Here is a 461,373-nt window from a genome sequence, read left to right as displayed (position 1 = left end):
TCATTCTGTCTATCGGTCCGAGAGGTTATGTGAGACATTTAGCTTGCATTTCATCGTTTCAGGTAAAGGGTACGTCGAAATTGAGGGGGAACAGTATCCGATTCAAAAAGGGGATGCTTTTCTGTATTTTCCATATCAAGAACAAAAATACTACAGCTCGAAGGAAGATCCATGGGATGTAAGGTGGGTTCATTTTTATGGAAATCATATAAAGGAGTTTATGCTGGAGCGAGGATTTCTTCGGACCTTGTGGACGTTAAAGCGATGGAATGAGCTTGAAGAAGCGTATCATGAGCTTTTGCTGGAGGCGGAGACGAATAGCATCCTTCGGACAACGAATCTCTCGACACTGACGTATAAGATATTGTGCGAATTCATGAGCTATGCGGCGCCTTTAACGGGAAATCGGGGGATGGAATCCGTGGATCGCATTCTCGCCTTACTTCCCTCGATGCAGCAAAAAGCCTGTGAACCGTTCATCTTGGAAGAATGGGCGGAGCTCACAGGCGTAAGCACTTACTATTTCTGTAAATTATTTCGTAAAGCTATGTCGATGACCCCGCTCTCCTTCATTACGCTTTGCCGCATTCAATTCGCTAAGCAGCGTTTAATTGAAAAGGAGAACTGGCCGATCAAAGACATCGCCAAGGAATCAGGTTATGCCAGCGCGAGTTATTTCAACCAGCGGTTTCAAGAACATGAAGGAATGACGCCAAGCGAGTTTCGAAGCTTCTATGCCAAAAGTTTATTTGGATAAACGAGAGCGAATCGGTTTCCCGTCCCAGATGATTTCGGTCACTGCTTGTCGCGCTTTCACTTCCGGTTCTTCCAGCAGGAGGAAGAAGTTTTTCGTTGGCAATTCACCGAGTTGATGCTTGGCTGAGAGCATGTCCAAATAAGGACGCATGTTATCTAATTGACCCGACATATTGCTGCTGCCTTGCTGCGAGAAGGCATAGAGTACACTTGCGATTGGCGCACGTTTCACACGGAATTGCTCAGCTGCTCGTAAGAAGAAATCCCAGTCCCAATAATGAAATACTTCCGTGTCAAAAGCGCCCAGAACGTTGATAACCTCGGGACGAAATATACAGCCGGAAGAAAAGAAGGTCGAAAACCTACGCATCGCAGGCACATCGAATTCATAAGCAAAAACGAACCGATCTGTGATGGAACGGGCGTTATTTTCATAAACATAATCGAAAATTTCTACGTCTGGGTAGACAAGATCATAGCCTTCTATTTCTTGCAGCATGCGCTCGATATGGATCGGAAGCAGCAGATCGTCGTCATCACAGAGCATAATGAAATCGCCTTTTACCTCTTGCAATCCGCGGTTGCGTGCATGAACATGCTTCAAGTTTTGCGGCATATTGACGATCTGAATAGCCAGTTCCGGGTACAATTCCTGAATGAAATCGACGGAGGGGCCGCAATCGTTAACGATGATGATTTGTAAGTTTTTGTACGTTTGGCGGTATAATGATTCTGCGAGCTCAGCGAGTTCAATTTGGCGATTATACGTAGGGATAATGATGGACACTAAGGGCTGATAGGACATGAAAAAGCGCACCTCCGAATTATGGTATTTTAAGCTTACCTCAATTTCGGTGTACTTCTCAAATATAAGTGATAAATAAGCAAAACTTTAAGGAGGTTTCTAATGCTGGAGGTACCGCATACAAGTATAAGCTTTACCGATCTTCATTTATGGAAAAAGGATCGCTTTCTAAGTGGCTTGATTGGTGATATTGACGCCATTTCGCTGCTCAGTTTGGATATTTTCGATACGCTATTATTTCGTACTTGTGCAAATCCCTCTGACGTTTTTGTTCTTGTTGCGGAAAAAGCACACCGTATTGGCTGCTTGAAGGCTTCCATATCACCAGCCGCTTTCAAAGAGATGCGGATTCGTGCTGAGAACAATGCCCGTGATCGACAAGCTGCCGTAACGGGCTTTGGCGAGGTTACTTTGGAACTCATTTATGCTGAGATGCCGGAAGGGGTCTGTATCAGGGACAAGATGGCTCAGATAGAAGTCGAGACTGAGGCGGAAGTTTGCTATGTGAACCCGCATGTGGCGTCATTGTTAGCTGCTTGTAAAAGCAAGCAGATTCCGGTAGCACTGTTATCGGATATGTATTTATCCTCCGAGCAGCTGCGCTGGATTCTTTCGTCGTCAGGTCTAGATCTATTAAGCGTAGATACGCTGCTTGTTTCATCGGAGGAGCATGAAGGGAAGTCATCGGGGCATTTATTCGCTCGGTTGAAGGAACTTTACCCACAGCTCGAGAGTCACGAAATTGTACATATTGGTGACAATATAGCCGCAGATGTGGAAGGTGCCTCCAAAGAAGGAATAAGGAGCGTACACTACAACGTCGTTCCTGAACATTTCGGGAGCTTGCATCACTGGGAGTATGTTAGACATGGACATGTACTGCCAGAATGGAAGTCCCTGCGGAAGCTAGCAGAAGCCTCGGATATGACGGTTGGAATGGGCGAGCTGGACCGCGTATTTTATAAGTTGGGTACCAGTGTAATTGGACCATTTTTGCAAGCTCTGTGTGAGTGGGTCATTGATCAATGTGTGGATGAGGGCATCCGGACTGTACATCCTTTAATGAGAGAAGCTTATTTGTTAGCCCCGATGCTTGAAAGTGCTGCGCGTATTCGAGGTGTTGACCTCCAGATAAAGCCGATCTATGTTTCCAGACAAGCTACTTTTTTGGCGGGACTGGAGAGCTTTGGTGATGATGAGCTAACACTTTTGCTAGGCATTCACGGTTTGAAAATAAGCGAGCTATTCGAGGTACTTGATATCTGCGAAGAAAGCGATCATTTTCATTTTGAAGCATTTTTGGAGGAAAGAATTGAAACTTGCAAGTATATAGTAGGTGAAAATGGAAGCTCCATCTATGATCAAATTGGGGGTTTTCTACGAAGTGCACCCATACAAACTAAAATTTTGGCGTCTGTGAAGCGGCATAGGCAGCTTTTTGTAAGTTATTTGAAGCAAGAATTTGGTTCGCCTGAACGGTTGGTAACGGTCGATATTGGCTTTCACGGAACCATTCAGAAATCACTAGAAAAAATAGTGAGCTTAGCGGGACATAAGCCGCAAATGACGCATTTGCTCGCTGTTGGCGCTAATCGGCTGGATGAGCTGAGTATGCGTGGTATGGATATCCGTAGTATGCTGCGCTCGGGTAGCGGGGGAAGTGATGAGGGGAAACGTATCGCAAGGACGCCTGCCTTTTTGGAGGAGCTCATGATGGGCGATTTCGGTTCGACGCTTCGTTATGCTGAAGGTGAGCTCGGTCAAATCAGGCCGATTACGGCCGAGCTGAAACGTCCTGACAAAGAGTATGCGATGAAACGGGCATGTCAAGAAGGTGCTTTAGCGTTCCAAGGTTATTATGCCTATTTGCTACAGCAGAAAGAGGGGCGATTGCAGCGCGCATCCCTACAGCCTGTGGAGTGGAGCAAGCCGCTGCACCGTGTTCTCGATATGCCGAGACCCGAGGAAGCGAGATTGTTGGGGGATTTGACGCATCAGGACAATTTCTGTACCGAGTACATTGCACCGATTTGTGAAGATGTGGCCGAAGAATGGTTCGAGCAAGGGCCGGAAGCATTTTTGAATACCTGTAATTATGGGCCGTCGATTTTGAATGCGAATTGGCCGCAGGGTCTTGTGACTATACGATTTGCGTATTATTTATATACATTCTATTTGCGGCTACAAGATGGGTTCGGCAGCCAGGTGATGCTGTTTGAGACGATCCAAAAGGTGAAAGAGGATGGCGTATGTGTCATTCATCTTTATGGAACGGGGGCTTTTGCCGAGCAGGCTTTGAAGATGGCTTGGTTTCATGGACTTCAGATTCGTTACTGGATTGATCCGCATATCGGGTTGGATGCTGCGCCTTGGGGGCAGTTTGCTTATGTTACTTTGGAACAGGTTAGGGATGGTGGGATTAAAGCAGAGAAAGGGGCAGGGACAGGAACTGGAACAGGGAATGCCTCTCACGCTTTCTTGATCGCGACGTTATCTGAGATGAAGGCATATAAGAACCATATTTTGCATGTATATGAGGGTAGTGAGGTAACGCCGATCTTTTACGAGCTTCTTCCTTAGGAAATTAGCACCTAATATAGGGATCTTTGGTCGTAGACCAAAGTCTCTCCTCGTTGGGATCTTTGGTCGTAGACCAAAGTCTCTCCTCGTTTAAGTCTTTGAACCAAATCGATGGATGGAACATCTTAATTAGTGATCTATTAGCTTGAAGGATGAACCTATTTTTGGTTGAAAAAGGAAACCTGCGCATTTATAATCTTACCCAGCATACTTTCCAGTTCCGATTGTGGCTGACTGATGAGCACTTGAATGCTTTTACCGATCATAACTTCTCAGAAGTGAAATATGATTTGTTCAATACGTCTAAAGAAGGTACTAGTTGAAGTTAGTACTTTTGGAAAAGACAGTGGCGAGGTAACCTGAGTTTAGAGGTAATAACAAGGGGGACTGAACCATGCAGACCATTTCATTCACTAAAAATTGGTTTTTGCAAATGATAATCGTTATGTTTGTAGGGATATGGATTTGGCTGGCGGTAGAGCCTTACAGCAGGTATAACTGGGTATTGGAAAATCTACTGATATGGGCAACGCTAATTGGACTTGTAAGTACATATAAACTTTTTACGTTTACGAATTTGTCTTATGCTTGGATTGCTTTGTTCTTACTGCTGCATACGTTTGGGGCTCATTATTCGTATAACGAGAATTGGGTGGATGTTTGGTTGAAGCTAATTCTTCACTCGGAACGTGATCATTATGATCGCTTGGTTCATTTTAGCTTTGGATTGCTCCTCGCCTATCCGATTCGGGAAGCGATGAGTGCATGGACACGGCTAGGCAGTAAATGGCTTTATGTGATTACCTGTGTCATCGTTTTGGCAATGGGGGCTTTTTATGAGCTTATTGAAATGTGGGTGGCGCTGATTGTTGCTCCTGAGATTGGAACGTTATTCCTAGGAACACAAGGTGATCAATGGGATACGCACCACGATATGGAGCTTGCTCTGTATGGGGCGGTTATTGCTATGGTTGTTACTGCGGTTTGGCGTAAGGTGCGGGTGGGAATTAAAGCAAAAAAAAGCAGGATTATGAGATTAAGTAGGGAAATGTGAGAGTAGGTTTATGAGATTACATAGGAAATGAATACTGAAGAAGTGACAATACTTATAGCAGAAATCGCTATCGTGGAGGCTGGTTGCCAATGTCAGTAGGAGAACAGAAAGAATTGTATGTCTATGTTGGTTCCTATACAGATGAGCGCAATACAAATGGGATTTCCTTGTATGCGTTCAATCGTTTGAGCGGTGAAATGAGGTTGGTGGAATCGTATAGGGATTTGCCAAATGCTTCCTTTCTTGCTCTGAATGATGCACGGACGATTTTGTATGCGGTGAGTGAGACAGAAACGTACAACGGTCGTTTTGGAGGCTCCGCGGCATCTTATGCGATAGAAGCTGGCACCGGTAGGCTTGAGAAGTTGAATCAGCAGCCTACCGACGGATCTGCTCCTTGTTATATCAGCTTGGACCAGACTAACCGAACGGTCTATGTAGCGAATTATTCAAGCGGCAGCGTGACCGTTTATCCGATAGAAGCGGACGGGCGGCTTGGTGAGCATGCACAGTTGGTCAAACATGAAGGTCCATTGGGGCCGCGTGCGGATCGCCAAGAGGCTCCGCATGCGCACTCGATTGTTCCGGCACCGAACAATCGGTATGCGATTTCAGCCGATCTGGGCCTTGATCGGCTGGTGGTTAGCAGCATCGACGCGGAAAGCGGCTTGCTTCAGCCGCATGGCGATGCGGCGATGAAGCCGGGCGCAGGCCCGCGGCATTTGGTTTATAGCGCGGACAGTCGGTACGTGTACGCGATCAATGAGCTGGACAGCACGGTTACCGTGCTGGGCTATGAGGCAGACGCGGGAGTTCTGACCGCGCTGCAGAGCATTTCGACGCTGCCGGAAGGCTTCAGCGGCGAGAGCACATGCGCGGACATCCATCTCTCCGAGGATGGCCGCTATGTGTATGCATCTAACCGCGGACACGATAGTATCGCGGTTTATGAGGTTGCCCGACAAAGCGGCACGCTGTCGGTCGTGGGTTGGCAGGCGACGCTCGGGCGGACGCCGAGGAACTTTGCCTTATCGCCGCAGGGGGAGTTCCTCCTCGCGGCGAACCAGGACTCGAACAGCATTACGGTATTCCGCATCGATGCGGAAACTGGAATGCTGCGTGAAACAGGGCAATCGGTAGCGGTATCGCGGCCCGTTTGCATCAAGTTTCTCTAGGACATAAAGAGCGAGTATCCACGCAGCGCAGGCTGTTTGGGTGCTCGCTCTTTTTTTGTTCTGCTGGGCTGGACGCTAGTTCCAACCTTGCAGGGTTCTCGTAACGTTAGGCTCTGAAAACGCGCTTATTTCAGTTAAGTCTAGAAATAGGCGCGCTTTCCGAGCTTATTCATGTATGCTTCATTCCTCATTATTGCCCGACAGCTCGGAGATTGCTGAATCCCGTAATATCGCTCTTATCATTTATCAAATTTTAGGCCCGGAAATTAGTTGCACATGCAACTAATCAGGCGTATGATAAAACAGTAGCAAGTTCAACGATTCGGAAAATCACTACTATTTTGCTCAAACAAAGGAGACATGTTTATGATCGAAAATAGAAATTCGATACCAAGGTGGGTCTCACTCATTTACCGTTATGGGCAAATGTATATTGGTGAGCATTTGAAGAAATACGACATCGGCAGAGGGCAGCATATTTTCATCAACGCGCTATATAAAGAAGATGGTCTTACACAAGAAGAGTTAGCGGATTATTTGAAGATTGATAAAGGTACGACAGCAAAAGCACTTAAAAAGTTAGAAGAGCAAGGCTACATAACCCGTACGGTCAGTAAAAAAGATAAGAGATGCAACGAAGTTCATCTAACCGAAAAGGCGCTGCTGATTAAAGGTGATGTGCGGAAGGTACTGACGGACTGGCGAGAACGTCTAACGTTTGGTTTAACGGATGAGGAGAAACTACTGGCTTTGACTATTTTGGAGAAAATGGGAGATAATGCGTCCCGTTTCGCAGAGGAGCAGGTGGAGCCATGAATATGAAGCTTGCAAGTTCGCTGTTTATCGATAAGCATTTTCATGCTTTAACGCATCGTAATTATCGGTATCTTTGGTTAGGTCAGTGTGTCTCGCTCATTGGAACGTGGATGCAAAATATTGGGCAGTCTTGGCTCGTACTGACGATCACTGGCTCGCCTCTTAAACTTGGGATTGTTGCGGCATGTCAGTTCCTCCCAATTCTCTTATTTTCCTTGTTTGCAGGCATTATCGTTGATAAGTTTCCAAAGAAGAATATCCTGCTTGTTACGCAAACGGTTGCGATGATTCTAGCCTTTACGTTGGCAATACTCGTCTTGACAGATACGGTAAAGTACAGCTATATCATTGTGCTAGCTCTGCTGCTTGGGCTTAATAATACGCTGGATATGCCAACGAGACAGTCGTTTAATATAGAAATCGTGGGAAAAGAAGATCTCATGAATGCCATAGCTCTCAATTCAACGACATTTAACATGGCAAGGATTGTTGGTCCTGCGATTGGTGCAGTGATGATGGCTTGGCTGGGTGCTGGGTGGTGTTTTTTGCTCAATGGGGTTAGCTTTCTGGCAGTTCTGTATGGATTGTTTCATATTAAAGCAGCACCCTATGTTCGGAAGAAGAACTCGCGCGATGGCATGATGAAGGAAATTAAAGATGGAATTGTCTACATTGCAAGAGATCCTTTGTTAGCACAGACTGTGCTTCTCGTAACGGTGATCGGCACGCTTGCTTTTAACTTTAATGTACTCATTCCGGTTTTCACTAAAAGTGTGCTGCACATGGGAGAGACCACGTATGGCACGTTAATGTCATGTCTGGGTGTGGGTTCTTTCGCGGGGGCGCTCACAATGTCATTTCGCAGTAAGCAAGGGCCAATGCTGAAATTAAGTATTATAGCTAGTTTAGTAGTTGCGGTTTGTTTGGTCTTAAATGGACTAAGCACTTCCGTTTGGGTCTGCGGTGGATTGTTAGCTTTAACCGGATTTTTCAACATCATATTTGCAACGAATAGTAATTCATCTCTTCAGATGCATGCCAAAGAGGAGTATCGCGCGCGCGTAATGAGTGTGTATTCACTTGTATTTGCGGGCTCCACGCCGATAGGAAGCATTTTTGCTGGTTTTGTCGCAGATCGATATGGTGCGAATGGGGCTTTCGTCTGTTGTGGCGTGTTAACTGGTGTGCTTTGTCTGATTATTATTTGGAATTATAGGAAGAAAGCCGCTAAAAGATCTCTTGGGGAAATAGGAACTTCCTCATAAATGAGAGGGAATGTTAATTTTTACTGCAAAAATAACCATTTTTTGGATTGTCAATTGTTGGTGTATCCGCTACAATATGAGTTATATTCATGTCGTTATTGGGGAGGGAATCTTGTGCTGGGTTTTTTGAAAAAATGGATGCATACACCAAAGCAGGAACCTACGAACGTTGTGGATTATAAAACGATGGAAATCGACGTTGTTATCAAGTGCTTTGTGTCGGATAAAGACAAGCCGTTTCGTGTGATTTTTAAAGTGGAGAAACAAGGCTCATTCTTTTCCAAAGATATTTTCGTAAAAAATGTGGATATTAAGACACCCTACGAACTGGTTTATAACTTCTCCACACTTGGAATGAACTATGAAGAGCTGAAGAAGTACGAAAGCACCGATCATGCTGAGTACAGCTTCGCGACTTTGGAAGAAGCCAAAAAGGTGAAAGATACAACAGTCGACTACATACGCTTTCTTATCCGTGAGCATCAACAAGAAACACTTGCAAAAATTTCATAGGATTTGACCAAAAAGGAGCTAGCGAGGATTCTCGTTAGCTCCTTTTTGGTATAACCTCTTGGCCGCTGTAGTTTGGTTCAACACTGCGCCTTAAGGCTGTTTTCATTATTCTGCTGATTCACCTGCAACTGCTTCCGCTTTGTGCTGCTGCACGATTTCTTTCAGTCGGAATTGACGTAGCTTCGTAATCGATGCAAATTTGGAATCAGCACCTTTGATTTCGAAGAACACTTTGCCATCCTGAATCTGTAGAATTTTCCTTGTATTCACATAGCAATCCGTGTTGACCTTGAAAAAGGAGCTATTTGTAGTAATTTCTTGAATTTGCTCAGAGGTCATGCGTTTTTTAATGTGATAGTTTTTCCCATGGAAAGAGACGAGCCCATGTTCTCCGACTCGGAAGTACATAATATCCTTCTCAAGTGCGAAGTCCTCATAGGTATTTCTTGTTTCGAGCGCTACATTCATTTTGTAATCCCCCTTTAAAAATGATAACGCTTACATTGAGAACGTTTTCATCTTACCATATTTTAAAAGAGAATAAAAGTAGTTTTAAACGTAAAATTACCAACGATTTCCTCCTTGTGAGTTGGAATAGTTGGTAAATTGCAAATTTTGATGAAAGATATCATATTTCCTCGGAAATAATTACCTATACTTACGAAACCAAACTCCCTCACATAGACAAGAAATCAAGTATCTGTTACGAGAGCATCCTTAAAAAATATGTTGGCGTTTTTGCCCGAGTCCATGTTCGCTCCACCTGAAGGCCGGTATTCAAGTTAATAATAGAATAGGTATTACCTGTAGGTGAGGGATTTGTAACTGGATTATAGTCGTTCCCATCTAATAAAAATAGATAAACTGCCATAAGTAACAAATCCTTGGAAAGTTCTGCTTTTCACTTTTTTAGGAAGATATTCAAACATAATATTAATATAACATTGCATAAATAAACATTAATAAACTTTTATAATAAATGCTTTAATGGCAACAAATATAGCCGTGTGCGTGATCTGGAACAAAGAATATAAAATATAGTATTGACAGAAATGTTTGCCAATGATAATTTAAAAGAACAAATTCAAGCATAAATAAACATAACACTGCAAGTTAATGTTTGTTTGAGAGGGAGCATGAAACGATGTTAGCTGCGGAAAGAAAAATAAGAATTGTTGAATTTGTAAGACAGCATCGCGTAGCTTCAGTGGCAGCACTAGCCTTAGAATTTGATGTTCATGAAGCAACCATTCGCAGGGATTTGGCGGAGGCTGAACAGGAAGGCCTGCTCAAAAGAACTCACGGCGGGGTTATTGTGGAGCAATTAACCCATAACGAGCCTTCCTTTAATGAAAGGTCCAATGTACAGCTCGAACAAAAGATACGTATTGGCAAAATGGCCGCAAGTATGGTGGAAGATGGAGATCATATCATCATAGACTCGGGTACAACCACGCTTCACATTGCGAAGCAGTTAATCCATCGTTCGAACATTACAGTTGTAACCAACGATATTAATATCGCAGCTGAACTACGTGATGCCCCGGGCGTGAAGATTACGGTAACAGGAGGCGATTTGTATCCTTCGAGCTTTATGTTAAATGGCATGTTTACGGATCAAGTGCTTCGGTCGCTGCATGTATCCAAAGCTTTTATCGGTACGCCCGCGATACACCCTAAACATGGATTAATGCATCCGGAGGCTCAACTGGTTCTCGCTAAACAAGGAATGATTAACGCGGCGCAGGAAGTCATTGTGGTTGCTGATGACACGAAAATAGGTAAGTTGTCTCTACATACAGTTGCTCCGAATTCGGCCATTCATTCTTTAATTACAGGTAAGGAAGTTACGGAATATGACAGAAAGCAATTTCAGGATTCCGGAGTGAATGTCATTGTTGTTTAACGGAAGATGATTCTTTCGAGGTTGCTTGTACAACCTCGAAATTTCATATATATAGAAAAACAGTTGGAGGTGTTTTTGTTAGTGGCCAGCAGAATAACCGGCGCAGTACATTCACGAACTCTACGCTTGACTAAGCCGCGTGAAATTCAAGAGTTGGTAGTCGAAAGAGAAATTCGAAGGGGAGAAGTCGCAGTGGAGCCAACCATTGCCAGTATCTGTCACGCCGATCTGCGTTACTTTAGCGGACAGAGAAAGCCGGAGGTGTTGGCCAGAAAACTACCAATGGCTTTGCTGCATGAAGGCATCGGAATCGTGGCCGAAAGTAAGTCAAACAAACTCTCTGAAGGTCAGCGAGTGCTTATTGTTCCGAACTTACCGGGCTATTTACTTCGAGGAATCGAACCTGAGCAATGTTGTCCGGCATGCAGGAATGAGATAGAAGATAACTATTGCTATCATTCGGAATTTCTAGGAAGCGGTACGGATGGGATCGCCCAGAGCCGATTGGTGCTTCCTGAGGAATGCGCGGTTCCGATTCCCGATCTGATACCCGACGAGATCGCCGTATTGTCGGAATTATGCAGCGTTTCGTACAGAGCTTTAAGAGGAGTCAGTCCCCTGTTGGATCGGGCCCGAATCGCTGTGTTTGGTGATGGACCGGTGGGATATTTGACCGCAGCCATGCTGCATCACGTGTATAAGATCGGCAGTGATCGCTTAATCGTCTTTGGGGCGGTAAGAGAAAAGCTGGATCAATTCACCTTTGGAACGACTGAAATGGTGCAGAACTACGATTTCCAATCCGGTGAGAAAGTCGATATCGTGGTGGAATGTACAGGCGGGCGATTTAGCGAAAGCGCTATCAATCAGGGTATTGATATTCTAAAACCAGGGGGTCATCTCATAGCGATGGGGGTTAGCGAGGATCTTGTACCGATCAATACAAGAGACGTGCTGGAGAAGGGAATTACACTTCACGGCAGCAGTCGCAGCTCCGTAAGTGATTTCAAACAAGTATTGAAAGTTATGGAAAGCCCGGATTGTCAGGATACATTAAGAAAATTGCTTCCGGAGAAGTATACGGTGGTGAGCACGGCAGAAGACCTCGCTGGCGCTATGGAATCTGCCATGTCTCACAGGGACTGGAAAAAAACAATCCTAGACTTTCACTGGTGACACAGTGAAAGTCGTATAAAGAATTGTATCATAAAACTGAATGTTTGTTAATAAGCGCAATTGAACACCTATTCCAATTTGTAAACGCAATCATATTTGAGTCTGGGAATAATTGGTGAGGAGGATTGCTCTTGGCGTCCATTGAATTCGTACAAGTCACACAGTCATTTGATAAAAATATTATTATTGAAGGTTTGAATTTAAAGATTGAGGATGGCAAATTCACTGTATTGGTAGGTCCGTCAGGCTGCGGGAAGACAACACTACTCCGAATGATTGCCGGGCTTGATCCCCATACATCAGGATCTGTACTTATCAACGGTAAGGATGTAACACGAGTTGCTCCAGGTCAAAGAGGCGTAGCCATGGTATTTCAAAACTATGCCATTTACCCCACGATGTCCGTAAGGGAAAACATTGAATTTGGTTTGAAGAACAATAAGGTAGCCAAAGAGGAAAGAACCCGATTGGTAGAGGGAATCAGCGCAACCGTAGGGTTATATGAGTATCTGGACCGTAAACCGTCCACTTTATCTGGGGGACAACGCCAGCGTGTGGCTCTGGCCCGCGCCATGGTGAAAAAACCATCCGTATTTCTTATGGATGAGCCGCTGTCCAATCTCGATGCCAAGCTAAGGGTCCAGATGCGGATTGAACTCATTGAGATGCATAAAAAACTCGGTACGACTTTTGTTTATGTCACTCATGATCAAGTAGAGGCCATGTCAATGGCGGATACCATTGTACTGATGAATCGCGGACGGATTCAGCAGGAAGCCCCTCCCGAGGTCATTTATCGCCGGCCGAACAACCTCTTTGCAGCACAATTTATCGGAGTTCCACCGATGAATATTGGTGACTTGGGCGTAGACGGGGTAAAGTTCGGCTTTCGCCCGGAGAGTGCCATGCTATCCGCTGAACCAGGAGACTTTCATTTTTCTATGCAGGGTGTGGTTGCCACGAGAGAAATGCTTGGGTCTGAAACGATCTATCAGGTCAAATCTAGCGAGTATACGTTTATGATCAAATGCACCGAAGATTTGTTTTCTTTTGATCAGAAAGTTTATGTCGGAGTGGATGCGGCTAAGATCTTTTTCTTTGGAGCGGATGAGAACCGGATCGATGAGAGCGATGCCCGTTTTGGTAACTATTTAAAGATGCTGAGAGGGCAGCAAAATGGATAAAAAACGAATTTGGGAAGCGATTCGACCCTATGTGATGGTCTTACCCGCTATGACAGGCATTATTCTTTTCGTCATATATCCGGTGATCTATTTAATTCAATTAAGTTTTTATAAATACAACTTAATGAATAAAGATAGAAGCAAATTCATCGGCTTTGACAATTTCACACAAATATTCACTCGTGAAGATTTCTACAAGGCTCTAAGCAATACGGTTGTCTACACGGTAGGGGTTGTCGTGCTCACGATGCTTCTATCTCTGCTGATTGCCATCTGGTTAAATAAAAAAACACGCTTCAACGCGGTTGTGCAAGCCGGAATTTTCACTCCACATATCATTTCCATTGTGTCTGTCGCTTTAGTATGGATGTGGCTTATGGAGCCTAATCACGGCATACTGAATTTTCTGCTAAAGGCTATTGGTCTCCCGCCTTCTTCGTGGTTGCAGAGCTCTAATACAGCAATGCTCTCCGTGATTATCGTATCCGTCTGGCAAAATATCGGATACTATACGTTAATCATCGTTGCTGCGCTTCAAAGCGTGCCGCCGAGCATTTACGAAGCCGCTGCACTGGATAACGCTAGCAGGTTCAAGATGTTCTACAAGATTACTTTACCGCTTATTTCTCCGCAGCTGTTTTTTATATTGATCATTATGACCATCGGTTCCTTTAAGGTGTTTGATACCGTAAAAATCATGACAGCAGGCGGTCCCAATAATGCGACTACGACTCTCGTTTACTATATTTACGAATTTAGAACAAATAGTATCGGTTACGCTTCGGCTACTGGCGTCGTCTTGATGGCGATTATTGCAATTCTGACGTTCATTTATTTCCGATTGCTGTCCAAAAGAGTTCATTATCAATAATCAGCAGAAATGACCAAGACAAAGGGGGTGTACAATCGGTGACATTCAATCTGAAATCCATCAAATGGACATTTGGATTTATATGTAAAGCAGCAATTTTGATGGTGTTTATATTTCCGTTTTTATGGATGATTTCAACTTCGCTGCAGACCTTTGAAGAAACATTGGCGTTTCCGCCTACCTGGATTCCAGCATGGCCGCAATGGATTAATTTTGTGGAAGCTATGAGGGCGGGTCCGTTTTTGACCTATGCAAGAAACTCTCTTATTATCACATTCTCCATCATTATCCTGCAGTTTATTGTGATGATCCCAGCCGCGTATGCGTTTGCTAAGTATAAGTTTGCGGGGAAAGAGATTATATTTGCGTTGGTTTTGCTGGCGTTTATGATTCCCGGGCAGGTAACGTTTATCCCAGTATACCTGATGTTAGCAGAATGGGGAGTGATCAACTCGCTTTTGCCGCAAATTATTCCTTTCATGGCAAACGCATTTGGGATATTTCTGCTGCGCCAATATTTTATGCAAATTCCACAGGAAATAATAGAATCAGGCAGATTGGATAACGCCAGTGAATTTAAAATTATTATGAAAATCATGATCCCCATGTCAATGCCAGCTTTAGCAACGATTGCCTTATTCAGCTTTGTCAGCCATTGGAACGATTATTTCTGGCCGTTGGTCATGACCGATTCGGCGCAGGTTCGGCCTTTAACGATGGGAATAGCGATGTTGAGGGAAACCGAGGGAATAAGCAACTGGCATATCATCATGGCAGGAAACGTTGTATTGGTTGTACCTATTCTTATCGTATATCTGTTTGCTTCCAAGCAAATCGTCAAAGCATTTGTTTATTCTGGGATAAAATGAAGCTTGAATTTTCCTTGCTAGAAAAACTATAACCTATTTGGAGGTCATCCGTTATGAAGAAAGCGCTTTCGATTGTATTGTTGTCGATGACTATGCTGTCAACTCTACTTGCAGCTTGTACCAGCGGTCAGCCACAGCAAACAACTGAACCCAAGTCAAATCCCCAATCCTCGACAACTGCACCGACGACACCGACCGGCGCGGGAGGTAAAACAACTGTTCAATTCTGGCATTCCTTAGGCGGCAAAAACGGTGAATACACGGATGCCATGATCAAACGCTTTAATGCCTCTCAGGATAAAATTGAGGTGGTTGGAACCTTTCAGGGTTCTTATGATGAAACCGTTACCAAGCTTCAACAGGCTGTTGCCGCTAAAACCGGACCTGATGTAGCCATGCTTGAGCGGGCCTATGTACAACTGTTTGCAGATTCAGAGGTATTGGAAGACATGAATCCTTTTCTTAAGAAGTCAGGTTTAAGCAAGGATGACTTTACAGCCGGCCTTCTAGGGCATTCGATTTTCAATGATAAATTGGTGTCTTTGCCATTAAATCGTTCAACACCGATTTTACATATAAACAAGACGATGCTGGATGAGAAAGGACTCGCTGTACCTAAAACGTGGGATGAATTGAATAAAGTCGCAAACGCGCTGGTGATTAAAGAAAATGGAGAGACTAAGCGCTACGGATACAGCATGCCATACGATACATGGTATCCCATTGCTATGATCACTCAAGCAAAAGGCAAGTTTTTCAATGATGCCAATACCTCAATCGGATTTAACAATGGGGAAGGCGTGAAAGTTTTTAAATTCCTGAAGGATATGCAAAGCACCGGTGCCTTATATTACCCTCCAGCCCAGGATTCAGGCAATATCGTCAACCAGATGTTTTCGAGCGGCAAGATCGGTATGATGTTCCAATCCACCGGTGTCATCGGCAGTTTAACGGATACAGCAAAATTTAATTATGTTACGGCCTTCCTGCCAATGGATCAAGTGTATGCGAACCCTACGGGTGGGGCGAATGTTGCGTTAATGTCCAACTCGAAAAATAAAGAGGCCGCATGGGAATTTATTCGTTGGACCATGACTGATCCTCAAGGCGGCTTACAGTTCATTTTGGATTCTGGCTATCTTCCTTTTACTAAAAAGATGGTGGAGTCCCAACAAATGAAGGATCTTTGGGCCAAACAGCCGAATCGTAAAGTGGCTTATGATCAGCTTCAATATGCGGTCGATACGAATAAGCATGTAGCTTGGACACAGGTTATGCAGGAGTTCAACAAAGCCATCCAGGCCATTATGTATGATAACAAAAATATTGAGGCTACCCTAGATACCTTTAAGAAAGAAACAGAGCGGATTATTAAAAAGTAGGTCACGCATGCTAGTATTGTCGGCTTTCAGGAAAGGATGGAAGATGAGATGAGCAAGATTGAACATCTTGAAAACAATACCGATATCATTGTAGCTGCACATAGAGGATTGAAATCTGATTATCCGGAAAATACGCTGCTTGCCTTTCAAAAAGCTTTAGAATCAGAAGTGGATATGCTGGAGTTCGACCTCCGGCTGTCCAAGGATGGCGTGGTCGTTGTCATACACGATGAAACAGTAGATCGCACAACGAATGGTTCCGGTCAAGTGAGTGACTACACGTTGGCTGAGCTTAAACAATTGGATGCGGGAGCCTGGTTTGATCCGGTGTTTGAGGGGCTGAAGATTCCTACCCTTGAGGAACTGTGCACACTTCTTAACGCCTATCCGGAAGTGCTTTTAAATGTAGAGGTTAAGCCAAGTCGTCATGCAAAAGAGGTTGCGGATAAAGCGGTTGCGATGCTGGAGGATTACGGCTATCTTCAACGCTGTGTATTCACTAGCTTTGATGCGGCGATCCTCGCATATTTTCACGATTCCTACCAGTTAAAGACACAAGGTTTCCCGGCAGAGCTGATGACAAATTTTGATTCCGGACCCGATGGCACCTATTCCAAGATGTGGGTGGTAGGTATTAGTATGAAGCTGTTGACGCCAAAGATCGTCAAGGACTTTCTGGATCTTGGCATTAAGTCATGGAGTTACTGCCCAGACGTTGATCAGCAGGTGTATTATTCGTTGGAATGCGGAGTAGCTCTAATGACCTGTAATAACCCGCGCCCGGCTATGCGGATTAGGCACGAGATAGCAACCGCTGCACAACCTTTAAACAAGGAGATGAGTTGACCTATGAATACCTTTAAAGGAAAGATGAAACAGGCATTTCGGAAGGCCGTTGGTGCAAGACATTTTGCGACAATTGTAATTGGAGTGGCAGTTATAAGTGTTCTCCCTTTCTCATCTTCCTCTATCCACGCAGAACGTGATGCATTAAAATCCAAAATGTTTGTCCTTTCGGAACCTGCTTCTGAGTTGGTACATGAAAAAGCGCTGCAAAATGGTACGGTTCTGCAATCGTTTGCTTTCGATAATGTGAATCAGCACATTTATGTGGTTCAATTGATGGCAGGCGGGCAGCAGCTGCCAGGGGAAACGGCTGTGGTTAGCGGTGCAAAAAGGGATGCAAACGGCGATCTGGCATTGACGAAGCTAGACATGCAGGGGAACAAGCTCGGCTACATGTACTTGAAGGGGTTCGGACATGGGGTCCAGATCGGTGTGGAAACAGTGGGTGAAACTGCCTATTTATGGACGGAAACGGACTCCGTCAAAGAAGGCAGCAGCGGCTGGGGAACGCAAATTGCCAGATTCCCTTTCGAGAATGGGAAGATTCTTAGCTCCGAATCGCCGGAGATAGTAAAACACCGCCTTGTGGAAGGTGCGGATCGAACGACCGTCAATATTGATGCGGAGAGCGGATTGTTGACCATGCGGTATCGCATTGACGGCTCATTCCGTTTCGGTGTATATGAGCTGGAGGAAATCAAACGGAATCATTACAAGCCCTTGGCTGACGTTCCTCAACCTGTGGTTGGTACTTTTCAAGGTTTCGCTTCCTATGGGGGATATTTATACCTTTTGGAAGGTAATTCCTACGGTTCGGGCGGATCGGTTGCGCCTACAGGGAATACTTACATTACAGCAGTAGATTTAAATACGGGTGAAGTCATTGACAAGCAGTTGATAACTGCGGGGGATACGCTCTCTTTCAGAGAACCGGAGGGTCTGGGCATTCATCTAACAGATAGGAAGCACCCGCAGAAAGCTCAATTAAGCTTCGGCTTTGCTTCCAATTTCACGCCTAACAGGCTGGCAAATATTTATTACGTGGACCGTTTACTACCAGCGGAAGCCATTGTGAATAGCGAGCATCCTTAATGATGCTTCTGTTGTTGATCTGGAGGAATGCACACTGAAGGAAGGGACTAGAATTGAGCGATTTGTGGTATAACGTCTATTCAGCAACTCACTTGGAAATGTATCTCCGTATCCTTATAAGTGCTTTTGTAGGCTTTATCATTGGATTGGACAGGGAAACCAAAAATAAACCGGCCGGAATTAAAACATTTATGTATGTCTGTGTATCCAGTGCGTTATTAACAATTATCTCCATATACAGTGTGGAGAAGTACAGTTCTGAGACAAACCGGACCATGATGGACCCCATGCGTCTAGCGGCCCAAATTGTAGCCGGCCTTGGATTTTTGGGTGCGGGCGTGATTTTGAAGGACGGCTTTCAAGTGAAGGGACTAACATCAGCAGCGATGATTTTATTTGTAGGTGGAGTTGGCATTGGTATCGGTGCCGGCTTCTACGGACTCGTCGTTTTTACGGTGCTAACCTCAATGGTTATGGCCAGAGTAGGCAATTATATCGAAACCAACCGACTTGCGAAGTCAAAGGTCGTTCAGGCGGAGAATGGCGGGATAGCTGAGGGAACGTCGATGCGCTAATTGTACGAAAAACACTCGAAATCATGATGAAGAGGAACGACGTTCCGCTAAAGAGGTCGAATGACTTTTCCTTACTTCGACAGAAACAAAAGAATGAGAAAGGGCTATCCCAAAAGGTCAAAAATGACCTAAGGGGTTGCCCTTTTTCTTTTTTAAATCGAGTCGTTAAAACTGCTGTAAATCTGCTAGACAACAAGATGATTTTTGTATCATGCTTATTCCGATTCTGACGTTAAATCGTTTACTTTATACGGCCGACCACGTTGCGTGCCACCCAGACACCTGCAGCCCCAGCTTGGGCCAACCCTCTTGTAATGCCTGCCCCGTCACCACCACAGAACAAGCCTTGTATCTCGGTTTCAAAACTTTCATTAAGTTTAGGACGCGCGGAATAGAATTTCGCTTCAACTCCATAGAAAAGAGTATGCTCAGAAGCTATACCTGGCGTTACCTTTTCAAGTGCATGAATCATTTCAATTAAACTTTTCATGGTATTGTAAGGAAGCACAAGTCCTAGATCTCCAGGAACAGCTTCCGATAAAGTCGGCTCAAGGAAGCCTTCGCGAATCCGATCAGCCGTTGACCTGCGTCCGCGAGTGATGTCCCCAAATTTCTGCACGATAACGCCGCCGCTGGATAAGTCATTCGCATGTTTACATATTTCCCTCGCATATTCATTCGGCTTATCGAAAGGCTCAGTGAATTTATGAGAAACGAGCAGGGCGAAGTTCGTATTACTGGAACCTAGGGCTGGATCCTTGTAAGAGTGGCCGTTCGCTGCCATGACGCCGCTGTGATTCTCGACCACAACATGACCGGATGGATTGCTACAGAATGTACGTACTCGTGTACCCACCGATGTATTATAAATAAACTTACCTTCATAAAGATGTTCGTTGATTTCGCGCATAACGACATCCGACGTTTCTACGCGGACGCCTACGTCGACTTGATTGTTATACATTTTGAGTCTGCGCTTTTTGAGTACTTGCGTTAACCATGCAGAGCCGTCTCTACCTGGCGCTAACATCACTTGATTACTATGAATTTCAGTACCATCCTTCATCCGAATGCCTTGGATGACATGCTTGTCTTCCCTTTTGAAAGTTAGGATATCTTCAACTTCAGCTTTGAACTGCATATCGATGCGTGTTTTCAAATGTTCATAGATAGATTTCAAAATCATCAAATTTTGCTCGGTTCCCAGATGTCTAACCTGAGCGCGAAGCAGCTTTAAGCCTGCAGCATAGGAGCGCTGTTCAATATCTTTTACAGCTTCAGTCGTAGGGTCCGTCATATTCTCGGTTGCACCATGCTGTAGATTAATGCTATCCACATAGCGAATCAGATCGATCACTTTGGTTGGTGCCAAATAATCTGTCATCCAGCCGCCGAATTCGGTGGTGATGTTGAATTTGCCGTCGCTATAAGCGCCCGCGCCGCCGAAGCCAGCCGTGATTGAACAGGCAGGAAGACAGCCAGAGAAGTCCTTTTTGCCTGCTGGGGGAGGACACAGTTTGATTTTACTTTCCAGGATCGGACAACTGCGATGGTATATATCATGGCCTTTGTCCACGAGCAATACTTTAGCGCTAGGGTGAAGCAATGTCATTTCATAACAGGCAAAAATACCGGCAGGTCCTGCACCAACAACGATAAAATCATATGTTTTCATTGCAATCTCCTCTGGATCATTCAATTTTGGACACAAAAAAACCCAGCCACACGGGTATGCGAAAGCAAGTACCCGTCGTAGCTAGGAAGTTATGGCTCCCTCTAGAGACCCTTAAGCCAATCCTCAAGGATATACGAACGATTTAAACGTATGTGGCTATTACTTACTGCCCTGACTATCATAATACGAACATTAAATGATGTCAAATAGATAATGTTCGTATAATCATCTTTATACAACAATGGAAATTGTAAAACTGGTTTCGGCTTCTGAGCTGCTGACATGAACGGTTCCGTCATATTTGTCCACTAGTTTTTTGACAATGCTCAAACCTAAACCGGCGTGGAGTCCGGATTCTTGTTTCGTAGAGAAGCCAGGCTCAAATATGCTTTCTAGACGATCATTGGGGATCGGTTCTCCGTTATTGATGACCTTGAATGTTAGCACATTGCCTTCCAAAATGCCTATTAAACGAACTTCTTTATCCTCTGCCTTTTTGGAAACAGTAACAGCATCAAACGCGTTATCGATTAAATTGCTGATGATTCGAACCAAATCTGTCGCTTTGACAGCTCCAAGGTTGATCTGATTTAAATTACCGACTTCATGAATGAATGTAATTTTGCGCTCAACGGCTTGTATAACCTTAGATTGTACAATCGCGCATAATGCGGGCACGTTAATTTGAATAATGTCATTCAAAGCGGTCGTTTCACCAATAATCTCGGTAGTGTAACGATCTAATTCCGTATATTCTTTCAAATGAACGAGGGAATGTATCGTAGCCACATGATTATTGAAATCATGGCGCTGCTCTTTCATGGAGCGGAACAGTGAGCCGATATGATCAACGTATACTTCTTGGATACTTTCCGCGGTCGCTTCACGATTCCGATTGATGAAGCGAATGCTTAGAATAACTAGGATGAATGCGATTAGTGCAGTTGATCCGATTAGAATGAGCAGGTTCACTTGCTGTTGTTGAATTGATTTTTGTACGGTTTCATAATCGGCCGTCAGACCGATAACGACTGGAGAATCAAATTGGAGCGGGATGAACATTTTGAGATAAGTTTTTCCGTCGATCCTAGTAATAAGTTCCTTTGTTTGCTTCGATTGCATGACGTCTTGAACCATTTCTTGATCCCGATTATCTTTCATCGTATAGGATCCGAACAATATTTCCCGATCTGTGAACCAGGTATAGCCTTCCTTAATATTCTGTTCCTGTTGTTTCAGGAAGAAAGGGGGATTGTAAACGGCAATTTCTTTGACGCCATGGTTGGTATAGCCATGAATCATTTCATTAATAACAGCATCGACACCTGTTTCCCGTTGATAATCTCGGAAGAACGTATCATGCACGTAGGGATCGAGAATATAATTCGTGCGACCATCGTAATAATAGCCCCATTTGTCAACAGACTGAGGGTTCGAAATGGACGTATTCATGGGTCCTGACCAATAATGAGGCAGCGCTTGACCGCTTTGTACATTCGTTGCTTTGGTGTCTAGAAGCTGATTGAACGCTTGAAACCAATCTCTGGACCAGGATTTGGTGCTCATGTTAATTTCCTTTGGCTCAGAGGATTTATAGCCAATAATATCATCACCGCTTCGTTTCATTAGCGTAATATGATCGACCATTAACTCCTTACTGAGAACAATAAGCTCTTCATTAGTTACTTTCTCAATGTCGGGATCGAGTCGGTATTGTGCTGCTAAAGAGGCTGTACGCAGATTTTGACCGATTAGGTTTTCAACATATTTCTCTCCCGTTTTGGAATGTTTAATCGAGATGGCGACGTTATCGGCGATAAGCTGCAGCTTGGTTTCAAGCTCAGATGTTAGCATTCTCTTCGTATAATAGTAGAATACGCTATCCGTAAGTAGTACAATAATTAAGGAAATCATTAGGATAAAGATGGAAGAGCGCAGGTGAATTTTTGGCTTCGGTTTATGTAGTTTGTTCATGTTATCCTCCTAATATGCCATATCTATCAACTATCATAGTATAAAAATACATTGAATCACATACGAAAAATGGAGGTTATATGAAAGTAACATTTCTGGGTTGTGGAGACGGTTTTAGTATTGAGCAAGGGCATAATAGTGCTCTTCTTACCTTTGCAGATACGAATTTATGTATAGATTTCCCTGAGTCTAATCACCTTGGGCTGCATCAATTTGGAATGAAGCTCAATCAGATTGAGCATATTTTTATCACTCATCTGCATGAGGATCACGTGAATGGCTTGCAGAAACTCACTTTGTATCACCGGGTGTATCCGGGCAGAATGAAGCCGAAGCTTTATGTACCTACCGGTTTAAAAGACGATTTATGGCAAATTTTGCGCCACGGATTGGAGTTGACAACGCGGGGAAAACGCGTGTTTGAGGACTATTTTGACGTTGAATGTGTGGATAGTGTGTTTACGGTTGCGGGTGTGAAATTCGAACTTGTCCCTACGTTGCATGTGCCGGACATGCTTAGTTACGGTCTTCTGTGCAAGCCGTACTTTTACTTTAGCGGGGATACTAGATTGGATGAAAACTACATTCGGAGTATCGCCGATGAAGTACAAACCATTTATCACGAATGTCATATGCAGGATGATCAGCTGCCGTCGCATACGTCACTCAAAGAACTACTGACGCTGCCGGAATCCATTCAAATGAAGATGATTCTTATGCATTACGTGGATGATTATTTGGAACCGAAGCTAAGGGAGAAGTTTCATCAGGTGTATAAGTTTCGGTTGGCTGAGCCTTTGCTTGGGTATATGTAGAGTGTCAGTGTTATATCTTGCAGCTAATGAAGGACCTACATTATAATAGTTCTTACAAGGGAGGCGGTAAATATGGCAAATCAATTTGCCGGAATAAGTAACGACTCATGCAAAGCCTTACATTAGGGCGATCTTTGCATGGGGTGATTTGGAAGTCGTGATCGCCCGAGTAAGCTTAAATCGTTTCTAATAATGGGGCTTTGCAACTTATTTTATTTTTATCAAAAATAAGGGGCTGAAAAGCAATGAATCAACCATTCATTAGAAACCATCAGTATAATGATATCAAGAAGCAGGTCAATCTGCTGCAAAGTACCTGTAACTCCGTTTCCGATCGGAAAGTGGTGGAGTCGGTGCGATATAACGCGCAAGCCAAACTTAACGAGGTGGTTCCGGATGCGAATGGGCTGCAAAAGCAAGCACTGGGGAATATAACGCTGCTGCAAACAGCAGGCGAGTTTCAGCACTATTTGCGTTCCTTGGAGCCTTATTTGGCGGAATTTGCGCACGTGACGGAAAATCAGCTGAAGAAGCTTTTTCCCAAAATAAAAAAAATAAAGGTACCCGATTTAACGGCCATCGACTATCGGTACGTGACGTATCTCGGCTGGACCGATATCGCGACGAATAAATTGTTTCTCGTTTATCATCTGAACGGGAAGCTCGTCGGAATAGAAGGGAAATATACGCCTACGAATAAGAAAGGCATTTGCTTTGTGTGTAATCGGCATGAAGAAGTTGCGTTATTTACGGCGGTGACCAAATGGAAGCCTGCAAGCGCTACGCCTGATTACTACAGAGCAATCGGCAATTACTTGTGTGTGAACAGCGAGGCTTGCAACAAGAATATAACCGATGTTGCCGTGTTGGAGAAATTCATACAGGGCGTGTTGATTGGTCCGTAATTGCCGCGTTGTATATATGAAGAAGAAATCAATAAAGGAGCTGCCCCGAAGGTCATCCAGACCTAAGGGACAGCTCCTTTTCTCAAATGTGCTGCTTACCTGAAAATATGTCCAATGGTCCTTGAATATCGTCATGGTAACGCTTTCGCAAAGCCATTATAGTTAGGTTGTGTTAACAAATGAACGAAGAGGTGATGAGATATAAGAGAATGTAAGGATAACTGGAGTGTTCAAAGGTTGGGGGAGTTGAAAAGAAAGCGATAAAAGGCTCCATTGGCGTGGGTTTTCCTTTTGATCGCTCATCGGTAGTGAGACTGAATTCTTGCGAAATTCAATCATCACTACAATTTTGACACAAATCAAGCCAGAGAAGCAAGTCCATTATTGTGTGTTCAAATTGAAGGGAGATTATATACATGGTTAAGATGAAAAGGTTTCAAATGATTGGTTTAGCTGGGCTATCCATGGCAATGGTGCTATCAGGTTGTTCTTCAACTAAAACGGCGACTTCGTCTCCAGCTGCGGCAACACCAGCACCAGCAGCTTCAGCGGCAGCAACCAAAGCACCTGAACCTGCAAAAAGCGCGGAAAAAGTGACCGTGAACTTCTGGACGCCATTCTCAGGTAATGATGGTCCATTTATGAAAAAAATCGTCGACAATTACAATAAATCACAAGAAAAATATACCGTGAAAATGACGATTCAACCTAATGGAGATTACTATAAGCTGCTTGATACAGCGATCGCAACGAAAAAAGGAGTTCCTGATGTAGCGATCATGCATCTTGACCAAACCCCTACGTATATTGCGAAAGATTTGCTGCAGCCATTGGACGAAGTCGCAAAATCCGTTGGTGTTGAAAAAAGCAACTTCCCAGCTGCAACCGTAGATTACTCAACAAAAGATGGCAAATGGTACAGCATTCCTTTGGACGTTCATCCATTAATTATGTACTACAATAAAGATTTGTTCAAAGCTGCCGGTATTACTGCGCCTCCAACTAATCGTCAAGAATTTGTAGATGCTGCGAAAAAGCTAACCGATCCTTCCAAAGGTGTTTGGGGAGCGGCAATGCCAACTTTCTGGATTCAAAATTTCTTGTTCCCGACCATCCTATTCCAAAATGGCGGAAACTTTTTAGATGATAAAGGGAATATTGCTTACAACTCACCAGCAGGTGTAGAAGCCGTTACATTTATGAGAAGCTTATCGACGATGAAAGTTTCCCCTCCTACTGTGGCGCAAGATGGTGACTTTAACTTGTTCCAACAAGGGAAAAGCGCTATGCACTTCAATGGTCCTTGGTCCAAGGATGCTTTCGATAAAGCCAAGATTAACTATGGTGTTGCACCCGTTCCACAATTAGGAACCGTTAAACAAGCCGTTTTCGGCGGATCACACAACTTCGTGATTCCTAAAACAACGACAGATGCCAATGTTCTTGCAGGTGCAGGTGATTTCTTGAAATTCGTATCTGCCAATTCGATTGATTGGGCAGAGTCCGGTCAAGCGGTTGCTTCCAAAGTCGTACGTGACAGCGCGGCGTTTAAAGCTATGACACAGCAACAAACAGAAGTTGCTAAGTCTTTTGATTATGTTCAATTTGCACCTAAAGTATTAAATTGGGGTCCCATTTCCGACAGTATTTGGACAGAATTAGCGAATGCTTTACAAGGTAAGAAGGATCCGAAAGCTGCGCTTGATGATGCAGCAGCCAAATCTACACAAGCGATGAAAAAGTAATTCATAGTGAAAGGAAGGAAGACGGGTATCTTTTACCCGTCTTCAATTCTAAGTATAGGAGGGAATCCGTTGTCAACAACATCAAATTGGAAATCAAAGCTGACTTCAAGCTTATTCATATTGCCGTATTTTCTAGCCTTTTTAGCGTTTACGCTCTTTCCAATCATTTATGGCTTTATCATTAGTTTCAAGCAATATAATTTACTGGATCCTGTACATCCGTTTGTTGGATTAGATAATTATAAGCAAATTTTTACGAAGGGTACGCAACCTAATGACCTTTTCTTCATTGGGATGAAAGCGACTTTGAAGTTTGTCGTCTTTTCGGTTCCATTTTTAGTTATTGTAGGCTTAGGCTTTGCTTTGCTGCTAAATGCACTTCCCGCAAAACTTCGGTCACTCTTTCGGTCGATTTATTTTATTCCCTATGCGGTTTCGGCAACGGTAATGGCCGTGATTTGGAAGCGAATGTTCGATGTTACCGGCGGATTTATCAATATGTTTATAGCAAAGCTGGGAATTCGTGAGTTTGACCCCGTTCCATGGCTGCTGGATAGCCCCTTCGTATGGTTCGCATTAGTTATTGCTACGCTTTGGTGGACCATTGGCTTCAATATGATTATCTTTGTAAATGCACTGAATGGCGTGCCTGAGGATCTTTATGAAGCAGCAAAAATAGATGGAGCCAATGGCTGGGACAGACTTAAAAGCATCACAGTCCCGTTTATTAGACCCGTAATCATCTTTGTACTAATTACTTCCACCATTGCCTCCTATAACGTCTTCGCCCAGCCCAATTTAATGATGGGGGATAAGGTTGAAGAGACGAAGGTTTTATTAATAGGTATTCTGCAAACGGCTTACACAGCCAGAGAAATTGGTTCTGCTTCTGCCATGGCTATTTTAATGGGATTAATGATTATGATTGTTTCTATTATTCAATTCAAAGTCACAAATAGAAAGGAGTAGAGGACGATGAAACCTTCGAAGATTTTTTATGTGCTGTTGGCTTCGCTGCTAGGTATCATTTTTATCCTTCCGATGCTATGGATGTTTTCAAATTCATTTAAAACAGATGCTGAAGTGATGGCGCCCGTGTTTCATTTGCTGCCTCAAAAATTTACATGGGATAATTTCCATACGATTTTTGTGGGGGGAGATGTTGAGGTTCCGATCTTTCGCTGGATTTTTAATTCATTCTTTGTAGGCTTTGCCGCGACAGTCCTAGTTCTATTGCTAGATACCATGGCTGCTTATGCATTAACTAAGCTGGACATTCCTTTCAAAAAAACATTGTTTGCTTTATTCATAGGCTCATTAATGGTTCCAGGGATTATTTCATTCCTGCCTCAATATTTGAGTTTCAGTAATTTGAATTTGATCAATACGTATTATGTACTCATATTGCCGTATTCCGGTGGGGCTCTCGGTGTATTTTTGTTAATTCAATTTTTCCAATCCTTTCCACATGAAATTATTGAAGCTGCGAGAATCGACGGGGCTAATAAATGGTACGTTTTCACGTCCGTACTGCTGCCTTCTTCTGTTTCAATTGTTACAACGCTCGCTATTTTCACATTTATGAATGTTTTCAATGATTACGTATGGCCGTTCTTCACGGTTACAGACTTGGAAATGAGAACACTTACGGCGGGAGTTGCCGTTATGGCAACCGGCAGCTTTACGGCTTCCTATGGTAAATTGATGGCTCTAGCCACATTATCAACGATCCCGACACTCATTATATTTTTGATTGGTCAGAAGCAATTCATTCAATCCATTACAGCCACAGGGGTTAAACAGTAAAAAGGAACGCTGTCAAAGGTGGTTTTCATATGCGCATATTGATTGCTTTATTAGGTTGTATTTTGCTATTTTCGGGATGTTCGAAAGGGGTTGTAGAGGAAGCTGTGAAGGAAACCAAAAGTACGGTATCACGGGCAAAGGAAGCGAAAACGTTTACGAATCCTATACTGGACAACGGAGCCGATCCATGGGTCACTTCGAAGGATGGGACCTATTATTATACGCATACAACGGGAAACTCGATTCGGATATGGAAGTCGCAAACATTAACAGGGCTTTCAAATGCTGAATATAAAAACGTCTGGTTTCCACCTGTTTCAGGACCTAATACTTCAAACATTTGGGCACCTGAGTTACATTATCATAAAGGAAAATGGTATATCTACTACGCAGCAGATGACGGTCAGAATGAGAACCATCGGATGTTCGTGCTTGAATCGGAGACAGATGATCCTCTAGGGAAATATATAGATAGGGGAATGATGGATACTTCTGGCAGATGGGCAATCGATGGAACACCACTGCAAAAAGAAGATGGAACGTTATATTTCATTTGGTCCGGCTGGGAAGGTACGGTGAATGTAAGTCAACATTTGTACATTGCACCGATGAGTAATCCGTACACGATTAGCGGAAAACCAGTAGAAATCTCAAGACCCACCTATGATTGGGAATTGGTCGGGAATCCTACGATTAATGAAGGTCCGCAGGTATTGATGCATAAGGATCAAATTTTTGTTATTTATTCGGCAAGCGGCAGCTGGACCGATGACTATTGTTTAGGAATGCTGAGTACACAGATGAAAAGTGACTTGTTGAATCCTGCCTCATGGAAAAAACATGATAAAGCCGTATTTTCAAAAACAGATCAAGTATTCGGACCCGGTCATAACTCTTTTGCGAAATCGCCAGACGGGAAAGAGGACTGGATTTTGTATCATGGCGCGAAAACGCAAGGCTCTGGCTGGAATCGCAACGTGCGTATGCAGCCTTTTGGGTGGAATCCTGATGGATCGCCTAATTTTGGGACTCCGATTGCGGAAGGTGTTCCAATTGTTGTGCCTAGCGGTGAATAGAATTTGTTAAAACAAGGCTGTCCTCAAGGTCTATGACCTTATGGGATAGTCTTATTTTGTTTTCTGCTAAATATGCGAATATCTGCCCTTGATATCTAAAAATATGTCCATTACTGGAGTAATTAGGTCATTGGATTCACCTGCCCTAATTTGTATAATTAAAAAATACTATATTTTTAATCGGGGGATTCAAGTGAGCGGTAAGCAACGATCAAGATTAAGCGCCACATTACTCCTTATCCTAATGAGTTCTTTCACAATAAGCTGCAGTCCACAGCTGAGCACCCATTCAGAAGAAGTCAGCTCTAATAAGCTGAGAATCACCTTTTGGTCTCCGTTTAGTGGAGGCGATGGACAATTTATGGCCGAATTAATCCAGCAATATAATAATGAGAATAAAGATCACGTTAAAATAGAACAGATTAACAATAATTCTGGTGATTATTATCCTAAGCTCTCAACGGCAATCGTGACAGAAGAAGCGCCCGATATTGCGATTGTTCACTCAGCCAAATATTCACAATATGCGCCAGCGGGCTTCTTGACAGATTTGAATGAACTGGCTGTCGAGGCTGGCGTTAATTGGAACGATTTTAATCCGACGATTTTGAAAAGCACGGTTGCCGAAGATAAGCATTTGGGAATTCCACTAGATACACATCTAGAAGTCATGTACTATAACAAAACTTGGCTGAAGCTGGCTGGCCTTCTAGATGAGAAAGAAAAGCCTATTTTATCCAATGGTGAAGAAGGGTTCATTCAATTTCTACAAAAAATCCGTGCGAGTGTACCGGAACATATCTCTCCTCTGGCTGAGCCGAATGTGCGAATTGACTCCTTCTGGTTATGGTATTCCTTCTATAATCAGATGAGCATGGATGGTGGACGATTCTATACCGACGATGGAAAAGCGGCAGCCATTGATAATCCTTCTGCGCTGCAATCCTTGCAATTTGTGAATTCTCTTTATACTAGTAAGCTCATCCATCCTAATATTAACGATACGGTTCAGAACTTTGCTAAAGGAAACGCAGCCATTTTAATTACGGGCGTTTGGGCAACGGGTACTTTTGAAAAAGCTGCAGACTTGAATTTTGGTGTTACCAAAATACCTCAAATCTACGATCATCCAGCGGTTTGGGGAGACTCTCACACGTTTTCTCTTCCCTATCATGAGAAGCCGGATAAGCAAAAGCAGATAGCAGCCATTAAATTTGCCAATTGGGTAGCGGCTCACGGTGCAAGCTGGGCGAAGGCCGGTCATATCCCGGCTGTGAAGAAAGCTGTAGAATCGAAAGAGTTTCAGCAGCTTAAATATCGTCCGGACTATGCCAGCTCGGCGGATGATGTGAAATATTTTCCAAATCAACCGCGACAGGGAACGATTAATGATGAACTTGTGCGTGAGTTTGAAAAGATGATGGTGGGTCAAACAACACCACAAGAGGTGCTGCATAATGCGCAAAAGATCATTAATACCAATCTTCAGATTCAGCAGAATACAGCTCCAAAATAGGCTGCAGTGGATCCAAAACCTGCCTATTGCCGTTAAGCTTATTGTTATTAGCTTTATACTTATTGCCGTTCCGCTCGGAATTGCCAGTTATTTGACTTATACGAGCTATTCCGCATCGATTCAAAAAAATACCGGCAAATATCAAATGGACGTCGTGAAGGAATTAACCGCTAATATCGATACCTATATGAATGAACTCAATTTGTTAACTCTGTTGCCTTACCAATCACAGCAAATATTGAAATATTTGGAAACTGGCGGGCGATCGGATGCGAATCTTTCGTTTAATGAAAGGGTGACGATCGAGGATTTTACGAAGCGGGTATTTGCTAATGGAAGAGTGGATATTTCAGGGTTAACCCTTTATAGAGTTTCTGGCGGTACTTACACGGCCATGTTGGAGGAGCAAGCTAATTATTCACTAAAAAGGGTTGAAGGTGAGCCATGGTATGAAAAAGTATCCAAGACAGGAAAAATCGTTTATATCGGCACCTTCAACAAAAATGCCTTAGACACAAATAACCAGGTGTATTCCTTTGCCAGAAAAATCCGCAGCGTAGATACGGGTAAGGTTCTAGGCTATCTAGTGCTGGATGTGGATAAGAATATGATTCGCAACAAAATTGAAGCTATTTCCAACGATAAGAAGAACATTATGATCGTCGATAACGAGGGATCGATGATCTATAAAAGCATGGAATATTGGATTGATTCCGATAAATTACTGCCATATAAAGGTGCGGGGACTGTTGTTTATAAGCAAAACAATGATACGGAGCTCTTATCCTACTATACTTCACCCTTTACGGGCTGGACGATGATCGAAATGGTACCGCTTGCCACTCTGCTTCAGGACACCGTATATGTTAGGAACTATATCATCCTGATCGGAGCGGTTTGTTTGCTCCTTGCATTCATTATTTTCACTATTTTCGCCCTGCGTATTACGAATCCGATTAGCGAATTGCGTAATTTAATGAAAAAGGTTGTAGTCGGAGACTTACATGTATCAATTCCCATCAGCAGCCGTGATGAGATTGGGCAGCTGAGTCAATCGTTTAATATCATGGTATCAAAGCTAAGTGACTTAGGTTATCGTCTTTATGAATCGGAAATTAGAGAGAAGAATGCGCAAATATCGGCTTTGCAGAGCCAAATTAACCCGCATTTTTTATATAATACCCTAGGTTCGATTAGCATGTACGCAGAAATACAAGGCAACCGTGAAGTGGTTAAAATGACTAATAATTTAAGCAAGCTGCTGCGTTACAGTATCAATAGTCACAAAAGCCAAGTGCCGCTTAATATGGAACTAGAGCATGTGAAAGGCTATATGGCTATACAGCAAATCCGTTTTGAGGATAAAATTCAGTTCCACGTAAATATTGAGCCTGAACTGCTTTCCTATTCCGTTATTCGGTTTATTTTACAGCCGATCATTGAGAATAGTATTGTGCATGGCATTGATAAGGGGAATGGATATGGCAACATTATCCTTACAGGAAAGAAGCAGGATGATAATATGCTGATCACCATTCAAGATGATGGAGCGGGTATGAGTGCGGTTCAATTGCAACATTTATTGGATAAAAAATTCGATTTTGCCTCCTCTGAGGAGGGCACAGGCGGTCATGGTTTAATGAATGTGCATCGAAGAATTGCTTTGCGCTATGGCAATCAGTATGGCATTAAGATAGCGAGCAGTCTTAAACAAGGAACAACCATATTCCTTACTTTACCGCTCATAGAAGATCATCTTGAAGGGGGTAAAAGGGATGCCTAATATCCTAATCGTAGATGACGAAGCCATTTTTCGTAAAGGCATTCGGCTAATGATTGCAGATATGCACTCTGAATGGATCGTTATTGAGGAAGCTATGGATGGCGTGGAAGCCTTAGAAAAAATAGAGGAACTACAGCCCGATTTGATAATTACAGATATCAAAATGCCACGGATGGATGGTATCCAGCTGCAGTATATTGTGAAGGAAAGGTATCCGCAGATTGCTTGTGTTGTGATGAGCGGGTATAACGATTTCCAATACGCTCGTGAATCTCTAAGATTAGGAGCAAAAGATTACTTAATGAAACCGTTCGAAAGAGAAGAATTATATGATTTGCTAGGCAAGCTGCAGGAAGAGTTTGCGCTTGAAAAGCAGCAAAATAAAGTGAATGCCAAAGATAGACAAGTACAGAATCAAATGCGTCACCATGTATTAGCCGGTCTACTAACGGGGAGCATTCATCATGCGGAGACAGAGCTGCTTGAGAATGTAGGAATTCTATTTCCACATCCTAATACTAGCTGTTTGGTTGCTAAGCTTGACCGAGATTCCGTAACAGATGAAAGATATTACCAATTGAATCCATCTTTGTTTACCGTCTACATGCAGCAATTTATTCAGGAGAGCATCGACAAATCCCTACTTGGACATGTTTTTATTTTGCATGATAACGAGGTTGTTGCTTTAATCAATCATGAGGAAGGGGAATCCTCGTTTTCAGAAATAGAGAAATTAACGAACCGAATACGCAAGGAAATCCGCGGGCAATCCAATTTTACAATCACGTTTGGACTAGGCAGTCCTGCCAAGGACTTGGAGTCTATTTCTAAATCCTACAAGGAAGCGGGATTAGCATTATTGTACCGATTGGTTATTGGCGGAGATCGCTTGCTTTCAAGTGAGACCATTGCCGAAATGAAAATGGAGAAGTTCGAATGGCATTCCTCCGATTGGAACCTGCTCAATCAGTTTGTCCAAGAAGGCGATTTGGCTAATGTACAATACCAAGCAAGTCAATTCGTAACCAAGCTTTGCCAACAATGGCATGACCCAGAGATCATTCAACAGCAAATTTGCAAAATGCTGCTGCATTTCTATGAACAGGCAGTCAATTTGGCTGTGGTTAAACAGTGGCTGCAGGCTACCGATGTGAAGCAGGTGTTGATGGATATTTACTCCATTTCGTCCAGTAAAGAATTGATCGAACGCTGCCAGAAGCTGTTAGGTGATTTAAGTGTTTGCATGGCGAATCGCAAGAAAAAGTTTGTAACCAGTCCAGTTGAATTGGTTGTGCGATATGTCGAAGAACACTATGCTGAATCTATAACCCTAAACATGATGGCGGAAATCGTTTATCTGAGCCCGTCCTATTTAAGCAGCTTGTTTAAAAGCAAGCAAGGTCAGTCTTTTATCGATTTTCTTACGGAAAAACGAATTGAAAAAGCGAAAACGATGCTGCTCTACTCGGATGAAAAAATTCAAGTGATCTCGGATTCAACGGGCTTTACGAATATTCGGCATTTCAATCGCGTGTTTAAAACGCTTACGAATCGAACCCCTACAGAATACCGTGAGGGTAAGAATATCGGAGTGAATTAGGTGAACTTTTGTGTACGTGCTCTGGGCACCATATCGCCGCGTGCACAAATTGTCGATCAAGCAGAAGGCACTTTTACGTGAATTGCTCCTTTACTTTACTAATAAACATTCTACTAGCTTGACCTAGGAATCTGTCAGACCGATACACGATGCCAATATCTCGTTTGGGTGTAGGCTCAACCAAATTTATTATATGATAGAATCGGTCATCCCAGGTTTTCAAAAGCGGTTTGGGCAAAACGGTCCCGCCAATATTGTTTTTAACAAATCGTTTTAATGAAATCATTGTTGATGTTTCGATAATTGGGGTCAAATCAAAGTTCTGGTCTTCACAATAGGAATTTACCAACTTGCGGCAATGATGATGATCAGGAAACATCACGAGACTCAAATCTTTGAGTTCCTTCAAGCATATTTGCGAGCGTACAGACAATTCACTACTTTTCGATACTGCCACTGCAAATTTTTCTGTATATAAAGGCACACGGACAAGCTTGCTGTCTTCCATAACAGGAATTACAGTAATGCCGATATCGATGTTTCCTTCCAATACTTCCTCAACAATTCGATTAGAATCTTGAATCAGGAGCTGGATGTTAGGAAACTCTTGATGGAATTCAATCATCACGGGTGTCAAAAGTTCATCCAAATCACATGGTAGTACTCCCAAGACTAATTTTCCGCGCTGCATCGTGCGCAAGTCGTTAATCGCATCATGAGCATAGTCCAAGTTTCTGAAAATTTGGCTACACTGTTCGTAAAGAATCTGTCCCGCTTCTGTTATTGCAATTCGCTTGCCCATACGATCAAACAGAGGCGTCCCGATCTCATACTCTAACGCTTTGATTTGCTGACTTAAAGTCGGCTGTGCTATGTTTAGAAGTTCCGCCGCTTTCGTGAAATGCAACTGTTCGCAAACAACCTTAAATGCCTCCAGGTGCCTCAGTTCCATATTTATCTCTCTCCAATCATTCAAAATTACAATGATTGTAATTCAAACTATCTATTTTTACAATGATTTGATATTTGATATACTTCGAAGCAAGGAGAGGTCGTCTCCAAATATAAAACCCATAACATGGAGGTTCAAAATGAAAAATGAGCTAAATAATCCGTTTGCAAGATTGCCGGAAGTAGCCAGCTTTAATGTGACAAGTTCGGATATCCCTGAAAATAATGTATTATCCGCTCCACAGCTTTCAGGAAAATTTGGGGTAGATGGCGGGCAAGATATTTCACCTGAATTGAAATGGTCCGGTGCCCCGGAAGGGACAAAAAGTTATGCAGTTACGGTGTATGACCCGGATGCTCCTACTGGATCAGGATTTTGGCATTGGTCTGTCTCTAATATTCCCGCTAACGTGACAGAATTGCCATCTGGAGCAGGAAGTGAGGACGGGTCTGGTTTGCCAAACGGAGCTATTCAATTGAACAACGATGCCTCGTTTGCAGGTTATATTGGTGCTGCGCCACCCGTTGGAGATGGACCGCACCGCTATTATTTTATTGTTCATGCTTTGGATGTTGAGGATTTAGGTGTTAAGGCTAATGCAACACCAGCTTTTCTAGGCTTTAATATGCTCACCCATACTCTAGGCAGAGCGGTAATAGTAGCAACGTTTGAAAGATAATTAATGTTTTGAAAGTTAAATGCGCGACAAGATGAAGACTGGGAAAAGGCACAGGCAATATCTATTTCTATTGTGCTATCGCCTCCATTCTTCAAAAAGACTATTCGCGGGCTTCGGATTACTTCGAGCTTGCAGAACGATATATACCGGAAAGAAGCTCAGCAATAAAGAAGCTTGGCCTTATAGAAGGTACAGGTACATACCAATTCAATCCGAACGCCCAAGCAACAAGGGCAGAGGCTGTAACGGTTCTGCTGAAGATGCTGGTGCTAGAGAACAAGTAAAGTGAAATCGTCAGTCCGAACTGATTTATAGTTAAATAACGGGGTTTTCCTTTAGGCGGTTATTATAACTGCTTGAGGGATAACCCATGTCTTATTTCAAATATGAAGTCTCCACACATGTGGAATGCTGTCTGCGCTTAAGATTTGATCCATTACTGTAGAAACGATCGGAATTTGAAGAGCTCAAATAATAATTGACTGTAAAACCTTAAGACTGTGTAGATACTAACAAAAACCCTGATCAACCAATACTGGTGTAATCAGGGTTATACTGTTATGCTCTTGTCCATAAACATCAAATCAGGAGTTTGAATGATACTCTTGTTTCCCTCATATTATCGCATTCAAATTCCCGTCACCGTAGAACTGTTTTGCAATGGCATACAGGGTATCACCCATTTCAACCTCATTGCTATTTGGTTTTTAAGCTATCAATAAAGCTAACATTTGAGAATTTCGCATAATTCAACTGCTCGATATCATTTGAAACATCATTGCTGTCTACGGCAAAACCAACATACACCGAACCCTTCATCGCTACAGTTTTCTCACCGATCGGTGTCCATTCTTTACCGTCCATGGAGCCATAAGCATAAAAGGTATCGCCCTTGCGGCTAAGCTTGAGCCAGTAACCCTGTTCGACACCGTTGATCTTGAATGGAATGTCTGGTACAAGCTGAATGCCCGCCTTTTCGGCATTTGAAGCGCTGTCCAGTGTTTCGGTCAATTCATTAAAGTCTCCACCTTGTGTTTCCCTTCCTGCCAAATAGGTTGACCAGCTGTATGTTTTTGAGAGCTTCACCCAGGAAAGTCCCAGGGCTGCGGTTGCACTGTCATCTTTCAGGTCATTGCGAACCATCAGGCCTGTGAATGCATGGTTGTCAACGGATCCAATTTCCTCTAGCTTTGCAGTGATTTCCATATCTCCAGTCACTTTCTTATAGACGAAATGAAAATCATCTTTGGAAGCGTCCGATTCTTCTGATTGTTCCGTGCTGCCCTCGCTAATGCCAAGCTTTCCGTTTCCTTTTACAGTGATCACATTATTAGTCAGGCTTGCAGAACCTTGGATGTCCGGCTTGCCGATGTCAACCGATGACCAATCTCCAACAGCTAATGTACGGTTATCGGTGTTGATATGAACGTTGGCTGCAGTAGTTTGAGTCTCATTTCCTTTTGAATCTATAATTCTTGCGGAAATAAAGTAAGAAGCATCCTCAAGTCCCTTGATGGTGTATTCATAATGGTTTCCTTTTAATACAGCGTCACCCAGATATTCAGAACCATTGTATACCGCTACCTTTTCTATACGGTGTCCGAATTCGGAAGAAGCTTTAATTTTCACGGGTATCGCTTCGCCCAATGCAAACTGCGCATTGTTCGCTGGTGTCGTTATTTCAGCATTAGGGTTTTCAGCTACATGCCCACTATCTACAAGACCGTTGATATAAAGCTCAAGCCAGGTATAGCCGCTGTCTGTAATGGTTTTATAGGCATCGTCGGTGCCCCAGATCCCTTTTTCCTTTTCCCATTCGTCGGTAATACCGTTGTGATTCGTATCAAAATCAGCGGCACGCAGTTCTTCAATGACACCAAAGTCCGAGATGTATCCGCCAACTTCATGCTCGGTATTGACATATCTTCCAAGTCCTTTTTCCACTTCTGCAACCACTCTTGCATCAATAGCATCACGACGCGGATAGGTTGCGCCTGCCTGCCGTAGAATGATGTTCAGCAATTGGTCACTAGCTTCCTCTACACCGTTTAGTACATAATCGTCAAACGCTGGATTGGTAATCCCGTTATTGACTCCTGTGCTATCTGCGGATAGATACGGTTCTGTTGCGATAGTTGTTTTATTATTACCGCTAATGTCGCCGGAAAACTTGACGTATTCTGATGATCCATCCAACAAGCCTGTCTCCTCACCGTTAATCCTATTCCCGGAGATGTAGAAACCGCCAAGCTTCCCACGTTCCCCTGCGTCAATAACCTGATTGACAACACTGTCTCTTGTGCCCGGTCCCGCAATCTCAATATTGTTCATAAAATTAGTGAAATTATAGCCGCCGCCATAAACCCCATTAAAGCCCCAGTTATAGATAACGTTGTTGGAGAATTGAAGCACGGCTACATGGTCTGCATTTGCTGCACCGGCATATCCGCCGCCGAGTCTTGGATTACGTGAGGTATGGTTCAAATAAAGATTGTGATGGAAGGTGGTTTTATCTCCGCCTGCTATACCACCGTAGCCATGTCTACCTTTCGAATGTCCCGAGAGCGTCAAGCTTTCTGAAATAATAGACCACTGTATTGTACCGTTTTCGCCCCTGTATGTAGAAAGGGTCTCATCCGTGTTCCAACTAAAGGAACAATGATCAAGGATGAATTGTTTGTTGTCTCTTCCCCACAGGGCATCCATGGAATCACTGCCGTTAAATACATTCGATGCACCTGGACGGAAAGAGATATACCGGATAATGATGTTCTCAGAATTACTGATATTGGTTTCCCATCCTGCAATGGTAATGCCGTTACCCGGTGCGGTTTGCCCGGCGATGGTCAGGTTTTTGATGTTCTTGAATCTTAAGGAATTCTTCAGTTCAATCGTTCCTGATACGTTAAAAACAATCGTACGACCCTCTACTGGGGTGGATAAAATCCCATGACGAAGGGACCCTTCGATAGGTTCATCATTATCGCTATAATCCTTAAGGTTGGTTACGACGTATACGTCACCGCCACGACCACCACTGGTATAGGCGCCACCACCTTCTGCACCAGGAAACGCGACGATGGGTACTCCATAGAAACCGCTTTCATTTGATTGGGCTGAACCCGTACCACCGGGTAGTACCCAGCTCAATGAAAATGCAATCGCAATACTTAAGAGGACGGCCATGACTCTTCTAAATTTCGTATCCTTACTTTTCATCTGGTATTCTGTATAACATGGATGCAAGCTTTCGTGACTCTTTGCAACCCTGTTATACATCCTCCCTTCCCTATTGGAAAATGTAGTAAGCCTCAAGCTGCTTACTTCCATCATTTTATACCTTGTAAGTATTTCGCACCTGCCAAAAAAAATTTTTTTTGCGCCAATTCTTGTACTTGTGCCAATATGCTAGTATAGAACTAAGGTTTTATTGAAGAGATGAGAAACACTTCACTGCTTATAGGGAAATCCAATTACCTTTATGGAGGCTTAGAAGTGAAAATCCAATATCAGCATCGTCATCAACCGTTTCACACATTTATATCTACCGATAATACCTATCCCCTTCATCTTCATAAACACGTTGAAATTACAATAGTCCTATCTGGCAAGATCCAAATTACCATCAATCAGAAGGAGTATGTTCTGTCTGAAGGAGACATGGTGGTTATTTTCCCCAATCAACCCCATAGCTACAAAACAACAGAGAGCAATCGGATCCTGCTGTTTTTTTTCGATGCTGCATTCCCAGGGGATTTTACGGGAGATTTAATGAAGCATATTCCAAATCAACCGATGGTTCCCAAGGAACACTTGGTTTATAACGTCCCGATCATGCTGAAAGCATTATACGAGCGATATATGGAAAATTGTGATAACCGTCTGCTTAAGGCTTACACCTCTGTCATAGTAGGACATGTTTTGCCATTATTATCCTTGGAAAAAATAGAGTACACCCAAGATCTGGACAGTATTCAAAGGATTCTTGCCTATGTGGACCTTCATTTCCTAGAGCCTGTAACCCTGGATATGCTTTCAAGGGAATTAGGGGTCAGCAAATTTCATATCTCACGAATCTTCTCTGACCAACTCCACACATCATTTCGGGATTATGTGAATGGCCGACGGGTAGCCCTTGCCCAGATGCTGCTGCTATCCACCACGAACCCGGTCACAGAGATTGCGTTTGACTCCGGATTTAACAGTTTGCGTTCGTTTTATCGTGCCTTTAAAAAGGAATATGGGATTACACCCAATGATTTCAGGAGGAATGCCCAGGAGGTGATATAAAGTTCTCCCGACTGAAGTGATGCTTTCAAATAAAAGGAAAGCTTAATTCCACATCAAGCAGATCTGTGGGATAAAATCTATGTTCATGTTCGTTACGACGACATAAGCCCCTTGACTTTGGTGTCCGAATATAGATATGATAGCAATAACTTCATATAGCAGGGGGAAATTTTAATGTTTGTTGGTGTTCTTAACTCATAATTGGATAACGACGCTGTAGGGAATTCAATTCTTTACAAAAAAAGTTGAAGGGTAACAAAATCGGCATGTCCGCATTATGGGCATGTTTGTTAAGTTGCATTCAATCCGCGTCAACCAAGAGTTAAGGACATAACGATTTCCGCCTGCTGGACGGCAAATCTGCGTGCTCTTTCGAGCACGCTTTTTTTAATAGAGAAAAGGGTTTTGTCTATTCCGCAAGGACAAACAGCTTTTGTTCGATTAAGTGCCGTTAAACGAACAGGAATGGGACGCGTATGCGTTCTGTTCCTGTTTTTTTATATCTTTTTTTTAAGACTGATTGCCAATTTCATTTTACTTATGCTCTGAGGCATAAGCATACAGGAGGACGGGAACGATGAACGAATCCAGTTTGAAGAAGCTCGAGTATGACAAAATCAAACAAATGCTTATAGGGTACACGGTATCGAATTCCGGCAGAGAGCTAATGATGAAACATAAACCTAGCGTCAATCGGGCGCAGGTCAGGGCTTGGCTGCTTGAAACTGAGGAAGCGACGCAATTGTTGAAAACTGGTGCGAGCGTGCCGCTATCCGCAATGGAAGGTATTGAGCCGTTCATAGCTTTGCTCGGCAAGTCAAAGGTTTATACCGAACAGGAGCTCAGTCATTTGTCCGCATGGCTTACTGCTGTGGCTCAAATGAAACGATATATGGACGCGAAACGATTGTCGGCTCCGACCATAAGCGGCTATGCGAATTCAATGTACGATTGTCCAGAGCTTCGTAAGGAATTGGAACGCTGTATTCGTTATGGCGTATTAACAGATCAAGCAAGCCACGATCTTGGTGATATCCGCAAACATTTAGCTGTAATCGAAGATCGAATCGAGAGAAAACTGACGCAAACCTTAAGCAAGTACAAAGCAGCTCTTCAGGATCAATTGGTTAGTAAACGAAATGGTCATTATGTTCTTCCTGTTAAACGTGAGCAGCGCAAGCAGGTGCCTGGTACTGTATGGGATGAATCTTCGAGTGGACAAACGCTCTTCGTCGAGCCGGTTGATCTGGCCGAACTTCAGGTGGAATGGCAAATGTGGAAAGCTGAAGAGGAACGGGAGCGGATGATTATTTTGTCGTCATTGTCCGATCTTGCAGAAGAGCAAGGAGAGCGGCTGCGGTGGAATCTGGAAGCGATGGCTACTTTTGATTTCATTTTTGCTAGAGCCAAATTATCAAGAACGTACGATGGGATTTCAGCTGTACTCTCTGAACGACCTTATGTCAAATTAGTTGGAGCGAGACACCCAATGTTGGCATCCAATTGTGTCCCTTTATATGCCGAACTCGGTGGAGCCTGGAAGCAGCTCATCATTACAGGTCCGAATACTGGGGGCAAAACCGTTACCCTAAAGACCATAGGATTGCTCGCGCTTATGGTTCAATCGGGTCTGCTTATTCCAGCGGAAAAGGGAACCGAATTTGGCTTGTTCCAACATATATTGGCAGATGTAGGCGATGGTCAAAGTATCGAGCATTCGCTGAGCACTTTCTCCGCTCATATGGAGAGTCTGAGAGAAATACTTCAAGCAGCAAACGGTCATACCTTGCTGCTGCTTGATGAAATGGCTGCAGGGACAGACCCTGGAGAAGGGATTGCGCTAGCTATTGCGGTATTGGAGGAGCTGCTGGAAAGAGGCTCGCTTGTAGCAGCAACGACACATTTTAACGAAATCAAACGCTTCGCTGCCCAGCAGGAAGGATGTATGAATGCTCGTATGGCGTTTAACGCTGAAACGCTTATTCCCTTGTACCGACTCGAAATCGGTGAAGCCGGAGATAGCTACGCCTTTGCAATTGCCAGACGCTTTGGACTGCCGGAGACAATCGTTAGGCGTGCAGAGCATAGAGCTTCTGCATATACGATGAAAGAGCTGGGGAGTGGGGCTCCTCAAGAGGAAAAAAGTCCAGAGAAGGATAAGAACGGACAAAGTTTACCAAAGAATTATCATGAGGGGAAAACAACCGTAAAACCGAAAGAAAGTAAACCACCCTCTAAACCTTTTGAAGTAGGTGATTGTGTTTGGATTCATCCTTTGAAGAGGACAGGGATTGTATTCAAGCCAGCGGATGAACGAGGCGACATTTTGGTTCAAGTGCAGAAGAGCAAAATGACGTTTAATCGCAAACGTCTGTCCCTCTATATTCCCAAATCGAAGCTTTATCCAGAAGGAGACTATGATATGGATATTGTCTTTGATACAAAGGAGAACCGTAAAAAAAGAAAACAAATGCATCGAAAATATGTACCTGGACTTCAAATTACAACAGAGCCCGAGAAACCACGCTCCTAGCAGAATTGTCGAGGCACATAAAAGTCCCTTCCTAGTAAAAGGTGGGGACTATTTTATGTGTAGTGAGGATAAGCCAGAATCAATTGGCTAACTCATGTAAAGTAATAGGTACATGCACTTCTAGGCAACCACCTACATAGACTAATACTAAGCGCTAAGCGGAGGCTCCAAACAGCAATGATCCGCAAACATTGAAGGGGGTGGCTGGAGTGGCAGGAATTTTTAGTGCTATTGCAATCTTGATCAAGCAATTGACCTTGCTTGTATCCTATGTCAAAAATAATGCATTTCCACAACCTCTTACCGAGGCAGAGGAAGAAACACATCTCAGGCTCATGGCAGAAGGTAATGATCATTCCAGAAACAAACTGATTGAGCATAATTTAAGGTTAGTTGCCCATATAGTAAAGAGGTTATGGACACGAAACGATGTAGTTTTTTTGGACAAGTTATGTTCCATGACTCTAGTCATTCAAGAGGATCGGTATTTTGCGGAGGGTTGAAATCGCCATAATTGCTTTTGGCTGGCCGTCCTTTGTAGCGAAATCTGGACGGAGGCGCTCCGTTGTGAGATTTGAACATTTTGCTGAAATGGTATACGTCGGTGAAGCCGAGTGCGCTTGAAACCTCAGTAATGTTCATCGCTGTCTCGGACAGGAGAAATCGTGCCCGTTCCATGCGGACTCGCGTAATGTACTCCCTTAAGGAAAAACCGGTGTACTTCATGAACAGTTGACTCAAATAGCGCGGAGATACATTGACGTCCTCAGCGAGGCTTGCCACGGTTATTGCCTTTTCGCTGATTTGGTCGCGGAGCTCATCAATAACTTTGTGAATTAGCTGTTTATGCATATGGGAGATGGGTGACTGAGATCTGCTTTTTTGCTGGCGCAGCATATGCAGAAGAACGAGATGCACGAGCAGGTCGAATTCTTCTTCCTGCCGATCTTCTTCCCGAAGCTGAAGATCAACAATACGCTGTAAGCATGTTTCCGGCATAATGGTGTCCTCTAGCCGTACATGTCTTTCGGGAAGATCGACGTCCAGACCCGGTTGGATTGTAAAATGTATGAAAATGACGGTTAGCCGATGATCGAGCTCCTGAGTTGCTTTCACTTGATCGCCGGGCCGGATTAAAAAGCAGGAGCCTTTACAGATCGGGTAGCTTACTCCGTTGATGATCATTTGTCCTTTTCCTTCTATTGCATACCAGAGGTCGTAATCGGGCATGGGGCTTAAACGAGACCAGTCCCATCCTGGCTCGCAGCGGGATTTTCCCACGGAACCGTTGTAAAAAAAGGTGATCATCGCCAACACTCCTTCAAATGACGTTTGGTTTCCATTTAATCATAAGCTTCGGCCGATAGCAACGAGTTTGTGAATGCGTGATATGTACATTTATACAAAAAAGTCGCTCCTCCATCCATTTTCATTAATGAAGATAAACGTTATTGTAATAGTAACGGATGTAGATTTATCACTCTTTAAGGAGGGATACAATGAGTACAAATGTACAAAATTCAGATGACATTAACAAACGCATGTACCGATTCGACAATGTGCATCGGCCGTTGGTATCGATCAATGATTTTACGGATGAGTACATCAAACAGTACAAGGAAGCTGGATTCATTGCAATAGAGCAAATACTGAAGGCAGAAGAAGTGGGGCAGTCAATCGATGCGGTTATGGATAATATCTTTAACCGTGACACGAAGGTTAAGCTGCAATTCACCAAACCGCAGAGTGAACTAAAGACCGATGAGGAACGAGAGTTTGCGGTAAGAAAGCTTTACAACTTTGTGGACTTCGATGAGTCGCTGCGAGCGATAGCCTATCATCCGGCTATCTTATCCGTTGTCGAACGCTTGCTTGGCGAGGAAGTGAATCTAGTGCAGGACCAGGCTCTGTTGAAGCCTCCCTTCGGGGGAGCGGAAAAGCCATGGCACCAGGATATGGCTTACAACAACTTGACATGGAACAAGCCGGTGATTGGAGTTTGGATCGCACTTGACGAGGCGGGGCTCGACAACGGCTGCATGCACGTCATCCCGCGCTCCCACATGGATGGAGCCACACCGCACTACGCTGTTCGAGATTGGCAGATCTGTGACACGAACGTGCCGGTAGATAAGGACGCGGCAATTCCACTCAAGCCAGGCGGAGTTCTGTTCTTCCATGGGCTGTTGTACCATGGCACGCCGAATAATCATTCATCCAAACGCCGCCGGTCGCTGCAGTTTCACTATGCCCCCAAATCGGCAGTGAAAATGTCAGCCGGGGAATACAAACGGATGTTTACAAATGAGATGACTTCCGCAGAATGTTGAGTCTTACTCTTACCAATTTAGAATTCAGACAAGGGAGAGTGAACAGCATGGGCGATACCTTATCGTTCGAGCAATGGCAGACCTACGAAGAACAGGGATACCTCCGATTGGGAGAAGTTTTGTCGGAGAAAGAAGTAACGGCGCTTACCAACCGGATAGATGAGATTATGCTGGGAAAAGCCGAAATCGATTACGACCGTTTGATGATGCAACGGGAAGAAGGGGAAGGGTTCGAACAATCGGCTCAGACCCTGGGTTTTAAGGGAGCAACTCTTAACTACCGGAAGATCCAGAACCTGGAGCTCGATCCCTTGTATTTGGCTTATATGAAGAAGCCGCTGTTCCGCTCTATTGCGGAAAAAATATACGGAATCCACACCAGGGTTGCTTGTTTCCGCGCCATGTTTATGAATAAGCCCGCCTTTCATGGGACCCATCTGGTTTATCATCAGGACCGATGGTCCAATTTGGATCGTGACCCATTATTAACGGTATGGACCGCCTTGGACCCGGCTACCCGTGAAAACGGCTGTGTACAAGTATATCAAGGTACGCACCGACATCTTATGAATCCAAGTCATCCATCCGGATTTTTGACCAAGGAGCAAATCGAAGATTTGACAGTAAATAGGGAACCGGATTATTTGGAGCTCCAGCCCGGCGAAGCCGTCTTACTTCATAACTGGACGATTCACGGTTCGGAAGGCAATCGCAGCAGCAAATCTCGCAGGGCCTTCAGCGTATGTTACATGGATGCCGAAACAATATCCCGGCCGGCGGAACCGTTTTCAGTTATTTTTGATTAATTCGGACAATCCATATCAGATCAAGGACATCGGATCAACTTCCGGTGTTTTTTTGCGTCTTCTTCCAAACAGGATTCGACAACAATTTTCAATCTAATATACTATGCTAAATAAATGGAAATCAGCGGAAAAGAATCTTATTCTGCTTGTTGTCAATCAAGTTATAGGTGCAGGAGGACTGATTTTTGATGAAAATGAGCTGGTATCATCGCATGCTGTTGTCTTACGCCCCCCTGTTTTTCGTTGTCATTTCCGTCTTAATCTTTTCTTTTTTTTCGATTTTAAACAATTCGGCCCAAAAACAAATTGCGATGACGGATGCCTCTATTGCGACAAAGGTCATGCAGGCAGTGGACGCCAATCTGAAGGCTTCCGAACAAATGACGATCAAAGAAATTTTTACGGATGAGAAGTTAAAAGATTTCTATACTTATGCGGCAGACGATAAAACGCCTTTTGATTACTTCTTGATTTCACATAGGCTTGATGATTTCACTTCCATGTTGCCTTTTTCCAGCTCCATCTATATGTACAACGAACAGTCCGGAAAAATATTATCCAGAAACGGCCTATCAGACTTGGAGCAGTTCGGGGACCGTGATTTCCTTCTGGCTGCCTATCATTCGAAGACGGCGCCCGCGGGGTGGACAAGTCCAAGAAATTATCGTGAATTTATTCATGATTCGAGCGAGGAACAGGTGGTGTCACTCGTCAAGTTTTTCCCTTTAGATGGTATCAAACAGGGTGCTGTCGTGGTAAACATCCGCGTTCGGGCATTAGTTGGATTTATTAAGGATTTAACTCGATATGATGCCGGTTTCATTCGGCTGCTTACCGCTAACCTAGAGCCTTTTGATCGAAGCGTGACGCTGCAGAGCCAAGCCGCACCCGTACAAGAGCTAAAAAAGGAACGGATTCATTCCGATTATACGGGTTGGGTGTATATGCCCAGCGGACAAAGAGATCGGAATTTATCTTTGATGTCCCAATTTAATGACCTCTGGATGATTGTTGGCTTAGCGGCAATCCTGCTTGGAGTGATTTGGTTTACGTTTATTACTCACCGGCATTACAAGCCGATCCAGTCCATTGCGGTAAGGATCAAAGATTACACGAAACGAAAAAGCGGCGAGCTGGTTAAGCATGCGGGGGATGACGAGCTGAAATTTATAGAATCCGCCATCGATAGCTTGTTGGAAAGGACGAGCCAGTACGAAAAACTACATAAAGACGATCTGCTGATTCGTAAAAGACAAGTACTGGTCGATTGGCTGGAAGGCCATAGGATCATGAACGAAACGGAGTGGAGACATGAAACCGCCAGACTGCACTTGCCTTCCCAGTTCCAACGGTTGGCGGTGGCGATGATGGAAATCGACCGTTACTCTCAGTTTGTCGTTGACTATAGCTCGCGTGACCAGATCTTGCTTAAATTTGTCGTTACCAACGTCCTTCAGGAAGTTGCCCAGAACGAAGGGATTTTTGTTTGGAATGAATGGGTGGGGCCACAGCAAATGGCCGTCGTGTTTTATTTGAATGATAGCCAGAAGCCAGATGGGCATACGGTATATGATTTCATGAAGAAACTGCAGGATTGGATTCTGGAAAATCTTGAATTTACAGTGTCCGTTGGCATCGGGTCGGAGACCCAGACTCTCGGCAACATCCCGCAATGCTATGCGGAAGCCAAAGTGCATTTGTCTTATAAGCCGGTCTTTGGTTTAGGCTCACTCATTGGAATCCGGGATGTACATGCGAAAACGGAAGGTCGGATTTTCCCTCATCTGCAATCGGTTCGAACACTCGTCAAGTCGTTCCGGACGGACGACGGGCAATGGCAGAACCATATGATTTCGCTTTTTCAAGCTTTAAAGAAGGGACGGTTCTCACAAGGCGATATCAACCAGATTACCAATTATTTGATTTATCATCTGAATAAAGAACTGATGGAAATGACGGGAGAGGCACAGGAGCTGTGGGCCACGGAATATAAGCCGGTGCTTGAAGCCTTAGTGGAGCACTCTGAAAAGCTCGAGGAATGGCATGAACGGTTGGTTATGCTGCTTTCCGAGCTTGAGCCCCGTGTTCGAGCCGCTCGCTGCGCAAGGAACAATCATGAACTCATCTGCCAGGTCAAAGCGTATATCGAAACGCATTATTTCGATCCTGATCTATCCTTAAACCGGATTAGCGACCAGTATGAGATGAATCCGCGATATTTAAGCAAGCTGTTTAAAGAAGAGTTTGGGGAAAAATTTATTGATTATTTGCTGCGGATTCGTTTGGAGGAGGCGCAGAGATTACTCCTTAAGACCGACCTGCCGGTACACAATATCGCAGAACGAGTGGGCTATGTTCACGTCATTTCCTTTCACCGAGCTTTCAAAAATGGGTTAGGCGTTCCACCTGGAGACTTTCGCAAAAAAACAGAGGTAAAAAGCAATGGATAAGCCGATTTGACTAGTTAAAAATGCAAGCGCTTTAATCCGATATTCGGAAATGTTAAGGTGTGAGAAAAGGTTATGCAAGCGTTTTCTTACATTTCGATAAGGAGCGATTCATGTTAATTGAAAGTTAATTGAACATGAATTACTGTGGACATAGAATGACGAAAAGGAGGGATCATATGCCAAGTAACGAACCTGCCATGGATAAAACTTTAGCCTCTCCGTATACGGCCACTCGCTCGTCAACTATGAAGAAAAGCAGGAGACTTATCGTAGGTCAGGATTGGCAGTTGTATGCATTGCTGTCCTTGCCCATGTTGTATTTCCTGATCTTCAAGTATATCCCGATGTATGGGGTAACTATCGCTTTTAAAGATTTTAATATGTTCCAGGGAATATGGAAGAGTCCTTGGGTAGGTCTGGATGCTTTCCGTGAAATTTTTCTAATGAAGGATTTCTACAAGGTACTGCGAAACACGATGCTGCTCAACCTATTGGACTTGCTGGTTTCCTTCCCGGCACCTATCATCTTGGCTGTGTTATTGAACGAAATCCGGATCAAGTGGTTTAAGAAGGGCGCACAAACCGTATTATATCTGCCTCACTTTATTTCATGGGTCATCATCGGAGGCATGGTTTATCAGCTTCTATCCACCAATACAGGGCTTGTAAATATATTATTGAAGTCTTCTGGAATGAAAGCGATTCCTTTTCTCACCGAGCCCATCTATTGGGTGATCACTTATGTGGGAGCAGGCGTGTGGCAAAATGCCGGTTGGGGTACGATCATTTATTTGGCGGCTTTAGCGGGAATCAACAAGGAGCTGTATGAGGCGGCTGCAGTGGATGGAGCGGGGCGTCTGCGTAAAATATGGAACATCACGCTTCCCGGAATCAAACCAACTATTATGATTTTGCTGATCATCAACATTGGGCATATGGCCAGCATCGGTTTTGAACGCCCCTTTGTTCTGGCGAATCCGCTAGTCACGGATGTATCCGAAGTCATAAGTACCTTCGTCTATAAGGTCGGCATACACTCTGCCCGTTTTACAATCGCTACGGCTATCGGTTTATTCCAGGCGGTCGTCGGTCTGATCTTCCTGTTGTCTTCTAACTATATCTCCAAAAAAGTGACCGACCAAGGAATTTGGTAAGGGGGGTATCTAATGAAAGTCAGTACAAGTGACAAAATTATCGATAGCTTTATCATCCTGCTTGTAGCCGTGGCGTCTTTTATTTGCCTCGTTCCCATCCTTCATTTGGTTGCCGTCTCGTTAAGTTCCAATGCGGCGATTTTATCCAATAAGGTGACGGTATTTCCGGTAGAATGGAGCACCATGGCTTATGAAACCGTGTTTAAGGATGCCAAGATGGTCAGTTCGTTATTTTTCACGATTTTACTTGTGACTGTATTCACGGTCGTATGCATGGTCATGACGATTTGCGCAGCTTATCCGCTTACGAAGAAAAGGCTGAAGGGCCGGGATTTCTTTTTGGTTATTATCGTGTTTACGATGTTTTTCAGCGGAGGATTGATTCCGGAATATTTGCTTGTCAAATCGTTAAAGCTGACGAACACCCTCTGGGCGTTAGTACTGCCCGGCATGATCAACGCCTTCTATCTGGTCATCCTGAAGTCCTTCTTCGCCTCCATTCCAGAGGAGCTGGAAGAGTCTGCACGGATTGACGGAAGCTCGCATTTCGGAACGTTATTCCGGATTGTGCTGCCGCTTTCTTTGCCGGTATTGGCAACATTGAGCTTGTTCTATGCGGTAGGCCGTTGGAACGGGTTCATGGATGCGCTCTTTTATATTACCAATCAGGATTTATACCCGATTCAGCTGAAGCTGTACCAATTGGTCATCAGCAATCAAATGAGCGACGCGACCGCGACGGAAGGGATGAATGCTACCGCCCCGATTCCCGAGAGTCTGAAAGCGGCAAGCATTATGTTTGCCACGATACCGATTTTGCTAGTCTATCCTTGGCTTCAGCGATATTTTATTTCCGGGATCATGGTCGGCGCAGTGAAGGGTTGATTGTTTCTTAAGAGGAGTCCCATTCTACCTAAAAAAGGGAGTTGAACGATTTGCGCAAACCAAAGTCGCTTATCCGGACAATTAACAGTTCACTGATGGTCATTTTATTGGCAGGTACGGTTGCTGCCTGCTCCAGCTCAGAAGGTGCGAAGGAAGGCGGGGCCAAGGGAGATCCGGTAACGCTGAAAGTCGAGCTCTTCGACCGTGGCAACACGCCGCCGGGCGCACCGCCGCTTACGGAAAGCTATTTTGTCAAATACATGCAGGAAAAGTTTGGCGACCCGAATAATATCAAGCTGCAGTTTGTAACCGTTCCGCGAACAGAGGAAGTGCCGAAGCTGAATGTGCTGATGTCGGCCAATGAGGCGCCGGATATCATATTTACCTATAGCGATCCTGCCGTACAGAATTGGGTGAAGCAGGGAGGGTTGACCGAGCTTGGAGATCTGATCAACCAGCATGGTACCAATTTGAAAAAATATCTTGGTGATAAGCTGCTGAGCTATGGTAATTTTGAAGGAAAGCAGTTCACGATCCCTGCGAAAAGAATAATTATCGCCAGTTCAACGCCGATTATCCGAAAGGACTGGCTTGACAAGCTGGGTATGCAGCCGCCTGCAACGACCGATGAGTTCTATAATGTGTTGAAAGCATTTAAGGAGAAGGATCCAGGCAATACGGGTGGGAAGGTCATCCCTTATGGCATTCGGTATAACGGCAACCTGGACCCGCTGGTCCGGACATTCTGGAAAAAAATGACGGAAGAAGAATATTACTCTCTTCCGGATTTGATGAAGCCGGGTAATAAAGATGGCTATAAGTATTTGAACAAGCTGTATAACGAAGGCTTAATTAGCCCCGATTTCGCCCTGGATAAAGACGGTAAAAAATTTCAGGCTGATTTAGTGAACGGATTGATCGGATTTGCGATCACTAATACAAACGAACCTGTCTATCAGTCGTATTATTCCACCCTGCAGAAGAATGTTCCGAGTGCCACGCTGCTGCCTGTAGATCCATTCACGAACTACGAAGGCAAGCATGTGAAACAGATTTACCATCCGCTGTCTGCTCATATCATGGTACCGAAAGCTAGCAAAAGGGCCGTAGAAGCCATTAAGTTCCTGAACTGGATGTCAGATTATAACGTTATCTTCGATTTGCAGAACGGTACGGAAGGGGTTACCTACAAAAAAGGCGATGACGGCATTCCGGTCATATTGGATACGGATGAAGCCAAAAGGGTGATGTACAACTATTTGGATTACAGCATGCTGATTAACGGCAAAGATATGGGGGATACGGAAAAAACACTAAAAGCAAACGCGGCTGATCCCAAATATAAGGACTTCACCATGAACAGTATCAAGGTTGGTGATCAGGATGGGCAGCTGCCCGCGCGTTTTGACAGACCGATCGAAGCGCAAATTAAATACAATCAAACCTTGAATGATAAAGCCATTGAAATTTATGTAAAGACGGTAACGGCTAAGCCGGCGGATTTCGACAAGCTGTATGACGATATGGTTGCGGAGTACATGAAGACTGGCGGTAAAGAGGTCATGGAAGAACAGAAGAAAGTGTATCAGGAGATGAAAAAGAAATAACTTGAAGTGAAAATAAGCTTATGATCAAGTCGTAGGCGTATTTTCAATACGCTCATATGGAAAGTAATGATCTGCGAATGATTGACTTTACGTGAGATAAACCCTTAAAACTTGGGAACTGAGAACAATAGCTGAAAAAACACCACAAGGCTGCCAGGAACGATCGGCAGCCTTGTTACGCAATTGGGCGTTATATTGAATCGTAAAGCTAGGTGCTTATTGAAGGAGGATATAATGAATGGAGGACTCTTTAGTTATACAAGCAAGACGAATTGCAGGCGATTTTCTGCTAGAACAAGTGAAAACATCATATCAGATCATAGGTAAAGGCAACGTAAATAAGGTTTGCGTAGTTGAGACGGAGAGTCGTAAAGTAGTTGTCCGCATGAACGATAAAGGTACATATCCAAACTTTATTAAAGAAAAATGGTGTGCCGAGCAAGCATCCGCAGTTGGCACCACTGGACCTGAGGTATTGTCCATAGGTATAGCTGATGAAACAGCATATATGATTCAATCTTTTATAGATGGTGACAACGGGTTAGACAGTATGGTTCTCAAGTCCTGGCGAATATGCCAAACTCATTCATTCGATTCAAGTGAAAGGATTCGGGGAAAATCTGATTAATCCAAACAATTGTGAGTTTCAGTCGCCTTCTCATGCTGGATCAGATGGAAGTTGGCAGGGGTATGTGCAGTATAATATCAATAGTTTGACGGAGCATGATCGGTTCATTAATTTTGGAGTAGTCACTAAGATGGAATCGCAGAGAGTAAGAAAACTGTTCGAGAATATAAAGAAAGAACCGTTCCGCTTTGGTTTAAACCATGGAGATATTTCTTTAAAGAATACAATTGTCAATCAGGAAGGCAAAGTTATTTTGCTAGATTGGGGCAGTGCAGAAGTAAGCGTGGTACCGCATGGAGATATTATTCAACTGATGCAGTGCCAAATCCAAGGAGTAGGTCCAAATATTGATGAATTCAAAGCATTTTTAGACGGGTACGGGATAAGCGAAAAAGACCTTATTGACTTGAAACATTTGCTGCTATTAAGAGCTTTCGATAAACTCAGGTGGGCTATTGATCGAAGTCCTAACCTGAGCGAACCCTTTGCTGCGTTTGTGAAACAAGTCGTTGACATGATTATGGATTAGCAGAAATTGAACGGTGTTTTTGAAACTCTAGTGAATCAAGGGTGAATAACATGCATGTCAGGTTATATCAAGGAAGGTGAAGTAAATGTTAGGTAAGAGAGGTTTATCAAGTTCGCAGCATCTGGCAATTGAGCATATTACACAGTACGCCGGAACCCGGAAATGCGAAGCTCAAAAGTCTATTAAGGAAGTTCTTCAGATGTCAAATATCCCTTGGAGTACATTTGAGGATGCCGTCACTAAGCTATTGTCGAACGCGAGGGTCGCGCTGCATTTTCATCCTGATCGGCCAATTACGGATATGAAAAGTATGGCTCAGGCATTGCTTGAGCAGGGAATATATAAGAGTCAGTTCGAAACTCTCATTTCCAATGGCAGCGTATCCGCTTATCCAGGCGGTGCACGGGATCTTTGGGAGAAAAAGATGTTTGGAGGCGCTTATCAGTTAGATGGTGTGACTAATAGCCAGCGCCCGAAGTACGGGGCGCTAGATTTAATGTTGCACCCGGATGGGCCGGCTCCGCGGTTTGGGTCATGTTACTTCCTTCTCTCACCAATGGTCTCCTATCGCTGCACGTACACTTATTTGGATTCGCATCAAGATCCAAAGGAAAAAGGCACTTATGGAGAGTTTGATGACATTTTATCAGCGATTTTTAAAGATGCATTTTTTCGAAATGATGCGATTGGCGAGAAAAACTTAACACCGCGGATATTAATTGAGCATTTGCTGTATAGTCTTGAACAACCATTCAAGGATCCTTCAAAGCGTTTGCCCAATCGAAACCTTAACCATTATATCGAGGCCCAGGTTCATGGTGATATCATATTAAGTAATGACGTAGAAGTGCTAGTTGTTGATCCTTCGTTTAAGGGAACTTACATAGGAGATGTATTAGAAGAAATATGCTTAAAGTATTCGATTGAACTATATTGGCATATGGGATTTGCAATGCGCGTAGAAGAAATTCCCTCGGATTTTAGGGGACCAACTATGCCATCCTTAGCTAAGCGGATAGCACGGAATGATTATATCGACGCAAGTGTGATCGGGGTAGCTGTAAACGATTTGAAACATAATCCAGCACTATGGAGCGATAGAGGGTTGTATGAAGAGGTGCTTCAGGAATTAAAATACATGTGGCATATTTTAGTTCGATTTGGTAACCCGTTTGTACGTTAATGAAGGGCTTATTCGTTGAGGGACGGAAAACTAAAGCTCAACAGTAAAGAACGGCAGCCTTCTCAGCTAAACGGGCAGTTATGCTCAATAATTTCTTATATTTCACAATTACATAAAAACTGATAACTGATATTCAAGGTAATATCCTAGTACTTAAAGCCGTTTTGGAAGATATAAAATCAAGAGAGTTGGATCATATTTATTGTTTGGTGATCTAGTCGGTATTGGCCCTGTTCAATTTATTAAAAAAATGAAAGAAGATACAACGGCAATAAGACGAACTTATTTATTAAAATGATAAAATGAAGTTGTATATGGTGTGTAATACCACTCCAGATTGCAAAGCACCGCATATTTCAGAGTGATCTTACAGGCATATGTATAAACAAGCTGTTTAACCATACAAATCTCTTTGAGGTCGATAATAGAGAAATGTTTCACTGGATCATAAATCGAGTAACATCTGAGTTGTGTCTTAATTATTTCTATCAATGGCTTGAAATAGCAAAGGAGGGATCTGAGCAAATACGTGTGCCTAATTGGAATCAAGTTAGAATAATGATAGAGAAGAGTTTACCTAATTTTATCTTTAAACACAATGCAAATGTTGGTCTAAAGCAAACTATTCAATTAATCGCTAAGAAGGAAATAAGAACAATAAAATTTAACGATTTTATATGTGTAACTAGTTCCAAAAATATGGAGAGCATTACGAAGTAGTAATATGAAATCTTTTACGCCACTTAGTGTAGCGATGAGAATTTTTGATAATCCAACCGATGAAAATAAAGCAATTCATGATTACGTCGATGCATATGTTTACAGGCTTACTACCGAATACTCTTCAACTCCCGAAGGCCAACTATTCTTTAACTTAATGAGTGTTATTGCTCAGTACGAGCTAGCACTAATTAAGAAAAGAACTGTGCGCGGCAGGCTAAAAGCAGTTGAACGTGATAAGAAGATTATGCCAATGCGCGTTCCACCGTTTGGTTATAATTTTGAAAACCAAAATCTCGTAATAAACGAAAAAGAGGCAGAGGTTGTCCGGAATATTTATCAGTGGTATATCTTTGATCACTTAACGCTTCGTGAAATTGGAAGTAAACTTTATGATTTGGGCGTATCCCCAAAAAGGCAAGAAAGTTGCAATTGGGGATCTTCTTCAATTTCTCGTATTTTAAATTCAGAGGTTTATATCGGTAAATACTATTACAATCGCCGAAAATTCAAAAAGGTGAAAGGTGAGAAAACCAAAGGCGGTGCACCTAAAAAAACTTATGAGTTTCGTGAGAAAGATGACTGGATTCTGGTTGAAATTGAGCCTATCGTTGATTCGGCACTTTTTGAATTAGCACAAGAGCAAAAAGTGAAAAACACTACAAGATCCGGAAATACAAAATATGAATATCTTCTTAAATCAATAATTAGATGTTCCCATTGTGGAAGAACTTGGGATTGTACAACCTATGCTTCAAAAGGTTTGTACGATGGTGTAAAAAGAAAGTATACCTGTTATCGATGTCCAAATAAAAACCCAAAGCGTTATGGAAATGGAGTAACAGCTTGTCCTGCGAAGACTTTAAGAGCTGATTTACTTGAGGATTTTATATGGAAACTCATAATGTCAGTGATATCTGACCCAAATGAATATATTGCACAATTAGATGTGATGTCGGAGTCAGTTGTTAGTGAGATTAAACAAGCCAGTGAGTTGGTAAGAAATCAACTCAATGAAAAGGGGAAAGAAATTGAAAAAATAAAAATTATGTTTATGCGTGATGTAATTAATGAGGAGCAGATGGCAGAAGAGATTGCCAAAATCAATATTTCTAAGTTAGATCTTCAACGAACTCTAGAAAACTATTTATTGCAACTTGAAGCGTTTGAAGAGGGGAATTTGAATGCTGAAAAGATTACATTAGCTACAGAACGCATTAAGGAGTTCATTGGAAGCAATGGCTCAGAACTATCATTTGAAGATAAAAGAAAAATCGTTGAATGGCTTATTGATGAGGTGAGAGTCCATTATCTTGGTAATGAAGTTCAAATTACAATGATTGGCCACTTAGAGAACTTGTTAGCAGAGAAGACCAACAAAGAAACGGGTGTTGGTGTAGTGCTGCATAGAAAGTTCAAGTTAAAGCAGGCAAATGTATATAGTCCCATGAAGATAGTTGAGTGGGAGTAGTATATCAATGACGATCTTTCATCTCAACTATTTTTTTGAGCAGGGCAAGTATAAGGAAATGAAAAAGTGCGAATTCATTACGAGCAGTATTAAGGAGAATGTTCGTCTGTTTCAAATGAATTCTGAAAAAATGAGAATTGAATGGAAGGAAATTGGTGTAGTAAGCAAGTTTCTTTCTAACAAAGAATACGCCTGGGATAAGGATGCTTTAAAGGAGATGTTTTATGATCTAGGCATTTTGGTTCATGCATGTTCTATTTGTATAGAGAAGTTAAGTGAGGATCAGCTATTAAGATTAATTAATAAAAATATGCTATTAGTAGAGAAATTTGTTCGCTTTAGTCCCAATAAACAATTGAAAAATACATATAACATTTGGTGGGTTGATATGGATATTCAAGATCAATTGGTGGTATGGCATGAATATCATAAAAAACTAGAGATCTTATCTGGAGAGTGGTACAGACTTAGAAAACGTGCGTGCTCTTCAGTAATCCTTCAAAAAGAGAAAAAGGTTGTAACCGATTATGGGACAATCTCTCTCTTAGAGGCGAAACCAGTCGTTTTAGTTCAACATTTTCTAAGTATCTTTGGGATCAGTGAACTGTTGGATGTTGCTGTTATAGATATATCTAAGGTAGAGGAACTTGCAGCCAGAGGATTTATCTATATGTCAGAAATCAATAAGTATAGAAAGTTTAAGGATGTTAAATTGAATTTTTTTCTAATGGAGATCTCAAAAGAGCAGGCGATGTATGAGTTCAATCAGAGGAGACTAAAGTTGCTATCTTATCTTAGTGTAACAAAATCCCCACAAGTTAATTTAAATGAGCTAGTTTCAGATGACTTCTTTGTCTAAGTTATAAGGTACAGGCACTTCTAGGCTCCCACCCACATACACTAATACTAAGCTTAAAGCGGAGACTTCCGAACAGCTAAGATCCGCTAACATTGAAGGGGGTGGCTGGAATGCCTGGATTGTTTAGCGCAATAGCCGTATTAATTAAGCAGCTAACCTTACTTGTATCCTATGTCAAAAATAATGCGTTTCCTCAACCACTTACCGAGGCAGAAGAAGAATTACATCTGAGACTTATGGCAGAAGGCAATGATCACTCTAGGAACAAGTTGATTGAACACAATTTAAGATTGGTCGCCCATATAGTGAAAAAATTCGATAATACAGGTGAAGATTTGGAGGATTTGATCTCCATTGGGACGATTGGTCTGATCAAAGCGATTGAATCTTTCTCCCCTAACAAAGGGACAAAGTTGGCGACTTTTGCAGCACGTTGTATCGAGAACGAGATACTTATGCATCTTCGCTCGCTAAAGAAAACACGCAAGGATGTGTCTTTGCATGATCCCATCGGAACGGACAAAGAGGGGAATGAAATTACTTTGATTGACATCCTCGGTACGGAAGCAGACGATGTCGTAGATAAAGTGCAGCTTAAGATAGAGAAGAGTAAGATTTATCGCAATTTAGAGATATTGGACGATCGTGAGAAGGAAGTTGTTGTCGGGCGGTTCGGGTTGGAGCTTGGCGGGGAAGAGCGAACGCAGAGGGAGATTGCGAAGGAACTGGGCATTTCACGTTCGTATGTGTCGCGGATTGAGAAGCGTGCACTGATGAAGCTGTATCATGAATTTTATAAGGCGAAGCGGTAAGGTCGGTCGAGCGTGACTAATGAGTAGCATACTTCATTTATTTGGTTTCAGATAATGGAGGCGAAGAGCATGACCTTAATCCAGATTGAGCATGTGAGTAAGAACTATGTGATGGGCGGGGAAATGATTCTGGCGTTGGATGATATTTCTCTGGAAATCGATCATGGCGAGTTCGTGGCGATCATGGGGCCGTCGGGGTCGGGAAAATCGACGTTGATGAATATCGTTGGATGTTTGGATGTAGCGGATCAAGGGGCATATGTACTGGATGGGAAGGCGATTAATCAGCTGAAGGATGCTCAATTGGCTGATATAAGGAATCGGAAGATCGGGTTTGTTTTTCAGAGCTTCAACTTGCTGCCACGGCTTAATGCGTATAAAAATGTAGAACTGCCACTCATTTACCGAGGGATGAGCAAGAAAGAGCGGGAGCCGCTTGTTATGAAAGCGCTGGAAGCGGTGGATATCGTGGACCGCAGAAGGCATTTGCCCTCGGAGCTTTCCGGTGGGCAGCAGCAGCGCGTTGCAATTGCGCGAACGTTAGCTGGAGATCCGGCGATAATTCTGGCGGATGAGCCAACGGGAGCGCTGGATTCGAAGACGAGTGTGGAGATTTTGGGGATTTTTAAGCGGCTGAATGAGCAGGGTCGGACGATTGTGTTGATTACGCATGACCTAGCGATTGCGCAGCAGGCGAAGCGGGTTGTGTATTTTCGGGATGGGAAGTTGAGTGAAGTTGTATAGGTGGGTAAAAGATCCGGGTCTCCGTTGGAGCTCCGGTTTGTTGTGTGTACGCTTAGACACGGGATTAAACTAACGGGCAGCATAGTTGTAAAGAACTATATATGTTAGAACTACACAATTGTTACATTTTCTATATAATTGGGGGACAGCTAATTATAATTTAACGAGTAGCACCTTCCACCGAGAGTTGACTGATTAATACAACCGTGTTATATTTAGCTTGCTAAACAATTTAGATGATAAAGGCTGAGAAAAGATATATGGAGATTAAAGTTGATTGTGAGATTCGTGAGTTGTTCGATAAACTTTCGGCTAAAATGAGACGAGATTACAGCGAAAGTCTTAGAGAACTACATCTGTATGTCGGACAGGATAATCTGCTCTACCGGTTATGGTTAGGTGATGGAATAACGCAAATGCAACTAAGTGAACATTTGAATTGTGAACCTCCCACCATCACGAACATGGTTAAATCTCTCGAACAAAACGGATTCATTTATCGAAAGCGTGATGAGAAAGATGCACGAGTCATGCGCATTTTTCTAACCGAAAAAGGGAAGGAACTTCAAGAGCCAGTCGGTGTTATATGGCAAAGGCATCAAGAAAAGTTGCTTAAATCGATTTCTACGGATGAACGACTCCTTTTAAGACGGCTCATGAAGCAGATGGAGAGTAATTTGTTTTAATGTCTCTCCTCTCTTTTTTTGAATTATAGTTAGCATGCTAAGTTGAAATTTAGTATACAAACTAGTAAATGAATTAAAATATAAAAAATTGATTAGTAAGCTAATTGTTATGTTGATTAGGTTTCATTCAAACCATAAAGGAGATATTCAATTATGACGACGAAACAAAAAATTGGTGTTGGTATTATTGGGGCAAGTCCTTCAAATCCGTATAGTTGGGCGGTTAACTCACACATACCTTCGATTCAAGCATTATCGGATGATTACGAATTGAGAGCTGTTAGCACAAGCCGTCAAACGACTGCGAAAGAAGCCGAGAAAAAGTTTGGTGTTCCGGGATTCGATAATCATTTCGATTTAATCAACCACCCTGGTGTTGATTTGGTTGTCGTCACGGTCAAGGTTCCCTATCATCATGAAATCATTTCCGCCGCGCTTGATGCCGGGAAAATGGTTTTCTCTGAGTGGCCACTGGCCAATGGCTTAGAGGAAGCAGAAGAATTAGCTAAACGCTCAGAAGCATCAGGGATTCGAACAATTGTGGGCTTACAAGCACGTTATAGTCCTGTCATTCGCTATGCAAGAGACCTCATTTCAGAAGGTTACATTGGAGATGTTCTTGGTACCACACTTGTTGGATCAGGCATGGGGTGGACCGTTGTTACCGACAGATTGAATTCGTATATGTATGATAAGGGCAACGGCGTGACACTTCTCACAGTTCCGATTATGCATACTTTAGACGGCTTACAGTACTTATTAGGTGATTTCTCTACCGTATCTGCAGAAATGGTCTCCAATCAAACAGAAACCTTAGTAGCAGACACGAACACTATAATTCCATTCACCTCACCTAACCATGTATCGATTATGGGAACGCTAACAAATGGCATGGCGGTGTCTGTGTTTTATCGCGGCGGACAATCTCGTGGTGAAAATATGCGTTGGGAGATCAATGGTACAAAAGGCGATCTGGTCATAACTGCTTCAAGTGGTCATACCCAGTTAGCTGCATTAAAGTTGCAAGGTGGACGAAATCAAGATAGCCGTGTAGAAGATTTAACTATCCCTGAATCTTACTTTAGCAATCATCTGCCGGGTGGTATGTCAGGTAATACAGCGCGAATTTATGAACAGTTCGCCAAGGATTTACGTGAAGGCACATACAGCACCCCTGATTTTGCACATGCTCTACGTCAACATAAACTTCTCAGCGTTATTGAAACAGCATCACTTACTGGGATGAGACAGTATTTAAGCTAATATTCTTCAAAAGGAGTAACTTCAATGATTTCAACTATGAATGGACAAAATATAAAATTATCGGTTCTAGATTTCGTTCATGTTTATAAATATTCCAACCCAACGGAAAGCCTTCAAAATACGACTGAGGTTGTAAAATTGGCGGATCAACTGGGATATACTAGATACTGGTTTACGGAACATCACAATACAACGAGTCAAATTAGCACTTCTCCGGAATTGCTAAGTCTGCATGCAGCTTCCCAGAGCCAGCACATTCGTGTTGGTTCTGGAGGAATTATGCTACCCAATCATAGTCCATTAAAAGTAGTAGAAAATTTCACCCTGCTGGAAGCACTTCATCCCGGAAGAGTGGATCTCGGCTTAGGGAGAGCTTCAGGGACCGATCGTTTAACGGCAACCGCTTTGCAGGTATCAGGGGACGATTTCTCTGTTCAATTGAATGACTTACTTTCTTTCTTTTCACGGAACTTTCCAGAAAACCATCCTTACCGGAGAATTAAGCCTCCTGGAGATCCAACCTTGATGCCCGAACTTTACATGCTTGGGTCCAGTCAAGGCGGCGTACAGTTCGCCATTGAGAGGGGGCTTGGATTCGCATTTGCTGCACATTTGGCACCGAAACTGGCAGTACCGATATTACGCGCCTATCGTGAAAACTTTGTTCCTTCGTCGTACTTAGAGGAGCCCACAAGTATCTTAACAATCGCTGTTATCACTGCAGAGACTGACGAAGAGGCACGGTACTTGAGCGGTCCATTGGAACTCATGTGGGCAAGGATGGCTACGGGATCGGCTAATATCTCTTTCCCCACGTTAGAAGAAGCAGCATCTCATGTGTATACACCTGATGAGGAAAGGGTCAGGGAATACAACGCTGAACGTTTTGTCATCGGAAGTATTGAAAATGTGGCCAAAAGACTGCGGGAAAAAGCAAACGCAGCATGGGTCGACGAAATTATGATCGCCGATTTTTACCCCGAACAAGCGGCGCGATTAAAAGCCCTTGAGTTATTGGCTAGAGAGTTTGGGCTTAACAGAATCGAGAAGAAAAATGGAAAATAAAAAACAACTTAAGATTGGCGCTATTGTTGATGGTGTTGGTTGGAGTTATACGGCATGGCGCTATCCTGATATGCCTGCCAATGCAAGCGAAAGTGTAGACTTTTATGTCAAGAAGGCAAAACGAGCCGAAGAAGGCAAGTTCGACATGGTTTTTTTAGCAGATGTAAGCCATATAGGGCCTGGAAATATTCCACATTACCTAAGTATGTTTGAAGGTGTAACGATACTATCCGCATTAAGTATGGCGACCAGCCACATCGGGCTTGCCGCAACTATAGCTACATCTTACGCAGATCCATTTACAGTGGCGAGACAGATGGCCTCTCTCGATAAAATTAGCAACGGTAGAGCGGCATGGAATGCGATAACTTCCAATCCCGGAGGTTTGGCTAACTATAGCAGAAGGCATTTGTCTAAAGATGAATTATACCCGTTGAATAAAGAGTTCATCGAAATTGTAGAAGGTTTGTGGGATTCCTATGAAGATGATGCTTTTATTCGAGATAAAGAGAGTGGCATCTTCTTCAATCCAAGCAAGATGCACCCATTGAACTATAGAGGAAAGTACTTTTCTGTAGATGGTCCGTTGAATATTAGTCGTTCTCCACAAGGCAGACCCGTTATCTTTCAGGCAGGTACATCTGAAACGTTTATGAATATCGCATCCAAGCATGCGGAAGGCGTACTTGTAAATGGGGATGATTACAATTATGCCAAACAATTTAGCGAAGAACTAAGAAGAAGGGTAGCCCTTGCTGGACGAGCACCGGAGAATCTGCTGATTATGCCAACACAACACATCATCGTCGGAAGAACTGAAACGGAGGCAAATGAAAAGTTTCAGGAATTACAAAGGTTATCGCCTACAAGATATCATACCCCGAAACCATTGTTTTTCGGGTCTGCAGAGACCGTAGCCGATATGATTGAGCATTGGCATCAAGCAGGAGCAATGGATTTACTACTTTTAAGACAAGAACATCCATCAGGTATTGATGATTTTATTGATTTGGTCGTACCTATCTTACAGCAAAAGGGGATATTCCGAAGAGAATATGAGTCCCGGACGTTGAGAGGTAATTTAGGTCTTCCTTATCCGGAAAATAGATATGTAAAAGATAATAACCAACAACGGAGATGAACACAAATGATTCCTTTTCTCGACAGAATAAATGAACTGAGCAGAAAACAGGCTAAAGAAGGACTAACGGATATCGAGAAAGTAGAGCAGGCGAAGTTACGGCAAGATTATTTGAAGCTGATTCGTGGGCAGTTCCTCACAACGATGTTAGGGATCTCCGTAGTCGATTCAGAGGGGAATGATGTTACTCCCTTGAAGCTCGTTGATGAGAAGAATCGGGCGGAAATAAATTAACGGGACCTATAGCTCGATCGCCTCTTCAAAAAATACGTTCAATGAAATTTATTTTAGTGAATGTATTCAAATTGCCAATTGAGGCAATTTTAGAATTTGGATGATATTAATTAGGAGGAACGAAATGAGATTTGGAATCATAGGTGCAGGAACAATCGGGTCCATTATTGCAAAAAAACTGGTTAAGAGTGGACATGATGTCAAAATTGCAGATGCTCGCGGGATTGAACGGCTAGAAGGAAAAAAACTTTCGGGAACACCTGTGAGTGTAGAAGAAGTCATTACAAATATCGATGTTCTAATCATATCCATACCTTTCCACGCACTGCCAAGCATTCGCAACGTTATGGATAAAGTTGGGGAGGCGGTAGTCGTTGTTGACACTTCAAATTATTATCCTCAAATAAGCAATAGAATTGAAGAAATTGAGAGCGGCATGGTTGAAAGTGTTTGGGTATTAAATCAATTAGGCAGACCCATTATTAAAGCTTTCAACAATCTTTTAGCCTATACGTTAGAACATGAAGGAACTCCCGAAGGCAGTAGTGGACGCATTGCCATAGCGATTGCCGGTAATGACCTGCTGCAAAAACAAAAAATCATGAATATAGCTAACGAGCTAGGTTTTGACTCAGTAGATAGTGGTTCTTTAAATGATTCATGGAGACAGCAACCAGGAACTCCCGCATACTGCACAGAACTAACCAAAGAGGAATTAACTGAGGCATTAAAAAAAGCGAATAAAGAAAAAGCTCCGTTCCTACGTGATAAGGTGATGGAGAAGCTATTTGCGGCTAATTACGGATATTCACATAAAGAAATTGTTAAGCTAAATAGAGAAATATATAATTCCTAAGTTAGGAGTTCTTATTGGCTAGATGTAATTGACGTTAAACTAAAGGTGAACGATAGCAAAATAATTGTCTCAAACAAGGCTGCCGGTGGATCGGTGGCCTTTTCTCACCTAAAGCGCAGGATAACGGAATACGAAAAGGGTTTTACGCTCTTTCAACGAATACCGAGTATAGGCGGCAACAGACTTTGGGGGAAGATACCTATGAAGTTAATCAGTTGGAAATTTGACGATGAAATTTATGCTCCTAAAGATGAATGGAATTGGGTTGAAGTTACTTTAACATTTGAGGATGGTAGTAAGCGTTGGAGTATCTTATACACTCCTGAACGCCTAAAAAACAATCTTTCTCGACCTGGTATTCACCCACCAGGGTTATTCGTTCCGCACATGATTATTGTTAGAAGCTACGAAACTAATGATGTTGAACTTACACTGAGATATTTGGAAAGTGAAGGGGATTTGTTAATAGCAACTAGACCATTAGAATGATTCCATATTGAAGGATGTGAGTTGGAAATTGCTTAATAAACTCTTCTCGCTTTTCTCAAAGAAGGAAAATAAGAAAGTTAAATTGCCCATAGTACATTCAGTGGCTGTCTACAAACGTGATACTGGTGGTATGTTTTTGTTTAATCCATTAGCTAAACATCCTACCGGTGGAAGTGCAGCGACTAATAAGACAATCATTTTAGATGAAGAAATAAACCCAGAAACTCTAGGTACAACTTTGAGACAAGCTCTTATACTATCTTAATCTGAACCATCCTGGAGTGAATCCATAAAGGGGGATTTGTGGAAGGACGGACTGGTAAAGAATATGAATCAGTTTGTAAAGAAGTTCTCTTGTGTCGGGGTTACATTTTGGGTAGAAAAAGGGATCTACGAAATTTCTCCAAATAAAAAGTATAAATCATCCGGATATATTTCAGAAAAAAATGATCCTGTGATTGAAATTAGTATTAATTCTAATGAAATAGAACTGGGGCGAACTTTATTATAAGCGTTTAATCACTGTAAGTAATACAAATTCAAGGAGTATAAAATCTTCATTATTTTCAAAGATATTAAACTAACTCAGAACTATAGTTCAACCATAATAGGGAGCAGATTGCCGTGGCGCTCCTCCCTGTCACATTGAAATCACTTTATTTCTTTAAGGAGAGGCGAGAGTAATAAAATGAAATATTTTACTAAAGAATGGTATGAACTGTGTCAAAATACAAGTTTCCATCTAAGTTTAGAGGAAGAAAAGCTCGCTGAAACATTTTCAGAAGAATATTTTCAACAACTTTATAACACAGAGTTAAATAGTTGGCTTAATTTACAAGAAGAAGTTGCTTCTATAATGAAAAACAACGAAACAGTAAATACAAATGATAATAATGAATATGAGCCCTTTAATAGAGATAAGACAATCGAACAATTTCATGACGGTTTCATCTATAATCAAGAGTATTTAAAAAGGGAATTACCAGAAACAATATTAAAACAGATAGCTGATATAAGGGTTTTTACTTTAAATAAAGCAACCCGAACTGTAATAAACGCAGTAACTAAATATTGTGAGGATAATAACAAGTCTGTAAACACAACAATTGAAGATTTTAAAAGATATATGGGGAAAGTCTCCAATACACTTGATAAAGAAATTATTGACCACTTTAGATTTCATGATTGTACGATTACAAACTCAGTACAGGAAGATATGTCCCTAATATTACTCCTTGATAACTCAGGTGGTTTTACAAATATTGATCAAGTCACCTTTAAAAACTTTAATATAATAAAGCAGGAAGGTTCATTGGAAGATTCATTGAACTAACGGAAACGATAGTTCAAACAGACAGCGGCATCTAGGACTTTTCCTCGTCCCAAAGAAGCCATGATATGTATAGTTATGATTATTTCTTTGATAATACGAGTTGGTTAGAGATTAAAAAGTCACTATCTCGAGGGCTAGGCCCCCCCCAGCTAAAAATTTCGAAGACATTTATAAAGATTTTGAAGAACATATAGAGACCGATGGATACTTTATTGAGAAATAGTAATCATCTTTTGTACCTGAACTATTAGGATGATTATGTTAACGAGACAACCAGAGTTTAATGAAAGCGAAGGGGAGGTGGAAAGTGTTTAGATATGCACAACATGCATGGAATCCAACTCCAGAAGAAATTAATGTATGCAGTCGGCGTATGTGTTGACACCGGATTCGAAGTTTTGGACTTGCGGTTGGATTGGGATGCAGAGTGCATGATGAAAGATTTCCTCCTAGCAGGGCATAGACTTCTTACTATTCGGTACTTGGATAGGATTCCCTTATTGTTCCGTTTTGGGCATCACAAACTGCCGATAATAGACGCTTGGAGAAGGTGCTTACGAATTACGCTACAGGAGTAACTAAGTTTCTCTTGTTCCATATTATCGAGATGTAGCTCAACTACTTCCTTAACTCCTTCTCGAGATATGATGGCAGGAACGCCAATACATACGTTTCTCTCACCGTATTCTCCATCTAAGATCGCGGATACGGCAATAATCTTGTGATCATCATTTAGCACAGATCGAGTGATGAAAGCCAATGCATTGCCGATACCAAAAGAAGTGGATCCTTTAAGGTTGAATATTTCCCATCCAGCCAGTTTGGTCCGTTGCTCCAATTGATCAAGATCGACGAGACCGAATCGATGCGGATGCTGGCTTATGATCTGATGCAGCGGTTTACCGCCAATGGTTACGTGTGACCAAGCCACGAACTGGGAGTCACCATGTTCACCGAGTACATACCCTTGAACGCTCTTCGGTTCGACTGGAAAGATTTCGGATAAGATCATTTTCAGCCGTGAACTGTCGATGGAGGTGCCTGTTCCGATCACACGATTTCGGGGAAGACCGGATAATTTCCATACGATATATGTAATGATGTCTACAGGATTTGTGGCAACAAGGAAGATTCCGTTAAACCCGCTTTGGATGATCGGTTGAATGATATTCTTCATGATATGAATGGAAGATTCCATCAGATCAAGACGGTTCTGATTTTTGTTCATGCTTGCCCCAGGTGTCAGAATCACTACATCTACATCCCCACATTGATCGAAATTGCCCGCAAATACCTTGGTCCGCGATTGAGTGAAGTCCATACAGTGTGACAGGTCTAATGCTTGAGCCAATGCGTAGTTTGGCGTGCGATTAATAAGCATTAATTCTTCGCAAACGGACTGATTGATTATGGCGTAAGCACAGTTTGAACCAACTAATCCCATCCCGACAATGGCGACTTTTCTCGGTTTCCAAGCCATAGTTACCGTCCTCCTTCAAACAAATAACGCTTGGTATATTATATATGTTGTTTTGGTTGTACTATGTGACTAAACATGACGCAAAACCACGATTTTCGGTTGATAAGTAATGTTTTCTGACATGGACATCCGGTCTTTGTTGGAAATGAAATTGTAAAACCTCCGAGGTCCTGTCAAAGATCAGTAGCATGCTTTTTGGCTGGGTGGCGTTAAGCTAATCTTCTTTGTCAGCCAGATCTTGTGGCTGGACTTTTTTTTGTTTTGAGAAATCTTTTAATTCCTAATTTTGGAATAATAAGGACGAACATGTGTGTAACCGATAAAAACATTACCTAATATGTTATTAAATATAACACAAAAAGAATGAGTTCATAGAATATATCTAATTTGTGTCAGGTATATTGACATAAATTTCCGATTTCATTATTATAATTATGTAAGGTTCATGTTATTGAAAATGCCGATTGAGTAGTTTTGTATGAATTTCGTCTCTGATCCGAAGTTCTGAATGCTGCAATATCGGTATTTTTGCGTACCAAACTATCTGAGGAGGTTGTTTCATGATTTTGAAGAAAGTGGCTCTTATGATCTCAGTATCAGCACTTGCCATGGGTTTGTTGGCAGGGTGCGGAACAAGCACAAGTACAAGCACAAATTCAACTACAGAAACGACTAAACCTAGCAGCGCAGTCACTAAGAGCGTTATCAAGATTGCGACCCAGTCCCCTTTGTCAGGAGGCAGCGCCGTTCAAGGTGAAGCTATTAAGCTAGGTGCTCAGATGTCTTTGGATGACCATAAAGTGGAATTTGACAAGCTGGGTTTTGAACTGCAGCTGGTCCCTTATGACGACCAAGCAGATCCAAAGAAAGGCGTTGCCAATGCCGAGATCATCAGTGCTGATCAATCGATTCTCGGAATCGTCGGACATATGAACTCAGGCGTAGCTATACCTTCCTCAGTCGTATACGAGAAGAACAATATTGTCATGGTTTCGCCGTCCAATACGGCAACGGAGGTAACCGACCGTAATCTGAAGGTCGTGAACCGAATTGTTGCAAGGGATGATTTCCAAGGTCCTGCGGCTGCTGATTATGCGTTTAAAACAGTGAAAGCCAAAAATATTTTCGTCATTCAAGACAAAACAGCCTACGGTCAAGGCTTGGCAGAAGCGTTTAAAGACGCGGCCACGAAGCAAGGGGCAACCATTGTCGGTTATGAGGGGATTACAATAGGTGAGAAGGATTTCAACGGGGTGCTTAACATTGCGCTTAGCAAGAAACCGGATTTTGTCTTCTTCGGAGGATTATATGCCGAAGGCGGACTGCTTATCAAACAAGCACGCGACAAAGGAATTACGGCTCCTTTCATGGGTGCAGACGGGTGGGACACGCAAGGTCTGGTTGATGTAGCCGGTGATAAAGTAAAAGACGCCTTGTACGCTTCCATCTCAACTGATATTACAAAAACGCCGGATGGCATGAAGTGGGCCGATCAGTATAAATCTAAATTTGGCAAAGCTCCTGACGGTTACTCGGCTTACGCATATGACTGTATGACCATTATTCTAAATGGCATTAAAACTGCGAGCAGCGCAGACGGTGGAAAAGTACCTGTCCGCGAAAAAGTTCGTGATGCGGTGCGCGCCACCAAAGACTTCCAAGGTGTTGCCACGAAGGTTTCCTTTGATGGCAAAGGCGACAATACATACGCAAAAGTATTTATCTACAAATTTGAAGGTCCGAAATATCCGGGTACCATGATTTCTGAAGTAGGGAAGTAAACCTAATTTCAACATCATTCAACTTAAAGTAAGAGGTATGTGCTTTATGGATATACCTCTTTACGGTTTATTCACCTGCGAAAGGAGAAGCTTCATGATCCTAAACATCCTGCACTCACTCCCCCAAGTATTGATCGACGGGCTTGCTTTAGGAGCTATTTATGCGGTCGTTGCCTTAGGATATACCATGGTATACGGTATTCTCGAATTGATCAATTTTGCACACGGCGAAATTTTTATGACTGGGGCATTCGTCGGGACAGGGGTATTATTCCTTTTTCAATCTACAGGGTGGCTTAGTGGTATGCCGGGATGGGTTGCATACGTTCTAATCCTCGCTATCGCCATGCTGTTTACGGGATTGTTGGGGGTGGGAATTGAACGAATTGCTTATAAGCCTCTCCGAAAAGCGCCCAAGCTGATTTCACTTATCTCTGCGATTGGTGTTTCTTTCGTGGTTCAAGATCTCGTTCGCTTTATATCCGAATTGAGAACAGGAAACTACATCATAAGCGGTATTACGTTGTTCGATAAAAATGTGACCATCGGCACTTCTTCTCTTGGATCATGGCTCGGAGATGCTTCTTTGAAAACCAATACGATCATCATTATCGTAGTGGCTGTATTGTTGATGATCTCCCTTGATTTTTTTATCAATCGTACCAAATGGGGAGTGGCCATGCGGGCGGTAGCGCAAGATCGTGAAACGGCTTCATTGATGTCAATTAATGTGAATAAAATCATTATTCTGACCTTTTTCATCGGTTCAGCTTTAGGCGGGGCTACAGGGGTTTTGTTTGCGCAGCAGTACGGTACGATCGATCCATTTATCGGCTATATATTAGGGTTGAAAGCCTTCACGGCAGCTGTGCTTGGAGGTATAGGAAACATTCGGGGTGCCATGTTTGGTGGACTGGTCATTGGGTTATTAGAGATGTTCGCTTCTTCTAATCTTGGCTTACTGACGAACGGCAGCTTCGGTTCGGAGTATAAAGATGTGTTTGCCTTTATGATTTTAATCATCGTATTGATATTCAAACCCGAAGGTCTGTTTGGCAAAGCCGTCAAAGAGAAAGTGTAGGTGACCCATTATGGATAAAATAAAGCAGGCATTAGCGCAAAACTCGAAAATGCAAGCACTGATACTTGTCCTTCTCGTCTCGGTTACAGCACTAAGTGTATATATGACGGCTAAATCGGTCATTGCCTTTTTATTATTGCTGGCATCCTTGCTTTTGCTTTACTACACTTCATTTTCAAATAAAGTCAAATGGATTATCGGCGGAGTCATGCTAATTCTAGTTATTCCGTTTGCTTCATCGGGAGGTCCCGCCTATGAATCTTATATGGAAGTTGCAACGCAGAGCGGGATTTATATCGCGATGGCGCTCGGGCTGAATATCGTGGTCGGTTTTGCAGGGCTTCTGGATTTGGGTTTTGTCGCTTTTTTCGCGATTGGAGCTTATACGTATGGCATCTTCTCTACCGCTCAGGCGAATCACTTTATCCCAGGTGATTTGTTTCCTATTTCGGGCTCTGCGTTTTGGCTGTTTATTTTTGTAGGCGGCTTTATGGCTGCACTGTTCGGGGTCATTCTCGGCCTGCCTGTCCTTAGGGTGAAAGGAGATTATCTCGCTATCGTGACATTGGGCTTCGGGGAAATGATCCGCATCATCTTCAACAACCTGGAGAAGCCAGTTAACATTACGAACGGCGCTAAGGGCATATCGTCGATCAAGCCTCCAAATCTGTTCGGATTTGAATTTACGCATCCTCATCAATTTTATTTCATTGTGATAGCGATCTTGGCTTTTGTGATTTTCGGAGTAAAGAGATTTGAACATTCTCGAATGGGTCGTTCCTGGAAGGCAGTTCGGGAGAATGAAATTGCCGCACAATCCATGGGGGTTCCGTTAATTCGCACGAAGTTGACAGCGTTCGCTGTGGGAGCTTCCTTCTCCGGGATGATGGGAGTCGTCTTTGCAGCCAAACAAACGTTTATTGATCCTTCCAGCTTTACATTACTTGAGTCCATTACGATTTTGGTCATGGTTGTATTAGGAGGAATGGGGAGTGTTCCTGGCGTTATACTTGGAGCTGCACTTATTACGATTCTCAACCTGCAGGTGCTTACGGAATTTACTAATTGGTTAAATCAATTAACACTGCAAGGCGTAGTCCACATTCCATTTGCCTTATCTCCATCCAAGATGCAGAGGTTTATTTTTGGAGCCATTCTGATCCTCTTTGCCGTCTTTAGGCCAAACGGATTGATTTCGGTGAAAAATCGCAGAGTGAACGAAAAGCTGATTCAGGAACGAATTTCATCAGCTTCCGTACAGAAAGTAAATCCTCAAAGCGGAGGGATCGCCCAATGACCGTTTTGCGTGTTAATAATTTGGTCAAACGATTTGGCGGATTGGTTGCCGTTAACGGAGTTCAACTTGAGTTTCAAAAAGGTGAAATTTCCGCTGTTATCGGTCCGAATGGTGCCGGGAAAACGACTTTTTTCAATATAATCACCGGTATTTATGCGCCTGATGAAGGTGAAATCGAATTGGAAGGTAAATCGATTGTGAAGGTTAAGCCGGATCGAATTACAGAAAAGGGCATAGCCCGGACCTTTCAAAATATTAGACTTTTTGGAAATATGACGGTTCTTGAAAATGTGATGGTCGGCATGCATATTCATTTAAAAGGCGGAATATTAAGCACTTTACTAGGACTTACTAAGATTCGACTTGAGGAACAAAATGCGATGGATGAAGCATACCGACTATTGCAATATGTTGGTCTCGAGCCTCATCTCAATGAAAATGCAAACAGCCTTTCTTACGGAGCGCAAAGGCGGCTTGAAATCGCGAGAGCGCTAGCGGTTAAACCAAAAGTACTACTGCTGGATGAACCCGCCGCAGGAATGAATCCGCGTGAAACAAAAGAACTAACCGAGCTTATTCGAAGCATTCAACAGGAGCTGGACGTATCGATCATATTGATTGAGCACGATATGAAACTCGTCATGGAGATTTCTGATCGCATTCTAGTTCTGGATCACGGTGAAAAGATAGCTGAAGGATCCCCATATGAGATTCGTTCGAATCCGCGTGTGATCGAAGCCTATTTAGGTAAAAGTGCCCTAGGTCAAGAGGTGAAATCATGAGCTTACTGCAGCTTCAAGAGGTCCAGGCTTACTATGGAGGTATTCAAGCATTAAAGGGAATCTCACTTCATGTGAATGAAGGGGAAATAGTCACGTTGATCGGTTGCAACGGAGCGGGAAAATCCACAGCACTTAAATCCATTTGCGGTCAGGTGAAAACGAAAGGCTCCATTTTATTTGATAAGCGTGATATTTCGGCTTGGCCACCTCATCAAACGGCGATGGAAGGCATTGCTCATGTCCCGGAGGGCCGGCGCATATTCCCAAGGCTAACTGTTAAGGAGAATTTGGAGATGGGCGCATTTTCAGTTAAGGATAAAAAAGTGATAAAAGAGCGTATGGAACAGTCATTCGATTACTTTCCACGTTTGAGAGAACGCTTGCACCAAGCAGGCGGCACCATGAGTGGTGGCGAACAACAAATGCTTGCCATAGCCCGTGCGCTCATGATGAAACCTAAGCTATTGCTGCTCGACGAACCGTCGATGGGATTGGCTCCCGTCATCGTGGATCAAATCTTTGAAATTATTCAGGAGATGAACCGAACAGGGATGACGATTCTGCTCGTAGAACAAAACGCATACCAAGCGCTGCAAATCGCCCATCGCGGTTATGTCATACAGACCGGTGAATTTATTCTGGAGGATGACGCAAAAAAATTGCTTGTCAACGATCAAGTAAAAGAAGCTTATCTGGCAGGATGAAATCATTTCTTCCGATGCTTTACGGCATTATGGCATCCTTTTTTTTCTCATTTTCTTTCATCATGAACCGGTCTATGGAGCTGTCCGGCGGACATTGGGTATGGAGCGCTTCGCTTCGTTTTCTATTCATGTTTCCTATCCTATTGTTGATTGTCTGGAATAGGGGGAATCTCCGGGCCTTGCTTTTTGATATGAGAAAGCAGTTAGGGGTATGGATGGGCTGGAGCATGGTAGGATTCGGATTATTTTATGTACCGCTGTGTTTTTCCGCTGCCTACGGACCTGGGTGGTTGATTGCAGCTACCTGGCAGGTAACCATTATTGCGGGTTCATTACTTACTCCATTATTCAGCAAGGTAATAGTAACAAAGAGTGGGCCTATTAGGATAAAGGAAAAAACCCCGTTAAGAGGTCTGTTGATTTCTCTCATCATCTTATTTGGGGTAATTGTTATACAGACGGATCATGACGGCCACCTCTCCATAAAAGACGCGCTTTTAGGCGTGGTGCCTGTTCTTCTAGCAGCTTTTGCTTATCCGCTTGGCAATCGTAAGATGATGGAGGTTTGCGGAGAACGGCTGGATACCTACCAGCGTGTTCTTGGCATGACACTGGCCAGCCTTCCGTTATGGATATTGCTTTCTCTCTGTGCTTTGGTTCATGCTGGCGTACCGAGCGCAGGGCAAATTGGCCAATCTGCTCTTGTAGCAGTTTGTTCGGGAGTCGTTGCAACCGTTCTTTTTTTCAAAGCGACAGAAATGGTAAAAAGATCCGCACATCAACTGGCTGCTGTAGAAGCGACTCAAGCCGGAGAAATCATTTTTACAGTCATTGGCGAATTAGTGATACTCGATGCGGCATTTCCTTCTAGTCTGTCTTGGACAGGTATTCTTGGTGTCGTAACCGGGATGATCGTTCATAGTTTAATGTCGAAGAAAGGTAAATAGATTCAAATGAAATGGAGATCGGTTCTCCATTTTTTGTGAATTAACGAAAGTATTAGCTTTCGGGATAGGTTCAGTTGTTCGAAAGCATTAAAAAACAAGTGATCACTCTGGGGTAACCATAATTACTTGTGAGAAAAAAGATTTAAGTATTTCGGGTTAGCTGACTAACTAACGAAAAACGATAGTAGAATGAATGCAGCGTAATCCAGTTCGTTTAAGTTTAAGGGGGCTGGTTTTTTCAGTACATAAGATAAGTTATGTGTTGAAAAGTGTCATTGACCTAAGGTGTTTTTCTGCCAAGAGTGGAAATTTTTCTTCTGTGCTCTTAGAGTAGCAAGATTAGACTACTGTATTAGGTGCAAAAGTTGCGTTAATTATTTGATAAGATTGCTGCTGTATATAGCGAAAAAATAAAATTTTGGACATTCGATAACCGACCATCCTCAAGCAATACCGATCCGTAGTCCGGGAAGCCAAGGAACGCAATCTCAGCTATGAATACAGAATCGAGAAATTTCCTTTGAAGAAACTAGGGGTCACTAGTTTCTTCTCTTTCAGTTTTTTTCCATTCGCGCCATCTCAAATGAGGGAAAGGTGAATCAAATGCGAGCAGACCAAAATCAAATCGACGAAACAAAACAAGATATGAACAACGCTTGCTCGATCAATAAGGACGCTCATCTTACCAAGAAAGTTTCGCAAAAGCTTGGTGAATTTAATAATGGGAGTATCTTCTGTTGAATGCCTACAAGTAAATGTTGATGCCGTCTTCGATTCACCCCTATCATTCGACTGATCTCTCTTTGAGATCATCCTTCTCGGTAATTCATCAGGATAATATTCTGTTTCTGGATCAAGTTGATCATCTCTCCCGAACCCACATCGTCTAATTGACTCTGTGGTTATATAGGTTTAAGTGGGGGAGTTTTAAATGATTACGCTGGCGTACTTTTAGTTAACAGATACAGGCCGCATCGATAAGAAGAGACTTGGCCGCACATTATATACGAATTATAACGAAAGTACTTACTCTGGTTGAAGACGGTGTAAACCTTATGATCGACAGGACTTGTCTAAGAGTAAATAAATTCAACAAACGAGAGAAATCTAATTAGAAATTTGCCCAAGGAGGGGGTGCACCAATATTTTAACGAAAATAATACTGTGAATCGTTCGGCGTTACCTGTTTTCCAATTTTTCTACATATCTTTCGGTTCCATTCAAGCTAATATAATCGCCGTCCTTGATAAGTACCTAGCATTATCAATTCCAATTTTCGAGCGGTGGGTTCGGCATGAGCGAGCAATGAGACTCTACTGTTTTCCCGTCCACGTCAGTGGCTATGATGGTGTATGATAACCCCACTGAGTAGAATAAAGAACTGCAGCGATATGTCGATAAGTATGTTAGAAATTTAATGACGTAACTTGGCATAGGCAGCGCGGGGTAAAGAAACAACTTATTATTAATAACTGGAGCTGCCGGCATTTCGCCAGCATCTCTTTTATATTGTTTTTTGACAGAGAGAAAACCGTACAAATTCTTGTCTTTTATAGATAGTTATTCTTGTCCTCGATGAAGGAATATTAACTAAAACAGAGAGGCTATGGAGGGCAAATCTCGTATGATTCCATTAAACTAACGCAGAACGATAGTTCAATCATTGCAGCGGCAGTCTCAGACTTTATTTACGAGTCTAAGACTGCCGCTGCGTCTCTGTGTGGTTCAGACTAATACTTATTTCTCAAAAGCTGAATATTTTCCATCTCCAAAACCGCGTCAAATCAACAACTCTAGTCTAATACTTTATTTTTTTCGAACAAGTAAAAACTAAAAAAGAAATTATTGACAATATTAATCGTTATCGTTACGATTAATCCAACGTTAATAGTATTATTTACTATTAACAGATACCTAGTCTTTCGTACTTTTTGTAACTTGCAAAACGAAAAGAGGGATATTATATGTCAAGAACTCTATGACGATTAACATTACTCAGACAAGAGAATAGGTTATTTTCTGTATATGAATTTCCATATTCATAGTCCCTTACGAAATTGAGGTGCGAAACGCAGGATGGAAGTCAAGTTTATAAAAACAAATCCTACTCAGAATATGACCATTCTTGTGGAAAGCCTCCACACCAGAGAAATGTACAATCGAATGGCTTCCAGTATGATGGCCTATGATCACGTTTTTGCCGAACAGGTAGGATTTATTGAATCTTCGGAAAGTGCTACGGCATGGGCAAGACTTCAAATGATGGCTGGAGAGTTCTGCGGAAATGCGACCATGTCTTTGGCTGCAGTCATGGCGTGGAAAAAGAATTTGCAACCTGGAAACCGTTTGGAAGTTCCCTTGGAAGTTTCTGGGGCGAACGAGCTGCTGTTATGTGAGGTTACAGCGCAACAGACCGGTTATCTTTGTAAGTTGGATATGCCACTTCCTCTATCTATACATAAAAAAACGATAAACTGCAGGGATGTCCACGTTCCGACTACGATTATAAGGTATCCAGGAATTGTTCATGCTGTAGTTCATGTGCCTAATTTCGATAGCTACTCTCGAGAAATGGCGCAGATTATTGTAAAATCTCCTGAGCTGTTGCAAGGTGAAGCTGCATCAGGAGTTATGCTGTACCGAAGGCAAAGCAATGAGATAGAACCTCTGGTTTATATACCCGATACGGATACCATGATTTGGGAGCGGGGGTGCGGTTCAGGAACAGCTTCATTAGGTGCATGTGTGGCCAATGAAATCCAAAGAGACATCCATATGGAAATTAAACAGCCAGGCGGCATGATTGAAGTTTGGGCTCAATATCAAGAAGACCAGATGACCGGTCTAGCCATTCAGGGGCATGTGGATATATCTGCTGTAGGAACAGCTTTTGTCTAAATTGGGACAATATAAATGATTGATGGAGGAACATAGGATGACCGATCAAACTGCGTTGATTCATCAACTGGACACTTTTCTATCCGAATTCGGACAACTGAATATTGCACATAAACAATATGGAAATAACTATGACGAAATGGAAAAGAAAATAGGCGAATTTACAGCTTTTATATTGGATAAAAAAAATGAAGAAGAATGGGAACAAATCGAACGCCAAAACGATGTTGATTTAGCGAAGCGAGTAGCAGAACTTAGAGAGCAGTCCGCCTATTGCGTATGGGCAATGGAAAAGTATAGAGCGATTGAATTGCAAAAGGACAGACAAGGTATCGCCGATTACTTTCACAATATAGAAGCCTGTATCGAAACTGAGTTTGGCAGTTTTGAGATCACTTCTGATTCTAAAGTGCTCATGATCGGAGCAGGAGCGTTCCCGATGACTCCTTTATTAATCGCAAATACAACGGGAGCAGAAGTCGTGGGCATAGATATTGACCCGGAAGCTATTTATTTGGCAAAAACGGTTGTTAACATGCTCGGAAAAAACGCTAAAATCACGATTGATGCTTCCACGATAGATCAAATCGCCTTTACCCGGGAGGCTACACATATCGTATTTGCTTCCACGATAAAAGAGAAGTTTGATCTCTTAACGCAGCTGCACCCATTGACAAACAAGGATGTTGTTGTTGCTATGCGATATGGCAACAGTTTTAAATCTTTGTTTAATTACCCCTTACAGGATATAGACAGATCACTTTGGAAGATAGTGAGGCAGGTATCACAGCCAGACCATGTGTTTGATGTTGCTTTATACAAAAAGGGGTGATGAGCTTGCAGCGGGTACTGATATTGGGAACCGGTTCAGCGGCAGTGCAAATTGGGGTCAATATAAAAAGTAAGCTGGGGTGCCATGTAGGAATTGCTGGCAGATCGTCGACGCGATCAGAAAAATTTTTTAATGAATTGCGTGAAAATAATAATAAAGTGCGCGTACATGTACAAAACAAGGAACATCATGCGATGTCCGGTGAATGCATTATCGATGATACATTTGTAGAGTATCAGGCGGTTCGCGGCATATGGGATACGATCATCTTATCGGTTACAAATGACGCCTATATAAGTGTGATCAAGCAATTAGATGTAGCTCTTTTGAAACATGTGAAATGTGTTGTCTTGGTTTCGCCAACCATAGGCTCAAACAGTCTGTTCAGGAGTTTTTTACAAAGAAACGGCTGTTCGGCTGAAGTCATTAGTTTTTCTACGTATTATGCAGCAACCAAAGGAACGAATGGCCAGAACTCTGCTGTTGAAGTGTTGACAAAAGCAGTAAAAAAGAAAATATACATAGGCTCTTCAAGTAAAAATTCAGAAGCATGCGGAAAGCTATCGGATATGCTTCAGCAGTTGGGGGTTACAGTTGAACAAATGAGAAATCCCTATGAAGCGGAGAGCCGAAATATCTCCATCTATGTGCATACGCCGATATTTATGAACGAGTATGCTCTGGATTTTATATTTGGGGGAGAAGATCAAACAGTTAAATATGCATACAAGTTTTATCCGGAAGGTCCGATAACACAATATGTCATGCGTGACTTGCTGGAGCAATGGACAGAAATTACAGGGATCTTGCAGGCTTTTAACGTAGAACGTTTTAATCTTCTTCAATTTATGAATGATGACACGTATCCCGTAAGACCTCAAAGCTTGTCCCGGGATGATATTGAAAATTTCACCTCATTTGATGCGATCAAGCAGGAATATTTATTATACATAAGATATGCGTCCTTATTAATAGATCCATTTTCAACTCCAGATGCGGAGGGCAGGTATTTTGACTTTTCGGCCGTACCCATTCATAAGGTATACCAAAATCAGGAAGGCTACTGGTGCGTTCCCAGAGTTCCCAATGAAGACTATTACAGGTTGAAACTATTACAGGGCATAGCTCAAAATCTAACGTTGTCGACGCCAACTATAGATAAAATGATCGATCAATATGAACAAAAACTGAAACAATTTGCGCAACAGCATAAAGAGGGCTTGTTATCTGACGATTTCGATCCGAAGTGTTTGGATGAAGAGGTCGCATTCATATGTAATGAGGGAAATATAAATCAACATGAACTTCATTAAAAACCATGCAACCATTCGCGGTATTGTGTATGCCATGTCCTCCAGCTTAATTTTCAGTATCATGAACGCGTTTGTTAAAGCGACAGCGGCATCTATTCCATCCAACGAAATTGTTTTTTTTAGAAGTGTAATTGGAACGGTCATAATTCTATATCTGATGAAAAAAGACAAGGTGAAATTTTCAAAATCGGGCATTCCGATGCTGGCTTTACGAGGATGCTGCGGAGCCCTCTACATGATCTTTTATTTTTACACGATTGCGAATATCCCTTTATTGGATGCCATCGTACTTATCAATACATCGCTGATCTTTACGATGCTGCTTTCGCGCTTATTCTTAAAAGAAAAGATTCCGCCAAAAGTGTATCTCATCATGCCAGTTGTTATTGTTGGCGCATTATTTACTATTAAACCTTTCGGATATTCCACCTATTCTGTTGTTGCATTGTTGGGGATTGTGGCGGCTGTTTTTTCTGCTGAAGCAGGTATTTGTATCCGATTTTTGAGCCGAAAGTACCATGCCTATGAAATTATTTTTTATTTTATGGTAACTGCCACTGTGGTCTCCATTCCTCTCATGTGGAACGAGTTTGTTTCGCCGAATGCCATGGAATGGTTTTATCTGATCTGTATTGGTGTGGTTTCATTATTGGCACAAATTTTCCTGACCAAGGCATTTACGCATGAAAATGCAGTTGTGGTAGAAATCGTGCGTTATATCGGCATTGCCTTCAATGCGTTTTGGGGATTTGCATTTTGGATGGAAATACCAGATATATTCTCCATCGTTGGCACAATCTTGATTGTGGCGGGGTGCGTTGCTATGACAAAGGTAAAGAAAGAAATTAACAAGCCTAAGCGAATGGAATGAAAGAGGAATAATTGTTGGCAATCATCCCTACTAGGAGGTATCACATGAAAGAAAATAGAGAAAAATTCATAAAAAAGTGGAGTTTATCGCATTTAGCAATGGTATTGTCATTACTTATGTTATTGGCAGGTTGTCAAACCGCTTCTCCGGTATCCCAAAATTCATCCAGTTCACCGAACTCGACTACAGTTAAAGAGGATTTGGTATTAGCTGTAGGTAAAATGGACGGCGGACAGTTCGATCCTAAGAAGGGCTGGGGAATGACACAAATTCGTCTGACCCACAGCTCACTACTCGCAATTGATTCGGACCTTAACTTTATTGGGGATCTTGCGAAATCTTATAAAGTCAGTGATGATGGCCTTACGTGGACGTTCCCACTGCGTGATGATGCCAAATTCTCCAACGGTGAGCCGGTGACTCCGGAGGATGTCAAATTTACATACGAAATGCTCAAGAAGGACGGCATCAAATTTGATTTGACGTTCGTTAAGTCGATCGAAGCTGCAGCTGGTAATACAATTGTCATCACGATCAACAAACCGCGTTCGACTTTTGTTAGCCAACTGACGGAGATCGGCATTGTTCCGAAAGCGCACTACAATGACAACTACTCCAAAAATCCAATTGGCTCCGGTCCCTATAAAGTGGTTCAGTACGACGATGGGCAGCAAGTAATTATGGAATACAATTCCTACTGGTACGGTAAGAAGCCCCAGTTCAAAAAACTGACCTTCCTGCTTCTCCAAGAGGATGCGGCCCTAGCAGCCGCAAAGGCCGGCAAAGCTGATATTGTCTATGTTCCGCCGACATTCGCGAAGCAAAAGGTGGATGGCATGACGCTTCGTACCTATGAGAGCATCGACTCTCGTGGGATCATGTTGCCTACACAGCCGAGCGGCGGCAAAGGCATGACCAACGGTAAAGAAGTCAAGACAGGCAATGATGTAACCAGTGATGTAGCCATACGCAAAGCGCTCAATATCGGACTGAACCGTCAGAAGCTTCTGGATGTAGCATTGGATGGTTATGGTAAAAATGCGTATTGCTTATGTGATAATTTGCCATGGTTTAACGAGAAAACCGTTGTAATAGACGGCGACATTCAGGGAGCAAAAAAAATCCTTGAAGGTGGAGGTTGGGTGGATACCAACAAGGATGGGATTTTGGAAAAAGAAGGTCGCAAAGCAGAGTTTGACCTCTATTTCAGTTCCAATGATCAGCTTCGTAGCGACCTTTCTCTGGCTGTTGCCGATCAGGCGACTGAACTCGGTATCAAGATCAACACCATTGGCGCTACCTGGGATGAGATCTATCTCAAAGGCAAGACGGCAGCTGTAACATGGGGAGGTGGAAGGCATCACCCGTATCAGCTGTACACGATGAATGCCTCGAGTGAAATCGATAAGGGTATTAACAATATGGCAAATTACCGGAATCCGAAGGTTGACGAGTATTTAAATCAAGCCCTTACGGCTTCCACACAGGAAGAGGCGAATAAATACTGGAAGCTTGCTCAATGGGACGGACAAACTGGCTTCAGCGGAATTGGAGATGCTCCGATTGTTTGGCTGCTGCGTGTGGACCACTTGTACCTGGCAAATGAAAAGCTAGGTCTCGGCAAGCAACCGATTCACTCGCATGGTCATGAATGGGCATTGTTTGGCAATATAACGGAATGGACATGGAAAAACTGATTCACTGAATATGACGGGATATAGGGAGTTTTCAGCGGCTCTCCGCTTCTGAGAACTCCCTTTGCTTGTGTGGAAAGGAGAGTTAACGTGGCAAGAAGCATTACTATTCGTCTGATTCGTGTTGTCACTTTGCTGATCGGATTATCCATTTTGACCTTCTCCCTCATTCATCTATCACCGATGGATCCGATCAATGCTTATATCGCAGGGGACAGCTCGGCGTCGCCGGAACAAATTGAAAAAATTAAAGAATACTGGGGCGTGGACAAAAGCCCGGTAGAACAATACTTTTCCTGGGCAGGGGCGATGCTGCAAGGTAACTTTGGAACATCAAAGCTTTATCGCAGTCCTGTTATTGATATTATCAAAAGTCGGTTTTTAACATCACTTGCCTTAATGGGTACGGCCTGGGTCTTATCAGGCATTATTGGATATATACTGGGTATGATCGCTGCCGTGAATCGGGGTAAGACAACGGATAAAATCATTAAATGGTACAGCTACACGCTGGTGTCCACTCCGATCTTCTGGATGGGACTCCTTCTGTTAATTGTCTTTGCTGTCTGGCTCAAATGGTTTCCAGTAGGCTTGGCTGTACCCCCCGGGGTGTTGGAGAGTGACGTGCAGTTCATAGATCGGGTTCGGCATTTCGTGTTACCGGCTTTGACATTAAGCATTCTAGGGGTTGCCAATGTAGCGATGCACACCCGCGAGAAAATGATTGATATCCTAAACACAGAGTACGTCATCTTTGCGAAGGCAAGGGGCGAGAGCAAGTGGCAGATCATTACTAATCATGGCTTTCGGAACTCCATCATTCCCGCCATTTCCCTGCAATTTGCCTACTTCGGCGAGCTTTTCGGAGGCTCCATGCTGGCGGAGCAAGTATTTGCGTATCCGGGACTTGGCAGTACCTTGACCACTGCGGGGTTACGGGGTGACCTACCCTTAATGGTGGGAATTATTCTAATTAGCTCCTTGTTTGTATTTGCTGGGAATCTGATTGCGGATATTTTGAATAAGGTTGTAGATCCGCGTATGAAGGGGGAGAGATAAGATGCTGAGCTTACAAAAAGGGCTGAATGTACGAAAAAAAATGGTTCTATTACTTGCAATTTCTTCTAGTTTTCTAGTGGCCATTCTGATTCTCAGCTTTTTGCTGAGCAATGACAATCTCCGTCTGAGTACGGCGAGCAAAAACCTTGCTCCAAGTCTTGAACATCTCTTCGGCACGGACTGGCTGGGACGGGATATGTTCACGCGGACCATCAAAGGACTTCGTCTTTCACTATCAGTTGGAGCGTTTGCCTCCTTGCTCAGCGTGCTAATCGCAACCGTGTTGGGAATTTGTGCGGCCACCTTTGGCAAAGCAGTAGATGCTGCGATATCCTGGGTTATCGATTTGTTTATAGGAATGCCTCATCTTGTTTTCATGGTTTTGATTTGCTTCATCGTAGGTGGCGGCATTTATGGCATTGTACTCGGCATTTCTCTGACGCATTGGACAACGCTCGCTAGAATCGTACGCTCTGAGGTGCTTCAAATTAAAAACGCGGAATACATCCAAATATCCAAAAGCTATGGGAAATCCACGTGGCATATCGCAAGAAAACATATCATGCCCTCGATTTTTCCTCAAATTATGATTGGCTTTCTATTGATGTTTCCTCATGTAATTTTGCATGAAGCCGCTCTTACCTTCCTGGGATTCGGTCTTTCTCCACAAACTCCGGCCATCGGTATTATTCTATCGGAAGCAATGAGCCATATCTCTACAGGAAAATGGTGGCTGGTGGTTTTTCCGGGAGTGCTGTTAGTTATCATCATTAAAAGTTTTGACAATATTGGTGAGCAGCTTCGAATTTTGATGGAGCCGGCCAGTTCAAATGAATAGGGGGATTCCTCGTGAGTAACACACAGAAAAAACTGTTATTGCAGGTGGAAAACCTGTCCATTGGCTTCACTCAATATGTTAAGGGGACTGAGCAACGCGTGATCCGGCCTATATCCGATTTGCAGGTCGACATCCATGAAGGGGAAATCGTTGCTGTCGTAGGAGCCAGCGGCTCAGGTAAAAGCCTGCTAGCCCACGCTGTTCTAGGGATACTGCCTGGCAATGCCATTTGTGAAGGAGAAATAAGGTACCGTGGTGAAACGCTGACAGATGAACGAAAAGCGAAGCTGAGGGGGCGAGAAATTTCATTTATTCCCCAATCGGTCAATTATCTCGATCCGTTGATGACCGTGGGTAAGCAGGTTCAGATTGGCTTGGACAAAAACGAGGCGACAAGGGTACAGCAAGCTTTGTTTCAGCAGTATGGTCTGAAGAAAAGTGATGGCAAGTTATATCCCCACGAGCTTTCTGGAGGCATGCTGCGCAGAGTATTGTTTGCAACCAGCGTTCGAAAGGGGGTACGGCTGGTCATAGCCGATGAGCCCACGCCCGGGATTCACCCGGCGCTACTTGCTGAAATATTAAAGCAGTTGGAGCAGTTTGCCAAAGAAGGCGCTGGTGTCATGCTAATTACGCACGATTTGATGTCGGCATTAGAAATCGCAGACCGGGTAGCTGTAATCAGGGATGGCAGAACGATCGAAATCTCAGATGCTGAGGCTTTTGAAGGCAAGGGCGAACGCTTGAAAAATGAGTATACCCAAAGGTTGTGGAGGGCGTTGCCGCAAAATGATTTTGATTTGGAATTTCAGGGGAAGGGAGGGCTTACATAATGCCTCTAACTGGGGAAAATCTAGGTTACCATTATCAAAAGGATCGATGGATTTTTAAGGATGTAAACATTTCTGTCGCGCCAGGCGAGGTGCTTGGTTTATCCGGCTACAGCGGATGCGGTAAAACCACGTTGGCCAGAGTGTTGGCCGGGTATATCTCGCCCAAGACAGGCCGAGTAACGTTAGGAGAAAAGGATTTGGAGCAGGGGACTTTTCGTCCGGTACAATTGATTTACCAGCACCCGGAAAAGGCGATTAACCCCAAGTGGAGAATGCGTGACGTTCTGAACGAATCTTATAAGCCCTCGCAGGACATTCTGGATTCTTTCGGAATACGAGAGGAATGGTTGAACCGCTGGCCCATTGAGCTTTCCGGTGGTGAGCAGCAGCGCTTCTGCATTGTCCGGGCTCTAAATCCCGCCACAAGATATATTATTGCCGACGAGATGACCACCATGCTGGATGCTATTACCCAGGCAAAAATTTGGAATGCGTTTCTGAGCATCTGCAAAAGCAGAGACATAGGCGTTATCGTGGTCAGCCATGAGACCAGTCTTTTGAATCGGTTGTGTGATAACATTTATAAGGTAGGCGAACAGTGAAGAAACGAGTAGTGATAACTTGCATTGAACTGTTATAGTTGCCCGAAGATGAATGAGAACGTAAGGGAAGCCAAGGGGCATGCACTTCAAAGAAACATAAATGAAAAAACATAGCAAAACCCTGTCCTCATGCTTAGGACAGGGTTTTGAAGTTAATATGTCTACCCTACATACTCGATTGAAATTGACCCGTAAGTTGGTTCCATTCTTTGCTCAGTCGATTCGATGTCTAGCTCGATACCAATAAATACGACATATGGATCACCTGAATATGTACTTGGTTCACAGTTCATTCTTTTTGCCGCATATTGCATAAGTAAAATCTGGCTTTTTCCCGCGAAATTCAAATACCCTTTCGCACGGAGTAAGGAAGTGTCCCATTTTCTGAGAAAACGCTCCATTGCATCTTTAGAAATAGGTTTGGTTGGTAGGGAAGTGTCATCGTCTGAACACGAGAATAGGATTTTTCATTGTTCTCCATAGCATCGTGATGATGCTCCTCAGTGCTCTTGCCCCCAACTTTAACCTTTAAGACTCGATGTGGTTTAAAGGTTTGCTCTTTTTTCTCAAGCGGCTCGATGCCACCACAACCAGAAGCAGAACATCAATTAGACCCGGAATATGAGGATCAATACGAAGGGCACGATTCAAAAAAAGTTTTGGTATTCAAAATGAAAGAAACAAATAAAGTGTATTAGAGTGAAAATTATCAAGACCTTGGTTGAGAAAAATTTTCCGGACGGAAAAATAGCATTATTCGAGGATCGATCGTTAAGCTAACGGGCAGTAGAGCGTGGGTTGACCTTAAATTTTTTTCCACTATTTGGAGTCTAATTGAAGTAAACCAATATATCATTAGGGGGAACTATTTTGTCAAATAAGTTGATGGGTGCAGCAGCAATTATATTAGATTCAGAAAGACGCATTTTACTGGTAAAACACAGCTATGGTAAAAATAATTGGGATCTTCCAGGTGGAAAATCTGAAGAGAATGAATCAGCACAGGAAACTGCAAAAAGAGAAGTGCTGGAAGAAACAGGGCTTAAAGTTGAAGTTGGGCAATTAACTGGAATTTACTATGACCCAAACTATGACATGCATCATTTTGTTTTCATTTCAAATTACGAAAATAATCAAGAACCTGAGCCAAGTTCACCTGAGATTTTGGAGTGCAGATATTGCTCGATCGATGATCTACCAAAGCCAATTAGTGATTTCACTTATAAACGAATACAGGATGCTTTAAAGCATGACAGACAGCATCTATTCCACACTATAGGACCGAGATAGTGGATTGAATAATCTTTGCCTAATAAGCGTTCATCTAACGTAGAACAATAGTGGAGGAATTGCCAAACAAATATTGGAAAGGGCGTTTTTTATTGGGTTATATAATGGAACTCAGAAAGTTAGTCGGTTCAAGACCACTTATTAATACTGGAGCCTGCGTTCTATTGTGCAGTAATCAAAGACTGTTATTACAACGTAGAACGGATAACGGTTTATGGGGACTGCCTGGTGGTTCTATGGAACCTGGGGAAACTTTAGAAGAGGTTGCAAAAAGGGAACTTTTTGAGGAAACAGGATTGGAAGCCAGGAGCCTTGAATTGTTTAACATATTCTCTGGAAAAGACCTGTACTATAAATATCCTCATGGTGATGAAGTATATAATGTTGTGTCCGCCTACGTATGCTCTGATTTTGATGGAGTTCTTAAAGGCGATGGAGTCGAAGTGCAAGAATTACGGTTTTTTAGCTTTGATGAGATGCCAATTGAGTTGTCACCTCCAGACAAACCAATAATTAATGAATTCCTCAAACGATGAGTTAAATAATGAAAGACGTTACTAAACTAACGGAGAACTATAATTCAGGAGCTGCATTAAAGCACCTCCTTCTTGTTTTCATCGAAGTAAACGGGCAGGTTAGGCTAGTGATTGTTAATTTCAAAAGATATGGAAGGGGCAAAAGTGATTGAATAGATACAACTTTATCTCCAAGGAAGAGTCTTATTGTATCTGTGAATTAATAAAAGAAGTAATGATGAATGAGTTCAGGATAACTGAAGATGAAGCGGTAGGGAGAATGAATGAACTATGGGGTAGTTACTCAAGCCCAATTGATGAAGATGAGTATTTCCTTACTTATGAAAGCACAAAGGACTGGGCATACATCGTTTACTATGGTAATGACTCCCAGTGGTGGAAAAAAAGCAAAACAGAATTAACGCCACGTCCATATCCTTGAGGAACCCAATATCGTCAATGAAACATTGAGCTAACGGAGAACGATAGCTTGATTGAGCACTAAGGGAAGTTTGTCAGAACGAACGGCTGCCTTTTCTCAACTAACTCAGTAAGCTCAATAGTTCCATGTTTATTTTAGTGTGGGTTATGCAGCATCGTTCTACTATTTGTAATAGGTTATTTATAATAAAGGAGATTGTTATGACAGCTAAATTGCTTGAGCTACTTGTATGTCTTATGTTGGGTTTTTTTACGGGAATATTGATGAGTGGGAATGGCACTCATATTCAAGAAAGTGGAGTTCAAATTATACTCGGATGTATTCTTTGGATCTTGATTTTTGCTTATTTCAAAAGGAAATAAACTCGTATTTATTACGCTAACGGAGAACGATAGAGGAATGAATCAAAAGTATAAGGACTATGATAAAGTGAAACATCTCCGGGATGCTGAAGAGTCTATGCTTTAGAATATTGTTAAAGGGGAATCTGATGAAAAACTACCAGGAAGCATTACAATTTAAAAAAACTAGCTTGGGCTATCACCACAAACGAGCAGAAGAAGCAAAGCACAATATGAATCTTGAAAACATACATATTTTTATAAGTGAATTCTGTTCCATGATGGAAGCGATAAGTAGTTGCATTCATATCTCCAGAGACTTAGCATACAAGCAAAGTCCTGTGGAAATAAGATCATTTTATAAGTCTTTAGATGAGAACACGTTATCTGAGTTGAGTTTTATCGAACAATTTGTTATCGCAAATCGGATCAATAATGTCTTTACTGTAACAGATAATTTAAATATAAAAATTAAACCAATAGCTAGAAAGAGAGAGCGTGGTTACTACAAAGAGAGAGGGGTAATCCCATACATGGCGGAAGTTATACCCTTTTCAGAAAAAATAATCAATGATTATATGAATATCTATTTTGAAGGATCCAGTCATTATGATCAATCTTGGAGGATTATTGATGTGAATCGTGCATCTTTTTCATGTACGGAGTGTGGTGAGATGGTAACAGATCTTTTAAGCCACATTGGAAATCTAAGTAGCATTTTATTAAAAGAAAAAGAGAATTATCTACCGAGGAGAACGTACGTTTATGGTCACGAAATTATCAAAGCTGAATTACTTCCTTGGATGGGCGTCAATGAAATTAGAGAGGATGAATTAATTATTCCGATCGATGGCTTGTATGGAAACACAAGAAAAGAGCCGGCAATCGGTTGTTGTGGTCCTGATTCATCTACATTAAATGTCCTTTGTAGAAATGGACATCCTGTAGGGAGCGAAGCTGCTGATTGTTATATGCCTCATTTTATAAGATTGCCCTTGAGCAAGATTAAGAGGTATGAAATAATTGATGGTTAAGCTAACGAGGAACGTTAGTTAACAAATCAGGGAGCAGAACGCCGCGGCTGGCAGTTACTCCTCTTTTTAATTGACGGAGGATAGTTCAATTGTTTCTCGAATATTTTCTGAGTTGGATAATTTTATAAACTTTGTGAATATAACGTTATGTGAACTCACAGTGTGATATTTAATGAAAGCATTTAAAGGAGCCCTGTATGAAGACAATTATCTATATGGTTAGGCATGGAGAATCACCATACAATGAAGGAAATGAAAGAACAAGAGGGCTTACCCCAAAAGGAAAGATCGATATTGAAAAAGCAACGAAATTACTTATAGGTGAAGGAATTGACATGATTATATCAAGTCCTTATACTCGAGCAATTCTTAGTGTTGAGGGATTGGCCGAGCACTTAAAGTTAGATATTAATGTATTTGAAGATCTTAGAGAACGTCATTTTGCATCTAATATTATTGAAAGTGCAGAGTTAATGTCTAGTATCAGAGAGAGTTTTAATGACCTTAATCATACCTTGCCGGGTGGAGAGTCTAATGCTGATTGCCAGAAAAGAGCAATCTCAGTTCTAAAACCCATATTAAAAGAGCACAGAGGGAAGAAAATAGCAATCGGGACTCATGGTCTTGTAATGACTTTGATGATGAATCATTTTGATCCAGCTTTTGGCTTAGATTTTTTGAACCAATTAAAGAAACCTGATATCTATAAAATGCAATTCGAGGAATTAGAATTAGAAGAAGTAACAAGAATGTGGAATGATTAGATTTTATAAGGTTTATTGAAGAGGACTGTGACATCATATAACACCAGCATTAGGGCTATACCCCCTCGGTCTGGCCGAGGGATCTCGGAATTACGCTAACGGAAACGTTAGCTGAATAAGACCCTGCAGCAACTGAATAACTTTATGACAGAGACGCTTAGACATAAACTTAATTGAGGACAGCTTTAAATAGAGATGATGACTTTTAATTCATAAGGAGATAAAACTATGACAAAAAATAAATTACTACGAATGGACAACGTCCTTATCGTCGTTGACGACCTCGAAGACGTTAAAGCCTTCTTTCTCCAACTCGGATTCGAGTTGGAGGGCGAAACGACCGTCGAGGGCTCCTCCGTAGATCGTCTCATTGGCCTTCAGAACGTCCATGCTACCCTCGTGTTTATGCGCACTCCGGACGGCCACGGACGGATCGAGCTGGACAAGTTCCACACGCCGGATGCGATCAGAACTGGGCCGGAGAAGGCTCCGGTGAACGAACTCGGGATCCGCCGCATCATGTTCGCCGTCGATGACATCGATGACGTGGTCGCGCGCCTGCTTGCCCATGGCGCCGAACTGGTCGGCGAAGTGGTGCAATACGGGGACACGAATCGACTCGCCTACATCCGCGGTCCCGAAGGCATCATCGTCGGATTGAGCGAGCAGCTCAAGTAATAAATCGGTAACTGTTACGCTAACTGGGAACGATAGTGCAATAAAATACCAATGAGAGGCTGCTGACGTCTAAATGAATCAAATGGTTTATAAGACATTAATGAGCTTGAAAGAGCATATAGAAAAATCACCAACAATATATTTCCAACGTGGATCAGGGCACTTACAGCCCTGTTCTTTTTCCTTTTATAAACCAACATTAGAGACACACATTATGAATTTTGTTAAGGAGACGGGGTACTATTTACCGGAGAGTTACAAAGATTTTCTAATGGTTAATGATGGTGCAATCTTGTTTAATGATATTTCTGAATACGCAAATGGTGCTTGGAATATTTTTGGTTTAGAGGACATTATGGATTATATGGTTAAAAAAGAAGCTCCTGAGGACTTGTATGTTATTGCTAAGTATGATTCAATTCTTATCTATATTGATTCGTCTAGAGTAAAAAAAGGAAGAGAAGATTATATTTTTGTTGGATCGACTTATGTTCCTGATGCAGAAGACATCGTCCTAAACTTTGAATTATGGTTTGAACGTCTAGTTGTATCACAAGGCTCTTTCTTCTGGGATTGGAATATATTAAACGCACTTAACTACAAAAGTGAATAAATAAAACTAAATATCTTTTGAATAGTGATTTCCAGTACAATCGAACATAACTATCCCTAGGGATTTTAAGTGCAGTTACTAAGTTGACGAGGAACTTTAGTTCAATAAACAAACAGGGAGCAGCGGCCACGGCTGCTGCTCCCTGTTTTCTTTCAAGAACGGGAGTTTACCACAACTTTACAGATTTTGGAACGTAAAATGTAAAGCGAGAATTCACGAATATGTAAAATATTGAAGTGTTTACGAAGTTCGAAAATATGACGTTATGCTCAAACCTGAAAATAAGATAATAAGAAAGAGGGGACTCATGATGAATATACTATCTGTTGAAATATTGAAAAGTAAATATGTTAGTGTTGAACATCCAACAATATTAGTTGATGGAGTCTCACTCGATTTATTACTTCATAATCTATATCCGGACAACTTATATTTAGGTTTAATTCCTACAATTACTGACTGGATTCACTTGAAGGAAGAAGTTGAATTAGTGATTAGCCGTTTTTATTCGAATCAAGAGAAAGTTATATTGCCAATCCTAATGTGTCCCGACGACTGTGATTTAATCTGTACGATAATAGTTGCAGAAGTGATAACCACAGATAATCAAGTAATATGGCATCGGCTTGGAGTAGATTCAAGTAAATTAGGGATACCCTATAATTATGAACTAATTGGGACTGAAGTTAAGTGGTTAGATTTAGTGCCTGAAATGAAATTTAATAGGAAAATTTACATTGAGAATCTCAAGTCTATATATAGACCAATAGATTGACTTTTCAGTTCGATAGTAATTTCAGAGAAGCCAGGTATTGCGCATAACACAGTATTTACGCTACAGGGATAAAGCCCCTTGGTCTGCTCGGGGCATTTCGAATTAAACTAACGAGGAACGATAGCTTCATAAAGACTAGTTTAAAAGGGAGTTGTGTGTTATATGCAAAAAGCAATAATTGTTAGTTATTTGACCGACAAAAGGAATAATTTAGAAGAACTAAATGAATTGTTGTCTCAGGGATGGAAAGTAGTTAGTCAAAGTTCTATGGGAGGTGGAGGAGTGAATACGGTCTATTCCCTCGTAATACTAGAAAAATAGCTATTCTGCTAACGGAAAACGATAGTTAAATTACAAATAGGCTACCGGCAATATGCGGCAGCCTATTGAACGGGCAGATTAGCGGAAATTACTTAAAGTGAAATTATTACATGTTCAAAGGACTCCGTTAGTAATTTGATTTTAAGCATTTAATTGCTGTTTATTCGCAGCTAAAACGTTATTTTCAACCGAAGTATATGGAAGACTGCCATCGAGGGCGCTTTTCGCGCGATTATGGTCAAGCAAACCTTCCCAACGTGCAATGACGAAGGTGGCAACAGCGTAGCCGATAATATTCACTGTCGTACGATAATTGCCCATGAATCGGTCCGGTGCAAGCATTAGAGCAACTGCTGCCATAGAGATCGAACCTGTTGCCGCCGCAGTCGCTGACAGTGCCACAAATGCAGAACCCGGTATACCAGCCATCCCCTTGGACGTTAACAAAAGGACTCCCAGAATCATAAGCTGTTCGACAAGACTCAATTCGACGCCGGTCGCTTGGGCAAGAAATATCAGAGCGAGTGATAAATAGATTGACGCCCCGTCTAGGTTGAATGAATATCCGGTCGGAACAACCAGACCGACAACAGCTCGGTTGCAGCCGGCATGTTCAAATTTATTCATGAGCTGCGGCATTGCTGCTTCCGTCGAACCTGTTGCAAACGCGAGAATGATCTCCTCTCGAATGTAGAGGATTAACTTCCAAAGGCTGATGCCAACGAATATTCGTGTGATGATAGCTAACACAAAGAGGAATGCAAGACAAGCGATCGTCATGGCCACAAAGAGTTTACCGAACGACACGAGTGTGGTAACCCCATACTGACTAACAGCGAACGCCATCGCGCCGAATGTCGCTATAGCCGTAAGCTTCATGATATAGCCCATAATTTGAAACACGACTTTATTGAAATGCTCTAGAAGATCGACAACAACCTCCGCTGTTCGTCCGCCTACATGGATAAGCGCAAAACCGAAGAAGCAGGAGACGAGCAGTACCTGCAGCATTGTATTATTCGCAAACGCTGAGACGGCACTATCCGGGATGATATTCAGGAAAAATTGCGCTCCGCTTGGAAGTGTAGAACTCTTAGTGACATTATTGACAGCTTCCGTTGTCAAGGTTCCAGGATCGATGTTCATTCCCGCGCCGGGATTGAATAAGTTCGCCACTACCATGCCTATGATTAGGGCAAAGGTTGTAATAACTTCGAAATAAAGGAGGGTTTTTCCGCCTATCCTACCAACTGATTTGATGTCGCCGACCTTCGCAATACCAACGACGACAACACCAAAAACAAGCGGTGAAATGATCATTTTGATAAGCTTGATGAAACCGTCGCCGACTGGTTTAAGCGTGACACCAATTGTCGGCCAAAGATAACCGACTAAAATACCCCCGATGATTGAAACCATAATCTGAAAAAAAAGGCCTTGATAAAAAGGTTTCTTTAGAGTTGCCGTTTTTGGATTCACTATGCATCCTCTTTTCTTCATTTTTTTGATATCAATAGACCTAATGTAATATTTCTTTTCTACTCTGTTCATTATTTTATGTTAACTTATATTACATGAATAGTTTATTTTTATAACATTGTTTGAAAATACAAAATAAGAATCCCCCGTTGTTAACACTGCATAACTGCCGACATCATTGAGATGAACATAATTATGTCCAATCCTCAAAGTAGTCTTTATGTTGTGTTGTTATTTGAATGAGGGGAGGGACAGGAATGTAATAATGTTCTTGTCATCAGTTGTCGGGTGACAAGAAAATAGTCCGATTAATAACCGCCTAAATGGTCTTACCCCCGTCAAGTAGACAGTCAAAAAAGTCGGATTATGCAACGACCGTTTCCTGGTACTCAACCGGGGGACGGTTATTTAGTTTTTTGAAATCTGTTGTGGTTGTAAAACTCTATGTATTCTTTAATCGCTATAAGTATTTGGATTAATACACGGAGACCTGAACCCATCTAATATCCATGTTATTACTTAGAAAGAGCAAAGATATTTTAGACATGTTGGAAGCAGAAGGAAGTTCAGAAGGGAAAAAGAGAGAAGTTGTTATTAACGCAATAGATATATTGATTTCTAATGGACAGATCTTTCAACTAACGGAGAACGATAGTTCAATGGGGAACGATTAGCCCGATAGGCTCTTCTGAGCTATCGGGTTATTTATGATTTTTACGTTGCTTCGAGTACACAACCTCAAAAAATTCGACAATACAGGAGAAGATTTGGAGGATTTGATCTCGATTGGGACGATTGGATTGATTAAAGCGATCGAGTCGTTCTCGCCGAACAAAGGGACCAAGCTGGCGACTTTTGCGGCACGTTGTATCGAGAATGAGATCCTGATGCATCTGCGCTCATTGAAGAAAACGCGAAAAGATGTATCACTGCATGATCCCATTGGTACGGATAAAGAGGGGAACGAAATTACGTTGATCGACATCCTCGGCACGGAGGCCGATGATGTAGTGGATAAGGTCCAGCTCAAGATAGAGAAGAGCAAAATCTATCGCAATCTGGAGATATTGGATGATCGGGAGAAAGAAGTCGTGGTTGGGCGGTTTGGACTAGAGCTTGGCGGGGAAGAGCGGACACAGCGGGAGATTGCGAAGGAGCTGGGTATCAGCAGGTCTTATGTGTCTCGGATTGAGAAGCGGGCTCTGATGAAGCTGTATCATGAGTTTTATAAGGCGAAGCGGTAAGGTTACGAATCGGATTCTTCATTTATTTGGAACCTGTGCAAGTAATGGAGGTGAAGGTTATGACGTTAATCCATATCGAGAATGCTAGTAAGTATTATACAATGGGCGAGGAAACGATTAAAGCATTAGATGATGTCTCGTTAGATATTGATCATGGAGAGTTCGTGGCCATCATGGGACCATCGGGTTCCGGCAAATCCACACTGATGAACATCATCGGGTGCTTGGATATTGTAGATAAAGGTATTTATGACCTAGATGGTCAAGCAATAAACGTGCTTAAGGATTCTCAGCTTGCTGAGATTCGTAATCAGAAGATTGGCTTTGTTTTTCAGAGTTTTAACCTGCTACCGAGATTAAGTGCCTATGAGAATGTGGAGTTGCCTTTGATCTATCGGGGGATGAGCAAAAAGGAAAGAGATCCACTCGTTTTGCATGCACTGGAATCGGTGGATTTATTGGATCGCAGGAAGCACTTTCCATCGGAGTTGTCTGGCGGGCAGCAGCAACGTGTTGCTATAGCGCGAACGTTGGCAGGAGATCCTCCCATCATTTTGGCGGATGAACCTACGGGAGCGTTGGATTCGAAGACAGGTGCGGAGATTTTAAACATTTTAAAGAGATTAAATGCACAAGGTCGGACGATTATTTTGATTACGCATGACTTATTTATTGCCCAGCAGGCGAAGCGGGTTGTGCGGTTTCGGGATGGGCGGTTGAATGAAGTTGTTTAATGTTTATTAGACCGGAGCTCCAAACAAGGGGTTCCGGTCTGTTTTATTTTCTTTGAGTTATGAAAAATTTCAAAAAATGAGCTGACTTGAGAAAATGTATCTGCACTGCTGCTCTCCGCTGTTATTTTTCCCTATGGTGCTTATCATCTGCTGTTAGGTGAGACCAACGGCGTTCTGACTCATGTGCAGGGCGATAATTTGGAGTACGTGTTTGACAATGCATCTATTTCCACGTATGGAGAGCCAGACAAAGTATGGGTTGTTGTCAGGGAAAACGAGTCGCATAGGCTCATCAGTTAAGCATGTATTCGCAGTTAGCCCGGATATCGAGATGGGCAGATCGCAAGATTTAGCGTATATAATCGAGGACGGTGAGCGCGGTTTAAAGCTTTTAGTTACCGTTCCTAAGCTTTATGTGTGGAGTCTGTTGGTGATTGAGCTGTAGCAAAATGAAATAATAATCAGTCGATGCGCTTGCAGATTTGGAGGCGGTCAATCGATGGATTGCATCATGAAAGTAGTCAACGTAGCTACCCTTTGGAAGCATTCTATATAAATATTGACAGCCTTCGTCAAAATAATTATGATCAATTTATGTTAAACGTTTACGTAAATTAATATTTTTAAAGAAGGTAGTCTCTAATATGAATCCTCCGACAATAAAAGATGTAGCCAAGGCTGCTGATGTATCTGTCGCAACGGTTTCCCGGGTGCTTCATAATTTGGCGGGATATTCAGAAAAGACAAAACAAAAGGTTATGCATGCGGTGGAAGAATTGGGGTACCAGCCTAATGCGATTGCCAGAGGGCTAATTAACAAAAGGACTCAGACTATTGGTGTTCTGTTTCCGAATGTGTCTAGTAGCTTTTCATCAGACATTCTTCACGGCATTGAGGAAGTTGCTCACGAGAAAGGTTTCAGTGTTATTGTGTGTAACACGGCTGAAGATGGTAAACGGACATTGAAGTATCTGCAGGTGCTTCGAGAGAAGCAGGTGGATGGGATTGTCTTCACGAGTGAAGTTCTTAAGGATGAGTATTATCAAGCGATTAAAGAAATGAGAGTTCCAGTCGTACTCGTGAATACGATGTCACAAAAGTACATGATTCCTTACGTCAAGGTCGATGATCGTCAAGCTGCCTATCAGGCAACAGACTATCTCATTCAGAAAGGTCACCGTAAAATCGCCATGATCGGAGGCACGCCTAGGGACCAAATAGCGGGTATCCCACGTTTGGATGGTTACCGGCAGGCTCTGAATGATAATGGAATAGAGTATGTCGAGTCACGAGTTGCCTATGGGAATTTTTCGATAGAAAGCGGCAGAGAAGCAATGGAAAAACTGTTGGTAGAAGCCCCTCCATTTACGGCTTTGTTCGCAGCAAGTGATGAGATGGCCATCGGAGCGATGGGGATTGCCATGGAAAAAGGCTTGAAAATCCCGGATGATATTTCGATAATTGGGTATGATGATCTCAGTTTGGCTAGCATGGTATTTCCGCCGCTAACCACAATTCATCAGCCTCTAACCACGATGGGGCGCCTTGCATCAGAAAAACTGATTAGTCTAATCGAAGAAGATTCGGATAAAGTGTCCAGCAGCATTGTGAGTCATCATCTTGTGGAAAGACAAACGGTTCGTCAGAAGCTTTGAGATAGGCTTCTTTTTCTGAAAGGTTAGTAAACGTTTACTCTATTATACGGAGATCAATGCCGAGGAAGCGCAGAATGACCCGGATTCTGTTCGAGGCGCCAGTGACCTTTGAGATTCCAGCTTTGGTTGCATATACGTCGAGCAAACAGTTCATAGGCAACTATGAAGCAAAGGATGACTGGGGTCTTCGCCATTTGGAGCTACGCCCTTACGAAGCCAAGTATTCAATCTTAAGTGAGAGGATGTTTTGAAAAGCCCACACTATAAAAGTATGGGTTTTTCTTTGTTTAACCTCTTAAAAATCATGCTGCGGGGGGGTTAAGATGAAAATAAAAACGAATACGCTTGGTTCCCGTTTCATTATTCTTTTTTCTGCGGTCACGCTTCCCCTCTTGCTATTTCTCTTCGCGGCAGGTCATTATGCCAAAGACGTCGTACTGACGCAGGTTGCCAATTCCTATCAGAATTTGGTCAATTCTAACCTCGATATGATCGACAGGAGTTTGGATGATATTACCAACAACATGGTGTCTATCGTTGATCATGATGAGAATTTTCAGAAGTTCGGACGGACCGGTTTATCGGATTCCGAATATTATTTTGCTCAGATGGAGCTAATTCAGAAAAGTCAGATTTATCGCTCTTATTACCATACGGTAGATATGTTCTATGTTTATTCCAGGTCCAACGATTTGTTGGTTACAACCAACATTATCGGCACAACGGAACATCATATGGACCAGGTAAGGGAATGGATAACGGATTCCCTTCGTCGTCCTGAAGCGCTTAAGTCCTCCATGTATGAATGGTCCGTCATCCGTATTGGTGATCAATATTTCTTACACCGGGTGGTTAGTGATGGTCTAAGCAACAATGCCTATATAGGAGCCTTGATTAATGTCAATACGTTAAAGATACCTCTGGGGAATCTCAACCTTAGGGAAGGAGGGGATGTTCTGTTCGTCGGCGAGGGCGGAACCGTTCTGTCCGACCTGTCTCCACCGTTGAGTACGGAATTCAGGCTTCCGGCTGACAAATTGACAATGAATACGTCCTTTTCATTCTCAGACGGCCAAAGGAAGCTTTTCGTCATCACCAGCCGTTCCCCAAAAAGCAAAATCAACATGGCTGTTGTCCTTCCGAATTCAGAGGTGCTGAGGGGATTGAATAATTTTCAAATCATCATCAACTTGCTGCCGCTGTTTGTGCTCGCCATTCTCCTTTTTTATTTGTTTATGCTCCGCAGAATCATATATAATCCCATTCTTCAATTGCTGGGAGCCATACGTCGGATTAGAGAGGGGCATTTGGAAGCAAAGCTGCCGAACTCGCAAATAAGTGAATTCGAAACCATCAATCATACCTTTAACAGTATGGTCGAAGAAATTAAGGATCTGAAGATCGATATATACGAAGAGCGGTTGAATGCGAAAAAGGCGGAGCTGAAACACCTGCAAACTCAGATTAATCCCCATTTTTTTCTGAATACCTTGAATATCATCTTTCAGTTGGCGGATTTGAAGCGGTATGAATTGGTGAAGAAAACGGTGCGCCATATGGTGCAATACTTCCGTTTTATGCTTAGCACGACAAAAGATACGATAACGCTCTCCCAGGAGCTGGAGCATATTCGCAATTACTTGGAAATTCAGAAGATGCGTTACCAGGAATCGTTCGCTTTTGAGATCAGGATTCCAGAGGAACTGCTTAACGCACGTATCCCATCCCTGATCGTTCAACCGTTTGTGGAGAATGCGATGATTCATGGCATGAGTGTCAAAACCGAGCCTTTTGTTCTGCAAATCCAAGTGAATCGATTGGAAGACACCCAGGGTAAGATTTGTATTGAAGTTCGGGATAATGGGAAGGGGATTGCTCCAGGGATGTTGGAGGAGTTAACCTCCGAGAGTTATGCTCCGGCTTCGGAAGACAATAATATCGGCATATGGAATGTAAAAAGACGGGTGGCCATTCGCTACGGAGACTCTGCACAAATCACCTTCTACCATAACGAACCCAAAGGATTTGGGGTTCAACTATATCTGCCGATAGATTACACGAAGGAGTGAGATAGATATGGCTCAGATGTTGGTTGTGGACGATGAGAAATTTGCGGTGGACGGCATTTGCCATTGCAATGACTGGCAGACTCTAGGCATAGATGCCGTACAAACGGCCAATCATGCCGATGAAGCAAGAAGAATCATGCTGGAGCACCGGATTGACATCCTGATTTGCGATATCGAGATGCCGGATGAGGACGGGCTGTCCTTGGTCCGTTGGGTGAAAGAGCATTCTCCACATACGGAAAGTTTGTTTCTGACATGCCATTCCGAGTTTGCCTTCGCCAAACAAGCCATTAATCTGGGGAGCTTCGATTATTTATTAAAGCCCGTCGATGGGGATGAACTGGCTCAAACGGTTACGCGTATGTTGCAAGCCATCAAAGAAAGGGAGGAGAACTCCCAGTATAACGAAATGTATCAGAAGTATCTGTCGCTTTATAAGAAGCAGCAGCCTTTGCTTGCGGAGCGGTTCTGGCAGGATCTGTTGTCCCGCCGCATATTATCCTTTGGCGATTTCCTGGAGCGGGCGCTTCAGGATGCGCAAATCGAATTGGCATCCAATGATAAGGTTCTGCCCATTCTGATTAGTATCGAAGAATGGAAGAAACCGTTGGATACTCGGGATCAGGAAATGATGGAGTATGCGGTAAAGAAAGCAGCGGAAGAGTTGTTTCTTTCCGAGTTTTCCGGCGATGTCATCGTCGACAAGAACGGGATATTATTCGTCATGGCTTACAACTCGGGATCCGTCTTGGATACCGACTTGTGTCTTCAGGCAGGTTCCCGATTCATTGAAGTGTGCCGGGAATATTTCTACTGCCAGGTCACATGCTATATCGGCCGGTTTGCATCCCCTCAAGAGTTGCCCAGACTTTGTGAGGGCTTGAAGAATATGGAGCGCAATAATGTAACCCATACACAATCAGTTATCCTGTACGTTCCGCAAAGCGACCCTTCCATTGCCCTGACGGTCCCGGACAACATGAATGTTCTTGAGTGGTCGAATTATATGTTGAACGGGGAACGAGAGAAAGTGATCGAACTTATTCACCGGACTGTTGAAAAACTAGAAGCAAACGCTAATATTCATCATCAGCAGATTGAGGCTTATTATCATGACACACTGCAGATTGTCTATAATTTTCTCCACGTGAAAAGCATCAGCTCCAATCAAGTTCCCCATTTTCTTATGTGGGCATCTGCCCAAATCCGCACCTTGTCTCAATACAAGCATTGGGCCGAGAACATAATTTCAACCGTCATGGACGCTGTATTTGCAACCAATGAAATGGACGGGGTGGTTCAGAAATCGATCCAATATATGAAACTTAACGTGGAAGAGGATATTTCGCGGGAGGATGTAGCTGCCTTCGTATCTCTCAATCCCGCTTATTTGTCCCGTCTCTTTAAGAAGGAAACCGGACAGACACTGATCGATTATCTCATAGAAACGAAGATGAACAGGGCGAAACAGCTTCTTGACTCGACTGGGATGACCGTCAGTGCCATAGCGCAGCAAGTGGGGTATTGCAATTTTTCACATTTCACCAAGATGTTCAAGAAACAATTCAGCTTCAACCCACAGGAATACCGGAAGTCACAAAACGACTAGAGCGAGGTTACAAAAACGGTGGGGAGGATCGAACTGTGGCAGTATACTAAGGACATATAAAACAAACAAGTAGGTGGAGCATATGGCCGTAGTCGAAACATCGGTATTGAAGGAGGCAAAAACAAGCACAAGGTCGAAGAGTGCGCTTGGGAAGCTGTGGAAGTTCCGGGCACTATTCATTCTTGCTTTACCTGGCGTGTTAATGCTTTTTATAAACAACTATCTGCCCATGTTTGGTATTTTTCTGGCATTCAAGGACTTGAATTACACGAAGGGCATCTGGGGCAGTGATTGGGTTGGGTTCAAAAACTTTGAGTTTTTGTTTGCCTCCAACGATGCATGGATCATCATTAAGCACACGCTCCTTTACAACGTAGCCTTCCTTGTAATCAATACCACATTGGCGGTGTTTCTCGCTATCATGCTGAATGAAGTGAAGAACCGAGTATTATCGAAATTATTCCAAAGCACGGTGATTCTTCCTAACTTTATCTCTATGGTTATTGTCGGCTATCTGGTGTTCGGCTTCCTGAATCCTGAGCTGGGGTTTATTAACAAGTCTATATTGGAACCAATGGGAAATGAGCCAATCGCTTGGTATGCGTCTCCAGATTACTGGCCATATATCTTGACAATTGTGAATACTTGGAAGTCGGTCGGATATGCGGCAATCGTATATTTGGCGGCTATCATCGGAATTGATCAGGAATATTACGAAGCAGCGCTGATTGATGGTGCGGGTAAATGGAAGCAAATGACGAAAATTACGATTCCTCTGATAACGCCTGTCATTATTATTCTGACCCTTCTAGCTATCGGCCGGATTTTCAATGCGGATTTCGGATTGTTCTATCAAGCTACCATGGCGTCCGGGATGCTGAAGGAAACGACGGAAGTTATTGACACCTATGTATATAACGCATTGCTGGTAACAGGTGATACGGGATTGGCATCATCCGCAGGTCTTCTTCAGTCCGTCGTCGGTTTCGTGCTCGTCATCTCGGTCAACTTCATTGTGAAGAAATTTAGCAAAGAAAATGCGTTATTCTAGGGGGTTGGAGCATGGCAGCGAAAAAAGGTACAAATCCGTTCATCTTGATCATCTTAAGTCTCATCAGCTTGGCTTGTATCATTCCATTCTGGCTGGTTCTAACCGTGTCTATTTCCGATGAAAACTATGTAACGAAACACGGTTACAGCTTCTGGCCCAAAGAACTGGATTTTGTAGCCTACAATTATCTAATTCAGGATTCTGAAAATATTCTTCGTGCTTACGGGGTTTCCATACTCGTCACCATGATTGGAGTAGCTGTAAGCTTGTTTATTACTTCCGCAATAGCATACGCTCTATCGCGGAGTGATTTCCCTTACCGGAACGCCCTAAGTTTTTACGTCTTCTTTACGATGCTGTTTTCGGGCGGTTTGCTTCCCTGGTATTTGGTCTATACGCGCTTCCTTCATGTGCAGGACACGCTGTTCGCACTGATCCTTCCAGGGCTGATAGGCGGATTCAACATATTCATCATTCGGACGTTTTTTACGAACAGCATTCCCCCATCACTGATCGATTCCGCACAGATCGATGGCGCCAGCGAGTACAGAACCTATTTCAGCATCATTCTTCCACTGTCGCTGCCCGTGATGGCAACTATCGGTTTGTTCACTATCGTATCTTACTGGAATGACTGGTTCACTAGCCTTGTTTTCATCAAAAATGAGAATCTATATTCCTTGCAGTATCTACTCAATAAAACACTGATGAATGCCGCATTTCTTCAGGCCATTGCCAGTAAGGCCTATAGTTCCACAGCCAATGTAACCCAGCCGCTTGAATCCATACGGATGGCCATGGCTATGGTAGCGATCGGACCTATGGTACTGGTATTCCCGTTCCTGCAGAAATACTTTATCAAAGGCTTAACGGTAGGTGCAGTCAAAGGCTAATTCCGGCTCGTCCGGTTTAGTATATAGAACAGAATAAGAGTGAACTTTATAGGGAGGTTTAACCAATGAAACGGTTTAAAAAAAGCTCTGTGGTCTTAACTTCGGTTATGCTTACGGCAGCGCTGGCGGCAACAGGATGTTCAAGCAAGAACACAGGTACAGAAGCTTCCAGCTCTCCACAAGCATCCGCAGCTGCAACAGCAGGAACTAAGGCGCTTGCGCCATACGAAGTCGTAATGGTTTATCCCGATGGTCCGCAGAAGGATTTGGGAATCGTCCAAAACGCAATGAATGATTACTTGAAAATGACATACTCGGATCTGAACATGACGGTAAAGCTGAATCCCATCGATTGGGGCGCATGGAGCGACAAAACGAATCTCATGATGGCTTCCGCCGAGAAATCCGACTTGTTCTTTACTGCCGACTGGTTGGGCTTCCAACAGCAGGTTTCCAAGGGAGCTCTTCTTCCGCTTGATGATCTGCTTGCCAAATACGGGAAGGATATTGAGGCAGTTGAGAAAAATTATCATGACCCGGCAAAGCGTGGAGGCAAGCTGTACGGCATCCATACCCATCAGGAATTGGGAGGCGCACAGGGGATTAATTTTGATAAAGCGTTGGTGGACAAATACAAATTTGACCTGAGTGTTCTGAAATCGGGGGATCTTAAAGATTTGGAACCCATGCTGAAGACGATTAAAGAAAACGAGCCTAATGTAACACCGCTCGTCGGGCCCAGCTTTCCGCTTGATGCCTTTTACTCCTCAGGCAGCTTAGATACGATTGGAAGCGTAGCTGCTTTAAATGCGAAGAACGCAGATCCTAAAGATTTCAAAGTCATTAATTTATATGAAACACCCCGATATATGGAGCTAGCTAAGTTAACCAACAAATGGTTTAAGGCGGGCTATATCAACAAAGACGCACTTACTGCAGGACTTGATCCTTGGAAAAAATTCCAAGCGGGGAAAGCTTTTGCACTGGTAGGGGATGTCGAAATTCTAGCGAATATGGAAATTGGCTCCGTCTCGAAATCGCCGAACGCGTCTTCAAGGTCTGGAAGAGAGATTCTTCAAGTACCTTTAAATATCGACAGGCTGCAGACCGGTAAAATGACTGCAACGATGCAGGCCATTTCCAAAACATCCAAAGACCCGGACCGCGCTATGATGCTCTTGAATTTGTTCTTCAAGGATAAACCTTTGCTGACCTTGTTTAATTATGGAGTCGAGGGTACGCATTATGTGCTGAAAGACGGCCAGATTGGTTTACCGGAAGGTAAGACATCCAGCGATGTCGGATTTTATCACGATAATATGTGGCAAATCGGGAATCAAATGCTGAACTACACTCGCGTAGGCGAAGATCCGAAGAAATATGAGAATTATGAGAAGTTTAACCAAATGGTTTCGAAGAACCAGTCCCGGATGTTCGGATTTGTCTTTGACCCGGAACCGGTAAAAAATGAAATGATTGCCATCGATAATGTATCTAAAACGTTTGCAGATGGTCTTAAAGCGGGTCAATTAGACCCGGAGGAAAATCTTCCTAAGTTCCTTGAAAAACAAAAAGCCGCAGGCTCTGATAAAATTATCGCCGAGGCACAAAAGCAGCTTGATGCTTGGAGTAAAGCAAACGGCAAATAAGTAAGACACCGGAAGGGTATAATCCGTGGGGGGTTATACCCTTTCCCATTCACGCATACAACGAAAGGTTGATACAAATATGGCAATAAGAAGCAAGTGGTTCAGGGGACTGTTAGCAGGGTTTTTCATGCTGCAAACCGTCGCCTTCCAGGCCGGATCAGCGGTAGCGAGCGATGCACCACCACTTATTAAAATGGAAGCGGAATCAGGCCAGGCGGGCTGGGAGCCGGTTGTAGCCAAAACCGGCGGAGTTTCCGTAGAGTACGGCAGAACGGATGAACACGGGCATACCGGCCAGACGCTCATATTCAACGTAGATATGAAGAAAGAAGCATCCGAACTGGTATTCCATTACCGTACGGGCAACAACCCTGTCTTTGATGTGATTGTCGATGACACCGTCATTGCCCATGAAGTGACATTCGGCCAAACCCAAGACGGTTGGAGCGGCGGTATGGTTGAGAAGGCGATCAAAGCACCTGCACTTATTACCGCATCTACGCATAACGTCAAGCTTGTTATGGTTTCGGAAGGGCAATACGTGCATGTAGACAGCTTGGAAGTAGCAGGCCAGGAATATGAAGCCGAAGATGCAACGCTGGTTGCAGACACGCAAGGACGAGCTATCAAAACAAAAATTGGTTATATTTATGACTTTAAAAAAGAAAGCGACTTTCTTACCTTCGATGTAAGCGCTACCAATTTTGGCCCTATGGATTTGGTGTGGAAATATAAGAACGACGGTTCGTCTCAAAGGGTGGCTAAACGGACGCTTTATGTGAATGATGTCAAGCAAGAAAACGTTACCTTTCCATACTCAGGCGATGTATGGGGCTCCCTTACGATCCCTCAGGTTCCCCTTCTTAAAGGCTCGAACCGAATAACAATCAAGATTGAAAATCAGGACGACGATGGGGTGAAATTGGACTTTCTGAAGGTTGGAACGCTTAAATATCAAGCGGAGAAAGCCAATTTTGTTCCCCCTATGAATATTTACAAAAATTTGCTGCTCAATTTCGGTCATATCGGGGATGTTGTAAACTTTAATATTCATATTCAGCAAGCAGGAGAAACTTCCCTTATTTTCACTTATGCCAATGCAGCTTCCGCTTCTACGAAGACCCTTTATTTGGATGGCAATCCCGTGATTGGCGGAGACGGGAAGCCGGTTAAGATTTGGTTCAACGGAACAGGAAGCCGGGATAAATTCAACGAAGATACGTATTATATCGTTCCTTACTTGGCAGCGGGTTCCCACACGGTAACTTTGAAGCATGATTCGGATGACAAAGGAACCATCGATCTTCGAAGATTGACGCTCGGATATTTCAGCGAACCATCAATTCGTTTGATGGATGCCGGATTGGCTGCCATGGGCGCAACGCATATCGAACTGGGCACCGCCGAGATGCTTGAAGAGGGCCCGAATATGCTGGCGTCCGAGTATTACCCAAATCGCAGCAAGAAAATGAAGACTTCGCTTAAACAATCGATGAAGGATTATTATAAGTTCTTAACCGCTTACGAGAACGTATTATTCGACAGTAAAGAAGACCGGACTGTGAACGCCAGTGTTTACACGAAAGGCGGGGACTCTGTAGCGGTTAGCGAAGATGGTGCTTCTAACACGCTTTGGACGATTGCCCGCAAGAACACCGACAATACCAGCTTTGGCCGGTATGATATCCTCCATCTTATCAACTTGTTGAACAATGATGACAACTGGAGAAATGCTGCCAATGCACCGGCTATTCAAAGCAATCTGAAAGTTACTTACCCGGTTGGAACGACACAAGCTGCTGCTCCGAATCTGAAAGTATATGCAGCGTCTCCAGACCATGACGGCGGTTTGTTGAAAGAATTGCCGTTTGCATGGCATGGTACGAATCTGGATATTTCTTTGCCTTCCTTACAGTATTGGGAACTGATTCTTATTGACCGTGATGGAACAGGTTTGGGGCAAGGCTCCGATACAAGCGGGTCGGCAACCACTCCGATTCAGAACATTACTGTGGGTCAAGCCCGGTATAACCCTTCCGAGGAAGCTGTTTTCCATGTTCAAGTGGATCAAAGCACCCCTTGGAGCGGTAATCTTCAGGTTGAGTTTTATCAATTGAATCGCTTGGTCGGTACCAAAACCGTAGCGGTCAGTCAAGGAGCAGCTTCTGTCGATGCAACTTGGACCCCGCCTACAGCTGATTTCCAAGGATACTTAGTTAAAGCTTATGTGGAAGGACATCCTGGCGCATACAAAACCGCTGCTTTGGACGTTTCCAGTGACTGGACGCATTTCCCGAGATACGGCTATGTTACAGAGTTCCCGCAGGAAACCGCCGAACAAAGTGATGCGAAGCTCAAACAATTGTCCACGGAGTATTACTTGAACGGTTATCAGTTTTATGACTGGATGTGGCGTCATGATGTTTCTGTCTATTCAAAAGTAGGAAGCGACGGCAAACCTTTAAAAGATGAGCAGGGCAATTTTATTACGGAGAATATCGCAGCAGATTCTTCTTATACCGACTTGCTAGGCCGTCATCTGTATCCAAAATCGATTATGCAGGAAGTGACAGCCGCCCAGAAATACGGTTCTGCGGCTATGGCTTATGAAATGAACTATGCTGCTCGTGAGAAATATGAGGATTTCGGCGTCAAGCGAGAGTGGGGCCTATATAACAAAAATGCGACTTTCCCCAATCCTGATCTGGTTAAATACCAGAACGGCTTCTTCTTTGATTGGGTATCTCCGCCTACGGCCCTGTATCTGCAGGATCCAGGCAATACGGAATGGCAAGCGTATATTACGAAACAGTTCGATCGAGCGGTAAATGTATTTGGATTCGACGGCATTCACTTGGATCAGTGGGGAGCTTCGGATTCGGATTTCCTGTATAGTTATGCAGGAAACCCGCGATATTATTCGTTAGATTACAATAAATTAATCAACTCGGTCAAAGATTCTCTGACAACCAATAATTCTGGAAAGAACTATGTTGCTTTCAACATGGTTGGGGGGAATGCCGGTTATTCAACTGTTCCAAGCTCGAATACCAAGACGGATTTCGATTACAGCGAGATTTGGCAGGATAAAGACCAGTACAAGGATTTGAAGCAGGTAATAGATGATACCCGGCAAAAGGACGGCTACAAAGCGATGGTCATCGCAGGGTATATGAATTATAAGCAAGCGGTGGGTGATCACTACGAAGTTGCCGATGTGGTCGGAGTCCCGAAGACGACGCAATTCATCTCCCGAATTGCCAAAGCTCCCGGTTGGGTTGGAGATTTCGGCAAGAAGGATGAAGACCAGATTATCTGGACCGTCAATGTACCTGAAACCGGCGACTATAATTTGGACATCAAGTACGGACATGGCAATGACGGAGGCAACCCGAACGGCAAGCTTAGCGTGAATGGAAATATAGTGGCTCCTTCCATTCCGTTCACTCAGAAAACGGGGTGGGGGAACCCTATAGCGGATGCCGTCGTACACACGACTCTTCAAGCAGGTACAAATACTGTGACGCTCCAGTTAAACACGAGCGATTTGTGGCTCAACGTTGACAGCCTAGATCTAAGCGGTACTGTAAAAGGGGCATCGGTTCAAAAAGTGTATGAGGCCGAATACGCCCAACTCGTCAGTTGTCATATTGACAATATTGGTAATGTGTACAATTTCGAAACGGATGGCGATTTTATCGCGTTTGATGTCAATGTTCCTATGGCAGGATCCTATGACGTGGCTTTCAATTACGGGATCGAATCGACTCCTGTACGGAGAAACATTCTGGTAAACGACCAACCGGCTATTACAGATGTATCGTTCGCTTCTACAGGCGACTGGGATACGTACAAGGAGCAGAGTGTATCATTGGCGCTTCATGAAGGCCACAACACAATTACTTTGAAGACCCATACATCCGACAGCGGAATGAAGGTTGATCGATTGCACATCGGCAGCGACCGTTATGAAGCGGAGAATGCGGCGATCGGCTGGAATCCGACGCAAGCGGCCCAAATTCAGGTTCATCCTGAAGTCTCTTCTGAAATTTACGTCAACAATATCACCAACGCTCCGGATTACGTAGAGTTTAATGTGACGACAGTAACCGAGGGAACCTATCAGTTCGGCTTCAAATATGCGACACAGAATAACGCTACTGCGGTGATTTCTGTAAATGGCGTGGAGAAAGCAACGAACGCCGCCTTTAAATCGACAACCCGTTGGGGCGGAGACGGCAAATGGGGATTAAAAACCGTCGATCTTCCACTTCAGACAGGTATGAATAAAATCAGACTTGCTCTGACATCTAACGGACAATATGTAAACCTGGACAATGTGCTGGTGCAACCGTTGATTATAGCGGTGGATGATTCCCAACACGTGTCTGCAACCGGAGGAGTAGCTCTTACTACCACGGGCATCGATGCAAAAACGGATAACTTTAATGGGGATCCGACTAAATCCGTCTCCTTTACATTGGATGCTTCGGATGCAGGTCCACATACACTTGGATTCATGTATCGTTCTGGTAACAGCAATACCGGCGTAGTAAACGTGAATGGTTCCGACATTCCTGTAACTTTGCCAGATAACGATTGGTACGGCAACGACGGCAATTGGAGCTATATGAATTTTCCAGCAACGCTAAATCAAGGCCGAAATACCATTACGCTTACGCTGAATAGCACAAATAACTGGCTCAACCTGCACGCGCTTGTTATGGAAACCGGCAAGATTGAAGCAGAGGGCACCGACACCACAGTTAACGGCATCACGAAAGGTACCTACTGGTTGGATGACTTCGGTAAATCCGGAGATAGCATTACTTTTGCCTATCATCGTGCAGAAGCTGGAACAGTTCCTGTCGTTTTCACTTATAAGGCTGGAACCCAAGGAGCCTATCAGTTGGAAGTGAACGGCACAACAGTTCCGGTATCCTTCGCTGCAACCAATGATTGGCAGACTGTATCGGTAGACGTGACGCTGCAATTGGGCAGCAACACACTGAAGTTGGTGCCGGCATCCAATCAGCAAGCGTCGATTCTGTTGGATAAATTGACGATAGGAACGACAGATCTACAAGCAGAAGCAGCTGTTCTTGCTGGAAGTGCCGCAGTTGAAACCGTAGCAGCTGACAGAGGTTACATCTATGACTTTAAGCAGCAGGGAGATTTCTTTACCCTGTCCACGGGTCCGGTTAGTTCCGACGGAAGCTATAACTTAACTTTTAAGTACAGAAATAAAGGTTCTGACACCAAGAGAAGCGTATACATCAACGATCAAAAAGCAGGCGTTGTAACCTTAGCTGGTGGAACGACCGACTGGGCGGAAGCAGTTATTCCGGTATACGTGTCCTCAAAGTCAAGTAATAACGCCTTTAAGATCAAAATGGAGGAAGCGACCGAACAGACCGGAATTGACATTGATTCCTTGACGTTAGCTTATACGACTCAAGAACCGTCTCCGGTCGTAATACCTTGGTTAGAACCATCGCCTCCAGTAACACCGACGCCAACACCTTTACCTTCACCAGATCCGGTGACCGTACCGTCCGTAAATCCTCCTTCCACGCCGTCGGACACGGTCGTCGTAAATAATGAGAGCCTAAAGAATGCAAAAGGCGGGAAGTTTGAAGTCGAGTTGAAAAATGCCGAGAAGAAGGTTCTTCTCTCAGTCAGTGCAGTGAAAGATTACATCACCGATAGGCTGGTGCTGACGAAAGGTAAACAGAAGCTGACAATACCAAGCAGCATTTTGAATGAAGCAGCTGTGCTTGCTTCGAGCGAAAGTAATGCTCAGATTACCGTGACGATCAATGATTTGGACGCAGCTCCATTTATTCCAAGCAAGAATTCCAACACCAAGATCGCTGCTGTGGGCACTATTCTTGAATTAAGCATCCAGGTAATGAAGGACGATAAGGTACTGGGTACCGTATCGCAATTCCAAAACCCGGTTGAGCTGAGCATTTCCTACGAAGGCTCTAATGCAAAAGAGAACCTTCTGGGAATCTACTACTTCAATGAAAGCAAGCAAGTTTGGGAGTATGTTGGCGGCACAATCGACAAAGTGAACAAAAAAGTAATGGTGCAATTGAACCATTTCAGCAAGTATGCTCTTATCGAATATGTGAAATCCTTCAACGACGTTCCATCCGACCATTGGGCTTCGGAAGCTGTACAAACCTTGGCGGCTAAACAAATCGTCGATGGCAAAACAGATTCGATGTTCGATCCGGATGGACAAACAACCAGAGCGGAGTTTGCAGCATTGCTTGTTCGTGCCCTGGGATTGAAGGAAACAAAAGCAGCACCTTTCCAAGATGTACACCAATCGGCATGGTACGCTGACGTTGTGTCTGCTGCATTTGAAGCGGGCCTCATTAGCGGGAAGAACGATACCAACTTTGCTCCGCAAGACTTGATTACCCGTGAAGAAATGTCGACCATGATCGTTCGAGCGATGGAATACAAGAGCGGGAAAGCCATCAGCGGAGACGCGGTGGATTTCGTGGACACCGACCAGATTTCCGATTGGGCTAAGTCATTTGTGGGCAAAGCTGCTTCTGCTGGACTGATGCAGGGTCCGGGAGGACAGCGGTTTGATCCGTTACACCTAGCTAAACGTTCCGAAACCGCACAAGTGATTTTCAATCTATTCCAGCAATGACAAAAGGGGTATGACTGCTGATTAGCCGCAAACGGCTCGCCTGCGGTCATTCTCTTTTTTGGCTTGAATATCATCTTTCGACTAAAAATAGGTCACAAAAACGGTGGGGAGATCTGTACAATGGCTGTATACTAAGATCATTAATAATTGAATGTGAGGAGAGAAAGAATCATGAACACGTTTCGGATCGGTTTAATCGGCTTGGGTGGTATGGCCCAAGCGCATATTCGGGGGTTAACCGCTGAAGGCTGTTTTGAGTTTAATGCGGTTAGTGATGTGGAGGCAGAGGTGCTGAGCAAAGTAGGGGATCAGCTCAGTATCGCCGTTGAAAAGCGATATGCCGATTTTATGCATTTGATTGAAGATCCGGACGTCGATGCTGTTGTGGCCGTAACGCCTAACCACGTCCATGCGGACATCGTCCGCGCGTGTTTGCAGGCGCGCAAGCCGTTCATGGCCGAGAAACCTTTTACACGTGTCTTCGAGGAGGCCGTGCCGCTGTTGAAGCTGTACGAGCAGCAGCCGATGCCGGCAATGATCGGCTTCAGCTACCGCTATACGCCCGCTTTCCGTTATGCACGGGAGCTCGCGCGCGAGGGGAAGCTGGGTGGATACGCAGCTTCTCGATCCAGTATTTGCAGGGCTGGGGTGCGGCACAGTACAATACCCCTTATGTATGGCGGTTCAATAAGGATATTACTGGTACAGGCACGCTGGGTGATCTTGGCTCCCATATGATCGATATGGCACGATTCCTCTTCGGGGAATTCCAAGAGCTGTCAGCGCAGTTGCACACCATCATACCCGAGCGTCCGGACCCCACGACAGGGAAGATGGTTAAGATCAAAGTTGACGACTTCGCGAGCTTCCAAGCGAGGATGACAGGCGATGTCATGGGCGTCTTCCAGACATCGCGTAACGCCATCGGATCGGGCAATCAGCACGAGGTGTCTATCTACGGAGACAACGGTACAGTTCACGCTTCGACACTGGAGCCGGATCAGCTCATTTGGATCCGTGAAGAAGAATCGGGCCAGCTTGCCAAGACGGTTCTCGCAGTACCGAAGCGGTGTAGAGTTTCACAGTACGCTGATTTTCTAGCGATGCTGGATGGTTCCGTCCCGGATGGATTCCCAAGCTTTATGGACGGCTACCGTAACCAAGAGGTGTTGGATGCAATCGTCAGTGCAAGTGAAAGGAAGATAACGGTTCATCTTTAAATTACTCTTATACAGACAACCGAAGTTAGCGTGGAACTCTAACTATGCCGCAAGACCAAATATTTTATTGACCCATTGAACAGCAGAGAGGGCAGACGAATTATCAACAGCCTGCCCTTTCCTAGTTTTTGAACGTAGAAACGAATAGTTGGATTAGCACACCAAAGCGCTATCGGAATGAGCATGGACAGCTTCTAGAGCATAGCCCTTTCTGTGAAAGAGATATTCGGCTGCCTGAAACATTGGAATGCCGTACGGATTTCGGCGAATATGAGGTTAGAACCAAAACCAGAGGTTATTTGCACTCCCATATCTACAACTATCATCCATTGAACGTCGTTGGTTGGGACGGTTATTTGTACCCTTATATTTTCAGCATTGGAGATTTTGAACCGATAACAGGTCGAATTCATATGCCGCCACCCATTCACGAAACTTTCGCAGGGAATAACTTTATCGTTTGCTCGTTTGTTCCGAGATTGTTTGATTACCATCCGGACTCCATTCCGTCTCCGTATTATCATAACAATGTGGACAGTGATGAAGTGCTCTACTACGTCGAAGGCAATTTTATGAGCCGCAAAGGTGTTAAGCAAGGCTCCATTACCTTGCATCCGTCAGGTATTCCTCATGGACCGCATCCAGGTAAAATTGAAGCCAGCATCGGAAAAAAAGAGACTTTAGAGTTAGCGGTTATGATTGATACTTTCCGTCCCTTAAGTGTAGTGAATGGAGCTGCACAGCTAGAGGATCAAAATTATCCATACAGCTGGGTTCAAAAATAGTTAGGAAGCCCTAGGAAAGGGTTCTCCTAAAAGGATGATTGAACATAATCCGGAAAAAGGGACACTGACGGTGTCCCGCCTACTACGTTGCTTTGTGTTCATATTGTCAAAAAATTCGACAACACAGGAGAAGATCTCGAGGATTTGATCTCGATTGGAACGATCGGTTTGATCAAAGCCATCGAGTCGTTTTCGCCGAACAAAGGGACCAAGCTCGCGACGTTTGCGGCTCGCTGTATCGAGAACGAGATCCTTATGCATCTGCGTTCGCTTAAGAAAACGCGCAAAGATGTGTCTTTGCATGATCCCATCGGAACGGACAAAGAGGGGAATGAAATTACGCTCATCGACATTCTCGGTACGGAAGCGGATGACGTAGTGGATAAGGTGCAGCTCAAGATAGAGAAGAGCAAAATATATCGGAACTTGGAAATCTTGGACGATCGCGAGAAGGAAGTCGTCGTTGGTCGGTTTGGGCTGGAGCTTGGCGGGGAAGAGCGGACGCAGCGGGAGATTGCGAAGGAATTGGGCATTAGCCGTTCCTATGTTTCGAGGATTGAGAAGCGGGCGCTGATGAAACTGTATCATGAGTTTTATAAGGCGAAACGATAAGGGTTATGAATCGGATACTTCATTTATTTGGACGATGTGCAAGTAATGGAGGTGAAGGTTATAACATTAATTCATATCGAAAATGCCAGTAAGTATTATACGATGGGCGAGGAAACGATTAAAGCGTTAGACGATGTCTCGTTAGATATTGATTATGGAGAGTTCGTTGCAATCATGGGACCGTCAGGTTCCGGCAAATCAACACTGATGAACATCATCGGGTGTTTGGATGTTGTAGATAAAGGTATCTATGATCTGGATGGACATGCAATAAATGTACTTAAGGATTCTGGGCTTGCTGAGATTCGTAATCAGAAGATTGGCTTCGTTTTTCAGAGTTTTAACTTGCTGCCGAGATTAAGTGCTTATGAGAATGTGGAGCTGCCTTTGATTTATCGGGGAATGAGCAAGAAAGAGCGGGAGCCGCTTGTTTTCAAGCATTGGAAGCGGTGGATTTACTGGACCGCAGGAAGCACTTTCCTTCGGAGCTGTCTGGTGGACAACAGCAGCGAGTAGCGATCACGGTATCGCTTTCCCGAGAGCCAAAGATACTTTGATGGATGCTGGATTGGAAACAGCGCTAGTCATGTATTATCCTGGGCGTATGGATGGAGGTAAGGTTGTAAATCAACTGTTATGCAACGTAGACTTAATGCCGACTCTCCTCGAATTTATTGGAGTAGATGTCCCGCAAGGGATTGATGGAAACAGCTTTTTGAACCTATTGAAACCTGCGGAAAGTAATCTGCCAACCCGCGATCATTTCTTTTCTGAGCTTACCTGGCATGACCAATATCACCCTATGCGGAGTGTATGGACAGGAAAATTTAAATATATCCGTAACTTTGAGGATGGCCCGTCGGTTTACTTGCCGCGTGATATTCATCGAAGTCTTTCGGGAGTTGTCGTAAGAGATGAGTATTACGCTCCTAACGTTCCGGAGGAGTTGTACGATTTGGAGAAGGATCCGATTGAAAAATGTAACGTTACCAACCTTCCAGAGTATGCGGAAGTTCTTATAGAGCTAAGGTCTAAGGTTGATGCTTGGATGAGCCGTACGAAAGACCCTTTGTTGAAAGGAAGCGTTTCGGGAATTGCCGCTCCGGATTGGCAGGAACAGTTTGATAACAGTACTGCATATTCGTATAAAAGAAAGCCATAGCAGATGAAGGATTGAGTATATTCTACTTGGGCTAAATAGACCGGAATCCTTAAATCAGGGTTTCGGTTTATTTATGTCAGGGTATGACAATCGGAATTGACAAACCAGTTCTAAGAACAGAAAGGGGAAAAAGGGCATGCTAATAATCAACCCTATATCGATGAATGCCCGGTATTCCTCGTATGGTGCGCCGACATTAGACGTCTGCAGATTGCCGCCAGTTTATATGAGGAAGAGGAGCTAACGCTGCCCGACTCGACGGAGATTTCCTGATTTCAACGATCGATGCCGCTTTGGCAGCGCAAAACGCAGCGGTTGCAGCAGAATCGCTGGGCCTTGGTATCGTCTATATCGGCGGAATACGGGATAAACCAAAGGAGATATCCGAGTTGCTGTTACTGCCCAAGTAGTCTATCTCGTATTTGGAATGTGCGTCGGATACCCGGATCAGCATCCGACACAAAGACCTCGTCTGCCGGTTGAAACGATTGTTCATCATGAACGGTACTCAACGGAATCGTATGCGGCTGGAATCGAATCCTACAACCAAGCCATTCGGGAATTTTTACTAACGCGGACAGGGGAGAATCGGGATTCCGATTGGTCCATGGAAATGGCCGCACGGCTTCGCTCCAGAAAAAGAGATCATTTGCGGTCTTTTCTGCATGATCAAGGATTTGATTTGAAATAATCGGAATGAATCCTAAGTGGATTGATGGATATAAACCAAAAGAACCGTCGGGAGATCTTCATCTTCCCTGACGGTTCTTTCTTACATTGAAACTCTCTGCTTCTAAATGCGGAGCCGATTCTCATTTCTGCGTGACCAGCTCTTTGAGCGCTTGCTCAACAAACTTACTTTCCAATACATGCGAAGTATCAAGTTTTTTGTTTATCGCCCCTACTGAATAAAGGAAGTCAGCCTGCTCTTGATGGGCCTTGGCGTATTCGGCAGTGATCGGTGATAGCAAAGGTGTTGAGTTTTTCAAAACAGTGACGATGATCTCTTTGTCAAGCTTTTGCGTTTTGACAAATTCGTCTGCAACTTCGTCTTGATGATCTAAGTAATATTTGCGGGCTTGCTCGTAAGTTTTCAGGAAGAGCACTGTGAGATCGGGGTGTTCCTGGGTAAACTTGGTTCTTGCAATCAAGAAGCCGGGAGCATTGATATTCAAATCCTGACCGGATACCAATATTTTAGCGCCGGTTTGAAAGACGGCAGTGGTCGCATATGGATCCCATATCGACCAAGCATCAATCGCGCCGCTATCTAGAGCAGGTCTGGCTTCATCGGGTTGAAGCTGAATCACTTTAATGTCGTCGCCTTTCAAACCGACCTTATCGATAGCCATATATAAGAAGTTATAAGCGCTGCTGCCTTTGGCTACTGCGATTTTCTTGCCCTTCAAATCCTTTAGTTCTTTGATCGGACTATTTTTCGGAATGACGATCATATTGCCTTTTTTACCGTCTCCCGTGACGCCAATGGCTTTGAAATCTACGCCGCCGACTTGGCCGGAAATGACTGGCGTTCCTCCGACGCTTCCGAAATCGAGTCTTCCTGAAGCCAGTCCTTCAAAATGGGGAGGGCCACTGGCAAATTCATTCCATTTTACTTCGGCTCCAACAGCTGCAAAGGCTTTTTCGAAAAATCCGTTTTCCCGGGCATAGACGAAAATGCCGGTTTTGCCCTGTACCCCGATATTGATGGTTACTTTTTCTTTGGGCTTGGCATCCGCTGCAGTTTTACTGCTGGGTGAAGAGGCGGCTGTGGAAGATGCTGCAAGTGAAGGAGCAGGCGTATTCGAACCGGCGGATGTGTTCGCTGTTTTCCCGCATGCTGTTAGTACCAGCCCCAAAAAGAGAATGGTTAAGACGGATAAGCTTTTGAAAAACCATGTTTGCTTTTTCATGATGAAAAACCCCCTTTTGTCATTTTTAATTGGTTATTTTAAGAGGAGACTACGGTTTGCTGAAAACGATTGATCGGTTTAGCTAAGTCAAGATGTTCGCGCAGCGTCCGGCCCGTATATTTGGTACGATACAATCCGCGTCGCTGGAGTTCAGGAACGACCAGATCGACGAATTCTTCCAAACCTCCTGGTAAATAAGGTGGCATAATGTTGAATCCATCGCAGGCCCCTTGCAAAAACCATGCTTCGAGTTGATCGGCGATCTGTTCAGGTGTCCCGGCAATCGTACGGTGCCCGCGTGCGCCGGTTACTCGGGCGATTAATTGCCGAATGGATAGCTGCTCCCTCCTCGCCATATCGAGAATAAGCTGATATCGGCTTTTTGCCCCGTTAATACCCGTGGAGTCCGGCAGATCGGGGAGCGTTCCGTCCAGATGATAAGTGGAAAGATCATGCCGCAGAATCCCGGATACCATCGAGAGACCAACCGCTGGGTGAACGAGCTCTTGCAGAGCGGCCTCCTTCTCCTTGGCTTCTTCTTCCGTAGCTCCGATAATAGGGAGTATCCCCGGCAAAATCTTCAACTCACTCTCTGTACGGCCATATAAGGGGAGTTGGCTTTTTAAACTGGAATAGAAGCTTAGTGCCTCATCCAACGTTTGCCAAGCCGTGAATACAACTTCCGCTGTCTGTGCAGCAAAAGCCTGACCGGTTGTCGAGGACCCGGCCTGCACGATAACGGGGCGTCCTTGCGGGGAGCGATGCACATTCAGAGGACCGCGGACGGAAAAATGCGTTCCGTGATGATCGATGCTGTGCACTTTGTCCGGGTTGGCGAAAATGCCGGAAGCTTTGTCAATGATTAGAGCTTCATCTTCCCAGCTGTCCCACAGTGCAGTGACCACATCGACGAATTCTTTCGCGCGTTCATAACGAAGCGAATGATCCAAATGCTGGTCGCGGCCAAAGTTATGCGCGGTCACTTCCATACTGGTGGTTACCGCGTTCCATGCCGCTCTTCCTCTGCTTAAATGATCAAGTGAAGCAAATTTCCTCGCGACATGAAAGGGCTCGCTGTAAGTGGTAGATACGGTGCCGGCAAGGCCGATATGCTTGGTGACGGAAGCGAGTGCAGACAAAAGCATGAGCGGCTCAGCCCGGACCGGCACGGTGTGTTTAACCGCTGTGTCCAAATGCTCCGGCAAGGCAGGAATGTCTTCGATAAAAATCATGTCGAACTTACCGCGCTCGGCCGTTTGCGCAAATTTGCGGTAAAAGTCAAACTTCAACAAACCTGCGGTATCGGTGTGCGGGTATCTCCATGCAGCGACATGATGACCGACTCCGAAAATGAATGCCCCCAGATGAAGTTGTCTCTGTTTATTCCCCATGAATGATTCCTCCAATTCCTTGTTATGTGTTATTGCCCGGAAGCGGCATTGCTTTCGAAACGGCTTGGGGGACGAACTAAACCCAGATGCTCACGCAGCGTAGTACCGGTGTATTCGGTACGAAAAAGCCCGCGTTTTTGAAGCTCGGGAATGATCTTCTCTACGAATTCCTCAAGGCCTCCAGGCAAATAGGGCGGCATAATATTGAAACCGTCGCAGGCTCCCTGTGTGAACCATTCCTCCAATTGATCGGCGATTTGCACCGGAGTACCAGATATGGTTCGATGCCCGCGCGCCCCCGTCACCCGGTACATGAGCTGCCGGATGGTCAAGTTTTCCCTCCGGGCCATGTCCGCTACGAGCTGGAAGCGGCTTTTGCCTCCGTTAATCTGCTCCAGCTCGGGCAGCTCGGGCAGCGGTCCGTCAAGCGGGTAGCCGGTCAGGTCGACACCCAGCGATGCGGACAGCATCGATAATCCGACTGCAGGTAACACTTGCTGCTGAAGCAGCGCTTCTTTTTCTCTGGCTTCCTCTTCCGTCGCGCCTATGATAGGGAAGATCCCAGGCATAATTTTCACTTCATCCGGAGATCGGCCGTACTGAACGGCAAGTGATTTGACGCTGGCATAGAAACGCTGCGCTTCTTCGAGTGTCTGCCAAGCCGTAAAGACGACCTCCGCCGTTTGGGCGGCGAGATGCTGTCCGGTATCCGATGCTCCCGCCTGAATAATAACCGGTCTTCCTTGTGGAGAGCGGGGCAGGTTTAAGGGACCACGTACAGAGAATTCAGGACCCCGATGATGGAGCTCATGAACCTTTTGCGGATTGCCAAACAAGCCGGCGTCGCGATCGGAGATAATGGCGTCGTCTTCCCAGCTGTCCCACAGCGCAGTGACGACATCGACGAACTCGCGCGCCCGCTCATATCGCTGATCATGATCCGGGTGCTTCGATTTGCTGAAATTATGGGCTTCTTCATCTCGTCCCGAAGTCACCACATTCCACGCAGCGCGTCCTCCGCTTAAATGGTCGAGCGTAGAAAATTCCCGTGCCAGATTGTAGGGCTCGTGGTAGGTTGTTGATACTGTGGCAGCAAGCCCGATTCGTTCCGTCACACCGGACAAATAAGCAAGCAAGGTGAGCGGTTCAGGCCTCACTGTGACGGTATGTTTGATACTGGTTTGGTACCGGTCGATAACCGCTAATGTATCGGCGAGAAAGATCATGTCGAACTTGCCTCGTTCTGCCGTTTTCGCAAAGTTCTCATAAAAGTCGTGATTTAGAATGCCGTGTGCATCCGTATCGGGGTAACGCCATGCGGCTACATGATGTCCGACCTGAAATAAAAATGCACCGAGATGCAGTTGACGCTGAGGATTGTTACTCATGTAATAGCCTCCATTTACAACTAGGTTGATTGGTTCAATGGTATACTCTCGCCTTGGCGAATGAATTGGCAGGTAAAGGCAGGCCATAATGATCACGAAGGGTGGTGCCTGTATAAGAAGTGCGGAACAGGCCTCTCCGCTGCAGTTCGGGGACGACTTGTTCCAGGAAATCATCCAGTCCGCCGTTCATCAGCTGCGGCATAATATTGAAGCCATCAGCCGCATAGCTGACAAACCATGCCTCCAGCTCATCCGCAATTTGCTTCGGCGTACCGGCGATCGTCTTATGACCGCGTCCTCCCGCCAGTCTCAGCAGCAGCTGCCTGATCGTCAGCTTCTCTCTGCTGGCCAGTTCTTGGATCAGCTTCGTGCGGCTTTGATGGCCGGGGATTTTGCTGGAGTCGGGAAGTTCCGGCAGCGGTGCGTTCAGAGGATGAGCGGTAAGGTCAATGCCGATCCGATTCGAGAGTTGGAGCAGACTGTATGCCGGATTCGTCAGTTCGTGCAGTTCGGCTTCTTTCTCTTTCGCCTCGGCTTCGGTTTTGCCGATAATCGGGCAGATACCGGGCAAAATTTTCACATGCTCCGTTTCTCTTCCGTGCTGAAGCACACTGGCTTTGACGTCAGCATAGAATGTCTGCGCATCTTCTAATGTTTGCTGTGCGGTAAAGATGGCCTCAGCCCATTGAGAGGCAAAATCCTTGCCGTCCTCCGAGGAGCCTGCTTGCACGAGAATCGGGCGGCCTTGCGGTGAACGCGCTGTATTCAATGGCCCTCGAACCGAGAAGAATTTTCCCTTATGATGCAGTTCATGCACCTTATTTCTGTCCGCATAAATACCGGCTTTCTTGTCCCGGATCAGGGCCTCCTCCTCCCAGCTATCCCAAAGCTTTGCCGTGACTTCCACAAATTCTGTGGCTCGTTCATATCGTTCTTGGTGACCGGCAATGTGCTCGAGATTAAAATTTTGCGCTTCGCTATCCGTACCCGAGGTGATGATATTCCATCCGGCCCGGCCTTGGCTAAGGTGGTCCAATGATGCGAACCGGCGAGCGACATTGTAGGGTTCATTGAAACTCGTGGAAACGGTGGCAATTAAACCGATTCGTTTCGTCACGACGGCTAAAGCCGACAATAGTGTGAGCGGCTCAAAACCGCCAAGAGCGCCGTATTGGACCGCCGTTGGTGAAGTTGCGTAGCGGTCAGCGAGAAAAAGCGAGTCCAGCTTGGCAGCTTCGGCTTTACGCGCGAGCTCCTGATAATGATTGAAATCATGGACTCCTTTCAGATTAGAGCTTGGATGTCGCCAGGCGGCTTCGTGATGCCCCATACTGGAAAGAAAAAGATTCAAATGCATTTGACGAGTTTGTTTTGTCATCCCGTTCCCTCCCTTTTTTACAAGTTGAATAAATAAAAAAGACTCCGCCTGCATACCAGTTAATAACGCTGGCAGCAAGGGAGCCTTTGGTGGACCAATAGGCTTAATGGGCTGTTAAAAGTCATGTTAGCAGGTTTAATCCGATTATACAAGTAGGAAATATAAGAATTTTAATATAACAAGTTTTTGGAAATTGTTGTTGACCAACTTGAACGACTGGTGATATGATCGCCTTAAATCCAAGTAAAACGATATGAATTAAAGTATTAAAATGAATTCAAAGTCTACCAGACCACTGGAGACTCCGTCTCGTTCATTTTGAATGGAGCAGGGGGTCTTTTTTTATTTCCTTAATCCCTGAAGGAGAAATGTGTTAGCCAGCTGAGCCATTTACGCCAAATTTAAGGAGGAAACTTCTATGAGTGTAATTTCGTTAGATATCGATTTACCGCACAAATGGTTTCATACGCCTCAAGGCACAAGATTAGAAGCGCTCAACAACATCAAGTTGACTGTAAAACAAGGAGAATTTATTACCATTATCGGACCGAGCGGTTGTGGGAAAAGCACACTGCTTAAAATTATTGCCGGATTGGACACGGATCACGGAGGTCAAGTTCTTTTGGAACAAAAGCAAGTCACCAAGCCTGGTATTGATAAAGGATTTATTTTCCAGGAACATCGCTTGTTTCCATGGTTAACGGTCGAAGCAAACATCGCAGCAGATTTATCTTTGAATGACGCTGCAGTCCGCAAAAGGGTGGATGAGCTCATTGAATTGGTTAAGCTGAAAGGATTTGAGAAGGCGTACCCTCGTGAACTGTCAGGAGGAATGTTGCAACGCGTGGCGATCGCCAGGGCGCTACTCCGTAATCCCAAGGTATTGTTATTGGATGAGCCCTTCGGCGCACTGGATGCTTTTACCCGCTCTCATCTTCAGGAGGTTACCCTGAACATTTGGGAGGCTAATCGAACGACTATGGTGCTTGTCACACATGATATCGATGAAGCTGTTTTCCTTGCTACACGCGTCGTTGTTATGAATGCAAGACCTGGGACGATTCGAACAATTATTCCTGTCGACCTCCCTTACCCGAGGAAGAAAGCGTCCAGTTCTTTTCAAGAGCTTCGGAAATTGGTGCTGAGCGAGTTTGAACGAATCGAGGAATTGGAGCTGATCGACAGCTCCGGCATTTAAATCATTTCACGAAAGAGAGGGATCCGGATATGAATCAAGCAGAGCTAGCAGCGGGAACCGGTAACAGTCTTGTCCAGCAAACATCAAAAGAAGTTCCTGCGTCTCCGCAAGTTGAAAGAAATTTGAAAACGAATAAAACAGAAACCAAATGGCAGCTTATCGCGAGAGGGGCTGTCCTTCCGGTTACCGTTTTGATCATTTGGCAGATTTTTGGTTCTACAGGCATGATCTCGAAGACGCTGCTACCGACTCCAATTGAAATATGGCTGGCATTTTACGATTTGCTGATCAGCGGTGAACTGTTCAAACATTTGAAAATCAGCATTTGGCGCGCCGCAGTCGGATTTTTGCTCGGAGGAAGTCTGGGGCTTATTTTCGGATTACTCGTTGGTTTATTCCGCAGGTTTGAGCATTCGGTTGATCCAACCGTACAAATGCTTCGAACCATTCCCCATTTGGCCATCACTCCGCTTTTCATTTTATGGTTCGGTTTTGGCGAATTCTCCAAAGTTTTGCTTATTGCCAAAGGTGCTTTTTTCCCGCTTTATGTGCAGACGTTTCTGGGGATCCGCAATGTCGATTCCAAGCTATTTGATGTGGCAAGGATTCTGGAGTTTAGCAAGTTCAAGCAAATCACCAAACTGGTGCTTCCTGCGGCACTGCCCAATATATTGCTCGGGTTGCGCTTATCGATCGGCGTAGCCTGGCTGGGATTAGTCGTCGCAGAGATAATGGGATCCAGCGAAGGTGTTGGGTATTTAATTATGGATGCCAGACAGTTTTCTCAGACTGCCGTCGTATTTGTGGGTATCATGATTTTTGCATTCGTTGGAAAAGGCTCGGATTCTTTGGTTCGCATTTTGGAGAAAAGACTGTTGAAATGGCGCGATAGCTTTAATGGATAAGGAGAGATAACAATGACAATTGGACAAAGAAAATTAGGCAGGACAGGACTAAATGTCTCCGAAGTGAGCCTTGGAACGATGGCATTCGGTCGTTGGATCGACCAAAAAGAGTCAGCTGATGTGCTTAATGCTGCGCTTGAAGCGGGCATTACGCTAATTGACACGGCTGATGTTTACGGTTCGGGTATGGATAAAGGCAACCCGCTTGAAATCGGTGAGTCGGAGACGATTCTCGGTCATCTGCTAGGTGAGCGCAGGCACCGGATCGTTTGGCAACCAAAGTTCATGGCCGAGTGGGTCTCGGTCCTAATGATGCGGGCCAAAGCAGGTATCACATTTATCGCGCGGTGGAAAATAGTTTGAAAAGGTTGCAAACAGACTATATTGATTTGTATCAAGTGCATCGATTTGATGAACAGACGCCACTTGAAGAAACGCTACGTGCGTTAGAAGACCTTGTTCGTCAAGGGAAATTGCGCTATATCGGGTGCTCGAATTATGCCGCATGGCAAATTGCTAAGGCGCACGGTATTTCAGGACAGTTGCGGCTTGAGCGCTTCGAAAGCGTACAGCCGGAATACAGCCTGATCGCTCGCGGTATCGAACAGGAATTGCTGCCTTTTGCCGTTTCCGAAGGCGTAGGCGTTATCGTGTATAGTCCGCTTGGACGCGGATTGCTGACCGGCAAGTATAGCTTCGGCGCGCAGCCGCCTGCCGGATCGCGCGGAGCAGCCGGCGAACAGCGGCTTCACACATTGCTCGAAAAGGAGCGGAATTTCCGCATCGTAGAGCAGTTAAAGCCTATTGCGGAACGCAGAGGCTGGACACTTGCTCAGCTTGCGCTGAATTGGGTGCTCAGCAGAGAAGGTATTACATCCGCGATTTTGGGGGCTTCCAAGTCTCATCACATTACAGAAACATTGTCTGCGATCGGTGAGAAGCTTAGTCCAGATGAATTGAGAGATATCGATGCGATCACGAACGGTGTTCAACCGGAGTTGGTTGTAAAATAAGATCAGCTTTATTGTTACTAAACAACTCAGGAGGGCTACAGAATGAGAAATTTCAGAGGGCTCGTACTTACGACAGTACTTACGATAGGATTGGGAATTCTTGCTGGCTGTGGAGCTGGTAAACCAACGACGAAAAATTTGGAAAGCGCAGCGCCGAAAGAAGTCGCCAAGAACAATGAAGCCAAAAATCAACTGGTTGTAAACATCGGTATTCAGCAAAGTATTTGGCCAATTCTTGCTGCTAAAGAAAAGGGCTGGTTTGAGGAAGAGTTTAAAAAAGTTGGCGCACAAGTTATTTGGGTAGAGTTTCAAAGCGGGCCTGCTTATTTTGAAGCTATTGCATCAGACAGGCTGGATTTTGGACGCGTAGGGAATATACCTGTATTAGCAGGGCAAGCAGCAGATATAAAATTCAAGGAGATAGCAACAGCCAGTTTTGGTGAAAAGGGAGATTCCATACTTGTCCCGAAAGACAGCCCAATTAAAACGATCCAGGACTTGAAAGGTAAACAAATCGCTGTAGCCAAGGCAAGCAGCTCTTATGGTTTGCTGTATAAAGCATTGGAATTTGGCGGACTTAAACCTGATGATGTGAAAATCATTCAATTACAGCCTGATGAGGCTCAGCCAGCATTTGAAACCGGGAAGGTGGATGCATGGGCCATTTGGGAACCTTTTCAATCCGTTCAAGTGTTGAAAAACGGCGCCAGAGTTCTTGCTAACGGAAATGCGGTCAAGTCATACAGTCCAGGGTTTCAAATCGTTCGCACCAATTTTGCTGAGGAACATCCGGAACTTGTCGTGTTGTATCTGAAAGTCACGGAAAAAGCAACGAAGTGGCAACTAGAACATGTCGATGAAGCCATTGAATTATACGCCAAATTGAAAAAACAGGATAAAGAAACGATTCGCCGGGTATTGGAGAACTCCGAGCCTGCAAATGTTCCGATCACTCCGGAAGTTATAAAAACCCAGCAGAATACAGCGGAGCTGCTTCAGTCAGTCGGAGGATTAAAAGGGAAAGTCGAAGCGTCCAAAGTAGTGGATAACAGCTATATTGAAAAAGCTTTGCAGGAATTGAAATCGGAGAAAAAATGAAAAATTGTCTTCCGTAGATTTTTCGGGGTCAAAAACAGATTTTAATATTTTACAAAGAAAAGAGAATGTGATATTGAATGCCATTCAGCTACTTAACCCATCTGCATTGCCCTAAATGTCAAAAGATTTATCGTCCGGATGAAGTTCATCAATTATGTGTGTGCGGCTCTCCATTATTGGCGGACTACGACTTGGAAAGCTTGAGAAATCAACTGACATCCAAGGATTTGTCAGGCAGACCTTCGAATTTATGGCGTTACCATGAACTGCTGCCCGTCACATCACCGGAAAACGTCGTAACGCTGGGAGAAGGGATGACGCCGCTACTACCGATGAACCGTCTGGGCTTAGACATGGGAATCGGCAGTCTTTGGATGAAGGATGAAGGGATAATCCCTACAGGCAGCTTCAAGGCTCGCGGAGCTGCCGTCGGTGTTTCGAAGGCGAAAGAGCTTGGCGTACAGGAGCTGGCTATGCCCACCAATGGAAATGCCGGTGCAGCTTGGGCTTTGTACGCTGCTAGAGCTGGACTACGTTCTTCGATTGTTATGCCGGTCGGCGCACCTGTAATTACCAGAAATGAATGCGCAGTCTCAGGAGCGAACCTGAATTTGGTGAACGGGTTAATCAGCGATGCGGGAAAGATCGTTGCTCAAGCGGTGAATGACTATGATTTATTCGATGCCTCGACCCTGAAAGAGCCTTATCGCATCGAAGGGAAGAAAACAATGGGTCTTGAGATCGCAGAACAGTTGGATTGGAAGCTTCCCGACGTCATCTTGTACCCGACAGGTGGAGGTGTGGGTCTCATTGGCATTTATAAAGCTTTTCGGGAGCTCATAGAACTGGGATGGATCGAAGATAAGCTCCCGCGTTTGGTTGCTGTTCAGGCGGCAGGTTGTGCTCCGATTGTAAAGGCATGGGAGAGAGGGATGCCGGACTCGCAGTTCTGGGCTGACTCCACAACCGTTGCCTTTGGGATAAATGTGCCGAAAGCACTCGGGGATTTTCTTGTTCTTGAAGCTATATACAAGACGGGTGGCTGCGCCATTGCGATAGAGGATACCGAGTTGCTCGAGGAGCAAAAGAACATCGCCCGCCTGGAAGGCGCGTTTGTTTGTCCTGAGGGAGCGGCGACCTTCTCTGCGGCACGTAAGCTCAGAGCAAACGGTTGGATCCAGGAGGGCGAGACTGTTATCGCTTTGAACACGGGCAGTGGCATTAAGTATCCGGAAACCGTCATGGTTGCGGTGCCAGTTCTGGAACCTGGGGATTCGATGAGAAGGATTTGAACCTGATATTCATTCTGAATTCTGGTATGTGAACCAAAAGATCAATGGTGAAGGCTTGAGAAGTCAGGTTTCGACAAGGAATTCTTTTAGATGATTATTAATAGAGAATAAAGGGAGTGGGAAAGGTATGAAAAGATCGCATTTAATATCCATTTTTACCATGATTGTAATATTGGTGGTAACCGGATGTGGAAAAACAGTAGAAACGAAAACTGCAACATCAGTAAGCGCAGCGCCGACAGCAGCCGCTAGTCCTTCATCCGCTCCTTCGCCAGCAGCCAGTCCGGCAAGCGAGAAAGCGAAGTTGAAAGTCGGCATTTCCGCAGGCGTGGAGGAAGAAATTTGGAAGAAGGTTAAAGAGGTAGCGGCGAAGGACAATTTGGAAATTGAAATTGTTACGTTCAACGATTACATTCAACCGAACAAAGTGTTGGCAGATGGCCAATTGGATGCTAATGCCTTCCAGCATGAGCCTTATCTCAATCAATTCAAGGCGGATAACAAGCTGGACATCGTTAAGCTGGCTAATACGTTAAATTTTCCGATAGGCTTGTATTCCAAGAAAATTAAAAACGTTTCGGAGATCAAAGAAGGTGATGAGCTTGGATTGCCGAATGACCCGTCTAACGGGGCAAGAGCCTTGATTCTGTTTGAACGTGCGGGATTGATCAAGCTGAAGGAAGGTGTTGGTGTTAAAGCCACCGTTCGCGATATCGTAGACAATCCGAAGAAGCTTAAATTCAAGGAATTGGAAGCTCCTTTCATTCCGAAAGCTCTGCCGGATCTTACAGCTGCGGTAATTAATACGAACTATGCAGTGGATAACGGTTTTGTACCTACTAAAGATGCAATCTTTATTGAACCGAAAGATTCGCCTTGGGTAAATCTTATAGCTGTGCGAACGGCCGATAAAGATAAACCGGTATTCCAAAGATTAATTAAAGCCTACCATTCCGAAGAGGTTAAGAAACTTGTTTTAGATAAATACGGCAGCTACATAGTGCCGTCTTGGTAAGTAATGCGCTTGATGGAAAAAACAGAGGTCTCTTTCCAAACGAAAGGGGCCTTTTGCCTTAATGATTGCATAAGAGGAGAGGTACATCTTGATTGACTTGATAAACGTTAGTAAAACATTTGAACAAAAGGGAGTACGGGTAGAAGCGGTTAGACAGGCAAACCTTCAAATCCGTAAAGGTGAAATATTCGGTGTGATCGGCTACAGCGGGGCAGGCAAAAGCTCGCTTTTGCGCTGCATCAATTATTTGGAAAAGCCAACTTCAGGCAGCATCAGGATCCATGGTGTTGAGATGTCGCAATTAAATGAGAAGGACATGAGGATGATGCGAAGAAAGATAGGGATGATCTTCCAGCATTTTAACCTGCTCTCATCAGGGACCGTTTATCAGAACGTAGCCGCACCGCTGGAGTTGGCAAAGGTTCCAAAAAAGAAAATAGAAGCCAAAGTAAGAGAATTGCTTGAAGTGGTTGGTCTTCAGGATAAAGAAAAGTCTTATCCGCGTCAGCTTTCAGGAGGACAAAAGCAGCGTGTTGCGATTGCCAGAGCCTTGGCGAACGATCCGGAGATTTTACTTTGCGATGAGGCTACTTCAGCGTTGGATCCCCAAACCACAGACTCTATCCTGGACTTGCTTCTGGATATTAACCGTAAATACGAGATTACGATTGTCCTTATCACGCATGAAATGCATGTCATCAAAAAAATCTGCGATCGGGTTGCCGTCATGGAAAATGGCAGCATTGTCGAGCAGGGTTCGGTTATCGATCTGTTTTATGCACCGCAAACCGATACAACACGCAAGTTTATCAAAAGTGTTTTTGATACGGAAATTCCGGAAATGCTTTGGACTCAATTGCGAAATCCGGGGAGAGCAGGCACCTTAATACGGGCTTCATTTATCGGCGATTCTGTGACGGAGCCTGTTCTGGCAGACTTAACAGCAAAATTTACTTTGCGTCCCAGTATTATTTACGGGAATATCACTCAAATTAAAGAAACAATTTTCGGTACATTGGTATTGCATATAACGGGAGATCCGGTTGTTATTGAGAACGGTATACGTTTTCTGAAGGAGCAGGGCTTAAGGATTGAGGTTATCGAAGATGTTAAATAAATTAATAGAAGATGCAGACCTTTATCTGAAGTCTATCAACGAAACGGCTGTCATGGTCGGATATTCGTTAGTGATTTCAAGCGTAATTGGACTATTGCTAGGCGTGCTGCTGGTGGTACTAAGACCAGGTAATCTTTATGCAAATTCAGGTGTTTATCATATACTGAATGCTGTCATTAATATCATTCGTTCCATACCATTTATTATTATTATGGTTGCCATTATCCCCTTAACGAAATGGCTTGTCGGTACGACCATTGGTGTGAAAGGAGCTATCGTCCCTCTTGTTTTTTACACCGCGCCTTATATTTCACGCTTGATGGAAACAGCATTATTAGAGGTCGATCCTGGTATCATAGAGGCTTATCAGGCTATGGGCGCTTCTAAACAGCAGATTATATTTCGCGTTATCTTAAGAGAGGCCCGGCCAGCTTTGATTCTCGGACTAGCGATTGCCACGATTGGGTTAATTGGTGCATCGGCAATGGCCGGAGTTATGGGAGCCGGGGGATTAGGGGACGTTGCAATAAGGTTCGGATATCAGCGTTGGGAACCGGATGTGATGTACACCTCCGTGCTTTTGCTTGTTCTTATAGTCCAGATCGTGCAATCATTAGGAAATTGGATATCGAAGAGATTGAGGAAGTAAAAGTTAAGTAAGCAAGGGCGATCAAATGAATCATTTTGATTGCCCGATTTTTTTAAACAATTATGAATTATGTTATTGTAATTCATATAATTCCGAGTATAATACTAGGTATATAGTTGGAGAGGATATGAACAAACGAGAAATCGGGGATATACAGTGGCAGCAAGACATCCTGCAAGCTTTATCTCAGATGGAACAACATCTAACGCGTCATTTTGAATACCAATTATGGAATATGATTGATGCAATCAACCAAAATATGCTAAAACTTTTTAAACAATTAAAAGAGCAGTAAAATCCGAACCGATCATAAGCTGATTATGGACCTCGTCATGATTAAGGATAGCGAATCGTCCGAATTTTAAGGGAGATGTGATGTTATTATGGGAAAAGACTATCAATCTTTACATGAGGAACGTATCTTTATCGGAGGAGCCAAAGATGTGAAGCAAATGATCGAAGACGAGCAGGTTGAAGTGGTGATCGATTTGCGCGCAGAAGCACAAGAGGCAGCGAGCTCACCAGAATCGGTGGAGCTTATTCACATTCCGCTTGTTGACCAACAAGAGGGACAAGAGGGTCAGATTGGGAAAGCAGCCGATGAAGTGATTCGCCATTACCGTGATGGGAAAAAGGTTGCTCTCCATTGTGCAGCAGGACGAAGCCGGACGGGAAGTGTCGCGATAGCTGTATTGCTGCAACTAGGCATTGAGCCGACTGTTCAGCAAGCGGAAGAAGCCTTGAAACAGATTCGTACCGAAGCAAATGTGCATCCGGAGCTTCTCAAATCGGTAGCCCGGCTTTTTCCGGATCTGAAATGAACGGGTATATGGTTAAAGGAGCTGCAGCGCAGCTCCTTTTTCTACCGAAAAGTTATTTTTGGTAATCGGGTTTGACGAAGCCTTGAAATTTGGTTTCCGTCACCTGTTTAAAGGGCTGTTTACCAAATTGGATTCCGCTGCTTCCAGATTGGAAATTTCGAAATTCCTGTGATGTAAGGTTTCCTTATCCATTGAGCAGATTCACTTTTTGACGAGATGATCTTCATGACAAGGACGGAGTGATAATCTTGTCTGGACCGTATTTTGAATTTATTATACCTGGACTTTAAAAGGGGCTGTCCCAAAAGTCATTTCAGGAAATTCCACCCCCCACTTTGTACGCAATATTGGGCAACAAAAGAACCTTCATTCCCACTTTTATAGTGAGTTTGAAGGTTCTTTCGCACATATTATGGGATTGACTCATTTGGGTTTACCCTTTTGGGACAGCCCCTTTTTTAGTGGGAATCTTTTTTGCTCCAAACTATTGTTCCTTATTGCCAGTCAATCAGCGAGGTGCGCATACGTATTTTATTTTGAGATTGATCGGCTATTCTGATATTCGACCCAAATGAAGGATCCTGCGAAGTGTGGGGCAATTCGGAGCATACCGAGGTCGTGGGGTATTTAGATAGAAATATTGAATTTTAGAATAGAAAAGACTAATTAGACGCTCTTTCATAGAGATGATAAATTTATCAAATAAGAATTACCGATAAAACCAATGTGTATAATTGGGCAAGGGAGGAATGAAACTATGATTTCGAAGATTACTGCTGCTCCTGAGGATGTTCGAAGTAAAGACTCAGAGCAATTGATCAGGGAACTGAGCACAGAGCTGGGAGTGATCTACGACTCTGATGGAAGCGCAGGCTTCAATCCATCTGACATCGAAGTGCCGCGTGCCGCATTTGTGGTCGCCCGTATCGAAGGTCATCCTGTTGGATGCGGCGCTTTGCGACCATTGGATGACACCACGGTAGAAGTCAAACGGATGTATACACGCTCCGATTACCGACGTAAGGGAGTGGCGCAAGCGATTCTTGCCGAGATTGATCGCCTGGCGATCGAGTTTGGCTACAGCAACATTAAGTTGCAGACTGGCCCCAAACAACCGGAAGCGGCTGCGCTCTATGAACGAGTTGGCTATCATCAAATTCCGATCTTTAGCGGAAATTGGGATCTTGTGCTTGCCTATCTGAAGGATTTGACTCGCGTTCCCGGTAAACCATATTGATGGGGGATTACATAAGATGAAATTTGCTTTATTTAGCCTATTGATGAATATCCCCAACGCTGTAAGCGGGGAAACGTTGACTACCCAACAGAAATTTGAGAACGTGCTGAAACAGGCCGTCCTTGCCGAAGAACTTGGTTTAGATGCTTACGGTGTGGGTGAGCGGCATGGGGCACCATTCCTGTCCTCTTCCCCGCCAATAGTGCTCACAGCGATCGCTGCCAGAACCTCACGGATCCGCTTGCTAACTACGGTGACGGTTCTAAGCGTGCTCGACCCTGTACGCGTTGCTGAGGACTACGCTACACTTGATCATCTCTCGGGCGGGCGGATCGAGTTGATCATCGGCAAAGGCAACGACCCACGCCACTACCCGCTTTTCGGGATTACCGAGGAGGAGCAATGGGAATCCCTTGCTGAGCGATATGCACTCCTGAAGCGCTTGTGGAATGAAGAGAATGTTACCTGGCAGGGGCGCTACCGTACACCACTGGACGATGTCACTACACAGCCAAGACCCTTTCAAAAGCCAATCCCGGTGTGGCATGGCAGCGCATCAAGTACGCTGTCCACCGAGTTAGCAGCGAAATATGGCGAACCGATTTTTTCCTCCAACACGTTTCACCCACAGGCCAAATACAAAGCGTTAATCGATCACTATCGCGAGCGTTTGGCCTATTATGGCCATGATTCCCAAAACGCAATCGTTGGCTCGGGTTTTGGTAGTTTGTATCTGGCAAACACCACAGAGGAGGCGATCAAACGCTATCGCCCCTACTACGATGCCTTTCACGCTACGACTGCATCGCGGATCAACAACACACCTTTCAAAGACCTCGAGGACAATATTAAGTACGGGCCTGTCCTGATAGGTAGCCCTGAGAACGTTATTGAGAAGATCATGAACTATCATGCGGCCTATGGGCACCAAGTGGTTAGCATCAGCGTGGACGGATTGACTGAAGCAGAGCAATGCGAGCAGGTTGAGCGATTTGCCACCGAAGTTGTGCCGGTGCTTCGACGCGAGATTCCCAGTAAAGTATGGGGCAGCAACAAACTGCCGTCGTTGCAACAAGGTGTTTTTACGGTGTCTTAACAAGAAAAAAGCGTCCTCTAAACCGTTTAACCGGCTTGAAGGACGCATTTTTCTACGTTTAGCTAATTAGAATGCAGGAACTACCGCAACTCCATACTTGTCTTGGATAAACAAATCTGGTCGTCCCTCTTTTGCAGGAGAAAGGATTATTCCGGACCAAATACGAAAGTGACACGCTTCGTGATCATTTGAATTTGCCAGTGCCGCAAAACCGATATAGCCTAAGAAATGGTGCGTCAAAGGAGGAAATAATATGAGTCATCTATCTTCAACAGGGTTGTCACCTGAATTCGGACAAAAGCTGATTGCGATTCGGCGTCAACTGCACCAGTATCCGGAATTATCCTATGAAGAATTCGAAACCACAGCCTCGATTCGCACTTGGCTGCAGGAAGCGGATATCCGAATTGCCAATTATCCTCTCAAAACAGGTCTCGTCGCGGAAATTGGAGGTAAACAAGGAGGACCCATTATTGCTATTCGGGCCGACATTGATGCTTTACCGATCCAAGAAGAGACCGGATTTGCCTATGCTTCAGTCATTCCAGGCAAAATGCATGCTTGCGGCCACGATTTCCATACTGCTGCCATTCTTGGGGCTGCACTCCTGCTAAAGCAGCAGGAAAATGAACTGGACGGCACTGTTCGCTTCATTTTCCAACCAGCTGAGGAAAAGGCAGGAGGAGCTGAGAAAGTAATCAGCAGCGGTGCATTGGAAGGGGTACGTGCAATCTTCGGCATGCATAATAAGCCCGATCTTCCAGTGGGAACGATTGGAATTAAATCGGGGCCATTAATGGCTGCTGCCGATGGATTTGTAGTTGAAATTGAGGGAGTCGGCACACATGCTGCTGTTCCAGAAGTGGGGATTGATCCCATTGTAACGGGGGCGCATATCGTTACGGCACTACAATCGATTGTAAGCAGAAATATTAGCTCACTACACAGTGCGGTGATTAGTGTGACAAAGATGCATAGCGGAACGGCATGGAATGTGATTCCAGATAAAGCGATATTGGACGGTACGGTGCGTACATTTGATGAAAATGTTAGATCGGTTGTGCTGAATCGCTTCGATCAGGTCGTTCAAGGAGTCGCTGCTGCATATGGCACTAAGGCTTCGGTTCGTTGGATCAAGGGACCTCCGTCCGTTCTGAACGATGCGGAGTTAGCGGAAGTAGCCGTTCAAGCAGCAGGCCATGCAGGTCTGCAGGTTATAACTCCAACACCTTCATCAGCGGGGGAGGATTTCGCTTTCTATCAGAAGAAAATACCCGGTGTCTTCGTGTTTATGGGAACATCCGGTACGCAAGAGTGGCACCATCCGGCGTTCGATTTGGATGAGCGCGCTCTGCCGATCAGTGCGAATTATTTTGCCATATTAGCCAAGCATGCCTTAAAGCAGTTAAATTCCTATTAAGTGAAAAAAATAAATTGGAGATGTGATGATATGAGTGCAAGTGTCATTCAAATTCGCGAAGCGAGAGCAGAGGATCGTGGAGTTATTAGACAGCTGCTCGCGGAGGCCTATGGTCAATACCAATCTGTGCTATCACCAGAAGGATGGGAACTTTACAAGGAGAACATTCTGGCTTCTGTGGATGGCGACGCTCCAACCGCTCGTATTGTTGCCGAAGTCGATGGCGAGATTGTTGGCAGCTCTCTCTTGTATCACTCTTCTGAGGTTGCCTACGGACTCCCCGAACTGAACATTCAAACGCCCATAATTCGTTTATTGGCCGTTTCTCCCCAAGCAAGAGGAAAGGGCATAGCAACGGAGCTAATTAAAGAAAGCGCAAGACGCGCGCTTGAATTAGGCGCAACCACGCTTCATTTGCATACATCCGATATGATGGAATCTGCGGTGAAGCTTTATGAACGTTTGGGATTCGAACGCGCGTTTGACAAGGATATTCAAAAGGGAGATGTCGTTGTAAAAAGCTATCGCCTTCATTTAAAAGAAACAGCCATTCTTCGATAATAAGCAGGGATCGATCTTCTCTATGTTTCCCTAGTGTCATACCGGTTACTTTAATGGGATAAAAGGTGGTGGCACATGGAACGTTACTGGAAACGCAATCTTTATATGTTATGGTTGGGCTTATTTTTTAACCACATGGCTTTTACCCTTTCGGTGCCTTTCTTTCCTATTTTTTTGCAAAATGACCTAGGAATTCAAAGCGGGTTGGAAGCTTGGTCGGGTATTTCCATTTCGATCAGCTTTCTGATCAGTGGTTTGTGTGCTCCCTTTTGGGGTTCGCTCGCCGATAAATATGGCCGGAAGCCTATGCTTGTTCGCTCAGGCATAGGTTTAAGCTTGGTACATTTCGCCAACTTTTTTGTTCATGATCCTTTCACTTTCATTCTTGTCCGGATTTTTCAAGGATTCATGGCAGGCTTTAGTCCTGCTTCCATTGCACTGGTTGGTACGAATACACCAGAGAAACACGTCGGTTACGCACTTGGCGTCATTTCAACGTCGTCTGCAGCAGGGGGAATTCTTGGACCGCTTGCGGGAGGAATGCTTAGTCATTGGATGGGATTGCGGGCGTGTTTCGTGGCATCGGGCCTCATTACGTTAGTATCCGCTTTCATCGTCCTAGTGGGTGTAAAAGAGGTTCACGAAGGGCGTGATGGGGCTCGTACCAGTGTCATAAAGGATCTTAAACAAGCTGCTGGTAACACACGATTAATGCGGATATTTGGGCTAACTTTACTAGTTTCGACTTCGGTCATGATCTTGGAGCCGCTTCTAACGATCTATGTAGGGCAAATCGGCGGCAGTATAAACAACGCTTCGCTCAGCTCGGGCATTGTTTTCTCAGCAGTAGGCGTTGCTACGGTCATTACGGGTCCCCGTTGGGGGATCATTGGCGGGCGAATCGGTTATGAGAAAATACTCTTCATTGGGTTACTGGGCGGAGGTATTGGCAATCTGCTGCAGCTCGGAGTTCATCACCTTGTCGGCTTTGGCATCCTGCGATTCAGTTATGGACTGTTTTTTGCAGCCGTTTATCCAGCGTTGAATGCACTCATCGTCAAATATGCAGAGGCTGATTTCCGCGGAAGGGCTGTCAGCCTGAACCAATCGTCGAGTCAGTTCGGTATTGTAGTTGGTCCTTTGCTTGGCGGTGTGCTCGGTGGTTGGATCGGAATCCAATTCGTTTTTCTCATTACTGGTGTTACACTGCTTGGGGCTGCCTTGACGATGAAGGTGGTTGATTCTAAGCGAGTTGACCATAGGCTGCCTGGTTAACTTGGAATTTTCTTGAATTTCAACCATTGACAAAATCATGTCCGAATTACTATAATTTAAATACTAGTAAATTTATCGGAATTATTGGAATCTACCAGACAACTGGAGATGCATCATCCTTTTAAGGATGGTTGTGTCTCCTTTTTTTATTTACTTACGAAAACTCTGAGGAGGAATAAAAATGAAAATAGATTGGACTTTTACGATGAATCAACCTTGGACCATTGATCGTGTGTTGGATTTTGTGACCATTGCCAATCGATATACTTGTCATATTTATGTGGGTGTAAATGGAAATAGATTCAATGCTAAAGGGCTATTAGGCATAGTATCATTGAGTCTTTTACTTGGAGATCAATCGACAGTTGTTCTTCAACTAGATGGAATTGATGCACATGAAGCGTTCGAAGAAGTGTCTGTCCATTTACAAAGCTCAGATCTTACCGTTCGTACAGTGTACTCGCGAACTTCTTGATTATGTGCCAGCTAGAGAGGGAGTAAACAGCAAATGAACATTGAAAATATTGAAGCATTCGTCTATGTCATTCATTTTAACAGTTTCAACAAGGCAGCGGATGCTTTGTTCTTATCTCAGCCTTCCGTTACGGCCCGCATTCAATCGTTGGAACGAGAGCTGAATACACTGTTATTTGAGAGAGAAGGCAGGAATTTCACACTGACGGAGAAAGGGAAGCAGTTTCTGCCCTACGCTCAGCAAATTCTTCAAACGTACAAAAAGGGCAAGCAGCAGCTTCAAAATTTGAACACGGCTTTGGATGAACTCAGAATCGGTTGCACAGTGTCCGTATCCAATTATGTCATTCCAGAAATTCTTCCAATTATTAAAAAAAATTATCGCCATCTGAAAATTAAATTAATGACAGCTCCGACAGAATTGATTCTGGAGAAGCTGCTGAATAAAGAAATTGATATAGGCTTTGTCCGGAATGTGACTCACCCGCATGTAGAAAGTTTGGGTTATTATGAGGATCCCATTCGTCTTTTCGTCCATCATAATCACCCCTTTTTGGAAAGGAAACACATTACGATTGAAGATGTAAGTCGCGAATCACTTGTCTTCTTTGAGTGCGGATCGCTCGATTGGGTGAAGATTCATCGTCTATTTGCAACACTGGACCATCCACCCAAAATTGAATATCAGATCGATAATCTGGAAACCGCGAAGAAGCTTGTAGCCAAAGGTATGGGTGTTTCATTTCTACCGGAACTTTGCGTACGTAAAGAAGTGAAAGAGGGAATGCTTGTACCTATAGATATTTCTGCATTGGGGGGGCTTTCCTTACGGACAATTCTCATTACACTTAAAGAATCGAGTCTTGATTTTTCATTGTTGCTCCTGGATGCATTGAAAGAAATCGATTGGAAAAAAAGTGCTACATAGAATAATCCTATTCATCAATAGAACATCTTTATATGCGATTGACCGTCCAATAAGCCGGTGATACAGTAAATGAGAAAGTTAAAACCGACAAAACCAATTGGAATTATTGTTTATAACATAGGGGAGGGAACAAATTGGGAATTCGATTAAGCTTGCTAGATCAAACACCGGTCGGTGAAGGGATTTCGGCTGTTGAAGCCTTCGGGCAAACGCTGGAATTCGCACAAAAAGCAGAAGCGTTAGGTTATCACAGGTTCTGGGTGTCTGAACATCATGACTCCGATGGCGTCGTAGGTTCATCTCCCGAAGTGCTCATCGCCTATTTGTTAGCCAAAACCAACAGCATTCGTATCGGATCCGGCGGTGTCATGCTGCAGCACTACAGTCCATATAAAGTAGCGGAGAATTTCAATGTGCTTGCATCTTTGGCGCCGGGACGCGTAGATCTTGGCATTGGTAGAGCACCTGGAGGGCTACCACGATCTGCCAAGGCACTTCAACTGGAAGCTGCGGGAAAAGGACCAACCCTTGCTGATAAGCTTATTCTATTAAACCAATATATTCACGACACATTGGAAGAAACGAATGAGCTTCACGGTGTCAAAGCTGTTCCTATCCCTGAAGAGCCAGCAAAACTATTTCTACTTGGCGGTGGTGGAACAAGTACAGAGCTAGCTGCCAGCTTAGGGATCCCCTACGTATTCGCTCAATTCATTACGGGTGATGAGTCGGTTATTACGAAAGCATTTGATTCATACAGGCAGCACTTTTCGGTTGATGCACCATCAAAACCGCATACAATACTTGCTGTTTCTATTATATTAACGGATGAGGATGAAGAGGCAAAGGCACTTGCAGCCGATGTAAAGAATGTCAAAGTTCATTTGGAAAGCGGTAGAACGGTTACAGTGAAGACCACCCAACAAGCGGAAGAATTCGGTAAGCAGTCGGGTGAGAAGTACACGATCGAAGAGAAGGAAGCTAACATTATTCATGGCTCCAAGGAGACCGTGAGGAGGAAGCTTTTGGATCTTTATGAAACGTACAAATTGGATGAAATTGTTATTATTGTTGCAATGAAAGAGTTCAAAGAACGTTTACGCGCGATTGTCCTTTTGCAAGAAGCATTTTCAGAACTTACCGTATAAAATTCTAAGGAGGAACTACAATGTCCAAACAAAAACAATTAAAACTTGGGGCCATTATTCACGGCGTTGGTGGCAACATGTCTTCATGGAAACATCCGGATGCGGTCGTGGATGCCAGTGTGAATTTCAACTATTACACACAACAAGCAAAGAAAGCGGAAGCAGGTAAATTCGATTTGTTATTTATTGCAGATGGACTATTCATTAATGAAAAATCTATTCCTCATTTTTTGAACCGTTTCGAACCGATTACGATTTTATCTGCTTTAGCTGCAGTCACATCTAAGATCGGACTCGTTGGCACACTGTCTACATCCTACAGTGAACCGTTCACGGTATCTAGGCAGTTTTCATCGCTTGATCATATTAGTAACGGCAGAGCAGGCTGGAACGTAGTGACATCTCCATTGGAAGGCTCAGCCTTGAACTACAATAAGAAGCTGGAAGAACATCCAGACCACCCTAAGCGTTATCGGATAGCTGCTGAATATTTACAGGTTGCCAAAGGGTTATGGGATTCATGGGAAGATGATGCTTTCACGAGAGATAAAGAATCAGGCATTTTCTTCGATCCGGAAAAGCTGCACCGTCTAGATCACAAAGGCGAGTTCTTCTCCGTACAAGGACCGCTTAATATTGGCAGATCCAAGCAAGGTAGACCCGTTGTTTTCCAAGCTGGATCATCGGAGGACGGTAAAAATCTGGCTGCTAAAGAAGCGGATGCAATCTTTACAGGACATCCAACTGTGGAAGATGCTAAGCATTTTTATGATGATGTAAAGGGTAGAGCGGTAGGATTCGGAAGAAATCCGGAAGAGATCGTTGTTATGCCGGGCATTGGTCCAATCATTGGATTAACAGAAGAGGAAGCAGAGCATAAATACCAGGAAGTCGCCAATTTGGTGACGATACAAGAAGCACTAGCGTATATTGGACGTTTCTTTGAACATCATGATTTTACACAATATGACTTAGACGCTCCATTCCCAGATCTAGGTGATTTGGGTAAAAATAGCTTCCAAAGCACAACGGATCGAATCAAACAAAATGCGCAGGAACAAGGTTTGACACTACGTCAAGTAGCCCTACAATCGGCAACGCCAAGACCGCTGTTCATAGGTACACCAACTCAGGTTGCAGACCGCATTCAAGAGTGGTTCGAGAGTGGCGCAGCAGACGGTTTCATCGTTGGCTCGGGTGTTCCTAACGGTTTGAATGACTTTGTAGATTTGGTCATTCCTATTTTACAAGAGCGAGGGATATATCGAACCGAGTATGAGGCGGATACACTACGCGGTAATTTAGGTCTTCCTTTTCCAATAAATCGCTATGTGAAAGAAAAAGTAACTCAATAGCATGATTTAATTCCTACTAATCACATAAGTATTATTTGGAAAGGGAGTGAATAACCATGACTAAATCACGGAAATTGAAGCTTGGTGCTAACATTAGTGGTGTCGGCAATAGTATGTCTGTCTGGAGGCACCCTGAAGTCTCCACAGACGCTAGTGTGAACCTTGAGTTCTATAAGCAGCAGGCATCGAAGGCTGAATCTGGGAAGTTGGATTTTGTATTTATAGCGGACGGTTTGTATATTAATGAGAAATCAAATCCACACTTCCTTAACCGATTCGAGCCAATTACGATCCTTTCTGCACTAGGTGCAGTGACTTCTCATATCGGACTTGTCGCTACGCTATCCACTTCGTATAGTGAACCATTTACAGTGGCACGTCAGTTCTCTTCATTGGATCACATTAGTGGTGGGCGAGCCGGTTGGAATGTCGTCACTTCACCACTTGAAGGCTCAGCGAAAAACTTTGGCAAGGGTGAGCATCCTGCGCATGAGCTGAGATACCGCATTGCCGAAGAATACGTTAGTGTTGTTAAAGGTCTTTGGGACTCATGGGAAGACGATGCCTTCATTAGGGATAAGGAGTCGGGCGTTTTCTTTGATCCGAGCAAATTGCACACGTTGAATCACAAGGGTGAATTCTTCTCCATACAAGGACCACTTAATATTGGTCGCTCTCGGCAGGGGCATCCCGTTGTTTTCCAAGCTGGAGCTTCCGAATCCGGCAGAGACTTGGCTGCGAGAACAGCCGAAGCCATCTATACGGGTCATGAAAGCATCGAGGAAGCAAAGTTATTTTATAAGGACATTAAACAACGGGTTGCAGTTTATGGGCGTAATCCAGAGGAAGTACTTATTTTCCCAGGTATTAATCCTATCATTGGACGTACAGCTGAAGAAGCGGATCGCAAGTACCAAGAAGTCGCGAATTTGGTTACGATTCAGAATGCGCTTGATTATCTAGGTCGTTACTTCGAGCATCACGATTTCTCGCAGTATCCGCTCGATGATCCATTCCCGGATCTGGGTGATTTCGGTGGGAATAGCTTCCGAGGCACGACGGACCAAATAAAAAGGGAAGCAAAGGATCATAATTTGACTCTTCGCCAAGTAGCGCTGCGAGCGGCGACGCCAAGAGGTAATTTCATTGGAACGCCGGAGACAATTGCGGATCTAGTAGAGCGATGGTTCGAGGAAAAAGCGGCGGATGGCCTTGTTATTCGTACGACTGTCCCGAAAGCGTTGGATGATTTTGTTGATTTGGTCGTTCCGATTTTACAGGAGCGCGGTATTTATCGCACAGAGTATGAAGCAGATACGTTACGTGGCAATTTAGGAATTCCTATTCCTGCTAATCGCTACACGAAAGAGACAGTAAGCAATTAATTGGTTTCCAATACATGGGGGGGTTGAAAGTGAATAGATCAATAGGTTGGATCAAGTTTAGTGCATTTTCATTAGCCATCGTACTCGCTTTAACCGGGTGCAGTTCATCAAAAAGTGGAAGCTCGGATGCATCCAATCCTAAGCAAGAGGTAAAACAAACGGCGGTGGTTGGCGGAGAGCTCACCTATGCGCTCGCAACTTCGCCTGACTCACTGGATCCACATCGCAGCGGGCTTGCCGTAGCCGTAAGGGTACTTCGTACCATCTATGATAGTTTGGTTGTTCAATTGCCTGATGGCTCTATTAAACCGTGGCTGGCAACAGAGTGGACAGTTGCCCCTGATGGCCTGAGCTACATTTTCAAGCTGCGTAATGATGTGAAATTCCAAGACGGGACCCCGTTCAATGCGGAAGCTGTTAAATACAGCTATGATCGAATACTCGATCCTGCAACAAAAGCAGCTAATTCCGGAGCCTTGATTAAGCCTTATAAGTCAGCAGAAGTGATTGATGAATTTACAGTCAAAATAAATCTGGAAACACCGTCGAGAGCTTTCTTAGGCAACCTAAGTCAAGCACTTCTAGGTATTGTATCACCAACAGCAGCCAAAAAGTATGGGGATCAATTCGGCAAAAATCCGGTAGGATCCGGTCCCTATTCCTTTGTGAAATGGGAAGAGAATGCTTCCATTCAAGTCAAACGCAGTCCTGATTATAATTGGGCTCCGGAGATTGTAGAAAATAAAGGGAAAGCTTATTTGGATCAAATCACATTTAGTATTGTTCCGGAAGAAGCGACTCGTATCGGTAGTGTTCAGAGTAAACAAGTGCTTGCAGGCGAAACTGTGCCGCCACAAAACGTCGTCTCCTTGAAATCAGATTCGAACGTCCAAGTTCACCAAGTCAATACAAATGGATTGCCGTATACCTTATTTATTAATCAACGAAAAGCACCTTGGGGTGAATTGAAGGCCAGACAAGCGCTGCAAGCAGCCATTGATGTTGATGCTATTGTCAAAACATTGTATTTAGGTACGTACCCACGTGCTTGGTCACCGTTATCGCCTGGTGTTTTTGGTTATGATGCATCACTAGAAAACGGCATTAAACCTGATATTTCTAAAGCGAACAAGTTGTTGGATGAGTTGGGCTGGGTCAAAGGCGCAGATGGGATCCGTGAAAAAGAGGGTAAAAAGCTTACCTTGCATTATGTAGACGGCTCACCGAACCGTGAGAAACGTAATGATATAGCGGTCATCATACAGCAGCAATTAAAACAAGTGGGGATTGTTGTTGAAGTAGAGATTACAAAGGATACAGCCAATGTAGTTTACACCAAAGGTGCCTATGATATCTACGGAAATAGTCAAGTGAATTCAGATCCAAATGCTCTATATTCTTTCTACCATACAAGCGATCCAAAAGCACGACCAAGTCTTCCAGGTCTTGCAGATCCACAAGTCGATAAATGGCTGGAACAAGGGGCTATCGAGCCTGACGATAAAAAACGTGCAGAACTGTATAAACAAGTTCAGAAATCGATTATTGATAATGCCGTCATCATTCCTATTTATGTGTTCCCTTACACAGTAGCTGCTTCGAAAACAGTAAAAGGCTTGAAATTCGATTCTCTGGGATACCCACTCTTTAATGACACGTTCATTCAAAAATAACGAAACAGGGAGCTAAACGATATGAGCAGGATAATAACGGAGCGACTTGTGGTTTCCTTGCTGGTCATCCTAGGTTCCTTAATCCTTGTATTCTGTATTCTGTATGTACTTCCTGGAGATCCCGTTCTATCCATGATCGATCCGTCATCCATGACGCCGGAGGCCATTGCAAATTTAAGGCATCAGCTCGGACTGAATGAGCCATTCTATGTACAATTTGGCCATTATTTTGTATCCATCCTTCATGGGGATTTCGGTAAGTCATTACTCAACAGCGAACCTGTGCTGCCCAAAATTAGTAAGCATCTTCCAGCTACGCTGGCGTTAACATTTGCCAGTACGCTGATTTCCACGATTATCGGTGTAGGGCTTGGGGTACTCTCAGCCATACATCGAAATCGCTGGATTGACGTACTAGCTCGGATCGTAGGATTGTTCGGAATCTCCATGCCGACATTTTGGTCAGGAATTCTCCTCATTCTAATCTTTTCAGTGTCACTAGGTTGGTTCCCTGCGATGGGATCAAAGGGGTTCATAACCCTTGTTCTTCCTTCATTGGCACTCGGCTTTGTTGGTGCTGGATTCATCGTCCGGATGGTACGCAACTCGATGTTGGAGGTTATTAATGAGCATTTCATTGTGACACTGCGTGCCAAGGGACTACCTGAACGATTAGTTATGTATCGACATGCGCTTCGTAATGCGTTGATACCTGCTGTTACGATAATCGGTATTCATATTGGAGATCTGATGGCAGGGACAGTTGTTATTGAAACTGTGTTTTCGAGGCAGGGCATTGGTAGAATTCTTGCGGATGCCATCATGTCCAAAGATTTACCCGTCGTTCAGGGAGTCGTTTTCTTCTCAGCTATTATCTACGTCTTCGTAAATCTACTTGTAGATATTTCCTATGTATTTATTGATCCACGAGTTCGGAGAACACAATAAAGCGACTCGAATTCGCAATAGAGAGGAGATCAAATATGAAAGAAGTGATTTCCGCTAAGGCTATTTGGCAGAGGAGTAAGCAGCAAGCGCGTGTTTCAAAACTAAATAACAAAGTTAATGCAACTGATATGCTCGTTTATTTAGCGGCTATCGTAACGCTGTTCATTCTAGGATGTGCACTCTTTCCGCAATGGATTGCTCCCTATGCACCAACAGCGATGCTTACGGACCAAATTCTGCGTGCACCAAGTAAAGCTCATTTGTTTGGTACGGACTATTTTGGCAGAGACGTTTTTAGTGTCGTCGTGTATGGCAGTCGTGACTCCTTGTTTATTGGTTTCGCGTCTGTATTGGCTGGTGGTCTAATTGGAGGATTGATCGGTGCGATATCCGGTTATATCGGTGGTGTTATCGACACCATTTTCATGAGACTTATTGATGTTCTGATGACCATACCTGGCATTTTATTGGCTTTGGCTATTGCTGCTGCTTTGGGACCTCATTTAATCAATATTATCTTCGCTGTCGCGGCATCGGCCATTCCTCAATATGCGAGGGTGATGCGCGGTCAGATCCTCAGTATTAAGAATCGATCTTTTGTTACAGCTTCGAGATCGATAGGTGCATCTAATGTTCGTATTTTTTTTCGACATGTCTTGACGAATGCATGGTCACCGTTGTTGGTTATGTCTACGATCGGACTGGGATCATCTATCTTGGTAGGAGCGGGATTAAGCTTTCTAGGCCTAGGAGTGCTTAAAGAAGTTCCGGATTGGGGAACACTTTTATCGCAAGGAAGAGGATATTTGACAGTGGCTTGGTGGATTTGTACGTTTCCGGGGTTAGCCATCACGATATTCGTACTTTCTGTTAATTTGATTGGAGATAAACTACGCGACTCCATGGATCCAAAGCAAAGCAGGGCATAGCAAGGGAGGCGGCGCAAGTTGAAACAACTGCTTGAGATTGACAATCTGAGTGTTCAATTTACGACGAAACAAGGATCGTTTACAGCGATAAATGACATTTCATTTAAAATTGCCGCAGGAGAAACGGTCTGCCTAGTAGGTGAATCTGGAAGTGGTAAGTCCGTTACTTCGAAGTCAGTTATGCGATTAATTGACTATGAGAATGGCGTTATTGCCGGCGGTCAAATTGTACTGGACTGCGAAGACCTTGCAACCTTATCCCAGAAGGAGCTTCGTGCATTACGCGGGAAAAAGATGGCAATGGTGTTCCAAGAACCGATGGCTGCATTCGATCCGGTTTTTACAATCGGCAGTCAAATTACAGAAGTTATTATTGAGCATAAACAGGGTAATCGAATTCAGGCTAGGGAGCGGGCCATTCACTTGTTGCAGCGTGTTGGCATTCCCGAACCTGAAATTCGCATGAAGCAATATCCTGGAGAGCTGTCAGGTGGGATGCTTCAACGAGCAATGATTGCAATGGCCCTTGCCTGTGGTCCGCAGCTGCTTATTGCCGATGAACCGACCACAGCGCTTGATGTGACGATTCAAGCGCAAATAATCCACTTGCTGCAAGAACTGAAAGCTGAATTCAACATGTCAATTTTACTGATTACACATGATTTGGGGATTGCTGCAGAGATGGCAGATCATATTATTGTGATGTACGCAGGACAGATCGTTGAACAAGCGACAGTGCAGCAGCTGTTCAGTAAACCTTATCATCCGTACACACGAGGCTTACTTCGTTCGATTACGACGATGGATAGTGATCGAACAACACGATTGTTTTCTATTGAAGGAACGATACCTAACTTATCTGATCTGCCTACAGGATGCCATTTTCATCCGAGGTGTCCCTATGCAACCGAACGTTGTAAGAAAGACAGCCCCCCTCTTAGTCATGTAAATGGGCGCTTAAGCGCGTGTTGGTACGCGGAGGAAATAGTTCAATTAGAGGAAAAGCAGCAGAACGTGATTTCAACGGACAAGATTGAAACAGCGCGCGAGCAGCCTATCCTTGGGGCCAGGGATCAAGAAAAGGGAGGGCAGACGCTCTTTGAAGTAAGAGGACTAAGCAAATATTACCCGGTAGGGAAAGGGACGTTTAACAGCTCGAAGACTTATATTCGAGCAGTTGACGATGTATCCTTCTCCATCCGTAAAGGGGAAACATTCGGACTGGTTGGTGAATCCGGAAGCGGTAAGTCAACCTTAGGCAGGGTGATGCTGCAATTAGAGAAAGCAACTCACGGAAAGATACTTTTCGAAGATCAGGATTTATCCAAGCATACTGCCAAAGGCTTACAGAGAACGAGGCGGGAAATGCAGGTCATCTTCCAGGATCCTTACGGTTCATTGAATCCGCGTTGGAAGGTTGGCGAAATTATCGGCGAGCCGTTTGAAATACATGAATCTTTCGCTGCTGCAGTGAAGCGCTCTAAGGTAGAGGAATTACTGGAATTAGTTGGATTAAATCGTTCTTTCTATGATCGTTTCCCACACGAGTTTTCCGGAGGTCAACGACAGAGAATAGGTATCGCCAGAGCGATTGCTTTGAATCCGCAATTCATTCTTGCTGATGAAGCCGTATCTGCGTTAGATGTATCTGTACAAGCGCAAATTGTTAATTTAATGCAGGATTTGCAGAAAAAATTAGGATTAACGTACATGTTTATTGCTCATGGCCTAAACATTGTACGCCATTTGTCAGATCGCATCGGTGTCATGTATTTAGGAAAGCTTGTTGAAATTGCTCCCAGTGAAGAGTTGTTTCTTCATCCCTCCCATCACTACACGAAGGGGCTGCTATCCTCCATCCCTTCGCCTGATCCAACCAGGAAAAGAGAGTGGTTTGTTGTCGAAGGAGAAATTCCTTCCCCTGCGAATCCGCCATCCGGTTGCCGATTCCATACAAGGTGTCCGGCAGCTACGGCAAGATGTAAAGAAGAACAACCGGAACTGCTCCAAATTCGCCAAGATCATTGGACAGCCTGCCATTACCCTTTGTAATTTAGTGAAGTGCGTTTTTTTACACCTAATCCTTAGTTAGTCTATAGGAATAATTCAATTATAAAATTGAAACATATTGGGAGGCTTTTATTACATGAAAAAATTGACGGTACTTTCAACCATCATTCTTACGGCTACATTCGCAGCTGGGTGTGCAACTCAGTCCAAAACCGCCAGCACAAACTCGGGTGCAGCTGCTACTGCCGCGGCGACAACGGCAGCTACAGCTACAGCACAAGCAACTGCTGCAACCACTCCGAAAGCTGTGAAGAAAATCGTCGTAGGGACAGGTACACAATTCCCGAACATTTGCTTTATTGATGACAAGGGTAATTTGACTGGTTATGATGTGGAGCTTGTGAAAGAAATCGATAAGCGACTTCCTGAGTATGAGTTTGAATTGAAAACAATGGAATTCAAAAACTTGCTGTTGAGCTTGGAAACAAACAAAATCGACTTCATCGCTCATCAAATGGAAATAAATGAAGAAAGAAAACAGAAGTTCCTCTATAACGACGAAGCTTACAACATTTTCCCGAATAAAATTATCGTACATAAAGACAACACAGCTATTAAGTCCATTGACGATCTCAAAGGCAAAAAGCTTCTCGTGACAGCAACGAGTAACGCTGCTGTGCTTGCTGAGAAATATAACAAAGAGCACAATACGGGGATTAATATCGTTTATACGGGCGCTGGTGAAGATTCGAAAACACAAATCAAGGCAGGTCGTGCAGATGCCTCGATTAGCACGCAGTTTGCTATTGATTTCGTGAATAAATCGGTGGATGCACAATTGAAAACTGTTGGGGAACCACTCTCTAACTCGAAGGTTTATTTCATTTTACGTAAAGATGGAGAGGAACTAAAAAAGAAAATTGACGAGACAGTTAAGAGTATTAAAGCAGATGGAACGCTTGGTAAACTAAGCACTCATTGGCTTGGAGCCGATTACACAGTAGGGAATTAGATGGGAAAATCATTCGATATTACACTTGTTACAACATTTATCCCGAAGTTGCTATATTACTTGCCGATCACCTTATTAATACTCGTAGTTTCATTAACCTTAGGACTTATCCTAGGCACACTAATTGCATTAACTCGTTTATACAAGATTCCAGTGCTTAGCCAAATCTCTGTCGTCTATGTATCTTTTATGCGAGGAACACCTATTCTCATTCAATTATTTCTTGTTTTCTACGGTTTGCCAATGCTTCTTGAGATCGTACATATTAATATTTCACGGTGGGATCCCATCTATTTCGTTATTATTACCTATGGCCTCAGTATTGCTGCTTTTAAATCTGAAAATATCCGGGCGGCTGTTAATTCAGTCGACCGGGGACAGACAGAAGCCGCTTACGCTGTGGGAATGACCGGAAAGCAGTCATTCTTCCGAATCGTCATGCCACAAGCGCTGCTGATTGCCTTCCCGAACTTTGCCAATTCTGTCATTGGATTTCTTAAAGATACATCGCTGGCATTCTCCATAGGTGTGATGGATATGATGGGGCGCGGGGAAACGCTGATAGCTGCAACAGCACATACTTTGGAAGTGTATATTAGTTTGACGATTATCTATTACGTAACCGTACTCATTTTGGAGAAAGTATTTAAGGTAACAGAGTTCAGGCTGCAAAGGCATGAGCGTCCGTTAGCTAGGTGAGGTGAGGAAGATGAGAATTGATGTTATGTTCATTTATACCGCATTTTTTGAAATATTAAAGGCTTTACCATTGACATTGGTTTTAACCTTCATCCCTCTTGTCATTGGCTTCGGCATCGGTCTATTAACGGCTTTCGCTCGTATTTACAAAGTTAAGTACATCTATCCCATCCTTGATTTCTATGTATCGTTTCTGCGGGGGACGCCTATACTGCTGCATATCTTGCTTATTTATTGGGGTCTGCCTTATATTATTGATCGCTTATCTGCCTATTACGGGTGGAGCTTCAAATCGGCATCCGTACCTTCTCTGCTTATAGTCTTGACAGCTTTCTCCATCACGGCTGGTGCCTACATGTCGGAGATTATTCGTTCCGGCATTTTATCAGTGGATCGAGGCCAAATTGAGGCGGCCTATGCCATTGGAATGACCACTCCTCAAGCGATTTGGCGAATTGTTGCTCCTCAAGCGATTGGTGTTATTTTACCAAATTTGTGCAACATTTTTGTTGGCTTTCTGCATACGTCATCTCTTGCTTTTACAGTGTCGCAGATGGAACTTCTTGGTAAAGCAAGTGTCGTTGCGTCGGTGAGTTTGAAATTTCTGGAAGCCTATATTGCCGCTGCCTTTATTTATTGGGGCTTGACGCTGCTAGCCGAAAGACTTACCGCATTTTTAGAGAAAAAAGTAACGGTTTATAATCGAGGAGGAGTCGCATGATTCGCTTATCGAACATCCATAAGTCCTTCGGCAAGAATAAGGTGTTGAACGGCATTAATTTGACAGTTAAAAAAGGCGATGTTGTCGCTATACTGGGTCCAAGCGGATCTGGCAAAACAACATTGCTGCGATGCGTCAATTTCTTGGAGCGACCTAACGAAGGCGAGGTGTCCATTGATGATTTCAAAATTAGCGGGAAGCATCCTAGTAAACAGGACATCATTCAGCTACGTCGGAAAACAGCGATGGTTTTTCAGCATTATAATCTGTTCAAGCACAAAACGGTGCTGGAAAATGTGATGGAAGGGCTTGTTATTGCTCAAAAGCAGCCGAAAGATGAGGCAAGAAGAAAGAGCTTGGAAGTACTCGACAAAGTCGGACTTTCGGATAAAGTGAATGCTTATCCTAGCCAACTCTCAGGCGGACAACAGCAGCGTGTAGGTATCGCTCGCGCCCTTGCCTTAAATCCTGAAGTAATTTTGTTCGACGAGCCAACGTCTGCACTGGATCCTGAACTGGTGGGAGAAGTGTTAACTGTCATAAGAAAGATTGCTAACGAAGGGGTGACAATGATTATTGTTACTCACGAGGTTGGTTTCGCAAGAGAAGTTTCTAGTCATGTCGTTTTCATGGATGGCGGCGTCATTGTGGAACAGGGGCAACCTGAGGAGCTTTTTGTAAAGCCTAAGGAAGAGAGAACGAAGCAGTTCTTGAAGCGTGTAACACCGGAATGGAGTTATGTCATTTAAATATACGGAGGCGACAACTATGGGCCAAGAAATCATTGATCTTCAAAAATTTACAAATACATTTGAGCAGCTTCGTTCAGCTATTGAGGGTTTGAGCGACGAGCAATTGCATTGGAAAGCTTCGGAGGCCAAATGGAGTGTTATAGAAGTCATTTCTCACTTGGTGGATCACAGCATCGTAACCTCCTTTCGAATTCGAAAAATCGTTGCGGAATCGGATGTCCAGTTGCCTGCATTTGACCAAGACCTATGGGTAAGCCGTTCGAAAGCAAATGAGAGCACCATTGAGGAAGTCTTGGCTATATATAATGCGCTGCTCACTTACAATAGCTTATTCTTCAAGCGTTTATCTGGGGCAGATTGGGAAAGATCCGGTGTGAATGTGAAAGGGTTAACCTTAAAATTATCTGAACTGTACGATGGATTTGTTAATCATGTAGGTGCACATTTGTTGCAGATTGAGCGGATTAAACAGGCATTATGAGTGCATATGATGTCATTGTTGTCGGCGCTGGTTCCATGGGCATGAGTGCAGGATTTTATTTAGCCAAGCAGAATGTCAAAGTGCTGCTGATTGATAAATATGATCCCCCTCATGTGGCAGGAAGTCACCACGGGGAAACTCGGCTTATCCGGCATGCTTATTCAGGTAGCCCTACGTATACGGCAATGGCTCTAAAAGCTGACAAGCTGTGGCAAGAGCTCGAAGCTGTGACGAATCAGCGTTTGATTGTTCGCAGTGGGGTTCTGAATATAGGAGCAGCTGAATCGGTCAATTTGGGCAATAAAATGAAATCTACGAAGGCTTTTGGTCTAAAGGTTGATCGTCTAGATGCGGATGAGATTCATAATCGTTGGCCAGGGGTAAAGCTTCCTGAATCCTATGTTGGTTTGTTTGAACAGGAAGCTGGGTTTCTTTATAGCGAAGATTGTGTTCGCGCATATCGTCAGCAAGCTTTGGCCGCAGGCGCAAGGCTTCTAGTGAACACACCTATAACGTGTATTAACGTGTGGAACAGTGGGGTTACCGTACAAACGCTTGACGGGACCTATCATGCCGATCAATTGATTTTGAGTACTGGAGCTTGGTTCAGCGAATTAGATTCCGTTGTACAGCTCCCGATCCGATCGGTACGTAAGGCAGTAGCATGGTTTAAATCGGATGATACGTTGTATGATTCTACTAGGTTTCCTGGTTTCACATTCGGAGCGGAATATGGCGGGTTCTATGGCTTCCCGAGCATTAACGGATCTGGTGTGAAAATCGGTCGGCATGATGCTGGTCAGACATGGAAGCCAGGGTTGCCCTTCGAGCCGTTCGGTCATTATGACCAAGATGAGAATGATTTGCGGCAAGCGTTGGAAGCTTTTCTGCCTCAAGCTGCAGGTCAGGTAGTTCGAGGAGCTGTTTGTAAATATGAATGTACACCCGATGAGCATTTTATTATTGATCACCATCCTGAACATGACCATGTCTTTATCGCAGGAGGCTTCTCTGGTCATGGGTTTAAATTTGCTAGTGTCGTGGGTGAAATTTTATCAGATCTTACACGAAAAGGCACAACAGAGCAGGATATTTCTCCTTTTGCCTTATCGAGATTTCAGGAAGGTGACCAAAATGAGTGAGGTTTATCGGATAGCGACCATAGATGATGCAGAAGAACAATTCAAAGTGATTGATGGCGCATATGAGTCAATCCGTGAATTGGGAATCACATTTAGAGCTGCGAATGCGGATATCGAGATGATTAGAGAGAACATTTTAGAAAATACAAGTTATGTCTTGGAAATTGACGGCTCAATTGCAGCAACCATTTCAATGAAAAACCTGCCAGAGTTGACCGAGCTTCCTTTCTTATATTGGTTTGCAGTCTTACCTGCATTCAAAAATCAAGGTGTTGGTAACCGGCTCCATTCTTATGTCGAGGAGGTTGTTGTACGAAATACATTGTTGGCGCCTGGTGTTGTGCTCGCTACGTCGAAAAATCATCCTTGGCTTCTTCCAATGTATGAACGCAAGGGTTACGAGGCTTTTTTTGAGAGACCGCTTGGGGATACGGATACGTTGATTTTTCTGAAAAAGACATTAATAGAGCAGGGGCAGCCAGCTCTATAAAGAGTTGATGAGGGCAGCTAGGAGAGATCTCAGCTGTCTTTTTGCTATTCAATTGTTTTTTTGCGTTACAGTTAGAGAGAGCTGATAGATGATGTTAAAATTGGGTATTTTGGACCAATCACAAATAGGAGAATGTCGTAACGCTGCAGCTGGGCGAAACGACGGCATTAGCACAAGAGGCGGATAGATTGGGTTACAGCCGACTGGTCTTTCCCAAGAGTCAAAGGTACATTGATGGACGCGTAATCATGTGCATATTGGAAATTTACGTTGCTTTGTGTTCACAACCTCAAAAAATTCGACAATACAGGGGAAGATTTGGAGGATTTGATCTCGATCGGGACGATCGGTTTGATCAAAGCCATCGAGTCGTTTTCGCCGAACAAAGGGACCAAGCTCGCGACATTCGCAGCTCGCTGTATTGAGAACGAGATCCTTATGCATCTGCGTTCACTGAAGAAAACGCGCAAAGATGTGTCTTTGCATGATCCCATCGGAACGGACAAAGAGGGGAATGAAATTACGCTTATCGACATTCTCGGTACGGAAGCAGATGACGTAGTGGATAAGGTGCAGCTCAAGATAGAGAAGAGCAAAATATATCGGAACTTGGAAATCTTGGACGATCGCGAGAAGGAAGTCGTCGTTGGCCGGTTTGGGCTGGAGCTTGGCGGGGAAGAGCGGACGCAGCGGGAGATTGCGAAGGAGCTGGGCATTAGCCGCTCCTATGTGTCGAGGATTGAGAAGTGGGCGTTGATGAAGCTTTATCATGAGTTTTATAAGGCGAAACGGTAAGGTTACGAATAGGATACTTCATTTATTTGGACCCTGTGCAAGTAATGGAGATGAAGGTAATGTCGTTAATCCATATCGAGAAAGCCAGTAAATACTATACGATGGGCGAGGAAACGATTAAAGCGTTAGATGACGTCTCGTTAGATATTGATCATGGAGAGTTCGTAGCTATTATGGGGCCATCAGGTTCCGGCAAATCCACACTGATGAACATCATCGGGTGCTTGGATGTTGTGGATAAAGGTGTTTATAACCTTGATGGTCAAGCAATAAACGTGCTTAAGGATTCACAGCTTGCTGAGATTCGCAATCAGAAGATTGGTTTCGTTTTTCAGAGCTTCAACTTGCTGCCAAGATTAAGTGCGTATGAGAATGTGGAGTTGCCTTTAATTTATCGGGGAATGACGAAAAGGGAACGTGAGCCATATGTTCTGCAGGCATTGGAATCGGTGGACTTATTAGATCGTAGGGGACACCTTACCTCGGAATTATCCGGTGGGCAGCAGCAGCGTGTCGCCATTTCCCGAGCTTTGGCAGGAGATCCGTCTATTATTCTGGCGGATGAACCAATAGGTGCGCTGGATTCGAAGACGGGTGTGGAGATTTTGGATCTTTTGAAGAGATTGAATAAACAAGGTCGGACGATTGTTTTGATTACACATGACATTTTGATTGCGCAGCAGGCGAAGCGGATCATTCGTTTTCGAGATGGGCGATTGTATAAAGATGTTTAGTGGTAATTTATAAGACCGGGACTCCATAAGAAATAAGGGGTTCCGGTTTATTTTATTTTCAAGTAATCGTTTATTTTATTTAATGAAAATGCGGTATCAGCTCCCTCAGAGAATAAGGGTTTTCTCACGAATGCTCGCTCATTCGCAGGATTTCAAAATGCATGTTAAATAGGAGTTCCGGTGTTTGGGTAGTGTGTGGCAGACAGTTCCGTTAGAGCGCATGCGGGAACAGAAGGTGCTGATTGTTTTTACAACATCTTCCATGAAAAAGTTATACTGCACGCTTCTCTCCACAAGGTCCTTGGGGATTCACTCTCCCAAATCTCGACGGGTCTATGCCCTCACATTCCTTCGTCCTATCTTTCCAAGGTGTGGAGTCCGATCAACGTTAACGGAACGGGTCTATGCCCTAAAGCGGAAAAATCTCGGTACTCGGTGCTTTCTTTGTGAGATCCTGCGAATGAGCCAATCTACGTGTCAGGGTTACGATTTACTTTTTTATGCTGCTAACGGTAGCTGGGCCTTATCCATGGAGAATGTTTGTCCTTCTCTAGCCATGGCTACAAGCATCCGGGCGAGTTTCCCAATCAGCTTCATCATGGACTGCATTTTCGTCATTCGTTTCACTTCGGTATTGTGTGCATGCATGGCTTGGAACGCTCCATTGAAAGATAACAGGTGAAACACAGTGAAGTAGAGATGCTTGCGCAGTAGTGAGTTGCCTCGTTTGGTGAGCTTAATTTGCCCCTTATACTTGCCTGAACTTCGTTCTGCTAAGTTCAATCCTGCCTTGCGCAATAATTGATTTCCGTGAGACAGCTTACGTAAGTCCCCGCCAAATGCCAATATGGCAGCCGTTGCAGGAACGGAAGCACCGACAGATCGAACGAGATCTGAACAAGGGATTTCAGGCAGTACCTTTTCAATCATCTCGTCCGCTTCATCAATGATTCGGCAGATTCTTTCATACTCTTCGATGAGGTGCCTTAGCTCCCATTTGTCTTCTTCAAGGGCAGTAGTGTCTCCCACGCTATGTCTAGCCAGTGATTGAAGTTCCAGCGCCTTGTTCTTACCTCGCACCCCACCAGGTCTAGCCATATATTCACCCCGGATCTGTACCATTTGCTCCGGAGTTAGCTGCAGGTCAGAAGGGGCTGGGAACCGGCGCAAAGTGGCCAAGGAACGATCGCTAAAAATATCATCAAATGCTTGTCTGTATTCTGGAAACCGGATATCGAGCCAGCGGTGGATTCTATTCTTAATCCGTCCTGATTTAACAACCCAGTGCTCTCTGTTTGTAACCATAACCCGTATACGGCGGAATGCTTCATCCTTTGGAGAGAAGGGCGTGTAGAACCCACGACTCACCGCATCGGCGATGACCAGAGCATCTTTTGGGTCGTTCTTGGAAGGTGAGTTATCTCTGTTTTCCTTATTGCGTTTGGTTGTCATTGGATTGACAAGAGTCACATCAATTCCTTGACCCACCAACCAGTTGGCAATATTGAACCAGTAGTGACCGGTGCTCTCCATTCCCACAACGAAGTCATTCATGCCGTGCATCTTCTGTAATTTCCGAATACTGTGTTCTAAATGCTCAAAGCCAGCTAGTAGGTCATTCGAAAATAGAATAGGGCGCTTGGTGAGGACAATACCTCGAAATTAATGGCTTGTGCAGCATGCTTCTCCTTGGCAATGTCGATGCCTATGACCAGAGTGGTAGTGGAGATTCGTTCTACACGTTGATTTTGAGATTTAATTAGACTAGACTTCATGATAACGCCTCCTAAGGTGAGTTCTGAGGGCTGCAACCCAGTACATACTCATCCTAGCGAGGCGTCCTTTTTTCTGCAAGTTGAATCTACTAACACCTACAGGAATGTTAAAGGACAGTTTAACGCAATGCAATGCTTAACTCGTGCCAACCATTACCATAAATTTGTTACGATTTCAGCTCAGAAAATCACTGCTTGGTTAATGAATAATAAGTGTAAGTTGAATTTAACAAAAGGTCATTTTGATTAGCAGACCGACCTTTTGTTTACTTTCTATTGATATAAGTTGAATTCAGCGATCGTCCACCAGTTACCAGATGTACCTAGTAGATTAACATTTACGTATCGAGTATCGAGCATTGACGGTTGGAAATTTGACATACTGAACAGGACCTGGTCCATCACTATCGCAACAGTAATCTAATTTATTCCATCATTGGAAGTGAATGTGGTGAACTTTCTTGCGTATTCAGCAGTAGAAGGACCACTAGTATTCTCAACTGAATTGAAGGATTACGATGAACCAAGGTCAACTTGAAAATAATATCGGCATTTATAATGGTTCAGGTACCCAGGTCGCGAAGGTTCAAAACAGCAATGGCACCTGGCCTACTTCCTATGGTTACAGCACGAGTTTCTCATTAACAGCCGACGCGACCGGTCATGCAGAGAAAATTGTGAGTATTCAAATTAACCCGAGCGTCTCTGGTTCTGCGAATATGCGATTGAGGCAAAATACGACTGCCAAATTTACAAAGGCTGTAACAATTGCTAATGTTCCTGCGGAGCCGCTGCCTTAAAACGCTATGGCGACAATCAATCCGGTTTGAGTCCATATAATAAACGAAGTGAAATACCCCAACGAACTCATAATAATATGAGTTCGTTAGTGTATTTCCATTTTGCAGCTGCTTAATAGCAGTTTTTGGGATGAATAATCTGATCCTTCTTAGATAGACAGCCTCCTCGCTTTTTTATTTTTTTCCTGACTGATCATGGGGTACTGTTACTGAAGCAATTGCATCAGTCTTGTTTCCTGCCTTATCAACAGCTGTATATGTGACCCTATAAACAAGGTCCGTTTCCCCACTCGCTTTTTTTGCCAGTAAAATGAATGAGGTATCCAGAGTTCCATATTGAGCATCTCTAATCATCTGTCCGACTCCGTCATCAGGAACGTTCAGCGTAATTGAAGTCAGTACAATCGAATCGACCTGCGACAGATTATCGCTCGAATAAACGGTTGCCGTTACAGTCACAGTCTTATTGTTGGCGGGCCAAAGTGTCGTTTTATCCAGCATGAGCTGAATCGATGGTCCCGTTTTATCCAGGTGAATGGAGAGGCTTTTCATCTCCTCCACATTACCGGCATGATCCACACTCCAATACACAAGGGTGTGAATCCCCTCAGAAGTGATGGTCACCCTATTGCCGGTTTGTGGAGTACTGCCATCGACTGCGTAATAAGTTGCGGCCACACCTGAGCCCATGTCGTCGGCAAGCAGGCTCACCGTTATATCCTTGTTTACCCAGCCTTTCGGAGCATCGTCGATTGTGATCGGTGCCGTTTTATCAATGTTATTGACGGCAGCCATTTCACTTCCTGTATTCCCTGCCGCGTCTTCAAACGTAAAGGTAAAGCTTCCATTTTGGCTAAATGTAAACTGAGTAAGCCCGTTATTGTTCGTTACCGTAACAGATTCGCTTGGTAAAATCGTCGCCACCACATCTTGGTAGGTCGGATTGAGAGCGCTATAGCTGACTGTTGCGGTTGGTGCAACGGTGTCAATGATTATGCTTCGATAGGCCCATTCCGACCATGCTCCGTTTCTGTCTTTGGTTCGAACTCTCAACGCCCATTCCCCGTCGGTTAAAGCCCCCATTGTATACAATTCGGCAGCATCTGCAATTACTCCGTTGTCTGTTGAAATCGTGGTCCAATTATCGGAAGAAGCTTGAATTTGAAAGGCGGTTTGGATGTCACCGGCATCCGGATCGTTGAATGTCCATGTCAATATCGGCGTATTCACATTTAAATACCGGCCGTTGGAATAAGAAGTGATCACGGTCGTCGGTGCAGTATTCGGTAAGGGGATGGACACGCTTGCTTCAACGGATTTGGCGCTTTCCCCTCCGACGTTGGACGCGGTTACCACATAGTAGTATGTTGTTCCTCCAATTAATGCCAAGTCAATAAGCGTGTTTGCAGTAAGATGATCCGCGATTGCCTCATACGGGCCAGCATGACTGATGCTGCGGTAAACGTTGTAGTAATCCGCTCGATCCACAGTGTTCCAAGTTAAAGAAACTTGGCCGCTGTTGTCAGTCGAAGTACTAGCCGACAATCCGGTTACTGCCCCAGGAGGCGCAGACTCGGTTGGAAGCTCAGTCAGCAGCCATTTTTCCTTCGACCAGTTCAGCTTTCCTGCTCCGGCGCCGTTATTAGCCAAAAGCCGGCTTCTCAGAACCGACGGGTCATCGTTGGCATAGCTGTATGGCAAAGTTGTAAATCCGTTCCAAGCGAAAGGAATTAACGGTGCCGGAACTGGCGACAGCGGACTATTCGATTCATTACTGTTACCTCTAAACGAAGTTCCATCTAATGAGTACATCGTATCCAGCGCAAAAATTTTGCCCGTATATGCCGGATTATTGGGATCCGCTTGGTTATTCCGCAATGGATAATACATATCGATAATCTGGGATTTTTCAATAAGGACGGCTCCGCCCTCGGTTGAAATCGCCCCATTGCTGGTTACTCCGAAATGATAACCCTTGGCGCTTAGCGCAGCTGCAAGACTATCGGAGATAAGTTTCTTTGCTCCCCAATTGCCCGAACTGTCCATTACAATATTGTAAGCGTGGGCATTCCCGCCCCGAAGACGAGGTAAACGGTCCTGCATGTCTTTATAGTAGTTATGATGCAGAGTCACCTGCAGATTTGCATTTTCTGATGCGAATTCGGTGGCCCCGACAAGATGCTGTTTCTTTTGTCCGGAAGACACCGCAATAATATCGTCCGCACTCAAACCTTGACTGCGAAGATAATTGTACATGGCATAAGCCGAGCGATTATTTTCCAAAGCGCTAATTTGCTGGCTGACCCAGCTGTTAGGACTTCGGTCATCCCCTTTAAAAAAGGACCACGAGATGGTTACGCCGGAAGAACCTTTTTTAATATCAACACCGCCATCGTAGGACTTATTGAAGGTACAATGGTCGATCCAAACCTTCGAATCATCCTCAATGGTTAAGAAATCCCAATCGTTTTTGTCGTAATCTCCTTTGGTAGCTTCATCCCATTCCCACAATTCATCAAACTCCAAGTTACGAAGGATGGTGTTCGTGCTATGCTTCAAAATAAGTGAAGCATGTTTTATTTTGGAACCGTTCGCTGAAAAAATAGTCACACCATTAAGCGTATCGAGATACACTTTACTCACACCGGTTTGAAGCAGAACAGGATGAGTTTTCGGAGCGTTGTGTGCGACGATCAAAGATCCCGCCGTTGTTTTCGCTTCCGCTGAAAGCTCATTCCAGCCAAGATTCAAATCATTCATGATTTCTATTACTTTGTAGCCCTTTTTCCTGTTGATGGCATCGGCGAAATCCGTTGCGTTATATACTTTTTTGTAACGAGGGTCAGTTTCGGGAATATTGCCTCCGCCAGTGTTTCCAATGGAGAAGCCGGTTAAATTATATTCGTTGTAGGAACCTGCTGGCATGGGCGATGGTGTAGGATCAGGTGTCGGCGTCGGACTCGGCGTCGGTGTGGGTGTGGGTACCGGCGATGGCGTCGGCGCAGGGTTCATTCCGGAAGATCCGATTAAAGCACCGATGTCCGTACCGCTAGGCGTGCCGGCCGCCTTTAAATCACTGCTTGCTGCAAGTACCAGAAAATTGCCAAAGTTAGGGGAACCGTCCGCGTTGCGGCTTACTGCGGGACTTAGACTTACAAAATCCGTATTGTCTGCAAGCAAGCCATTTGCATTGGTGCTTTTATTGTTTTCCCACCAAACGTTTGTGCTTTGAACATCCGTACCGCTTGTTTTGTCACTCGATGCTCCCTTATAAGATAAATTATTTGTGAAAATATGAGTCCCGACGTCAAAAGCAAAGTTGCTTTGTCCGTTATTATAGGATGTATTGTTTGCAATGGTTATGGAGCCCGGATTGCTGTTGTAGGTAAATCCATGCTTTTTGTTTTGGTAAGCGACCGAATTGATCACAATGTGATTTACGGCAATTTGTTCCCCGCCAAGCTTGAAGCCGTTGCCGTCACTGTTTGTTGTCGAGCTTCCTTCCGATGTTTGACCATTATGGTGGGCAATACTGTTTCGGATTACTACAGGACTAATCGGCCCGGTTTCGGTTTTGCTGTACAGATCCCATCCGTCGTCGACGTTATAGGCCGAAATACATCCTTCAAACACATTTCCCGGACCTACAGTCAGTTTGGCCGCAAAACCATCGGCATCTTCACCGTTGTCTGGATCAAAGTTATCGCGGGAATATACGTTGACGATTTCGTTGTAGCTGGGCCACTCGCTTTGCGGAGCGGTTGAAGCATATCTGCCTATTTGCAAGCCTGTGTCCCGGTTGTGGTGAACTTCCGAATTTTCTATACGGTTATAATTGCCTGCAACATAAATTCCGTTATCAGCCGACCCTTTTACTTCTAATCCTTTCACATACCAATAGTTCCCGTTGATTTGCAGTCCTCTCGCGTTATTGGAGACAGTAGCTGCATCATAGGTTTGAGACGAGAAATCAAGCACCGGTTTTTCGGAACCAAAAGCAAAAATTTGTTTTTTCGCGGTAGGCGTGCCACTGTTATTACGGTCAATTGTAATTTGAACAGAATAAGAGTAAGTCCCTCCGCGCAAATAAATGATTTGGCCCGGGGCCACATGTGTTATGGCCGATTCAAGTGTGGTCGGACTGCCAATCGTTCCCGGATTGCTGTCCAAGCCACCCGGAGCAACAAAGATAACGCCTTCCTCCGGGGATGTTGATACATCGGTCGGTGTTGCGTTCACTACATCCGAGTTCGTACTCTCTCCGGTTTCATTCATTGCGGAAACAACGTAATAATACTTTGTCTCGTTGGCTAATCCATTGTCCGTAAAAGAGGTCGACGTTAAACCCGTTTGTATGTTCGCAAACGATATTCCGTCTGTACCGCGCTTCACATTATAGTGGGTTGCGCCACTTACGGCTGTCCAGGTTAAGTCGACTTTGCTATCCCCTGCAGCGGCGTACAATCCGGTCGGTGCTGATAGAGGCGTAGTCACGGCGGTTTCCGCAGACATCCCACTCTCTATGCTGCCAGCCAGAGCGCTGACTGTGTAAAAATATGGCGTATTTCCGGCAGTATTCGTATCGGTGTGGTTGTTAGTCGTGCTTGTGGCGATTTTGGAATACCCGCTGCCGGATGCCGTGCTGCGGTAAATGTTGTAGCTGCTCGCGCCACTTGCGGCCGTCCATTGCAGGGTAACGCCACCTGCGCCGGAAGTCGCCGTCAAATCCACCGGAACGCCAGGAGCTTGGACGCCGGCGTTGGAGTCGTACACGAGTCCGTTTTGATAAATTTTGACGTCGGTGAATTCGGCGCTGGCTGCCGCAGCCGCTAACCCTACATAAACACTTCCGGATAACAAACCTGCAGTGTCGGAGTCCGTCTTGAGCGGGTTTGTTGTCGTTCCATTTCCAAAATTAATTCCGTCTTTCGAATAATAGGTTTTAAAGTCAGATCCTGACCGTTCCAATTTCATGTAGAGGGCGGCATTTGGATCCGGAACCGTAAAAGAACTGGAGCCGGTTGTCGACAACCGCCGATAAGAAATCAGGGTATTGGCAGAGCTGTTGTAGCCAAAATTATATCCGGGGGATGTCGCTCCGTTGTTAATTGGATCCTTCTTGACCATCAGTAAGGCCCGGTTATTGCTTGTGTTAATTGCAGTGGAAGTCACTTTTGCCGTTATGGAAAAGTCCCCCACACTTACAGGGTAATAAGAATAAAGTACGTTATCGTCAGCGCTTTGTATTTTACCGCCTGTGGCGGAAAGCACAAATTTACCGTTGCTGAAACCGTAACTGGTGGTGCCTAGTGAGCTTGAAGCGGAAACATCCGCCGCCTTCCATCCGGCGGGTATCGTTCCATCCGGCAGCATACCCGCTGCAGCTGCAATTTGGTGTGTAAAAACATTTGGAAATAGAGCTAGAATCAACGCATACACCAAAATCGTACTTATCCGCTTCTTTAGTGAATTCCTCATGTAAACCCTCCTTTTAAAATCGAAAGATTACCAATTCCATGACCAGAACGATGCATCATTCACTTTTTACGATTCAACCCGGAAGTGTTGTTAATGACAATCCGCTATGTCATCTCTTATAAAATTAACCTCCTCTGAGATGATATTTATAGACAGGGCAAGAAGACCTTGACTATCATGGGAATGGTTTTTTTCGAATTTGGTATGACAAGATTGCATGTTGGTGAATGATGAAGATTCTTTGTTTGAAGCACTTACATATTAGATTCAGCTAAGTTGTGGATGCGCTTACATGAGGGGGGATATGCGTTTCTAAACCAATGACCATTTCATTTATTATCGTAGCTTAGAGAAAGACATTCATCAATAATCAGTGGCTTAGATTCAGTGCTAAAAAGCATCTTTCGTCCAATAACTGAGATAATGATTATTGACGAATGTTTAAAATTGCTTATGTGGATAAGCAGAATATCGGGAAGCAGAAGATCAAATTCCTAATTTCAATAATCATGATAATCATTGCAACACATTTTTTGAATTATCTCATTATTGACAGTGCATCAGAGACACTGATTATTTACATAATAGTCCTTCAGTCCTTACAACTTATGTTCTTATGATAAAGCATCGGGAACCTTTACTATTAAAGGTACAGGAAACGGTATTGTTAACCAAGATTCGACGAATGAGCAATTTCAATATGCTTACACCGCCTTGAGCGGGAACTTCACTCTCATTGCTCAACTGAATTCCTTTCCGTATGTTAGTGGTGCGACGGCAGGATTATTGTTTCGTAGCACTTTAGATCAAGGAAGCTCATTTATCTATGGAGCATACTATAGTGGACAAGTCTTGCACCTTTCCGTATCAAAGTAGTCATGAGTGACCGACTTTCTCAACTTTTCTTGCTCCCATGTGCGGCTTTTCAAGACCATTGATGTGCCTACATGGCTCTCCAGTCGATTTGAACTTTTAATCAAAAATAATAATTAATAGTCAACGTGCTTTGCACCGATTCGTGGAGGGCATTCAGTTCCTACGCAAATGCGAAAGGTTTAGCTCATTACCGTTTCAAGTCCGATGGGAAACAGCGTGTGAAAGGCGTGTACCATATTCAAAACGTCAACAGTTAACATAGCCGTTTGAAGAAATGGATGGATCGCTTTAATGGTGTTGCAACAAAATATTTGCAGAACTATCTGGCTTGGTTTCGTTACTTAGACAGCAAGGAATATGAGAATACTGCGTCGAACAAGAAACAAATGTTGATCAGTTCTTGCCTGTTTACTGTGATGGAAACGAATACAATACTTCGATGCACAGCTTTTTCTTGTTGAAAAACAAGGCAGAAGAGTTCAAACAGGCTAATTTCTTGAAACAAGGTGATTAGTATGGAAATAAATTTCTTGTTCAATTTGAACACGGAGATACCATCTGGTGGTGAGTATTCCGCTTATAAGTATGGTTACATTGAAGGTGTACTGGATATTTCATTGGATAACGAGTTGTTTTTCATGATGACTACATTTGTTTGGAGGAGATTGGAATTCAATTGGCTAATCAAGGTTGATTATGCGAATTTCGCGGAAGACGACACACCTTATTATATAATGGTATAAATTTGTGACACGGGACATTTCCCAATCTCCACGACGTGAGTTCGCCATCATGTAGACAGCCTGTTCGGGAATACCTAGGTTTCGTAGTTCCCGGATTCTTGTGCGAATTCGTCTCCATTGCTTCCATAAGCACATGCGAAGTCGTCTACGTATCCATTTGTCCAGTTCTTCACAATGGGTTTTGGCTGAAGCAATCCGAAAGTATCCTAGCCATCCCATCAGGAATCGATTTAATTCTTCAATTCGCTGTTCCATGGATATGGATTTGGTGCGGCTGGTCAGCTCCCTCACCTTTTCCTTGAAGCGAGAAGTGATTTTGGGCGCTAGTCGAATAGTCGCTTGCTTGTGTGACAGGAAGCTAAACCCGAGAAACTTACGTTTCCATGGGCGATCCACAGCACTTTTATCCCGATTCACTTTCAGTTTCAGCTTTCCTTCCACAAATCCGATGATCGATGCCATCACTCGTTCTCCTGCACGTTTACTAGATACGAAGATGTTGCGGTAAGTAGCCCGAGGGAATTGCACCCTCAGGCCCTCTCAGAACCGGACGTGAACCTCTCGGCTCAAAAGAAAATAAAGATGTTGCGGCCAACTTTACACTGAATTTTTAACAAAAAAGACGGTAAATTCAATCGTTTTTCCTTGCGTTAACCAACTATACTTAATATTGTAAGCGCATACATTAATGCTTTCCGCGAATCGTCCCACACACAGAGGATGTGATGATAGTGAAAAAACTATTGTAATGAATTATGATTTGTTACGCTATTCGATCGAAACCTATTTTATCTGGGAAGAGGAGGATTTTTGATGAAAAAAGTATTACTGACTGTATTAACTGTTGTCTTATGTTTGAGCTTTATGATTGGCGGTTCCGTATCTGCGTCAACACCAACCGTTTACAAATTTAATTTTGGCGCAGGATCCGAAGTACCGGGTGATTATATTCAAGTCAACGCTTCTGAAGCATATACTCCCGATAAAGGGTACGGCTTTAATACACCTCAAGACGTAATAAATGTCGCAGCATCCGGAACAGGCGTGGGAAGCACAGCCGTACAGTTTGTAAAATACGGGGTAACTAGTGCTAACACATTCAATGTTGATTTAGATAAGGGTCTTTATCAGGTTCAGGTCATGTTAGGGGACACATCGAGATCGAGCGTAGCGGCTGAAGGTGTCTACCAATTATTAAATTTAACAGGAATCACTCCTGAAGATTCATTTCTTATTCCCATTACAGACGGACAATTGAATCTCATTGTAACTGCAGGCATAGAGGGCAACGCCCATACAATAGCCGCCCTCATCATCACCAAAGTGTCGAAATATCCTGTTATGCCCAGAACGGTATGGATCGGCGGAGATTCGACGGTAGCCAACTATTATCCCAAGGATGCCGATGAACTCGTCGGTTGGGGACAAATCATTACGGAGCTTGTGAATCCGGAAACCTTTCAGGTTAGAAATATGGCTTCCGCCGGACAAATTGCGAAAGGGTTCTTGGAAGGCGGATCGCTGGATACAATCCTGAAATACATTAAAAGGGGCGATTATTTCCTGTTTGAAATGGGTATCAATGATGAGAAAAAGTATTCTGAAGGTCAATTCACAATATATATGCGGCAAATTGTCGAGGCGGTGAAAGCAAAAGGGGCGACAGTCGTCTTAGTGCCCCCTCAAGGGCGGGCCATAAGCTGGACTACGGATGGAGTCAACCTGGTGCACTATGCCGAAGATGATTCCTATAGGCACGCGACCATTGCTTTATCGCAAGAACAAAATGTCGGACTTGTGGATCTTAATGTTCTAAGCTCAGCTTACTTTACTTCGATAGGGCCGGCAGAAACGGATCTTCTTTATAAGACTGGTGATTGGTTGCACTTTAATCGCAAGGGCGCCACTGTCCTTGCTAAGCTTGTGGTGCAGGATTTGCAAAAACAAGGTATGGATGGTTTTGACTATTTGATAAGCTTTTAAGTTTCTGTAACGGAAGTGCGACATGAAACTGTCTTAAAGCTGTTCATGTCGTGTCCTTCCCAATGTTGATCTTCGTTTAGATCCATGCTTGATCTGCTTCCGCATGCTGATAAAATAATACTGAAGTCGACAATGATTAGTATTATTCGTAAAATCCCCCCCCCTACTAGATAGTAATTGTTACGTTTTACAATTAAAAATCATGAAGATATTAAACGATCTCGGGGTAGCCTCGTAAGTAGTATCTTATAAGGATATTGAACTACCCTGAACGTAGCCGATCACTATGCGAACGGAGAACTATAGTGACATAATAGAAATGAAGCAGGTGAAATGATGAATAAAACTAATAATGGGGCATGGTTCCATGATCATCTTTCCAGAGGAACCAGAAAATTTTCTAGTTAATCTAATACTATTGAGGTGTAATAAATGGGGAAGATCATTTGTTTTGTATCAGAAGATTTTGCTGATTTTGAGATTACCTTAGCATTCCATAAGATTAAGAATGTTGGCTTGAAAATACCCGAGTTCACGATCTCGTGGATGTTTTAGCTCGTATGTTGGAATCAGAATGAGTTTTGTAATGCTACTGTAATAACTCCCACTGCGCCAAACGCGTACAAATTAGAAAGTTTCATTTTCGACTATTTCCCATTAGCAGAAAAAGCGACAATCTTACTGGTTGAACGTGAAGAGAATTTGCCCCAGTCAAAAATAAAGAAGGAATAGACAGTTCTTTTAGTGCAAGAAACCAAATTCTTAATCTCCATCGAAAATGGATTGAGAATAGCGGTTTCGATTTGGTGAAATTCGGATTGCAAAACCGATTAATTGAAGTGTCCCCCTTAATCATACTGTGGCGAAGGAATAAACCAAGATATAGAAAAAATAATCACAGGGCTTGAAGATACAGATGATCAAGCTCCCATGAAAATTAAATTCGCGAAAAACCTCAAAAGACAATAATAAATTAGACCTAGCCAAATGATTTTTTGAAAAAAGGCTGTGCCTGAGAAGAATTATGAAATTAAAGTACCAAAGACCTTTCAAGGCTGAACATAAAAATGAGGCTGGTGCAGCAACCAGAGTAGGATTAATCTCCCATGAGTGCTTCCCAAAAGGGAGCGACAATCTGTGATGCACCGTGGTCGTTGGAGTCAGACTAACGGATGGGCTCTATGGCACAATAGCTTATCGACCTTCCTCTCCCAGCCATAGTAGCAGTATTGACAGATTCTTCGACCAATTTTCATCATCCGTGGTGCGGCGCTTGCGCCGCATGTGTGGCTAACGGGAACGATAGCACAATAACAACAGGCTGCCAGTTTTTTCGGCAGCCTGTTGAAGTAACAGGCAGGATAGTGGAGTAACGTTGAATTAATTTGCGATACGGTTCTCCACAATTAATTGTTTGGTAATGTTGAGATTGTCTGAGAATACTGCAAAATAGTGAGAAACACTTGCTTTGATTTACGAACGTATTGCTTATTATATTTGGGAGAGAGTACCTATAATTAAATAAATTAACGACTATTCAACTATGTGTCCTCACAGGAGTGATTAAAAATAATGTAGACGAGGGTTTGATCTCTGGTATTATGACTACGGGACTTGCTTTCCCTGTGAACCTTATTCTGACATGCTCACTATCAATACTACGAAGTATATCAATAAAAAACCTTCCGTTGAGGGATATGCTAAAATCATCACCGCTCATTTCCATTAAAGGAACCTCATCTTGTACATCCCCAATCTCCGCAGTTCTAGATAATAGCTCTAGGGTACTTGTAGTTGCTAATAGCCTTATTATACTTTCACCAGCTAGGACAGTGACGCATTCAACAGCACGCAATAATCGGGTTGTATCAACTAACACTTCAGATAAATATGATTGTGGAATTACATTTGTTATTGATGGAAAAGTACCTTCGATTAGAGCGGACTCAACCTGTAGTTCATTTGCCGTAAATCTAACTTGATTGGCAATCACATCAATTTCAGTTGCATCATCATCATTTCTTAACATTTTTGAAACTTCATATAAGTTTTTAGCTGGAATAAGAAATTTGGTACTGGTGTTTAGAGTGTTTTTTTCGGTATGTATAATTTTGGAAGCAAGACGAATTCCATCGGTAGCAATTAGGTTCACTGAATCATTATTGTAATCAAATGAGACTCCCGTTAACACGGGTCTCATTTCGGACGTTGAAGCCGCAGTTGCCACTTGCTTAATTGTTGCCTTTAATAAAGCATTGTTTATTCGGAGCTTATTGTCAGGATTGTGTTCTTGATTATTAATTAATGGGAATTCTTCAGGATCCATACCGCATAAACGAATCTGTGATTTCCCTGACACGATGGTGAGTATTAAAGGCTTGTTTATTTCAAATGTAATTATATCAGCAGTAAGTTTACGAATTACCTCATTAAAGTAACGTGCTGGTACAACAATACTACCTGTTCTATGTACATTCAAAGATTTATTATCCCGGGGAATCCTAAACTGTATTCTCATACTTGTATTACTTGCAGTGAACACTATTTCATTTACACATGCCTGAATACATATCCCCGATAGAATGGGTATTGTGTTGTTCGAAGATACAGCTCTTAACACATGCTGTAGAGCGTTGATAAGAGAATCTTTTGATATGTTGACCAGCAATACCCTCACCTACCTCAGAAGTAAATTACTTTGAATAGAAGGATTCGATAATGTTACGGATAACCTCTGAACGGGATTGCTTCTTGTCCGCACAATGCTTTTCGAGTCTTTCCCATAAATCGTCCGTTAAGGTTAGTGATACTTTCTTAGTCACCCCTATATTCTTTCTGCCAGCCCCCTCACGAAGGCCACCTCTTGAAAACAAAAAACCTAGCTGTCCTTCTTTATTGGCTACACCGACTTTAATTTTTTTATTACTCAATCTGTATTACCCTCCAGTTATTGAATATAGTAACCTTAATCAAATATTCTTATTTTCATTTTAACACACCATATACGGACTGTAAATATTTCCAATAAAAAAGTCATTACGCTAAACATGCTGTTAAGGCTAAGAAATAGCCTTTGTCAAAAAAGGAGCGCCTCGGTATGATGGGTTTGTCCCGGGTTTAAAAACCCAACACCATCAAGGAGGCGCTCTTATTATGAAGTTTAAACAATCAGAAGTACAAAATCAACGAATTGAACGAATTACCACATCTCATCTTGTTGTAGGTATCGATATGGCTAAGGAAACTCATGTCGCACAAGCTACGAATTTTCGCGGAATTGTGCTCTCGAATCGCCACCTCTCATTTAGTAACACCATAGAAGGCTTTGAAAAGCTGCAGCGTTGGATAGAGGGACTTCAGCAAAAGCACCGTTTGAACAGTGTTATCGTTGGCATGGAACCCACCGAGCATTATTGGTGGAACTTAGCGAATTGGCTTACAAACAAAGGATCGAACGTCGTCCTAGTGAATCCAGCCACCACCAAAAGAAACAAGGAGAATCGTGATAATAGTCCTTCCAAGAGTGATCCGAAGGATGCACTTGTCATCGCGGACATTGTAAGCCGTGGTTATTACTATGAACATACGCGACAAACTCAAGAGTTCCAAAGACTGCGCACCATGATGAGCGATCGGGAGTTTTGGGTCGCCTACAGTGTCCGGTTACAGAATCGGATTATTCGCTGGTTGGATATTCGCTTCCCAGAGTATACATCGGTGTTTAAGGATTGGACTTGCAAACGTTCAATGGCCACATTGAAAGAGTTACCATTACCGCAGGATCTTGCGTTACGATCCATAACCGATATGATTACGACTTGGAGAAAACATATGCACAGAGCAGGCGGCTCTACAGGCACGCAGAAAGCCGCTGAGCTTATTTCTCAAGCCAAGAGGAGTGTGGGGGATCTCACGGCTTTAGCTGAGGCAAAGCAAGATTTAGAACGATTAATCGCAGAGTATGAACGCATCGTGGAAATGCTAGGGGAGATGCAGAAGCAAATCCTAGCAATACTTAGTGAGATTCCGATGGCGAGTCAGCTTCGCTCCTTTAAAGGGCTTGGCCCCATTTTTGTTGCAGCGATTTTAGCTGGTGCGGGTGATCTTAGACAGTATGCGCATGGACGTCAGTTACTACGAAAAGCTGGACTTAATCTAGCTGAAAGTACGTCGGGAAAACGGAAGGGACAGATAGTCATATCGAAACGTGGAGATTCTACCTTACGTAAGTATTTGTTTCTCGCTACCCTACAGCTTATTGGTGTAAATCCTGTATTTCGAGAGTTACATGAGTATAACGTTAAAGTTAAGCATATGAAGAAGCAGAGATCTGTATTTAAACTGCTGGGAAAAGTAGCTCTGATCTTAATCAGCATTGTCCAAAAAGGTGAAACATTTACGCCCGAAAAGGAAAGTCACATCATTGCGCAAGCTGCATAACACTGCAAATACCACGTTTTTTGACTCATTCGCAGGATTTTATAAAGAAAGCACGGAGAACCGAGTTCCTGCCCGAAAAGGGCTTTGACCCGTGCTAAACGCAATCGGTCTCCACATCTTGGATAGGTATGTCGATGGAATGTTAGGGCTTAGACCCATAGAGCCATGGGATGGTAAACTTCCAGGTATTCGTGGAATATGCGTGCAGTAGAGTGATATTTAGGGGAATGATTTTACGGCTCCTCTATTCCCGCACGCTTTAAATTAAAAGACCTTTATCCATAAGACTTCGTTTTCTAAGCAGTCGTTATTTTCAAGGTGATGAAATCCTGCGAATGAGTGAGTATACGTAAGATAAACCCTTAAAACCGAGGGACGGGCAGATAACGTGGAAGCACTTACGGATATTATCTATATGGAGGATGGCAAATGAGACTGAAACTACCTCTTCGCATATGCATTCTAATTTTATCTATAACTCTATGCTTGATTACCCCGCAGGTTTATGCGGAAAGCGATATTCCAACAATCTCTGTTTATTTACACGATGAGAAAATAACTTTTGAACAAGAACCCGTATTATTGGACGGGGTAACCTTAGTTCATTTTCGAAACATATTTGAAAAGCTTGGATACACGGTGGACTGGAACGAAACAACTCAAAGAATTTCTGCAGAGCGCGGCGGCAGCAAAATAAGTTTAGTGATTGGAAGCTCCCTCGCTACGGCAAACAATATTGCTTATTATCTCGAAAAAGCACCGCAGATAATTAAAGGTAATTCACTCGTTCCTCTTAGGTTTGTTGCAGAAGCATCAGGCGCCACTGTGACTTGGGATCAAACAACGCATCACGTGATGTTATCAATTGACAAAACCAAATCTGCTGAGTTGAAGATCAATAGAGTCATAGAAAGCTACGCTTTTTCAAAAAGTGCTCACGATTTTGTTGATGCCATCACAAGAAGTAATGGTACAAAGAATAACGGATATCAATTGGACAAAATAACATTTGATGAGAATAGAAAAGAAGCAATCGTTGAGTACACGTTAGACTTTTGGGTTAATAGTCCCAAACTGATAAATGACAAAGACATCGATAGTGAAGAAAATATGGATGTAAGAATAAAAGTTAAACAAAAAATAATTTTGGATGAGTATGAAAATTGGTACCTTTCACCTATACTCCGTGATAGGGAATATCTTGTTATACCTAAGTAAATTTGTACTTAAAGGTTAAAGCAAATTGAACTGATGGATAACGTTAGCTGAATACATGATGAAACAGCTGCTGGCTCGCGCTCGCACCAGCAGCTGTTCGACTTATTCAAGTAAGTTCATGTTGTAAGTTGACCGAATTACTTAACAGAAGGGAAAGGGCGCCAGAAGGTGCTTGACTAAGCGTTCGCTGCACCATCAGATGATTACGCTAACGGGAGTTTTCACTAACAATTAAACACCTAACGATCTGATATTTGAAAAAGCTGCTGCAATTCCTGCGAGAGCAGCTTTATTTGAGACCTATCCTCGGACTTATTCCCAGTATCCCTTACATAAACTAATTAGGCGTAGATTTCAGATGTAAAGGAGTGAAAAAGGAGTCATGGCATTGAAAATATGGGTTGCTCGTAACAACGATACGCTCCGAATCATCGCAGATCAAAAGCGTGTATCGATTGATGATCTCCTATCACTTAATCCATCCATCGAAAGCTCTGATCAGAACATCGCTGGTAAACTGGTTAATCTTCCTGTCTTCACCGAATTGGACATGAGGCCGGTCACGATTCCTCCGACTTGTCACATACCACCGGAATATATCGAAAATTGGATTCCTTTGACTTCATTGGAAACCATGGCGGATAACGAATACGATGTTCTGATTGTAGGTACAGGTGCCGGAGGAGGAACTATGCTCTGGAGACTGTGCGAACAGTGGCGGAACAACGGTAAGCGGATTGGCATTATTGAAAGAGGAAACATTGTCATGCCAACGCATGGCCGCAATCTTCCAATGATGAATCGCACACGTCTTGAACAATATTACCGATACATATCAAAACCATTGCAAGGCTCTTATCCGGAGTTTATAGGGGCAAGAGAAGTTATTTGCCTTGGAGGAAGGACCGTATTTTGGGATGTAGTTGCTTCTCGCTTGGTTTTGTCTCTGCTTCCGGACTGGCCGATCCCGATTCATGAAATGGACACCTATTATAACATTGCCGAGCGGGTCATGAATGTCACCGACGAATATGCCAGAGGGTCTTCATTAACGGAGATTTTGCTGGATCGTCTGCAACAAGGCGGTTTTCCCGAATCGAGATATATGCCGATAGCCGCCGATATTCATCCGACCAAGTTCGGGGAAGTTCATTCGGATGTTTTTTTTAGTTCTTTTTCTCTCCTTGCTAAAGCTTTATTTCTTAGACCTTTCGATTTGGCGATAAACGCCCGTGCCGTTCAAGTGCTGGTCGATCAGGGGAAAGCTACCGGTGTTAAGGTCATGTCTCCGGATATGAGTTCTTATATTCTTAAAGCAAAAACGATCGTATTGTCGACGAGTACGTATGAAACTCCGCGTTTGCTGCTTCATTCGGGCATCCAGGGAGGAGCGGTCGGCCATTATATGACAAATCAAGTTTTTATGCTAGCTCCCGGAAAAGTGAGCCGGAGAGATTTCACGGATATTCCCGGAACTCTCAGTATTTTAATTACTGCAACGCCGGATAAGCCCTATCAGATCCGTCTGATGGGACCGAGCGGTTATGATTGGTATCCATCATCTCAAGAAAAACCGTTCTTGGAGGAGTTGAACATTCTTCTCCAATGTTTTGGTAAGATCGATCCTCGGTATGAAAACAGGGTGTTATTAAACCCTGACAGAAAAGATGAATACGGAGTACCGGAAATAGAAGTGCAATTTTCATTTAGTGAAGCAGAACAAGCCGAAATTCAAAAGATGTTAGAGTCTGTAAAGCGGATTTCTTCCGTTGCAAATATCACCTTGGGCGAAATCTGCCTTGTGCCTACCGGAGATTTGCATCACACTTCGGGTACGTGCCGTATGGGTGAGGATCCTTCGACCTCAGTCACGGATCTGTACGGTCAAGTTCACGGTATTTCAGGACTGTATGTGGCCGACAACAGTGTTTTACCATTCATCGGGTCTGGAAATCCAACGTTGACCACAGTCGCGCTGGCCATTCGAACGGCAGATCATATCGCCACCCAAGGCAAAGGATATAAGTGAGTTCTTGTCTTTTAAGGATATATGTTCTTGTCCTCCGACAAGAACAACTGTCGGGTGACAAGAATATTATCCCATTCCCGACGGATCGCTGCGATTGGATGAGGAGGATAAACGTCATCGCAGGCGCCGTGGCCTGCTGATTGAACTAACGGGCAGGTTTGCGTGGTAACTTCAAGGTTACTGGAAGGAAATTCAAACTGATAAAAGAATATATTAAGGAGTAAATCGAGAAAGGGATTTGAATATGCGAGTCATTACTTTATGCGGTTCTACAAAATTCAAAGAACAATTTGAACAAGCGAACGCATATCTTACACTTCAAGGTAACATCGTTATTAGCGTTGCCTTCTTTGAGCAAAGCGATGGTTTTAAAATAACAGAAGAACAAGCTGAATTACTAGGAAACATGCATTTTAGAAAGATTGATATTTCTGATGAAATATTCGTAATTGATGTTGATGGTTACATAGGGAACAGCACAAGGAGAGAGATCCAGTATGCTGAAGAAAAGGGAAAGGCAATCCGTTACTACTCTAGTGCTAGGATTCCTTCAAGTGTATTTGACTAAAGAAGCTTGCCTCGCGGTAACTCCTTATTTTGTTCATTCAAGTAACAGGCAGGTAGTTCCAATACTTGGTAATGGAGAAAATGGCAAAATAAGTAAATGGTATTACAGAATAATTTGAGAAAGGGGTGAACAACTTGTTTGTTACTTATGAGGAGATCACCAAGAAAGGCGTTGGGATATTAAATGAGGATGCCATTATTACGCATCCGAAAGCAAATTTGTATGGAGCTTTGGATGGTGTTTCTTCCTTGGTACCCTATCTAAATTCCAAAAAGGAAACTGGCGGTTTTATTGCGGCGAATCTGGTAAAAAACTACTTCGAATCTGTTACTGATCCTGGAAGTTTAAAGGACCACATGATTGAGGTGAATGATCTTCTTAGGGAACAAATGGTGCTCGCTAATATTGATCTGGAGAAAAAGGAAGAACTTTGGGGAGCGGCATTGGCAATCGTTCGTATTCAGGATGATGGTGTGGAGTTCATACAGACAGGGGATTGCATGACTCTAGCAGTGTATGATAATGAGGAGGTTCGCCCATTAACATGGAGACAAGTTTCTCACTTAGAAGCTCCAGCATTCGCTAAATGGCAGGAAGGAATCACTAAAGGCTTAAAAAGCCAGAAAGATCTTCATGAAACCGTTATTGATACAATAAAAAAGAACCGATATCGCGCTAATACAGATGGTGGTTACGGGGTCTTAAATGGGGAAAAGGATGCAGTTCGTTTTTTCGAATACGGAAAAATTAATCTGACGTGTTTAAAACATATCATATTGTTGACTGATGGGATGTTTTTACCAACAAATATCGTACCCGAACAGAGTTCGTATTGGAGCTTTGTTGCGCAAAGAATATTGAATAAAGGTATAAAACTTTATACTCAAGAATTAATAGAACTTGAAGAATGCGATCCTGAGTGTATTCAACATATCCGCTTTAAGAAATCGGACGACAAGACCGCAATGGTGATTAATTTCCATTAGCAGTGCGCTAACTGATACTATAGCTTAATAACAACATGAAAGGCAGCCGGTCCAAGTGGATTGGTTGCCTTCTCTCAATTACACGGGCAGGATAGTTTAATCCGACTCACGAATATGTAATACATTTAAGGTGTTTGCGAAGTTCGCAAATATGACGTTAGATGAAACTTCTGAAAGTACAAGATCAAATCCAATATGGGAGTCGAATCTATATGTTTCTTATTTTTTGTTCAGATCCGATGAATAAAAATGCAGTTGATTTTGATTATGAGAAGGAATACTCCATTGCTAAATCACTTGGGTTTTCTGTCATGTTGATTAGTCTTGAAGAGTTATTGGAAGGCAATACTGACAAATCCCTAAGTAAGATTAATGCAGTTGAATCTCATGAATCAGCTCTATATAGAGGCTGGATGATGAAGCCTAAGAACTATGAAAATTTATACAACGGATTACAAAAGAAGAATATAATTCTCATCAACAATCCTGATGCATATAAGAATGGTCACTGGTTTCCCAATTCTTATGATAAGATTAAAGACTTTACCCCTTATAGCAATTGGATTCATATTGAAAACCTAAATAATGATTTCGATATAATCTATAGGAATCTGTCTGAGTTTGGGAACAAGCCAATTATCATAAAGGATTATGTGAAATCTAGGAAACACGAATGGAACGAATCATTTTTCATACCTGATGCTTCGGATAGAAATCACGCAACCATTGTAATCAAGAATTTCATTGATCGACAAGGTGAACACATTAATGAAGGTATAGTATTTAGAGAGTTCGTGAATCTTGAAAGAATATCTATGCATTCTAAGAGTCAGATACCACTCTCAAAGGAATTTAGGTTGTTTTATTTCCAAAAACAATTTCTTTTTCAATTCGATTATTGGGAAGATATTCATTACGATGATGAGAAACCTGATTTAACGATCTTCAATCGTCTTGCTCAGAATATTGGAAGCAACTTTTTTTCGATGGACATCGGAAAGACAGATTCTGGAGAATGGATAATTATTGAAATTGGAGATGGGCAAGTATCTGGCTTGCCAATTGATTCCAATATTCTGGGATTTTATAAATCCATTAAAGAGCGTACGGGGTGATTCATGGAGGGCAGAAGCTTCGAACCGAACATCATTACGCTAACGAGTAACGTTAGTTCAATAACCCACATTAAGAGGCTGCCACGAAGAACGACCGGCAACCTTGCTGTGATAACGGGCAGAATAGATTAATTGAACGGGTTTATTTTTGGAGTAGAGTAGCATAAAAACACTGTAAATAAACTAAAAAATGCGTACGGAATGGCATCGCCTATCCCCACGCTTTTTCTTATTTCATATAGTATTTTTTATCACGATTTCAGAAACAAACAGTCATTGTAATGTTTTTATTTCGCCTGTAAAAATTCAATCAAAGCACGGTTTGAGATATAATAGTCAACAGAGTTTATAAAATCATTTGTATTTAGCTGGTTTATGTTATCATCCCTTTGAACCCAAAAGACCTCGCTCGGACCGTATTACCATGCTCCGATTCGTTTCCCTGATTTTAAATCAATATGAATACCCCAATCCAATGTATGAGCTCCTTCACGCCCATTATTTTGATCATTCTCTTTAAATTATAGGCAAGACAAATCAAATTGGTCTCAGTACCTACTGATGCCAACCCTCGTGTTAAAAAGTATGTATAGCCCCAGTGACGTCCGCAAATATCGAAGGCTTCACAAGTGTAACGATTATACTCTTTCCCATCTTGTTTTCCATTCCATTTGAAAGGTAATTACCTGCAACTCATGCATTCTCTTCTGATAGACCTCTAACTTTTCAGTGATTTCCTGCTTTTTTTGGCGATTGTCCTCCGTTAAAAAATCACGCAAATATGCATCTATCTTTTCATCGATATGCTCTAGTTTCTTACTGACAATATTGGCATTAAAGTGTTGCTTTTTAGAGCAATCCGCCTTTATTTTTGTGCCGTCAATCGCGACAAGTTGACCATCAATCAATCCGAAACCTTTTAACATTAAGGTGAACTCTCTAAACAGCTTTTTTTGGCTGCTTGGTTATTCTTCATGAAAGCAGATAAAGTGCAGCAGCGGCTGCTTTTTTTTGTTTCAATCGTAAGCAAGCTCTTATATATATAAATATCTGCCCTAGAAGTGGGATTTTCCTCATTATGGCAGCGAGGGTAGTCTGATATACTGAACACGCACAAAGAAAATGTAAGGGCTTCCAAGTTCTGGTGAAAGTGAATGAATACAATCATGAAGGAGGACATTTGCAAATGTTAAAGGCTAAAAGATGGCTTAGTGCGGTTCTGACATTTGTGCTAATGGCGTCGGTTCTTATTATTCCTACAGAAACCGCCCAAGCTGCACCGGAAACAACGATGGACGCAGGAGCAGCGCCCGCAGCGATTTATCCTTACGATCAATCCACAAGGTATGCGGCTTCAGCGAACTTTACGCTCAAAGCGAATGGGGTGCCGATCCCAGTAATTAAAGCTTACAACGATTATGATTACGCTCATTTCTCGATGTCCGGCGGTCCTGTGACGTATGAGGTGACGATTCTGAATACGGACAAGGTGCATGAGTACGCAATCAGTCCTAAGAAACTTGGAATCAAGGCTGATAGTGTTGTAGGCAGAACGTTAACGATTACAACTCAGAAGGACGAGTATTTAATCATTACGATGAACAACCGAACAACGAGGCTCGTCATTGCAGCCGATCCGGCGGAAACCGATATTCCGGCCTCTTCAGGAGAAGGAATCTACAATATCACCGAAGCTCCTTACCATTTAACGACAACTGGCGTTCAGACGGGGGTAACCGAAAGAACGGCAGCGATTCAGAAGGCAATTGATGATGCCAGCAACTACGGTACAGTACGGGGGAATAACGCTCAAGGCGTTGTCTATGTACCGGCGGGTACATACTATATTGGTAACTTAATACTGAAAAGCAATACAGCCATCTACATGCAGCCCGGAGCAACCTTTGTAGGTACAGGGAAGACAGCTGATTATACGGAGCATTGGTTTAAAAATTCCATGGGTAGACCAGCAACATGGTGGATCTCCACGGCGTTTAATTCCCAGAATATCAAAATCTACGGACGTGGAACGATCGACGGAAACGGAAAATCGCTGCACGATGATAAGAGCACCAACAATAAAGGGATGATCAACAACCTGGTAGTGCCAATTGCTACATCCAACTTTACCATGGATGGTGTCATCATTCGTGAATCTGCGGGATGGGCGGTCATGCCTGTTCGTTCCAATGATTTGGTATTTACAAATTTAAAGATGTTTAACAGCCTTGGCATGGGCGAGAATGACGGGATTGATATCGTCGAGTCGCAAAATGCTATCGTACGCAATTCGATTGGTATTGCTCTGGATGATCCTTATTCGACAAAAGCATGGAAAGAGGATACGGATATCGCATCAGGAAAAGTGCCTTGGCCAGGGAATCCAGAACCAGTGAGCAATGTTTTGATCGAGGACAGTATCACTTGGACCTTATGTTACGGTTACAAAATCGGTCAAGGTGTTATGCAGAATCAAGACAACATCACATTTAGAGATGGTGTAGTTTACAAGGCTGCTGTAGGTTTCGCAATCCATCATAAATATGGGGTAGGCACGGTAAGCAACGTTACGTTTGAAAATATCGATGTTGAGGACATTAGCGGTAAGAATGAGGACAATAGTGCGTGGATGACCATGTTTACGGTGAATCACAATAACAATGGTGTAGGACCGATCACTGGGGTTACCGTGAAAGATATTACTGTGCGTGACGCCGGTGAAAGTTTTGCCAAAATCAAAGGGCATGAAGGGGCATTGATTACGGGTATTACCTTTGAAAATGTATATATGCCGGGGAGCTCTAAGCCTGCGACGACTTTACATGAAATGAATTTTACGGATCGGGCATTTTATAGCGGAGTTACCATTAAACCGGTGCAGGCACAAGAACCGAGACCGCGGACGAACTTGGCACTGAAGCAAACCGCAGTAGGATCTTCAAGCGACGGTTCGGTCGATACTGCTTCTTGGGCCTTTGACGGCAATTTAACGACGCGATTCGGGTCCAAGCGAGGCGTAGATCCAGGATGGTTGTACGTTGATCTTGGTGAAAGCAAACGGATCAATGAAGTACGTCTCTATTGGGAAGCGGCTTACGGCAAAAGCTATCAGATTCAAGTGTCCGATGATGCGGAGAACTGGACCCATGTGTTCAGTACAACAAGCGGAAAAGGCGCACTGGAAACAATTGCATTTAACGAAGTTAATGCCCATTATGTACGCATGTACGGAACAGTCAGAGCTACCCAATACGGTTACTCTATATGGGAGTTTGAGGTGTACGGACCAGAGGTTTTAGCAGACAGTATTACACTCGATAAGTCGAAGCTCGATATGTTAACCGGCATGACCGAGCAGCTTACGGCAGCGCTGCTTCCGGAGAATACGACGAACAAAAAAGCATTTTGGACAACAAGTAATCCAAATGTCGCGAGTGTAAACAGCAGTGGTCTCGTTACCGCAACAGGCCCTGGTACCGCCACCATTACAGCTACAACGTCAAATGGAGAATTAATAGCGACAGCAGCGGTGACTGTAACAGGAATCGGAACGCCTGGATTGCATGCCGCTATGGCTGGGGATGGGCAAGTGAGCTTGAGCTGGGGCGCCGTAGAAGGGGCGACAAGCTATCAAATATTTAGCCGTGATACTGCAGGTTCCTACGGAGCGGCTCTAGCGACTGTGAACAGCTCAACTAACGGTTATAAAGCAGAAGGGCTGATCAATGGAACTACCTATTTCTTCGTGATTAAGGCGGTCTATCCTGGAGGAGAGAGCGCTGCGTCCAATGAAGTCAGTGCTACTCCACAGGTAGCGCCTATAATGGATTTTGTTGCGCCAGAGGATGCTAACATCCACTATATGGGCAGGTGGGATCGTAGCGCTTCAGCAACCTACAAAAGCTACTGGCCGGGCGCATCCCTTCGGGTAAGCTTTACGGGGACGAATGTCCAGATCAAATTGGGTGCTTCAGCGAATCTGTATGCCAAGCTCGATGATGCTCCTTACGTTTTGTATAAAAATGCGACTGGAACCATCCATTTAACACCGACGCCACTTCCTGCGAGAACACATACACTAACCGTAGTTTCCAAGGATATTCTGGATGTCCTATCCTTTCAAGGACTGCTTCTTGATAGCGGAGCGACTACCGTGCAAGCGGCTCCGAGGGATCATTTGATTGAGTTCATAGGCGATTCCATTACCGTAGGCTACACGACGCCTGAAGTATCGATCGGTTCCTACGCATGGTTGGCGGGAGAGCAGCTGGGTGCCGATCATACTCAGATTGCCTACACCGGGATTTGCCTGGAGACAGGTGTAGCTTGCTATGTGCCTAATTCACTCGGGATGAGCGAGCAATATTTCAAGCTGCAGCCAGGTGATTATCCGGACTCACCGGATTGGAATTTCAGCACGTACCAGCCTGATGCGATTGTTATTAATTTAGGGACTAATGATGCTAAGTTCAATGTATCCGATAACAATTTTCAGAGCACATATACGGCATTTCTCCAGCAAATAAGGACGAAATACCCGTCTGCTCAGCTGTTTGTACTTCGCACTTTTGGTGACTTCAAAGCTGTGCCTACGCTGGCCGCAGTCAATAGCCGAATCGCTGCAGGCGATACCCAGCTGCATTATTTAGATACAACTGGATGGGTAGATACATATCCGTCATCCGATTTCAACGACAGTCTGCATCCTTCCAGCGCCGGACATGTCAAGATTGCAAATCGGCTTGCGCAGGTGATAAGACCTTATCTTGACCCTATCGAACCGCCGATTGAGGCTCCAGAGTTGCAAGATATTCCGGATAAGAAAGCTGGAGATACGGTTACCATAACCGGACGTACAGAGCTGAGCACGTTGACAATTAAAGTGTTAAGACCGGACCAAAGTATCCTCTATATCAATGTGCTAAAAGGCGGGAATTTTAGTGACTCGTTCACCCTGCCGAATGACGCTATGATCGGTACGTATACGATTGTTGCCGGAAGCGGGGATGTACGGACGGTGAAGCGTTTTGAGGTCATCGAAGATCGCGGCTCAGAAGTTCTAGTAACAGAGATCAGTCTGAATCCTACCAATTACACGATGGCTGTTGGCAGCCAAGTGCAGTTTATAGCAACTGTATTGCCTGTTCAAGCAACGAATGAAACAGTGACTTGGTCTGTATACAATGAAACAGGTCTAGCTCAGATTGATCAGCAAGGGTCATTAACGGCGATTCAAGCAGGAATTGTCACTGTAAAAGCTGCGGCAAAAGATGGATCAGGCATCGTGGGGACTTCTCTTGTAACCATTACGCGCAGCGATGATGGGGGAGATAACACGTCATCGAATAATGGCGGCAATAGCAACAACCTCTTGCCTTCGGTCACACCGGTCACTCCGGTTATGAAAGATGGTATGGCATTCGTACAGCTGGATGAGAAGCAAACATCAGCCCTTGTATCCATGCTTGACATTCAAGAGCGAGCACTGCAAGTGAATGTTGGAGGTGCTGCTGTAACCATTGATCAGACGGAGTTGAAATATCTTCTTTCCAAAGCAGGAACTACGGAAGGGGCCATGGTACAAGTCAAAGTGGAACCGGTCGTAGACAATGTCAGTCAAGCTCAGCAGGGGACAGCGCTATTAAAAGTTTCAGGGCTAATCTATGAGATCAAAGTGTCCTTGCTAACTAAGGATAATCGCGAGATCAAGGTTGAACAATTGCGTGGAAGTGTCGAAATCTCCTTGCCATTCGATACGAAGAATACGGATCCATTACTGCTTGGTGTTTATTACTACAATGAGCAAATGAATCAATGGGAATTTGTTGGCGGGAATATGAACCCTGACACAGCATCGATTACCGTGAAGCTGAAACATTTGAGCAAATATGCAGTTATAGAATATAGAAAGTCGTTTGATGATGTAGACAAAAACCATTGGGTGGCGCGTACGCTAGTAGTATTATCAGCTAAACATATCATTTCAGGAAAAACGGATAGCTTGTTTGTTCCCGATGATAAGACCACGCGGGCAGAGTTCACAGCTATGCTGATTAGAGCTTTAGGATTGTCTGTAAATGCAAACGGAAATGCAATCGCATCTCCATTTAAAGACGTTGGTAATAACGATTGGTTTGCAGGTGCTGTCCAAGCAGCTTATGGGGCTGGACTCGTTTCTGGAGTCACGGATACTGAATTTGCTCCTCATACAGTGATTACTCGTGAACAGATGGCGATTATGCTTGTGAAGGCTTATGAGTTTAAGCATGGAAAGATTAGCTTGAAAGAAAAACCTTTACATTCCTTTGAAGATGGAACTGATGTTTCTGAATGGGCAGTGGAAGCCGTTAATAAAGCATTAACGGTTAAGCTGATGCAAGGTGTGAAGGATGATAGGTTTGATCCTCAGTCTCAAGCAACCCGTGCGCAAAATGCGCAGGCTATCTATAATCTTGCATTCGAGGAGGAGTAAAATTGAAAAGAAGACGTCATATTCTGCACGTCATCGTAAGTTTGTTGTTAATGATTTGTTTGCTGACCACCAACTTTGCAGTAGGATTCTCCAAAGAAGCCACTGCTGCTGAACCTGTACAAACTTCGAGCGTAGCTTCGGTGACCGAAGCGACCTACAACGAGACGCTGCTAGATACCAATTCTGCTGTTTACAATGGTGCAGCACAAGCGCAATTGAGCGTATCTCAGTCGGTTTATGTGTCTGATCTGGACTGGGTAAGCTCCGAGTCTTACTGGAGTCCAACCAAGCGGGATCGATCATTGGATGGCAATCCGCTAACCTCTGCCGGCAAAGTATACAGCAAGGGGATCGGCACACATGCAAGCTCCAAAATCGTATATAATCTCGATCCTGGGTACAAGCGTTTTACAGCTTTAGCAGGTATCGATGATGAGGTGAAGTCCAACCCGGAGTTTGTGAAGGCTAAAGCGAAATTTTACGTCAAGGCTGACGATGTCGTCATTGCGAGTTCACCAGATTTGAAATTTAACGAAACGTATATGTTCAATATTAGCATTCCTGCTGGAGCGAAGACGCTGACATTGATTACAGACAATCTGAGCGATCCTACCTGCGATCATACAGACTGGTTGGATGCCAAATTCATACTGAGTGACGGTTCAGACGAATGGAAGCCTTCAGAGCCTGTGAACATCTCTAGTCCTCAAGGAAAAGTAACGAGTACCATAGAGCACATGAACGGCAGATTAACGTATTCTATGAGGTTTAATGGAAAAACAGTTATCGAGAAATCGTATCTCGGGGTCATTATCGAAGGGATCGACATCGGCGATCGCGCGGTTTGGGATCAAGATGAAGTGGTTACAAGTTCCCCTGATGCCGTTTCATATCCATGGATCGGGCAGCATTCCACAGCTCACGATCATCATACGCTGACGACAATTCCAATGGTCAACACGATTACCGGTATGAAGTATTCACTGGAAGTAAAGCTATTTGATGACGGTATCGCTTTCCGTTATGTAATTCCTCAAGGACCTACGGATTATGTCATTTCCGGAGAAAGCAGCAGTTTCAAAATCCCTGCTGACAGCACAGTCTGGTACCAACAGAACACGATTTCCTATGAAGGCCGATTTACGAAACAAAGCGCCCAATTGGTCCCTCTCGGCACGAAAATCGGTCCTCCGATGACGATAAAGCTGCCTGATAATGGCGGCTATGCGGCGATAACGGAAGGAGCTTTGGTCAATTATGTGGGAATGGCCCTCGTGGCCGAAGGAAACAGCACCTTCAAGGCTTACTTTAATGGGGGGAGCTGGACTTTATCCGGTTCTGTGTCAACGCCTTGGAGAATTGTTTCCGTTGCTAGTGATTTGAACGGCTTAGTGAACAGCGACATCATTCCAAACGTTAATCCCCCGAGAGCAGCCATTTATGATAACAACATGGACTGGATTAAACCAGGAGCATCGACATGGTCTTGGGTTGTGGACGGTGATGTTTCGCTTCTGAATATGAAGCTTTATATCGACTATGCTTCTGAACTCGGCATTCCTTACAATTTGATCGATGAGGGATGGACCGATTGGGCTGCTGCGCCGGATGCTTACTGGGCCGCTGTCAAAGAGGTAGTCGATTATGGTAAATTCAAACATGTAGAGAGTTGGTTGTGGAAATCGGCCTCAGACCGTTCGGGAGTGAAAGGAATATTCAATCGCGCTGACCGATTGGCCTTTTTCGAGAAGGCGCGAGCAGCTGGCGTTGTCGGCGTGAAGCTTGATTTTATCGACGGGGAAGAACTGTTTAAGATCAACTTCTACCGGGATACGCTGGAGGATGCGGCCAAATATCAATTGATGGTCAACTTTCATGGCGCCAATAAACCGACTGGCTTGTCTCGGACATATCCGAACGAGATAACGCGGGAAGGCATTCACGGGTTGGAGCAAGGCGCGCCTCCGGCTGACCATAACACAACCTTGCCTTTTACTCGTTATTTGGCCGGTCATGGCGATTATACGCCGATGTCACTAAGCAATCGTATGGGGAAAAGCTCCTGGAGCCATCAGATTGCCTCGGCACTCAGCTTTACGTCGCCAAGTCTTTCATTTGGCGAACATCCGGAGAATATGTTATTGAACCCGGCCTCGGAGTTCATTAAGAGCATTCCTACCGTCTGGGATGAGACAATCGTACTCTCTGGAAGTGAGATCGGTGAATTATCGGCAATGGCTAGACGTTCCGGTACTACTTGGTATGTAACCGTCATGAACGGTTTGCAGGAGCGCTCGACAGATGTGGCTCTATCGTTTTTAGGAAGCGGTAATTATAATGCGCAAATATTTGCGGATGATAGGACTAAACAAGACGGATATACGATTGAGAAAAAGGTGTTAACCTCCAGCAGTATACTGAACATGCAAATGCGTGGTAGCGGAGGCTATGTGGCTAAGCTTACGAAACTCGATATGGAGCCATTTGGAGGTGGATTTCTGGATAAGCGAAAAGTGTACCTCAAGCCCGTGAACGCTTCGAGTGAAATACACTATACGCTTGACGGATCCGAACCAACGGCAAGCTCGCCTAAATATGAGAATTACATTGAGCTAACCTCATCATCCGTCGTTCGCGCAAAGATCCTTAGCGGAGATGGAGCAGGAAGCACGGTTTCCGCTCGCTTTTACAAGACTTCGCCGTACTTGCAGATTGTCTATGATGGCAAACGCAGCTGGATGGATATAGGCGGTAAAGTGACCATGCTGACGAATGCTGAAGGAAGCAGCTACGAAATACGCTATTCCATTGACGGCAGCGAACCGTCCAGAGATTCACTGCTGTATACGGGGCCGTTTACGCTGCCGGTGAGCAGCGCAACCGTAAAAGCGAAGCTGTTTGTTCAAGGATATGCAGATTCGAATACCGTATCCAAAACGCTGCATACTTTTGAACATAATGGTCCTGTACCACCCCTGCCGGACGTTTATTTGGATCAAATGGACTGGGTGAGCGCGACATCAGGGTGGGCAAACGTACCCAAAAAGAATAAATCCATCGATGGGAATACGCTGACAGCTGCAGGCAAACCGTACGACCGCGGAGTGGGCACACATGCCAACTCAGAAATTGTTTATCATATCCCAACGGGGGCGAAACGGTTCGTCGCAGTAGCGGGCGCAGATGATGAAGTTAATGAAAACGGTGGCTATGCCAGCATGTTCTTCAAGGTTTATGCGGATGACAAGTTGCTCGCATTCTCGCCGCTTGTCGGCAAAGGTATGGTGTGGAACTTTGACGTACCGCTGCCTGATGGCGCAAAGCAGATCAGGTTATCCCTAAATGACGCTGGCGACAAGAACTTTGACCACGGCGATTGGATTCATGCGGGATTCGTGAATACAGGACCTAATATTGAGCCTTATACCATTATTTCGGACGGCGTACTGGATCGTAGTGAGGGTATTGGAGCCAAGGTGGAAGTAGCGGCCACTCCGGGAGCGGAACCACGACAAGGCAAGCAAGTGGTCGTGTTCCAGTTAATGAAAGACACAACGCCGGGAAGCATCTTCGCTATGGAAACAGATCCTATATCTACAGCTAAAGAGTTCGCAGCTTTTTTTGATATCGAAGATGCTGCGCATTTATCCTATACAGTTAAAGTATTTGTTCTGGACCAGCTTAACCGTGAAATGAACGCTTCTGTTAGCTTGGCGGTTCCATCTTTGCTGAAATAAATAAAAATGGGCAGTCGCCTTATGCGGTTTCATAGCTTGAGGCGACTGCTCTCTATATTATCTATCCATTCTCTTTACAAATGAATGAGCTACTAATGTTTGCGTTGGAACGGTGGTTCCATCCAACTGCATTTGCATCAAATTTACTGCATTTATTCCCATCTCTACTTCGTTTTGTCGAATGTAGCTGAACACGGGTTCTTCAAATAGATCGTCCGGAGAGTCGAAACAAACAATTTCGTAGTTCGTGTGTAATTCTAGTTTATTTAATACCTGTCGTAAAAGGATAGCTAATAAATATTCACCTACCACGAACGCTGTGATTTGCGGATTTCTCATTATGAATTGAGATATGATTTCACGGTCTTCCAAAATGTTGGAGTCCTTGTTCAATTGATTTGGAAGCGTAGCACTTAAATTTGTAATAAAATATTGCTGATCTATACCAATCCCTCGGTGCAGTAATGCATCCGTATACCCATGAACTCTTTCTTCAATTGTAGATGTGTTTTCAGGAGGAGTAGAAACAAAGGCAATATGTTTATGTTGTTTATCTAGTAAATAATCTGTAAGTTCTTGCGCTGCTTTTTTATTGTTTATGCATACCGAACAAGCATTAATTCCTTTTAAATAGCGATCGAGTAGGACAAGCGGGAATTCATTTAAGACAAGCTTTAAAAGCTCTTCATTGTAATGCTCTCCATGAATGGGATAAACAATTAATCCATCAATCCCCATTTTTACAAGTGAACGAATCGCAATTTCCTCTTCTTCCCTTAGATCATTGGTTAGTTTTAAAATCATCCGAATACGAAGCTTGGTGCATTGATGTTCAATAGCGCGCAGCAGTTTTGCTCCATAGGATTCTGAGAAATCCGGTAAAATGACCCCAATTAAGCGCCAGTCGTCAGAAGTAGGCGTTTCCAAATCGACCATTTCTTCTGTCAAGGCTAAGGAATGTAGCTCTGGTAAATGACTGCTTACATAAGAGCCTCTGCCGCGATGACGCTCAATTAAACCGGCTTGTGCTAAAATTTCCAAGGATTTTTTTGTTGTAATTCGGCTGACATGGAATTGATCTGCTAGTTCTAGCTCTGTAGGGATACGATCCCCTTCTTTTAGAACGCCACTTTTTATTTCGTTCAATATATGTTGGTAAATCTTTTCGTAGAGTGGGATTGCCATATTAATCATCCTTCATTCATTTAATGATATACCTAATATACTGTTTATTTTTTGAGATTACAATATAAACATAGTATTCATGCTGTTATATTAAAGACCGAAATTAACTAAATAAAATTATATTGACATAATATAACATACAACAATATACTAATTGCATAACCTGTATATATCAATATATATAACGACTAACAACGAAGAGAGTGATAACATGTATCCTTCTATACAAAACAGAATTCACAGGATTGAGGAGAAGTTTTTATCGACATCACCTAAATTAGTCCATATGTTCAAACAATGTTATCCAAACACGCTGGAAACAACGGTTGAGCTTTTGGCAGATGAAACAACATTTATCATAACGGGTGATATTCCAGCTATGTGGCTCAGAGATTCGTCTGCACAGGTAAGGCCCTACATTTCTGCATGTGCAGGCGATAAAGATTTAAAGCGTCTCATTCGTGGATTGGTCCATCGGCAAGCCATTAACATTTTAACAGATCCATATGCAAACGCCTTCAATAAAGAGGGCGATGGTTCTGGACATCAATCGGACTTGACGGAAATGGCCCCCTTTATTTGGGAGAGAAAGTTTGAATTGGATTCTCTATGCTACCCAGTCCAGCTTTGTAAGGATTATTGGGATGCTGCGCAAGACACAGAGCTCTTTAACGATTCTCTGCATCAGGCACTGCGTGTCATTGTAGAAACGATGCGAACTGAACAGCGCCATGATCAGCATTCTTCCTATTCATTTGAACGAAGCGAAGAACATTGTGTGTTGCCTTCGGATACGATTCCCTTTAAAGGTAAGGGGACTCGAACGAATTATACGGGCATGGTATGGTCGGGTTTTAGGCCAAGTGATGACGCTTGCAAGTTCGGTTTCTTAATTCCAGCCAATATGTTTGCAGTAGTCATTCTGGGTCACATTATTGAGTTTGCAGAAAATGCGTATCAGGATCATAGCCTTGCTGCCACTGCTAAAGATCTTAGGGCAGAAATTGAGTTCGGTATTCAAACATATGGTGTGTATCAACATCCCAAGCATGGCCCCATCTACGCTTATGAAACAGACGGTTTTGGAAATTACAATTTAATGGATGATGCTAATGTCCCAAGCTTACTATCCATTCCTTACTTGGGTTATCGTTCGAAGGATGATTCCATTTATCAAAATACTCGCGCCTTTGTTCTGAGTAAAGAGAATCCCTATTATTATGAAGGCATGTATGCGAAAGGAATCGGCAGTCCTCATACACCACAGGGGTATGTTTGGCATATCGGCTTAATTATGCAAGGGCTTACATCGAGGGATCTTAAGGAGCAGGATGCCATTATTCAAATGCTGCTTCATACTCATGCAGAAACAGGATTTATGCATGAAAGCTTCCATCCGGATCATCCAGAGCAATATACACGAAGTTGGTTTGCGTGGGCGAATAGCTTGTTCGGGGAATTTGTCTGGAAATGGGCTGAACAAAGGGACTTGATAAAGGAGGCATAGTATTGAAAGCAATTGTGCAAAAAAAGAATTTAAAAGCCTTGATCATCGGTTATTTATTCATATTACCTTCCATTATCGGTTTCAGTGTGTTTGTTGCTTACCCGCTCATAACCTCATTTTATTATGCTTTAACAGAATGGGATGGTTTTAATAAACCGAAATATGTCGGAATTGATAATTACATTTATATGTTTACAGTAGATCCTGCTTTCTGGACTTCCATAAAAGTAACTTTTTACTTTGTTTTTCTAAGCGTTCCTGCTTCACTAGCGCTTGGTTTACTCTTAGCCATGTTATTAAACAAAAACCTTCCCGGCATTAAGTATTTTCGCACTTTTTATTATTTACCCACCGTCTTACCTATTATTGCATCTCTTACGTTATGGAAGTTTATTTATCAACCTCAATATGGTCTTGCCAATCAAGTTTTAAACTTGTTAGGGCTCCCTCAAGGAACTTGGTTGACGGATGAGAATACAGCTTTGATTTCAGTCATTATTAACGGTTTATGGCAGGTTGGAGGTACCATGATTATCTTTTTAAGCGGTCTCCAATCGGTCCCTCAAGACTTTTATGAAGCCGCACAAGTGGATGGAGCCACAAGGTGGATGAGCTTTATCCAGATTACCATTCCGATGATTACTCCTATTCTTTTTCTTCAACTCATCTTAGGGATTATTGGAGCTTTCCAAGGGTTCACTCAGGTACTTGTATTAACGAACGGAGGACCTAATTTTTCCACAATGCTTCTTAACTTCAAAATATTTCAGGATGCTTTCAATGGCAAGATGTTTGGCTACGCGATTTCAGAAGTAAGTATCCTGTTTGCCATCATTATGCTATTTACATTGGTTACTTATAAATTTTCCAATCGATTTGTCTATTACGAAAATGATAATAGGTAAGAGGGTGGCAGTATGAAAAATTCTGCATTTCAAATATTTCGATTTATTATTCTTCTAGTTGGCTCAATCTCGATGCTGTATCCATTATTTTGGATGATCATTATAGCGTTAAAGGGAAACGATGATGTGTTCAGTCTTCCGCCTGATTGGTACCCCAAAGAATTCAATTGGGAAAACTTCGTAATTGGAACTGAACAAATTCATTTCTGGAGAGCGTTTTCAAATTCAATGATTATTGCAGTCCTATGTACAATCGGACAGATCATTAGCTCGGTTCTAGTAGGGTACGGCCTAGGTCGTTTGAGATTTCCGGGGCGTAAAATGTGGTTTTCTTTATTTGTAGGAAGTCTGATGTTACCAGGATTTATTGGTTTGATTCCCTTGTTCCATTTATATACATCACTGGGTTGGTATAATACTTGGCTTCCTATCATCGTTCCTGCGTTTTTCGGAAATGCATCCTTTACATTTTTGTTTATCCAATTTTCGAGTACCATTCCAAAATCCTTTGATGAAGCGGCGAAGATAGATGGTGCGAATGATCTTCGAATATTATGGAACGTTATTGTGCCGATGTCTATGCCCATTATTATCACCATGATGATTTTTTCGTTTCAGGGTTCTTGGAACCAGTATCTTGAACCTGTTATCTATTTGGTTGATCAATCAAAGTGGCCTTTGGCTGTTTCCATGGCTTCATACGCATCCACATGGACAACGCAATGGAATTATTTTATGGCGGCTGATCTGCTTTATATGCTTCCCATGCTGATTATCTTTTTTATCGGCCAAAAGTATTTCATGCAAGGTCTTGGATCGGTCAATTCCGCTGGTTTGAAATAGCCTCGACTCATTGAAAGGGGGAATGTCAAAAAAATGATTTGAAATGTCATTTATACTTAAAAGTAAAAAAGTTTTTTCTATAAAAAACGGGAGGTATTACAAAATGAAAAAACATCATGCAAGGGCAAGTCTATTATTAGCGGTCGTTATGGTATTTCCATTCGCTTTGTCAGCTTGCAGTTCTACTGATAAGGCGCCAACTTCAAGCACTTCGGCTGCAGCTACTACGAATGCTCCTTCAGCTACAAAGGAACCTACAAAAGCGGCACCTATTGAAGTCAGTATTATGACTTGGGAATCTCCATCTATGAATGAAAAGATTATGGCATCTATGAAAAAATTCGAAACAGCGAATCCAGGTATTACTGTGAAAATGATTCCTGCGCCATTATCCGATTATGGCCTAAAAATCAATCAAATGATAACAGCCAATCAGGGTCCCGATATATTCATGACAGGCAATGATATGGTGATTGCCAACGGTGCGGAAGGAAGACTGTATGACTGGAGTGCTAAGGCAGCTGGAGATAAGGAGTTTATGGATGGTTTTTATAACGGTGTACTGGATGCGTGGAAGTTAGATGGCGGCAAATTATATGGGCTGCCTGGTCTTTTAAATACATATGGTTATTTCTATAACAAGAAACTCTTCAAGGAGGCAGGATTAGCTGAGCCCAAAGCTGGTTGGACTTATGATGAAATGTTTGCAGATGCACTTAAGCTTTCTTCTAAAAAGGGAGGCGTGCAGCAATATGGATTGTATGCAACCGTTGACCCATTCAAATTATCCTTATATTCGGTTTCTGCCGGTGGTGCGCCATTTGCCAATGGAATCGTGAAACCTACCAAAGTTGAAATCAGTCCGCAGTTTATTGAAGGTTTAGAAAAATATAAGGCTGCAATCGCTAACGGCTCCATGATCCCGCCGAACTTCGACCAAACAAACGTCATCAGCAATTTTAAAGCTGGTACTGTGGCGATGACGCAACAAGGTCAATGGATTGCGGATGATTTGATCAGAACTGCACCTAATTTAGATTGGGGCTTTGTTCCAGGTCCTGTAGTAAACTCACAATCGGAAATTTACGATGCAGTTGGTTGGAGCAGCCCTTCCAACATTAAAAATCCGGATGCGATCTGGAAAGTGCTTAAATATTTGGATTCGACCATGTATGCAGAAGTATTGCCGCAAAATCCCGTTGCTCCTGCCGCACATAAGGATGCTGCAAAAGCCTACTTCGACTTTTTAACTTCTTCCAAGCATGCTGATGTTGCCGAAGGTGTGAATCATATTCTCCAATCCAAGAATGTTCAACCCGTACGATTCCTAACCACATGGGCAGGTAAAGCAAATCCATTTGTAGAGGCTTCATGGAATAATGTTTTGACAGGGAAAGCACCTGTCAGCAACCTAAACGATATGGTTGACAAGATTTCTAAGGTAATTAAATAGTTCTATTACATTGGAGGTGTGAGATGGAATTGAAAAAAGTTAAACCATTTAAATTCATAGTATTAACATTGGCGTGTTCCTTGAGTTTTACTACGATGTCTGCCATTACAAGCACAAAAGCCAATGCATTCACTTCGTCAGATGCAGACGTAGCCATCACAAAAGCCAATGCATTTACTTCGTCAGATGCAGACGTTGCCATAGAAGCATTTAACACAAAGTTTTGGGATAGTGATGCAAAGTATTTTTGGACGAATTCTGATCATGGCAACAACTATCAAGGCTTCTGGGTAGAAGCGGAACTTTGGGAAATGGTCATGGATGCCTATGTACACACATCTGATCCTAGTTTGAAATCAAAACTTAGAACTCAGATCGATGATATATTTGACGGTACAGTAGCAAAATTCGGAGAAGATTGGACAAACAATCATTTCAACGATGATATCATGTGGTGGGCCATGGCATCTGCGAGAGCTTATGAAATTACCAAGGAACAAAGATATTTAGATAAGGCCAAGTATTATTTTGACTTCGTATATGACACGCAATGGGATGACAACTTTGCAAATGGCGGCATTTGGTGGTTGAATAGTGAGCATACCACAAAGAATGCCTGCATTAATTTCCCAGCGGCTGAAGCAGCTGTTTATATGTATAACATTACTCAGGATGAACATTATTTAGATGCAGCTTCTAAAATATACAGATGGGGCAAGACTATGCTTACTGACGGCAATGGAAAAGTATATGACCGTATAGAAATTGAGAAAGGCGCAGTCCCGGATGCAACTCATTATAATCAGGGTACTTTCATAGGCGCAGCAGTAGGCCTGTATCAAATAACCGGAAATACCGTATATCTCGATGATGCAGTGAAAGCAGCTAACTTTACCCAAACTCATTTAGTTGACGCCAACCATTTGTTGCGCTACGAAGGGCCGAATGGGGACTTAAAGGGCGGTAAAACGATATTAATCCGTAATCTGGCCTATCTTCAAAAGGCTGTGAATGAGAGAAGTGAAAGTGCATATAAGCAGTTTAGCAACGATCTTAATTATTGGCTTGCTTTCAATACTCAAATGGCATGGAATAATCGAAATTCAGACAATATCGTGGATGGCAACTGGGCAGGGCAACTGCTTTCCGGAACTTATGAATCCTGGGCGTCATCAAGTGCTGTTGAAGCATTAACTGTTATAGAACCACAGGATGTTACAATAAATTATGCCGCAAAAAATCCTTACAATACAATAGAAGCGGAAAGCTATAATGTGGGTACCGGATTTATCTTAGAGGGCAGTTCAGAAGGTACACTGCAGCTGGGTGGAATTCAGTCAGGATTCTTTGCGGCTTATAAAAATGTTGATTTTGGATCCACCGGTGCTATTGGCTTTATTGCTAGAGCAGCTAGCGGAACAGATGGAGGTAATATTGAAATAAGGCTTGATTCGTTGAATGGTCCCAAAGTTGGCACCTTAAACGTAGAAGGAACAGGCGGTTGGAATAATTATACGGATGCCGTTACACTTCTTAAGGATGATCAAGGGAACCAAAGTACAGTTACGGGAAAACATGATGTATATCTTGCCTTCACAAAGACGAAAGATCAATACTTATTTAATTTAAATTCGTTCAAATTCACTACAACGGATCCTACAAAAACAGATGCATATGCAAGGCTTAAAGCTGGTAATTTCGACAGCAGTTCAGGTCTAAGTAAAAATGCGGAGTGGGGATTTATAGATGGTATTAAAAACAATGCTTATGCCTCTTATAAAGGAATTGACTTTGGATCCGGTGCCGCAGGTGTTACTGCTCATGTAACAAGCGGCAATCAAGGGGGTACTATTGAAATTAAGTTAGACAGTTTGAACGGACCCACTGTAGGTGTTATTGGAATTCCTGCTTTAGGTAATTGGAATAACTGGGTAGACATTATGTCTAACATAGACGATACCAAAGCCGTTGGTGTTCATGATGTATATCTAGTGTTTCATGGAACAAACGGAAGTGATTCACCCTGTAATTTGGATTGGTTCACCTTTACAACAGTGAAGGGCAAAGCAAGAGATGCATATGGTAAGCTAGAAGCTGAAAACTATACCAGTGGCGTAGGTTTCGGTACGGAAAATGGAGGAGGGCAAACCTACTTGGCCGGAATATACGGTCCTAATAACCCATATGCCATGTACAATTACGTCGATTTTGGAAGTACAAGTCCTTCAAAATTCCATGTTAATGCTGCAAGTGATACGGGTGGAGGAACTATAGAATTAAGAATGGACAGCATGAACGGTCCCGTTATTGCGACTAGTACTGTTACAGGAACCGGCGGATGGCAGAAATTCAAGGTTTTCTCAGCGGATGTAACAACGCCTATAACAGGAAAGCACATTGTTTTCATGTTGTTTAAAGGTGGAGATTGGTTATATAACTTTGATAAATTTACCTTCGGTGACCCAGCTGTATTTACAGCACCAACTCCACCGCCTGTTCCTGTGAAAGACAATGTTCCTCCAGGCAATGTGGAAAATGTTCAAGTGATCAGCGGAACTGACAGTATGAAGTTGCTTTGGGATGGTCCCTATGATATTGATGGTCAGAAGGTGCAAATCACTCTATTAAGCAATGGACAGCAGGTTGGCAGTGTAATAGATGTTAATAGAGGAATACAAACTGCTGTTCTACCGGGAATTCAAAAGGGTAAAGACTTTACTATTTTAATAAAGACTATTGATACCTCAGGAAATGTATCTCAGGGAAAAACAATAGTGAGTAAGGATTTGCCTTCATTTTCACTTTCTGCAAATTGGAATATGTTGAAAGAAGGAGATTCCTTCGAGGATTACATGGCTCTAAACTTCAAAGTATGGGATAACTTATCAGCCATAAAATCTGCACAAATCATCGTGGATGGTACGGAATATAAGATTAATCCTCAAACAATGCAAAGTATAGATATTGATATGGCTGGAAATTTAGGAGATAAGACGACAACTGTTGCAATCGAGGATGCTGCAGGTAACAAGCTTCAGAACACATTTCATGTTAGCGTTACAACAAGTGTATATGCCATGGAACATTTAATAACTCGTTACACGGATTCAGGAGAATTAAGCGGAGCGGTGATACCACAGCTTACCAATGCTCTTAAGCAGGTACAACATCGACTTGAAATCGGGAAACAGGATAATGCGATTAAACATATGCAGGATTTTATAAAGCACTTAAATAATGAAGCCTTACGTAATAATGTTAAAGACAGTGCCAAAGCGATTCTTAATACGGATGCTCAATCGCTTATTACCACCTGGCAGAAAGTGAGTTCCAAATAGAATACATCTTAATAAGTATCGGCCGGTCGCGGGGCAAGGAGTGAGGAACATCATGAAATCATACTTGTCTCTCATATGGATCAGCTTCAAGAATAAGAAAGTGTATAAGCTGAATGTTTTGTTCCGAGTCATCAGTTCGGTGGTACTCATTGTGGTTGTATTACAAATAATAAAACTGCCAAGTATACCTTACTTTATTGGATAAACTATACAGCCAATCCAAATAATTTATTAATCCATTCAACATCGGAAATAGCAGGCGATATTTCAACCTGCTGTTTCCTGAGCATATGAAAGGCTTCAATTCCCGCTAACGTTTCTTCGGCTGTCTGGAATGACTTAAATCCCATCATAGTTTTCAGGTCCGAACTCATGGACCCATCTCATGATCGTAGTATGAGAGATATTCAATCCTCGCTCTTTTATCATTTCTGCGACATCTCTATAACTCAAGCAATATTTTAAATGCCATCTAACGGTTAATAGGATCATATCAGCTTCGTAATGTTCCATTTAAATACATGATCTTTTGATTTCATACTGATTCGTCCCATCCCATGTTTGATCAAGCCTATCGTCCCGATCGAGATCAAATCCTCTAGATCTTCCCCAGTATTGTCGAATTTTTTGAGGTTGTGGACACGAAGCAACGTAAAAAGTCTTGCTGCCGTGATGAGTAACCTCGGATGAATTTAATTACTCATGTGATGGTGGTAATGGTTTTTAACTTAACCAATAAGTTGCTATCGAGTCGTTCTCGCCGAACAAAGGGACCAAGCTCGCGACATTCGCAGCTCGCTGTATTGAGAACGAAATACTTATGCATCTTCGCTCATTGAAGAAAACGCGCAAAGATGTGTCCTTGCATGATCCCATCGGAACGGACAAAGAGGGGAACGAAATTACGTTGATCGACATCCTCGGGACGGAAGCAGACGATGTCGTAGATAAGGTGCAGCTCAAGATAGAGAAGAGCAAAATCTATCGCAATCTGGAGATATTGGACGATCGCGAGAAGGAAGTCGTCGTTGGCCGGTTTGGTCTGGAACTTGGCGGGGAAGAGAGGACGCAGCGGGAGATTGCGAAGGAGCTGGGCATTAGCCGCTCCTATGTGTCTCGGATTGAGAAAAGGGCGCTCATGAAGCTGTATCATGAGTTTTATAAGGCGAAGCGGTAAGGATTGGAATCGGATACTTCATTTATTTGGACTCTGTGCAAGTAATGGAGGTGAAGGTTATGACGTTAATCCATATCGAGAATGCAAGTAAATATTATACGATGGGCGAGGAAACGATTAAAGCGTTAGATGACGTCTCGCTAGATATTGATCATGGAGAGTTCGTAGCTATTATGGGACCGTCAGGTTCCGGCAAAACAACATTAATGAACATCATCGGGTGTTTGGATGTTATAGATAAAGGTATTTATGACTTAGATGGTCAAGCAATAAACGTGCTTAAGGAATCTCAGCTTGCTGAGATTCGTAATCAGAAGATTGGATTTGTTTTTCAGAGCTTCAACTTGCTGCCGAGATTAAGTACTTATGAGAATGTGGAGTTGCCTTTGATCTATCGGGGAATGAGCAAAAAGGAAAGAGAGCCACTCGTTTTACATGCACTAAAATCGGTGGATTTATTGGATCGATGGAAGCACCATCCATCGGAGTTATCTGGTGGACAACAGCAGCGTGTTGCTATTGCGCGAACGTTGGCAGGTGATCCTCCGATCATTTTGGCGGATGAGCCTACGGGAGCGTTAGATTCGAAGACTGGTGTGGAGATTTTAAACATTTTAAAGAGATTAAATGCACAAGGTCGGACGATTATTTTGATTACGCATGACTTATTGATTGCACAACAGGCGAAGCGGATTGTGCGGTTTCGGGATGGGCGGTTGAATGAAGTTGTTTAGTGTTTATAAACCGGAACTCCAAATAAGGGGGTCCGGTTTGTTTGTGCGCCTCACAGTCGCACAATCTAAGTGGTTCAAATCCACTCGGTAACTTTACCTTTTAAAGTGCCGTAGCCGAAGTAGAGGTCCTAATCCAGCAGGGTTAGGATTGGCAGGTTGTCTCTCGTGAGAGAGAATCTGAAGGGCCTGCAGGAAAAATCCAGCCCGGAATGCGGTGATCCAGAGGTGGCGGCGATGTTGGGTGACCCGCCAAACAAACGGGGAAACTTATGCAAATATGTTATATCTTGCAGGGAAACAAACAAAGGGATATGACCTGCCAGGCTCATCGACGTGATTAGGATCAGGTTGGATGGAATAGAATGTGCAGATAACCGAGGGAAGTCTCGTAGTCTCCTTGACGCAAACGTAGACAAGGTAGGGAGGTATAACCTTAAAGGGAAAGCCGAATCGATGTGCTTCGAGATGGCGGATCGTTCCGTAGTAGCGAGTAAGTCCGAGCTGGTGAAGGCTGGTAACAGTCTGGAGGGGAAAATTCGGATGAGTATACGCGCGAGAAAGAAGACTCAGTCGCATAACCTGCTTACGACGGCGTTTTGAGTCTGAACCATTCCCATTATAAAGATAAGCTTCTGTCCAGTCTGATTTCGGAATTCTTTTTTTCTCCGGATTAATACTCTTATCAGCTTCAGGTACTTCAATAAAAGTGCGGAGTTGTTTCATAATCGAATAATGATAATCATCTACTGGTTTTAATCTCCTGGTAATTCCTTTAAAGAAAGTTTTCACCTTGACGGAGACGATTAGTCAGAGCCTCGTGAGTTTTCCAATGTGGAGGACTTATATTGTATTCATAATTTTGAGATGTGCGATATGAATTAACAACTTCAACAATTTTTGCAATAATAGGTTCAGCTAAATGTTTTTCCTTAATGACACGCTTTTTTCGCTTGGCGCCACCTTCTTCTTGAACATCAAATTCCAGAAAAAACGTTCGCTGATCTGCTGATTCACGTATGAAGGAAAGATCTTCTCCCATCTTATAGAGTGCTTGCTCTGGTAACCTAAGTAGCTGATGTCGGCGTTCTTCCTCATAAATTAAAGGAGAATGTGTGGCACTGACCCCACTGCCTGCTAAATTGCGACATATTTGCTTTCTTTTACGTCGCTCTGAACGATTCATGAACCTTCCCCTGCCAGATATAATAAATACCATAGCGAGCAGATCAGGGGGAATAGCATGACTAAAATATCGGAAATTACACGAATGTACGAAAAAGGCAATTACGCTAACACCTATAAAGAAGTGGCAACAACAAATCCCGGATTAGCGTGGCGGGAAGGCATGATTAGTGGAAATGGCGAAAATGGGTATATCACGTCAGGATCGCCTTATACGGACAGCTTTATTTTTCAAAATATGTGGTTCAACTATCCGTCTCGAGATCCAAGAGCGATTCCAGGAGAATTAACGGGGCAGCTTGCTGATGCCAGATGGAATGTTTTTAAACAAAACGATCAATGGAAGATTACTTTTCCTGACGGTAAAACGAGGGTAAGAACCTATTTTTATAGTTATCATCCGGGACACCAGCTCAGATTAGGCGTGACTGATAAGGGAGCCGTGTCTGATTATGAGAGATGGACGAATTATGAAACAGCCGAAACCGGAGTACGATACACCGATGAATTTGGCGAGTGGATCCGAACCTCGTTTACATCCAGAGAAGACAATGTTTCGATTACGAAGATCTCACAATCCTCAGAAGGCGCTAAGATCAATATGATCATCTCCATTGATGACATTTCGAGCATGTACAAATCGAGGGATGGTATGTCTGAGCTGACGGCGCTTCAATACAAAAAGCTTGTGGAACCGAGTGCGGCATATATCGCGCAGGTTGCCCATTACCCATCCTATCAGGACAGCGAGCTGAGCAATGGTGGGTATGCAGGTCTGACGCAGATTATTGTTGTTAATGGATCCAAGAAGAGAGTACTGCTCGCTGACACGAATGAACCGATGAATGTAGGAATGGAACAGAATCCTGCGATCCAAGTGATCGACGCCGAAGCCGTATATTTAATTACGCAATCGAACAGGACATTTGATATGGGCAAAACCGAAGATTTTGCCGGAATGACGCAATACGCTATCGTAGACAATTTATTTCAGAACATGAATGCGGTCGCTGAAAAATATAAAGATGCCTATGGTAAATTCGATTATCAAGCTGCCCTCACGCCTCACGCCCTAAAGCATTCCGCAGAATTTAACGCTGCACAATTTACTCTTACAGGCGACGAGGATGACAAGAGCGCTGACAACGTAACGCTAATCAACGCGCAAAAGGCATCAAAAACTAGAATCAATCATGCTTTTATGGAGCAGGTGTACAACCAGGGACGATATGCCTTACTATGCTGCAGCGGTTCAAGCGCTCCGCGCTTGTATGGGATGTGGACCGGGGAGTGGAATCCTGGCTGGCGAGGTATCTATACGCTTGACGCCAATGTGAATTTACAGGTTTCTCCGATGAATACAGGCCATTTCACGCAAGCGCAGCTTGGATACATCACTTTCTTCTTGAGAAACACGCCCGACTTCGAATACAATGCGCGAATGGCCTACGGGATGCATGATGCCCTGCAGGTGTCGGTAAACTCGGACATCGACCGCGCAATGCATGTGGAATACGACAATGACTATCCGTTTGAATATTGGAATGCCGGAGCGAGCTGGTGTCTGCTCCCGATCTTCGAGTATTGGCAGTGTTACGGCAATGGGCAGATTCCGATCAAAGACAACATGAGAATTCATGATCTGAAACCGCTTCTCAGTATAAAGGACGGTGGGCTGACGGATGAAGAATTCAGTCAATTGATCGAAAATGGATTTCTAGATTTGGAAAAGGATATTTTACTTCCGCTGCTGACAAAGCAGGCTAATTTCTGGGAGCAGCTATGTACGCCGGAATACTATACGGATATAAACGGTAATGCGTGCTATGAGAAAGGCAAAACTGCGTTAAATCCAGGCGAGAAATATTTGCTTATCCCTACCTACTCTCCAGAGAATAACCCGATCGGTTACAACAGTACGATTACGGCAAATGCCACGATGGATATTTCTGCGGCGCGGGATGGACTGCATATGGTCATATCCATGGAAAAAGCAGTAAAGCGCGACGGATATGAAACTGCTGTTGCCAAATGGGAAGCATTGTTAGGACTAATGCCGGATTATAAGGTTGACAAAGACGGCGCTTTACGCGAATGGGCAATGAGTGAATATACGGAAAACAACAACCACCGCCATTTAAGCCATCTCTATCCGGCTTGGCCTGCGTACGAAACGCAGAACAATACGGAGTTAACGGAAGCAGCAATTATCGCGGTTGAAAACAGAAATAAATACAATACAGGAGACGCGACGGCGGGGCACGGCTGGATGCATAAGGCGCTGGTCTATGCCAGGTTAAAAAACGGCGACGGGGTCGTCTCGTCCCTTCTGCCGATGATGATGGATTCCGGTTATTACACTTCCTTGATGACAGACCATGACACAAACAGAAGAAACGACTGCTATTGTACGGATACATTATTTGGTACTGTGGGGGCAGTAAATGAAGCGCTGCTATTTTCCAATACAGGTGAAATTGAAATACTTCCGGCGCTGCCCTCTGAATGGAAATCAGGGTCAATAAAAGGATTAATGGCAAGGACCCGGGTAGAGGTTAGAGGGTTATTTTGGGACACTAACATTGCATGTGTTACATTAAAATCAGTTGTAAATCAAAATGAAGTAAAAGTAAAAGTGGGTATTCCTTGGACAAAAGCAATGGTTAACGCCCAAGAAGTAGAGGCGCTTGACGATGAATTTGGTAAACATATTCGCTTAACGCTGAATTCTGGTATAGACGTTACAGTTGTATTTATTTTGTCCAATTGATGCGATGTTCGAGTTGTACAATTTATTACCGTTTGTCTTCAATGACATGTCACATTGTGATCAAAGGGCTTGCGCAAGGAGCGAAACTCACCTGCCGAGGTATTGTAGTATTTCTTAAAAGCAGTACAAAAATGTTCCAATGAAGAAAAACCGACATGTCGCGCTATTTCACTAATGGTCATTGAGGTTGTAATAAGAAGGTGAACGGCAGCCGTCATTCTTGCTTGGGTCTTTTTTTGCGTAAACGATTGGCCATAATACTGTTGAATGGTTCTCTCCGTCTGTCTCACACTTAGTCCCAGTTTTTGAGCGAGCTTCTGTATAGTTAAATCATCATAGTTGTATAAAAAACTATTTTCAATGATAACGACTCTCTCGTCGTCTAAGGTTTTAAGCGGCATAGCAGAGGAGGTCAGAACACTGTTTGTGTAGTTTCTGACCAGCTTGATGACGATCTGCTCGATAATATGTTGAACCGTCAGGTAGTAGCCGATATATTGATTGGTTGTTTCATAGGAGAGTTGCTCGAACAATGGCAACAAATTCTGCTTGTCCTGACCGAACCAAAAAGTTGTTTGAACGAATTGGTTTGCTATAGAGGAAAGATCCGGATCATCGTTAATGTTATTGGCCAACACTTCAAAGCATATGCAGTATTCCGCCATAGGGTCGGAGAGAACCGTGATTTGCTCGTGCGCAATATCTGGGCCAGTCATATAAAGAGTGCCAGGATGTATCGGATAATTTCGGCCGTTTGCTACCAAGATTCCCTGTCCCTGAGGAATATAATGCAGTTCGTAGCTTTTCATGCTATGGCTGTGTTCGAGAAAGGATTGATAAAAGACCCCGAATCTGATATACAAAACGTTTAACAATAAACCGCCTAACGAAATCTTAACGTTCATATTTTCGACATTAACTTTTGGGAGCTCCACTTGACCAATCCCCCCTTTTGCAGATTCTTTAAATTGTTTCGTAAGAAGATTTCAAGCAGCCTTTTAATTTTATTATGTGTGTTCAACAAGCTTAACGCAAGCTTGTACTTAACAATACCAAAAATTTCAACTTGGTATTCAGTTTGTCTTTGGTAGACTTCACCTTAAAGATGTTCCTCTCTTTGGGTGAAGTTTTCCCTTTAAACGAATGATTGGATATGAACTGTCCGGAAATGGATTAGGAACGGCAATTTCAGGTATTTAAAGCTTTAAAATAGGCACACTTATCTTGGAAATGAACCGTATCATCGTAGGCACCCTTCAAATTATAATTTAGACATAAAGGTAATTATAGACATACAAAAATTTAGAGGGTGGTGATAGTTATGAACAATGACGTATTTCTAAAACGCTTTCAAAATCAGCTGCCTTTTCAGCTATTTGTCTGGGTCGGGCTTGTGTTCCTATTGATTTTTAGTTACATTCCGATGTTTGGAATTATTATTGCGTTCAAGAATTATAAAATATCGACAGGAATTGAAGGTATTTTTACAAGCTCGTGGGCTGGGCTTACCCACTTCAAAGAGTTAATTAATGATTACAATTTTCCGATGCTAGTGCGCAATACTCTGGTTTTAAGCTTGTTAAAAATCATCTTTTCCTACCCAATCCCGATTTTGTTTGCCATTCTGCTCAGTGAAGTGAAGCATGTATTCCTCAAACGGTTCGTCCAGACGGTCAGTTACTTGCCTCATTTTGTTTCCTGGGTAGTTGTAACCGGCATTGCTTATTCGTTCTTCTCAAGCGGTTTCGGCATCATTAACTACCTATTGCAATCGCTCCATCTTGTGGATAAACCGCTCGACATTCTGACGAACCCGGATGCCTTCTGGGGACTCGCAGTTTCTACGGCCATCTGGAAAGAGGCCGGATGGTGGACGATTATCTTTCTTGCGGCACTTGCCGGTATCGATCCTTCACTCTATGAGGCTGCGGAAATCGATGGGGCGGGGCGGCTTAAGCGAATTCTCTATATTACGCTGCCCGGGCTGAAGAACGCAAGCATCGTTGTTTTGATTCTGACAATTGGCAGCATGCTAGGCGGCGGCTTAGTCGGATCGAATTTTGAACAGGCGATGCTGCTCGGCAATACATTAAACAGCGAGAAGTCTCAGATCATTCAGACCTACGCTTTCACGATAGGGCTTGCGCAAGGAAGATTCTCGTTCGCAACCGCAATTGATTTGATGCAATCCGTTATTTCGGTCATGCTGATTTTCACCAGCAACGCGATTGCCAAGCGTGTGTCGGGAACTGGATTGTTCTAGTTCGACAAGAAAAAAGGAGGTGATCCATTTTGCGCAGAAGAAAAACAGTCGAGGATCGCGTACTGGATTCCATTATAGCGGTCGTCCTAGTCATCATCGTTTTTGTTACGGTATATCCGTTCTATTACATTTTGTTGATCACGTTTAACGCCGGCACCGATACAGCCGCCGGAGGCATGTATCTATGGCCGAGAAGCTTCACGCTCGGTAACTATCTCTATTTCCTCGAAAATCCGAAGTGGATTAAATCATTGGGTATCTCGGTGCTTCGAACTGTCATAGGGACATCGCTTGCCGTTCTCTTTACTTGTTTAGTTGCTTATGGACTGTCCAAGAGAGATCTGATTTTCAGGAGAAGCTATTTCTTAATTGTAATCGTATCCATGAACTTCTCCGGCGGATTGATCTCCTACTATATCGTTTTAAAGAGCCTTAAACTGATTAATACATTTGGTGTTTATGTCATTCCGAGCATGCTGAATCTGTTTTTCCTGCTAATCGCGATCTCCTTTTTTAGGGAAATTCCCGATGAACTTGGGGAATCGGCACGTATGGATGGCGCCTCTGAAATTCGCATTTTCACAAAGATCATACTTCCGGTTTCTATGCCGCTGCTTGCGACGATGAGTCTATTCTTAGGCTCAGGACAGTGGAACTCATGGCTTGATTCCGCTTATTTCGTACAGGACGAGGACTTGCGTACGCTTACCTATCGAATGATGCAAGTCATTAATCAGTCGATGGTCCCTTCCGGAGAAGCGCAGATGGCCGCCATGTCGCGATCGAGCGTCACACCATTTTCTATTCAGGCCACCGCCATGGTTATATCGATCGTTCCCATTCTCGGCGTGTACCCGTTTCTGCAAAAGCATTTCGTATCGGGTATAATGCTTGGTTCCGTCAAGGGTTGAAAGCAATATTTTTATAGCACTCTTATTTGGATGTCAATCAGAGTGCTTGAAAATAAGAAGTTATTATGAAGGGGGAAAGAAAATGAAAAAACGAATCGAAAGGATCACCAAAATGGTAGTCGCTCCGCTTCTGATAGGGGGTGTGCTTGCAGGCTGCAGCACGAGTACGGATAATGGGGGAAATTCATCAGTGAGTAGTACTCCAGCGGCCACCAAAACCGCTGTTGGTACAAGCGAGAATCCAAGTCCCTGTACATCACCTGTCGAGCTAAATATGTTCGTCGATGCCACGTGGTATCCGTTCCAGGAATGGTCGGGCGAAATTCCGGAAGCGATTACAAAAGCAACCTGTGTGAAGCCAAAAGTCACTGTTGCTACCGATGACAAGCAACTGGCTTTGATGACGGCCTCCGGTGATCTGCCAGATATCGTGGTGTCTTTCAACTTCAAACTCATGTCAGATGCAAAACTTAGTCTTCCGTACAATCAAATTTTTCCGAAGTACGCTCCGGATGTAAAATTTGATCCGATTAAAGAGCTGGTTAGTACCGTAACTGATGGCAATTATTACGCCATCCGCAATGATTTCTCAACGGAAGCTGAATGGAAAGCCAATCCTTACGCACATATGATGGTTCCGGGACTTGCTATGCGCAAAGATATTTTGGAGGAAATCGGAAATCCAGCTATCAAATCGATTGACGACCTCAATAAGGTTTTCGCCGATGTTAAAGCTAAGCACCCGGAAATGACGCCATTAATCTTGAACCCGAATTGGCTAAGACCTTTTTTTGATACGCAATTCGGCGCTCAGGGTGGGTTTGTCGACAAGAACGGCAAGATTGAATATTATCTCAGACAGGATGAGGTACGCAAGTCGATGCTTTATATGAACAGTTTGTATCGCAACGGCTTTGTCACGTCGGAAAATTTCGCGTATAAGAACGAGTCGGAGACCGAGCAAATGGTGCTCGCCGGCAAAGGCTTTGCTTACACATGGACCTATTCCGCTGCGGACCGCCTCAATGCAGACTCAAAAGATAAAAATCTCAAGTTCGTTCAACTCGCGGAGCCGCTCGGACCGAACGCATCCATCATCAGTACCGGAACCGGCGGACTGGGAATGTACGTAACCAAGAACAATAAGAATGTCGAGGCGACCGTGAGGCTTCTCAAATACTTATTTTCGGAAGATGGGTGGAGAACAGCGGAGTGGGGAATTAAAGATAAGGATTGGACCTGGAACGCAGCAGGATATCCAGAATTTAATTATGATGTCCAAAATATTGAAATTCTCAAGAAGAAAGGTGTTTACTGGTGGGGCGTGCCAACGGAGAGCGGTGTTGGCATGGCTTTAGGCTCCTACAAGAAAGGCTCGGAAACGACGCGTCAAGGGGAAGCCTACTCCAAAATTACGAAATATAACCCGGCGATCGGCATGATTAATCCGGATACCGATTCTCCGGAGCAGATTATTCGGGCTAATATCGATAATATGGTGAAAACGGAAGTCACGAAAGTGTATCTTTCGAAATCGGAGGCGGAAGCCGCAAAAGCGTACGATGACATGCTGAGCAAGGCTGAAAAAATCGGTATCGCTAAATTGGAAGCGTGGGCCACAAAGCAGTACGGACCGTTGAAGGAAAAGTACGATAGTTTGACGAAAGCAAAATAAGAGATCATATAAACTCATACGGAATGTAGCCATATTGGATGGTCTATCATTCCGTATGAGTTCGTTCATTTTTTGGAAACGGAGCCGTGAAGAATATGCGCATGAGTACTAAAATGATTGTAGGCTATATTCTTCTGATTATTATTCCGTTCCTTACTTTTGCCTATTTTGTTTATAGCCAGATGAATGATAAGTTTATTGCGAAATACCAACTAGCTAATCAGCAGAATATTGAACAATTAGCTGTTAATCTTGACGCTAGTCTAGTTAAGATCGAATCACTTTACTCGATATATCAGAATAACAACGCTTTAATTGAATTTTTGCGAGGAGACTACACCAATGATCGAGATTTAATTTACGCCTATCTGAAAGAAATCGTACCCGCTATTTCATTTTCATATCTTGGAGATAAACTTGTGCGAAATCTTACCATATACCCTAAATATGAAGAACGTTTACTGAACGTTACCGGTTTTAAGGCTTATCACGAATTGGAAGATGTCATTAAAACCTCTGATTGGAAGGCAATGGGTCCGAAAAAAGGGATATGGACAATCGATTCCATCGGTGAAGTACCAACACTGGCTTACTTTCACAAGATTTATAACGATTCGTACTCTAACGATCTTGGTGTACTTCAAATTACTGTTCAATCCATATTCTTTAAGGAGTTCCTCGATCAGCTTCGGAGTCTCCATCCTAACAATGTGATCCTATTGGTGAGTCAAGATGGCAACATCGTGTATCAAAAAATGGACAATTCTTTTCCCAAAAATCAACTAATGGAGATTAAGTCTTCCGCACTTGCGAATTGGAGTAAAACGTTTATGACTGATCGCAACCAAATGCTTGTCAATTCAACGGACTTGTCGAGACTGGGGCTTAAGATTATTGAAATTAACCAGAAGGATGCCTTGTTTACGTTGCTCCGCCATAAGATCTGGTGGATAACGGGAGGCTTTGCATTGCTTGCCTTGTTGACCATTCTGTATTACGTTTTTGTTTCTTCCCTGACCAAACGACTCATTCTATTGTCGCGACATATGCGCCGGGTAGAAGCTGATTCCTTATATCACCCGTACACTGGGCGCGTAGGAATAGATGAGGTCGGGTTTCTGATCTTGAACTACAATGGCATGATCAATCGAATTGATGAACTGGTAAACCGTGTCCAAAAAGTAGAATTGCTGAAGAAAGAAGCTGAGTTTAGAATGCTGCAAGCACAAATCCAGCCCCATTTTTTATATAATACGCTGGAAACGATGCGCATGCTGGCCAGGGCAAGTGGTGATTCCACTGTTGCGGATATGGCTTATTCCCTTGGGGATCTTTTGCGTTACAGTTTGTCCAAACAAGATGAAACGACTTTTCAGGATGAATTGAACAATGTAAAAAGATACCTCTCCATCCATCAAATTCGGATGAGTGATCTTTACTATGAGATAGTCCCTGAAGAAGGGCTGATGACGTTAAAATGTCCGAGGTTTATTTTACAACCTCTTGTTGAAAATAGTATCATTCATGGTCTATCGAAGCGAAGAGGGGCCAAGCAAATCGCCATACGATTTGCCAAGGAGCAGGATTACGCTATCATCGAGGTGTCTGACAACGGATCAGGTATTTCCGAAGATGCGCTTACAGTACTGCGGCAAGCACTTGCAGGCGAAGCTGTTAGTGGTATTTCTGAAACACAAGGAATGGGCATTGGCCTTACAAATGTAGCCGAACGGGTGAAAGCGTATTTCGGGGGGCAATCAGGCGTGATGTTTAGCAGCCTTCCTGGTGAGGGGACTGTTTGTTCACTTCGACTTTATTTAAAGGAGAACGGCGATGCTGAAGTTAATGATCGTAGACGATGAACAGATTATATTAGCTGGCATACGGGACATGGTAGAAAAGGAAAATACCGCTTTCACCAAGATTGTTACAGCAAACGATGGTATCGAAGCGCTTGAAAAGATGGATTACTTTCGTCCTGACTTGATAATAACTGACATTCAAATGCCTGAAATGGATGGTTTGACTCTGATTCGCGAGGCTCAAAAGAAAGATGTCTCCCACTTTATCATTCTCTCGGGATATGACGAGTTTAAATATGCACGTGAAGGTATTCGCTTGCAAGTCAAAGAATACTTGTTGAAACCTATTAATCAGTTGGAGTTAGCCGAATTATTAAAAAGAATGGCAATTGATATTATGGAGGAGAAACAAGCCACTCAGCTTAAAACGCAAGAAGCCGGGGAACCACAAGGGAATTCTAATGAGAATATCAGAATCTTAATTGACTATATTAAGACAAATTATATGAAGGATATTTCTCTTGGTGACGCTGCCTCTTTGTTGGATCAGCATCCTGTGTATGTAGGGCAAATATTCAAAAAAGAAACGGGTAACACATTCAACTTTCTTCTCAATGAAGTCCGAGTAGAGAAGGCTAAGCAGCTTCTGATTGGGATGAAGGGGATGTCTTTGGACAAAATTGCGAAACACGTAGGCTACGAAAATCGCCGGACATTTTACAAAGTTTTTCGTAAATATACAGGTCAAACACCAGGCGACTATAGGGAAGCTTTTTTTGTCATCTCGGTTGATGGCGGCATATCTGATCCGAGTTAGTGAACAGGAGAGTGGTTACGTGCCTGATGAATTCCCGATGAGCCAAGCTACACTAAGAAATTGAATCACAAATGTCTTCTATTGTATCAAAATCATGCTAGTTTAACCTTCTCTATGAAATGGCACTGTGTATTATTTTGAATTTACGTTGCTTCGTGTTCACAACCTCAAAAAATTCGACAATACAGGGGAAGATCTTGAGGATTTGATCTCGATCGGGACGATAGGATTAATTAAGGCGATTGAGTCGTTCTCGCCGAACAAAGGGACCAAGCTCGCGACGTTTGCAGCTCGCTGTATCGAGAACGAGATTTTGATGCACTTACGTTCTCTGAAGAAAACGCGCAAAGATGTGTCTTTGCATGATCCCATCGGAACGGACAAAGATGGGAATGAAATCACTTTGATCGACATCCTCGGAACGGAAGCGGATGATGTCGTGGATAAGGTGCAGCTCAAGATAGAGAAGAGTAAAATATATCGGAACTTGGAAATCTTGGACGATCGCGAGAAGGAAGTCGTCGTTGGCCGGTTTGGTCTGGAGCTTGGCGGGGAAGAGCGGACGCAGCGGGAGATTGCGAAGGAGCTGGGTATTTCGCGGAGCTACGTTTCAAGGATTGAAAAAAGGGCGCTCATGAAGCTGTATCATGAGTTATATAAGGCAAAGCGGTAAGGTTACGAATCGGATACTTCATTTATTTGGACACTTTGCAAGTAATGGTGGTGAAGGTGGGGGCCTTATGGGCGCCCTTATTTTTTGCTTTTAGGGGGAGAAAGGCGATTTAATAGGGTCCGTAAATCACGCTCAAGCTTAGGGCCAAATATCTATAAAATGGCCGTGCCACTCCTTTATGCAGATTAATAACTTAGATTAAGTTATAAAATGAAGGAGGGTTATTCCTTGTGACCACGTGTAGACCTTCGCCATCATTTCATTTCGCTTATGTCACGAACTACAACGATAATACCCTGTCGGTGATTGATACCCGAACAAGAAAGGTTAAGGCAACAATCAAGACAGGTAGTGGACCTTTTGAGATTGCTGTTACACCCGATGGGAAGTATGCTTATGTTGTCAATAAACGCGATAATACCGCTCAAGTAATCAAAAGAAAAACAAATACAATTATCCGAACCATCCAGGTCGGAAAAAGTCCATCGGATGTAGGTACATCGCGAAAGTTCGTCTATGTTACTAATTCGGCTGATCATACCGTTTCAGTAATATGTATAAAGAAACAAAAAGTCGTTGAAACGATAATGGTCGGAAAAAGGCCGGTAGGAGTAACCATTACGCCTAAGAAGATGGGCAAAAAAACTTTAGGATTTGTAAGTAATAACGACAGCAATACGATTTCTATTTTCGATGTGAAACACAATAAGGTTATTGACACGATAAAAGCCGGTGTTGGCCCGGATCAAATTGCTTTCACGACGAACCGCAAATTAGCTTATGTCACCACGGATGATAATGTTTTGGTTATAGGTATTCATAGCCGAAGGATTCTAAAAAAGATTAAAGTAGGAGTTAAACCAATCGGTGTAGCCATAACCCCTAACAACAAATTTGCCTATGTTGGTAATGAAGGGGATAACACAGTTTCCGTCATAAAGCTTTTTAATAACAAGGTGATAGCTACCATACCTGTGGGGATCAAACCCGGCATTGTAGCCATTACACAAAATAGTAAATATGCCTATGTTGCCAATTTTGGAGAAAATACAGTTTCTGTAATAAGAATTAGGGATAATAAGGTTATTGACACGATAACAGTAGGAAATGCAGCATCTGGGCTTGCAATTATCCCTTTATAGAAGTTATTGACTAACGTATCGGTTTACAACGGTAGATTGCTTGGACTATTGGGACACAAGGTTTACCCCAGATTCCACTTCGATGGTGTCACACAAATCATAAAACATTCATAGTACTATTTGGGGTAGTCTCTGACTTATTAGTAAATGAAAGATGTCTGCATCAATGTGCTTGCGCTGCATGTGTGGCCAGGTAACGAGAATGCAATATATAACACAAGGCTGCCGTGTAGCAGTCTTGTGTTCATTTAATGGACTATTAATGAAATTTTACGTTGCTTCGTGTTCACAACCTCAAAAAATTCGACAACACAGGAGAAGATCTCGAGGATTTAATCTCGATTGGGACGATCGGTTTGATTAAGGCGATCGAGTCGTTTTCGCCGAACAAAGGGACGAAGATGGCGACATTCGCGGCTCGCTGTATCGAGAACGAGATCCTGATGCATCTGCGTTCACTGAAGAAAACGCGCAAAGATGTGTCTTTGCATGATCCCATCGGAACGGACAAAGAGGGGAACGAAATTACGTTGATCGACATCCTCGGCACGGAAGCTGACGATGTCGTGGATAAAGTGCAGCTTAAAATAGAGAAGAGCAAAATCTATCGCAATCTGGAGATCTTGGATGATCGGGAGAAGGAAGTTGTGGTTGGACGGTTTGGGTTGGAGCTTGGCGGGGAAGAGCGGACGCAGCGGGAGATTGCGAAGGAGCTAGGGATTTCGCGTTCGTATGTGTCGAGGATCGAGAAAAGAGCGCTGATGAAGCTGTATCATGAGTTTTATAAGGCGAAGCGGTGAGGTCACGAATCGGATACTTCATTAATTTGGACTTTGTGCAAGTAATGGAGGTGAAGGTTATGACGTTAATTCACATCGAGAATGCCAGTAAACATTATACGATGGGCGAGGAAACGATTAAAGCATTAGATGATGTCTCATTAGATATTAATCATGGAGAGTTCGTAGCAATCATGGGTCCATCAAGTTCCGGCAAATCCACACGGATGAACATCATCGGGTGCTTGGATATTGTAGATAAAGGTATTTATGACCTAGATGGTCAAGCAATAAACGTGCTTAAGGATTCTCAGCTTGCTGAGATTCGTAATCAGAAGATTGGATTTGTTTTTCAGAGTTTTAACCTGCTGCCGAGATTTAGTGCCTATGAGAATGTAGAGTTGCCCTTGATCTATAGGGGAATGAGCAAAAAGGAAAGAGAGCCGTTTGTTTTACAAGCACTGGAAGCGGTGGACTTGCTAGATCGCAAGAGGCATTTTCCATCAGAATTATCTGGCGGGCAGCAGCAGCGTGTCGCTATTGCGCGAACGTTGGCAGGAGATCCTCCGATCATCTTGGCAGATGAATCTACGGGAGCGTTAGATTCGAAGACAGGTGTAGAGATTTTAAACATATTAAAGAGATTAAATGCACAAGGTCGGACGATTATTTTGATTACGCATGACTTATTGATTGCGCAGCAGGCGAAGCGGATTGTGCGGTTGAATGAAGTTGTTTAATGTTTATAAGACCGGAACTCCTTGAAAAATAAAGGGGGCCGGTTTGTTTATTTTCAAGCTTAACGGGCAGCTTAACAAAACTTCAACAAAGGGCTGATAATGTCCTTTATTCAAAATAAATGGCATGATAAGGGAATTCCAGCCTTGGACTTTCGTAGCCACAACGCCCCCCAACTTCATGGATAGGCAAATCCGTGGTTCTGAGCAAAGCAATGGTTGCCTCCACCCGTCGATCTTTCAGGTATGCAAGCTGCGAGGTTTGCTCAGACTTCTGGAACAACCTGCATATGTGATACTTGTTGATCCTACAATGCTCGGAAAGCGTATCTAGTGTTAAAGGCACTGAGCCTATATTAATTGAGAGTATTTTACGGGGGAATGTATGAAAACTATTATTTTCATGGGCAGAGAGAACACGCGGATTGACTGGCAAAGGTAGGTAATTGCCTTGCTGTTTTATCCTTGTAGACAAGCTATAGTTGTGGTGCAAGAATTAAAAAAAGATAGCAATTTCCCAATAAATTGTAATTAACTATGCCATAATACCAAATATTTTATTAAGCCATTCAACTGCAGAGAGGACAGACGAATTATTTTCGGCCTGCCCTTTCCTAATCATATATCAAGATTTCTTTTGGTAGGGATTTCCGCTTTATTAATTCTAGTATTGCTGGTGGATATGCTGGATTTTTATCCAAGGTGATTACACGTAGGATTTTATTATGTGGAGAGGACAAGGCCTTTGTAAAGAAACGCTTCGGCGTTTAGAGGGTTGATTATATGTAAATATCAAAAAACAGTATATCAATGCTAGATTACGATATAGGATGAATAAAATATAATGTTAAAATAAAGATTGCATGGCGGGGTCAGAAGATAAAGGCTCATTGAGGCTTTTTTTCTTAACATATTGACGGAGGAGCCCCAAGATATCTTGCTCGAACTCCATGAGGAAGTAGGGTTGAGATAAATTGAAGTATGTACCGCTACAGGCTCTGTATGGAAGGAGTTAGCGGCAACTTTTTTGTGAAGAGGAGCGAATCATTTGAAGCTGAATTACACGAAACCTGCATCCTATTGGACAGAGGCGCTTCCGTTAGGAAACGGCCGTATCGGAGCGATGGTATTCGGAGGGATCGAGACCGAACGCTTGCAGCTGAATGAGGATACGCTATGGTCGGGGGAACCGAAGGATGGGACGAACCCAAACGCCCAGAAGGCGCTTCCTGAAATTCGCCGTCAAATTAACGAAGGGAATTATGAGGAAGCGGACGCTCTTTGCAAAAAAGCGATGGGTCCTTATACGCAATCATTTATGCCTTTAGGGGATTTGACCGTACACTTTTATCACGGCGATAATGCCACACAGTACGAACGTTTGCTGGATCTGGAGACGGCGGCTGCATCGGTTAGATATAGGATCGGCGAAGTCACATACACCCGAACCTGCTTCATTTCCTTCCCGGATCAAACTCTTGTTATGCGGATCGAGGCGGACCGTCCCGGCATGCTGAACTTTACGGCCAAGCTATGGAGTCCGCTCCGGCATCAAATCGGTCCCGAGGGCGAACGCATCGTGATGAGAGGCAGGGCTCCGATCCATGTCGACCCGAATTACTATCAGACCAGCAATCCGATTCGTTACGGCGAATCCGGCACACGCTTCGATGGAAGGCTTGCTATTCGGACCGAAGATGGCCAGGCTTATGCCGATCATGACGGACTGCATGTCGAATCAGCTACAACCGCGACCATCATTTTTAGCGCAGCAACGAGCTTTCATGGTTTTGACCGTAATCCGGCAGCGGAGGGTGTCGACCCTTCCCAAATCGCAGAGAGACACTTGAACGCGGCTCTTAATAAGACTTATTCAAAGCTTTATGCCTCTCACATTGCCGATTATCGCGTTTTATACGATCGAGTTACCCTTGATTTGGGGCCATCCGACATTCCGGGCGACGTACCGACAGACATACGCGTTGCCGAATACGGAGTGAAGGACAAGAAACTGGTGGAACTCCTGTTTCAATTCGGCAGGTACCTGCTGATCGCGAGTTCCCGGCCCGGCACGCAGGCGGCGAATTTACAGGGAATTTGGAATAAAGAAACACGGCCGCCCTGGAGCAGCAATTATACGTTAAATATAAACGCGGAAATGAATTATTGGCTCGCGGAGACGTGCAACTTGGCCGAATGCCATGGGCCGTTGCTTGATTTCATCGGCAATTTGGCCAAGGCAGGGGCGGAAACCGCGCGCATCAATTATGGCGCCCGCGGCTGGGTCGCGCATCACAACAGCGATATCTGGTGCCATTCCGCGCCGGTAGGAGACTTCGGCAACGGGGACCCCGTTTGGGCGAGCTGGTTCATGGCCGGTCCTTGGCTAAGCCAGCATCTGTGGGAGCATTATGCATTCGGTGGAGATACGTCGTTCCTTCGTGACAACGCCTATCCGATCATGAAGGAAGCGGCACTCTTCTGCCTGGATTGGTTGCAGGAGGAACCGGACGGTCGGCTGGCCACATCGCCATCCACCTCCCCCGAGCATAAGTTTGTATTGCCGAACGGCCAAATGGCTGCCGTCAGCAAAGGGGCGACGATGGATCATGCACTGATCTGGGACTTGTTCACGAACTGCATCAAGGCGGCGAATATACTTGGAATGGATGATAGCTTCCGGGAGGAGCTGGCGGAGGCTAGGTCCAGGCTGCTTCCGTATCAGATCGGCAAATACGGTCAGCTTCAGGAATGGTTTCTTGATTTCGAGGATCAGGATGTGCAGCATCGCCATGTGTCGCATCTGTTCGGCGTTTATCCCGGCTGTCAGTTGACCGCGGAGGCAACGCCGGAGCTGTTCGAAGCGGCGCAGCGCTCGCTCGAACGGCGCAGCGATATCGGCACCGGCTGGAGCCTCGCGTGGAAAATCAGCCTGTGGGCACGATTCGGCGACGGAAACCGCACCTTGCAGCTAATCGGGAACGTGCTGAATCTCGTTCACACCGATGTGGGCAGCGTCACAGGCGGCGGCGTCTATCCGAACTTGTTCGGCGCGCATCCGCCGTTTCAGATCGACGGGAATTTCGGCTTAACGGCCGGCGTAGCCGAAATGCTGATGCAGTCTCATGCCGGCGCCATCCGTCTGCTGCCTGCTCTTCCAAATGCATGGGAAACCGGCTCAGTCAAAGGACTTCGAGCAAGAGGGGGCTTTGAGATCGGTCTTGCCTGGGAGAACAACGCGCTCGTAAAGGCAGAGATTCGTTCGCTTCTCGGCGGTCCTTGCCGTGTTACGGCTTCAGTTCCGCTGAAGGTGGAAGCGGACGGCAGAACCGCCCAGTTCGAAAGCAACGCATACGGGACGATCGCTTTCGATACAGAGCCCGGGTTTATTTATACGGTTAAGCCTTCATATATGTAAGGTTGGGACCCGGGTTTGCAAGCCGTCCCCGTCCATGCCATCGGAGCAGATGGCGGCCAAGTGTAGGCAATGCAAACCTGCGGCATTTCTAAAAGGTATAAAAACAAATTCTTTAACGGGGCTATCTCTTGGAAAGCCCCTATTTGTATTTGAAGAAGCACAACAATTTCCGAAGAGGTCTAAAGACCGGAGCTAAATCCGTCAGCATAATGGAATTAGTAAACGTTTTCAATTTCTGGCGGGGCTGAAATGTACAGATCGAGATTTACAAATGGAACTCGTAAAGTCTCGCGTACAAAGCGCGGACGACACAGTCGGCTGAGTCCAATCCAACGGCAAGCATCGCTAACTGAACGTATAAGGTGAAAAATACATGGAGCGGAAATGTGCTGACAGTGGCCAACACTAACACTGCTCGAAAAAGGGTGGAGAAAACCGCTTCAACGTTGTCCATCTTAATGAAATTGGCGTGCTCGCCGTTAATTTGAATAAAATGCTTGGATGAAATTGATACCCTAAGCAAAGAGATTCAGCTTACGCAAAAGTAGATGTACGAAATCGAAATCACGAAAAAACAGATGGAAATCTCAGCGTTTCGAAATCAGATTAACCCCCACTTTTTGTACAACACATTGGAATGTATCCGCGCTTCGCTTATTATTACAAAGTTCAGGAATTTGCTGATATATCGACATCCTTATCCAATATGTTCAGGGAACGATTTCGTAACCATCCAGGATGAAATCTCGCATATCAAACCTGTTGGAAGTGAGGACGCTTAAAATGCTGCTTTAACCGATTGTAGAAAATACAGTTTTTCACGGATTGTAGAAAAAAATCGATAACGTCCTCGTTCAGATTACGGTGCAAAAGATTGCGCAAAACCAAGTTCAATACGTAATCCGAGATGATGGATACGGGATGGAAGATATGGAACTTGAGGAGCTGTTAAATGGCCTGCGGCAATTAGACACATCTAGCTATTCGGAGAAAGATGCCAAACTAGGAATTAGGTTATCCAATATTTATCGGAGAATCAAGTTGTTTTACGGTGATGAGGCTGAGATGACCATACAAAGTAAATTGCATGTGGGTACAACGATTAGAATCACCTTTCCTGCACAGAATCATTCAGAATAACAGGAGGACAAATAATCATGTGCAACGTATTGATTGTTGACGTTGAGCCGTGGGGCGTATATGGGTTAAAAGCGTTGATTGATTTGGAGAGCTTGGGCTATACCGTGATCGGGGAGGCATATAACGGGTTAACAGCTCTGGAGACCATTTTGGAAAAAAACCTGAGGTCGTGATATCGGATATCCGAATGCCGGGATTAAACGGAATTGAACTGTTGGAACAAATCAAGGAGCAACAGTTGGATACCCATGTCATTTTGGTCAGCGGCTATGCGGAGTTTGAGTATGCACCAAAAAGCAGTACGACTCGGCGCCTTTGATTATTTGTTGAAGCAGGCGACAAAAATAAGCTTACTGAAACTTTCGGTTCATTAGTTGTTTATATCCACACTCAACGTTTTCAGATGCCGGAGTTATGATTATAACAAACGATGGAATAAAATGTATCCGCTTTCGTACAGGACAAAATAAAATCTCCATTCTGTTAAATTATGATGAATCCAAAAACCCGATTGGTATATTGGATTTTATTTCGGCAAACCTTTTCAATACCCAGTGTATCGGAATAAGCAGCATAGGAGTTTTCTTTACACCCGTTGCCAAGCTTTATCAGGAATCGGATATTGCCCTGTTCAGTTCTTTCAACCAACAAGGTAAACAGATGATCGAATATAAAGCGACTGACCCTGCCGCAGTGCTGACGAAAACGATACTTAAAATCGTAGTAGCTATTAAAGAACAAAAGCAGGAGCAAATTTTCATAATGGGCTGGATGAGCTTTGCAATGAATGCAAGTCTAGGCACATGTTGATCGAGTCTCGGTTATTTAAGCGCGCTTATTAAAAAGGAAACGGGAACAACACGGATTATATAACTAACAAGAGATTTGGTCTGGCCAAAGAACTGTTGAGTGACTCTTCGCTGTCAATCCCAGTTATTTCTGTGCGGTCTTTAAACGGTATACGGGGATGAGCCCCGAGGATTTCACCAAACTGCATGGTTTAAATTAGATAGGGAGGAAATTTCATGAATGAAATTATGATTTATGATGTGAAAAAGGGGCAGTCGGCCGAGATGACTTTACTGTTCCAGATTAATCCGAATAGGAGTATGAAAGCGGAAACCCCAATCGTGAGAAACAATGGAGAAATCTACGATGTTAGTTATTTATGCCGTCGTAGTTTTTTTGTTCAGAAAAGCTTCGAGAAAATCCCAGCACTTTAGCGTTTACGTCTTCTTGCTTTATTGATATAACTGAATAACAGTAAAAATCAAAGTGAAGAGGAATTGATAAGCATGATGGGACACTTTCGTAACCTCAGCCTTACCAGGCAAATCCTTTATTTGATTTTGATGATGCTGATCATCCTCCTGATCTCATTCGTCATCTCGAACACGATTGCCAAACGTATTGTCGAGAGCAAAGTAACGGACTCCACCGCCAAATTATTGAATCAGGTTGAAGATAATATGGAAAGCTTTTATACGGATATGGAGAGAATCTCGGATTCGATGCTGTATAGTCCGACGGTGCAAACCTACTTGGGCTTGGAGGATTTTTTGTCCAGGAATCTCATGTACGACGCAATCGAATCGGTTTTCTCCAATACTACTACATTGAAAGCGAATATCCGGGGCATCCAGCTTTACAACCCGGAAGGAAAGATGATCGCCGATTCGGGTATCGGGATCGGCGAAACCGTCCGACTGCCTCCTCCAAGGATCGAATATTCCGGTTTATTGACGAATCCGAGTACAGGCGAAACAATGCCAAACTATTCCATCTCCGTTCCGGTTTATAATTTGGAAATCACACCGGTCAAAGAATACATGGGAACAAGCGTATTTCTCATGGATGTCGGCAATTTCCGCAATATAATGAACAATGCAAAAATGACAGCCAATTCCCGGCTGCTTCTTCTGGACCAAAATAAGAATATTATGGCAAGCGATGGGAACCCCTCCAGCCTCAATATATCCCAGTTGGAGAAATGGAAAAACGACAACCGGTATATCATGCAGACGAGTACGCTGTCCCGGACCGGGTGGGAGCTGATCAGCATCATTCCGAAGAAAGAGCTGCTGCAGGAATTGAATATCGTGCAAAGGCTGAACATAACGACATATGCGGTCATATTTTGTTTGCTCGGCCTCTTCCTGATCATTTTTTTCACCCGTATCTTACGACCGGTAAAAGCGCTCATGGATTTTATGAAGTCCTACCCGAAGACGGGGGGAGAAAGCCGCTTTCCTGTGGTCTACCGTAACGAAATCGGCGTACTCGCTGCCAACCTGAATAAAATGCTGGACGAAATCGACAGCTTAAGCAAAGAAATTCAGTTGACGCAAAAGCAAAAGTACGAAATCGAAATTACAAAAAATCAGATGGAAATTTTGGCCTTTCGCAATCAGATTAACCCCCATTTTTTGTACAACACATTGGAATGTATCCGCGCTATCGCTTTTTATTACAAAGTTCAGGAAATTGCTGATATATCGACATCCTTATCCAATATGTTCAGATACTCGGTCAAAGGGAACGATTTCGTAACCATCCAGGATGAGATATCTCATGTCAAAGAATATGCGAAAATAATCGAGTTTCGTTTTATGGGAAGAATGCAAGTGGCAATTGAGGCGGATGAGGAGTTATTAGAAGTGAAAACGCTTAAAATGCTGCTTCAACCGATTGTGGAAAATGCAATTTTTCACGGATTGGAGAAAAAAATCGACAACGGCCTCGTTCAGATTACGGTACAAAAGATTGCACAGAACCAGATTCAATACGAAATCCGAGATAACGGATATGGGATGGAGGATAAGCGGCTTGAGGAGCTTTTAAACAGCCTGCGGCAATTTGACACACCTAGCCATTCGGAGAAAGATGCTAAACTAGGAATTGGGTTATCCAATATTTATCGGAGAATCAAGTTGTTTTACGGTGATGAGGCTAAGATGACCATACAAAGTAAATTACATTTGGGTACAACGATTAGTATCACCTTCCCTGCACAGAACTATTCAGAACAACTGGAGGACAAATAACCATGTACAGCGTATTGATTGTAGATGATGAGCCGTGGGTCGCATACGGGATAAAAGCGTTGATTGATTGGGAGAGCTTGGGCTATACCGTGATCGGGGAGGCGTATAACGGGTTAACGGCGCTGGAAACGATTTTGGACAAAAAACCTGACGTCGTGATATCGGATATCCGAATGCCGGGATTAAACGGAATTGAACTGTTGGAACAAATCAAGGAGCAGCAGTTGGATACCCATGTCATTTTGGTCAGCGGCTATGCGGAGTTTGAGTATGCGCAAAAAGCAGTCCGACTCGGCGCCTTTGATTATTTGTTGAAGCAGGTCGACAAAAATAAGCTCATCGATACTTTAGTGCGGTTAAAAAACGTGTTGACGGAGAAGCAAAAAGCATACAAAGGATTGGATTTGTTCCTGGATGATCTATTTGAATTACTTGAGCCCGATGACAAAATAAAAATCAGCAATTTTTTGACCAATAAGGGAATTGATTTCGAATATCCCCATTACCGGTTCATTAGCTGTTTATATGGCCACTCCACGTTCTCGGATGCCGAAGATGGGATTATTACTAATAACAGGATAAAGTATATCCGCTTTCGTACAGGGCAGAACAAAATCTCCATTCTGTTAAATTACGATGAATTCAATAACCCAATCGATTTATTGGATTTCATCTCGGTAAATCTTTCCGATACCCAGTGTATCGGAATAAGCAGCATAGGAGTTTTCTCTACACCCGTTGCCAAGCTTTATCAGGAATCGGATATTGCCCTGTTCAGTTCTTTCAACCAACAAGGTCAACAGATGATCGAATATAAAGCGACTGACCCTGCTGCAGCGCTGACGAAAACGATACTTAAAATCGAAGTAGCTATTAAAGAACAAAAGCAGGAGCAAATTCATAAAGGGCTGGATGAGCTTTGTAATGAATGCAAGTCTAGGCACATGTTGATCGACCAAATATCCATGTTCTATAACCAAATCGTCTCGCTCATTTATAAATATTACAGCAACAGCGAGGCAATTAACGAAATCGAATATTTGAACTACTACCAAATCGTCCGCTATTATAGCTCGATCGAGCAACTATTCCAAAGGATCAAGGCCATCTTCGAGCAACAAGCCGGCGAAGAGTTGCTGATTTCCAATGAGACAGCGAAGAAGATTATCGATCATATCGATGCCAGCTTTACGGAGGATATTTTACTCGGCGATTTATCCAAGCAATTTAATATCAGTCTTGGTTATTTAAGCACCCTTATTAAGAAGGAAACGGGAATAACATATACGGATTATGTAACTAACAAGAGATTGGGCCTGGCCAAAGAACTATTGAGCGGCTCTACGCTATCCATACATGAGATTGTAGAGCGCGTGGGATATAAGGACTATTTTCATTTTAACAAGCTTTTCAAAAAGTATTGTGGAATTACGCCAAGCAAATATCGAAAAATGTAACCGCTATCTGAAATTAACACCAAAATAAAAAAAACCAATCATATGATGCGATAGCGAAGCAGGCTATGATGAAGAAGCACCAAACAAATATGTGAGACAGGGGTGTCGTCTATTATGAAGTTTAAAGTGTTTACAATACTAACGTTAGCGGGGGCTGTTGCGCTAGCGGGCTGCAGCGCCAACAAATCGGGAAGCGGAAGCAGCGCCGAACCGACGAAAGCGGCCAAAACCGAGACGCCTGCGGCACCGGTTAATTTGAACTGGTTCTCTACAGTAGGAGGCTGGAACCCGCCGCAATGGACCACGGAGCCTGGCACCGTAATGGGGGAACAGACGAAAAAGACGGGGCTTACCTTCAGCTTTAACATTCCTGCACAGGACGGCGATACGAAATTGAATCTGATGATGGTTTCATCGTCGGACGCATTCCCGGATGTCATTACTACGGTAGGCGGGGATATGGGAAAGAAGCTGGTTGAAGCCGGCAAAGTTTGGGATCTGGAGGAATTTATCAAGAAATACGATCCGAAATCTCATTTGCTCAAAGATTTTCCTAAAGATGTAAAGCAGCAAATGATCAAACATTATGGCGGCTGGTACGCGATCGGAAGCCACATGACCAGCGATGATGCGAGAAAGGTATATCCGCCGTCAAGCGATTATTTTGCGGATGTGACGAAGTATGCTGAAAATAAAGGTGTTATAGTCAACGCGAATATTTTGAAAGAGGTCGGCATTAAGCTTTCCGATCTGAAAACCGAGGAAGGCGTGCTCGCGGCTCTTAAGAAGGTAAAGGACATGAAACTGACGGTTGAAGGCCAGCCTGTCATTCCGCTTCAGATTCACGGCAAAAACTACCATGGCGAAACGCTCCAATTCCTGCAAAGATCTTTTGGCGCGATGCCGATTGACAAGGACGGTAAATTTAGACATGTCTACATGTCTCCGGAAAACAAGCATGCCATTCAATTCCTGTTTAAGACGGCCCAAGGCGGGTACTTCGATCCCGGCCAGATGACAACGGATGAAGCGGCGATCGAAGCGAACATCTTGTCCAAACGTGTGTTCATGTTCATCGGAGGGACGCCCAAAGGCAAATTTGACAAGCTTGATTTCTGGGTATCGCCTGGCGCGATCTTGTCGAGCGAAGGCACAAAACCGGTTTTCCCGTTCTACTCTGAACCGGGACGCGGCTGGATGCAAACGCACATTTCCAAATCGACGAAGGAACCGGAGAAGTTGGCGAAATGGCTTAGCTATGTGACCAGTGCCGAGGGGATGACGCTCAGTTACTTCGGTATCGAAGGCGTTCATTACACGAAAGACGGCAAAGGTCTCATTACAAGAACGGATAAAGGAATTCAAGCTCAGAAGGACAGCACCAAAACGGCAGTGGGTATCTTCTGGCAATTCGAAAATAATGCATTCCTTGAAAACGTGCAGCCTGCTCCGACAAAGAGGGAAGGCGCTGGCGGATTGATTGAGATGGAAGCGAAGACTGCTTACGCGAGATCGCCGGAAGTTGTTAGATATGATGCTTCCGTACTGAGTTTTCCCGGCGACTTCTTAGCGCCAGGAGGCAAGAATGCGACGATTGGAAAACAAATCCAGCAATTTTATGAAGTTCAGGTTGCCAAGATGGTGTTAGCGAAGGATGAGGCAGCGTTCAACGCGCTTTACAACGAGTTTGTCGCCAAGATGAAACAATTGAAGGTCGAAGAGTTTGATGCAGCGCATGACGCAGAATTACAGAAGAAATCGAAAGAAATGGGCGTCACGGTGAAAGGCGTTAATTAATAATCGCATGATTTGAACGATGAATAGTGCCAAAGTGCGTGTGTCTTTCCATGCTGCACTTTGGCATTATCATTGTTTTCCGGGGGAGGGACGAATGATGGCGAGAAGCGCCTATAAGGGACACATCCCTGAAGCAAGAGCAAATAAAAGCAAAAAATCATTCAGGCTTGGGTACGATTTTCGAACTCAATTTGAGCTCAAGACGATGCTCTGGCCAGCAATTATTATTATTTTCATATTCGACTTTGTCCCTATGTACGGGCTGTTAATGGCATTCAAGGCTTACGACCCCATCACTGGAATCAAAGGTATTTTTACGAGCCAATGGAACAATTTCGAAAACTTTATGACGTTTTTCCACCACTTTGAGTTTTGGGCTGTGGTGAAAAATACGCTCGGAATCAATCTCTTTGGCTCGCTGATCGGGATCCCGGCAACCGTGATCTTCGCGCTGCTGTTAAACGAGATCCGGAATGCCAAGTTTAAATCATTGATACAGACCGTCACGTATATGCCGCATTTCCTGTCCTGGGTTATCTTCGGCGGATTGTTTATTACGCTGCTCAATCCGGACGGCGGCATTGTCAATTATTTGCTTCTGAAGCTAGGCTTGATCAATGAGCCCATTCTATTTCTGGGTGAACCCAAATATTTCTGGGGCATCGCCATCGGGACTAATTTATTGAAAGAAATAGGCTGGGGCGCCATCTTGTATTTGGCTGCCATGGCCGGCATCGACCAGTCTCTATATGAGGCTGCCGCCATCGACGGCGCGGGCCGGTTAAAACGGATGTGGCATATTACGCTGCCAGGCATTATGCCTACTTTGATGATTCTGATCATCTTCGCCATAAGCGGCATGCTAAACAATAACTTTACACAAATTTTTGTCTTCCAAAATCCATTGAACATACCGACGAGTCAGGTTATCGATACTTTCGTGTATCAACAGGGACTTAAAGAGTTCCAGTTTGCTTCCGCCACGGCGATCGGTTTGATGAAATCGGTGTTTGCGCTGTTTCTGTTGCTTGGAGCCAACTATTTGTCCAAGAAGCTGACAAAATCAGGTTTGTTTTAGACATATACGAAATTACTTATAGGAGGTGTCTGGTATGGTCGGGGGCAGGAGCTGGGGAGAACGTATTTTTTCGGCATCGAATGTCATCATCATGGTGATTGTGATGCTCTTGACGGTGTATCCGATTTGGTTTTCAGTCGTTAACTCTTTGAATACAGGCGACAATCTGGTACGCGGACCGATATTTTTATTTCCAAGGGAATTTACCTGGGCGAGCTGGCAGTCGGTGATGGCGGACCCGGGAATGCTTAAGGCAGCCTGGATTAGCGCGTCGCGGACTGTGATTGTGACGGTTGTCTCTATTCTGTATACGGCGATGTTTTCTTACGCCTTTTCCCGCTCTTACTTAAAAGGCAAAATGTGGTATGTGGCAATCGGCTTTACGAGCATGTACTTTAGCGGCGGGCTGATTCCTTCCTTTATGCTGATGAATTGGCTCGGGTTGTATGATTCCTACTGGGTTTACATCCTCCCCGGACTTTTTCTCGGATTTTGGAACGTCATTATTTTCAATGCAAATTTCAAGGCGATTCCCGATGCGCTGTTTGAATCGGCCAAGATGGATGGAGCGAATGAGTACACTATATTCTTCCGAATCGTCGTCCCGTTATCGAAGCCGGTTTTGGCCGCTCTTTCGGTTTTCACGGCTGTCGGCGTATGGAACGATTACGGAACGACGCTGTATTTTACCCAATCCCCTGACTTGCAGACGCTGCAATATTTGATCTTAAAGCTGATTCAGTCGTCTAATGCGATTGAACAGATGGCTAACACCGTGAATGACAACAATCCCGCTCTCGCACAGCTTTACTCCGTTGCTCAAGGTCAAGGAACAGTTACAGCCCGTACCCTTCAGCTGGCGGCGATGGTCATCTCATCGATTCCGATGATTATTATTTATCCGTTTGCACAGCGGTATTTCATTAAAGGCGTGTTGCTTGGTTCCGTTAAAGAATAAATGATCAAAATGAAAGTCAAAACAGCTTGAGACCGGCTAATTACTGGGCTCAAGCGAGGATTTGAATCACGAGGCGGACGGCGGGCTTTACGCAGAGCTCGTTCAGAACCGCTCATTTGAATATGATCCGATCGATCATGCGGAATACCATGCGTTAACAGCCTGGAAAAAATCGAAAGAGGCGGCGGTAAGTCAGAAATCACCATAGAAAAGAGTGATCCCTTAAACACCCGCAACCCGCATTATGTTGCCATAAAAACCTTGTTGATGGTACGGAAAGCAGCAGTTTTCAATACGATTTTCCCAAACAATCTATTACTGTATTCAGAGCTAAATAAGGAGTACGGAAAAGCGACCGGCTTCGATGTGTATGCGAGCGGCGATCTGGATCGCTTGGAAGGCTTCTATGCGGACCAGAATTACTGGGTACTTGAAGTATAATAGCGGTCCGATAGGACAAGGAGGTATATATATGAATGCTCCTTTATTTAGGGATCCGATTTATGACGGGGCTGCCGATCCCGTTCTAGTCTGGAACAGAGAGGCACAAGAATGGTGGATGATCTATACGAATCGCCGGGCAACGCAGGAAGGTCCGAAATTCGGATGGGTGCATGGCACTGATCTCGGTGTCGCTTCTTCTTCGGATGGCGGCTCAACCTGGTTATACCGTGGAACACTGGAAGGTCTCGAAACAGAATGGGGCAGAAACACGTTCTGGGCGCCTGAAATCATTTGGCATGATGGGCTCTATCATATGTATGTCAGTTATGTCCATGGGGTACCGAAAGATTGGTCGGGCAAGGCTCGTATGAGGCATTATACAAGCTCCGACCTTATTCACTGGAAATTCGAGTCTACGCTTGGTATTAGTGAGGAGAACGTGATCGATGCCTGTGTTTACCAACTGCCGAACGGCATGTTTCGGATGTGGTTTAAACAGTGGAATCATACCTACGCTGCGGATAGCAAAGATCTGTATAATTGGCAGCCAATTGGACCAGTGATTACCGATGTCTTACATGAAGGACCGAATGTGTTTCACTTTAAAGGCTATTATTGGATGATCATAGATGAATGGAAAGGACAAGGCGTTTACCGTTCCGATGATTTGGATAAGTGGGAGCGGCAAGGCCGAATTCTTGAAAAACCAGGTTTGCGGGAGGAAGACGGAACGATCGCCAATCACGCAGACGTGGTCGTCCAAGGAGATCAAGCCTATATCTTTTATTTTACTCATCCCGGCAGGGTGGACGGGTTCGATGACGGATCCTATCCGTGTCGCCGTACTTCGATTCAGGTTGCCAGATTGGATGTGTTGGATGGCTTGCTGACATGTGACCGGAACGAGAGTTTTGTACTTAAGTTATTACCGGATGATGAAAGCTAATCAAATCTCAAAACCGTTGCATTTCCAAATAAGCATTCTGCAATAAAATGCTCGATAGCATTGGAAAACATGATGATGGATAAAGCTTGAAACGCTATAAACTTTGGAGGCGAGACGCCGAAAGTAGTGTATTTTTGCGCCGGGCATGCAAAGGGATTATAAGTATGATGACGATGGCGAATTGAAACGTTTTTCTTGCACTCTTTAAGATTACTCGGGTTAAATATCGGAAGAGAATGGTGATTAGGGTGAAGATCAACTGGAAACAACGTGAAAATGACAACGGCTATAGGTTCCTCTTGGGCGAAAGGACCATTGGCGACGTCTTGGCGTTCGAGGACGAGCGCTTCACAGTAACTGATCTGTTCGAACAGTTAACGGAAGGACTGGTGCAGTGGACGCGGAAGTTCACCTATCGAGGCGAAACGCCCGCTGCGTGCAAGTTTTCGATGGATTTCGCTGCCGACTACGAGCCTGAGTATTATATGATTCCTTCCGTCACCTACAACGGGAACGGTTGGGGCAGCGGCCTGGAGCCGAAAGGGCTGGAGCGAGATGGACAGCCTTGGGTATTTGCGTGGCATCGGACGGCGGTGGCCGGCGCAACCTACTCCGAGGGAGGCGGTGTCGCCGTGGCCTTGTTCGGCGAGCCTCCCCGTGATATGCAAGGCTTTTCCTGCTCGCTCGTGCCGGCTGGAGGACGAGTCATCCATCGGCTGATCTGGCCGGAGGCAGAGACGCCTGCGACCTACGATGACCGAGACCGTTACGGCGAGGCATACGAAGCGGAGAGGAACTTTGTGCCGGGCGAGAAGTTTACGGCCCGTGCTTATCTGGCGCTTCATGCTTACACAGAGCCGCGCACGGCGTGGAGAACGATGCTCGAAGAGGCTTGGCGGATGCAAAAGCGCCCGGTTCGGGCATGGTACGATCCAGAACGAATCTGGGAGCTAGGCATAGCGTATGCCAAGAATGGCCTATGGGCCGAGGACGGGGATTTTCGGGGATTCTCGCTCGGCAGAAAATGGGACGGAGAGAAGTGGCGACAAGCTCGTAATTACGCAATCGGCTGGTGCGGGCAGAACGCCTCGCTGGCCAATTCGATGCTTGCAGATTATTTGAATTCCGGAAATGAGGATTCGCTTCGTAGAGGCCTCGCCCTGCTGGACGGCTGGACAGCCGGCGGAAGGCTGCCAAACGGGATGATTCATTGTGAGTACGACTATGTCCTGCAATTCAAGCCGGCAGAGCAGGAAGTGCAGGACGCCTGCAACCTCGGCACGGCTGCGTTAAACCTGTTCGAGGCGGAAGAATTGGCCCGGAAATGCGGAGTGGAGCGGCCGATCTACCGCGAAACCGCGCTCGGCATTTGCGATTTCGTCTTATCCGTACAGTCGCCGGAAGGACGGATCGGGAAATCGTGGAAGAATGACGGAACTCCGCATGATCCGGAGGGCACGGTCGGCTGCTTCCTCGTCCCGCCTCTGGTCAAGGCATACGAGCTTACAGGCAACGAAGCCTATCTTCATGGGGCGGATCTTGGTTACCGCTATTATATTCAGGAGCTGCTCGATAACGGCTTCACAACGGCGGGGGCGCTGGATACCTATTGCGTAGACAAGGAGTCGGCAATTCCTTTGCTCAAAGCGGGTCTTGCGCTGTACCGAGTTACCGGCAAGAAGACGTATCTCGAATGGGCGGAGCATGCCGCCTGGTATTTGGCAACATGGCAGTGGCATCATACGGTCAGGTATGACGCAGGGACCGGACTGGGAGCAATCGGGTACGATACGTTTGGCGGCACGTCGGTATCCACTCAACACCATCATCTTGATCCGTTTGCGTTGGCTTTTTTCGAGGATTGGCTTGAGCTGGCCGCGCTCACCGGTAACTCGTTGTGGCGCGAAAGAGCCCTTGCCGCATGGGCGAATGCGACGATCGGCATTTCGGATGGCAGCCTGATGATCAATGGCAAGTTGCGTCCGGAGGGCAGCCAGAGCGAAGGCTTCTTTCACACCCGTTGGGCGGAGCCGTTCGGCGTTTCGGAATGGCTGGTTGCGTGGCCGACAGCCTTCCGGCTTGAAGTATTGCGCCGGGTGGGCATGGAGGCGGTAGTAGAATTCGAACTAAACCTAACATCTGGCGGAGACGACGAGAGTAGATGAACTTGCAAGGGACATAACCATAAATACGAAAGATCGCGGAACAGCGATGGGCGACCTGTTGGGCATCTTTTTTGAAGATTTGAATCATGCGGCAGACGGCGTGCGAAACTCGGTCCTTTGGGCGGACGTTGCCCATCCTGTCATGATCGGCGTACACGGGTATCATCAGCGTGAAGGAGATATCCTTGAAAACCTTCTGTTCGATAATATCGATATACTCGAGCACCATGAACCGCAGGACGGATACTGGGGCTGTATGGCAATTAATGTTGGGGATAAAAATACGGTTCGGAACGTGACCTTCAGGAACATCCGGGTCGAACAATTCGAGATGGGACGGCTAATCGATATCCGTGTCTTTCACAACAAGAAATATAACCCGACCCCGGCAAACGGGTGGAAAACATCCGCTTCGAGAATGTCACGTTCACCGGAACCTGCGAAAATCCGTCCGTCATTAAGGGTTATGACGAGACTCGAATTGTTGATGGGGTAACGTTCCATAATTTGAGAATCAATGGCCGGCACATTCTGATCCCGGAGTCCGGTAATTTCGTTATTGGCGAGCATGCATATAACATTGAATTCTATTAAAAGGAGAATTTACTTCCGCGGAATATTGGCATGGCAGGTACTCCGAAAAGGGGGTGAGGCAAGACCAAGAGTATACGAAGCAAGATTGGGAAAAGAAGAATCACTCAAAAAAAGAAGGAGAAATGTCTAATGAAAGTTCGCATATGGGACGTATTCAAACGAGTAAAGAAAACGAAACGACAAGCCGGAAGGGTATTGATTATTCTCTTGATCGCCGCGTTGATTTTCCCGGGGCTCGCACCCGTGCCAGGTAAGGTGGTGCATGCGGAAGTAGGGCCGACAACTGACGGTTATGAGGATAATATCATATTTGGCAATGCCGTGTCTGAAAGCGCTCACAACTTCAAGGACGCCTTTACGAGCGTAATTACCGGTTTCATGGGCGAAACAGCCCGTGTGTCGAATATTCGCGCAGCTGATGGGGGCGGGGGGGAGTTGACTTTTACAATGAAAGTCGATCCGTATCTCCGAAACTATATCACCGTGAAATTTTCGGGGGAAGAATCGTCCACCTCCAACGAAATGATTCATATTAACGGGGAGCAGATTGGATATTTAACTAACGGGGATTATGAACCCATTAACACGGGCTGGGTGCTTTCGAACCGCTTTTTTTACAAAACGATCATGCTTCCGCTGGAATCAACGGTTGGGAAGGATACGATCGAGATTACGATTAAATCCCATCCCTGGAACAGTATGACGACTGTTTCAAGGGGCTATTATAGCGCCTATACCCATACACAAGCCTATATTTATGCGGATGGGGAAAAGCAGGGCTTTAAATTCAAGCCCGGTCAGAATCCGGATAACATGACCGTGCCTGATCTGACGGATGCAGAGAAGCAGGCTCTGATCGATGGCTACGTGCAAGAGCAGGTTAATCTGTTTAACAATTTATCGGCCAAAGTGGATGGAAGCGCTGGCGGCAAGATGGTGATCGCCAAATATACGGAAGAGCTAAAATTTTATGCCGACGTGTTGAAGTCCGATTGGTCTCCGGCCAAAACGCCAGAAGAGAAAAAGGCGTCGCTTCAGCGTATCTTTAAAACGATCGATAACCATGTCAAAGATTATTACGGCAATACGCGACTGGTGCTGCGGGGCGGACATCAGGGCGACTGGGGCGGTTATTATATGGCGCTTGGCGAAGCGCTGTATATGGTCGAGAACCTGATCAAAGACGATTCCGTTTATGGGGAAGCGGCGTTTCATGCGTTTCTGGATGAACCGTTCGTGACCGGAACAACTGCTGGGGAATTTTCTCTGGCGGGCAAAGACTGGGACGACGGCGAGCTGACACGCCGCGAAGCGTGGGAACGGGTGATGAAAGCAAACTTCGACTTTGCCCGAGCGCGGCTTTCTTATATTTATAACCAGGTCGTTTATATGTACGAAGGTGCGTGGAAATCTCACGAGGGGTTGCGCATCATCGGCTCGCCATTCTTTGAAGGCAAGGAGCGCAGTCACCGAATCCTGCTTGAGACATTGGGGATCAAGCCATTCCTGGGCGAAGAGGTGCTGGTTGGTCCGAGCGGCGAAGAATTGGATTTGTACCATTCCCTGTTTGCACATGATGGAAGCGCGGTCTTTACGGACGATTTCGTCCACATTGTCGGCAAAGGGCTGGCCAAGAGCAAGCTGGACGCGGAAGGCAACGTTGTTAGAAGACTGCCTTACGGCAAGCATTATACCGGCTTAACCGAGGCTGGACTTACAAGGGAAAACGGTTATGTAGCCAACTACGGCGAGGCCGCCAACTATCTTTTGGTTTATTTCTATAAAACGCTCGGCCACGCCGGCGACGAAGAGGTTAACGACGAAATCCTGAAAGCGGCGCTTACATCCATCCACGCCCGCGGATTTGTCCGTTATCAGTCATTGGATGGCGACGGTAAAAGATTCATGAGCGCGGAACAAGTGACCGATGAGCGAAATCAAAGCTTTTCCGGCTTCATGGCATACGGTGCGAGAACCGGCAGAGGAATGAGCTTGCAGTTCGCATCCCTGGAAATGGCGATGGCCGGGAACGAGCAAAGATACAGCGGTCCGGAGTGGGACAAGTACTGGCAATATGCGGGAGAAGCGGTCGGTTTCGTGCAGCAGCAGCTTGCGGATCGCCAGCTGTTGCATGTGAAAGACTTCGGATATAGAGGAAGCATGAGCGGAGTAAATTTTCGGCTCAAGGAATCCTACCATTACATCACGGAAGGCCGGGCCGATTATGGCCGATTTGACGGAAATGTGATGGCTGAGGTTGTTCTTCCGCACACGGATTTCGACGTTTACAAACCGGAAGAAATTGCCGCGCTCGAAATCAATCCGGACGACTATGAGCAGTTTGCATGGATGGATATCGACAATATGTACGTATCGGTAAAAGATGGCGATTTTAGAATGATGGGCGAGCTAAATTTCCGCAATCGCGGTATGGCAAGCAACGGACGCCTTCATGTGATCAAAGACAATTACGATCATGTCGTCCAGATCGCCACGAATAACCGATTCCGGTATGAGGATTATTACTTGCGGGCACCTCAGATCGACTGGGATTATCATTCCGGGTCGGCGCAAAACTTGAATTGGACCGGTGCGCCGCCAGTGCTGGCAGGCGAAGCTGTGCCAGCTTCTTATCAGCCGGGCGTAGGAACGATTAACCGCGACAACTTTGAATTTGACAATCCTTACAACAATTATCCGGAATTGTCAACGTCAAGGTACGGCAAGTATTTCATGATTTTCAACACGACCCGCGACGAGTACGGCAACAAGATGACATACGAGGTAGAACTGCCGGCCGACTTCGCGGGCAGCGAGGTGCTCGATCTTGTCACGGGGACGAATGTGCCGGTCGTGAACGGCAAAGTAACCGTCCAGCCCAAAACGGCAATGGTGCTGAAATTGACGTCGGATTTCGAACTCGCTCCGAAGCCGTTCCATGTTGACTTTGTCCATGCGCTTGCAGGCAACGGTTATGTCGGCATCACCTGGAAAACGACTTCAGGCGGGCAATCCTACACGATTAAACGTTCGGAAGCGGAAGACGGACCCTATGAGATTATCGCTGAAGGAGTAATCGGCAATTACTACAAAGACACAACGGTTCATAACGGCAATGTGTATTACTATAAAGTTTCTGCCGTCAACGGGAACGGAGCGGGCTGGGATTCGTGGCGCGCGAAAGCGGATTTGACGGCGCCGATATCCGGTAATACCGATGAGGCATGGCGCGACGACCGCATCGGGACCACGGGAGGCAACGCAGTAATCGACGGTTCTTCCGTATCGATCGATGCTGTCAACGGGACAGGCTTCGGTCAAGGAGACGACTCCCATATTTACAAGCGGGATATTAACGATTCGCTGCATTTTGTAAGCCGGGTCGCTGCTGGCAGCAGCTCCGTCAGTGCGAAGATCGACAGCGCTTCGGGAGAAGCGAGCGGCATTATGATGCGCGACCGGCTCACGAAGGACAAAGCCCGCTACATCTATTTCGGTGCGAACGAGAACGGCGACCTTGTGCTGCAAAACCGCACGAGGGTCTCGTTCGCTCAATTTTCGATTCCGGTCGCAAGCCCGCTGAATGCGAAAATTCAAGGCTACACCGCAGCAGAGTATCCGTACGTCAAACTGATGCGGGATCATGATTCGCAGACCGTGTACGCATTCGTATCCAGAGATGGGGCGAATTGGACGTATGTGACAAAGATGTCTACCTTGCTGCCTTATGCGTACTATACGGGAGTCACCGCAAGCGATCAGGCGCAGTTTAGCGAAGTGACGGTTAAGGAAACGCCGCAAGGCGCGCTGAGTCCGTTCGTGGTGAAAGTAAATGACCAAGCGACGCTTTACTGGAATAAACCGAAACAAGCTTCCTGGTTTAATGTGTATCGTACCACGGACGAAGCGATGAGCTTAACCGATCCAGAATTCAAACCGGGAACAAGGGAGCTTGTTGACGGTTCTCCCTGGACGCTGGTTCTCGCGGAGACGAGAGCGACTTCGTATAAGGAAACGAATCTAAGGTATGGCAGTGTATACTACAAGCTTCTGCCTATTCACGGAGACGGGTCCGTACAACCGTTCTCTGCAGTAACTTCTATCACTGCGGATTCGTTCGCGATTGTTATGCAGGGTGCACAAAGCTTGCCGGCTGCAGACTATACAAAGGCCAGTTTTTACCTATTCCATAAGGAACTGGATCGCATCAATGAAGCAATGGCACAGCCTGAAGCTGACGAGGCAGCGCTGATTAATGAAATCTATGCTGCCTATGAATTGCTTGTCTCGTTCAGAGTGAATTTGCAAAAAGTTCAGGTCGAGCCTTCGATGGTGAGAGCCTCCGAGAAAGGCTGGAATAACGACAATATATCCGAGGCGCAAAATGGATGGTTTATTTTTGACGGAATACTGACCAACATTACCCACACCAGGTCGGCGGTCAGCTGGGTGGATGTAGACTTTGGTGCAGGCAATGAAAAAGCGATTGATACGTTCCGTTATCTCCCGAGGGAGGGCAGCGCTACGCTGCTCAATCGTGCCAACAACACGGTCTTTAAAGGTTCCAATGATGGCGTGAATTGGACCAATCTGCACAAGATTACAGGCGTGATGGAATTCAAATGGTATTCTGGCATTAATCCAGATCCGACGCCATACCGTTACATCCGAATCTATGATGATCATAGCGGCTTCGTTAACTTTACAGAGGTAGAGTTCCTTGAGCGAGGCATTGACAAAACGCTCCTTACACACCTGCTGGGTGAAGCGTCTGCAGCTATCGATGCTAACATCTATACGGCTGAAAGCTTGCAGCCTGTCGAGCAGGCGGTGCCTGCAGCAACGTCGACAGAAGGCAATGTCAATGCAAACCAGGAAGAAGTCGATGCGGCTTCGGCCAATCTGCTCACCGCTTTGGAAGGACTGGAATATGTTCCGGGAATGCCTGTGCTAGCTGCGATTGGGAATAAAACGGTCGTTGCGGAAAGTAATCTAACTTTCAAGGTTCGCGCAACGAACTCAACTACCCAGGTCGTATATGGGGTCGAAGGTCTTCCTGCAGGAGCTTCCTTCAATGCGGACACTCAAACCTTCAACTGGACGCCAAGCAAAGAACAGAGCGGCGTACATTCCGTAACCTTTACCGTGACATCCGGTGAGTTGGCTTCTTCCCAAACGATTAAGATTACGGTTAAAGGGCAGCCGATTATCGCACCTGATACGATGGTGGAATTGACGGCGAAGAAGCTGTTCACCTATCAGGTGCCAGCATCTGATCCGACGGGTGAAGAACTTGTTTACAGCGTCGGTGAATTACCGGCTGGAGCGTTATTCGATGCATCGGCAGGTGTATTCAGTTGGACGCCGGGCCAAGCGGATTACGGAAATTATCTCGTAACCTTTACGGTCAGCAACGGAAGATTTGCAGTCAGCCAAACGGTAGACCTCAAGGTGAATCTTAATATACATCAGCCTGAAGACTACACGAAAGGCAGCTACTACCTATACATGAAGGAAGTTAAACGGATTACAGCAGAAATAGTAAAACCAGATGCCAACAAGGCGCAGCTTGCTGCAGAACTTGACCAGGCAGAAATGTTACTTGACCATGTTCCTTCTTCGCTCTATTCGTTCGAAGGAAACACAAACAACTTATTTGGATCATCTCACGGAATTGTTGAAGGGGCACCGGTTTATACCGAAGGAAAGATCGGTCAGGCGATTAATCTGAACGGCACAGACGACTACGTCTCCCTGCCCTCGTCGCATGCTTTGTCCACTTCCGATGCCATCACTGTGGCAACCTGGGTGAACTGGAAGGGCGGAAACCAATGGCAGCGAATCTTCGACTTTGGCAACGATAGGAACCAATATTTGTTCCTTACGCCGAGGTCGGGCAACAATACGCTGCGTTTCGCAATCAAGAATGGCGGCGGAGAACAAATGGTACAAACCTCACAGTTGCCCGCTAATCAATGGGTCCATGTGGCGGTGACGCTGGGCAGCGGTACGGCGAAGCTGTATGTCAACGGTGTGCAGAAAGCGACTGCGAGCAATTTCACAATCAAGCCGAGTGATTTCAAGCCGAAAGTCAATTACATCGGCAAAAGCCAGTGGCCCGACCCCTTGTATAACGGCATGATCGACGAATTCCGTGTCTACAATTACGTCTTGGGTGCGGAAGAGATCAAGTCTGCAATGGACAATACAGCGAAGAAGTGGATAGACAACACTCTACTTCCTGTCTTGCTGGCAGAAGCATCGGCTATTATCGTCGATCAATATACTGAGGAAAGTGTTGCGGCCTTGGAGGCAGCAGTATCGGAAGCGAAGCTTGTATCCGCGAACGCCAATGCAACACAGGCCGAGATTGATGCTGCAGCTGCGAAGCTGCAGGAATCGCTGGAAGGATTAGTGTTCACGATCACGGCATCACTAGAGCCTTCCGTACCAAACGGCCGAAACGGATGGTATACGACACCTGTTACAGTGACGTTGTCGACCTATGGGAATGTTCAGTACAGTCTGGATGACGGAACCAACTGGACCGTCTATGAGGCCCCCGTTGCCCTGAACCAAGAAGGGGTGAACAAGATTCTGTATCGTCCCGTACAAAAAGGAGAGGCGAAATCGCTTGAAGTTAAAATCGATATAACGGCGCCTCAGGTGAATATCGTTGGTGAAGCGTCGTACACGATCGACCAGATGGTCACCCTGACATGCAGCGCGACCGATGTCACCTCGAGCGTATATGGTACACCGTGCAATCAACCGCTGCTTCAGGTCAAAGCGTATACCCTAAAAGCCGGTCAGAATTCGGCGACGGTTACTGTGCAAGATATGGCAGGCCTTCAAACAACTGTTACCCACACGTTTACGGTGAAGGCAACGTTTGACAGCTTGAAAACCGTGACGAACGCTTTCCTCCAGCAAACGGGCGCCAAAGAATGGCAAACAGTCGCTATATCGTATAATCAAAAGCTGGATCAGGCAAAAGCTGCGGCCAACAACGGCAAAATAACTGCGGCCAAGAGTATGATGGCCGACTATATTAAGCAAGTAACGGATCAAACCGGTAAATATTTCACGAAGGAACAAGCGGACATCCTGATCCGGTGGGCTCAAACGATTATCTAGTTAAAAAATGGAAATTGATCAAACAGTTGAAAAGACTTTTTTTCACTCTATCATAATAATAACAATTTAGAGGAGGGCGGAATGGAGAAAGTATAACAATAAAGAGCCGTTGTCAGCGGCGTTCCGTGCCAATAATAGCGTGGTTATTCCGGCAAGCTCGAAGAACGCGGACCGGACGATGAAGTTCATTGATTGGCTCTTCAGCAGCAAAGAAAATCATGACCTGTTTGAGCTTGGGATCGAGGGCGAACTCAGAACTTTATTTGTCTTTTATATTTCATAAAGAAACCAGCAAACATAAGGGTTTGCTGGTTTCTTGCACTGAGCGCCCAGCATGGGCGCTATCTATAGGGTGTAAATCCCGAATGGTGAAGGCAGTAGTAACCATTAGCTCAAGACAAGGGTGTCGACCGTGAGGTCGAATCTGAAGGAAGTCGGCGGCAAATCTCCGGTCTGAGGAACACGAATCACATATGAGGCTAGCATTCGTTGGATGAGGCTGAAGAACAATTTACGCAAGGAGTGTATCGAAGAATGATGAAATCGATATTGTCACGAGAAAATCTGCTGTCAGCACTTAAACGTGTTGAAACGAATAAAGGAAGCCACGGTGTAGATGGGATGTCCGTACATAAGTTACGAGACCACATTCTACAGAATTGGGAAACCATTCGTGAAAGCTTAGAAAACGGAAGCTATGGACCGAGTCCCGTCCGAAGGGTCGAAATCCACTTTCCACGAATGACAGGCTCGCATTCACCTCGGCACCACCTCTAATCCTTCACGTCAGACCCACGCACATCAAACTCCAACCGGGATTTGACCCCGACCGGATGCGGGCGCATCTGCTGGAGAAGGATATTGTACATGCGGATGAAACGACGCTACAAGTATTACGCGAACCCGGCAAGTCCGCCGAGTCGCAGTCCTACATGTGGCTTTACCGTACAGGCCACAGGGACATACCGATCGTCCTCTACGAATACCGCCCCTCGCGAGGCGGGGAGCATCCGCGTAATTTCCTTGCGGGATTCAAGGGCTACCTGCAAGTAGACGAGTGCCCCGGCTACAACAAAGTGACTATCGTAACACTTGTCGGTTGCTGGGCGCATGCGCGCCGTGTGTTCACGGATGCTCAAGGCTATTCCGCCATATGGGCTTGGTCTTATTCAAACACGCCTGCGTGAAACAAGTGAAACAGTCATTGCCTTGCAACTATTCGTTATGAATTTAGAGCGCATGCTTAGAGTTCTTTTTGTCTTCATTTTCGAAGTGCTTAGAACAGTTTTTTCGGGTTTAAGCGTAGCCATTTAGATTTGTTCAGCAAGCCCTATTTAGTCGATCATTAGATTACATGACTGTAATTCGTAGGGGTAAGACCTTTATTTTGTGAATTGTAAGCGCATTCTTAAAAGGTATAATAAATATAGTGTAAGCAAATAAATGATTGACCTATACGATTATGCATCTTCATGGAGACAATAAGGGAGGATTAGAAAAATGGTTAAACAAGTAAAACGACACGCTTTAGCTGCATTGGTTCCCGTTCTGGCACTAGCACTGACACTATCAGCCTGCAGCGACTCGAAGGATGGTGATGCTGCGAATAGCTCCGCATCACCTAGCGGTAGTCAGACGGCAGCAACGAAAAACGACGCGATCAAGCCAGTTACCTTATCTGTGTTCATTGGTGGCCCTGGTCAACAGCCGACTCCTGACAACAAGATCTACAAGATGATTAAAGATAAAACTGGCGTTAGCCTAAAAATGGAGTTTCTGGTCGGTGACCTGCAGCAGAAGCTAGGCGTTATGATTGCCGGCGGTGATTATGCGGATATTATGACCGGGGATGATAAAACTATTGCGGCCGGTGCTTTTATTCCCCTCGAGGACCTGATTGACAAGCACGCACCGAATCTGAAGAAGCACTATGCCTCCGTGTTGAATCAGGCCAAGGATCCTGCAAGCGGTCACCTTTATGTTCTGCCGGCTTACGGTGTGTTCAGTGGTCAAGTTAACGATACTGGGTATGAAGGTCCAGGCTTTTACCTGCAAAAGGATGTCCTGAAGGAAATGGGTTATCCAACTCCTAAAACGTTGGACGATTATTTCGATATCATTGCGAAATACAAAGCGAAACATCCAGATATGATCGGGTTCGAGACGTTGAGCTTTGACTGGAGAAACTTCCCGCTGCTTAATCCGCCAGAGCATTTAGCTGGTTACCCAAATGACGGTGGTGTTATCGTCGAAAACGGGAAAGCGCAAATTTTTGCGGACAAGGATATTGCCAAGACATATTACAAGAAGCTGAATGAGATCAATGCGCAAGGCTTGATGGATAGGGAAGCTCTGGTACAGAACTACGATCAGTACTTAGCTAAAATTGCCAGTGGCCGCGTCATTGGGATGTTCGACCAACACTGGAACTTTGGCGATGGAGAAAGATCTTTGATATCACAAGGTAAATTCGGCAGCACATACGTAGGGTTCCCGCTCTTATATCCAGGCGCCAAAGAGCACTACCGTGACCGTCCAGTTTTGAACATCAACCGCGGATTCGGGATTTCGACGAAAGCCAAGGATCCGGTTCAAATCATCAAATTCCTTGACTCACTAATGACCGAAGATTGGCAGAAGATACTCCAATGGGGTATTCAAGGCGAGGATTATGAGGTGAAGGATGGTACGTTCTACCGTACGCCTGAACAGCGCGCGAAAGCAGACGATAATACATGGAAGCTAGCGAATAAAGCGGAAGCGTTCTTGGGTGGCCTGCCTAAGATGCAAGGGTCGTATAGTGACGGAAATGCAACAGATCCGGGATCACAGCCACAGGAATTCTTCGACAGCTTGAAGCCGCTGGATCAGGAAGTGCTGAAGGCATACAACCATAAGACATGGGCAGAGTTCTTCAAATCACCTGTGGAAAATCCCGTATACTACCCAGCGTGGAGCATTGATCTGGTGGATGGTTCACCAGCCAAAGTGGCCAATACGAAGCTGACCGACCTTGCCATAAAATATTTGCCGAAAGCTATTATGGCCAAACCGGATGACTTTGAAGGTGTATGGAAGGAATATGTGGATCAGATTTCCAAAAGCAATTTCAAAGCCTACGAAGATCGTATCAATGAACAAATTAACTGGCGTATTAAGAATTGGAGCAGTAAATAAGGAGATAGAACATGTCGTGGAGTGGGGGAGACTCTGGTCTTCTCCGCTTTACTTCCTAGGAGGAAATGTCGATGGCCGAGACCATACTGTCCAACAAATCAAAGAAAAAGCAAAAAATTGATCCGGAAATCGGCGTCGGTTTAAGTTGGAAGACGATAAAAAACCAGAAACAGTTGATTCTGATGTCGTTTCCCATCGTAATTTATATTCTGATTTTCAATTATGTACCAATTTGGGGCTGGTTGATGGCGTTCCAGAATTATCGTCCGGCTTTGAAATTTTCCAAACAGCAGTGGGTGGGGTTGAAGCATTTTAAATTTCTCTTTCAAGATGATACGTTCTTGACAGTGCTTCGCAACACGCTTGCCATGAGTATGATCAATTTGGTTCTTAGCTTTGCAACAGCCATTATTTTAGCTCTTTTACTGAATGAAATTAAAGTTCGCTTCTGGAAACGGTCCATCCAAACGATTTCTTATCTGCCTCATTTTCTGTCATGGATCATTGCTGCGGGTATTGTAGCGACTTCGCTATCAATCGACGATGGTATCATTAATCAGTTGTTGATGAAGCTGCACCTCATTAAGGAACCTGTGATGTGGCTTAGTCAAGGTAAGTATTTTTGGGGGATTGTGGGCTTGTCTAATGTATGGAAAGAGGTGGGTTGGAATACCATCATTTACCTTGCAGCTATCACCTCGATTGATCCGTCGCTGTATGAGTCTGCCGGAATCGACGGTGCAAACCGTTACCAGAAGATCCTGTATGTCACACTGCCCGGGATCAAGTCGACTTTTATTATTCTATTAATCATGAACGTTGGGCACATCCTAGATGCAGGCTTTGAGATTCAATACCTGCTCGGCAACGGGTTGATCGTCGACTGGTCGCAAACGATTGATATTTTCGTTCTAAAATACGGGATTGCTCTAGGCAACTATTCGATGGCAACTGCGGCAGGTATTTTCAAAACAGTTGTAAGCATAATCCTTATTCTAATTGCAAATTCTACCGCCAAGCGCCTTGGTGAAGAGCGGTTGATATAAAGGAGAGATAACGATGGGAACAATGACTGCGCGCAGAATTCGGATGGAGCCGATTCTGTTCCATACGATTAACGGCATCTTCATGCTCGTTCTTTCTATAGTGACGCTTTATCCTTTCCTTCACACTTTAACGATTTCATTCAATGAGGGCAATGATGCGCTTCGTGGAGGCATCTACTTATGGCCACGTACATGGTCGCTGCAAAATTATAAGGCAATTTTCCTTTCCGGTACGATTTACCATGCGGCATGGATATCTGTGGCTCGTACCATCACAACTACCGTATTAGGTGTGGTTCTTACAACCATGCTTGCCTACACACTGGCGCAGCCCCAATATATTTTCCGCAAAATAATCGGTTTAATTTTTGTGTTGACGATGTATTTTAATGCGGGATTAATTCCTAACTACTTTCTGATCAAAAGCCTGGGACTTTTGAATAACTTCTGGGTGTATGTGCTCCCAGGAATGGTGAATGCGTTTAATCTCATTGTCATTCGGACGTATATTCGAACGCTTCCATCAGGCTTGGTTGAGTCTGCGAAAATGGACGGAGCCGGTGATTTCACCATATTTTTGAGGATTATCTTCCCATTGTGTACGCCCGTACTAGCGACCATTTCCTTGTTTATTGCGGTTGGATCTTGGAATTCCTGGTTCGATACGTTCCTGTATGCTTCGTCTGAATTGAAGCTGAGTACACTTCAGTACGAAATGATGAAGCTGCTTGGATCAACGGTGAACACCAACAACGATCCCGGTCTGATGGCTGGGGCAAACACAAATCAAACGAAGGCCATGGTTACGCCTTCTTCCATACGTGCGGCGATCACGATTGTGGCGGCGGTTCCGATTCTATTCGTGTATCCTTTCCTGCAAAGGTATTTTATCGTCGGCATGAACCTTGGAAGCGTCAAAGAGTAAGAAGTAATAAACCATGATGATAATCATTTCCCGTTTCAGCTCGGAGCTGGGACGGTTTTTGCTTTATTTAAGTCGATCCTTTCCTTTATAATAGCCATATCTAACCCTGAAATGAGGTGTTTCCCATGTTAAGGGTCATGTTTGCTGATGACGAGCCCTACATGCTAGAGGGACTGCGGTCAATGATTGATTGGAATAAGCTAGGCTTTGAAGTGTGCGGGGAAGCGTTGGATGGCGAAGACGCATTAGCCATGATGGCGTCGACCCTGCCTCATTTGGTGCTGACGGATGTTCGAATGCCTGTCATAGATGGATTGGGATTGATTGAACAAGCTTCCTACCTACACCCTGGGGTGAAATTTATTATTTTGAGTGGATACGCAGATTTCGAATATGCCAAAAGAGCTATGCGACATGGTGTGGCTAATTATATGATGAAGCCTGTGATTGAAGCGGAGCTTGTAGCTGCAGTGGAAGCGGTCGCGAATACGATCAAGGAGCGTGAAGCTCACAGCCAGTACGAAAGTGCTGCCTTGGATCGCTTACGATTGGAAACGATTTCAAGGTTATTGCAGGGAGAAATCAGGCAGAAATGGATTGAGCAGGCGAACACCTTGTTGGATCTTCATGAATGTTCCAGCTTCCGCTGCATCTTACTTGAACCTGACGTTCAGGCTCATGTCCAGTCGGACCTGATACAGGTTATTGCGGATAAGAACAAGCTTCCTCAAGCGACTTTGCTTCCATTTGGCGTAGGCAAAGAACGACATGGATTCTTGCTGGTCTCGGGACCAGAGGAGCGGGATCTTTCTCTCGCAATGATTACAGAATTAATTGCCACTGTCCGAAATAACTGGGGCAGTGCGTTCTCGTTTTCAGTAAGCGGCGAACACAAGGGACCGCATGCGTTAAAAGAAGCATTCCGTGAGGGACTTTTGGCCGAAATGTGCAAGTTCCCTTCTGGAACTGAAGGGATTTACATCTATCAAGGGGAGCGGTCAGCGGAGACGCTGCCTGCATTTGTTGGAATGACGGAATCCATCCTAGATGCCGTCGGGAGTGGGTGTCCAGAAACGGTGCGAGCCCACGTGCACCACTTATTCATCGCTCTTTCGAGGCAGTCCGTCTCCGGATCTTGGGTGAGCGCTTATTTAGGCAACATTAAGCTTGAAATTCTTAAGGTTGTTACCCAATACGGAGGTGAGCATGTGTGGGCCCCGGATTGGTTTGCTTCATACGTGCCAACGGATCTTGGCCTCTTGGAACGCAAGGTCATGCGGGATTTCCTGCAAGCTGCAGAGTGGATTGGCCAGAAGAAAGGCATAGGGCAAGATGAAGTCGTATCCGCAGCGGGAGACTATGTCAAATCGCACTATAGGGAAAAGCTTCAGCTTCAGTATGTTGCAGAGCATTTTCAGCTGAATCCGGCCTACTTTGGTCAGAGGTTCAAGAAACAAGTTGGCCTCACCTTCAATGAATATTTACATGTCGTACGAATTGACGAGGCCAAAAAATTACTTCGTCGTGAAGAACTGAAAATATCCGATGTAGCCGATCGTGTAGGCTACTCGGATTCCGAACAGTTCGTAACCAAGTTCAAGGCACTTACCGGCCTGTTACCCTCTGCCTACAAAAAGGGCTGACCAACAACTGACAAGGAGATCGCATATGAGCCGGAGATGGAAGCTGTTACGTATAGTTAATGATATTCCGCTGAAATTCAAGTTTCTGATCATTTACTTGATGTGTGTGCTGCTTCCCATTTTGTGTATAAACGGTTTATTTTACATGCAGGATAGCAAAAACACGGAACGTAGAGAGATGGACAACTTACGAATTTCCCTGGATCGGGTCGGAAATGAAATCATGCAAATGGTGAACGAAGGTGTCGTGATTGGCAACGCCGTAGCCGCTGACCGTATCTTTAATGAAATGCTTGAATATACGTACTCTGATAATGTCGCCTATTACGAAGAATACGATCGTTACCTCCGAGATAGATTGGGTCAGTATCCGAATATTTACCCATACATATCTTGGATTGGCGTGTATACCTCTAACCCAACGCTATCCAATGGTGGAAGTTACTTTATGCTTAAGCCTAGTGATCTGCAGAGTAAATGGTACCAGAAGATGAACGAAAAGAGAGATAAGAAAGATAAGGTGACAGTGACCTCTTATTTGGATACGAATCCCATGAATCCCGAGGAGAAATTAGTATATGTCAGCATCAGTCGGAAGCTGGACAATTTCCCTGACCTTATGGAATTCTCCAAATATCTGCGCATCGATATTCGGATGGATAAGCTGCTGGAGCTGTTTGATAAAGAACACAATTACTTGCAAATCAAGCTCGTGGATGAGGAAAATCAGCTTGTTCTGGAATCAGCAGGTACGTTTAAAGGTGTTGACCCTCTGTTGCAGATCCTGCCTGTATCTGGCGATAATCAGCTGGCAGGCTTACCTGGGAATAGCTTCGTCAGTCCTCTCAGTACCGCCAGTTACGTGCTTAACTGGCGGCTGGTCGGGATTCCGGAGGGAAGTCGAATCGCGGAGGAGAGGAAAGGGGTTATCCACTTTTTTATATGGCTGACACTCATCAGTACGATTATTCCGACGATATTGATTTATATCATTATGCATTCCTTTAATTATCGGGTAAGAAAGCTCTCCAAACATATGCAATTGGTGAAAAACGAGAGGTTTGAACCCATCACGATGTATGAAGGGAAAGATGAGATCGGTAATCTTCTTCGCAGCTTTAATCTGATGACAGGGAAAATACGCAATTTAATCAATGACGTGTATAAGCTCGAAATTCAAAAAAAAGATTTGGAGCTCGAACGCGTGCAGGCAGAGCTGAATTATTTGCAAAGTCAGGTAGATCCTCATTTCCTGTTCAATACGTTAAACGCGATTCTCGTCGTCTGTAAGAAATATCGCTATGAGCATGTGACGGAAATCATACAAAACTTGTCCCAAATTCTAAGAAGGCTGCTAAGCTGGAAAGAGGACTTGGTAACCGTAGAAGAAGAGTTAAGCTTTACCGAAATGTACCTCCAGATCGAGAAATTCCGATTCCAAGATCGGTTTCACTATGAATTGTCCGTTGACGAATCTGTTCTAGCGTATCGGATCCCAAAGATGAGTATTCAATCGCTTGTAGAGAACTCTTGCAAGCATGGTCTTCAATCGGTTAAAGGGAATCGCAGGATTCGAATATCTGTAGAGAGAGCAGGAATGAACTTGCTCATGAAGGTTGAAGATAACGGAATCGGTATGAACAGTGCGAAGCTGGATGAGATTGTTCAGAGTCTATTTAAGGGAGAAGACAACGGCAAAAACATCGGACTTCGCAATGTGTACCGCCGCTTAAATCTATTTTACGCAGAACGTTCTCTCTTCCATATTGAAAGTATCCCCTTCGAAAAGACAAGCATTACGATTCAGATCCCTTTGAGTCTTATCAAGAACCAGAAGGAGGCTTGTGGACATGTATAAAGTTATTTTTGCTGATGACGAGCCTTTCGCCTTGGAAGGAATAAGGCTTATGGTCGAGTGGGAAGAGCTTGGCTTTGAAATCGTGGGTATGTGCGAGAACGGCGAAGAAGCATTGGCCTGCATTGAAGCCTGCAAGCCCGATCTCGTGGTAACAGATATTCGGATGCCGATGATTGACGGATTAGAATTGATTGAAAGGGTGCAAAAGGCAGGCAGTGATCCGGTATTCATTATTTTAAGCGGCTACAACGATTTCGAGTACGCTCGATCTGCCCTGAGGTACAGGGTTAAGCATTATTTGCTTAAGCCGGCTTTAGATAGGGAATGGGATGCTATCATTCAACTTGTTATTCAGGAGCTGCAGCACCGAGAACAGCAAAAGGAACGAAATGATCTTGTTGCTTATCGTCTTGTACCTACTTTGCTTGCTCAGATACTTCGGGGAGAGATTTCGGCAACGGAAGAGAACGTAGGTGAGATTCTGGATCCTTTGGTATTAGGAGATCAGGGCTGGAGGTATATCCATTTCGAATGGCTTGGTGGCCCAGAACAGGAACTGGATGCGCGTTACTTCCTTTCGCAAAAAGCTCATCCTATCGATTTGTTTGGGAATCAGGAGGGGCTTGTCATGCCGTCTGTCCCTGATATCAAGGAGTGGGCTCAACATGTATATGAAGATCTTCGTCAGCGGGGTATCGAATGCTGTCTTTCGATAGGACCACGGGTGGACTCCCTCCGTCATATTGCAGATTCGTATGCAGGTGCTCTAGAGGCGTCAGTGCATCATTTCTTTCATGTAGCAGGTGGTCCACTCGATTACGAAACGATTCATCACAGGCAAATTAGCTATGATCTCAATGCGGTTTCTATCGTAGACGACATTCACATTGCGATCGAGGCGCTTCAGGAGAAACGGGTTGGGGAGCTGATTAAACAAATGTTTGTGATGCTGTCTGCTAACAAAACGGCTCGGGAAGTCGTCCATTTGTTGGTCATCCGCATTGTTCTGAAGAGCGCTGCCGTCATGCGGGAGATGGGCATCGATTCAGAGGCACTGCCTCGTGTTCGCGATTTTTTGAGAAGGGAGCATCGTTCCTTAAAAGAAGTGGAGGAATCCCTGCAGGTATATATGCAGCAGTATTTGAGCCAGTTGAAGCAGCATAAAGACAAATTATCGGGCCATCCCCTTCGGGTTATTGAGCGTTATATTCAAGAACATTATCGGGAAACGCTAACGATTAAAGATATCGGAGAACGGTTCTTTATGAACCCGGTTTACTTAGGCCAAGCGTTTATGAAGAGGTGCGGCGTAGGCATGATTGAGTATATTCACGACCTGCGCATTCATGAGGCGAAGCGAATGCTGTGTGAATCGGATGAAACGATTCGCGTGATCGCGGAGCAGATCGGATACGCTAACTATCATCATTTCCTCAAAGAGTTTGAAAAACGTGTGTCCGACAAACCCGCCGTGTATAGACAATTAAGCAAAGCCTAAAAGAACAAGAGTGAATCCTATAGTCTGGGCCGCTTCTACGAAGGACGTGTATTTCTTTTCTAAGAGATACACGTCTATTTGCTATGAGTGCGACTGGAAACATCGCATCCAATTTTTAATGCTTTTTAAGAATAGGGGGGAGAGACCTTTAATCTGTGAATGGTAAGTGTATTCAGATTCTATATCATATAACATAGAAGGCCTATTTAAACAGGATATGATGAGGAGGCTTGCCAATCCATGAATAACAAGGTACCGAACTTGCACGAGTGGCCGAAAGAATTGGCCGTTTCTGTTCGATGGGGAATTTCAGCCTAAAAAGGCATTCTGGCGTGTAATCGGGCATAATTGAGGGGGGATTATTCTTTATTTTGAGTATGTGAAGCCAATTACCTAAGTTGTAAAATGAAATTGAAATAGTATTGTAAGCGATTACAAGAAAGAGGAGGATGTTTGTGAGAAAGAAAATTAATTTATTGATGGCTATCGTGCTGCTTGTAGGGATGATCGCCCCCCAGCTGCTAGTGCCTTTGAAGGCAGCAAACAGCGGACTGGTGGTTTTGTCCCAAAGCTTTGAAGATGGCCAAACAGGCGGCTGGGTAAAGGTGCCTTGGATGGGGGACGGAAGCGTTGCCATAACGTCGGCAACATATTCCGAAGGATCCAAGTCCTTGGCGATGACGGACCGTGCTGCAAGTAACAGCAGCCCGTTCTTGGATTTGACTTCGTTGACGAAACCTGGCCATACGTACGATTTATCGCTGAAGCTTAAACTCGGAGCAGGAAACGACACCTTTCATATCGCTTCTAATGTCGCCGCCGCCTCGCTGACTAACCAATATCCTTGGCTGGTAGGGGATAAATCGGTTAATTCCACAGAATGGACCACCTTTGAATTGAAGGGATACCAGCTCCCGAGCGATACCACGGGGTTCAAAATATGGGTTGAGTCGAATAATTCCACCACAACGGAGGATCTCTATATCGATGAAGTGTCGCTAACGGACGTCACGCCGATTGATCAACCGGGGATCCAATCTACTTTTGAAGACGGGCAGGGGGAATGGGTACGTAGGAACGGATCCGGCAATATCGGCATATCGTCGATTGACAATCACACCATCGGCGGCTCCACGAGCTTGCTGACCATGGTAACAGAGCGATATGACGGACCTTTGCTTAACGTCCTGGGGGATATGTCTGTGGGCAACAAATACAATTTGTCCGCATGGGTCAAAATGGCTTCTGGGCAGTCCCCCACTGTATTACGGCTCTCTGTACAAAGCGGTGACAGTTCTTATGCCAATGTTTCATCTAACGTGACGGTGACATCTGATCAATGGGTACAGTTGACCGGCACGTTCACATTAACAAGCACTCCGACTGTTTTGAATGCATACGTGGAAGTAGCCGACCAGTATAGCGATGCAAGATCCTTCTATACGGATGATTTCGATTTGTCCAATGTGGGCCAAGTAGCCGGACCACTGCCGATTCAAACGGATATTGATCATTTGAGGGACGTCTATTCGGACAACTTCAAGATCGGTGCTGCGGTGACTGGCGACCAGCTTACTTCCGATGTTCACACACTTCTGGATTATCACTACAGCTCTATCGTCGCCGAGAACGCTACAAAGCCAGGCTCTCTGGAACCGACAGAAGGGCAATGGAACTGGACGGAAGCAGACAAGACTGCACAGTATGCCAAGGATCACAATATGAATTTCCGGTTGCATACTCTTGCTTGGCATTCACAGGCTGCGGAATGGATGTTTAAGGACGCCCAGGGCCAGCCGCTTGCAGCAACACCGGAGAATAAACAGCTGGTGCTGGACCGTCTCACGACTTATATCCAAACCGTTGCGCGTCACTTCACTGACATGAAAGTACCGATCAATGACATTGACGTTGTAAACGAAGTCATCGATCCGGGACAGCCGGACGGCATGCGGAAGAGCGAGTGGTATAATCTGACCGGCCTTGACTTCATCCGTACAGCCTTCAAAGTTGCTCGGCAAGAGTTCCCGAACGCAAAGCTTTATATCAACGATTATGGGACGCAAGATCCGGTCAAACGCGATTTCTTGTTTAATTTGGCAACGCAGCTGAGAGACGAGGAAATTCCGATTGACGGCGTGGGCCATCAAACGCATATTAGCATCGGCGGTCCCTCTATCGAACAAATTTCCGAATCTATCCAGAAATTCGGTGAAGCCGGATTCGACAATCAGATAACGGAGCTTGACGTTTCAGTTTATACGGACAACTCCACCAGCTATGATGAGTCCATGCTTGTGAAACAAGGCTACCGTTACAAGCAATTATTCCAAGAGCTGGTTCGGCTGGATAATGAGGGTAGAAATGCCGCCAATAACACTTCGGCTTATAATCCTGACGGATGGATCAGCAATGTTACGTTATGGGGGATTGCAGACGATCATACCTGGCTGGACAACATCAATAATATCATCCGTAAAGATGCTCCTCTTCCGTTCGACGTGCAGTATCAAGCCAAATATGCTTATTGGGGAATGATTGAGGCAGTAAAGACGCTGACGCCTTCCCATCTTCCCATAACTCTACAAACAGCACTTACGGCTCAAGGCACACCCGCAAATGCTTCGGATTCGGTTTGGAATACGATTCCGACAATCAAGACCCAACAGTCAGGTACGCTGCAGGCTCAAGTGAAAACCTTGTGGGATGAACATAATCTATATGCCCGGGTAGCGGTCAAAGACATTACCAAAACCGCAACGGATAAAATCGATCTCTTCGTGGATGACAATGGAATCAAGCAATATACATTCGCACGAAATGATGCTCAAATTACGGAAGGAACCGACGGTTATGTGCTGCAAGCATCTATCCCGTTGGCAGGTAACTTAGGCAAGCAAGTAAAGTTTGACGTAAGAGTGATCGACATGGGGATTAATGACGGTACGGAGCATGGCAGCAACGGTGTCATCGTTTCCTGGAGCGATCCTCGGAACGTCCAGGACAACGACAGCCTTGGTTACGGGGTCTTGACTTATATCGATGCTACCAAAGCGGCAAGCACTCTTTACGCAACCCCCTCTATCGACGGCGAAATGGACAGTATATGGGCAACCGCACCGGTTTATACGACCGATGTAATGGCAGAGCAACATAACAACGCAGTCGCTAAAGCTCAATTCCGTTCGATGTGGGATGAGCATAACCTTTATGTCTATGCCGTTGTGAAGGACAGCGTATTGAACGATGGCAACGCCAATGCATGGGAGCAGGATTCGGTGGAAATTTTCGTTGACCAGAACAACGGAAAAACGGAGAACTACCAGGATGACGACGGCCAATACCGGATCAACTTCAAGAACGTAAAGACTGTCGGCGGCCATGCAAAACAAAATAACTATACATCAGCCACCAAATTAATTGACGGAGGTTACGTCATAGAAGCGGCTATCGCGCTGGATACGATCATTCCTAAAGCCGGAACCATGATCGGATTTGACTTCCAAGTCAACAATGCTCAGGACAGTGGAAGCCGGGACAGCGTCTTTACTTGGAACGACCCGACAGGCCAAACCTATCAGAATACCTCGAGATTCGGCGTTCTGACGTTTGAGCCAAAGCCTGCACCGTCCCAGAACGGTTCTACCTCGACCCCCACACCGGACGAATTTTTTAAAGTAGACGACCAAAAGGGCGGTAAGGTCGAACAAAATGGGGTGATCATTGATTTGCCGGCCGGAGCAAGTGGCAAAGACATTATCGTGGTCGTCAAAAAGCTGAGCGATCCCTCAAAGCTGAATACCGACCCGAATTTGAAGCTGGCCGGAGATGTGTACGAGATTACCAAGGATGTGGCAGGACCGTTCCAGAAATCAGTCACTATTACCCTTCCGTTCAACATTAGCTTGTTGGATGATGAGCATGAGGTGGCACTGTACTGGTACAATGAAGAAATCGGCAAGTGGGTCAAACTGGACGACATTAAGGTCGACCGGGAGAAAGGCACCGTTTCCGGCAGTGTGACGCACTTCACCAAGTTTGCGGTATTGGCGGCAGAAAAGTCCGTACCTGTCGAGGTTCCGGCCTTAACTGATATTAAAGGACACTGGGCGGAGGCAGGCATCCAAGCCCTTGTGAAGGCCGGTGTGATCGACGGCTACCAAGACGGTTCATTCCGACCTGAAGCAGCCGTAACAAGAGCCGAGTTCTTATCTATGATCGTCAGAGCTTTCCACCTGACGGCAACTGGAAGCGCCGGATTTGCCGATACCGGCAGCCATTGGGCGAAGGGAGCCATTGCAACCACATCCACGCTGGGAATCGTGGATGGCTATGAGGACGGAACCTTCGGCCCGGATGACAACATTACCCGGGAACAAATGGCCGTAATCCTTGCACGTACCGCACATTTGGCACCTACCAACAGTGGACTGGAATATAAGGACAGCGGCGACGTCTCCGCCTGGGCCCAAGGACCGCTTGTGGCTTTGACCGCCAAGGGTGTACTGAACGGCTACCAAGACGGTACGCTGAAGCCGAAGGCTTTCAGTACCCGCGCAGAAGCGTCGGTTATCATCATTAGGATTTTGGATGCTCATCAAGTGCAATAACGCCAGCAAGGAATAGAAAGAAGGCTGTCCGCACGTGGATTTCATGTGCGGCAGCTTGTTTTGGGGCTTCCGGAGTGGGGAGCGGGGTTAACCTTGTGGCGCAAATTAAGCCGTTTTTATAATTCTAAGGGATTCCTTAATCTTATCGTGGAAAAAATATATCCGAAGGGACAATAATGATCTATGAGAAGCATAAATGTGACGTCAGTGCCTGACGAATATCTTAGGTCAGTTAATGAAGAGTCTCAAGGTACGATTCAGGAGGTTTCCTATAAGGTAGGCAACTATATTCATTTGTCTCGACAGCTTGTAACAGATAGGAGCATCGATACTAGTGAAGCAGGAAGAGAAACCGTTGCAGGAAATACCATATTGAAGACATGCAACGTTTACTTGCCTGCGGGTTATGATCCAAACGACACTACTGTTAGATATAATGTATTGTATTTGCTTCATGGAGTAGGTGGGGATCAATATGAATGGTTAAGCAGTAACGGTAAGGCTGACGGACGATTTATCATTTGCAATATATTTGACAATCTTATTGTAAACGGCGATATCGATCCGCTGATCGTCGTATTTCCCAACGGAAGAAGCGCGTACGACTGGGCGGATAGCTCCTTCAATTCCGAAGGAACCAATATGCTGGGATTCTATTACTTCGATTATGAGTTGAGATACGATCTGATTCCATTTATAGAATCAAACTACAAAACCTACGCAGATATAACAGTCACTTCACATGAGGGAATCTTATATAACCGCACGCGCAGAGCGATCGCCGGGCTTTCGATGGGGGGGATGCAAGCCTTGAATCTGATCCTCGGCGGTTACCGACATGATTCGACGCGAATCTCTGGCACAGAGAGCCCCTGGAACAACGGGTTGGATAAGACAGTGCTCGCGCCAGGCATGATAGATTTGTTCGCTTATGTCGGAGCTTTTTCAAACGCTCCTACGTCGAGTGATGGCAAAACTCTTGGAGTCAGTCTCACATCATGCATCCATAATCTTCATTTGCTATATACCACCTGCGGCGATTCAGACGGAGTAGCAAATGGCAGCTATGCCAAATCGGTTGAGGGGCTCACGGACACTGCGGGAGATTTTGTAGGTGATTATTACCAGGTCCTTCTAAAGAATGGAGTTCATGATTTCAATGTATGGAACAACGGTGCATATAATTTTATCCGGTTATCTTTTGGGAAATGTGAAGAGCATGAAAAGCAATATGTTGTCAGGTTGACACTCCATTCATTTTAACTGAACATATACAGGGAGGTCTAGATCTGGGGCTGGGCCGTTCCCCTAAGCAGAACTTGTAGGCGGGCGTGGAATCCTTCAAGGGCGGATGACGACCATCGCCGCTTCGAGGGACGACTGCAGCTCGGCGCTTCATTTGCAAGGAATAGAAGGAAGGCTGCTGCATGTGGATTCCATGTGCGGCAGCTTTGTTTTGGGGCTTCCGGAGTGGCAGTGGGTTAACCATGTAGCGCAAATTAAGCCGTCTTTATACTCAAAGGAACCGGATGCAGTTCCGGGTCTCTGCTGGCCATGCGGAAATGCATATCCGGCAGACGGCGGTTCAGGCCAGCGTCAATCGTGTAGATCGGCCTTGATCCCGTCGAGCCGGGTCGGGTTCTACGATCCGCATTTTGTATTTCAGCCTTTTTGATCGTTCAAACCACTTCAAATCTTTATAGTTCTTTACATTTTCACAAAGAAACCAGCAAACCCTTGAATTTACTGGTTTCTTGCACTTTAAAACTTATTTGTCATCCAACCAAAGGTATTTTTTTATTGCAAGCAGGCGGATCATAATGCAACGTCGATTTTATTGTGTTAGGATAAAAATATCTAATTTTGACATGAAATTTCCATGAGTCCGCCGGGTAGGATGCTCTCGAAAGTTTTCTTATAATTATACAGCCCCATAGCAGAAGCATGAAACTAATATATTTCACATAATTGAAAACGCTATCAAAAAAAGGGGCGAGGTGCTTATGAAATGGTTAGACAAAACAAACAACATTCACATGAAAAAGAAGTTGATCATTTCATTCATCCTTGTCGTTTTTATTCCGGTCGGGATCGTGGGCGCTTTGCTGACCCAATCGCTCCGCCAGACGGCACTTAACGATGCGGTCCAGCAAACATCGAACGACGTGGAGAAGGTGAAGACGCGCATCGACGAAATATTGAAGCAGTCGATCGAGATTTCTAACAAGTTGGCGACGGACCCGCGATTGGAAGCTCTGGTCAATAAGCGTTACCAATCGAAGTATTCTGTTGTAGAAGCCTATAGAGAATATCAGGAGTTCGAGCAATACGAGCGGCTGTATAAAGAAATCGCCAACATCCGGTTGTACGTGGATAATCCGACGCTGCTGAATAACTGGGATTATTTACAGCCAGAGCCGTCGATTGTGAATGCGGAATGGTACAAGGCGGCGATCAAGAACTCGGATAAAATCGGCTGGTATTACATCGGAGACGAAACGAAGGGCGATAGTGCTTACCTGAGTCTGGTGCGTCGCGTCTATTATCCGAATTACCGAACGACCGGCGTGCTCGTCATCAATATCAGCCAAACGGAGCTGAACGGAATTCTGAGGCAGGAGCAGTTCGATACGATGGTCATCGACGGGAACGGATATATCGATGCGGCCAAAAACACGGACCTCGTAGGTAAGCATATTCGCGACTTTCATATCACCCAGGAAATGCTGGATAAACCGAGCGGCACGTACCAAATCGATTACAACGGAGAAACGTCGAAGCTCATTATAGAGTCCCTCATTCCGGACGTGAGCAGTAACGGCTTGAAAATCATATCCGTGTTTTCGGTGCAAAGCATCGTTAAGGGAGCGAACCGGATCAGCATGTTCGGACTCTTCATTATCATCATGAGCCTGTTAATCGCCTTGGTGTTCATCTATATTTTTTCCTCCCTGTTGTCGAAGCGCATCCTTCGCTTGAGCAAGCAAATCAATAAGGTGGCTTTAGGCGATTTGCATGCCAGCTCAGTGATTGATGGTGACGACGAAATCGGCCAGCTGTCGCGGCAATTCAATTATATGGTCGGCAATATCCGCGAGTTGATGGAGGAAGTGACCGAATCGAACCGGCAAAAAGCGCAGCTGGAGCTCAAGCAGAAAGAAATCAAACTGAAAATGATGGCCAGTCAGATCAATCCCCATTTCTTGTTCAACGCCCTTGAGTCGCTGCGGATGAAGATTCATTTGCGGGGGAGTGCGGATATTGCCGACATCGTCAGGGTGCTTGGGAAACTGATGCGCAAGAGCCTCGAGATCGAAGGCGGTACGATTACACTCGGCGAGGAGCTGGATATGGTCCGATGTTACTTGGCCATTCAACGATTCCGTTACGATGACCATCTTTTCTACGAGCTTGAGCTCGACCCGGCATCAAGCGAATTCCGGATTCTGCCGCTCGTCGTGCAGCCCCTGGTGGAGAACGCCGTGATTCACGGGATTGAGAATAAAGAAGAGGCGGGCTTAGTACGGATTCGGACGGAGCTTCAGGATGACGCCCTGTATGTGACTGTTGCTGACGATGGCGTCGGAATTCCGGAAGCGAGGCTGGATGCGCTGATGTGCTCGCTGAACGACCCCGAAGACGGGAAGAACCATCGCATTGGCCTGCGCAACGTGCATCAGCGGCTTGTCCTTACCTATGGAGAGCAATATGGACTCCGCATCGTCAGCCGGGAAAATGAAGGGACGGAAATTCGTTTCATGATACCGATTGGAGGAGATTCGCATGTATAAAGTTATTCTCGTAGACGATGAAAAAGCGATACGCCAAGGCTTGAAGGCGATTGTGAATTGGCGACGGCACGGCTTTGAGGTAATCGGGGAAGCGGGCAACGGCCGGGAGGCGCTGCTCCGGCACCAGGAGCTGAAGCCCGACCTTATGGTCATGGATGTCCGCATGCCTGGGATGGACGGGCTGCAGGTTATCGAAGAAATTCGCAAGTCCGATAAGGAATGCCAATTTATCATTTTAAGCGGCCATGCCGATTTCTCGTACGCCAAGCGCGCGATTTCATGGGGAGTGAACGCCTATTTGCTCAAGCCAGTAGATACGGATGAATTCGACGCAGAGCTTGACAGGATCGGTGGAGTGCTGAGGGAGGCCTCCGGATCGCTGCAAAAAAAGGAACAGACGTCGGCGCAGCAGCTCGAGGATCAGATCGTATCGCTGCTAATGTATGATGAGGAGGGTCACCGTACGGCGATGGAACCGCCGAAGGAGCCGATTCTCGATTGGCGTTCGTATCGGGTAATGCTCCTGAAGCTGCATCCGCCTCTTGGCAGTCATGCAAACGGTCGGGCGGAAGTCAGAAGAAAGCTGGCAGAGCGTTTTGAGTCGTCGGGTACTGGCATCGTATTCGCCGCAGAGCCCTTTGTCGGCGTTCTGCTGAATGAGAGGGCGCCGAATAAGCTGCAGGCCAATTCGATGTATCTGGATTTGGAGGAATCGCTTCTGGGACTGAACGGCGGCTTCTCCGCAGCGGCGGGAGACCCGGTGCATCAGCTCGCCGACATCGGTCTATCCTATTCGCAGGCTGTCCGGCTGCTGAAGGAAGAGTTCCTGTTCCGCGGAGAACGGACGGTCATCCTTAAGCGTCCGCCGCTCAACCTTGCCGCGAACGGAGCAAGAGACGGCGAGCCAACCGGACCCGATATAAACGGTTTGGCGGATAAGCTATTTTATGCGCTAGATATCGGCAGCAAGGACGCCGTTCGGCGCATTCTGGATGAAGGGGGGCAGTCGATCGCCGCGTACGACGGCGCGGAGCAAGCAATGAAAATCGCCGTCTCGCAATGGATATCGCTCGCGCTGACCAAGCTGTCGAACACAAGTGATACCGCCTTCACCGCCGTACAGGCTGCCCTTTCGGTAGTCGCGGAAATCTATGAGCAGCCTGATCTTCGGTCGTTGCGTCAGATGCTTGAGGACAGGTTGCTCGGACTGACGGAGCGCATAAGCACGTTCAGCTGCGAGTCTGCCGTTAAGCAAATTCTCGACTTCGTGGAGCGTCATTACGCCGAGAACTTAAAGCTTGAGACACTCGCTGAGCTATTCAATTACAATAGCGGGTACTTGGGGAAAATGTTCAAAAGCTTCACGGGCGACACCTTTAACAACTATTTGGACAAAGTCCGAATCCGGAACGCCAGGCATTTGCTGGCCAGCGGGCTCAAGGTGCACCAGGTAGCGACGCGTGTCGGGTATGCCAACGCCGATTATTTTCATTTGAAATTCAAAAAGTATCTAGGCGAATCGCCGTCCCACTATAAGATGAAGCCAACCAAAACCACTTCGGTGTGATACCGTGCTGCCATATTCTTGCATGTCGATTTTTGATATAATATAGCGTCCCCATCTTCGTTCAAAGGCGCTCCCTTCAAGATGTTTTCGCACGAAAAGCCATAGATGTTCCGGGAGGAGGGCCATGGGCCTCCTTCTTTTTTTGAATCTATTGAAAACGCTTATTTTAACATGATTTATTGGCGAATTTCTCGGGTTTTGACGTCAGGCCTTGTGCGTTAAACTAAGATCAAGAGAGAGAAGGAGGAGGAACCGGGATGGAACCGCTAACAACTGCTGCCATTTTTCATCCGGCGGAGAAACGAAGGAAGAGCTTCATTCGCACCATGCTGGAGCAGAAATATTTATACTTCATGTCCGTGCCTTTCATCATCTGGTTGTTTATATTCAACTACGTTCCATTATGGGGCTGGTTGATGGCATTCCAGAACTATAAGCCTGGCAAGAATATTTGGCAACAGAAGTGGGTGGGGCTCAGCAACTTCCACGAATTGTTCGCGGACGAACGGTTCTATCTGGTTTTGCGGAATACGCTTGCAATGAGCATTATGGGGCTTATTGTCGGATTTACCGTTCCTATTATCTTTGCACTGCTGATCAACGAATTGCGCGGACAGTTGTTCAAGCGGACCATTCAGACGGTTTCGTATTTGCCCCACTTTGTTTCATGGGTGGTTGTCGCCGGTTTGGTCAGCAAGATGCTCTCCACCGACGGCGGTGCGGTGAACCAACTGCTGATGATGCTTCACATTACGGACCATCCGATCCAGTTCATGGCGAAGCCCACCTGGTTCTGGGGAATCGTCACATCAGCGGATATGTGGAAGGAAACCGGCTGGAACTCCATCATCTATCTTGCGGCCATGGCCGGGATTGATCCGGAGTTGTACGAAGCGGCTACTGTGGACGGCGCGGGAAGGTTCCGCCGGATGTGGAATATTACGCTGCCGGGAATCCGCCCCACCTTCATGGTACTGCTGATTCTGTCCATCGGCAACCTGATTAGCATCGGCTTCGAGAAGCAGTTCTTGCTTGGGAATCCGCTGGTCAATGATTACTCCGAGGTGCTTGATATTTACGCTTTGAAATACGGTATCCAGATGTCCCGTTATTCCTACGGCACCGCAATCGGGATATTCAATTCCGTTGTCAGTATTTTCCTGGTGTTTACGGCCAATGCCATCTATAAAAAAATCACCAAAGAAACGATCATTTAGGAGGAATCACAGTGCAAGGGCTTGTGCAGAAAAAACCAGCCGACCGCTTATTCGACATTTTCCTGTATGCCATCATGATCCTGATCGGGATTGCAACCTTATATCCGTTCATCAACGTGTTGGCCATTTCCTTCAACGACTCCGCGGATACCGTCAAAGGCGGCATCCACGTATGGCCGCGGGTTTTCACTACACGGAATTACGAGACGATCTTTCAATATGAGGGCTTGCTGACCGGATTTCGCAACTCGATCATCCGAACTGTCTTGGGTACGGTGGTCGGCGTCTTGTCCGCCTCCATGGTCGCTTACGTCCTGAGCAAGACGGAGTTTCAGGCGAGGCGGTTGTTCACCACCATCTTCGTGATGACCCTGTACATCTCCGGCGGCTTGATTCCCGGCTATATGCTGATTCGCGACTTGCACCTGTTAGGCACATTCTGGGTTTATATTATCCCTGGCATCTTGAGCGTATGGAACGTGCTCATCGTGCGCTCCTATATTAACGGTCTGCCTTATGCCTTGCTGGAATCCTCGAAGATGGACGGCGCGAACGACTGGACCATCTTCTGGAGAGTCATTCTCCCCTTGTGCCAGCCAGTGCTGGCTACCATCGCGCTGTTCATCGCTGTCAACCATTGGAACTCCTGGTTTGACACTTATCTGTACAACGGTCAAAAGCCGGAGTATACGACCTTGCAATACGAGCTCCGCAAGGTTCTGCTCACGACGGACAACGGCGGCAATATCTACGACCCGAACAACAAGCAGCAGTCCTTGGCGATGGTTTCGCCGGAATCGATCCAGATGGCCATCACCATGGTCGTCACCGCTCCGATCCTTTTGGTGTATCCTTTCCTGCAAAAGTACTTCGTGAAAGGCATAACGCTGGGAGCGGTCAAGAGTTAACTGACATCGGTAGGCTCAGGGAACCTGTCCAATACAATCATTACCTCATTCATCATCTAAAAAAAGGGGAGGCAGTATTTCATGAAAGTCAACACAACGAAAGTGGCTAACGTTCTGATGATCGTCGCCTTGTTGGCGGCAACCGGCTGCAGCAAGCCGAATTCCGACGGCGCAAGCAGTCCTGCGGCATCGTCAAAACCATCGGTATCCGAATCGTCCAAGGAAGCTCTTACCCCCTTGACAGTCCGTTTCGCTGCGGGCGACAACAACCCGCTTTGGGACGACATGCAGAGTGAAGTCGGCAAACTCATTACGCAAAAAACCGGCATCTCCATCAAGGCACAATTCCCGGTAGGCGGCAATGATGACATGTTTTCGCTGATGGTGGCAAGCAACGACTATCCGGATATGGTTGCGGCCAAGGGCAGTGCGGGCAAGCTGAAGGACGCCGGCGCTTTGCTCGATTTGGCGCCGCTCATTGACAAGTATGCACCGAACATCAAGAAGCTATATGGCGATTATATGAAGCGTCTGCGCTGGAGCAATGACGACCGTGGCATTTATGTCCTGCCGACAGCTGGGGTAAACAACCAATACTTCAAGGCAGGCGGCGGCTTCGAGCTGCAGCATGCCGTGTTGAAGGAGCTTGGCTATCCGGCAATCAAGACGGTGAAGGATTTCGAGAACGCGCTCAAAGCCTACAAAGACAAGCACCCGACCACAGCCGATGGCAAGCCGATCATCCCCTTGTCCCTGAACGCAGGGGAATGGCAAATTTTGATTACTACGACCAACCCCGCCGTTGCCACGACAGGCGCGCCGGATGAAGGCGAGTTTTACATTGATCCGAAAACCTATGAGGCGAAATTCCACTACTTGCGTCCGGAGGAGAAGGAATACTTCCGATGGCTAAACCATATGAACGACATCGGCTTGCTCGACCCGGAGAGCTTCGTGCAGAAGTATGACCAGTACAAGGCGAAGGTTGCCAGCGGCCGCGTTCTGGGACTCATCGATGCGGATTGGGACTACGCCAATGAAGAAGCATTGCTGAAGAAAGAGGGCAAGTTCGATCAAACCTACGCCCACTTTCCGGTTACCTTGAATGAAACTTACAAGAGACATGATTTCCAAGATACCGGATACTTGGCTGGTACCGGCATCTCGATCACGACGAGCGCCAAAGACCCGGTTCGCATCATCAAGTTCCTGGATTTTCTGGCGTCTGATGAAGGGCAAGTGTTGGTCAACTGGGGGATTGAAGGCAAGCATTACAAGGTGGAGAACGGCAAGCGCGTCATCCTGGACGACATTTTGAAGATGAAGATCAATGATAACAAAAAATTTAAGCAAACTACCGGTATTGAAATGTACCGAATGGGACCGAGCTATGGTGACGGTGTGAAGGACCCGACGGGCAACTATTACACCACTGTCTTCCCGGAACAAATCGAGAAGGAATACACCCAAGCGGACAAAGAGACATTGGCTGCTTACAAAATCAAGAACTTCAAGGATCTGTGGCCGTCCGAGAAAGAATTCCCGGTTAGACCGTGGGGCGCAGCATGGAACATCAACATGGAAAGCGGCTCCGAAGCGAACGTCCTCTTTCAGAAGTGCGAAGACATTATGAAGAAGCGCGTTCCGGAAGCGATACTGGCGAAGCCGGACCAATTCGACGCCGTATGGGACAGCTTCATGAAGGACTTGGAAAAAGCCGGCGTTAACAAGCTGAATCAGGAATTCACCAAGCTGGTGAAAGACCGCGTGAAGCTTTGGAATGAGTAAAAGCTGACAAAGTCAAGCTGAAAGCCGACAGCAGCATTAAGTAACGTCGGCTTGTTGAACCGATCCGATTGAGAGGGGCCGCCATAAGGAGTGCGGTCCCTTATCTCATGCCGGCGCGATTACGGATATCGTGACCCGAGCCGGGTAAAAGGAACGGAGGAACGCCAGGCCGGTATCATTGAGAGCATTTTGGCGGCTTATATGTCCGTCCCATTCTTGTCCGGCATGCTAATCTGGCAATTTTGCGACTGCAGGGTAACGGAAGGGTCGGGATGGTTGTTGACCCGCGCCGGAACACAGAACAGCAAAGGAATCGTCGACCGATACCGCAGGCCGAAGCGGGCGTATTCCATTGTGAAGCGATATTTTACAGGAAATCATCCAAAATATTGAATTTCTACATGATTTTTAGATGATTTTATGAAGTATTATTATAACTGCCATATAGTTAAAATAAAAATGTCACCGCTTACATAAAGCGTTCAATGAGGAGTTGCATGAAAAACACAACATCGAAGCGCAGTCACAAGTGTCTCTGGGAATTGATTTCCTTGAAAGACAGCAGTGCCCATTATTCCAAGCAGAGGAGGATATTCAGGTATGCATCAGTAAATACGCGGCAAGCAAAACATCTACAGAATCAATCTAAATAAATGAAACAAAAGGAGAATTTCTATGCGCACAAATAGATCTTATCTGTCAGTCGCAATGATCGTTGCCCTGTTGCTGGCGTTGTTTTCACCCGTCGGCTCGGCCGCTGCTTCCCCGAAAGAAACCCAAATGCAGTCTTATGTCAGCGCAATGCAGCCCGGATGGAACCTGGGCAATACATTTGATGCATTTAATACGACTGATCCAACAAAAAATGATGAGACGGCTTGGGGCAACCCGCGCGTAACCAAAGAATTCATTAAGGAAATTAAGAAGCAGGGCTTCAAAAGTATCCGTATTCCGATTACATGGAACGGGCGGATGGGCGGCGCACCGGATTATACGATCGATCCGGCCTGGATGGACCGGGTTCAGCAAGTCGTCGACTGGTCGCTGCAAGAGGGACTGTATGTCATGATCAACATTCACCACGACTCTTGGATGTGGATCAGCAAGGCGCCGGCGAATCATGACGCCGTATTGGCCCAATATAATGCGATTTGGACGCAAGTCGCCGACCGATTCAAGAATCATTCCGATAAACTGATGTTCGAGAGCATCAACGAACCGTTATTTGAAAACGTTGATGTGGCTACGCAGCACACGTTTCTTGATGAGTTCAACACATCCTTCGTCCATATTGTAAGAGCGTCGGGAGGCAAAAATGACGTTCGTCCGCTAGTGCTGCCGACGTTATTTACGAATAACTCGCAAGAGCATGTGGATTCGCTTGCAAGCACGATTGCCAAGCTGAACGATCCGAATTTGATCGCTACCGTTCATTTTTACGGCTTCTGGCCGTTCAGTGTAAACATTGCGGGCTTCCCGAAGCTTGAAGAATTAACGATTAAGGATATCGATACAATGATTAATAATGTAACGACTTCGTTCGTATCGAAAGGAATTCCTGTTGTCATTGGCGAATTCGGACTGCTCGGCTGGGATGCTACACCTTTCAAAACACCGTTAAGTGAAGGTGTGCCCGAGCATGGCGAGATGTTGAAGTTTATCGAGTATTTCACCTCTAAATGCGTAGAGAACAAACTTGCCCTTATGCTGTGGGACAACGGCGGGCGTTTTGACCGCAGAACGCTTCAGTGGAACGATCCTGAGCTATACAATCAGATCATGGCCAGCTTGAAAGGCCGCTCTTCCACTGGCGAATCCGATCTGATCTTTGTCAGGAAAGACGCGCCGGCTCAGGACACCGTAGTCCATGTGAACTTGAATGGCAATATTTTGACCGGCATTTGGGCCGGGGACAATCATTTGGTCAAAGGCAAAGATTATGAGTTGAACGGCGAAGACCTGACCCTCAAAGCAAGTTTTCTCGCCAAGCTGACCGAATCGGCCGAACTCGGCGAGGTTGCTGTATTGAAGGCCCAATTTAACAAAGGCGCCGATTGGACCTTCCATGTATTGTACAATGACACGCCGGTGCTGCAAAACGTGGAAGGCACAACCGCAAGCTTTGTGATTCCGACTGCCTTCAACGGTGACCGTCTTGCCACGATGGAGGCCACTTACACTACAGGGGGCAACGCAGGTCCGAATAACTGGACTTCGTTCAAGGAGTTCGCCCGGACATTCAAACCTACTTATGCTACAAATGAAGTCGCACTTACAGAAAGTTTCTTCAAAGAAGTGAACGATGGTACGGTGATTCTGAAGTTCCACTTCTGGAGCGGCGCCATCATCGAGTACACGATTACGAAGAACGGCACGAGCGTTACGGGCACAGCATCGTAGAAGCTGGAATTTATTAGGGAAAAAGGGGGTGCTGCCCAGCGCCCGTGCGCTGCGGCAGAGCTCCCTTACTACCGAAATAAGAATTCGTTTCAGTGAGAGAAACGCTACCTTCAAAAACCCATCTTATTTGCTTGACTGGAAAAGATTCGAAACGGATTCTGTCGCCCGGTTCCAGCAACTGCAAGTGAATCTTCTACGAAAGCGGTGTCCGGGTCATTTCGTGACCCATAATATTTGGAGCTACCCGATGTCCCTTGACTATTACAAACTCTGCGAGTCGTTGGATTTTGCCTAACTTGACTATTATCAGCTTACGGCCAAAGGTGGCCGAATCATTGGCACACCTAAGTAACGTCCGCCAAGCAACACGTGTACAGTGGAAGCCAAAATTATGAAACCAAAGGAGAATTTCTGTGCAAACCAAAAGATCTTATCTGTCAGTCGCAATGATCATTGCCCTGTTGCTGGCGTTGTTTTCACCCGTCGGCTCGGCCGCTGCTTCCCCGAAAGAAACCAAAATGCAGTCTTATGTCAGCGCAATGCAGCCCGGATGGAACCTGGGCAATACATTTGATGCATTTAATACGACTGATCCAACAAAAAATGATGAGACGGCTTGGGGCAACCCGCGCGTAACCAAAGAATTCATTAAGGAAATTAAGAAGCAGGGCTTCAAAAGTATCCGTATTCCGATTACATGGAACGGGCGGATGGGCGACGCACCGGATTATACGATCGATCCGGCCTGGATGGACCGGGTTCAGCAAGTCGTCGACTGGTCGCTCGAAGAAGGTCTGTATGTCATGATCAACGTTCACCACGACGCTTGGATGTGGGTCAGAACGATGCCAACGAATCATGACGAAGTATTAGCCCGATATACCGCGGTATGGACGCAAATCGCTGACCGCTTCAAGAATCATTCCAACAAACTGATGTTCGAAAGCATCAACGAACCGGAATTTTTAGACGTTGATATAACGACGCAGCTCGCATTTCTTGATGAGATCAACACAACCTTCGTCCATCTTGTAAGAGCGTCGGGAGGCGCTAATGCCGATCGTCCGCTTGTGCTGCCGACGTTATACTGCAATGACGAGAAAGTGCGTGTGGATTCGCTTGCAAGCACGATTGCCAAGCTGAACGATCCGAATTTGATCACGACCGTTCATTTTTACGGCCTCTGGAATTTCAGCATAAACATTGGGGGCTACCCAAAGTTTGAGGCGGACACGATTAAGGTTGTCGATACATTGATTGACAATGTATCGAATGCGTTCGTATCGAAAGGAATTCCCGTTATCGTAGGCGAATTCGGACTGCTCGGCTGGGATGTCAGCGAAGGTTTGCCCGAGCATGGCGAGATGTTGAAGTATATCGAGTATTTCACCTCTAAAGCCGTAGAGAACAAACTTGCCCTTATGCTGTGGGACAACGGCGGGCGTTTTGACCGCAGAACGCTTCAGTGGAACGATCCGGAGCTTTACAATCAGATTATGGCCAGCTTGAAAGGCCGCTCTTCTACTGGCGAATCCGATCTGATCTTCATCAGGAAAGACGCGCCGGCCCAGGACACTGTAGTGCCCTTGCACTTGAACGGCAATAAGCTGACCGGCATCTGGGCCGGAGACTATAAGCTGAAAAAAGGCAAGGATTATGAGTTGAACGGCGAAGACCTGACCCTCAAAGCAAGTTTTACCGCCAAGCTGACTGAATCGGCCGCACTCGGCGAGGTAGCCGTATTGAAAGTCCAATTTAACAAAGGCGCCGATTGGACCTTCCATGTCTTGTACAATGACACCCCGGTGCTTCAAAACGCGGAAGGCACCACCGCAAATTTTGCGATCCCGACCGCCTTCAATGGCGACCGACTTGCTACGATGGAGGCCGTGTATGCTGAAGGGGGCAACGCCGGTCCGGATAACTGGACTTCGTTCAAGGCGTTCGGCCAAACATTCAAACCATCTTATGCAACAAATGAAATCACTCTTACACAGAGCTTCTTCAACAAAGTGAACGACGGAACGGTGATTCTGAAGTTCCACTTCTGGAGCGGCGCCATTATCAACTATACGATTACGAAGAACGGCACGAGCATTACGGGCACAGCATCGTAGAAGCCGGAATTGATTTGGGGAAAAAGGAGTCCTGCCTTGCGCCCGTGCGCTGGGGCAGGACTCCCTGCTGCCGAAATAAGGATTCGTTTCGGTGAAAGACGGCTTACAATTAAAGGTACTTAGCTTAGCAATCAGTGGAGGGCTGCTTATGATTAAAATGGGTGTGGATTATTATCCGGAGCATTGGGAGCGCGCCATGTGGGATCAGGATGCGGATCTGATGCGGCAGACGGGAGTCCGTCTGGTACGGTTAGCTGAATTTGCCTGGTCGCGTCTGGAGCCGGAGGAAGGACGGTACGATTTCGCATGGTTGGACGAGGCGATAGAGGTTTTCCATGAACGAGGCATCGAGGTCGTGATCGGAACTCCGACCAACACGCCGCCGAATTGGCTGGTGGAGCGGTACCCGGACGTGCTTCCCGTTGACGCCTTGCTGCATCCGCGATATCCCGGTGTGCGCGGACATCGTTGTTATAACAGTCCTTCGATGTGCCTTTATTCGGAGAAAATCGTGGATAAGCTTGCCTCGCATTATTCGAAGCATCCGGCTGTAACCGGATGGCAGATTGATAACGAATTTGCTCTGAACGAGTGCCATTGCGACAATTGCAGCGAGCGGTTCCGAGAATGGCTGTCGGAGAAGTACGGATCTTTGGAGGCTCTTAACCGCGCTTGGGGCACCGTCGTCTGGAGCGGGGAGTACAGCAGTTGGCTGCAAATCAAGCCCCCGCTGGGCGGTACCTCCTTCAAAAACCCGTCTTATTTACTGGACTGGAAAAGGTTCGAAACGGATTCCGTCGCCCAGTTCCAGCAGTTGCAAGTGAATCTTTTGCGGAAACGGTGCCCGGGTCATTTCGTGACGCATAATATTTGGAGCTACCCGATGTCCCTCGACTATTACAAACTCTGCGACTCGCTGGACTTTGCCTCCCTTGACTATTATCCGAACACAAGTCCGGAAAAATCGGATACGAGCGGATACGGCGGGGCACTGACGCTGGACTTGACCCGGGGGATCAAGCGGGGCAACTTCTGGATCATGGAAACGATCAGCGGCCCGCCAGGCTGCTGGTTCCCGATGTGGCGAACGCCGCAGCCGGGGTTTATTCGGGCGTTCGCCTGGCAGTGCATATCGCGCGGTGCAGACACGCTCGTGCATTTCCGGTGGAGAAGCGCTCCGGTCGGCGCCGAGCAATTCTGGCATGGCTTGATCGACCACAGCAACGTTCCGGGCCGCCGGTTAGAGGAGTACAGCAAGCTGTGCGAGGAAGTGAACCGTCTCTCACCGCTGCTGACCGGATCGGAGGTGCATGGCGAAGCGGCCATTCTTCACTCGCACGATCAATACAATGCTCTTCAGATTCAGCCGCAGGCTGAGGGGATGGATTATTTCGACAATATAAAGCTGTATCACCGCGCATTGACCAAGCTGGGCGTTCAGACCGATGTGGTAAATATGACAGCTGATTTAAGCGGATATCGGCTAATCGTCGCCCCCTCTCTCTATTTGCTGGATGAACGCGTGGCAGGCCATTTGGAGGATTGTGTCCGCAGCGGGGCTACCTTGATTGTAACGAATCGCACCGGCGTTAAAAATATGAACAATGTTTGCCGGATTGAACCGCTGCCCGGGCCTCTGGCCGAAGCGGCTGGGGTGTACGTGTCAGAGTATGATCCGATCGGCAAAGACGTCCATACCATTCGGGCGAAGAATGGGAAGACCTATACATGCATGCAATGGTGCGATATTTTGGAGCTTTCCGGCGCGGAACCGATCGCTTGGTACGAAGACGATTTCTTCGCCGGCAAACCGGCCGCTGCGGTTCATTCACTTGGAAGCGGCAAGGTGTATTATTTGGGGACGGTTGCCGAGGAGAGCTTTTATTTGGACTTTTTCCGGGAGGCATCAGCAGAAGCGGGTGCGAGCCTGTTCCCCGATCTGCCGGAGGGCGTCCAAATCTCGGTTCGCAAGAAGAAAGAGAAGCGATATTTGTTCCTATTGAATCTTTCGCGGAAGCGGCAAACTGTAACGCTAGGTCAAGCTTATCCAAGTCTTCTCAGCGAGAGACGGATCGGACCGGAACTTGACATGGAGCCATACGCCGTAGAGATTGTCGAGCTTGCCGAAACCGGCTACTAGATTTAGTAAATTGGACTTATCCAACAACGAAAGGAAAATCGATCATGAACCTAAGACGACAAACGATTTTGTTTCAAGGCGATTCCATAACCGATGGCAACCGGGACCGCAACGAGGATCCCAATCACATTTTGGGACACGGATACGCTTTTATCATTGCTAGCAAGCTCGGCTTCGAATTGGCCCGCAACCAACCGCATTTCATCAACCGGGGTGTCAGCGGCAACCGGGTTTCGGATTTATACGCCCGCTGGGACGAGGATGCAATCAGCTTAAAGCCGGATCTGATCAGTATTCTGATCGGCGTCAACGACGCCTGGCGGATCCTGTCGGGTTGTCCAGGCGACCGTTTCGAAAGAGCGTACCGGCATTTGCTGGCGGAAACGAAGGAGATGCTGCCTTCCGCAGGATTAGTGTTGTGCGAGCCGTTTATATTGAAAGTCGGGTGTACAGAGGAAAAATGGGAGGAGTGGCGAAAACGGATCGATGACTACGGCCGTACCGTTCGCCAGTTGGCCGAGGAATACGATGCAGTATTCGTTCCATTACAGGGGGCGTTCGACAAGGCCTCGTCCGGCATGGATGCCGCCTATTGGATATGGGACGGCGTTCACCCGACGGCGGTCGGCCATGAACTCATTGCCCGCGAATGGCTGTCCATCGTTCAGAACAGCCCGTTGGCCATTAGTTGAAAGTGTACCTTGATTGAACAGGAGGTGATGAACAAGGTTGTTACCGTTTGGGAGTTCTTTGGTTAAACTCGTTTAAAAAGAACCAAAAATAAGAGACGGAGGTGTTATTTATGTCGTCAAAAGTAAAGTCTTTCAGGATCTTTTTGTTAGCCATGGTATTGGTGGTTACAACTGTCTTTTCCGGTCGGATTCCGTCAGCATCTGCAGAAACAGCCGATTTCACGCAATTGAATGCTTCGCAGATTGTTTTTGAAATGGGGGCGGGCTGGAATCTTGGAAACCAGCTTGAACTCGGTTCTAACGGTACGCCCACCGAAAGCACTCCTAATGTCACACAGGCGTTCATTCAAAGGGTAAAGGCAGCAGGATTTAAAACAATCCGTATCCCTGTTTCGTATTTGAATAAGATAGGGAGTGCACCGAATTATACGATTGATTCTGCATGGCTGAACAGAGTGAAAACAGTCGTGGACTATGCCTACAACGAAGGCTTGTATGTCATTATCAACATTCATGGAGACGGTTACAATTCAGTCCCCGGCTCTTGGCTGATAGTCAATTCAAACGATCAAACAACGATTAGGGTCAAATATCAAAAAGTCTGGCAGCAGATTGCTAATACATTTGTCAATTATGATGAGCATTTGATCTTTGAATCCATGAACGAAGAATTTGACGGGACTTTTGGCACACCTAACACCACATACTATTCAAATCTTAATGCTTATAATCAAATCTTTGTAGATACTGTAAGACAAACCGGAGGAAACAATAGTGCAAGATGGCTTCTTATTCCCGGCTGGAATACTAACATTGATTATACTGTAGGTAATTATGGCTTTGTGCTTCCTACAGATAATTATAGATCATCTACAATTCCGAATTCTGAGAAGAGAATCATGATATCCGTTCATTATTACTCGCCTTGGGACTTCTGCGGTGAGGAATCCGGCACCATAACCCAATGGGGAGCAACAGCTACCAACACATCGAAAAAATCCACTTGGGGACAGGAAGATTATTTGGATTCGCAACTGAAGTCTACGTATGATAAATTCGTAACCCAAGGATATCCTGTGGTCGTCGGTGAATTCGGCTCCGCAGATAAAACAGCGTTTGATTCAACGAATAATACGTATCGTGCGGCATTTGCAAAAGCGGTAAGCGCAACAGCCAGGAAATACGGTTCGGTACCGATTATTTGGGATAATGGATGGAATGGAAATTATGGTTTTGGATTGTTTAACAGGTCTACCTATACGATCACACAGCAAGGAATTATTGATGCGATCATGAGTGTCATGAACACTTCTAAAATGAAGAACGTGACCACAGGTTTGTATATTGACGGCATGGGCCGTACCACAGACGGCTCGAATGCAGGCCAATGGAGCGCCGGTACCAGCAATAACCAACGATGGATAATGGAATTCTACGGAAGCTATTACAAAATCAAAAATGTTGCGACAGGTTTGTATCTTGACGGTATGGGCCGTACCGCAGCGGGCTCTATTAGCGGACAGTGGAGCAACGGCTCCAGTTGGAACCAGAGGTGGGTATTGGAAGCCTACGGAAGTAATTATAGGATAAAGAATGTTTCTACCGGTCTTTATTTGGATGGCGGCGGCAATACGGCTAACGGCTCCGACTTGAAACAGTGGAGCAGCGATCCCAGTACCAACCTGCAGTGGCAGTTTGTGAATCCCTGAAGAACGGAAAGAACGGAAGAGCAGCGGCTGTGAAGTCCTGCTCTTTATCTCTTTAAAGGGGGTGACTAAACATGTCTGCCAGAGCGATGAAGATATGGAATGGTGGCGTAATATCTAATTATTCTATGAAAAATTCACAAATTTCGTAGGTATCTCAGAACTTCATTTTTTTATATAAATAATGATGAATACGCTTTTACATCAGACCCGCAAACAAGGAGAGAAATAAATGTTGTATACGAATCCGATCATTCCCGGCTTTTATCCCGATCCGAGCATCTGCCGGAACGGGGATGATTATTACCTGGTGACAAGCTCTTTTGCATATTTTCCCGGAGTCCCCCTATTTCACAGCAAGGATCTTGTCAATTGGCGCCAGATCGGACATTGCCTCACAACCGAGCAGCAGTTGCCTTTGGGAAACACTTGGCTCTCGGGAGGAATCTACGCCCCGACGATCCGCCATCACGACGGCTGGTTCTATATGGTAACGACGAATGTGAGCGGGGTCGGCAATTTTTTTGTTCGAAGCAGGCAGCCGGAGGTCCCTGGTCCGATCCAATACCTGTCGCGCAGAAGGGCATCGATCCTTCTCTATTATTCGATGAAGACGGCAGTGTATACTTTCAATCCAATTGCGACGGCAATGAAGGCTACGGCATTTATCAATGCGAGATTGACATATTGACCGGAAGCATGCTGACTGAGAGCCGTCAGATTTGGAGGGGAACGGGCGGAGCGTACCCGGAAGCTCCTCATCTTTACAAGATCAAAGGATTTTACTATTTGCTGATCGCTGAAGGCGGAACTGAATACGGCCATATGGCGACGATAGCGAGAAGCAGCGCCCCTTATGGACCGTATGAACCGTGTCCCCATAATCCGATTTTGTCTCATAGAAGCTTGAAGAGCAGCATACACGCAACCGGGCATGCAGATCTGGTACAGGCGCATGACGGCAGCTGGTGGGCGGTTTTCTTGGGAATCAGGCCTGTTTCTTATCCGATGCGGCATCATCTAGGCAGAGAGACTTTTTTGGCGCCCGTGTCATGGACGGATGACGGCTGGCCGATCATCGGTATCGGCGGGCGTATCGAGTCCGTTATGGAGGCTCCGCAGCTGCAGGAAGTCCGGTGGCCGCATAAGGCAATCAGAGATGATTTTGATGAAACAACGCTAGGCTTTGATTGGGTGTTTCTGTCGCCATTTGTCATGCAACATAGCCGCCCTACTAGATTTCGAACCGAAAAGCGAAGGTGAGGAAGCCGGACTTACCGTATTTATGAACGATGGGTATCATTATGATCTTGCCGTAAAGTTCAAGGAAGGACGCAAGGTGATCGTATTACGTCGGACCGTGGGATCATTGAGAACAGAGCACACGCACGAATGCGCAGCCGGCCCGGTCGTGCTAAAGATTGAGGCTAGGCCGGAATGTTTTGTTTTCTCCATTCAGCCAAATCAATCCAATGTCCTTGAGTTGGGCTCGGGAGAAACGCATCTGCTCTCAACGGAGGTAGCAGGCGGCTTTACGGGAGTAGTTATTGCGATGTATGCCGTTTGCGAAACAGGACAGAGTACGCCGGCACTCTTTGATTGGTTCGATTATGAGCCGGTAATTCATATCGAATAGGTTTGTATGGGTAGATGATGAAATGCTGTCAAGGATTGCAAGTGATGGTCAATTGGAAACATCAGGGGATTATTAAAATTTATAGAAAGATGTGACCAATATTATGGAAAGTAATATTAAACCCAAGCTGATAGACAGCGATATGGAACGAATTATTCACCAAGCCTTCGGAAGCCGGGTCGTCGAAACGAAAGAATTAACGGATGGGTGGGCAAACAGCGCATACGCGATTATCACAAGCGACGACCGCGAGGTAATCCTAAAAGCAGCGCCGTTCAAGGGAACAAAAATGATGCGTTATGAGGCAAACTTGATGCGCACCGAAGTCGAGGCGCTACGCTTGTTTGACAACAGCGGCACACTGCCTGTGCCTAAGGTGCTCGCACACGACGATACATGCACCTTGATTAATGCGGAGTACTTTATTATGGAGCGGCTTTCGGGAGTTCCTTACAACAAAATTAAGGAGACGCTTTCCCAGGAAGAGAAGGACGCGATCGAATTTGAGCTTGGCGTCTATAGCCGCTTGATCCATGAAGTGCAAGGGGAGAAATTCGGATATTTTCTGCAGCAAGAATCGTGGAATGACTCCTGGGCGGAAGCGTTTCAACAGATGATCCGGGGCGTGCTGGCTGATGGCAGAGATGTCGGAGTCGAGCTGCCTGCGGGCGATGCGGTTATCGAATCGGAAATCGAACGGCATCTGGATGCTTTGCACGAAGTCGTACAGCCCCGTCTCGTGCATTGGGATTTATGGGATGGGAATGTGTTTGTCGAGCATGGGAAAATAACAGGGTTGATCGATTTCGAAAGAGCGCTTTGGGGCGACCCGCTGATGGAGGTTTATTTCGGCCGCTTCAACCGATCCGTTGGGTTCTCAAGGGGCTATGGGCTTGCCGTTGCAACCCGAAATCAGCAGCGGCGCAGAGTGATGTACGATTTTTATCTGGATCTGATCTTATGGATTGAATGTACCTTCCGGCAATATGAAAATAAAGACCACGCGAATTGGGCCCGCAACAATCTTGCGGAAGGCTGGGAACATCTCCTCGCGATCGGCCGAAATTAATTGCGCTTTCAATAAAAGTCGACTTAAAAAAAAGTCGACTTAAAAAAAAGGGGAAAATTCAGATGAAAACAAGGAAAAAGCCGCTTCTTTTTACCAAACAAATCATTTCTTTATGCATATCCGGTTCACTTCTGCTGATGTGCGCGCTTCCCGCTGCAGCTGCTGACAGCGTCGTCGGCGGTTCCAGTTCAGACAGCTTTGTCACAAACGATTCAACCAATCTATATCTCCCTCCTGGAGGAGCGGACTGGAACAGGCTGAAGGATCTCCTGATGAATGATTTTGCGTACGGCTACGGCAGCACGGTAACCGACGAAACCTATCAGGGTAAGGCAGCGAAGAAAATCGCTGTCGACAGCTTCTGGGGAGCCAATTATATCCTGAACGGTTGGCAGACGTTGGATATAAGCCCGTACGAAAATGGTACATTAGAGTTCGATGCGGTCGGAGCGGTTGGCGGTGAAACCTTCTCCGTGGGATTTGTTGATGTCGTCACGGAACGGCTGGTCGACGGAGAGTTTTTTACGGATAACGATGAGCATCCGCATCAAACCTCTGTGACTGCATCGATTCCGTTAGGAGAGGAACTTACAACAGAATGGAAACATTATTCTGTTCCGCTGAAGAATATCTTTGATTCCAAAAGCATTTTCAGTAGTTCCAGTGTGCAGATGCTGAACTTCACCGGGGATAACAACCCGAAAACGTTCTGGATCAGCAATATTGTCATCAAATCGCCGGATAAGGCGGAAAGCTATGCTCCGATCAAGGTGAATCAGGTCGGTTATATTGTTAATAGCGAGAAATACGCTTTGGTCAGCGGCTATTACGACAAACTGACCGCTGTACCCGGCACACCTTTTCAAGTGAGAAAGGCATCGGATATGAGCATCGCTTACTCCGGCGCGTTGTCCTTGGTTGCAGCCTATGATGCTTCCTCCGGGGAGAAGGTGCTGAAGGCGGACTTCACCGGCCTGAACGAACCGGGCGAATATGTGCTGACTGTGGATGGGGTCGCTGAACCTTCCGTTGCCTTCAAGATTGGAGACAGCAGTATCTATAGCACTCTTTTGAAAGATGTGCAGAAGTTCTTCTACTTCCAGCGCGCCAATGAGGATCTGTTAGCGGAACACGCAGGGATCTTCGCCAGGACCGGCGCTCGCAAGGAAGATCACAACCTTCCGTTCCAGTCCGATCCGACTATTACGAAGGATGTTTCCGGCGGATGGTGGGATGCCGGCGACTTGGGCAAATATGTCACAGTGGGAGCGACAGCCATCTCTGACCTCCTCTGGGCATACGAGAGCTTTCCAGGCCAATTCCAGGACCATTTGTTGAATATCCCGGAAAGCGGAAACGGCATCCCGGATCTGCTGGACGAGATCAAGGTTGAAACGGATTTTATTCTCAAAATGCAGGATGAGGCCACAGGAGGCTTCTATGCTTACGTCATTCGGGATCATTCACCTGGTCGCTATATCATGGATGGAACGGCAAGCAATAGACTCATACCGACGTTCCACACTGGCGCTGCAGTTGGCGCTCTGGCTCATGCGTATATCGTCATGAAGGATGTCCCTGGGTTAACGGATTATGCCGAGACGTTGAAGGCCGCCGCTCTCCGCGGATGGAACTATCTGGAGCAGCATCCGGAATTCATCCCGCAGCCGGATGGTCCATACAACTCTAACAGCGATGTGAACGACCGCTTTTATGCCGCAGCGACGCTGTACCGGGCAACAGGAGAGCAAGTGTATAACGATTACGTCGTCGCTCATTACCTGGAGCATGCTGCTATTTTCGAGAGTGAAACTTTCTCGCACAATATCGGCTCCTTGGATAGGATGGGCTTCTACCATTACATGATGGGGGAGCAGCCGAACGCCGCAGTGAAGACATGGTTTACCGATAAATTTGTACAATGGCGTGACATTATCATCAATGCCAGTATGAATAAATCGGTGTGGGGGAATTCCACCCTGGATGGATTTTATTGGGGAGCGAACTCCAATAATGCCGGTATTCCGGTCGGCCTCGCGATCGGCAGCCGCCTTCTGGGATTGTATAATGAAAATGACCGAAATGTAGCAAGCGGCAATCTGAACTATCTGCTTGGGGTAAACCCGCTGCAGATGAGCTATATTACCGGGCACGGAGAGCGCCGAGTGACTAGAACCATCCATGAAATTTACAATGGCGACCATCTCTTGGAAATGCCGAGCGGTTACATGCCTGGCGGTCCGAACAACAACGGACGCTATACCTTCAACGCCAAGGCTTACAACAATTCCTCCATCGACTGGGAAACCAATGAGCAAGCCTTGAATTACAACTCGCCCCTGACCTTCCTGGTTGCGATGTTGTCCGAATCGAATTCGGCTCCAGCCGTCTCGGTCACCTCGTATGAGGAAGGCCAGGCCATCCATTTAAATAATCCGCAGATTGACTGGACGTTCCTTGACGCCGACGATGCGGATGTACAAGCCGCCTATCAGGTTCAAGCCTCCAGCAACGGTTGGGAAACGGTTGACGTGGACAGCGGTGAATTGGCTGGCCCATCCGGTTCATACACATTGGATGGATTGGCGGACGGAGATTGGTCGATCAGGGTTCGATTGAAGGACAATCGGGGCGCCTGGTCGGAATGGACGTACAGAAGCTTGATCATTGATACGGTTGCTCCTACCCTGAATGTTGTCCTGGATAAGGAAACATTGTGGCCGGCCAACAACCGTCTGGTCAAGGTAACGGCAACCGTTGAAACTGGGGATGAGCTGTCTCAGGTGAAATTGCTTTCCATTACGCCGAGCGTAGCCGTCGACAGCTACGAATCCATGGTACAAGAAGCTGATTTCGGCACATTCGATACGGAATTCATGCTGTTGGCCAAAAAAGCCAAGGATATGGAGCCTCTTGTTTATACGATTAAATATAGAACCGTAGATCGTGCAGGGAATGTTACGGAAACATCTATCACTGTTACGGTTCCCCATGACCAGTCTGGAAATAAATAAGCTTGTCCAGCAGATTGAGGAACTTGATTTGAAAAAAATGCTACTCTAATTACATTACATGAAATTGAAAGAACCTCGAGACTATACGCAACAATAGATTTCGAGGTTCTTTCTTTATCTGGAACAATGGTTGCACAAATGAAAGAGAATGTTATTATCCACGTTCCTTCGATTATGAGCCGGTAGGTAGAAGATGTACCTGTTCGAATTGCTTGGGATGAAGTCGAATGATATTGCCCGAAGATCAGCGGGGATTGGAAGGTCTCTGCCGGTTTACAACAAAACAAAAAGGACATGTTTAGGGGCCCGAGCAATTGGGCCATTTCAATGCCACGGCAACCATGGCAGATTGAGCTAAGACGATTTCTAAATACCTTAAAATGGAGGTTTGGCGGCGATGACAAATGTCTTTACCGTTTCAGAATCATGAACTGGCAATCGAAGACCGCGTTGCCGATCTGGTGTCCCGGTTCACCTTCGAGGAGAAAATTGGGCTCATGTGCCAATATCAACCCGCAGTCGAGAGGATGGGGGTGAAACCTTACAAGGATGGTACCGAAGATCCATGTGCGCTACTATAACACGCCGGTGCTGCAAAATGCATCGGGCGCGACCAGCGGCTTTGCGATTCCCACAGCCTTTAACGGCGACCAGCTTGCCACGATGGAGGCCGTGTACGCTGCAGGCGGCAACGCCGGTCCGCATAACTGGACTTCCTACAAGCAATTTAACTATATCTTCTCACCCGACTATACCAACAATAAAATCACGATTACCTCGAATTTCTTCAATGAAACAACTGACGGAACGGTGATTCTGACGTTCCACTTCTGGAGCGGGCAAATCGTCAAATACACAATTGTAAAAAGCGGCACGAGCGTCACAGGCACGGCCCAGTAATATGGCAAGGCGTTCCGACGGGGGATATCACCTGCCGAGCACCTTTCTCCAAATTGGCAATTTTTGGAGCCTTCATAAACTCCTGAATCCGAGACACTTACTAATGCCTGAAACCACAACTGTAACTTATTGGAAAACAACAATGTCGGAGCTGTCTATCTCACGTGTTAGACTGCTCAATTCCCGTAAATAGACAGGTCTAAATAGGACCCAACTGGATATTCTCAAAAAAAATGTATACACATCGTTATCATGTAAACGCGCTGTATACTCGGTTCACCGTTATAAACCACGGGGAGTGTTTACCAAAGTTTAGATGTATGCGCTTTTAAAATTTAAAAAAGGAGACCATCAAGATGACAACAAGAAAAAAGTCGCTTCGCTTCATCAAACAAATCATTTCCTTATGTATGTCCGTTTCACTGCTGCTGATGTGCGCGCTTCCCGCCACAGCTGCTGACAGCGATCCTTCGAATGCAGCAACCATTCAGCTTGAAGCCGAACAAGCCCAGCTGACAGGCGGGCTCCAGGTGAATACCAATCATCCTGGATACACGGGCAGCGGCTTTCTGGATGGATACTGGAATTTTGGAGGAACAGCGACTTTTACCGCTAACGTTCCGGCTTCAGGGAAATACAAAGTAACCGCACGTTACGGCAATGCCACTTATAATCCGGCTACACTGAGTCTTATTGTAAATGGAACGAAAATCAAGCAGACAAGCTTGCCTTTACTTGCGAACTGGGATACATGGGGCGATCAAACGGAAACGTTGGATTTATATGCCGGCGCCAATACGATTGCTTACAAATTTGACAGTGGCGATACGGGAATCATTAACCTCGACCATATTCGGGTTTCTCCTGCGCCAATTGAAGCGGAAACTGCGATCAGGCTGGGATTCGCTTCTGTCTACAATGACTCCGCAGCGTCAGGCGGTCAAGCGGTCGAGTATCTTCATGTGAGCGGCAATGGCCTTCAGTTCAACAATGTCCCTGCTGCAAACAGCCTTACTGTGAGATATGCTGCCACTAGCTCGGGTACGTATAGTATGTACGTGAATGGAGTTAAGACACAGACAATCAACTTCACCGGGAATGGCACTTGGAATGGCGCCTACACCAGCGTGACCATGCCGGTCAATATTCCTGCAGGCGCGACATTGAAGCTCCAATATGATACTGGAGATACGGGCTGGAATGTAGACAATATTATATTGCTGCAGGGTGATCAATTATTTAGAGCAAATAAGGACTTCGTAAAGCAGATCGGCAGAACCGTTTTCTATAATGACACGCTTTGGTTGGCGTTGTCCGGCAGCGGGGCGGAGTACAAGTTTAGAGGCACAAAGGCGCAAATTACGATGAAAGGCGACCAGGTTGCGTTAGGGCAGACCGATTATGCAAGGATCGGCATTTATGTTAACGGCGTACGAGTCGTAGACGATTTATTAAAACAGTCTCAGAAGACTTACACCGTATTTGAAAGTGCTACACAACAGGATGTCGTCATTAAGGTCGTCAAGCTGTCGGAGGCGATCAGATCTACCGCAGGAATCCAGGAGATTCGAGTTAATTCTGTGGATGGGATTCACCCGACGCAGGGTTCGGCTCGGAAGATCGAGATCATCGGCGATTCGATCACGGCCGGCTATGGGGTTGATGATATGAAGGAGAACGGATTTTCCACTGCGACAGAAGACGTGACCAAAACCTATGCATATAAAACGGCAGCTGCGCTCCAGGCCGACTACAGCGTGGTTGCCTACAGCGGTCATGGCATCGTCTCTGGCTATACCGGTAATGGTGAGAAGAACACCGGGCTGCTGGTTCCGAATAATTATGACATCATTGCCAGATCTGCCGGCCGTATTGACGGGAATCTGGATATCAACAACTCACCATGGGACTTTAACAAATTCGTACCTGATCTGATTGTAATAAATCTTGGGACGAACGATTATTCGTATACAAAGGATGATTCGGTGAAGCAAGCTGAGTACAGAGATGCCTATGTCGAATTCCTGAAGCAGGTTCGATCGCGTAACGCGAATGCGCGTTTGATGTGCACCGTGGGCATAATGGGGGATGCAATTTTCCCGATGGTGGAGCAAGCAGCCGCAGCTTATACGAATCAAACCGGCGATACCAAAATTTCGGTTATGAAGTTTGAAATTCAATTGTGGGAAGACGGCTTCGGTGCAGATTGGCATCCGTCGGAGGCAACCCATACCAAAGCTGCAAACAAGCTGATTGCCAAAATAAAAGAGGTAATGAATTGGTAGGTTCGGCAGACTAAACAATATTTGAAGTAAAAATGCAAGAGGCTATCCCAGTGGTTATTAAACCGGGGATAGCTTCTTCTTATTAATGAACATTCTATTCCGAAGAGAAACTTAATCTTTTCGGTACCTTCTAAGAGAACCGTACATCAGACGGTAGATGCCATACAAACAAAGATAGTATTGCCGATTATTTCCCGGCACGGAAAAACACTAATTATGGCTGGATTTTAAGTGAAATTTATCGGGTATTATGATGAAAACGATTTCGTTATAATCGAAACAAAGAGGTTGAGAGTTTGCCCGCATACTGAATCTGTGGAGCAAAACCTGAAGCAGGTTCCACCGCTGATAGGGAGTTGATGAGGAAATGTCATACCAGCAGGAGTTCTAGACCTCCTAAGATAGCCGATTTGAAAATCCAAGTAAAAGTGAGCAAATGAAAGAAAACATTATTTAATAGCGGGGGGAGAAACATGAACGCAAAGTTGTCCGAACACGCCTATTCACCAGTTTCGGGAAAGCGCTTTCAATTTAAAGATAAGTATAAATTATTTCTTATGGCTCTTCCTTTTCTTGTTCTTGTCTTTTTGTTCTCATATTTGCCGCTGTACGGCTGGGTCTATGCCTTTTACGACTACAGGCCCGGCATTCCGCTGTCCCAGACCGAGTTTGTAGGCCTGAGCTGGTTTACCAAGTTGGTGTCGAATCCGGCTCAGGTCCAGGAAATTCTCAGGGTCCTGCGAAACACGTTGGTGTTCAGTTCGCTTGGCATTCTGACTTCGGTTCTGCCGGTCATCTTCGCGATTCTCCTGATGGAAATAAAAAACGCGCCGTTTAAGAAAATCGTGCAGACGCTTACGACGCTGCCGAACTTTATCAGCTGGGTGCTAGTGTACTCCTTCGCCTTCATATTGTTTTCTGTTGACAACGGTTTCCTGAACAATTTGCTGATGAGCATGCATCTGATAGAAAGCCCGCTGAATTTGCTGGCATCGGACAGCCATACCTGGTTGGCCATGACCTTGTGGGGCATATGGAAGGGACTCGGTTGGGGATCGATCTTGTACATTGCTGCGATTACCGGGATTGATCCGGAATTGTATGAGGCGGCGAGAGTGGATGGAGCAAGCCGTTTTCAGTTGATATGGCACGTGACGATTCCCGGGATTATACCGACATTCTTCGTGCTTCTCATATTGGGAATCGCGAACTTTATCAATAATGGGCTTGAGCAATATTATGTGTTCTCGAACGCGATAAACATGAATCATATCGAGGTGCTCGATCTGTACGTATACAACATCGGGGTGGTGAATTCCAACTTCGGGTTCGCGACGGCGGTCAGCATTCTGAAATCGATTATCAGCTTGTTCTTGCTGTTTGTAGCCAATGGCCTGTCGAAGCTGGTTCGCGGCGAAGGCGTCATCTAAGTCATTGTGGAAGAGAGGAGTATCGACATGGGAAAGATGAGAAAGATTACGATATTTGACATCCTGAATTATACGTGGTTTGCCCTTTTCACTCTGGCTTGTTTCTTTCCGTTCTATTATTTGTTCATCAATACGATTAGCAACAACGACTTGAGCAGCAGAGGCCTTGTCATGTTTTACCCGCGGGGGATTCATATAAACAACTATATTGAAGTATTCAAGATTCCCGGACTGGGTACAGCCGCGCTCGTATCTATAGGACGCACTGTGATTGGCACATTGTTGACCGTGGCTGCATCGGGATTTCTCGGATACTTGTTTACGAAAAACGTAATGTGGGGACGTAAATTTTGGTACCGGTTCCTTATTGTGACCATGTATTTTAATGCCGGGTTGATTCCATGGTTTCTTATCATGCTTAAGCTTGGCCTGGTAAACAATTTCCTGGTCTATATCATACCCGGGATCGTTGCTCCGTTCAATATCATCCTTGTCAAAACATTCATCGAGTCGACGCCGATCTCCCTGCAGGAATCGGCGCAAATCGACGGAGCCGGCTATTTCACGATCTTCTGGAAGATCGTCATGCCTTTGATCACGCCGATTCTGGCAACGATCGCCATCTTCTCGGCCATCGGTCAGTGGAACTCTTTCCAGGACACGTTGTTCCTGGTCACGGACCCGAAGCTGTTTACGCTGCAATTTCTCCTGTATCGCTTTTTAAACGCAGCGACATCGCTGGCAAATCTGATAAAATCCAGCGGGGCTATCAATGCGGATCTGGCCAATATGCAGACGGCCACTTCGATTCGGACGACGGTTTCGATGGTTGTCGTCATCCCGATTTTGCTAGTTTATCCTTTCTTCCAACGATACTTTGTCAAAGGCATTTTGATCGGTGCCGTGAAGGGGTGAATTTGGAACTCTGCAAAGGAGGTGAGGCGGGACATTGTATGCTTGTATTGTAATTGTCAAAGGGACGTCAGGATTCATTTCTTAACCGCAATGAAAAAGTACGACTATGCAGGTACATGACAAGGAGGTTAACAAACAAATGATTAGAGGAAAAAAGTGGATGGCGACCGCGGTCTCGATGAGCGTCGTGCTTGTATTATTGTCCGCATGCAGCGGCGGCAAAACCGCGGTAGATTCACCGGCGCAATCGAGCGCAAGCACCGATCCTTCGAAGCAGCCGGAAGTCACACTGACGGTATTCTCGAACGTGGCTAACTATTCCGGGGATCAACCGGGTTGGTTTGCGAAGCTGATCAAGGAAAAATTTAATATCAAATTAAACATTATCGGTGGCGGCCAGGGAAAAGAGGCTACGTTGTTGGCCTCGGGCGATGTAGGCGATATCCAGGTTGCAATCAACAACAAAGATGCGATCAAAGCTGGCCTGCTGTTGGATTGGAATAAAAACGGGCTGCTTGACAAATACGGCCAAGACATTCGAAAATATGCCGGTAAATCGCTTGAAGCCCACAGCAAGCAATTCGGCGGCGGCACGGCGATCTACTCGGTGGGGAATGAGGTAGGCAACGGCAGCGGCCCGAGCGAAGGCGCCGATATGACGTTCGGTCCCAATATCCGCTGGGACTTGTACCAGAAGCTGGGCAGTCCGCAAATCAAAACGTTGGACGACTATCTGCCCGTCCTCAAGCAAATGCAGCAGCTCAGTCCGAAGAGCGATACCGGCAAGCCTACGTACGGATTTTCGCTGTGGTCGGACTGGGACGGGTCCGGTTCAATGAACGTGGGTTCTATAGCTGCATTATACGGCTATAGGGTAGGGGACGGATTCAACAACAAAGCTGATATGATCCTGACAAAGGCCGATGAAGCGAAATGGCAAGGCATTATCGATGACAACGGTTACTACATGAAAGGCGTGAAATTCTTCTTTGATGCCAATAAGATGGGACTGCTTGATCCAGACTCTTTGACGCAGAAGTTCGCCGACGTGACCAATAAGTACAAGGACGGGCAAATTCTATTCGCGCAATTTCCTTGGGTAAGCAGCGGTTTTAACATCCCGAACAACACGTCCGCAGGAAAAGGTTTCGGATTCGTACCATTCGGCGATGAGAAACAGTCATCCGCCGGGTTTAAACCAGAGGGCAGCAATTACTATTGGACCATTGGCGCGAAAACGAAGTATCCGGAGCGTGTGATGCAATTCCTTAACTGGCTGTATACGCCGGAGGGGATCATGGAATCCAATTACGGACCGAAGGGCTTGATTTGGGATATCAAGGATGGAAAGTCGACCCTGACCGATTTCGGATACAAAGCGATCGTGAACTCCGTCAATATGCCTGATGAATACGGCGGCGGGCTGTACAAGGACGGAACTAACCAAATCAACAACTCGACGATCTCCAGATCTATGAACAATCCGGAAACTGGGGAACCGTATGATTACACGATGTGGACCTCGTATTTGAATCATAATCCGGATCCGGTCACGAAGAGTTGGCGGGACGCTATGGGTGCGCTGACGGTGAAAGATTACGTCGTCAAGCACAACCAAGTTGCCGTGGCACCTGCGTACAACAGCAGCGTAGCGGCGGTGGATCAACCAGCCGACATCAAGCAGAAGAACAGCGAAGTGGGCAAAGTCATCAAGGAATACTCCTGGAAGTTGATGTTCGCGAAGAATGATAACGAGTTTAACAGCCTGAAACAGCAATTGATCACGAAAGCCAAAGGTTTGGGCTACGACGAAGTTGTCAAGTGGCAAGTCGACCAATACGAAAAAACGGTCGGTGCGGCGTTGAAAAAGTAATCAATAAAGATGGAATGCGACTATTCTATCGAATGTTCCATCGAAATTACTTGAAACGATTAAGCTTCGTGAAATCTAAATTCCGTGGGCATTACTGGCTCACGGAATTTTTACGATCAGCCTGCTGTTTTATCGTTACTTCCGGACGCCCTTGCCGGAAATAAACAAAGAGAACAAGTAAATGAAGAGGCAAAGCCCCGATTTCTCGGGGCTTTGTTATTTGTTTTTCTGAGCGAATGCCTATATTGGCTGTAGAGCATTGTCACCTGTGGCGGTTACGGATATAACGTCCTGGAGGCATTCCTTCCGATTTAGTAAATTGTTTGGTAAAGGAGTAAATATCCCCATAACCAAGACTAACGGCTACATGTTTGATGGGGAGTCCAGAGAGGAGCATCATTTTTGCCTGTTTCATTAAATGTTCAATGTGGTATCGCTGAGGGGAAACCCCGGTCGTGGCTTTAAATAACTTCCTGAAATTCTCATAGCCCATATTTACGGCTGCTGCAGTTTCCTTCATATCATAATGGATATCATTAGAGCTGCCGATGAGTTGGCAAGCCTTCGATATTTTAGGATCATTGTGCTCTCTCTGCGAATAATGAACGCTGCCGTGTAATCGGATCATGAGCTCTTGTGCTCTCATCAGCAAATAGGGGAGCCTTTCATCCGCAGCGCCTTTAAGGCTGTTTAGCAAGGCAGCTAATTCAATAACAAAATCGCGCGTAACCTGCGTTGCTTGCACCTCTTTATCGGAATTTACAATTCCAAGTGTTATTAGGTAATGATAGACAGGATAACCTACGCTCATATAAAACTCTATCCATTCCCCATTTGGCTCGATTTCGGTGGAGTGCAAACGTTCAGGCAAACGCTGAACCAGATCCCCCGCTTGCATCGGAATAACGGTACCGTCCTCTGAGATAAATCGTCCACTGCCTTGCAGGATCAAAAAACAGCTGTAATATCCGATCTTAAAGTCATATTGGGAACGCTCTGCCGTTAATTTTCTCATAAAGCCGCATGACAAAATGCCTTGGTCGAAATCGTCGCCGATACACCGGTATACGACATCATTTTCCTTTATATCGTCGTAATACATATCGTTGCTACACCTACCAAAATGGATAAATGAATTACCAGACTTAACATTTCATATAAAGACTTATCCTTATATTATAAGGATATCGATTTTATAGTACAACCAATTAGAACAATTGATGGGAGGATTATTCAAAACGTATGAAGCTGAACAGAGACTGGGAGAATCCGCATGTCACTCAAAAGAACCGCTACCCCATGCATGAGCCGTACGGCGTATACGAAACCGTTGAACAGGCGCAAAGCGGCGATCGCAGAACGTCCAAATATGTAAAATGCTTAAACGGCTCGTGGAAATTTAAATTGTTTTCGTCTCCGGACGTGGTAACCGATGAGTTCTATCATCCTGAATATGACGTGTCCCGTTGGGATGATATCCCGGTTCCTTCCAACTGGGAGTTGTCCGGATACGGAAAACCTGTGTACACCAATTCAGTGTATCCCTTTGCACGGAAATGGGAGGACTCCCATCATGAAATTCAACTGAAGAAAGATGAATTTGTTTTGAATCCGCCTTATGTGCCGGAGGATAACCTCACTGGATGTTATGTCCTCACGTTCGGAATTCCCGAACATTTTCACGACCGCGATCTATTTATCGATTTTGCCGGCGTGGAATCTTGTTTTTATTTATGGTTAAACGGGAAGCTCGTCGGTTATTCGACGGACAGCAAGCTTAACGCTTCTTTCGATATTACGGATTTCATCCAAAGGGGACAGAACCATTTAGCCGTACAGGTGATGCGATTCGGAGCCGGAACTTATCTGGAGGATCAGGATTACTGGCATCTATCGGGGATCTACAGAGATGTTCTGATCTATGCAAAACCGCGAATGCGCATTCATGATTATAAAATCGAAACGCTCTTTTCGGGAGATTACGACAATGCCGAATTAGCCGTGACGGTTTACCCTAATAATCAAGCAAGCTGTTACGGGGAAGCTCATGCGCGCCTATCTCTTTATGATCACGATCAAAAATTGGTTACGCAGTTTGAAACGCCGAAGTTTGCGGATTGCAGATCCTACCTGCAAGAGAACTATGTGGCGAAGGTCAAACAAACCATTAAGAGCCCCAAATTGTGGAGCGACGAAATTCCTTACCTCTATAGATTGGTATTGGAAATGATCGACCCTGACGGAAATGTCGTTGACATCGAGAGTGCAAATGTCGGCTTCCGCGAAGTTAGCATCGATAAAAATGGAATTTTGAAAATAAACGGCAAACGTCTCATCATCCGTGGAACGAATCTTCATGCGTTTTGTCCCGAAACGGGGCGCGTGGTGTCGACGGAGTATATGCGTGAGCAAATTAAGATCATGAAATCGCTTAATATCAATGCGGTCAGAACGAGTCATTATCCCCATGCAGTCGAATGGTACGACCTCTGTGATGAACTGGGCATTTATGTAGTAGATGAGGCCAATATTGAGACCCATGGCATCGGCGGCCAGTTGAGCGCATCTCCCGAATGGACCCATGCTTATATGGAACGTGCAGCACGGATGGTGCTCAGAGATAAGAATCATCCCTCGATCATTCTCTGGTCCCTGGGAAATGAATCCGGTTACGGAGCGAACCATGCTGCCATGTACGGATGGATTAAGGAATACGATAAAACAAGATATGTCCAGTATGAGTCCTCGAATCCTCCGGCCCATATTTCCGATATCGTGGCGCCCATGTATCCTCAGAAGGATTGGATCCTGGACTGCATGGCCAACAGCGAAGACTTGCGGCCGTTTATTATGTGTGAATATGCGTACGCGAAAAGCAACAGCAACGGGAATTTCAAAAAATTTTGGGACCTCATTCATAAATTCCCACGGTTTCAGGGCGGTTTTATTTGGGACTTTCAGGATAAAGCGCTTGTTAGGCATGATGAATCCGGGAACAAAAAATATGTTTATGGCGGCGGGTTCCAAGAAGAGATTATGGATGCTGCGCCCGATATGTGCCTGAACGGCATTGTATTTCCGGATTTAACGCCGAAACCGGCTGCCTATGAAATCAAATATGTTCAAGCTCCCGTCCAGATCGATTACTTTGATCGGCCTTATGATGTCCCTGGTAACAAAAGTTATCGAATTTTTAATCATTATACGCATCGAGACTTAAGCCACCTCGACATCGGTTGGGAGCTTGTTTGCGACGGGAAGGTTGTCGAAAACGGTACATTATCCAAATTGAATACGCCGGCCGGATCTATGGACAGTGTACAGGCACCACACGATCCAGCCAAGGTCTCTGGAGAAGCGTACCTGAATTTCTATGCTTATCTGAACGAGGATACGTATTATGCAAATAAGGGAGCCTGTATTTATGCATGCCAGATCGAGTTGAATGATTCCGTTTACGAAATGCACACCGGAGATATTGAAAGTGGAAGCCTGGTATATGAAGAAGCCGCTGATCGAATTCATATTTATAATGAAAATACGAACGTGGTCTTCTCGAAAGATACGGCAGAATTCATTTCTGTGAGATACAATAACCGGGACTACTTTACGGGCGGAGCTAACAATTTCTATCGTCCGCCAACGGGGATAGACGCCGGTATAACTGGCGAGACGCTGAACTATGCGGATGAATGGAGAAGCCTCGGGCTGAACTCCAATCAGAAAGAGATCAAGCGTATCCGGGTATATGCAGCGCCTTCTTCCGTTATCATTCAGGTTCATGCTTTGTATCATGGGTGCATTGAAACACGAACTGACTATGCGATTGGCGGTAAAGGCATTGAAATTACCAACACGGTCGTGAACAATGCCAATGTCGATACCATTCCGAGAATCGGTCTAAGCTTTACCTTCTCTGCTGCCTGGAAAAATATCAAATGGTATGGTCGCGGGCCATGGGAAAACTATGCGGACCGAAAAACGTCTGCCTTCGTTGGTATATATGAAAGCTCTGCCCAAGAACAACATGTTCCCTACATCGTGCCGGTTGAATGCGGGGGCAAGGAAGATGTCCGTTATCTATATGTATCCGCGGATGATCGCAAGGTAAAAGTTACCTCGGCGGGTCACTTCCATTTTGATATTCATCAATTCAGCATCGGACAATACGACAATGCCGCCTATGAAGATGAGCTTGGCACATCCGATTCCGTTTTCCTTCATATCGATTACAAACATGCAGGTCTTGGCGGAGACAACGGTTGGACCAAAAATATTCACGATGAATATAAAATCGAAAAGGGCATCTATGTTTACAAGATCACTTTAGAGATCATGGATTGAACAGCTTCAGAAGTCCACTCAGCTGGGAGAGCGCTTGCATGGCATGCAAGAGGTCAGGGATTCGATCCCCCTCGGCTCCATATAGCACAAGGACGTCACCACAAAAGGGGTGGCGTCTTTTGCTATATGGAGCCCCGCAAAGGGGCGAACCCCGAGGTTCAGTTCTGCGCAGGGAGCCGAAGTCGGATGAGCGCGGCGTTGAATTCTGCCTGCCACTAGGCTGTTCTATACCGAAGAAGGAATATGCAGAACTGGAACATTCTCATGAATTTGCGCGAGAAGGTCATGGTGAGCTTAATTCAAGCGAAAACTCGAATCATTAATTGGTGTGACCGCTATTTTCCGGAACAGGCCAGGAAAATACATCAACTTCACCGTTCTCATTCAAATATGTTATGATTCTGTGAGATTTAAACCTATTCATCAAATTAACTATCAAAGAAGGAAAAGTCACATGAAACGACCATATTTGAAAAAACTTCCCATCACGGTGCAGTTATCTTTATTGGGTTTATTAATTGTTATGGTTATGATTTCGATCATGGCTGTGAATTATTACCGTGCCGTCAATGTCGTAAAGAAGAATAACAGCGATTACATCAAAGGTGTTATTTCGCAACTGAACCAGTCCATTTCCTCGAATAGTAATGATGTTAAAAGAATTATGGAAACGATTGCCTACAACGGTCAAACCGTACAAAATTTTTTGTCTGAGACAAATCCAGCCCAAAAGTTTGAAATGTACAACCAGTTAAAAGCTTATTTGTCAGATATGAGGAAAATGAAAAAGGCTATTCTGGATATTGCACTGGTTGAAAATAACGGCGCCGTATTCAACCTCCTGGCCAATACGGCTCAAATCGCAGCAATTTCCCGGGAGATTCCGAAAGATAACTTGTCCTATTTTTTGGGGCATAAAATGATCGATTTACCTTATACTACAACGCCGGTATTGGTGGCGGGAGCACCTATCTATTCAACAACTGATTTTGAGGCCGTCAGAAGTAAACTTGGAACTCTGCTTTTGATAATCGACAATCGACTGCTCTTCGGCGACGGCAACCCTGTCAATTTACCCGATGGTGCCTTAGTCTACATGGCTGATCGTAACGGAAGGCTCTTCTATACGAATGATGATTCAAGTAACCTGGGGGAGCCGATTCCAAAAGATAAATTATTGAATCATAACCGTCAATATATGATTCATAGGGAAGCCATTCCGGATTTGGACGGCGAAATTGTGATTGAAGTGCCGAATCGTGTGCTCCTTCAAGGTCTTAATGAGATTCGTCTACAGCAGCTTATCATGGTAGCCATCGCACTCGTTCTAATGATCATACCGCTTCTGTTCGTGAGCAACAACATTCTGCAGCCTTTGAAGAAGTTTATGAGCCTGATGGGAGAAGTGAGTCTCGGGGAAAAAAAACATCTCAGCAAACGAATCGCAGTAGATGGTTATGCGGAAATGATTATTATGGCTTCGCGTTTCAATGAAATGTTGACGGAAATTGAGAAGTTGACGGATCATTTGCTGGAAAGCAAGCGTGTCCTCTACGAGACGGAATTAATTAAACGGAGAGCGGAACTCAGCTTTTTGCAAAGTCAAATCAATCCGCATTTTTTATACAATACGCTGGAATCGATCAAAGGGCTTGCCGCGAGAGAGGGTTCTTCGCAAATATTCGAGCTGACAAAAGCGTTAGCTATGTTTTTCCGTTACAGTATCCAGGGACCTGATATGATTTCCTTGGAAAGAGAATGGATCATCATAAAATACTATATCTTCATTCATCAAATCCGATTTGGCGAACGCTTGCATGTGGAATATGACATTTCTACGGAATGCCTCGCTTGTCTTGTCCCAAAAATGATCTTGCAGCCTATCGTGGAAAATGCCATCAAACATGGCATTGAGCCGCTCAGACGAACCGGTGTGTTGGTGATAAAAGGCTACAGGGATGGGGAGAAGTTGTATCTCTCCGTCAATGATAACGGTACAGGAATAAGTTTGGAAAAGTTAGAGGAAATTAATCATACAATAGAATGCCGATCGGCAACCGATGGCCTTGATGGCGATTCCGTATCCGGCATCGGACTGGCGAATGTGCATAACAGAATCCGAATGATCTTCGGAGAACCATACGGCATCAGGTTGACGAGCGAGCTTGAAGGCGGAACAACGGTCTCGCTTATAATACCGGTCAGGAGTGAAGGTTATGTATAAAGTCTTTATTGTGGATGACGAGGAACTGGTTATAGAAAGCTTGAAAGCGTCGGTGGATTGGAAGGGCTGCGGCTATGAAGTTGTTGGGTATGCGCAGAGCGGGGAGGAGGCAGTGGAAGTTGTAAAACAAATTCAACCGGATGTGGTTTTTTCCGATATTCGGATGCCCGGAATGAACGGGCTGGAACTGAAAAAACGATTGGACGACGCCGGCATATCCTCCAAATTTATCATAGTGAGCGGTCTGGCGGAATTTGCTCTCGCGCAGAAAGCGATCCAGAACGGCATATCCGGTTATTGCCTGAAGCCTTTCGACGAGATGGAACTCATGGGGTATCTGAAAAAGATCAAGCGGGAATTAGACGCCCGCCGTCTGTTGCCTGAAGGGGAAATCCTTGATTTGATTGAGAGCGGCACGCCGGAAGCAAACAGCAGATTGCGGCGGGAGTTAGCTTTTGCCGGCATTGACGGGTCCGGAAAAGACGACTTGCGTATCATGCTTACCGTAAGAAGGGACAGGCTGCCGATCCATGAACAAACACCTTGCCTTACGGTGCGTATCGGTTATCGCAAGTTTATTTACGTAATGACGGACAGAGACGCGGCCCAGTTCATGTCCAACTTTTCTTCTGAAAGTCGTGAATTCTGGAAAGGAATCGGGTTCAGCGAGCAGGTTGTCGAACCGGCAGAATTTACGCAGGCTATCCAGGAAGCGGAACTTCAAGCCTATCAATATTTCACCTTAGCTGAAACGCCCGCATGGAAAGAGAAGTGGAAACCCCATGATTTGAAGTCGGCATTTGCAGTGTTGGCAGAAGGAAATGACCAGGCGATCCATACGCAGTTGGATTCCTTTTTATTCATGTTTCAGAGCGGCCTTCTGAATATTCGGCATGCCTTGTTGTTATATAACGATTGCATATCGCAGTTAAGTCGAAAGGGAAAGGAATCGGACGATTTCTACCTCTATTCACTCGAACAATTGGCAGATCAGTTTAAAGATGTCAGCGATATGATCCAATATTTAAAACGATTGTTCCGGGAGGAGCAGAACGATCAACAGCACGTTTCCATACAACCTGGACGCAGTACATTCTCTGCCATGCTGGAATACATCAACGAGCACTTCAGCGAGGACATTACCATATTAGGCATAAGTAAACGATTCAATTTAAACCCAAACTACATCTCGCAATTATTCAGAAAAGAACTGGATAAAACCTTCACCGAATACATGACCGGCCTTAGAATGAGCCGCGCTTCGGAGTTGCTCAAGACCACCTCCATTCCGATCAACGAGATAGCGGATCAGGTAGGATATAGGGATTATTTTTATTTCAGTAAAATGTTCAAAAAAATGATGGGCGTTCCGCCTAGAACCTATCGATTCGACCAAGGTCAAAACGGCTTTTTTCCGGCTCCTGAATAAAGGAGTCCTTTTTTTTGTACTACAAATCGGTAACTTGTACTTGAATTAGGTGCAAGACCATTCCGACTCCTATTCGACACAAAGTTGCTTAAAAATACAAAATAAAAGCTAATTGCACGACATACCCCTTGGAAAGCGCTTGCTTTATAATAATTTCAGGAGGCGAGAGGGGCATGCAAAATACAGTAATTCACGCGAAATACAAGGGGCGTTTGAAGGGAAAAACCAACCGCAAATGGCAGGAAATCGTCCGTCATAAGTACTTCTACTTGATGGTATTTCCAACCGTGCTGTTCTTTCTGATCTTCGCGTATGTGCCTATGTACGGCGTGATCTTGGCTTTTAAGGACTTCAATTATTCTCTGGGCATCATGAACAGTCCCTGGAATAACTTTCAAAACTTTCGGGATGTGCTGGGTGATCCGAAATTCCAGCATGCGTTCAACAACACCTTGTTGATCAGCTTCGGGCGTTTGCTTATCGAATTTCCGATCCCGATCCTGCTGGCGATTCTGCTGAATGAAATGCGACACAGAAGATTGAAGCGGATCTATCAAACTGTATTTACGTTTCCGCATTTCATCAGCTGGGTCGTGTTAAGCGGAATCATTACGAGTATCCTGAGCGATCAGGGCGTGCTCAATCAGATCCTGCAGCTATTCGGATGGGGAAAAAACTCGATCCTGATCCACGACGGAAGTTTTCTGGCGCTGCTGTTCACGTCGAACATATGGAAAGAAGCAGGCTGGTCCTCCATTATTTATCTGGCAGCCATCGCAGGCATCAATCCCGAGCTTTATGAGGCGGCGGCCATAGACGGTGCAAACCGTTATCAGCAAATGAAGGCCATTACATGGCCGGTGATTCGTACCACGGCAGCTATTCTGCTTATTCTGGCAGTCGGCGGTATTATGAACGGCGGGTTCGACCAGATCTTCAATTTGTATAACCCGGCTGTTTATGAACGCGCCGATATTCTCGATACCTACGTGTATCGCAGCGCTTTTGTAGACGCAACGGGGTTCGGCTATTCCACTACGGTTGGTTTACTGAAATCCGTCATCAGTTGCTTGTTGCTTTTCGGAGCAAACTTTTTTGTGAAGCATGTTATGAAGGAGGGGGGCCTCTATTGAAGCGCTTATCGGTTTCTAATGCGCTGATCGCGATCATCCTGGGGCTGTGCGCGATCGCGGCTGTATTCCCGTTTTATCAAACGCTCGTTCTGTCCTTGTCTACCCTATTAGACAGGAAAGCGGGAGGGGTCATGTTGTTTCCGAGATCCATTGATCTCTCTTCGTATCAATATATTTTTCATGAAGGCAAAGTGGTCAATGGTTTGCTTATATCGGTCTTCGTGACCGTGTTAGGCACATTGGTAAATTTGGTAGTAACGACGACAGGCGCTTACGCGTTATCCAAGAATTCGATGCCAGGCCGAAACGTGATCCTTACTTGCATCATCTTTACGATGTTTTTTTCAGGCGGTCTTATTCCCTATTATTTGACGATTCAAAGCCTGCACTTGCAGAATAATTTACTTGTCATGATTTTGCCGGCGGCTGTAAACGCGTTCAACCTCATCCTGATGAAGAACTTCTTCGGAAGCGTCAATCCTGCTCTTGAGGAGTCGGCCAAAATTGACGGGGCCAACGATTTTAGTATCCTCATTCGCGTCGTCATACCCGTTTCGTTGCCGATCATGGCGACCATGTCCTTGTTTTATGCGGTTGATCGTTGGAATGAATGGTATCTCCCGATGTTGTTTATCAACGATATAAACTTGCATCCCTTGCAGCTTGTATTAAGAGACACGATAACCAATCTGAGTCAGTCGATCAACAGCCCGACAGGCCAACAGCTAGCCTCGCAAATGCAAAACGTTTACCCGGAATCGGTAAAGTCAGCGATGATCATCGTTTCCGCCATTCCCATATTAATGGTTTATCCATTCGTGCAGAAACACTTCAATGCGGGGGTTATGATCGGTTCCGTAAAGGAATGATAATAATGGCTTCAGCCTTTATTATATACATCTTGAGCTTCTAAAATACAAGGAGGGTTAACGAAATGAAGGTCAAACAAAGAGTATTAACATGTTCGGCTTTGATTTTGCTTGCAGGTACGGTGCTATCCGCCTGCAGCAAAGAGGAGAGCAAGACAAATACCCCGAGCGTAACGTCAAACGCATCACAGAAGCCAGATGATACGGCAATGAGCAAGCCATTAGAGCTCAGCGTTGCAGTATGGGACATTGAGACAGGCTTTAACGCTCCCAATGCAAAAAATGACACCGTTTACAACGATTTGACCAAGAAATTCAACATCACGATCAAACCCGTTCAGATTACCTGGAACGACTGGCAGGAGAAGGCAAAGGTATGGGCCGCGTCCAAGCAGCTTCCCGACATGTTCGCCAACGCGCTTGCTACCGATAATATCGGGTTGTACCAAACCTGGGCCAAGCAAGGCGTCCTCAAGGCACTCCCCGACGACCTGAGCCCGTATCCGAATTTGAAAAAAATCTTTTCCAATCCGGCTGTGCAACCGTTCAAGGTGGATGGAAAATTTTATACGGTTCCGCGCTTTGGCGGCGAGGATGTCGGCGATGGCAGGCTAGGCAGGCCAATACGTTATCGCAAGGACTGGGCGGAGGAAGCGGGATATACAAAGGATCCGAAAAGTTTTGAGGAATTCATGGCCATGACCAAAGCCGTCATACAGAAACACCCCGGAATCAGCGGGTTGACCATTAATTCGAAGGGCTATCTGTTAACACCATTTTTGGGAAGCTTTCCTGAAATGTTATTTAGCAATAACTGGACCCAGGAAAACGGCAAGTGGATTCCCGCCTTCACGTCCGAGAGAGCCTATACCGGTATCCAGCAGCTTCGTACGCTCTATACGGATGGCGTCCTTGACAAGGACTTTGCAACCCAGAAAGACGCCGATGGCACGAACAAGTTTTTGTCCGGCCAAAGCTTTGCGCTATATGGCCTGGAAGGCGTGACTGATGAACAAGTAACCGCATTCAAAAAAGCGAATCCGGGAGTCAGCCCTTCCAAAGCAATCGGGTATTTGAATATTTGGCCTGCGGCTGACGGCAAGCGCTATACGATGGCTGGAGCTCCTTTCTGGTCCGAAACGTTATTCCCCGCTACGCTTAGCGATGAAAAATTCAAACGGGCGCTCCAAGTGTTGGATTACATGATGTCTGATGAATATAGGGTACTGGGCATTAATGGAATCGAAAATGTCGATTATAAAGTGGAAAATGGCCAATACGTTTCCCTGCTGAAAGCCGGTGAAACGCTTGCCGACAAATACCCGATCACGTCAAAACTGGTTTGGCTTGCCGCATGGGACCCCCTCCTGTATAAGGGCAAAAAAGTGGTAAGCTCAGATCCTGAAGCTGCAGCACTGCAGAAGCTGCAAATTGAAACGTGGAATCGTTATAAACAAGAAGATACGTCAATGCCTGTCAACTTTGATTTCAATGCGATATCGACCCCAGCAAAAAATAAGTTTACGGCTCTAGACCCCGATATCCAGAACGACATCATTAAAGTGATTTTGGGTAAAGGTGACCCGATTGCCCAGTGGAAAGAAATCGTCAAGGGATACGACGCCAAAGGTGTGCCTGAAGCCATCAAAGAAGTGAACGATGAGGTAGCCAAGAGAGGCATCAAGTAACAACTCCTTTTTCATGACCGTTCAGTGACACGAAGAAGCTTCCGAACCATGCGCATCATGTTCGTGAAGCTTCTCTTGTTCCTGATACATCTACAACAGTGCTTTAACCGCTCAGGAAGTAACGGCTGTGATGACCGAGTAGATTGCAGCGGCAGTGAATGAACCAGCGGAAGTCCGGAACATGAACCATGTTCCGGACTTTCCGTCATTGATTCGACGGTGGAGCATTATTCTGATCCGTTGAATGATACTTTTGACGAATGTATCGGAAACTGTGCGTATGTACCGAGAGTGATTAGAGTTACGTTAGAAGTTACAGCACATCAAGAGTGAGGGGGCTAAGATGTGAGATTCTGTTTGTACGATGAACAAAAGGCATCTGTTCTTTCCGTCATGGACAAACTTGGGGATGCAATCAAGAAAATGGTACAAGAACGCGCGAAAACGAGCTTGAGAATTTACCCTCTACTTACTCGTGAGGAGTATGAAGCCTACCCACAGTCATTTCGCGGGGTTGTGAATGGACGTTATTATCTGCTGTACTCTCTAAACGAAGACATGGGGAGCACGTACGATCAGGTAATTATTGACTGAATCGCCTGAGGCGAACATCAAGATGGACGGATGCACGTACAGGAAGGATCTTCGAAGGCGGACAAACCATCCATGTTGAAGCTCAACTAAGCACGATTCCGGTATTTTTACGGGACGGAAAACAAGAGTATCTGATCGGAAACATATAATGTTCTTTTAGAATGGAAAGGATGACTCTGTTATGGAAGATAACTACAATCTGTTATCGAAGAAGGGAGCTTGGGGAGATCAGGGGGACGGCACCTATGTCAATCCTGTCTTGCCAGGAGATTATAGCGATCCGGATGTCATTCGAGTCGGAGATGATTATTACGGCATCTCCTCTACATTGCATTGCTCTCCGGGGATGGCGGTACTGCATTCCAAAGATCTTGTGAATTGGAAAATGATTGGGCATGTTGTGGACGATTTGACAAGAATCGGCCCGGAATACAATTACAATCGAATGAACCGTTATGGCAGAGGAGTCTGGGCAGGTGCCATCCGATTCCACCAGGATAAGTATTGGGTGTATTTTTTCACGCCCGATGAGGGATTGTTTATGAGCACGGCTTCCGATCCAGCTGGACCTTGGGAGCCGCTTCATCAAGTTTGGGCGGTTAGCGGCTGGGACGACTGCTGTCCGTTTTGGGACGATGACGGACAAGGCTACTTTGTTGCCACTAATTTTGCCGATAACTATAATATCCATTTATTTAAATTAAGTGAAGACGGCAAAGAACTATTGCATAACAGCGATACGATTATTCATCAGCACAAAGGGAGCGAAGCCAATAAGCTCTACAAAATAAACGGAACCTACTATTTTTTCCACAGCGAGGTTCGCCGTGAGGAAGGCGTTGAAGTCAGAGTCGTCATGATGTTAAGGGCGAAACATATTTATGGGCCCTACGAGGAGAAGGAGATTATCCATACGCACGGCAAGGATGTAGACCGGGAGCCGAATCAAGGCGGACTTGTCCAGACCGTTTCCGGTGATTGGTATTTCATTTCGCATCAAGGAACGGGCGAGTACGAGGGGAGACCGCTTCACTTGCTGCCCGTAACGTGGATTGACGGATGGCCGATCATCGGAAACGATACGGACGGTGACGGAATCGGGGAGATGGTATGGGGAGGCAGGAAGCCCATAAACGGACATCCCGTGACGGTTCTTGCCACAAATGACGATTTTGAACGAGCGGTGCTTGAGCCGTATTGGGAATGGAACCATCAGCCGAGAGCCGACAAATGGTCGTTAGCGGAACGGCCCGGCTATTTGCGCCTACATGCATGCCAACCCATCGATAAGGACAATTTTTTTACCTTCTGCAACGTCATTTCACAAAGAGCATTTAGAACCGTTCACAATACGGCAACCGTAACAATAGAAATCAACGGCATGGCGGACGGGCAAGAAGCGGGGCTTTGCCATTTTGCACAAACTTATTGCACGATTGGCGTTCAACAACAGAATGGGACAAAGGTTCTGAAGTTTAACAATTCGGGTACCGTAGAATGGGGTCCGGAATTAACGGGTTCCACCCTTTGGTTAAGGTCTGTGTGGAACATAGACGGAATCAACCGGTTCGAGTATAGCGTCGATGGGGACCATTTCACGAGCTTTGGAGACGCGTATCAGCTTGGGTGGGGGAATTATAGGGGAGATCGGATCGGGTTATACAGCTATAACTGTGAAAATGAACAGGGTTATATCGATGTAGACCAATTTTGTTATGAGGTCGCAGGAGCAATGCAAGCCACAATAGCCCCAGCGGCGGCTCGTCGACCATGACGAACGGCGGTATCCGTGCAGCATCACCACAGCGATCCGTACGGACTCATTTCGGCTTGAAGTATTACGGCACATGACGTTCGATCAACAACGGTTTTTGAATAAGTAATATAAGCATATCCTAAACATGACGAGCACACACTGGAGGGTATAATGAAAACGCCATTGTATCGAGACCCTATTTATGACGGAGCAGCGGATCCGGTCGTTATTTGGAACAGAGAAGCCAAGGAATGGTGGATGATTTACACAAACCGCAGGGCAACTGCGGAAGATCGCCGATTTGCCTGGGTGCACGGCACTGATCTCGGCGTTGCTTCATCCAAAGACGGGAGCGATTGGGTTTACCGGGGAACGCTCCCGGGGCTGGACATCGAATGGGGAAGAAATACGTTCTGGGCGCCTGAGATTTACTGGCATGAAGGCATTTATCATATGTATGTCACTTATATTCAAGGGGTACCTGAGGATTGGGTAGGTCGGGCGGACATGCTCCATTATACAAGTCCGGATCTCCTCAATTGGACGTTTCAGTCCAGGCTGGATATCAGCGAGACAAATATTATAGATGCTTGTATTTACCGTCTCCCTAACGGCCTGTTCAGAATGTGGTTCAAAGAAGACAACAACACCTACGCCGCCGAAAGCAAGGATCTATACCATTGGGAACGTGTAGGGCTGATTATCGAGGGACGGGGACATGAAGGGCCAAATGTCTTTCGGTTCAAAGAATATTATTGGTTAATCGTGGACGAGTGGAGAGGGCAAGGTGTATACCGATCGGATGATTTGATCAACTGGGAACGGAACAGCCTCATTCTCGATCAGCCAGGCACGAGGGAAGATGATGGCACGATTGGCTTGCATGCGGATGTAGTCTGCTCAGGGGACGAAGCCTATATCTTTTATTTCACCCATCCGGAGAGATTAACCGGGCAAGAACCTCCTTCCTACACCTACGGTACACGGCGTTCCTCCATACAAGTAGCCCAATTGGACGTTGTTGACGGTAAGCTGGTATGCGACCGAGACCGGCCGTTTGAACTGAAGCTTATGCCTCCGACCTGCGAGTAAGCCGGACGTGGCTGCTCGATTTGGAAGGAGTCAAGTTTCCGAAAAGGGTCGAGCTGGAGCCGGCAAAGGTGCCTGCAAACCTGAGATCGTTTCGATTATTCGGTATGAACAACGAGTAAAATTCTGAAATAGAAGGAAAGGAACTCAACATGAAAATACAATTTCAGTCCCCCGCCGTTTATTGGACGGAAGCCCTTCCCGTTGGAAACGGAAGACTTGGCGCGATGATATTTGGCGGAGTTGAGATAGAACGCATTGCATTGAATGAGGACACGCTATGGTCCGGTTACCCTAAAGATTGGAATAATCCGGGGGCCAAAGAAGTGTTGCCGAAGGTGAGAGAGCTTATTGCCCAAGAGAACTATGAGGAAGCGGATCGTCTCTGCAAGGAAATGATGGGTCCCTATACGCAATCCTATTTGCCTTTCGGAGACTTGCGTTTCGTGATGCATCATGGCGATGTGAACCACCAATACAGCCGGAAGCTTGATCTGTCAACCGGCATCGTGACGGTTACCTATAACGTTGGCGGCGTTCAGTATACCCGAGAAACATTCGTTTCTTATCCCGATCAATCCATTGTCGTGCGTCTGACGTCGAGCAAGGAAGGGATGCTCGATTTTCGGGCCTGGCTGGACAGTCCCATTCATTATGCATCGTCCTTTGATGCCGATCAAAAACAATATATGATATCCGGTACAGCTCCTGAGCAAGTATGGCCCAGCTACTACAACTCGGAAAATCCCATTGTTTACGGCGCGCCTGAGTCATCAAAAGCTTTGAAGTTCCACGGCGGATTGGCTGTGGTGCATGAAGGCGGGACGTTGAAGGTTAATGCAGACGGCTTGCACGTTGTCGGAGCGACCAGCGCGACCTTGTTTTTCAGCGCAGCCACCTCCTTTGACGCAAGCATGGGCGCGAGCCATTCTGAACGGGATCTGCGGAAAATCACAACGGATGCCATCCAGGCTGTTAGCGGTATGACGTATGAGGAGATTCGAAACCGGCATCTTGACGATCATCGCAAGCTGTTTGACAGAGTTGACTTGTCTTTGGGAGAGTCCAAAGCTCCCTCCGATATGCCGACCGATCGGCGAATTGCTGAATATGGCAGCAGCGATCCGGGGCTGGTGGAGCTCTTGTTCCATTATGGCCGGTACCTGATGATTGCAAGCTCCCGCCCGGGAACCCAGCCTGCCAATCTGCAAGGCATATGGAATGAGGAAACGAGAGCGCCATGGAGCAGCAACCACACGCTTAATATCAATGCCGAGATGAACTACTGGCCGGCAGAGTCTTGCAATATGGCGGAAATGCACGAGCCGTTGATTGATTTTATCCGTAGATTGGCATTGAATGGAAAGAAGACTGCTGAAACGAATTATGGCGCAAGAGGGTGGGTGGCGCACCATAATTCCGATCTTTGGGCCCAAACGGCGCCGGTTGGCGATTATGGTGATGGAGACCCGGTATGGGCGTACTGGCCGATGGGAGGCGTATGGCTGACCCAGCATTTGTGGGAGCATTATGCTTACAGCGGGGATGAAGCGTTTTTACAAGAAACCGCGTACCCCATCATGAAGGAAGCGGCGTTATTCTGTCTGGATTGGCTCATGGAAGATCAAGACGGTTATTTGATTACTTCACCTTCCACCTCTCCAGAGCTGAAATTCCAGGTTGGCGATAAGCGCCATGCCGTAAGCGCGGCGACGACCATGGACCTGTCTCTGATCGGCGAATGTTTCTACAACTGCATCATGTCTGCGAACCTGCTTGGGATTGATGAAGATTTTGCAAAGACACTGGCAGAGAAGAAGCAAAAGCTGCTGCCGCTTCAAATCGGCAGGCACGGTCGATTGCAGGAATGGTTCCAAGATTTCGAGGAGGAAGATGTCCATCATCGTCACGTCTCTCATCTTGTCGGGGTTTATCCGGGGCGTCTGATTACGGAGCAGTCTGCTCCCGATCTGTTCCGAGCTGCGAAGACATCGCTTGAAATAAGGGGAGACGGGGGAACGGGCTGGAGTCTGGGCTGGAAAATCGGCCTATGGGCAAGATTCAAGGAGGGCAACCGCGCTGAGCGTTTAATCTCGAATTTACTGTCGCTCGTTAAGGGAGAAGATTCGATTCATCGTGGCCGAGGCGGTGTTTACGCCAATCTGTTCGACGCGCATCCTCCTTTCCAAATCGACGGAAACTTTGCCGCCACAGCGGGGATTTCAGAGATGCTGCTGCAATCGCATCAAGGCTGCTTGGAACTCCTGCCGGCGTTGCCCGATGCCTGGAAAGACGGATATGTCAAAGGCTTGCGGGGCAGAGGGGGGTATGAGGTCGATCTTGAGTGGGAGAATGGCGTATTGTCAAAGGCGGAAATCGCCGTTTCCATAACACAGACCTGCAAAGTCCTCGCCAAACAAAAGGTCAGGATTACGCAGGATGGCGAAGAAGCACATTATTCTCAAGAAGAGAGCGGTTGTATCGGGTTCCATGCTGAAGCTGGAAAACGGTACGTAGTATCGGCCGTTTGAAGACTTGTGTCTATAGGTGATACGTTTCAATGACAGCAGTTACATGATGATGAATTTTACCCCAGCCTTCTGATTTCCCGCCTATATAATAATATTTCTTGTCCTATCATTCAGGGCGCTGCATATAAAAGACAGATGAAAAACATAAAAACGCTTTTGCGGAAGGGGATAAGCATGGAATTTTTTACTGCAGGGAATGGGAAGCTGATTTTTGAGTACAACGGAGAAATCTTACAAATTGAGGCCTGGGGTGAAAATAGTTTACGTATTCGCTCTCGAATGATGGGTGAAATACTGGATACAGATTATGCCTTACTGCCTTTTAATGGCGATGTGGAAGCTGAGATTGAGATAAATAATGAAGCTCATACTGCTTCAATTGCTTCAATTACAAACGGTAAGATAAGAGCAGTTGTTAGACAGTCATTTTGGGATACCCCTGGACGAATTACTTTTTACAATGAAAAAGGAGAATTATTGCTTCAAGAAATAAGCAGTGGTGGAGCCTTGAAGCTTCGAGCAAGAGCATTTAAATCTATTATTGGAGGGGATCATCAATTAACGGTTTCCTTTGCCGGGAATGATGGCGAAAAAATCTACGGAATGGGTCAATACCAACAAGAAACCTTTGATTTGAAAGGCTCTACTCTTGAATTGGCTCATCGTAATTCTCAAGCGAGTGTCCCATTTTTATATTCCAGTAAAGGGTATGGTTTCTTATGGCATAATCCAGCTATTGGAAAGGTGAATTTTGCGAATAATAGAACCGAATGGTTTGCCGAAAGTACAAAACAGATGGATTATTGGATCACAGCAGGCGATTCACCGGCAGAAATAGAAGCCGCATATGGAAAAGCAGTGGGTACCGTCCCAATGATGCCTGAATATGGACTTGGCTTCTGGCAATGCAAATTAAGATATTATAATCAGGAGCAGTTATTAGAAGTTGCAAGAGAATATAAGAGAAGAAAGCTGCCGATCGATGTAATCGTAGTTGACTTCTTCCACTGGCCCAAACAGGGAGACTTTAGATTTGAGGAAGAATTTTTCCCAGATCCAAAAGCAATGGTAGATGAGCTAAAATCCATGGGAATCGAATTGATGGTTTCTGTTTGGCCTCAAATTGACCGCCACAGCGAAAATTTTGATGAAATGCGCCAAAAGGGTTATCTGATTAAAGCTGAAAGGGGAGTCCAAGTTGCCATGATGGATTGGTTCCCTGCTAGTATATATTATGATGCTACAAATCCTAAAGCCAGGGAATATGTATGGTCAAAATGCAAGAAGAATTATTATGATCATGGCATCAAGATCTTCTGGCTGGATGAAGCAGAACCGGAATACGATGTATATGACTTTGATAATTATCGCTACGCTATGGGACCTAATGTTCAAATAGGAAATATATACCCGCAGCGCTACTCTAAAACCTTTTTCGAAGGCATGCAGGCGGAAGGACAGGACAAAATCGTAAACACGGTTCGCTGCGCTTGGGCAGGCAGCCAACGATATGGCGCATTAGTATGGTCGGGAGATATTCATTCTTCTTTTGAAGATTTCAGAAAACAAATCGTTGCAGGCCTTCATATGGGAATGGCAGGAATACCTTGGTGGACAACGGATATTGGAGGCTTTGGAGGCGGTAATCCAGACGATCCCAAATTCCGTGAATTATTAATCAGATGGTTCCAATGGGGGGCTTTCTGTCCTGTTATGAGATTGCATGGCGACCGCAGGGGTGGCAAGGAAGTATTCAGAAAAGACGGCAGCAAAGCATTAAATACCGGCGGAAACAACGAGGTATGGAGTTTTGGAGAAGAAGCTTATGATATTTTAGTTAAATATATGGAATTACGTGAAGCTCTAAGAGATTATACCCGCGAATTGATGAAAGAAGCTCATGAAAAAGGCGCACCGGTTATGAGACCACTCTTCTACGAATTCCAAAATGATGATAGGGTTTGGGATATTAAGGATGAATACCTATATGGTCCAGATATATTAGTTGCTCCAATATTATATGAAGGTTCCATATCGAGAGGGGTATATCTGCCTGAAGGTGCAAGCTGGACGGATGCACGTACAGGAAGGATCTTCGAAGGCGGACAAACCATTCATGTTGAAGCTCCTCTAAGCACGATTCCGGTTTTTTTACGGGATGGAAAACAAGAGCATCTCATCGGAATCATTTAATATTCGAATAGGAAACGACGAAAGGCCATGATAATGTGATAATGCGAGGAAGCTTCCGAACCTATATACATTCGGAAGCTTCCTGTTATTCAAGAGATGCGAGCCGCCGAGGGGATGGGTGGAATCCTATTTTTTGTATTATTTATCGGTAACTTGTTCCACAATTAGGTGTTAAATTCCGTCGCTGATTCGAATTACACAAAAATACAAAAAACCTGACATACCTCCAAGAATGCGATTGCTTTATACTGTAGTCAAACGATAATGAACTATCAAGGATGTCAATGTTAAGTGATGAACAAATAGAATGCAGCGGAAGTGAATGAACCAACGGGAATCCGGAAAGAACGGCGTGTTCGGACTTTCGGTGGCAGTACTGCATTCCAAAGATCTGGTGAATTGGAGAATGATCGGCCAAGTTGTGAATGATTTGACAAGCATACCACTATAATAAATTGCTCCAAACGAGGTGAACTAAAGGCTGTGGATGCACCACTGCAGTATTATTTGTGCGAGATGAAGATCTCTCTTTGAAAGCCCTTTCACTATTTTTATATGATTTTTGTAACAATTTATGGGGTGATTTCTTATGCATTTATTATCATATAATTAAATTGCATCGGAGCTATTCATACTCCAGTCTTTAGGAAGAAATTCCATGAGACTATATTTAATGGAAAGGGGGAATTCATAAAGTCGTTATCGGATCGAAGTTTTTCAGTTGAACTCATTTAAATTGAAGAAAAATGTGAGACGGAGGGATTGTGCATGTTGTCAATAGTTAAGAGATTCAGGGTCTTTTTGTTAGCCATGGTATTGGTGTTTGCAACTGGTATACCCGGTTGGATTCCGTCAGTATCTGCAGAAACGGCCGATTTCACGCAATTGAATGCGTCACAAATTGTTTTTGAAATGGGTGCGGGCTGGAATTTGGGAAACCAGCTTGAACTCAGTTCCACCGGTACACCCAGCGAAAGCACTCCTAATGTCACGCAGGCGTTCATTCAAAAGGTAAAGGCAGCAGGATTTAAAACAATCCGGATCCCTGTTTCGTATTTGAATAGTGTAGGGAGTGCACCAAATTATACGATTGATTCTGCATAGCTGAACAGAGTGAAAACAGTCGTGGATTATGCCTACAACGAAGGCTTGTATGTTATCACCAACATTCATGGAGATGGTTACAATACCGTTCCAGGCTCTTGGCTGTTAGTCAATTCAAGCGATCAAACGACGATTCGGGCCAAATATCAAAAAGTGTGGCAGCAGATTGCAAATACGTTTGTCAATTATGATGAGCATTTGATCTTTGAATCCATGAACGAAGAATTTGACGGGACTTTTGGCACACCTAACACCACATACTATTCAAATCTTAATGCTTATAATCAAATCTTTGTAGATACTGTAAGACAAACCGGAGGAAACAATAGTGCAAGATGGCTTCTAATTCCCGGCTGGAATACTAACATTGATTATACTGTAGGTAATTATGGCTTTGCGCTTCCTACAGACAATTACAGATCAACTGCGATTCCGAGTTCTGAGAAGAGAATCATGATATCCGTTCATTATTACTCGCCTTGGGACTTCAGTGGTGAGGAATCCGGCACCATAACCCAATGGGGAGCAACAGCTACCAACACGTCGAAAAAATCCACTTGGGGACAGGAAGATTATTTGGATTCGCAACTGAAGTCCACGTATGATAAATTCGTAACCCAAGGATATCCTGTAGTCATCGGTGAACTCGGTTCCGCAGATAAAACAGCGTTTGATTCAACGAATAATACGTATCGTGCGGCATTTGCAAAAGCAGTAAGCGAAACTTCCAGAAAATACGGTGCCGTACCTGTCGTTTGGGATAATGGGTGGAATGGAAGTTATGGTTTTGGATTATTTAACAGGTCCACCTACGCTGTCACTCAGCAAGGAATTATTGATGCGATCATGAGTGTCATGAACACTTCTAAAATGAAAAACGTTACTACAGGTTTGTATATTGACGGCATGGGCCGTACCGCAGACGGTTCAAATGCAGGCCAATGGAGTACCAGCGCCAGCAGCAACCAGCAATGGGTGATGGAATTCTACGGAAGCTATTACAAAATAAAAAATGTTGCTACAGGTTTGTATCTTGACGGTATGTACCGTACCGCTAACGGCTCCATTTGCGGGCAGTGGAGCAGTAGCGACAGCTACAACCAGCGATGGATTTTGGAAGCATACGGAGGCAATTACAGGATCAAGAATGCTTCAACCGGCCTTTATTTGGATGGCGGCGGTAATACGGCAAACGGCTCCGACTTGAAGCAGTGGAGCAGTGACACCAGTACCAACCTGCAATGGCAGTTTGTTAATCCCTAATTGTAACAATGATTAGGTTTATAGCGGAAAAGGGAGACATCTGTTCAATGATGACGGGGCTACTTTCGATTCAGAGTAACAGCGTGTTCAACTCAAAAGGTTCCTAGTAAGTAATGGTCCCCCTATAGTAGAGAGTGAAATGAGATCTCTTAAGCTCTAGACACTGTAAGCCGTAGGGGGATTTTTCACTGCAGCTGATAACCAGCCTGGACAAATAGACAACGAGTTCAATAAAACACGGAACAGGCAGGCAGCGCGTTTGTATAAGATAAGGGTCATATAATAAGAATGCTTTGATCCATGTTATACACAGAATACTTACTCAGAGGCCGTCCAGCCGCATTTATCACTTCCATTGCGTCTTTGCTCCGCAAGATATGTTCTCAATCCAACAGGACATGTTAAAGAGGGTAGTAGTCATGGCGGAGTCATTTTTTGTTTAAGAGGAATAGGGCTGCTTCGAATGAATAGTGAGCAAGAGTTTCTCATACAAGCTAATCATATGGTTATTATTATGCCTAACACGAAATACGAGTACCAACCATTAGGAGAAATTTGGGAAATCGCTACAATTCGTTTTGAATGTAACCTACCTCTCTTTCTGCAATTTCGTTTAAAAATGAACAAGCCATTGAGGTAAGACGGCATTAAACTTAGTGGGTGAAACGGCTCTGATCCCTTTAACACAGTACGATCAGTACGGTGCTGTCATTACCAAAGATTCTGGTGCATTGATTACCCCTATGGTTTCTCTTGCACCCCCTGTTTATGACAGTGATGGTACTACAGTTAAAGTTCAAGGAGCTGATGGTGCACTTGCCTGGCAGCTGATGGGGGATGTAACTTTAAAAGATCAGTATGGTAATGAATTTAAAAATGCCAATATCTTAGCTTATAAAGAAATAGCACCTGTGATTTATATGATTAATGATGTATCGCAGGGATTAACTGTCAGTCTTTCATTAAGCTCTGAGGGACTAAACAATAAGGTCAATGTTTCTTATGGTCCGGGCATTACTGGAGGTAGTTTTACAATGACAGCGATTTCAAGCAGCGGGAAAACAACGACTACTAGGGTACTACTTAATAATTAAACCCCACAATTCGAATTAAGAGGAATCGGATGAAACTTCGAACTGCGATTTACCTGAACAACCGCTAAATCAAAAACGCCACCGCAAGATGCGGCGGCGTTTTTGTGCGTTTGGAAGCGATAGCACTGCCAATGAGCCGAAATTGCATGTGGTTTAAAATAAAATGGTTTTCCACGATCTTATAATAGAGGGTTTATGAACTAAGCTTTATGGATCTAAGAATGCCATAAATACCGTTCAAACCTCCATTGGGTACAAACTTGACCACAACCGATTCTTGATCTGATGCAATCATATCCGCAGGGATTTCAATTATTTTCTCATAAAAACCCCGAATTCTCTCATTCGGTGAGGTTTCGGTTATCAACAGTTTCCCGTCAATCCAGATTTCCAAGCTGCTGTCCTTGAGCCAATAGAAGAAGGTGACCGACAGACCGTTCTTTTGTCCGGACGATACCTTCAATTCATAACTGAACCACCCGTCAGGCTCTGCTCTTCTGCCATTCAGCCCCTCAAAGCTACCGGCATGCGTAAGCTCGCCTTTGACCTGATGCTCCAGCTCATATTGGTCATTGCCCACCTGTACACTGTCGATCGTAGTCTCTCTGATGAGCTGCTCCTTACGGCTCTTATCCAGATGCTCCCGTAAATCATCCGAACCGACCTCAGCCAATTTCCAATAAATCCCGTATCTTTCATTATGCTGCTTATAGTGAGGCGTAAAGACCAGATGATCGTCCTCATCCGTATTTTGGAGCACAAAGGCTAATTCGCCGTTCTTGCGAACGAAATACTGATCGAATCCGCCTAACCACTCCTGGACACTCATACCTTGAGGGGTGATAAAGTCTTTCACGAGCATTCGCTTGGTCGGAATACTTACGATAACGCCTGTCCTGGACTCGACCATATCGTCTTTGCCCAATGCGGCGCTTAGTACCACTGGACCGTACTTAAATCCGACCACATGCGGCGCATCCGGCAAGGAGGAGTAAGTGGCTTTCATCGGGATTTGGACATGAACGGTGTCGCCGTTCTTCCAAACCCGTTCGATTAAAGCATAACCATTGCTTACCTGCGGTTGAACGGCTTTGCCATTCACAGCAACCGCCATTTCGCCTGCAGTCCAATAAGGCACACGCAGATAAATGGACAAACGCTGCTCCTGCTGATCGGTCGTTTCAACGGACAGATGAACCGTATCGGTGAACGGAAGGTCGGTGGTTTGTATAATCTTCACCTTCTGTTCCGACCAATCCAACTGGCTGCTGACATATTGATTCACGTACAACCGCTGGTCCAGTTGGAAATAGATGCTATCGCTCAATTTCGTGAAGCTTTCCATGCCCGTGCCGGTACAGCACCAAAAATGCTCGAACGGCGAGCTGTAAACCTTGAAATAACCCGTTGCCATCGGCTGGAAATACATCGTCATCCCGGTGTCCGGATTCTGAGATGACAGAATGGCGTTCACATAGGTATTCTCGTAAAAATCAGCGTATTTGACATCCTGCGTTAGCTTGAAAAGCTCCCTCGTCAGCTTCAGCATATTGTAGCTGTTGCAGGTTTCGCAAGTGATATCGTTGCGTTTGGCATCCAGAAGATCAGGCTCGCCAAAATGCTCGGATTCGCTGTTTCCGCCTGTGATATAGCTGTGGTGATATACCACCATATCCCAGAATCTTGCAGCAGCCTCCCGGTAAAACACTTCGCTTTCTCCCAATGTCAGATAGCGATTCAAGGCTCCTATGAACTTGGGAATCATTGTGTTGGCATGTTTGCCTTTTAATATGTCCTTGCCTTCCCAGATTGCCTCAAACAAGCTAAGCTCATCAAACTGATGGGCCGCTTCCAAGTGGCGGTTATTCCCCGTCAATTTGAACAGGTCGTAGAGGCAATCGTTCATGCCGCCATATTCCACAGCCAGTACTGTAGCCTGCAATTCCTTGGACCATTTGGAGGTGCGGTACGCTACCCAATCCCCCAGTTTATTGACAACGTCATAGGCCGTTTGGTTTCGAGTCCATTCGTAGACATCGATCAGACCGGCGATGATCTTGTGCATCGTATACCATGGAACCCAGGCTGGTTTCCTATTCTCCACATTCTCGAATAGTCTCTCCGGAAATGCCGACAAGTATCCGCTTTCCAGCTGACAGACGGCCAATTCAGCCACGATATACTCCAACTTTGCAAGCAGCTCTGCGCTTTGATTCTGCGAATAAGCCTGTGCACAGGCGGTAAGATAGTGACCTAAAGTGTGGCCTCTGATCTCCGTATTTTCCCATCCGGGATAGATCCGGGCCTTGGCCGGCAATCCTGCCACTTCACGAAAACCAACCAGCAGACGATCCGCATCATAGCTCGCCAAATAAGCCATTTCCTTCTCGAATGCATTCACATGATAGGCTCCGGTCAACTCTACCCGGTTCATGCCAATATCCTTCAGAACCCCCATACTCGGCGCAGCTTCCTTCATATCCAATCCCTCCGTTATAGTAACGTTCTCCGATGGAGACTATATTAAGCTTAGCGTCTTCTACCGATAGGGTAAATAACATAAGGTTGGATTATGTGTCAAAAAGGAAGGGTTTCATCGCGTCGTCTTTACTGTCATCAATTTCTGAAGCCTCATAGTACATGGAAATAACCCTATATTTCTGCTACTCTGTTATTAAGCCAAGTGTGAAAAAGTCTGAAAGGGCAGGGATCAGTAATATGGTATTGTATCAATTCCGTGTGGATGTACCGGTGGTCATGGATATGACAGGAAAATTTGTATCGCCGTCTCCGGAATGGAAGCACATGAACCGAGTATTGATGAATTACGAGTTATTCATTCAAACCCGCGGAACGATGTACATCTCATGCGGCATAGACCGCTTCGCCCTTAGGGAAGGGGAGTTCTTGATCATGCCTCCCCGCACCCAACAATATGGCTACCAAGAGTCCGATTGCAGCTTTTACTGGTTACATTTTTCAACATACGGGCATGAAACGTATCATGAGGCCGCTCACGAGCATGTCTACGAACCGGGAATTATCGTCCTTCCCCAAACAGGTACGCTGCGCAGTCCCGAAAAGCTCATTGTGATGCTGAAGCAATTGCAGGATTCCATTCGCAGCTACAGGGAACAGACCTTAAACAATTACTTGACCACCAGTATTTTGTGCGAGATATACAACCAGATGTTTGTGGTCCCAAACCAATCTAAGAAACTGCTAAAACAGCAGCTTTACAATGATATTGTGGACTACATCAAATGGAATCGGCAAGAGAATATAAGAGTTACACAACTTGCTAAACATTTTGGATATAACGCCAAACATCTCTCCAGCATATTTTCTTCTATGGCGGGTGTTTCATTAAAACAATTCATCATGCAAGAAAAAATGGAGGCGGCTAAATTTCTGCTGACGGACACCAATCAAAAGATTAATGAGATTTCTATGCAGCTAGGTTTTCCAGATAGTCATTCATTTACCAAATCATTCAAGAAAATAACAAGCTTGACTCCTACGGATTACCGGAATGCTTACGTAAACCGATTGCTTTATTATAAATAATGAATGATATTTTAGGTTTAAAACAGAAATTGGAGTGTTCTTGCTACTATTATACCAACTCTTATTGCAGCCACATGGACGAAGAGTTTGTCCGTTACTGTAAAGAATCTGCGTTGGTCTGCCACGAGATGATTACGCTTACATTATGACAACGTTGGGTAAGTAAAGTAAAGAGTTGTACATTGTTTGGATATTGTGCGGACCCTATAATAAAAACATAAACAACGTCACTGCAGTGATACTTTAAAAATTCGATATAGGGGGATGTACATGAAACCAAAAAAGCACAAAATGAAAGCGTTGTCTGTTTCCATTCTCGCAATCACAACGCTATTGTCAGCATGTAGCAGTCAAAACGATTCAACGAATACTGGGCAGAATGAAACGGCTATTGAAGCGGTGAGCACTGCCGGGAGTACCGATATGAAAGGTGCAAATGCAGACCCGCTGGGTAAGTATGATCCACCAATCGACGTGTCGTTTGTCCGGAGTCTCAACGATGTTGTAGAAAATAATGTGCTTGGCGCGTTAAAGGGAGAAACGTTTGAAGACAACCGCTGGACCCGTCTGTATAAGGAACAGCTTGGGATCAATATTAAAAACAATTGGGTCGTAAAAGGGAACGATACTTCAGAGCAATATTTGCAGAAACTGAATGTAACGCTAGCCTCCGGCGATCTGCCTGATGTCATTCCAGTGAATGCGACCCAACTGAAGCAATTGGCCGATGCCGGCCAAATTGAGGATATGACGGCCTTATATGAGAAATATGCTTCTCCGTTAACCAAAGAAATCTTATTGCAAGAGGGAACAAGTCCATTCGACGCCGTTAAGATTGACGGCAAACTGATGGCGATCCCGCAGGTTGATTCTTCGATCGAACGTGCCATGTTTATCTGGATTCGTACAGATTGGCTTCAGAAGTTAGGCTTACAACCCCCGAAGACGATGGCAGATGTGCAGGCGATTTCGAAAGCATTTGCGGAAAACGATCCGGATGGCAACGGGAAAAAAGATACCTTTGGACTTGGCTTAACCAAAGGCTTATGGGGTGGAGCCATGGGCTTGGAAGGGTTCATGGCCGGGTATAAGGCTTATCCGAATATGTGGCTCACCGACACATCCGGTAAACTGGTTTTTGGCGGCATTCAACCGGAAGTGAAGAAAGCGCTTCAATCTCTGCAGAGCATGTTCAAGAACGGAGAGCTGGATCAGGAGTTCGGCATTAAAGACGGAGGCAAGGTATCCGAGCAAATCGCCGCCGGAAAGATCGGATTGGAATACGGCGAACAGTGGAATTCTATTTGGCCGCTTCAGTTGAACCGGAACAACGACCCTAATGCACAATGGCGGGCATATCCGATCGTTTCGGAATCAGGCGAAATGCCAAAAGTGCCCCTGAAGTTCAGTACGACCAAGTTTTTTGCGGTTAAAAAGGGATTCAAGCATCCTGAAGCAGTTATCAAGCTGTTTAATCTGCATCTGGAGAAAAACTTTGGTACAACGGCAGAGTTTGACAAATACTACGCACCGCCGGAAGCGGAGAGCGTGTGGCAGCTGTCCCCGGTAACACCTTCTCCGGTAAAAAAGAACGTAGAGGCGTTTAGAGCGATCGATGCGGCACGTAAAGCAAACAACTTCTCGACATTGAAAGGGGAAGCCAAAACGATTCAAGGAAAAATAGATGCTTTCAATTCGGGATCTAAGGAAGGGTTTGCGCTGTGGGGATGGGAGCGGATTTACGGCCCGGAAGGCTCTGAAGGGGTTGTTGATCAATATGACAAAAACAATCAGTTCCTGATGGATAAATTTGTTGGTGCACCTACGCCTACGATGGTTGAGCGTAAATCGACTTTGGAGAAGTTAATGAATGAGACTTACACCAAAATTATTATGGGTGGGTCAATCGATGAATTCGATAAATTTGTCAAAGATTGGGCGAAGCTTGGCGGAGAACAAATTACGAAAGAAGTAAATGACTGGTATATGTCAACGAAGAAATAGCATCAGGCAGAGGATGGATTCACCTTCCTTCCTCTGCTTATTTTGCTTCAAATGATGGAGGATGGATATGGGAACCAGAAAGATATGGAGAGAGCTTCCGCTGCATCTGATGATATTGCCTGGGCTGGTACTGATCGTGTTATTCTCATATGTTCCCATGGCGGGAATTGTTATTGCTTTTCAGAAGTTCATCCCAGCGAAAGGACTCTTCGGTGATCAGCGGTGGGTTGGTTTGGAGAATTTCAAATATCTCATGAACCTGCCTAGTTTTACTCAGGTTCTGTGGAATACCCTGTTTATTTCAAGTCTTAAGCTTATTCTAGGCTTGATCGTGCCGATTGTATTTGCCATTCTTCTCAACGAATTGAAGAATGAGGTGATTAAAAGAAGTGTACAAACGACCATTTATTTACCCTATTTCCTCTCATGGGTCGTTCTAGGCGGCATACTTATCGATATTTTATCCCCTTCTAGCGGTATTGTTAACCAATTGTTGGGTGCGTTCGGCATAAATAAGATATTCTTTCTTGGGGACAATCATTGGTTTCCGTTTACGTTGGTATCTTCTGATATATGGAAAAATTTTGGTTATGGGACTATTGTTTATTTGGCGGCTATTACGGGAATTGATCCCGGTTTATATGAAGCTGCCACGATCGACGGCGCAAACCGCTGGCATAAGATATGGCATATCACCATTCCCGGTATGCGTATGGTCATCGTACTGCTTTCGGTTCTAAGTCTAGGACAGCTTCTGAACGCGGGCTTCGATCAAGTGTTCAATTTGTATAGCCCTCAAGTGTATGAAAGCGGCGATATTCTGGATACTTTTGTATATCGGATCGGTTTGTTGGATGCTCAATACGGTGTGGCAACAGCAGTTGGATTATTCAAATCACTAGTTTCACTTATATTGATTTCAAGTTCGTACTTTGTGGCTTATCGGTTTGCAAAATATAGAATTTTCTAGGAGGAGGGAAAACAGTGGTACAGCCATCAAGTTCTGTGTCTGACGCATATATCCGGGTATCCAACAGTCGAAGACGATTCGAGTGGTTTTCCGTTCTGAATGTTTCCTTTCTCATCATCGTATCGTTGATTTGTGTCCTTCCGTTAATCCATATCGTTGCCGTCTCGTTTAGTTCAAGCACAGCAGCGGCAGCAGGTCATGTGAAACTGTGGCCGGTCGATTTCACATTGGCATCTTACAAGTATACGGCTAGCCGGGAAGCGTTTTGGCAGTCTATGCTTGTTTCCTTGGAGCGCATAGCGATCGGGACGCCACTAAATTTGATTTTAACCATCCTTGTCGCCTTTCCTTTATCCAAGGAGTCGAAGACGTTTCGTCTGCGAATGGTATACGCTTGGATTTTCTTCATGACGATGCTCTTTCACGGCGGCTTAATTCCTTGGTACTCTACACTTAAGCAGTACAATTTGCTTGATACGATTTGGGCACTCGTCTTACCAGGTGCGGTTCCCGTTTTCAGTGTGGTACTGCTGCTTAATTTTTTTCGGGAAGTGCCGAAAGAACTGGAAGAGGCAGCGGTTATGGATGGTGCAAGTTACTGGACGACATTATGGAAAATTTATGTGCCCATATCCAAGCCTGCTCTTGCAACGCTTGCCTTATTTTCCATGGTAGAGCATTGGAATAGTTGGTTTGACGGCCTTCTGCTTATGGGAGATCCTAGTCATTACCCGCTGCAAAGTTATATTCAGACGATCGTCATTCAGCAAAATTTAATGAATATGTCGCGTGACGAAGCAATAAATTTGGCCCTCATTTCTGACCGGACGCTGAAAGCATCACAGATATTCTTGGGCTCCCTTCCCATTATCTTGGCGTACCCATTCCTGCAGAAGTATTTTGTTAAAGGGATTGTACTTGGTAGCGTCAAGGGGTAAAAGGTGGATTGCTTCATAACGAAAATGTTTAGGAAACTTACAAGCTTCAGGCTATAATTGAAGAAAAAAAGTTGGGGGCTTGTGCCTTGATCAACCGTCAACCATTCTCTTTGCGAAACACGATTTTCCTTAGGCTGCTCAGTACTTTTTTGCTTATCATGCTCCCCATTCTATTATTTGGCGTCTACCTGTATAACTGGATCGTCCAGACGGCAAGCGAAGACATCTCCAAAACGGCGGTATCCCAGCTCACCTTCTATGTAACCGATCTTGAGAAAGAGGTAGAACGGATGAAGCTGCTCCAGTATGGCGTTATCGAGGATGAGGATCTCAACGAACTGACGCTGACCTGGGATACGATGGATGTGTTTAAACGTACTGAAAAAATTAACTCGCTGCGAAAACGGCTATACGCGATTCAAAACAGCAGTCCTTATATCAAAAATGTAAGTGCTCATATTTATCCGCTATCCAAAACGGTTTCTTCCGCTAATGGCCCAAGCGAATTTAATACCGAACGGTACAATGGCTTTCGCTCGGTATTAAGCAGCAGGAATAACCAGATTATGGAGTGGAATGGCGGCTTATTTTTAAGTGCGGCAAAGCAAAGTGTGACCAATGGGAATCAACCATTGTTCATCATTGAAATTGAACTGGATCAAGACAGACTGCAGGAGGCGCTAGGCCAGTTCAACACCTATCCCGGCAGCGGAACATTGATGACCACGGACAAATCCGGTGTCATTCTCACGAGTGGATCATTAGAGCACCTATGGCAAGATATTACGGCTACTATTGAACAAATAAGAGAGAATCCACTGCATAGTACGGGGACCTTTACCATCTCGGGAAGCCGCTATTATACCGCTATTGCAAGCTCTGACTATTTAAATATGTCTATTTACCGGTTTATTCCAGAACAAATGATTAAGAGGCCGCTGGACAAGTTTTATATGTGGGCATGGTTATTTATTCTCGTAGCTGTTGTCATTATTGCGATTTATGCATTCTCCACCTACAAATTTATTCACAAACCGTTGATCACGCTTGTTAAAAGTTTTCGGCGTATGGAAAATGGGGATCTGGATGTTAACATCCAGCATGAGTCTAAGGATGAGCTTGGATACTTGTATGGAAGATTTAACCAAATGGTCGCGAATCTTCGTTCTTTGATTGATCAAGTCTATAAGCAGAAAATTATGACGCAGCGGGCAGAGTTGAAGCAGCTTCAATCGCAAATTAATCCTCATTTTCTATACAACAGCTTCTTTATTCTGAGAACGATGGCGAAGATTGGAGACGTTGAACGAATCGGACAGTTTGCAGGACAGCTTGGTGAATATTTTCATTTTGTTACCCGGAATGCTTCTGACGAAGTATGGTTGAAACAAGAAATTCATCATGCCCGAATGTACACGGAGATTCAGGAATTGCGCTTCTCGCGGCGTATCCGGGTGCAATTCGAAGCTCTCCCGCGGGAAATTGAACTGGTGTCAGTACCACGTTTAATTGTACAGCCTATCATTGAGAATGCATTTGAACACAGTTTGGAACAAATGAAACGCAGCGGATTGATTGTCATCCGCTTCGAGATGAAAGAGTCAGAAATCCATATTGTGGTGGAAGATAACGGTGAAAGCTTGACGGATAAAGCATTGCAGAATATATGGGATACCTTGGATAACGGTGGTGAGCATACGGAGACGACAGGTTTGGTGAACATTCACCGCCGTGTAAAAATCACGTTCGGTGAAGCATACGGTCTGCGAATAAGCCGAAGCGAGCTCGGGGGATTGCAAGCAATCATTTGTATTCCCTTAAAGGGAGGTGATGCTCATGATTAGAATGCTGATCGTTGATGATGAGGAAATCATTACAGATGGGCTGTTTGACATATTTAGCCAACTGAATCTGGATCTTGATTTGTATAAAGCCTATTCCGGTGAAGAAGCGCTGGATTGGATGAATACTACGAGAGTAGACATTGTGTTGTCCGATATCCGTATGCCTGGGATGGATGGCCTCGAGCTAATGAGAAACATACGGAGTAATTGGCTGCATTGCAAAATCATTTTTTTGACCGGGTATAATGACTTTGATTATGTCTACCAGGCGATTCAAACACCCGGAGTTAGCTATCTCCTAAAGAGTGAACAATACGATAAGATTATCAAGGCGGTAACCGATGCGATTCATGAACTGGAGAACAGTTTAAAGTTTCATAATCTAATCAAGCAATCGAGTGAGAAGCTTACCACACTCGAAACGCTTGCTCAAGGGAATTATTTTCGTTATTTGCTTCAGGGGACGCGAGCAGCGGAGGAGTTAGAAGTTGATTTCCGTAAATTGGGCATTGCTCTTGATCCAACTTTGCCCGTCCTTGTGGCGGTAGGTGACCTGCAGCGTACGAACATGCACCATTCCTTTGCTGAAAGTCAGGAGGCGGCACTTGCTGTCAAATTCTTGGCAGAGACATTCCTGGCAGAACGCACAGATAGTCTTGGAATCATTGATCATTACGGCGGCCTCGTCTGGCTCGTTCAACCGAAGTATGCACATGGAAAGGAATCGGGCGAAGCCTATGCCCGCACGATAAAGTTTCTAGAAGGACAATTCGAGCTTATGCAGCGAGCTTGTTATGATTCTCTGGGAATCACTTTTGCCATAACGCTCTGCGCCGATACATGTGAATGGAAGCAGCTTTCAGAGATGTACGACCGAATTAGAAGTCAACAGTACTGGCGAGCGGGAGACGGCGCCCAGATGGTACAAACGGTCAACTTTGAAACGATTGAAACCGCGGCCAACTCAAGGACGCTGAGAGAAAAGGCGGAGTCTTTGGCGATTCATCTTGAAGGTGGAAATAGAGAGGGATTTCTCCATCTGTTCAACGAACTGATGGAAACGGCTTTCGATGAACGCGGAAATGGGGGACCTTTTGCCTTGGAGCTGTATTATACGATTGCGCTCTTCTTCTTATCTTACATTAACCGTTGGGAGCTGCACGAAAAAGTTGGAACAACCGGGCTTATGCAAAGAGATAGGCATTCGTCTTGGCAAGATAGTTTCGGGTTTTTGAAACAGATCGCAGAGTCCTTGTTCGATCTTCGATTGAGTGTAGAACGCAATAGAGCAGCTGCGGTGATAGAGAAGGTCCGGTCGTATATTGAGGAGCATCTGGGTGAGGATTTGTCTCTTGTACGTTTAGCTAGCGTGATTCACTTCAACCCGTCCTATTTATCGCGGCTTTTTAAACAGGAAAGTGGAGTCAATCTATCTGAGTATATTGATGAAGTTAGAATGGAGAAAGCCAAATATTTGCTCAAGAAAGACGAGCTGAAGATTGCGGAAGTGGGTGCGCAGGTAGGGTATGAAACCCCGCACTCTTTTACTCGATTTTTCAAAAAATCTATCGGCGTGACTCCTGTAGAATATCGTGAGATTGTAAGGAAATAAGAACATTGGTATCAACTGTTTTTGAGTATAAGGAGAGATAGCGATGGGGAATGTGACGATAACGAATCCGATCATCTGGGCGGATGTTCCTGACCCTTGTGTTATTAGAGTAGGGACGGCCTACTATATGGTTAGCACAAGCATGCATTCGATGCCCGGATGCCCGATTATGAGGTCTGAGAATTTGATGGATTGGAGAATCGTGAACTACGTTTACGAGACCTTAGAGAATAACGATGCGCACAATTTGCTGGACGGGAGAGGCATTTATGGCAAAGGATCATGGGCCGTAAGTTTGCGTCATCATAATGACATGTTTTATGTGTGCTTCTCAAGTAATGATATGAACCAGTTTTACATTTACAGGACGGCGGATATCGAGAACGGGAGATGGGAACGCTCTGTAATTGCAGGAATCCATCATGATCCGAGTCTGCTGTTTGACGAAGGCCGCGTTTACGTCATTCACGGCAACGGGAGTATTCACATTACAGAATTGACGTCTGATGTGATGACCGTAAAATCTGGCGGCGTCCATCAACGGCTCTTCGAGACGGAGCGTGACGGTATCATGCTGCGATGCGAGGGATGCCATGCGAATAAGCTGAACGGTTTTTATTATTTGTTCTTCATTGAATGGCCCAATACCGGAAACCGCCGTCGCAGACAACTTTGTTATCGTTCGCGGGAGCTGCTGGGTCCTTATGAACATAAAGTAATTCTCGATGACGACATGGGCTACCGTAATAACGGTATCGCTCAAGGAGGCATTATCGACACGCCAGCCAATGAGTGGTATGTTGTGTTATTTCAAGATCATGATGCTGTGGGGAGAATTCCCATTGTGCTTCCAGTTTCTTGGGTGGACGATTGGCCGGTCATCGGGATGGATGGAAAAGCGCGATTGGCATTCAAAGCGCAATTGCCAAGTTCGGCTCCCGCCCCTTTGGTAATAAGCGATGAGTTCGAGTATGACGAAAATAAATTGGCATTGAATTGGCAGTGGAATCATAATCCGGATAACCGGATTTGGTCTGTGACCGCGCGCCAAGGCTGGTTGCGATTAGTGACGGGGAATGTAACCAGTAGTGTCTTATTCGCACGCAATACATTGACGCAACGTACGGAAGGTCCTGTATGTATCGGAATTACGGTGATGGATGTATCTCAAATGAAGTCGGGTGATCACGCAGGTTTGGTTGCATTGCAAAATCATTTCGGAACTGTCGGCATTCAAGTTGCAGCGAACGGCAACCGCTATGTTGCGATGTGTGTCAATGGGGGAGGGGGCGGTGAAGAAACGGTTGAACGACTTCAATACGAGGACAGCCTGATTTATTTGAAAGTTCATTTCAATTTTGAAAATAGCGTTGATATTGCAAGCTTTTACTATTCAGCAAACGGTGAAGAATGGAAACAAATCGGAAGTTCGTTGAAGATGAAGTATACGCTGGACCATTTTATGGGCTACCGGATCGGGTTGTTTAACTATGCTTCCAAGCATGTTGGCGGGCATGCTGACTTTGATTTTTTTCGATTTACAAAGGTGGGTAATAACGTATAGTAAGAAGAGCATGTCCCATGCAAAGCTAAGCTGGGTCTAGGTATTCAGCAAATCAAGCCTCCGATTCTGCTTCAGCAGGATGGGGGCTTTGTGCTGTCTACTGGCTTCGATTTATGAACTGTCGTTTTTTAATTAATGGAAGTCGCTCTATGGATAGAATTTTACGTTGCTTCGTGTTCATATTGTCAAAAATTCGATAACACAGGAGAAGATTTGGAGGATTTGATTTCGAGGGGGACGATAGGCTTGATCAAAGCTATCGAGTCGTTCTCACCTAACAAAGGGACGAAACTCGCGACATTCGCAGCTCGATGTATTGAGAACGAGATCTTGATGCACCTGCGTTCGTTGAAGAAAACGCGCAAAGATGTGTCCTTGCATGATCCCATCGGAACGGACAAAGAGGGGAATGAAATTACGCTTATCGACATTCTCGGTACGGAAGCTGACGATGTCGTGGATAAAGTGCAGCTTAAAATAGAGAAGAGCAAAAGCCAAACCTTGTTGATTCATGCTGTATCACCTCCTTGTACGAAGAGATATGGTCTTACAAAAGATGATTTATTATGCAGCTACCTAAACAAATTTGCTTTTAGCTGCTAAGGAGGAATGCTCTGTTTGAAGCGGAACAGATTTTCTGGATCATAGACTTGTTTTACCTGCTTTAACCTGATAATGTTCTCTCCAAAGTAAGCAGTCTGCCAGTTATCAATTAGTTGATCACTATAGTTACGATACGCGCCTTGTGTAAAAGGAAGCATAGACTCCCGGAACCGTTTAACCCAAAGAATGTTATTAACCTCTTCCGAATCCTGCTCCCAGTAGGTTTGATACTGCATCCCAAACAGAGCTTTTCGGTGCACAAACGCCGTCGCATCCGGTGGCACCTCAAAAATCGCGCCCCCATAAGCGTTAAGTTCGACAAAGTTGCTGGTGCCTGAAGAGTTCTTTAAATTTTGGATCAGCATATTAAGCGCGGCGTCCGAGAAGGGTTCGTAAGCGTAGGCAGATGAATGTTTAAACTTGACTTGCCATGTCGGCATTCCAGCTATCCTGCGTGCGGCATCGATCCAGGAAGCTGAGCGGATCGAGAACATTTTAGGTGGAACTGCCTCTTTCAAAGGACATACGAAGCGTCGCAGCTCTTTTTCTAAGCCGACAAACACGCTGAAAGATTCAATATCGCCTTGATTTAGCGCCGGAAGCTTGAGCTGGGAAGTCAAGCGGGTATCGGTATTCGGAGCCCATGTCTGCCAAAAGCGTACTACATTTTCAAGGTCAGAAAAATTCCACGTCAACTTGCAAAGTGCAACATCTCCGATTGGAAACACGCGGTAAGTAATGGATGTGATTACGCCAAAACTCCCATCTCCTCCGCCACGGCATGCCCAAAGCAGATCACTATTGTACTTTTCATTCGCATGAATAATCTTTCCTTGCGCATTAACCATCTCTATTTCGAGTAAATTGTCACAAGTCATGCCAAAAAATCGAGATAAAAAACCATAACCTCCGCCAAGCGTCAACCCAGACACGCCTATCGTAGGGCAAGTTCCGCCGGGAATGGTCAATCCATTTTTCCATAGGGCTTCGTACAAATGCTGCATTCGAAATCCAGCGCCAATGCTCACAGTATCCCTCGCTTTGTCGATTCGCAGGTGCAGTAAATCGCTGACATCAATAATTAGGCCACCGTCAACAATCGAAAATGCTTCATAGCTGTGGCCGCCAGAGCGTACGCTAAAAGGTATCTTTTGTTTGCGTACCCATAGAACGGCGTTGGCAGCATCCTGACCAGTCTGACAGTAGACAATCACTTTTGGGTATTTGGAGAAGCGAGCATTAAAATTTCGTCTTGATTCCTCATAACCCGAGGCGTTTTGTAGGATTATGCGTCCAGTCAGTCCGTCTGTCCATGCCATTGTAGTAACACCTGCCAGTCTGATGACGATTTAGGATAAGTGAATATGAATCCTTTTTCTGAAATATGCTATAACGGGTCATAATAGAGCAACGATGTGAAATTCTTTTGAGCGAGTACAGATATTATTGAAACCAAAAAAGGATCATCCTGGGAATTCCCAAGATGATCTCATGATAAACGATTAGCAACTATCTCAGATGTATCGTTAAGACCGGTCTTTTCATTGGGGATTAGAAGTGAAATTCTTCAATCGAAATAATGGTTTTGTTTCCCTCGTTCCGTTATTGAATATGTCTTTCTGAGATAACAGTGAAAAAGCATGCAGAGCATCGTAAGGGTGGTGCGAACAGAATAAGCATCCAGTGGACTAAGTGTGTGATTCCACATGATAGGAACGGAGAGTAAGAAACAAGAATTATTAAAAGCTTACCAGTTCAGACATTCTTGCAGGGCATTTGACACAAACAAATAGATTTCGGATGAAGATTTTCACGGTGCAGGAATCCATTTGCATAAAGATTTGAAGGATCTTAACGTTGAGGATCTTGTCCAGTTAAGCTGAATATCCAGCAGGGAAGACTGACAGACAGCGATTGGCATATCTCTCCATCCCCGGAACATCCGGAAGGTGATACCTATGGAAGAATGGATAGAGAGGCTGGAGGGAATTTGAAAGGCTAGGCGTTTGATCAATAGCTTATAGTAAACGCCCTGTCGCTTTGCGGTAGGGCGTTTCTTGTTGCGCCTTTTCTAAGAACGATTTTAAAAGGAGCCTGCTATGTATGATGTCGAAAAGGGTAGATTGAATTCTAGAAATTTACTTAAATCCTAAACCGAATGAGGATGCTATCCATGACTCTATCTCATAGAACAGTCACACTTATGTCCAAGTCTTTGTGGACCTATTGGCTGTTGGGAGCACTTGCTTTTCTTTCCTACGCATATCCTGTGAGTTTAGTATTTAGCCTGCAGTTATTTTTCGCCAGTCTATTTATACTTCTGTCCTATCATCTGTTCGGTTGGAAAAAATCCGCTGCTTTAACTTTGATCGTGCATACTGCTGCTGTATTCTTCCTTCATGAAGGCTATATTCTTCTTTTGCTCCTGACTTTAGAGATCGCCTTTGTCATGATGTATAGCAGCAATAGACCTTCGAGAAATGGGGTTTTGCTGCCGGGCGTTATATTCTGGCTTGGTATAGGCGTACCGAGTATTTGCTTGCTATATTACTGGAAGAACGGTCACTTAGACCAGGAAATTGGGCTATATGTATGTACTTTAGTTGTCAATTTGCTGTTCAACGCATTGATGGCCGATATCTTGTATAAATCAATCAGCATTTACATGAGAAGATCAGCTATTCATACTAACGGGACAAGCAAAATCAGCCTGACCGGCATCTTAATCTACTTAAGTCTGTTCAGTATTATCGGCTCCTCGCTTCTTTTCATCATAAATACAGGGAAGAGCGCCGAGCGCAGTTTTAAGTTTGATCTTGCGCAGCAAATGAAGCATTTGACTGAATCGCTCCGTATAGCTTACGCTTCTTGGTCTCCGGATCAGATGCTCAAGCTGGAGCTGCGGAGCTCGCTGCAAATAGCTGCCTTTCGCGAGCTACTTCGCACCAGTTCTTTGGGGACTGCCGGTGAAGCCATATTGCTTCATAAACGGGGGCATTTCATTCTGTCAACCAACAAACAGCTTGAGAGCTTCCCCTGGATGGATAAGCACAATTGGACACGAATGTCGGATTCCTTGGTTATCTGGGAACAGCCGCACCGGCGTAACGATGTTCCTGGCATTCATGAACGAAGCTTCGCACTCGTGCATCAGATAGAATTAGGAAACTTCACACTGTACGTAAAATTGTCCACAGAAAGTTATGTCCGGGAAGTGACGATCTACTATATATCCCAATCGGTCAATGTTCTTTATACGGTCATCATCATTGGAGTCTTTGCTTTATTCCTGCACCGGTTCATTATCAAGTCCATCATGAAGCTTGCCGCATTATCCCATGATCTGCCGAACCGGATTAAGGAAGGAAAAGAGATCCACTGGATTCATTCGGATATCGGGGAAGTGCATTCGCTTATCCATAATTTTCGGATCGTGACGGAAAAGATTCAGCAGATGCTGGGTGAATCCAAAGAGCAGGCTTATTTCGACTCGCTGACCGGCCTGCCTAATCGCAGGCACTTTAACGAGCATCTAGACCAGCTGCTTCGTCAAAACGAACGAACCGGAGCATGTACAGCTGTGATGTTTATTGATTTGGACCGTTTTAAACAGATCAATGATACTTTAGGGCATGGAATCGGTGACGGTTTGCTTAAGCAGGTAACTTTACGCTTAACGGAAGCCATTGGGAACCGGGCGTTTATAGCCCGTCTTGGTGGAGACGAGTTTGTCATTGTTATGAAGGAGGCCAATAAGGAGGCGGCAGGTCAGCTGGCGGTATGCGTGTTGGAAGCATTCGCCAGCTCTTTCAAGGTACAGGAGCACGAGTTGTTCATTGGCGGGAGTATAGGAATTAGTCTCGCTCCCCAAGATGGCGTAACGATGGATACCGTGGTGAAACATGCGGATGCGGCTATGTATCTGGCCAAGGGTAAGGGAGGGAACATATATCGATTTTACAAGCCTCAGGCAACGGGTACGGTCTCGGAGAATATGGTTTTAGAATTCGAACTTCGTAAAGCGCTGGAACGAAATGAGCTTTCCCTTCATTACCAGCCTATTATGGATACACAAAGCAGCAGCATTATAGGAGCCGAGGCTCTTCTTCGCTGGGATCATTCAACACTCGGGCGGATTCCGCCGATCAAGGTAATATCCGTAGCGGAAAACAGCGGTTTGATCGGGGTATTGGGAGAATGGGTCATTCGCGAAGCTTGCCGGCAATTGAAAGACTGGCTGGAAGAAGGATTCGATTATATGCGTCTCGCCATAAATTTATCGCCAACGCAGCTGGTCAAGCATCACGCGGCTGTTTATTTAAGCCGGGTACTAGATGAAATGAATCTCCCATCCCAATGCTTGGATGTAGAAATTACCGAGGAAGTGTTCGTTAAAAAAACGGAAAAAATGATCGAAGCCCTGCAGAAGCTGCAGCAGCAAGGGATTCGAATATGGATCGATGATTTCGGCACCGGCTATTCGTCCTTAACCATGCTCAAAAAGCTGCCGATCGACGGCTTCAAAATTGACCGTTCCTTTATTCAGGATATGAGGGAGGAGCCGGGCAATATGGCTATCGTACAGACGCTGATATCGTTAGCGGGCGCGCGAGGCTGGAGCGTCATTGCCGAAGGAATCGAAGATCAGGAGGACATGGCGGCTCTTCAGAGCATGTCCTGCTCCCTTCAGCAAGGATATTACCATTGGAAGCCAATGCCTGCTGTTCAGCTGACCGAGCTGCTGCGAGATCAGAAGATAACATCCCATGAAAGAAGGGGCACTCCATGAAAAGATCAGGCGGAATTACCATTATACTTCTTCTCGTGATGGCTTTAAGCGGCTGCGATGAGATTATGCCCAAGAGTGAAGAGTATGCACAGCCAGCGGCTAAAGCAACAGAAGCAAAGAAGTCTATACGGATTATCGCTACGATCGATGAACAAACGCCTATTACGCAATCCTTTCGTCAAGCCCATCCAGACCAGAATGTAGAATGGGTCAAGACAAAAGGGGAAGACCTTAGTTACGCATTAGCCGGTGAAACCAGTCCTGATCTGGTTATCGTGGATAATGTTTGGATCAGGCAGCTAAACGACCTGGATTTGTTCGAGGATCTTAGTCAAGACCCTTATCGGGCTGAATCGAGAATAACAGATGAATGGTTCCCCAAGCTGGACCTGACATCCTATAAATCCTTGGATGGCACGAAGCTTATTGCTATACCGAAGGATCTTCCCGTCGAATTTACATTTTATAGAGCAGATATCTTGGAGAAATACGGATTTCCTCCTGAACCGAAAGCATTAGGTGATTATCTGGAGGATCCCGCTCACTGGGTGCATATGGCTAAAGTACTGAAACAGCATAGCCATTGGATCTTCAGCTATGCTACGGATCCGACCTATATGGTATCAGGGGGACTTGGCTATTTGGGCAGGAATAAGGAAAATCCACGGAACGATGCACGCATGGTGAATGCCTTAAACACAGCCAAGGCCATCCAAGCGGAAGGCCTCGTCAGAAATCTGAATATATGGGACGATAACGGAAAAAATGCCATTCGTAACGGAGAGCTCGTTATGCTGTATTGGGGAGAGTGGGGGAAATACCTGCTTAAGGAATGGAGTCCGGAAACAAGCGGGCAATGGAAAATGACCCGGCTGCCACTGGGCAGCTATGTCACCAGAGGAGGAGCAGCGATCCTCATGCATAAGAAAAGTGAGAATAAGCCGGAGGCGTGGGACTATATCCAGCATTCCATGACGCAAGAAGCCCCGTACCGTGATAGCCTGGAAGGCAAGCTGTGGTACGATCGGCTTCCCGGCATATGGGTAACACCTTTGGACCGAAGAGCCGAGGAGATATGGAACGCGGAAATCCCAAACAAGCTTCAAGACCTGAATTCGCCTTCTATCATTCAATTAAACGAAATAGATGCCAAGCTTCGTTCCGAGCTCAACAAAGAATTAATGATTTTACACGAAGCAATAAGTCCTTGATTGATACCTAAAGAGCAGATAGCCGCAGTCAATACGACGGTCAGGTATGGTAAAATAGTGGAGAAACAGTAACTAAAAAGGAGGTATTCCAATGAAGTACGAAGACGTATACCGAAAAAATTAAAAACTTAGATAAGTATCTCCACTTTGATTTTTATACACACTCAGTTCCCCAAAGTAAAGAAAGTTCATTTTTATTATTGTTAGATAAGTCAGCTGTTACATCTGATTTAGAAGCAATCCTCTACCTGTTAGAAAGAATGGAGTATAAAAATGGAATTGGTTTAAAGTTTTTTGGGAAACCCCTGAAAAATATTACCTCTACTTCTGGTTTACAACGGCATAATTCAAATAACTATGTTTTTTAAACATGTTGTAACTTAACTAACGGAAAACGATAGCACCATGACAACAGGCTGCCAGCACCATCGAGGCCACTGAAAAAATTCAAATCATATAAACAGGGTACCTTACTTTAATTCTGAGGAAAGGTACCCTGTTTTCCTGTATAATTTAGTTAATTAATTTCAGGTGGTGTCTCGGATGATTTCAAACCAACAATCCCTTAAATACAGAGTGAGTTGGGAAAATCAACCTGTCGAAAAAGTGCCTTATAGTATCATCATCAAATTAACGCGGTAATGTAGTATAATATAAGGAATAAAAAGAGAAAGCGGTGGTCGTATTGTTGCATAGCGATAAGGAAAATCCTCAGATGAGTTACGAAATGGTTTATCTGGATGAACTGGTACCAGATAACCATCTCGTTCGCTTGCTTCAGCGACATATTGACTTCTCTTTTATCACGGATAAAGTAAAGGATTACTATCATCCGACTCACGGGCGACCATCCATTGACCCAATTCGATTGTTTAAAATGATGCTGATCGGCTATCTATTTGGTGTTCGCTCGGAGCGGCAGCTAGAGCAGGATATCATAGTCAACAACGCCTATCGCTGGTTCCTCGGTCTTTCACTAAGAGATCCTGTTCCGCATCACAGCACCATTAGTTGGAACCGGCACCACCGCTTTCCGGGCAGTGTGTTTCAAGATGTGTTCGATGAAGTTGTTCGACTGGCAATTTCCCATCGTATGGTTGCAGGAAGACTGCTTGTAACAGACTCCACTCACATGCAGGCGAGTGCGAATATAAACAAGTACACGATGCAAGAACTCGCCAAAGCGCCCTCTGCTTATCTAGAAGAGCTGGAGCAGGCGGTAAATGAAGAACGCAAGAAACATGGGCAAAAAGAACTGGCACCGGACTCATCCGAACGGCCAAAGGAACGTCACATAGTAAGCAAAACGGATCCGGACAGTGGTTATATGAAACGTAAAGGAAAACCAGAAGGTTTCTTTTATTTGGAGCATCGGACGGTTGATGCTAAATTCAACATCATCACGGATTCGTTTGTCACCCCTGGAAATGTGAACGATTCTACGGTTTACATTGACCGATTACAGCGTCAGCAAGAAACGTTTGGCTGGCAGGAAAACATTGAAGCCGTCATACTAGATTCCGGATACAAGGGTGCGTACGTGTGCAAGAAATTAGAAGAGATGAGCATCATGGGTGTGATTGCGCCGCGTAAAATACCCGCTCGTAAAGGAATTTTTTCTAAAGAACAATTTACCTATGACGCTGACAAAGATGTCTATCGCTGTCCTGCAAACCAGGAGATGATCTATTACACGACGGAGCGAACAGGGGAGAAGATATATCACACAGAGGGGGAAACATGCAAGAACTGCCCACTCTTTGGCCAATGTACAGCTTCAGAAGAACGTCGCGAAATGGGACGACACGTATGGGAAGTGTACAAGGAACATGTGACCGCACACACACAAAGCGAGGTCGGCCGACAACTTTATGCTAAACGCAAGGAAACCATTGAGCGAAGTTTCGCAGAGTCCAAAGAACTCTACGGGCTTCGCCGTTGCCGGTTCCGGGGACGAAAAGGTGTGCAAGAGCAGACCTTGATGACAAGTGTCGCGCAGAACCTCAAACGAATAGCCAGGTACCTGGCTAGGCTAGGAGGGTGTATTTGTGCTGCCCCTTTTCGAACAAGATGCTCTGGATGAAACACCTTCGTTCCCTTTTGCAGCCAGTTCACATCTGATGAAAGCGCTTTTTTAGACGGTCTGGAAAATACTTGTATTTTAACCTTGATGGGTTTCATGTCTGTGAAGGTTTCCTTTGTGATTGCTCGGGAAAACCTTGAGATCCTGAAGAGCTAAGTCTCGGGGGAGATCAAGAAGTTATCTTAGACGAAAATGGATTCGAGGGTACGAAGGGAAATAGGGGAAATGGTTACGTAAATACCTAAGAACAGGAATAGGCATTGCCACTTGGTTTATTTAAAGAAAATCGGATAAAAAAACGGAAAATAAGACAACAATTATCTGATAAAATAGAGAAATAATCTTACCGAGGTGAAAAGCTATGTATCATATTCTGGTGGCAGAGGATGAGCCTTGGATCCGAAGCTCTGTCGTCGAGATGGTGAATCGGATCGGAGAAGGAACGATCACCGTATCGGAAGCGACGAATGGGGAAGAAGCTTGGGCATTGATTCAGGAATTATGGCCGACCGTGCTGATTACGGACATCATGATGCCGAAGATGGATGGTCTGTCGCTGATCCAAAAAATCCATGAGCATGAAATTCCGATGATATACATCATCATCAGCGGGTATGATAATTTCCAATATGCGCAGAAAGCGATTCGCTACGGAGTTACCGAATATTTGCTGAAGCCGGTGGATATGGAGCAGCTCCGGGAGGCACTGCACAGATCTGAACAAAGCATGGGAAAGCTGAAAGAAATCAGCTCCTATATGTCCAGATTCCAGCAGCTTGTGAACGCCTTCGGCGAGATGGCCCCTCAGACAGTTAATCGAAAAATGTCGGATCTCATCGATTCCGTCTTGAAGCTCAAATACATCAATCCGGCCGCAAGAATGAATTTGCTCCGCATCTTCGAATGGAAGCTCACAGGCATGATGAAGGAATTGTCGCCGGGACAAACCGTCCCGACGATTCCGGTCGATGCGGAGGATGCAGCGATACTTCGTTATTTCAACCAATTGGCCGTTGTTCTGATTATGCATTATGCGGAGCAGAGCAAATCGAATATTAATCATATCATCAAAAGGGTATGCGATTACATCCATACTCATTTTAAGAAGGATATTTCTTTAACGGAAATGGCTCAATATGCCAACATGAGTATTTCGTATTTCAGCGCGTTGTTCAAAAGATGCACAGGACGCACTCTGGTTCAGTACATTCAGGAAGTGAGAATTGAAAAGGCGAAGCAGCTTCTGCTCGAGACGCAGTTGAAAAATTACGAGATAGCCGAACGGGTCGGGTTCGCCACACAGCCTTATTTTATCCGGGTATTTAAAAGCTCGGTAGGCGTTTCCCCCAATACGTTCCGAAAGCGGATGGGGTCATGAATCAGTTCAAACGTTACTTGTATCGATTTTCCATCAAGCAGAAGATGATCGTCGCATTCCTGACGGTTAGTCTGCTCGGGGTATTAACAATAGCGGTGACAGCGCAATTTTACTACACCCGGGCGACAACCCAGGACTTCTATAATATCGCAAGAGGTTCCTCCGCCAGTCTGAATCACCAAATCGACCGCTATTTCAAGCAGTTGTCCCAATCCACCTCCGCCGTAATCGCCGGACCGCTCCGTTCGATCGGCGGAGGGTTTCATCCGAACCAGGAAGCCGGTGCGATTCAAGCTTGGATGACCGGAAAGGAGCCTCTGACCTTGTCGAACCGGCTAGTCATCGAGGACACCCTTCGCCGCTATATCGCTATCAATTACTCCGAAATTGAAAGTCTTGTCCTCTTGAAGGAAAACGGTGAGCTCGTTTCCTCAAACGGACAGGTCGAATACCGCCCCGAGGAACCGTGGCTTCGTTTGCCGTTTACCGAGAAGACCGTAGTCATCCCGACATATGAGTCTTATCCTTATCAAATTCCGATCGTCTCTCTGGTGATTCCGGTGTACAGCACAGAGAACACGCGTCTTGTTGGCCGGTTGGTCATCAACCTGTCATTGTCCGAAATTAAAGAGATTATGGGCAAAACGTCGATAGGTAAAACCGGCAAGTTTATCATTATTTCTTCATCGGATACGATTGTGTATCATCCTGATGCGAGCCTGCTCGGTAAGCCGCTCTTGAAGACATCACTGGGCGATCTTCGTTTATCCGTTTCCGACACTTTGCAAAAGGTGGGGAGTTTGGATTATTTAATCACATTTACCCAGTCGGACTTCACGGAATGGCGGATTCTAGCCGTCGTTCCGCTGCAGGAAATGGCAACCGGATTGAACGTAGCCACCAAATCGATGCTGATAGTGCTGCTCTTCCTGTTTTTGTTCGTCATTCTTGTCGTACCGATCTCGACCAAGCTGTTAATGGAGCCTGTCGTCCGCCTGAAGCAGGTCATGTACCAAGTTGAGAGGGGCAATCTGGACGTCCAGGTCGAATATCATCCCGGAAAAGATGAGCTGCAGAGCTTGAACCGCAGCTTCGGCCAGATGATCGGACGGCTGAACGACTTGATCGATGACGTGTACCGGTATCAATTGCGGGAGATGCAGCTGGAGGTCCGGCAGAAGGATGCGATGATCAAAGCGCTGCAAGGGCAGATCAATCCGCATTTTTTATATAATACGCTTGATATCATTCGGAGCATCGCTTTTCTGGAGGAGGTTCCCCGGATCGAGAAGATTACCGGCAATCTGGCAGCATTTTTCCGGTACACCGCCAAGCTGGAGCCGCTGGAAGTGACGCTGCGCGAGGAGATCGACCATTTGAGGAAATACCTGGAGATTATCGATATCCGGTTCAAACAAAATTTTCAAAGCCAGGTTTACGTTAACGAGAAGTTTATGGAGGTACGACTGGTCAAGCTCTCTCTGCAGCCGATTGTGGAGAACGCGGTAAAATATGCGGTGGAGCCAATGAACGGAAATGCAGCTATCCTGATCAATGCCTTCGACGAAGGGGACGACCTGATCCTCGAGGTTGCAGATAACGGCCCGGGAATCCCGCGGGACAAGCTCGAGGACATTCGACGCTCTTTGGCTCAGGTCGGCGAGCAGCAAGCCGAAGGCCACTATGCCGTAAGGGATTCGCTCGGCCTCGCCAATGTGCATGCGCGACTCGTGCTGCGATATGGAGGCCGGTACGGGGTGAGCATCGATTCGTTCCCGGCGAGGGGGACGGTCGTATCCATCCGGTTCCCCTATGAGAAAACCTCTATCGAAGCCGAACAAAGATGAGCAACCTAATATAGGGATCTTTGGTCTCGACCAAAGATCCCTATATTAGGTTTTATCGCCAATAAGAAAGCTGTATTCGGAATCGAAAACTTATACTTTCTTATGTGGTAAAAAAGTGAAATCGGATAACGAATCGTAAAATGTTGAAAAAACAAAGGGCTCCTTATGATCTACAATGAACTTGAAGTCACTTACAGGAGGGGTTCAAAGATGAGAAAACAAATAGCACTTCTGCTCACAGGGGTACTGGCTGCTGGCGTTATAGCCGGCTGTTCCGGGAACGGTCAAGCGGGAGACACCGGGGGAAAGACGGACAATGCCGGTGTCGCGGATGACATGAAAGAAAAGCTGACAATCTCTTTTATGCCGGAATCGTGGAGCGGAGGAAAGTGGAGGGAAGACCACCCTACCATCAAGTATTTGAACGAGAAATTTAATATCGAGATGAAGATCATGTGGACGGACGGCCCGACATACAAGGACAAATTGAATGTATTGGCCGCATCGGGCGAATTGCCGGACATGTATCGAGTCACGTCGGACAATTTCATCAAGTGGCAGAATGAGGGGGTTTTCATGGATTTTGCCTCTCATCTGGACAAGTACCCAAATCTGGCCAAGGCGTGGCCGGATGAACAATGGAAGTTGCTGAACCCGCAGGGGAAGTTATTCGGGATGCCATCGTGGGGAATTGAGGTCCGGGACAGCTATCAAATTCGGGCCGACTGGATCCGCAATGTAGGGCTGCCGATGCCGAAGGAAGAGACGGTTGGCGTCGATGAATTTTATCAGATCATGAAGGCGTTTGCGCTGAACGATCCGGACAAGAACGGGAAGAAGGATACAGTCGGCTTCACCACAGACCAAGAATTAGGGGCGAACACCGCCCAATTGCGGGCTGCTTTTGGCCTCGCCAACGGCTGGAAGCTGGTGGACGGCAAGCTGATCCCCCAGAATGTGCAGTCCAAGGAGCAGAAAGAATTCCTCGGCTATCTTCGCAAAATGTATGAGGAGGGCGTTCTGGACAAGGATTTTCTCAGCAAGAAAGGCAACAACGTCTATGAGCTGTTTCAGGGAGGCAAGTCGGGCATTTGGACCCACCACCCTCTTGGACTGAGGACGGATACCGAAAAGCTGAAAAAAATCGACCCGAACGCACAATTGGTCCAGCTCGCTCCACCGATCGGACCTACCGGTCTTCGCGGCAATCCGACGAGCTTGGTCGGAACCAATAAAGTCGTGATCAACAGCAAAATCGACGCCAAGAAACAGCAGCGCATCCTGAAGCTGCTTGATTGGTGGGTAACCGACGAAGGCACGGATATTATGAAGAGCGGGATCGAGGGCGTTCACTATACGAAGGCGGCTGATGGCAAATATACGGCAACGCCGCTCATCGATACGGACCTTCCGCGGATTATGAACAACTGGTTTTTCTTGCGCGCTGATCCGAACCTCGGGAATTTCCGCTGGACGGATCCGGAGGTAGCCAAGTTCGACGAAACTTACAATAAGAACAATGCCAAATATCCTTGGAAGAACGAATCCGGCGGCTTGGAAATATATTCGGAAACCAACACGAAGCTAGGGAAGGACCTCGATACGAAATTCAAGGAAACCCAGCTCAAAATCGTAGTCGGGCAGGAGCCTGTTGAAAGCATCGACAAGGCGATCGCGGCTTGGAAAGCGGGCGGCGGCGATAAGATCATTCAGGAAATGAACGACGCCTACGCCCAATATAAAAGCAAATAATCAGTAGTCATGTCGGCCGCATCGGATGCGGCCGACAAATTTTTCAATAAGGAAGGTGGGACAGCATGAGGTCGTCCGTTAGCGAATTGAGAGCCGCCAGCAAATCAAGGGCTTCTTCAGCATTCGCCCATTACATCAAACGAGCTTTCCCCATCTACTTGATGATATTGCCGGGGCTCTTGTCGATTGTTCTGTTTAAATATTTGCCCATGTTCGGGGTTGTCATCTCGTTTCAGAAGTACAGTCCGTTCCGAGGGGTCTGGGGCAGCGAGTGGGTGGGACTCGATCATTTCGTCCGCCTGTTCACCGAGCAGCAGTTTGTGACCCTGCTCAAAAATACGCTCATTCTCAACCTTATCGACATATGCTTTTATTTTCCCGCGCCGATCCTCTTTGCGCTGATTCTGGGCGAGGTTCGCTTGAAATGGTTCAAAACGACGCTACAAACCGTCGTGTACTTGCCTCACTTTGTCTCGATGATTGTCGTTGTCGGGATCACCGTCGTCCTGTTTGCCGGCGAATTCGGCGGGGTCAACCTGTTGCTGGATTCCCTCGGTCTTCCAAGGTATCAAGGCTTGAACGACCCAGATCATTTCCGCTGGATATGGCTGCTGCAGAACATTTGGAAAGAGGTGGGCTGGAGCGCAATCATCTATTTGGCCGCTCTCGCTTCCATCGATCCGACGCTGTATGAGGCCGCCGTGATGGACGGGGCCAATAGGTGGAGACAGATTTGGCACATTACGCTGCCGTCTCTTGCCCATGTGATTCTCATCCTGTTCATCCTCCGTCTCGGTAGCTTTATCGATGTAGGCTTCGAGCATATATTTCTGCTGCAAAACCCGCTCAATCTTGCGGTATCCGACGTTTTTGACACCTATATCTATCGTGTTGGGGTACAGCAGGGCGAATTCAGCTATACAACGGCGGTTGGTCTGTTCAAGTCGGTCGTTGGGCTTGTGCTTGTGCTCTCCGCGAACGCCATTGCGAAACGGTCTGGAAGGGAGGGTGTTTACTAATGAACATTCGCCGTTTATCTGGCACTGAAAGGTATTTCGATATTCTCATTTATGCAGTACTTATCCTTTGGGGGGCTTTCATCATCTTCCCATTGCTCTATATATTGATGACGTCGTTCGCTACGGAGAAGGATTATTTGACCCGAGGTTTCTTCATTATACCGAGGGAGTGGACATGGGACGCGTATTTGTATTTGCTCGCGAACGATAGCTTTACGAAGAGCTTCATGAACGCCGTCATCATTACAGTGGTCGGCACGACGATCAGCATATCGGCAACGACATTGATGGCATACGGCTTATCCAAAAAATGGCTTAAAGGACGGAACGTTTTCAATTTTATGGTCGTATTCACGATGCTGTTCTCCGGGGGCTTGATCCCGACTTATCTGGTCATCAAGGAGTTCGGGATGATTGACACGTTCTGGTCCCTATGGCTTCCGGGAGCTGTCGCTCCGTTCTATCTGATCGTCATGCGAAGCTTCTTCTCCTCGATCCCGTTTGAGCTGGAGGAGTCCGCGCGCGTAGACGGCTGCGGGGAGTGGAGAATGTTCTTCAGCATTATGCTTCCTCTGTCCAAGGCGTCCATTGCCACCTTTGTGCTGTTTTATATGGTTGGTTATTGGAATACGTATTTTTCGGCTCTTATTTATTTGAACGACTCGGGCATGTGGCCGTTGCAAGTATTTTTACGGCAAATTCTCGTGCTGAATCAATCCTTAGACGAATCCGCTACCCTGATGCAGCAAGAGATCGTCTACACACCGGGAGCGAAGATGGCTGCCATCGTGGTCTCTGCGCTGCCGATGATGGTCATTTATCCATTTCTGCAGAAGCATTTCAATAAAGGCATGCTGCTCGGTTCGTTGAAAGGCTGACGGTTTACGAATAAGGAGGAGACTTAAGTTGGCATTTATCATTGACAGGAACACGACTTACCGCATTCCGTCGGATCCGGCTTCGCCTATCCGCCATGCTTGGGAAATGGTGAAGCGTGACCATGAACAGGTTCTGGGCGCTGCTTCGACCATCGACTTGGGAGAGGAGGAGCGGGCAGACGTGGTTTTCCGCTACGCGGTACCTGAGGACCGGTGTCCGGCACGTCCGGAGGCGTATTGCTTCCGCTTCGTCAAGGACGGCAGCAGAACGGAACTTCACATTGCTGCGGGCGACGATCTCGGACTGGTCTACGGCATGCTCGAGTACAGCGGAAAGTATCTCAGCGTCGATCCATTCTGGTTCTGGGCTGACCTGCCTCCCAAGAGGCGCAGCCATATAGAGCTTCCAACTGATGATTATGATTCGTCGGAACCGTTCGTCCGGTTCCGCGGCTGGTTCGTCAATGACGAGGTGTGTCTGATCGGCTGGAAGGAGAAATACCCTCCGACTCGCGAGGTATGGCAGCCGGTCTTCGAAGCGTTGCTGCGCTGCGGAGGGAATATGGTCATACCAGGAACCGATCTGCCAAAGCACGGGATTCATGCTGATCTGGCGGCGGAGATGGGACTATGGGTTACCCACCACCATGCCGAGCCTTTGGGTGCCGAGATGTTTCTGAGAGCTTATGAAGGAAAGAAAGCAAGCTATCAAGAGAACCCGGAGCTGTTCGAGACCTTATGGGAGGAAGCGATCGAGAAGCAGAAGGACCGTAACATTGTTTGGGTTCTATCATTCCGCGGACAAGGAGATCAGCCTTTTTGGGTACAGGATCCCGCATTCGACACGCCGGAGAAGCGCGGTGAAATGATCAGCCGAGTCGTGCGCAAACAATATGAAATGGTTCGAGGCAAGGTGGCCGATCCGCAGTGTTGCGTAGCGTTGTATGGGGAGATCTCGGAATTGTATAAAGCGGGTCATATCACAATTCCGGACGATATTATTAAGATTTGGGCGGACAATGGGTACGGCAAGATGGTTTCACGGCGCAACGGCAACGAGAACCATCGCGTTCCGGCCTTGCCTGATCTTCAAGAAAAAGGTAAGCATGGCATTTACTACCATGTAACGTTTCACGATCTTCAAGCCTCCAATCATTTAACTTTATTCCCAGCTTCGGCCGATTTGGTCAGAGGAGAGATAGAGGGGGCGTTTCGGGCCGGAGCGAAGGATTACCTGCTCGTCAACAGCGGTAACATCCGGCCGCACGTTTATACGCTGGATTTGATACGCGAATTGTGGATGCGGGGAGAAGCGGATGCGGAAGAGCATCTTGGGGCGTTTGTCAGCCGGATGTTCCCCTCGGGTTCGCCAGAAATCGCCGCGATGTTCTGCGACTATGCGCGACGGACGATTCCGTACGGTCCGAACGAAGACGACCGGGCGGGAGATGAGTTCTATCATCATCCGGCCCGCATAATCGTCGGACATTGGCTTCAGGGGAAATCGGATCAACCGCATGTACGCTTGTATTGGGCGGCGGGGGACGTTGATTTTCCGGAGCAAGTCGAATGGTTTCGCCGGAAGTGCGCCGATGCCGTTCCGGGCTGGCTCGAGCTGAAGGAGCATATCGAACGGCTGCTTCCGGAGCTCTCGGAACAGGACCGCCTTCGGCTGAAAGATCATTTGCTTTTGCATGTCGAGCTGCATCTGTCCGGCTGCGAGGGCTTTGACTCATTGGGAAAATCGTACTCCGCTTACCTGGAAGGCAACTATCCGCTGGCGTTCGTTTATGCTTCGCAGGCGATGTGGAAGTATCGGAGGGGCGAGATCGCTCTGCAGGAAGCCGAGCACGGGAAGTGGGCGAACTTCTTCCGGGCGGACTGGCTGACGAATATCGAGAGCACAGTGCAAAACATGGACACGCTTCGCCGCTGGCTTCGCATGCATGGCGACAGCCCCGATTTCTTCGCTTGGTACAAGCAGTTTCTGATGCCGGAAACGGAGAAATATATTTATTTGGAGAACACGCACCGCAATCCTCTTTCGGATGACGAGTTGGCCAAGAGGCTGGCAGATAAGTTCGGCGTCTGAGCCTCATAGCAAAAATATATCGTCGTGGGGATTTCCGCGACGGGATTGAAATAAGGAAGATTCTTCTGTGAGGTGTATAAGGACCGTGTTTAATTCGAAATTAAGCGCAACCTATCCGATCGATATTCTAAGGGGCGATTATCCCGATCCTTCCATAGTCCGGGTAGGTAAAGATTATTACATGACACATTCGTCTTTCATGTATGCTCCAGGGCTTCTCGTATGGCATTCCCGCAATCTGACCGACTGGGTCCCCCTTAGCCATGCTCTTCAGACTTATGTCGGAGATATTTGGGCACCGGATCTGGTCTATGTGAACGGACTCTTTTACATTTACTTTCCCGCTAACGGAACGAATTATGTTATCTATGCAGAGAAAGCGGAAGGTCCCTGGTGCGATCCAATTGATCTGAGAGTAGACGGGATTGACCCGGGGCACCTGCTAGCGCCGGATGGGCAGCGGTACCTGTACGTAAACTATGGAAGGGCTATTTCCTTAGCCCCGGACGGCCTTTCCGTTACCGGCGACTTACAAACGGTTTATGAAGGGTGGCCAATCCCAGGGGAATGGGTTGTGGACGGGATGGCTCTCGAATCTCCAAAACTACTAGTCCGAGGCGATTATTATTATTTGATTTGCGCACAAGGCGGAACGGCTGGACCTGCGACTAGCCATATGGCGGTTGCAGCCAGAAGCAAAAATCCTTTAGGGCCTTGGGAGAACTCTCCCTATAATCCTCTTGTGCATACTTGGTCGAAGGATGAACGCTGGTGGTCCAAGGGGCACGGTACGTTGATCGATACACCTGATGGAAAATGGTATTTCGTCTATCATGCCTATGAAAAGGATTATTACACGCTTGGAAGGCAAACCTTGCTGGACCCTATCGAGTGGACAGAAGACGGCTGGCCGATCGTATCGCAGGATACGGACGGAGAGATGAAGCCGGTGGAAGGGATTTCTCCGGAGCCATCTGACGATTTCCAGGGGGGTGCACTCGGTTGGCAGTGGCGATTTTACAAGGAACTGGATCCTGAACGTTATGAAGTAGGCAGGGGCGTCTTGAAGCTGAAGGCCAAAGGGGATTCACCAGCGGATTCAGCACCGCTCGTCATCATTCCACCCGACCGGGCCTATGAAGCTGAAGTTGAGATTAAGGTCGGGCCTGAAGCTGAAGCAGGACTTGTGCTCTTCTATAACGACCGCTGTTATGTGGGTATCAGCTTTACGGAGCAAGAAATTTATCGACATCGGCGAGGTATCAAAGGCAATCCTGCACAAGGCCTGGGCTGCCGGCTTCATTTGAAGCTTAGGAACGACCACCATACAGTGACGATGTTTTACAGTACCGATGGTATTCAATGGAATCGGTTTCCTTCAGCGATGGAGGTCTCAGGTTATAACCATAATACATTTGGCGAATTTATTAGCCTTCGTCTTGGTATTTATGCGGCCGGTAACGGAGAGGCTGAATTTTCACGATTTCGATACCGTATGATTGAAGAGTGATTGGTAGGCTAGGCGCAAAGCTGAGTGTGGTGCCCTAGTGACGGAATATAGGAGAGAATAGGCGTTTTGTGACCATTTTCCGGTAGATTCCTGTCGCTTGATGATGTAAGAACATTGAGAAAAAAGACAATGCGATCTCATGTGCAAGTTAGGTGGGGTAATATTGAGTTGCCCGCAAGTTCAATTCTTGCAAATCGATTAACAAAAATCATGAAATCTGAAGATAAAATTTCCGACCGGGCGGGAGATGAGTTCCTCACCATCCGGACCGCAAAATCGTCGGACACTGGCTTCAGGGAAATCGGATCAACCGCATGTCGGCTTGTATTGGGCGACGAGGGCCGACGATTTTCCGGAGCAAGTGCGCCGATGCAGTCCCGGGCTTGCGCGAGCTGAAGGAGCGGATTGGGATTGTATAACGGGATTGAAAGGTTGAGATGGGATTGAAACGAACACATCGTGAAACGATTAAATTGAGCGGGGAATGGAAAATACGAGTAGACGGATTGGATGGACAGGAGGAGACAGTTCTCCGAGCGAATCTTCCAGGAACACTGGACGAAAATCGAGTAGGTGTTCCTCATTCTGCCATTTCTGCTCAGCATCTTAATCGTGAATTTACATATGAAGGATCGGCTTATTATGAAACAACCGTAAATATCCCCAAGCATTGGGCAGGCAAGCAGCTAAGTCTTCTCATGGAAAGAAGTCGAGAGACCGAACTTTATGTGGATGGATACTTGGTCGGAAAGCAAAGCAGTCTCGTAACGGCTCAAGTGTATGACATCTCCAAAGAGGCTTTGCCTGGAATTCGCACCATCACGATCAAAGTGGACAACGCCGCCGGCGTCATGTCCTGGCCGCAGATTCGCAACTCTCACATCGCGTCCGAAGAAACGCAAACGAATTGGAATGGGATTCTCGGTCGAATCGTGCTTGAAGCCAAAGACGCTGTTTGGATTGAAGACATTCAGGTGTTCCCGAACGATGGGAAACGGAAAGCCGTTGTGATGGTACAAGTAAACAAAGCGACCCAGGGACAGGCAAGCTGTACAATCCTGCTGCGCTGCGAGAACAGTGAAGGGAGTATATCGGAAAGTTTATCCTTTCATCTCGGAGATCAAGTACGGGATACCAAACAATGGATGACACTGTCTCTCGGGTCGGACATGAAGCTGTGGGATGAACATCAGCCGTTCTTGTACCGTCTTCATGCCGAAATGAAAGCTGAGTCCCCAAGCGGCGATTATTACGATGAGAGGGAGGTTTCTTTCGGTATACGTCGCTTCGAGGCTTCTTCGAAAGGCTTTCTCATGAATGGGAAGAAGATTTTCTTGCGCGGAAAACACGATGGTGCGGTGTTTCCGCTTACCGGTTATGCTCCGATGGAGGTGGCGGAGTGGCGCCGGATTTTCGCGATCGCCAAATCGTACGGTATCAATCATTACCGCTTTCATTCATGGTGTCCTCCAGAGGCAGCGTTTCAAGCAGCCGACGAAATCGGCATCCTGCTTCAGCCGGAGTTGCCTTTGTGGGATCCCGGACATGCGTTAGAGGACGATGAGCAATGGCAGTATTATCGTGAGGAGGCGTTCCGTATGCTTCGTGCGTACGGCAACCATCCTTCGTTCGTGATGTTCGCATGGGGGAATGAACTGGGAGGTTCGCTTGAGAGAATGGAGCAGCTTTGCGAGGAATGCCGGAGAACGGATGCCAGACGATTGTACGCGATCGGCTCGAATAATTTTTTTGCGCAAGCGCGGGTACCGCGAAATTCCGATTATTGGACGACCTTCTGGACGGAAGGCAAATGGAATTTTAGAACCCCTGGCTACGGCGGAATGCATGTTCGCGGAGCAACGCCGCATCATATACGGGGCCATATCAATAATTTACCGCCGTCCACGATGCAGGATTATCGACATGCGACCAGACACGTGCCCATCCCGGTAATCGGACACGAAGTCGGACAATTTCAGGTTCACCCTGATTTTCAAGAACTGGAGAAATATCAAGGCGTCTTAAAACCTAACAATTTGGAGGCGTTCCGCAAACGTCTGGAGGAGAACGGCTTGCTCCATAAGGCGAAGCTTTTCCAGAGGGCATCTGGGCAGCTTGCAGTGCTATGCTATCGGGAGGAGATTGAAGCCGCGCTGCGAACGCCTAATTTCGGCGGATTTCAATTGCTCGACCTGCAGGATTTTCCTGGGCAGGGCACCGCTCTCATAGGCATATTGGATGCATTTATGGAATCGAAAGGGTTAATTGAGCCGGAGCAGTGGCGGGAATTTTGCTGCGAAACGGTTCCATTACTGCGGATGAAGAAATTCATTTGGACGAACGACGAGACATTCAAGGCTTCGGTCCAAATTGCACACTATGGCACATTCGATTTGTCGGAATCAGTGTTGGCATGGTCCGTACAGGTTGAAGCGAACGGGTTTGTAATTGCAAATGGAAGAATGCCGATCAGGACGATCGAGGAAGGAGGAGTCCTTGATCTAGGGGGACTTGAGACTGATCTCCTTGCTGTAAAAGATGCAGTAAAGCTTGTTGTTAAACTTGAGATTGTGGATACTGACTATCGGAATATCTATCCACTCTGGGTTTATCCGGACAGTGGAACTCCAGTCATTCCGTTCGCGGTGGTCGTATGTCGCCATTTGGACGAAACTACAAAAGCGATGCTGCTAAGCGGAAGCAAGGTGCTGCTAGCACTTGATCCCGAGCGGGTATCAGGTGGGGGAGCCATGTCGTTTATACCGGATTTCTGGTGCTATTCCATGTTCAAAAAATATGGGCCTCCCGGTACGTTAAGTATATACTGCGATCCGGAGCACCCGGCCTTGAAACACTTCCCAAGTGAATTTCATACGAATTGGCAATGGTGGAACTTAATTAAGAACGCTAAAACGATGAATTTGGATGTTTTGCCGAATGCGGTCGAACCCATCGTAGGTGTGGTGGATAACGTTCATAGACAATTCAAATTGGGGCTTTTGTTCGAAGCAAAGCTAGGTGAAGGGAAACTGCTAGTTTGCAGCATGGAATTGCTGAAGCAGTTAGACCGGCCGGAAGCGAAACAGCTTTTCATAAGTCTATTAACCTATATGGATTCAGAAGCCTTTGCTCCAACTGTGGAGATCACCAATGAAATTCTAGAGAAATTTATTCAGTCTAACGAGGGCAAGGGGCACGACCTGGTAGCGTTACAACAAAATGCCGATCAGTACGGTTAAAATCGGAGGTGGAAGTATTGGAAAAACAAACGATTTACTTGGCTGGTGATTCGACAATGGCGGATTATCCGCCTAAATCGTACCCCATGCAAGGGTGGGGGAATAAGCTTCATTTATTTATTCCCGATTCCGTTCGAGTTGTGAATAAGGCCGTGTGCGGGAGAAGTTCCAAGAGCTTTATCGATGAAGGAAGGCTCAAAGAAATTTTACTAATGATCAACCCGGGCGACTACTTGTTCATTCAATTTGGTCACAACGACAGTAAGGAAGATGTCGAAAGACATACAAATCCTTGGAGCACGTACCATCGGTATTTGCGGCAATATATCGACGGAGCGAGAGCGAAGGGGGCTTATCCCATACTCATCTCGCCTCTTTGCCGTAGACATTTTGACGTTGACGGTCTTTTGATCAACACGCACGGCGATTTTCCTCGATCGATGGAAGCGCTAGCCGTTCAGGAAAAAGTCCTTTTCATCGATTTGTGCGGCCGAAGTGCCGTCGCATTCAAGGAAATGGGAGACGTCAAATCGAGAGAATGGCTGACCTGGCTGCGCCCGGGCGAACAACCGAATTACCCCGAAGGGATCGAAGACAATACGCATTTGAATGAGCAAGGTGCTGAGGCTGTCGCACGAATGGTGGCCGATGCCATCATTAAGCTGAACCTGAAAATTGGTTGATCCCCTTGCTCTTTAGAAGTGGGAACGTTTCTACCGTGCCGATTGGCTCACGAACATCGAAATTACGGTACGGAATAAGGATACCCTAAGGCGGTTTCTGCGCATAGACACCGAGAACCTCGGGGTTTCCATTGACGGGGAGGGGCGTATCGAGAAGTTCGAATAAAAGAACAAAATAAGAAAGAGATTCATGTCTTGCTAATTGCCCAAATACTAAAGAAACCCTTACTCAATCGGGGCTGTTGACAAACACAATATTGAGAGGTTTTTGTAGAGACTGCGTAGAATTTAATTCTATGCAGTTTTTCTATTTGGAGGGATACCGATCATGATGGGGGTTAACGGAGATAAGCAGCACCAGTTTATTTTTTTAAACTTGGAGGATTATGTGCCAAAAGATCACTTGCTGCGAATTATTCAACGAGAAGTGGACGTCACTTTTATTTACGACAAAGTGAAGCATCTATATTCCCTCGTTGGTCGAAAATCTATTGATCCTGTACTTCTCATGAAAATGATGCTCATCGGGTATTTATACGGAATTTCCTCTGAACGCAAGTTGGAAGAAGAAGTGAAAATGAATCTGGCGTATCGCTGGTTTTTAGGACTAGATCTCATGGAATCCGTTCCGGATCATTCTACTCTTAGTCAGAACCGTCGACGCCGGTTTAAAAACAGCTCTATCTTTCAAGAGATATTTGATCACATTGTGACATTATGCATACAAAAGGGAATTGTAACGGCGATGTTATTGTAACGGATTCGACTCATGTTAAAGCGAGTGCATCGCTAAGCCATTCTGAAAAAGTAAAGGTGGACAAGAAACCATCGGAATACTTGGAGGAATTAGAAAAAGAGGCGCGGCGGCTTGAGAGTCAGCGGCAAGTAGAGCGCGATGCCGGAGGAAAGAAGAAGTGCGGGAGAGTCAAACAGGATCGCATGACTACCACTATCCAAACAGAAGTTACTCAAAGCCTGACGGATCCTGAGACTGGTCTGATGAATCGGCCCAAAAAGCCGATCGGATTCCATTTTCTTAGCCATACCAGTATCGACACGACCTACGGTATTATCACGGATATCCATGTAACTCCAGGTAATGTGAATGACCACGAACCATAGCGATTAGCTGCTCAGCAAGAAAGGTTTAATCTCGAAATTAAAAAGGTTTGTGCTGACAAAGGATACGACTGCGCAGTGGTGCATCACGCTTTAGAAAAGCAAAACATTGAAGGGTACATCTCACCAATCGTAAAAGAAAGCAGTATTGAGGCCATTGGAGGTAAACCATTTTCAATATGATGAAGAATTAGACACTTACTTGTGTTCTGAAGGAAAGACATTGAAGTTTACGCATGTCGAGGGTGATGGAATGAAGACCCCTTATCGAAGTGTGTATGCGGCAAAGACCAAAGATTGCAAAGCATGCCCGCTGCGTGAACAATGTTTTGGAAAGTCGAAGAAATATCGAGTCATTCGGCGAACTCTTTTCCATGAAGCAACAGAACGCAACAAGGAACGGGCTAAGAGCGAAGAGTATCGGAACTTCAAGCGTCTTCGGAGTATTTGGTGCGAAGGCACATTCGGAATCATGAAACAATCTCACAATCTAAGCAGAACCTATAAACGGGGCATCCGTAACGCTACGGAACACTGCCTCTTTTCGGCGTTGGCGTTAACATAAAACGAATGATTAAGGCGACAGTGTAGATGGAAATGTTGCTCTTCCATTCAACAAAAACTCTATAATACAGCAAAATGGGTTGAGGACAAGATCCTCAACCCATTTTGTCAACAGCCCCAATCGAGTATGGGTTTCTAGTGAGACTAAAAAGGTTTGGATGAAAATGTCGCTTGGTTCAAAGCGGAAGGGAGTAATTTTGATGAGCTATGTAGGGAGGAATTGGAGTATCGGTCTTTGCATGATCCCATTGGAAAGGACAAAGAGGGGAATGAAATTACGCTCATCGACATTCTCGGTACAGAAGCTGATGACGTAGTGGATAAGGTGCAGCTCAAGATAGAGAAGTGCAAAATCTATCGCAATCTGGAAATATTGGACGATCGTGAGAAAGAAGTCGTGGTTGGGCGATTTGGACTAGAACTAGGTGGGGAAGAGCGGACGCAGCGGGAGATTGCGAAGGAGCTAGGGATTTCGCGTTCGTATGTGTCGAGGATCGAGAAAAGAGCGCTGATGAAGCTGTATCATGATTTTTATAAGGCGAAGCGGTGAGGTCACGAATCGGATACTTCATTAATTTGGACTTTGTGCAAGTAATGGAGGTGAAGGTTATGACGTTAATTCACATCGAGAATGTCAGTAAACATTATACGATGGGCGAGGAAACGATTAAAGCATTAGATGATGTCTCATTAGATATTAATCATGGAGAGTTCGTAGCAATCATGGGTCCATCAAGTTCCGGCAAATCCACACGGATGAACATCATCGGGTGCTTGGATATTGTAGATAAAGGTATTTATGACCTAGATGGTCAAGCAATAAACGTGCTTAAGGATTCTCAGCTTGCTGAGATTCGTAATCAGAAGATTGGATAATTTTCTTTTAAAACCTATGATCTTGCTCCATGATATTGTTCAGAAACTTTGTCTGTCTAATCAAAGTTTCTTTTGGCATGGATTTCTCAATCATTAATTCTTGTATGGCTGGCTGGGTTTTTATCCAAAGTGATCACACGTGGTTTTTGAATAGGGGGAGAGGACAAAGCCTTTGTAAAAAAGCGCTTGGCTGCCGCCACATCTCGATTTTCAGATAATATATAATCAAATTGTTTTCCCTATAGAATCAACAACCCTATATAAATAATTCCATTGACCTTTGACTTTGATGTACGTTTCGTCCGTTCTCCATGAATCGATTGTAGGTTTCAATAGGGGCGTATTTATTTCTTGCACCAGAACAGAATGTTGAGTTTATAATTCATGAGGTTCTATACAACGGAAAAAACAGTCGGACAGGAACAGATCCTGACCCGGCTGTTTTTATTTATGCGAAGAATGCTCTTCTTAACTTTACCCAAAATCACCTGCATGGTTTCTGTATTGACTTGGCGTGAAACCAGTCGCTTTTTTGAAGGCGCTGAAGAAGTGGCTTTTTGTTTGGAAACCTGTTTTTGAAGCGATGATTGTAATCGTTTCGTCGGTCTCGGTAAGCCAATATTTCACTTGTTCAATACGCTGTATCAAAATAAAATCGGTCAGTGTCGCCTGTGTTGACTCTTTGAAAAGATGCCTTAAATAGCTGGAAGAGAAGCCAAGATGATCGGCAATTGTATCCACTGACAGCATCGGATCCTGCAAATGGTCATGTACGTAATCCAGAATTTCTTGAACAAGCTCGCCTTTACGCCCCCCAACCTGATTTTGGCTGAGGCTTTCCATAATACGGACAATTTCCTCTTCAATCCACGAACGTGCATCGACTAAGGAGGAGAAGCGGTCGGAGCGGAATTCCTCTAAAACCGACTCTTTCATCGTCGTTACTTTGTTGAACGATTTATAGATTTGATAGACGATCATCTGTAATTGGAATAAGCATTCCGTATAGGAAACGCCTTTTAGTTGACCCAGCAGGCGATCCAAAAGCTCAGTTGAGCGCTTCTTATCACTTTGTTTAATGGCTTGAATGAGCTCGTTCAACACGCTTTGATCGGGATACACTTGTTCACTTTGAAAGCTATCTTCCAAATCCTTATCGCTGTAGACCTTGGTTTCGCCGTTAAAAAACTTGAGAAGTGTCAATTCGTAAACATCATTATAGAGCTGGCGCAAATTATCCTGAGTGGGCACCTTGGCACTTGAGGCGATGGAGGTTCGGAGCTGCAGCCATTTATCGATTTGCGTTCCGACGTTTTCAAGCAAGGCGTAGACATCGGGAGTGGCGTCTGTATGAGAGCCAGCTCCAATCAACAGAACGATGTGATCGCTCCCCATATCGACACTGTCAGAAATGTAATTAGCTTCATGAAATATTTCCCGAGCAATATTCCCCATGGCATATTTAAGAAGCTTGCGTGAATTGTAGTTATACGTATCTACGAAATATTTATAAGTTTCGATACGTATGATCGCTAAGTGCAAATACTCGGAGGAGAGCAGAAGGGAAACTTCACTGTTGTCTTTTTGCTCATGTATCGTTCCCTGTAACAGCCATTGTCGCAATAACTCTTCTTTTGCAATATTGCGATAATCCTTTAGCGAGTGATTCATGTTCTGAAGTGAATCCATCAGATACGTAAATCCGTTTCGAATAATATCTGCAACTCCATTTGCTTCCTGCATCGAATTCGTACCTAACTTGCTTTGAAGCTCCTTGGAAATCTTGCGAAACGGACTCAAGGCTCGACGTGAACTCCAAATAAAGAGCAGGAACATGGCGATCATGAGAATCACACACCAAAGCGTCATTTTTTGCTTAAATTGCCTAATATTTTGGGTCAAATAAGCTTCGTCTACGATGAAATGCATGACCCACTGCACATTAGGCAGCTCGGCTGACGAAATTTTCTTCTTTTCCTTCCCCCATGCATATTCGATGGTCTCGAAAGGAATTTTTGGCACAGCATAATAACGGTCGTTTAGTTCATTATCAGAAAAGCTTTCCCCTAGGATTAGTTGCTTTTGATTATTAGTAATGTTGATTTGCAGACCGTTTGTGTCTTCGTTTTGCAGTAAAAACTTTTGCAGATCCGCTTTGTCCAGAAGGATGACCAAGTATCCAGCATTTATCGTTGTCGATTGTGTGCTCGGGATCATCATGGCCATGAGAGATTCAGCGCCGACATTATGGTTGAAGTAAGAGATGTACGAAGGATGTTCCTCCAAAATTTTGCGAATAATACCTTGGTCTTGAAATTCGTTAAAATCTTGTAGGCTTCTCGAAGTGTCAATAATTTTACGTGTTTTCGTATTGATTAAATAAATCGAATGGATGAAGGGCTGTAAAGAAGCAAAACGGCTGGCTGCTTTGAAAGCATCCGCATCGCCTAGAGGGTCGCGTTGGTCTGTAATAAGCCAATAATTAATGGCAGGGTCTTGATAGGTGCTGACTCCGAAAGAGCGGATATTGTCAAAAGTGAACAGGGTATTTTGATAGGAATGCCGCATTTTAGCCAAGGTAAACGTATTGACGTCAGCAGTAGCTTGTTTGGAATATTCGTAGGACATGAAGAGTGTAAACGCAAACAAAATCATAAATAGAAGGCTGAACATAGGGAACAGCAGAGGTATTTTTTTTTGAGTCAAAATTTTCATAAGTGAACCCCCTCTATTATCTATTTCTATTATAGAAAAGGTGGTTGTCTCATGGAAGTACTTATTCTGCCAAAGAGTATTCATTACGGCTTTTTGGACGCATATAGCCGTTTGAAGGACCGAATCGTCAATACTTTGACTTTACCAGCCCTAGCAAATCGATTTATGATGAGCGCATCTACAAAAGCAAATACACAGTCAGAAAGATTTGAGGTGAATATGAAACATGGGTTTCTTTCGAGAAATCAGAAAAAATGTCGATCTCTATTTGTTGGCTTTACCTGGTCTTTTATTTCTTATTATCTTCGCTTATATCCCAATGTCAGGTCATCTGCTTGCTTTTAAGAAGTACCAGTTGACGAATGGAATTTGGGGAAGCCCTTGGGTTGGATTTGATAATTTTAAATTTTTCTTTCAAGGTCATGATTGGATTCTGGTAACCTTCAACACACTCTTTTTAAATGGATTGTTCATCATATTCAGTCTGGTTATCTCAGCTGGACTCGCAATCCTGCTTAATGAGATTCGGACCAAGCTGTTCAAGAAGCTGGCACAATCCATTATTTTTCTGCCGTATTTTATCTCATGGCTGGTTGTTAGTCTAATGGTGTTTGCTATCTTGAATACGGATAACGGCTTGCTTAACAAGTTCTTGGAATCCATAGGACTAACGCAAATTCCATGGTTCCAAAAGCCTGAAGTTTGGCCGGTAATCTTAACGATCATCTATGTATGGAAATTCGCTGGTTACTATTCGGTCATTTTCCTGGCTTCCATTACCGGGATCCCATCCGATTATTATGAAGCGGCTGAAATCGATGGAGCTTCACGACTTCAGCAAATCGTCAATATCACAATCCCGCTGCTTCGCCCTGTTATTATCATGCTTGCACTACTTGGAGTAGGGAGAATTTTTTACGGTGACTTCGGCATGATTTACGGTATTATCGGAGATAACGGTATACTCTTCCCGACGACGGATGTTATTGATACGTATACGTTCCGCGCTCTCCGCCAAATGGGTAACTTTAGCATGTCAGCCGCAGTCGTATTTTATCAATCTGTCATGGGACTGATTTGTATTCTGCTATTTAACGGGTTGGTTCGAAAAATTGACAAAGATTCAAGTTTGTTTTAGGAGGTAGACCCGTTTGAAGCCTTTACTGAAAACCCGATCACTTAGCGAAAAAACGTTCGGACTCAGCATGAACGTCATTATTTTGCTATTTACTTTGTTTTGTCTGGTTCCATTCTGGTTGGTATTTATTGATTCCTTTGCTTCGGAGGCCAGCTTTTTGGCACATGGATATCAGTTGTGGCCAAGCAATCTTACCTTAGATGCGTATCGATTCATTTTAGAAGGAGATCAAATTTTCCGCAGCTACCGAATTTCGATTTTGGTCACTGCCATAGGAACCGCGCTTTCCGTTATGGTCACTGCGATGTTTGCTTATGTGCTTGCGAACCGTAAAGTCAAGTACCGGAATATCCTTTCATTCCTTACGTACTTTACGATGGTTTTTGGAGCCGGTTTGGTCGGATTCTATATGCTGATCGCGAATTGGCTGCATTTGAAGGATTCGGTTTGGGCACTCATTCTACCTTATTTGTTAAATCCGTTTTATGCGTTTATTCTCGTTTCATTTTATCGGACATTACCGTATGAAATTAATGAATCTGCAACGATTGATGGAGCAAGAGAAATTCGGATTTTTTATAAAATTATCTTGCCCGTCACCGCGCCGGCGATTGCTACGATTACGCTGTTTTACGCTCTGCAGTATTGGAATGACTGGTGGTTATCACTACTCTTCATCGACGATTACAAATTGCACCCGCTGCAAATGATGATCCGCCAACTGATCTCCAACTTGAATGTTTCTTCCTACGTATCAGGAAGCAGTACGTCCTACAATGTGTCAGCTCCTACCAATATCGTGCAATTGGCGACAGTCTGTTTGACGATTGGACCGATCGTACTTATGTACCCTTTCGTACAAAAATATTTTGTCAGCGGCCTGACCGTTGGAGCTATTAAAGGTTAATGTTGTTCCCCCGGATTCTAATGCCGGCTGAGCATATAGTTGTGGAAGGTCTAAAAAGGGAGGAAGTAAAAAAATGAAAAAATGGTACAGTATAGGAATTACAGCGGTTACGGTTATGTCGCTTTTGGCTGGTTGCAGCACTGGAGATAAAGCGGCTCAACCACAGGCAAGTTCACCCCAATCGGCAGGTGCCCAGCAAACTCCGGCTGCGAAGAAAAATGATCCGGTAACCCTTAAAATTATGATTCCAGGTGATCGTCCGAAAGACTTTGATGCAGTAATTGCGGAAGCGGAAAAGCGGATGGCGGATACGCTGAACGTGAAATTAAATGTCGTGTTCATTCCTTTCTCCGATATCGGACAGAAAACGCAGGTGACGCTGGCATCAGGCGAGGATGTGGATCTGGTCTTCGACGCTCCGTGGGTTCACCTGAATCAAATGATTGCCGCAAATTACTACGAGCCTTTGGATGATCTGCTCAAGCAATACGGATCGGACATCTTGAAAACAAGATCCGAGCAAATGTGGAACGCCAACAAATACAACGGCAAAATTATGGCCATACCTCTTAGCAATTCTTATTATCAAGGCCGTGTATTTTACATCCGTAAAGATTTGAGAGAGAAGCATGGCGTCGCTCCGATCAAGACGTACGATGATATGATTGCTTTCGCAAAAGTGATTAAGGAGAAAGAGCCGAATATTGCCCCTATTATCACGAACAAAGGAGCGATGGACTGGGGGAACTTCCGAAAAGTATTCGACTACGATACCCACATCGGTGATACGCAAATCGGAACTAACGGCGTTCTCTTCTTGAAAAACAATGACGGTAAGGTATACAACATGTTCGATCAAATGGATCCGACCGTCTGGAGCTGGATTACAGATGCAAGAAAGCTTTATCAGGATAAGCTGATGTATCAGGATGTGCTGTCCGTCAAAGATTACAAAGCAGAATTCAAGGCCGGTAAAGCAGCTATTTTAAATGCAAATGATTTCGGTGTGAACGCAGACGATGCTGCTGCCGTGAAGAAAAGCGTGAACGGAGATGTAGAAGCAGTAACGTTCTTCAAAAAGGAAAAGGGCGCCAACATCTCCGACTTCCAGGCCTGGAACTTCCTTGCTTTGACGCATGTCAGCAAAAACAAAGAACGCGCCATCCAATTCTTAAACTGGACGCAGCAAAAGGACAACTACGACCTGCTTGCTTACGGAATTAAAGGGAAGAATTGGGAGCCTGTTGGCGAAGATCAGTATAAAAAGCTGAATAACGATTATGCTTGGTTCCCTTATGCGTGGATCTGGAATCCGACGCTAGATCGTTACGATCAAGGACTTGGAGCAGATACGATTGCGCTGAACAAGTTTACGGCGAATGGCGACAACTTCACGCCAAGCAAATTAGCCGGATTTACGTTTGATCCGGCACCTGTTTCTAATGAAGTCGCTCAGCTGAATACAATCCGCGACAAATACATGGATCCAATTTATATCGGTGTTGCTGATTCCCAAACTTATTGGGATAAGTATAAATCGGAAGCGGCTTCTGCCGTGAAGAAAATTCAAACTGAAATGCAAAAACAAATCGACGCATTCCTGGCTTCGAAGAAATAACACGAGAAGAACTGTCGTAAGAGATTTCCTTACGACAGTTTTCCCTCAAGTTAATTATGAAATATCAACTGAACAAGGAGGAATGGGGTTATGCGTTTGAAATGGAAGAACAGCCTGGCATTTGTACTGACAATTATACTTTCATTCAGTAATTTGACAGCGGTTTCATTTGCGGACAGTATCGACACTGCCCAGACGGGGTCAAGTCCAATCGTCGATACGATTGCATTCGGTGATGAAACTTCGGAACAAGCTCATGGATTTACCGGTACCTATACATCGGAGATAACTGGCGCTAAAGGCGAATCGGCAAGGGTAGCCTTGCCATCGTTGGATAATCCATATTTAGGCGGTGATTTAACATTTAACATGAAGGTAGATCCCGATATGCAGAACTATTTTACCTTAAAAACGTGGGGGTCCGATTTGGGTTACGGTATTACCATGCTGTATGTGAACGGGGAAAGGCTGGCTATTCAGCATGAAGGCGACTGGCAACCGCTGTACAAAACGATGAACAGCCCTGCCTTTGGCTTGCATCCGATTATTCCCGACCGATTCAGCTACTCCACGATCAACCTCCCGCTAGAACTGACGAAAGGGAAAACGGAGCTCACGCTAACCATCAGAACGACGGCGGAGTTTTACACTTACGGCATGGGAAGTTTCAACTCTTTTTACAATCAAACGTTCGCAGGGAAAAAATCGAAAGCTTTCTACGCGGGTTATACAACCGTGACAAGCAGTCTTCCCGATGGTTTGCTGGAGAAGGGTACCTTGGATACGGCCTCGATCGCGCCCCGAGCAGGGAGCGACTTGGATAGCCAGTCATCCGAAGCGGTCGCTTTTGCCAACAATTTTATTGCTTCCTCCCAAAGCTTTGTATCCGGTTATTTAAATGATAATACCAAGTTTTTTTCCAATGTTTCAGGCAACGATTTGCAGACGATGCAGATTAGAACATTTTCCAATTATTTGAAAGATGAATACAGAGCTTACGCAAGCTACGACTTCACGCCGCAAACCTCCAACGAGGTCCGTGACAAGATGCTTGATCGCATTCGTCTAGGTATCGACCAATATGTCACCTACTATTTGAATGATCCGGCTTCAATCAGAAAGCCTCATCAGGCGGAATGGGGCGGGTTTTTCAAATACGGCGGCGAAGCGCTCTGGACCGTGTACAACCTCTTCTTGTCCGAGGATACCGCTGGCGGGCAAGGACTGTTCGGCTCCGCATATTTGGCTGACGACGCAACGGGCTACGTACCAAAATATCGGTTGACCGATGCAGACAGGGCAAACGGAATGACATCCAGCTTTCAAAAATGGCTTCAGGGCAATACGGAAGTGGATTGGACAACTGTGAAAATCGGCAACGTAAACGCAGGCGGAACGGCAAAGAACGGAGCTTTCACATTCACAAATACGGACCCCGTCTTCTATACAGCTCAATACGCGCAAACAGGCGTCAATTCGGATTTGAACGTTCTTGCCCATGCGAAAAGGACGACGCGATTTGTCGGTTGGCAGGAGCTTTTCTTCATGAACCTGAGCTATGCCAGAACGCACAGTTCTTTGGGGAACTATTTAACGAATCAGAACGCATTTCAAAAGTACGGCATGTTCAAATCGAATCTGGGCTTAATCGCCTTGGGATCAAAAGTGGCGGAGAATTATAATTCCTCGCTGCGATTCCTTTATGAAGGCGCCGGCATTACGCCATGGCTTGGCCATGATACCGTGAATGGCTTAGTGGAATTAAACGACAACAATTCCGGAACGACCCTTGTGGTCAATAATTTGGCCGCTTTCAACGATGCGACCCAATATGACGGCAACCGAAATTATATCGGCCCGAGTGCGAAGCAATGGGGTGACCGATATTTGAATATTACGGAGGCCGGTCTATCCAGAGAACCCCAGTATGCCGCCCATTATGGCGAGCATACGGATCTTGTTCAAGAGGAATGGCGCGCTACCTACGACGACAAGCTGCTGAAAAAGGCGTTGGAGATCTCAAACGCCCGCGCTAACATGAGATACCAAGGTCTGGACGATAATATGAACCGGGCAATGAGAGTCGAAGGGGTCATCGAGTCCAGGGGACCCGACTATCCGGGCGGCCTTGCTTATCAAAGTGTCCTGGATGAAGAAAAGCAGCTGATATACGTCGGATTTGAAAGGTATTTGAATGCGCATGCCGACCGATATGCAGGAAGCGAATGGAGTAAATACAAACAATATGCCACTAATGCCGTTGGCTACGCTCAGCAGATGTTCCTGGATCATTTCTTTCTCAATGATCCGTTTGCGAGCAGTAAGAACGTAAGGGACCAGAGTCTTCTGCTTGATTATTTGTATGCATCCGATCCCGCAAACTGGAAAGGTGTCTTACTGCCGATGAGCAACACCGATTGGCTGCTGCCTGGCGAGAGGGGCGACGGCAAACAGCAAGGGACATATTCGCAGGACTATATCAACAGTGTACAGCAGCATGGCTTTGTTGACGCCGAAAATGGCCTGGTTGCCGCTCGGGACGGCAACAACGTTATGTTCGTCAGCTTCACCCGGCGTTCGAATCCCGGACTGAACGGTCTTGCAAGAATGCATGTCGTAACGCCGGACAATGATGTCATGCTTTCCCTGGCCCCGAACGTTCAATATGCGCCGTCGGGCTATTGGAATACGAAGCCGGATTGGGCTCAGTTTGACATCGCTTACGATGACAGCACTCCTCCGATCGACGGAGCGAGGCTGGCCGTCGCCGGCGCTATTGTGCCGATTCCGGAGCAAGCCTTTGAAAAGGATTTGAAGTATAACATTAATCCGGACCGTACTGGAAGCGGCTATTCCGCCTTTGCTCAATTTTATTCCGTGCAGTACGGAAACTACATGATCGCCTTAAACCATACGGCAGATAAGATTGGAGATGCGAAGGTTTACGATGTGATCCTGCCTTCGTCGTACATGGCTGGCACCGTATACGATGTGATATCCCAGCAATCATTGCCCGTAAAACCCGGAAACAAGGTTGCGGTTCAACCGGGTACGGCGGTTGTTCTGCGATTGAATTCGCAGGTCGTGAACGATGTGCCGGACTCGTCAAGATTCGTTACGGCAACCGCTGCGAACGGCAGGGCGGCGCTCAGTTGGTTGCACGCTGCCGGAACAACGGGACATTACGATGTCCTTCGTTCGGACGACGCTGGAAGCACCTACAACGTAATCGCGCAGGTTGACAGGTACATGAACCACTTTTTGGACACGGCTGCAGAGAATGGAAAAACGTACTATTACAAAGTACGCGGTGTGTCCAGCTCAGGCATAACCGGATATGATTCCGTTTATACCAAAGTTCAGGTTGCATCCGGAGCTATTAATGGAACCTGGTCGGCTGCCAATATGGACGGCGTCGATACAGGAATCGGCGTTTTGGCCGGCGCGGACGGTTCGATTACAATGACCGGAGAAGGCACGAACAAAACCATTAACATGGTCGATCAAATCACCTATGACAAAAAAGACGCAAGCAAAAGCGTCCTGGAGGCATTGCCGGACTACGCGTTCGCATATCGGACGAATTTTGTGCAAGGCTCAAGCGGGGTAACCAGCGACTTTGCGTTCTCGGCTAAAGTTTCTTCGGACAATGCGCTTGGGAATACGGGCATTATGGTGAAGGAAGCTTCGAACGGGCAGTTGGTTACCGATTCGCGTGGCTTGATCTTCACGGTCGATCGTGACGGGAATTATTACATCACCTTCAGACAATATCCGAATGTGATTCCGATTTACGATTTTCTGGCTGACGGCTACAACGTTTACGACAACTACATGCCGCCGACGATTCGCGGAGCCGCTTCGACCAAAAGTGCTGACGGCAGCTATTACCTGAAAGTCGAGCGCCATGGACAATATGTATACCCTTCCATTTCAGCAGACGGTTCGACTTGGGAAAAGCTGAAAGCAGCGTGGGTGCCGACGGCGGATTCGCTTTATGTTGGGGTCGCCTCGGCAAAAGCCGCACAATTCAGCGATATTCAGTTGACGGCTGCAGGCGCACTCGTTGGTCCGGGCAAGGTTTATCCGTCCTATGCAGCTGCCAACGGCACTGTCAACCTTTCCTGGTTATACCCTCGAGGAGCCGTAAAATTCAACGTTTACCGAACGTTCGACGAGGCGGCCAGCAAGACGGATCCGCCGGTTAACCCGGGTGCGGATTCGAAATGGGGGCTTGTCGGTCAATATATTACCGGCAATAAATATACGGATAGCGGCCTTTCAACCGGCAAAACCATTTACTATAAAGTGGTCGCTTTCGATAGCAACGGGGTAAACGGCGAATTTTCCGATCCTGTCGTGGTCAGCGGCGGCGTTGGCGTTCCGCCGGTAGACACGTCCGGCGCTATCCCGATTGCTACTCCATGGAAAGAAGCGGGCTGGAACGAGTTCCAATACGGCGCGACGACCGTTAATGGCAACAAAGTCACGTTATCGTCGCTTGGCAACGGTATTTTGATTGGTCCGACGGATGAATATAATAAATACCATTTCACTTATCAGGAAATCGATCCGAAGATGAACTACACTTTTATTACCAAAGTTCCGACCAGCATCTACAACAGCTCGCTCAAAGTCGGATCACGAATCGGATTGATGCTCCGCAACACGCTGGATAATTACTCGAAGTATGCGATCAATGCGGTTGCAAGTGGCGACACCTGGATACAAAGCGGCATAAACAAGTCGGATACCGGTCTCTCCTTTGATCTGTCTACGACACCGAAAATTGCGGTGGGAGACGTCTGGCTGAAAATTATATTGAATGGTGGCAACTATTCCGCTTATTATTCATTAGCGCCTGCGGGCACGTATGAATCGTTAGGCGTGGCCAAAGTGGAGGAAACGGCCTATCCGACGAACTGGACGCAAATCGGATCGACCAAGGCCTTGGATCTTACTTACAAAGATGCAAGCGGCGCCACGCAGACGCGAAGCAAAATTTATGCGGGTCTCGTGCTAGGCAATAGAACGGTCTATAACAGCATCAACTACTTGTATACGTCACCGATATTCGCGGTACCGGACATCGCCATTTCGCCGAGAAACGGGGGTACGCCCTCAACCTTGACGGGCATAACCGATCTTACGGTTTCAGTCGGCGATACTGTACGCTTCCATGTCTCCGCGACGGACGCCTTTGGCGGCAGTAATATTCAAGCGATTGGGGCGCAATTGCCGGCGGGAGCGACATTTGATGCTGCAACGGGCAATATCGTATTCACGCCGACGGCTGATAATATCGGCAACAATTCACTTGTATTTACGACGAAGGACGCAACGGGCACGAATAGTTTTACGGGAAGCCTGGGCATCAACGTCAAGGTGTATAACGACGCTACGAATGTTCCGATTCTCGAGCCGATCGGCAACAAATCCGTCGTCGGCGGCAACGCACTTTCTTTCGGGCTCCGAGCTAATCTGGAAAATGTAGCGAGCATACCGGCCGAAGCTGCATCGGTCGGAACTTCTAATATCAGCTACAGCATCGACAGCGTCGTGAAGGACGGTACGGCATGGAGTGCGGCAACTCTTGGCATGAGCTTAGTGAACGGTGTATTCAACTGGACGCCGTTAGCTGATAGCGGAGGGTCTTACACGGTTACTTTCAAAGCGCAAACCGACAACGCTGCGGATACGCAATCGATCATAATTAGCGTCTTAGGCAAGCCGATGATTACCGTTCCCGATCAACCGATTACCTTTACAACGAATGACCGGGCAACTTACCGATTCAATGTTGTCGATCCTGCCGGCCTTAATCTGCTCTATTCGATCGGCAATCTTCCTGCCGGCGCATCGTTTGACGCCAGCACCGGCCTACTTACATGGACGCCGGCCAAAAGTCAGATGAGTCGAACTCCGAACGATACGTATCGAATCGACCTGACGGTGAGCAATGGGTTGTTCGCCGTCACAAAATCGCTTTATATTTATGTGGCCTATCAGAACAAGTCGCCGTTCTTCCTGCCGATCGTGGATTTCAAACAAATCCAGTATACTGTGTCGGCAAGCAGCGCAAGCGGAACGATCGCATCGCAAGGAAATCTGGACAACGAAACCGGAACGATTACCTTAAACATGGATCTTTCCGGCGCTTCGCTGGTGCATGAACAGCATCCTTTCTTCTACTACGTCCCGTTATATGAAGGCGGTGAAATGATCTCGCGGATTCTAAGTGCGGACAATGCCCGATATGCAGGAGTGGCGGTTACGGAGGATGTTTATGATGACGCGCCACGATTTTTGATGACTGGCCTCACGACGGACGCCGCTAATACAGATTGGGGTACTTATAAAGTGGCAGCTCCGTTCCGCAGCGTGAAAGGCGCCGGCTCCAGCAAAGGGATCTTTGACGGATCAGGAGACGCGGCTTACTTTAAAGGAAAAACACCGCCTTATTGGGCGCGAATTGTGCGCACCGGCGATCAAATCAAAGGGTACGTTCAGAACGCTGACAGCTCGTGGGGCAACGGCAAAGGCGATTCGACTCCGCTTCGCACTATATCTTTGGGCGGCATCCCGAACGATGCGGCAGTATACGCTGGTGTCGCTATGATGGGACTCAAGGTGTCTGGGGTCAGCCCAGTAAAAAATAATTGGTCGGCGCAGATTGACAACTTCTCGCTGCCGAATTATCCCTTGCCTGTAACAGAGGGCGTCCCAGTCTCCTTCCCGGTCAAAACCGTCGACTTGGACAAAGATCCGGTTGCGGTAACGATCTCGAACACAACGTTGCCTTCCGGAGCCAGATATGAGCTGAAGGACGGCAAGTTTACCTGGAGCAATCCGCGTGCTGGAACGTATCAGGTTACATTCGCGGCAACTGACGGTGAAGCTCAGGCCCAGTCAATGACCATTGTGTTCAAAGTAAAAGCCAGCAGTGAAGTGAACAAAAGTGAGCTGGAAAGTTTAATCGCAGCTGCTAAAGCCATTAGCAATGCCGATGGATCCTACACGGTAAGCTCCTTCACCGCCATGCAGCAGGCAATCGACATAGCTCAAGCAGCGCTTGGCACGATTACCTCCTATGCTGTGCTTGATGCCGAGGTTAGAGCTTTACAACAAGCCATCGATGCGTTAGAGCTTGACGTTACTCCGCCTGTTACCGTCGCGGACCTTCAAGGACAAAGCGTAAAAGACGGTTGGTTTACCGCAGCACCGACATTGACCTTGACGGCTACAGGCAGCTATTCGGGCGTTGTAAAACGGGTGGAATACAGTCTAGATGGCGGGAACAATTGGATCGTCTACACAGGTCCGGTTGAATTGGTTCAGGAAGGCCATTACCAGTTGCATTACCGTTCCTCAGACTTGAAGGGAAATGTGGAAGAGGCGAAGTCTCTAACGGTTAAGTTCGATAAGACAGCGCCGACAATCACCGTTTCCGGATTGGTGTACGGTACGTTCAGCGATACTGGGGATGTGACGCCGATCGTTACGCTGAGCGATGACTTGTCCGGGGTTGACAGCAGCAAAACTACGGTAACGCTGGATACCAATGGGGTGCAGCAAGGGATAACCATTCCCCTGTATACGTTGCCGATCGGTTCGCATACGTTGAACGTAACGTCAAGCGATCTGGCAGGGAACGTGGGCAGCCAAATCATATCGTTCCAAACTACGACAAGCGTCGATTCCTTAAAGGGATTAGTAACACGGTTTACAAATACCCATTGGATTGATAATGAGGGTATCGCAAACAGCTTGCAAAGCAAATTGGATACGAACAATCTGGTTGCCTTCGTGAACGAGGTGAAGGCGCAAAGCGGAAAGCATATTTCTGCGGAAGCTGCTAAATACTTGCTCCGGGATGCCCAATACTTGTTGTCCATTCAATAGTCTTAGAAGAACGTAGACTGTATAATCCCTCTTGAGCGGATAGCGTAGAAATAAGGGAAATATGACGTAGGAGGTCTATCTTTAAATTATTCAGAAGTCATTTATGAATCTATAAAATAGTTCTTGCCTTAAGCTATTAAATTGAATCGACCATCAAATCGGATCGTTACATGGTCCCAATTAGTATATTGGTCATTCAACCGAGGGACGGAGAACGTTAGTTATAAAAAGTTCAATATGAAAAAATGAACCTTATGGAAAAATCCCCATAAGGTTCATTTTTTTAATATCCTCCACCGTAATCATAACCAGGATAGTAAGGATATGGATAAGGATAGGGCGGGTAGTAGTATGGATACGGTGTTAAAAACGGAAGTAGGAATTGATACGGGAACCGCTGCCGGCGAAATCTTCGATATCTTCTTCGACCATATCCGTTTTGACCGTATCCATTCGTAAATTGGCGTTCATCGCCGTCTACATCTTCAGGAACCAACATAGTAATGCCTTCGTTATCCATACCATCGATAATCCCATCAAATTGCTGTCCACTAGTTGTTTGTGCAATTACATGATAATTCATGTACTTCTGACATAACGACTTCATATCTCCACCAATAGGTGAGACATTCGTCATACCTGGCTTGGAATTCATCATGGCTGGGTTAACATCCATCATACCTGGGTTAGAAATTGGTAACACTGTATCCCTCCTTTAATATTATCGGGATATGATATTCGCCTACGGAGGAAAGTGTTAACGTTTAATTGGATCTAATTTGGAGGGTAAAACTTATAGGGAATTTTTAGGCTTGAAGCATGTTCGTGCCATATTAAAGATATTTGCTCGAAATACCAATTCATATTTTTAGTGATTTTATCATTTGGCTTTTTGTTATTGGAATAGTTTCTTATTCTGCGACGGAGATTTTCTGCTCGGTTGAGTTAAAATGACATCAAAATAGTCCCATTTATTTTAAGAAAAAAAAGAACCGAGGGTAAAGTTCTCAGTTCTTTCTGTTCTCATTACTTAATTAAAATCAACTTAAAAATGATCTGTATTCGAAGGTCAGGTGTTTGTTTACTTGAGTTATGAGGACGCAAAAACCGCTTAGGGGAGAAACGTTTCCGTAAAGCTTTTGATAACCAAAATGGGCATCGCGCCGATCGAAACGAATGCCATCATCATGCCAAACATGACAGACTTCAGTGCCTGAACCGGTCTCAATGCTTTCATAAAGAAGTCATCTCCCATTTTTAGAATTGCACAAGTATATTACTTTCGTCAGCCGATACCTTAAAGAAACATGAAGAGTAGTTGTATTTTACTGCATACAAATATTTTAAAATTTCAGCAAAAATTCAGTTCTGAACAACGCATCCCGGGTTCAAAAGCACTCCCATCACGGCTTGTATGAATGCCTTCAGATGGTCTATATGCTGATGATATTGCGCCGGTTCCCCGCCGTTCATACGATATCGCCCAACGCCGGAAGGGCGTTTCGTTAGCATCCACATTATTGGGTGACAACCGTTCTGCCGTTGAGCGGCTGGACAGGGCGATGATCGTCGGAGAAAATAGCACCGAACCCCTGGATTTGCTTATCGGATAGTTCAATCGTTTCCTCCAGCACGGTCCAGTCCACCCCTTCCGAGCAAGGTGGCGTCGTCAACGAGCCTTTATATCGGAATGCTTTTTTATCTTGTGGCAGCAGAGCGTTCAAATCAATGACTTGATCCAGCTTGAGATCTTCCTTGGTTTCTTCTTTCGGAAGCTTCGAGAACATTTCCGCTAGTTGTTTGTTTTCACTGCCTGACTTAATTAGAACGCCAAGCACGGCAAGTTTGCCTTCACTATTCTTGTGTACAAGATGCATCTCCATATCGAAAGTTTTACCGTTGATCTGGTTTTCACTAGGTTTATGGAAATGTAGTTGAACGAGCGTGTAAACTTTGCCTTCAACGGTAATGATATTGCTGCCGGATGCGTCATTTGCTTGAATGGTATGCCCGTTGTTCATCAGGGTGAAGACGGTTGGTTTATAATTGGTCTCGAATTTGCCTAACTCTTTGTCCACTTTTAATTGAGAAAGCTCAATATCGATAGGGGACTGCTCGCTTCCATTCGCGCATGCGGCATATTGCGGATCCAGAGTCGTCCATTTGGCAGGGCCCGTATCACCCGAGTAGGACCAATGAGCAGGCTTCGTTGTAGTTGCAACGGTGCCGCCACTGGTACTGGAGCTGGGTATTGCGCTATTCTGAGCAGCGCACGCCGCCAGCGGCAGAGTAAGTACAACAGCCATCATTCCACGAATTACTGTGTTTCCGTTCATTGACATTCTCCTCGTTTCTTCGTTTAAGTTCATCTTGGAAGATTCCATATCATATTTATTTAACAAAAACGAGGATCATATCGTCCAGTTATAAAACGTCACTCTTTCCCTATGATAGTTTGTCATATGATTTTACTGCCGACGTGACTACGAGATATAATGAATGTAACTAAGCAACTTGGAGGTATCGTCATGCGCGGTCTGATAGCACGATGGGAATGGTACGATTGGTTCATGATTGCGCTCAGGATTTGCTGGTGCATTTCTATTATTGCACTATTATGGGAAGTGGAGGGGCAGTGGAGCTTTCCGTTTTGGATCAAGATGGTTATTGCTTTTATTGTCATATCCGTTCCGTTCCTGGTTATGCGGATCAATCAACATCTGTATGTTGCGTGCGAGCTGTTGCTTCCCGGAGTAATCCTGTTCCTGCTGAATAAATCAAACCCGGACACCCATTTGTATCTCCTTCCGATTTCTTTCATGATCGGTTACAACAGCCCCGGTTATGCGTTCATGTGGCTGGCTCCTTTGACAGCCTTCGCTTTTCCGGCATGGCTCGGTTGGCATATGAATTACTCTTGGGATACCATTGTGTTCGGGATTATTTTCAATTATTGCGTTTCTTACGGATTGGGCTATGCCTTTCGTTTGCTTATTACTTCGACTAAGCAAAGCAAAATCATCGAAGAGCAGAACAGAATGTTGGAGCAAAATATAAAGCAGATTGAGAAAATGACGATTCTGGAGGAGCGCAACCGGCTTTCGCGCGAAATGCACGATACGATCGGACACATGCTCACATCACTGATCATGGGTATGGAGTCGCTTCGTGCGTCGATGGCTCATGGCACGGAGAAGAGCAAGCTGGAAACACTCCTGTCCCTGACGAGGGCGGGCTTCGAGGACATTCGCAGGCATATTCACGATATTCAAACAGAACAAACGGACTTACCGCTTTTTGTTCTGCTGGATGATATTGCCAAGGCCTTTGCGCAGCAGACCGCCGTAAAGATTGAGCTGAAACAGTCGGGGGATCCTATTCCTGTACCTCGGCAAGGCCGGTTCACGCTCATGCGCTGTTTGCAAGAGACGCTGACCAATTCGGTTCGGCACGGCCAGGCGGATCGTATCACCGTGATGCTTCGCTTCGAGAAGGATCGCATTGCGCTGCAGATCCGGGATAACGGAACGGGACGTGAAGCTTTGCAGCCCGGATTCGGCATAACGGGCATGCGGGAGAGGCTCGAGGCCTTGAACGGAAGCCTACATCTCGAGTCCGATCCTCGGAACGGAACGATCGTGACTTGCTCCCTACCGTATCAATCGCCGGAAACCAAGCAAGTCATTCATGTCGTCATAGTGGACGACCAACCGATCGTACTGGAAGGATTAAAGACCTTGTTGGAGAACGAGGACGGGATCCATGTAGCGGCTACCGCCGGGAACGGGCTTGAGGCTATTAGGGTCTGCGAACGAACGAATCCGGATCTGGTTCTCATGGACATGCAAATGCCGGTCATGGACGGAATTTCCGCTTTACAGACAATCAAGCAAACTTATCCGGGAATCAAGGTGTTGATGATGTCCACTTTCGAGGAGTTGGATCAGGCGCTAACCGCTTTAAAGAACGGCGCTGACGGGTACTGCCTGAAGTCGGCGCAATTGCAGGAGCTTATTGAGACAGTACGCCTCGTCCATTCGGGGGGAACCGCGATTAATCGGGAGATCACGGCCAAAATGCTCGAGAGGTTCGATCGAGTTTCCGAAGTTTCCGAATCGGCCGCTGTGGATAGATTTCTTTACGGATTAACCAAACGCGAGATGGAAATATTGCAGTATCTGGATTCGGGGATGCGTTATAAGACGTTGGCGGCAAAGCTGTTCTTGTCCGAAGGAACGGTACGCAATTACATTTCTACGATTTACGGCAAGCTTGGCGTCAGCAATCGTGAGGAGGCAGTGGAGAAGGCGCGTGCGGAAGGCTTGTTGATTGGTTAGGGAGGGCGTGTGGATAACCTGGTCTTCGGATGTTGCTAAGCGCGCAGGGGGGTGAATCCACTCCACTGTCCTGCTTGCTTCCTCACTCAATACGTTTGCTTACGGGACCGTATGGACGTTATTTAGCCCAAAATTCTCCTTTGGAGTGAAGAACGTCCCTGAAATGGGTTACCGAAAATAAACATCAATTTATATAAGCCATTTTATAAGACCGGTAGGATTTAGATGTAATTATTTCGTTTCATAAATAGTGTCGTATAAAAAAACATACTCGGAATGATCAATGCTCACTTTCCTTTAATGGGATAGAGGGCTTATTTTTGTTTGATGCCATTCAACAGTTAAAGGGATTTATTGATGCTGTTCAATCCATATCGGATTTGGCATAATGGAATGAATAAAAGGATGGTAAATGAAGTTGAAAGCGGTTTCAAATTGTGAAGGTTTAAGGAGGGGTGTATCACATGTATCATTTACTCATCGTCGATGACGAAATAGAAATTCGTGAAGGTTTATCAGCAATCCCATGGCATACCATGGGTTTGAAATTATTGGGGTGCGCTAAACATGGTCTAGAAGCGTTGCAATTTATTTCGGAACATCCCATAGATATTGTATTGACTGATATTCGAATGCCATTTATGGATGGGATTGAATTGATGACTGTATTGCTGCGGCAACAACCGTTCATTCGAGTCATCATTTTATCAGGCCACAGCGACTTTGATTATGCGCAAAAAGCGTTGAAAAATGGCGCCGTTGATTATTTGTTAAAACCTACTCAATTTGATATTCTATTTCAAACTTTTGAGAGATTGGTTCACAAGCTGGATGCTGAAAAACAGGAGGAACTCAGAAAATCCGTTCTTGTCCGCAAAGAGATGCTGTTGTCGAAGCTGCTGCGGGAAGAGTTTCTATCCATGTTATTCAGGAACAGGATGTCGGCGGATGATATTGAGTTGGGATGCTCGGAGAGTGAAATTTTACTCGATGGCCTCGAATATAAAGTTGCGTTGATTCGGCTTGATCGGATATCTTTAAACGCAAAAATTGGTTCAGATCGCGAACTGAAGCTGATTGCTTTTTCTTTGGATAATATTTTATGTGATATTTGGGATGTGCAAGGATCAGCTTATCATCTTGTGAATAAAGAAAATGCAGAATCTTATTTGCTTACTGCGAAATCTTCGTCTAAAGACGATTTCATTCAAGTCAAACGGCAGCTATCCAAATTTATGGGTTTGTTAAAGTCAACTCTCTCGCTAAGCATTGGAAAACCCGTACAGCATCTAACGGAGATATGGAGTTCAGCCCAATCTGCCAAGCAACTATTGGAAAACTCACCCGAAGAAGACAGCAATCATGAATACAGCGAACCTGCACAAGCTGAAGAGCTTGACCATACAGCTGCTAAAGAATCGCTTTCAGTGAGCCATGCCAAAGATAAAAAGAAAGACAGCATAGTCGTGCAACAAGCTAAACAATTTATAAAGCAAAATTTCCATCAAAGTATTACTTTAAAGCAAGTAGCCAATGAAGTATATGTAACTCCCGGCCATTTGAGTGCGCTTTTCCGTGAATCCGGGGAATCGTATTTGCAATTTTTGACATCGCAACGGTTGAACAAAGCGATTGAGCTAATAGCGGATGTACGCTTTAAAATATATGAGATTGCTGAGTTAGTCGGTTATTCAGACCAGGCTTATTTCTCAGAGATATTTAAAAAACATACGGGTAAAACACCGATGGAATATAGAGAAGCAGCAAATTAGGATAGAAAGGGGCTGTTGATAGGATGGCAAACCCGTATTTCAACAAGCTTAGTCCTACACGCAGAAACATCATTATTGTCTCTGTATTGCTCACCTTACTGGCACAAACGGTGCTTCTTACTATTGGGCTGTCTTATGTGAATAATATAAATCAATCTGTCCAGGATAAAAGAGAGACTAATGTATCGAACCAATTTTACAAAAATACATTGACACAGCTTGGTGAACTTAGCAATTTGATGCAACTGCTGCAATCCCCGGACTTTAGTGATTTTTTTAAAAGCTCTATGAATGTCCGGGATGTGTTAACGGTTAATCAGCAAAAAAACGATTTATTAAGTAAATTGAACGATCTTCATTTATCAACCAAAATGGTGCAGCAAATTTATTTTATCGGCAGCGATATGAATCAATTGTCATTTCGCAAAGATACGGACCTTGCAACCCTAACTGAGCTCCCTAACCTGAGAATGGACATGTTTCAAGAAAATAATATGGATCAAGTTTTTTTGAAAGATAATAACCGTTTGACCCGATATTCGCAAAAAGACTTTGAACATCTCACAATGAGCAATCAGCTTAATATCAATGTTGAAAGAAAAGAAGAACTGTATAGCTTTATTAATGGCTTGAATAATAAACTTGTCATTTCGAACGGAAATGTGAATGGCGTGCTCGTGATTATGGTGTTAAATAACGATTTATTCCGGTCTGGCTTGCCTGATGTTTATTCCGACGACTATCAATTTTCGATTCTAAACCATAAAGATGAGCTGGTCTGGTCATCTGCAGATCAGCAAGAGTTGGCAAATAACAACACCCAAACCAATTGTCAAAAATGTGTAAAGCTAGAGAAGGAATTGAATCCATACCCGTATCGTGTCATTTTTAAGCAAACCTCAGATTTTGTGCTCTTTTCTAAAAAGTCCATTTTTTCTGCTTTTATTGCATTATCTTGTCTTACTGCATTTGTTACCTTTTTGATTAGTTATTTTTACACAAAAAAAATATTTTATCCATATTTGGTGCTAACTAAGAAAATGCAAGATCAGGCGCGGTCGGATGAGTTGATTTTAAAATACATCTCGGACGAGTGGATAAAAAAAGGAATAAATTCATTATCGCTTCGCACCAAGTTGATCATGATCTTTTCGATTGCCGTCATTATTCCAACCCTTTCGGACGGGTTTCTATATTCCCGGGTTTTGAACCAAGCCGTCCAAAACCAAATGAAAGAAACGGTTCATGAAGTGGGAGAGTTTATGAACGTATCCATCCAAAACCGTATGGACTTTATGAATCAGTTGATTAACCAGTTATCAGTAAGCAGACAATTGCAAGGATACCTTACCACTCAACAGGATCTGGATACTTTGCGTTCGGTTGCCTTCCGGAATATAAAATCAACCATTAATTTATCCATGTTTCCCGGGTTGAATGAGGTCAACTATTTTGTCTTATTTGATAGCAATGGGCACAGTTTTTATTCATCTATTTTTTCAAACAATCCCGAAATGTTTAATATCGAAATCGATAATCTGGCGGAAACAGCCGCTCCTTATTGGATTTCTGGATATACGGATGTGTTCAATCACACTACACCAGCGATTATCAAACGAATTAATTATTGGCATAAGGGCAGCATAACCCAAAGTTATTTGTTGTTGGTCCCAAGGGATTCATTTCTAACAGAGGTTAGTCCGATGGAGTCAAAGGTTGGAATTAAAGACTCGCAAGGCAAGGAAATATATTCCTTCCAGCCATTTTCTACTGAACAATTGAATTCTTTGTTATGGTCAGGCCACATACCAGACACGCAATGGCAGCTGAACATTGAATATTCCTATGAAGATATCGTTCTTAAAAACAGTCAATATTATTATAGATTATTGCTCATTATCGTTCTCATTCTTATATTGTCCATTATTATTTCGTATATGATCGCTTCCTTCTTACTAAAGCCTGTCGAAATGCTGAAACGAACGATGAGGATCGTTGGCGAGGGGGATTTTAGTCGAGTGATGAGCTATAGCGGGAATAACGAGATTGGCGAAATTATTCGAAGCCATAATGATATGGTTCTAAGATTAAATGGCGTGATTCACGAGAATATGAAAATGATGGAGGAAAATGCGAACAATAAACTAAGGGAGAATGAACTGCTGTCCTTAAAGACCCAAGCAGAGTTAAAAATGCTGCAAGCGCAGATCAATCCTCATTTTCTATATAATACGCTTGAAGCGATCAATATGCGCAGCATGAAAAACGGAAACAGTGAAATAAGTCTGATTGTCAGTTCATTGGCCGAAATGTTCCGCTACAGTGTCAGCAACGGAGTAGGGAAGGTGCCGCTTGCGATGGAGCTGAGCCATGTTCAGAACTATATGTCCATTCAACAAATCCGATTTGGCGATCAATTTAAATATGAATTAGAGGTTCCTGAGCACTTGACCCAACTTGCTGTCGTCAAATTTATCCTTCAGCCGATTGTCGAAAATTGCTTGAAGCATGGTTTATCCGGCTTCGAAGAAGGCGGAATCGTACGAATAAAAGTACTTGAAAGGGAAGACCTGCTGTTCATTGAAGTTAGCGATAATGGTATTGGCATGGATAAGGATACAGTCATACGGGTGAATGCAGAGATTCAGAGGAGCTTGGATAATCAAATCGACGGATACGAAAATCAAGGCGGCATCGGATTGAGCAATGTGTACCATCGTCTCCACTTGTTCTATAAAGAACAAGTGGCCATGAAGGTGGGCAGCAGTCCAATGAAAGGAACAACGGTAACCATTTCTTTTCCTCTCTATCAGGCATAACCGCAAAATACCATAGAAGTCGTCATTTTACCGGATTGAGGTCTCCTCCTTCAAGAAATATACTTTAATCAGAGAGAAAGAAAACGCTCTCAATATAAAAACATCTAGGAGGGTCTACATTGAAAAAGAACTTTGCCAAGCCTTTCGTCCTCATCCTCTCTACCGCATTGTTATTATCAGCTTGCGGCAGCGCAAAGACAACAACCGACAACAAGACTGCTGGGGGCACAAGTGCTTCGCCTAATGCCCAAGCGACAGCCAGCAATAAGAGCGCTGGTCCTGTGACTGTACGTTTCAACATGGGTGACGGTGAAATTACCAAGGATCAAATCAAAGAATTTGAAACGGCAAATCCGACCATTAAAATTCAAAGAGAAGATGTAGATACAACGAAACTAGCCGCCCAATTAGCAACTGGCGAAGCGCCGGATATTATCCGGATGACGGGCGTAAATGATCTTCCGTCCTATGTCATTCGCGGCATTGCTATGGATTTAACCAAATACATTGATACAAGCACAGTGATAAAGAAAGATGATTTTGTTCCTACGGTAGATGTTTATCGCTTTGACGGCAAGGTGCAAGGACAAGGCCCTATCTATGGTATTCCTAAAGATTTTTCTTCGGATTTCTCGATATGGATCAATAAGAAATTGTTTGCTGCAGCCGGCGTCGCAATCCCGAGTGAAACCGTTCCCATGACATACAGCCAACTGTTCGATCTTGCGAAAAAATTAACCATCAAAAAGGGCGATACGATTACGCAATACGGTCTATCAGGTGGAAAAGGAGAAGCGGATTTACCCTTTTTGATGGATTATTTATTGAGTAAAGGTGTAAGGCTTTCCACAGAAGATAACAGTAAAATTGACTTTACAAAACCAGAAGTCAAACAAGCCTTACAATTATGGGTAGATGGTGTTAAAGGCAACTATGGACCGAACCAAGTCAACCAAGATAAAGCTGCGTGGGGCGGCGAATCCTTTCTGGCAGACAAATTAGCAATGTTTCAAGCCGGCTATTGGTTTTCAGGGGTGCTGCGTGGCGACGAAAAAGCAAAAACGCATTTAGACGATTATGTGATGCTTCCTGCTCCAATTGCTGATGGCGGAACACGCGTATCTCCTACTGGCTCTGCAACAGGCGCCATTATCAATAAGGCAACGAAACATCCAAATGAAGCATGGAAAGTATATGAATGGTTTTTTGGCGGTAAACCGGCGGAAGATCGCGCGAAAAGCGGTTGGGGAGTTCCTGCCTATAAGCATCTCCTTGCGATGATTCCACAAGAAACTGCGTTTGACAAAAAAACCTACGCAGTCCTTCAAGATGAATTGAAATACAGCGGTAAATTTATCGAAATGAACCCTTACTTGTTAAATGGAGACACCCTTTTGAAGAAGCAATTAACGCCAGTCTATTTCGGTAAAGCAACACTGGATGATGCGATGATTGCCTTAAATAAAGATGCGAACAAAATTATTGAGGAATCTAAAAGTGCAGCATCAAGCAAGTAAATTAGGAATGCATATCGAGGGAGAGTTTAATTGCGCTCTCCCTCTTAAATAAAGAGGAGAGAACCTGCCATGCATACACCTGCTCTGAGCGCGACAACGGTTGGAAAGAGCAAAGCTCGTAAGGGAATAAGTGAAAAGACGCGCCGTACGACGGCATTTTACTTGATGATTTCACCATGGTTCATTGTTTTTCTGATTTTTGGGTTATATCCTTTACTCTACGGTCTCTATTTAAGCTTTACCAATTTTGTCGGATTTAACATTAATCATTTAAAAATAGTAGGGCTGCAAAATTATAAAAATGTTTTCACAGATACGGATGCCATGTATGCACTTGGGAGAACATTTCTTGTTACCATCCTATATGTGCCTATCTCAACACTCATTGGCTTGCTGCTGGCTTTGTTATTAAATCAAAAAATTAGAGGAATGGGGATTTATCGGACGATTTTTTACCTCCCGTCTATTGTTCCCGTCGTTTCCATAGGTTTAATGTTCCGTTTTATGTATGCTGAAAAGGATGGCATCATCAACAATATTTTAAGTTTTCTCCACCTTCCCACTGTAAGCTGGCTGGGCTATGATCACGCCACTCTTTCATTGGTCATTATGATGCTATGGGGAGCTGGTGGCGCTATTTTAATCAATCTTGCCGGATTGAAGGGCATCTCGAGAGACTTGTACGAAGCCTCATCCATTGATGGCGCCTCTGCTTTTAAACGGTTTATAAGCATTACTATCCCTTTAATGACTCCGGTTCTTTTCTTTAATGTTGTTACGGCAATTATTGGTGCGTTTCAAATGTACATTCAACCGATACTTTTAACAGGGCTAAAGTTTTTAGATGCTCCGATCCGGCCCAATTACTTGTATGCGGTACATGCCTTCCAGCAAGTTTTTGCCTTCCAACGGTTTGCTTACGGGATGGCGTTGCTTTGGATCATGTTTATCGTCATTCTTCTGTTGACAATTGTTGTCTTCGCGACAAGCAAATATTGGGTCTATTACGAAACGGATCAGGAGGGATAGAAGATGGAGAACACAGGGTCTAGTCGATTCGCTCCGTATTTGGTTTATGCTTTATTGCTTTCATTTTCTGTCGTTTTTATCATTCCGCTTTTTCTAACAATATCCAATTCATTAAGTCCGTGGCACTCTACACCGGGATTTTTGCCGCAAGGCTTCCATATCGAAAATTATAAGTTTGCGACAACCATGATTGATTTTTGGAAATATTTGAAAAACACTGTCATTATTTGTGTCATTTCTGTCGCTACCACAACTTTATCAAGCGGGCTGGTCGGGTATGCTTTTTCGCGGATTCAAGCGCCAGGCAAAAAGTTTTTATTTATGATTGTCTTATCAACGATGATGGTGCCTGGAATTGTGACGCAAATTCCGACCTTTCTTTTATTTCATCAATATGGTTTGCTCAATACGTTTTATCCTTGGTTGATCTGGGGGCTTGGCGGCTCGGCACTATTTATATTTCTATACAGACAATTCTTTTCAGCGATTCCTAAGGAATTGGAAGAAGCCGCAAGGATAGATGGTTGCTCAATCTTCCGTACGTATTGGAATATTTTCCTCCCGCTTTCGCTGCCTGTGATGGCGACTGTTTCGATTATGAGCTTCCAGGCCTCATGGGGAGATTTTATCGGTCCATTCATGTTTCTGAACGAATCCAATTACCCGCTAGCCGCTGCGTTAGGCACTGTAGGCTATACAATGCCAGGAAATGCGACCATTGTTATACAGCAAGTCGCAGCAGCTGCATCCCTTCTGTTTATGCTGCCGGTCATTCTGTTGTTTTTTATCGGTCAACGGTTCTTAATTGAAGGGGTTGTCACTTCCGGTGTTAAAGGGTAGAAATTGGAAATCTTACGGCGATCTACGCCTTCAAAAAGCACAATAGGTCAGCTTTTAACCACTATAAATGATTGTTTTCGGATGAACAAGCGCTTAAAATCGAATGAAAAGGAACAAAGGAGTCGATATAGTGATGACTACACAACCAACATTAACTGTATATATACAAAAGCCGGGTGCGGAATTAGGAGACCTGTTCGGCATTTTTTTCGAGGATTTGAATCATGCGGCAGACGGCGGGCTTTATGCAGAGCTTGTTCAGAACCGTTCATTTGAATTTGATCCGATCGATCGTGCAGAATACCATGCTTTAACAGCCTGGGAAAAGATCGAACGGGGTGGTGGAAAGGCAGAAATCACCGTTGAAGACAGTCATCCTTTGAACACACGTAACCCGCATTATGTTGCTATTGATATGATATCGGAGGGCGATGGCGTCGGGATTATGAACCTTGGTTTTAACAGCGGCATTCCCGTCAAACAGGGAGAAAAGTATCTCTTTTCGGTTTATGCACGGCGGGATGCCAGCTTTGACGAGCCTGTTGTCGTAACGATTGAAGGGACGGACGGTACCGTTCATGGTGAGGCAACGATTGTGGCGAATTCATCCGAATGGGCCAAATATGAAGTAACCATTACGGCCAATGCCACCGATACCAGCAGCCGCCTTGTGATTGTAACGAAAGGAAAAGGAAAGCTATTTCTCGATATGGTGTCTCTTTTTCCGGAAAAGACCTTTCGCAATCGGTCGAACGGCATGCGGGAAGACATTGCCGCCTTGCTCGCGGATCTTAGACCTAAGTTTATGCGGTTTCCGGGAGGCTGCCTAATACACGACGGTTCTTTGAATCCCGATGATCGAAACTCGATGTACCGCTGGAAAAACACAATAGGTGATATAGCACAAAGACCGGCCAGACGGAATAATTGGAGCTACAATCAAACACTCGGTTTGGGTTATTATGAATACTTTCTGTTCTGCGAGGATATTGGCGCCAAGCCGATACCGATCCTGCCAGGCGGAGTTGACCCGCACCATAAACGAATCGTTCCGCTTGATGAGCTGCAGCCCTGGATTGATGACGCGCTTGATTTGATCGAATTTGCCAATGGTGAACCTTCAACTGAATGGGGGGCCATAAGGGCGGAGTTGGGTCACCCGGAGCCGTTTGGCTTGGAGTATATCGGCATCGGAAACGAAGAAGTCGGAGAACCGTTTTTTGAACGCTATCCTTATTTCCATAGAGCGATTAAGGAGAAATATCCGGATATCAAGATCATCAACTCCGCCGGTCCGTTTGCGGCCGGCGGCGAATATGAACGCGGCTGGAACTCTGCCAAAGAAAATAAATCGGATCTTGTGGACGAGCACTATTATCAGTCACCGGAATGGTTTCTGGCCCATTACCACCGTTACGACAATTTCAAAGCAGATGAACCAAAGGTGTTTTTGGGCGAATATGCTTCATGGGGAAACACTTATTATAACGCCCTTGTAGAAGCTGCTTTTATGACGGGCTTGGAAAAAAATGCTCATGCAGTAGGACTGGCCTGTTATGCGCCGATGCTGTGCAATGTCGATTATGTCAATTGGAAACCGGACATGATCTGGTTCAACAATCATGAAGTATACGGTACCGCCAATTATTATGTGCAGAAGCTGTTTATGCACCACCAAGGAGATCAACTCTTACAAATTGAAGCAAACGGGTTAGATGAAAAACAGGAAAGCACAATGAAGCCGATTAACGGAGCGTTTGCACTCGGGACAGACCGTTGTTCCTTCCGTTTTTGGGATATGAAACTAGTTAACAACGATACCGGAGAAATGAAAGAGTTGAACGGCTTGTCTGCCGAGTTGTCGGATACGGATGAAGACCGGCTGGGCGGAACCTCAATACGAACACTGGACTTGGGAGAAACGGATTGGGAGAATTATACGCTGAGTCTGAAAGCCAAAAAAATCAGCGGACCCAAAGGGTTCGAGATTTATTTCGGAAAACGCGACGGCGACAATCAGCTAATTTGGGACTTTGGCGGATGGCAGAATCAGGATTCCGCGCTCTGTTCCAGGGTGGATGGAAGAACCTCTTGTCTGACCCAAAGTATATTTAACGTGGAACCTGACATGGAATACGAGTTAACATTGGAGATATCAGGAAGAAAAATCCGTGCTTGGATCGATGGTGTGCTGTTCCATGACACGGAAGACAAGCTTCCGGTGATCGAACCTCTGTATTATTCTGCAAGTTACGAGCATTCAACAGGGGATGTCATCGTCAAGGTTGTCAATGTACAGGAGAATAGCGTTCGCGCACAGATTGCTTTGGCGGATTTGCATAAAACGTCGTTGACCGTTGATGTATACGAGATGTCCGGCCATGCGCTGGATGACGAAAATACATTCGAGTCGCCTGAACGGGTGCTGCCGAAACAGAAGGAATTCAGTACGGAAGACTGCAGTTTTCATTACGATTTCCCCAAACATTCTATTACTGTATTCAGAGTAAGATAAGGAGTTCATTATGATGACAAAAGAACAAATTCAAATCAAACGTCAATTCCCTAACCCGCTCGTCGAACAGCGGGCTGACCCCTGGATTTATAAACATACGGACGGCTACTATTATTTTACCGCTTCCGTTCCCTCGTACGACTGCATCGAGCTTAGAAGGGCAAGAACGATTCAGGAGCTCGGTACCGCCGAACCGGTCGTCATTTGGCGAAAACACGAGAAGGGCAGAATGAGCGGGCATATTTGGGCGCCCGAACTCCATTATATCGACGGTAAATGGTATATCTATTTTGCCGCAGGCGGATCGGATGAGTACGAGACGGCGTGGGAGATCCGTATGTACGTCCTGGAAAATGATGCGGCCAACCCGCTGGAACCGACATGGGTGGAAAAAGGTCAGCTTCGGACCAATTTGGACTCCTTCTCTTTGGATGCTACATCCTTCGAGCATCGGGGCGTAAGATATTTGGTTTGGGCGCAATACAATCAAGGCGATTCCAATCTGTATATCGCCGAGATGTCCGATCCATGGACGATTCGCGGCGAGCAGGTCCTGCTTTCGAAACCGGAATATGCTTGGGAAATCATTGGCCACCGGGTGAATGAAGGTCCTGCGGTACTGAAGAAGAACGGCAAAATATTTATCAGTTATTCGGCAAGCGCTACGGACAGCAATTATTGTATGGGATTGCTCTCGGCTTCGGACGATAGCGATATGTTGGATCCGAATTCCTGGACGAAATCTCCTGAGCCCGTCTTCCGAACGAGCGAAGAATCCGGAGAATATGGCCCGGGTCACAACTGCTTCACCGTTTCGGAAGACGGTTCGGCCGATATCCTGGTTTACCATTCCCGTGACTATAAGGAAATCGTCGTCGATCCGCTTTACGACCCCAATCGTCATGCACGTGCCAAAGTATTGGATTGGAACGAGGAAGGGTTCCCAGAATTCGGCGAACCCGAGTGAAATGCTGTAAGCACTCAGGATCATACCTTTTATCGATATGAAGAGGAGTAATTCATTCTAATGGAAGCTTATTTATTCGTACATTTTAAAGAAAAGAAAACCCCTGATGGCGAGCAGGTATATTATGCACTTAGTACTGACGGGTTTAACTGGGAACAGGTAAACGGTGGACAACCCGTTATCTGGAGTGAAAAAGGTGATAAGGGAGTTCGAGACCATACAATCGTACGAACGAAGTACGGCAAATTTTATATACTTGCCACCGACTTGAGTCTTGCCAACTGTCTGAATACCAAGTACAGGGGAAGCTGGGAGAACATCGTCAGAGAGGGAAGCAAATGCCTTTCCTTGTGGGAATCGGATGACATTCTGAACTGGTCGGAACAAAGAATGATCGAATTAGGCGACGAGGATTTTGGTTGTCTTTGGGCGCCGGATGTGATTTACGATCATATCAAAAAAGACTACGTCATTCACTGGTCATCGGCTCATGCTTCCAATAATTTCGAGCATAAAGTCATCTATTACTCTCGAACAAAGGATTTTGAAAGCTTTACTAAACCACAGCTGTTGTACCAAAAGGAAGATAGCGGGGTAATTGATTCTGCCATCTACGAGGAAAACGGCATGTATTACCGATTCTTGAAAAGCGAAGCAAACCCTACTGGGATTATACTGCAAAAGGGAGAAACCCTTATCGGTGAATACGCAACAATCGAGGCTTTTAATGGGGAAATGGCAAAGCTCGGCCACCCTGCCTATGAAGCGCCTACCGCGTATAAGCTGACAAATGGTAAATGGTGCCTGATGCTGGATTTTTTCGGTGTCGAGGGAGAAGGGCAAGGCTATGTCCCTTTTATAGCAGATGAGATTGATAGTGGACTCTTTATCCGGTCGGATGAAAGCTTCAGCTTCCCTTACCGCTTCAAGCACGGAACTGTACTTTCAATAACAATGGAAGAGTACAACAGGATAAAAAACGGGTATTAACATAAACTGACATCATTTTTTTTCTGAACGTTACCGGAAGTTATACGACTTAAAATGATAATGATCCTAGGCTAGACAAAAATCAACTTATTGAAAAGATTACCTCAGCATTTGGTCATCGGGATCGATATTGCCCAGCAAATGCATGTTGCCCGGGCTGTGAACTTCTGCCGGCAGGTCGCCGAGCCGTCTTGATTCGATATGCGAGGGAAAACGAAAGCTGCATTGTGGAAGATGACTATGACAGAGAATTCCGATATTACGGCGATCCCATAGCACCTCTATACGCAATGGATCCCAAACGGGTTATTTATATCGGCACCTTTAGTAAAGTCCTGTTCCCGGCACTTCGTATCGGATATAGCTCTGGAAATATAAATAGTATGAATATCAATATACACTACTTCACAACGTAAAAAAGACTACAATTCACCTTAGGAGAAAAAGGGTTTGTAGTCTTTTCGTGCTTGCTTGCTCCTACATCAGAGGATTAGCGTTGGAAGCTGGAAAGTTGTTGCTCAGCTATTTGCACTAATCTTTTTGTAATATTCCCACCTATTGCACCAGCATCGCGTGTGGCGAGGTTTCCGTTATATGCATTTGGTTGGAATGGAATTCCAAGCTCTTGAGCTATTTCAACCTTCAATTGATTTAAAGCTGCCTTTGCTTGTGGAACTACTAATGTGTTGTTATTAGCCATTTATGCAACTCCTTCTCTAGGTGTAATATTAGGATGTGGAGTGTAAAGAAATCTTATACATTTAAATTTACTGAAGTTAAATTCCTAGCTCTGTTCATGATATTGAGAAAGGTTTGAATATCATCTGCTCCAAATTGATCATTAGTTTTTGCTGTATCAGAAGTTTTCGTTTTAGATTTCAATTCAATTATTTCACTCTTAAGTTTTGTATTCTCTTGCAATAATTGTTCAAATATATGTGCTTGATCTTTTACTATATTGATAATTTGTCTGAATGGATCATCATATTGCTGCGAGGGGTTATCAGATGTTGCTGAACTAGATACAGTAACAAATACTTCTCTTTTCTGTGCTTTTTGTTTACTCCTATATGCTTTTGCTACTAAAATTTCGTTTTCATACTTTTTTCGTATTTCTTTATTCCAACGAAAACCACAAGCTGCAGGGGTTCGACTTATTTTTCTTCCAGTTTCTTCAAATGCTAATAACTGAGTACTTCCAGTTTTAATATGGTTTATCACGGTCTCAGCTAGAGTTGCGTCATGGTTATCATTCCAAGCATCTTCGCGCTTCTTATCTTTCAATTTAACTCCACCTTACTTCAATATATTGTTGTTATGCATTCTTGCCTATGATATTAAATTTATTCAAAGTTAATGTATAAAAGACCCACATAGCGTATAGGGCAGGATTTATTTCAATCATTTACTTTTAGAGCTGCTGTTAACATATAGAAGATATAGTACAGGACGCACTTGATGAATTAAAGAAATTTGAAGAATACATCGACATTTTGAGTTGACGGAGAACGATAGCTCAATAAACATCAGGAGAAGGCTGCTGACATCATATCTTAAGAGTGGATAGCTCCTGCCGTATGAAGAAGGAGACTGCAAAAATGAGTCGTAAGGCATAATAAAAAGCACCACTTGGGTGCTTTAAGCTGATCTGATATTTCGGCACTTAGGAAATGCACTGCATCTGTAGAATTCACACGTAGACCCTTTCCTTAGATCCACATTGCCACAGCGCGAGCAGATACGTTCTACCTGAGGCAGCCGTTTCTTTACAGCTAGGGCACTTGGGGCTGCGCCGGGGTATTATTTGAGAATCATCGTAATAAGTTCTTCACGATTTATTTAGTCGGATTCCGTTGGAATTTGCGCGTCAAATCGATGCTATATGACATTTTTTTAACATGAGCGACCACAGCCCGATAACTCGGATAAATACCCTCTTGATGTAAGTCCAGTATAAATGATTATAACGACATTCGTACTTTTACACTGCAAATCAGTTGTGCCCTTATATAGTTATAGAATTAATTCTTCAGGACTGTCTTCTCTTTTGATCAATTCAGAAAAAGCTGTCTTTTTTTTCACACTCGTTTTTTGTACACCCTCATTGCAAAGAAATATGCTATGAACAAAATCCCGACGCACCACGCAAGAGCGACCCATATATCATTACCCACCGGCTGATCTGACAGTAGCGCACGGATGGCTTCCACTATCGAGGTCACCGGCTGGTTTTCGGCAAAGGCTCGAACGACCGAAGGCATCGACTCGGTAGGCACAAACGCCGAGCTGATAAACGGCAGGAAGATAATCGGGTAGGAAAAGGCGCTTGCCCCGTCCACCGACTTTGCGGACAGTCCGGCAATTGCCGCGACCCAAGTTAATGCCAATGTAAACAGCGCGAGTATGCTGGCTACTGCAAGCCATGACAGTATCCCCGCGGACGAACGAAAACCCATAATCAACGCTACGAGAATGATGACGAGAACCGATATGGCGTTGGATACCAGCGAGGTCAGCACATGCCCCCAAAGTAAGGTGGAACGTGAAATCGGCATGGAGTGAAACCGCTCGAATATGCCCCGTTGCACATCAGTAAACAGGCGGAAAGCCGTGTAGGATATACCGCTAGCAATAGCAATTAGTAGTATACCAGGTAACAGGTAATTCACATAGTTATCCGTTCCGGTTTGAATTGCACCGCCGAACACATAGACGAACAGCAACATCATCATGATCGGCATAATGGTGACCGTGACGATGGTGTCCATACTGCGGGAAATATGGCGCATGGAACGTCCTAGCATAACGCCCAGATCGCTGAAGAAATGTTTCTTTACCGTCTCCATTTATTTTCCCTCCTTTTTGCCGACGATTGCGAGGAATATCTCCTCTAATGTCGGCTGTTTTTCAACATACTCAACCTTCGTGGATGGGAACAGCTTTTTTAGATCCGAAAGCGTGCCGTTAGCAATAATTCTACCCTCGTGCAAAATGGCAATTCGGTCGGCAAGCTGCTCAGCTTCTTCCAAATACTGAGTGGTCAGGAGTACCGTCGTGCCACCGTCGGCAAGCTCCTTGACAATCTTCCAAACCTCGATACGCGACTCGGGATCAAGTCCAGTGGTTGGCTCGTCGAGGAAAATGATCTGTGGTTTTCCCACAAGGCTCAAGGCGATGTCGAGCCTGCGGCGCATACCACCCGAGTAAGTAGACGCCCTGCGGTCGGCGGCGTCTGTCAAGCCGAATCGTTTAAGCAAGTCATCCGCAACCTGACGCGGATTTTTGAGGTATCGAAGCTTGGCAATCATGATAAGATTTTCCCGTCCGGTCAAAATTTCGTCCACGGCGGCAAATTGCCCGGTCAGACTGATCGCCTGCCGCACATTCTCGGGTTTTGAAGCAACATCGAATCCGTTTACGGTGGCGCTTCCGCCGTCTTGTTTTAGCAGTGTGGTGAGGATTTTGACAACCGTTGTCTTGCCCGCTCCGTTGGAGCCAAGTAGGGCGAAAATACTACCTTTTTCAACCTCAAAATCCACGCCTTTTAAGACTTGATGTTGCTTGTAGGATTTTTGCAGCCCAATCACTTTAATTGATTTGTTTTGCATAATCTTCCCCCTCCTTATCGAACAGTAACCTTAGACAAATCGGCCCCCATGCCCTTAAGAGAGGCATATGTCAACTTATCCATCATCGCTCCGTCAAAGCAGATGGTTTTGATGCCACGGTAATACTTATTGGTCAACGAAAAGAATGCCTGAAAAGACACATTCTTGAGTGTAGCGCCTCTAAACGAAACTTCTTTTAATGCCGACTTGTCAAACTTAACGCCGATAAAGGTTTGCCCGTCTAGACGCAGCCCGCTCAGGTCGGAATCTTTGAAGACCACGCCGTCAAAGATACAACCTTCAAAGATTGTTTTTCTAAGGTCGATCTTGGTTAGCGTGACGTCGGTCAGTTTTACGCCTGTGAATTTTGCTCCGTCCAGCCCCGAAGTGCTGAAGTTGGTACGTATAAGGATCGATTCATTGAAGCTCGCATCCGAAAGGTCTAGGGCGGATAGGGTACAGTCAGTCAGATTCGCGCCGTCAAAATTGGCTTCACGTGCGTCGCTGGCCTTAAACGAACTGCCGGTCAAGTCTGCGCCAGCAAAGTCGGAACCGCGTAAAGCGCTCGATGTAAAATTTCCTTTATGCGCAATAACGCCCGCAAAGTCGCTCATTGGCAAGTTGCTTGCGCTAAAGTTTGTCACTACTTGCCGTTCTAGCGAGCGGGAGAGGTTGGCGACCTCCAAGATCGTTTGTTCGATGTCGCCGATGCTCTCAATGGTCATCTTAAACGCTGTTTCATCGTCTTTGCCCTCGGCTGTCAGTTCACGATATCGCTCCTGCAAATCCGAGTGCAGGTCCGCCTTTAATTCGGTGACGCTTTTTACCCCGTCATATGGCGTGAAAACGCCGTTCAAATAGTTCGTCAATTTCGGATTCATCTCATCCAATCTCCTTTATAATAAATTTTCTAACACACGCTTCGAATACTCCCAATTGCTTTTGTTGCGGGCGTAAGTACCGATGCCTTTTTCGGTAATCCTAAAATACTTGCGCCGTCCGCCCTGAGATTCATCGCCCCAATACCACTCGATATCGCCGTCTGTTTCAAGCCGCCGGACGCTGGAGTACATCGTGGCTTCCTTTAATTCATACTCGCCGCCCGAGCGCTCGGCGATCAGTTTGACAATTTCGTACCCGTAGCGGTCAGCTTCGGATAACAGACGTAAAATCATCGTATCGGTATGTCCGCGAAGCAAGTCGGATGTAATTTTGTTCTCGCTCATTTCATCACCTCCGTGTTTTTATAATACGACATACTACTGTGTCTGTCAAGGTAGTGTTTTAAATAAAATACTTTGTTTGAAAACATAGTATACACTTTCGCTGAAGGAGTAAGTCGTGGAGAAGTTTCTGCGTATAAAGAACATAAATATACCGATGCCCACTCCGACTTATACATCGGTGTAGGCATCGGTATAAATGTAGTAATTTGCGCAATATAACCCTCAACTTCCGAACAGACCTTGGACCTGAATACCATCTTGCTGTCCTACATGACTATGACTATATCAACCACAACCGCGCATAGAAACTCGTCGAACTTTTCAATGATCAGTAGGCACGGGATTAGATTTCACTAATGAAGGTTTTTCGAGCATCCCAGAATATATAACCTACATATAAGAATTTATAGTGCGGCGCGCTCCGCAAAATGCTACTGTATTTCGAATTATTTGGCCATGGAATCAGTTTGAAGAGGTAGTCAAAGTATGGCAACGATGGGCTCCTTTTGTAAGTACCAAACTGGGCAGCGAGTTATCTATTGGACCGAAAAAAGGCGGCAATGTTAGCATGTTAGAGCTGTATCTTGGGTCTAAAAAGGAGGCTCTCCGCCTATTAGAACCTATTACGAGCGTCGGTACTCCTACAAAAGATATTCGATTGCTTCCCTACACGAAAGTCGTGAAATTTATGCTAGCTCCCGATCCAGTACTTACCCAAAAGTTCAGCAATCAATTCTCCAGCGGTTTCGGCAGGCGCCCTTTCCCGGACAAAGCGTTTAAAGCTATGCGCGAGTTTTTAGAAAAGGCAGAGGGGAATACACCTGCGGGGTTCTATTTTCCTCAACTGGGGCGGTGCTGTGAGCCGCGTCTCACCTAGAGCTACCGCGTTTTATTGGCGGAATGCGGATTACTATGTTGAATGGAATAGCTCATGGGTTAAACAATCAAATGCCGCTAAAAACATTGCCTTAGCTCGGGAAACACGCCGGAAGATACAGCCGAATATTGTAGGTTCCTATATTAACGTACCAGACCAAGGGATTAAAAACTCCGGCTGTTTACTATGGCAAAAACTATGAAAGATTACGGAGAGTAAAGGCTAAGTATGACCCTAAGAATGTGTTTAATAATCCGCAAAGTATTCCTCCAGCGAAGTGATTGCTTTAACTAGCAGCAGTAATTAAATAATCAATGAAAGCCCAAAAGTACTAGACGAGTTAAGGCAAGTAATCAGTATGTTTAAATATGATGATTATATGATGAGAGTCGAACAAGGTAAAATCGGATTTATTTATGACAAAACCGAGGGACGGAAGATGTTAGTTTAAAAAAGGGGACAGTTCGCCGCAGCCGGCAACTGTCTCCTTTTTTGGTTTAAAGAAGTGCAGCGAACTGATAAGAAATTATTTTGACAAGAACTTTATCTCATATTCTATTGCCTATTTGTTGTTTGAAGAGGCCGCCCTCTTGGTTTGCTTAACAATACCACTTATATCGCGCTGCAGGGCTTAGCCACCATTGGACGGCTTAAACCCCTTACGTCTGTTCCAACCGATTCAAGAACAATTCGGCATAATGGCTCAAAGTGAATTTTGCCTCGGTAGAAATATGCTTCTGCATGTTCTCTTTGCCGAGCTCTTCCAGGTATTTTTCCAAAAACTTAATCGCCTGATTATTCGCGCCCGTGTCAAAATGATGCTTTACTTGCTTCAGGCTGTTGGTCAGCTGAGAAGCGAGAGGACCTGTTAAATCACTGGTTGCCTTAAACTGATCTGTATAGTTCTCCAAAACAGTCATTAGCCCCGGTGTGACTGTAATGCTATTGGATGCCTTGGATTCTCCGGCGGCGTTCTGGGCCTTGATGTAATAGGTGTATTCGACGCCAGGCTCGGCCGTGCGGTCGTAATACGTTTGGACCTTGGCGTACCCCAGGTTTTCGACTACACCGTTCGCTTCCCTGTACACATTGACCTGGGTTTCCCCGCCGTGGGAGGTCCAGATGAGTCCGACAAACGTTTCTCCCACCAGTCCGACCGTAAGGTCGGACGGCGCGGCGGGCACGGGCATGGAGACCCGCAGCTCATCCGTCAGCGCCGTTTCGCCCATTTCGTTTACGGCTGATATTTTGTAGCGGTAGCTCGTATTGCTCACACTGATGCTGTCATCGACGTAGGAGGTCGAGGTGACGCTGTCTATTTTGACAAAAGACTCCTCGCCATCCGCTTTTCTGTAAATGTTGTAGTTTTCCGCTCCAGCTGCCGGATTCCATTTGATTGCAACAGAAGAAGTCGAAACCTCACCGGCCATCAGGCCTGCAGGCACCACGGGCAGGATCACCGGCGCCTTCGTCGTCGCTGCCACGCTGCCGGACGCTGAGGATTCGCCGCCGATTCCCGTCGCCGTCACTTTGTAAGAATAGGAAGTGGAAGGATTCACCGCCTTATCGGTATAGATGGCGACAGAAGAAGTGCCTATTTTACTGTAAGTGACTTCTGGTCCAGTCGCTCTGTAGACGTTGTAGCTTATCGCACCCGCCACTGGCGCCCATTCCAGCTCGACGGAAAGACTTCTAGCCGCCGCTACGCTTAAGTCCGACGGCGCGGAAGGCGCAGGCTGCGAAGCGTCAAAGGTGAACAACTCGACCGCACCGGATAGCGGAGATTCCCCTCCGGCGTTCAAGGCTGATACCTGATAGCGGTATGTGACACCTTTCTCCACAGCTGTGTCTGCATACGCTGCACCTTTGGTGCTGCCCACTGCTTTATACAATGGTTCCTTGGAGGAGGAACGGTAGATTAGATAAGCGTCCGCTCCGCTCACGGGCGACCAATTCAGCAATACGGCGGGGCTGTCCGCTAGCTCGCCTGTCAGATCGGTAGGAGCAGCCGCAGGAGGTTCGGCTTCCGGATTCACCAGCTTCAGGATCACAAAATATGGACATTTCGACGTGTCATTGTTCGAGCCCATGACGACATGGGAGCCTGCGGCGTAACGCTTTTTGTAAAGCTTGTACGCCACCGGCTGACTGTCTGCGATCGACTCTCCCGTATTCTCATAATTGGCGGTCAGCCAATTGGGCTCCGTCGTAATCCTCGAATCGTAAGCGACATACACATCGGCATCTGCTGCTAAATAGAAGGAAACCAAATCGCTGTTCGTCGCGCTTCTGGAGGCTACGGCTGTGCGGATCCATTCCTGGCCCTTCAAGTGCTCCGGCACAGACTCGAACTTGTAAACCTTACTGCCGGTCATCCGGTCTCCGAACACGATGTCTCCTTGCTGGAGATCGTCCTGAACCGACCAGTTCGCCGCATTGGTACTGCCGCTGCTGCTGTTGTCGTTAATAACGACATTTCGGACCATGTCTCCATCGATGCTGGCCACCGGCTCCGGCTCGGGCTCCGGTTCAGGCTTTACAGGCGGCGGAGTAAACGGAGGTCCGGACCATGTCGGAGGCGTCTTAGGGTAATGAGCCGGGAAGCCGGGAGCCGCTAGCTCGTTCAGATATTCTTCCAGATTCGTATAGCCATTCCCGTTACCGTCGCCGTTCCGGTCCTCCGGATCAGCGGGATTCAGTCCGTTCGCGAGCTCCCACGCATCAGGCATGCCGTCCCGGTCCTGATCGGAAGGTGCTGCGGCTTGCTCGAGCGGCGGGAAGCCGCCCATATCATTCTCGTTTCCGATGATCACGCCTGTCTGATTCCTTACGCTGTTAATGACCCGCGTATCGACCGCATCCCGCACAAGGGACGAGCCGGTGTAATTCAGAATATGCTCATACGCTTCTTCCGGAGCCTGGGTATGAACGAGAGGATATTCGAAACGCTCTGGCACGATGACACTTGGTTTTTCCCTCTCGATGATGCCGGTCCCGGCATCCGTGCCGTCGAGCAGGCCGTTTTTGTTGCTGTCAATACGGTTGTCTTTGAGATACACCTGATAGTTCTCGTTGCCGCGAACGACGGCATACTCGGGATCCGTCGAATTTTTGCCTGCGATAAAATAATTCCCAACCACATTCCCGTAGCCCTTGGTCCCGGATTCGCCGCCAGCCACATAAGGAAAGCCGCCCCAGTTGTAAACGATGTTGTTCACGAAATCGATTTGGCCCTTCGTTTTCGGATTCCGGTCGTTGTTGTGGGCATAAAGATTGTGGTGCATCGTGATCGTATTCATCTCGATCAAGCCGCCCATCGAGTGGGTGAGAAGTCCTTCGGAGATGATGGACCATTGAACAGTAATATTTTTGGAGCGCGGATTGTCGTAATCTTTGCTCTTGATAGAAAGCACTTCATCCGTCCCCCAGGAGAAAGTGGAGTGGTCGATAATGACATTCTGGCAGTCTTCAAAATACATCGTATCGTCGTTAAAGCTTAAATTCCCCATGCGGAAGCGCATATAGCGGATGACGATATCGCTCGAATCAATGAATCGGATGTTGTTTCCCCGGATGGTTACGCCGCTACCCGGCGCCGTCTGGCCTGCGATCGTAATGTGGGATTTGTTCCTCACCACGATCTGGGGAATCGTGATTTCCCCGGAAATGTCAAAAATGATGGTGCGCGGTGTATTGCTGGCCGTCATGAGAGCATCATGTAAGGTGCCTGGGCCAGTAAGCTCGTAGCTCGTGACATGATAAACCTCTCCGCCGCGGCCACCTGTGGTCGCATAACCGAAGCCCTCCGCGCCCGGAAAGGCCGAGAGCAGGGAATTGTCGGCCCGCGCGGCCGGCACGTACGGTGGGTAAATCGATAAAGCCATAAACAAACATAACATCAGTGCCAGATAACGCTTCATTTACTGCCTCCTCTAAAATCTGTAATGGATAGTTTGAGGGTAAAGACTCGCATGTTCTGCCTCCTTTTTTGGATTTTTCGTAAATACATGTTCATTATAGTTAGCGCTTTCACACGGTGGCAATCAATCAATAAGCCACAGAGTGCACAAATTAAGGATTTGACGGCGGATGTTGGATTGGTTGATGCTGGGAAGGACTGGATTGTTGAACATTTATGTCAAAAGTGATAGGGGGAGTACCAGCGTGCAAAGTACTTTGATATCGTAAGAGAACATAACTGGAAGCATGGGGAATACGAAGGGGGGGGTTATTATCATAGGAGTATGGGGTTAATAAACAGTAGACACTTTCCTTTGGATACTACTTTTAAAATATTATTGCGCTGTGATGATGCAACAAACAACCTATAAATATGAACTATCCCCCTAATGAATGTGCAATTATTACATAATAGAGTAAATCATATAAGATCGCCAAACGAAAGGTGGCCACAGTCGTTTCTTTTTAATTGCAAATTGAAGCGCTTACATGGATGGAGGTGAAGCAATTATCACAATGGCCAAAGGCGATGGCAAAAGGAGGGCGGTACCTATAATTTTACAAGTAACAGCAACTTGCTAAATTTATAAGGGAGGTTTGGAGAGGTATGAGAAAGTTTCCTAAAGTATCTATATTGATTGCTTTGGCATTCTTAACCGTGACGGGCTGCGAATCTGAATCTACAATTTCTGGCCAAAACCCGGTAGTTAACCAAACACCTGAATCGCCAGACAACGAATTATTCATCTTTACAGGGGATCAGCTTTTTAACAAACGTTATTTAAAGGAAGAAAATTTCGACCTGCTCATCGGCCAGTTTATCAAGAAAAAATTTCCGAATATTAAAATCAAACACGTTCAATGGGATAATCCCGGCAGACAGTATCAGGACTTAGTCGCTGCAGGAACGATTCCCGATATTATCTTCGAGGATGCCCGCCGCAACACGTACAGATCGATTCGAAAATATGATTTGCAATGGGACATGACTGATCTAATCAAAAAATACAATTTCGACACCAACAAATTGAATCCAGCCATGATGCAGCAATCGATGAACACTTCTGATGGTAAACTGTACTCACTGCCATTCGAAGGAAGTGATTACTTGTTGTTCTACAACAAGGATATTTTCGACAAGTTCGGTGTGGATTACCCCAAGCCTGGCATGACATACGATGAGGTATATGAATTGTCTAAAAAGCTGACGCGCCAAGAGGGGGACATTACCTATAAAGGCTACCAGCAGCATCCTGAATATTATATGACGTATAACCAACTTTCGGAGCCTGCTCTCGATCCTAATGAAGACAAGTCAAGCATGGTATCGAGCAAATGGGTACGGGTTGTAGACAACCTCAGGCGGTTCTATGACATTCCCGGTAACCAGTTCACTACAGTTAAGGACTTCCCCAAAGGCCACATAGCCATGGCAGTGGATGTGGAGGAAAGTATCGTCGATTGGAGTCAAAATAAAGACTTAAACTTCGATGTCTCTTCGGTACCCGTATTTCCGGAAGCGCCCTCGTACAAATATCAACCATACTCATTGGGAGCATTTATCACGAAACAATCCACAAAGAAGGATCTTGCGTTCCAGGTGCTCGCTTATCTTCTTTCGGAAGAGGTTCAAATCGAACGGGCAAAGCAAGGCATCAGTTCTCCTTTGATGAGCCCAGTCGTCCAGCAGGCGTATGGGCAAGGTGTACAGCAATTGAAAGGGAAAAATCTCCAATCGCTATTTGCTTTAAAGAATGCGATGCCTGCTCCCCGCAAACCGGACCTGACATTTATCGATCCTAAGACATCGATGGTTTTCCCTTTAATCTGGAAGGAATCCAAAGATAGCCAAACGGCGCTGCGGATGATCAATGACGTCATGAACAAAGCAATTGAAGAGTCAAAGGCTCTTCAAAAGGATGGTGTAGCAAGTCCACACCTGTAAGTCCTAATGTTGCTAAATCCATAATGGAGGTCGAGTCAGAACAGTGACGGAGCATATTCGGAAATCGATTTTCCGGATCATATGACTGCCTATGGACATTTCACCATTGGGAATGATACTGATGTTCTTCCTACTAACGGAATAATCGATGCTAAGTCCATTCATTTATGCTAGACCGATTGGAGAAACGGCCAGTTACCGTATGAACGGATTTGTCATCACAATAGCAGATTTTCGGTTCAAGACATACATCCTCATCCTATCTTCAGCCACGACTAATCGAGTTCAGTCCGAAAAATTTCCTGATTCCATCACTGAGGTTATTCATCAGCCAGGTCAATTTTCAGCCATTGATGATGGCCAGTTTAACCTTAAATCAAATTTGTCATACTTGGACGAGAAAATAAAGCCCTAGACTACCGTTGCGAATCGCTCCATCCAGCGGTAGAGTAGAAAAAAGAACCGTCAGATCATCCTGACGGTTCTTTTTTTCTACTCGAACACACGCTTAGCAGCTCGATCTCGCTAACCACCTTTGTTTCAGGGGGAGTGGCTATAGATCGGTTTTGCCTAATTAGGGAGGCATGCCAACTCATCATAAAACCGAAGCGCCTAATTTATGGTCCCGTGTTACACTAAATAGACAATCACAGCATATCTACCATGTCTTCATAAATTCGTAAGATTTATCGTCGATATTTTGTAAACTTTATCATTTATCATTAGGCTTGTTTGGTAGTAACAAGACTGAGAACGATAAGAAAAAAGGGTGAATGAACTTGAGGAAATACCAGGTGCTCGTTGTCGATGATGATGCCGACATTCGGGAAGCGATCGAAATTTATTTGAAAGGTGAGGGCATCGAGGTCTGCAAAGCACAAAATGGCATCGAAGCATTGCGGGTGCTGGAGGAAAAAGAAATTCATCTGATCATCCTCGATATCATGATGCCTCAGATGGACGGTATTCAAGCGACGTTCAAAATTAGAGAGAGTCGCAACGTCCCGATCCTGATGCTTTCCGCCAAAGCGGAGGATACGGATAAAATCCTCGGGCTGAATGTCGGCGCTGACGATTACTTAACCAAGCCCTTCAATCCACTTGAGCTGATCGCCAGAGTAAAGTCTCAGCTTCGACGCTACACGACACTTGGTCATTTTGGAGAGGAAGAACCAACAAGTGAGGAGCTGCGCGTCCGCGGACTTGTTCTCAATACTGTGACCAAAGAAGTCACAGTCGACGGCGAGGATGTGCGGATAACGCCAACAGAATTCAAAATTCTTGAGCTGTTGATGATGAACAAAGGCCGCGTTTTTTCCATCGATGAGATTTACGAAAAAGTGTGGAAAGACCCTGCCTGGGGCGCTGATAATACGGTGGCGGTTCATGTGCGGAGAATCCGCGAGAAAATCGAAATCAATCCGAAAGATCCAAAATATTTGAAGGTGGTGTGGGGTATTGGCTACAAAATGGAGAAGTAAATCCATCTCTCTCTTACTGCTTGGCTGTGCTTTTGTAATTTGGACCTTGACCTTATTTGCTGCGGCGAATGTTTATAAGAACAGCGTATACTTTGGTCAAGATTCCTATTTTAAAGGATCCGCATTCAGCAGGGAAATCAGTTCCATTTATCGGTTCATTCAACAGCATCATCTGGAGTCACCCAATTTCGCAGATAAGACGCCAGAGCAGCAACTCGGCAGAAATGATTATAACAATCTTAAGCAAGAAGCCGAAAGAACCGTTCATGAGAAGCTCAATAATGTGAACCGGAAATATAGCGATCGAATCAACGCAGCTCGTAATAGAAGCGACAATGCCGAAATGGACCGACTTGATGCCGAAAAAGAGACCAAGATCGCTGAATTGAATAAAGAAAAAGACACTGTCTTTGAACAAAAGCTAAAGACTGCTGTAGCAGCCAAACAAAAAGAATTTGTTACAGCAAAAATGAACCTGGATAACCGCAAAAACTCGCTTTATTACGCTCTTAAAAATTTAAGCAGTGGCGAAACGTACAGTAATATCGATCAAGATACGCTGCAAAAAGCGTTGGATAGTCAGGATATTATATACACGTTAAACCTGCCAAACACCGAAATGATGAGCAGAGTTTCTAGCGACATGAGTTACAACCAGATCAAGGGAACTTTCTATATTTTAAACCCGACGCAAGGATCGGGCATTATTCAATCCGACTACCTTTCCCATCTGACCAAGAAGCAGCACTCCATGGAGACCGTCTACTTGCTCATCGCACTTTTGATCGTCACGCTTGCCTTAAGCTTCTATTTGAGAAAACAGCGTGCCAATGATATCGCACTAACCGATGTCAAAGCAGGTGTAACAAAACGATTCCCTCTGGACGTTCGCGCCTGGTGCACCTTTATTGCAACGGCTGCACTGTTCGGCATCTCGATGGATAATGACATTTTCTACCTGTCTCCGACTTTTGTAAGCTTGTACCAAATCTTCGTAGTAGCGATATCCACTGCACTGCTGGTCATAGTGTTTTACGGCATTCGCGGCGCTATCTCCTTGATGAAAAATCCAGAAAAGCGCGCCGAGCAATGGAACAGCAGCATAACAGCTTCCTTCTGGCAAACGGTGAAAGAAGCTCTTGAGCAGCGAGGCTTACGGTTCAAGCTGCTAGTGTTCATGGCGATCATCGGGATCATGGGCTTCCTTCCGGTTTGTGTGGCTGCATCTGAATTTGAAGACGTCGTTGTTGTTTTTGCTTTTGCTTGGTATATCATGTTCATCATCTTTGTACTTCCTTATATTATGCGGAAGGTGAAACAGCTTCGCAAAATCATCAAAGGTGTGGAACAAATGGCTAATGGGGATTTTGGCGTGACATTGCCTGCAAAAGGGAATGGCCAATTGTCCCGAATGGCGACTCATATTAACAATATGAAGCAAGGCTTGCAGCTATCGCTCGAAAAGCAGCGAGTGAGCGACCGGCTGAAGACAGAACTGATTACGAACGTTTCACACGATTTGAAAACGCCCTTAACATCTATCATTAATTTTGTCGATTTGCTCAAAAATGAGAGCTTATCCGCCGAGCAATCCTCGCATTATATTGAGGTGCTCGATCGGAAGACGCAGCGGCTGAAAGTACTCATCGACGACTTGTTCGAAGCGTCTAAAATGGCAAGCGGAGCAACCGAGCTATTTTTGGAGAAAGTCGATGTTGCGGCACTGCTTAATCAGGCTTTAGCCGAGTTCAGCGACAAAATTGATGCATCCCCACTCAACTTTAGGGTGAATCTGGAAAAGCCGCACATCTATGCGCTGTTAGACGGTAAAAAAACATGGCGCGTCTTCGAGAACCTAATCTCCAACGCATTGAAATACGCCATGCCGGGAACCCGGGTCTATGTCAACTTGACAGAATCCGAGAGCAAAGTCGTCTTGATCATTCAAAATATTTCCGTCTACGAGTTTAACTTCGACGCCCGAGAGCTGTTCGAACGGTTCAAAACGCGGCGATCAGTCCAGACACACGGAAGGCTCCGGACTCGGCCTAGCCATTGCCAAAAGCATCGTTGAGCTGCAAGGCGGACAACTGAACATTGAAATTGACGGCGATCAGTTCAAGGTCATAACTGTATTTGAAAAAAGACTCGATGAAAGACAGGAATAACCAAGCCACACGCTTGATCCGCAGTTCATTTCCAGATTTCCTTTCATAATCAAGAGATAATGAGCATATCAGCAGAAAGCGGCTTTTCCCGAACCGATCCGAATGAACAAGCGTTATGCTGTTCCCTGTGCTGGATGCGATGTTTAATGGTATATATTCAAAAAAAGCTAAATCAAATCGCCATTCGCGAATTGATTTAGCTTTTTTATAGGCCTAATGCAATTTGCCTATGATGATTATAGAGAGCGTGAGCTCTACTCTACTGCCCGTTTATTGGCGCTTATGAGTCTAATACTTTATTTTTCAAGTCTACAAGTTTATTTCCAGACTAAAGCTATATTTTCTATCTACATCTTTTCTTATTGAAGTGACTGGCAGTTTAGCGTGGTGGCTTATTCTGATATGGTAATTATTTACTTTTTGGAAATCCAGTGCATTGATCATCACTTATTTTCGCTTGACCTTATCACTGACGTCAGGGTTTAGAATGAGATTATCTCGAGTAGAAGAAGGGGATACAACTGAAGATTTAGGGATTTAGTGGAGCGGAACGGAACGGAAGCAGCAGCCCAGTGTACGAGATAACTTTACTCCGAGTATGCAAATGTTGGGATTACAGGAATTCCATTCGTGGATGTGACAACCGGTAGAAAGGAAGGAACGTCATGTAGCCGCTAAAGTATTTGGAGACGCATCGATCGATAAATGCCGCATCCGGTTTCTAATGGCCTAAGAGTGTGAAAATTAATGTGTATAATCTAACTGGAAAGGAAGAGAATGCTTTATGGATATTACACCACAAGAAGAATCCATGATTAAGGCTTTCCGTGAGACTGACTTACCACCTTTATTTGTGCTCATACGAGTCAGAAATGATATTGCAAATGACATTGGAAATGTCAAAGAGAGCCAAAGAGATGTTATTGTTAAAACATTAGAAAAATACATCGGCCCATTATGGGAAGACTATCATGAAGGGAAAAAATCACATTCTAAAGAAAGTCCTTAACGAACTAATATTAACAATGCGGTGCCTACAAACCGGGGTAACTTGAGGCGGCAGCCGGCTGCTTAGAATTCTAAAATGAATAATTTCGTTAAATATAAAACATCTCCAGGTTAGGCGATGTGTATATGTTTATTTAATATTGCTGTCGGGTGACAAGCATATTGATAAGAAATTAGATATTCTATCCAGATAAAAGGATTCATTGATCGGCATATGAAATAAAAGCACAAAAAAGCCTGTAAAAAATCGTTACAGGCTGCATCAAAATTTATTATTGAAATTGAATATCAATTGGTTTATGCGTATCTTTTATTACTTTTGGCATTCTGACTTCAAGTACACCATTTTTATAGGTTGCAGCTGTTCCTTCAGCATTTACCAATGAAGGTAACGTTATTGAGCGCTGAAATTTACCTGAAAAACGTTCTTTTCTGTGCATTTGATCTTCTCTTAAGTCAGTAATATTTTTAATAATACCATGGATAGTGAGAAGGTTATCATCAATATGGATATGAACATCTTCTTTACTTTCAAGACCAGGGATATCGTAATGTACCACAACTTCCTTTTCATTTTCGAAGACATCAACGCGGCTGTTATATTCAGAAAGGAATCCAAAACCAGTTTTAGCATCATTAAAAATTTTGTCTAAACCAGTTTTCCAACTATCTAATTGGCGAAAAGGGTCAAAGGGAGATAAATTCATGAATAGTCCTCCTTGTAATTTTTTTACTGTAGATATGTTTTACCAAATAAATGGGTTTTATGCAGTCATTAAAAGAAATATTCATGTGGAGGCAATTAAGAAAAACAGAAGAAAATGAAAACTAAATTAACTGCGTATTAGGATGTGATGATGATTACATATTGGCCCGATAGGTCCTTCAACACCTAGTCGATCATGAATAAAGTCGGCTGTTTCCGCCATACCTTCATAAAAATCGTTTTCATCGTCATTTTTCCCTTTATTAGCCAAGCTTGAACACCTCCATAATTTATCGAAGATAGTTTACACAGAATTAGGAATTTTATCCAAACGGTTTATCCAAAGGTGGCTACGGCATGAATGTGTAGCAATGAGAATTTTTGATAATCCAACCGATAAAAATAAAGCAATTCGTATTTACGTAGATCAATATGAAAACAGGTTGACTATATAACATCGCCAAAAAAGGCGGTGGTTTTTTACATTAAAAAGGGGGTCGAGCGGGAATGAGATAAAGTTCTTGTAGTAGCAAATGTCCGGCGACACAAACATGTGCGCATAATCGCGAATGAACTCGGCCCGTATAATCGATACAATACGGTTATTTTTTCCAACATATGGTATTATTGCTTTGAAGAAAGATTGATAAACCTTAGACAAATTAATGGGGAATCCTAATTTATTGGAGTTTAGGCTTATAAACATTACTTTAGCGTCAAGCAAGATAGCATCCCAATTAAAAAAAGACATAAAGGAGATAGAGATATGACGGAATTCTGGGAATCAAGTTTTATAGAAAAACAAACGATGTGGGGATTTGAACCTACAGACTCCGCAATCGTGACAAAGGACTTTTTCCTTGAAAGGAATGTTAAGGACATACTAGTACCAGGTATTGGATATGGCAGAAATGCAAAGGTTTTTATTGACAATGGAATAAATGTAACAGGTATTGAGATTTCAAAAACAGCGATTGATTTGGCGAGGCAAAACGGGCTTGATATTAGTATTTTTCATGGTTCAGTAACTGACATGCCTTTTGATAACAAACTCTATGACGGTATATTTTGCTATGCACTTATTCACTTATTGAATAATCGTGAGAGAGATAAGTTTGTTAAAGATTGCTATAATCAGTTAAAGCCAAATGGATATATGATTTTTACAACTGTTTCAAAAAAAGCCCCAATGTTTGGAAAGGGTAAACAATTGGATAAAGATTATTTCGAGATAATGGAAGGCGTAAAAATGTTTTTTTATGATTCTGACTCCATAAAACAAGAATTTGAAAAATATGGACTGGTAGAGTTTTCAGAAATTGACGAGCCAAGTAAGAACATGAATAATAAACCTCCAGTAAAATTTATAATTGTAAAATGTAAGAAAAAACTATAAAGATAATCATATATTTTCAACACTTTTCTAAACACAGCCTTATAGAAAAAAGTATCCCACTGAGTACGAAAAAAAATAGTCATTACGGAGAACGATAGTGAAGGAACTTGCCTCGCGGCAGCTCCTTTTTTTTGTTCATTCAAGTGACGGGCAGGATAGTTCAAAATCAATTGCGGGGAACCGTATCACAAGTAGAGCGAAATTTAGGCCTTAACCGCTTGAGGTCTCGGGAGTCGCAAGCGGTTATTATTAATTACCCGCGAAGACCGTCGCATAGGATCGACACGACGCGGTCCGGGAAAGTCTCGCCGTCCCCGGTAGCCTGCAAGATGCCGATAAGCAGGATTTTGATATCCTCAAAGCGAGCATCAGCCCGAACGGAGCCGCTTTGTTGGGCGCGAGCGAGAAGATTGTCAATCCCTCGCCAAAAATCCTTCGCAACCTCCGAATGTCCAGCGTCTATATTCAGACTGCTAACAAGGGCATCGGTGATCGCCTTGTTTGAAATCCCCTCGCGTATGATTCTTGCAAAATAATAAAAGAACGCTTCTCCCGGATCGTCGTGGTAAAGCAATTGATTTGCTTCTTCGATAAGACGCGTTTTGTGGCTGACAATGACGGCCCCAAACAAATCTTCCTTGGTCGGGAAATGCCGATAGACAGTGCCCACGCCCACACCAGCACGTCGGGCGATTTCATCCATCGAGACGGAGATGCCTTCGGTCGTAAAAACCCTATGGGCGACATTGAGCAGCTTATCCCGATTTCTTTTGGCATCTGTACGCAATGCTTTCTCGGGAGGCGTGGCGATGACGGAATCTGTGGTGATACCGTCATCAGCTGAAATATTCTTTTTAGACATCTTGGGATAACACCTCTTTATAAATATTACATCACTGAAGATTTATTGACAAACGGAGAGTGTTCTCCGTATAATCATAAACGGAATGAGTTCTCCGTTTATGACGGGGAGGTAATTCGCGATCGATTCAAGTGTGACCCCCGAAATGTTCAAACCCGAAGGTCGTAATTGCAATTTAATGAAAAGGAGAATAAAAATACATGCAAAATTCACCGAGCAAAAGCGCGCTGTTGGTCATGGATATGCAAAACAGCGTTGTATCGCGGTTCGTAGACAGCGAGAAGGCACTGCTTCCGTTCCAAAAGGCTATTGAAGCCGCACGCAGTCACGCTATTCCCGTTATTTACGTACGAGTCGCATTTCGCGCTGGATATCCCGAGATTAGTTCTAGAAACAAAATGTTCGCAAGTATTGCCAGTCGGGCCGGAAAAGCGGCGGCTCCGGAAGCGGCGATGCAAATTCATGAATCCGTGCAGCCTCGGCCGGACGAGCCGATTGTGACCAAACTTCGAGTGAGCGCGTTCGCCGGAAGTGACCTTGAGGTAAGGAATTTGAGAGTAAAATCTAATACATTTAATTATTCCAATTGAGTCCATTCTTTTTACGTTAAGAGTGGCTTTTTATATGATAGATATGTAAATCCTTATGATTCCATGATTCATTGCGGTGAGTCGTAAAACAAGTAAAAAGTGTATTCAACTACCATGAAAGAACTGATTAACTTTCATGCTCTGTGGTGCAGTGCAAGAGATGCATGGATGGCTAACGGGAAACAATAGTTGAACAAAACAAGGAGCAGTTCTGCCTCGAAAGATTCTCCTTGTTTTTAGTAAGCTAAAGGGCAGGATGCTTTCAATATGTGTTAAATAGTGGGACAGAAATCTACGATAGTATAGGGGAGACGCATAATGAATATAAGGGTTGATCAGCAAAATGATTCTAAGGTAGCCATTGTAGAAAGTTCCGATATAATAATACGAAATGTCCAGGATGCTTTGGACTTAATGGCGTCCATTAAATTTAATCATGATAGCTATAAGATCGTTGTTCGCCAAGCCAACATAACGGAGGATTTTTTCGAATTAAAGACAAGATTAGCGGGTGATATTCTACAGAAGTACGTGAACTATCATATAAAGTTGGCGGTTGTAGGTAATTTCAAAGTTTATAACAGTAAGAGTCTTAAGGATTTTATTTACGAGTGCAACAAAGGGGAACAGGTTTTCTTTCTTGAAGATGAACAGTCAGCTATTCAAGTTCTACACGCATTACGCTAACGGAAACGTTAGTTCAATAAACATAAGGGAGAAGGCTGCCGACAGCAATGGAACGGCAGCCTTCTCAGCTAAACGGACAGCATCGTAACTCACTATTTATTTGATTGAACATACTTAGACTGAGTAAATTCCCGAAATAATAGGCAGTGCTAATGGAAAATGATTTCCAGAAGGTGAATGCTTATGTTTTTCCGGAAATTCGTAGTAACGATTGTATTCTTAATTTCGGTATTTCAACTGGCTGATCCAGTTTTTGGTTCAAAGCAGGTGCCGGCGAAAGTTTCATTTATGAGGGATGGCAACGTGTGGGTATTTGTGAATGGTACGGAGATTCAGGTGTCGAAATCGGGAAAGACGATGGGCCCGGAATGGTCAGTTGATGGAAAGTTAATCTCCAGTTATTATGAGATGTTTTTGTAATATTTTCTCATCTTCAAGGCAGCAGCTTAAATCCGTATAATACTCGTATCACACAGAACCCAATCCCCATAATTAAGCATCATCAAACGATGATGCTTTTCTTATGCTCTGAGAACGTGTAGGAATCATGGCATAGTTTCGGGATTGAGAGAAAGTCGTCAATAAAATAGGAAAGATATTCCTTTGAAGTTTCTCTTTTTTTTATTCATTTTTTTCATGTAACATTAAGTTATTGCGAGAAAGTTGTAAGAGTTTTAAAACGAATATTAAAAGGAGGACTGAAAAAATTAAATTTCCTCTACAGGAATATTTGTCCAATAAATTAATGTATAATATCCTATGCCTGTACAAAAAACGATAGGGGATAATCATGCTACAATCAACCTTAGGTATTTCCACACTTTCCTTTTTTATGGTCGCACTTTTATGTCCCATTCTTATTTGGGGGCTACGGACGTTAAAACTTACCCAACCAATTAGAGCGGAATTACCTCCTGACCATCAAGCCAAACGTGGAACTCCGTTAATGGCGGGTCTTGTACTTTTAACAGGCATATTAGTAACCACTCTGACCAGACCAGACCCATTAACATTATTCCTTAATACCACCTTCATCTTATTCAGCATAATAGGGTTTATTGATGATTTTAAAAAGGCTTATTTTCAAGACCCTTCTGGTGTTTCAGGAAAAACAAAGCTAGTCCTTCAGTTTACTTTTACTGGTGTACTCCTTTGGTATCTGATTAGTACATATTCCCTTAGTCCGAACATAACAATATTTGGTGATTATTCATTAAAACTTCCCTTTCTATTTTACTTAATAATAATGGTGCTCTTTATTGTCGGTTCAGCAAATGCGATTAATTTTACCGATGGATTAGATGGTTTACTTATTTCTGTAGCTATTCCAACATATTTTTTCTTCTTTATAATTTCTGACAAAATAGGCGTTCAAACATTCTCATTGGTAATGATTGGTTGTTTATTAGGATTGTTTTTCTATAATATATATCCTGCTAGAGCCTTTATGGGTGATACTGGTTCTTTGGCTATTGGTGGTTCTTTAGCTTTTATGGCTATAATTGAAAAAGTTGAGATATTAATTCCCATCTTATTTTTTATATATTTATCTGAACAACTATCAGTTATTTTACAGGTTTGGTACTATAAAAAAACCAAACTTCGTATTTTTCGTATGGCACCTATCCACTATCATTTTAGCCTGAAATATGGTTGGAGTGAAAACAAAATTGTTATGATATTTGGCTTCATTTCATGGGTATCTACTTTGATATGTTTGTTGTTATGGAAATTTATGTTTTTAGAATAATAGATGTAAAGCATCTAAGTCCCGTTCGGATTGGGCAAATCCCTTACTGCTGCGGATGATATCAAGTAATCCACGGATAAGCCAGTCGATGAGTCAATAGATTAAACTCAATTGTTATTGCACTAACGCAGAACGTATGTTTAATTTTGTTTTGGAGGTTAGTGTTTAAACAGATTCCAATTTGCTGAATTTGTACATCTGAAAAATACTGGATTTTGATGGATGTCAGGATTGAGAGGGAGTTTTAAATGCCTAGGAGGGAAGTTTCAGCTGGTGGGTTGCAGAAGAGACCAATATCATTGGGAAGATAATTGAGCCACTTTCAATTATCTTTTATAACTATGAGCATCCAGAGCATGGATTAGTAAATAAAGAAATCCATTATTTTTTGGTCGAGGCTTCTCAGAGGGCTCTCAAAGCACAAAACGAGGAGATAAACAGCGTAGATCGGTTCAATACTGCTGATGCCTAGATGCAACAATGTCAGAATGGTTATGACAACAATATTGAAGTACTGCATAAAGCTCTTGAACGCTTAGGAGTCAAATTATAGGTAATATTTCAACAAAAACGATAGTTAACAATAAGAAAAAAAATGGCTACCGAGGATTGCTCGGCGGCCTATTCCGCTCCCTCGGTATGATTTGATTTTCTCACTCAAGCTCGCGTATTCGCAAAGAAAGAGAGTTCATTTGGTAAGTTTATTCGTTAGAAGGTGTGCGGGAACAGAGGTGGAGGTGGCCTCACCCAATTAATTCCATATGCTGCACGTATTCTCCACGATGCCCTTAGCGATTTTCACTCCCATGTCGGGGCGGGTCTAAGCCCTCTCATTCCTTCGTCACATCTATCTAAGGGGTGGAGGTCGGTCTTTCTAACGGAACGGGTCGGTGCCCTTTTGCGTAACATATCCCGATACTCTGTGCTTTCTTTGTCCTCCTGCGAATACGCCAACTTAAGTGAGATATGGTCTAGTTTTAAGCTGCTATTACAAGGATTTTATTTGGGTTGTATGCTTCCTGACTGCGTGCCATCCCAACTAAAAGTCGAGCTAATTTACCGCATAACTTCATGATAGACTTCATTTTTTTAAGCTTTTTAACTTGGACGTTATGGTGATGCAAAGCCTTAAATTCTTGGTTGCTCATGACCATGCACATCGTAATTAAATAGAGAAAATGTCGAAGGCGTGGACGCCCTCGTTTATTCAATGTCATCTGACCTTTACATTTCCCCGAGCTTGCTTCGGTCAGATTAAGACCTGCATGACGCAGTAGTGTGTTACCGTGGGCAAAACCGCTTAGATCACCTGACTCCCCTAAAACGCCAGCTAAAGAAATAGCACTCACACCTGTAATCACAAGGATCTTGCCCGCATAGGGGATACGATCAAGCACGTCCTTGACCTCGTTATCAATTCTATGAAGCTGCGTGTTGGCTAAGTCATATTCCTCAAGAAGATGGTTAAGATGGAGCTTGTAAGCGTGTGTTGCCTGCTTGGAACCAACAGTCCGCTTGGCCAGTTCGATGAGTAATTAGCCCTACGCACACCTGAATGCCGTTTCATGGACTTCTTCCAACCCGCAATAACATCAGTAGACTCTAATTTACATAAATCGGTGGGGAGAGGAAACAGGCGAAGGGTTACCAATGCACCCTTGCAAGTTAAGATTTTAAAAACTTGTCTAAGTTCAGGGAACACAATGTCTACCCAGCGTGGATCTGATTCACTGCACTTACAAGTCGTTTAACAACCGTTTCTCGATTTGCAATCAGGAGCGAAGCTCTTCATATTCTGCGGAATGGAAACGGACAGGTGAATAATAGCCGTTTTTGACCATGTCTGCAATTACAAGGGCATCCTTTTTATCACTTCTAGATCGAGTATTGCCGCGGTTTTCTTTGTTCTTCTTGACCAGGTAAGGGTTAACAAGTACGAAGTTAACGGCTCTAGCAACGTGGGTCTCCTGAGCGATATCTACACCGACAACAAGGTGATTAACGGTAATGTTTTCAATGAGTTGATTTTGTTTGTATTGTGACTTAAACTTCATAGTAGAGCGACCTCCTGATGTGGGATTTTAAGGGCTGTAGACCCGTTACTTACTCCCATCGTACAGGAGCGCTCTTTTTTATATTCAAAGTCCAAATTATTCGTTCCACAGGAATTCTAACGCATTTTGAGTAGAGAAGAAAAGGCAATAGGGCGAACTAACCGTCCTTTTCTTCATTCCACGATTAACAGTAATATTTTACCAAAAAACTGTTCGACAAAAACTTTCACAATTCTGTTATAATTCGGTAAGTTCAATTTCCCGAGGAGCAACGTTGATGATAAAAGAACTGATTGTGAACGTTTTTATAGTACTATTGCCGATTTTGGCTTATCAATTGGTTTTTATGGAAATTCGACCCTTGGAAAAAAGGAGCCATCAACAAATTGTGATCGGCCTTTTTGCGGGAATTACGGGCATTTTGTGCATGAACTTTCCTTTGCATCTTAGTGAAAGTCTTATTCAGGTAGATATGCGGTGGATTCCTTTCACAATCGGTTTTTTGTACGGAGGCATTTTGGGGGGCGGGATTTCAGCGTCGTTGATTACGATTTATCGGCTCTCCTTGTTGGCGGGATTTTATTCTAGTCTAGGATTTTTGATAGCCTCATTGCTCATCGCGGCGCTTTGTATTTTGTTGGAAAATAAATACACGCAATCTGGACGTTTTCAAAAAATTGAAATCGGTGTTGGACTGATTTCTTCCGCTAACTTTTTAAGTCTCTGCCTATGGTATTTTTTCTCAGAAAGAACCTTTTTCGGTTGGGGATTTTATGCGGTGTTATTTTCATTTTCCTGGTTGTCGATTGTGCTTACTATTAACGTCATTGAAATTATCAGAGAGAATTTTTCTTTAAAAATGCAAATGCAGCGTTCCGAAAGGTTTGCCCTCATAAGCGAGATGGCAGCTTCCATCGCGCATGAGGTTAGAAATCCGTTGACGGTCGTCCGTGGTTTTCTTCAGCTTGGAAAGAGTTCAGCTGACCAAAAGCTTCGCAGGTACATGGAAATAGCCATTGCGGAGTTGGATCGGGCCGCATCCGTACTGAGCGATTACTTGGACTTTGCGAAACCGCAGTTAAATAATGTCGTTAAAATTAGCGTTTCAGAAAAAATGACCAGCGTTTTGAAAATCGTTTCGTCGTACGCATCAATGAACCGGGTGGAGATAATCAGCGAGATTGGTGAAAACCTGTACGTAAGCGGTGACAAAAGCAAGCTCAAGCAAGCGCTGCTCAACATTTTGAAAAACGCTATCGAAGCTATGCCTGACGGAGGGACGCTTCATGTAGAGACATGTTCGTCGGGTGGAAAAGTGAGTGTGTTTGTTTCCGATTCAGGGGAAGGAATGACTTCAGAGCAACTCCAAAAACTCGGAAACCCATTCTATACGACGAAGTCACAAGGAACCGGTTTAGGGCTGATGGTGACATTTCGCTTGCTGGAGGCGATGAACGCCACGCTGAAGTACGAGAGCGAGCCCGGAAAAGGAACGAAAGTGTGTATCGTCTTTCCGGAGGCTGAATGAACTGAAGAGGAGACAGCCCGCATTCGCGGGCTTTTTTCGTTGCCAGAAAAAGAAACGGATCGGCTCCGCTTCAAGACCTCAATCAAGGTTCTTTGCGAGGCACATCAGCACTTCAGCAAACTATAACTTCTCCAAGGCCCTGCAAGGCCGAGCGGTCTGGACCGTCCATAGCAATGGCAAGCTGACTACGAAGTCTTGTTTTTCCCTCGACCCAACTCTGCGTTAAGCCTTTACTTCATCCCTCTCTCCAGCCCGAACTTCGCCCCCGAACTCCCTAATGAATACAAGGATATATTGGATTAGTAAGTCTAGTAGCAGACCTGTATAACCCTTTGGTCGTCAAATGTTAAGCTAACGAAGAACAACGCTTTTTGGAGCAGTTCCGTTAGCTTGATGCATTCGATCGTAAAAACCGAACCGAGTTGCTTTTTTGGAAAATCAGGACGCGACAGCTCGGCTGCCTGGTTTCGGCATACCGCCGGAAGGGGCTTTTTTGCGTTAGCAGTATTGCCTGGCCGGCGCGACTCCCGCTCAGCGGGTAGCGCAAGCGTGTCGGCGAGCGCAGAATTCAACATGGATTCTTGTCGGGTGACAAGAACCTATATAATTCAAATAGCAATTCCCAATTTGTGTATATATACAGGATGTGCGGACATAATATTTTTAGCAAACTGCGGTCAGGAATATGACCAGGCAAAATCATTCGAGAATAAAATGGGGAGGCGCTAAGTTTAATGTCGAATAAAAAAAGCTACTATGCATTTGAGGATCCGTTTGGCACCTCAATTGAATTTCAAGCCACTAGCTTACAACAGGCCATGGTCATTAAAAAGAAGAAGGCCCAAGAACTGGGGATTCCTAAAGAGGCTTTTGAACTCACAGGCGTACGCAAGAAACCAAGCCAGAGCGCATAGCCTGACTTTTTATGAAGGAAGCAAACATTGTCGATTGGCTTTAGATTTAGAATGCGTAAAGCTTATCTTCTAAATAATGAACTGCATGTTTGTGACACAGAATGTTTGCGACATATAGGACACGAAAACTATTCTTCTGGTGTCGGGGGACAAAAACATATAAACGTTTCATTGACAAATGTCAGATGACAAGAAAGCGTACCGATTCAAACCCGCATAATAGGCGGGTTTTTTAGTTTATCGGAATAGATTCTTGTCACAAACCAATGACAAGAAAGTGTACGGATTCCTGACAATTGGTTCAAGAACAATAGTATTAGACTAGGAAACAAATGTAGACTAGCATTGCGCCATTAAGCAAACGCAGCACGTGTTAGTTACATACACAACCTAATTGAGGCTGCCGGCATGATCAGCAGCAGCTGTGCGATCAAGCAGCAGCCATTCCTCTTCACAGATAGAGTCCCATGACTGCCGCAAGCAGTATAAGGGTGAAGTCCGACATGTTCTCCATGGAATCAAGCCAACCGATTCTTTTCATGCCGAACAGACTGATGTTAAAGAATTGAAGGGGGATCTCCCTCGCCAAACCTATCAGTTCTATGGGTAGGATGGAGATATTAAAGTTTTTTTCCAAGTTTGGAAAAATCGATGCCGATTCAGTGACGGCAATCAGTCTGCGGAGTTGGATTGAAGCTTTTTTTAATTTACCGTGATTGCTGCCGATTGGGCAAGTAACACTGGACGAAGCGAAGTATGCCGATATTGGATAAATAAACGATAATATAGACAAAGAATGAGTAGATTAGCTTCCAGCCTTTGTATTCATACACGTGAAACTGAAGCGAAATCCACTCCATTCCTGTAGTCAAGAGGGAAAAAAGCAGGATGTGTCCGGTGAGAAGCCACCCTTTAAGCTTCTATTTATCATAAAAATAAAGACAATAGTAGGCCGCTGGCGGATAGGTGAAAATATTCAGAATCAAATCAAAAATCTCGTATTTCGAGCTGTCATTATATTTGTATAATTCAAAGGGAATTCGGCCGATATCAAAATCGATCGCGTAAGCCTAACAAATTCTGCTTTGGTATAGCCCCAATCGGCAAAGGTCATCACAACTACAAATAAGCAGAAGTAAACTACTTTCATCAGTTAATAAAAACGGAATTAGTATGGCACAGTTTTAAGAAACTATGATTATTGAAGTAACGCAGAACTATTTGTTTTATTGAGTACTTAGTCTAACTTATTTTGTTACAATTTGAGGTAGAGTTTCGGAAAAGCAACGATTTTCTATGGATATTGAGGGAATGTCGATTTATTAAACAATTAGAAATTATTGTGTCGGCAACCCATTAGGTACATAATACGGAGGGATTTTAATCCACCCACGTTTACGCATTAAGGTTTTTAATGAAGCACCGAACTTCAATTTCTCTGCTTGAAATTTAACAAACATCATACCCACATCATTACGCACAGACTGCACAGCACCAGTTGCACACATCATATAATTGGCGACAACTTTAATAGAAAGTGCATTTGCAATTTCATCATCAGTCAGTTTTACACCCATTGGAATAGAATTTGGTTCTGATTTTGGTTTTATTTCAGATACTGGGGGTAGAGTCACACCCTCTTGTATCATAAGATCCCTTAGTTCTTTTGATTGTGCTCTTGCTAACTCCATTGATCCATGAAGTGCATCCAAAAGTTCGTTATCTGTTGTAGTATTAAGTCCAATTTGTACATTCGCGATTTCTTCTTCAAGCATGGTTAAGTATGTCCAACAAGTCATTGCTTCCCCTATATGTAAAGGTGGCTTTGGTTCATCATCAATGAATGTTTTCATTACATCAATTATTGCTTCAAATACACTCGTCATTTTTACACCGTCCTTCGTTTTTAATTAGTTTGCATTTAGTATCCTTCAATTATACAATGTTGGGAATTTATGTGTGAAATCAAAAACATCCAATATTGAACTCCCTCGCTATGTTTTGATTTTCTCACGAAAAGCTCGTGTATTTAAAGGATTTCATCCCCCATAGAATTAGTATACTCCAGGCGGTAAGATGCAGATTAGCGACCCGTGGTATGGCCATCCATAATTCACCGAAGCAACTGGTTAGGACCATTCCATAAGCGTTTACTAATTACATCAACTATTATGATTATTATTAAATTCACCCCACTGCAATACCAGAAATCCCACCATACAAGACTATGAAGCACTCCGATTATTTGAAGAATAATGTTAACGCCAAATATGACAGCTGCAGAAAATATGTACTTCAGCCAACTATATTTCCACTTTAGTTTCAACACCCACACAGAGAAGATGCTGGTAAACATCCCAAATAGTGATGAAAAAGCAGTTGTATCATGAGAACGGTTTTCGAACCAACCGAGATTATAATATCTACTGTTGAATAACGAGATGGGGACAAATTGCATAGTACAAAGCGCCCAAGTGATAAAATATAGTGTCAAAGAGTGAGAGATCCCTTTTAACGGACGCATAAGCCGTGTAAACCAGGCTTTGGCAAAACCATAATATACCAACAATCCAAAGGCCGTGTATTCAAACCGCCACCAATAATGACGATAAATGCCCAATTTTAAGAATAGCCATTCGATCCCCACTATTAGCCCTGTAATAATAGCGATCACAATCCAGTTCAATCGAAATACTGCTATTAATGTGGCTGTTGCAGGCAAAGTTAGTAGATTCGAAGCAAGTGCCCCCATATTGTTATCATAATAAGCATCGCGGGAGATGATATTGGGATCATACTCATAGCTCCCCAGCAATACATAAATGATGTACTCGATCGAATAACCTATTCCGACCATCCCCAAAAACAGGAGCAGACTCCTGTAATTTTTAGTTTTGAAATAAACATAGAAGAGAAGGATGAGACTTAACGTGCTCAGTCCTAAATACCAGAGAGAATTAAAATTAAGCGGCAAAAAAATTCCTTGGGTCATAAGGAGTACCTCACTGTTAATATACGCTGTTGTTATTATATCCATTAAAATTGTAAAGTTATCCCACGAGGCCCTCGTCGCTTGGATGAACGAGCTATGTCATAATGATGATAAATTTGAGGTGTTAATGATGACGAAATGAAAAAAAGATCGAACCAATGACAATCACAATTAGGCGTGACATCGACATATAATGCAGGGATTCTATAGGAAAGGGGAAGTCCATTTGTATTATAGAACATATGACGAAACTAGTGCCGCAGAATCTGCGCTTCACCTTTTGAACGGGTTGAGTTTTCGCCCAAATGTAATGCAATCGCCTTATCACGGATTGCAGGAATCGCTTCAAATTATTCGTGAATTCGTGGCTGGGGAGCGCAATGCTGAATCATTCTACCAGAGGCTTCTTGAACTGGCGCCATCCGAGGAAGACCGCATCTTGATTTCTTCCATCCGCGAAGCTGAACGAGAACATATACAAATATTTCGCGAAATTTATTTGGCCTTTACAGGACGGGAAGTCACGGCGACTGTTCCTATTACCGTGTACAAGGAACCGAAATCGTATGAGGATGGATTGAAGCAAGCCATTTTCAGTAAGTGGAAAACGGGCCAGAGAGGAGGAAACATTCTGGCTGCCATGCCTACAGGATATTATCAGAATTTACTTGCCAAAATCGCTATTGATAACGTTACTCTTGTTTCGAAATTGAATTATTTAATCACAAATCTTCGTCATTATTGAACCAACAAACCAAAACTGAACCTTTGAACTGTATGAGGACAAGAAGTTTGAATGCTCTTCAGCCAACTTCTCTTTAAGTTATAGAGCAAATATCAAATTAAATATAACCGTGCTTAAACATAAAATAGAACCTATTTATATAAGTAATGTAGGAGTTATAATACTAAATATATAAGTAATCATGGCAACCGTTCAGTGGACGGTTGCTATTGTACATTTGTTCCGAAGGGGAGAGAAAATGACAATGAACAAGAGGCAAATATTTTTCTCTTTGCGCCTGAAGTTTTTACTTGCATTTACGTTGTTTATTGTGGCTCCCATTTTATTTATGATGTATCTTTACTTCGTTCAATCTGACAAAATATTTATGAGACAAATGACCGACACACAAACCCAGGTTCTAAAGAGGGTTACGGATCGAGCCGACGATATGCTGAACCGGACTTTAAATGTTTCGAATTTGCTCACGAACGACTATGATGTCTTGCAATTGCTAAGAAGTTCGGGGCAGTCGGATTTAGATGATTATCCTACCTACCAGAGGGTAATTGGTCTACAGAGCAAGATGGACAACCTGATCTCATATATTTTGGACAACCATGCCATTGTTGCGGTTTATGGATTTAATGGCAGCATCTATGCGACCAATCAAGACGAAGTGATTCTTAAAGTGATACCGGATTATGTGAAACAAGCCAGAGAAAAAAACGGTGCTCCAGCTTGGGACGTGAACCCTTCTCTGAGAGTAAAAGGACTTGAGGGTAACCAAGAAGGGGGCTTTATTACCATGGCCCGGTTAATTAAAGGGGAGACGACAAAGGGGTATGGCTTAGTTTTTATTGCATTTCCAATCAAGGAAATGTTTCTCGTTTCCAATGGGTTAGAGAAGGATTCCCCTGCCCAATTCCTGATATCCGATAAAAACCGTTTGCTGTGGGGACAAAATGATTTGTGGAACAGGACTGAATCGGGAGAGGAACGATCCACATTCATACAAACCTTAAAAGCAACCGGCTGGCAATTGCAATGGATCCCCATGCAGGAACAATGGATGCAGCAGTTGAAAAACGTACGTTCCACAACGACGTGGAGTGTCATCGTTTTATTCGCATGTTTTCTTTTCATCTATGTCATCTTTACCCTTCGTTTGATGAAGCCTATTCGCTCGCTCGTGCAGGCAATGGGGAAAGCAGCATTCGGCAATTTCGAAAATCCCGCATTGGCAGGAGGAAACGATGAAATCGGGCTTCTGAGCCATCACTTCAACCGTATGCTTTCGAGCTTGAAAGAGATGGTTACGACTCTTCGAGAAGAGCAGCAGCTTAAAGAGGAAGCAAGGTTTCATGCGCTGCAAGCTCAGATTTCTCCCCATTTCCTGTTTAACGCACTCAATTCCATTAAGTGGCTGGCTGTATTTTCGGGTGCTAAAAACGTTGGGGATATGATTACATCCCTTGGTATTATGTTGAGCTACAGTATGAAGCAGGAGAGCGAAGTTGTCACACTGAGAGATGAGCTTGATTTTATACAACATTATTTTTCGCTGCAAAAAATTCGGTTTAACGATAATATAGAGTTGTCGATTCGTGTTGATGAAAGTCTATTGTCTGCTCGCATTCTTAAATTCACCCTTCAACCTATTGTGGAAAACAGCATCATCCATGGGAACCGTATGCCTCTAATCATCCGTATTACGGCTTATCATGAAGATGATTTGTTGTTTGTTACCGTTACAGATAATGGACAAGGGCTGTCTGAGAGAAAGCTTGCCGATGAAGCTCTTGAGAAATCCGATCCTATAAGGCAAGGGAAATATAGTGGAATCGGACTTGAGAATGTTCAAAGTCGGATTCGCATGCATTTCGGGGAACCCTATGGGCTATTTATGCACAATGGCATGGATACTGGAGCGGAGACGGTTATTAAGCTGCCTTGGAAGCGGATGGAGGATCCAGCATGACGAAGCTTTTATTAGTGGAAGATGAATTTTTGGTGAGGCTCGGACTCAAGACGTTTATTCCTTGGGAGGAATTTGGCTTTGAATTGATCGGCGAGGCAGTGGATGGATTGGATGCGCTTACCATTCTTGCTGAAAAGCCATGTGATCTCTTGATTACCGACATTTCCATGCCGAATATGGATGGTATCTCGCTGATGGAACGGGTGAAGGAATTATATCCGCACATCAAGATTTTAATTTTATCCAACTATAATGATTTTGGGTATGTAAGGCGGGCCTTGCAGCTTGGAGCTTCCGACTACATATTGAAGCTAACTATGCAGCCGGATGATCTTCAAACCAAGCTGCAGCAAATGCAAAAGGAAATAGAGAACGAACGTAAAAAGCAGGAGGAAATGTTACTGCTTAATCGGACTACGGTTCAATTTCGTCAAGAAATCACCATTGACAAGCATTTGCGTGATCTCCTGACCATGCAATACTCAAAGAAGGAAGCGGATGATCTCTCAGAGGAATATGCGAATCTACTTCCCCCATTTCCATGGACGGTTTCGATGATGAAAATTGACCGATACGAGTCTGTTGTCGATGAGAATCGCTTTAAGAGTGAAAAGCTGCTGCGTTTTTCCGTGATGAATATCCTTCGGGAAATTATGCGCAAATATAAGGCAGGACACATTGTGGAAATGGATGGAGGGCGTTTCGGTATGATCTCCGGTATGGGGGCGGAGCCGATGCTTCAAGAGATGACGGAATGTATACACCGCTATCTCAAATTGGCTGTCTATTTCGGTACTTATGCCCCTGTTGAACGAGCATACGACCTGCATGAAGCATGCAAGTTTGCCGATGAAGCGCTTTTGGTGAGATTTTACAATGACTCGAGCCGTGTCATTCACTATAGGGAGCAAATGTTTGCAAACCAAGCTTTGCCTATTTCATCACAGGATGAATGGCTTGATATGATGGCTCGGCAAGACAAAGAAGCGCTTCAGAATGCTATAAGAAATATGGCGGAGGCTTATTTAGAAGACGGAGTACCTAGACCTTATCCAGATTTGGCCAGAGAACGTTGGCTGCATATTGTCCATCTATTCGAGGTGTTCCTTCAACATAAAGGAGGAGACTTATATTCAATCATGCCTTACGAAGGGAAGTATCCTCATCATGTCGTGAGGCTATCTGAGTCCATACAAGAAATAAGCGAGTGGTTGATTGGATGGATTTCAGTCTTCTTCGAGCATTTGCGCGCAAGCGCGGTTCATCAGCCTCGCCCGGAAATTAGGGCCGTTCAAAGAATGATCGAAGAAAAGTACAGTACTTCCTTTAAAATGTCCGACTTGGCAAAAGAAGTTAATTTTACGGAACCGTATTTAAGCTCCTTATTCAAGAAAGAAACCGGCGAAACAATGATCGATTACATGATTCGTATACGAATGAAGAAAGCCAGGGAACTGCTCAAGGATGCCAATGTTAAAATTTATGAAGTTGCGGACGCGATAGGCTATTCGGACCCTAATTATTTCGCCAAGTTGTTCAAAAAAATTGAAGGCATATACCCGCAAGAATATCGGAAGCGCTATATTCATTAAAAGTAGATAAAACAAGACAGGTAAGATCTTAAATGAATTCATTACGCAGGAAATGATCACTTTGCTATGCTAATGATGTTCCAAACGGATGAAAACAAGTGAGAGGGGTTTTACCAGTATGAAGAAATCGATCTATTCCGCACTATCACTCACAATGGCATTTAGTTTGATGCTTTCCGGCTGTGCAAAAGGCGACAACCCATCAAGCTCATCTCCCGCTGCAGCAACGACTGCAAGCTCCGCAGTTCCCAAGAAAGCCGTCAAACTTAAGATGTGGGGCGGCATTCCTGAAGAGAGCGGACCCAAGGACGTGGTCACGAAATGGAACAGTGCACATCCTGATATCCAAGTGGAGTATACACGTTACGTGAACGACGATAGCGGTAACACGAAGCTCGATACGGCTCTTATCAGCAACTCCGATGCTCCGGACATCTTCTTCAGCTATGGAGAAACGAATTACAATCGCCGAGCGAATGCTGGCGTCACCTATCCGTTGGATGATTTGATTAGCAAATATAAGCTTAATGTGGATGATCTTATTGGCAAAGATAATGTCGTCCCGTTCAAAGGGAAAACGCATTACTTACCGGCCATGAAGCTGTTATCTTCCGTTATGATTAATCAAACGGCTTTGGAAAAAGCGGGAGAGAAGATTCCGGCTCAAGGATGGACCTGGGACGACTACATGGCCCTTGCTGAGAAGCTGCATACACCGGACCAGAAGGGCAGTTTTATCAAGGTTCCAGACGATAATATGGTGCGTTTTGCTATTCTTGAGAATAAGCCGGTGGATTCCTACTATACAGCGGATGGATTGTCCACCTTCGACAGTCCTGCCGTCAAGAAGGGCATGGAGTATCAAAAAGCGCTGCAGGACAAAGGATTATCAGTCAAGTGGCCAGAAATTATCGCCAACAAATTACTCCCTCCAAACGAGCTTCTAACCGGTAAATCGGCCATGATTTTCGGAGGTACACATCTGCTAAGGAATGTGAAGGATACGAAAAGCTTCCCGCATGACTTCAAAACCATTTTTGCGCCAGTACCCCAGTTAGAGAAGGGCGGCAAAGTGAATACAGCAGGCTTCAACGACTTCATGTCGATTAACAATACGTCTTCGAACAAAGACGAAGCCTTTCAATTTATCTCCTGGTACTTAACCGAAGGTAATCTTCTCATGATTCCGGGTGGACGTTTGCCATCTTCCAAGAAAATCGATGTGGACAAAGTCGCTGAGCTTATGGTCGGAGATGCAGCAAACTTGATTAACGTGGATTCTCTGAAATCACTAATCAAAGGCGATTATACGTTCCCAGTTCAAACGATTTCTACCGCTTTACCGGAAATGACCAAAATTATTAACGAAGAAACAGAGAAATACGTCATGGGTGTGCAGCCCTTAGACAAAGCCATTCAGAATATGAAGACAAGAGCGGATCAAGCGATTAAGGCTGAAAAAAAATAACGGTTGTGTTAGAAAAGGGACCTGGCGGACTTCAATTTGAAGTCTGCCAGGTCCCTTTTCTAATTTGTTTTCCTACATCTTAAAATTAACGCTGTAACAACCTAAATCACGCCATTCCACTCTGATTCGCTACTGTTTATGATACGGGTATGGGTTGAATATAGCTAAATGAGGTGGCATCATGCGACGAGTGTCCAAACATAACATGAAGGAACAATTGGCGGGTTATTTGTTTATTTTGCCGAACTTTCTCGGCGTTTTTTTCTTCGTCATTCTACCTTTGCTTTTCAGTTTTATGCTGATTTTTGCAGATTGGGATTACTTAAAGGGCTTTGCTGGGCTGAGTTTCGCTGGACTAGGAAATCTTAAAAAATTAATGAATGACGTTTACTTATGGCACGCACTCAAGAACAATTTTATTTTGACAGGTGTAACGGTGCCCAGTGCAATAGCAATAGGTTTGGTTGTAGCCGTATTGCTTAATCGACATGTCTATGCCAAGGGTTTATTACGAACTTTGTTTTTCCTTCCTTATGTCAGCAGTTTGGTTGCCGTTTCTGTGGTGTGGAGCGTGCTTTACAATGCCCAGGATGGTCCCATCAATGCATTCCTAAGATCACTAGGGGTTACCAATCCTCCCGGGTGGTTGGGGAGTACGGCGTGGGCATTGCCGGCTATCATCTTTATGGTCGTTTGGACTTACATCGGATACACGATGGTGCTGTATATGGCGGGATTACAAGGGATTCCTAAGGATTTATATGAAGCGGCTTCGATTGACGGGGCCACAGGGATGAGGCAGTTTTTCAGTATCACTGTCCCCATGCTGAAGCCAACTACCTTTTTGATTGCCGTCACACTTATTATTTCCACCTTTCAGGTCTTTGCTGTTGTGAATGTGATGACACAAGGCGGACCGGTCAATTCGACCATGGTTCTTGCTTATCATATTTATCTCACTGCCTTCCAGAATTATAAAATGGGTTATGCGGCAGCGATGTCCTGGGTTTTGTTCGTCATCATATTTTCGATTACATTGATCCAATGGCGCAGCCAGAAGAATTTGCAGCAGCATTTTTAATGAGGGAGTGGGTTTGTAGTGGTATCTTTGCGAAAATTAAGCGTCACGCTTGTCATGTTGGTTTTGGGTGTAATGGTCTTGATCCCGTTTATCTGGATGATTTCTTCGTCCTTCAAAATCCAAGCTGATTTATTCAAATACCCGATCAATTGGATTCCTAAAAATCCGATTCTCTCGAATTACGAAGAGGTTTGGGGTGGCAAATATAAATTTGCTTTATTTTATTGGAACTCGGCCAAAATCACCTTCTTTACGGTTGTTGGCTCCATCATCACCAGTTCTTTGGCTGGGTTCGCGTTCGCTAAATTGAACTTTAAGGGAAGAGACTTTATCTTCCTCATGTACTTGGCTACGATGATCATCCCCGCGCAGGTGCTGCTTGTCCCTAGGTTTATCCTGTTCGATCGTATTGGCTTGGTGAACACCCATTGGGCCGTCATATTACCGGGAATTTTTACCGTATTCGGAACGTTCCTGATGCGGCAATTTTTCAGCACAATCCCGAACGAGCTTCTTGAAGCGGCAAAAGCGGATGGAGCGGGATTCTTCCGGATCTATTGGCAAATTTGTTTGCCTTTAACGAAGCCTGCCATCGTGACACTCCTCATCCTTTCCTTTACATGGCACTGGAATGAGTATGAGAATCCGTTGATCTTCCTGCGTTCGAGTGAATTGTTCACACTACCGATAGGTCTTTCCAGCTTTGTAGATGAATATGGCGCAAATTATTCATTGATTATGGCCGCTTCTGTTTCGGCGCTGCTTCCTCTCATCATCGTCGTAGCCATTTTCCAAAGAATCTTTGTTGAAGGAATTGCCAGCAGCGGCCTGAAGGGGTAACCGTATCAGCCCCCATAAATGAGGGTTAGATTTAATAAAGGAGTGATACACATGAATGATTATACAAATGATTTTGATATTGTAATTGTTGGGGCAGGAGTAGGCGGTATTTGTGCAGCTTTAGCTGCTTCTAGATTAAATAGTAAGGTGCTGCTTATTGAAAAAATGAGTGAAATTGGCGGGACTGGGGTACATGCAGCTATTGCCTTAGTGTGTAAATTTCGTGATCATCATGGACGGTGTGTGAACACAGGTATCCATAAGGAATTATTCCCACTGGCCTACCAGAACACAGGCTTGACCTTCGACGAGGAAACAGTGCCAAGTTATGATGAACAGGAATTGAAAGAAACCTATCATCGATTAATTCGAAAAGAGAAAAATCTGACCGTGTGGACGGACTGCGAAGTGGATGCCGTGCAGGTGGAAGACGGGAATATTCGTTCGTTGACTATCGCAGGATCAAAGCAAACACGTGTATATGGCCGCGTGTTCCTTGACGGGACGGCAGACGGAAATTTATCAGCATTGGCAGGAGCGGGGTTTCAAAAGGGGCGAGAAAAAGATGGAAAGATGCAGATGGCGACGGTTACTTTCAAACTCACTGGATTCGATCCCGCTCTATTTAAAGTGAAAGATGTCACAAGCTGGGGCTGCTTTTTTTGGCTGGAAGAGACGCTCCAGCCCTATTATGTTGCGATGAAACAGAGAAAGAACAGCACGAATATGCGTCAGGGCGTATTAGCATTCCCCTATCCAGATGGGAAAGCATTCCTATTTAATTCGACTGCGGTAAGCAATGTTGATCCCACCATTCCAGGGTCAGTTGAACGTGCGTTTGAAATCGGCAAAGTTCAAGTGTATGAATTAGTTGAAGCGATCAGGGAGCACCCTGCATTTCGGGATGCGAAGATTGAGACTATTTTTACGAAGTTAGGGGTTCGTGAAGGGCGCAGAGTTATTGGCGACTATATGTTAACCGGAGAAGACTGTCTGCAAGTACGCAAGTTTGATGATATGGTAGCTGCTTGTGCTTATGATGTGGATGTTCATGACCCAGATGGAAATAAAAATCACCAAGAGTATACGACAATTTTGCCGAGTCCGGGGTATTATCATATTCCTTATCGCAGTCTCATCGCCAAAGGGCTGGGCAACCTGCTGTTAAGCTCGCGCTGTATTAGCGGTACATTTGAGGCCCACGCTTCTTACCGTGTAATGTCAGGAATTAGTGCCATCGGCGAAGCAGCAGGAACCGCCGCCGCATTAACTGTCAAATCTGGATTCAGCGATGTTCGTATGGTTTCTGCCGAAGAGATACGTTATATTCTGCAAACCCGAGGCCAATTCATAGAGGGTCCTGTTAAGGAGACACATGTGTTGTGTAGGTAAATGAAGAAAAAGGCATATACAGGGCGCTAAATGATGAACGGTATATGCCTTTTAAATTTACAAACGAGAGTTTTATTGATAAATTGTAAGCGCTTTTATAAATGATGAGGGAGGTGACAGGATAGAACAGGTGTCGAATGATTTTAAATAAATGATTTACATTTGAAGGGAGACGTAAGGCTATGAAAAAAATAGTAAGTCGCTTATGTTCTGCATTTTTGGTATTTTCTCTACTTGCCACGTATGGGCTCACTCTGATTTCAGGAAACCAAGTGGCTTATGCAGCAGCACTAACCATCGAACAAAGCACGATTGGGAACATTTTCTATGAAAATGACATCAAGAGCTTCAAAATCAATACGGATGGAGACTCGATTGACTGGGTTTATTCGGATTATTGGAATAACACCGTACAGTCCGGGAGCCAAGCCGTAAGCGATGGAACGACCATATTAACCGTTAATCCCGGGAAAAAGGGATGGTTCAGTTTGGTTGTTACAGCCAAGCAGAATGGAAACGTTATTGCCTCCAAAGATACCTCGTTCGCAGTTGTTTCCAATTTCGATCTGAGCCAAGTGGCGGATTCGCATTTTTCCGTGCAAACGCATGCCGCTCGAACCGATCTAATTGCTCAAGACTCGGCGGCGTTGATCCCAATTGCCAAAAAAATGGGTGTTAAGTATGTCAGGGATGCCTTGCGCTGGGGGGACATCGAAGATGCGACGAAGGGGATTTATAGCTTTAAATCCTTCCATGACGATTTCATGTCGCGTGTGGCGTCGAATGACCTCAAGCCTTATATCACTCTGGCGTTATATAATAATTTATACGATGGGGGAAATGCACCGACGAGTCCAGAGGCAAGGGCGGCATTTGCCGAATACGGCAAGCAATTATTGAGCAGATACCCCCAGGTCGGTCAGGTGGAGATCTGGAACGAACCGGACATTCCTTCGTTTGGAAAGGGACTTACCACGGAGGAAGAGAAAGCTGATTTTTATTTCAATTTGTTAAAAACATCCTACGAACAAATTCATCCCCATTTTCCCAATGTGAAAATAACAGGGTTTGTATTTGGCGAATTGGGTTCAGACGCATTTTTGGAATCGCTTTATCAAAAGGGCGCGCTGAATTATATGGATGAGTATTCGTTTCATTCGTATACGAGGAACCCAGAAGATTTCGTTAAAGATATCAATAGGCACAAAAATATAATGAAAACCTATAACAATAATCAAACAATCCCTATCAATCTCTCGGAAACAGGATTTAGTAATTTTAATTTCGACGAGCATGTCCAAGCCAACTATGTAGCTCGAAGAATTGTCACTGCTTTAGCGAATGGTATCCAAAAAATCAACATCTATAATTTGCAAAATAAATCTACAGTTCCGAATGAATTTGAGGGAACGTTCGGTTTGATTCGGAATCCTGACGATGCCAAAGGGGCATATGTTCCGAAGCCGGCCTATTCCGCTTATGCCACTATGACCCGGGAATTAACGGGTGCGGATTTCCTAAACACCGAGGATATTGCCCCCGGAGTTTATAGTCATAAGTTTCATACAGCAGCGGAAGATATTCGGGTCATGTACGCTCCTGCGGGAGCCGACCTTAAGCTATATACTCGCAACAGCCTTGATGTCACGGACATCATGGGGAATACGTTAACGTATACGCCAACGAATGGTTACGTACGACTACGACTGGATGAGAACCCGATTTATGTAAAGGGTGGGTTGGAGGCCCCTTATATCGAAGAGATTCCACCGACCATTACCAATCCTATCACCTTATACAATGGTTACAGCATGGGAGGCTATGCGGAAGTCAATGGGCCGCTTGGAACGGCTACCAATAAATGGGTCACGTCTTCCGTACTCAAAGGCTATAACGGTGGTATTTCGCGAGCGATTACGAATCCAACGGGCGCTTCGGCCAAATGGACGCCGAACGTGTCCGCGTCCGGACGGTACCGAGTTTCAGCGTATCTTCCCGGAACACCCGCCACTCCAGTGAATACCACAAAAATGGCTGCGTACTCGATCTATATCAACGGAGTAAAACAGGAAACGAAAGTTGTTGATCAATTCTCTCTGCAGGGATCTTGGCACGTATTGGGTTCCTATGAGTTTCCAAGGGGAACAAACAGTTATATCCTGCTCGAAGACACAAACCCCGCTCACGATCGACCGCTTCGGGCGGATGTCATCAAGTTAGAGTCCATCCCTCCGACCGGGATTGCTCTGGATACCGATTCACTAGATCTGCGGGTAGGAGATACGCATTCCTTCACGGCTGTGTTTACGCCTGCCGAGTCCACTGACCAGAAGCTGGTTTGGAGCAGTTCGAACAGTCAAGTCGTGACTGTCGATGCCGAGGGGCAGGTGAATGCAACGGGGGTTGGAGAGGCGGTGATTCGTGCTGCGAATCCGTTAACTTCCCTCTATGCGGAGGCGAGGATCCAGGTAACGATGCCTGCCATTCAGCAGGTTACGATCTATCATAGTTATGGCACAAACGGGGGATACACGGAAGTCAACGGGCCTCTAGGAACCGCTACGAATAAGTGGGTGACTTCTACGGTTCTCAAAGGTTATAACGGCGGCATCTCAAGAGCGATTACGAATCCAACGGGCGCATCGGCCAAATGGACGCCGACAATCACCCAGCCCGGACGATATAGGGTATCGGTTTATTTGCCAGGAACGCCCGCGACACCGGTGTATACGACCAAAGCTGCCGAATACTCGATTTATATGGATGGCGTAAAGAGCGATTCTAAGATCGTCGATCAATCTACACTACAAGGTTCATGGCAGGTACTGGGCATCTATGATTTGCCGCGAGGAAGTGCCAGCTACATCACGGTCGAGGATGCGAATCCAGCTCATGATAGACCGCTTCGTGCGGATGTGCTCAAGTTCGAGTTCATCCCCCCTACGGGCATCAGCTTGGATAGCCAGGCGCTTGATTTGCAAGTAGGAGATACGCATCAATTCACGGCGGGGATAACTCCGAACGATGCAACGGATCAATATCTGCTTTGGAGCAGCACGAATAGCGATGTGGCAGCCATTGATGCCCAAGGACAGCTACATGCTCTGGCTGTTGGCAGTGCAGTGATCCGTGTCACGAATCCATTGACGTCCCTTCATGCCGAGACTGAGGTGAAAGTGACGCCTAATGATAAGACACCACCCGTAAGTGTTGCAACTGTAAGCCCGACAGCACATAACGGTAGCTCTGGATGGTATACGTCGGATGTTACGGTAAGCATGTCTGTATATGACCATTTATCCGGCGTGGCGAAAACAGAATACCAAGTGAATAATGGGGGCTGGATCACCTACACGGGCTCCATTCCTGCCTTCGGTGAAGGGATATACAAGGTCGATTATCACAGTACGGATCAAGCAGGCAATGTAGAGAAAATCCAAACTATCGAGTTTAAAATTGATAAGACGGCACCGTTACTAACTGTTCAATTAGATAAAACGTCCATATGGCCTGCGAATCATAAAATGGGCGTTATAAATGCTGCACTTCATTCAAGTGATGCTACATCAGGCGTTGAATCGGTGGTGTTAACCTCTATTACGAGCAGTGAACCAGATAGTGGTCAAGGTTACATTGAGGCAAATATCGGTACAGCGGCCACTTCATTTCATTTGCGTGCAGAAAGATTAGGGAATGGATCGGGACGTATCTATACCATTACCTATACGGTTACCGATAAAGCGGGCAACAAAACGGATACTTCGGTAACTGTCACAGTGCCTCATGATCAATCGACTTAGTAAGCCATAAAAAACTCATCTAACTTTGTAAACGTTCAATTTGCTTTTCGATTTCTTGGTAATTATCAGGAGGTTTGTGGGCTTCACTTTCTTTCTTAGATTTGATGTGAAGGCAATCATTATTTCAGTTAGTAATAACTCGTAACAATAGGATTAGAACCCGCAACTAGCCAATACAATGTCTTGATGCACGATACCACTCTTGCCGTTATTTTTAGGAATTGATGGCGTGCTTTATAAAACAGCATTTTAAAAATATGTTGTTCTTCTGTTTTTGATTTTCACCGTCACTATTCAAAGAAACGAAAGCGGGAAGCATGAGACTTAGTAGAGCAATGTCATCACGGCTGCGAATAATCTTCTTTGTTCTTTATTGTTATTAGAATACATAAAGGCTCCAGCCTTAACATTATAGTATAAGTATAGTGGTTATAACTTTGAAACGTTGAGAGCAATCATTAGGTCGAATGGAGAGTGAAGGCTTTTGAAAATATGGGTTTCGAACAAGCATGAAACACTTAGAGCTATCGCTATTAAAAAACGTTTATCCGTTGAAGAGCTTGTATTGCTCAACCCACATATTGAACATCCGGATCTAGACATCACCGGTATATCGGTCTATCTTCCTTCTGAAACAGAATCGAGAGCCTCTACGGTTGGATCCATTCCGACTTGCCCGGTCGTACCGGCAGAAACGCTGAATAACTGGATTCCCCTTACACCGCTTTCACAGATGGCTCAGCAGGAATATGATGTTCTGATCATCGGTACCGGAGCAGGCGGAGGATCTGTCCTCTGGAGATTATGCGAACAATGGAAGAGGGAAAAGAAGAGGATTGGCATCATTGAACGGGGAGACCAGTATATCCCGACGCATGCCCGAAACCTGTCGACGTTAAACCAAGAACGCCTCGTAGCTTATTTTAGTCACTTATCCAAGCCCCTGCCTGGTGCTTCACCCGAATATCCGGGAGCGAGGCAGCTTTTTGCGCTGGGAGGAAGAACGTTATTCTGGTATGCGTTTACTCCCCGGATGCATCCGTGGGATCTGGCGAAATGGCCTATACCTGTTCATGAGATGGAAAGCTATTACGGCATTGCTGAACAAGTCATGAATGTCACCGGAGCATTTGCGGAAGGGGCTTCGTTCACGGAAATTTTACTGGAGCGGTTGTGGCTACGCGGTTATTCCAAAGCGGCACCTCTTCCGATTGCAGCTGATATCGTACCCCAGTCTTTCGGGCAGATTCATACCGACATGTTTACGAGTTCCATTTCCTTGCTTGCTAGAGCTCTGAATCAGAGGAATTTCGATTTGGCAATCAACGCACGTGCCACGAAGATTCTACATGAGAACGGAAAAGTCACGGGAGTCACGGTCGTTTCCCCGGATAAAACCGCTTATACCCTTAAAGCCAAAACAGTTGTTTTGAGTGCGAGTACTTTTGAGACACCACGCTTGCTCCTTCATTCGGGATTTCAGCATCGAGCGTTGGGACACTTCCTGACGAATCAAACTTTTGTGCAAGCAACAGGAACGATATCTACTGCTGATTTTCCTATCCCGTGGGGTCCCTTGAATATTATGATACCGCAGAAACCGGATACACCTTACTCCGTACTCATGACCGGCCCGGAAGCCTTCTACTGGTATCCAGTTAGCGTTGAAAGACCATTAACAGGTGAAACTACGGTCAACTTCTATGGTTATGGCAAAGTCGAACCGAGATACGAGAATCGGATTACACTGAATCCGGACAAAATAGACGAGTACGGCGTCCCTGAAATTAAGGTTCATTTTTCCTTGAGCGAGGCCGATAAGAACGTCGTTGGCCAAATGACGGAAGGGATAAAGCGCATTGCCAAGGATACAGGCGTGCGTCTGATTTCAAAGAATGGCAAACCGTCTATTTGCTTGACTCCGCTTGGCGATTTGCATCATGACTCAGGCACATGCCGAATCGGAGACGATCCCAATACTTCTGTTGCTAACCAATACGGGCAAATCCACGGAGTCTCCGGCCTCTATGTGGCCGACAACAGTGCTTTACCTTACATCGGAGCCGAAAATCAAACGTTGACCACGATAGCCCTCGCTATTCGTACGGCTGATCATATTATTCGGCAGGCGGGCGTTCAGCCAAAAACGAAATGAAAAAGCATATTCAAACTTTTTTCCTTATTATTGCTGCTGCGGTAACGACTAGCAAAGGCAGTAAATAAGAAAATGTGGCCCATAACGCATGAATGACCGATACGGAATGAATCCAAAGAGCTGCTCCTTTTCCAATTTGATGCAAAGAAAAAAGATAACAAACCAATGTTATGGGGAGAATCAGAATACGATCGTCACGAAGCTTGAACAATTTCGTAAACGTTAAATTCAATATAAGGAGCGTAATGGTCGCCTTGATAAAAGAAGTCATAATCAAGGAGATGCCGATGAGAGATTCAATCCTTTGAATGACTTCCAGCAAATCGATGATTCGAGCTACCTCAAACATCGAATACTTTCGTTCCCCTGCCATTGGACCGAACACCAATATCGTACTAAGCGTTACGGCAATTAAACAAAACCCGTTTACAAGCAGAGCGAGATACATGCCTTTCTTTACATGTGTCTGTCCTTCTTTACGTACGTAAGGAAGAAGCATGGCCATAAGCACAAGCTCGACGTAGGGAAACCCGTATGAAAAATAAGCGCCAAGAAGCACCGGTTTGATTCCATCCGGCATGATGGGAATCAGATGATCGATCTCATAATTGTTGCCGGATAATACAAGAATGAGAATGATGAAAAAGAGGACGCTAACCATAGGAACAAAGATCATTCGAGCCAATGTTTCTATCCCTGAACGCACCGTAAGAGCAATAACCACAAATACCGATAATACGAATAGATACAACGGAGTTTGCCGCATCATAGAACTGGTCATAAATAAACCGATATCCAGGACGATTCCGGATGTCATGTGGAATTGAAACGAAATGAAAGGAATAGCGAGAAGGACCGTAACCCAATTACCAACCAAAGCCCTGCTGTACTCAATAAAAGTCAGGTCGGGAAATTTTCGATACAAATAAAGGATACAGGATAGGAAGAATATGCCTGCAGACAAAGACAGTAACAGGGAAATCCAAGCCCCGTTTTTGGCGTACCCGATTAACGGTCCTGGGATGTTTATAATGGCAGAACCCGTCATGAAAGCAAAAAATATGACAGACATCTGCCCGGAGCTGATTTGTTCCTTAGCTTTCATTTCATACACCCCCGCAGTAGCAGATTTCGATTGGTTAAGAGGGAACCTTTAGAAACTCAACGATGCGACGGGCCGGTTCACCAAGGAGTACTGCGGCGGCTTCTTCCAGAAACGGCCATTTCAGCTCAAATATATAATTGATGCCAAGGTAAAACGAAAGCAGTGCCATGAATGTATAAGCAATGATCTCGCGGCGGTCCACCTTTTTTAGTCTCGGTATATCTGCGAGCGAAATGCCTGCGTAAATCAACAGCAGTAATAACATTTTTCCCAGCATTTTTCCAATCCCTTCTATTTTTTGAAAACGGGCTTGCTGATTGTGGTTCCGCTATTGATGACCTTGACTTCAACATCGATATCGAACTCACTGTTCGCAAATCGGTCAGCCCAGTTTTTTTTCCATTGTTTCCACAATGGCGGATTTTTCTGATATATTTTGTTCCCCAATCCGATGGCATCGAATTTGTTTTTTTTTAACCAATCGGTTGTTTCCGTAATTCGCTGCTTCATCTGTCCCTCAACTTTTTTCGTGAAATTCTTTTCATCCTGTACCGTTTCCAGCTTAGAGCATGTCAATTCCATAACAGCTACTTCCATGTTGATCTTTATAAGAACTTTCAGCGAATTCTCTTCGATATCGGTAGGCTGCAATTTGCTTTTTAAGGAGACTATTTCTACAGCTTCTACCTTCTTACTCTGTTTGGATGGATTCTGGCAAGGAATATCAATCATGCCGCTTTGATATTTGTTCAACACCATTTGTAAGGTTTCCACCTTCGTTGGTTCCATTTTACCCACAAGTTTCCCCTCTTTCAGCAAGGCAATTCCAGCTATATTCGTAACCTTGGTTGCATCTTTGGATAAATAGAGATAAGGAACCTTAGCGATACCGACCTCGCTTTTCATTTGCAGGCCTAATTTGAGCAAATTCATATCTACTGTTTTTCCGCTGCTGGATGCAGCCGATTTTTCGGTTTGAAATAATTGCTGGCTTATTGTATTTTCGATGAACGGCTTCATATTAAAATATTTGTCAGCTCTTCCCTCCGCGATTATGATGGACATCGTAAGCCGGGGTTCGTGATCCCGATAAAAAAGTTCGAGAATTTCGAATATTCCTCGTTCACGAGCCAGTTTTTCTCCGATAATAATCAGGCGGGTATGGCTCCACTGGGTTTTACGACCGAGATTAATGGGAATATCGCGAATGGCTCTGGGAACCGTATCATCTATAGCCGTAACATTAATGTATTGCGTTTCGGCTGCTTTGCCGCCTACCGCACCAACCCCTTGGGCTGGCTTGAATAATTGTGTAGTCAGTGAAATTTTTCCATCATCAGTTAGATCTAAGCCGGCTCCCATGACAAACCCTTTTTCAGGAAGCTCGGCCCGATCCCAGCAACCTGTCAATAAGAAGAGTGCTGATAAGCATAAGCTCATCCATATCCGCCTTTTCATGCTCTTTGTTCTCTCCTGAGTACGACATAGTTGGCTAATTTCTAAGGCTTGTCCTTATAGCGAATTCGCGGCGAACGCATTAATGTGCCGAGCGGCGCGCGAAGGATTACATCCTTTATCTGCCGTGGAATAAAAGGACCGATAGGGCTTAAATAAGGCTGACCTAAAGAGCGTAAGCTCGCCAAGTGCAGCCACATCAGCATAAAGGCGATCAAAATGCCGAATATGCCCAAAAAAGCTGCGAACAGCATGAGGGGAAACCGCAAAATGCGCAGCGCAATGGCAAAGTTGTATTGGGGGATGGAAAAGGATGCAATCCCGGTTAATGCAACGATAATCACCATGATCGGCGATGCGATGCCGGCATTGATGGACGCTTCTCCGATAACAAGCGCTCCGACGATGCTCACCGCAGATCCGACCGGACGCGGCAGACGAATTCCGGCCTCTCGAAGCAGTTCAAAGAAGAATTCCATAATGAATGCTTCAATGACAGCAGGGAATGGAATCCCTTCACGGGAGTTGATGACGGCAAGCAGAAGAACAGTCGGAATTAATTCCGGATGAAAAGTGGAAAAAGCAATATATATGCTGGGCAGGCCTATGGCAATAAATAATGCAACTAATCTCAGGATACGGATAAGGCTTGCGACAACGGTTCTTTGATAGTAATCTTCGCTCGATTGCAGCAGCTCGAATAATAAGCCGGGGCATATTAGGATGGATCCGGTCCCGTCAACCAACACGATAATTTTTCCTTCCAGTAAGGAAGCAACGGCGACATCCGTTCGTTCGGTGTAACGGTATTGAGGAAAAGGTGAATATGTGGAATCCTCAATGGCATCCTCGATGTAAGAGGTTTCCAATATCTCATGCTTCTGAAGCTTAACAATTCGCCTTTGAAATTCGGCTAACACGTCAGGGTTGACGGTTCCTTCCAAATAACCGTATGCAACGTTCGTTTGCGTTTGTCCTGACGGTGGTAACGATTCTATTTTAAAATTTGCTGTCTTTAACCGTGAACGGATCATCCCTAAATTTTTCGATAAATTTTCAACGGTGCTTTCACGAGGTCCATGAACGACAGGTTCGGTAACTGATTCGGTGACTTGTCTGGTTTCTAGGCCTGTAGCCTTGAAACTAAGCGCTGAGTTCCATTGGTCGAAGAAGATGACAATATGGCCTTGAAGGACATTTTTTACCGCCTCATTGAAATCTTTGATCAGCAGAGCAGAGTCGGAAGAGGCGCCTCTATTGTTGAAATAGAAGATAACATCTTCCGGCATAACCATCGTTCCTTGTCCAAGCTCGTGTATGACCTGGTCTTGAAGCGCTTCTCTAAAGAAATTATGCTCTTTTTTTTGAATGAGCGAATCGAGATAAATGGAGAATGCGGTATAACTCATCTCGGGACCGTACTGCCAAGGAATGATGCTAAAGTCGCTGCAACGATCGAAAACATCCTTTACCCTCTGCAGGTTGTCCGGCAAATGAGTAGATATCGTTGAGACACCGGTATCGGGAAGCTTTTCTTGATTCGATGTGCGCGATTCGGACAAATGGTCGTAGGAGTCGTTTTGCTCAATGATCTTGTCGCGATAACGACTTTGGACAAGCCGTCTGAAAAAGTTCATAGGTGCCATCCTTCCCTAGTGATTGTATTATTTTTGCCATAATATTGAAAAGTAATTCTCAGGAAAGGCAGTGGAAGCTAAAATCTTTTGGGCAATCACCCATTTGTATGTTGTAGAATACCCTGAAAGTAACAAATTCCGATGGAGGAATAGTCATGTTTTCGAACTATGGTAAAGTAACGAAGTGTGAAGAGATACCCATTCAGGCCCCACTACAATATCAGCCTCAGCAGCCAGGAATTGAATCCATTATGATTCCAAGGCCCATATCTGAAAATCCTAATTACATCGGAACCGGGAAGTTAAAGGGGAAAGTGGCCATTATTACAGGTGGGGATAGCGGCATCGGACGTGCAATATCCTATCTGTTTGCCAAGGAGGGCGCAGATATCGTTGTCGTCTATCTCAATGAGCATGGCGACGCTGCGGAAACGAAAGCCAGAGTCGAGCAGATAGGCCGAAGATGTTTGACGATTGCAGGGGATATTGGTTATGAGGACTTTTGCCGCGAGGCCGTGGGGCAGACTTTATCCGAATTTGGACGCATTGATATTTTGATCAATAATGCCGCTGAACAGCACGTTCAAAGCAGTATTGAACATATTTCCGCTGAACAGCTGGAACGTACATTTCGAACTAATTTTTTTTCATACCTTTACTTTGCAAAAGCAGTCGTTCCCTACTTAAGGCCGGGAAGCGCGATTATCAACACAAGCTCGGTAACGTCAATTGTTGGCTTTGAACAATTAATCGATTATTCAGCTACCAAGGGAGCGGTTAGCACTTTTACGCGTTCGTTAGCGTTATCTCTTCTCAAAAGAGGAATTCGTGTTAACGCTGTAGCCCCCGGAAGGACATGGACCCCTCTCATTCCTGCATCGCTCCCTCCGGAGATGTATATGACTTTTGGCAGCGATAATCCGATCGGACGGGCGTGTCAGCCATTTGAACTTGCACCGGCCTATTTATTCTTGGCATCCGAAGATTCCAGCTATGCCGTGGGGATAACCATTCATATCAATGGCGGGGAGTATTTAGCTATTTGATCATGATTCTTGAAGCTTTTTGATAATATAGTCGGCCGTCCGAATTGCCATAGCCACCGTAGTCAATGTAGGATTCGTTGCGCCAATAGTGGGCAGCACGCTGCTGTCTGCTATGTAAAGACCCGATACGCCGTGAATTTGTCCGTACCTGTTCGTAGCGGAAGTACGAGGGTCATCGCCCATCCGGCATGTTCCGGACTCGTGGTTATCTGTTCCGATCGGCATTAAGCAAATCTGGGGAACACCGTTCACTGTAGTGGCTAGATCTAACTGCATAACTCTGGCAGCTTGCTGTAAGGCGGTCGACATATGCCGAATAACCGCTTCATCCTTTTCGCTGTAAGCGAAATTGACTTGTATTTCCGGCACCCCGTATTCATCGGGACTGCTCGAATCCACATAAACTCGGTTTTCGTAACGAGGCTCCACCTCACCGGAAGCGCCGAAAAAGCTGATTTTCCAAATGTCCTTGATCGGTTTATGTTCGTATTGATAGTTAAAATATTGTTCCGGTCCTTGAAGCTGCAGCTGATAGGGACGCCCCATAAGCTCTGGAATGATAATTCCTAATACACCTAGCGGCTCAGAAAATCCTCGAGTATTTACGCTGGCTGTGGCGATCATGTACGAATGATTAACAAGATATCGTCCGATTGCTTTACCTGGAATCTTGGAATTCAGCAATATTCGCGGGGTTTGTAAGGCACTTGCCGATAAAATAACGGTTTTCGCTCTTATGAAATGGGATTTCTTATCCGAAGTCATCACCCGAACTCCGACTGTTCTGCCATGTTCCGTAACCACTTCCGTAGCATAAGTTTGAACAGCTAAATCAAACGGACGCCTTGCTAATGCTTTCGCCAAAGCAACAATTGAACTGTAAAAAACGTTCGAACGAATTTTACCGAATCTGGTTTGATCCAGATCGGAAGCGACCGGAATATCGTCTGCATAGTAAAAGCCATTTTCTCGAAGACGCTTAAGCAGGACTTGGGTAATCGACGAATCTTTCGTATAAGATCGGGTGACGGACATCAATTCTTCAGCGATATCGTAATAATACTTCATTTCCTGGATGGATACCGGCCATTGGGCAATGACGTGATCAGGCATGCGCGGGGTGATCGCCCCCCAGAGTAAGGTTCTTCCGCCTAAAGCATAAATAAGCTTGGCACCGGGATATTGCGGGAGCAGGTCTCCAATCGGATAAGTGATTCTATAGGGTCTTAATATTCTAAAATTATCGCCGTTTATGGTCGCTATGTTGTTTACATGGGTAGGCAGGTAAGGGTCTCCTCTTTCGACGATTCCAATCTTCTTTCCGTTGTTCCCCCACTGTTCGGCCAACCGCCAAAGGGCGGCTCCACCTCCAGCTCCTGTCCCGACAATAAGTACATCGTAATCTGTTTGAGCCATCTGTTCTGCGGAAGTGAGCGGAATCCATTCGCGAAGAAATTCCGACTCCGGTAAAGGCGGACAAAATTCGCCAAAGATTCTATTTTCGGCTGCCGGCATGGTCAAGGAAGGAAGGTTAACCCGCTCACCCGTGATGATTGTATCGGGACTTGCGATATGTGGATTAATCGACATCATTTGCAGTAATTCTACCTGAAATTTTCTTGAAATTTTAATAAGGGTATCTTCGTGATCGGCCATATAGATCTTCAGTGTAATCACTTCCTTTATTATTAGGTTTATGCTCCACATACCTATATTAATGACGTGGTGCCTGAAAAATGGAGGGATGAATCGATGAAAGTAAGGATTGGCAGCGGGCCAGTGATTGAGATGAAACCGATCCGCGTAACCATATGGAATGAATTTATTCATGAGAGGACAGACCCGCAAGTTGCCCGCATCTATCCAAAAGGAATTCACCAAGCGATTTCCGCTGGTATTGGACCTTTCGGATTTCGAATTCAAACGGCAACTTTGGATCAGCCGGAGCACGGTTTAACGACGGAGGTACTTAACCATACGGATGTATTGATTTGGTGGGGGCATCTGGCTCATGATGCGGTGACGGATGAGATCGTTGATAGAATTCAAGCAAGGGTATTGCAAGGCATGGGTCTCATCGTGCTTCATTCCGGACATCGTTCGAAAATTTTTCGGAAATTAATGGGGACTACATGTGATTTGAAATGGAGAACAGTTGCAGAGCGGGAAAGGTTGTGGGTTGTCGACCCTTCTCATCCGATTACCGAAGGAATTGGCGAATATATCGAATTGCAATCGGAAGAGATGTATGGAGAGTTTTTTGATATCCCAGCACCCGAGGAGCTTGTATTTGTCAGCTGGTTTCAGGGAGGTGAAGTATTTCGCAGCGGTTGTACCTATAGGCGTGGACTCGGGAAAATTTTTTACTTCCGACCAGGACACGAAGAGTACCCTACCTATAACAACAGAACCATTTTGCGGGTTATAGCGAATGCAGTAAACTGGGCCGCGTCACCCCATGGAGCAGAGCCTGTATACGGATTTATGCGGCCTCTTGAGAAAATAAATAAAGAGGAGTTTCCTTCATCCGTCCAAGCGAACGCGGCATTCGGCAGTATATCAAAGCAATATTTCGGCAAAACCGCAGATGGCGAATCGGTATATCTCTATACTCTGACCAATAAGCACGGCATGCAAGCCTCAATCATGACCTACGGCGGTATTATGCTGACTCTCAAGGTGCCGGATCGAAACGGAGCTATGGAAGATATCCTTCTTGGTTACGGAACGTTGGGGGATTTCATACGAACCGGAAATAAGCCATATTTCGGGGCGGTTCTTGGACGGTACGCGAATCGCATTGCAAATGGCAGATTCACGCTTGACGGTGTGACCTATCAGCTATCCGTGAATGAAGGGCGCAATACGCTTCACGGCGGGACTAGAGGATTTAACAAGAAGGTTTGGGCATCAGAGGAATTCTACCGCGATGACGCAGTCGGGGTCGCGTTATACTATATTAGCAAAGATGGTGAAGAGGGGTTCCCGGGTAATCTTGCCGTAAAAATGATCTATACGCTGACAGACAACAATGAATTAATCATTGATTATACCGCCATGACAGATAAAAAGACCGTTGTAAATCTGTCCCAACATAACTATTACAACTTGGCTGGCGCGGGCAACGGGAATATTCTTGGTCATGTGCTTACGCTTCACGCCGACCGTTTTACTCCGATCAAGCCGGATCTTACTCCGACTGGGCAAATTCAAAGTGTCGCCGGTACGCCGCTTGACTTCCGGACCCCTACAGCAATCGGGGCGCGGATTCATTCCCAAGATCCACTGATGATGTATGCGAGAGGCGGTTATGATTTTAATTATATACTGAATCGAAGCGGGGCCGGCATGGTTAAGGCCGCAAGCGTGTATGAACCGAATTCGGGCCGGGTGATGGAGGTCTATACCACACAGCCAGCCGTGCAGTTTTATTCTGGAAACAGTCTGGATGGGAGCGATGTTGGGAAGGGCGGAATTGCTTATCAACGATACGCCGGGCTTAGTATTGAGACCCAGCATTATCCGGACTCTCCGAATCATCCCCATTTCCCAAGCACTGAATTGTTCCCAGGTCAGATTTACAAGCAGACGTCTATTTATAAGTTTTCCGCATTTTGAGATATTTTTTTTCGTCCAAATACGTATAACGTATACTCACATGGTAAACCGAGGTATAGGTGAGATGACAGTTTGGGTGAGAGATTCGGAATAAACGCCGAAAGATAAAATCAAGACCCTCAGCCCGTTGCTGTGGGTCTCCTTTTGTTATTGAACGAAAGGATAGATTTATTTTACTACCGCAATCTGGATCTGTAAGTCGTTATTTCTTTCTTATGAGTTAGATATATTCTTTTTTCGATAAAAAGAAGGATTAACGCCTTCTATTTTTTTGAATGCTTTACTAAAAGAATGAATATCCGGAAACCCGATAAGTTCTGCAATTCGTTTCAAAGGCTCATTAGTAAACTGGATCATCTCTCTTGCTTTTTCTATTCTCATTAATTGGTGATATTGGATAGGACTCATCCCAAATGTTTGATTAAACAGGGTGATCAAATAGTACTTGCTGATTCCAGATATTTTGGCCAGTTCATCTAAAGTTACCTTTTGACCAGTGTTATGCTTTAAGAAAATTCTGACTTGCTCCAGCTCATTGATATTGGAGAGTAAGTGAGGATTTCTGTTCCAATAGTTTTCGCGTAATAATGCGGTGAATAATTGAATAAATAATCCCTTCATATTCAATTCATAAAATGGTAGCTTCATTTGAAATTCTCTTATAATTTCAAAAAGTATTTTCTCGATAACTAAATGATGCCGTAAGCGTATATGGCTAGCTAAATGAATAGTTAATCTGTCAATCTCGTCGCTTCGGAACCACTTCATTTCATCGTTCGTCATATTTTCAAATTTTTTAAAAGAAACTTTAACATCGGGACTATCTTCTTGATAGAACAAATCAAAATGTAAATGGGGTTGCCGAACTAAATCTGTTCCAACTTTGCTAATCGAATGCCTTTGTTTGGGGCGAAAGAAAAAGATGTCGCCTGGTTCTCCGAAGTAAACCTCATCCTCCACAGTAACTTTTAATCTGCCTTCTTTGAGATAAAGGATCTCATAGTCAAATAATACCCTTTCCTCCAAATACCAAGGAAATGAGACATAGCTATCCATAGCAATTCGTAAATAGGGCGACAGATTGTGTATGTTCAAGTATGAACCTCCAACCAAAATATTTGACAAATTAATAATAATTTAAGCCAACGACAATGCTTGAATATTAGTATATCATTGGTTTTTTGGAAAAGAAAACGTTTAACTGAAAAAAGAAAACGTTTACCTGAGAAAATCAGACGTTTTCGAGAAACACAATTTTAGATAATCTTTTCTTTTTACTTGGGGGGATTGCCGAATTGGAAAATGTGTTGGTTGAATGTTCTGAAGATGGTAGAGAAGAAACCATTATATCCTACGATGTCAACTCCAAGGTACTCCGGTTTGATAGATCTCGTTCAGATTCGATTAGTGAAGGCGTACGTACGTGCACGCTCGAGACAACGGATCATGGATTGGTGGCGTTGCATATTTTTGTTGATACTTCATGCATTGAAATTTATGCAAATGAAGGGCGTACGGTAATGTCAAACAATATCTATCCTGACCCTGCGAGTACGGGGATTGATGTTTTTTGCCGTGGAGGAAAGGTTGAAATGCTTTCATTGAACATTTGGAAACTTGAATCGATTTGGCAGTGATCAATGTGAAAGAATTGAAAGAATTTATGGACTTAATAGATCATTAGAAACATCTTCCCTTTATCCGGTGAGCAGCAGCAGCATATTGCAATTGGCCGAGCGTGGCAGGAAATCCGTCGTGCGGCGGTTCAAAAAGTACATGGGCACTACTCCGAGTCAATATCGCTCCGCATACCGTAACTCGAATTCTAAACGGGAATAAGCGAGCCGGGGATCATCCTATCGGACATAGTTTCGAAGACAACAGGGCTGAAATGTGATAGTCATGGTTTATACGAACGGCAATCTTCGAATTATTTTAGCATAGATACTATAGTTAAGGTTACTTAATTAAAAAATAATGCGTACTTCCACATTTCGGAACAACGTTTTATAATAACCCTAACTTATAAGTAGAGGAGATTGGCAATGAAATACAGACGTGTAGGTGCAAGCGGTATCAAGGTTAGTGAAATCGGTCTTGGAAGTTGGTTAACTTATGGAACGGTTGCGGAACAAGAGGCTTCTGATGCATGCGTTCGTCAAGCATTCGAAAGCGGCATTAACTTTTTTGATACGTCTAATGCGTATAATAGAGGCGAAGGAGAGAAAGCGATTGGCGCTGCGCTGAAGCCGTATTCCAGATCGAGCTACGTGCTGTCTACGAAAGTGTTTTTCGCGATGGGGGAGGGACCGAACGATAGAGGCTTATCCCGAAAGCATATCATGGAGCAATGCGATGCCAGCTTGAAACGTTTAGGCACCGATTATATCGACGTTTATTTTTGCCATCGCTATGATAATCAAACGCCGTTGGAAGAAACACTACGTGCATTAAATGACCTTGTTAGCCAAGGTAAAATACTGTATGCGGCCGTAAGTGAATGGAGCGCAGCACAAATCGCGGATGCGGTTGGAATAACCAAGAGGTTGAACCTACACCCTTTTATTTCGAATCAACCGATCTATAACATGTTTGAACGTTATATTGAACGAGAGGTTATGCCGTTAAGCGAACGTGAGGGCATCGGTCAAATTGTGTTTTCACCGCTGGCGCAAGGTGTGTTGACAGGAAAGTACAAGCCGGGTCAACAGCCCCCTCAAGACAGCAGAGCGGCAAACAATGCCGTGAATGGCGTAATCAAAAGCTATTTCCGCGAGGAAGTGCTGCAATGCGTTCAAGAATTGGATAACATAGCTGGACAAGCGGGTATAACATTGTCGCAGCTTGCGCTCGCTTGGGTGCTTCGCCAGCCGGGCGTGAGTTCTGCATTGATCGGAGCAAGCCGGCCGTCACAAATTGAAGAGAACGTAAAGGCAGTGGAGGTAAAGCTGCTGCCAGATATGCTGGAAGCCATCGAAAACAGCTTACAGAAGGTAAAAGATTTTGCGCCTCTGCGATAACCGTATATGCAAGCTGACTGCCGGTCCAATGATATGGAGATTCCTATCATAGGACCGGCAGTTTCCATAATATCATCCAAAATTACCCACTCTTCAAGTTCAAAAGGAAGGTGGTTTTTTTTTGCATAAGTGGTCTCATAGGTGACAAATTGCCTATTGTGAAGTATTAGTATAAACGTAATTTAGTTATATAGTTAATAAAACTCTTCTATTTTTATTGTGGTATCAGTCATTTATAATATAGTTATAAAGTAATTTTGTATTAAATGAATTTTGCGATCAAATGTTTCTTGGAGAGAAGCAATCAGCTGTGAATTTTGAAAACGCTTATTATATAGGGGGGAGAACATCTTTGGAATCTATGGTAGTCAGTGATTCAAAAAAGCTGCAGAAGACAACATCGAGAAATACGATCTATAAGAAAATAATGAGGCATTGGCAATTTTATTTACTTATTTTGCTGCCCTTAAGTCTACTAATTACTTTTAAATATGTTCCGATGTATGGGGCGACATTGGCATTTAAGGATTTTAACGTTATAAAAGGAATTATTGGAAGCCCGTGGGTCGGATTGAAGCACTTTCAATATTTTTTTGAAGGCCCTTACTTCTGGCTTATCTTAAAGAATACTTTAGGTATAAGCATTTATGGTCTGCTTGTCGGGTTTCCGCTTCCAATTTTGTTTGCGCTTGCATTAAATGAGGTCGGCAGTGCATTTTTCAAAAGGTTCGTGCAGTTGGTAACGTACGCACCTCATTTCATTTCAACGGTTATCGTTGTTTCGATGATGTCGTTGCTGCTTAGCCCTCAAGTAGGTGTTATTAACAATATTTTGGAGTCCTTTGGTTTTGAAAAGATTAACTTCATGGGAGATCCCGCTTATTTTAAGTCCCTCTATGTCTGGTCGGATGTATGGCAGAATGTCGGTTATGGCACAATTATTTATCTTGCGGCACTCGCAGGAATCGACCCTACGCTTTATGAGGCGGCCAAAATGGACGGGGCATCGAGATGGAAGAAAATCATCCATATCGATCTTCCGGGGATATTTCCTACAGCCATTATTTTATTGATTCTTAGTCTCGGCAATATGATGTCAGTCGGTTTTGAAAAGATATATTTGATGCAAAATCCGATGAATGCGGATTCATCCGAAATCATCGCAACTTATGTATATAAAGTCGGTTTGCTTAATGCGAATATCAGTTATGCAACAGCCGTAGGTCTATTCAATTCCGTAGTCAATTTAATCCTTCTGATCAGTGTTAATGCATTGGCCAATAGGATTACTAATAACAGCTTGTGGTAAGGGAGGGAGGTTTATTCATGCTGACGAAGAGATCAATAAAAGAATCGCCCGGCGATAGGATGCTGCTTGCAGTCATCTATGCTTGTTTAACAATAGGTATGTTGGTTGTCCTTTACCCATTGATTTATATCCTTAGTGCATCATTTAGCAGCCCCTTTGCGGTGGTTTCCGGTAAGGTGTGGCTGTATCCGGTTGATTTTACGCTTATTGGCTATGAGACCGTATTTAAAAATGCGCAAGTCCTTGTAGGGTACGGAAATTCATTGTTATATGCAACAATCGGTACGCTGGTTTCTCTCACGGTGACCATTATGATGGCTTACCCGCTTTCGCGCAAGACCTTCTACGGACGCAATGTGTTGATGTTTATACTAACCTTCACCATGCTGTTCGGGGGTGGATTAATACCTTTATATTTAGTTGTGAAGAACTTGCATCTCATCGATTCCAGATGGTCTCTTATCCTCCCGCAAGCAATAGGCGTCTTTCAAATTATCATCGCAAGGACATTTTTCCAAAACACGATTCCCGATGAATTGGTTGACGCAGCCGAAATGGACGGATGCAGCGACGTGGGTTTCCTGATTCGTGTTGTTCTTCCTCTTTCCAAACCTATTATTGCCGTTATGGTACTGCTCTTTGCAGTAGGACAATGGAACGCTTACTTTGACGCATTGCTATATATAAAGAGTTCTGAATTATACCCGTTGCAGCTGGTTCTTCGAAATATATTGCTTCTCAATACTTCTGAGAATCCCACAGATATTTCGGAAACGCTCAGAAGGCAAGGACTCGCGGAGCTTATGAAATATTCCTTGATCGTCGTCTCCAGCCTGCCGGTTCTTATCCTGTATCCGTTCGTTCAGAAGCATTTTGTACAAGGGGTCATGATTGGCTCGCTGAAGGGATGATCCGTCAGGGAGAATTCGTAAGGAGGTGAGTGCATTTTTAATAACAGCTAATCGTGGAGCTAGCTAATAAATTGAGTTTAACTGTTTTTTAAATCAATAAGGAGGGCTACACGTGAAAAAAACAATGATTTGGGGACTTAGTATACTACTTCTTGCAGGTACGGTGTTGGCAGGCTGCTCAACAAATAACGCTGGCAGCAATAACAACGCTGGAAGCACGAATAATCCGTCAGCCTCCGCTAATGCGAATAAAAGTCCTGTAGCACTTAAGGCTTTTATGATCGGCGATCCAGAACTGGACATGAATACGAACAAATTCACGCAAGAGATGAATGAAAAGCTGAATGTAAAATTGAATATTCAGATTAACTCGAATGAAACGGCTAAAGAGAAGAGGCAGCTTGCTCTTACGAGCGGGGATTATCCAGACATTTTCCTTTTGAACTGGTCCGATGTCATTACCCCTTCGGAGCTGATGAAATTGGGATCACAAGGCGTACTTCTTCCATTAAACGAGCTCATTGACAAGTATGGACCCAATATTAAAAAACGAATGGAAGAAATCCCTAATTACAAAAGTATTACAGCACCAGACGGAAATATTTACGGGTTGCCGGCAATCAATGAATGCTACCATTGCAGTTTCGGCTCCAAGATGTGGGTGAATACGGAATGGTTGAAAAAAGTCGGAATGGAAATGCCGAAAACAACGGAAGATTTTAAGAAAATGCTCGTAGCTTTTAAAGAGACAGATTTGAACGGCAACGGGAAAAAGGATGAGATACCTCTAAGCGGAGCTGTCGGAAACCCTGTAGCCAGTGTTTTGATGAACGCTTTTATTAATGATGATTCTGGCACACATTGCAACAATGCTCCTTGTTATTTTATATCAAAAGACGGTAAAGCAGAATTTACTGCAAACAAGCCGGAGTTTAAAGCCGGCCTTGAATATATAGCTTCGCTTTACGCGGAAGGCTTGATCGATCCGGGTGCCTTCTCGCAAAACGGGCCTGCATATAAGCAGGTTGTCAACCGGGATGGAATCGCGACAACAGGCGTCGCTATAGGGCTTCATCCCTACGTTTTCTTTGATCCCAATAACCCGATTCACCTGCAATATGAGGCAATTCCTCCACTGAAAGGACCGTCCGGTGTTCAAACGACAGGGTATGGTGGGGGCAAAAACCTTGGGGGCGCCAACTTTGCAATATCGAATAAGGCAAACAAAGAACAACAAATAGCTGCCATTAAGCTTGCCGACTATTTGGTGACGGATGAGGGTACAATTCGGGCAACCCATGGGGAAAAAGGCGTTAACTGGACGGAAGGAACCGCTTCCGATCTCGATCTGAACGGAAAACCTGCAAAATACAAGCCAATTGTGCTTCCATTAGGTGAAACACGTAAGCATAACAATGCTTGGAGCGAGGTTGGTCCTTTTGTTAAGACGAAAGATTTCAGAGCGTCTTGGGCAGCAGATCAAGATATCAAAGCGAAAGCGGGATATGAACTGAGATTGTTCAAGGCGACCCAGCTTTATGACGGATTCCAGCCAAAAGAATCGTTCCCGGGCAACATGTTTATTGATCCGGCGGCTGTCGAGGAATACACCATGCTTCTCACAAATATCAATAAATATGTAGATGAAAATAAGGTTAAATTCATTACCGGAAACAAAAAGTTTGCATCTGATTGGGATGCCTATATAGAAGGCTTTAATAAATTGAAATTAGATCGTTATTTGGAAATTACTCAAAAAGCGATGGACAGTACAAAGAAGAAATAAATAATTGGTTAAGCTGCATCTAACCGCTTAGTCTCCATAACGGAAACTAAGCGGTTTTCTCATTTTTACTTGAAATGATTATTTCGGAAATCGCTCGGAGTAACACCTTCCATCTCCATAAAAATTTTGTTGAAATAACTTACGCTGGGATAACCGGAATCTATGGCGATTTCTTTGATTTGAATATGCGGGTCGCTGAGCAGCATTTTTTTGCTCTTTTGGATTCTACATTTTGTGATATAGGCGATCGGTGTCATTTTCGTTATTTTTTTGAATAGACTGCAGAAATAATTTGGCGTTAGTTTCACTTTGTCCGCCCACTCATCCAGGGTAAATGGGAGGTGTGCTTTTTCTTGCATAATCGGAAGGAGATGAATGATTCGATCCACGTTATGTGCCCCCCTCTTTTTGGAAAAAGGAATGGCATTACACATAAATTCAACCAGTACTGAATAGGTCAGTGCGGATATTTTGGATGGTCGCAAGAAGTCATTCTCTTCAATTTCTTCAAGCAAGTCGAGATAGGCTTGTTCCAACATTCCGATATCATTCATAAACCATACAGACGACTCGTGAAAGCCGCCTTCCAGCAAATAGTCAGGCAGTTTACTGCCGTTAAACTGCATCCAGTAAATTTCCCAACGGTCATCTTCGGATGGGTAGTAGCGCATTTTCTGAAAAGGAGTATGAAGGAAGACATCTCCTTGTTTTAATGTGTAAACAGTATCATCCAATTCCATATATCCCTTACCGCCTACTATAAAGTGCAAACTGAAATCTCTTACACCTTCTTCGCGATGGACATTATGTTCTTCAGGCTGTGTGTACTTCCCGACGGAATGCGGGAAGCAAAAAAAGTTAAACTCGGCGAAATTGGGCAAATAAAAGTGACGGTACATAGGCATAGAACCACTCCTATCGAATTTAGTTATATAAATTATGAAGGCTTTTTTTTAATTGTAATATCAGTGATTTCAAATAACAATAGAGAGTATATGGGTAGTAAATCGTAATATTGTTTCATACAGTATCAAATTATGTTATTTAATTCCATATCCGATGAACGTATAATGAATTATGGATGCAAATTCTATTTGGAAAGGGGCATCGAAAATTATTTCATTCCTTTTAAAATAAAGGATGAAAACGCTTTAATGGAAGTTGGTCATTTATTTAATAATAGGAGGAAAACAATGAGTAAAGGTTTATTCAAGCAACTCGGAAGTACCACCAATCATGTTAAGAAAGTTTTATCAGTCGGTCTAATAGTTACATTGTTTTTACAGATTACAGCTCCTATTCCAGCATTAGCGGAAGAATTGAATACGACGCATTCAGCAGCTAGTGAAGCTGCGGTTGCGAATGAGAATGGTTATTTGGATAAGCTTATATTCGGTGATGCTGCATCTGAAAGCGCACACCAGTTCAAAGGAGATTTTACAACCGCAATCACCGGACTTTTCGGCGAATCCGCCCGGGTATCGAATCCGCGTGTTCCGGCCGAAGGACAGGGTGGGGATTTAACGTTTACGATAAAGGTCGATCCTTACCTTCGAAACTATTTCACCATGAAGTTCTCGGGAGATGAAGGGTCGAATGGCAATAGTGTGGTCAATATTAACGGCGAGCAGGTCGGTTATGTCAGGCACGGCGATTATGAAGCAATTAATAAGGGCTGGATTTTGCCCAATCGCTTCTACTATAACACGATCATGCTTCCACTTGAATCTACAGTGGGCAAAGAGACGGTTGAAATCACGATTAAAACGTTGAATGTATGGGGCAAAGTGGAGACCGCTTCAAGAGGCTATTATAATGCTTACACGCATACGCAGGCCTACTTGAATGTAGATGGAGAAACGCAGGGCAGCAAATTGAAGCAGGATCAGACGCCGGATTCCATTCTTGCACCGGATAAGACGGATGCGGAGAAGCTCGCTTTGATTAACGCGTATACGCAAGGACAAATCGATAAGTTCAACAATTACTCAGCCAAAATCGATGCAGGGGCGGGTGGCAAATTATCGATCATCCGCTATCAGGACGAGCTCAAATATTATGCGACTGTACTGAAGCAGGAATGGTCGCCTGCCAATACGCCACAATTAAAAAAGGCGGCGATTGAGCGTATTTTCAAAACGATTGACAATCATGTAAAGGATTACTATGGCAATACGAGACTGGTGCTGCGAGGAGGACATCAGGGTGACTGGGGCGGCTATTACGGGGCGCTTGGCGAAGCTCTGTATATTGTCGAGAACCTCATTAAAGACGATTCTATCTATGGTGAAGCTGCGTTTAATGCTTTCCTGGATCAACAGCTTGTTACGGGAACCGTTGCAGGAGAGTTCTCGCTTGCAGGCGTGGACTGGAACGGCGGCGATTTAACGCGACGCGAAGCGTGGGAACGGGCGTTAAAAGCGAACTTCGACTTTGCTCGCGCAAGGCTATCCTACATTTACAATCAGGTCGTCTACACGTATGAAGGCGCGTGGGAGGCTCATGAAGGGCTTCGCCTGATCGGCTCGCGATTCTACGAAGGCAAAGAGCGCAGCCATGAGATTTTACTTGAAGCACTGGGAGCCAAACCGTTCCTGGGCGAAGAAGTGCTGGTCGGCCCGAATGATGAAGAACTGGATTTGTACCATTCCCTGTTCTATCACGATGGGCAAGCGGTATTTACGGATGATTTTGTCCAAATTGTGGGGAAAGGATTTGCCAAGAGCAAGCTGGATTCGGAAGGCAAGGTTGTCAGACGGCTGCCGTACGGCAAGCATTACACCGGCATATCTGAGGCAGGTCTTACAAGGGAAAATACCTATGTCGCCAATTACGGAGAGGCAAGCAACTACCTTAAGAGTTATTTTTATAAAACGTTAGACCACGCCGGCGACGAGGAAGTAAATGACGAAATCTTGAAATTGGCGTTGAAAACTTTGCACGCGCGCGGATATGTCCGTTATACGGATTTGGATAACAACGGAAAGAGAATTATGAGAGCGGAGCAAGTAACGGACGAACGAAATCAGGGTATGCCAGGATTTTATGCTTATGGTGTGAGAGTGGCATCTCAAATGGCGTTGCAGTATGCAGCCCTGGAAATGACGATGGCTAAAAACGAACAAAGATACAGCGGCCCGGAGTGGGATGAGTACTGGCTGTATGCGAAAGAAGCAGTCGGATATTTGCAGCAGCAGCTTGCGGATCACCAGTTTTTCAATAATGGCTTTGGGAACACGGGATCGATGAGCGCAGTCGATTATTTGCTGGAGGATGCCTACCAATACGTTACGGCAGATCGTGCCGAATACAGCCGGTTCGGCAGTGTTGCGGCTGGGGTTGTCCTTCCACAAACCGATTTCGATTATTATAAGCCGGAGGAAATTGCCGAGCTCGGAGTAAACCCGGATAACTATGAGCGTTTCGCATGGGTCGATATCGATAATATGTATATTTCACTCAGAGATGGCGACTTCCGTATGTTCGGTTCGTTGTATGAACGCAACCGGGGTGCGGTAAGCAACGGGCGCATTCGTGTTATGAACGACAACTATGACCATAACGTGCAAATCGCCACCAATAACATCTTCCAATATGAAGACTATAATATGCGGTCGGCTAATATCGACGTCGATTACATGTCCGATCAGGCAGGGAACGTGAGCGGCGCACCTCAAGCACTGGCTGGAGAAATTGCTCCGATGGCTTATCAGCCGGGTGTAGGCACAGTCAATCGCGATAATTACGAGGCGGATAACCCTTACTCAGGCTACACGGATTTGATGACGACAAGATATGGGAAATACTTCGTCCTGTTCAATACAACACGCGACGAGTATGGCAACAAAAAGTCGTTCGATGTTGAATTGCCAGCTGATTATACCGGAAGCGAGATACTCGACCTGGTGACAGGAACGAGTGTACCGATTGTGAACGGGAAAGTGACCATTGCCCCTAAATCCGCGATGGTGTTGAAATTGACATCGGATATTGAGGTTGCTCCGAAACCGTTCCACGTTGACTTCGCCAATGCGCTTGCAGGCAACGGTTATGTCGGCATCTCCTGGAAAACGACGTCTGGCGGTCAGTCCTATACCATTAAACGCTCAGAAACGGAGAACGGCAATTATGTGACAATTGCGACAGGAGTAACCGGCAATTATTTCAAAGATCTGACAGTTCAGAACGGGAAAGTGTACTACTATAAAGTGGCTGCGGTTAACAAAAACGGTGCAGGCTGGGATTCCTGGCGCGCCAAGGTTGATTTAACGGCACCGGTCTCCGGTAATGCCGATACAGCATGGCGGGATGACCGCTTAAGCACAACGGCTGGCTCTGCTGCGATCAATAGCGCTTCTATTGCGATCGATGGTGCAGGTGGTACCGGTTTGGGCATAGGTGACGACTATCATATTTACAAACGGTATATCAATGATTCTTTACATTTTGTCAGTCAAGTTGCAGCCGGCAGCAGTTCCATAAGTGCGAAAATCGATAGTCAATCTGGAGAAGCGAGTGGCATTATGATGCGTGATCAGCTCGCTGCCAATAGCCGTTACATTTATTTCGGCGCTGATCAGGACGGGAATCTCGTCTTGCAAAACCGTACTAGGATATCCTTCCATCAATCGTCCAACCAGGTGGCAAGCCCGTTAAATGCGAGGATTAATGGGTACATGGCGGCAGAGTATCCATACATTAAATTGGCGCGTGATCATGATTCGCAGACTGTTTATGCTTTTGTATCCAAGGATGGAGCAGAATGGAACTATATTGCGAAAATGTTCACCGTATTGCCGTATGCGTATTATACCGGCGTTGTGGCTTCCGACCAGGCGCAGTTCAATGAGGTAACCGTAACGGAAACATCTCAAGGTACCATTTCGCCTTTCATTGTAAAAGTGAAGGACCAAGTTACAGTTAACTGGAATAAACCGAAACAAGCTTCTTGGTTCAATCTGTACAGCACGAAAGATAAGGCAGCCAGCTTGACCGATCCGGTATTTAAACCAGGTACAATGGAATTGGCAGACGGTTCTCCTTGGACGGAGGTTCTCACGGGTACGAGAGAGACTTCATTCAAAGAAGCAAGCCTAAAATACGGTAGTGTCCATTATAAGGTTATAGCCGTTCATGGAGACGGTACAGCAGGGCCTTTCTCGGCAACTGCTTCAGCTTACGCGGATTCCATTGCATTCGTTTTAGCAGATGCTGAGAACCTTCCGGCAAAAGATTATACGAAGATGAGCTTCTACCTGTTCTACAAAGAATTGGATCGAATCAAAGCGGAGATGGCTAAACCCGGTTTTGATGAGGAACAGTTGATTAATGAAATTCACGATGCCCATCAACTGCTTGTTTCGTTCAGAACGCTCCTCACGAAAGTCGAGGTGCAGCCATCTATGGTCAGGGCATCTGAGAAAGGCTGGAATAACGACAATATCTCTGAAGCGCAAAATGGATGGTTTATTTTCGATGGAATCCTGACTAATATTACCCATACCAGATCAGCTGTAAGCTGGGTTGATATAGACTTTGGCGCAGGCAATGAAAAAGTGGTTGATACTTTCCGCTACCTACCAAGGGAAGGTAGTAACACCCTGCTCGATCGTGCCAATAGAACCGTATTTAAAGGCTCAAATGATAAAGTGAATTGGACAGATCTGCACAAGATTAGCGGCGTGACACAATTCAAATGGTATTCCGGCATCAATACGGAGTCGACGCCATACCGTTATATCCGTATCTATGATGATCATAACGGTTTCGTGAACTTTACAGAAGTAGAGTTCCTGGAGAGAGGCATTGACAAGACGCTGCTCGCCTACTTGCTGGATGAATCGACGGCAGCTATTGATACTAACGTATACACTGCAGCAAGCTTGCAGTCTCTCGAAGAGGCAGCGTCTGCAGCCAATTTAGCAGCTGATAATGCCAACGCAACGCAGGATGATATTGATACGGCGGCAGCCAATCTGTTGACGGCGCTGAAAGGATTGGTTTATATTCCGGGAATACCGGTGATTAGTGCCATTGGCAATAAAACCGTCATTGCGGGAAATAAACTTACGTTTAATGTTCATGCGACGAATGCAGTAACTGATGTTGTATACGGAGTTATCGGCTTGCCTGAGGGATCAACCTTCCATGCGGATACCCGAACCTTTGAATGGACGCCAAGTAAGGAACAGGGCGGCGAATATTCCGTAACCTTCACCGCAACAGCCGGTGAATTGACTTCCTCGCGGGATGTCAGGATTACCGTAAAAGGTCAGCCGATTATTTCCCTAGATGCAACTGTGGAACTGACAGCGAAACAACCGTTCACTTATCAGGTAGCTGCAACTGATCCTACGGGCGAGTCTCTGATTTACAGTGCCGTAAATTTGCCTGCGGGTGCGGTATTGGGTACGTCAAACGGCGTTCTCGCATGGACTCCGACCCAAGCGGATTATGGCAGTAACCCTGTAACCCTTACGGTCAACAACGGCAATTTTACGGTTAGCCAGATCGTGGACTTCAAAGTAAATCTGAATATCGTTTCGCCAGTAACTTACACCAAGGGCAGCTATTACCTCTACCTCAAAGAAGTAAAGAGGATTGAAGGGGCAATGAAAACAACGGGAGCTAATATGGAGCAGCTTGCAGCTGAGCTTGATCAGGCTGAACTGTTGCTGGTGTCCGCAAGTACCCTCCCTGCGGAAAAGATCACCTTGACATCTTCGATGGTTGTATCCTCCCACCGGTCATGGGACAAAAAATATGACGCTGCACAAAATGGATGGCGTGCCTTTGACGGCAATACGACTACATCTCCCGATACCGAGTTTAATCCTGGTTGGATTCTCGTTGACTTGGGTACAGGAAATGAAAAATTAATTGGAAGTGTCAAATTCATTCCGAGAACTAATTTTCAAGCTCGTATGAACGGAGCGCTCATTCAAGGCTCTAACGATGGAACAAACTTCGTAGATCTGTATACCATCAGCGGTATCACCCAGAATCAATGGTATACGATGGCGATTCCAAACACGACGAACTATCGTTATTATCGCTATTACTCTTCTAATGGAAACGCCAATGTAGCCGAACTCGAGTTCTATAAGAAGGTTATAGACAGAACCTTGTTGGATGTCTTGAAAGCCGAAGTTAATGTGATGGATGAGAATCAGTATTCAGAGGAGAAGTGGCAGGCTCTCAAAACCGCAATCGATAACGCCAACGCCTTGCCGAACACAGCGAATCAGGGGACCATTGATGCAGCAACTGCAGATATCATTAGCGCGCTCGAGGCGCTGAATTCGATTCCGGTCTTCACACCAATCCCAGCTATGACGACGGAATCAGGCACCAGTGTTACGTTTTCCGTCTATGCGGTAGACAAGGATGGGGACGCGTTAACCTACAGTTCGAATCATTTACCGCTTGGGGCGTCCTTCGTTTCTCAACAATTTGCCTGGACGCCGCAAGTACCTGGAAGCTATGGCGTGACGTTCGCCGTGTATGATACAAGAGGAGCAATGGCGAACATGACAGTCGATATTCAGGTGGTCGACACGATTGCTCCGACAACGACGGATGATGCTCCGCAAGGATGGGTCAACCATGACGTAACGGTCAATTTGGCAGCAAGTGATAGCGGATCCGGTATTGCAACAACTTATTACACGTTGAATGGCGGCATTCAGCAGATGGGAACGACGGTTAACGTTATAGAGGAAGGTACACATTCCCTTGTCTATTGGAGCGTTGACAACGCCGGTAATGTGGAAGAGGCGCATACAGTCACGATCCAGATCGATAAAACAGCGCCGGAATTGAATGTCGTGTTAGATAAGACCGAGCTTTGGCCTCCGAATCATAGTCTTGTAACGGTTACTGCACAGGTATATGGAAACGATAGCCTATCCGGGATCGATTCGATCGTTCTGACCTCGATAACCAGCAATGAACCAGATCAAGGTACGAGTGCCGAAGATCAACCGAACGATATTCAAAATGCCGAATATGGCACCTTGGATTCATCATACATCCTAAGAGCGGAACGATCGGAGCAAGGTACCGGACGTACTTATACCATTACGTACACGGCAACCGACAAGGTCGGCAACGTAACCGTCAAGATGATCACGGTAACCGTTCCACATGACCATCAGGCAAGAAGTAACATGTATCTGGAGAAGAAATGATCGAAGGCCCCCAATCATAGAACTGTAGCTTGGGGGCTTGTTTCTTTCAACGATCATATCAGTAATTGGGAAATGCGGTAACCGAAGGGTCCGACTTATTTAGGCAGCAACAATCAGCAGTGGAAGATTACAGACTTAGGTACCGGCAGCTATAAAATCGAAGCCCCTCATAGCACGAAAGCGCTGGAGGTAACCGGCGGTACGCTGGCCGAAGATGCCCAGGTTAAGCAATGGGGTTTTGTAGGCGGCGGCAATCAGCAGTGGCAATTAATTAAACAATAAGTCAGGAACCAATTTGGCATTTATGACAGCAAAATAAAGAGGCTATCCATTTTTCGTCTGGAACGGGGATAGCCTCTTTAGTCTTGTTATTTTACTCATATTGAACCGATTTCAACTGCTGGTGATGACCATCCACACATATAAGGATTTCTAAATATAAACGTAATTTAGTTATATAAATTGTAGGAAGGTGTTATTTTTAATGAGATATAAGTACTCTATAATATTGGTATAAAGTAATTTTGTTTTAAATACTACTAGAACTGGAGAGTGCATCATGAACGGATGAAATGGAATGGGTGAACGACGGCTTCAATACGATAAGAAGTAAGATGGGAAAATATATTCGATTCGTAGCGCTTTCCGGTTTTAACGGTGACCAATGCGCTTCTACCGTTGAAATCGATATTCAAACCGAATAGATCTCCAAATATACGAATGCATAGAAGTTTTCACATACTTGAAGGGAGTTTTGAACAATGTCCATAAAAAAATTGAATGATGCAGAGCTTGCATCCATGTTGAAAAGCAGTATTCGGCTTAAAAGCCAGGACGGTATTGAAGCGCCTGGGCTTAACCTGAGCGATGAAGATATGAAATGGTGGCGGGATGCGAAACTCGGTTTTTTCTGCCATTGGGGACTTTACTCCATACTTGGGCGTGGTGAATGGGCCATGTTCAACGAAAAAATTCCCGTAGAAGAATACGCGAAGCTGGCCGATCAGTTTCAACCGCAAAAATTTAATGCGGAAGAATGGGCGAGCCTGGCGCAAGAAGCAGGTATGCGATATTCGGTCATGGTAACACGCCATCATGACGGCTTTGCGCTATGGGACAGTCCGGGAAGCTACGGACAATTCAATAGCATGAATACCGCTGCAAAACACGACTTTGTAAAAGAATATACGGACGCCTTTCGTAAGGCCGGACTCCGTACCGGATTGTATTATTCGCCCATGGACTGGAGATTTCCGGGCTATTTCAAACCGAAGGAGCTGGCAGAAAATGCAGCCCTGATGAAAAGACAAACCTATGAGCAGATAGAAGAGCTTACCACGCGATACGGAACAATCGATATTCTCTGGTATGATGGAGGCTGGTTGGCACATTCCGGATCGGATGCAGATGCGGCATGGTTCTGGGAACCGATCCAATTAAATGAAATGGTAAGGAGCAATCAGCCGAAATGCGTTATTAATCCGCGGTCCGGCTGGATTGGCAATTTTCAATGCGACGAAGGCCCTCACGACATTAATGGAGACATCGTTCCAATCGATTGGGAAAAAAATTTCACAATCGCTTATCATTGGTCATATGAGCCTCAAGAACGGGTATTGCCGATCGAGAAAATCATAAAAATAATGATCGATTGTTTTGTCCGCGGCGGAAATGTGCTGCTCAATGTTGCCCCTAATCCGGATGGGGAAATACCTGCAAGCCAAAAAGAGCGATTAAAGCAAATCGGTGCGTTCATGCGGAAAAACGGCGAAGCGATTTATGGAACTCGGCCAGGACCACTTCAGCCTGTTGATCATATTTATGGCATGACCAGCAAGGGAAACAACCTTTATTTACATGTACAGGATATGCTTGCTTTTGATAACCTGTTATTACCGGCGCTTCAGCAAAAAATCGAGCGGTGCCAATTGCTTGACGGAAGCACGGTTCCTTTCGTACAGCATGAGCAAGGGATTTCAATTCAAGTACCTAAAGAAAAATGGGAACCGATTGACACCGTCATTCAATTGGTTATAGAGACATCAGACTGATTGGCATCAATCTTTTACGGATACAGGTATAGCCGGTGAGGAAATCTACTTGCCTTAAGTAAGGGGAATGATCCGTTGCATTGGCTGGAATTAAATGGCGGCCATCCGGTACTTACTTCTAGCAACGAATCTTAAGACACACGGAAATGGCGATTGGCATCGTGCAGTTGCGAAAGGCAGCGGATCATGGGGCGTATGTACTGGATGGGAAGGCAATTAATCAGCTGAAGGATGCACAGTTGGCTGAAATAAGGAATCGGAAGATCGGATTTGTTTTTCAAAGCTTCAATTTGCTGCCACGGTTAAATGCGTATGAAAATGTGGAGCTGCCGCTCATTTATCGCGGAATGAGCAAAAAAGAGCGGTATCCGCTTGTCATGCATGAGATTTTAAAGCGATTGAATGAGCAGGGCAGGACGATTGTTTGATAACGCATGATCTGGCGATTGCTCAGCAAGCGATGCGGGTTGTGCATTTTCGGGATGGGCGATTGTGTGAGGTTGGATAGGTGGGAAAGGAACCGGGACTCCGATGGAGTGCCGGTTTGTTATTTTTATACTTAGGGCATTATATTCCCGTGGTAGTTGCCACAAATGTGCCCCCTTTTACCGTTAATTGGTATTGAACTAACGAACGAGGAACGATAGTTTGTTTGCTAAATGAACTGGCCATATACGTTAAATATGCCATAATCGTAGTATGGTATAATATAGGCATGTAGTTTCACAAAAATTGGTTTGAAAGCGCAATCATTATGTTGGATATCATAGAGGGGGGAATTGCGTGAACTTGTTATTGGTCGACGATGAATGGTTTACGAGAGAAGGCATCCTGGATAATCTTCCTTGGCGGCAGCTTGGAATTGAGCGAGTTGTACAGGCGGATGATGGCGTACATGCGCTGGAGGCGGCAGAACGCCTTCGCCCGGACATTCTGCTCACAGATGTCCGTATGCCCCGCATGAACGGGACCGATTTGGCTTATCGGATCCGCGAGCTTTATCCGGATTGCCATATCATTTTTATGAGCGGGTATACGGATAAAGAATATTTCAAAGCAGCCATTCGTGTATCCGCCTCCGGGTATGTGGAGAAACCGATCAACATTGACGAATTGCGGTCGGAGGTCGAGAAAGCTGCGTTGAGGTGCGGCAAGAACAGACGTCAGGCGATTAAAGTACTTCCGGATGATGTGAATGTTCAGAACAGGGCCGTTACGGATATATTGGCGTTTATTCACGATCGCTACAAGGACGTCGAATTAAGTCTGGATCAAATATCGAGGCATATGTTTCTTTCGCCTTCGCATATTTGCGTCATTTTTAAAGAAGAAACGGGAATGACAGTGGGCGGTTACATTGTTCGTTACCGGATTGCGAAAGCGATGGAGATGTTGAAGGACAGCCGCATGAAGATCAAGGATGTGGCTCTAAAGTCAGGTTACCATGACAGTAATTACTTCACTAAAATTTTCAAAAAAATAACCGGTTCCACGCCGCAAGAATTTCAGGAGAAGATCAGGGGATGAAAACCGTCAACCGTATGATCTACCGGTTCCTGTACGACATCTCGCTGCGGAAGAAGCTGCTGCTGTCCTATTTGCTTCTCCTGCTGCTGCCGCTTACCGCTCTTACTTACTACTCCTATGAAAAAATCACGAGGATCATCTACGATCGGACCATTTTTTCGGCTGAGCAAAGCTTCAACCAGACACATGAATACTTGTCCTACAAGATGTACCGTGTGCTCAAGACATCCGATCAAATAGCAATGGATTCCACCATCAAGCGTATTATGGGGCGAAATTTGTCCGATTACCGTATCATCGATCAGATTCAAGATATGTACGACCTTACTCGGTATGCCGACTCGTATCGCGATCCGGAGGATATTCTGAAAGTGCGGTTTTACGTACAGAACGGGACGATTTATTCGCAGGAGAATGTGAACATGTTCAGCCTCGAAGACGCCCGAAATACGGATTGGTATCAAAAGCTGATGACCAGCAGCGAGAAGGTAGTCGGCTTTCCGTCTTCCTATACCAACGATTCGGAAAAAAACACGACAGATATTTTATCACTTGGGCGCAAAATGATCAGTGAAAGCAATTACAAAATCATACTGGGCGTATTTCGAATCGATATAAGCAAGGGCATGGTCGACACCATACTGGCGAGGGCGAATACGGTTCGGGATAGCTATACCTATTTAAGCAACCAGGATGGCCTCCTGGTGGCGAGCTCGAATGGAATGACGGCGGGAGAACGCGATTATGCCGTATCTGCAGTGCCAGATAGCGGCAAAAACGGAGTTTCGACGGTCAAGCTTGATACCGGTACCGTTTATTATTTAACCCGAATGATTCCCGGTACGGATTGGCAGATGATTACGATCATCCCGGAAAGCTCCATCATCAGGGAAGTCGGAGGCCTTCGTACGGAGATCATCATGGTACTTCTCGTCCTGAGTACAGTCGCGTATGCATTTGCCACGTATTTATCCGTTTCGGTGACCCGGCGTCTATCCCGTCTGGTGCTGCGGATGAAACAAATACAGGACGGACGGTTGGATCCTGTTAACCTGAGACGGGGCAAGGATGAGGTCGGAGAGCTGACTGAGAACTATAACTTTATGCTAAAACGGATTACAACGCTGCTTGAAGAACAATACACGCTCGGACAGGAGCTCAAAAGCGCGGAACTGAAGGCCCTTCAATCGCAAATCAATCCTCATTTTTTATACAATACGTTGGACCTGATCAACTGGCTTAGCTTGAAAAATCGGATCGCGGAAGTGTCCTCCGTCACTTCCGCGCTGGCAAACTTCTACAAATCGAGTCTGAACAAAGGCAGCGATATTTCAACGATTGAGAACGAACTGAGGCATATCTCCTACTATGTGCAGATCCAGAACTTTCGATTCCTGAACAGCATCCGTCTTGAGGTTCAGGTAGACGAGTGTGTGCTACCTTACATGATTCCCAAAATTACGCTGCAACCGCTCGTGGAGAACGCGATTATACACGGTATTCTGGAAAAGCCGGATAAGACTGGGACGATTGCGATCGAAGGAAGTCTGGAGCACGGCTATATAGTCCTAGTCATTCGCGACAATGGACTTGGCATGCCGTCCCATCGGTTGGAACAAATCGCCATGAAACATGACGGGGACAAGGGCAGCCAGTACGCAATCCGCAACATCAATGAGAGACTTAGATTGCTATACGGGGAAGCGCATCGGCTGTCTTACGAGAGCGAGAGGGGCGAGGGAACTTGCGTTACCCTGAAAATACCCGCCCGCAAGCACAATGATGCCGAGGCAGGATGAAGTCACGCAAAAGCGCTTGATCGATTTTTGATCAAGCGCTTTCATTTTCAATAATATTGTTCTGCAAAACGAAAAACATTACGATATCCAGCATAACAGACAGTTGGTATATTGCTTATAGCGGATCTTTTGAACGGAGGGAGAACAATGAAACAAACCGCCGCTGTGAAAAAAAACGGGTTCATGAAAGATCTAATCAAAACGAGGACGATGTGGTTCATGCTACTTCCGACCTTACTGCACGTCATTGTCTTTGCCTATATTCCGATGGTCGGGGTCGTAATGGCGTTCAAGCAGTACCGGTACACCGACGGAATTCTAGGAAGTCCATGGGTCGGGCTCGACAATTTCAAGTTTCTGTTCTTGTCGGGACAAGCGTTCCTGATTACGAAGAACACGCTGATTTATAATTTGCTATTTCTGGTCGTCGGCACATTCATGCAAATTACGTTAGCCATCTTCCTTAGTGAAATTGCCGGCAAATATTTCAAGAAAGTAACGCAGTCGTTGATGTTTCTTCCATACTTTATTTCCTGGGTCATCGTCGGTTCCATTGCGTATAACCTGTTCACCTACGAATACGGCGCTCTCAATGCGATGCTCGGGTGGTTTGGGATGAAGCCTCTGGACGTCTACAATAATCCGTCGTACTGGCCGTTTATTCTCGTCTTCTTTAATGCTTGGAAAACGGTCGGTTACGGGATGGTCATTTATTTGGCCTCCATCATTTCAATCGACGGCGAAATCAATCAGGCGGCCGAAATCGACGGCGCCAACATCTTTCAGCGAATTCGTTACGTGACCCTGCCGAGTATTCTGCCTACGATCATCATTCTGGTTCTGCTGGCTGTGGGCGGCATATTTCGTGGAGATTTCGGATTGTTCTACCAGCTCATTGGCGATAACGGGCTGCTGCGCGATTCGACCGACATTATCGATACGTTCGTCTTCCGATCCCTGACGCAAACGTCCGAAATCGGAATGGCCGCAGCGGCAGGCTTCTACCAGTCGATCATGTGCTTCATCATGATCATCTTCATGAACGATATCGTCAAGCGGGTGGAGAAAGACTATGCGTTATTCTAATCAGCAGTCGTGCGGGAGAAGGGAGTACCGATCATGAGAAAGACATGGGATAAAAGAATTTTCGATGCGATAGGATACGTTTCGGTTACCGGATTCGCCCTGGTTTGTCTGATTCCGTTTTTGCTAGTACTCGGTTCGTCATTTACGAGCGAGGAATACATTCTTCGGAACGGATATACGTTCTTTCCGGTTGAATTTTCGTGGGAGGGTTACGCGCTGGCGCTCAAAGAACCGACAGCGATTATTAACGCATACATGGTAACGATCTTCGTAACTGTCGTAGGTACGGTCATCTCCGTCTTTCTATGCGCCATGACGGGTTATGTTATTCAACGCAGAGATTTCCGTTGGCGGGGCGGCGTCTCATTCTTTCTGTTTTTCACGACGCTGTTCAGCGGCGGGCTTGTTCCTTGGTACATCCTTTGCGTACAGTATCTGGGGTTCAAAAACTCGATTATGGCGCTGATCATACCGGGATTGATTTCGGTTTGGCATATTTTGATAGTCAAAGGGTTTATGGCCGGAATTCCGTACGAAATAACGGAATCGGCGAAAATCGATGGGGCCGGCGATTTTCGCATCTTTGTCTCTTGCGTTCTACCCGTCGCGAAGCCGGTCGTCGCCACCATCGGGCTATTTACCGCGCTGGGCTATTGGAACGATTGGTTTACGACGATGCTGTTTATCAGTAACGAGAAATTGTTCACACTTCAATACTTCTTGTACCGTCTCTTATCCAGCGTGCAGGCGCTTCGCTCCGTGATGGAAAAATCCGGAATCGTCATCGATACGATGCCGGTCGAGTCGATGAAGATGGCGTTGACTGTCATCGTGACGGGACCGATCATCTTCCTGTATCCGTTCGTGCAGAAATACTTTGTCAAAGGGTTGACGATAGGAGCAGTCAAAGGGTAATCCCAGGAAACTGGTTGCCATAAACTTTAGTCTTGCGGAATCCAAGGGAGGTTGCAACATTCATGAAGAAATTATTGTTTAGCAAGGTCGGCCGCATGATGCTGGCGTCGGTTTTTGCGCTGTCGCTTCTGGCGGGCTGCAGCAGCGACGGCGGGACGAAGCCGGTCGAATCGCCTAAGGCGTCTACGGATGTGAAGCAAGAACCGGCCAAACTGGAACCGGCGAATCTAAAGATGGTTCTGCTTGGCGACAAGCCGAAAGGAACCGGGCTCGATACCGTGCTTCAAGAGCTCAACAAGAAGATCAAGACGGACTTGAACGCGACATTAACGATCGAATATTTGCCTTGGAGCGATTGGACGCAAAAATATTCGCTTCTGCTCTCCTCCGGTGAACCGATCGATCTAATGTATACGTCACTATGGGCGTACTACGTGCAAGAGGCCACCAAGGGCGCTTTCGTTGAAGTAACAGAAGATATCCTCAAGAAATATATGCCGCTAACGTGGGCAACGCAGGATAAGGTTTCGTTCGAGCAGACGAAGCTGAACGGCAAAATGTATTTCGTGACGAAAAACACCGCTGCCTATACCGGAGAGCAGGCGGTTGTCATCCGTGGTGACCTGCGGGAGAAGCACGGCATTCCACCGCTTCAATCCATCGCAGACCTCGAGAAATATTTTGACGCTGTGGTCAAGAATGAGAAGGGCATTTTCCCTTATGCGGCTGCAACCGACAACGATGGATTTCGCGGTCTGATTCAGGATCAAGCGAATAAGATCATTCCGGCGACATCGGCCGGAGACTTCAGCTATACCTATACAAAGACGCCAAAAATGGAAGACATGATCTATACGTGGGATTCACCGGCTTATGTTGCTTTTGCAAAGAAGATGAAGGATTGGGCGAATAAAGGATACTGGTCGCGGAACGCGCTCTCCAATAAGACGCTGCCGGGCACCGCGTTCGAGAATGGTACCTCGGCTTCGCACATCCATAATATCGGAACGGTGAACAATTCCGCCGCCAAAGTGGCAAAGGAACATCCCGAATGGAAGCCTGAAATTTACGACCTGACACCGGACAGCATCAAACGTTTAGGCTTGTATACGAATGACGGCATGGCGGTTCCGGCATCGTCCAAGAACAAGGAGCGCGCGTTTATGCTGCTCGACAAGATGAAAAACGATAGATCTTACTTCGATCTTTTCCAGTACGGGATTCAAGGCAAGCACTGGGAGCCGGTTGGCGACAAAGGGTGGAAGAGCGGACCGGAAGGCGATCAATATATCGCTGGCGGCGCTTGGGGCTTCGGCAACAAAGAACTGAAAAGGACGAAAGAAGGGGCTTACCCGGTCGAAGCCGAGTTCGAGAAGAAATGGAACCCGGTATTGGTCCATCCGGCTACAGAAACGTTCGTGTTCGATGAGTCGAATATCAAGAACGAGATGGCCGCGCTGACGACCGTTCGTACGAAGTATAAGGCGATGCTCAGTCTCGGCATGGCGGAAGACGTTGACAAGACGATCTCCGAGTTCAAGGATCAAGCCAAGAAGGCGGGGTTAGACAAGATTGAGGCGGAATTCCGCAAACAAATGCAAGCGTTCCTGGAAAAGAACAACAAATAAAGCAGGGTAAAGGTCTTCCCCTCAAGGGGAGGACCTTTACCCTGAATAAGTGCAAGAGGGAACGGATCATTCCGAGGATGGAAGGGGTAGCATCATGTTTATTAAGGGCGCTGACGTTTCGAACTTGCCGTTTATCGAAAAGCACGGAGGCTGTTTCCGCGACGGAGGAGTGCCGAAGGACGGCCTGCAGCTGATGAAAGAGTACGGCATCAATTATATCCGTTTGCGGATTTGGAACGATCCGCCGAACGGGTATTGCGGCAAAGCACAGACGTTGGCGTTTGCCAAGCGGGTTAAGGAGGCTAGCTTCAAACTGCTGCTCGATTTCCATTATTCCGATGTTTGGGCCGACCCTGACCATCAGTTCAAGCCGGCGGCGTGGAAGGAGCTGGCGTTCGAGGAGCTAGTCGATGCGCTGTACGCGTACACGCTGGACATCGTCGCTTCGCTTCATGCGCAGGGGACGCCGCCTGACATGGTGCAGATCGGCAACGAGATTGCACCGGGCATGCTGTGGGATGACGGCAAAGTGACCGGTGAATTTGATACGGAGGAGCAGTGGGCTAAGCTAGCGGAATGTGTTAAGGCAGGCGTCCGCGGAGTCCGGGATGGATCAAAATCGGACGGTTGCGCCACGACGACGATGGTTCATATCGATTTCGGCGGCAACAATACGGGCTGCGTTAATTTTTACGACAATCTGCTTCGCCACAGCGTCGAGTTCGATCTGATTGGTCTTTCGTTCTATCCGTGGTCCCACGGGACGCTTGACGATTTGCGTTTGAATATGCACGATTTGGCAGAACGTTACGCTAAGGGCATTGTCGTTGTGGAAATTGCGCATCCGTTTACGCTGGAGAATAGCGACGGCGTAGCCAACATGGTGAAGGATGTCGGCCAGCTGCATCCCGGCTATCAAGCGACTCCTGCCGAGCAGCACCGTTATTTGACGGACTTGATGTCGGTCGTTGTGGATGTGCCGGGGGGCAAAGGGCTGGGCGTCTTTTACTGGGAACCGGACTGGTTCTCACTTCGGACTTTCGTGAGGAAGCCGAAAGGCGGAAACAATTGGGAGAATCAGGCACTGTTCGATTTTGACGGCAATGCACTGGAAGGTTGGAAGGCATTTAGGGAGTTTTCGCGTAAAGGGTTATGAATCCGAAGCAAGGGAATAGCCTACTTCCTTAGATTAGTAGGAAATAGGCTATTCGTTTAGGAGTAACTTACCTATTATTTCTCCAACCGTACAAGAATGACTCCATGAGGTGGAACAGTGGCTGATAGGATGTCATGAATTGAGCCTAGCTCTTTCCCTGTCCATAACTCTTTGCCGTGGACTTGCCCTTTGAGGCCGAGTTGGCTCAGAGAAACAGAAATGTCGACTATCGTTTCATCCGTATTGAACAGGGCAACATAGTGTTCCCCCTGGTCTCCCTCCGCTGTCCATACAATCTTATTCTGCTCTCGGGAAACTTGTCTTGCTTTGGAACTGTTTCGATGCATGGCGAGTACATCGCGATTAGTGAGGAGTGAATGTGTCCACTCATCGTTATCTCGAAGTTCACCGCCAAACATGAGTGGCGAACGGAAGATGCTCCACAGCGTCATCATCGTTAACTGCTCATCGCGAGTGAACCTGGTCCACCTGTCAGCTGCACCACCATCGACCGAACGAATACCTATATGGCCTAGAGGCAGCATGTCGCAATCCGGCCAGTTACCTGGGGCTGGGCGTCCTTGCCATTTATCACAACGGTCAAACATATCGAGTAGAAGCGGCCATAAATCCCAGAAATCATCCGTCACCCGCCACATGTTTGCTTGAGATTCGAAGAAATCTGCATACTCTACAGGAGCTGGACCTGGGGATAAGCTCAATACCATAGGTCTTCCACAGCGGTCGATTGCATTGCGGATTAGTTGGATTTCCGGCTGGTGGGTATCATAAAGCTTGGAAGCGCCAATATCATCAACCTTGATAAAATCGACGCCCCACTCTGCGTAAAGCTCAAAAAGGGAATCGTAATACGCTTGTGCACCTTCTTTGATAGTATTGACACCGTACATATCCGTATTCCAAGGGCATATCGAGTTCGTATGAGCGATATCGCGTGCAGTGGCATTAGATCCTTTGATTGGTGTGTTGTTATGAACAGCTTGCCTTGGAATACCTCGCATGATGTGGATTCCGAACTTAAGACCAAGACTGTGCACATAATCGGAAAGCGGCCGAAATCCCATGCCGCCTGCAGCGGAAGGGAAACGATTGACTGCGGGAACAAGCCGTGAATATTCATCCATTTCTAGTGGAACAAAAGGACGGTAAAGCGAAGAGACAGCACCAGGTTCGTACCATTGGATATCGACAACTATGTATTCCCAACCGAATGACTTGAGATGTTCGGCCATGTATTCGGCATTCCCCCGAATCTCTGCCTCTTTAACCGCAGCCCCATAGCAATCCCAACTATTCCATCCCATCGGCGGCGTGACTGCAAACGCTTCTTTCGTCATCCTATTTTTCCTCCTCGAAGTTACTAGATCGATTAAATTGCTTTCTCGATATAATAGTAGCCTCCATAAATAGAGAATTCTATAGTAATATAATTTGATTTATGGTATTAAATTGCTGTTTCATTAATTAAAGAAAAGACGGTTATAAAGCAAGCTTTCATGACCTGAGCGAAAAGCTCCAGGTGTCAGTTTCGTTAATCGGCGGAACACTTTAATGAAATAACTGCCGCTAGAATACCCGATCTGCTGGGCGATTTGCTCGATGCTATCGTCTGTCTGTCGTAAAAGTTCCATCGCTCGTTCCGTTCGGATGCGATTTAAATAATCGTTAGGGGTCATACCGACCACAGCTGCAAATGTACGAAGGAAGTGGTACTTCGATATGTGCAGATCTTCTGCGAGCATATCTAGAGAGATCATACTGGCGTAATGATTTTCGATGTAAATGACGGCCAATTTGATTTTCTCCGGCCAGCTCTCCCGATTGCGCTGGTTGGAAGACGAATACCGGCAAAGCTCTGAAATAAACTGATAGACATAAGATGAAGCCAAGTACGGATCAGAGATTCGACCTGCTTTGGCCTCCATGAAGATGTCGCGCAAAAGTCGGATCGGTGAACTTCCAAAAGGCAGGAGCGGTGTGCTGCCGATTCTCTTTTTGGCCTCCATCCAATTAGGAAGGATAAGATCTGGTCTTATCAATAAGAAATAGAACTCCCATGGCTCAGTATCGGATGCATAGAAATACCGGTGATCTCCAGGGATTTCAACGAGAAAGGCTCTTCCGGAACCTATTTGCTCTGTTTGTTGTTCGGATTCGAGTACACCTTCGCCCTCTACCGTATATTGGAAAAGGAGAAGGGGACCGTCCGTCCTCGTAAGACCGTCCCAAAAATAAGAAGAACTATGAACGCGTTCATGGCCGACCGCGAAGAGACTGCACATGGCTAACTGTGGTGATCCCGAGAAACGGAATCCATAGGTGCCATAGTTAGCATTAGCTTCGATTACCATTAAACAACAACTCCTGTGTGTATAGAGATCAATGGTGTCATTGATGTCATTAACGTCAATTGTAGCATGAGAACTATCTATTGATCGATCGTTGATATTGTCCCGAATACTTCCTGGATACATAGAATCGAGAGAATGTGTAGTAAATGGGTAATTATCAAAAATAGGAGAATATACCTATGAGGAGATACTTGAGGATTACTTTAATTTATAGTATTATTAATAATTAATAGTTATATTAATTATTAATTTTTCTGTAATTTGTAAGCGCTTTATGACCTACAAGTAAATCGGACAATAGGAGGGATTCATAGTTTTAAAGAGTATTAGATGTGTATTTATTTTTTTTTCAAAGAGAGAGGAGAACATCTAAATGAGTAAAAGTTTGGTGCGAAGATTTACACTTGTTTTCTTAATGCTTGTATTAATGATACCAAGTGCTGCTTTTGGTAATGGTACAGACAATTCCGCGAGTCAGCCTAGCGAAAATAGTAATAAACCACATGTTGATTACCAAGGTGAAGCGCCTGATTTTCAAAATGTATCTGTCCATGATCCCTCAATCGTAAAAGATGGGGATACCTATTACGTGTTCGGCTCTCATATTGACGCTGCCAAGTCAACTGACTTAATAAATTGGAAAACTTTTACAAATGGATATACAACACCTGAAAATAAGTTATATGGTGATTTATCAAAAAATCTAGCTGGTTCTTTTGCATGGGCCGGTGAAAATGATTCTGATAGTAAAGGCGGTTTTGCTGTTTGGGCTCCAGATGTTTTCTGGAATGAAAACTATATCCATGAGGACGGATCAAAGGGTGCCTATATGATTTATTATAGTGCATCATCTACTTATATCCGTTCCGCTATTGGTTATGCAGTATCTAAAGATATTGAAGGACCATATAAGTATGTGGATACCGTTATATATTCCGGATTTACGAGAGAAGAAGCGTATGATGCTAATAGTAATGTTAATAAGAAATATACGAATACAAATATCCAAACTCTTATTGATAACGGTACCTTAGAAGGTCCAAGTTCCAGTTGGTTTAATAATAATGGATCTTATGCTAATAGAACTTTTCCAAATGCAATCGATGCTAATTTGTTTTATGACAAGGATGGCAAGCTATGGATGACTTATGGTTCATGGTCCGGTGGAATATATGTCCTTGAAATCGATGAAAGATCAGGTAAAGCTATTTATCCAGGTGAAGATGGAACGACATCTGATGGCCGACTTGTCGATCGGTATTTTGGAACAAAAATTGCAGGTGGATATGCTAAATCAGGCGAAGGCCCTTACGTTGTCTATGATAAGAATACTGGCTATTATTATCTATATGTAACATATGGCTGGTTAGGCGCTGACGGCGGCTATAATATGAGACAATTCCGATCAACAAGCCCGGATGGTCCTTATGTAGATGCAAAAGGACAAGATGCGGTTTTACCAGGCAATGTTGATCATTCTCCTTATGGAAATAAAATTATGGGTAACTTCTTGTTTGAAAGAAAAGTGGGGGATCCTGGTACAGGAATTGGCGTAGGTTATCTTTCTCCTGGACATAATTCAGTTTTCTTAGATTCTGAAACAGGACAGCAGTTTTTGGTTTTCCATAGCCGCTTCCCACAAACAGGTGAGTTTCATGAAGTCCGAGTTCATCAAATGTTCATGAATAAAAATGGCTGGCCAGTGGTTGCACCGTACCGCTATGCCGGTGAAACGATTGAGAAGGTTAACAGACAAGACCTAATTGGGGAATATAAATTTATTAACCAAGAAAAAGATTATGGTGCAGAAATTAAAAAATCTGTATTCATCCGTTTAAATAAGGATAATACGATTTCTGGTGAAGTGACTGGTACATGGGAAAAAACTAGCCATAACCAAGCAGAAATAAAAGTAGATGGCATTACCTATGACGGAGTTTTCATACGTCAATGGGATCCAACTTCAGAAAGTTATGTGATGAGCTTTACTGCATTGTCAAATGAAGGTGTTTCTGTTTGGGGAAGTAAACTGCTTGATAAAACGGATGAAGAAATTGTAGCCGATGTTGTAAATGATTTGAATCTTGGCGACATAGAGAAAGTCATTTCCAATCTGACACTTCCTTCAGAAGGTACCCGAAAAACTCAAATCTCATGGCAGTCATCAAATCCTAACGTTGTATCTGATACAGGTGTAATTAATCGACCAGAGGCTGGTTCTAATCCTGTGAATGCTACTCTTACTGCTACCATCTCTAAAGGGGATGTAAAAGCCACAAAAGTCTTTCATATTACTGTACTACCCTACCAAGAGGCAGAATTAGTTGCTCAATATTCATTTGAAAATGACCTAAATGATCTTACAGGTAATTTTGGTGCGGGAACTGAAACTGGGAACAGAATTAATAATACTGGCGGAACAATTACTTATATTGACGGTAAGAATGGTAAAGCTGCAGCGTTTAATGGAGACTCTGGTATACGGTTGCCAAATGGACTAATCTCTAGCAATAAGTACTCTGTGTCGCTTTGGTTAAAACCTGAACAATTAACTATGTATACCACCACTTTCTTTGGAGCCGCAGACACTAATAACTGGGTAAGCCTTGTTCCGAATGGGCCAGCAGGCGGAAACACAATGATCTGGTCAGGCACAAGATGGTATGATGCGCCTACAGGTTTAACCGTCAAAACTGGCGAGTGGACGCATTTGGTTTTTTCTGTTGATAACGGTACGATTATTGTTTATGTCAACGGTGTTCCAAAGTTTACAGGAACAAACTTCTCACATATTTTTACTACTACCAATGCCAGCTTCAGTTTAGGAGTCAACTGGTGGGATACACCATTCAAAGGCTTAATGGACGAATTGCGCATTTATGAAGGCGCCCTAACTCCTTCACAAGTTACTAACTTAGCTCAGACAGATCAATAACTGCATATTCTATTAAAAGAAAAAATCGTATTGTTCATCCGTACGATTTTTTCTTTTTTATATTGATATATGTTTTAAACTGAGAGACGTACCCAAAGTGAATCTGTAGGTTAATCCGCAATTTCAGTTCACGACAAGGCTATGATTGTTTATTTTTGGGCATATACGCGTAAGAATCCTATTTGTTAAGATTACATTATGAAATTGAAACAAAAGAGCAGAGAGGGGATATATATGAAGAGAGATAAGTGGACTTCGATGATGGCATGTCTAATGCTGATGAGTACCTTTGCAATTGGCTGTACTTCTAATGAGGGGAGTCAACCTTCGCCTTCACCTACTAAGGGACAAGAGACCGCAAACAAAGCGGTAAACGGCAAGTTCGAACCGCCTGTCACGATTACGACGGCTCGTGTGGTTGGGTCCGATTATACGTTCATTAATGGTGAAACAATTCAAGATAATGTTCACAACAAATGGGCGAAGGACAAGTTGGGCATCGAGATTAAAGACCTATGGGGCACGCCGGATAATGCGGCATACCATACGAAAATCAGATTATCGCTTACTTCGCAAAATCAGCTGCCGGATTTATTTATCGTTCAAGATCCGAATCTGATTGCTGACCTCATTCAATCCGGCAAAGTGATGGACATACAGAAAGCTTTCGACCAATACGCTTCGGATAGGATCAAGAAGCTGTATTCGGATAACAAGTCCGCGCTAAACCAAGTGAAAGCGGATGGGAAGCTGCTAGGATTGCCTATTTTCTCAGGAGGTGACGGAACAAACCCCGTCATGTGGATCCGGCAGGATTGGTTGGATCAATTAAAATTGAAAGCGCCTACGACGATCGAAGAGTTCGAAAAAGTGATGGATGCTTTTACGAACCAAGATCCGGACGGCAACGGAAAGAAGGATACATTTGGGTTTAGTTTTTCGGCAAAGAATGGATTCGCGAACTGGATGTCAGATAGCAGCTTCGTCTTCGGCGCATATACCGGGAAGTTTCTTCCAAGAACTTGGCAAAAAGCGACTGACGGCACACTTAAATACGGCTCAATTCAACCGGGTATAAAAGAGGGATTGGGCAAATTGCGCGAATGGTACGGAAAGGGTTATTTGGACCCTGAATTAGCAGCTCTTGACGAAGTGAAAGCAACGGAAAGCTTTATCCAAGGTAAATCGGGGATTATCGCTGCACCGTTCTGGGCAAACGGATGGCCGCTCGGAGATGTGACAAAGAGTGTTCCAAACGCGCTTGTTAGAGCCTATCCTCTGCCTGTCGGATCGGATGGCAAGACAGCACGATATAACGGTTTGATCAACGAAGGGAAAGTCATGATGTTCAATAAAGATTTTAAACACATGGATGCTTTCTTCCTCTATATGGATAAAATATATGACAGTCAATTCAATACGGGTGACTTTAAGAATGGTTTCTTTGAGGGATATGACTATGCGATGGTAAACGGCGAACCGGAGTATGATTCGAAAAAGTTTCCAAAGCCAATGGAAAAGGCTGCGAGTTCAGGCAAGTACAACTTGTTCTGGAATACGCCTAGTATACCCTTTCAAGGATCTAAAGACTGGGATTACATCTATCAAGGAAATAAGCCGGAAACAACGTCTCAAAGGGGAATAGCTGTCGCGGATAAGGAGCAGATTCGTGCAGGAGCGTTGAACTACCAGCTGAGAAACAGCAATGCGCCAACAGATTTCATAGGGGCTCCAACAGAGACGCAGCGAAATAAAGACGACAATCTGAAAACGATGGAACTGGAAACGTTCGCCAAAATTATATACGGAAGAGAGCCTTTGGATAAATACGATTCTTTCGTCACGGATTGGAAAAGTAAAGGCGGGGATCAAATCGAAAAAGAAGTAAATGACTGGTATAAAAAAGTGAATCAATAATATGTTTTAGGCTAAGGGGTGAGCGAAGCTTACCCCTTATTTCCGGGCGGTCATATTGTCTGGGATGCCCTGTCGGGAGCGGCGATTTGTATGGTGAAAGGACAGAAGAGTGCGGCACAAAAAGGGCACGACCGGGAAACGGGTTGTGTGTGTCCTTTTGCTGTTTGAGCCGACGAAGGGAGCTCGTGGGAGAGTAAGAACAAATCCAATTAATTGTCAGTTGATATATACGATTTTTCGAATATAATTGGTGGGATTCATGCAATAAGACAAATTATATACGATTTTTCATATAGAATTTTCGCTTTAGCCAGCCCAGGGAATTTTTTATATGATTTTTCATATATAATTCCAAGCATCGAAACAGAAACAGTGCTCAAACCAAATCCGGACTTTGGATAGAGCCCACATATTCATAGTAGTTGACTCGCTGTGACACTCCTCTGGCCACAGCCCGAAATTTCCCTTTATCGACCAGCATGCGGCAGTACTTGATGACAGTCATAATATGCAGTTCCAACTCCCTTGCAGCCTCGGATGGGCGAATGGCACGATTATGGCGAATGGCCGCTCGCATTAAGTCTCGTTCGATTTTTGAATAGCGTTTCTCCACGATTCTTTTGGTTCCACTCTCTGTAGACAGATAAGAGAACAAGATGTTCCGCAATGCGGAGAGAATGAACGAGGGGTTCTCTTTTAACTCATCCAAAGAGATGTAGAGGACCATACAGTCTTGAGCTTGAAGAAAAAGTCCCCGGTTCAAATCCATCCGATACTTGGTTCGATCCGTGCCGTGAGAGCCAAAGTCATTGATCTCAAATACAATACGTATAGCTCCGACAATCCACATGAAATCGACAAAGTAGGATCTCCCTCGCCAGTCCTTCACTTCATATTCAGGATGCAATCCATGGAAATGTCCGACAAGCTGCCACCAGATTTGCTCTACGAACAATTGATTTCCGAACCCATGGCCGCGTTTCAGAGCATCTAGACGTTCCCCTCTTCTTCGCCTAAGATGATCACCTATCCATTTATCGTGTTCGATCTCAAAACCCATTACCTGATCACTCGCCTCTCCATATTCGTTTTAAAAAAAACACAAAACCCCGACTCCTTTTCGATTTAGAAAGGAAGCGGGGCATACTTTGCCACTCGGTTAATGCGTGATATCCATAGTGTGCCACAATATTGTCAGAGAGCGCAACAGGAAAATGGATAACTACAAAATCCGGCTGAACGATTCGAAATCGGAAGGATTGCGGCCGACCATCCGGTTCAGCTTTAGGAAACGGTACGCGTATTTATAATAATGGCCGTGTCCCTCCCCATGCACTTCCCCGCCCTGCATTTCATTGATTTCTATAGCTTTGAGGGGTGTAGTTATAGTACTCCTTAAATAACCGGATAAAATATTGTGTTTTTTGGTAGCCGACTTCTTGTGCGATATCCGATACTTTTTTATTCGTTTGGGTCAACAAACGGGCCGCTTTCTCCATTCTGACACGAGTGATATAAGCGGAAAGACTATCTCCGGTTTCCTTTTTATACAAACGTGATAAATACACCGGGTGCAGATAGACGTATTC

The 461,373-nt window shown here is 44.9% G+C and carries 338 protein-coding genes, 1 tRNA gene, 27 pseudogenes and 1 riboswitch (2 of these 367 cut by a window edge); of the genes and pseudogenes, 306 read left to right on the top strand and 60 right to left on the bottom strand.

The genetic code is table 11. From position 1 onward, the window contains the following. On the top strand, window positions 1-757 hold the 3' portion of the coding sequence (locus QFZ80_RS25055; RefSeq protein WP_307553320.1) for an AraC family transcriptional regulator. It extends 89 nt beyond the left edge of the window; only the last 757 of its 846 coding nucleotides appear in the window; its start codon lies beyond the left edge, outside the window; it ends in the stop codon at window positions 755-757. Here QFZ80_RS25055 and QFZ80_RS25050 read toward each other — a convergent pair. Beyond that, window positions 746-1,561 carry a glycosyltransferase family 2 protein gene (locus QFZ80_RS25050; protein WP_307553321.1) on the bottom strand — a complete coding sequence of 272 codons (816 nt, stop codon included), beginning with the start codon at window positions 1,559-1,561 and terminating at the stop codon, window positions 746-748. The genes QFZ80_RS25055 and QFZ80_RS25050 overlap by 12 nt on opposite strands. 102 nt (window positions 1,562-1,663) lie before the next feature. Here QFZ80_RS25050 and QFZ80_RS25045 point away from each other — a divergent pair, with 102 nt between their 5' ends. From QFZ80_RS25045 to QFZ80_RS25015, 7 genes are all read left to right on the top strand, one after another. Continuing rightward, entirely contained in the window at window positions 1,664-4,141 is a 2,478-nt protein-coding gene (locus QFZ80_RS25045; protein WP_307561674.1) for an HAD family hydrolase, read from the top strand. Between the two features lie 164 nt (window positions 4,142-4,305). Beyond that, the gene (locus tag QFZ80_RS25040) at window positions 4,306-4,464 is read left to right on the top strand and encodes a hypothetical protein (protein WP_307553323.1); all 159 of its coding nucleotides are present in this window, start codon (window positions 4,306-4,308) and stop codon (window positions 4,462-4,464) included. A gap of 71 nt (window positions 4,465-4,535) precedes the next feature. Continuing rightward, window positions 4,536-5,195, top strand: a complete 660-nt coding sequence (locus tag QFZ80_RS25035; RefSeq protein WP_307561672.1) for a DUF2238 domain-containing protein — start codon at window positions 4,536-4,538, stop codon at window positions 5,193-5,195. An 89-nt stretch (window positions 5,196-5,284) separates the two neighbouring features. Next, complete coding sequence (locus QFZ80_RS25030; RefSeq protein ID WP_307561670.1) at window positions 5,285-6,370, top strand: lactonase family protein; 1,086 nt, start codon at window positions 5,285-5,287, stop codon at window positions 6,368-6,370. A 366-nt stretch (window positions 6,371-6,736) separates the two neighbouring features. Continuing rightward, entirely contained in the window at window positions 6,737-7,186 is a 450-nt protein-coding gene (locus QFZ80_RS25025) for a MarR family winged helix-turn-helix transcriptional regulator (RefSeq protein WP_307553326.1), read from the top strand. After that, the gene (locus QFZ80_RS25020) at window positions 7,183-8,451 is read left to right on the top strand and encodes an MFS transporter (protein WP_307553327.1); all 1,269 of its coding nucleotides are present in this window, start codon (window positions 7,183-7,185) and stop codon (window positions 8,449-8,451) included. Before QFZ80_RS25025 ends, QFZ80_RS25020 begins: the two co-directional genes overlap by 4 nt. Before the next feature lie 114 nt (window positions 8,452-8,565). Next, window positions 8,566-8,964 carry a hypothetical protein gene (locus QFZ80_RS25015; protein ID WP_307553328.1) on the top strand — a complete coding sequence of 133 codons (399 nt, stop codon included), beginning with the start codon at window positions 8,566-8,568 and terminating at the stop codon, window positions 8,962-8,964. 105 nt (window positions 8,965-9,069) lie between these two features. Here the strand turns inward: QFZ80_RS25015 and QFZ80_RS25010 are convergent, their stop codons facing one another. Further along, window positions 9,070-9,432 (bottom strand): LytTR family transcriptional regulator DNA-binding domain-containing protein, encoded by a 363-nt coding sequence (locus QFZ80_RS25010; RefSeq protein ID WP_307553329.1) that lies wholly within the window; start codon window positions 9,430-9,432, stop codon window positions 9,070-9,072. A 676-nt stretch (window positions 9,433-10,108) separates the two neighbouring features. Here QFZ80_RS25010 and QFZ80_RS25005 point away from each other — a divergent pair. The 9 genes from QFZ80_RS25005 (at window position 10,109) to QFZ80_RS24965 (ending at window position 18,865) form a co-directional block, all read left to right on the top strand. Beyond that, a complete protein-coding gene (locus QFZ80_RS25005; RefSeq protein WP_307553330.1) occupies window positions 10,109-10,870 on the top strand; it encodes a DeoR/GlpR family DNA-binding transcription regulator in 762 nt (253 codons plus the stop codon). Between the two features lie 81 nt (window positions 10,871-10,951). After that, complete coding sequence (locus tag QFZ80_RS25000; protein WP_307561668.1) at window positions 10,952-12,046, top strand: alcohol dehydrogenase catalytic domain-containing protein; 1,095 nt, start codon at window positions 10,952-10,954, stop codon at window positions 12,044-12,046. Window positions 12,047-12,177: 131 nt separating this feature from the next. Further along, window positions 12,178-13,230, top strand: coding sequence for an ABC transporter ATP-binding protein (locus tag QFZ80_RS24995; protein ID WP_307561666.1), 1,053 nt, complete (start codon window positions 12,178-12,180; stop codon window positions 13,228-13,230). Then, complete coding sequence (locus QFZ80_RS24990; protein WP_307553333.1) at window positions 13,223-14,101, top strand: carbohydrate ABC transporter permease; 879 nt, start codon at window positions 13,223-13,225, stop codon at window positions 14,099-14,101. The genes QFZ80_RS24995 and QFZ80_RS24990 overlap by 8 nt, the downstream gene beginning before the upstream one ends. Before the next feature lie 101 nt (window positions 14,102-14,202). Next, window positions 14,203-14,970 (top strand): carbohydrate ABC transporter permease, encoded by a 768-nt coding sequence (locus QFZ80_RS24985; protein ID WP_307564236.1) that lies wholly within the window; start codon window positions 14,203-14,205, stop codon window positions 14,968-14,970. Between the two features lie 53 nt (window positions 14,971-15,023). Further along, window positions 15,024-16,352, top strand: coding sequence for an ABC transporter substrate-binding protein (locus tag QFZ80_RS24980; RefSeq protein ID WP_307561664.1), 1,329 nt, complete (start codon window positions 15,024-15,026; stop codon window positions 16,350-16,352). Between the two features lie 48 nt (window positions 16,353-16,400). Beyond that, window positions 16,401-17,198, top strand: coding sequence for a glycerophosphodiester phosphodiesterase family protein (locus QFZ80_RS24975; RefSeq protein ID WP_307561662.1), 798 nt, complete (start codon window positions 16,401-16,403; stop codon window positions 17,196-17,198). Window positions 17,199-17,201: 3 nt separating this feature from the next. Continuing rightward, window positions 17,202-18,290: a phage baseplate protein gene (locus QFZ80_RS24970; protein ID WP_307561660.1), complete on the top strand. Its 1,089-nt coding sequence runs from the start codon at window positions 17,202-17,204 to the stop codon at window positions 18,288-18,290. Window positions 18,291-18,388: 98 nt separating this feature from the next. After that, window positions 18,389-18,865: an MgtC/SapB family protein gene (locus QFZ80_RS24965; protein ID WP_307555977.1), complete on the top strand. Its 477-nt coding sequence runs from the start codon at window positions 18,389-18,391 to the stop codon at window positions 18,863-18,865. A gap of 241 nt (window positions 18,866-19,106) precedes the next feature. Here QFZ80_RS24965 and QFZ80_RS24960 read toward each other — a convergent pair whose 3' ends face one another. Both QFZ80_RS24960 and QFZ80_RS24955 read right to left on the bottom strand, forming a co-directional pair. Beyond that, window positions 19,107-20,540, bottom strand: a complete 1,434-nt coding sequence (locus QFZ80_RS24960; protein ID WP_307553337.1) for an NAD(P)/FAD-dependent oxidoreductase — start codon at window positions 20,538-20,540, stop codon at window positions 19,107-19,109. A 58-nt stretch (window positions 20,541-20,598) separates the two neighbouring features. After that, a riboswitch (purine riboswitch) is annotated at window positions 20,599-20,697 on the bottom strand. Between the two features lie 74 nt (window positions 20,698-20,771). After that, window positions 20,772-22,514 carry a sensor histidine kinase gene (locus QFZ80_RS24955; protein ID WP_307561658.1) on the bottom strand — a complete coding sequence of 581 codons (1,743 nt, stop codon included), beginning with the start codon at window positions 22,512-22,514 and terminating at the stop codon, window positions 20,772-20,774. Between the two features lie 80 nt (window positions 22,515-22,594). Here QFZ80_RS24955 and QFZ80_RS24950 point away from each other — a divergent pair, with 80 nt between their 5' ends. From QFZ80_RS24950 to QFZ80_RS24910, 9 genes are all read left to right on the top strand, one after another. Beyond that, window positions 22,595-23,329, top strand: a complete 735-nt coding sequence (locus QFZ80_RS24950; protein ID WP_307561656.1) for an MBL fold metallo-hydrolase — start codon at window positions 22,595-22,597, stop codon at window positions 23,327-23,329. 245 nt (window positions 23,330-23,574) lie between these two features. Next, the gene (locus QFZ80_RS24945; RefSeq protein WP_307561653.1) at window positions 23,575-24,234 is read left to right on the top strand and encodes a FusB/FusC family EF-G-binding protein; all 660 of its coding nucleotides are present in this window, start codon (window positions 23,575-23,577) and stop codon (window positions 24,232-24,234) included. A gap of 416 nt (window positions 24,235-24,650) precedes the next feature. Further along, a complete protein-coding gene (locus QFZ80_RS24940) occupies window positions 24,651-25,979 on the top strand; it encodes an ABC transporter substrate-binding protein (protein ID WP_307553341.1) in 1,329 nt (442 codons plus the stop codon). Window positions 25,980-26,048: 69 nt separating this feature from the next. Next, a complete protein-coding gene (locus QFZ80_RS24935) occupies window positions 26,049-26,948 on the top strand; it encodes a carbohydrate ABC transporter permease (RefSeq protein ID WP_307561650.1) in 900 nt (299 codons plus the stop codon). Window positions 26,949-26,954: 6 nt separating this feature from the next. Continuing rightward, the gene (locus QFZ80_RS24930; RefSeq protein WP_307561648.1) at window positions 26,955-27,785 is read left to right on the top strand and encodes a carbohydrate ABC transporter permease; all 831 of its coding nucleotides are present in this window, start codon (window positions 26,955-26,957) and stop codon (window positions 27,783-27,785) included. 29 nt (window positions 27,786-27,814) lie between these two features. After that, on the top strand, window positions 27,815-28,861 hold the full coding sequence (locus QFZ80_RS24925; protein WP_307553344.1) for a glycoside hydrolase family 43 protein: 1,047 nt from the start codon (window positions 27,815-27,817) through the stop codon (window positions 28,859-28,861). Between the two features lie 361 nt (window positions 28,862-29,222). Beyond that, window positions 29,223-30,377 carry an extracellular solute-binding protein gene (locus QFZ80_RS24920; protein WP_307553345.1) on the top strand — a complete coding sequence of 385 codons (1,155 nt, stop codon included), beginning with the start codon at window positions 29,223-29,225 and terminating at the stop codon, window positions 30,375-30,377. Beyond that, window positions 30,319-32,160 (top strand): cache domain-containing sensor histidine kinase, encoded by a 1,842-nt coding sequence (locus tag QFZ80_RS24915; protein WP_307561646.1) that lies wholly within the window; start codon window positions 30,319-30,321, stop codon window positions 32,158-32,160. Before QFZ80_RS24920 ends, QFZ80_RS24915 begins: the two co-directional genes overlap by 59 nt. Further along, window positions 32,153-33,760: a response regulator gene (locus QFZ80_RS24910; RefSeq protein WP_307553347.1), complete on the top strand. Its 1,608-nt coding sequence runs from the start codon at window positions 32,153-32,155 to the stop codon at window positions 33,758-33,760. The genes QFZ80_RS24915 and QFZ80_RS24910 overlap by 8 nt, the downstream gene beginning before the upstream one ends. A 73-nt stretch (window positions 33,761-33,833) precedes the next feature. Here QFZ80_RS24910 and QFZ80_RS24905 read toward each other — a convergent pair whose 3' ends face one another. After that, entirely contained in the window at window positions 33,834-34,712 is an 879-nt protein-coding gene (locus QFZ80_RS24905) for a LysR family transcriptional regulator (protein WP_307561644.1), read from the bottom strand. A 139-nt stretch (window positions 34,713-34,851) separates the two neighbouring features. Here QFZ80_RS24905 and QFZ80_RS24900 point away from each other — a divergent pair, with 139 nt between their 5' ends. Continuing rightward, window positions 34,852-35,391 carry a YbhB/YbcL family Raf kinase inhibitor-like protein gene (locus QFZ80_RS24900; protein ID WP_307561642.1) on the top strand — a complete coding sequence of 180 codons (540 nt, stop codon included), beginning with the start codon at window positions 34,852-34,854 and terminating at the stop codon, window positions 35,389-35,391. A 38-nt stretch (window positions 35,392-35,429) separates the two neighbouring features. Beyond that, the gene (locus QFZ80_RS39185) at window positions 35,430-35,675 is read left to right on the top strand and encodes an S-layer homology domain-containing protein (RefSeq protein WP_373460436.1); all 246 of its coding nucleotides are present in this window, start codon (window positions 35,430-35,432) and stop codon (window positions 35,673-35,675) included. Between the two features lie 412 nt (window positions 35,676-36,087). On the opposite strand, the gene QFZ80_RS24895 is transcribed toward QFZ80_RS39185, so the two are convergent. Then, window positions 36,088-38,637: an Ig-like domain-containing protein gene (locus tag QFZ80_RS24895; protein WP_307561640.1), complete on the bottom strand. Its 2,550-nt coding sequence runs from the start codon at window positions 38,635-38,637 to the stop codon at window positions 36,088-36,090. A 249-nt stretch (window positions 38,638-38,886) separates the two neighbouring features. Here QFZ80_RS24895 and QFZ80_RS24890 point away from each other — a divergent pair, with 249 nt between their 5' ends. From QFZ80_RS24890 to QFZ80_RS24880, 3 genes and pseudogenes are all read left to right on the top strand, one after another. Continuing rightward, entirely contained in the window at window positions 38,887-39,681 is a 795-nt protein-coding gene (locus QFZ80_RS24890; RefSeq protein WP_307553351.1) for a helix-turn-helix domain-containing protein, read from the top strand. A 577-nt stretch (window positions 39,682-40,258) separates the two neighbouring features. Beyond that, entirely contained in the window at window positions 40,259-42,214 is a 1,956-nt protein-coding gene (locus QFZ80_RS24885) for an endonuclease MutS2 (RefSeq protein WP_307553352.1), read from the top strand. A gap of 209 nt (window positions 42,215-42,423) precedes the next feature. Further along, window positions 42,424-42,627: pseudogene (locus tag QFZ80_RS24880) on the top strand (RNA polymerase subunit sigma-70); the annotation flags it as partial. Between the two features lie 55 nt (window positions 42,628-42,682). Here the strand turns inward: QFZ80_RS24880 and QFZ80_RS24875 are convergent. Continuing rightward, window positions 42,683-43,522 (bottom strand): AraC family transcriptional regulator, encoded by an 840-nt coding sequence (locus tag QFZ80_RS24875; RefSeq protein ID WP_307544554.1) that lies wholly within the window; start codon window positions 43,520-43,522, stop codon window positions 42,683-42,685. Window positions 43,523-43,713: 191 nt separating this feature from the next. On the opposite strand from QFZ80_RS24875, the gene QFZ80_RS24870 reads away from it, so the two are divergent. The 22 genes from QFZ80_RS24870 to QFZ80_RS24765 all read left to right on the top strand — a co-directional run bounded on the left by QFZ80_RS24870 (window position 43,714) and on the right by QFZ80_RS24765 (window position 65,459). Beyond that, window positions 43,714-44,544 (top strand): phytanoyl-CoA dioxygenase family protein, encoded by an 831-nt coding sequence (locus tag QFZ80_RS24870; RefSeq protein ID WP_307561638.1) that lies wholly within the window; start codon window positions 43,714-43,716, stop codon window positions 44,542-44,544. Window positions 44,545-44,591: 47 nt separating this feature from the next. Further along, window positions 44,592-45,350 (top strand): phytanoyl-CoA dioxygenase family protein, encoded by a 759-nt coding sequence (locus tag QFZ80_RS24865; RefSeq protein ID WP_307544558.1) that lies wholly within the window; start codon window positions 44,592-44,594, stop codon window positions 45,348-45,350. A 188-nt stretch (window positions 45,351-45,538) separates the two neighbouring features. Next, the gene (locus tag QFZ80_RS24860) at window positions 45,539-47,800 is read left to right on the top strand and encodes a helix-turn-helix domain-containing protein (RefSeq protein ID WP_307561636.1); all 2,262 of its coding nucleotides are present in this window, start codon (window positions 45,539-45,541) and stop codon (window positions 47,798-47,800) included. Between the two features lie 245 nt (window positions 47,801-48,045). After that, a complete protein-coding gene (locus QFZ80_RS24855; RefSeq protein WP_307544907.1) occupies window positions 48,046-48,954 on the top strand; it encodes an ABC transporter permease in 909 nt (302 codons plus the stop codon). A gap of 12 nt (window positions 48,955-48,966) precedes the next feature. Beyond that, entirely contained in the window at window positions 48,967-49,839 is an 873-nt protein-coding gene (locus QFZ80_RS24850; RefSeq protein ID WP_307561634.1) for a carbohydrate ABC transporter permease, read from the top strand. A 95-nt stretch (window positions 49,840-49,934) separates the two neighbouring features. Further along, on the top strand, window positions 49,935-51,446 hold the full coding sequence (locus QFZ80_RS24845) for an extracellular solute-binding protein (RefSeq protein WP_307544909.1): 1,512 nt from the start codon (window positions 49,935-49,937) through the stop codon (window positions 51,444-51,446). A gap of 238 nt (window positions 51,447-51,684) precedes the next feature. Continuing rightward, on the top strand, window positions 51,685-52,074 hold the full coding sequence (locus QFZ80_RS24840; RefSeq protein WP_307561631.1) for a fructosamine kinase family protein: 390 nt from the start codon (window positions 51,685-51,687) through the stop codon (window positions 52,072-52,074). Between the two features lie 130 nt (window positions 52,075-52,204). Then, window positions 52,205-52,603: a phosphotransferase family protein gene (locus QFZ80_RS24835; protein WP_373460157.1), complete on the top strand. Its 399-nt coding sequence runs from the start codon at window positions 52,205-52,207 to the stop codon at window positions 52,601-52,603. Window positions 52,604-52,688: 85 nt separating this feature from the next. Next, entirely contained in the window at window positions 52,689-53,786 is a 1,098-nt protein-coding gene (locus QFZ80_RS24830; protein ID WP_307561627.1) for a DUF3626 domain-containing protein, read from the top strand. Between the two features lie 724 nt (window positions 53,787-54,510). Continuing rightward, window positions 54,511-55,977 (top strand): recombinase family protein, encoded by a 1,467-nt coding sequence (locus QFZ80_RS24825; protein WP_307561624.1) that lies wholly within the window; start codon window positions 54,511-54,513, stop codon window positions 55,975-55,977. Window positions 55,978-55,984: 7 nt separating this feature from the next. Then, window positions 55,985-56,836, top strand: a complete 852-nt coding sequence (locus tag QFZ80_RS24820; RefSeq protein WP_307561622.1) for a hypothetical protein — start codon at window positions 55,985-55,987, stop codon at window positions 56,834-56,836. Window positions 56,837-56,946: 110 nt separating this feature from the next. Further along, on the top strand, window positions 56,947-57,648 hold the full coding sequence (gene sigK, locus QFZ80_RS24815; RefSeq protein WP_171693861.1) for an RNA polymerase sporulation sigma factor SigK: 702 nt from the start codon (window positions 56,947-56,949) through the stop codon (window positions 57,646-57,648). 69 nt (window positions 57,649-57,717) lie between these two features. Further along, window positions 57,718-58,392 carry an ABC transporter ATP-binding protein gene (locus QFZ80_RS24810; protein WP_307553455.1) on the top strand — a complete coding sequence of 225 codons (675 nt, stop codon included), beginning with the start codon at window positions 57,718-57,720 and terminating at the stop codon, window positions 58,390-58,392. Window positions 58,393-58,652: 260 nt separating this feature from the next. Next, window positions 58,653-59,078, top strand: coding sequence for a MarR family winged helix-turn-helix transcriptional regulator (locus tag QFZ80_RS24805; protein WP_307561617.1), 426 nt, complete (start codon window positions 58,653-58,655; stop codon window positions 59,076-59,078). Window positions 59,079-59,231: 153 nt separating this feature from the next. Further along, the gene (locus tag QFZ80_RS24800) at window positions 59,232-60,341 is read left to right on the top strand and encodes a Gfo/Idh/MocA family protein (protein WP_307561615.1); all 1,110 of its coding nucleotides are present in this window, start codon (window positions 59,232-59,234) and stop codon (window positions 60,339-60,341) included. 24 nt (window positions 60,342-60,365) lie between these two features. Continuing rightward, window positions 60,366-61,406 carry an LLM class flavin-dependent oxidoreductase gene (locus QFZ80_RS24795; protein WP_307561613.1) on the top strand — a complete coding sequence of 347 codons (1,041 nt, stop codon included), beginning with the start codon at window positions 60,366-60,368 and terminating at the stop codon, window positions 61,404-61,406. Then, entirely contained in the window at window positions 61,396-62,547 is a 1,152-nt protein-coding gene (locus QFZ80_RS24790) for an NtaA/DmoA family FMN-dependent monooxygenase (RefSeq protein WP_307553459.1), read from the top strand. Before QFZ80_RS24795 ends, QFZ80_RS24790 begins: the two co-directional genes overlap by 11 nt. Before the next feature lie 6 nt (window positions 62,548-62,553). Then, complete coding sequence (locus QFZ80_RS24785) at window positions 62,554-62,781, top strand: DUF896 domain-containing protein (protein ID WP_307561611.1); 228 nt, start codon at window positions 62,554-62,556, stop codon at window positions 62,779-62,781. Window positions 62,782-62,905: 124 nt separating this feature from the next. Continuing rightward, window positions 62,906-63,637: an NADPH-dependent F420 reductase gene (locus QFZ80_RS24780; protein ID WP_307561610.1), complete on the top strand. Its 732-nt coding sequence runs from the start codon at window positions 62,906-62,908 to the stop codon at window positions 63,635-63,637. A 201-nt stretch (window positions 63,638-63,838) separates the two neighbouring features. Beyond that, window positions 63,839-64,126, top strand: a complete 288-nt coding sequence (locus QFZ80_RS24775; RefSeq protein ID WP_307561608.1) for a hypothetical protein — start codon at window positions 63,839-63,841, stop codon at window positions 64,124-64,126. Between the two features lie 28 nt (window positions 64,127-64,154). After that, entirely contained in the window at window positions 64,155-64,391 is a 237-nt protein-coding gene (locus QFZ80_RS24770; protein ID WP_307561605.1) for a hypothetical protein, read from the top strand. 423 nt (window positions 64,392-64,814) lie between these two features. Next, window positions 64,815-65,459, top strand: a complete 645-nt coding sequence (locus tag QFZ80_RS24765; protein WP_307553464.1) for a DUF4085 family protein — start codon at window positions 64,815-64,817, stop codon at window positions 65,457-65,459. Between the two features lie 517 nt (window positions 65,460-65,976). Here the strand turns inward: QFZ80_RS24765 and QFZ80_RS24760 are convergent. Further along, a complete protein-coding gene (locus QFZ80_RS24760; RefSeq protein ID WP_307561603.1) occupies window positions 65,977-66,939 on the bottom strand; it encodes an L-lactate dehydrogenase in 963 nt (320 codons plus the stop codon). Between the two features lie 560 nt (window positions 66,940-67,499). Here QFZ80_RS24760 and QFZ80_RS24755 point away from each other — a divergent pair. The 15 genes from QFZ80_RS24755 to QFZ80_RS24685 all read left to right on the top strand — a co-directional run bounded on the left by QFZ80_RS24755 (window position 67,500) and on the right by QFZ80_RS24685 (window position 84,471). After that, window positions 67,500-68,720: a branched-chain amino acid ABC transporter substrate-binding protein gene (locus tag QFZ80_RS24755; RefSeq protein WP_307553465.1), complete on the top strand. Its 1,221-nt coding sequence runs from the start codon at window positions 67,500-67,502 to the stop codon at window positions 68,718-68,720. A gap of 94 nt (window positions 68,721-68,814) precedes the next feature. Beyond that, window positions 68,815-69,801 (top strand): branched-chain amino acid ABC transporter permease, encoded by a 987-nt coding sequence (locus QFZ80_RS24750; protein WP_307553466.1) that lies wholly within the window; start codon window positions 68,815-68,817, stop codon window positions 69,799-69,801. A 10-nt stretch (window positions 69,802-69,811) separates the two neighbouring features. Beyond that, complete coding sequence (locus tag QFZ80_RS24745; protein WP_307561602.1) at window positions 69,812-71,098, top strand: branched-chain amino acid ABC transporter permease; 1,287 nt, start codon at window positions 69,812-69,814, stop codon at window positions 71,096-71,098. After that, complete coding sequence (locus QFZ80_RS24740; RefSeq protein ID WP_307561599.1) at window positions 71,095-71,880, top strand: ABC transporter ATP-binding protein; 786 nt, start codon at window positions 71,095-71,097, stop codon at window positions 71,878-71,880. Before QFZ80_RS24745 ends, QFZ80_RS24740 begins: the two co-directional genes overlap by 4 nt. After that, the gene (locus QFZ80_RS24735) at window positions 71,877-72,584 is read left to right on the top strand and encodes an ABC transporter ATP-binding protein (protein WP_307553469.1); all 708 of its coding nucleotides are present in this window, start codon (window positions 71,877-71,879) and stop codon (window positions 72,582-72,584) included. Before QFZ80_RS24740 ends, QFZ80_RS24735 begins: the two co-directional genes overlap by 4 nt. Next, window positions 72,581-73,531, top strand: coding sequence for a DMT family transporter (locus tag QFZ80_RS24730; RefSeq protein WP_307561597.1), 951 nt, complete (start codon window positions 72,581-72,583; stop codon window positions 73,529-73,531). The genes QFZ80_RS24735 and QFZ80_RS24730 overlap by 4 nt, the downstream gene beginning before the upstream one ends. A 2,076-nt stretch (window positions 73,532-75,607) precedes the next feature. Next, window positions 75,608-76,429 (top strand): histidine racemase CntK family protein, encoded by an 822-nt coding sequence (locus tag QFZ80_RS24725; RefSeq protein WP_307561595.1) that lies wholly within the window; start codon window positions 75,608-75,610, stop codon window positions 76,427-76,429. 37 nt (window positions 76,430-76,466) lie between these two features. Then, entirely contained in the window at window positions 76,467-77,261 is a 795-nt protein-coding gene (locus QFZ80_RS24720; protein WP_307561593.1) for an SAM-dependent methyltransferase, read from the top strand. Then, window positions 77,261-78,574, top strand: a complete 1,314-nt coding sequence (locus QFZ80_RS24715) for an opine metallophore biosynthesis dehydrogenase (protein ID WP_307561591.1) — start codon at window positions 77,261-77,263, stop codon at window positions 78,572-78,574. The genes QFZ80_RS24720 and QFZ80_RS24715 overlap by 1 nt, the downstream gene beginning before the upstream one ends. Beyond that, a complete protein-coding gene (locus tag QFZ80_RS24710) occupies window positions 78,561-79,445 on the top strand; it encodes a DMT family transporter (protein ID WP_307561588.1) in 885 nt (294 codons plus the stop codon). The genes QFZ80_RS24715 and QFZ80_RS24710 overlap by 14 nt, the downstream gene beginning before the upstream one ends. A gap of 44 nt (window positions 79,446-79,489) precedes the next feature. Then, entirely contained in the window at window positions 79,490-81,142 is a 1,653-nt protein-coding gene (locus QFZ80_RS24705; protein ID WP_307561586.1) for an ABC transporter substrate-binding protein, read from the top strand. 87 nt (window positions 81,143-81,229) lie between these two features. Further along, complete coding sequence (locus QFZ80_RS24700) at window positions 81,230-82,198, top strand: ABC transporter permease (RefSeq protein ID WP_307561584.1); 969 nt, start codon at window positions 81,230-81,232, stop codon at window positions 82,196-82,198. A 1-nt stretch (window position 82,199) separates the two neighbouring features. Beyond that, a complete protein-coding gene (locus QFZ80_RS24695) occupies window positions 82,200-83,036 on the top strand; it encodes an ABC transporter permease (RefSeq protein WP_307553477.1) in 837 nt (278 codons plus the stop codon). 11 nt (window positions 83,037-83,047) lie between these two features. Further along, window positions 83,048-83,869, top strand: coding sequence for an ATP-binding cassette domain-containing protein (locus QFZ80_RS24690; RefSeq protein WP_307561582.1), 822 nt, complete (start codon window positions 83,048-83,050; stop codon window positions 83,867-83,869). Then, window positions 83,869-84,471 (top strand): ABC transporter ATP-binding protein, encoded by a 603-nt coding sequence (locus QFZ80_RS24685; protein ID WP_307561580.1) that lies wholly within the window; start codon window positions 83,869-83,871, stop codon window positions 84,469-84,471. The genes QFZ80_RS24690 and QFZ80_RS24685 overlap by 1 nt, the downstream gene beginning before the upstream one ends. 161 nt (window positions 84,472-84,632) lie before the next feature. Here the strand turns inward: QFZ80_RS24685 and QFZ80_RS39180 are convergent, their stop codons facing one another. Next, window positions 84,633-84,887, bottom strand: coding sequence for a GTP-binding protein (locus QFZ80_RS39180; RefSeq protein WP_373460435.1), 255 nt, complete (start codon window positions 84,885-84,887; stop codon window positions 84,633-84,635). 454 nt (window positions 84,888-85,341) lie between these two features. On the opposite strand from QFZ80_RS39180, the gene QFZ80_RS24680 reads away from it, so the two are divergent. The 8 genes from QFZ80_RS24680 to QFZ80_RS24645 all read left to right on the top strand — a co-directional run bounded on the left by QFZ80_RS24680 (window position 85,342) and on the right by QFZ80_RS24645 (window position 90,923). After that, window positions 85,342-85,761: an NUDIX hydrolase gene (locus QFZ80_RS24680; RefSeq protein ID WP_307561578.1), complete on the top strand. Its 420-nt coding sequence runs from the start codon at window positions 85,342-85,344 to the stop codon at window positions 85,759-85,761. A 92-nt stretch (window positions 85,762-85,853) separates the two neighbouring features. Beyond that, window positions 85,854-86,297 (top strand): NUDIX hydrolase, encoded by a 444-nt coding sequence (locus QFZ80_RS24675; protein ID WP_307564233.1) that lies wholly within the window; start codon window positions 85,854-85,856, stop codon window positions 86,295-86,297. A gap of 148 nt (window positions 86,298-86,445) precedes the next feature. Continuing rightward, complete coding sequence (locus QFZ80_RS24670; RefSeq protein ID WP_307561576.1) at window positions 86,446-86,718, top strand: hypothetical protein; 273 nt, start codon at window positions 86,446-86,448, stop codon at window positions 86,716-86,718. Between the two features lie 490 nt (window positions 86,719-87,208). Beyond that, window positions 87,209-88,093: a hypothetical protein gene (locus QFZ80_RS24665; RefSeq protein ID WP_307561574.1), complete on the top strand. Its 885-nt coding sequence runs from the start codon at window positions 87,209-87,211 to the stop codon at window positions 88,091-88,093. A 197-nt stretch (window positions 88,094-88,290) separates the two neighbouring features. Beyond that, window positions 88,291-88,857: a histidine phosphatase family protein gene (locus tag QFZ80_RS24660; protein ID WP_307561572.1), complete on the top strand. Its 567-nt coding sequence runs from the start codon at window positions 88,291-88,293 to the stop codon at window positions 88,855-88,857. Between the two features lie 228 nt (window positions 88,858-89,085). After that, window positions 89,086-89,535 (top strand): VOC family protein, encoded by a 450-nt coding sequence (locus QFZ80_RS24655; RefSeq protein ID WP_307561570.1) that lies wholly within the window; start codon window positions 89,086-89,088, stop codon window positions 89,533-89,535. Window positions 89,536-89,608: 73 nt separating this feature from the next. Next, window positions 89,609-90,148: an SMI1/KNR4 family protein gene (locus QFZ80_RS24650; protein WP_307561568.1), complete on the top strand. Its 540-nt coding sequence runs from the start codon at window positions 89,609-89,611 to the stop codon at window positions 90,146-90,148. A 307-nt stretch (window positions 90,149-90,455) separates the two neighbouring features. Beyond that, complete coding sequence (locus tag QFZ80_RS24645; protein ID WP_307561566.1) at window positions 90,456-90,923, top strand: hypothetical protein; 468 nt, start codon at window positions 90,456-90,458, stop codon at window positions 90,921-90,923. A 462-nt stretch (window positions 90,924-91,385) separates the two neighbouring features. Here the strand turns inward: QFZ80_RS24645 and QFZ80_RS24640 are convergent, their stop codons facing one another. After that, window positions 91,386-92,723, bottom strand: a complete 1,338-nt coding sequence (locus QFZ80_RS24640; RefSeq protein WP_307561564.1) for a cation:dicarboxylate symporter family transporter — start codon at window positions 92,721-92,723, stop codon at window positions 91,386-91,388. A 707-nt stretch (window positions 92,724-93,430) separates the two neighbouring features. Between QFZ80_RS24640 and sigK (QFZ80_RS24635) the strand changes: the two genes are divergently transcribed. The 19 genes and pseudogenes from sigK (QFZ80_RS24635) (at window position 93,431) to QFZ80_RS24550 (ending at window position 114,770) form a co-directional block, all read left to right on the top strand. Continuing rightward, window positions 93,431-93,967, top strand: a complete 537-nt coding sequence (sigK, locus tag QFZ80_RS24635) for an RNA polymerase sporulation sigma factor SigK (protein ID WP_307561562.1) — start codon at window positions 93,431-93,433, stop codon at window positions 93,965-93,967. Between the two features lie 59 nt (window positions 93,968-94,026). After that, on the top strand, window positions 94,027-94,701 hold the full coding sequence (locus QFZ80_RS24630) for an ABC transporter ATP-binding protein (protein ID WP_307561560.1): 675 nt from the start codon (window positions 94,027-94,029) through the stop codon (window positions 94,699-94,701). A gap of 211 nt (window positions 94,702-94,912) precedes the next feature. After that, window positions 94,913-95,146, top strand: coding sequence for a glycoside hydrolase family 66 protein (locus QFZ80_RS24625; protein WP_483874734.1), 234 nt, complete (start codon window positions 94,913-94,915; stop codon window positions 95,144-95,146). Between the two features lie 199 nt (window positions 95,147-95,345). Further along, on the top strand, window positions 95,346-96,356 hold the full coding sequence (locus tag QFZ80_RS24620) for a LacI family DNA-binding transcriptional regulator (RefSeq protein ID WP_307561558.1): 1,011 nt from the start codon (window positions 95,346-95,348) through the stop codon (window positions 96,354-96,356). Window positions 96,357-96,430: 74 nt separating this feature from the next. Then, window positions 96,431-96,607 (top strand): hypothetical protein, encoded by a 177-nt coding sequence (locus QFZ80_RS24615; protein ID WP_307561556.1) that lies wholly within the window; start codon window positions 96,431-96,433, stop codon window positions 96,605-96,607. A gap of 72 nt (window positions 96,608-96,679) precedes the next feature. Next, entirely contained in the window at window positions 96,680-98,425 is a 1,746-nt protein-coding gene (locus QFZ80_RS24610; RefSeq protein ID WP_307561554.1) for a sensor histidine kinase, read from the top strand. 7 nt (window positions 98,426-98,432) lie between these two features. Further along, on the top strand, window positions 98,433-100,034 hold the full coding sequence (locus QFZ80_RS24605) for a response regulator transcription factor (protein WP_307561552.1): 1,602 nt from the start codon (window positions 98,433-98,435) through the stop codon (window positions 100,032-100,034). A gap of 82 nt (window positions 100,035-100,116) precedes the next feature. Beyond that, entirely contained in the window at window positions 100,117-101,085 is a 969-nt protein-coding gene (locus tag QFZ80_RS24600; protein WP_307561550.1) for an ABC transporter permease, read from the top strand. Between the two features lie 11 nt (window positions 101,086-101,096). Beyond that, on the top strand, window positions 101,097-101,978 hold the full coding sequence (locus QFZ80_RS24595; protein WP_307561548.1) for a carbohydrate ABC transporter permease: 882 nt from the start codon (window positions 101,097-101,099) through the stop codon (window positions 101,976-101,978). Window positions 101,979-102,043: 65 nt separating this feature from the next. Continuing rightward, a complete protein-coding gene (locus tag QFZ80_RS24590) occupies window positions 102,044-103,627 on the top strand; it encodes an ABC transporter substrate-binding protein (protein ID WP_307561546.1) in 1,584 nt (527 codons plus the stop codon). A gap of 79 nt (window positions 103,628-103,706) precedes the next feature. Continuing rightward, complete coding sequence (locus QFZ80_RS24585) at window positions 103,707-110,300, top strand: glycoside hydrolase family 66 protein (protein ID WP_307561544.1); 6,594 nt, start codon at window positions 103,707-103,709, stop codon at window positions 110,298-110,300. Between the two features lie 171 nt (window positions 110,301-110,471). Continuing rightward, complete coding sequence (locus tag QFZ80_RS24580) at window positions 110,472-111,038, top strand: Gfo/Idh/MocA family protein (protein WP_307561542.1); 567 nt, start codon at window positions 110,472-110,474, stop codon at window positions 111,036-111,038. Continuing rightward, a complete protein-coding gene (locus tag QFZ80_RS24575) occupies window positions 110,936-111,520 on the top strand; it encodes a Gfo/Idh/MocA family protein (protein ID WP_307561540.1) in 585 nt (194 codons plus the stop codon). Before QFZ80_RS24580 ends, QFZ80_RS24575 begins: the two co-directional genes overlap by 103 nt. 125 nt (window positions 111,521-111,645) lie before the next feature. Further along, a pseudogene (locus QFZ80_RS24570) lies at window positions 111,646-112,305 on the top strand (homogentisate 1,2-dioxygenase domain-containing protein); the annotation flags it as partial. A gap of 90 nt (window positions 112,306-112,395) precedes the next feature. Next, window positions 112,396-112,917: pseudogene (sigK, locus tag QFZ80_RS24565) on the top strand (RNA polymerase sporulation sigma factor SigK); the annotation flags it as partial. Between the two features lie 45 nt (window positions 112,918-112,962). Then, window positions 112,963-113,471 (top strand): annotated as a pseudogene (locus QFZ80_RS24560) (ABC transporter ATP-binding protein); the annotation flags it as partial. A 2-nt stretch (window positions 113,472-113,473) separates the two neighbouring features. Then, the gene (locus QFZ80_RS24555; protein ID WP_373460434.1) at window positions 113,474-114,079 is read left to right on the top strand and encodes a sulfatase/phosphatase domain-containing protein; all 606 of its coding nucleotides are present in this window, start codon (window positions 113,474-113,476) and stop codon (window positions 114,077-114,079) included. Window positions 114,080-114,348: 269 nt separating this feature from the next. Further along, window positions 114,349-114,489: a nitroreductase family protein gene (locus QFZ80_RS39175; RefSeq protein ID WP_373460433.1), complete on the top strand. Its 141-nt coding sequence runs from the start codon at window positions 114,349-114,351 to the stop codon at window positions 114,487-114,489. A 17-nt stretch (window positions 114,490-114,506) separates the two neighbouring features. Continuing rightward, window positions 114,507-114,770 (top strand): nitroreductase family protein, encoded by a 264-nt coding sequence (locus tag QFZ80_RS24550; RefSeq protein ID WP_307561536.1) that lies wholly within the window; start codon window positions 114,507-114,509, stop codon window positions 114,768-114,770. Between the two features lie 121 nt (window positions 114,771-114,891). On the opposite strand, the gene QFZ80_RS24545 is transcribed toward QFZ80_RS24550, so the two are convergent. The 4 genes from QFZ80_RS24545 to QFZ80_RS24530 are packed head-to-tail and all read right to left on the bottom strand — an operon-like array spanning window position 114,892 to window position 120,149. Next, on the bottom strand, window positions 114,892-115,992 hold the full coding sequence (locus tag QFZ80_RS24545; protein ID WP_307561534.1) for an aliphatic sulfonate ABC transporter substrate-binding protein: 1,101 nt from the start codon (window positions 115,990-115,992) through the stop codon (window positions 114,892-114,894). A 38-nt stretch (window positions 115,993-116,030) separates the two neighbouring features. Beyond that, the gene (locus QFZ80_RS24540; protein ID WP_307561532.1) at window positions 116,031-117,383 is read right to left on the bottom strand and encodes an LLM class flavin-dependent oxidoreductase; all 1,353 of its coding nucleotides are present in this window, start codon (window positions 117,381-117,383) and stop codon (window positions 116,031-116,033) included. Window positions 117,384-117,412: 29 nt separating this feature from the next. Further along, window positions 117,413-118,771: an LLM class flavin-dependent oxidoreductase gene (locus QFZ80_RS24535; protein WP_307561530.1), complete on the bottom strand. Its 1,359-nt coding sequence runs from the start codon at window positions 118,769-118,771 to the stop codon at window positions 117,413-117,415. Window positions 118,772-118,805: 34 nt separating this feature from the next. Further along, window positions 118,806-120,149, bottom strand: coding sequence for an LLM class flavin-dependent oxidoreductase (locus QFZ80_RS24530; RefSeq protein ID WP_307561527.1), 1,344 nt, complete (start codon window positions 120,147-120,149; stop codon window positions 118,806-118,808). A gap of 418 nt (window positions 120,150-120,567) precedes the next feature. Between QFZ80_RS24530 and QFZ80_RS24525 the strand changes: the two genes are divergently transcribed. From QFZ80_RS24525 to QFZ80_RS24365, 33 genes and pseudogenes are all read left to right on the top strand, one after another. Beyond that, window positions 120,568-121,347, top strand: a complete 780-nt coding sequence (locus tag QFZ80_RS24525) for an ABC transporter ATP-binding protein (RefSeq protein WP_307553425.1) — start codon at window positions 120,568-120,570, stop codon at window positions 121,345-121,347. 29 nt (window positions 121,348-121,376) lie between these two features. Further along, complete coding sequence (locus tag QFZ80_RS24520) at window positions 121,377-122,252, top strand: ABC transporter permease (RefSeq protein WP_307561525.1); 876 nt, start codon at window positions 121,377-121,379, stop codon at window positions 122,250-122,252. Window positions 122,253-122,264: 12 nt separating this feature from the next. Continuing rightward, a pseudogene (locus QFZ80_RS24515) lies at window positions 122,265-123,265 on the top strand (aldo/keto reductase). 42 nt (window positions 123,266-123,307) lie between these two features. Further along, window positions 123,308-124,363: an aliphatic sulfonate ABC transporter substrate-binding protein gene (locus tag QFZ80_RS24510; RefSeq protein WP_307561523.1), complete on the top strand. Its 1,056-nt coding sequence runs from the start codon at window positions 123,308-123,310 to the stop codon at window positions 124,361-124,363. Between the two features lie 77 nt (window positions 124,364-124,440). Continuing rightward, window positions 124,441-125,655 carry a threonine synthase gene (locus tag QFZ80_RS24505; RefSeq protein WP_307561521.1) on the top strand — a complete coding sequence of 405 codons (1,215 nt, stop codon included), beginning with the start codon at window positions 124,441-124,443 and terminating at the stop codon, window positions 125,653-125,655. A gap of 127 nt (window positions 125,656-125,782) precedes the next feature. Further along, window positions 125,783-126,670, top strand: coding sequence for a MetQ/NlpA family ABC transporter substrate-binding protein (locus QFZ80_RS24500; protein ID WP_307553430.1), 888 nt, complete (start codon window positions 125,783-125,785; stop codon window positions 126,668-126,670). 88 nt (window positions 126,671-126,758) lie between these two features. Continuing rightward, window positions 126,759-127,787, top strand: a complete 1,029-nt coding sequence (locus tag QFZ80_RS24495; RefSeq protein ID WP_307561519.1) for a methionine ABC transporter ATP-binding protein — start codon at window positions 126,759-126,761, stop codon at window positions 127,785-127,787. Continuing rightward, the gene (locus tag QFZ80_RS24490) at window positions 127,777-128,436 is read left to right on the top strand and encodes a methionine ABC transporter permease (RefSeq protein WP_307445889.1); all 660 of its coding nucleotides are present in this window, start codon (window positions 127,777-127,779) and stop codon (window positions 128,434-128,436) included. Before QFZ80_RS24495 ends, QFZ80_RS24490 begins: the two co-directional genes overlap by 11 nt. Window positions 128,437-128,563: 127 nt before the next feature. Beyond that, window positions 128,564-128,731, top strand: a complete 168-nt coding sequence (locus tag QFZ80_RS24485; RefSeq protein ID WP_307561517.1) for a hypothetical protein — start codon at window positions 128,564-128,566, stop codon at window positions 128,729-128,731. A gap of 88 nt (window positions 128,732-128,819) precedes the next feature. Further along, window positions 128,820-129,257: a protein-tyrosine phosphatase family protein gene (locus tag QFZ80_RS24480; RefSeq protein ID WP_307561515.1), complete on the top strand. Its 438-nt coding sequence runs from the start codon at window positions 128,820-128,822 to the stop codon at window positions 129,255-129,257. Window positions 129,258-130,014: 757 nt separating this feature from the next. After that, window positions 130,015-130,494, top strand: a complete 480-nt coding sequence (locus QFZ80_RS24475; protein WP_307561513.1) for a GNAT family N-acetyltransferase — start codon at window positions 130,015-130,017, stop codon at window positions 130,492-130,494. Window positions 130,495-130,510: 16 nt separating this feature from the next. After that, entirely contained in the window at window positions 130,511-131,590 is a 1,080-nt protein-coding gene (locus QFZ80_RS24470) for an LLM class flavin-dependent oxidoreductase (protein WP_307561511.1), read from the top strand. A gap of 253 nt (window positions 131,591-131,843) precedes the next feature. Continuing rightward, window positions 131,844-133,010 carry an amidohydrolase gene (locus QFZ80_RS24465; RefSeq protein ID WP_307561509.1) on the top strand — a complete coding sequence of 389 codons (1,167 nt, stop codon included), beginning with the start codon at window positions 131,844-131,846 and terminating at the stop codon, window positions 133,008-133,010. A 30-nt stretch (window positions 133,011-133,040) separates the two neighbouring features. Further along, window positions 133,041-133,571 carry a GNAT family N-acetyltransferase gene (locus QFZ80_RS24460; protein WP_307553437.1) on the top strand — a complete coding sequence of 177 codons (531 nt, stop codon included), beginning with the start codon at window positions 133,041-133,043 and terminating at the stop codon, window positions 133,569-133,571. Window positions 133,572-133,646: 75 nt separating this feature from the next. After that, window positions 133,647-134,846 (top strand): MFS transporter, encoded by a 1,200-nt coding sequence (locus tag QFZ80_RS24455; RefSeq protein ID WP_307561506.1) that lies wholly within the window; start codon window positions 133,647-133,649, stop codon window positions 134,844-134,846. 181 nt (window positions 134,847-135,027) lie between these two features. Beyond that, window positions 135,028-135,321, top strand: coding sequence for an HPr family phosphocarrier protein (locus QFZ80_RS24450; protein WP_307553439.1), 294 nt, complete (start codon window positions 135,028-135,030; stop codon window positions 135,319-135,321). A 33-nt stretch (window positions 135,322-135,354) separates the two neighbouring features. Further along, window positions 135,355-136,248, top strand: a complete 894-nt coding sequence (locus tag QFZ80_RS24445) for a LysR family transcriptional regulator (RefSeq protein ID WP_307561504.1) — start codon at window positions 135,355-135,357, stop codon at window positions 136,246-136,248. 134 nt (window positions 136,249-136,382) lie between these two features. Next, window positions 136,383-137,396 carry an LLM class flavin-dependent oxidoreductase gene (locus QFZ80_RS24440; RefSeq protein WP_307553441.1) on the top strand — a complete coding sequence of 338 codons (1,014 nt, stop codon included), beginning with the start codon at window positions 136,383-136,385 and terminating at the stop codon, window positions 137,394-137,396. Between the two features lie 20 nt (window positions 137,397-137,416). Further along, a complete protein-coding gene (locus QFZ80_RS24435) occupies window positions 137,417-138,751 on the top strand; it encodes an LLM class flavin-dependent oxidoreductase (RefSeq protein WP_307553442.1) in 1,335 nt (444 codons plus the stop codon). A 56-nt stretch (window positions 138,752-138,807) separates the two neighbouring features. After that, the gene (locus QFZ80_RS24430) at window positions 138,808-140,136 is read left to right on the top strand and encodes an LLM class flavin-dependent oxidoreductase (protein ID WP_307561502.1); all 1,329 of its coding nucleotides are present in this window, start codon (window positions 138,808-138,810) and stop codon (window positions 140,134-140,136) included. A 14-nt stretch (window positions 140,137-140,150) separates the two neighbouring features. Continuing rightward, on the top strand, window positions 140,151-141,809 hold the full coding sequence (locus QFZ80_RS24425; RefSeq protein WP_373460156.1) for an ABC transporter substrate-binding protein: 1,659 nt from the start codon (window positions 140,151-140,153) through the stop codon (window positions 141,807-141,809). A gap of 21 nt (window positions 141,810-141,830) precedes the next feature. Beyond that, window positions 141,831-142,757, top strand: a complete 927-nt coding sequence (locus QFZ80_RS24420) for an ABC transporter permease (protein ID WP_307561498.1) — start codon at window positions 141,831-141,833, stop codon at window positions 142,755-142,757. 35 nt (window positions 142,758-142,792) lie between these two features. After that, window positions 142,793-143,686, top strand: a complete 894-nt coding sequence (locus tag QFZ80_RS24415) for an ABC transporter permease (RefSeq protein ID WP_307561496.1) — start codon at window positions 142,793-142,795, stop codon at window positions 143,684-143,686. Window positions 143,687-143,704: 18 nt separating this feature from the next. Then, a complete protein-coding gene (locus QFZ80_RS24410) occupies window positions 143,705-145,738 on the top strand; it encodes an ABC transporter ATP-binding protein (protein WP_307561494.1) in 2,034 nt (677 codons plus the stop codon). 94 nt (window positions 145,739-145,832) lie between these two features. Then, the gene (locus tag QFZ80_RS24405) at window positions 145,833-146,708 is read left to right on the top strand and encodes a transporter substrate-binding domain-containing protein (protein WP_307561492.1); all 876 of its coding nucleotides are present in this window, start codon (window positions 145,833-145,835) and stop codon (window positions 146,706-146,708) included. Continuing rightward, window positions 146,709-147,407, top strand: a complete 699-nt coding sequence (locus QFZ80_RS24400; RefSeq protein WP_307561490.1) for an amino acid ABC transporter permease — start codon at window positions 146,709-146,711, stop codon at window positions 147,405-147,407. It begins immediately after the preceding gene. 10 nt (window positions 147,408-147,417) lie between these two features. Continuing rightward, window positions 147,418-148,128: an amino acid ABC transporter permease gene (locus QFZ80_RS24395; protein WP_307553450.1), complete on the top strand. Its 711-nt coding sequence runs from the start codon at window positions 147,418-147,420 to the stop codon at window positions 148,126-148,128. Beyond that, on the top strand, window positions 148,125-148,877 hold the full coding sequence (locus QFZ80_RS24390; protein ID WP_307553451.1) for an amino acid ABC transporter ATP-binding protein: 753 nt from the start codon (window positions 148,125-148,127) through the stop codon (window positions 148,875-148,877). The genes QFZ80_RS24395 and QFZ80_RS24390 overlap by 4 nt, the downstream gene beginning before the upstream one ends. A gap of 19 nt (window positions 148,878-148,896) precedes the next feature. Next, the gene (locus QFZ80_RS24385) at window positions 148,897-149,361 is read left to right on the top strand and encodes a DinB family protein (RefSeq protein WP_307553452.1); all 465 of its coding nucleotides are present in this window, start codon (window positions 148,897-148,899) and stop codon (window positions 149,359-149,361) included. Next, window positions 149,358-150,503: an N-methyl-L-tryptophan oxidase gene (gene solA, locus QFZ80_RS24380; protein WP_307561488.1), complete on the top strand. Its 1,146-nt coding sequence runs from the start codon at window positions 149,358-149,360 to the stop codon at window positions 150,501-150,503. Before QFZ80_RS24385 ends, solA begins: the two co-directional genes overlap by 4 nt. Next, window positions 150,496-150,993 carry a GNAT family N-acetyltransferase gene (locus tag QFZ80_RS24375; RefSeq protein WP_307561487.1) on the top strand — a complete coding sequence of 166 codons (498 nt, stop codon included), beginning with the start codon at window positions 150,496-150,498 and terminating at the stop codon, window positions 150,991-150,993. Before solA ends, QFZ80_RS24375 begins: the two co-directional genes overlap by 8 nt. A gap of 270 nt (window positions 150,994-151,263) precedes the next feature. Then, window positions 151,264-151,788, top strand: a complete 525-nt coding sequence (gene sigK / locus QFZ80_RS24370) for an RNA polymerase sporulation sigma factor SigK (RefSeq protein WP_307561485.1) — start codon at window positions 151,264-151,266, stop codon at window positions 151,786-151,788. A 50-nt stretch (window positions 151,789-151,838) separates the two neighbouring features. After that, on the top strand, window positions 151,839-152,522 hold the full coding sequence (locus QFZ80_RS24365) for an ABC transporter ATP-binding protein (RefSeq protein ID WP_307564229.1): 684 nt from the start codon (window positions 151,839-151,841) through the stop codon (window positions 152,520-152,522). Between the two features lie 498 nt (window positions 152,523-153,020). Here the strand turns inward: QFZ80_RS24365 and QFZ80_RS24360 are convergent. After that, window positions 153,021-154,297, bottom strand: a pseudogene (locus tag QFZ80_RS24360) (IS110 family RNA-guided transposase). Window positions 154,298-154,845: 548 nt separating this feature from the next. Between QFZ80_RS24360 and QFZ80_RS24350 the strand changes: the two are divergent. After that, a pseudogene (locus QFZ80_RS24350) lies at window positions 154,846-155,097 on the top strand (DNA-binding protein); the annotation flags it as partial. Window positions 155,098-155,271: 174 nt separating this feature from the next. Here the strand turns inward: QFZ80_RS24350 and QFZ80_RS39350 are convergent. After that, window positions 155,272-160,575 (bottom strand): pectate lyase family protein, encoded by a 5,304-nt coding sequence (locus tag QFZ80_RS39350; protein ID WP_483874733.1) that lies wholly within the window; start codon window positions 160,573-160,575, stop codon window positions 155,272-155,274. A 998-nt stretch (window positions 160,576-161,573) separates the two neighbouring features. Here QFZ80_RS39350 and QFZ80_RS24335 point away from each other — a divergent pair. Then, window positions 161,574-161,912 (top strand): annotated as a pseudogene (locus tag QFZ80_RS24335) (IS1595 family transposase); the annotation flags it as partial. 282 nt (window positions 161,913-162,194) lie between these two features. On the opposite strand, the pseudogene QFZ80_RS24330 reads toward QFZ80_RS24335, so the two are convergent. Beyond that, window positions 162,195-162,695 (bottom strand): annotated as a pseudogene (locus QFZ80_RS24330) (group II intron maturase-specific domain-containing protein); the annotation flags it as partial. A 312-nt stretch (window positions 162,696-163,007) separates the two neighbouring features. Here QFZ80_RS24330 and QFZ80_RS24325 point away from each other — a divergent pair. Further along, on the top strand, window positions 163,008-164,177 hold the full coding sequence (locus QFZ80_RS24325; RefSeq protein WP_307561476.1) for a rhamnogalacturonan acetylesterase: 1,170 nt from the start codon (window positions 163,008-163,010) through the stop codon (window positions 164,175-164,177). 1,537 nt (window positions 164,178-165,714) lie between these two features. Here the strand turns inward: QFZ80_RS24325 and dnaN are convergent. Then, window positions 165,715-166,854, bottom strand: coding sequence for a DNA polymerase III subunit beta (dnaN, locus tag QFZ80_RS24320; RefSeq protein ID WP_307561474.1), 1,140 nt, complete (start codon window positions 166,852-166,854; stop codon window positions 165,715-165,717). A gap of 16 nt (window positions 166,855-166,870) precedes the next feature. Further along, on the bottom strand, window positions 166,871-167,107 hold the full coding sequence (locus QFZ80_RS24315) for a ribbon-helix-helix domain-containing protein (RefSeq protein ID WP_307561472.1): 237 nt from the start codon (window positions 167,105-167,107) through the stop codon (window positions 166,871-166,873). Between the two features lie 223 nt (window positions 167,108-167,330). Between QFZ80_RS24315 and QFZ80_RS24310 the strand changes: the two genes are divergently transcribed. The 6 genes from QFZ80_RS24310 (at window position 167,331) to QFZ80_RS24285 (ending at window position 174,533) form a co-directional block, all read left to right on the top strand. After that, window positions 167,331-168,617 (top strand): IS110 family RNA-guided transposase, encoded by a 1,287-nt coding sequence (locus tag QFZ80_RS24310; protein WP_307561470.1) that lies wholly within the window; start codon window positions 167,331-167,333, stop codon window positions 168,615-168,617. Between the two features lie 429 nt (window positions 168,618-169,046). After that, window positions 169,047-169,835 (top strand): copper amine oxidase N-terminal domain-containing protein, encoded by a 789-nt coding sequence (locus tag QFZ80_RS24305; protein ID WP_307561468.1) that lies wholly within the window; start codon window positions 169,047-169,049, stop codon window positions 169,833-169,835. 382 nt (window positions 169,836-170,217) lie between these two features. Beyond that, on the top strand, window positions 170,218-171,864 hold the full coding sequence (locus QFZ80_RS24300) for a GMC oxidoreductase (RefSeq protein ID WP_307561466.1): 1,647 nt from the start codon (window positions 170,218-170,220) through the stop codon (window positions 171,862-171,864). 244 nt (window positions 171,865-172,108) lie between these two features. Beyond that, window positions 172,109-172,432 carry a hypothetical protein gene (locus tag QFZ80_RS24295; protein WP_307561464.1) on the top strand — a complete coding sequence of 108 codons (324 nt, stop codon included), beginning with the start codon at window positions 172,109-172,111 and terminating at the stop codon, window positions 172,430-172,432. 125 nt (window positions 172,433-172,557) lie between these two features. After that, window positions 172,558-173,418 carry a protein phosphatase 2C domain-containing protein gene (locus tag QFZ80_RS24290; protein WP_307561462.1) on the top strand — a complete coding sequence of 287 codons (861 nt, stop codon included), beginning with the start codon at window positions 172,558-172,560 and terminating at the stop codon, window positions 173,416-173,418. A 212-nt stretch (window positions 173,419-173,630) separates the two neighbouring features. Then, a complete protein-coding gene (locus QFZ80_RS24285) occupies window positions 173,631-174,533 on the top strand; it encodes an ATP-grasp domain-containing protein (RefSeq protein WP_307553485.1) in 903 nt (300 codons plus the stop codon). Between the two features lie 638 nt (window positions 174,534-175,171). Here QFZ80_RS24285 and QFZ80_RS24280 read toward each other — a convergent pair. Continuing rightward, the gene (locus QFZ80_RS24280) at window positions 175,172-175,459 is read right to left on the bottom strand and encodes a hypothetical protein (protein WP_307553486.1); all 288 of its coding nucleotides are present in this window, start codon (window positions 175,457-175,459) and stop codon (window positions 175,172-175,174) included. Window positions 175,460-175,719: 260 nt separating this feature from the next. Between QFZ80_RS24280 and QFZ80_RS24275 the strand changes: the two genes are divergently transcribed. Then, window positions 175,720-181,005 (top strand): S-layer homology domain-containing protein, encoded by a 5,286-nt coding sequence (locus QFZ80_RS24275; protein WP_307561460.1) that lies wholly within the window; start codon window positions 175,720-175,722, stop codon window positions 181,003-181,005. A 2-nt stretch (window positions 181,006-181,007) separates the two neighbouring features. Beyond that, the gene (locus QFZ80_RS24270; protein WP_307561458.1) at window positions 181,008-184,742 is read left to right on the top strand and encodes an NPCBM/NEW2 domain-containing protein; all 3,735 of its coding nucleotides are present in this window, start codon (window positions 181,008-181,010) and stop codon (window positions 184,740-184,742) included. Between the two features lie 57 nt (window positions 184,743-184,799). Here QFZ80_RS24270 and QFZ80_RS24265 read toward each other — a convergent pair whose 3' ends face one another. Next, a complete protein-coding gene (locus QFZ80_RS24265) occupies window positions 184,800-185,927 on the bottom strand; it encodes a GntR family transcriptional regulator (RefSeq protein ID WP_307553489.1) in 1,128 nt (375 codons plus the stop codon). Window positions 185,928-186,138: 211 nt separating this feature from the next. Between QFZ80_RS24265 and QFZ80_RS24260 the strand changes: the two genes are divergently transcribed. From QFZ80_RS24260 to QFZ80_RS24235, 6 genes are all read left to right on the top strand, one after another. Continuing rightward, window positions 186,139-187,434, top strand: a complete 1,296-nt coding sequence (locus tag QFZ80_RS24260) for a glycoside hydrolase family 125 protein (RefSeq protein WP_307553490.1) — start codon at window positions 186,139-186,141, stop codon at window positions 187,432-187,434. A gap of 2 nt (window positions 187,435-187,436) precedes the next feature. Beyond that, window positions 187,437-188,339 (top strand): carbohydrate ABC transporter permease, encoded by a 903-nt coding sequence (locus tag QFZ80_RS24255; RefSeq protein WP_307553491.1) that lies wholly within the window; start codon window positions 187,437-187,439, stop codon window positions 188,337-188,339. Window positions 188,340-188,351: 12 nt separating this feature from the next. After that, window positions 188,352-189,182, top strand: a complete 831-nt coding sequence (locus QFZ80_RS24250; protein WP_307553492.1) for a carbohydrate ABC transporter permease — start codon at window positions 188,352-188,354, stop codon at window positions 189,180-189,182. A gap of 103 nt (window positions 189,183-189,285) precedes the next feature. Beyond that, on the top strand, window positions 189,286-190,635 hold the full coding sequence (locus QFZ80_RS24245) for an ABC transporter substrate-binding protein (protein WP_307553493.1): 1,350 nt from the start codon (window positions 189,286-189,288) through the stop codon (window positions 190,633-190,635). 23 nt (window positions 190,636-190,658) lie between these two features. Further along, complete coding sequence (locus tag QFZ80_RS24240) at window positions 190,659-193,973, top strand: carbohydrate-binding protein (RefSeq protein ID WP_307561455.1); 3,315 nt, start codon at window positions 190,659-190,661, stop codon at window positions 193,971-193,973. 52 nt (window positions 193,974-194,025) lie between these two features. Next, complete coding sequence (locus QFZ80_RS24235) at window positions 194,026-194,178, top strand: hypothetical protein (protein WP_307553495.1); 153 nt, start codon at window positions 194,026-194,028, stop codon at window positions 194,176-194,178. Window position 194,179: 1 nt separating this feature from the next. Here the strand turns inward: QFZ80_RS24235 and QFZ80_RS24230 are convergent, their stop codons facing one another. Then, window positions 194,180-194,347: a hypothetical protein gene (locus QFZ80_RS24230; RefSeq protein ID WP_307556134.1), complete on the bottom strand. Its 168-nt coding sequence runs from the start codon at window positions 194,345-194,347 to the stop codon at window positions 194,180-194,182. Continuing rightward, window positions 194,331-194,527: pseudogene (locus tag QFZ80_RS24225) on the bottom strand (IS6-like element ISPsa2 family transposase); the annotation flags it as partial. The pseudogene QFZ80_RS24225 and the gene QFZ80_RS24230, both read right to left, overlap by 17 nt. Before the next feature lie 188 nt (window positions 194,528-194,715). Between QFZ80_RS24225 and QFZ80_RS24220 the strand changes: the two are divergent. From QFZ80_RS24220 to QFZ80_RS24210, 3 genes and pseudogenes are all read left to right on the top strand, one after another. After that, window positions 194,716-195,150 (top strand): annotated as a pseudogene (locus QFZ80_RS24220) (sigma-70 family RNA polymerase sigma factor); the annotation flags it as partial. Window positions 195,151-195,209: 59 nt separating this feature from the next. Then, window positions 195,210-195,884 (top strand): ABC transporter ATP-binding protein, encoded by a 675-nt coding sequence (locus tag QFZ80_RS24215; RefSeq protein WP_307561454.1) that lies wholly within the window; start codon window positions 195,210-195,212, stop codon window positions 195,882-195,884. Between the two features lie 453 nt (window positions 195,885-196,337). Then, complete coding sequence (locus QFZ80_RS24210) at window positions 196,338-196,484, top strand: hypothetical protein (protein WP_307553497.1); 147 nt, start codon at window positions 196,338-196,340, stop codon at window positions 196,482-196,484. Between the two features lie 172 nt (window positions 196,485-196,656). Here QFZ80_RS24210 and QFZ80_RS24205 read toward each other — a convergent pair whose 3' ends face one another. Then, window positions 196,657-197,067 (bottom strand): hypothetical protein, encoded by a 411-nt coding sequence (locus QFZ80_RS24205; protein WP_307561452.1) that lies wholly within the window; start codon window positions 197,065-197,067, stop codon window positions 196,657-196,659. Window positions 197,068-197,124: 57 nt separating this feature from the next. Here QFZ80_RS24205 and QFZ80_RS24200 point away from each other — a divergent pair, with 57 nt between their 5' ends. Continuing rightward, the gene (locus tag QFZ80_RS24200) at window positions 197,125-199,836 is read left to right on the top strand and encodes a glycosyl hydrolase family 95 catalytic domain-containing protein (protein ID WP_307561450.1); all 2,712 of its coding nucleotides are present in this window, start codon (window positions 197,125-197,127) and stop codon (window positions 199,834-199,836) included. Window positions 199,837-199,874: 38 nt separating this feature from the next. Here the strand turns inward: QFZ80_RS24200 and QFZ80_RS24195 are convergent, their stop codons facing one another. Continuing rightward, window positions 199,875-200,771, bottom strand: a complete 897-nt coding sequence (locus QFZ80_RS24195) for an AraC family transcriptional regulator (protein ID WP_307553500.1) — start codon at window positions 200,769-200,771, stop codon at window positions 199,875-199,877. Between the two features lie 386 nt (window positions 200,772-201,157). Here QFZ80_RS24195 and QFZ80_RS24190 point away from each other — a divergent pair, with 386 nt between their 5' ends. The 9 genes from QFZ80_RS24190 to QFZ80_RS24150 all read left to right on the top strand — a co-directional run bounded on the left by QFZ80_RS24190 (window position 201,158) and on the right by QFZ80_RS24150 (window position 210,638). Beyond that, a complete protein-coding gene (locus tag QFZ80_RS24190; protein ID WP_307553501.1) occupies window positions 201,158-202,099 on the top strand; it encodes an ABC transporter permease in 942 nt (313 codons plus the stop codon). Between the two features lie 29 nt (window positions 202,100-202,128). Further along, window positions 202,129-203,010 (top strand): carbohydrate ABC transporter permease, encoded by an 882-nt coding sequence (locus QFZ80_RS24185; protein WP_307561449.1) that lies wholly within the window; start codon window positions 202,129-202,131, stop codon window positions 203,008-203,010. Window positions 203,011-203,092: 82 nt separating this feature from the next. Beyond that, on the top strand, window positions 203,093-204,685 hold the full coding sequence (locus tag QFZ80_RS24180; protein WP_307561447.1) for a type 2 periplasmic-binding domain-containing protein: 1,593 nt from the start codon (window positions 203,093-203,095) through the stop codon (window positions 204,683-204,685). 101 nt (window positions 204,686-204,786) lie between these two features. Then, window positions 204,787-206,547, top strand: coding sequence for a sensor histidine kinase (locus QFZ80_RS24175; protein ID WP_307561445.1), 1,761 nt, complete (start codon window positions 204,787-204,789; stop codon window positions 206,545-206,547). After that, window positions 206,519-207,304 carry a response regulator gene (locus QFZ80_RS24170; RefSeq protein ID WP_307553505.1) on the top strand — a complete coding sequence of 262 codons (786 nt, stop codon included), beginning with the start codon at window positions 206,519-206,521 and terminating at the stop codon, window positions 207,302-207,304. Before QFZ80_RS24175 ends, QFZ80_RS24170 begins: the two co-directional genes overlap by 29 nt. Before the next feature lie 127 nt (window positions 207,305-207,431). Continuing rightward, entirely contained in the window at window positions 207,432-207,977 is a 546-nt protein-coding gene (gene sigK, locus QFZ80_RS24165; RefSeq protein ID WP_307561443.1) for an RNA polymerase sporulation sigma factor SigK, read from the top strand. A gap of 230 nt (window positions 207,978-208,207) precedes the next feature. Then, window positions 208,208-209,119 carry a beta-propeller fold lactonase family protein gene (locus QFZ80_RS24160; protein ID WP_307561440.1) on the top strand — a complete coding sequence of 304 codons (912 nt, stop codon included), beginning with the start codon at window positions 208,208-208,210 and terminating at the stop codon, window positions 209,117-209,119. Window positions 209,120-209,394: 275 nt separating this feature from the next. Beyond that, window positions 209,395-209,919 (top strand): RNA polymerase sporulation sigma factor SigK, encoded by a 525-nt coding sequence (gene sigK, locus QFZ80_RS24155; RefSeq protein ID WP_307561438.1) that lies wholly within the window; start codon window positions 209,395-209,397, stop codon window positions 209,917-209,919. Between the two features lie 59 nt (window positions 209,920-209,978). Next, window positions 209,979-210,638, top strand: coding sequence for an ABC transporter ATP-binding protein (locus QFZ80_RS24150; RefSeq protein ID WP_307561436.1), 660 nt, complete (start codon window positions 209,979-209,981; stop codon window positions 210,636-210,638). A 106-nt stretch (window positions 210,639-210,744) separates the two neighbouring features. Here QFZ80_RS24150 and QFZ80_RS24145 read toward each other — a convergent pair whose 3' ends face one another. Together QFZ80_RS24145 and QFZ80_RS24140 are read right to left on the bottom strand one after the other, a co-directional pair. After that, window positions 210,745-210,981: a helix-turn-helix domain-containing protein gene (locus QFZ80_RS24145; RefSeq protein WP_307564225.1), complete on the bottom strand. Its 237-nt coding sequence runs from the start codon at window positions 210,979-210,981 to the stop codon at window positions 210,745-210,747. A gap of 292 nt (window positions 210,982-211,273) precedes the next feature. Beyond that, window positions 211,274-211,396: pseudogene (locus QFZ80_RS24140) on the bottom strand (IS6 family transposase); the annotation flags it as partial. Window positions 211,397-211,683: 287 nt separating this feature from the next. Between QFZ80_RS24140 and QFZ80_RS24135 the strand changes: the two are divergent. Next, window positions 211,684-214,053 carry a glycoside hydrolase family 95 protein gene (locus tag QFZ80_RS24135; protein ID WP_307561434.1) on the top strand — a complete coding sequence of 790 codons (2,370 nt, stop codon included), beginning with the start codon at window positions 211,684-211,686 and terminating at the stop codon, window positions 214,051-214,053. 265 nt (window positions 214,054-214,318) lie between these two features. Here the strand turns inward: QFZ80_RS24135 and QFZ80_RS24130 are convergent, their stop codons facing one another. Then, on the bottom strand, window positions 214,319-214,576 hold the full coding sequence (locus QFZ80_RS24130; protein ID WP_307561433.1) for a hypothetical protein: 258 nt from the start codon (window positions 214,574-214,576) through the stop codon (window positions 214,319-214,321). Between the two features lie 25 nt (window positions 214,577-214,601). Between QFZ80_RS24130 and QFZ80_RS39170 the strand changes: the two genes are divergently transcribed. The 49 genes and pseudogenes from QFZ80_RS39170 (at window position 214,602) to QFZ80_RS23890 (ending at window position 281,018) form a co-directional block, all read left to right on the top strand. Beyond that, entirely contained in the window at window positions 214,602-214,835 is a 234-nt protein-coding gene (locus QFZ80_RS39170; protein ID WP_373460154.1) for a histidine kinase, read from the top strand. Between the two features lie 82 nt (window positions 214,836-214,917). Next, complete coding sequence (locus tag QFZ80_RS24125; protein WP_307561431.1) at window positions 214,918-215,193, top strand: sensor histidine kinase; 276 nt, start codon at window positions 214,918-214,920, stop codon at window positions 215,191-215,193. Window positions 215,194-215,210: 17 nt separating this feature from the next. Continuing rightward, window positions 215,211-215,366: a response regulator gene (locus QFZ80_RS24120; protein ID WP_307561429.1), complete on the top strand. Its 156-nt coding sequence runs from the start codon at window positions 215,211-215,213 to the stop codon at window positions 215,364-215,366. Window positions 215,367-215,380: 14 nt separating this feature from the next. Then, the gene (locus QFZ80_RS39165; protein WP_373460153.1) at window positions 215,381-215,512 is read left to right on the top strand and encodes a response regulator; all 132 of its coding nucleotides are present in this window, start codon (window positions 215,381-215,383) and stop codon (window positions 215,510-215,512) included. Window positions 215,513-215,607: 95 nt separating this feature from the next. Continuing rightward, window positions 215,608-216,003, top strand: coding sequence for a hypothetical protein (locus QFZ80_RS24115; protein WP_307561427.1), 396 nt, complete (start codon window positions 215,608-215,610; stop codon window positions 216,001-216,003). Window positions 216,004-216,118: 115 nt separating this feature from the next. Then, window positions 216,119-216,202: pseudogene (locus QFZ80_RS24110) on the top strand (hypothetical protein); the annotation flags it as partial. A gap of 16 nt (window positions 216,203-216,218) precedes the next feature. After that, complete coding sequence (locus QFZ80_RS24105) at window positions 216,219-216,416, top strand: hypothetical protein (RefSeq protein ID WP_307561425.1); 198 nt, start codon at window positions 216,219-216,221, stop codon at window positions 216,414-216,416. A 72-nt stretch (window positions 216,417-216,488) separates the two neighbouring features. After that, window positions 216,489-218,237 carry a cache domain-containing sensor histidine kinase gene (locus QFZ80_RS24100; RefSeq protein WP_307561423.1) on the top strand — a complete coding sequence of 583 codons (1,749 nt, stop codon included), beginning with the start codon at window positions 216,489-216,491 and terminating at the stop codon, window positions 218,235-218,237. 2 nt (window positions 218,238-218,239) lie between these two features. Continuing rightward, window positions 218,240-219,694, top strand: coding sequence for a response regulator transcription factor (locus QFZ80_RS24095; protein WP_307561421.1), 1,455 nt, complete (start codon window positions 218,240-218,242; stop codon window positions 219,692-219,694). A gap of 114 nt (window positions 219,695-219,808) precedes the next feature. Next, window positions 219,809-221,491, top strand: coding sequence for a type 2 periplasmic-binding domain-containing protein (locus tag QFZ80_RS24090; protein WP_307561419.1), 1,683 nt, complete (start codon window positions 219,809-219,811; stop codon window positions 221,489-221,491). A 94-nt stretch (window positions 221,492-221,585) separates the two neighbouring features. Next, a complete protein-coding gene (locus tag QFZ80_RS24085) occupies window positions 221,586-222,569 on the top strand; it encodes an ABC transporter permease (RefSeq protein WP_307561417.1) in 984 nt (327 codons plus the stop codon). A 34-nt stretch (window positions 222,570-222,603) separates the two neighbouring features. After that, the gene (locus tag QFZ80_RS24080) at window positions 222,604-223,527 is read left to right on the top strand and encodes a carbohydrate ABC transporter permease (RefSeq protein WP_307561416.1); all 924 of its coding nucleotides are present in this window, start codon (window positions 222,604-222,606) and stop codon (window positions 223,525-223,527) included. A gap of 61 nt (window positions 223,528-223,588) precedes the next feature. Further along, window positions 223,589-223,735: a hypothetical protein gene (locus tag QFZ80_RS24075; RefSeq protein WP_307561414.1), complete on the top strand. Its 147-nt coding sequence runs from the start codon at window positions 223,589-223,591 to the stop codon at window positions 223,733-223,735. Between the two features lie 53 nt (window positions 223,736-223,788). Next, the gene (locus tag QFZ80_RS24070; RefSeq protein WP_307561412.1) at window positions 223,789-223,968 is read left to right on the top strand and encodes a hypothetical protein; all 180 of its coding nucleotides are present in this window, start codon (window positions 223,789-223,791) and stop codon (window positions 223,966-223,968) included. Between the two features lie 31 nt (window positions 223,969-223,999). After that, a complete protein-coding gene (locus QFZ80_RS24065) occupies window positions 224,000-224,917 on the top strand; it encodes a family 43 glycosylhydrolase (RefSeq protein WP_307561410.1) in 918 nt (305 codons plus the stop codon). Window positions 224,918-225,165: 248 nt separating this feature from the next. Beyond that, window positions 225,166-227,082 (top strand): hypothetical protein, encoded by a 1,917-nt coding sequence (locus tag QFZ80_RS24060; RefSeq protein WP_307561408.1) that lies wholly within the window; start codon window positions 225,166-225,168, stop codon window positions 227,080-227,082. 46 nt (window positions 227,083-227,128) lie between these two features. Further along, window positions 227,129-227,578: a hypothetical protein gene (locus QFZ80_RS24055; RefSeq protein ID WP_307561406.1), complete on the top strand. Its 450-nt coding sequence runs from the start codon at window positions 227,129-227,131 to the stop codon at window positions 227,576-227,578. A gap of 227 nt (window positions 227,579-227,805) precedes the next feature. Further along, a complete protein-coding gene (locus QFZ80_RS24050; RefSeq protein WP_307561404.1) occupies window positions 227,806-234,813 on the top strand; it encodes a LamG-like jellyroll fold domain-containing protein in 7,008 nt (2,335 codons plus the stop codon). Between the two features lie 534 nt (window positions 234,814-235,347). Beyond that, window positions 235,348-235,551, top strand: a pseudogene (locus QFZ80_RS24045) (group II intron reverse transcriptase/maturase); the annotation flags it as partial. 89 nt (window positions 235,552-235,640) lie between these two features. Continuing rightward, window positions 235,641-235,949: pseudogene (locus QFZ80_RS24040) on the top strand (IS66 family transposase); the annotation flags it as partial. A gap of 364 nt (window positions 235,950-236,313) precedes the next feature. After that, entirely contained in the window at window positions 236,314-237,990 is a 1,677-nt protein-coding gene (locus QFZ80_RS24035; RefSeq protein WP_307561403.1) for a type 2 periplasmic-binding domain-containing protein, read from the top strand. A 71-nt stretch (window positions 237,991-238,061) separates the two neighbouring features. Next, window positions 238,062-239,036, top strand: a complete 975-nt coding sequence (locus QFZ80_RS24030) for an ABC transporter permease (protein WP_307561401.1) — start codon at window positions 238,062-238,064, stop codon at window positions 239,034-239,036. A gap of 22 nt (window positions 239,037-239,058) precedes the next feature. After that, entirely contained in the window at window positions 239,059-239,961 is a 903-nt protein-coding gene (locus QFZ80_RS24025) for a carbohydrate ABC transporter permease (protein WP_307564222.1), read from the top strand. 125 nt (window positions 239,962-240,086) lie between these two features. After that, entirely contained in the window at window positions 240,087-241,604 is a 1,518-nt protein-coding gene (locus QFZ80_RS24020; RefSeq protein WP_307561399.1) for a response regulator transcription factor, read from the top strand. Between the two features lie 25 nt (window positions 241,605-241,629). After that, on the top strand, window positions 241,630-243,462 hold the full coding sequence (locus QFZ80_RS24015; protein WP_307561397.1) for a sensor histidine kinase: 1,833 nt from the start codon (window positions 241,630-241,632) through the stop codon (window positions 243,460-243,462). After that, on the top strand, window positions 243,455-244,960 hold the full coding sequence (locus tag QFZ80_RS24010; protein WP_307561395.1) for a response regulator transcription factor: 1,506 nt from the start codon (window positions 243,455-243,457) through the stop codon (window positions 244,958-244,960). Before QFZ80_RS24015 ends, QFZ80_RS24010 begins: the two co-directional genes overlap by 8 nt. A 455-nt stretch (window positions 244,961-245,415) precedes the next feature. Continuing rightward, on the top strand, window positions 245,416-249,570 hold the full coding sequence (locus QFZ80_RS24005) for an endo-1,4-beta-xylanase (protein ID WP_307561393.1): 4,155 nt from the start codon (window positions 245,416-245,418) through the stop codon (window positions 249,568-249,570). Window positions 249,571-249,753: 183 nt separating this feature from the next. Continuing rightward, entirely contained in the window at window positions 249,754-250,833 is a 1,080-nt protein-coding gene (locus QFZ80_RS24000) for an alpha/beta hydrolase (RefSeq protein ID WP_307561391.1), read from the top strand. A gap of 88 nt (window positions 250,834-250,921) precedes the next feature. Further along, window positions 250,922-251,245, top strand: coding sequence for a hypothetical protein (locus tag QFZ80_RS23995; protein WP_307561389.1), 324 nt, complete (start codon window positions 250,922-250,924; stop codon window positions 251,243-251,245). Between the two features lie 328 nt (window positions 251,246-251,573). After that, window positions 251,574-253,361, top strand: coding sequence for a sensor histidine kinase (locus tag QFZ80_RS23990; RefSeq protein WP_307553521.1), 1,788 nt, complete (start codon window positions 251,574-251,576; stop codon window positions 253,359-253,361). Then, on the top strand, window positions 253,354-254,928 hold the full coding sequence (locus tag QFZ80_RS23985) for a response regulator transcription factor (protein ID WP_307553522.1): 1,575 nt from the start codon (window positions 253,354-253,356) through the stop codon (window positions 254,926-254,928). Before QFZ80_RS23990 ends, QFZ80_RS23985 begins: the two co-directional genes overlap by 8 nt. A gap of 257 nt (window positions 254,929-255,185) precedes the next feature. Beyond that, window positions 255,186-256,145, top strand: a complete 960-nt coding sequence (locus tag QFZ80_RS23980) for an ABC transporter permease (protein ID WP_373460150.1) — start codon at window positions 255,186-255,188, stop codon at window positions 256,143-256,145. A gap of 74 nt (window positions 256,146-256,219) precedes the next feature. Beyond that, the gene (locus QFZ80_RS23975) at window positions 256,220-257,053 is read left to right on the top strand and encodes a carbohydrate ABC transporter permease (RefSeq protein ID WP_307555998.1); all 834 of its coding nucleotides are present in this window, start codon (window positions 256,220-256,222) and stop codon (window positions 257,051-257,053) included. 81 nt (window positions 257,054-257,134) lie between these two features. After that, window positions 257,135-258,841, top strand: a complete 1,707-nt coding sequence (locus QFZ80_RS23970; RefSeq protein ID WP_307553523.1) for an ABC transporter substrate-binding protein — start codon at window positions 257,135-257,137, stop codon at window positions 258,839-258,841. A 120-nt stretch (window positions 258,842-258,961) separates the two neighbouring features. After that, window positions 258,962-259,234: pseudogene (locus tag QFZ80_RS23965) on the top strand (beta-glucuronidase); the annotation flags it as partial. A 282-nt stretch (window positions 259,235-259,516) separates the two neighbouring features. Beyond that, on the top strand, window positions 259,517-261,241 hold the full coding sequence (locus QFZ80_RS23960) for a cellulase family glycosylhydrolase (protein ID WP_307561387.1): 1,725 nt from the start codon (window positions 259,517-259,519) through the stop codon (window positions 261,239-261,241). Between the two features lie 28 nt (window positions 261,242-261,269). Then, the gene (locus QFZ80_RS39160) at window positions 261,270-261,536 is read left to right on the top strand and encodes a beta-galactosidase (protein ID WP_373460148.1); all 267 of its coding nucleotides are present in this window, start codon (window positions 261,270-261,272) and stop codon (window positions 261,534-261,536) included. A 151-nt stretch (window positions 261,537-261,687) separates the two neighbouring features. Then, window positions 261,688-263,358 carry a cellulase family glycosylhydrolase gene (locus tag QFZ80_RS23955; protein ID WP_307564218.1) on the top strand — a complete coding sequence of 557 codons (1,671 nt, stop codon included), beginning with the start codon at window positions 261,688-261,690 and terminating at the stop codon, window positions 263,356-263,358. Window positions 263,359-263,449: 91 nt separating this feature from the next. After that, window positions 263,450-265,498 carry a beta-galactosidase gene (locus QFZ80_RS23950; RefSeq protein ID WP_307561385.1) on the top strand — a complete coding sequence of 683 codons (2,049 nt, stop codon included), beginning with the start codon at window positions 263,450-263,452 and terminating at the stop codon, window positions 265,496-265,498. 44 nt (window positions 265,499-265,542) lie between these two features. Further along, entirely contained in the window at window positions 265,543-266,190 is a 648-nt protein-coding gene (locus QFZ80_RS23945; protein ID WP_307561383.1) for an SGNH/GDSL hydrolase family protein, read from the top strand. Between the two features lie 110 nt (window positions 266,191-266,300). Next, window positions 266,301-267,899: a cellulase family glycosylhydrolase gene (locus tag QFZ80_RS23940; protein ID WP_307561381.1), complete on the top strand. Its 1,599-nt coding sequence runs from the start codon at window positions 266,301-266,303 to the stop codon at window positions 267,897-267,899. A 229-nt stretch (window positions 267,900-268,128) separates the two neighbouring features. Then, window positions 268,129-269,532 (top strand): annotated as a pseudogene (locus QFZ80_RS39155) (glycoside hydrolase family 43 protein). Window positions 269,533-269,635: 103 nt separating this feature from the next. Continuing rightward, entirely contained in the window at window positions 269,636-270,601 is a 966-nt protein-coding gene (locus tag QFZ80_RS23920; protein ID WP_307553529.1) for an aminoglycoside phosphotransferase family protein, read from the top strand. Between the two features lie 62 nt (window positions 270,602-270,663). After that, window positions 270,664-273,615 carry a glycoside hydrolase family 9 protein gene (locus tag QFZ80_RS23915; protein WP_307561375.1) on the top strand — a complete coding sequence of 984 codons (2,952 nt, stop codon included), beginning with the start codon at window positions 270,664-270,666 and terminating at the stop codon, window positions 273,613-273,615. 549 nt (window positions 273,616-274,164) lie between these two features. Next, window positions 274,165-274,515: a hypothetical protein gene (locus QFZ80_RS23910; protein WP_307553531.1), complete on the top strand. Its 351-nt coding sequence runs from the start codon at window positions 274,165-274,167 to the stop codon at window positions 274,513-274,515. A 356-nt stretch (window positions 274,516-274,871) separates the two neighbouring features. Beyond that, window positions 274,872-276,800 carry a GDSL-type esterase/lipase family protein gene (locus QFZ80_RS23905; protein ID WP_307561373.1) on the top strand — a complete coding sequence of 643 codons (1,929 nt, stop codon included), beginning with the start codon at window positions 274,872-274,874 and terminating at the stop codon, window positions 276,798-276,800. Between the two features lie 473 nt (window positions 276,801-277,273). Then, a complete protein-coding gene (locus QFZ80_RS23900) occupies window positions 277,274-278,230 on the top strand; it encodes an ABC transporter permease (protein ID WP_307561371.1) in 957 nt (318 codons plus the stop codon). Between the two features lie 27 nt (window positions 278,231-278,257). Continuing rightward, a complete protein-coding gene (locus QFZ80_RS23895) occupies window positions 278,258-279,145 on the top strand; it encodes a carbohydrate ABC transporter permease (RefSeq protein ID WP_307553534.1) in 888 nt (295 codons plus the stop codon). A 139-nt stretch (window positions 279,146-279,284) separates the two neighbouring features. Further along, window positions 279,285-281,018, top strand: coding sequence for a type 2 periplasmic-binding domain-containing protein (locus QFZ80_RS23890; protein ID WP_307553535.1), 1,734 nt, complete (start codon window positions 279,285-279,287; stop codon window positions 281,016-281,018). Between the two features lie 262 nt (window positions 281,019-281,280). Here QFZ80_RS23890 and QFZ80_RS23885 read toward each other — a convergent pair whose 3' ends face one another. Next, window positions 281,281-282,120, bottom strand: a complete 840-nt coding sequence (locus QFZ80_RS23885) for a helix-turn-helix domain-containing protein (protein ID WP_307561369.1) — start codon at window positions 282,118-282,120, stop codon at window positions 281,281-281,283. A 140-nt stretch (window positions 282,121-282,260) separates the two neighbouring features. Here QFZ80_RS23885 and QFZ80_RS23880 point away from each other — a divergent pair, with 140 nt between their 5' ends. From QFZ80_RS23880 to QFZ80_RS23805, 16 genes and pseudogenes are all read left to right on the top strand, one after another. Further along, window positions 282,261-285,362 (top strand): glycoside hydrolase family 2 TIM barrel-domain containing protein, encoded by a 3,102-nt coding sequence (locus tag QFZ80_RS23880; protein ID WP_307561367.1) that lies wholly within the window; start codon window positions 282,261-282,263, stop codon window positions 285,360-285,362. A 16-nt stretch (window positions 285,363-285,378) separates the two neighbouring features. Further along, window positions 285,379-285,442 (top strand) — tRNA-Ala (locus QFZ80_RS23875). 374 nt (window positions 285,443-285,816) lie between these two features. Beyond that, window positions 285,817-287,586 (top strand): sensor histidine kinase, encoded by a 1,770-nt coding sequence (locus QFZ80_RS23870; protein WP_307561365.1) that lies wholly within the window; start codon window positions 285,817-285,819, stop codon window positions 287,584-287,586. Continuing rightward, complete coding sequence (locus QFZ80_RS23865; RefSeq protein ID WP_307561363.1) at window positions 287,579-289,015, top strand: response regulator; 1,437 nt, start codon at window positions 287,579-287,581, stop codon at window positions 289,013-289,015. The genes QFZ80_RS23870 and QFZ80_RS23865 overlap by 8 nt, the downstream gene beginning before the upstream one ends. A 173-nt stretch (window positions 289,016-289,188) precedes the next feature. Then, on the top strand, window positions 289,189-290,148 hold the full coding sequence (locus QFZ80_RS23860) for an ABC transporter permease (RefSeq protein WP_307553540.1): 960 nt from the start codon (window positions 289,189-289,191) through the stop codon (window positions 290,146-290,148). After that, complete coding sequence (locus QFZ80_RS23855; protein WP_307553541.1) at window positions 290,145-291,017, top strand: carbohydrate ABC transporter permease; 873 nt, start codon at window positions 290,145-290,147, stop codon at window positions 291,015-291,017. Before QFZ80_RS23860 ends, QFZ80_RS23855 begins: the two co-directional genes overlap by 4 nt. Before the next feature lie 65 nt (window positions 291,018-291,082). Beyond that, a complete protein-coding gene (locus QFZ80_RS23850; protein WP_307553542.1) occupies window positions 291,083-292,705 on the top strand; it encodes an extracellular solute-binding protein in 1,623 nt (540 codons plus the stop codon). A gap of 345 nt (window positions 292,706-293,050) precedes the next feature. Further along, the gene (locus tag QFZ80_RS23845) at window positions 293,051-293,299 is read left to right on the top strand and encodes a hypothetical protein (protein ID WP_307561361.1); all 249 of its coding nucleotides are present in this window, start codon (window positions 293,051-293,053) and stop codon (window positions 293,297-293,299) included. Between the two features lie 181 nt (window positions 293,300-293,480). Beyond that, window positions 293,481-295,073 (top strand): glycoside hydrolase family 43 protein, encoded by a 1,593-nt coding sequence (locus QFZ80_RS23840; RefSeq protein WP_307553544.1) that lies wholly within the window; start codon window positions 293,481-293,483, stop codon window positions 295,071-295,073. A 153-nt stretch (window positions 295,074-295,226) separates the two neighbouring features. Then, window positions 295,227-296,147: a glycoside hydrolase family protein gene (locus tag QFZ80_RS23835; protein WP_307553545.1), complete on the top strand. Its 921-nt coding sequence runs from the start codon at window positions 295,227-295,229 to the stop codon at window positions 296,145-296,147. 149 nt (window positions 296,148-296,296) lie between these two features. Continuing rightward, window positions 296,297-298,675: a glycoside hydrolase family 95 protein gene (locus tag QFZ80_RS23830; protein ID WP_307553546.1), complete on the top strand. Its 2,379-nt coding sequence runs from the start codon at window positions 296,297-296,299 to the stop codon at window positions 298,673-298,675. A 174-nt stretch (window positions 298,676-298,849) separates the two neighbouring features. Then, window positions 298,850-300,868: a glycoside hydrolase family 31 protein gene (locus tag QFZ80_RS23825; RefSeq protein WP_307553547.1), complete on the top strand. Its 2,019-nt coding sequence runs from the start codon at window positions 298,850-298,852 to the stop codon at window positions 300,866-300,868. Between the two features lie 322 nt (window positions 300,869-301,190). After that, window positions 301,191-301,319, top strand: a complete 129-nt coding sequence (locus QFZ80_RS23820; protein WP_307553548.1) for a hypothetical protein — start codon at window positions 301,191-301,193, stop codon at window positions 301,317-301,319. 317 nt (window positions 301,320-301,636) lie between these two features. Continuing rightward, window positions 301,637-302,728 (top strand): annotated as a pseudogene (locus tag QFZ80_RS23815) (glycoside hydrolase family 5 protein); the annotation flags it as partial. A gap of 90 nt (window positions 302,729-302,818) precedes the next feature. Next, window positions 302,819-303,235 carry an RICIN domain-containing protein gene (locus QFZ80_RS23810; RefSeq protein WP_307564215.1) on the top strand — a complete coding sequence of 139 codons (417 nt, stop codon included), beginning with the start codon at window positions 302,819-302,821 and terminating at the stop codon, window positions 303,233-303,235. A gap of 656 nt (window positions 303,236-303,891) precedes the next feature. Beyond that, window positions 303,892-304,329: a hypothetical protein gene (locus tag QFZ80_RS23805; RefSeq protein ID WP_307553550.1), complete on the top strand. Its 438-nt coding sequence runs from the start codon at window positions 303,892-303,894 to the stop codon at window positions 304,327-304,329. A gap of 193 nt (window positions 304,330-304,522) precedes the next feature. Here the strand turns inward: QFZ80_RS23805 and QFZ80_RS23800 are convergent, their stop codons facing one another. Then, on the bottom strand, window positions 304,523-306,808 hold the full coding sequence (locus QFZ80_RS23800) for a beta-L-arabinofuranosidase domain-containing protein (RefSeq protein ID WP_307553551.1): 2,286 nt from the start codon (window positions 306,806-306,808) through the stop codon (window positions 304,523-304,525). 239 nt (window positions 306,809-307,047) lie between these two features. On the opposite strand from QFZ80_RS23800, the gene QFZ80_RS23795 reads away from it, so the two are divergent. The 8 genes and pseudogenes from QFZ80_RS23795 to QFZ80_RS23760 all read left to right on the top strand — a co-directional run. Continuing rightward, a complete protein-coding gene (locus tag QFZ80_RS23795) occupies window positions 307,048-307,896 on the top strand; it encodes a helix-turn-helix transcriptional regulator (protein WP_307561360.1) in 849 nt (282 codons plus the stop codon). Between the two features lie 270 nt (window positions 307,897-308,166). Beyond that, window positions 308,167-309,900 carry an extracellular solute-binding protein gene (locus QFZ80_RS23790; protein ID WP_307553553.1) on the top strand — a complete coding sequence of 578 codons (1,734 nt, stop codon included), beginning with the start codon at window positions 308,167-308,169 and terminating at the stop codon, window positions 309,898-309,900. 67 nt (window positions 309,901-309,967) lie between these two features. Continuing rightward, a complete protein-coding gene (locus QFZ80_RS23785) occupies window positions 309,968-310,870 on the top strand; it encodes an ABC transporter permease (protein ID WP_307553554.1) in 903 nt (300 codons plus the stop codon). Window positions 310,871-310,884: 14 nt separating this feature from the next. Continuing rightward, window positions 310,885-311,808, top strand: coding sequence for a carbohydrate ABC transporter permease (locus tag QFZ80_RS23780; protein WP_373460147.1), 924 nt, complete (start codon window positions 310,885-310,887; stop codon window positions 311,806-311,808). An 86-nt stretch (window positions 311,809-311,894) separates the two neighbouring features. Next, complete coding sequence (locus tag QFZ80_RS23775; protein ID WP_307561358.1) at window positions 311,895-313,652, top strand: sensor histidine kinase; 1,758 nt, start codon at window positions 311,895-311,897, stop codon at window positions 313,650-313,652. Further along, window positions 313,645-315,264 (top strand): response regulator transcription factor, encoded by a 1,620-nt coding sequence (locus tag QFZ80_RS23770; protein ID WP_307553557.1) that lies wholly within the window; start codon window positions 313,645-313,647, stop codon window positions 315,262-315,264. Before QFZ80_RS23775 ends, QFZ80_RS23770 begins: the two co-directional genes overlap by 8 nt. Before the next feature lie 43 nt (window positions 315,265-315,307). Next, entirely contained in the window at window positions 315,308-316,828 is a 1,521-nt protein-coding gene (locus QFZ80_RS23765) for a glycoside hydrolase family 43 protein (RefSeq protein ID WP_307561356.1), read from the top strand. Window positions 316,829-317,014: 186 nt separating this feature from the next. Continuing rightward, window positions 317,015-317,302, top strand: a pseudogene (locus QFZ80_RS23760) (sigma factor); the annotation flags it as partial. Between the two features lie 125 nt (window positions 317,303-317,427). On the opposite strand, the gene QFZ80_RS23755 reads toward QFZ80_RS23760, so the two are convergent. Further along, window positions 317,428-318,750, bottom strand: coding sequence for an FAD-binding oxidoreductase (locus QFZ80_RS23755; RefSeq protein WP_307553561.1), 1,323 nt, complete (start codon window positions 318,748-318,750; stop codon window positions 317,428-317,430). A gap of 854 nt (window positions 318,751-319,604) precedes the next feature. On the opposite strand from QFZ80_RS23755, the gene QFZ80_RS23750 reads away from it, so the two are divergent. The 17 genes and pseudogenes from QFZ80_RS23750 to QFZ80_RS23670 all read left to right on the top strand — a co-directional run bounded on the left by QFZ80_RS23750 (window position 319,605) and on the right by QFZ80_RS23670 (window position 342,471). Next, window positions 319,605-322,220, top strand: a complete 2,616-nt coding sequence (locus QFZ80_RS23750; protein WP_307561354.1) for a putative bifunctional diguanylate cyclase/phosphodiesterase — start codon at window positions 319,605-319,607, stop codon at window positions 322,218-322,220. Further along, window positions 322,217-323,431, top strand: coding sequence for an ABC transporter substrate-binding protein (locus QFZ80_RS23745; RefSeq protein ID WP_307561352.1), 1,215 nt, complete (start codon window positions 322,217-322,219; stop codon window positions 323,429-323,431). Before QFZ80_RS23750 ends, QFZ80_RS23745 begins: the two co-directional genes overlap by 4 nt. 685 nt (window positions 323,432-324,116) lie before the next feature. Further along, window positions 324,117-325,514, top strand: coding sequence for an IS1182 family transposase (locus QFZ80_RS23740; RefSeq protein WP_307564211.1), 1,398 nt, complete (start codon window positions 324,117-324,119; stop codon window positions 325,512-325,514). Window positions 325,515-325,875: 361 nt separating this feature from the next. Further along, window positions 325,876-326,892: a response regulator transcription factor gene (locus QFZ80_RS23735; protein ID WP_307561350.1), complete on the top strand. Its 1,017-nt coding sequence runs from the start codon at window positions 325,876-325,878 to the stop codon at window positions 326,890-326,892. After that, entirely contained in the window at window positions 326,889-328,739 is a 1,851-nt protein-coding gene (locus QFZ80_RS23730) for a sensor histidine kinase (protein WP_307561348.1), read from the top strand. The genes QFZ80_RS23735 and QFZ80_RS23730 overlap by 4 nt, the downstream gene beginning before the upstream one ends. Window positions 328,740-328,949: 210 nt before the next feature. Further along, window positions 328,950-330,491: an extracellular solute-binding protein gene (locus QFZ80_RS23725; protein ID WP_307553572.1), complete on the top strand. Its 1,542-nt coding sequence runs from the start codon at window positions 328,950-328,952 to the stop codon at window positions 330,489-330,491. Window positions 330,492-330,556: 65 nt separating this feature from the next. Continuing rightward, the gene (locus tag QFZ80_RS23720) at window positions 330,557-331,510 is read left to right on the top strand and encodes an ABC transporter permease (protein WP_307561347.1); all 954 of its coding nucleotides are present in this window, start codon (window positions 330,557-330,559) and stop codon (window positions 331,508-331,510) included. Further along, window positions 331,510-332,388 (top strand): carbohydrate ABC transporter permease, encoded by an 879-nt coding sequence (locus tag QFZ80_RS23715; protein WP_307553576.1) that lies wholly within the window; start codon window positions 331,510-331,512, stop codon window positions 332,386-332,388. Before QFZ80_RS23720 ends, QFZ80_RS23715 begins: the two co-directional genes overlap by 1 nt. 28 nt (window positions 332,389-332,416) lie before the next feature. Further along, a complete protein-coding gene (locus QFZ80_RS23710; RefSeq protein WP_307561345.1) occupies window positions 332,417-334,480 on the top strand; it encodes a glycosyl hydrolase 115 family protein in 2,064 nt (687 codons plus the stop codon). A gap of 85 nt (window positions 334,481-334,565) precedes the next feature. After that, on the top strand, window positions 334,566-335,990 hold the full coding sequence (locus QFZ80_RS23705) for a family 43 glycosylhydrolase (protein WP_307561343.1): 1,425 nt from the start codon (window positions 334,566-334,568) through the stop codon (window positions 335,988-335,990). 443 nt (window positions 335,991-336,433) lie between these two features. After that, window positions 336,434-339,229 carry a glycoside hydrolase family 2 TIM barrel-domain containing protein gene (locus QFZ80_RS23700; protein WP_307561341.1) on the top strand — a complete coding sequence of 932 codons (2,796 nt, stop codon included), beginning with the start codon at window positions 336,434-336,436 and terminating at the stop codon, window positions 339,227-339,229. A gap of 17 nt (window positions 339,230-339,246) precedes the next feature. Beyond that, window positions 339,247-339,912 carry a rhamnogalacturonan acetylesterase gene (locus QFZ80_RS23695; RefSeq protein WP_373460146.1) on the top strand — a complete coding sequence of 222 codons (666 nt, stop codon included), beginning with the start codon at window positions 339,247-339,249 and terminating at the stop codon, window positions 339,910-339,912. Window positions 339,913-340,240: 328 nt separating this feature from the next. Further along, window positions 340,241-340,669 (top strand): transposase, encoded by a 429-nt coding sequence (locus tag QFZ80_RS23690; protein WP_307561338.1) that lies wholly within the window; start codon window positions 340,241-340,243, stop codon window positions 340,667-340,669. After that, a complete protein-coding gene (locus QFZ80_RS23685) occupies window positions 340,630-341,034 on the top strand; it encodes a hypothetical protein (protein ID WP_307564363.1) in 405 nt (134 codons plus the stop codon). The genes QFZ80_RS23690 and QFZ80_RS23685 overlap by 40 nt, the downstream gene beginning before the upstream one ends. A 145-nt stretch (window positions 341,035-341,179) precedes the next feature. Next, window positions 341,180-341,596 (top strand): transposase, encoded by a 417-nt coding sequence (locus tag QFZ80_RS23680; RefSeq protein WP_307561336.1) that lies wholly within the window; start codon window positions 341,180-341,182, stop codon window positions 341,594-341,596. Between the two features lie 231 nt (window positions 341,597-341,827). Then, window positions 341,828-342,145: pseudogene (locus tag QFZ80_RS23675) on the top strand (sigma-70 family RNA polymerase sigma factor); the annotation flags it as partial. 59 nt (window positions 342,146-342,204) lie between these two features. After that, complete coding sequence (locus QFZ80_RS23670; RefSeq protein ID WP_307553582.1) at window positions 342,205-342,471, top strand: ATP-binding cassette domain-containing protein; 267 nt, start codon at window positions 342,205-342,207, stop codon at window positions 342,469-342,471. Window positions 342,472-342,481: 10 nt separating this feature from the next. Here the strand turns inward: QFZ80_RS23670 and QFZ80_RS23665 are convergent. Together QFZ80_RS23665 and QFZ80_RS23660 are read right to left on the bottom strand one after the other, a co-directional pair. Further along, window positions 342,482-342,804 (bottom strand): annotated as a pseudogene (locus tag QFZ80_RS23665) (IS6 family transposase); the annotation flags it as partial. 141 nt (window positions 342,805-342,945) lie between these two features. Next, entirely contained in the window at window positions 342,946-345,186 is a 2,241-nt protein-coding gene (locus tag QFZ80_RS23660; protein WP_307561334.1) for a helix-turn-helix domain-containing protein, read from the bottom strand. Window positions 345,187-345,412: 226 nt separating this feature from the next. On the opposite strand from QFZ80_RS23660, the gene QFZ80_RS23655 reads away from it, so the two are divergent. From QFZ80_RS23655 to QFZ80_RS23640, 4 genes are all read left to right on the top strand, one after another. Further along, window positions 345,413-346,324 carry an ABC transporter permease gene (locus tag QFZ80_RS23655; RefSeq protein WP_307553586.1) on the top strand — a complete coding sequence of 304 codons (912 nt, stop codon included), beginning with the start codon at window positions 345,413-345,415 and terminating at the stop codon, window positions 346,322-346,324. Between the two features lie 13 nt (window positions 346,325-346,337). Then, window positions 346,338-347,231, top strand: a complete 894-nt coding sequence (locus QFZ80_RS23650; RefSeq protein ID WP_307553588.1) for a carbohydrate ABC transporter permease — start codon at window positions 346,338-346,340, stop codon at window positions 347,229-347,231. Window positions 347,232-347,304: 73 nt separating this feature from the next. Next, complete coding sequence (locus QFZ80_RS23645) at window positions 347,305-348,849, top strand: extracellular solute-binding protein (RefSeq protein ID WP_307553590.1); 1,545 nt, start codon at window positions 347,305-347,307, stop codon at window positions 348,847-348,849. A 90-nt stretch (window positions 348,850-348,939) separates the two neighbouring features. Continuing rightward, window positions 348,940-356,751 carry an OmpL47-type beta-barrel domain-containing protein gene (locus QFZ80_RS23640; RefSeq protein WP_307561332.1) on the top strand — a complete coding sequence of 2,604 codons (7,812 nt, stop codon included), beginning with the start codon at window positions 348,940-348,942 and terminating at the stop codon, window positions 356,749-356,751. A 283-nt stretch (window positions 356,752-357,034) separates the two neighbouring features. On the opposite strand, the gene QFZ80_RS23635 is transcribed toward QFZ80_RS23640, so the two are convergent. From QFZ80_RS23635 to QFZ80_RS23625, 3 genes are all read right to left on the bottom strand, one after another. Further along, window positions 357,035-357,454 carry a hypothetical protein gene (locus QFZ80_RS23635; protein WP_307553593.1) on the bottom strand — a complete coding sequence of 140 codons (420 nt, stop codon included), beginning with the start codon at window positions 357,452-357,454 and terminating at the stop codon, window positions 357,035-357,037. 408 nt (window positions 357,455-357,862) lie between these two features. Continuing rightward, on the bottom strand, window positions 357,863-357,988 hold the full coding sequence (locus QFZ80_RS23630; protein ID WP_262495857.1) for a hypothetical protein: 126 nt from the start codon (window positions 357,986-357,988) through the stop codon (window positions 357,863-357,865). A 280-nt stretch (window positions 357,989-358,268) separates the two neighbouring features. Further along, complete coding sequence (locus QFZ80_RS23625) at window positions 358,269-359,087, bottom strand: carbonic anhydrase (protein WP_307553595.1); 819 nt, start codon at window positions 359,085-359,087, stop codon at window positions 358,269-358,271. Between the two features lie 192 nt (window positions 359,088-359,279). On the opposite strand from QFZ80_RS23625, the gene QFZ80_RS23620 reads away from it, so the two are divergent. The 10 genes and pseudogenes from QFZ80_RS23620 to QFZ80_RS23575 form a co-directional block, all read left to right on the top strand. Further along, complete coding sequence (locus tag QFZ80_RS23620; RefSeq protein WP_307561330.1) at window positions 359,280-361,088, top strand: helix-turn-helix transcriptional regulator; 1,809 nt, start codon at window positions 359,280-359,282, stop codon at window positions 361,086-361,088. Window positions 361,089-361,552: 464 nt separating this feature from the next. Further along, window positions 361,553-362,860 (top strand): response regulator transcription factor, encoded by a 1,308-nt coding sequence (locus QFZ80_RS23615; RefSeq protein ID WP_307561328.1) that lies wholly within the window; start codon window positions 361,553-361,555, stop codon window positions 362,858-362,860. A gap of 23 nt (window positions 362,861-362,883) precedes the next feature. Beyond that, complete coding sequence (locus QFZ80_RS23610) at window positions 362,884-365,679, top strand: sensor histidine kinase (protein WP_307561327.1); 2,796 nt, start codon at window positions 362,884-362,886, stop codon at window positions 365,677-365,679. Window positions 365,680-365,798: 119 nt separating this feature from the next. Continuing rightward, window positions 365,799-367,196: an ABC transporter substrate-binding protein gene (locus QFZ80_RS23605; RefSeq protein WP_307561326.1), complete on the top strand. Its 1,398-nt coding sequence runs from the start codon at window positions 365,799-365,801 to the stop codon at window positions 367,194-367,196. 69 nt (window positions 367,197-367,265) lie between these two features. Next, a complete protein-coding gene (locus QFZ80_RS23600; protein WP_307561325.1) occupies window positions 367,266-368,225 on the top strand; it encodes a carbohydrate ABC transporter permease in 960 nt (319 codons plus the stop codon). A 3-nt stretch (window positions 368,226-368,228) separates the two neighbouring features. Continuing rightward, a complete protein-coding gene (locus tag QFZ80_RS23595) occupies window positions 368,229-369,065 on the top strand; it encodes a carbohydrate ABC transporter permease (RefSeq protein WP_307561323.1) in 837 nt (278 codons plus the stop codon). A 133-nt stretch (window positions 369,066-369,198) separates the two neighbouring features. After that, window positions 369,199-371,580: an alpha-L-arabinofuranosidase C-terminal domain-containing protein gene (locus QFZ80_RS23590; RefSeq protein WP_307561321.1), complete on the top strand. Its 2,382-nt coding sequence runs from the start codon at window positions 369,199-369,201 to the stop codon at window positions 371,578-371,580. Between the two features lie 10 nt (window positions 371,581-371,590). Beyond that, a complete protein-coding gene (locus tag QFZ80_RS23585) occupies window positions 371,591-372,547 on the top strand; it encodes a glycoside hydrolase family 43 protein (RefSeq protein ID WP_307553611.1) in 957 nt (318 codons plus the stop codon). Window positions 372,548-372,607: 60 nt separating this feature from the next. Then, window positions 372,608-373,537 carry a glycoside hydrolase family 43 protein gene (locus QFZ80_RS23580; protein ID WP_307561319.1) on the top strand — a complete coding sequence of 310 codons (930 nt, stop codon included), beginning with the start codon at window positions 372,608-372,610 and terminating at the stop codon, window positions 373,535-373,537. A 164-nt stretch (window positions 373,538-373,701) separates the two neighbouring features. Then, window positions 373,702-373,899, top strand: a pseudogene (locus QFZ80_RS23575) (MocR-like pyridoxine biosynthesis transcription factor PdxR); the annotation flags it as partial. Window positions 373,900-374,027: 128 nt separating this feature from the next. Here the strand turns inward: QFZ80_RS23575 and QFZ80_RS23570 are convergent. The 6 genes and pseudogenes from QFZ80_RS23570 to QFZ80_RS23545 all read right to left on the bottom strand — a co-directional run bounded on the left by QFZ80_RS23570 (window position 374,028) and on the right by QFZ80_RS23545 (window position 378,371). Then, entirely contained in the window at window positions 374,028-374,237 is a 210-nt protein-coding gene (locus tag QFZ80_RS23570; protein WP_171649783.1) for an alpha/beta-type small acid-soluble spore protein, read from the bottom strand. 412 nt (window positions 374,238-374,649) lie between these two features. Then, window positions 374,650-374,821, bottom strand: a pseudogene (locus QFZ80_RS39150) (RsfA family transcriptional regulator); the annotation flags it as partial. Window positions 374,822-375,615: 794 nt separating this feature from the next. Further along, complete coding sequence (locus QFZ80_RS23560; RefSeq protein ID WP_307553619.1) at window positions 375,616-376,383, bottom strand: ABC transporter permease; 768 nt, start codon at window positions 376,381-376,383, stop codon at window positions 375,616-375,618. Continuing rightward, window positions 376,384-377,145: an ABC transporter ATP-binding protein gene (locus QFZ80_RS23555; protein WP_307553620.1), complete on the bottom strand. Its 762-nt coding sequence runs from the start codon at window positions 377,143-377,145 to the stop codon at window positions 376,384-376,386. Window positions 377,146-377,159: 14 nt separating this feature from the next. Next, entirely contained in the window at window positions 377,160-378,026 is an 867-nt protein-coding gene (locus QFZ80_RS23550; RefSeq protein WP_307561317.1) for a pentapeptide repeat-containing protein, read from the bottom strand. A 15-nt stretch (window positions 378,027-378,041) separates the two neighbouring features. Continuing rightward, window positions 378,042-378,371 carry a PadR family transcriptional regulator gene (locus tag QFZ80_RS23545; protein WP_307553624.1) on the bottom strand — a complete coding sequence of 110 codons (330 nt, stop codon included), beginning with the start codon at window positions 378,369-378,371 and terminating at the stop codon, window positions 378,042-378,044. A gap of 400 nt (window positions 378,372-378,771) precedes the next feature. Between QFZ80_RS23545 and QFZ80_RS23540 the strand changes: the two are divergent. Then, a pseudogene (locus tag QFZ80_RS23540) lies at window positions 378,772-379,529 on the top strand (BBE domain-containing protein); the annotation flags it as partial. A 378-nt stretch (window positions 379,530-379,907) separates the two neighbouring features. Here QFZ80_RS23540 and QFZ80_RS23535 read toward each other — a convergent pair. Beyond that, entirely contained in the window at window positions 379,908-382,205 is a 2,298-nt protein-coding gene (locus tag QFZ80_RS23535) for a fibronectin type III domain-containing protein (RefSeq protein WP_307561315.1), read from the bottom strand. Here QFZ80_RS23535 and QFZ80_RS23530 point away from each other — a divergent pair. The 6 genes from QFZ80_RS23530 (at window position 382,173) to QFZ80_RS23505 (ending at window position 389,811) form a co-directional block, all read left to right on the top strand. Further along, window positions 382,173-382,748, top strand: a complete 576-nt coding sequence (locus QFZ80_RS23530; protein WP_307561313.1) for a hypothetical protein — start codon at window positions 382,173-382,175, stop codon at window positions 382,746-382,748. The two genes, QFZ80_RS23535 and QFZ80_RS23530, sit on opposite strands and share 33 nt — an antisense overlap. Window positions 382,749-383,815: 1,067 nt before the next feature. Further along, complete coding sequence (locus QFZ80_RS23525; protein WP_307553630.1) at window positions 383,816-385,153, top strand: ABC transporter substrate-binding protein; 1,338 nt, start codon at window positions 383,816-383,818, stop codon at window positions 385,151-385,153. 148 nt (window positions 385,154-385,301) lie between these two features. Next, entirely contained in the window at window positions 385,302-385,568 is a 267-nt protein-coding gene (locus QFZ80_RS23520) for a cell wall hydrolase (RefSeq protein ID WP_307561311.1), read from the top strand. A gap of 364 nt (window positions 385,569-385,932) precedes the next feature. Next, the gene (locus QFZ80_RS23515) at window positions 385,933-386,634 is read left to right on the top strand and encodes a response regulator transcription factor (RefSeq protein WP_307561309.1); all 702 of its coding nucleotides are present in this window, start codon (window positions 385,933-385,935) and stop codon (window positions 386,632-386,634) included. Next, entirely contained in the window at window positions 386,612-388,708 is a 2,097-nt protein-coding gene (locus QFZ80_RS23510) for a sensor histidine kinase (protein WP_307561305.1), read from the top strand. Before QFZ80_RS23515 ends, QFZ80_RS23510 begins: the two co-directional genes overlap by 23 nt. An 878-nt stretch (window positions 388,709-389,586) precedes the next feature. Beyond that, window positions 389,587-389,811 (top strand): hypothetical protein, encoded by a 225-nt coding sequence (locus tag QFZ80_RS23505; RefSeq protein ID WP_307553636.1) that lies wholly within the window; start codon window positions 389,587-389,589, stop codon window positions 389,809-389,811. A gap of 271 nt (window positions 389,812-390,082) precedes the next feature. Here QFZ80_RS23505 and QFZ80_RS23500 read toward each other — a convergent pair whose 3' ends face one another. Then, window positions 390,083-390,517 carry an Hsp20/alpha crystallin family protein gene (locus tag QFZ80_RS23500; RefSeq protein WP_307553638.1) on the bottom strand — a complete coding sequence of 145 codons (435 nt, stop codon included), beginning with the start codon at window positions 390,515-390,517 and terminating at the stop codon, window positions 390,083-390,085. A gap of 126 nt (window positions 390,518-390,643) precedes the next feature. Continuing rightward, window positions 390,644-390,787, bottom strand: coding sequence for a hypothetical protein (locus QFZ80_RS23495; protein ID WP_307553640.1), 144 nt, complete (start codon window positions 390,785-390,787; stop codon window positions 390,644-390,646). 495 nt (window positions 390,788-391,282) lie between these two features. Between QFZ80_RS23495 and QFZ80_RS23490 the strand changes: the two genes are divergently transcribed. Then, on the top strand, window positions 391,283-391,912 hold the full coding sequence (locus QFZ80_RS23490) for a class I SAM-dependent methyltransferase (protein ID WP_307561304.1): 630 nt from the start codon (window positions 391,283-391,285) through the stop codon (window positions 391,910-391,912). 253 nt (window positions 391,913-392,165) lie between these two features. Here the strand turns inward: QFZ80_RS23490 and QFZ80_RS23485 are convergent, their stop codons facing one another. Then, window positions 392,166-392,774, bottom strand: a complete 609-nt coding sequence (locus tag QFZ80_RS23485; protein WP_307553644.1) for a TetR/AcrR family transcriptional regulator — start codon at window positions 392,772-392,774, stop codon at window positions 392,166-392,168. Between the two features lie 200 nt (window positions 392,775-392,974). On the opposite strand from QFZ80_RS23485, the gene QFZ80_RS23480 reads away from it, so the two are divergent. The 4 genes from QFZ80_RS23480 (at window position 392,975) to mraY (ending at window position 395,801) form a co-directional block, all read left to right on the top strand. Then, window positions 392,975-393,364: a cysteine hydrolase family protein gene (locus tag QFZ80_RS23480; RefSeq protein ID WP_307561301.1), complete on the top strand. Its 390-nt coding sequence runs from the start codon at window positions 392,975-392,977 to the stop codon at window positions 393,362-393,364. A 318-nt stretch (window positions 393,365-393,682) separates the two neighbouring features. Further along, on the top strand, window positions 393,683-394,051 hold the full coding sequence (locus QFZ80_RS23475; protein ID WP_307553649.1) for a DUF4180 domain-containing protein: 369 nt from the start codon (window positions 393,683-393,685) through the stop codon (window positions 394,049-394,051). A gap of 183 nt (window positions 394,052-394,234) precedes the next feature. Beyond that, complete coding sequence (locus QFZ80_RS23470; protein ID WP_307553651.1) at window positions 394,235-394,471, top strand: hypothetical protein; 237 nt, start codon at window positions 394,235-394,237, stop codon at window positions 394,469-394,471. Window positions 394,472-394,841: 370 nt separating this feature from the next. Further along, window positions 394,842-395,801 (top strand): phospho-N-acetylmuramoyl-pentapeptide-transferase, encoded by a 960-nt coding sequence (gene mraY / locus QFZ80_RS23465; protein ID WP_307442823.1) that lies wholly within the window; start codon window positions 394,842-394,844, stop codon window positions 395,799-395,801. 977 nt (window positions 395,802-396,778) lie between these two features. Here the strand turns inward: mraY and QFZ80_RS23460 are convergent. Next, a pseudogene (locus QFZ80_RS23460) lies at window positions 396,779-397,855 on the bottom strand (IS110 family transposase). Between the two features lie 277 nt (window positions 397,856-398,132). Here QFZ80_RS23460 and QFZ80_RS23455 point away from each other — a divergent pair. Beyond that, window positions 398,133-399,383, top strand: a complete 1,251-nt coding sequence (locus QFZ80_RS23455; protein WP_307553653.1) for an ATP-binding protein — start codon at window positions 398,133-398,135, stop codon at window positions 399,381-399,383. Between the two features lie 734 nt (window positions 399,384-400,117). Further along, on the top strand, window positions 400,118-400,297 hold the full coding sequence (locus QFZ80_RS23450; RefSeq protein ID WP_307553655.1) for a hypothetical protein: 180 nt from the start codon (window positions 400,118-400,120) through the stop codon (window positions 400,295-400,297). 1,337 nt (window positions 400,298-401,634) lie between these two features. Here the strand turns inward: QFZ80_RS23450 and QFZ80_RS23445 are convergent. Together QFZ80_RS23445 and QFZ80_RS23440 are read right to left on the bottom strand one after the other, a co-directional pair. Continuing rightward, window positions 401,635-402,183: a DUF3231 family protein gene (locus QFZ80_RS23445; RefSeq protein WP_307553657.1), complete on the bottom strand. Its 549-nt coding sequence runs from the start codon at window positions 402,181-402,183 to the stop codon at window positions 401,635-401,637. Window positions 402,184-402,410: 227 nt separating this feature from the next. Next, window positions 402,411-403,289: a hypothetical protein gene (locus QFZ80_RS23440; RefSeq protein ID WP_307561299.1), complete on the bottom strand. Its 879-nt coding sequence runs from the start codon at window positions 403,287-403,289 to the stop codon at window positions 402,411-402,413. A 226-nt stretch (window positions 403,290-403,515) separates the two neighbouring features. Between QFZ80_RS23440 and QFZ80_RS23435 the strand changes: the two genes are divergently transcribed. The 9 genes from QFZ80_RS23435 (at window position 403,516) to QFZ80_RS23395 (ending at window position 418,322) form a co-directional block, all read left to right on the top strand. Beyond that, window positions 403,516-404,034, top strand: coding sequence for a ferritin-like domain-containing protein (locus QFZ80_RS23435; protein ID WP_307553661.1), 519 nt, complete (start codon window positions 403,516-403,518; stop codon window positions 404,032-404,034). A gap of 244 nt (window positions 404,035-404,278) precedes the next feature. Beyond that, entirely contained in the window at window positions 404,279-405,994 is a 1,716-nt protein-coding gene (locus tag QFZ80_RS23430) for a histidine kinase (RefSeq protein ID WP_307553664.1), read from the top strand. Next, window positions 405,991-407,586: a response regulator gene (locus QFZ80_RS23425; RefSeq protein ID WP_307553665.1), complete on the top strand. Its 1,596-nt coding sequence runs from the start codon at window positions 405,991-405,993 to the stop codon at window positions 407,584-407,586. Before QFZ80_RS23430 ends, QFZ80_RS23425 begins: the two co-directional genes overlap by 4 nt. Window positions 407,587-407,704: 118 nt before the next feature. Continuing rightward, window positions 407,705-409,054 carry an ABC transporter substrate-binding protein gene (locus QFZ80_RS23420; protein ID WP_307553667.1) on the top strand — a complete coding sequence of 450 codons (1,350 nt, stop codon included), beginning with the start codon at window positions 407,705-407,707 and terminating at the stop codon, window positions 409,052-409,054. A gap of 190 nt (window positions 409,055-409,244) precedes the next feature. After that, window positions 409,245-410,135, top strand: coding sequence for a carbohydrate ABC transporter permease (locus QFZ80_RS23415; RefSeq protein WP_373460145.1), 891 nt, complete (start codon window positions 409,245-409,247; stop codon window positions 410,133-410,135). Window positions 410,136-410,153: 18 nt separating this feature from the next. Beyond that, window positions 410,154-410,975, top strand: coding sequence for a carbohydrate ABC transporter permease (locus QFZ80_RS23410; RefSeq protein ID WP_307561294.1), 822 nt, complete (start codon window positions 410,154-410,156; stop codon window positions 410,973-410,975). Between the two features lie 51 nt (window positions 410,976-411,026). Then, entirely contained in the window at window positions 411,027-412,367 is a 1,341-nt protein-coding gene (locus QFZ80_RS23405) for an FAD-dependent oxidoreductase (RefSeq protein WP_307561292.1), read from the top strand. Between the two features lie 182 nt (window positions 412,368-412,549). Further along, window positions 412,550-416,167 (top strand): golvesin C-terminal-like domain-containing protein, encoded by a 3,618-nt coding sequence (locus QFZ80_RS23400; RefSeq protein ID WP_307553675.1) that lies wholly within the window; start codon window positions 412,550-412,552, stop codon window positions 416,165-416,167. 484 nt (window positions 416,168-416,651) lie between these two features. After that, window positions 416,652-418,322, top strand: a complete 1,671-nt coding sequence (locus QFZ80_RS23395; RefSeq protein WP_307553677.1) for a GMC oxidoreductase — start codon at window positions 416,652-416,654, stop codon at window positions 418,320-418,322. A 10-nt stretch (window positions 418,323-418,332) separates the two neighbouring features. Here QFZ80_RS23395 and QFZ80_RS23390 read toward each other — a convergent pair whose 3' ends face one another. Genes QFZ80_RS23390 through QFZ80_RS23375 form a run of 4 tightly spaced genes read right to left on the bottom strand, consistent with a single transcriptional unit; the run spans window position 418,333 to window position 422,519 of the window. Further along, window positions 418,333-419,427, bottom strand: a complete 1,095-nt coding sequence (locus tag QFZ80_RS23390; RefSeq protein WP_307553679.1) for a GerAB/ArcD/ProY family transporter — start codon at window positions 419,425-419,427, stop codon at window positions 418,333-418,335. Between the two features lie 34 nt (window positions 419,428-419,461). Continuing rightward, window positions 419,462-419,704: a hypothetical protein gene (locus tag QFZ80_RS23385; RefSeq protein ID WP_307553681.1), complete on the bottom strand. Its 243-nt coding sequence runs from the start codon at window positions 419,702-419,704 to the stop codon at window positions 419,462-419,464. 14 nt (window positions 419,705-419,718) lie between these two features. Next, on the bottom strand, window positions 419,719-420,885 hold the full coding sequence (locus QFZ80_RS23380) for a Ger(x)C family spore germination protein (protein ID WP_307553683.1): 1,167 nt from the start codon (window positions 420,883-420,885) through the stop codon (window positions 419,719-419,721). A 41-nt stretch (window positions 420,886-420,926) separates the two neighbouring features. Continuing rightward, complete coding sequence (locus QFZ80_RS23375; RefSeq protein WP_307553685.1) at window positions 420,927-422,519, bottom strand: spore germination protein; 1,593 nt, start codon at window positions 422,517-422,519, stop codon at window positions 420,927-420,929. A 155-nt stretch (window positions 422,520-422,674) separates the two neighbouring features. Here QFZ80_RS23375 and QFZ80_RS23370 point away from each other — a divergent pair, with 155 nt between their 5' ends. Then, window positions 422,675-423,565 (top strand): SDR family oxidoreductase, encoded by an 891-nt coding sequence (locus QFZ80_RS23370; protein WP_307553687.1) that lies wholly within the window; start codon window positions 422,675-422,677, stop codon window positions 423,563-423,565. Here QFZ80_RS23370 and QFZ80_RS23365 read toward each other — a convergent pair whose 3' ends face one another. Next, the gene (locus tag QFZ80_RS23365) at window positions 423,566-425,158 is read right to left on the bottom strand and encodes a GMC oxidoreductase (RefSeq protein WP_483874731.1); all 1,593 of its coding nucleotides are present in this window, start codon (window positions 425,156-425,158) and stop codon (window positions 423,566-423,568) included. A 159-nt stretch (window positions 425,159-425,317) separates the two neighbouring features. On the opposite strand from QFZ80_RS23365, the pseudogene QFZ80_RS23360 reads away from it, so the two are divergent. Next, a pseudogene (locus tag QFZ80_RS23360) lies at window positions 425,318-426,070 on the top strand (ThuA domain-containing protein); the annotation flags it as partial. Continuing rightward, entirely contained in the window at window positions 426,050-427,183 is a 1,134-nt protein-coding gene (locus QFZ80_RS23355; RefSeq protein ID WP_373460432.1) for an aldose epimerase family protein, read from the top strand. The pseudogene QFZ80_RS23360 and the gene QFZ80_RS23355, both read left to right, overlap by 21 nt. Window positions 427,184-427,396: 213 nt before the next feature. On the opposite strand, the gene QFZ80_RS23350 is transcribed toward QFZ80_RS23355, so the two are convergent. Further along, window positions 427,397-428,278 carry an AraC family transcriptional regulator gene (locus QFZ80_RS23350; protein ID WP_307553690.1) on the bottom strand — a complete coding sequence of 294 codons (882 nt, stop codon included), beginning with the start codon at window positions 428,276-428,278 and terminating at the stop codon, window positions 427,397-427,399. Window positions 428,279-428,487: 209 nt separating this feature from the next. Between QFZ80_RS23350 and QFZ80_RS23345 the strand changes: the two genes are divergently transcribed. The 5 genes from QFZ80_RS23345 (at window position 428,488) to QFZ80_RS23325 (ending at window position 434,209) form a co-directional block, all read left to right on the top strand. Beyond that, on the top strand, window positions 428,488-428,820 hold the full coding sequence (locus QFZ80_RS23345) for a GH32 C-terminal domain-containing protein (RefSeq protein WP_307556008.1): 333 nt from the start codon (window positions 428,488-428,490) through the stop codon (window positions 428,818-428,820). A gap of 408 nt (window positions 428,821-429,228) precedes the next feature. Continuing rightward, on the top strand, window positions 429,229-430,203 hold the full coding sequence (locus QFZ80_RS23340; RefSeq protein ID WP_307553692.1) for an aldo/keto reductase family protein: 975 nt from the start codon (window positions 429,229-429,231) through the stop codon (window positions 430,201-430,203). Window positions 430,204-430,564: 361 nt separating this feature from the next. Then, entirely contained in the window at window positions 430,565-431,512 is a 948-nt protein-coding gene (locus QFZ80_RS23335) for an ABC transporter permease (protein WP_307564207.1), read from the top strand. A gap of 17 nt (window positions 431,513-431,529) precedes the next feature. After that, on the top strand, window positions 431,530-432,423 hold the full coding sequence (locus QFZ80_RS23330) for a carbohydrate ABC transporter permease (RefSeq protein WP_307553694.1): 894 nt from the start codon (window positions 431,530-431,532) through the stop codon (window positions 432,421-432,423). A gap of 112 nt (window positions 432,424-432,535) precedes the next feature. Beyond that, window positions 432,536-434,209 (top strand): type 2 periplasmic-binding domain-containing protein, encoded by a 1,674-nt coding sequence (locus QFZ80_RS23325; protein ID WP_307561288.1) that lies wholly within the window; start codon window positions 432,536-432,538, stop codon window positions 434,207-434,209. Window positions 434,210-434,274: 65 nt separating this feature from the next. Here QFZ80_RS23325 and QFZ80_RS23320 read toward each other — a convergent pair whose 3' ends face one another. Beyond that, window positions 434,275-435,114: an AraC family transcriptional regulator gene (locus tag QFZ80_RS23320; RefSeq protein WP_307553698.1), complete on the bottom strand. Its 840-nt coding sequence runs from the start codon at window positions 435,112-435,114 to the stop codon at window positions 434,275-434,277. 288 nt (window positions 435,115-435,402) lie between these two features. Here QFZ80_RS23320 and QFZ80_RS23315 point away from each other — a divergent pair, with 288 nt between their 5' ends. From QFZ80_RS23315 to QFZ80_RS23275, 10 genes and pseudogenes are all read left to right on the top strand, one after another. Continuing rightward, window positions 435,403-442,398 carry a putative Ig domain-containing protein gene (locus QFZ80_RS23315; protein WP_307561286.1) on the top strand — a complete coding sequence of 2,332 codons (6,996 nt, stop codon included), beginning with the start codon at window positions 435,403-435,405 and terminating at the stop codon, window positions 442,396-442,398. A gap of 120 nt (window positions 442,399-442,518) precedes the next feature. Then, window positions 442,519-442,680 (top strand): annotated as a pseudogene (locus tag QFZ80_RS39145) (RICIN domain-containing protein); the annotation flags it as partial. Between the two features lie 479 nt (window positions 442,681-443,159). Beyond that, window positions 443,160-444,449, top strand: a complete 1,290-nt coding sequence (locus QFZ80_RS23310; protein ID WP_307553704.1) for an alpha-L-fucosidase — start codon at window positions 443,160-443,162, stop codon at window positions 444,447-444,449. 161 nt (window positions 444,450-444,610) lie between these two features. Continuing rightward, complete coding sequence (locus QFZ80_RS23305; RefSeq protein WP_483874730.1) at window positions 444,611-444,877, top strand: hypothetical protein; 267 nt, start codon at window positions 444,611-444,613, stop codon at window positions 444,875-444,877. Between the two features lie 355 nt (window positions 444,878-445,232). Continuing rightward, entirely contained in the window at window positions 445,233-445,976 is a 744-nt protein-coding gene (locus QFZ80_RS23300) for a response regulator transcription factor (protein ID WP_307561284.1), read from the top strand. After that, window positions 445,973-447,775: a sensor histidine kinase gene (locus tag QFZ80_RS23295; protein ID WP_307561282.1), complete on the top strand. Its 1,803-nt coding sequence runs from the start codon at window positions 445,973-445,975 to the stop codon at window positions 447,773-447,775. The genes QFZ80_RS23300 and QFZ80_RS23295 overlap by 4 nt, the downstream gene beginning before the upstream one ends. Window positions 447,776-447,922: 147 nt before the next feature. Beyond that, on the top strand, window positions 447,923-448,861 hold the full coding sequence (locus tag QFZ80_RS23290; protein WP_307561279.1) for an ABC transporter permease: 939 nt from the start codon (window positions 447,923-447,925) through the stop codon (window positions 448,859-448,861). Between the two features lie 33 nt (window positions 448,862-448,894). Next, window positions 448,895-449,776: a carbohydrate ABC transporter permease gene (locus tag QFZ80_RS23285; protein WP_307553713.1), complete on the top strand. Its 882-nt coding sequence runs from the start codon at window positions 448,895-448,897 to the stop codon at window positions 449,774-449,776. 62 nt (window positions 449,777-449,838) lie between these two features. Beyond that, window positions 449,839-451,404 carry an ABC transporter substrate-binding protein gene (locus QFZ80_RS23280; protein WP_307561277.1) on the top strand — a complete coding sequence of 522 codons (1,566 nt, stop codon included), beginning with the start codon at window positions 449,839-449,841 and terminating at the stop codon, window positions 451,402-451,404. A 94-nt stretch (window positions 451,405-451,498) separates the two neighbouring features. Continuing rightward, entirely contained in the window at window positions 451,499-452,560 is a 1,062-nt protein-coding gene (locus QFZ80_RS23275) for a glycoside hydrolase family 53 protein (RefSeq protein WP_307561275.1), read from the top strand. Between the two features lie 74 nt (window positions 452,561-452,634). Here the strand turns inward: QFZ80_RS23275 and QFZ80_RS23270 are convergent, their stop codons facing one another. Further along, window positions 452,635-453,918 (bottom strand): glycoside hydrolase family 27 protein, encoded by a 1,284-nt coding sequence (locus QFZ80_RS23270; protein ID WP_307561273.1) that lies wholly within the window; start codon window positions 453,916-453,918, stop codon window positions 452,635-452,637. 123 nt (window positions 453,919-454,041) lie between these two features. Further along, entirely contained in the window at window positions 454,042-454,932 is an 891-nt protein-coding gene (locus QFZ80_RS23265; RefSeq protein ID WP_307561271.1) for an AraC family transcriptional regulator, read from the bottom strand. A 373-nt stretch (window positions 454,933-455,305) separates the two neighbouring features. Between QFZ80_RS23265 and QFZ80_RS23260 the strand changes: the two genes are divergently transcribed. Together QFZ80_RS23260 and QFZ80_RS23255 are read left to right on the top strand one after the other, a co-directional pair. Next, complete coding sequence (locus QFZ80_RS23260; protein ID WP_307561269.1) at window positions 455,306-457,867, top strand: LamG-like jellyroll fold domain-containing protein; 2,562 nt, start codon at window positions 455,306-455,308, stop codon at window positions 457,865-457,867. A gap of 234 nt (window positions 457,868-458,101) precedes the next feature. Further along, window positions 458,102-459,784 (top strand): extracellular solute-binding protein, encoded by a 1,683-nt coding sequence (locus QFZ80_RS23255; protein ID WP_307553724.1) that lies wholly within the window; start codon window positions 458,102-458,104, stop codon window positions 459,782-459,784. A 376-nt stretch (window positions 459,785-460,160) separates the two neighbouring features. On the opposite strand, the gene QFZ80_RS23250 is transcribed toward QFZ80_RS23255, so the two are convergent. Together QFZ80_RS23250 and QFZ80_RS23245 are read right to left on the bottom strand one after the other, a co-directional pair. Next, entirely contained in the window at window positions 460,161-460,844 is a 684-nt protein-coding gene (locus QFZ80_RS23250) for a hypothetical protein (protein ID WP_307553726.1), read from the bottom strand. Window positions 460,845-461,136: 292 nt separating this feature from the next. After that, a protein-coding gene (locus QFZ80_RS23245; RefSeq protein ID WP_307553728.1) for a response regulator crosses the window boundary here: on the bottom strand, window positions 461,137-461,373 show its 3' portion. 1,362 nt of this gene lie beyond the right edge of the window; the window shows 237 of its 1,599 coding nt (coding positions 1,363-1,599); its start codon lies beyond the right edge, outside the window; it ends in the stop codon at window positions 461,137-461,139.

The sequence above is a fragment of the Paenibacillus sp. V4I7 genome (assembly GCF_030817275.1).
Classification (GTDB): Bacteria; Bacillota; Bacilli; order Paenibacillales; family NBRC-103111; genus Paenibacillus_E.
Note: the sequence above shows the minus strand (reverse complement) of the source record. Positions and strands in the feature narration are given on the sequence as shown.

Coding starts and splice junctions, on each gene's coding strand:
- QFZ80_RS24530 (WP_307561527.1), bottom strand. CDS start 120,149: ATGACAAAACAAACTCGTCAAATGCATTTGAATCTTTTTCTTTCCAGT.
- QFZ80_RS23260 (WP_307561269.1), top strand. CDS start 455,306: ATGAGTAAAAGTTTGGTGCGAAGATTTACACTTGTTTTCTTAATGCTT.
- QFZ80_RS24175 (WP_307561445.1), top strand. CDS start 204,787: ATGAGTACTAAAATGATTGTAGGCTATATTCTTCTGATTATTATTCCG.
- QFZ80_RS23985 (WP_307553522.1), top strand. CDS start 253,354: ATGTATAAAGTTATTCTCGTAGACGATGAAAAAGCGATACGCCAAGGC.
- QFZ80_RS23470 (WP_307553651.1), top strand. CDS start 394,235: ATGTTTTTCCGGAAATTCGTAGTAACGATTGTATTCTTAATTTCGGTA.
- QFZ80_RS24980 (WP_307561664.1), top strand. CDS start 15,024: ATGAAGAAAGCGCTTTCGATTGTATTGTTGTCGATGACTATGCTGTCA.
- QFZ80_RS24230 (WP_307556134.1), bottom strand. CDS start 194,347: ATGAGTTCGGACCTGAAAACTATGATGGGATTTAAGTCATTCCAGACA.
- QFZ80_RS23640 (WP_307561332.1), top strand. CDS start 348,940: ATGCGTTTGAAATGGAAGAACAGCCTGGCATTTGTACTGACAATTATA.
- QFZ80_RS24385 (WP_307553452.1), top strand. CDS start 148,897: ATGGGCCAAGAAATCATTGATCTTCAAAAATTTACAAATACATTTGAG.
- QFZ80_RS23600 (WP_307561325.1), top strand. CDS start 367,266: ATGCATACACCTGCTCTGAGCGCGACAACGGTTGGAAAGAGCAAAGCT.
- QFZ80_RS24475 (WP_307561513.1), top strand. CDS start 130,015: ATGATTTCGAAGATTACTGCTGCTCCTGAGGATGTTCGAAGTAAAGAC.
- QFZ80_RS24755 (WP_307553465.1), top strand. CDS start 67,500: ATGATTTTGAAGAAAGTGGCTCTTATGATCTCAGTATCAGCACTTGCC.
- QFZ80_RS24940 (WP_307553341.1), top strand. CDS start 24,651: ATGGTTAAGATGAAAAGGTTTCAAATGATTGGTTTAGCTGGGCTATCC.
- QFZ80_RS24295 (WP_307561464.1), top strand. CDS start 172,109: ATGCGAGTCATTACTTTATGCGGTTCTACAAAATTCAAAGAACAATTT.
- QFZ80_RS23770 (WP_307553557.1), top strand. CDS start 313,645: ATGATTAGAATGCTGATCGTTGATGATGAGGAAATCATTACAGATGGG.
- QFZ80_RS24775 (WP_307561608.1), top strand. CDS start 63,839: ATGAAGTTAATCAGTTGGAAATTTGACGATGAAATTTATGCTCCTAAA.
- QFZ80_RS24945 (WP_307561653.1), top strand. CDS start 23,575: ATGAATCAACCATTCATTAGAAACCATCAGTATAATGATATCAAGAAG.
- QFZ80_RS24310 (WP_307561470.1), top strand. CDS start 167,331: ATGAAGTTTAAACAATCAGAAGTACAAAATCAACGAATTGAACGAATT.
- QFZ80_RS24395 (WP_307553450.1), top strand. CDS start 147,418: ATGAGAATTGATGTTATGTTCATTTATACCGCATTTTTTGAAATATTA.
- QFZ80_RS25010 (WP_307553329.1), bottom strand. CDS start 9,432: ATGAATGTAGCGCTCGAAACAAGAAATACCTATGAGGACTTCGCACTT.
- QFZ80_RS24955 (WP_307561658.1), bottom strand. CDS start 22,514: ATGAACAAACTACATAAACCGAAGCCAAAAATTCACCTGCGCTCTTCC.
- QFZ80_RS24435 (WP_307553442.1), top strand. CDS start 137,417: ATGTCCAAACAAAAACAATTAAAACTTGGGGCCATTATTCACGGCGTT.
- QFZ80_RS24820 (WP_307561622.1), top strand. CDS start 55,985: ATGACGATCTTTCATCTCAACTATTTTTTTGAGCAGGGCAAGTATAAG.
- QFZ80_RS24780 (WP_307561610.1), top strand. CDS start 62,906: ATGAGATTTGGAATCATAGGTGCAGGAACAATCGGGTCCATTATTGCA.
- QFZ80_RS23340 (WP_307553692.1), top strand. CDS start 429,229: ATGAAATACAGACGTGTAGGTGCAAGCGGTATCAAGGTTAGTGAAATC.
- QFZ80_RS24115 (WP_307561427.1), top strand. CDS start 215,608: ATGATTATAACAAACGATGGAATAAAATGTATCCGCTTTCGTACAGGA.
- QFZ80_RS23520 (WP_307561311.1), top strand. CDS start 385,302: ATGCTAAGTCCATTCATTTATGCTAGACCGATTGGAGAAACGGCCAGT.
- QFZ80_RS23920 (WP_307553529.1), top strand. CDS start 269,636: ATGGAAAGTAATATTAAACCCAAGCTGATAGACAGCGATATGGAACGA.
- QFZ80_RS24095 (WP_307561421.1), top strand. CDS start 218,240: ATGTACAGCGTATTGATTGTAGATGATGAGCCGTGGGTCGCATACGGG.
- QFZ80_RS24990 (WP_307553333.1), top strand. CDS start 13,223: ATGGATAAAAAACGAATTTGGGAAGCGATTCGACCCTATGTGATGGTC.
- QFZ80_RS24960 (WP_307553337.1), bottom strand. CDS start 20,540: ATGAAAACATATGATTTTATCGTTGTTGGTGCAGGACCTGCCGGTATT.
- QFZ80_RS23830 (WP_307553546.1), top strand. CDS start 296,297: ATGAAAATACAATTTCAGTCCCCCGCCGTTTATTGGACGGAAGCCCTT.
- QFZ80_RS24280 (WP_307553486.1), bottom strand. CDS start 175,459: ATGTTAAAAGGTTTCGGATTGATTGATGGTCAACTTGTCGCGATTGAC.
- QFZ80_RS24390 (WP_307553451.1), top strand. CDS start 148,125: ATGATTCGCTTATCGAACATCCATAAGTCCTTCGGCAAGAATAAGGTG.
- QFZ80_RS24300 (WP_307561466.1), top strand. CDS start 170,218: ATGGCATTGAAAATATGGGTTGCTCGTAACAACGATACGCTCCGAATC.
- QFZ80_RS24365 (WP_307564229.1), top strand. CDS start 151,839: ATGAAGGTAATGTCGTTAATCCATATCGAGAAAGCCAGTAAATACTAT.
- QFZ80_RS23990 (WP_307553521.1), top strand. CDS start 251,574: ATGAAATGGTTAGACAAAACAAACAACATTCACATGAAAAAGAAGTTG.
- QFZ80_RS24500 (WP_307553430.1), top strand. CDS start 125,783: ATGAAAAGATCGCATTTAATATCCATTTTTACCATGATTGTAATATTG.
- QFZ80_RS23820 (WP_307553548.1), top strand. CDS start 301,191: ATGAACCAACGGGAATCCGGAAAGAACGGCGTGTTCGGACTTTCGGTG.
- QFZ80_RS24050 (WP_307561404.1), top strand. CDS start 227,806: ATGAAAGTTCGCATATGGGACGTATTCAAACGAGTAAAGAAAACGAAA.
- QFZ80_RS23940 (WP_307561381.1), top strand. CDS start 266,301: ATGTCGTCAAAAGTAAAGTCTTTCAGGATCTTTTTGTTAGCCATGGTA.
- QFZ80_RS24055 (WP_307561406.1), top strand. CDS start 227,129: ATGGGCGACCTGTTGGGCATCTTTTTTGAAGATTTGAATCATGCGGCA.
- QFZ80_RS24840 (WP_307561631.1), top strand. CDS start 51,685: ATGGAGGACTCTTTAGTTATACAAGCAAGACGAATTGCAGGCGATTTT.
- QFZ80_RS24915 (WP_307561646.1), top strand. CDS start 30,319: ATGCGCAAAAGATCATTAATACCAATCTTCAGATTCAGCAGAATACAG.
- QFZ80_RS23390 (WP_307553679.1), bottom strand. CDS start 419,427: ATGAAAGCTAAGGAACAAATCAGCTCCGGGCAGATGTCTGTCATATTT.
- QFZ80_RS23270 (WP_307561273.1), bottom strand. CDS start 453,918: ATGACGAAAGAAGCGTTTGCAGTCACGCCGCCGATGGGATGGAATAGT.
- QFZ80_RS24845 (WP_307544909.1), top strand. CDS start 49,935: ATGGTCATTTTATTGGCAGGTACGGTTGCTGCCTGCTCCAGCTCAGAA.
- QFZ80_RS24950 (WP_307561656.1), top strand. CDS start 22,595: ATGAAAGTAACATTTCTGGGTTGTGGAGACGGTTTTAGTATTGAGCAA.
- QFZ80_RS23850 (WP_307553542.1), top strand. CDS start 291,083: ATGAAGGTCAAACAAAGAGTATTAACATGTTCGGCTTTGATTTTGCTT.
- QFZ80_RS24795 (WP_307561613.1), top strand. CDS start 60,366: ATGATTTCAACTATGAATGGACAAAATATAAAATTATCGGTTCTAGAT.
- QFZ80_RS23795 (WP_307561360.1), top strand. CDS start 307,048: ATGGTATTGTATCAATTCCGTGTGGATGTACCGGTGGTCATGGATATG.
- QFZ80_RS24465 (WP_307561509.1), top strand. CDS start 131,844: ATGAGTCATCTATCTTCAACAGGGTTGTCACCTGAATTCGGACAAAAG.
- QFZ80_RS24765 (WP_307553464.1), top strand. CDS start 64,815: ATGAAATATTTTACTAAAGAATGGTATGAACTGTGTCAAAATACAAGT.
- QFZ80_RS23900 (WP_307561371.1), top strand. CDS start 277,274: ATGAACGCAAAGTTGTCCGAACACGCCTATTCACCAGTTTCGGGAAAG.
- QFZ80_RS24800 (WP_307561615.1), top strand. CDS start 59,232: ATGACGACGAAACAAAAAATTGGTGTTGGTATTATTGGGGCAAGTCCT.
- QFZ80_RS24555 (WP_373460434.1), top strand. CDS start 113,474: ATGGATGCTGGATTGGAAACAGCGCTAGTCATGTATTATCCTGGGCGT.
- QFZ80_RS24080 (WP_307561416.1), top strand. CDS start 222,604: ATGGTCGGGGGCAGGAGCTGGGGAGAACGTATTTTTTCGGCATCGAAT.
- QFZ80_RS24710 (WP_307561588.1), top strand. CDS start 78,561: ATGAACTTCATTAAAAACCATGCAACCATTCGCGGTATTGTGTATGCC.
- QFZ80_RS23550 (WP_307561317.1), bottom strand. CDS start 378,026: ATGAATCCGAAATTGACGAACTATTTGAACGGCGTTTTCACGCCATAT.
- QFZ80_RS23560 (WP_307553619.1), bottom strand. CDS start 376,383: ATGGAGACGGTAAAGAAACATTTCTTCAGCGATCTGGGCGTTATGCTA.
- QFZ80_RS23670 (WP_307553582.1), top strand. CDS start 342,205: ATGACGTTAATTCACATCGAGAATGTCAGTAAACATTATACGATGGGC.
- QFZ80_RS24745 (WP_307561602.1), top strand. CDS start 69,812: ATGGATAAAATAAAGCAGGCATTAGCGCAAAACTCGAAAATGCAAGCA.
- QFZ80_RS24250 (WP_307553492.1), top strand. CDS start 188,352: ATGAAAAATTCTGCATTTCAAATATTTCGATTTATTATTCTTCTAGTT.
- QFZ80_RS23585 (WP_307553611.1), top strand. CDS start 371,591: ATGATGACAAAAGAACAAATTCAAATCAAACGTCAATTCCCTAACCCG.
- QFZ80_RS23615 (WP_307561328.1), top strand. CDS start 361,553: ATGTATCATTTACTCATCGTCGATGACGAAATAGAAATTCGTGAAGGT.
- QFZ80_RS24645 (WP_307561566.1), top strand. CDS start 90,456: ATGATGAATATACTATCTGTTGAAATATTGAAAAGTAAATATGTTAGT.
- QFZ80_RS24540 (WP_307561532.1), bottom strand. CDS start 117,383: ATGGGGAATAAACAGAGACAACTTCATCTGGGGGCATTCATTTTCGGA.
- QFZ80_RS23995 (WP_307561389.1), top strand. CDS start 250,922: ATGACGACCATCGCCGCTTCGAGGGACGACTGCAGCTCGGCGCTTCAT.
- QFZ80_RS24215 (WP_307561454.1), top strand. CDS start 195,210: ATGACGTTAATCCATATCGAGAATGCAAGTAAATATTATACGATGGGC.
- QFZ80_RS24835 (WP_373460157.1), top strand. CDS start 52,205: ATGGAATCGCAGAGAGTAAGAAAACTGTTCGAGAATATAAAGAAAGAA.
- QFZ80_RS23810 (WP_307564215.1), top strand. CDS start 302,819: ATGAGTGTCATGAACACTTCTAAAATGAAAAACGTTACTACAGGTTTG.
- QFZ80_RS24610 (WP_307561554.1), top strand. CDS start 96,680: ATGAAAATAAAAACGAATACGCTTGGTTCCCGTTTCATTATTCTTTTT.
- QFZ80_RS39350 (WP_483874733.1), bottom strand. CDS start 160,575: ATGAGGAATTCACTAAAGAAGCGGATAAGTACGATTTTGGTGTATGCG.
- QFZ80_RS23405 (WP_307561292.1), top strand. CDS start 411,027: ATGAATGATTATACAAATGATTTTGATATTGTAATTGTTGGGGCAGGA.
- QFZ80_RS24240 (WP_307561455.1), top strand. CDS start 190,659: ATGGAATTGAAAAAAGTTAAACCATTTAAATTCATAGTATTAACATTG.
- QFZ80_RS23455 (WP_307553653.1), top strand. CDS start 398,133: ATGATAAAAGAACTGATTGTGAACGTTTTTATAGTACTATTGCCGATT.
- QFZ80_RS24105 (WP_307561425.1), top strand. CDS start 216,219: ATGAATGAAATTATGATTTATGATGTGAAAAAGGGGCAGTCGGCCGAG.
- QFZ80_RS24065 (WP_307561410.1), top strand. CDS start 224,000: ATGAATGCTCCTTTATTTAGGGATCCGATTTATGACGGGGCTGCCGAT.
- QFZ80_RS23975 (WP_307555998.1), top strand. CDS start 256,220: ATGATCCTGATCGGGATTGCAACCTTATATCCGTTCATCAACGTGTTG.
- QFZ80_RS23370 (WP_307553687.1), top strand. CDS start 422,675: ATGTTTTCGAACTATGGTAAAGTAACGAAGTGTGAAGAGATACCCATT.
- QFZ80_RS24375 (WP_307561487.1), top strand. CDS start 150,496: ATGAGTGAGGTTTATCGGATAGCGACCATAGATGATGCAGAAGAACAA.
- QFZ80_RS23915 (WP_307561375.1), top strand. CDS start 270,664: ATGAAAACAAGGAAAAAGCCGCTTCTTTTTACCAAACAAATCATTTCT.
- QFZ80_RS23885 (WP_307561369.1), bottom strand. CDS start 282,120: ATGTATTACGACGATATAAAGGAAAATGATGTCGTATACCGGTGTATC.
- QFZ80_RS24505 (WP_307561521.1), top strand. CDS start 124,441: ATGCCATTCAGCTACTTAACCCATCTGCATTGCCCTAAATGTCAAAAG.
- QFZ80_RS24025 (WP_307564222.1), top strand. CDS start 239,059: ATGACTGCGCGCAGAATTCGGATGGAGCCGATTCTGTTCCATACGATT.
- QFZ80_RS24260 (WP_307553490.1), top strand. CDS start 186,139: ATGTATCCTTCTATACAAAACAGAATTCACAGGATTGAGGAGAAGTTT.
- QFZ80_RS24415 (WP_307561496.1), top strand. CDS start 142,793: ATGAAAGAAGTGATTTCCGCTAAGGCTATTTGGCAGAGGAGTAAGCAG.
- QFZ80_RS23275 (WP_307561275.1), top strand. CDS start 451,499: ATGTTTATTAAGGGCGCTGACGTTTCGAACTTGCCGTTTATCGAAAAG.
- QFZ80_RS23890 (WP_307553535.1), top strand. CDS start 279,285: ATGATTAGAGGAAAAAAGTGGATGGCGACCGCGGTCTCGATGAGCGTC.
- QFZ80_RS24190 (WP_307553501.1), top strand. CDS start 201,158: ATGAACAATGACGTATTTCTAAAACGCTTTCAAAATCAGCTGCCTTTT.
- QFZ80_RS24685 (WP_307561580.1), top strand. CDS start 83,869: ATGCCTCTAACTGGGGAAAATCTAGGTTACCATTATCAAAAGGATCGA.
- QFZ80_RS24460 (WP_307553437.1), top strand. CDS start 133,041: ATGAGTGCAAGTGTCATTCAAATTCGCGAAGCGAGAGCAGAGGATCGT.
- QFZ80_RS23365 (WP_483874731.1), bottom strand. CDS start 425,158: ATGATGTCGATTAATCCACATATCGCAAGTCCCGATACAATCATCACG.
- QFZ80_RS24550 (WP_307561536.1), top strand. CDS start 114,507: ATGTGCGTCGGATACCCGGATCAGCATCCGACACAAAGACCTCGTCTG.
- QFZ80_RS24480 (WP_307561515.1), top strand. CDS start 128,820: ATGGGAAAAGACTATCAATCTTTACATGAGGAACGTATCTTTATCGGA.
- QFZ80_RS23295 (WP_307561282.1), top strand. CDS start 445,973: ATGAAAACCGTCAACCGTATGATCTACCGGTTCCTGTACGACATCTCG.
- QFZ80_RS23745 (WP_307561352.1), top strand. CDS start 322,217: ATGAAAAGATCAGGCGGAATTACCATTATACTTCTTCTCGTGATGGCT.
- QFZ80_RS23610 (WP_307561327.1), top strand. CDS start 362,884: ATGGCAAACCCGTATTTCAACAAGCTTAGTCCTACACGCAGAAACATC.
- QFZ80_RS23505 (WP_307553636.1), top strand. CDS start 389,587: ATGGATATTACACCACAAGAAGAATCCATGATTAAGGCTTTCCGTGAG.
- QFZ80_RS24015 (WP_307561397.1), top strand. CDS start 241,630: ATGAGCCGGAGATGGAAGCTGTTACGTATAGTTAATGATATTCCGCTG.
- QFZ80_RS24660 (WP_307561572.1), top strand. CDS start 88,291: ATGAAGACAATTATCTATATGGTTAGGCATGGAGAATCACCATACAAT.
- QFZ80_RS24405 (WP_307561492.1), top strand. CDS start 145,833: ATGAAAAAATTGACGGTACTTTCAACCATCATTCTTACGGCTACATTC.
- QFZ80_RS24730 (WP_307561597.1), top strand. CDS start 72,581: ATGAAATCATTTCTTCCGATGCTTTACGGCATTATGGCATCCTTTTTT.
- QFZ80_RS23645 (WP_307553590.1), top strand. CDS start 347,305: ATGAAAAAATGGTACAGTATAGGAATTACAGCGGTTACGGTTATGTCG.
- QFZ80_RS24930 (WP_307561648.1), top strand. CDS start 26,955: ATGAAACCTTCGAAGATTTTTTATGTGCTGTTGGCTTCGCTGCTAGGT.
- QFZ80_RS23485 (WP_307553644.1), bottom strand. CDS start 392,774: ATGTCTAAAAAGAATATTTCAGCTGATGACGGTATCACCACAGATTCC.
- QFZ80_RS24180 (WP_307561447.1), top strand. CDS start 203,093: ATGAAAAAACGAATCGAAAGGATCACCAAAATGGTAGTCGCTCCGCTT.
- QFZ80_RS24850 (WP_307561634.1), top strand. CDS start 48,967: ATGAAAGTCAGTACAAGTGACAAAATTATCGATAGCTTTATCATCCTG.
- QFZ80_RS23880 (WP_307561367.1), top strand. CDS start 282,261: ATGAAGCTGAACAGAGACTGGGAGAATCCGCATGTCACTCAAAAGAAC.
- QFZ80_RS25035 (WP_307561672.1), top strand. CDS start 4,536: ATGCAGACCATTTCATTCACTAAAAATTGGTTTTTGCAAATGATAATC.
- QFZ80_RS24585 (WP_307561544.1), top strand. CDS start 103,707: ATGGCAATAAGAAGCAAGTGGTTCAGGGGACTGTTAGCAGGGTTTTTC.
- QFZ80_RS23545 (WP_307553624.1), bottom strand. CDS start 378,371: ATGAGCGAGAACAAAATTACATCCGACTTGCTTCGCGGACATACCGAT.
- QFZ80_RS24615 (WP_307561556.1), top strand. CDS start 96,431: ATGACCCGGATTCTGTTCGAGGCGCCAGTGACCTTTGAGATTCCAGCT.
- QFZ80_RS24510 (WP_307561523.1), top strand. CDS start 123,308: ATGAGAAATTTCAGAGGGCTCGTACTTACGACAGTACTTACGATAGGA.
- QFZ80_RS25025 (WP_307553326.1), top strand. CDS start 6,737: ATGATCGAAAATAGAAATTCGATACCAAGGTGGGTCTCACTCATTTAC.
- QFZ80_RS24200 (WP_307561450.1), top strand. CDS start 197,125: ATGACTAAAATATCGGAAATTACACGAATGTACGAAAAAGGCAATTAC.
- QFZ80_RS23840 (WP_307553544.1), top strand. CDS start 293,481: ATGGAAGATAACTACAATCTGTTATCGAAGAAGGGAGCTTGGGGAGAT.
- QFZ80_RS23385 (WP_307553681.1), bottom strand. CDS start 419,704: ATGCTGGGAAAAATGTTATTACTGCTGTTGATTTACGCAGGCATTTCG.
- QFZ80_RS23945 (WP_307561383.1), top strand. CDS start 265,543: ATGAACCTAAGACGACAAACGATTTTGTTTCAAGGCGATTCCATAACC.
- QFZ80_RS23765 (WP_307561356.1), top strand. CDS start 315,308: ATGGGGAATGTGACGATAACGAATCCGATCATCTGGGCGGATGTTCCT.
- QFZ80_RS23315 (WP_307561286.1), top strand. CDS start 435,403: ATGAGTAAAGGTTTATTCAAGCAACTCGGAAGTACCACCAATCATGTT.
- QFZ80_RS24620 (WP_307561558.1), top strand. CDS start 95,346: ATGAATCCTCCGACAATAAAAGATGTAGCCAAGGCTGCTGATGTATCT.
- QFZ80_RS24760 (WP_307561603.1), bottom strand. CDS start 66,939: ATGGCTTGGAAACCGAGAAAAGTCGCCATTGTCGGGATGGGATTAGTT.
- QFZ80_RS24580 (WP_307561542.1), top strand. CDS start 110,472: ATGAACACGTTTCGGATCGGTTTAATCGGCTTGGGTGGTATGGCCCAA.
- QFZ80_RS23725 (WP_307553572.1), top strand. CDS start 328,950: ATGAGAAAACAAATAGCACTTCTGCTCACAGGGGTACTGGCTGCTGGC.
- QFZ80_RS23895 (WP_307553534.1), top strand. CDS start 278,258: ATGGGAAAGATGAGAAAGATTACGATATTTGACATCCTGAATTATACG.
- QFZ80_RS24720 (WP_307561593.1), top strand. CDS start 76,467: ATGACCGATCAAACTGCGTTGATTCATCAACTGGACACTTTTCTATCC.
- QFZ80_RS23335 (WP_307564207.1), top strand. CDS start 430,565: ATGGTAGTCAGTGATTCAAAAAAGCTGCAGAAGACAACATCGAGAAAT.
- QFZ80_RS24735 (WP_307553469.1), top strand. CDS start 71,877: ATGAGCTTACTGCAGCTTCAAGAGGTCCAGGCTTACTATGGAGGTATT.
- QFZ80_RS24920 (WP_307553345.1), top strand. CDS start 29,223: ATGGCCGAATTAATCCAGCAATATAATAATGAGAATAAAGATCACGTT.
- QFZ80_RS23445 (WP_307553657.1), bottom strand. CDS start 402,183: ATGACGAGTGTATTTGAAGCAATAATTGATGTAATGAAAACATTCATT.
- QFZ80_RS24870 (WP_307561638.1), top strand. CDS start 43,714: ATGAGTACAAATGTACAAAATTCAGATGACATTAACAAACGCATGTAC.
- QFZ80_RS24490 (WP_307445889.1), top strand. CDS start 127,777: ATGTTAAATAAATTAATAGAAGATGCAGACCTTTATCTGAAGTCTATC.
- QFZ80_RS24425 (WP_373460156.1), top strand. CDS start 140,151: ATGGGGGGGTTGAAAGTGAATAGATCAATAGGTTGGATCAAGTTTAGT.
- QFZ80_RS23590 (WP_307561321.1), top strand. CDS start 369,199: ATGACTACACAACCAACATTAACTGTATATATACAAAAGCCGGGTGCG.
- QFZ80_RS24715 (WP_307561591.1), top strand. CDS start 77,261: ATGAGCTTGCAGCGGGTACTGATATTGGGAACCGGTTCAGCGGCAGTG.
- QFZ80_RS23905 (WP_307561373.1), top strand. CDS start 274,872: ATGACAACAAGAAAAAAGTCGCTTCGCTTCATCAAACAAATCATTTCC.
- QFZ80_RS24785 (WP_307561611.1), top strand. CDS start 62,554: ATGATTCCTTTTCTCGACAGAATAAATGAACTGAGCAGAAAACAGGCT.
- QFZ80_RS24790 (WP_307553459.1), top strand. CDS start 61,396: ATGGAAAATAAAAAACAACTTAAGATTGGCGCTATTGTTGATGGTGTT.
- QFZ80_RS24695 (WP_307553477.1), top strand. CDS start 82,200: ATGCTGAGCTTACAAAAAGGGCTGAATGTACGAAAAAAAATGGTTCTA.
- QFZ80_RS23655 (WP_307553586.1), top strand. CDS start 345,413: ATGGGTTTCTTTCGAGAAATCAGAAAAAATGTCGATCTCTATTTGTTG.
- QFZ80_RS24265 (WP_307553489.1), bottom strand. CDS start 185,927: ATGGCAATCCCACTCTACGAAAAGATTTACCAACATATATTGAACGAA.
- QFZ80_RS24600 (WP_307561550.1), top strand. CDS start 100,117: ATGGCCGTAGTCGAAACATCGGTATTGAAGGAGGCAAAAACAAGCACA.
- QFZ80_RS23620 (WP_307561330.1), top strand. CDS start 359,280: ATGCGCGGTCTGATAGCACGATGGGAATGGTACGATTGGTTCATGATT.
- QFZ80_RS24020 (WP_307561399.1), top strand. CDS start 240,087: ATGTTAAGGGTCATGTTTGCTGATGACGAGCCCTACATGCTAGAGGGA.
- QFZ80_RS24210 (WP_307553497.1), top strand. CDS start 196,338: ATGTGCTTCGAGATGGCGGATCGTTCCGTAGTAGCGAGTAAGTCCGAG.
- QFZ80_RS23715 (WP_307553576.1), top strand. CDS start 331,510: ATGAACATTCGCCGTTTATCTGGCACTGAAAGGTATTTCGATATTCTC.
- QFZ80_RS23255 (WP_307553724.1), top strand. CDS start 458,102: ATGAAGAGAGATAAGTGGACTTCGATGATGGCATGTCTAATGCTGATG.
- QFZ80_RS24170 (WP_307553505.1), top strand. CDS start 206,519: ATGCTGAAGTTAATGATCGTAGACGATGAACAGATTATATTAGCTGGC.
- QFZ80_RS23625 (WP_307553595.1), bottom strand. CDS start 359,087: ATGAACGGAAACACAGTAATTCGTGGAATGATGGCTGTTGTACTTACT.
- QFZ80_RS23355 (WP_373460432.1), top strand. CDS start 426,050: ATGCGGCCTCTTGAGAAAATAAATAAAGAGGAGTTTCCTTCATCCGTC.
- QFZ80_RS24325 (WP_307561476.1), top strand. CDS start 163,008: ATGAAAAAAGTATTACTGACTGTATTAACTGTTGTCTTATGTTTGAGC.
- QFZ80_RS23690 (WP_307561338.1), top strand. CDS start 340,241: ATGATGGGGGTTAACGGAGATAAGCAGCACCAGTTTATTTTTTTAAAC.
- QFZ80_RS24035 (WP_307561403.1), top strand. CDS start 236,314: ATGGTTAAACAAGTAAAACGACACGCTTTAGCTGCATTGGTTCCCGTT.
- QFZ80_RS24905 (WP_307561644.1), bottom strand. CDS start 34,712: ATGGAACTGAGGCACCTGGAGGCATTTAAGGTTGTTTGCGAACAGTTG.
- QFZ80_RS39170 (WP_373460154.1), top strand. CDS start 214,602: ATGTACGAAATCGAAATCACGAAAAAACAGATGGAAATCTCAGCGTTT.
- QFZ80_RS24985 (WP_307564236.1), top strand. CDS start 14,203: ATGGTGTTTATATTTCCGTTTTTATGGATGATTTCAACTTCGCTGCAG.
- QFZ80_RS23955 (WP_307564218.1), top strand. CDS start 261,688: ATGATCATTGCCCTGTTGCTGGCGTTGTTTTCACCCGTCGGCTCGGCC.
- QFZ80_RS23580 (WP_307561319.1), top strand. CDS start 372,608: ATGGAAGCTTATTTATTCGTACATTTTAAAGAAAAGAAAACCCCTGAT.
- QFZ80_RS24285 (WP_307553485.1), top strand. CDS start 173,631: ATGTTTCTTATTTTTTGTTCAGATCCGATGAATAAAAATGCAGTTGAT.
- QFZ80_RS23595 (WP_307561323.1), top strand. CDS start 368,229: ATGGAGAACACAGGGTCTAGTCGATTCGCTCCGTATTTGGTTTATGCT.
- QFZ80_RS23420 (WP_307553667.1), top strand. CDS start 407,705: ATGAAGAAATCGATCTATTCCGCACTATCACTCACAATGGCATTTAGT.
- QFZ80_RS23980 (WP_373460150.1), top strand. CDS start 255,186: ATGGAACCGCTAACAACTGCTGCCATTTTTCATCCGGCGGAGAAACGA.
- QFZ80_RS24910 (WP_307553347.1), top strand. CDS start 32,153: ATGCCTAATATCCTAATCGTAGATGACGAAGCCATTTTTCGTAAAGGC.
- QFZ80_RS24650 (WP_307561568.1), top strand. CDS start 89,609: ATGAATCAAATGGTTTATAAGACATTAATGAGCTTGAAAGAGCATATA.
- QFZ80_RS39165 (WP_373460153.1), top strand. CDS start 215,381: ATGCCGGGATTAAACGGAATTGAACTGTTGGAACAAATCAAGGAGCAA.
- QFZ80_RS24875 (WP_307544554.1), bottom strand. CDS start 43,522: ATGATCACCTTTTTTTACAACGGTTCCGTGGGAAAATCCCGCTGCGAG.
- QFZ80_RS24205 (WP_307561452.1), bottom strand. CDS start 197,067: ATGAATCGTTCAGAGCGACGTAAAAGAAAGCAAATATGTCGCAATTTA.
- QFZ80_RS23735 (WP_307561350.1), top strand. CDS start 325,876: ATGTATCATATTCTGGTGGCAGAGGATGAGCCTTGGATCCGAAGCTCT.
- QFZ80_RS25030 (WP_307561670.1), top strand. CDS start 5,285: ATGTCAGTAGGAGAACAGAAAGAATTGTATGTCTATGTTGGTTCCTAT.
- QFZ80_RS24450 (WP_307553439.1), top strand. CDS start 135,028: ATGAAAATAGATTGGACTTTTACGATGAATCAACCTTGGACCATTGAT.
- solA (WP_307561488.1), top strand. CDS start 149,358: ATGAGTGCATATGATGTCATTGTTGTCGGCGCTGGTTCCATGGGCATG.
- QFZ80_RS24975 (WP_307561662.1), top strand. CDS start 16,401: ATGAGCAAGATTGAACATCTTGAAAACAATACCGATATCATTGTAGCT.
- QFZ80_RS24120 (WP_307561429.1), top strand. CDS start 215,211: ATGTGCAACGTATTGATTGTTGACGTTGAGCCGTGGGGCGTATATGGG.
- QFZ80_RS23280 (WP_307561277.1), top strand. CDS start 449,839: ATGAAGAAATTATTGTTTAGCAAGGTCGGCCGCATGATGCTGGCGTCG.
- QFZ80_RS24430 (WP_307561502.1), top strand. CDS start 138,808: ATGACTAAATCACGGAAATTGAAGCTTGGTGCTAACATTAGTGGTGTC.
- QFZ80_RS23800 (WP_307553551.1), bottom strand. CDS start 306,808: ATGAAGGAAGCTGCGCCGAGTATGGGGGTTCTGAAGGATATTGGCATG.
- QFZ80_RS24100 (WP_307561423.1), top strand. CDS start 216,489: ATGATGGGACACTTTCGTAACCTCAGCCTTACCAGGCAAATCCTTTAT.
- QFZ80_RS25045 (WP_307561674.1), top strand. CDS start 1,664: ATGCTGGAGGTACCGCATACAAGTATAAGCTTTACCGATCTTCATTTA.
- QFZ80_RS24520 (WP_307561525.1), top strand. CDS start 121,377: ATGAATCAAGCAGAGCTAGCAGCGGGAACCGGTAACAGTCTTGTCCAG.
- QFZ80_RS24900 (WP_307561642.1), top strand. CDS start 34,852: ATGAAAAATGAGCTAAATAATCCGTTTGCAAGATTGCCGGAAGTAGCC.
- QFZ80_RS23970 (WP_307553523.1), top strand. CDS start 257,135: ATGAAAGTCAACACAACGAAAGTGGCTAACGTTCTGATGATCGTCGCC.
- QFZ80_RS24965 (WP_307555977.1), top strand. CDS start 18,389: ATGTATCTCCGTATCCTTATAAGTGCTTTTGTAGGCTTTATCATTGGA.
- QFZ80_RS25020 (WP_307553327.1), top strand. CDS start 7,183: ATGAATATGAAGCTTGCAAGTTCGCTGTTTATCGATAAGCATTTTCAT.
- QFZ80_RS23785 (WP_307553554.1), top strand. CDS start 309,968: ATGGGAACCAGAAAGATATGGAGAGAGCTTCCGCTGCATCTGATGATA.
- QFZ80_RS23290 (WP_307561279.1), top strand. CDS start 447,923: ATGAAACAAACCGCCGCTGTGAAAAAAAACGGGTTCATGAAAGATCTA.
- QFZ80_RS24090 (WP_307561419.1), top strand. CDS start 219,809: ATGAAGTTTAAAGTGTTTACAATACTAACGTTAGCGGGGGCTGTTGCG.
- QFZ80_RS23870 (WP_307561365.1), top strand. CDS start 285,817: ATGAAACGACCATATTTGAAAAAACTTCCCATCACGGTGCAGTTATCT.
- QFZ80_RS24545 (WP_307561534.1), bottom strand. CDS start 115,992: ATGAAAAAGCAAACATGGTTTTTCAAAAGCTTATCCGTCTTAACCATT.
- QFZ80_RS23530 (WP_307561313.1), top strand. CDS start 382,173: ATGAACGAGAGGATATTCGAAACGCTCTGGCACGATGACACTTGGTTT.
- QFZ80_RS24000 (WP_307561391.1), top strand. CDS start 249,754: ATGAGAAGCATAAATGTGACGTCAGTGCCTGACGAATATCTTAGGTCA.
- QFZ80_RS24400 (WP_307561490.1), top strand. CDS start 146,709: ATGGGAAAATCATTCGATATTACACTTGTTACAACATTTATCCCGAAG.
- QFZ80_RS23375 (WP_307553685.1), bottom strand. CDS start 422,519: ATGAACTTTTTCAGACGGCTTGTCCAAAGTCGTTATCGCGACAAGATC.
- QFZ80_RS24865 (WP_307544558.1), top strand. CDS start 44,592: ATGGGCGATACCTTATCGTTCGAGCAATGGCAGACCTACGAAGAACAG.
- QFZ80_RS25050 (WP_307553321.1), bottom strand. CDS start 1,561: ATGTCCTATCAGCCCTTAGTGTCCATCATTATCCCTACGTATAATCGC.
- QFZ80_RS23730 (WP_307561348.1), top strand. CDS start 326,889: ATGAATCAGTTCAAACGTTACTTGTATCGATTTTCCATCAAGCAGAAG.
- QFZ80_RS24595 (WP_307561548.1), top strand. CDS start 101,097: ATGGCAGCGAAAAAAGGTACAAATCCGTTCATCTTGATCATCTTAAGT.
- QFZ80_RS23910 (WP_307553531.1), top strand. CDS start 274,165: ATGGTACCGAAGATCCATGTGCGCTACTATAACACGCCGGTGCTGCAA.
- QFZ80_RS23825 (WP_307553547.1), top strand. CDS start 298,850: ATGGAATTTTTTACTGCAGGGAATGGGAAGCTGATTTTTGAGTACAAC.
- QFZ80_RS24665 (WP_307561574.1), top strand. CDS start 87,209: ATGAAAAACTACCAGGAAGCATTACAATTTAAAAAAACTAGCTTGGGC.
- QFZ80_RS23865 (WP_307561363.1), top strand. CDS start 287,579: ATGTATAAAGTCTTTATTGTGGATGACGAGGAACTGGTTATAGAAAGC.
- QFZ80_RS23750 (WP_307561354.1), top strand. CDS start 319,605: ATGACTCTATCTCATAGAACAGTCACACTTATGTCCAAGTCTTTGTGG.
- QFZ80_RS24010 (WP_307561395.1), top strand. CDS start 243,455: ATGTATAAAGTTATTTTTGCTGATGACGAGCCTTTCGCCTTGGAAGGA.
- QFZ80_RS23490 (WP_307561304.1), top strand. CDS start 391,283: ATGACGGAATTCTGGGAATCAAGTTTTATAGAAAAACAAACGATGTGG.
- QFZ80_RS23960 (WP_307561387.1), top strand. CDS start 259,517: ATGCGCACAAATAGATCTTATCTGTCAGTCGCAATGATCGTTGCCCTG.
- QFZ80_RS23330 (WP_307553694.1), top strand. CDS start 431,530: ATGCTGACGAAGAGATCAATAAAAGAATCGCCCGGCGATAGGATGCTG.
- QFZ80_RS24030 (WP_307561401.1), top strand. CDS start 238,062: ATGGCCGAGACCATACTGTCCAACAAATCAAAGAAAAAGCAAAAAATT.
- QFZ80_RS24830 (WP_307561627.1), top strand. CDS start 52,689: ATGTTAGGTAAGAGAGGTTTATCAAGTTCGCAGCATCTGGCAATTGAG.
- QFZ80_RS23525 (WP_307553630.1), top strand. CDS start 383,816: ATGAGAAAGTTTCCTAAAGTATCTATATTGATTGCTTTGGCATTCTTA.
- QFZ80_RS24725 (WP_307561595.1), top strand. CDS start 75,608: ATGGAAGTCAAGTTTATAAAAACAAATCCTACTCAGAATATGACCATT.
- QFZ80_RS23320 (WP_307553698.1), bottom strand. CDS start 435,114: ATGCCTATGTACCGTCACTTTTATTTGCCCAATTTCGCCGAGTTTAAC.
- QFZ80_RS23755 (WP_307553561.1), bottom strand. CDS start 318,750: ATGGCATGGACAGACGGACTGACTGGACGCATAATCCTACAAAACGCC.
- QFZ80_RS24605 (WP_307561552.1), top strand. CDS start 98,433: ATGGCTCAGATGTTGGTTGTGGACGATGAGAAATTTGCGGTGGACGGC.
- QFZ80_RS24810 (WP_307553455.1), top strand. CDS start 57,718: ATGACCTTAATCCAGATTGAGCATGTGAGTAAGAACTATGTGATGGGC.
- QFZ80_RS24420 (WP_307561498.1), top strand. CDS start 141,831: ATGAGCAGGATAATAACGGAGCGACTTGTGGTTTCCTTGCTGGTCATC.
- QFZ80_RS23310 (WP_307553704.1), top strand. CDS start 443,160: ATGTCCATAAAAAAATTGAATGATGCAGAGCTTGCATCCATGTTGAAA.
- QFZ80_RS23425 (WP_307553665.1), top strand. CDS start 405,991: ATGACGAAGCTTTTATTAGTGGAAGATGAATTTTTGGTGAGGCTCGGA.
- mraY (WP_307442823.1), top strand. CDS start 394,842: ATGCTACAATCAACCTTAGGTATTTCCACACTTTCCTTTTTTATGGTC.
- QFZ80_RS23835 (WP_307553545.1), top strand. CDS start 295,227: ATGAAAACGCCATTGTATCGAGACCCTATTTATGACGGAGCAGCGGAT.
- QFZ80_RS25005 (WP_307553330.1), top strand. CDS start 10,109: ATGTTAGCTGCGGAAAGAAAAATAAGAATTGTTGAATTTGTAAGACAG.
- QFZ80_RS24970 (WP_307561660.1), top strand. CDS start 17,202: ATGAATACCTTTAAAGGAAAGATGAAACAGGCATTTCGGAAGGCCGTT.
- QFZ80_RS23250 (WP_307553726.1), bottom strand. CDS start 460,844: ATGGGTTTTGAGATCGAACACGATAAATGGATAGGTGATCATCTTAGG.
- QFZ80_RS24470 (WP_307561511.1), top strand. CDS start 130,511: ATGAAATTTGCTTTATTTAGCCTATTGATGAATATCCCCAACGCTGTA.
- QFZ80_RS24860 (WP_307561636.1), top strand. CDS start 45,539: ATGAAAATGAGCTGGTATCATCGCATGCTGTTGTCTTACGCCCCCCTG.
- QFZ80_RS23285 (WP_307553713.1), top strand. CDS start 448,895: ATGAGAAAGACATGGGATAAAAGAATTTTCGATGCGATAGGATACGTT.
- QFZ80_RS23400 (WP_307553675.1), top strand. CDS start 412,550: ATGAAAAAAATAGTAAGTCGCTTATGTTCTGCATTTTTGGTATTTTCT.
- QFZ80_RS24825 (WP_307561624.1), top strand. CDS start 54,511: ATGAAATCTTTTACGCCACTTAGTGTAGCGATGAGAATTTTTGATAAT.
- QFZ80_RS24275 (WP_307561460.1), top strand. CDS start 175,720: ATGTTAAAGGCTAAAAGATGGCTTAGTGCGGTTCTGACATTTGTGCTA.
- QFZ80_RS24245 (WP_307553493.1), top strand. CDS start 189,286: ATGAAAAAACATCATGCAAGGGCAAGTCTATTATTAGCGGTCGTTATG.
- QFZ80_RS24150 (WP_307561436.1), top strand. CDS start 209,979: ATGACGTTAATTCACATCGAGAATGCCAGTAAACATTATACGATGGGC.
- QFZ80_RS24855 (WP_307544907.1), top strand. CDS start 48,046: ATGAAGAAAAGCAGGAGACTTATCGTAGGTCAGGATTGGCAGTTGTAT.
- QFZ80_RS24655 (WP_307561570.1), top strand. CDS start 89,086: ATGACAAAAAATAAATTACTACGAATGGACAACGTCCTTATCGTCGTT.
- QFZ80_RS24705 (WP_307561586.1), top strand. CDS start 79,490: ATGAAAGAAAATAGAGAAAAATTCATAAAAAAGTGGAGTTTATCGCAT.
- QFZ80_RS24455 (WP_307561506.1), top strand. CDS start 133,647: ATGGAACGTTACTGGAAACGCAATCTTTATATGTTATGGTTGGGCTTA.
- QFZ80_RS23570 (WP_171649783.1), bottom strand. CDS start 374,237: ATGGCTAATAACAACACATTAGTAGTTCCACAAGCAAAGGCAGCTTTA.
- QFZ80_RS23480 (WP_307561301.1), top strand. CDS start 392,975: ATGCAAAATTCACCGAGCAAAAGCGCGCTGTTGGTCATGGATATGCAA.
- QFZ80_RS24925 (WP_307553344.1), top strand. CDS start 27,815: ATGCGCATATTGATTGCTTTATTAGGTTGTATTTTGCTATTTTCGGGA.
- QFZ80_RS23685 (WP_307564363.1), top strand. CDS start 340,630: ATGCATACAAAAGGGAATTGTAACGGCGATGTTATTGTAACGGATTCG.
- QFZ80_RS24590 (WP_307561546.1), top strand. CDS start 102,044: ATGAAACGGTTTAAAAAAAGCTCTGTGGTCTTAACTTCGGTTATGCTT.
- QFZ80_RS23500 (WP_307553638.1), bottom strand. CDS start 390,517: ATGAATTTATCTCCCTTTGACCCTTTTCGCCAATTAGATAGTTGGAAA.
- QFZ80_RS23380 (WP_307553683.1), bottom strand. CDS start 420,885: ATGAAAAGGCGGATATGGATGAGCTTATGCTTATCAGCACTCTTCTTA.
- QFZ80_RS23860 (WP_307553540.1), top strand. CDS start 289,189: ATGCAAAATACAGTAATTCACGCGAAATACAAGGGGCGTTTGAAGGGA.
- QFZ80_RS23430 (WP_307553664.1), top strand. CDS start 404,279: ATGAACAAGAGGCAAATATTTTTCTCTTTGCGCCTGAAGTTTTTACTT.
- sigK (WP_307561562.1), top strand. CDS start 93,431: ATGATTTTTACGTTGCTTCGAGTACACAACCTCAAAAAATTCGACAAT.
- QFZ80_RS24750 (WP_307553466.1), top strand. CDS start 68,815: ATGATCCTAAACATCCTGCACTCACTCCCCCAAGTATTGATCGACGGG.
- QFZ80_RS23265 (WP_307561271.1), bottom strand. CDS start 454,932: ATGGTAATCGAAGCTAATGCTAACTATGGCACCTATGGATTCCGTTTC.
- QFZ80_RS23475 (WP_307553649.1), top strand. CDS start 393,683: ATGAATATAAGGGTTGATCAGCAAAATGATTCTAAGGTAGCCATTGTA.
- QFZ80_RS24885 (WP_307553352.1), top strand. CDS start 40,259: ATGAACGAATCCAGTTTGAAGAAGCTCGAGTATGACAAAATCAAACAA.
- QFZ80_RS24630 (WP_307561560.1), top strand. CDS start 94,027: ATGACGTTAATCCATATCGAGAATGCTAGTAAGTATTATACAATGGGC.
- QFZ80_RS23790 (WP_307553553.1), top strand. CDS start 308,167: ATGAAACCAAAAAAGCACAAAATGAAAGCGTTGTCTGTTTCCATTCTC.
- QFZ80_RS23450 (WP_307553655.1), top strand. CDS start 400,118: ATGTCGAATAAAAAAAGCTACTATGCATTTGAGGATCCGTTTGGCACC.
- QFZ80_RS23555 (WP_307553620.1), bottom strand. CDS start 377,145: ATGCAAAACAAATCAATTAAAGTGATTGGGCTGCAAAAATCCTACAAG.
- QFZ80_RS23720 (WP_307561347.1), top strand. CDS start 330,557: ATGAGGTCGTCCGTTAGCGAATTGAGAGCCGCCAGCAAATCAAGGGCT.
- QFZ80_RS24525 (WP_307553425.1), top strand. CDS start 120,568: ATGAGTGTAATTTCGTTAGATATCGATTTACCGCACAAATGGTTTCAT.
- QFZ80_RS23630 (WP_262495857.1), bottom strand. CDS start 357,988: ATGAAAGCATTGAGACCGGTTCAGGCACTGAAGTCTGTCATGTTTGGC.
- QFZ80_RS24445 (WP_307561504.1), top strand. CDS start 135,355: ATGAACATTGAAAATATTGAAGCATTCGTCTATGTCATTCATTTTAAC.
- QFZ80_RS24485 (WP_307561517.1), top strand. CDS start 128,564: ATGAACAAACGAGAAATCGGGGATATACAGTGGCAGCAAGACATCCTG.
- QFZ80_RS24085 (WP_307561417.1), top strand. CDS start 221,586: ATGATGGCGAGAAGCGCCTATAAGGGACACATCCCTGAAGCAAGAGCA.
- QFZ80_RS24235 (WP_307553495.1), top strand. CDS start 194,026: ATGAAATCATACTTGTCTCTCATATGGATCAGCTTCAAGAATAAGAAA.
- QFZ80_RS24305 (WP_307561468.1), top strand. CDS start 169,047: ATGAGACTGAAACTACCTCTTCGCATATGCATTCTAATTTTATCTATA.
- QFZ80_RS24805 (WP_307561617.1), top strand. CDS start 58,653: ATGGAGATTAAAGTTGATTGTGAGATTCGTGAGTTGTTCGATAAACTT.
- QFZ80_RS24740 (WP_307561599.1), top strand. CDS start 71,095: ATGACCGTTTTGCGTGTTAATAATTTGGTCAAACGATTTGGCGGATTG.
- QFZ80_RS23660 (WP_307561334.1), bottom strand. CDS start 345,186: ATGAAAATTTTGACTCAAAAAAAAATACCTCTGCTGTTCCCTATGTTC.
- QFZ80_RS23440 (WP_307561299.1), bottom strand. CDS start 403,289: ATGACCCAAGGAATTTTTTTGCCGCTTAATTTTAATTCTCTCTGGTAT.
- sigK (WP_171693861.1), top strand. CDS start 56,947: ATGCCTGGATTGTTTAGCGCAATAGCCGTATTAATTAAGCAGCTAACC.
- QFZ80_RS24535 (WP_307561530.1), bottom strand. CDS start 118,771: ATGAGTAACAATCCTCAGCGTCAACTGCATCTCGGTGCATTTTTATTT.